The 453,090-nt window shown below is 56.0% G+C and carries 430 protein-coding genes, 3 tRNA genes and 1 pseudogene (1 of these 434 only partly in view); 222 read left to right on the forward strand and 212 right to left on the reverse strand.

Features of this window, described 5'->3' with window-relative positions; genetic code table 11:
• Positions 1-158: 158 nt before the first annotated feature.
• A complete protein-coding gene (locus ACP3PW_RS06645) occupies positions 159-1,745 on the forward strand; it encodes a cation:proton antiporter (RefSeq protein WP_426415908.1) in 1,587 nt (528 codons plus the stop codon).
• Between the two features lie 35 nt (positions 1,746-1,780).
• Here ACP3PW_RS06645 and ppa read toward each other — a convergent pair whose 3' ends face one another.
• Entirely contained in the window at positions 1,781-2,311 is a 531-nt protein-coding gene (gene ppa / locus ACP3PW_RS06650) for an inorganic diphosphatase (protein WP_426415909.1), read from the reverse strand.
• A 259-nt stretch (positions 2,312-2,570) separates the two neighbouring features.
• Here ppa and ACP3PW_RS06655 point away from each other — a divergent pair, with 259 nt between their 5' ends.
• Positions 2,571-2,906, forward strand: coding sequence for a rhodanese-like domain-containing protein (locus ACP3PW_RS06655; protein WP_426415910.1), 336 nt, complete (start codon positions 2,571-2,573; stop codon positions 2,904-2,906).
• A gap of 24 nt (positions 2,907-2,930) precedes the next feature.
• Here the strand turns inward: ACP3PW_RS06655 and ACP3PW_RS06660 are convergent, their stop codons facing one another.
• On the reverse strand, positions 2,931-4,949 hold the full coding sequence (locus ACP3PW_RS06660; protein ID WP_426415911.1) for a type IV pilus assembly protein FimV: 2,019 nt from the start codon (positions 4,947-4,949) through the stop codon (positions 2,931-2,933).
• Positions 4,950-5,268: 319 nt separating this feature from the next.
• On the opposite strand from ACP3PW_RS06660, the gene ACP3PW_RS06665 reads away from it, so the two are divergent.
• The 5 genes from ACP3PW_RS06665 to ACP3PW_RS06685 all read left to right on the forward strand — a co-directional run bounded on the left by ACP3PW_RS06665 (position 5,269) and on the right by ACP3PW_RS06685 (position 14,168).
• Complete coding sequence (locus tag ACP3PW_RS06665) at positions 5,269-9,186, forward strand: DUF1631 family protein (protein ID WP_426415912.1); 3,918 nt, start codon at positions 5,269-5,271, stop codon at positions 9,184-9,186.
• Between the two features lie 83 nt (positions 9,187-9,269).
• Positions 9,270-10,145, forward strand: coding sequence for an NAD(P)-dependent oxidoreductase (locus ACP3PW_RS06670; RefSeq protein WP_426415913.1), 876 nt, complete (start codon positions 9,270-9,272; stop codon positions 10,143-10,145).
• A 4-nt stretch (positions 10,146-10,149) separates the two neighbouring features.
• Entirely contained in the window at positions 10,150-10,920 is a 771-nt protein-coding gene (locus ACP3PW_RS06675; protein WP_426415914.1) for a hydroxypyruvate isomerase family protein, read from the forward strand.
• Between the two features lie 74 nt (positions 10,921-10,994).
• On the forward strand, positions 10,995-11,219 hold the full coding sequence (locus ACP3PW_RS06680) for a hypothetical protein (RefSeq protein ID WP_426415915.1): 225 nt from the start codon (positions 10,995-10,997) through the stop codon (positions 11,217-11,219).
• A 3-nt stretch (positions 11,220-11,222) separates the two neighbouring features.
• A complete protein-coding gene (locus tag ACP3PW_RS06685; protein ID WP_426415916.1) occupies positions 11,223-14,168 on the forward strand; it encodes an ATP-binding protein in 2,946 nt (981 codons plus the stop codon).
• Here the strand turns inward: ACP3PW_RS06685 and ACP3PW_RS06690 are convergent.
• Together ACP3PW_RS06690 and ACP3PW_RS06695 are read right to left on the reverse strand one after the other, a co-directional pair.
• Positions 14,146-15,750, reverse strand: a complete 1,605-nt coding sequence (locus ACP3PW_RS06690; RefSeq protein WP_426415917.1) for a DUF3369 domain-containing protein — start codon at positions 15,748-15,750, stop codon at positions 14,146-14,148. The genes ACP3PW_RS06685 and ACP3PW_RS06690 overlap by 23 nt on opposite strands.
• A 144-nt stretch (positions 15,751-15,894) precedes the next feature.
• Positions 15,895-16,782 (reverse strand): TIGR01212 family radical SAM protein, encoded by an 888-nt coding sequence (locus tag ACP3PW_RS06695; protein ID WP_426415918.1) that lies wholly within the window; start codon positions 16,780-16,782, stop codon positions 15,895-15,897.
• Between the two features lie 139 nt (positions 16,783-16,921).
• On the opposite strand from ACP3PW_RS06695, the gene ACP3PW_RS06700 reads away from it, so the two are divergent.
• From ACP3PW_RS06700 to ACP3PW_RS06715, 4 genes are all read left to right on the forward strand, one after another.
• Positions 16,922-17,422, forward strand: a complete 501-nt coding sequence (locus ACP3PW_RS06700; protein ID WP_426415919.1) for a DUF523 domain-containing protein — start codon at positions 16,922-16,924, stop codon at positions 17,420-17,422.
• 191 nt (positions 17,423-17,613) lie between these two features.
• Positions 17,614-18,240, forward strand: coding sequence for a c-type cytochrome (locus ACP3PW_RS06705; protein ID WP_426415920.1), 627 nt, complete (start codon positions 17,614-17,616; stop codon positions 18,238-18,240).
• A 55-nt stretch (positions 18,241-18,295) separates the two neighbouring features.
• Positions 18,296-18,853: a hypothetical protein gene (locus tag ACP3PW_RS06710; protein ID WP_426415921.1), complete on the forward strand. Its 558-nt coding sequence runs from the start codon at positions 18,296-18,298 to the stop codon at positions 18,851-18,853.
• A 43-nt stretch (positions 18,854-18,896) separates the two neighbouring features.
• Complete coding sequence (locus tag ACP3PW_RS06715) at positions 18,897-19,652, forward strand: amidohydrolase family protein (RefSeq protein WP_426415922.1); 756 nt, start codon at positions 18,897-18,899, stop codon at positions 19,650-19,652.
• 56 nt (positions 19,653-19,708) lie between these two features.
• Here ACP3PW_RS06715 and ACP3PW_RS06720 read toward each other — a convergent pair whose 3' ends face one another.
• Complete coding sequence (locus ACP3PW_RS06720) at positions 19,709-20,974, reverse strand: 6-phosphofructokinase (RefSeq protein WP_426415923.1); 1,266 nt, start codon at positions 20,972-20,974, stop codon at positions 19,709-19,711.
• Between the two features lie 211 nt (positions 20,975-21,185).
• On the opposite strand from ACP3PW_RS06720, the gene mpl reads away from it, so the two are divergent.
• Together mpl and ACP3PW_RS06730 are read left to right on the forward strand one after the other, a co-directional pair.
• Complete coding sequence (mpl, locus tag ACP3PW_RS06725; protein ID WP_426415924.1) at positions 21,186-22,571, forward strand: UDP-N-acetylmuramate:L-alanyl-gamma-D-glutamyl-meso-diaminopimelate ligase; 1,386 nt, start codon at positions 21,186-21,188, stop codon at positions 22,569-22,571.
• Positions 22,561-23,175, forward strand: coding sequence for a flavin prenyltransferase UbiX (locus ACP3PW_RS06730; protein ID WP_426415925.1), 615 nt, complete (start codon positions 22,561-22,563; stop codon positions 23,173-23,175). The genes mpl and ACP3PW_RS06730 overlap by 11 nt, the downstream gene beginning before the upstream one ends.
• A 13-nt stretch (positions 23,176-23,188) precedes the next feature.
• Here the strand turns inward: ACP3PW_RS06730 and ACP3PW_RS06735 are convergent, their stop codons facing one another.
• Positions 23,189-23,749 (reverse strand): DedA family protein, encoded by a 561-nt coding sequence (locus ACP3PW_RS06735; protein WP_426415926.1) that lies wholly within the window; start codon positions 23,747-23,749, stop codon positions 23,189-23,191.
• A 78-nt stretch (positions 23,750-23,827) separates the two neighbouring features.
• On the opposite strand from ACP3PW_RS06735, the gene ACP3PW_RS06740 reads away from it, so the two are divergent.
• The 11 genes from ACP3PW_RS06740 to lipA all read left to right on the forward strand — a co-directional run bounded on the left by ACP3PW_RS06740 (position 23,828) and on the right by lipA (position 34,390).
• Complete coding sequence (locus ACP3PW_RS06740) at positions 23,828-25,084, forward strand: glutamate-5-semialdehyde dehydrogenase (RefSeq protein ID WP_426415927.1); 1,257 nt, start codon at positions 23,828-23,830, stop codon at positions 25,082-25,084.
• 44 nt (positions 25,085-25,128) lie between these two features.
• The gene (rsfS, locus tag ACP3PW_RS06745) at positions 25,129-25,521 is read left to right on the forward strand and encodes a ribosome silencing factor (protein ID WP_426415928.1); all 393 of its coding nucleotides are present in this window, start codon (positions 25,129-25,131) and stop codon (positions 25,519-25,521) included.
• 10 nt (positions 25,522-25,531) lie between these two features.
• On the forward strand, positions 25,532-25,999 hold the full coding sequence (gene rlmH, locus ACP3PW_RS06750; protein WP_426415929.1) for a 23S rRNA (pseudouridine(1915)-N(3))-methyltransferase RlmH: 468 nt from the start codon (positions 25,532-25,534) through the stop codon (positions 25,997-25,999).
• Between the two features lie 11 nt (positions 26,000-26,010).
• Positions 26,011-27,882, forward strand: coding sequence for a penicillin-binding protein 2 (mrdA, locus tag ACP3PW_RS06755; protein WP_426415930.1), 1,872 nt, complete (start codon positions 26,011-26,013; stop codon positions 27,880-27,882).
• On the forward strand, positions 27,879-29,021 hold the full coding sequence (gene rodA / locus ACP3PW_RS06760; RefSeq protein WP_426415931.1) for a rod shape-determining protein RodA: 1,143 nt from the start codon (positions 27,879-27,881) through the stop codon (positions 29,019-29,021). Before mrdA ends, rodA begins: the two co-directional genes overlap by 4 nt.
• A gap of 82 nt (positions 29,022-29,103) precedes the next feature.
• Positions 29,104-30,090 carry a lytic murein transglycosylase B gene (gene mltB, locus ACP3PW_RS06765; RefSeq protein WP_426415932.1) on the forward strand — a complete coding sequence of 329 codons (987 nt, stop codon included), beginning with the start codon at positions 29,104-29,106 and terminating at the stop codon, positions 30,088-30,090.
• Entirely contained in the window at positions 30,068-30,952 is an 885-nt protein-coding gene (locus ACP3PW_RS06770) for a septal ring lytic transglycosylase RlpA family protein (RefSeq protein ID WP_426415933.1), read from the forward strand. The genes mltB and ACP3PW_RS06770 overlap by 23 nt, the downstream gene beginning before the upstream one ends.
• 141 nt (positions 30,953-31,093) lie before the next feature.
• Complete coding sequence (locus ACP3PW_RS06775; protein WP_426415934.1) at positions 31,094-32,290, forward strand: D-alanyl-D-alanine carboxypeptidase family protein; 1,197 nt, start codon at positions 31,094-31,096, stop codon at positions 32,288-32,290.
• 106 nt (positions 32,291-32,396) lie between these two features.
• Positions 32,397-32,693: an HP0495 family protein gene (locus ACP3PW_RS06780; RefSeq protein ID WP_426415935.1), complete on the forward strand. Its 297-nt coding sequence runs from the start codon at positions 32,397-32,399 to the stop codon at positions 32,691-32,693.
• Between the two features lie 36 nt (positions 32,694-32,729).
• Complete coding sequence (lipB, locus tag ACP3PW_RS06785) at positions 32,730-33,410, forward strand: lipoyl(octanoyl) transferase LipB (protein ID WP_426415936.1); 681 nt, start codon at positions 32,730-32,732, stop codon at positions 33,408-33,410.
• A complete protein-coding gene (gene lipA, locus ACP3PW_RS06790; protein WP_426415937.1) occupies positions 33,407-34,390 on the forward strand; it encodes a lipoyl synthase in 984 nt (327 codons plus the stop codon). Before lipB ends, lipA begins: the two co-directional genes overlap by 4 nt.
• Positions 34,391-34,470: 80 nt before the next feature.
• Here the strand turns inward: lipA and holA are convergent, their stop codons facing one another.
• The 3 genes from holA to leuS are packed head-to-tail and all read right to left on the reverse strand — an operon-like array spanning position 34,471 to position 38,531.
• The gene (gene holA / locus ACP3PW_RS06795; RefSeq protein ID WP_426415938.1) at positions 34,471-35,496 is read right to left on the reverse strand and encodes a DNA polymerase III subunit delta; all 1,026 of its coding nucleotides are present in this window, start codon (positions 35,494-35,496) and stop codon (positions 34,471-34,473) included.
• A complete protein-coding gene (gene lptE, locus ACP3PW_RS06800; protein WP_426415939.1) occupies positions 35,493-36,065 on the reverse strand; it encodes an LPS assembly lipoprotein LptE in 573 nt (190 codons plus the stop codon). The genes holA and lptE overlap by 4 nt, the downstream gene beginning before the upstream one ends.
• A gap of 3 nt (positions 36,066-36,068) precedes the next feature.
• Complete coding sequence (leuS, locus tag ACP3PW_RS06805) at positions 36,069-38,531, reverse strand: leucine--tRNA ligase (protein WP_426415940.1); 2,463 nt, start codon at positions 38,529-38,531, stop codon at positions 36,069-36,071.
• Between the two features lie 250 nt (positions 38,532-38,781).
• Here leuS and ACP3PW_RS06810 point away from each other — a divergent pair, with 250 nt between their 5' ends.
• Together ACP3PW_RS06810 and ACP3PW_RS06815 are read left to right on the forward strand one after the other, a co-directional pair.
• Positions 38,782-39,267, forward strand: coding sequence for a hypothetical protein (locus tag ACP3PW_RS06810; protein ID WP_426415941.1), 486 nt, complete (start codon positions 38,782-38,784; stop codon positions 39,265-39,267).
• Positions 39,268-39,336: 69 nt separating this feature from the next.
• Positions 39,337-40,116, forward strand: a complete 780-nt coding sequence (locus ACP3PW_RS06815) for a YdcF family protein (protein ID WP_426415942.1) — start codon at positions 39,337-39,339, stop codon at positions 40,114-40,116.
• Here the strand turns inward: ACP3PW_RS06815 and lnt are convergent.
• The 5 genes from lnt to miaB form a co-directional block, all read right to left on the reverse strand.
• On the reverse strand, positions 40,034-41,611 hold the full coding sequence (lnt, locus tag ACP3PW_RS06820) for an apolipoprotein N-acyltransferase (RefSeq protein WP_426415943.1): 1,578 nt from the start codon (positions 41,609-41,611) through the stop codon (positions 40,034-40,036). The two genes, ACP3PW_RS06815 and lnt, sit on opposite strands and share 83 nt — an antisense overlap.
• Positions 41,611-42,453: an HlyC/CorC family transporter gene (locus ACP3PW_RS06825; RefSeq protein WP_426415944.1), complete on the reverse strand. Its 843-nt coding sequence runs from the start codon at positions 42,451-42,453 to the stop codon at positions 41,611-41,613. The genes lnt and ACP3PW_RS06825 overlap by 1 nt, the downstream gene beginning before the upstream one ends.
• Before the next feature lie 36 nt (positions 42,454-42,489).
• The gene (gene ybeY, locus ACP3PW_RS06830; RefSeq protein ID WP_426415945.1) at positions 42,490-42,978 is read right to left on the reverse strand and encodes an rRNA maturation RNase YbeY; all 489 of its coding nucleotides are present in this window, start codon (positions 42,976-42,978) and stop codon (positions 42,490-42,492) included.
• Positions 42,975-43,988: a PhoH family protein gene (locus ACP3PW_RS06835; protein WP_426415946.1), complete on the reverse strand. Its 1,014-nt coding sequence runs from the start codon at positions 43,986-43,988 to the stop codon at positions 42,975-42,977. The genes ybeY and ACP3PW_RS06835 overlap by 4 nt, the downstream gene beginning before the upstream one ends.
• Before the next feature lie 101 nt (positions 43,989-44,089).
• Positions 44,090-45,433: a tRNA (N6-isopentenyl adenosine(37)-C2)-methylthiotransferase MiaB gene (gene miaB, locus ACP3PW_RS06840; protein ID WP_426415947.1), complete on the reverse strand. Its 1,344-nt coding sequence runs from the start codon at positions 45,431-45,433 to the stop codon at positions 44,090-44,092.
• 143 nt (positions 45,434-45,576) lie between these two features.
• Here miaB and ACP3PW_RS06845 point away from each other — a divergent pair, with 143 nt between their 5' ends.
• Both ACP3PW_RS06845 and ACP3PW_RS06850 read left to right on the forward strand, forming a co-directional pair.
• Positions 45,577-45,903, forward strand: a complete 327-nt coding sequence (locus ACP3PW_RS06845) for a DUF1820 family protein (RefSeq protein ID WP_426415948.1) — start codon at positions 45,577-45,579, stop codon at positions 45,901-45,903.
• 456 nt (positions 45,904-46,359) lie between these two features.
• Positions 46,360-46,755, forward strand: coding sequence for an ACT domain-containing protein (locus ACP3PW_RS06850; RefSeq protein WP_426415949.1), 396 nt, complete (start codon positions 46,360-46,362; stop codon positions 46,753-46,755).
• Positions 46,756-46,833: 78 nt separating this feature from the next.
• Here the strand turns inward: ACP3PW_RS06850 and ACP3PW_RS06855 are convergent, their stop codons facing one another.
• The 8 genes from ACP3PW_RS06855 to ettA form a co-directional block, all read right to left on the reverse strand.
• Complete coding sequence (locus ACP3PW_RS06855) at positions 46,834-47,424, reverse strand: tetratricopeptide repeat protein (RefSeq protein ID WP_426417016.1); 591 nt, start codon at positions 47,422-47,424, stop codon at positions 46,834-46,836.
• Between the two features lie 88 nt (positions 47,425-47,512).
• The gene (locus tag ACP3PW_RS06860; protein WP_426415950.1) at positions 47,513-48,166 is read right to left on the reverse strand and encodes a DUF6962 family protein; all 654 of its coding nucleotides are present in this window, start codon (positions 48,164-48,166) and stop codon (positions 47,513-47,515) included.
• A gap of 12 nt (positions 48,167-48,178) precedes the next feature.
• Positions 48,179-49,459, reverse strand: coding sequence for a glutamate-1-semialdehyde 2,1-aminomutase (gene hemL, locus ACP3PW_RS06865; RefSeq protein ID WP_426415951.1), 1,281 nt, complete (start codon positions 49,457-49,459; stop codon positions 48,179-48,181).
• Between the two features lie 12 nt (positions 49,460-49,471).
• Positions 49,472-50,110, reverse strand: a complete 639-nt coding sequence (gene thiE / locus ACP3PW_RS06870) for a thiamine phosphate synthase (RefSeq protein WP_426415952.1) — start codon at positions 50,108-50,110, stop codon at positions 49,472-49,474.
• The gene (gene thiD, locus ACP3PW_RS06875) at positions 50,107-50,898 is read right to left on the reverse strand and encodes a bifunctional hydroxymethylpyrimidine kinase/phosphomethylpyrimidine kinase (protein WP_426415953.1); all 792 of its coding nucleotides are present in this window, start codon (positions 50,896-50,898) and stop codon (positions 50,107-50,109) included. The genes thiE and thiD overlap by 4 nt, the downstream gene beginning before the upstream one ends.
• Complete coding sequence (gene radA, locus ACP3PW_RS06880) at positions 50,898-52,283, reverse strand: DNA repair protein RadA (RefSeq protein ID WP_426415954.1); 1,386 nt, start codon at positions 52,281-52,283, stop codon at positions 50,898-50,900. Before radA ends, thiD begins: the two co-directional genes overlap by 1 nt.
• Before the next feature lie 73 nt (positions 52,284-52,356).
• Positions 52,357-52,728 carry a PilZ domain-containing protein gene (locus ACP3PW_RS06885; protein WP_426415955.1) on the reverse strand — a complete coding sequence of 124 codons (372 nt, stop codon included), beginning with the start codon at positions 52,726-52,728 and terminating at the stop codon, positions 52,357-52,359.
• 118 nt (positions 52,729-52,846) lie between these two features.
• The gene (gene ettA, locus ACP3PW_RS06890; RefSeq protein ID WP_426415956.1) at positions 52,847-54,508 is read right to left on the reverse strand and encodes an energy-dependent translational throttle protein EttA; all 1,662 of its coding nucleotides are present in this window, start codon (positions 54,506-54,508) and stop codon (positions 52,847-52,849) included.
• 228 nt (positions 54,509-54,736) lie between these two features.
• Here ettA and glyA point away from each other — a divergent pair, with 228 nt between their 5' ends.
• The 11 genes from glyA (at position 54,737) to ribA (ending at position 63,441) form a co-directional block, all read left to right on the forward strand.
• A complete protein-coding gene (glyA, locus tag ACP3PW_RS06895) occupies positions 54,737-55,993 on the forward strand; it encodes a serine hydroxymethyltransferase (RefSeq protein ID WP_426415957.1) in 1,257 nt (418 codons plus the stop codon).
• A 178-nt stretch (positions 55,994-56,171) separates the two neighbouring features.
• The gene (gene nrdR / locus ACP3PW_RS06900) at positions 56,172-56,639 is read left to right on the forward strand and encodes a transcriptional regulator NrdR (RefSeq protein WP_426415958.1); all 468 of its coding nucleotides are present in this window, start codon (positions 56,172-56,174) and stop codon (positions 56,637-56,639) included.
• A 30-nt stretch (positions 56,640-56,669) separates the two neighbouring features.
• On the forward strand, positions 56,670-57,803 hold the full coding sequence (ribD, locus tag ACP3PW_RS06905; RefSeq protein ID WP_426417017.1) for a bifunctional diaminohydroxyphosphoribosylaminopyrimidine deaminase/5-amino-6-(5-phosphoribosylamino)uracil reductase RibD: 1,134 nt from the start codon (positions 56,670-56,672) through the stop codon (positions 57,801-57,803).
• A 7-nt stretch (positions 57,804-57,810) separates the two neighbouring features.
• A complete protein-coding gene (locus ACP3PW_RS06910; protein ID WP_426415959.1) occupies positions 57,811-58,479 on the forward strand; it encodes a riboflavin synthase in 669 nt (222 codons plus the stop codon).
• A 24-nt stretch (positions 58,480-58,503) separates the two neighbouring features.
• Positions 58,504-59,622: a bifunctional 3,4-dihydroxy-2-butanone-4-phosphate synthase/GTP cyclohydrolase II gene (gene ribBA, locus ACP3PW_RS06915; RefSeq protein ID WP_426415960.1), complete on the forward strand. Its 1,119-nt coding sequence runs from the start codon at positions 58,504-58,506 to the stop codon at positions 59,620-59,622.
• A 30-nt stretch (positions 59,623-59,652) separates the two neighbouring features.
• The gene (gene ribH, locus ACP3PW_RS06920) at positions 59,653-60,129 is read left to right on the forward strand and encodes a 6,7-dimethyl-8-ribityllumazine synthase (RefSeq protein ID WP_426415961.1); all 477 of its coding nucleotides are present in this window, start codon (positions 59,653-59,655) and stop codon (positions 60,127-60,129) included.
• Positions 60,113-60,592 carry a transcription antitermination factor NusB gene (gene nusB, locus ACP3PW_RS06925; protein ID WP_426415962.1) on the forward strand — a complete coding sequence of 160 codons (480 nt, stop codon included), beginning with the start codon at positions 60,113-60,115 and terminating at the stop codon, positions 60,590-60,592. Before ribH ends, nusB begins: the two co-directional genes overlap by 17 nt.
• Entirely contained in the window at positions 60,592-61,545 is a 954-nt protein-coding gene (thiL, locus tag ACP3PW_RS06930; protein ID WP_426415963.1) for a thiamine-phosphate kinase, read from the forward strand. Before nusB ends, thiL begins: the two co-directional genes overlap by 1 nt.
• Positions 61,546-61,555: 10 nt before the next feature.
• Positions 61,556-62,032 carry a phosphatidylglycerophosphatase A family protein gene (locus ACP3PW_RS06935; protein ID WP_426415964.1) on the forward strand — a complete coding sequence of 159 codons (477 nt, stop codon included), beginning with the start codon at positions 61,556-61,558 and terminating at the stop codon, positions 62,030-62,032.
• Between the two features lie 47 nt (positions 62,033-62,079).
• Complete coding sequence (locus ACP3PW_RS06940; RefSeq protein ID WP_426415965.1) at positions 62,080-62,715, forward strand: retropepsin-like aspartic protease family protein; 636 nt, start codon at positions 62,080-62,082, stop codon at positions 62,713-62,715.
• 126 nt (positions 62,716-62,841) lie between these two features.
• Entirely contained in the window at positions 62,842-63,441 is a 600-nt protein-coding gene (gene ribA / locus ACP3PW_RS06945; protein ID WP_426415966.1) for a GTP cyclohydrolase II, read from the forward strand.
• A 33-nt stretch (positions 63,442-63,474) separates the two neighbouring features.
• Here the strand turns inward: ribA and dxs are convergent, their stop codons facing one another.
• From dxs to ACP3PW_RS06960, 3 genes are all read right to left on the reverse strand, one after another.
• Complete coding sequence (dxs, locus tag ACP3PW_RS06950; protein WP_426415967.1) at positions 63,475-65,385, reverse strand: 1-deoxy-D-xylulose-5-phosphate synthase; 1,911 nt, start codon at positions 65,383-65,385, stop codon at positions 63,475-63,477.
• 75 nt (positions 65,386-65,460) lie between these two features.
• A complete protein-coding gene (gene ispA, locus ACP3PW_RS06955; RefSeq protein WP_426415968.1) occupies positions 65,461-66,345 on the reverse strand; it encodes a (2E,6E)-farnesyl diphosphate synthase in 885 nt (294 codons plus the stop codon).
• Positions 66,342-66,584, reverse strand: a complete 243-nt coding sequence (locus ACP3PW_RS06960) for an exodeoxyribonuclease VII small subunit (RefSeq protein ID WP_426415969.1) — start codon at positions 66,582-66,584, stop codon at positions 66,342-66,344. The genes ispA and ACP3PW_RS06960 overlap by 4 nt, the downstream gene beginning before the upstream one ends.
• Before the next feature lie 300 nt (positions 66,585-66,884).
• Between ACP3PW_RS06960 and pomA the strand changes: the two genes are divergently transcribed.
• A complete protein-coding gene (gene pomA, locus ACP3PW_RS06965; protein WP_426415970.1) occupies positions 66,885-67,646 on the forward strand; it encodes a flagellar motor protein PomA in 762 nt (253 codons plus the stop codon).
• 39 nt (positions 67,647-67,685) lie between these two features.
• Positions 67,686-68,681 carry a flagellar motor protein MotB gene (locus tag ACP3PW_RS06970; protein ID WP_426415971.1) on the forward strand — a complete coding sequence of 332 codons (996 nt, stop codon included), beginning with the start codon at positions 67,686-67,688 and terminating at the stop codon, positions 68,679-68,681.
• A gap of 136 nt (positions 68,682-68,817) precedes the next feature.
• On the opposite strand, the gene ACP3PW_RS06975 is transcribed toward ACP3PW_RS06970, so the two are convergent.
• Both ACP3PW_RS06975 and ACP3PW_RS06980 read right to left on the reverse strand, forming a co-directional pair.
• Positions 68,818-69,165, reverse strand: a complete 348-nt coding sequence (locus ACP3PW_RS06975; protein WP_426415972.1) for a hypothetical protein — start codon at positions 69,163-69,165, stop codon at positions 68,818-68,820.
• Positions 69,152-69,808: a hypothetical protein gene (locus ACP3PW_RS06980; RefSeq protein ID WP_426415973.1), complete on the reverse strand. Its 657-nt coding sequence runs from the start codon at positions 69,806-69,808 to the stop codon at positions 69,152-69,154. The genes ACP3PW_RS06975 and ACP3PW_RS06980 overlap by 14 nt, the downstream gene beginning before the upstream one ends.
• A 119-nt stretch (positions 69,809-69,927) precedes the next feature.
• Between ACP3PW_RS06980 and ACP3PW_RS06985 the strand changes: the two genes are divergently transcribed.
• The 3 genes from ACP3PW_RS06985 to ACP3PW_RS06995 are packed head-to-tail and all read left to right on the forward strand — an operon-like array spanning position 69,928 to position 72,738.
• Positions 69,928-71,607: a sensor histidine kinase gene (locus tag ACP3PW_RS06985; protein WP_426415974.1), complete on the forward strand. Its 1,680-nt coding sequence runs from the start codon at positions 69,928-69,930 to the stop codon at positions 71,605-71,607.
• 1 nt (position 71,608) lies between these two features.
• The gene (locus tag ACP3PW_RS06990) at positions 71,609-72,022 is read left to right on the forward strand and encodes a hypothetical protein (RefSeq protein ID WP_426415975.1); all 414 of its coding nucleotides are present in this window, start codon (positions 71,609-71,611) and stop codon (positions 72,020-72,022) included.
• Between the two features lie 53 nt (positions 72,023-72,075).
• The gene (locus tag ACP3PW_RS06995; RefSeq protein WP_426415976.1) at positions 72,076-72,738 is read left to right on the forward strand and encodes a glutathione S-transferase family protein; all 663 of its coding nucleotides are present in this window, start codon (positions 72,076-72,078) and stop codon (positions 72,736-72,738) included.
• Here ACP3PW_RS06995 and ACP3PW_RS07000 read toward each other — a convergent pair.
• From ACP3PW_RS07000 to ACP3PW_RS07015, 4 genes are read right to left on the reverse strand one after another with little or no spacing between them, the layout of a single operon-like run.
• The gene (locus ACP3PW_RS07000; RefSeq protein WP_426415977.1) at positions 72,735-73,913 is read right to left on the reverse strand and encodes an MFS transporter; all 1,179 of its coding nucleotides are present in this window, start codon (positions 73,911-73,913) and stop codon (positions 72,735-72,737) included. The two genes, ACP3PW_RS06995 and ACP3PW_RS07000, sit on opposite strands and share 4 nt — an antisense overlap.
• Positions 73,906-74,784, reverse strand: a complete 879-nt coding sequence (locus ACP3PW_RS07005) for a DMT family transporter (protein ID WP_426415978.1) — start codon at positions 74,782-74,784, stop codon at positions 73,906-73,908. Before ACP3PW_RS07005 ends, ACP3PW_RS07000 begins: the two co-directional genes overlap by 8 nt.
• Positions 74,781-75,455 carry a class I SAM-dependent methyltransferase gene (locus ACP3PW_RS07010; protein ID WP_426415979.1) on the reverse strand — a complete coding sequence of 225 codons (675 nt, stop codon included), beginning with the start codon at positions 75,453-75,455 and terminating at the stop codon, positions 74,781-74,783. Before ACP3PW_RS07010 ends, ACP3PW_RS07005 begins: the two co-directional genes overlap by 4 nt.
• On the reverse strand, positions 75,456-77,651 hold the full coding sequence (locus ACP3PW_RS07015; protein ID WP_426415980.1) for a prolyl oligopeptidase family serine peptidase: 2,196 nt from the start codon (positions 77,649-77,651) through the stop codon (positions 75,456-75,458). It abuts the gene before it with no gap.
• A gap of 154 nt (positions 77,652-77,805) precedes the next feature.
• Here ACP3PW_RS07015 and ACP3PW_RS07020 point away from each other — a divergent pair, with 154 nt between their 5' ends.
• Together ACP3PW_RS07020 and ACP3PW_RS07025 are read left to right on the forward strand one after the other, a co-directional pair.
• Complete coding sequence (locus tag ACP3PW_RS07020) at positions 77,806-78,714, forward strand: histone deacetylase family protein (RefSeq protein ID WP_426415981.1); 909 nt, start codon at positions 77,806-77,808, stop codon at positions 78,712-78,714.
• Between the two features lie 86 nt (positions 78,715-78,800).
• On the forward strand, positions 78,801-79,637 hold the full coding sequence (locus tag ACP3PW_RS07025) for a mechanosensitive ion channel family protein (protein WP_426415982.1): 837 nt from the start codon (positions 78,801-78,803) through the stop codon (positions 79,635-79,637).
• 70 nt (positions 79,638-79,707) lie between these two features.
• On the opposite strand, the gene ACP3PW_RS07030 is transcribed toward ACP3PW_RS07025, so the two are convergent.
• The 4 genes from ACP3PW_RS07030 to hutI all read right to left on the reverse strand — a co-directional run bounded on the left by ACP3PW_RS07030 (position 79,708) and on the right by hutI (position 84,182).
• Positions 79,708-81,006 (reverse strand): NAD(P)-dependent malic enzyme, encoded by a 1,299-nt coding sequence (locus tag ACP3PW_RS07030; protein ID WP_426415983.1) that lies wholly within the window; start codon positions 81,004-81,006, stop codon positions 79,708-79,710.
• A gap of 216 nt (positions 81,007-81,222) precedes the next feature.
• Positions 81,223-81,978, reverse strand: coding sequence for a spermidine synthase (locus ACP3PW_RS07035; protein ID WP_426415984.1), 756 nt, complete (start codon positions 81,976-81,978; stop codon positions 81,223-81,225).
• Between the two features lie 4 nt (positions 81,979-81,982).
• Positions 81,983-82,969, reverse strand: a complete 987-nt coding sequence (gene hutG, locus ACP3PW_RS07040; protein WP_426415985.1) for a formimidoylglutamase — start codon at positions 82,967-82,969, stop codon at positions 81,983-81,985.
• Entirely contained in the window at positions 82,953-84,182 is a 1,230-nt protein-coding gene (gene hutI / locus ACP3PW_RS07045) for an imidazolonepropionase (RefSeq protein WP_426415986.1), read from the reverse strand. The genes hutG and hutI overlap by 17 nt, the downstream gene beginning before the upstream one ends.
• A 152-nt stretch (positions 84,183-84,334) precedes the next feature.
• Between hutI and hutC the strand changes: the two genes are divergently transcribed.
• From hutC to hutH, 3 genes are read left to right on the forward strand one after another with little or no spacing between them, the layout of a single operon-like run.
• On the forward strand, positions 84,335-85,063 hold the full coding sequence (gene hutC, locus ACP3PW_RS07050) for a histidine utilization repressor (RefSeq protein ID WP_426415987.1): 729 nt from the start codon (positions 84,335-84,337) through the stop codon (positions 85,061-85,063).
• Between the two features lie 9 nt (positions 85,064-85,072).
• Positions 85,073-86,749 carry a urocanate hydratase gene (hutU, locus tag ACP3PW_RS07055; protein WP_426415988.1) on the forward strand — a complete coding sequence of 559 codons (1,677 nt, stop codon included), beginning with the start codon at positions 85,073-85,075 and terminating at the stop codon, positions 86,747-86,749.
• Positions 86,749-88,287 (forward strand): histidine ammonia-lyase, encoded by a 1,539-nt coding sequence (gene hutH, locus ACP3PW_RS07060; protein ID WP_426415989.1) that lies wholly within the window; start codon positions 86,749-86,751, stop codon positions 88,285-88,287. Before hutU ends, hutH begins: the two co-directional genes overlap by 1 nt.
• A gap of 70 nt (positions 88,288-88,357) precedes the next feature.
• Here hutH and ACP3PW_RS07065 read toward each other — a convergent pair whose 3' ends face one another.
• Together ACP3PW_RS07065 and ACP3PW_RS07070 are read right to left on the reverse strand one after the other, a co-directional pair.
• The gene (locus tag ACP3PW_RS07065) at positions 88,358-89,920 is read right to left on the reverse strand and encodes an ATP-binding response regulator (RefSeq protein ID WP_426415990.1); all 1,563 of its coding nucleotides are present in this window, start codon (positions 89,918-89,920) and stop codon (positions 88,358-88,360) included.
• A gap of 72 nt (positions 89,921-89,992) precedes the next feature.
• Complete coding sequence (locus ACP3PW_RS07070) at positions 89,993-92,944, reverse strand: ATP-binding protein (protein WP_426415991.1); 2,952 nt, start codon at positions 92,942-92,944, stop codon at positions 89,993-89,995.
• Between the two features lie 250 nt (positions 92,945-93,194).
• On the opposite strand from ACP3PW_RS07070, the gene ACP3PW_RS07075 reads away from it, so the two are divergent.
• The 3 genes from ACP3PW_RS07075 (at position 93,195) to ACP3PW_RS07085 (ending at position 99,790) form a co-directional block, all read left to right on the forward strand.
• A complete protein-coding gene (locus ACP3PW_RS07075; protein WP_426415992.1) occupies positions 93,195-94,070 on the forward strand; it encodes an SDR family oxidoreductase in 876 nt (291 codons plus the stop codon).
• Positions 94,071-94,341: 271 nt separating this feature from the next.
• Positions 94,342-95,970 (forward strand): methyl-accepting chemotaxis protein, encoded by a 1,629-nt coding sequence (locus tag ACP3PW_RS07080; RefSeq protein ID WP_426415993.1) that lies wholly within the window; start codon positions 94,342-94,344, stop codon positions 95,968-95,970.
• A gap of 55 nt (positions 95,971-96,025) precedes the next feature.
• Positions 96,026-99,790, forward strand: a complete 3,765-nt coding sequence (locus ACP3PW_RS07085; RefSeq protein ID WP_426415994.1) for an EAL domain-containing protein — start codon at positions 96,026-96,028, stop codon at positions 99,788-99,790.
• A gap of 115 nt (positions 99,791-99,905) precedes the next feature.
• On the opposite strand, the gene accC is transcribed toward ACP3PW_RS07085, so the two are convergent.
• From accC to dsbD, 4 genes are all read right to left on the reverse strand, one after another.
• On the reverse strand, positions 99,906-101,246 hold the full coding sequence (gene accC / locus ACP3PW_RS07090) for an acetyl-CoA carboxylase biotin carboxylase subunit (RefSeq protein ID WP_426415995.1): 1,341 nt from the start codon (positions 101,244-101,246) through the stop codon (positions 99,906-99,908).
• A 30-nt stretch (positions 101,247-101,276) separates the two neighbouring features.
• Positions 101,277-101,735, reverse strand: a complete 459-nt coding sequence (accB, locus tag ACP3PW_RS07095; protein WP_426415996.1) for an acetyl-CoA carboxylase biotin carboxyl carrier protein — start codon at positions 101,733-101,735, stop codon at positions 101,277-101,279.
• 51 nt (positions 101,736-101,786) lie between these two features.
• The gene (aroQ, locus tag ACP3PW_RS07100; protein ID WP_426415997.1) at positions 101,787-102,233 is read right to left on the reverse strand and encodes a type II 3-dehydroquinate dehydratase; all 447 of its coding nucleotides are present in this window, start codon (positions 102,231-102,233) and stop codon (positions 101,787-101,789) included.
• A 189-nt stretch (positions 102,234-102,422) separates the two neighbouring features.
• On the reverse strand, positions 102,423-104,252 hold the full coding sequence (dsbD, locus tag ACP3PW_RS07105) for a protein-disulfide reductase DsbD (protein ID WP_426415998.1): 1,830 nt from the start codon (positions 104,250-104,252) through the stop codon (positions 102,423-102,425).
• Positions 104,253-104,541: 289 nt separating this feature from the next.
• Between dsbD and ACP3PW_RS07110 the strand changes: the two genes are divergently transcribed.
• From ACP3PW_RS07110 to ACP3PW_RS07125, 4 genes are all read left to right on the forward strand, one after another.
• Positions 104,542-105,228, forward strand: coding sequence for a hypothetical protein (locus ACP3PW_RS07110; protein ID WP_426415999.1), 687 nt, complete (start codon positions 104,542-104,544; stop codon positions 105,226-105,228).
• Positions 105,229-105,331: 103 nt separating this feature from the next.
• The gene (locus ACP3PW_RS07115; protein WP_426416000.1) at positions 105,332-106,384 is read left to right on the forward strand and encodes a DUF2333 family protein; all 1,053 of its coding nucleotides are present in this window, start codon (positions 105,332-105,334) and stop codon (positions 106,382-106,384) included.
• 3 nt (positions 106,385-106,387) lie between these two features.
• Positions 106,388-106,717 carry a stress response translation initiation inhibitor YciH gene (gene yciH / locus ACP3PW_RS07120; RefSeq protein WP_426416001.1) on the forward strand — a complete coding sequence of 110 codons (330 nt, stop codon included), beginning with the start codon at positions 106,388-106,390 and terminating at the stop codon, positions 106,715-106,717.
• A 92-nt stretch (positions 106,718-106,809) separates the two neighbouring features.
• Positions 106,810-107,088 (forward strand): hypothetical protein, encoded by a 279-nt coding sequence (locus tag ACP3PW_RS07125; protein WP_426416002.1) that lies wholly within the window; start codon positions 106,810-106,812, stop codon positions 107,086-107,088.
• Here the strand turns inward: ACP3PW_RS07125 and ACP3PW_RS07130 are convergent.
• Complete coding sequence (locus ACP3PW_RS07130) at positions 107,085-107,666, reverse strand: Crp/Fnr family transcriptional regulator (RefSeq protein ID WP_426416003.1); 582 nt, start codon at positions 107,664-107,666, stop codon at positions 107,085-107,087. The two genes, ACP3PW_RS07125 and ACP3PW_RS07130, sit on opposite strands and share 4 nt — an antisense overlap.
• A 116-nt stretch (positions 107,667-107,782) precedes the next feature.
• Here ACP3PW_RS07130 and ACP3PW_RS07135 point away from each other — a divergent pair, with 116 nt between their 5' ends.
• The 3 genes from ACP3PW_RS07135 (at position 107,783) to ACP3PW_RS07145 (ending at position 111,307) form a co-directional block, all read left to right on the forward strand.
• Positions 107,783-108,589: an SDR family oxidoreductase gene (locus ACP3PW_RS07135; RefSeq protein ID WP_426416004.1), complete on the forward strand. Its 807-nt coding sequence runs from the start codon at positions 107,783-107,785 to the stop codon at positions 108,587-108,589.
• A gap of 2 nt (positions 108,590-108,591) precedes the next feature.
• On the forward strand, positions 108,592-109,479 hold the full coding sequence (locus tag ACP3PW_RS07140; protein WP_426416005.1) for a bile acid:sodium symporter family protein: 888 nt from the start codon (positions 108,592-108,594) through the stop codon (positions 109,477-109,479).
• A 142-nt stretch (positions 109,480-109,621) separates the two neighbouring features.
• Positions 109,622-111,307, forward strand: a complete 1,686-nt coding sequence (locus ACP3PW_RS07145) for a phytoene desaturase family protein (RefSeq protein ID WP_426416006.1) — start codon at positions 109,622-109,624, stop codon at positions 111,305-111,307.
• Between the two features lie 48 nt (positions 111,308-111,355).
• Here ACP3PW_RS07145 and ACP3PW_RS07150 read toward each other — a convergent pair whose 3' ends face one another.
• Together ACP3PW_RS07150 and ACP3PW_RS07155 are read right to left on the reverse strand one after the other, a co-directional pair.
• Positions 111,356-112,165 carry an acyl-CoA thioesterase gene (locus ACP3PW_RS07150; RefSeq protein ID WP_426416007.1) on the reverse strand — a complete coding sequence of 270 codons (810 nt, stop codon included), beginning with the start codon at positions 112,163-112,165 and terminating at the stop codon, positions 111,356-111,358.
• 76 nt (positions 112,166-112,241) lie between these two features.
• The gene (locus ACP3PW_RS07155; protein ID WP_426416008.1) at positions 112,242-112,904 is read right to left on the reverse strand and encodes a flagellar brake protein; all 663 of its coding nucleotides are present in this window, start codon (positions 112,902-112,904) and stop codon (positions 112,242-112,244) included.
• Positions 112,905-113,047: 143 nt separating this feature from the next.
• Here ACP3PW_RS07155 and ACP3PW_RS07160 point away from each other — a divergent pair, with 143 nt between their 5' ends.
• Genes ACP3PW_RS07160 through ACP3PW_RS07170 form a run of 3 tightly spaced genes read left to right on the forward strand, consistent with a single transcriptional unit; the run spans position 113,048 to position 114,812 of the window.
• Positions 113,048-113,395, forward strand: coding sequence for a DUF2956 domain-containing protein (locus ACP3PW_RS07160; RefSeq protein WP_426416009.1), 348 nt, complete (start codon positions 113,048-113,050; stop codon positions 113,393-113,395).
• 22 nt (positions 113,396-113,417) lie between these two features.
• Positions 113,418-114,164 carry an SDR family oxidoreductase gene (locus tag ACP3PW_RS07165; RefSeq protein WP_426416010.1) on the forward strand — a complete coding sequence of 249 codons (747 nt, stop codon included), beginning with the start codon at positions 113,418-113,420 and terminating at the stop codon, positions 114,162-114,164.
• Positions 114,165-114,185: 21 nt separating this feature from the next.
• Positions 114,186-114,812 (forward strand): class I SAM-dependent methyltransferase, encoded by a 627-nt coding sequence (locus ACP3PW_RS07170; RefSeq protein WP_426416011.1) that lies wholly within the window; start codon positions 114,186-114,188, stop codon positions 114,810-114,812.
• Here the strand turns inward: ACP3PW_RS07170 and ACP3PW_RS07175 are convergent.
• On the reverse strand, positions 114,809-115,981 hold the full coding sequence (locus ACP3PW_RS07175) for an alkane 1-monooxygenase (protein WP_426416012.1): 1,173 nt from the start codon (positions 115,979-115,981) through the stop codon (positions 114,809-114,811). The genes ACP3PW_RS07170 and ACP3PW_RS07175 overlap by 4 nt on opposite strands.
• Positions 115,982-116,280: 299 nt before the next feature.
• On the opposite strand from ACP3PW_RS07175, the gene ACP3PW_RS07180 reads away from it, so the two are divergent.
• Positions 116,281-117,015 carry a substrate-binding periplasmic protein gene (locus ACP3PW_RS07180; protein ID WP_426416013.1) on the forward strand — a complete coding sequence of 245 codons (735 nt, stop codon included), beginning with the start codon at positions 116,281-116,283 and terminating at the stop codon, positions 117,013-117,015.
• 25 nt (positions 117,016-117,040) lie between these two features.
• On the opposite strand, the gene ACP3PW_RS07185 is transcribed toward ACP3PW_RS07180, so the two are convergent.
• Genes ACP3PW_RS07185 through ACP3PW_RS07195 form a run of 3 tightly spaced genes read right to left on the reverse strand, consistent with a single transcriptional unit; the run spans position 117,041 to position 121,600 of the window.
• The gene (locus ACP3PW_RS07185) at positions 117,041-118,090 is read right to left on the reverse strand and encodes a TAXI family TRAP transporter solute-binding subunit (protein ID WP_426416014.1); all 1,050 of its coding nucleotides are present in this window, start codon (positions 118,088-118,090) and stop codon (positions 117,041-117,043) included.
• Positions 118,087-119,466, reverse strand: a complete 1,380-nt coding sequence (locus ACP3PW_RS07190; protein WP_426416015.1) for a sigma-54-dependent transcriptional regulator — start codon at positions 119,464-119,466, stop codon at positions 118,087-118,089. Before ACP3PW_RS07190 ends, ACP3PW_RS07185 begins: the two co-directional genes overlap by 4 nt.
• Positions 119,435-121,600 (reverse strand): sensor histidine kinase, encoded by a 2,166-nt coding sequence (locus tag ACP3PW_RS07195; RefSeq protein WP_426416016.1) that lies wholly within the window; start codon positions 121,598-121,600, stop codon positions 119,435-119,437. Before ACP3PW_RS07195 ends, ACP3PW_RS07190 begins: the two co-directional genes overlap by 32 nt.
• A 205-nt stretch (positions 121,601-121,805) precedes the next feature.
• On the opposite strand from ACP3PW_RS07195, the gene ACP3PW_RS07200 reads away from it, so the two are divergent.
• On the forward strand, positions 121,806-123,005 hold the full coding sequence (locus ACP3PW_RS07200) for a cytochrome-c peroxidase (RefSeq protein WP_426416017.1): 1,200 nt from the start codon (positions 121,806-121,808) through the stop codon (positions 123,003-123,005).
• The gene (locus tag ACP3PW_RS07205; RefSeq protein WP_426416018.1) at positions 123,005-124,555 is read left to right on the forward strand and encodes a parallel beta-helix domain-containing protein; all 1,551 of its coding nucleotides are present in this window, start codon (positions 123,005-123,007) and stop codon (positions 124,553-124,555) included. Before ACP3PW_RS07200 ends, ACP3PW_RS07205 begins: the two co-directional genes overlap by 1 nt.
• Positions 124,556-124,613: 58 nt before the next feature.
• Here the strand turns inward: ACP3PW_RS07205 and ACP3PW_RS07210 are convergent, their stop codons facing one another.
• Entirely contained in the window at positions 124,614-124,784 is a 171-nt protein-coding gene (locus ACP3PW_RS07210) for a DUF3012 domain-containing protein (RefSeq protein ID WP_426416019.1), read from the reverse strand.
• 132 nt (positions 124,785-124,916) lie between these two features.
• On the opposite strand from ACP3PW_RS07210, the gene ACP3PW_RS07215 reads away from it, so the two are divergent.
• The 19 genes from ACP3PW_RS07215 (at position 124,917) to ACP3PW_RS07305 (ending at position 146,095) form a co-directional block, all read left to right on the forward strand.
• Positions 124,917-126,302, forward strand: coding sequence for a sensor histidine kinase (locus tag ACP3PW_RS07215; RefSeq protein WP_426416020.1), 1,386 nt, complete (start codon positions 124,917-124,919; stop codon positions 126,300-126,302).
• The gene (locus ACP3PW_RS07220; protein WP_426416021.1) at positions 126,299-127,303 is read left to right on the forward strand and encodes a HupU protein; all 1,005 of its coding nucleotides are present in this window, start codon (positions 126,299-126,301) and stop codon (positions 127,301-127,303) included. Before ACP3PW_RS07215 ends, ACP3PW_RS07220 begins: the two co-directional genes overlap by 4 nt.
• A gap of 5 nt (positions 127,304-127,308) precedes the next feature.
• Positions 127,309-128,760, forward strand: coding sequence for a nickel-dependent hydrogenase large subunit (locus ACP3PW_RS07225; RefSeq protein WP_426416022.1), 1,452 nt, complete (start codon positions 127,309-127,311; stop codon positions 128,758-128,760).
• Positions 128,761-129,348: 588 nt separating this feature from the next.
• Positions 129,349-130,482, forward strand: coding sequence for a hydrogenase small subunit (locus tag ACP3PW_RS07230; RefSeq protein WP_426416023.1), 1,134 nt, complete (start codon positions 129,349-129,351; stop codon positions 130,480-130,482).
• Positions 130,483-130,496: 14 nt separating this feature from the next.
• The gene (gene hybA / locus ACP3PW_RS07235) at positions 130,497-131,468 is read left to right on the forward strand and encodes a hydrogenase 2 operon protein HybA (RefSeq protein ID WP_426416024.1); all 972 of its coding nucleotides are present in this window, start codon (positions 130,497-130,499) and stop codon (positions 131,466-131,468) included.
• Positions 131,461-132,609 (forward strand): Ni/Fe-hydrogenase cytochrome b subunit, encoded by a 1,149-nt coding sequence (hybB, locus tag ACP3PW_RS07240; protein WP_426416025.1) that lies wholly within the window; start codon positions 131,461-131,463, stop codon positions 132,607-132,609. Before hybA ends, hybB begins: the two co-directional genes overlap by 8 nt.
• 83 nt (positions 132,610-132,692) lie before the next feature.
• Positions 132,693-134,393 carry a nickel-dependent hydrogenase large subunit gene (locus tag ACP3PW_RS07245; protein ID WP_426416026.1) on the forward strand — a complete coding sequence of 567 codons (1,701 nt, stop codon included), beginning with the start codon at positions 132,693-132,695 and terminating at the stop codon, positions 134,391-134,393.
• A gap of 17 nt (positions 134,394-134,410) precedes the next feature.
• Positions 134,411-134,905, forward strand: a complete 495-nt coding sequence (locus ACP3PW_RS07250) for a HyaD/HybD family hydrogenase maturation endopeptidase (RefSeq protein ID WP_426416027.1) — start codon at positions 134,411-134,413, stop codon at positions 134,903-134,905.
• A gap of 4 nt (positions 134,906-134,909) precedes the next feature.
• Complete coding sequence (locus tag ACP3PW_RS07255; RefSeq protein WP_426416028.1) at positions 134,910-135,200, forward strand: HypC/HybG/HupF family hydrogenase formation chaperone; 291 nt, start codon at positions 134,910-134,912, stop codon at positions 135,198-135,200.
• The gene (hybE, locus tag ACP3PW_RS07260; RefSeq protein WP_426416029.1) at positions 135,197-135,670 is read left to right on the forward strand and encodes a [NiFe]-hydrogenase assembly chaperone HybE; all 474 of its coding nucleotides are present in this window, start codon (positions 135,197-135,199) and stop codon (positions 135,668-135,670) included. Before ACP3PW_RS07255 ends, hybE begins: the two co-directional genes overlap by 4 nt.
• A 15-nt stretch (positions 135,671-135,685) precedes the next feature.
• On the forward strand, positions 135,686-136,792 hold the full coding sequence (locus ACP3PW_RS07265; protein WP_426416030.1) for a nickel-dependent hydrogenase large subunit: 1,107 nt from the start codon (positions 135,686-135,688) through the stop codon (positions 136,790-136,792).
• On the forward strand, positions 136,785-137,126 hold the full coding sequence (hypA, locus tag ACP3PW_RS07270) for a hydrogenase maturation nickel metallochaperone HypA (RefSeq protein WP_426416031.1): 342 nt from the start codon (positions 136,785-136,787) through the stop codon (positions 137,124-137,126). Before ACP3PW_RS07265 ends, hypA begins: the two co-directional genes overlap by 8 nt.
• A 5-nt stretch (positions 137,127-137,131) precedes the next feature.
• A complete protein-coding gene (hypB, locus tag ACP3PW_RS07275; RefSeq protein WP_426416032.1) occupies positions 137,132-138,109 on the forward strand; it encodes a hydrogenase nickel incorporation protein HypB in 978 nt (325 codons plus the stop codon).
• A gap of 2 nt (positions 138,110-138,111) precedes the next feature.
• A complete protein-coding gene (locus ACP3PW_RS07280; protein ID WP_426416033.1) occupies positions 138,112-139,563 on the forward strand; it encodes a sigma-54-dependent transcriptional regulator in 1,452 nt (483 codons plus the stop codon).
• Positions 139,564-139,566: 3 nt separating this feature from the next.
• Positions 139,567-141,879, forward strand: coding sequence for a carbamoyltransferase HypF (gene hypF, locus ACP3PW_RS07285; RefSeq protein ID WP_426416034.1), 2,313 nt, complete (start codon positions 139,567-139,569; stop codon positions 141,877-141,879).
• 23 nt (positions 141,880-141,902) lie between these two features.
• Positions 141,903-142,154: a HypC/HybG/HupF family hydrogenase formation chaperone gene (locus ACP3PW_RS07290; RefSeq protein WP_426416035.1), complete on the forward strand. Its 252-nt coding sequence runs from the start codon at positions 141,903-141,905 to the stop codon at positions 142,152-142,154.
• Positions 142,151-143,314 carry a hydrogenase formation protein HypD gene (hypD, locus tag ACP3PW_RS07295; protein ID WP_426416036.1) on the forward strand — a complete coding sequence of 388 codons (1,164 nt, stop codon included), beginning with the start codon at positions 142,151-142,153 and terminating at the stop codon, positions 143,312-143,314. The genes ACP3PW_RS07290 and hypD overlap by 4 nt, the downstream gene beginning before the upstream one ends.
• A gap of 2 nt (positions 143,315-143,316) precedes the next feature.
• Positions 143,317-144,363 carry a hydrogenase expression/formation protein HypE gene (gene hypE, locus ACP3PW_RS07300; protein WP_426416037.1) on the forward strand — a complete coding sequence of 349 codons (1,047 nt, stop codon included), beginning with the start codon at positions 143,317-143,319 and terminating at the stop codon, positions 144,361-144,363.
• Positions 144,364-144,373: 10 nt separating this feature from the next.
• Positions 144,374-146,095, forward strand: coding sequence for a hydrogenase maturation protein (locus tag ACP3PW_RS07305; RefSeq protein WP_426416038.1), 1,722 nt, complete (start codon positions 144,374-144,376; stop codon positions 146,093-146,095).
• A 53-nt stretch (positions 146,096-146,148) separates the two neighbouring features.
• Here the strand turns inward: ACP3PW_RS07305 and ACP3PW_RS07310 are convergent, their stop codons facing one another.
• Positions 146,149-147,639 carry an alanine/glycine:cation symporter family protein gene (locus ACP3PW_RS07310; RefSeq protein WP_426416039.1) on the reverse strand — a complete coding sequence of 497 codons (1,491 nt, stop codon included), beginning with the start codon at positions 147,637-147,639 and terminating at the stop codon, positions 146,149-146,151.
• A gap of 246 nt (positions 147,640-147,885) precedes the next feature.
• Here ACP3PW_RS07310 and ACP3PW_RS07315 point away from each other — a divergent pair, with 246 nt between their 5' ends.
• The 6 genes from ACP3PW_RS07315 to ACP3PW_RS07340 all read left to right on the forward strand — a co-directional run bounded on the left by ACP3PW_RS07315 (position 147,886) and on the right by ACP3PW_RS07340 (position 154,481).
• Positions 147,886-148,896, forward strand: a complete 1,011-nt coding sequence (locus ACP3PW_RS07315) for a DUF4062 domain-containing protein (RefSeq protein ID WP_426416040.1) — start codon at positions 147,886-147,888, stop codon at positions 148,894-148,896.
• Positions 148,897-148,967: 71 nt separating this feature from the next.
• On the forward strand, positions 148,968-149,846 hold the full coding sequence (locus ACP3PW_RS07320; protein WP_426416041.1) for a methyltransferase domain-containing protein: 879 nt from the start codon (positions 148,968-148,970) through the stop codon (positions 149,844-149,846).
• A gap of 158 nt (positions 149,847-150,004) precedes the next feature.
• Positions 150,005-151,942, forward strand: a complete 1,938-nt coding sequence (locus tag ACP3PW_RS07325; RefSeq protein ID WP_426416042.1) for a methyl-accepting chemotaxis protein — start codon at positions 150,005-150,007, stop codon at positions 151,940-151,942.
• A 42-nt stretch (positions 151,943-151,984) separates the two neighbouring features.
• Complete coding sequence (ltaE, locus tag ACP3PW_RS07330) at positions 151,985-153,004, forward strand: low-specificity L-threonine aldolase (protein ID WP_426417018.1); 1,020 nt, start codon at positions 151,985-151,987, stop codon at positions 153,002-153,004.
• A gap of 339 nt (positions 153,005-153,343) precedes the next feature.
• Entirely contained in the window at positions 153,344-154,159 is an 816-nt protein-coding gene (locus ACP3PW_RS07335; protein WP_426416043.1) for a DUF6279 family lipoprotein, read from the forward strand.
• Between the two features lie 70 nt (positions 154,160-154,229).
• Positions 154,230-154,481, forward strand: a complete 252-nt coding sequence (locus ACP3PW_RS07340; protein WP_426416044.1) for a zinc ribbon domain-containing protein — start codon at positions 154,230-154,232, stop codon at positions 154,479-154,481.
• A 40-nt stretch (positions 154,482-154,521) separates the two neighbouring features.
• On the opposite strand, the gene ACP3PW_RS07345 is transcribed toward ACP3PW_RS07340, so the two are convergent.
• From ACP3PW_RS07345 to ACP3PW_RS07355, 3 genes are read right to left on the reverse strand one after another with little or no spacing between them, the layout of a single operon-like run.
• The gene (locus ACP3PW_RS07345; RefSeq protein ID WP_426416045.1) at positions 154,522-154,986 is read right to left on the reverse strand and encodes a copper chaperone PCu(A)C; all 465 of its coding nucleotides are present in this window, start codon (positions 154,984-154,986) and stop codon (positions 154,522-154,524) included.
• A gap of 25 nt (positions 154,987-155,011) precedes the next feature.
• Positions 155,012-155,602: an SCO family protein gene (locus ACP3PW_RS07350; protein ID WP_426416046.1), complete on the reverse strand. Its 591-nt coding sequence runs from the start codon at positions 155,600-155,602 to the stop codon at positions 155,012-155,014.
• Positions 155,599-156,054 carry a hypothetical protein gene (locus ACP3PW_RS07355; RefSeq protein WP_426416047.1) on the reverse strand — a complete coding sequence of 152 codons (456 nt, stop codon included), beginning with the start codon at positions 156,052-156,054 and terminating at the stop codon, positions 155,599-155,601. The genes ACP3PW_RS07350 and ACP3PW_RS07355 overlap by 4 nt, the downstream gene beginning before the upstream one ends.
• 82 nt (positions 156,055-156,136) lie before the next feature.
• Between ACP3PW_RS07355 and ACP3PW_RS07360 the strand changes: the two genes are divergently transcribed.
• On the forward strand, positions 156,137-156,937 hold the full coding sequence (locus tag ACP3PW_RS07360) for a TatD family hydrolase (protein WP_426416048.1): 801 nt from the start codon (positions 156,137-156,139) through the stop codon (positions 156,935-156,937).
• A 240-nt stretch (positions 156,938-157,177) separates the two neighbouring features.
• Positions 157,178-157,798 carry a TetR/AcrR family transcriptional regulator gene (locus tag ACP3PW_RS07365; protein WP_426416049.1) on the forward strand — a complete coding sequence of 207 codons (621 nt, stop codon included), beginning with the start codon at positions 157,178-157,180 and terminating at the stop codon, positions 157,796-157,798.
• A gap of 72 nt (positions 157,799-157,870) precedes the next feature.
• Here ACP3PW_RS07365 and ACP3PW_RS07370 read toward each other — a convergent pair.
• From ACP3PW_RS07370 to ACP3PW_RS07415, 10 genes are all read right to left on the reverse strand, one after another.
• Positions 157,871-157,945 (reverse strand) — tRNA-Gln (locus tag ACP3PW_RS07370).
• Between the two features lie 43 nt (positions 157,946-157,988).
• A tRNA-Met gene (locus tag ACP3PW_RS07375) sits at positions 157,989-158,065 on the reverse strand.
• Between the two features lie 148 nt (positions 158,066-158,213).
• The gene (gene ychF / locus ACP3PW_RS07380; protein ID WP_426416050.1) at positions 158,214-159,305 is read right to left on the reverse strand and encodes a redox-regulated ATPase YchF; all 1,092 of its coding nucleotides are present in this window, start codon (positions 159,303-159,305) and stop codon (positions 158,214-158,216) included.
• 19 nt (positions 159,306-159,324) lie between these two features.
• Complete coding sequence (gene pth, locus ACP3PW_RS07385; RefSeq protein WP_426416051.1) at positions 159,325-159,921, reverse strand: aminoacyl-tRNA hydrolase; 597 nt, start codon at positions 159,919-159,921, stop codon at positions 159,325-159,327.
• Between the two features lie 24 nt (positions 159,922-159,945).
• Positions 159,946-160,587 (reverse strand): 50S ribosomal protein L25/general stress protein Ctc, encoded by a 642-nt coding sequence (locus ACP3PW_RS07390; protein WP_426416052.1) that lies wholly within the window; start codon positions 160,585-160,587, stop codon positions 159,946-159,948.
• Between the two features lie 201 nt (positions 160,588-160,788).
• A complete protein-coding gene (locus tag ACP3PW_RS07395; RefSeq protein WP_426416053.1) occupies positions 160,789-161,730 on the reverse strand; it encodes a ribose-phosphate pyrophosphokinase in 942 nt (313 codons plus the stop codon).
• Positions 161,731-161,834: 104 nt separating this feature from the next.
• Positions 161,835-161,909, reverse strand: a tRNA-Gln gene (locus ACP3PW_RS07400).
• Positions 161,910-161,938: 29 nt separating this feature from the next.
• On the reverse strand, positions 161,939-162,802 hold the full coding sequence (gene ispE, locus ACP3PW_RS07405; protein WP_426416054.1) for a 4-(cytidine 5'-diphospho)-2-C-methyl-D-erythritol kinase: 864 nt from the start codon (positions 162,800-162,802) through the stop codon (positions 161,939-161,941).
• Positions 162,803-162,805: 3 nt separating this feature from the next.
• A complete protein-coding gene (lolB, locus tag ACP3PW_RS07410; RefSeq protein WP_426416055.1) occupies positions 162,806-163,405 on the reverse strand; it encodes a lipoprotein insertase outer membrane protein LolB in 600 nt (199 codons plus the stop codon).
• Between the two features lie 4 nt (positions 163,406-163,409).
• On the reverse strand, positions 163,410-165,146 hold the full coding sequence (locus ACP3PW_RS07415) for a tetratricopeptide repeat protein (RefSeq protein ID WP_426416056.1): 1,737 nt from the start codon (positions 165,144-165,146) through the stop codon (positions 163,410-163,412).
• A gap of 225 nt (positions 165,147-165,371) precedes the next feature.
• Here ACP3PW_RS07415 and hemA point away from each other — a divergent pair, with 225 nt between their 5' ends.
• From hemA to ACP3PW_RS07445, 6 genes are all read left to right on the forward strand, one after another.
• Positions 165,372-166,631, forward strand: coding sequence for a glutamyl-tRNA reductase (hemA, locus tag ACP3PW_RS07420; RefSeq protein ID WP_426417019.1), 1,260 nt, complete (start codon positions 165,372-165,374; stop codon positions 166,629-166,631).
• 6 nt (positions 166,632-166,637) lie between these two features.
• Complete coding sequence (prfA, locus tag ACP3PW_RS07425) at positions 166,638-167,720, forward strand: peptide chain release factor 1 (RefSeq protein ID WP_426416057.1); 1,083 nt, start codon at positions 166,638-166,640, stop codon at positions 167,718-167,720.
• A 4-nt stretch (positions 167,721-167,724) separates the two neighbouring features.
• Positions 167,725-168,591: a peptide chain release factor N(5)-glutamine methyltransferase gene (gene prmC / locus ACP3PW_RS07430; RefSeq protein WP_426416058.1), complete on the forward strand. Its 867-nt coding sequence runs from the start codon at positions 167,725-167,727 to the stop codon at positions 168,589-168,591.
• Complete coding sequence (locus tag ACP3PW_RS07435; RefSeq protein ID WP_426416059.1) at positions 168,588-169,337, forward strand: HesA/MoeB/ThiF family protein; 750 nt, start codon at positions 168,588-168,590, stop codon at positions 169,335-169,337. The genes prmC and ACP3PW_RS07435 overlap by 4 nt, the downstream gene beginning before the upstream one ends.
• Positions 169,338-169,460: 123 nt before the next feature.
• Positions 169,461-170,540, forward strand: a complete 1,080-nt coding sequence (locus ACP3PW_RS07440) for an ABC transporter substrate-binding protein (RefSeq protein ID WP_426417020.1) — start codon at positions 169,461-169,463, stop codon at positions 170,538-170,540.
• Positions 170,537-172,663, forward strand: a complete 2,127-nt coding sequence (locus tag ACP3PW_RS07445; RefSeq protein WP_426416060.1) for a bifunctional diguanylate cyclase/phosphodiesterase — start codon at positions 170,537-170,539, stop codon at positions 172,661-172,663. Before ACP3PW_RS07440 ends, ACP3PW_RS07445 begins: the two co-directional genes overlap by 4 nt.
• Here ACP3PW_RS07445 and ACP3PW_RS07450 read toward each other — a convergent pair.
• From ACP3PW_RS07450 to ACP3PW_RS07470, 5 genes are all read right to left on the reverse strand, one after another.
• On the reverse strand, positions 172,634-173,200 hold the full coding sequence (locus tag ACP3PW_RS07450) for a YajG family lipoprotein (RefSeq protein ID WP_426416061.1): 567 nt from the start codon (positions 173,198-173,200) through the stop codon (positions 172,634-172,636). The genes ACP3PW_RS07445 and ACP3PW_RS07450 overlap by 30 nt on opposite strands.
• 19 nt (positions 173,201-173,219) lie before the next feature.
• Positions 173,220-174,275, reverse strand: a complete 1,056-nt coding sequence (locus tag ACP3PW_RS07455) for a hypothetical protein (protein WP_426416062.1) — start codon at positions 174,273-174,275, stop codon at positions 173,220-173,222.
• Entirely contained in the window at positions 174,265-175,737 is a 1,473-nt protein-coding gene (locus tag ACP3PW_RS07460; protein ID WP_426416063.1) for an adenylate/guanylate cyclase domain-containing protein, read from the reverse strand. Before ACP3PW_RS07460 ends, ACP3PW_RS07455 begins: the two co-directional genes overlap by 11 nt.
• 155 nt (positions 175,738-175,892) lie before the next feature.
• The gene (locus ACP3PW_RS07465; protein ID WP_426416064.1) at positions 175,893-176,189 is read right to left on the reverse strand and encodes a PA4642 family protein; all 297 of its coding nucleotides are present in this window, start codon (positions 176,187-176,189) and stop codon (positions 175,893-175,895) included.
• Positions 176,190-176,242: 53 nt separating this feature from the next.
• On the reverse strand, positions 176,243-176,800 hold the full coding sequence (locus tag ACP3PW_RS07470) for a hypoxanthine-guanine phosphoribosyltransferase (protein ID WP_426416065.1): 558 nt from the start codon (positions 176,798-176,800) through the stop codon (positions 176,243-176,245).
• Positions 176,801-177,083: 283 nt separating this feature from the next.
• On the opposite strand from ACP3PW_RS07470, the gene upp reads away from it, so the two are divergent.
• Both upp and ACP3PW_RS07480 read left to right on the forward strand, forming a co-directional pair.
• Positions 177,084-177,710, forward strand: a complete 627-nt coding sequence (upp, locus tag ACP3PW_RS07475) for a uracil phosphoribosyltransferase (RefSeq protein ID WP_426416066.1) — start codon at positions 177,084-177,086, stop codon at positions 177,708-177,710.
• Positions 177,711-177,792: 82 nt separating this feature from the next.
• Positions 177,793-179,073 (forward strand): uracil-xanthine permease family protein, encoded by a 1,281-nt coding sequence (locus ACP3PW_RS07480; protein WP_426416067.1) that lies wholly within the window; start codon positions 177,793-177,795, stop codon positions 179,071-179,073.
• A gap of 65 nt (positions 179,074-179,138) precedes the next feature.
• Here the strand turns inward: ACP3PW_RS07480 and gatB are convergent, their stop codons facing one another.
• From gatB to gatC, 3 genes are read right to left on the reverse strand one after another with little or no spacing between them, the layout of a single operon-like run.
• Positions 179,139-180,584: an Asp-tRNA(Asn)/Glu-tRNA(Gln) amidotransferase subunit GatB gene (gene gatB, locus ACP3PW_RS07485; protein ID WP_426416068.1), complete on the reverse strand. Its 1,446-nt coding sequence runs from the start codon at positions 180,582-180,584 to the stop codon at positions 179,139-179,141.
• Between the two features lie 48 nt (positions 180,585-180,632).
• A complete protein-coding gene (gene gatA / locus ACP3PW_RS07490; protein WP_426416069.1) occupies positions 180,633-182,090 on the reverse strand; it encodes an Asp-tRNA(Asn)/Glu-tRNA(Gln) amidotransferase subunit GatA in 1,458 nt (485 codons plus the stop codon).
• Between the two features lie 46 nt (positions 182,091-182,136).
• Positions 182,137-182,424: an Asp-tRNA(Asn)/Glu-tRNA(Gln) amidotransferase subunit GatC gene (gatC, locus tag ACP3PW_RS07495; RefSeq protein ID WP_426416070.1), complete on the reverse strand. Its 288-nt coding sequence runs from the start codon at positions 182,422-182,424 to the stop codon at positions 182,137-182,139.
• Positions 182,425-182,688: 264 nt separating this feature from the next.
• Here gatC and ACP3PW_RS07500 point away from each other — a divergent pair, with 264 nt between their 5' ends.
• The 8 genes from ACP3PW_RS07500 to tldD all read left to right on the forward strand — a co-directional run bounded on the left by ACP3PW_RS07500 (position 182,689) and on the right by tldD (position 193,616).
• Positions 182,689-183,726 (forward strand): rod shape-determining protein, encoded by a 1,038-nt coding sequence (locus tag ACP3PW_RS07500; RefSeq protein ID WP_426416071.1) that lies wholly within the window; start codon positions 182,689-182,691, stop codon positions 183,724-183,726.
• Between the two features lie 103 nt (positions 183,727-183,829).
• Positions 183,830-184,690: a rod shape-determining protein MreC gene (gene mreC / locus ACP3PW_RS07505; protein WP_426417021.1), complete on the forward strand. Its 861-nt coding sequence runs from the start codon at positions 183,830-183,832 to the stop codon at positions 184,688-184,690.
• Entirely contained in the window at positions 184,683-185,171 is a 489-nt protein-coding gene (mreD, locus tag ACP3PW_RS07510) for a rod shape-determining protein MreD (protein WP_426416072.1), read from the forward strand. Before mreC ends, mreD begins: the two co-directional genes overlap by 8 nt.
• A gap of 25 nt (positions 185,172-185,196) precedes the next feature.
• Positions 185,197-185,787, forward strand: coding sequence for a Maf family protein (locus ACP3PW_RS07515; protein ID WP_426416073.1), 591 nt, complete (start codon positions 185,197-185,199; stop codon positions 185,785-185,787).
• A 28-nt stretch (positions 185,788-185,815) separates the two neighbouring features.
• On the forward strand, positions 185,816-187,285 hold the full coding sequence (gene rng / locus ACP3PW_RS07520) for a ribonuclease G (RefSeq protein WP_426416074.1): 1,470 nt from the start codon (positions 185,816-185,818) through the stop codon (positions 187,283-187,285).
• A gap of 39 nt (positions 187,286-187,324) precedes the next feature.
• Positions 187,325-191,257, forward strand: coding sequence for a YhdP family protein (locus ACP3PW_RS07525; protein ID WP_426416075.1), 3,933 nt, complete (start codon positions 187,325-187,327; stop codon positions 191,255-191,257).
• A gap of 37 nt (positions 191,258-191,294) precedes the next feature.
• Entirely contained in the window at positions 191,295-192,167 is an 873-nt protein-coding gene (locus ACP3PW_RS07530; RefSeq protein WP_426416076.1) for a carbon-nitrogen hydrolase family protein, read from the forward strand.
• A gap of 9 nt (positions 192,168-192,176) precedes the next feature.
• A complete protein-coding gene (tldD, locus tag ACP3PW_RS07535) occupies positions 192,177-193,616 on the forward strand; it encodes a metalloprotease TldD (RefSeq protein ID WP_426416077.1) in 1,440 nt (479 codons plus the stop codon).
• A 6-nt stretch (positions 193,617-193,622) separates the two neighbouring features.
• Here tldD and ACP3PW_RS07540 read toward each other — a convergent pair whose 3' ends face one another.
• Together ACP3PW_RS07540 and yjgA are read right to left on the reverse strand one after the other, a co-directional pair.
• Entirely contained in the window at positions 193,623-193,997 is a 375-nt protein-coding gene (locus ACP3PW_RS07540) for an EthD domain-containing protein (RefSeq protein ID WP_426416078.1), read from the reverse strand.
• A 24-nt stretch (positions 193,998-194,021) separates the two neighbouring features.
• Complete coding sequence (gene yjgA, locus ACP3PW_RS07545; RefSeq protein ID WP_426416079.1) at positions 194,022-194,549, reverse strand: ribosome biogenesis factor YjgA; 528 nt, start codon at positions 194,547-194,549, stop codon at positions 194,022-194,024.
• Between the two features lie 144 nt (positions 194,550-194,693).
• Here yjgA and pmbA point away from each other — a divergent pair, with 144 nt between their 5' ends.
• On the forward strand, positions 194,694-196,052 hold the full coding sequence (gene pmbA, locus ACP3PW_RS07550; RefSeq protein ID WP_426416080.1) for a metalloprotease PmbA: 1,359 nt from the start codon (positions 194,694-194,696) through the stop codon (positions 196,050-196,052).
• Between the two features lie 17 nt (positions 196,053-196,069).
• Here the strand turns inward: pmbA and ACP3PW_RS07555 are convergent, their stop codons facing one another.
• The 11 genes from ACP3PW_RS07555 to ACP3PW_RS07605 all read right to left on the reverse strand — a co-directional run bounded on the left by ACP3PW_RS07555 (position 196,070) and on the right by ACP3PW_RS07605 (position 204,152).
• On the reverse strand, positions 196,070-196,339 hold the full coding sequence (locus tag ACP3PW_RS07555) for an HPr family phosphocarrier protein (protein WP_426416081.1): 270 nt from the start codon (positions 196,337-196,339) through the stop codon (positions 196,070-196,072).
• 21 nt (positions 196,340-196,360) lie between these two features.
• On the reverse strand, positions 196,361-197,227 hold the full coding sequence (rapZ, locus tag ACP3PW_RS07560; protein ID WP_426416082.1) for an RNase adapter RapZ: 867 nt from the start codon (positions 197,225-197,227) through the stop codon (positions 196,361-196,363).
• 126 nt (positions 197,228-197,353) lie between these two features.
• Entirely contained in the window at positions 197,354-197,809 is a 456-nt protein-coding gene (ptsN, locus tag ACP3PW_RS07565; RefSeq protein ID WP_426416083.1) for a PTS IIA-like nitrogen regulatory protein PtsN, read from the reverse strand.
• A 12-nt stretch (positions 197,810-197,821) separates the two neighbouring features.
• Positions 197,822-198,109, reverse strand: a complete 288-nt coding sequence (hpf, locus tag ACP3PW_RS07570; protein WP_426416084.1) for a ribosome hibernation-promoting factor, HPF/YfiA family — start codon at positions 198,107-198,109, stop codon at positions 197,822-197,824.
• A 124-nt stretch (positions 198,110-198,233) separates the two neighbouring features.
• Entirely contained in the window at positions 198,234-199,766 is a 1,533-nt protein-coding gene (locus ACP3PW_RS07575) for an RNA polymerase factor sigma-54 (protein WP_426416085.1), read from the reverse strand.
• A gap of 117 nt (positions 199,767-199,883) precedes the next feature.
• Positions 199,884-200,609 (reverse strand): LPS export ABC transporter ATP-binding protein, encoded by a 726-nt coding sequence (gene lptB / locus ACP3PW_RS07580; RefSeq protein ID WP_426416086.1) that lies wholly within the window; start codon positions 200,607-200,609, stop codon positions 199,884-199,886.
• Between the two features lie 8 nt (positions 200,610-200,617).
• Positions 200,618-201,130 carry a lipopolysaccharide transport periplasmic protein LptA gene (gene lptA / locus ACP3PW_RS07585; RefSeq protein WP_426416087.1) on the reverse strand — a complete coding sequence of 171 codons (513 nt, stop codon included), beginning with the start codon at positions 201,128-201,130 and terminating at the stop codon, positions 200,618-200,620.
• Complete coding sequence (gene lptC / locus ACP3PW_RS07590; protein WP_426416088.1) at positions 201,117-201,686, reverse strand: LPS export ABC transporter periplasmic protein LptC; 570 nt, start codon at positions 201,684-201,686, stop codon at positions 201,117-201,119. The genes lptA and lptC overlap by 14 nt, the downstream gene beginning before the upstream one ends.
• Entirely contained in the window at positions 201,683-202,207 is a 525-nt protein-coding gene (gene kdsC, locus ACP3PW_RS07595) for a 3-deoxy-manno-octulosonate-8-phosphatase KdsC (protein ID WP_426416089.1), read from the reverse strand. The genes lptC and kdsC overlap by 4 nt, the downstream gene beginning before the upstream one ends.
• Complete coding sequence (locus tag ACP3PW_RS07600; protein ID WP_426416090.1) at positions 202,207-203,181, reverse strand: KpsF/GutQ family sugar-phosphate isomerase; 975 nt, start codon at positions 203,179-203,181, stop codon at positions 202,207-202,209. Before ACP3PW_RS07600 ends, kdsC begins: the two co-directional genes overlap by 1 nt.
• Positions 203,182-203,198: 17 nt before the next feature.
• Positions 203,199-204,152 (reverse strand): calcium/sodium antiporter, encoded by a 954-nt coding sequence (locus ACP3PW_RS07605; RefSeq protein ID WP_426416091.1) that lies wholly within the window; start codon positions 204,150-204,152, stop codon positions 203,199-203,201.
• Between the two features lie 225 nt (positions 204,153-204,377).
• Between ACP3PW_RS07605 and ACP3PW_RS07610 the strand changes: the two genes are divergently transcribed.
• The 9 genes from ACP3PW_RS07610 to hisD all read left to right on the forward strand — a co-directional run bounded on the left by ACP3PW_RS07610 (position 204,378) and on the right by hisD (position 211,127).
• Entirely contained in the window at positions 204,378-205,193 is an 816-nt protein-coding gene (locus ACP3PW_RS07610; RefSeq protein ID WP_426416092.1) for an ATP-binding cassette domain-containing protein, read from the forward strand.
• Position 205,194: 1 nt separating this feature from the next.
• Positions 205,195-205,974 (forward strand): lipid asymmetry maintenance ABC transporter permease subunit MlaE, encoded by a 780-nt coding sequence (gene mlaE, locus ACP3PW_RS07615; RefSeq protein WP_426417022.1) that lies wholly within the window; start codon positions 205,195-205,197, stop codon positions 205,972-205,974.
• A 5-nt stretch (positions 205,975-205,979) separates the two neighbouring features.
• The gene (gene mlaD, locus ACP3PW_RS07620) at positions 205,980-206,441 is read left to right on the forward strand and encodes an outer membrane lipid asymmetry maintenance protein MlaD (RefSeq protein WP_426416093.1); all 462 of its coding nucleotides are present in this window, start codon (positions 205,980-205,982) and stop codon (positions 206,439-206,441) included.
• Positions 206,442-206,490: 49 nt separating this feature from the next.
• Positions 206,491-207,135, forward strand: coding sequence for an MlaC/ttg2D family ABC transporter substrate-binding protein (locus ACP3PW_RS07625; RefSeq protein ID WP_426416094.1), 645 nt, complete (start codon positions 206,491-206,493; stop codon positions 207,133-207,135).
• A complete protein-coding gene (locus ACP3PW_RS07630; RefSeq protein WP_426416095.1) occupies positions 207,135-207,437 on the forward strand; it encodes an STAS domain-containing protein in 303 nt (100 codons plus the stop codon). Before ACP3PW_RS07625 ends, ACP3PW_RS07630 begins: the two co-directional genes overlap by 1 nt.
• Before the next feature lie 87 nt (positions 207,438-207,524).
• Positions 207,525-207,767 carry a BolA family protein gene (locus ACP3PW_RS07635; protein ID WP_426416096.1) on the forward strand — a complete coding sequence of 81 codons (243 nt, stop codon included), beginning with the start codon at positions 207,525-207,527 and terminating at the stop codon, positions 207,765-207,767.
• 48 nt (positions 207,768-207,815) lie between these two features.
• Complete coding sequence (gene murA, locus ACP3PW_RS07640; protein WP_426416097.1) at positions 207,816-209,078, forward strand: UDP-N-acetylglucosamine 1-carboxyvinyltransferase; 1,263 nt, start codon at positions 207,816-207,818, stop codon at positions 209,076-209,078.
• 14 nt (positions 209,079-209,092) lie between these two features.
• On the forward strand, positions 209,093-209,746 hold the full coding sequence (gene hisG / locus ACP3PW_RS07645; RefSeq protein ID WP_426416098.1) for an ATP phosphoribosyltransferase: 654 nt from the start codon (positions 209,093-209,095) through the stop codon (positions 209,744-209,746).
• A gap of 67 nt (positions 209,747-209,813) precedes the next feature.
• A complete protein-coding gene (hisD, locus tag ACP3PW_RS07650) occupies positions 209,814-211,127 on the forward strand; it encodes a histidinol dehydrogenase (RefSeq protein WP_426416099.1) in 1,314 nt (437 codons plus the stop codon).
• 51 nt (positions 211,128-211,178) lie between these two features.
• On the opposite strand, the gene ACP3PW_RS07655 is transcribed toward hisD, so the two are convergent.
• The gene (locus tag ACP3PW_RS07655) at positions 211,179-212,330 is read right to left on the reverse strand and encodes a S1C family serine protease (RefSeq protein ID WP_426416100.1); all 1,152 of its coding nucleotides are present in this window, start codon (positions 212,328-212,330) and stop codon (positions 211,179-211,181) included.
• Positions 212,331-212,461: 131 nt separating this feature from the next.
• On the opposite strand from ACP3PW_RS07655, the gene ACP3PW_RS07660 reads away from it, so the two are divergent.
• From ACP3PW_RS07660 to cysN, 3 genes are all read left to right on the forward strand, one after another.
• A complete protein-coding gene (locus ACP3PW_RS07660; protein WP_426416101.1) occupies positions 212,462-213,223 on the forward strand; it encodes a Nif3-like dinuclear metal center hexameric protein in 762 nt (253 codons plus the stop codon).
• A gap of 213 nt (positions 213,224-213,436) precedes the next feature.
• Entirely contained in the window at positions 213,437-214,345 is a 909-nt protein-coding gene (gene cysD / locus ACP3PW_RS07665) for a sulfate adenylyltransferase subunit CysD (RefSeq protein WP_426416102.1), read from the forward strand.
• Between the two features lie 69 nt (positions 214,346-214,414).
• Positions 214,415-216,052 carry a sulfate adenylyltransferase subunit CysN gene (gene cysN / locus ACP3PW_RS07670; protein ID WP_426416103.1) on the forward strand — a complete coding sequence of 546 codons (1,638 nt, stop codon included), beginning with the start codon at positions 214,415-214,417 and terminating at the stop codon, positions 216,050-216,052.
• Positions 216,053-216,124: 72 nt separating this feature from the next.
• Here the strand turns inward: cysN and ACP3PW_RS07675 are convergent, their stop codons facing one another.
• Complete coding sequence (locus ACP3PW_RS07675) at positions 216,125-216,328, reverse strand: hypothetical protein (RefSeq protein WP_426416104.1); 204 nt, start codon at positions 216,326-216,328, stop codon at positions 216,125-216,127.
• Positions 216,329-216,513: 185 nt separating this feature from the next.
• Here ACP3PW_RS07675 and ACP3PW_RS07680 point away from each other — a divergent pair, with 185 nt between their 5' ends.
• The 4 genes from ACP3PW_RS07680 to ACP3PW_RS07695 all read left to right on the forward strand — a co-directional run bounded on the left by ACP3PW_RS07680 (position 216,514) and on the right by ACP3PW_RS07695 (position 220,726).
• The gene (locus ACP3PW_RS07680) at positions 216,514-217,536 is read left to right on the forward strand and encodes an amino acid ABC transporter substrate-binding protein (RefSeq protein ID WP_426416105.1); all 1,023 of its coding nucleotides are present in this window, start codon (positions 216,514-216,516) and stop codon (positions 217,534-217,536) included.
• Between the two features lie 77 nt (positions 217,537-217,613).
• The gene (locus ACP3PW_RS07685) at positions 217,614-218,804 is read left to right on the forward strand and encodes an amino acid ABC transporter permease (RefSeq protein ID WP_426417023.1); all 1,191 of its coding nucleotides are present in this window, start codon (positions 217,614-217,616) and stop codon (positions 218,802-218,804) included.
• Between the two features lie 3 nt (positions 218,805-218,807).
• On the forward strand, positions 218,808-219,905 hold the full coding sequence (locus ACP3PW_RS07690; RefSeq protein WP_426416106.1) for an amino acid ABC transporter permease: 1,098 nt from the start codon (positions 218,808-218,810) through the stop codon (positions 219,903-219,905).
• Positions 219,906-219,940: 35 nt separating this feature from the next.
• Positions 219,941-220,726 carry an amino acid ABC transporter ATP-binding protein gene (locus ACP3PW_RS07695; protein WP_426416107.1) on the forward strand — a complete coding sequence of 262 codons (786 nt, stop codon included), beginning with the start codon at positions 219,941-219,943 and terminating at the stop codon, positions 220,724-220,726.
• Between the two features lie 85 nt (positions 220,727-220,811).
• Here ACP3PW_RS07695 and ACP3PW_RS07700 read toward each other — a convergent pair whose 3' ends face one another.
• Positions 220,812-221,471, reverse strand: coding sequence for a cupin domain-containing protein (locus tag ACP3PW_RS07700; protein WP_426416108.1), 660 nt, complete (start codon positions 221,469-221,471; stop codon positions 220,812-220,814).
• A 154-nt stretch (positions 221,472-221,625) separates the two neighbouring features.
• On the opposite strand from ACP3PW_RS07700, the gene ACP3PW_RS07705 reads away from it, so the two are divergent.
• The 7 genes from ACP3PW_RS07705 to ACP3PW_RS07735 all read left to right on the forward strand — a co-directional run bounded on the left by ACP3PW_RS07705 (position 221,626) and on the right by ACP3PW_RS07735 (position 228,859).
• Complete coding sequence (locus tag ACP3PW_RS07705; protein ID WP_426416109.1) at positions 221,626-222,180, forward strand: hypothetical protein; 555 nt, start codon at positions 221,626-221,628, stop codon at positions 222,178-222,180.
• Positions 222,181-222,255: 75 nt separating this feature from the next.
• A complete protein-coding gene (locus tag ACP3PW_RS07710; protein WP_426416110.1) occupies positions 222,256-223,902 on the forward strand; it encodes a methyl-accepting chemotaxis protein in 1,647 nt (548 codons plus the stop codon).
• 78 nt (positions 223,903-223,980) lie between these two features.
• Positions 223,981-225,480, forward strand: a complete 1,500-nt coding sequence (locus tag ACP3PW_RS07715) for a DUF2867 domain-containing protein (protein WP_426416111.1) — start codon at positions 223,981-223,983, stop codon at positions 225,478-225,480.
• A gap of 149 nt (positions 225,481-225,629) precedes the next feature.
• Positions 225,630-227,177 (forward strand): winged helix-turn-helix domain-containing protein, encoded by a 1,548-nt coding sequence (locus tag ACP3PW_RS07720; protein ID WP_426416112.1) that lies wholly within the window; start codon positions 225,630-225,632, stop codon positions 227,175-227,177.
• A gap of 267 nt (positions 227,178-227,444) precedes the next feature.
• Positions 227,445-227,822, forward strand: a complete 378-nt coding sequence (locus ACP3PW_RS07725) for a hypothetical protein (protein ID WP_426416113.1) — start codon at positions 227,445-227,447, stop codon at positions 227,820-227,822.
• Positions 227,823-227,867: 45 nt separating this feature from the next.
• A complete protein-coding gene (locus ACP3PW_RS07730) occupies positions 227,868-228,242 on the forward strand; it encodes an ArsR/SmtB family transcription factor (protein WP_426416114.1) in 375 nt (124 codons plus the stop codon).
• 275 nt (positions 228,243-228,517) lie between these two features.
• Positions 228,518-228,859: a hypothetical protein gene (locus ACP3PW_RS07735; RefSeq protein ID WP_426416115.1), complete on the forward strand. Its 342-nt coding sequence runs from the start codon at positions 228,518-228,520 to the stop codon at positions 228,857-228,859.
• A gap of 87 nt (positions 228,860-228,946) precedes the next feature.
• On the opposite strand, the gene yaaA is transcribed toward ACP3PW_RS07735, so the two are convergent.
• The 6 genes from yaaA to ACP3PW_RS07765 all read right to left on the reverse strand — a co-directional run bounded on the left by yaaA (position 228,947) and on the right by ACP3PW_RS07765 (position 236,481).
• Positions 228,947-229,723 (reverse strand): peroxide stress protein YaaA, encoded by a 777-nt coding sequence (gene yaaA / locus ACP3PW_RS07740; protein ID WP_426416116.1) that lies wholly within the window; start codon positions 229,721-229,723, stop codon positions 228,947-228,949.
• A gap of 243 nt (positions 229,724-229,966) precedes the next feature.
• The gene (locus ACP3PW_RS07745) at positions 229,967-231,367 is read right to left on the reverse strand and encodes a PhoH family protein (RefSeq protein ID WP_426416117.1); all 1,401 of its coding nucleotides are present in this window, start codon (positions 231,365-231,367) and stop codon (positions 229,967-229,969) included.
• A 458-nt stretch (positions 231,368-231,825) separates the two neighbouring features.
• Positions 231,826-233,151, reverse strand: a complete 1,326-nt coding sequence (gene rhlB, locus ACP3PW_RS07750) for an ATP-dependent RNA helicase RhlB (protein ID WP_426416118.1) — start codon at positions 233,149-233,151, stop codon at positions 231,826-231,828.
• Between the two features lie 80 nt (positions 233,152-233,231).
• Positions 233,232-233,696: a hypothetical protein gene (locus ACP3PW_RS07755; protein ID WP_426416119.1), complete on the reverse strand. Its 465-nt coding sequence runs from the start codon at positions 233,694-233,696 to the stop codon at positions 233,232-233,234.
• Between the two features lie 32 nt (positions 233,697-233,728).
• On the reverse strand, positions 233,729-234,337 hold the full coding sequence (locus tag ACP3PW_RS07760; protein WP_426416120.1) for a class GN sortase: 609 nt from the start codon (positions 234,335-234,337) through the stop codon (positions 233,729-233,731).
• Positions 234,328-236,481, reverse strand: a complete 2,154-nt coding sequence (locus ACP3PW_RS07765) for a marine proteobacterial sortase target protein (RefSeq protein ID WP_426416121.1) — start codon at positions 236,479-236,481, stop codon at positions 234,328-234,330. The genes ACP3PW_RS07760 and ACP3PW_RS07765 overlap by 10 nt, the downstream gene beginning before the upstream one ends.
• A gap of 208 nt (positions 236,482-236,689) precedes the next feature.
• Between ACP3PW_RS07765 and pdsR the strand changes: the two genes are divergently transcribed.
• From pdsR to ACP3PW_RS07785, 4 genes are read left to right on the forward strand one after another with little or no spacing between them, the layout of a single operon-like run.
• Positions 236,690-237,385 (forward strand): proteobacterial dedicated sortase system response regulator, encoded by a 696-nt coding sequence (gene pdsR / locus ACP3PW_RS07770; protein WP_426416122.1) that lies wholly within the window; start codon positions 236,690-236,692, stop codon positions 237,383-237,385.
• A 33-nt stretch (positions 237,386-237,418) separates the two neighbouring features.
• On the forward strand, positions 237,419-239,572 hold the full coding sequence (locus ACP3PW_RS07775) for an ATP-binding protein (protein WP_426416123.1): 2,154 nt from the start codon (positions 237,419-237,421) through the stop codon (positions 239,570-239,572).
• Between the two features lie 29 nt (positions 239,573-239,601).
• The gene (locus tag ACP3PW_RS07780; RefSeq protein WP_426416124.1) at positions 239,602-239,961 is read left to right on the forward strand and encodes a rhodanese-like domain-containing protein; all 360 of its coding nucleotides are present in this window, start codon (positions 239,602-239,604) and stop codon (positions 239,959-239,961) included.
• Positions 239,962-239,964: 3 nt separating this feature from the next.
• Positions 239,965-240,666 carry a DsbA family oxidoreductase gene (locus ACP3PW_RS07785; protein WP_426416125.1) on the forward strand — a complete coding sequence of 234 codons (702 nt, stop codon included), beginning with the start codon at positions 239,965-239,967 and terminating at the stop codon, positions 240,664-240,666.
• Between the two features lie 16 nt (positions 240,667-240,682).
• Here ACP3PW_RS07785 and ACP3PW_RS07790 read toward each other — a convergent pair whose 3' ends face one another.
• From ACP3PW_RS07790 to ACP3PW_RS07815, 6 genes are all read right to left on the reverse strand, one after another.
• Positions 240,683-241,597 (reverse strand): hydroxymethylglutaryl-CoA lyase, encoded by a 915-nt coding sequence (locus tag ACP3PW_RS07790; RefSeq protein WP_426416126.1) that lies wholly within the window; start codon positions 241,595-241,597, stop codon positions 240,683-240,685.
• Positions 241,598-241,613: 16 nt separating this feature from the next.
• Positions 241,614-243,635 (reverse strand): acetyl/propionyl/methylcrotonyl-CoA carboxylase subunit alpha, encoded by a 2,022-nt coding sequence (locus ACP3PW_RS07795; protein WP_426416127.1) that lies wholly within the window; start codon positions 243,633-243,635, stop codon positions 241,614-241,616.
• Between the two features lie 6 nt (positions 243,636-243,641).
• A complete protein-coding gene (locus tag ACP3PW_RS07800; protein WP_426416128.1) occupies positions 243,642-244,433 on the reverse strand; it encodes an enoyl-CoA hydratase/isomerase family protein in 792 nt (263 codons plus the stop codon).
• A gap of 53 nt (positions 244,434-244,486) precedes the next feature.
• Positions 244,487-246,094 carry a carboxyl transferase domain-containing protein gene (locus ACP3PW_RS07805; protein ID WP_426416129.1) on the reverse strand — a complete coding sequence of 536 codons (1,608 nt, stop codon included), beginning with the start codon at positions 246,092-246,094 and terminating at the stop codon, positions 244,487-244,489.
• 26 nt (positions 246,095-246,120) lie between these two features.
• The gene (locus ACP3PW_RS07810) at positions 246,121-247,290 is read right to left on the reverse strand and encodes an isovaleryl-CoA dehydrogenase (protein WP_426416130.1); all 1,170 of its coding nucleotides are present in this window, start codon (positions 247,288-247,290) and stop codon (positions 246,121-246,123) included.
• A gap of 153 nt (positions 247,291-247,443) precedes the next feature.
• A complete protein-coding gene (locus tag ACP3PW_RS07815; RefSeq protein ID WP_426416131.1) occupies positions 247,444-247,848 on the reverse strand; it encodes a MerR family transcriptional regulator in 405 nt (134 codons plus the stop codon).
• A gap of 212 nt (positions 247,849-248,060) precedes the next feature.
• Here ACP3PW_RS07815 and ACP3PW_RS07820 point away from each other — a divergent pair, with 212 nt between their 5' ends.
• Positions 248,061-249,161, forward strand: coding sequence for a GGDEF domain-containing protein (locus tag ACP3PW_RS07820; protein ID WP_426416132.1), 1,101 nt, complete (start codon positions 248,061-248,063; stop codon positions 249,159-249,161).
• Here ACP3PW_RS07820 and ACP3PW_RS07825 read toward each other — a convergent pair.
• A complete protein-coding gene (locus ACP3PW_RS07825) occupies positions 249,155-250,144 on the reverse strand; it encodes a nucleoside recognition domain-containing protein (protein ID WP_426416133.1) in 990 nt (329 codons plus the stop codon). The two genes, ACP3PW_RS07820 and ACP3PW_RS07825, sit on opposite strands and share 7 nt — an antisense overlap.
• 117 nt (positions 250,145-250,261) lie before the next feature.
• Here ACP3PW_RS07825 and ACP3PW_RS07830 point away from each other — a divergent pair, with 117 nt between their 5' ends.
• Positions 250,262-250,747, forward strand: a complete 486-nt coding sequence (locus ACP3PW_RS07830; protein WP_426416134.1) for an Lrp/AsnC family transcriptional regulator — start codon at positions 250,262-250,264, stop codon at positions 250,745-250,747.
• Here ACP3PW_RS07830 and ACP3PW_RS07835 read toward each other — a convergent pair.
• Positions 250,737-251,054, reverse strand: a complete 318-nt coding sequence (locus ACP3PW_RS07835; RefSeq protein ID WP_426416135.1) for a hypothetical protein — start codon at positions 251,052-251,054, stop codon at positions 250,737-250,739. The two genes, ACP3PW_RS07830 and ACP3PW_RS07835, sit on opposite strands and share 11 nt — an antisense overlap.
• A gap of 119 nt (positions 251,055-251,173) precedes the next feature.
• On the reverse strand, positions 251,174-251,632 hold the full coding sequence (locus tag ACP3PW_RS07840; RefSeq protein ID WP_426416136.1) for a hypothetical protein: 459 nt from the start codon (positions 251,630-251,632) through the stop codon (positions 251,174-251,176).
• Between the two features lie 271 nt (positions 251,633-251,903).
• Between ACP3PW_RS07840 and ACP3PW_RS07845 the strand changes: the two genes are divergently transcribed.
• The 4 genes from ACP3PW_RS07845 (at position 251,904) to ACP3PW_RS07860 (ending at position 257,653) form a co-directional block, all read left to right on the forward strand.
• The gene (locus ACP3PW_RS07845; protein WP_426416137.1) at positions 251,904-253,022 is read left to right on the forward strand and encodes a PQQ-dependent sugar dehydrogenase; all 1,119 of its coding nucleotides are present in this window, start codon (positions 251,904-251,906) and stop codon (positions 253,020-253,022) included.
• Positions 253,023-253,043: 21 nt separating this feature from the next.
• Complete coding sequence (rlmF, locus tag ACP3PW_RS07850) at positions 253,044-254,057, forward strand: 23S rRNA (adenine(1618)-N(6))-methyltransferase RlmF (protein ID WP_426416138.1); 1,014 nt, start codon at positions 253,044-253,046, stop codon at positions 254,055-254,057.
• Positions 254,058-254,203: 146 nt separating this feature from the next.
• On the forward strand, positions 254,204-255,394 hold the full coding sequence (locus ACP3PW_RS07855; RefSeq protein WP_426416139.1) for a PLP-dependent aminotransferase family protein: 1,191 nt from the start codon (positions 254,204-254,206) through the stop codon (positions 255,392-255,394).
• A gap of 333 nt (positions 255,395-255,727) precedes the next feature.
• The gene (locus ACP3PW_RS07860; RefSeq protein ID WP_426416140.1) at positions 255,728-257,653 is read left to right on the forward strand and encodes a Cache 3/Cache 2 fusion domain-containing protein; all 1,926 of its coding nucleotides are present in this window, start codon (positions 255,728-255,730) and stop codon (positions 257,651-257,653) included.
• Positions 257,654-257,713: 60 nt separating this feature from the next.
• Here the strand turns inward: ACP3PW_RS07860 and ACP3PW_RS07865 are convergent, their stop codons facing one another.
• From ACP3PW_RS07865 to ACP3PW_RS07875, 3 genes are all read right to left on the reverse strand, one after another.
• Positions 257,714-258,397 (reverse strand): NAD-dependent epimerase/dehydratase family protein, encoded by a 684-nt coding sequence (locus ACP3PW_RS07865; RefSeq protein WP_426416141.1) that lies wholly within the window; start codon positions 258,395-258,397, stop codon positions 257,714-257,716.
• A 25-nt stretch (positions 258,398-258,422) separates the two neighbouring features.
• On the reverse strand, positions 258,423-258,896 hold the full coding sequence (locus ACP3PW_RS07870) for an Lrp/AsnC family transcriptional regulator (protein WP_426416142.1): 474 nt from the start codon (positions 258,894-258,896) through the stop codon (positions 258,423-258,425).
• A 1,109-nt stretch (positions 258,897-260,005) separates the two neighbouring features.
• A complete protein-coding gene (locus ACP3PW_RS07875) occupies positions 260,006-260,758 on the reverse strand; it encodes a substrate-binding periplasmic protein (RefSeq protein ID WP_426416143.1) in 753 nt (250 codons plus the stop codon).
• A gap of 276 nt (positions 260,759-261,034) precedes the next feature.
• Between ACP3PW_RS07875 and ACP3PW_RS07880 the strand changes: the two genes are divergently transcribed.
• The 9 genes and pseudogenes from ACP3PW_RS07880 (at position 261,035) to ACP3PW_RS07920 (ending at position 268,655) form a co-directional block, all read left to right on the forward strand.
• A complete protein-coding gene (locus ACP3PW_RS07880) occupies positions 261,035-261,682 on the forward strand; it encodes a hypothetical protein (RefSeq protein ID WP_426416144.1) in 648 nt (215 codons plus the stop codon).
• 394 nt (positions 261,683-262,076) lie between these two features.
• Positions 262,077-262,490: a hypothetical protein gene (locus ACP3PW_RS07885; RefSeq protein WP_426416145.1), complete on the forward strand. Its 414-nt coding sequence runs from the start codon at positions 262,077-262,079 to the stop codon at positions 262,488-262,490.
• Between the two features lie 282 nt (positions 262,491-262,772).
• The gene (locus ACP3PW_RS07890; protein ID WP_125014056.1) at positions 262,773-262,979 is read left to right on the forward strand and encodes a cold-shock protein; all 207 of its coding nucleotides are present in this window, start codon (positions 262,773-262,775) and stop codon (positions 262,977-262,979) included.
• A gap of 816 nt (positions 262,980-263,795) precedes the next feature.
• Positions 263,796-264,887 carry a hypothetical protein gene (locus tag ACP3PW_RS07895; RefSeq protein ID WP_426416146.1) on the forward strand — a complete coding sequence of 364 codons (1,092 nt, stop codon included), beginning with the start codon at positions 263,796-263,798 and terminating at the stop codon, positions 264,885-264,887.
• A gap of 99 nt (positions 264,888-264,986) precedes the next feature.
• The gene (locus ACP3PW_RS07900; protein ID WP_426416147.1) at positions 264,987-266,489 is read left to right on the forward strand and encodes a TIR domain-containing protein; all 1,503 of its coding nucleotides are present in this window, start codon (positions 264,987-264,989) and stop codon (positions 266,487-266,489) included.
• Positions 266,490-266,575: 86 nt separating this feature from the next.
• Positions 266,576-267,343 (forward strand): hypothetical protein, encoded by a 768-nt coding sequence (locus ACP3PW_RS07905; RefSeq protein WP_426416148.1) that lies wholly within the window; start codon positions 266,576-266,578, stop codon positions 267,341-267,343.
• A 98-nt stretch (positions 267,344-267,441) separates the two neighbouring features.
• Positions 267,442-268,032, forward strand: a complete 591-nt coding sequence (locus tag ACP3PW_RS07910) for a hypothetical protein (RefSeq protein ID WP_426416149.1) — start codon at positions 267,442-267,444, stop codon at positions 268,030-268,032.
• A 123-nt stretch (positions 268,033-268,155) separates the two neighbouring features.
• A pseudogene (locus ACP3PW_RS07915) lies at positions 268,156-268,434 on the forward strand (BrnT family toxin).
• 2 nt (positions 268,435-268,436) lie between these two features.
• Positions 268,437-268,655 carry a BrnA antitoxin family protein gene (locus ACP3PW_RS07920; RefSeq protein ID WP_426416150.1) on the forward strand — a complete coding sequence of 73 codons (219 nt, stop codon included), beginning with the start codon at positions 268,437-268,439 and terminating at the stop codon, positions 268,653-268,655.
• A gap of 135 nt (positions 268,656-268,790) precedes the next feature.
• On the opposite strand, the gene ACP3PW_RS07925 is transcribed toward ACP3PW_RS07920, so the two are convergent.
• Genes ACP3PW_RS07925 through ACP3PW_RS07940 form a run of 4 tightly spaced genes read right to left on the reverse strand, consistent with a single transcriptional unit; the run spans position 268,791 to position 272,060 of the window.
• Positions 268,791-269,456 (reverse strand): DUF1294 domain-containing protein, encoded by a 666-nt coding sequence (locus tag ACP3PW_RS07925; RefSeq protein ID WP_426416151.1) that lies wholly within the window; start codon positions 269,454-269,456, stop codon positions 268,791-268,793.
• Positions 269,457-269,502: 46 nt separating this feature from the next.
• On the reverse strand, positions 269,503-269,850 hold the full coding sequence (locus ACP3PW_RS07930) for a hypothetical protein (protein WP_426416152.1): 348 nt from the start codon (positions 269,848-269,850) through the stop codon (positions 269,503-269,505).
• Position 269,851: 1 nt separating this feature from the next.
• Positions 269,852-270,247 carry a P-II family nitrogen regulator gene (locus ACP3PW_RS07935; RefSeq protein ID WP_426416153.1) on the reverse strand — a complete coding sequence of 132 codons (396 nt, stop codon included), beginning with the start codon at positions 270,245-270,247 and terminating at the stop codon, positions 269,852-269,854.
• A gap of 16 nt (positions 270,248-270,263) precedes the next feature.
• Positions 270,264-272,060, reverse strand: coding sequence for a DUF1538 domain-containing protein (locus tag ACP3PW_RS07940; protein WP_426416154.1), 1,797 nt, complete (start codon positions 272,058-272,060; stop codon positions 270,264-270,266).
• Between the two features lie 347 nt (positions 272,061-272,407).
• On the opposite strand from ACP3PW_RS07940, the gene ACP3PW_RS07945 reads away from it, so the two are divergent.
• The 4 genes from ACP3PW_RS07945 to ACP3PW_RS07960 all read left to right on the forward strand — a co-directional run bounded on the left by ACP3PW_RS07945 (position 272,408) and on the right by ACP3PW_RS07960 (position 276,744).
• Entirely contained in the window at positions 272,408-274,366 is a 1,959-nt protein-coding gene (locus tag ACP3PW_RS07945) for a vWA domain-containing protein (protein ID WP_426416155.1), read from the forward strand.
• A gap of 61 nt (positions 274,367-274,427) precedes the next feature.
• Positions 274,428-275,003: a sigma-70 family RNA polymerase sigma factor gene (locus tag ACP3PW_RS07950; RefSeq protein ID WP_426416156.1), complete on the forward strand. Its 576-nt coding sequence runs from the start codon at positions 274,428-274,430 to the stop codon at positions 275,001-275,003.
• On the forward strand, positions 274,990-275,787 hold the full coding sequence (locus ACP3PW_RS07955) for a hypothetical protein (RefSeq protein WP_426416157.1): 798 nt from the start codon (positions 274,990-274,992) through the stop codon (positions 275,785-275,787). The genes ACP3PW_RS07950 and ACP3PW_RS07955 overlap by 14 nt, the downstream gene beginning before the upstream one ends.
• A 147-nt stretch (positions 275,788-275,934) precedes the next feature.
• Positions 275,935-276,744, forward strand: coding sequence for a hypothetical protein (locus ACP3PW_RS07960; RefSeq protein WP_426416158.1), 810 nt, complete (start codon positions 275,935-275,937; stop codon positions 276,742-276,744).
• On the opposite strand, the gene ACP3PW_RS07965 is transcribed toward ACP3PW_RS07960, so the two are convergent.
• Positions 276,680-277,126, reverse strand: coding sequence for a YaiI/YqxD family protein (locus tag ACP3PW_RS07965; protein WP_426416159.1), 447 nt, complete (start codon positions 277,124-277,126; stop codon positions 276,680-276,682). The two genes, ACP3PW_RS07960 and ACP3PW_RS07965, sit on opposite strands and share 65 nt — an antisense overlap.
• A 184-nt stretch (positions 277,127-277,310) precedes the next feature.
• Here ACP3PW_RS07965 and ACP3PW_RS07970 point away from each other — a divergent pair, with 184 nt between their 5' ends.
• Positions 277,311-278,276, forward strand: a complete 966-nt coding sequence (locus tag ACP3PW_RS07970; protein WP_426416160.1) for an ABC transporter substrate-binding protein — start codon at positions 277,311-277,313, stop codon at positions 278,274-278,276.
• Positions 278,277-278,434: 158 nt separating this feature from the next.
• Here ACP3PW_RS07970 and ACP3PW_RS07975 read toward each other — a convergent pair whose 3' ends face one another.
• A complete protein-coding gene (locus ACP3PW_RS07975; RefSeq protein ID WP_426416161.1) occupies positions 278,435-279,040 on the reverse strand; it encodes a TetR/AcrR family transcriptional regulator in 606 nt (201 codons plus the stop codon).
• A 204-nt stretch (positions 279,041-279,244) separates the two neighbouring features.
• Between ACP3PW_RS07975 and ACP3PW_RS07980 the strand changes: the two genes are divergently transcribed.
• From ACP3PW_RS07980 to ACP3PW_RS08010, 7 genes are all read left to right on the forward strand, one after another.
• Complete coding sequence (locus ACP3PW_RS07980) at positions 279,245-280,372, forward strand: efflux RND transporter periplasmic adaptor subunit (RefSeq protein WP_426416162.1); 1,128 nt, start codon at positions 279,245-279,247, stop codon at positions 280,370-280,372.
• A gap of 1 nt (position 280,373) precedes the next feature.
• On the forward strand, positions 280,374-283,475 hold the full coding sequence (locus ACP3PW_RS07985; protein ID WP_426416163.1) for an efflux RND transporter permease subunit: 3,102 nt from the start codon (positions 280,374-280,376) through the stop codon (positions 283,473-283,475).
• 118 nt (positions 283,476-283,593) lie between these two features.
• Positions 283,594-284,037 (forward strand): hypothetical protein, encoded by a 444-nt coding sequence (locus ACP3PW_RS07990; protein ID WP_426416164.1) that lies wholly within the window; start codon positions 283,594-283,596, stop codon positions 284,035-284,037.
• A gap of 257 nt (positions 284,038-284,294) precedes the next feature.
• Positions 284,295-284,741: a CBS domain-containing protein gene (locus ACP3PW_RS07995; RefSeq protein WP_426416165.1), complete on the forward strand. Its 447-nt coding sequence runs from the start codon at positions 284,295-284,297 to the stop codon at positions 284,739-284,741.
• A gap of 72 nt (positions 284,742-284,813) precedes the next feature.
• On the forward strand, positions 284,814-286,127 hold the full coding sequence (locus ACP3PW_RS08000) for an SLC13 family permease (RefSeq protein ID WP_426416166.1): 1,314 nt from the start codon (positions 284,814-284,816) through the stop codon (positions 286,125-286,127).
• A 63-nt stretch (positions 286,128-286,190) separates the two neighbouring features.
• Positions 286,191-286,367, forward strand: a complete 177-nt coding sequence (locus ACP3PW_RS08005; protein ID WP_426416167.1) for a rubredoxin — start codon at positions 286,191-286,193, stop codon at positions 286,365-286,367.
• An 11-nt stretch (positions 286,368-286,378) separates the two neighbouring features.
• Complete coding sequence (locus ACP3PW_RS08010) at positions 286,379-287,410, forward strand: HD-GYP domain-containing protein (protein WP_426416168.1); 1,032 nt, start codon at positions 286,379-286,381, stop codon at positions 287,408-287,410.
• Positions 287,411-287,448: 38 nt separating this feature from the next.
• Here the strand turns inward: ACP3PW_RS08010 and ACP3PW_RS08015 are convergent, their stop codons facing one another.
• From ACP3PW_RS08015 to ACP3PW_RS08035, 5 genes are read right to left on the reverse strand one after another with little or no spacing between them, the layout of a single operon-like run.
• Positions 287,449-288,213 carry an SDR family oxidoreductase gene (locus tag ACP3PW_RS08015; RefSeq protein ID WP_426416169.1) on the reverse strand — a complete coding sequence of 255 codons (765 nt, stop codon included), beginning with the start codon at positions 288,211-288,213 and terminating at the stop codon, positions 287,449-287,451.
• Between the two features lie 48 nt (positions 288,214-288,261).
• Positions 288,262-289,236 (reverse strand): NADPH:quinone oxidoreductase family protein, encoded by a 975-nt coding sequence (locus ACP3PW_RS08020; protein ID WP_426416170.1) that lies wholly within the window; start codon positions 289,234-289,236, stop codon positions 288,262-288,264.
• Between the two features lie 50 nt (positions 289,237-289,286).
• On the reverse strand, positions 289,287-290,330 hold the full coding sequence (locus ACP3PW_RS08025) for a phosphotransferase (RefSeq protein WP_426416171.1): 1,044 nt from the start codon (positions 290,328-290,330) through the stop codon (positions 289,287-289,289).
• Between the two features lie 24 nt (positions 290,331-290,354).
• Complete coding sequence (locus ACP3PW_RS08030; RefSeq protein WP_426416172.1) at positions 290,355-291,572, reverse strand: acyl-CoA dehydrogenase family protein; 1,218 nt, start codon at positions 291,570-291,572, stop codon at positions 290,355-290,357.
• Positions 291,573-291,618: 46 nt separating this feature from the next.
• Positions 291,619-292,296, reverse strand: coding sequence for a histidine phosphatase family protein (locus ACP3PW_RS08035; protein ID WP_426416173.1), 678 nt, complete (start codon positions 292,294-292,296; stop codon positions 291,619-291,621).
• A gap of 176 nt (positions 292,297-292,472) precedes the next feature.
• Here ACP3PW_RS08035 and ACP3PW_RS08040 point away from each other — a divergent pair, with 176 nt between their 5' ends.
• On the forward strand, positions 292,473-292,982 hold the full coding sequence (locus ACP3PW_RS08040; protein WP_426416174.1) for a shikimate kinase: 510 nt from the start codon (positions 292,473-292,475) through the stop codon (positions 292,980-292,982).
• 70 nt (positions 292,983-293,052) lie between these two features.
• Here the strand turns inward: ACP3PW_RS08040 and ACP3PW_RS08045 are convergent, their stop codons facing one another.
• Positions 293,053-294,018, reverse strand: coding sequence for an integron integrase (locus tag ACP3PW_RS08045; protein ID WP_426416175.1), 966 nt, complete (start codon positions 294,016-294,018; stop codon positions 293,053-293,055).
• Between the two features lie 731 nt (positions 294,019-294,749).
• Here ACP3PW_RS08045 and ACP3PW_RS08050 point away from each other — a divergent pair.
• A complete protein-coding gene (locus tag ACP3PW_RS08050) occupies positions 294,750-295,682 on the forward strand; it encodes an HNH endonuclease signature motif containing protein (protein WP_426416176.1) in 933 nt (310 codons plus the stop codon).
• 84 nt (positions 295,683-295,766) lie between these two features.
• Entirely contained in the window at positions 295,767-296,597 is an 831-nt protein-coding gene (locus tag ACP3PW_RS08055; protein WP_426416177.1) for a hypothetical protein, read from the forward strand.
• 66 nt (positions 296,598-296,663) lie between these two features.
• Here the strand turns inward: ACP3PW_RS08055 and ACP3PW_RS08060 are convergent, their stop codons facing one another.
• The gene (locus ACP3PW_RS08060; RefSeq protein ID WP_426416178.1) at positions 296,664-296,966 is read right to left on the reverse strand and encodes a type II toxin-antitoxin system RelE/ParE family toxin; all 303 of its coding nucleotides are present in this window, start codon (positions 296,964-296,966) and stop codon (positions 296,664-296,666) included.
• Positions 296,966-297,205 (reverse strand): type II toxin-antitoxin system ParD family antitoxin, encoded by a 240-nt coding sequence (locus ACP3PW_RS08065; protein WP_426416179.1) that lies wholly within the window; start codon positions 297,203-297,205, stop codon positions 296,966-296,968. The genes ACP3PW_RS08060 and ACP3PW_RS08065 overlap by 1 nt, the downstream gene beginning before the upstream one ends.
• A gap of 118 nt (positions 297,206-297,323) precedes the next feature.
• Between ACP3PW_RS08065 and ACP3PW_RS08070 the strand changes: the two genes are divergently transcribed.
• Positions 297,324-297,920 carry an exopolysaccharide biosynthesis protein gene (locus ACP3PW_RS08070; RefSeq protein WP_426416180.1) on the forward strand — a complete coding sequence of 199 codons (597 nt, stop codon included), beginning with the start codon at positions 297,324-297,326 and terminating at the stop codon, positions 297,918-297,920.
• 121 nt (positions 297,921-298,041) lie between these two features.
• Positions 298,042-298,464, forward strand: a complete 423-nt coding sequence (locus ACP3PW_RS08075) for a putative iron-sulfur cluster-binding metallochaperone (protein WP_426416181.1) — start codon at positions 298,042-298,044, stop codon at positions 298,462-298,464.
• A gap of 277 nt (positions 298,465-298,741) precedes the next feature.
• Here the strand turns inward: ACP3PW_RS08075 and ACP3PW_RS08080 are convergent, their stop codons facing one another.
• Together ACP3PW_RS08080 and ACP3PW_RS08085 are read right to left on the reverse strand one after the other, a co-directional pair.
• Positions 298,742-299,062, reverse strand: coding sequence for a 2Fe-2S iron-sulfur cluster-binding protein (locus tag ACP3PW_RS08080; RefSeq protein ID WP_426416182.1), 321 nt, complete (start codon positions 299,060-299,062; stop codon positions 298,742-298,744).
• Positions 299,063-299,092: 30 nt separating this feature from the next.
• Positions 299,093-300,316, reverse strand: coding sequence for an NAD(P)/FAD-dependent oxidoreductase (locus tag ACP3PW_RS08085; protein WP_426416183.1), 1,224 nt, complete (start codon positions 300,314-300,316; stop codon positions 299,093-299,095).
• 470 nt (positions 300,317-300,786) lie between these two features.
• On the opposite strand from ACP3PW_RS08085, the gene ACP3PW_RS08090 reads away from it, so the two are divergent.
• Positions 300,787-301,761 (forward strand): hypothetical protein, encoded by a 975-nt coding sequence (locus tag ACP3PW_RS08090; protein WP_426416184.1) that lies wholly within the window; start codon positions 300,787-300,789, stop codon positions 301,759-301,761.
• 336 nt (positions 301,762-302,097) lie between these two features.
• Here ACP3PW_RS08090 and ACP3PW_RS08095 read toward each other — a convergent pair whose 3' ends face one another.
• A complete protein-coding gene (locus tag ACP3PW_RS08095; protein WP_426416185.1) occupies positions 302,098-303,903 on the reverse strand; it encodes an acyl-CoA dehydrogenase in 1,806 nt (601 codons plus the stop codon).
• A gap of 329 nt (positions 303,904-304,232) precedes the next feature.
• Between ACP3PW_RS08095 and ACP3PW_RS08100 the strand changes: the two genes are divergently transcribed.
• Positions 304,233-304,811 (forward strand): lysophospholipid acyltransferase family protein, encoded by a 579-nt coding sequence (locus tag ACP3PW_RS08100; protein WP_426416186.1) that lies wholly within the window; start codon positions 304,233-304,235, stop codon positions 304,809-304,811.
• Between the two features lie 11 nt (positions 304,812-304,822).
• Here the strand turns inward: ACP3PW_RS08100 and ACP3PW_RS08105 are convergent, their stop codons facing one another.
• The 4 genes from ACP3PW_RS08105 to ACP3PW_RS08120 all read right to left on the reverse strand — a co-directional run bounded on the left by ACP3PW_RS08105 (position 304,823) and on the right by ACP3PW_RS08120 (position 308,782).
• Positions 304,823-305,896 carry a patatin-like phospholipase family protein gene (locus ACP3PW_RS08105; protein WP_426416187.1) on the reverse strand — a complete coding sequence of 358 codons (1,074 nt, stop codon included), beginning with the start codon at positions 305,894-305,896 and terminating at the stop codon, positions 304,823-304,825.
• A 183-nt stretch (positions 305,897-306,079) separates the two neighbouring features.
• Positions 306,080-306,874: an ABC transporter ATP-binding protein gene (locus tag ACP3PW_RS08110; RefSeq protein WP_426416188.1), complete on the reverse strand. Its 795-nt coding sequence runs from the start codon at positions 306,872-306,874 to the stop codon at positions 306,080-306,082.
• A complete protein-coding gene (locus tag ACP3PW_RS08115) occupies positions 306,871-307,770 on the reverse strand; it encodes an ABC transporter permease (protein ID WP_426416189.1) in 900 nt (299 codons plus the stop codon). The genes ACP3PW_RS08110 and ACP3PW_RS08115 overlap by 4 nt, the downstream gene beginning before the upstream one ends.
• 40 nt (positions 307,771-307,810) lie before the next feature.
• The gene (locus tag ACP3PW_RS08120; RefSeq protein WP_426416190.1) at positions 307,811-308,782 is read right to left on the reverse strand and encodes an ABC transporter substrate-binding protein; all 972 of its coding nucleotides are present in this window, start codon (positions 308,780-308,782) and stop codon (positions 307,811-307,813) included.
• A gap of 426 nt (positions 308,783-309,208) precedes the next feature.
• Between ACP3PW_RS08120 and leuA the strand changes: the two genes are divergently transcribed.
• The 4 genes from leuA to ACP3PW_RS08140 all read left to right on the forward strand — a co-directional run bounded on the left by leuA (position 309,209) and on the right by ACP3PW_RS08140 (position 313,555).
• On the forward strand, positions 309,209-310,882 hold the full coding sequence (gene leuA, locus ACP3PW_RS08125; RefSeq protein WP_426416191.1) for a 2-isopropylmalate synthase: 1,674 nt from the start codon (positions 309,209-309,211) through the stop codon (positions 310,880-310,882).
• A 227-nt stretch (positions 310,883-311,109) separates the two neighbouring features.
• Positions 311,110-312,015 carry a 30S ribosomal protein S6--L-glutamate ligase gene (rimK, locus tag ACP3PW_RS08130; RefSeq protein ID WP_426416192.1) on the forward strand — a complete coding sequence of 302 codons (906 nt, stop codon included), beginning with the start codon at positions 311,110-311,112 and terminating at the stop codon, positions 312,013-312,015.
• A gap of 5 nt (positions 312,016-312,020) precedes the next feature.
• The gene (locus ACP3PW_RS08135) at positions 312,021-313,061 is read left to right on the forward strand and encodes a succinylglutamate desuccinylase/aspartoacylase family protein (protein WP_426416193.1); all 1,041 of its coding nucleotides are present in this window, start codon (positions 312,021-312,023) and stop codon (positions 313,059-313,061) included.
• Positions 313,062-313,105: 44 nt separating this feature from the next.
• The gene (locus ACP3PW_RS08140; protein ID WP_426416194.1) at positions 313,106-313,555 is read left to right on the forward strand and encodes an ATP-dependent zinc protease; all 450 of its coding nucleotides are present in this window, start codon (positions 313,106-313,108) and stop codon (positions 313,553-313,555) included.
• 17 nt (positions 313,556-313,572) lie between these two features.
• On the opposite strand, the gene ACP3PW_RS08145 is transcribed toward ACP3PW_RS08140, so the two are convergent.
• Both ACP3PW_RS08145 and ACP3PW_RS08150 read right to left on the reverse strand, forming a co-directional pair.
• The gene (locus ACP3PW_RS08145) at positions 313,573-314,547 is read right to left on the reverse strand and encodes a zinc transporter ZntB (protein ID WP_426416195.1); all 975 of its coding nucleotides are present in this window, start codon (positions 314,545-314,547) and stop codon (positions 313,573-313,575) included.
• On the reverse strand, positions 314,540-316,642 hold the full coding sequence (locus ACP3PW_RS08150; RefSeq protein WP_426416196.1) for a mechanosensitive ion channel family protein: 2,103 nt from the start codon (positions 316,640-316,642) through the stop codon (positions 314,540-314,542). Before ACP3PW_RS08150 ends, ACP3PW_RS08145 begins: the two co-directional genes overlap by 8 nt.
• A 205-nt stretch (positions 316,643-316,847) precedes the next feature.
• Between ACP3PW_RS08150 and ptsP the strand changes: the two genes are divergently transcribed.
• Entirely contained in the window at positions 316,848-319,100 is a 2,253-nt protein-coding gene (ptsP, locus tag ACP3PW_RS08155; protein ID WP_426416197.1) for a phosphoenolpyruvate--protein phosphotransferase, read from the forward strand.
• A 55-nt stretch (positions 319,101-319,155) separates the two neighbouring features.
• On the opposite strand, the gene ACP3PW_RS08160 is transcribed toward ptsP, so the two are convergent.
• From ACP3PW_RS08160 to ACP3PW_RS08190, 7 genes are all read right to left on the reverse strand, one after another.
• On the reverse strand, positions 319,156-319,536 hold the full coding sequence (locus ACP3PW_RS08160; RefSeq protein ID WP_426416198.1) for a Na+/H+ antiporter subunit G: 381 nt from the start codon (positions 319,534-319,536) through the stop codon (positions 319,156-319,158).
• Between the two features lie 9 nt (positions 319,537-319,545).
• Positions 319,546-319,815, reverse strand: coding sequence for a K+/H+ antiporter subunit F (locus tag ACP3PW_RS08165; RefSeq protein ID WP_426416199.1), 270 nt, complete (start codon positions 319,813-319,815; stop codon positions 319,546-319,548).
• Positions 319,809-320,312 carry a Na+/H+ antiporter subunit E gene (locus ACP3PW_RS08170; RefSeq protein ID WP_426416200.1) on the reverse strand — a complete coding sequence of 168 codons (504 nt, stop codon included), beginning with the start codon at positions 320,310-320,312 and terminating at the stop codon, positions 319,809-319,811. Before ACP3PW_RS08170 ends, ACP3PW_RS08165 begins: the two co-directional genes overlap by 7 nt.
• A complete protein-coding gene (locus ACP3PW_RS08175; protein WP_426417024.1) occupies positions 320,309-321,817 on the reverse strand; it encodes a monovalent cation/H+ antiporter subunit D in 1,509 nt (502 codons plus the stop codon). Before ACP3PW_RS08175 ends, ACP3PW_RS08170 begins: the two co-directional genes overlap by 4 nt.
• Positions 321,817-322,179, reverse strand: a complete 363-nt coding sequence (locus tag ACP3PW_RS08180; RefSeq protein ID WP_426416201.1) for a Na+/H+ antiporter subunit C — start codon at positions 322,177-322,179, stop codon at positions 321,817-321,819. The genes ACP3PW_RS08175 and ACP3PW_RS08180 overlap by 1 nt, the downstream gene beginning before the upstream one ends.
• Positions 322,180-324,975, reverse strand: a complete 2,796-nt coding sequence (locus ACP3PW_RS08185) for a monovalent cation/H+ antiporter subunit A (protein ID WP_426416202.1) — start codon at positions 324,973-324,975, stop codon at positions 322,180-322,182.
• Between the two features lie 353 nt (positions 324,976-325,328).
• A complete protein-coding gene (locus ACP3PW_RS08190; protein ID WP_426416203.1) occupies positions 325,329-326,561 on the reverse strand; it encodes an NADH:flavin oxidoreductase/NADH oxidase family protein in 1,233 nt (410 codons plus the stop codon).
• A gap of 74 nt (positions 326,562-326,635) precedes the next feature.
• Here ACP3PW_RS08190 and ACP3PW_RS08195 point away from each other — a divergent pair, with 74 nt between their 5' ends.
• The gene (locus tag ACP3PW_RS08195; RefSeq protein WP_426416204.1) at positions 326,636-327,097 is read left to right on the forward strand and encodes a MerR family transcriptional regulator; all 462 of its coding nucleotides are present in this window, start codon (positions 326,636-326,638) and stop codon (positions 327,095-327,097) included.
• Positions 327,098-327,151: 54 nt separating this feature from the next.
• Here the strand turns inward: ACP3PW_RS08195 and ACP3PW_RS08200 are convergent, their stop codons facing one another.
• The 10 genes from ACP3PW_RS08200 to ACP3PW_RS08245 form a co-directional block, all read right to left on the reverse strand.
• Positions 327,152-327,721 (reverse strand): NapC/NirT family cytochrome c, encoded by a 570-nt coding sequence (locus ACP3PW_RS08200; protein ID WP_426416205.1) that lies wholly within the window; start codon positions 327,719-327,721, stop codon positions 327,152-327,154.
• Between the two features lie 54 nt (positions 327,722-327,775).
• Complete coding sequence (locus ACP3PW_RS08205; RefSeq protein WP_426416206.1) at positions 327,776-329,236, reverse strand: multiheme c-type cytochrome; 1,461 nt, start codon at positions 329,234-329,236, stop codon at positions 327,776-327,778.
• A gap of 150 nt (positions 329,237-329,386) precedes the next feature.
• A complete protein-coding gene (locus tag ACP3PW_RS08210) occupies positions 329,387-330,331 on the reverse strand; it encodes an AEC family transporter (RefSeq protein WP_426416207.1) in 945 nt (314 codons plus the stop codon).
• Positions 330,332-330,505: 174 nt separating this feature from the next.
• Complete coding sequence (locus ACP3PW_RS08215) at positions 330,506-331,651, reverse strand: iron-containing alcohol dehydrogenase (protein WP_426416208.1); 1,146 nt, start codon at positions 331,649-331,651, stop codon at positions 330,506-330,508.
• Entirely contained in the window at positions 331,651-333,042 is a 1,392-nt protein-coding gene (locus tag ACP3PW_RS08220; protein WP_426416209.1) for an aldehyde dehydrogenase family protein, read from the reverse strand. Before ACP3PW_RS08220 ends, ACP3PW_RS08215 begins: the two co-directional genes overlap by 1 nt.
• 79 nt (positions 333,043-333,121) lie before the next feature.
• The gene (locus ACP3PW_RS08225) at positions 333,122-334,492 is read right to left on the reverse strand and encodes a glutamine synthetase family protein (protein WP_426416210.1); all 1,371 of its coding nucleotides are present in this window, start codon (positions 334,490-334,492) and stop codon (positions 333,122-333,124) included.
• Positions 334,493-334,611: 119 nt separating this feature from the next.
• Positions 334,612-335,703, reverse strand: coding sequence for a TRAP transporter substrate-binding protein (locus ACP3PW_RS08230; protein ID WP_426416211.1), 1,092 nt, complete (start codon positions 335,701-335,703; stop codon positions 334,612-334,614).
• Positions 335,704-335,807: 104 nt separating this feature from the next.
• Complete coding sequence (locus tag ACP3PW_RS08235; RefSeq protein WP_426416212.1) at positions 335,808-337,130, reverse strand: TRAP transporter large permease; 1,323 nt, start codon at positions 337,128-337,130, stop codon at positions 335,808-335,810.
• Positions 337,127-337,636, reverse strand: a complete 510-nt coding sequence (locus ACP3PW_RS08240) for a TRAP transporter small permease subunit (protein WP_426416213.1) — start codon at positions 337,634-337,636, stop codon at positions 337,127-337,129. Before ACP3PW_RS08240 ends, ACP3PW_RS08235 begins: the two co-directional genes overlap by 4 nt.
• Before the next feature lie 8 nt (positions 337,637-337,644).
• Positions 337,645-338,469 carry an N-formylglutamate amidohydrolase gene (locus ACP3PW_RS08245; RefSeq protein WP_426416214.1) on the reverse strand — a complete coding sequence of 275 codons (825 nt, stop codon included), beginning with the start codon at positions 338,467-338,469 and terminating at the stop codon, positions 337,645-337,647.
• Between the two features lie 154 nt (positions 338,470-338,623).
• Here ACP3PW_RS08245 and ACP3PW_RS08250 point away from each other — a divergent pair, with 154 nt between their 5' ends.
• A complete protein-coding gene (locus ACP3PW_RS08250; RefSeq protein WP_426416215.1) occupies positions 338,624-339,496 on the forward strand; it encodes a MurR/RpiR family transcriptional regulator in 873 nt (290 codons plus the stop codon).
• Positions 339,497-339,580: 84 nt separating this feature from the next.
• On the opposite strand, the gene ACP3PW_RS08255 is transcribed toward ACP3PW_RS08250, so the two are convergent.
• Positions 339,581-340,921, reverse strand: a complete 1,341-nt coding sequence (locus ACP3PW_RS08255; RefSeq protein WP_426416216.1) for a DsbA family protein — start codon at positions 340,919-340,921, stop codon at positions 339,581-339,583.
• Positions 340,922-341,178: 257 nt separating this feature from the next.
• On the reverse strand, positions 341,179-342,402 hold the full coding sequence (locus ACP3PW_RS08260; protein WP_426416217.1) for a patatin-like phospholipase family protein: 1,224 nt from the start codon (positions 342,400-342,402) through the stop codon (positions 341,179-341,181).
• A gap of 272 nt (positions 342,403-342,674) precedes the next feature.
• Here ACP3PW_RS08260 and ACP3PW_RS08265 point away from each other — a divergent pair, with 272 nt between their 5' ends.
• The 4 genes from ACP3PW_RS08265 (at position 342,675) to ACP3PW_RS08280 (ending at position 347,626) form a co-directional block, all read left to right on the forward strand.
• Complete coding sequence (locus ACP3PW_RS08265) at positions 342,675-345,152, forward strand: acyl-CoA dehydrogenase (protein ID WP_426416218.1); 2,478 nt, start codon at positions 342,675-342,677, stop codon at positions 345,150-345,152.
• A 169-nt stretch (positions 345,153-345,321) separates the two neighbouring features.
• Positions 345,322-346,071 (forward strand): TIGR04219 family outer membrane beta-barrel protein, encoded by a 750-nt coding sequence (locus tag ACP3PW_RS08270; protein ID WP_426416219.1) that lies wholly within the window; start codon positions 345,322-345,324, stop codon positions 346,069-346,071.
• A 252-nt stretch (positions 346,072-346,323) separates the two neighbouring features.
• Complete coding sequence (locus tag ACP3PW_RS08275) at positions 346,324-346,893, forward strand: hypothetical protein (protein ID WP_426416220.1); 570 nt, start codon at positions 346,324-346,326, stop codon at positions 346,891-346,893.
• Between the two features lie 4 nt (positions 346,894-346,897).
• Positions 346,898-347,626 (forward strand): transporter substrate-binding domain-containing protein, encoded by a 729-nt coding sequence (locus tag ACP3PW_RS08280; protein ID WP_426416221.1) that lies wholly within the window; start codon positions 346,898-346,900, stop codon positions 347,624-347,626.
• Here ACP3PW_RS08280 and ACP3PW_RS08285 read toward each other — a convergent pair.
• The 9 genes from ACP3PW_RS08285 to ACP3PW_RS08325 all read right to left on the reverse strand — a co-directional run bounded on the left by ACP3PW_RS08285 (position 347,623) and on the right by ACP3PW_RS08325 (position 355,558).
• A complete protein-coding gene (locus tag ACP3PW_RS08285) occupies positions 347,623-348,225 on the reverse strand; it encodes an arginase family protein (RefSeq protein WP_426416222.1) in 603 nt (200 codons plus the stop codon). The genes ACP3PW_RS08280 and ACP3PW_RS08285 overlap by 4 nt on opposite strands.
• Before the next feature lie 310 nt (positions 348,226-348,535).
• Positions 348,536-349,519, reverse strand: a complete 984-nt coding sequence (locus ACP3PW_RS08290) for a rhodanese-related sulfurtransferase (protein WP_426416223.1) — start codon at positions 349,517-349,519, stop codon at positions 348,536-348,538.
• A gap of 137 nt (positions 349,520-349,656) precedes the next feature.
• A complete protein-coding gene (locus tag ACP3PW_RS08295; RefSeq protein WP_426416224.1) occupies positions 349,657-350,415 on the reverse strand; it encodes a hypothetical protein in 759 nt (252 codons plus the stop codon).
• On the reverse strand, positions 350,412-350,933 hold the full coding sequence (locus ACP3PW_RS08300; RefSeq protein ID WP_426416225.1) for a DUF2878 domain-containing protein: 522 nt from the start codon (positions 350,931-350,933) through the stop codon (positions 350,412-350,414). The genes ACP3PW_RS08295 and ACP3PW_RS08300 overlap by 4 nt, the downstream gene beginning before the upstream one ends.
• Positions 350,934-350,957: 24 nt before the next feature.
• Positions 350,958-352,235, reverse strand: coding sequence for a class I SAM-dependent methyltransferase (locus ACP3PW_RS08305; RefSeq protein WP_426416226.1), 1,278 nt, complete (start codon positions 352,233-352,235; stop codon positions 350,958-350,960).
• A gap of 68 nt (positions 352,236-352,303) precedes the next feature.
• Positions 352,304-353,095, reverse strand: a complete 792-nt coding sequence (locus tag ACP3PW_RS08310) for a DUF1365 domain-containing protein (RefSeq protein ID WP_426416227.1) — start codon at positions 353,093-353,095, stop codon at positions 352,304-352,306.
• On the reverse strand, positions 353,092-354,345 hold the full coding sequence (locus ACP3PW_RS08315) for an NAD(P)/FAD-dependent oxidoreductase (RefSeq protein ID WP_426416228.1): 1,254 nt from the start codon (positions 354,343-354,345) through the stop codon (positions 353,092-353,094). The genes ACP3PW_RS08310 and ACP3PW_RS08315 overlap by 4 nt, the downstream gene beginning before the upstream one ends.
• The gene (locus tag ACP3PW_RS08320; RefSeq protein ID WP_426416229.1) at positions 354,345-355,118 is read right to left on the reverse strand and encodes an SDR family NAD(P)-dependent oxidoreductase; all 774 of its coding nucleotides are present in this window, start codon (positions 355,116-355,118) and stop codon (positions 354,345-354,347) included. The genes ACP3PW_RS08315 and ACP3PW_RS08320 overlap by 1 nt, the downstream gene beginning before the upstream one ends.
• On the reverse strand, positions 355,115-355,558 hold the full coding sequence (locus ACP3PW_RS08325) for a nuclear transport factor 2 family protein (protein ID WP_426416230.1): 444 nt from the start codon (positions 355,556-355,558) through the stop codon (positions 355,115-355,117). The genes ACP3PW_RS08320 and ACP3PW_RS08325 overlap by 4 nt, the downstream gene beginning before the upstream one ends.
• Positions 355,559-355,833: 275 nt before the next feature.
• On the opposite strand from ACP3PW_RS08325, the gene ACP3PW_RS08330 reads away from it, so the two are divergent.
• Together ACP3PW_RS08330 and ACP3PW_RS08335 are read left to right on the forward strand one after the other, a co-directional pair.
• The gene (locus ACP3PW_RS08330; protein ID WP_426416231.1) at positions 355,834-356,421 is read left to right on the forward strand and encodes a sigma-70 family RNA polymerase sigma factor; all 588 of its coding nucleotides are present in this window, start codon (positions 355,834-355,836) and stop codon (positions 356,419-356,421) included.
• Complete coding sequence (locus tag ACP3PW_RS08335) at positions 356,418-357,080, forward strand: ChrR family anti-sigma-E factor (protein WP_426416232.1); 663 nt, start codon at positions 356,418-356,420, stop codon at positions 357,078-357,080. The genes ACP3PW_RS08330 and ACP3PW_RS08335 overlap by 4 nt, the downstream gene beginning before the upstream one ends.
• Before the next feature lie 4 nt (positions 357,081-357,084).
• Here ACP3PW_RS08335 and ACP3PW_RS08340 read toward each other — a convergent pair whose 3' ends face one another.
• The 9 genes from ACP3PW_RS08340 to ACP3PW_RS08380 form a co-directional block, all read right to left on the reverse strand.
• Positions 357,085-357,912 (reverse strand): SDR family NAD(P)-dependent oxidoreductase, encoded by an 828-nt coding sequence (locus ACP3PW_RS08340; RefSeq protein WP_426416233.1) that lies wholly within the window; start codon positions 357,910-357,912, stop codon positions 357,085-357,087.
• A 426-nt stretch (positions 357,913-358,338) separates the two neighbouring features.
• Positions 358,339-358,752, reverse strand: a complete 414-nt coding sequence (locus ACP3PW_RS08345; protein WP_426416234.1) for a DUF4345 family protein — start codon at positions 358,750-358,752, stop codon at positions 358,339-358,341.
• Positions 358,749-359,462, reverse strand: a complete 714-nt coding sequence (folM, locus tag ACP3PW_RS08350; protein WP_426416235.1) for a dihydromonapterin reductase — start codon at positions 359,460-359,462, stop codon at positions 358,749-358,751. The genes ACP3PW_RS08345 and folM overlap by 4 nt, the downstream gene beginning before the upstream one ends.
• 12 nt (positions 359,463-359,474) lie before the next feature.
• Entirely contained in the window at positions 359,475-360,113 is a 639-nt protein-coding gene (gene folE, locus ACP3PW_RS08355) for a GTP cyclohydrolase I FolE (RefSeq protein ID WP_426416236.1), read from the reverse strand.
• 537 nt (positions 360,114-360,650) lie between these two features.
• On the reverse strand, positions 360,651-362,120 hold the full coding sequence (locus ACP3PW_RS08360; RefSeq protein ID WP_426416237.1) for an efflux transporter outer membrane subunit: 1,470 nt from the start codon (positions 362,118-362,120) through the stop codon (positions 360,651-360,653).
• Position 362,121: 1 nt separating this feature from the next.
• On the reverse strand, positions 362,122-365,304 hold the full coding sequence (locus ACP3PW_RS08365) for an efflux RND transporter permease subunit (protein ID WP_426416238.1): 3,183 nt from the start codon (positions 365,302-365,304) through the stop codon (positions 362,122-362,124).
• 9 nt (positions 365,305-365,313) lie between these two features.
• A complete protein-coding gene (locus tag ACP3PW_RS08370; protein WP_426416239.1) occupies positions 365,314-366,636 on the reverse strand; it encodes an efflux RND transporter periplasmic adaptor subunit in 1,323 nt (440 codons plus the stop codon).
• 338 nt (positions 366,637-366,974) lie between these two features.
• Positions 366,975-368,600, reverse strand: a complete 1,626-nt coding sequence (locus ACP3PW_RS08375; protein ID WP_426416240.1) for a methyl-accepting chemotaxis protein — start codon at positions 368,598-368,600, stop codon at positions 366,975-366,977.
• A 159-nt stretch (positions 368,601-368,759) separates the two neighbouring features.
• Positions 368,760-370,796 (reverse strand): putative bifunctional diguanylate cyclase/phosphodiesterase, encoded by a 2,037-nt coding sequence (locus ACP3PW_RS08380; protein ID WP_426416241.1) that lies wholly within the window; start codon positions 370,794-370,796, stop codon positions 368,760-368,762.
• A 182-nt stretch (positions 370,797-370,978) separates the two neighbouring features.
• Between ACP3PW_RS08380 and bioA the strand changes: the two genes are divergently transcribed.
• From bioA to glp, 5 genes are all read left to right on the forward strand, one after another.
• A complete protein-coding gene (gene bioA / locus ACP3PW_RS08385; protein ID WP_426416242.1) occupies positions 370,979-372,262 on the forward strand; it encodes an adenosylmethionine--8-amino-7-oxononanoate transaminase in 1,284 nt (427 codons plus the stop codon).
• Between the two features lie 57 nt (positions 372,263-372,319).
• Positions 372,320-373,639 carry a Xaa-Pro dipeptidase gene (gene pepQ / locus ACP3PW_RS08390; protein WP_426416243.1) on the forward strand — a complete coding sequence of 440 codons (1,320 nt, stop codon included), beginning with the start codon at positions 372,320-372,322 and terminating at the stop codon, positions 373,637-373,639.
• A 196-nt stretch (positions 373,640-373,835) separates the two neighbouring features.
• Positions 373,836-374,084, forward strand: coding sequence for a MoaD/ThiS family protein (locus ACP3PW_RS08395; protein ID WP_426416244.1), 249 nt, complete (start codon positions 373,836-373,838; stop codon positions 374,082-374,084).
• A 109-nt stretch (positions 374,085-374,193) separates the two neighbouring features.
• Complete coding sequence (gene moaB / locus ACP3PW_RS08400; protein WP_426416245.1) at positions 374,194-374,751, forward strand: molybdenum cofactor biosynthesis protein B; 558 nt, start codon at positions 374,194-374,196, stop codon at positions 374,749-374,751.
• Positions 374,748-375,980, forward strand: coding sequence for a gephyrin-like molybdotransferase Glp (glp, locus tag ACP3PW_RS08405; RefSeq protein ID WP_426416246.1), 1,233 nt, complete (start codon positions 374,748-374,750; stop codon positions 375,978-375,980). Before moaB ends, glp begins: the two co-directional genes overlap by 4 nt.
• Before the next feature lie 67 nt (positions 375,981-376,047).
• Here glp and crp read toward each other — a convergent pair whose 3' ends face one another.
• Positions 376,048-376,686 (reverse strand): cAMP-activated global transcriptional regulator CRP, encoded by a 639-nt coding sequence (gene crp, locus ACP3PW_RS08410; protein WP_426417025.1) that lies wholly within the window; start codon positions 376,684-376,686, stop codon positions 376,048-376,050.
• A 222-nt stretch (positions 376,687-376,908) separates the two neighbouring features.
• Between crp and ACP3PW_RS08415 the strand changes: the two genes are divergently transcribed.
• The gene (locus tag ACP3PW_RS08415) at positions 376,909-377,319 is read left to right on the forward strand and encodes an OsmC family protein (protein ID WP_426416247.1); all 411 of its coding nucleotides are present in this window, start codon (positions 376,909-376,911) and stop codon (positions 377,317-377,319) included.
• A gap of 36 nt (positions 377,320-377,355) precedes the next feature.
• Here the strand turns inward: ACP3PW_RS08415 and coq7 are convergent, their stop codons facing one another.
• Positions 377,356-378,003, reverse strand: coding sequence for a 2-polyprenyl-3-methyl-6-methoxy-1,4-benzoquinone monooxygenase (gene coq7 / locus ACP3PW_RS08420; RefSeq protein WP_426416248.1), 648 nt, complete (start codon positions 378,001-378,003; stop codon positions 377,356-377,358).
• Between the two features lie 85 nt (positions 378,004-378,088).
• On the opposite strand from coq7, the gene ACP3PW_RS08425 reads away from it, so the two are divergent.
• Complete coding sequence (locus ACP3PW_RS08425; RefSeq protein WP_426416249.1) at positions 378,089-379,570, forward strand: AAA family ATPase; 1,482 nt, start codon at positions 378,089-378,091, stop codon at positions 379,568-379,570.
• Positions 379,571-379,578: 8 nt separating this feature from the next.
• On the opposite strand, the gene ACP3PW_RS08430 is transcribed toward ACP3PW_RS08425, so the two are convergent.
• Both ACP3PW_RS08430 and ACP3PW_RS08435 read right to left on the reverse strand, forming a co-directional pair.
• Positions 379,579-379,770, reverse strand: coding sequence for a hypothetical protein (locus ACP3PW_RS08430; RefSeq protein WP_426416250.1), 192 nt, complete (start codon positions 379,768-379,770; stop codon positions 379,579-379,581).
• Between the two features lie 99 nt (positions 379,771-379,869).
• Positions 379,870-380,268 (reverse strand): DUF3301 domain-containing protein, encoded by a 399-nt coding sequence (locus ACP3PW_RS08435; protein WP_426416251.1) that lies wholly within the window; start codon positions 380,266-380,268, stop codon positions 379,870-379,872.
• A gap of 89 nt (positions 380,269-380,357) precedes the next feature.
• Between ACP3PW_RS08435 and ACP3PW_RS08440 the strand changes: the two genes are divergently transcribed.
• From ACP3PW_RS08440 to ACP3PW_RS08450, 3 genes are all read left to right on the forward strand, one after another.
• The gene (locus ACP3PW_RS08440; RefSeq protein WP_426416252.1) at positions 380,358-381,098 is read left to right on the forward strand and encodes a glutathione S-transferase family protein; all 741 of its coding nucleotides are present in this window, start codon (positions 380,358-380,360) and stop codon (positions 381,096-381,098) included.
• Entirely contained in the window at positions 381,076-381,375 is a 300-nt protein-coding gene (locus tag ACP3PW_RS08445) for a GIY-YIG nuclease family protein (protein ID WP_426416253.1), read from the forward strand. The genes ACP3PW_RS08440 and ACP3PW_RS08445 overlap by 23 nt, the downstream gene beginning before the upstream one ends.
• Positions 381,376-381,650: 275 nt before the next feature.
• Positions 381,651-382,631, forward strand: coding sequence for a M15 family metallopeptidase (locus ACP3PW_RS08450; protein WP_426416254.1), 981 nt, complete (start codon positions 381,651-381,653; stop codon positions 382,629-382,631).
• A gap of 109 nt (positions 382,632-382,740) precedes the next feature.
• Here the strand turns inward: ACP3PW_RS08450 and ACP3PW_RS08455 are convergent, their stop codons facing one another.
• From ACP3PW_RS08455 to napF, 11 genes are all read right to left on the reverse strand, one after another.
• Positions 382,741-383,589 (reverse strand): hypothetical protein, encoded by an 849-nt coding sequence (locus tag ACP3PW_RS08455; RefSeq protein WP_426416255.1) that lies wholly within the window; start codon positions 383,587-383,589, stop codon positions 382,741-382,743.
• 16 nt (positions 383,590-383,605) lie between these two features.
• Positions 383,606-384,604 (reverse strand): nucleoid-associated protein YejK, encoded by a 999-nt coding sequence (gene yejK / locus ACP3PW_RS08460; protein WP_426416256.1) that lies wholly within the window; start codon positions 384,602-384,604, stop codon positions 383,606-383,608.
• A 118-nt stretch (positions 384,605-384,722) separates the two neighbouring features.
• Positions 384,723-385,511, reverse strand: a complete 789-nt coding sequence (locus ACP3PW_RS08465) for a substrate-binding periplasmic protein (RefSeq protein ID WP_426416257.1) — start codon at positions 385,509-385,511, stop codon at positions 384,723-384,725.
• A 112-nt stretch (positions 385,512-385,623) separates the two neighbouring features.
• Positions 385,624-385,758: a TIGR02808 family protein gene (locus ACP3PW_RS08470; protein WP_426416258.1), complete on the reverse strand. Its 135-nt coding sequence runs from the start codon at positions 385,756-385,758 to the stop codon at positions 385,624-385,626.
• Positions 385,759-385,767: 9 nt separating this feature from the next.
• Positions 385,768-386,361 (reverse strand): cytochrome c3 family protein, encoded by a 594-nt coding sequence (locus tag ACP3PW_RS08475; RefSeq protein ID WP_426416259.1) that lies wholly within the window; start codon positions 386,359-386,361, stop codon positions 385,768-385,770.
• A 37-nt stretch (positions 386,362-386,398) separates the two neighbouring features.
• Positions 386,399-386,860: a nitrate reductase cytochrome c-type subunit gene (locus tag ACP3PW_RS08480; RefSeq protein ID WP_426416260.1), complete on the reverse strand. Its 462-nt coding sequence runs from the start codon at positions 386,858-386,860 to the stop codon at positions 386,399-386,401.
• Positions 386,857-387,723: a quinol dehydrogenase ferredoxin subunit NapH gene (gene napH / locus ACP3PW_RS08485; RefSeq protein ID WP_426416261.1), complete on the reverse strand. Its 867-nt coding sequence runs from the start codon at positions 387,721-387,723 to the stop codon at positions 386,857-386,859. Before napH ends, ACP3PW_RS08480 begins: the two co-directional genes overlap by 4 nt.
• Positions 387,720-388,484, reverse strand: coding sequence for a ferredoxin-type protein NapG (gene napG / locus ACP3PW_RS08490; RefSeq protein WP_426416262.1), 765 nt, complete (start codon positions 388,482-388,484; stop codon positions 387,720-387,722). Before napG ends, napH begins: the two co-directional genes overlap by 4 nt.
• 13 nt (positions 388,485-388,497) lie before the next feature.
• Complete coding sequence (napA, locus tag ACP3PW_RS08495; protein ID WP_426416263.1) at positions 388,498-391,023, reverse strand: nitrate reductase catalytic subunit NapA; 2,526 nt, start codon at positions 391,021-391,023, stop codon at positions 388,498-388,500.
• The gene (locus ACP3PW_RS08500) at positions 391,020-391,361 is read right to left on the reverse strand and encodes a chaperone NapD (RefSeq protein ID WP_426416264.1); all 342 of its coding nucleotides are present in this window, start codon (positions 391,359-391,361) and stop codon (positions 391,020-391,022) included. Before ACP3PW_RS08500 ends, napA begins: the two co-directional genes overlap by 4 nt.
• 12 nt (positions 391,362-391,373) lie before the next feature.
• Entirely contained in the window at positions 391,374-391,886 is a 513-nt protein-coding gene (gene napF, locus ACP3PW_RS08505) for a ferredoxin-type protein NapF (RefSeq protein ID WP_426416265.1), read from the reverse strand.
• A 249-nt stretch (positions 391,887-392,135) separates the two neighbouring features.
• Between napF and ACP3PW_RS08510 the strand changes: the two genes are divergently transcribed.
• Positions 392,136-392,621, forward strand: a complete 486-nt coding sequence (locus ACP3PW_RS08510) for a hypothetical protein (RefSeq protein ID WP_426416266.1) — start codon at positions 392,136-392,138, stop codon at positions 392,619-392,621.
• 22 nt (positions 392,622-392,643) lie between these two features.
• On the opposite strand, the gene ACP3PW_RS08515 is transcribed toward ACP3PW_RS08510, so the two are convergent.
• Positions 392,644-392,970 carry a hypothetical protein gene (locus ACP3PW_RS08515; protein WP_426416267.1) on the reverse strand — a complete coding sequence of 109 codons (327 nt, stop codon included), beginning with the start codon at positions 392,968-392,970 and terminating at the stop codon, positions 392,644-392,646.
• A 164-nt stretch (positions 392,971-393,134) separates the two neighbouring features.
• Here ACP3PW_RS08515 and ACP3PW_RS08520 point away from each other — a divergent pair, with 164 nt between their 5' ends.
• From ACP3PW_RS08520 to ACP3PW_RS08530, 3 genes are read left to right on the forward strand one after another with little or no spacing between them, the layout of a single operon-like run.
• The gene (locus ACP3PW_RS08520; protein WP_426416268.1) at positions 393,135-393,590 is read left to right on the forward strand and encodes a hypothetical protein; all 456 of its coding nucleotides are present in this window, start codon (positions 393,135-393,137) and stop codon (positions 393,588-393,590) included.
• A gap of 59 nt (positions 393,591-393,649) precedes the next feature.
• A complete protein-coding gene (locus tag ACP3PW_RS08525; protein ID WP_426416269.1) occupies positions 393,650-394,789 on the forward strand; it encodes a serine hydrolase domain-containing protein in 1,140 nt (379 codons plus the stop codon).
• On the forward strand, positions 394,786-395,106 hold the full coding sequence (locus ACP3PW_RS08530) for a hypothetical protein (RefSeq protein WP_426416270.1): 321 nt from the start codon (positions 394,786-394,788) through the stop codon (positions 395,104-395,106). Before ACP3PW_RS08525 ends, ACP3PW_RS08530 begins: the two co-directional genes overlap by 4 nt.
• 55 nt (positions 395,107-395,161) lie before the next feature.
• Here ACP3PW_RS08530 and ACP3PW_RS08535 read toward each other — a convergent pair whose 3' ends face one another.
• Complete coding sequence (locus ACP3PW_RS08535) at positions 395,162-395,932, reverse strand: enoyl-CoA hydratase (protein ID WP_426416271.1); 771 nt, start codon at positions 395,930-395,932, stop codon at positions 395,162-395,164.
• A 74-nt stretch (positions 395,933-396,006) separates the two neighbouring features.
• Positions 396,007-396,951, reverse strand: coding sequence for a 2Fe-2S iron-sulfur cluster-binding protein (locus tag ACP3PW_RS08540; protein WP_426416272.1), 945 nt, complete (start codon positions 396,949-396,951; stop codon positions 396,007-396,009).
• A 286-nt stretch (positions 396,952-397,237) separates the two neighbouring features.
• On the opposite strand from ACP3PW_RS08540, the gene ACP3PW_RS08545 reads away from it, so the two are divergent.
• Positions 397,238-398,767, forward strand: a complete 1,530-nt coding sequence (locus ACP3PW_RS08545; protein WP_426416273.1) for a fumarate hydratase — start codon at positions 397,238-397,240, stop codon at positions 398,765-398,767.
• A gap of 106 nt (positions 398,768-398,873) precedes the next feature.
• On the opposite strand, the gene ACP3PW_RS08550 is transcribed toward ACP3PW_RS08545, so the two are convergent.
• Entirely contained in the window at positions 398,874-399,143 is a 270-nt protein-coding gene (locus tag ACP3PW_RS08550; RefSeq protein WP_426416274.1) for a late competence development ComFB family protein, read from the reverse strand.
• A gap of 377 nt (positions 399,144-399,520) precedes the next feature.
• On the opposite strand from ACP3PW_RS08550, the gene ACP3PW_RS08555 reads away from it, so the two are divergent.
• Positions 399,521-399,820: a hypothetical protein gene (locus tag ACP3PW_RS08555; RefSeq protein ID WP_426416275.1), complete on the forward strand. Its 300-nt coding sequence runs from the start codon at positions 399,521-399,523 to the stop codon at positions 399,818-399,820.
• A gap of 142 nt (positions 399,821-399,962) precedes the next feature.
• On the opposite strand, the gene yacG is transcribed toward ACP3PW_RS08555, so the two are convergent.
• The 5 genes from yacG to pilB all read right to left on the reverse strand — a co-directional run bounded on the left by yacG (position 399,963) and on the right by pilB (position 404,892).
• Positions 399,963-400,169 carry a DNA gyrase inhibitor YacG gene (gene yacG, locus ACP3PW_RS08560; RefSeq protein WP_426416276.1) on the reverse strand — a complete coding sequence of 69 codons (207 nt, stop codon included), beginning with the start codon at positions 400,167-400,169 and terminating at the stop codon, positions 399,963-399,965.
• The gene (gene coaE, locus ACP3PW_RS08565) at positions 400,159-400,782 is read right to left on the reverse strand and encodes a dephospho-CoA kinase (RefSeq protein ID WP_426416277.1); all 624 of its coding nucleotides are present in this window, start codon (positions 400,780-400,782) and stop codon (positions 400,159-400,161) included. The genes yacG and coaE overlap by 11 nt, the downstream gene beginning before the upstream one ends.
• 42 nt (positions 400,783-400,824) lie before the next feature.
• Entirely contained in the window at positions 400,825-401,700 is an 876-nt protein-coding gene (locus tag ACP3PW_RS08570) for a prepilin peptidase (RefSeq protein WP_426416278.1), read from the reverse strand.
• 72 nt (positions 401,701-401,772) lie between these two features.
• Positions 401,773-402,990: a type II secretion system F family protein gene (locus ACP3PW_RS08575; protein ID WP_426416279.1), complete on the reverse strand. Its 1,218-nt coding sequence runs from the start codon at positions 402,988-402,990 to the stop codon at positions 401,773-401,775.
• Between the two features lie 195 nt (positions 402,991-403,185).
• Positions 403,186-404,892: a type IV-A pilus assembly ATPase PilB gene (pilB, locus tag ACP3PW_RS08580; protein WP_426416280.1), complete on the reverse strand. Its 1,707-nt coding sequence runs from the start codon at positions 404,890-404,892 to the stop codon at positions 403,186-403,188.
• 437 nt (positions 404,893-405,329) lie between these two features.
• Here pilB and ACP3PW_RS08585 point away from each other — a divergent pair, with 437 nt between their 5' ends.
• From ACP3PW_RS08585 to ACP3PW_RS08610, 6 genes are all read left to right on the forward strand, one after another.
• The gene (locus ACP3PW_RS08585) at positions 405,330-405,803 is read left to right on the forward strand and encodes a pilin (RefSeq protein ID WP_426416281.1); all 474 of its coding nucleotides are present in this window, start codon (positions 405,330-405,332) and stop codon (positions 405,801-405,803) included.
• Positions 405,804-405,874: 71 nt separating this feature from the next.
• Positions 405,875-406,324: a pilin gene (locus tag ACP3PW_RS08590; protein WP_426416282.1), complete on the forward strand. Its 450-nt coding sequence runs from the start codon at positions 405,875-405,877 to the stop codon at positions 406,322-406,324.
• A gap of 9 nt (positions 406,325-406,333) precedes the next feature.
• Positions 406,334-408,226 carry a tetratricopeptide repeat protein gene (locus ACP3PW_RS08595; protein WP_426416283.1) on the forward strand — a complete coding sequence of 631 codons (1,893 nt, stop codon included), beginning with the start codon at positions 406,334-406,336 and terminating at the stop codon, positions 408,224-408,226.
• Between the two features lies 1 nt (position 408,227).
• Positions 408,228-409,103, forward strand: coding sequence for a glycosyltransferase family 2 protein (locus tag ACP3PW_RS08600; RefSeq protein ID WP_426416284.1), 876 nt, complete (start codon positions 408,228-408,230; stop codon positions 409,101-409,103).
• A complete protein-coding gene (locus ACP3PW_RS08605; RefSeq protein ID WP_426416285.1) occupies positions 409,100-410,287 on the forward strand; it encodes a glycosyltransferase in 1,188 nt (395 codons plus the stop codon). The genes ACP3PW_RS08600 and ACP3PW_RS08605 overlap by 4 nt, the downstream gene beginning before the upstream one ends.
• Before the next feature lie 43 nt (positions 410,288-410,330).
• Positions 410,331-411,095: a class I SAM-dependent methyltransferase gene (locus ACP3PW_RS08610; protein ID WP_426416286.1), complete on the forward strand. Its 765-nt coding sequence runs from the start codon at positions 410,331-410,333 to the stop codon at positions 411,093-411,095.
• A 47-nt stretch (positions 411,096-411,142) separates the two neighbouring features.
• On the opposite strand, the gene ACP3PW_RS08615 is transcribed toward ACP3PW_RS08610, so the two are convergent.
• The 12 genes from ACP3PW_RS08615 to ACP3PW_RS08670 form a co-directional block, all read right to left on the reverse strand.
• Positions 411,143-412,060: a glycosyltransferase family 2 protein gene (locus ACP3PW_RS08615; RefSeq protein WP_426416287.1), complete on the reverse strand. Its 918-nt coding sequence runs from the start codon at positions 412,058-412,060 to the stop codon at positions 411,143-411,145.
• 4 nt (positions 412,061-412,064) lie between these two features.
• On the reverse strand, positions 412,065-412,958 hold the full coding sequence (locus ACP3PW_RS08620) for a glycosyltransferase (RefSeq protein ID WP_426416288.1): 894 nt from the start codon (positions 412,956-412,958) through the stop codon (positions 412,065-412,067).
• On the reverse strand, positions 412,955-414,316 hold the full coding sequence (locus ACP3PW_RS08625) for a hypothetical protein (protein ID WP_426416289.1): 1,362 nt from the start codon (positions 414,314-414,316) through the stop codon (positions 412,955-412,957). Before ACP3PW_RS08625 ends, ACP3PW_RS08620 begins: the two co-directional genes overlap by 4 nt.
• Positions 414,317-414,525: 209 nt before the next feature.
• Positions 414,526-415,056 (reverse strand): acyltransferase, encoded by a 531-nt coding sequence (locus ACP3PW_RS08630; RefSeq protein WP_426416290.1) that lies wholly within the window; start codon positions 415,054-415,056, stop codon positions 414,526-414,528.
• The gene (locus ACP3PW_RS08635; RefSeq protein ID WP_426416291.1) at positions 415,053-416,303 is read right to left on the reverse strand and encodes an oligosaccharide flippase family protein; all 1,251 of its coding nucleotides are present in this window, start codon (positions 416,301-416,303) and stop codon (positions 415,053-415,055) included. Before ACP3PW_RS08635 ends, ACP3PW_RS08630 begins: the two co-directional genes overlap by 4 nt.
• Positions 416,300-417,436 (reverse strand): polysaccharide pyruvyl transferase family protein, encoded by a 1,137-nt coding sequence (locus tag ACP3PW_RS08640; RefSeq protein WP_426416292.1) that lies wholly within the window; start codon positions 417,434-417,436, stop codon positions 416,300-416,302. The genes ACP3PW_RS08635 and ACP3PW_RS08640 overlap by 4 nt, the downstream gene beginning before the upstream one ends.
• A 34-nt stretch (positions 417,437-417,470) precedes the next feature.
• Positions 417,471-418,457 carry an N-acetylneuraminate synthase family protein gene (locus tag ACP3PW_RS08645; RefSeq protein ID WP_426416293.1) on the reverse strand — a complete coding sequence of 329 codons (987 nt, stop codon included), beginning with the start codon at positions 418,455-418,457 and terminating at the stop codon, positions 417,471-417,473.
• Positions 418,458-418,558: 101 nt separating this feature from the next.
• Positions 418,559-420,199 carry a cytidylyltransferase domain-containing protein gene (locus ACP3PW_RS08650; protein WP_426416294.1) on the reverse strand — a complete coding sequence of 547 codons (1,641 nt, stop codon included), beginning with the start codon at positions 420,197-420,199 and terminating at the stop codon, positions 418,559-418,561.
• Between the two features lie 206 nt (positions 420,200-420,405).
• Positions 420,406-421,419: a UDP-glucose 4-epimerase GalE gene (galE, locus tag ACP3PW_RS08655; RefSeq protein WP_426416295.1), complete on the reverse strand. Its 1,014-nt coding sequence runs from the start codon at positions 421,417-421,419 to the stop codon at positions 420,406-420,408.
• A gap of 111 nt (positions 421,420-421,530) precedes the next feature.
• Positions 421,531-423,489, reverse strand: coding sequence for an acyltransferase family protein (locus tag ACP3PW_RS08660; RefSeq protein WP_426416296.1), 1,959 nt, complete (start codon positions 423,487-423,489; stop codon positions 421,531-421,533).
• 460 nt (positions 423,490-423,949) lie between these two features.
• The gene (locus tag ACP3PW_RS08665) at positions 423,950-424,528 is read right to left on the reverse strand and encodes a superoxide dismutase (RefSeq protein WP_426416297.1); all 579 of its coding nucleotides are present in this window, start codon (positions 424,526-424,528) and stop codon (positions 423,950-423,952) included.
• Between the two features lie 200 nt (positions 424,529-424,728).
• Positions 424,729-425,823, reverse strand: coding sequence for a saccharopine dehydrogenase family protein (locus ACP3PW_RS08670; protein ID WP_426416298.1), 1,095 nt, complete (start codon positions 425,821-425,823; stop codon positions 424,729-424,731).
• Between the two features lie 327 nt (positions 425,824-426,150).
• Here ACP3PW_RS08670 and ACP3PW_RS08675 point away from each other — a divergent pair, with 327 nt between their 5' ends.
• Positions 426,151-426,972, forward strand: coding sequence for a hypothetical protein (locus ACP3PW_RS08675; RefSeq protein ID WP_426416299.1), 822 nt, complete (start codon positions 426,151-426,153; stop codon positions 426,970-426,972).
• Positions 426,973-426,975: 3 nt separating this feature from the next.
• Here the strand turns inward: ACP3PW_RS08675 and ACP3PW_RS08680 are convergent, their stop codons facing one another.
• The 4 genes from ACP3PW_RS08680 to ACP3PW_RS08695 form a co-directional block, all read right to left on the reverse strand.
• Positions 426,976-427,206: a Lar family restriction alleviation protein gene (locus ACP3PW_RS08680; protein WP_426416300.1), complete on the reverse strand. Its 231-nt coding sequence runs from the start codon at positions 427,204-427,206 to the stop codon at positions 426,976-426,978.
• Between the two features lie 480 nt (positions 427,207-427,686).
• Entirely contained in the window at positions 427,687-427,914 is a 228-nt protein-coding gene (locus ACP3PW_RS08685) for a hypothetical protein (protein WP_426416301.1), read from the reverse strand.
• Positions 427,915-427,976: 62 nt separating this feature from the next.
• Positions 427,977-430,382: an SUMF1/EgtB/PvdO family nonheme iron enzyme gene (locus ACP3PW_RS08690; protein WP_426416302.1), complete on the reverse strand. Its 2,406-nt coding sequence runs from the start codon at positions 430,380-430,382 to the stop codon at positions 427,977-427,979.
• Positions 430,383-430,384: 2 nt separating this feature from the next.
• Positions 430,385-431,215: a Stp1/IreP family PP2C-type Ser/Thr phosphatase gene (locus ACP3PW_RS08695; protein ID WP_426416303.1), complete on the reverse strand. Its 831-nt coding sequence runs from the start codon at positions 431,213-431,215 to the stop codon at positions 430,385-430,387.
• Positions 431,216-431,517: 302 nt separating this feature from the next.
• On the opposite strand from ACP3PW_RS08695, the gene ACP3PW_RS08700 reads away from it, so the two are divergent.
• On the forward strand, positions 431,518-432,381 hold the full coding sequence (locus ACP3PW_RS08700) for an FHA domain-containing protein (protein ID WP_426416304.1): 864 nt from the start codon (positions 431,518-431,520) through the stop codon (positions 432,379-432,381).
• A 20-nt stretch (positions 432,382-432,401) separates the two neighbouring features.
• Here the strand turns inward: ACP3PW_RS08700 and ACP3PW_RS08705 are convergent, their stop codons facing one another.
• Complete coding sequence (locus ACP3PW_RS08705) at positions 432,402-433,331, reverse strand: universal stress protein (protein ID WP_426416305.1); 930 nt, start codon at positions 433,329-433,331, stop codon at positions 432,402-432,404.
• A gap of 98 nt (positions 433,332-433,429) precedes the next feature.
• On the opposite strand from ACP3PW_RS08705, the gene ACP3PW_RS08710 reads away from it, so the two are divergent.
• The 7 genes from ACP3PW_RS08710 (at position 433,430) to ACP3PW_RS08740 (ending at position 438,710) form a co-directional block, all read left to right on the forward strand.
• The gene (locus tag ACP3PW_RS08710) at positions 433,430-433,819 is read left to right on the forward strand and encodes a tetratricopeptide repeat protein (protein WP_426416306.1); all 390 of its coding nucleotides are present in this window, start codon (positions 433,430-433,432) and stop codon (positions 433,817-433,819) included.
• Positions 433,820-433,923: 104 nt separating this feature from the next.
• The gene (locus ACP3PW_RS08715) at positions 433,924-434,295 is read left to right on the forward strand and encodes a hypothetical protein (protein WP_426416307.1); all 372 of its coding nucleotides are present in this window, start codon (positions 433,924-433,926) and stop codon (positions 434,293-434,295) included.
• A 7-nt stretch (positions 434,296-434,302) separates the two neighbouring features.
• Positions 434,303-434,911, forward strand: a complete 609-nt coding sequence (locus ACP3PW_RS08720; RefSeq protein WP_426416308.1) for a YigZ family protein — start codon at positions 434,303-434,305, stop codon at positions 434,909-434,911.
• A gap of 12 nt (positions 434,912-434,923) precedes the next feature.
• Positions 434,924-436,372, forward strand: a complete 1,449-nt coding sequence (sbcB, locus tag ACP3PW_RS08725; protein ID WP_426416309.1) for an exodeoxyribonuclease I — start codon at positions 434,924-434,926, stop codon at positions 436,370-436,372.
• 49 nt (positions 436,373-436,421) lie between these two features.
• Entirely contained in the window at positions 436,422-437,276 is an 855-nt protein-coding gene (purU, locus tag ACP3PW_RS08730; RefSeq protein ID WP_426416310.1) for a formyltetrahydrofolate deformylase, read from the forward strand.
• A gap of 186 nt (positions 437,277-437,462) precedes the next feature.
• Positions 437,463-438,380, forward strand: a complete 918-nt coding sequence (locus tag ACP3PW_RS08735; RefSeq protein ID WP_426416311.1) for a hypothetical protein — start codon at positions 437,463-437,465, stop codon at positions 438,378-438,380.
• A gap of 177 nt (positions 438,381-438,557) precedes the next feature.
• Complete coding sequence (locus ACP3PW_RS08740) at positions 438,558-438,710, forward strand: hypothetical protein (protein ID WP_426416312.1); 153 nt, start codon at positions 438,558-438,560, stop codon at positions 438,708-438,710.
• Here ACP3PW_RS08740 and ACP3PW_RS08745 read toward each other — a convergent pair.
• From ACP3PW_RS08745 to ACP3PW_RS08755, 3 genes are all read right to left on the reverse strand, one after another.
• Positions 438,707-439,519, reverse strand: a complete 813-nt coding sequence (locus ACP3PW_RS08745) for an ion transporter (RefSeq protein WP_426416313.1) — start codon at positions 439,517-439,519, stop codon at positions 438,707-438,709. The two genes, ACP3PW_RS08740 and ACP3PW_RS08745, sit on opposite strands and share 4 nt — an antisense overlap.
• 495 nt (positions 439,520-440,014) lie before the next feature.
• Positions 440,015-440,629, reverse strand: coding sequence for a response regulator transcription factor (locus tag ACP3PW_RS08750; protein ID WP_426416314.1), 615 nt, complete (start codon positions 440,627-440,629; stop codon positions 440,015-440,017).
• An 88-nt stretch (positions 440,630-440,717) separates the two neighbouring features.
• Entirely contained in the window at positions 440,718-441,581 is an 864-nt protein-coding gene (locus ACP3PW_RS08755) for a DMT family transporter (RefSeq protein ID WP_426416315.1), read from the reverse strand.
• A gap of 215 nt (positions 441,582-441,796) precedes the next feature.
• Here ACP3PW_RS08755 and ACP3PW_RS08760 point away from each other — a divergent pair, with 215 nt between their 5' ends.
• The 6 genes from ACP3PW_RS08760 to ACP3PW_RS08785 all read left to right on the forward strand — a co-directional run bounded on the left by ACP3PW_RS08760 (position 441,797) and on the right by ACP3PW_RS08785 (position 446,787).
• Positions 441,797-442,588 (forward strand): hypothetical protein, encoded by a 792-nt coding sequence (locus tag ACP3PW_RS08760; protein ID WP_426416316.1) that lies wholly within the window; start codon positions 441,797-441,799, stop codon positions 442,586-442,588.
• A 260-nt stretch (positions 442,589-442,848) separates the two neighbouring features.
• Positions 442,849-443,619, forward strand: a complete 771-nt coding sequence (locus ACP3PW_RS08765) for an ABC transporter ATP-binding protein (RefSeq protein WP_426416317.1) — start codon at positions 442,849-442,851, stop codon at positions 443,617-443,619.
• Between the two features lie 43 nt (positions 443,620-443,662).
• Complete coding sequence (locus tag ACP3PW_RS08770) at positions 443,663-444,427, forward strand: ABC transporter substrate-binding protein (protein ID WP_426416318.1); 765 nt, start codon at positions 443,663-443,665, stop codon at positions 444,425-444,427.
• A 73-nt stretch (positions 444,428-444,500) separates the two neighbouring features.
• The gene (locus tag ACP3PW_RS08775; protein WP_426416319.1) at positions 444,501-445,193 is read left to right on the forward strand and encodes an ABC transporter permease; all 693 of its coding nucleotides are present in this window, start codon (positions 444,501-444,503) and stop codon (positions 445,191-445,193) included.
• A gap of 2 nt (positions 445,194-445,195) precedes the next feature.
• Positions 445,196-445,885, forward strand: coding sequence for an ABC transporter permease (locus ACP3PW_RS08780; protein ID WP_426416320.1), 690 nt, complete (start codon positions 445,196-445,198; stop codon positions 445,883-445,885).
• A 206-nt stretch (positions 445,886-446,091) separates the two neighbouring features.
• Positions 446,092-446,787 (forward strand): SDR family oxidoreductase, encoded by a 696-nt coding sequence (locus ACP3PW_RS08785; protein ID WP_426416321.1) that lies wholly within the window; start codon positions 446,092-446,094, stop codon positions 446,785-446,787.
• A 123-nt stretch (positions 446,788-446,910) separates the two neighbouring features.
• On the opposite strand, the gene ACP3PW_RS08790 is transcribed toward ACP3PW_RS08785, so the two are convergent.
• The 3 genes from ACP3PW_RS08790 to ACP3PW_RS08800 all read right to left on the reverse strand — a co-directional run bounded on the left by ACP3PW_RS08790 (position 446,911) and on the right by ACP3PW_RS08800 (position 450,768).
• Complete coding sequence (locus ACP3PW_RS08790; RefSeq protein WP_426416322.1) at positions 446,911-449,034, reverse strand: putative bifunctional diguanylate cyclase/phosphodiesterase; 2,124 nt, start codon at positions 449,032-449,034, stop codon at positions 446,911-446,913.
• 136 nt (positions 449,035-449,170) lie between these two features.
• The gene (locus tag ACP3PW_RS08795; RefSeq protein ID WP_426416323.1) at positions 449,171-449,761 is read right to left on the reverse strand and encodes a hypothetical protein; all 591 of its coding nucleotides are present in this window, start codon (positions 449,759-449,761) and stop codon (positions 449,171-449,173) included.
• 155 nt (positions 449,762-449,916) lie between these two features.
• A complete protein-coding gene (locus ACP3PW_RS08800; protein WP_426416324.1) occupies positions 449,917-450,768 on the reverse strand; it encodes a LysR family transcriptional regulator in 852 nt (283 codons plus the stop codon).
• Between the two features lie 216 nt (positions 450,769-450,984).
• Between ACP3PW_RS08800 and ACP3PW_RS08805 the strand changes: the two genes are divergently transcribed.
• The gene (locus tag ACP3PW_RS08805) at positions 450,985-452,163 is read left to right on the forward strand and encodes an acyl-CoA dehydrogenase (RefSeq protein ID WP_426416325.1); all 1,179 of its coding nucleotides are present in this window, start codon (positions 450,985-450,987) and stop codon (positions 452,161-452,163) included.
• A gap of 20 nt (positions 452,164-452,183) precedes the next feature.
• Positions 452,184-453,090, forward strand: the 5' portion of a protein-coding gene (locus tag ACP3PW_RS08810) for a thiamine pyrophosphate-dependent enzyme (RefSeq protein WP_426416326.1). The gene runs 1,334 nt beyond the window's last position; the window shows 907 of its 2,241 coding nt (coding positions 1-907); it begins with the start codon at positions 452,184-452,186; its stop codon lies off the right edge, out of view.

Here is a 453,090-nt window from a genome sequence, read left to right on the forward strand (position 1 = left end):
ACCTCTTAGCGCCGATGGTAGTGTGGAGTTTCTCCATGTGAGAGTAGGTCATCGTCAGGCTTTTATTCGAAACCCCGCAGGTATTCCTGCGGGGTTTTTTTATGGGCGCTAAGGCGGAGGGGGTTATACTCTATGGATCCAATAGAGGAGTGGCGGTTGTGGATCCCCTGATTTTGATTTTTGCATTTGGGTTTGGCTTGCTGGCGAAGCAGGTCGGATTACCGCCTTTGGTCGGTTTTTTGGTGGCGGGGTTTGGCCTTCATTTTGTAGGAGTGCAGCCGAGTGCGCAGCTTGAACTTTTCGCCGACCTGGGTGTAACCCTGCTTCTATTTTCAATCGGCCTTAAACTGGATGTTCGCCAGCTGCTTAAAGCCGAAATTTGGGGCACCGCAACGCTGCATATGGGACTAACCACCCTGCTTCTTTTTCTCGTTCTCAAGTCGTTGGCTTACAGTGGGTTGACGCTGTTTGAGGGGGTGGGGGGAGAGGCTCTATTACTTATCGGCTTTGCCTTTAGTTTTTCCAGCACGGTATTTGCGGTGAAGGTGCTTGAGGATAAAGGCGATATGAGCAGTCTATACGGCCAGATCGCGATCGGCATCCTGATCATGCAGGATCTGTTTGCCGTTATTTTCCTTACTATATCGAAAGAGGGTTGGCCCTCCTTGTGGGCATTTGGTTTGTTAGCGTTACCTCTGCTTCGTCCGTTGCTGTTTAGGGTTCTTGATCGTGTGGGCCACGGAGAAGTGTTGGTGTTGTGCGGGATGTTTTTTGCGTTGATTGTAGGCGCTGAGCTTTTTTATCTGGTTGGGCTCAAGCCTGATCTTGGGGCGTTGATTGTGGGAATGTTGGTCGCTTCTCATCCCAAATCCTCGGAGATGGCAAAGGCGCTTTTCAACCTGAAAGAGCTGTTTCTCGTCGCCTTCTTTTTGAGCGTTGGCCTCATTGGATTACCCACCTGGGAGATGATGGCGGTTGCTCTGGTGCTTGTGATGGTGCTGCCGGTGAAGGTGGCGCTCTATTTTACGCTAACCAATCTTTTTGGCTTCCGCGCGCGAACCAGTATGTTGAGCTCTCTAGCACTCGCCAATTACAGCGAGTTCGGTTTGATCGTAGCTGCTATTGGGTGGAAGGCGGGGGTGATCAGCGGCGACTGGTTGGTGGTTATGGCGTTGGCCCTCGCGATAAGTTTTTTGGTCTCTTCACCGCTTAATATTCATGCGGCCGCGCTCTATAAACGGCTAGGTGCTCGGCTTAAACAGTTTCAGAGCGCTCGGCGCCACCCTGGCGATCGTCCCCTCGAACTGGGTAACCCCGAAATTCTGGTGTTCGGTATGGGGCGGATTGGTGCGGGTTGTTATGATGAATTACGTACTCGCTTTGGCGATGTAGTCGTCGGTATCGAGCATGATGCGGTTAAAATTGCTGCGCACAAAACAGAAGGGAGACGGGTTGCGCTGGGCGATGCCAGCGATAGCGATTTTTGGGATAAGCTCGTAGCGGGTGATCACTTGCGACTTGTGATGTTGGCGATGCCCCATCACAGAAGCAATCTTTATACGGCGCAACAGCTTCGAGCCATCGACTTCAAGGGGCATGTTGCAGCCGTGATTCGATTTAACGATGAGCGTGATGAGCTGCTGGCGGAGGGGGTTAGCTCAGTCTTCAATATGTACGATGAGGCGGGCGCAGGATTCGCCGAGCGCGTATGTTCTGGAGATATCGAAGCCGAGGCGCGTAGCTGACGAACTGTGGGGATCGTTCGTCAGCTACAGCAAGATCAGGGCTTGTAGGCGGCAATGGAGTCCATAATCGCTTTTTTGGCTGCTGCTGCGTCATCCCAGCCATCAACCTTGACCCATTTTCCCTCTTCGAGATCTTTGTAGTTCTCGAAGAAGTGCTCAATTTGCTTGATCAGTAGCTCTGGGAGGTCGGTGTATTCCTGCACGCCCTTGTAGAGCGTCGTGAGCTTGTCGTGAGGAACGGCGATCAGTTTGGCATCTTCGCCGCTTTCATCGCTCATGTTCAGGACACCTACCGGACGGCAGCGAATAACGGAGCCCACTACGACGGGATAGGGTGTAACGACGAGAACGTCGAGGGCGTCACCATCGTCGGCGAGAGTGTTGGGAATGTAACCGTAGTTGGCCGGGTAAAACATAGGTGTGGCCATAAAGCGATCGACAAAAATCTCATCGCTGTCTTTGTCGATCTCATACTTGATAGGGGTGCTGCTATTTGCAGGGATTTCGATCACTACGTTGATGTCGTGGGGTGCGTCTTTTCCGCAAGGGACCTTACTGAAACTCATGATGCCGCCTTTTTTCTGGTGCGTTGTAGAGAGTGTTGGGCGCAAAGTATAAATCTTGAACAGCAGCGATGCCAGCTAGTGCGACCCGTATGTGGGCGTTTTTCGATGCACGGTAGGATCTCCTATGGTGGGAAGACGGTTATCCGTCATGGCGTGTAAAATAGCTCGTCTGTTGGTGTGTTAGGTCACAGATCTGGTGGTTGCTAGTCTCCAGAGTAGGCGCCCATTCGGCTAATGAATTGAACTTAAGGAGATGGAAATGATTAAAGTGCTTCGTGCAGGGTTTTGGGTAGCGATGCTGGCGCTGTTGGGTATGAGTGCCGCCAGTCGGGCGGCAGGGCCGGCTCCAGGGGAGCTGGTGATCGATGTCAGAACTCAGGGTGAATATTCAGGAGGGCACTACCCCGGGGCAAAGAACATCCCGTTTGATGTGATTGGTGCGCGAATCGAGGAATTAACCGAAGATCGTAGCCAGCCCATCGCGCTGTATTGCCGAAGTGGGCGACGCGCCAGTGTAGCGCTACAAACCCTAAACGCGATGGGGTATACGAATGTTACCAACTATGGCGGCCTGTCGGACATCTCCACGCCTTGACCTTGTTGCGCAGGAGCGGATAGCTCAGGGCTTTTCCTTGGCGCCATCGGAAGAAGCATCTGATGTCTCTCCTGCGGTATCCTTAATTTGGTGCCACTCATCTTCCGATGCGCTGTCCAGGTCCAGCTCAGAAAGCACCTCCTGATCCGGGAAATAGTCCAGCTCCTCGCTGCTAAGGCCCAGCTCCTCATCGGTCAGCAGGGCCTCTTCCAGTGACTCGGTGGAGGCAGTGCCGACGGGTGCCTCGATCGGTTCCTTGCTCTCCATGGGGCGATTCATGAGTAGCCGCAACTCCTTCAGTTGCTGTTGCACCGTATCGCTCAGGCTTTTATCCAGCTCGCTGGCGATCAGGTCGAACGCTTCGATATCCTCCTCCTTACAGTGCAGCTCGAGTAGTGTTAGTTTCAGGTCCTCGCGGTTTGGGTCCTGGGTTAACGCGTCACGAATTAATGATTTAGCCTCTCGCAGTCGTCCGTACGCAAGATAAATGTTAGCGGCGCGGATAGTCTCGTCGAGCTCATCCTCCTCTTCAATAAACTGATCATCGTCGATTCTGAGTGGATCCGGCTCCGGGAGGTCGATCCTTCGTATATCGGCGGCCGGCACGGCGGGTGCAGGTTTGTCCTCCTCCGTGATGTCTTCATCGGGGCTATTGGTTTCTAGCTCGTGGGAAATAATTTTGTCAGCCGTTAAGCGTTCGCTGGCAGGCTGGCCAGTACGTTTTAACAATAACCATACCAGTGCAAGAAATAGCAGCAATGATGTAGTCAGGGACGCGACAAACGCAGGGTGCCTCATCACGTCGCTGGATGTGATGCCCGGTATCGGCTGGGTGACGGCGATGCTGGAAAGACCGCTCTCCTTTTGCGCAACCGGGTCAATGATGGCCGTGGTTTGCTCGGACGTTGCCGTCCGCTCATCGGTGTTCGCGCTCCCATCCTGGTTAGCCGCTATAGCGGATGCGGGTAAAGTACGCTGTTGGGACAGGGACTGGTTCAAGGCTTGCTGCTTATCTTTAAGGGTTTCGAGCTCCTCATACTGCTGCAAAATCGTACGCAGTAGAATGGCCTTCTCTTCCATTAGCTCGCTATAGGTGGACTGCAGTTGGGCGATATCCTGAGTAGCAAGGGAGTGCTCTTCGCTCGCATTTAGCAGTCGCAGTTGATCACGGCTAGATGACGGTTCTATTTGTGTTGACGGGATATCTGCCCTCGCTATCTCCTCTAATGGCTCGGATTCAATTTCCGAAATAGAGGGTAGGGAAGGGGGTTGGGTTGGTTGAAGGGCGGAGTCTCGTGCTGCAATCGCCTGTTTGCCTTTGTTAATTTGGGTGCCGACGTACTGGCGGGCTTCGTCCTCACTTACCCCTATGACATCTTCGATCGAAGGTATTCGTAGTTGCTGGCGGGCTTTCAGGAGGTTGATATTGCCGTTAATAAAGGCGCTGCGGTTCATCTGATGCAGAGTTTGCATGGTTTGCTGCACACTGACCTCTGCGGACGGGCGCAGCCTGTTAGCGATGATCCAGAGGGAGTCTCCCGGGCGTGTGGTATAGAGCCCGCTAGGTACGGCGTTTTCCCTTATGGAAGGTTGCGCTAACTGGGTTTCGGGAGGCGGACCCTGTGGTGCGTTAACGGCATTGGAGGCGATCGTGGGTGGGTCCAGTAATACGGCGTATTCGCGTAGGAGCTGACCTTTTGCCCATTGCAGGTCAAGCACGAAGTTAAGGAAAGGCTCTTTGACGGCATCTTTGCTGGTGACGAGCAAAAATTGTTTACCGTCGTCGTTGGTGCGCAGCTCAAACTTTAGCTGGCTGAGAAATACGTCGCGGGAGACACCAAGGCGCTGAAACTGGTCGCGGCTCGCGAGCTTGGCGATGAGCTCCTGAGGGCTTATCGGGTCTGACCCCGTTAATTCGATCTCAGCCCATAGCGCTGCGCCAATCGTCGATTTCACGGTGATTTCGCCGGCACCCAGTGCGAGGGCGGTGCCGGGCAAAAGCAACGCGCTGTACAGGACAGCTATCGAACACGGGCGCAACATATCCTTAGAATTCCTTGATTTCCGTGGAAATTGGCGCGTAAATCCCATTTGATCAAAGGCCGGCACGAGGAAACCGGCTAAGTCTTCGGTAAGATGACACGCTATGCTTTATTTTTAGCACAATTCATTTTACATAACAGAATAGTTTATAGCGGTTAGTTAACAAGCACCCTTTGGTTCGGGGTTCTAATTAGCTTATTGAATATCGGAGTATGCTGTATGGCGTGCTTTCGTATAAAAGGGCTATGATTAACCTTGGCGCAGGGGGTGAGGCCAAACGACGCTGTTTTAGCACTCCAACACAATAAGATAGGCCAGGATGAGGGACGAACGCAGAACATCGGTACGGGTATCCTTCAGCTGCCGTGCGCAGCTGATGCTAATGGGGCACGCGATGCTCGGTTGCCGCGTGTCGGATCTGTGCTCTGGGGGGTTTTACCTAACCCAAATTATGGGGCTGACGCGGATGATCGAAGATCCGGTCAACCCAGTCGTTGAAGGTGCATTGGCCGAAGTGTTGGTGTTTCTTACCGGTAGAGAGGGCGAGGCCCCGTTGCGTTTCAGTACCTGTGTGCGGCGTATTGAACAGGATTCGCTCGGTGTGGAGTTGACCGCAGCCGGCTCTGTACATATCACCAGCCTATTAGAGATGGCCAAGGGCCAGCAACAGCAGGCTAGTCGCGATTTACCGCAGCGGCCACCGCAGCCGTCGTTGGCAGTTCGTAGTGAGCTGGTAGCTCGCCTTCGCTCTCCCCTGGACCATGCCCTGTCAGCAGTGCTCGATGACTTTTTTGAAGCTGCAGCGACTCGACTGCTCGCCTCCGCAAGTCAGGCCGCTAATAACACCGAGCAGACCCAGTATTTTGACCTGATGGGCGAACTCAAAAAACGCCGTCAGATCTTTTCCAAGCAGTATCGGCGCCAACTGCTGGATGCCTGGGATGCGTTTTCCCGGCCCGAGGTCGTGATCAAGGAGATAGCCCAGCAGCAGCCTGAAAACGACCTCTCGGTGGTGGATAAAGAGGAGTTTGAAGACTGGCTGACGATCAATGTGATGGTCGGCAATGCCGAAGCAAAATATCGACAGCAGATGGACTGGCTGCAAGCCCGACTCAGTGTGCTCGCAGGGCGTGACCTCGACGCAACCAATACGCCACTTGGCCCCGACTATATTTATGGCTGTATGCAAAATACGACGGAGATGATCAACACCACTGCCCGATTGCAAAAAGAGCTCTACAAGATTTTTGAATCAGCGATGCTGCCACGCCTTGGGGAGCTGTATGGCCTCTTTAATGAGCAGCTTAAGGCCGCGGGAGTACTACCCGATGTAGAGAAACGGCGCAAAGCCCGTCGTAATGCGAATACGGCCCAGGTTTCTGATCCTGCGCGTGTCTCGGCTGGAGATGTCCGCGACACTGGCGAGCAGTCTTTGTCGCAGCAAGAGTCGTCAGATGGCGGCCCGGCGTCGCAGCCTATTGAGCCGCCACGCAGCGAACCCCCTGTGGGCTCGACGGCCTCTCTGGAGGCTATTCATAACCTGTTGTCCTGGCGGAGATCCAGCGTTAACCCGCCAACGCAAGACGCTACTACTGCAGCAAATAACGACGAGTTTGTGGCGCCCGGGGCCAAGTCCGGGAAAGCAGGGCAATGGTCTCAGCTGGAGTTGATGGCTGCATTGACCGTGCTGCAAGGGCAGCTTCAGGACACTTCGGCTCGGGCATCGGACAAAGACCTGCGGGAGCAGCTCGCATCAACCCTGCAGTCATCAGATCCACAGCAGAGGCAGTTTAGTGGCATCCAGCAGGATTGCCTCGACATCGTAGATTCGCTGTTTGAGGTGCTGATGGACCACCACGATATACCTGAAAAGGTGCAGCCCTGGCTGAAAGCGCAGCAGGTACCCCTGCTAAAGGTGCTGGTGCAGGATCAGACCTTCTTTACCAATGCTCGACACCCGGCGCGGCAGGTCCTCAATAAGATGGCTCGGCTGGCGGCTGCTCCCAGCGGCGCGGTGGAAAGTATGCAAAAAACCCTCAAGGGGTATTGCGACAGGATTCTCACCGAATTTGATCGAGATCCCGCGGTATACGAAAGCGTGCACCAGGAACTTGAGAAGCTTGAAAATCGCCAGCTGCAGGCGATTGATCGAAATACCCAGCGACTGGTGCGCAGTTGCGATGGCCAACAAAAGCTGAAACAGGCCAAACAGGTGGTCGGCTGTGAGATAGATCTGCGTATTGGCGGGCGCAAGGTGCCTCCTGTGGTGCCTTTGTTGCTGGATACCGGGCTGCGGGATGCCATGGTGTTGACCTATGTTCGAGAAAGCGTCAATAGCGACAACTGGCGAGAGCTTTGGCAGCTGTTTGACCAGCTTCTGGAGTGGTTGGGGGTGCGCAAGCGCAGGGAGGTTGGAGCTGAACTTGAACGAACCCTGGAAACCGAAGCGTTACTCGATATGGTCGAGGGTTATCTGGATATTCCTGCGGTGGATCCGTATCAGAGAGATCAAGTGATCGAGCAGTTGCGCCAGACTTTACTGCGAGGGTTAGAATCCAGTGACCGCCATGATTGGGTCGCAGTGCCGGTTATTAGTGCGGTGGATAGCGCTGATCGTGAATCGATTGATGAAGAGGAGAATACAGAGAATGAGCGTTGGAGGCAGAGGGCCAAGCGCCTCAACGTGGGGGATTGGCTTGGGCAAATAGAGGGAGAGGATCGAGAAAGCGATATCAAATTGGCCTGGGTAGGTGATGGCTTTTCTTCGTTTGTTTTTGTCAATCGACAGGGCTTAAAGGCCATAGATTACGATCTCGACGAGCTGGCGCAGGCGATGAGCGAGGGGCTGCTGCCCATCGACCATAAGGGAGAGGACTCGCTACTTGATCGAGGTATGTTCAATATCGTGCAAAACGTCTATAGGGATATGGCGTACCAAACCAGCCATGATCAATTGACGGGGTTGCTCAGTCGCAAGTCATTTGAGAAACAGCTGTATAACCTGATTAATAGCGGTAGCGAAGATATCCGAACCCATACACTCTGTTTTATTGATGTTGACTTTTTTAAAGCGGTGAACAGTAACTGCGGCACCGAAGCGGGGGATCAGCTGCTACAGGAGATCGCGTTAACGCTGGGTGAGAGCGAGTACCCGATACTGATGAGTGGACGGGTCGGAGGCAATGAGTTTGCCCTGGTGTTGGAAAATATGGAGCTTGAGGATGCTATGGTGGCGGCTGAATCGCTGCGCCATGGGGTGGAGGCGATGGATTTCTCATGGGGTGGGCAAAATTTGCCGCAAACGGTGAGCGTGGGTGTAGCTGAGATAAATAGCTCCGTCAACTCTGCTTCTGCGCTGCTGCACAATGCCAGCACTGCCTGTGTGCAAGCGAAGGAGGGGGGGCGCAACCAGACGGTTGCCTACCACTCCCAGGCCGAGTTTTCCCAGCAAAGCGACGAGATGAGCATGCTGGCCCTGGTTCAGAAAGTGCTGGAAGAAGACTTACTCGAGCTGCGCTGCCAGCGTATACAAAATTTGTCCAGCCCAACCGCGCCCGGCCATTATGAGGTACTACTCAGTGTCCGCGATGGAGAGGGGCTGGATATACCATTGGAAGCTTTTATTCAGGCGGCGGAAAAGCACAATCGGATGGCGGCAGTGGATCGCTGGGTGATTAGCTCTATGTTTGAGTGGATTGTTAATAACCCGTTGCAGGCGAATTTGATGGGGAGCTACTCCATCAACCTCTCCGGTAATTCGCTGAACGATAATCGTCTGATGGACTTTATCCTTGAGCAGTTTTCCACTACTGGAGTGTCCCCCGAGCGTATCTGTTTCGAAGTGACAGAAACTGCCACCATCACCCATATCGCCAAAACGGCTGACTTGATTCGAGAGCTAAAGCGGTTTGGTTGCCGTTTCTCTTTGGACGACTTCGGTACCGGCCTCTCCTCCTTTGCTTACCTCAAGCAACTGCCGGTGGATTACCTGAAAATTGATGGTGTCTTTATCAAAGAGATCGCGGAAAGCTCGGTCGATTACGCCATGGTGAAATCGATCAAAGAGGTTGGGCACTTTATGGGGATGGAGGTTATTGCCGAGTACGCAGAAAGCGAGAGTATCTTACATTGCTTGCGCGAGATCGGTATTGATTATGCCCAGGGGTATGCGGTTGAACACCCCCAACCCTTGAGCTACTACAAGGAGTATTACTCCGACCCTGTGTCCGTGCCCTAGGCGCTTTTGCCTTTTAACCAAGAATCGGTATTTCGAGTATAGGGCAGTGCTCTTGCAGTGTTGTTTTGCGTGTTGGTGACGATATGAAAAGATTGGGTTTTTTGGGTATTGGCTTAATGGGCTCCGAAATGGTGCCCCATTTGCTTAAGGCGGGCCACGAGGTATCGGTTTGGAATCGAACTCCAGCAAAGGCTACAGCGCTCGTGGAGCAGGGGGCCCGTTACTGTGCCACCATCGCCGAAGTGGTGGCGGGTGCCGATGTTCTCCTGTTGTGCCTTGGGGATACCGCAGCGGTCGAAAGTGTGGTGTTTGGCCCTCAGGGTATCTCGGCCCATGGTCATGCAGGACAACTGCTCTTGGACCTCTCCAGCATAGATCCCGAAAAAACTCGCCAGTTTTCTCGCCGCTTGCGTTCCGAATGCGGCATGGGGTGGGTGGACTGTCCCGTTTCTGGTGGTGTCGCGGGTGCTCGGGATGCATCATTGGTCATTATGGCGGGTGGCACCGACGAAGAGATCTGCAAGGCGGAGCCTGTACTAAAATGTATCGGGCAGCGACTGACCCATATGGGACCGGTGGGAAGTGGCCAACTGACCAAAGTCTGCAATCAGATGATCGTTGGCTGCAACGCCATGGTTATTGCTGAAATGATCGCTCTCGCTCAGAGCGGGGGCGTTGACGCTAAGAAGATACCCCAGGCGTTAGCGGGGGGCTTTGCGGATTCGCGGCCTTTGCAGATATTGAGCCCGCAGATGGCCAGCCGCACTTTTGAACCGATCGCATGGCGTGTAAAAACCCTGGTGAAGGATCTGGAAACCGCTGTTAAGGTCTCGCGTGATGTTGGCAACTCGGCACCGATGAGTGAGACCGCAGCTCGGCTGATGGGAGCCCATGGCGCCGGGGGCTATGAGGATAAGGACCTATCAACCCTGATCTGTATGCATCAGGAGAATAAATAGAGCGATGCCAACGTTTTGTGCCAATATCAGCCTGTTGTACACCGAGGTGCCTCTTGAGGCTCGCTTGAAGTTAGCGCGGGCAGATGGTTTTGATGGCTTCGAGGTTCAGTTCCCCTACGCTATCGACGCGCTCGCATGGCGGCAGCAGATGGATGAACTTGGCATGACCTGTGTGCTGTTTAATGTCGATGCCGGAGATCTATTGCAAGGTGGGGAGGGGGTTGCCTCTGTTCCGGGGCGTAGAGAGCAGTTTCGTTTTGCGGTTGAACAGGCTCTGGGCTACGCGCACCTGCTAGCCCCGTCGGTCATTAATGTATTGCCAGGACGGTGCGTTAAGCCTGAAGATCGCGATATTTATATCCAGACTCTGGTGGACAACCTGGCCTATGCCGCTGCGCAGTTTTACCCGTTGGGTATTACCACCTGTGTGGAGGCGATCAATACGACAGACATGCCCGATTTTCTGATTCACACTACCGAGCAGATGGTTGAGGTACTAACAAGGTTGGACCACCCTGGCGTCAAAATGCAGTACGACCTATACCACATGGCAACCATGAACCAGTCGATTCGGGAGGACCTGAGGCATTATGCAGGCCAGATCGGGCATATTCAGTTTGCCGACCTGCCTGGGCGGGGGGAGCCCGGAAGTGGAACCTTGGACCTGTGCGCCTATTTTTCGCAGATCGATCGGTGTGGTTATGAGGGGTGGGTAGGCGCTGAATATCGACCTACCCGGGAGACTTCCAAGACTTTGGAGTGGATGCAACCCTAGCGCCTTCCCTTGTTTATGCCGGCTGACTAAGGGGCTGCTAAACTCAATGGATACTTCCGCCTGGAGGTGAACCAATGGGTACCCTCAAACGCCTGCTTCAATACGCAGAGATACAGACCCTCTGCGCGGCGGTCTTTTTCCTGGCCACCAGCTGGATCTTCTTTACCGATGCTGTGACGCCCAGTGGTTTTCGGGGTGGTGTGCTGTTAGCGCTCTGGGCTGCGGCTCTGGTAGTGCTATCGTGTCTCGGCTGGGCGTCAGCAGGGGGCTCGGGTGGCAATGAGCCTCCGAGGCCATAGGGTATGTTTCACATCGGCACCGTTGTGTTGGTTATGCTGGCCTATGTCGCCCTGCTTTTTTGGGTCGCTCGCTGGGCCGAAGGCGAGAGTGCCCTGGCGGTCAGGGTGCGCACATCTTCCTGGGTATACAGCCTGTCGCTGGCGGTATTTTGTACTTCCTGGACTTTTTACGGAAGTGTAGGGCTGGCGGCGAATCAGGGCGTGCTGTTCCTTTCCCTCTATCTGGGGGCGACCATGGCGATGTTCTTTGCCTGGGGCGTGCTGCGGAAGTTGGTGCGGACGAAAGACATTTACCGTGTCACCAGCATCGCAGATTTTATCTCTATCCGTTACAACAAATCCCCAGTGCTGGCCGCGTTGGTCACTTTGATGTGCCTGTTCGGTATTACCCCTTATATCTCCTTGCAGCTCAAAGCCGTCATAGGGAGCATGCAGATGCTGCTGGTTGCCGATGGGTCCGGCACCTTGAGTCAGTGGGTTGCCAGTCAGGTTGATCTTTTACTAGTGGCGTTGATGGTTGTGTTTACAATTTTATTTGGGGTGCGTCATCTTGACCCGACTGAGCGCCATCCCGGTATGATGGTGGCCCTGGCGCTGGAAAGCGTGATCAAGCTGGTTGCATTTCTGGTGGCGGGCATTTTCATCTGTTACGTCTTGTTTGACGGAGTAGGGGATCTTTTTTTACAGGTAGACCAGCAAAAACTAATGCAGCCTCACTTGCAAGTTTTTTCGGAGGCGCCCTCCTACGCACGCTGGTGCTCGATTATGTTGCTGGGATTTTTTGGGGTTTTGTTACTGCCGCGCCAGTTTCATGTGGCGGTCGTGGAAAACTCTAACGAGAGCCATATCGCCAAAGCCCAATGGTTGTTTCCACTGTATTTGTTGTTGATTAATATTTTTGTAATACCCATAGCAATGGCCGGTTTGCTGTCGGGCTATCTGCCGTTGCAGGCCGATGGCTTTGTCTTGCAGTTACCGCTGGATGCCGGAGCTGGGTTTGTTTCTATGCTGGTTTTTGTGGGAGGTTTTTCTGCGGCAACGGGCATGATTATGATCAGCGCCATGACACTGTCTACAATGAGTACGAATCATCTTTTATTGCCGATTATCGAGCAGTTTTCAGTGTTGCAGCCATTGCGGCGCTATCTGCTTCAGTTTCGTTGGTTGGTGGTCTTGCTGTTGATGCTGGCAGCCTATAATTACTATCTTGATATTGGCGAATCTTACCTGTTGGTGAATATTGGCCTGATCTCCTTTGTCGCGGTGTTGCAATTTGCCCCGGCCGTTTTTCTAGGGCTGTTTTGGCACAGGGGGAATTCGTCGGGGGCGGCGGCAGGTTTGATGGCGGGCTTTCTCGTCTGGGCTTACACCCTGATGCTGCCAGCATTTGCACGTAGTGGTTGGGTCGCTGATAGTATTTTGAATGAGGGGCTGTTTGGTTTTTTTTGGCTACGCCCGGAGAACCTGTTCGGCGTCACGCTCGGAGACAATCTTACCCATGCGATACTGTTCAGTCTGGCTGCAAATCTAACCAGCTATATTTTGGTGTCCCTGTCGTGCGAGACCGATCCCGAAGAGCAGTTTGTTGGTGATGAAATTATATCTATACTGAATGATGCATCGTTGGATGAGTCTATGATCGATGTGTCTGCGGAGGTGGATCTCGCAGAAAAGCAGCAGGTACTGATGAGCGTATTTCTTCGTTACTTGCAACCTGGGCAGGCGGATATGATGCTACGCCGCTGTCTACAGGAGAGCGAACTATCCCACAAGCCGAACATTACAATCGTTGAATTAGCACGACTTGAGCGCGTGGCGACCAATACCCTTTCCGGATCAATTGGTGCAGCTGCAGCTCATCAGGCGGTTCGCCACAGCGGGCTATTTACCCCCCGGCAAACCGATGAGTTATCCGGCCTCTACTCCCATATGTTGGCACAGTTACACCTTTCCCCAGCGGAGCTGCGCGCGAAAATAGACCACTATCGAATACAGGAGCAACTATTAGCCGACCATGCCCAGCAACAAAAATTTTCTATTGAGCGCCTACAGCAAGAGGTTGGGCAACGTGAACATGCCGAACAGCAATTGACCCAGTTAAACGAGGAGTTGGAAGAGCGGGTATCCTTGCGCACCCGTGATCTGGAAACGGCGAACAGCAACCTGAAACAAACCCTTGAGCAATTGCAGGAGACACAGTTTCAGCTCGTTGAGCGCGATAAAATGGCGGCCTTGGGTGGCTTGGTCGCCGGTGTGGCCCATGAGGTAAATACGCCCATCGGCATCAGTATCACGGCCATTACTCATCTGCTCGATGTGGGGGACAAGTTTTATGACCTGTACCAAAAGGGAGAGCTTAAAAAGAGTGATTTTGACAAATTCTTTTTGGTGTTTTCAGAAAGCTCTCACATTATCAATAACAACGTGCAGCGCGCTGCGGATCTTGTAAAAAGTTTCAAGCAGGTGGCTGTGGACCAGATTAGTGAGCAGAAACGCCGCTTCAACTGTCGCCAGTATATCGAGGAGGTGTTGTTATCACTGCGACCTCAGATAAAGAAAACTTCACACAGGGTCGACCTTCTGTGTGACGATAAATTGGAGATCAACAGCTATCCAGGGGTGATCTCCCAAATACTCACAAACCTGGTGATGAACTCGCTGCTGCATGCTTTCGAACCCGACGAAAGCGGCTCGCTGGTGATTACCGTGACGCATTTTGAGGGTGAGGTCCAGCTCACCTATTCTGATGACGGCCGAGGCATGAGCGAGCAGGATCGCCAGCATATATTTGACCCCTTTTTCACCTCTAAACGATCACAGGGGGGCAGTGGCCTCGGTGCTCATATTGTGTATAACCTGGTGACCCAGCAACTGAACGGCACCATCCACTGTTACAGTGATCCAGGGGAGGGGGTGAGCTACCACATTATTTTCCCGGAGATGCCGTAGGGACGGGTGTCGGGGATGCGCGATCCTGATAGCGATCGCGAATATAGAGGATCTGGTCCAGGTTCTCAAACAGGAGGTCCACCAGTGTCGGGTCGAACTGTTTTCCGCGCTCCCGTTTGAACAGGTCCAGTACGTCCTCCAATTTCCAGGCAGGTTTGTAGCACCGGGTGCTGGCAAGGGCGTCAAACACATCGGCTACTGCGGTGATTCGGCCCGCGATATGGATCTCCTCCTGCTTGAGGGCGTTCGGATAGCCATTGCCATTCCAGTGTTCATGGTGCTGCTGGGCGATGATAGACGCCATCTGAAGAATCGGTCGGTGTGACGTCCGTAGCATTTCGTAACCGATTCCGACATGGCGCTGCATCACTTCCCACTCATCGGCCGAGTGGCGCGCCGGCTTGTTGAGAACTGCATCGGGGATACCGATTTTACCGAGGTCATGGAGTGGGGATGCAGATTTGATGATATCGGCCTCGGCGTCACTCAGGCCTGCTTTAAGCGCCAGCAGGTGGGAAATCTCCGCCACACGCTTGACATGGTTGCCGGTTTCCTTGGAACGGGATTCCACCGCTTCGCCAAGCATGTAAACGGTCTCTTGTTGAGTCTGTTCGAGTTCATCCTTGAGGTGGGTGTTTTCAAACGCGATCGAGACATTGGCGCAAAATATCTCTATGAGTTGGCGATCGAGACCATTCAGTTTGCCGAAATTCGAGATGAACAGCAGGTGTTCCTGACCGCTTCGAGTTTCAAAGTAGGCCACCATGTGGTCATCGAAGTACTGGTTGCAGCGCTCCTGTGTAGCGGTCTCCAGTGTTTGGTAGACCTGTTCGGGGAGTTCGTCATGACAGTTATGCTGGCCAATGAGGGGCTCGTAACTGCCGGTTCCGGCTAACACGTGGTAGCCATTGCCTTCGCGGGTGGCGGCAAATCCGCTCGATACCTTGAAGTACGCGGCATGTTCACTGAGATCCAGTAGAGAGGTAAGCTGCAGCAGGACGGCCGAGGTAAAGCGCTGTAGCGAGGTGATTTCGAATATGTGCGCAGAGGCGTGAATGACCTGTTCGAGCCCCTTGCGGCTGGCTTCCAGGGCGATGATGTCGCGGTAAGAGCGCAAGGTCGAGTACATCAGGGTTCTTAATTTGGTCGCGGTCAGCTCCGTCTTGTCCTTGTAGTCATTGATGTCATAGTCAGAGATGACGGTCTCTTCAGGCGCCTGCCCAGGTTGCCCTGTGCGCAGCACCAGACGGATACTGGAGTTGGCCATTTCGCTGCGAATGATTTTTATCAGGTCCAGGCCGGCATGGTCTGTCTCCATCACGACATCCACCAGGGCTACGGCGGTATCGGGGTGCAGCTCCAGTTTTTCGCGGGCTTCCTGCGCCGAATAGGCGCTAATAATCTCCAGCTTGCGGCCACCGAACAGGTAATCCGATAGTACCAGCCGGGTGACGCTATGAATCTCCTCCTCGTCGTCGACCACCAAAATCTTCCAGCTTGGCAGCTCAGCAAGGGGCGAGGCGACGCCCTGCTCGTTGTCGGGAAGCTCGTCAGCGAATAGAAAGTTGGAGGTATCGTTCATTATCAGGATCGCCCTCACCAGAGGATACAACGGAAGCATCTTTCGTTAGTTTAGACGAGAATGTTGGGCGGTGGCCCACAGTGAGCTCCTGTATCGACCTGGCCGAAAGGCTTTTTGGAACGATAGGTGATTATGGAGTGGCGATCAGCCCTCCAGGCGTTTCTGGATCTCACCCAGTACGCCCCATTTACTGCGGCACCATTGGGGCGCTAGAAGATAGTCGGGCGTGCCGGACCCGTGTAGTCGATGGAAAATGAGTTCGGGAGGGGCGCGACGAACAATTTCGGCAACCGTGTCACAATACTCCTCCATCGAGAGTTCGGTGATCTCGCCCTGTTTCCATTGACGTGCTATCTGGGTGCCTTTGACGATATGCAGCGGGTGCACCTTGATCGAGTCGACCCCCAGTTCCAATACCCGCGCGAAGCTATCCAGCGCATCGTCCCCACGCTCTCCGGGCAAGCCAATAATCAAGTGGGTACACAGCTGCAGGTTGCGGGCCTGGGCGCGGCTCACGGCGTCTCGGTAAGCATTAAAGTCGTGACCACGGTTGATGGTGGCAAGCGTGGTGTCGTTAGCCGATTGCAGGCCGAGCTCAAGCCACACCTCCTTGCCCTGCTGCTGGTAATCGGCCAATAGGTCAAGCACAGGGTCGGGCACACAGTCGGGTCGGGTACCCACCGCCAGGCCGATCACCTGATCGCATGCCAAGGCTTCATCATAAAGGGATTTTAGGCGGTCCAGCTCGCCGTAGGTGTTGCTGTAGGCCTGGAAGTAGGCCAGAAATTTACGCGCTCCGGTCAGCTGTCCGACGCGCTCACGCCCGTGCTCGATCTGTTCGCGCACCGTGCCATGGCGTGTGGTTGCTGGGCTAAATGAGCTGACGTTGCAAAAGGTACAGCCGCCAATGCCACGGCTACCGTCGCGATTAGGACAGCTGAACTCGGCGTTCACCGATAGCTTGTACACTTTCTCGCCGTGCTTGCGCTGCATGGCTTGGCCGAAGGTGGTAACGTAGCGTGTGAGATCCATGGTGTGGGGCAGTGTCTGAAATGGGGCGGCTATAGTAATGCGAAGGCCCGTGTCGGACTAGCAGTGGGCTCCATCCCCGGGGATGAGTTGACTAACCCTTGATCTGGATCATCCGATTTGCGACCACTTCGAGTCTGCCATGGAAAAAATATTGGTGAGCGCCTGCCTGCTTGGCCAGCGAGTGCGATATAGGGGCGATGGTTTTGCTCCTGCAGAACGACTTTCCCGTTGGCATAGCGAGGGCCGGCTCATGCTGCTGTGCCCTGAGGTTGTGGCTGGCCTTGGTGTGCCACGCCCTGCGGCAGAGATTGTTGGGGGGCAGGGTCGAGCGGTACTGGAGCGGGAGGCTCGGGTCGTGACGCAGGCTGGTGCTGATCTCACCGATGTGTTTATTCGAGGAGCCGACGCCGCCCTGGCTTTGTGCCGGCGCGAAGGGATTCGAATGGCGGTGATGAAGGCCCGCAGCCCATCCTGTGGCAATCGACAAAGCTACGATGGCTCGTTTCGAGGCGTAAGGGTGTCTGGGGAGGGGGTTGCGGCAGCGTTGTTACAGCGTGAGGGTATTCGCGTATTCAATGAACTCGAACTGGAGTTAGCCGCAGAATATCTGGCTCAGATAACTTCGGACTGCCGGCGTTAGGAGCCCGTTTACGGGTGTCTTGTTTTTCGAATTGAGACCATCTCCTCAATCTGGTGTCAAGCCTTGTGCAGCGGATCTTCAAATGTGCTAAGCGCGTCAGTGACCCGCGCACGTGGCTGGTATATGATAGCGCCGATTTAGCATAGGGTATGGCTGAAGGCCAGTGCCGCTAGTAACGTGAGGATATCCGGATGAAGTACATTGTTTTGCTGCTGTTGTTGACGGCGCCGTTGGCCCAGGCCGAAACCGTCGTGCAGTTGATGAACAAGCTCAATGCGATTCAAAATGACCCCAAGCAATATGAAGAGGCCCTGTACCGAGCAGAGCAGCGTTCGGTGCTGTGCGGCCATTGTCACGGTGCCGATGGAAACAGCAAGCGAGATCACATTCCGAATCTGGCTTCCCAGCGTGCGGAGTACCTGCTGACGCAATTTGAACTGTTCGGAAACGGTAAGCGCCACGACTATGTAATGAGCAAACTGGCAGAAACCCTCAGTGAGCAGGAGCGGGTTGACGTAGCGATCTTCTTCTCCCACCAGCCGGTGAAACAGCGTCCCACCAACGCCTCTGCTCCCCTGCTGAGCAAGGGGAAAAATATCTTCGGCAATACCTGTGTGATTTGCCACGGAGTCGACGCTTACGGCAAGGATCTGCAGCCTCGTTTAGCGGGTCAGCCTGTGCAGTATCTCGTGAGTACCTTACAGACCTTCCGCGACGACCCCAGTGTGCGTCCCCCGTCGGCGATGCACGGTGTTGCTGCCAAACTCAGCGATGGTGATATCTCTGCCTTGGCCGCGTATCTCTCCAGCCTGCCCTAGGGTTATGTCCTGGCCAATACTCCCAGGTTGTGCCCAATGGGCGCGGGTGGTGTGTGTGCTGGTGGGGCTGCTGACGTCGCAGGCCTATGGCGCTAGCGAGCAGGCGAGCCCACTATGCGGGCTTTATAGCCAGCGGGTCGCCGAAACCTTTTACTCTCCAACGGCGCTATGGCAGCGTGCCAGGCAGCCACTTCAGGCGGTTCGTTTTGTTGAGGATCTGGAGGCCCGTGGCCACCAGTGTGGCCTGTCTGAAGTTCAGCGGCCATTGCTGTGTGCAGAGCTGGAGCGACTGCTTGGGCGTCACGCCCGCTTCCTTGAGAGCCAGTGGGCGTTGAGTGACATCGATGGTCAACAGATAACCCTGCGTCAGCTGATTGCGCACAAGCGCCTCTATTACTGCCCGGGACGTTTTGCTGGCGGTGATTTAGCGGTGGTGACTCGCCTTGCGCCGGCTGATTTGGAAGCCATCGCTCCGATGTCCCTGTCGTTTCCCCTGCAATCGGTAGTTTCGGATTCGTTGGCGCACGCGGTGCTCCCGGTCAGTGAACGGCTTAATCCTCGTTGGCGCTACCTTGGTGGGGTTGGCGGGTTACACCCGGTCTATTATCAGTAGCAGGTGGCCAAAAAACGACCGCCTCGATCGCCAAGGAGGTGTCATGCCACACTCGCTGTTCGATGCCCATCTGCACATTATCGACTCGGCGTACCCTTTGATGCCAAACCGGGGGTATCTGCCTGAGCCTTATCCTGTTGCCGAGTACCTCGAGGAGCTGAGTCCTTTCAATGTGGAGGGTGGCGCGGTCGTATCCGGCTCTTTTCAGGGGTTTGATCAAACTTACCTGCTGGCCGCCCTGCAGCAGCTTGGGCCGCAATTTGTGGGGGTTACCCAGCTCCCTCATAGCGTGAGCGACGAAGAGCTTGTCAGGTTGAATCGGCAGGGTGTGCGGGCGCTTCGTTTCAATGTGCACCGGGGTGGCTCCGAGTCTTTGCATGCACTTGCCGCAATGGCGCTGCGCGTGAATGAACTCTGTGGGTGGCATGTCGAGCTCTATATCGATTCCACTCAGCTGGGGGCGGTGCTCTCCCTGTTGCAGGATATTCCGAGCTTCTCCATTGACCACCTGGGTTTGAGTCAGCAAGGATTGCCCTGGTTATTGCGTGCGGTTGAGTTGGGGGGGAGGGTAAAAGCCAGCGGATTTGGGCGCGTTAGCCTGGATGTGGCGGGCACGCTACAGCAGATTTATCAGCTGGATCCGGGTGCACTTATGTTTGGTAGTGATCTTCCGGGTACTCGCGCCCCGCGCCGCTTCTGCGCAGCCGACATTGAGTTGCTGGTGGATGCCCTGGGGGTCGATGGGGCAGACCGGGTGCTGCGGCGCAATGGGAGGGTGTTTTACCGCTGCGGAGGCTGAAGTGATCCGCAGCCTGGGAGACCGAAGCCGCAGCAGTGCGCGGCTTCGGGTAAGCGCTAGTCGAACTGAAACTCGGTCTTTAGTTTTTTCTTAACCAGCTCATTCTTCAGGGTTACGTAGTGGGGCAGGCCGTTCACGTAAGGTGGGTAGTCCTCACCCTGAATCAGGGGGGATAGATATTCTCGGCAGGAGTCGGTGATGGCGTAGCCATTATCCTTGATGAAGTGAATCGGCATCTTCTTTTCCTGGTTGGCCACCTGACTCAGGGGAGCCTCGCCTACCCGCCAACGATAGGGTTGGTCAGATTCGCGGACAACAATGGGCATTACTGCGTTGCGCCCGGCGATGGCGAACTCCACTGCTGCCTGGCCCATCGCGTAGGCTTGCTCGACGTCGGTAGCGGAGGCAACATGGCGCGCTGCACGTTGCAGGTAATCGGCAACCGCCCAGTGGTATTTGTAACCTAGCGAGTGTTTGATCATAGTGGCCAGCGTGGGGGCGACGCCGCCGAGCTGGGTGTGACCGAAAGCATCTTTGTTGCCGGAGTCCGCAAGGAAGCGCCCATCCTCGTACTGCGCGCCCTCGGAAGCGACGACCACGCAATAGCCGTAGTCGTTGACGCATTGCTCGACTCGGGCGAGAAACTTCTCTCGGTCGAAGGCGATTTCGGGGAACAGGATAATGTGGGGGGCATCGCCCTCTTGCTCGGCAGCAAGACCGCCTGCGGCTGCGATCCAGCCCGCATGACGCCCCATCACCTCCATAATGAAGACCTTGGTGGAGGAGTTGCACATCGATGCGATATCCAGCGCCGCCTCCTTGATCGAAACCGCTACGTATTTGGCAACGGAACCAAAGCCGGGGCAGTTGTCGGTGAAGGGTAGGTCGTTGTCGACGGTCTTGGGGATGCCGATACAGCTGATCGGGTAACCCATTTTTTCACCCATTTGGGAAACCTTGTAGGCGGTATCCTGTGAGTCACCCCCTCCGTTGTAGAAGAAGTAACCGATATCGTGGGCCTTGAAGACTTCGATCAGACGCTCGTATTCAGCTTTGTTTTCTTCCAGGTTATGCAGCTTGTAGCGGCACGAGCCAAAGGCACCGGCAGGAGTGTGTTTGAGCGCGGCGATATCGGTATCGCTTTCGAGGCTGGTATCGATCAACTCTTCGCTTAGCGCACCAATGATGCCGTTGTGGCCAGCGTAGACTTTACCGATTTTGTCGGGGTTCGCGCGTGCAGTTTCGATCAGGCCGCATGCGGACGCATTAATGACAGCCGTTACGCCGCCGGACTGGGCGTAGAAAGCATTTTTGGGGGACATCAGGAGGCTCCTGCAGGGTTTGGCTTTGGTGGGGGCGAATCATACTCGAAACTGATCCGGTTTGCATAAGGAGATATACCCATTCACCTGGCCGGAAGCCCTTGTGGCCTGTGAACTGCGGTTAATTTGACGATAAGGCTGCGGGCGTTGGATGTGACTTGTTGGGCTGCCGTGATAGGCTTCCACCTTTTCAGTCTTTATCGGGACAACTATGCACATACATATTCTCGGGATTTGCGGCACCTTTATGGGGTCGTTGGCGGTTCTGGCCAAGTCCCTGGGTCATCGTGTTACCGGCTCCGACCAGAACGTCTATCCCCCGATGAGCACGCAGTTGCAGGCGCAGGGGATCGAACTGGTCGAGGGCTACGATCCCGCTCAGCTTGATCCCGCTCCCGACCTGGTGGTGGTTGGTAATGCCATGTCGCGGGGCAACCCGGCGGTAGAGTACATGCTCGATAAGGGGCTACCTTATCGGTCCGGCCCCCAGTGGCTGGCAGAGCATGTGTTGCAGGGGCGCTGGGTGCTGGCGGTGGCGGGTACCCATGGCAAGACCTCGACCAGCTCGATGCTGGCATGGATTCTGGAGTACGCAGGCATGTCCCCCGGTTTTCTGATCGGCGGTGTTCCCGGTAACTTCGGCGTGTCCGCGCGTCTGGGGCAGACCCCTTTTTTTGTGATCGAGGCAGATGAGTACGACAGCGCCTTCTTTGATAAGCGGTCAAAATTTGTTCACTACCAGCCGCGCACGGCGGTGCTGAATAATCTGGAGTTTGATCACGCCGATATATTCCCCGATCTTGAGGCGATCCAACGGCAGTTCCACCATCTGGTGCGAACGATCCCTGCGACGGGGCTGGTGCTATCCCCCGGTGAGGACGTTGCGCTGCAGGCGGTGTTGGCCCAGGGATGCTGGAGTGAACAGCAATCCCTGTCGCTAACCCGGCCCGAGGCGACATGGTATGCCAGGGCGCTATGCGCGGATGGCAGCGAGTTTGAGGTTTTTCATCAGGGAAAGGCGCAGGCCACCGTTAGTTGGTCGCTGCTGGGCGACCATAATCGGGCCAACGCCCTGGCGGCGATCGCCGCCGCACGCCATGTCGGTGTCACGCCCGCGATCGCGGCCCAAGCGCTGGGTGCGTTCACGGGTATCAAGCGGCGCCTGGAGTTACTCGCCGATCGCGGCGGGATTCGCCTGTACGACGACTTTGCCCATCATCCGACCGCAATCGAGACCACGCTTAAAGGGTTGCGGTCGCGGGTTGGGCAGCAGGGGCGAATCCTGGCTGTTATCGAGCCACGTTCCAATACCATGCGTCTGGGTATACACCGCCCCAAGCTGGCTCCCTCAACCGCCAGTGCTGACCGGGTATATTGGTTTCAGCCCGAAGGGGTGGATTGGGCGCTGGATGAGGTGGTGACCCAGAGTGCGGTGGAGGCCAGTGTGGAGTCGTCGGTGGATCGGCTGGTGGAACGCCTGTTGCTGGATAGTCGGCGCGGAGATCATATACTGGTGATGAGCAATGGCGGTTTTGGCGGTCTTCATGACAAGCTCAGATTGGCCCTCGAGGAGCACTATCCCCATCATGACGAGTAAACGTATTACCCTGGCTTTAACGGGGGCTTCCGGTGCCCAATATGGGCTCTGTTTATTGGAGCAGTTGTTGGCGCAAGGCTGTGAGGTGAGTTTTCTTATCTCCCGCGCGGCGCAGGTCGTGGTTGCAACAGAGACCGACCTCAGGCTCCCAGGTGCACCCGGCGAGCTGGAAAAATGGTTTGCTGAGCGCTACGCCGATCTCGCTGGAAGGGTCAAGGTCTATGGGCGCGAGCAGTGGATGGCGCCAGTCGCGTCGGGGTCCGGGGCGCCGGCCTCGATGGTGATCTGCCCTTGCAGTACCGGCACCTTGTCGGCGATCGCTTGTGGCGCCAGCAATAACCTGATCGAACGGGCGGCGGACGTCGCCTTAAAGGAGCGACGTCAGTTGATTCTGGTGCCCCGGGAGGCGCCCTACTCGGAGTTGCACCTGGAGAATATGCTGCGTCTGACCCGCATGGGGGCAATGATTCTTCCGGCCAGTCCGGGCTTCTACCACCGTCCCGTCAGCGTTGAGGAGATGGTGCAGTTTGTGGTTGCGCGTATTCTCGATCAGTTGGGGCTGGAACAGACCTTTGTGCCGCGCTGGGGCGAGTCCTCCGATTAGGAGGGTGCCCATTTTACTCGAACCAGCGGTATAGCCATTGCAGTGAAGCAAGGGTTTCCGGGTTGGCGGCGGCGCCAGCCAGGTAGCCGGGTAATAGATAGAATGGCGCCCAGGCCACGGCCGACAGCAGGCTGACCACTACAAAGCGCAGTGCCGGCATCTCCATCATCCCCGCAATCATCGGGATGATCGGCCGCAGTGGACCGATAAAGCGACCCAACACGACACTGAGCATGCCATGGCGCTCAAAAAAACGTTCCCCTTTGTCGATCCATTGCGGGTTGTCGCGAAACAGGCGGGTGCGGCTGATCGGCCCGTGGCAATAGCGTCCCAGCAGGTAGCTGAGGTTATCCCCCAGAACCGCACCGACGAACCCCCACCAAAGCACGGTTTCCAACGCGATGCCGCTACTGGCGGCCAGCAGGGCGATGCCAAACAGCATCACCACACCCGGCAGGATGAGGCCGATTAGCGCCAGTGACTCGGCGAAGGCGGTCACGCAGAGGACGAATTCCAGCCATTGGCTGTGGGCAGCTAACCACTCGAGCAAGGGGTCAATCAGTGTGAGGTCCATGAATAGGGGCGACTCCCGTCAGCGGGCAAGTTATAATCGTGCGAATTTTCGCTGGTATTACCCAAATCTGGAACCCCTATGGATGTAAAAGAGTATATGGCGCAGGTAGGGCGTCGTGCCCGGGCCGCATCCCGTGAGATCGTGAAGGCGACGACGGCACAAAAAAACGCCGCGCTACTGGCTACCGCCGATGCCCTTGATGGCGCTCGTGCCGAGTTGTCCCTGGCCAATCAGCAGGATCTCGATGCTGGCCGCAATAAAGGTCTGGACGCGGCGATGCTCGATCGGCTGGAGCTTACACCAGCGCGTATCGACTCCATGATTGAGGGGCTGCGCCAGGTGGCCAGCCTGCCCGATCCGGTGGGTACCATCAGCGATATGCGCTACGTACCCAGCGGTATTCAGCTCGGCAAGATGAGAGTGCCCCTGGGTGTGGTGGGCATTATCTACGAATCACGTCCTAATGTAACCGTGGATGCTGCTAGCCTGTGCCTGAAGTCGGCTAATGCCACTATTTTGCGGGGAGGTTCCGAAGCGATCCACTCCAATCAGGCGATCGCTGCCTGTATTCGCCAGGGTCTGGCGGCGGCCGGTTTGCCGCAGGATGTGGTGCAGGTCATTGAGACTACCGACCGCGAGGCCGTCGGCGAGCTCATTACTATGTCCGAATACGTTGATGTCATCGTACCTCGAGGTGGAAAAAGCCTGATCGAACGGGTCAGTCGCGATGCCCGGGTGGCGGTGATCAAGCACCTCGACGGCATCTGCCATGTTTATATCGATGACCACGCCGACAGTGCTAAAGCGCTTAAGATCGCATTGAATGCTAAAACCCACCGCTATGGTACCTGCAACACCATGGAAACCCTGCTGGTGGCAGAGTCGGTCGCAGAGCGGCTGCTGCCCGAGCTGGCGGCGCTCTATGCTCCCTATGGCGTCGAACTGAGGGGGTGCCCCCGAACCTGCGCGCTGCTGGATAATGCGGTGCCCGCCAGCGAAGAGGATTGGGCCACCGAGTATCTGGCGCCGGTGTTGGCGGTACGCGTGGTGAGCGGTATGGAGCAGGCGATCGAACATATCAATCACTACGGCTCGCATCACACCGATGCTATTGTGAGCGAAGATTTCAGCAAGGCACGCCGGTTTTTAACCGAGGTTGATTCCGCGTCGGTGATGATCAATGCTTCGACCCGATTCGCCGACGGCTTTGAGTACGGACTGGGTGCTGAAATCGGTATCTCGACCGACAAGATCCATGCCCGCGGACCGGTTGGCCTTGAAGGGCTGACCTCTGAAAAATATGTAGTTTTCGGTGATGGCCATATTCGCCAGTAACCTTAACTTGACACCAAACCCTAACGGAGAGAATTTTCCCCTACATGCAATCTGAACAATTGAAAAATCTGGTCCTCGAATCCCTGGAGAACATTAAAGGCAAGGATATCACCTGCCTGGATGTGCGGGAGCTTACCGATATTACCGACTATATGATCATCGTCAGCGGTACTTCGAACCGCCATGTTAAATCGATTGCCGACTCGGTCGTCGATGATGTGAAAAAACAGGGTATTCGTCCTCTGGGAAGCGAAGGCGAGTCGGGTAGCGAGTGGGTGCTGGTGGATCTGGATGTCGTGGTGGTGCATGTAATGCTACCGGCAACCCGGCAGTTCTACGATCTGGAGCGGCTGTGGGAGGGTTCCACGCGCTTGGCAGACCAGGTCAGTCAGTCTGCGTCAGGCGAACAGGCGGACCAGAACGACACCACAGACTGATTATTGGCCGATGCGCATCCGTCTTATAGCCGTTGGTACCCGCATGCCCGCCTGGGTCCAGCAGGGGTATCAGGAGTACGCCAAACGCCTGCCCGCCGATTGTGGCTTGGAGTGTGTTGAAATCCCTTTGGGTAAGCGCACGAAAGGGGCGGACATCAAGCGCGCTCAACGAAAAGAGGGTGAGGCCATGTTAGCGGCTATTGGTGGCGGTGATCGGGTCATCGCGCTGGAGGTCGGCGGGCGTCCCTGGAGTACCGAGCAACTTGCCGAGCAGATGCAGCAGTGGCGTTTTGATGGCCGCAATATCAGTTTGCTGGTAGGAGGGCCTGAAGGATTAGCGCCCGAGTGTGTGGCTCGGGCAGATCAGAAATGGTCGCTATCCCCGCTGACGCTGCCTCACCCGCTGGTGAGGGTGTTGTTGTCGGAGCAGCTCTACCGCGCCTGGAGCATCCTTAATAATCACCCCTATCACCGCTGAGCAGGAAGCTGATGGCTGGTTCCACCGCGATCAAGGATACTCGGAGCGAGGCGAGGATATTTACCTCCCGCCTGCTGCTGTGCCTGTTCGTGGTGCTGGTGATGGTGGGGGTGCTGGTAGCGCGCATGATCAATCTGCAGGTAATTCAGCACGCAGACCTCAGTACCAAGTCTGATGATAACCGTATCCACCTGCAGTCGTTGCCTCCCACTCGAGGCCTTATCTACGATACCCGAGGCAACCTGCTTGCCGAAAACAAGCCCAGTTACACCCTGATGCTGGTCAAGGAGCGGGTAGGGAATCTGGAGCAAACCCTCGCCAACCTACGGGAGATTCTCCCTATCAGCGATGAGCAGGTGGAGGCCTATCGCAAGTCGGCGCGCCAGAGTCGTCCCTTTGAATCGGTGCCTCTCAAATATCGTTTGCAGGAGGATGAGATCGCCCGTATTGCGGTCAACGAACACCGTTTGCCTGGTGTCGAGGTGGAGGCCCAGTTGGTGCGCTTTTACCCCAACGGTGACCATTTTGCCCATTCGGTCGGTTACGTCGGCAGTATTAACGAGCGAGAGTTAGCCGGGCTCGACCCGGATGCCTACAGCGGCACCCGCTCCATCGGCAAGATTGGCGTTGAAAAGTTTTATGAGATCCAGCTACTGGGCAAGGCGGGTTTTCAAGAGGTGGAAACCGATGCCCGGGGGCGTGTGCAGCGGGTCATCAGCCGTCGCGACCCGGAGCCAGGCAGTGATATCACGCTCTACCTCGATGCCGAGCTGCAGAAAGTGGCCATAGAAGCCCTGAAGGGCCGCCGGGGAGCTGTGGTGGCGCTGGATACCCGCACCGGGGGCGTATTGGTTATGGCCAGCGCGCCCGCTTATGACCCCAACCTGTTCGTCACCGGTATCGCTAGCCGGGATTACAGCCTGCTGCGCGATAATGAGGATCGCCCGCTCTATAACCGCGCCTCGTTAGGGGAGTATCCCCCCGCATCGACCATCAAGCCGATGGTTGCGTTGGCAGGTCTCGATACGGGGATCACCAATCCGAGCTACACCATTTTCGATCCGGGCTGGTATCAGCTGCCCGGCGAGGAGCGCCTCTACCGAAACTGGAAGCGAGAGGGGCACGGTGTCGTTGATCTGGAACGTGCTGTTATGTACTCCAACGATACCTACTTCTATGAACTGGCTCTTAAGTTGGGGATCGATAACATGCACCAGTACCTGTCGGGCTTTGGCCTTGGGCGGCGGATTGGCCGTGATATTTCCGAGGAGCGGCCGGGGTTGATGCCCTCGAGGGACTGGAAACGAGGAGCCCGGGGGCGCCCCTGGTATCCAGGTGAAACATTAATTACCGGTATTGGGCAGGGGTATATGCTGGCAACGCCCCTGCAGTTGGCGGCGTCGACGGCGGTGATCGCCAATCGCGGTAAGTGGATCCGCCCGCAGTTGTTAAAAATGGCTTCCCCCATGTTCGAACTGCCGGCCAAGCCCGAGCTGGTGGACGTTGAACTGAAGAAGCCGGAGTACTGGGATTTTGCTATCGAAGCGATGCGAAAAGTGGTGCACCACCCGCGCGGTACGGCCCACTATCGGATCGGGCGCAATATCGATTACCAGATGGCGGGTAAGACCGGAACTGCGCAAATCGTGGGCATCAAACAGGACGAAAAATACGATGCCGAAAAGCTGGCAGAACGTAATCGCGATCATGCTCTTTTTGTGGGGTTTGCCCCGCTGGACGATCCTCAAATAGCTATCGCGGTGGTGATTGAGAACGGCGGTAGTGGCAGTGGCACAGCGGCACCCATCGCCCGTAAGGTGCTAGACGCTTACCTGTTACCGCGAATTCAGGCCGGCCTTGCCGGCGCTGGAGCAGCCCAATGAGTCGTCAGGATTTCGAGCGTCAACTGGCGATCAGCGAAGATAGTATGCAGAGTCGGGCGGTATTCTGGTTGCGGCTCGATCCCGTATTGCTAGGCCTGTTGTTGTTACTGATGGGGGGCGGGCTGCTGGTGCTCTACAGCGCCAGTGGGCAGAATTTGGCGATGGTGAGTCGCCAGGCGGTATACCTTGCGGTCGGTTTGGTTGGCATGGTAGTGATCGCTAACATACCTCCGCGTATCTTTGAACGTTGGTCTCCCTGGGTCTACCTGTTGGGGTTAGGGTTGTTGGTAGCCGTGTTGATCAGCGGCACGGGAGCCAAGGGGGCACAGCGCTGGTTGGCGTTACCGGGCTTTCGGTTCCAACCCTCGGAGATCATGAAGCTGGTGATGCCGATGGTGGTTGCCTGGTATCTCGCCAAGCGCGTGATGCCCCCCAGCTTCCGCCATTTGTTGATGGCGATGATACTGATTTTATTGCCGGTGCTGCTGATCGCCAAGCAGCCCGATCTGGGCACTTCGCTGCTGATTGCGGCCTCGGGAATGTTTGTGTTGTTTCTGGCAGGTCTGAGGTGGCGCATTATCCTGGGTGCGGTGCTGGCGGCATTGCCCCTCGTCTGGGGGATGTGGCACTACCTGATGCGTGACTATCAGAAGCAGCGAGTCCTTACTTTTCTCAATCCTGAAAGCGACCCCTGGGGGTCGGGCTGGAATATCATCCAGTCCAAAGTAGCAATCGGGTCAGGGGGGATTTACGGCAAGGGATGGTTTGGCGGCACTCAGTCCCAACTCGATTTTCTTCCCGAAAGCCATACCGATTTTATCATCGCCGTACTGGCCGAAGAGTTTGGTTTGGTGGGGGTGTTATTGCTGCTGGCGGTCTATGTCGCGATCATTGCGCGAGGAATCGTTATTGCCCTCAACGCGCAAACCTTATTTGGAAAGTTATTAGCGGGGAGTATTACGCTCACTTTCTTTGTCTATGTCTTTGTCAACATCGGTATGGTGAGCGGTTTGTTGCCGGTGGTGGGAGTTCCCCTGCCGCTGGTCAGTCGTGGTGGTACCTCGGTGGTGACGCTGTTGGCGGGGTTCGGCGTGTTGATGTCGGTACATTCGCACCGCAGCTGGTTGGGGCGGGGTTGAATCGCGGTTGCCCTGCTTTGAATTATCTGACAACGTGTAGCGACCTGATACGCGTTACCGTTTAATTGAGGAAGATCCAAGAATGAGACTGTTATCTGCACTGGGGGTATCACTCTGCCTGTCGGCGAGTAGCGTATTTGGAGCTGACTACAGCGACTCCAAGGAGGCGCAGAAACTGATCGATGAGATGGTGCAGGAGCACCAGTACGATCGGGAAACGCTGGAGCGTGTATTTGACTCAGCGACGCGCAAGCAGTCCATTCTCGACGCGATCGCACGTCCTGCCGAACGCACCAAGACCTGGCACGAATACCGCCAGATCTTTATCACCCCGAGCCGCACCAAAGCGGGTATAGCGTTCTGGCAGCAGCACGCCGAGGCGTTGGCGCGGGCTGAAAAGGAGTTTGGTGTACCCCCGGAAATGATCGTGGCGATTATTGGCGTGGAAACTTTTTACGGCAAACATCGCGGTAAGTTTCGGGTTGTGGACGCGCTCTCCACGCTGGGTTTTGATTACCCCCCTCGCCAGACCTTCTTTCGTAAACAGCTCAAGGAGTTTTTGTTACTCAGCCGCGAGCAGGGTTTTGATCCCCTGGATCTAACCGGCTCCTACGCCGGTGCGATGGGCTTTCCCCAGTTTATCCCGAGCAGTTTTCGCGCCTACGCGGTGGACTTTGACGGCGACGGCCAGATCGATATCTGGAACAACCCGGTTGATGCCATCGGTAGCGTCGCCAACTACTTTCGACGTCACGGCTGGCAGCAGGGGGCCCCGGTGGTTACCCGGGCTCACGTCAAGGGTGACCAGTATGGCGAGGGCGTGAGCGATAGCCTGAAACCTGGGCAAACCCTGGATGAACTGCAGGCGCTGGGGTGGGAGCCGCTTCAGGTGCCAGCGGCAGATGCCAGTGTGCGGGGCATTAAGTTGCAGGGCGAACACGGCAGTGAGTTTTGGGTCGGGATGCATAACCTCTACGTGATCACCCGCTACAACCACAGCACCCTCTACGCGATGGCCGCGTTCCAGCTCAGCGAGGAGTTGCTCGATGGCATGCCCAAGGCGCTATAGCGGGATGCTCTGGAGTCGTCTCGGGGCCCTGTTGTTGACTTGCCTGTTGCTGGTGGCCTGTAGTTCCAGCACTACGCGTCCCGGCACCGATGGGGCACCCAGCGGGCACTTTGACGTAGCCTCGATTCCCGACGCCGTCCCTAAAGCGCACAACGGTCCCGTCAAATCGACTCCCTATACACTCTTCGGGATCAAGTATTACCCCCTGAGCAGCGCGATAGGGTATCGCAAGGAGGGCACGGCCTCCTGGTATGGCACTAAATTTCACGGTCATAAAACCGCCAATGGCGAAACCTATAACATGTACGGTATGAGTGCGGCCCACAAAACCCTGCCGCTGCCCTCTTATGCTCGCGTCACCAACCTGGCTAACGGCAAAACTGTGGTCGTACGGGTCAACGACCGGGGGCCTTTTCACGGTGATCGCCTGATCGATATGTCCTATGCGGCGGCCCGCAAACTGGGTTTTTTTGGGCAGGGCACGGCTCGGGTACGGGTTGAGGGCATCGACCCCGACAACTACCAGTCCGGTGGAGAGGCAAGCGGCGGCCCGGTAGCGGTTCCCCGTGCCGAGTTGGCTCCCGTAACGCTGAAATCAACAACCCGCACTAGCACAGAGCCCAAGCACCCGCGTATGTTTTTGCAAGTGGCAGCTTTGCAAAATTCCCAGTCGGCCCATAGCTTGCAGCGGCGGTTGAGCGAGGTAACGCGCTTCCCGGTTGCCGTAGTGGCGGGTATTGAGCAACCGCAACCCTTACATCGGGTAAGGATTGGCCCCTTCACGACCTTGCAAGAGGTTGAAGAAGCGAAGCAACAAGTCGATAATGCCGCGTTGGGCGCCCCTCATCTGGTTTACGAATAGGTTTGGCGGGCCCCAAGGGTCACCTTTGATTCCCGACCTGTGACCCCGCTCCCGGATTGGCCTGGGAACAGGGGAATTTTCAGCTCGGTGCAGGGTCTCAGTAGAGACTCTCCAACTCCCTTAATTTCTATACAGGATTTTTTGTCTCTGCTTATGCGATCTTTTTGCACTCTGCTCTCCCGTTTTATCTCCCCTCTGCTGTTGGTTGCTAGCGCGCCCCTGTTGGCGGCCTCGCCGATCCCGTCGGCGCCGACTCTTGCTGCCAGTAGTTACATCCTGATGGATGCTAACAGTGGTCGCATTCTGGTGGAGTCCAACGCCCATCAGCCGCTGCCACCGGCCAGCTTGACCAAATTGATGACCGCTTTTGTCGCTGAAAACGAGCTGGCTGCTGGCAACATCAGCGCCACCGAAGAGGTGTTGGTTAGCGAAAAAGCCTGGAAAATGGGCGGTTCCACCATGTTTATCGAGGTGGGTGAGCGGGTAGCGGTGGAGGAGTTGCTCAAGGGCATTATCATCGTCAGCGGGAACGATGCCAGTGTAGCCATTGCCGAGCACATAGCCGGTAGCGAAGGGGCCTTTGCGGAGCTGATGAACAGTACTGCCAATGAACTGGGTATGACCAATACCCGTTTTGTGAACGCCAGCGGCTGGCCCGCCGAAGGTCACTACACCACCGCGGCGGATCTTGCGGTGCTGGCGCGTGCCACTATCTACCAGCATCCTGACCGTTATGGAATTTATGCCGAGAAGTACTACCAGTATGGTGTGGATAAAAAAACAGGCAAGCCCCTGCGTAAGCAACCCAACCGTAACCGCTTGCTGTGGAGCAACAGTGCAGTGGATGGACTAAAAACTGGCCACACCGAGGAAGCGGGTTACTGCCTAGTGACTTCGGCCTCACAGGATGGCCGCCGCCTGATCTCGGTGGTGATGGGCGCCAAGAGTGAAAAATCCCGTGCCAGTGAAACCCAAAAATTACTCACCTACGGTTTCCGTTTTTTCGAAAATGCGCTGGTCAAACGCGGTGGCGAAGCCCTGCAAACTCCCCGGGTGTGGAAGGGAGTTACGGATAAGGTAGCGGTGGGGGTGAGCGAGGATATCATGGTGACTATCCCGCGTGGCCAAAGCAAAAACTTGAGCGCCGTTATGGAGCTTAACCCGACACTTGAGGCGCCGCTGAAGCAGGGGCAGGTGCTGGGTGAGGTGAAGGTGTTGTTGGGAGAAGAGTTGATCGAAACGGTGCCGGTGGTGGCACTGCAAGCGGTTGAATCCGGTGGTTTCTTCAGGCGTCTGTGGGATTCCATACTCCTTTTCGTATTTGGACTCTTTGCCTGACCGATTCCCGGCACGGGGCTGCGATCGCGCCTCGCTTTGTATTATAATTGTACAGCTGCAGGCTTAGCCTGCAGCTTTTCTGTTTCTATCCCAGGCGGTATCTGTGGTGAGCGATATTCTTTTCAACCAACAGCAGAGTGGGCAGCCCGATGCCCCCAAAATCGAATTTCCCTGTGATTACCCGGTGAAGATCCTGGGTGACGCCGATGCCGATTTTGTCGAATTCGTACTCAAGGTCGTACAGCGCCATGACGGTGACTTTAACGGCACGCACGATGTTAAGGCCAGCCGTAATGGGCGCTTTCAGTCGGTTACGGTGGTGATTACTGCTACCGGGGAAGCCCAGTTAAGCGCGCTGCATAAGGAATTTATGGACAGTGGCCGCGTTAAAATGGTGATCTAGCTCGCGAATCAAGAGCTCCCGAATCAAGGCGATCTGATGAATTCCAATGATAATAGCCAGACCCTGCTGGTACGCGAGCTGGGGATGGTGGAGTACGAATCCAGCTGGCAATTGATGAAGCAATATACCGACCGTCGTGATGGATCCTGCCGCGACGAGCTGTGGTTGTTGCAGCATCCGCCGGTATTTACCCAGGGTCAGGCCGGTAAGGCAGAGCACTTGCTGATGCCCGGCGATATCCCCGTGGTCAAGGTCGATCGTGGTGGCCAGGTAACCTATCACGGCCCGGGCCAGCTGGTTGCCTACCTGCTGGTGGATATCAAACGCCGTGGCAAAGGGGTTCGTGATCTGGTGACGGCGATTGAGCAATCCATTATCGACACCCTCGCCGAGTGGTCGGTGGAGTCCCGGGCCAAGCCCGATGCACCGGGAGTGTATGTCGGCGATGCCAAGATCGCCTCGCTGGGGCTGAGGGTGCGCCGCGGTTGCTCCTACCACGGCCTGGCCCTTAACGTTGATATGGCGCTGGAACCCTTTTTGCGGATTAACCCTTGCGGTTACGCAGGGCTGGCGATGACCCAGCTCAGCGAGTTGGTCACCGATATACAAATAGACGTGGTTAGCGACAGATTGAAACAGAACTTGACTCGATTGCTCGGGTATAATCACTACGACACCACCACCGACTCCCTGCAACTGGATGATTTACCTCTATGAGCACCAACAACGATACCCCCGCTAAACCCGCCCGCGCCGTGCAGGGCGTTAAACTTCGTGGGGCCGACAAAGTTGACCGCATCCCGGTCAAGGTGATTCCCACTGAACCTGGCGCGATGCCTCGCAAACCCGACTGGTTGCGGGTGAAGATGCCGGCTTCGCCGGAGATTACCCGCATCAAAGGCCTGCTGCGCCAGCACAAGCTGCATACCGTGTGCGAAGAAGCGGCTTGCCCCAATCTTGGGGAGTGCTTCAGCGGCGGTACCGCCACCTTTATGATCATGGGGGATATCTGTACCCGTCGTTGCCCCTTCTGTGATGTGGCCCATGGCCGCCCCAACGCGCTCGATACTAATGAACCCAAACAGTTGGCTGCGGCGATCGCCGATATGAAGCTGCGCTACGTGGTGGTGACTTCGGTCGATCGCGATGACCTGCGCGATGGTGGCGCTGGCCATTTTGCCGATTGCATCCGTGAAGTACGTGCCCTCAGCCCCGATATCCAGATCGAGACCCTGGTCCCCGATTTTCGCGGTCGTATGGAAGTGGCGCTGGACATTCTCAGCGAAACACCCCCTGATATTTTCAACCATAACCTCGAATCGGTGCCCTCACTGTATAAAAAGATTCGGCCCGGCTCCGATTACCAGTGGTCGCTTACCCTGCTCAAGGAGTACAAGCGGCGTAACCCCGCGGTAACCACCAAGTCCGGGCTGATGCTCGGGCTCGGAGAGACCATCGACGAGGTGATTGAGGAGATGAAGGATATGCGCGAGCATGATATCGAGATGATCACCCTCGGTCAGTATCTTCAACCCAGCCGCAACCATCTGCCGGTGGATCGTTTCGTGCACCCCGACGAGTTTGCCGAACTGGCTGATATTGCCCACGAGCTGGGCTTTTCCAAGGTCGCCAGCGGCGCCCTGGTGCGCTCCTCCTATCACGCTGATCAGCAAGCCAAGGGCGATCTGCTCTGCTAGGCTGCCATCGCCATCTTCGCCCAGCTCCAGAGACTGGAGTATTGGGCCGAGTGGATCAATAGCTGGCGACGGGGCCGCTTTCAGTAGGCAGCGGCGGGGGTTTGCAGCCCCGCCATGCGCAGGCTGAGTGCGCTGAGCTCATCCCATACATTACCGGCTTCCAGTCCTTTGATGGTGCGGTCGATGCGCGCAGCGTGGCGCAGCAGGTTGCGCCAGTCCCGTTCAGACAGGCGTATCAGGGCCTTGCGTACCGGCTGTTTACGCTTTTCCCATACCCGTTGACTCTTGAGAATCTGTTCGATTCCCTGCCCCTGCTGTTGCAGGCGAGCCATGGTGGCCATGCTACGCAGCTCGCGGGTTAGCGCCCAGAGAATGACGGTGGGCTCGCTGCCTTCGGCGCGCAAACCGTTTAGCATACGGGCGCTGTGGGTGGCATCGCCGGCCAGCGAGCTGTCGACGAGGGAAAAAATGTCGTAGCGGGCACTGTCGGAGACGGCGCTGTTAACGGTCTCGGCGTCCACATGCTGGCCGTTGGCGAGCAGCTTTAGCTTCTCGATCTCCTGCTGGGCTGCCAACAGGTTACCCTCGACACGGTCCGCCAGTATCTGCACTGCATCAGCGGTACTGGTGAGGCCAGCGGCGGCCAGGCGTTGCTGGATCCAGCCCGGTAGCGCAGTGGCATCGATGGGCCACAGTTGAATCGAAATTCCCACCTTGTCCACCGATTTGAACCATTTGCTGCGCTGGGCCGAGACATCGAGCTTGGGCAAAACCAGTAGCAGGGTATTGTCGGGGGAGGCGTTTTCCGCATAGGCGACCAGCGCTTTGCTGCCTTTGTCGCCGGGTTTGCCGTTGGGTACCCGCAGCTCGATCAATTTGCGATCAGCGAAGAGGGAGAGGCTGTTAGCGCTTTCGAGCAGATCGCTCCAGTCAAAGTTGCCTTCGGCGTGCATCATTTCGCGCTCGCTGATGCCCTGGTCGCGGGCGGCTCGGCGGATACTATCGCAGCACTCCTGTTGCTGCAGGGGATCGTCGCCGCTGACAATGTAGAGCGGCGCAATGCCCTTTTTCAAGTGGTTAGCGAGCTGTTCTGCACGCAGTTTCATTGCGTTGCCGAAGTGGCCTGTTCTTGCTGTAGCTCGCGCTCGGTCGCGGCTTCGTGGGCTTCGGCCAGCTGGGTAGAGCTGATCGCTTGCAGGCGCAGCATCACTTTCCGTACCAGATCCCACTCAAGTTCGCGGTCGAGCAGTTGGCGCTCGGAGATCGAGGCGGTGGTATTGTTCTGGTCTGCCTGATAGGTGCTTTGTGCGCTCTGCTGGTCGGGGCCCAGCAGGGTGGTGCCGTTGCGATTTTGCAGGCTAAAGCGGATCTGGCTGGTGACCTCGTACTGGGCACTTTCACCCGTGCCGGTAAAGGTAACGGCGCGCTGGCTGCTGCTGTGGTCCAGAATCGCCAGCGTGTTTACTGCATTGGCGCTGATCTCTACGCCATTATTGGCCAGGCTCTGGCGCAGGGTGCGTGACAGGTTACTGCCGCTTTGGACGCCGGTTACATTGAGGGTTCTAAGCTCGCTGGCAAGGTCTACCTCTCCCCGTAATTGAAAGCCGCAGCCGGCGATCAACAGTAAACCGAGAGCCATCAATGGCAGCCGTGATCCGTGACGAGATAAAACCATGAGTTAACCTACAACGATATTGATCAGTTTGTTGGGGACCACAATGACTTTACGCACCGTTTTGTCGGCGGTAAAGCGCTGCACGTTTTCGTCGGCCAAAGCCTGCGCTTCTATGCTCGCCTTGTCGAGACCGGCATCGACCTCAAGGCGTGCTCGTAGCTTGCCATTCACCTGAACCACGTATTCCAGCCGGGTGCGGGTCAGGGCGGAGGCATCGGCCTTCGGCCAGGGGGCCTGAATGACCGCCAGTTCGTGACCGAGAAGCTGCCATAGTTTGTGGCTGATGTGGGGAACAATGGGCGCCAGTAGCAGCGTGCTTGCTTCCAGGGCTTCGCGCACCACGGCACGGGCTTGTGGGTTGTCAGCGGGCAGACGTGCCACTTCGTTGCTCAGTTCCATGACCGCGGCGATGGCAGTGTTGAACGTCTGGCGACGGGCGTAGTCGTCGGTAACCTTGCTGATGGTTTCGTGTGTTTTGCGGCGCAAATCACGCTGGGCTTCGTTGAGGAGGTCTGGGTTGAGCTCGCCAACTTCGCCACTGTGCAGGTGCTCCTGAGTCAGTTTCCACAAGCGCTTGAGAAATTTGAAACCGCCTTCAACACCGCTGTCGGACCACTCCAGTGACTGGGTAGGTGGCGCGGCGAACATGGTAAACAGGCGCACGGTGTCGGCACCGTAACGGCTGATCAGCTGCTGGGGGTCGACGGTGTTGCCCTTGGATTTGGACATCTTGCTGCCATCTTTAAGCACCATGCCCTGGCATAATAAGCGCTTGAACGGCTCGTTGCTGTCCACCAAGCCGGTGTCACGCAGCAGCTTGTGGAAAAAACGTGCGTACAGCAGGTGCAAGATTGCGTGTTCGATACCGCCGATATACTGGTCCACAGGCAGCCAGTAGTTGGCGGCCTGGGGAGAGAGCATCTGCTGGTCGCTGTGGGGGCTGGTAAAGCGGGCAAAATACCAGGAGGACTCCATAAAAGTGTCGAAGGTGTCGGTTTCGCGGCTCGCCGGCTGACCGTTGTGCTCACACTTCGCCCACTCCGGATCGCTCTTGATGGGGGACTGTACGCCATCCATCTCCACATCTTCGGGCAGGACGACCGGGAGCTCCTCGAGGGGCACCGGGATCTCTTCACCATTCTGGTACTTCATCGGGATCGGCGATCCCCAATAACGCTGGCGGGAGACACCCCAATCGCGCAGGCGGTAGTTGACGGTTACTTTGCCCCTACCCAGACTTTTTAGCTTATTGGCGATGGCGCTGAAGGCTTCGGCGAAGCCCAGGCCGTCGAACTCGCCGGAGTTGACCAGCACCCCCTTGTCAACGAAGGCGGCCAGGCTGATGTCGCAGTCGATGTTGTCACTGGCGGGAGTGATGACCTGCTCGATAGGCAGTTGGTATTTGGTGGCAAACTCCCAGTCCCGTTGGTCGTGGCCCGGCACTGCCATAACGGCGCCGCTGCCGTAATCCATCAGGACGAAGTTGGCGACCCAGATCGGAATTTCGCGTCCGCTCAATGGGTGAACCGCTTTGAGGCCGGTATCTACGCCACGTTTTTCCATGGTGGCCATATCGGCTTCGGCGACCGAGCTGTTTTTGCATTCTTTGATAAACTCCGCCAGCTGCGGATTGTTCGCGGCAGCGGCGTGGGCAATGGGGTGTTCAGCAGCCAGAGCGACATAGGTCACGCCCATCAGAGTGTCGGGGCGAGTCGTATAGATGGTGAAGTCGCTGACCGCGCCGGTGACCGGTTGCGCGATGTCGAAGTTCATCTCGACCCCTTCGGAGCGCCCGATCCAGTTACGCTGCATCGCCTTGACCTGGTCGGGCCAGTCTTCCAGCTCATCGAGATCTTTCAGGAGCTCTTCGGCATAGGCGGTAATGCGCACGAACCACTGGGGGATCTCCTTGCGCTCGACCGGGGTGTCGCAGCGCCAGCAGCAGCCCTCGATAACCTGCTCGTTGGCCAGCACGGTGGCGTCGTTGGGACACCAGTTGACCGCAGAGGTTTTTTTATAAACCAGCCCCTTTTCATACAGCTGGGTGAAGAACCACTGTTCCCACTTATAGTATTCGGGGCGGCAGGTCGCGATCTCGCGGCTCCAGTCGTAACCGAACCCGAGCAGTTTGAGCTGGCCCTTCATGTAATCGATGTTTTCATAGGTCCAGGGCGCCGGTGCGGTGTTGTTTTTGATCGCCGCGTTTTCTGCCGGCAGACCAAAGGCGTCCCACCCCATGGGCTGTAGAACATTTTTTCCCTGCATCCGATGGAAGCGGGAGATTACGTCGCCAATGGTGTAGTTGCGCACATGCCCCATGTGCAAGCGACCACTCGGATAGGGGAACATGGAGAGGCAGTAATACTTCTCCTTGTTGCTGTCCTCGGTAACTTCGAAGGCCTTGGTCGACTCCCAATACTGTTGGGCTTCGGCTTCAATTTCATGGGGCTGATACTGTTGTTCCATCGTTCTCGCGCTTGGAAGTGATAAAAAGGGATGCTGGGAATAATGATAAAATCTAAACAGCGAAGGATACAGCAGCGTGGTTTTGACGGGTAGTGTTTATCCATGGTCTACCCTTAATTTAAAGCCTGATCTCAGTAGGTGTCCGCTGTTTCTAGCCGGTATTACCTCCCCGCCCCAATATCTCCCGGTAAACGGCGCCAAAGTTGTGACTACTGTGTATCGACCGGCTCCTGACGCTGAGGTTTGTCATATGCGGAAAACTCCGGATAACAGCATTGCCCCTCCCGAGGCCGATAGTTGTGCACGCTTGTTGGAACGGTTACAAAAGGCCATTGCTGATTTTGAGGCCGGTGGGGTCCGCTCGCTGCCGGTGGTGGGCGGGCATGGAAAGGCCATCGAGGTTGAATTGCGTGATATCAGTGGTGAGGAGTGGTGCCTGTTAGCGGCCTGCATGAACCGCGATGCCGACTGGTTGCACCAGTGCCTCAGAGGGAGTGACCTGTCGCTGGTGGAGCTGACTAACGCTATGGGGCAGCAAGTGGCAGCCGAGCCCAGGGCTTCGGTTTCGCGTTTGCGTCACTATCGCGCCGACAGTTATGCCGAGGCTGGAGACTACCACTGCGTTCGGTGCCACCAGCCCCAGGTGTTGGTGCAGGCAGGAGATCTATCGACATGCTGCGGTTGTGGTGATAGCGTTTTCTACTGCGTCAGCCTCCTGCCTCAGTCGACTACCTGAGCTGGAGTGGCGCGCCATACTTAGCCGCAGCGGTCCCCGTGGTGGCGACGACAGGGATGATATCGCCTCTTGATTGGTTGGATACTGCTTAAAAGTATATTGCTGCCCCCTGGAAACCAGCTCGTTACCGCCTGCGCTGGACTGTTGTTGCAGCGTCGTTGGCCCTGGCTGGGAGGTGGACTGTTGGCATTCTCCCTGCTCAGCCTTTATCTGCTCAGCACCTCTTTTGTCGCGACCGAATTGGCGCTTGGTCTGGAGGGGCGGTCGACGCCGGTTTCGATGGCGGCGCTGAAACACGCCCAGCTTCTGGTGGTGCCGGGAGCCGGGCGCCGACCGCCTGCGGTTGAGTACGATAATCGCGAGCGACCCTCCGCGTTGGCCACCGAGCGTTTGCTCTATGCCGCATATCTATCCCGCCGCAGCGGTCTCGAACTGGCGCTCAGCGGAGGCCGGGTGGTGGTGGGGGAGCGCGAGAGTGAGGCGGCGCTGATGGCGCGGCAGCTGCAGCAGGAGTTGGCGTTGCCGGTTCGCTGGCAAGAGGGGGCTAGCCGTACCACCCGGGAAAATGCCCACAATACGCGCGCCCTGCTTCCGCAGTCGATCCAGCGCATCGCGCTGGTGACCCACGCGATGCATATGCCGCGGGCGCGTTATGCGTTTGAGCAGGCCGGGTTCGAGGTGATTGCGGCGCCGTTAGGATACCATCCGCGCAATCAAGCGCTGTCCCCGGTTTTACAGTGGTTGCCCACGGCCCGGGGGCTGTTGCTTAGTCGCGACGTCCTGCACGAATGGCTGGGGGAGATATGGTATCGCTTGCAGGACCGCCTGTTCGGTGACTACCCAGCATAGCCGCCAATAGCGCGAAGCCGAGAAAAACGATAAGCGGCCAGGAGCCATTTGAGCCGAAAGGGGTAATACCCCTCATGGGCGTGACGTTGCCTCGGAGCACGCCCGCTTCAAACTGGGGGAGTTGCGCGATCAGCTGGCCCTTGGGGTCAATGATTGCGGTGATGCCGTCGTTGGTCGCGCGGATCAGGTAGCGGCCGTTTTCCAGGGCTCGCATACGTGCCATCTGCAGGTGCTGGTGGGGGCCGATGGAGGCACCAAACCAGGTATCGTTGCTGATGGTCAGTAGCAGGTCTGCCTCCCTCCCCATGCGTGCAACCAGATCCGGGTAGACGATTTCGTAGCAGATCAGCGGTGCCAGTTGGTGGGGGCCTGCGCGCAGCAGCGGCTGGTCCCCAGGGCCGCGGGCGAAATCGGACATAGGCAGGTCGAAAAATGCGATGAGCCCCCGCAGCAATGACTGCAGTGGCACGTACTCACCAAAGGGGACCAGTTGCTGCTTGCGGTAGTTGCCGCTGCCCTGTCCGATACTGGTGATGCCATTATAGAAAACTCGCTGGCCAGAAACGTCGGGTTGGTAAATGGGGATGCCGCTCACCAGGCTGGTCTGGGTATCCCGGGCGCGCTGTCCCAGCTGTTCCAGGTACGGGAGCATGCGGTGCTGGAGGGCCGCGATCGCATTTTCGGGCCAAACGATGATATCTGCATCCCAGTGAGGCCCAGTCAGGCGTTCCAGGTGCTGCAGGGACTGTTGTAAAAAACCCTCCTCCCATTTCATCTTCTGTGGGATCGCCGGTTGTACCAGCGCCACGTTCAGGGATTGGGAGGCACGTTGGGTCCAGGCCTGATTGGCCAAAGGGTAACTGGCCAGCAGGACGCACAGCCAGACGCCGGTACCCAGCAGCAGAGAGTTCCGTGGGCGCCTGCTTCGCACCCATTCACCTAGCAAGGCTCCGCTCCCGGCCACAAACAGGCTGAGGCCGAAGACGCCGGTGACCGGGGCCCAACTGCTGAGCGGGGTGTCGATCAGGCTGTAGCCCCAGATCAGCCAGGGGAAGCCGGTAAAGAGCCAGCTACGACTCCATTCGAACAGTACCCACAGCACAGCAAAGCTGACCAGTGCCAGGGGGGTGCTGCCCGAACAGCGCTGTCGCAGCTGGGCGTAGCACCAGGCGAACGGGGCCACAAACAGCAGCGCCATGCCGATGCAGAACAGCAGCGTCAGCAGACCGGCCAGAGGCACCGAGGCGGCGCCAAACTGGTGTATGCTGACGTAGATCCAGGAGGTGCCGGCGCCGAACAGGCCGAGGCCATAGGCCGCTCCTCGCCAGAGAGCCTGGCGCGGGGACAGGGGGTGGAGCAACAGGTAAAGCAGGGCACTGGACAGCAGTGGCAGGGGCCACCAGTCGAAGGGACTGAAGCCTCCGACGCCCAGTGCGCCCGCCATTATGGCGAGCAGCTGGGCGGACCAGCCTTTTTGCCATGAAGGCTGCGGCATTAGTCAGCGCTTACTTTTAGCAGGCGGATGCGGCGGTTGTCGGCGTTCAGGATGCGAAAGCTAAAGCCCTGCAGGGAGAGTTGCTCGTTGCGCTTGGGAAGGTGGCCGAAGCCCTGCATCACGATACCGCCAATGGTATCGAACTCGCGCTCGCTAAAATCGCTGCCGAAGTGCTCGTTAAAATCCTCGATGGGGGTGAGGGCTTTGACGATAAATTCGTTTTCTCCGACCTGCTTGATAAAGCTATCATCGTCAACGTCGTGTTCATCCTCGATGTCGCCGACAATCTGCTCGAGTACATCCTCAATCGTGACCAGACCGGCAACGCCGCCGTACTCATCGATCACCACCGCCATATGATTACGGGTCGCCCGGAACTCCTTGAGCAGAACATTCAAGCGCTTGCTCTCGGGGACGAAGGTGGCCGGGCGCAGGATATCCTTGATATCAAATTTGCCAGGATTATCGTTCAGAATCAGGGTGAGAAGGTCCTTGGCGAGCAGAATTCCGCGCACGTCATCCATGGAGTCGCCGACAACGGGGAAGCGGGAGTGAGCTGACTCGATGATGCTGGGCAGGAACTCTTTGGGTTGCTGGGCGGCCTTGATGCAGACCATTTGTGAGCGCGGGATCATGATCTCGCGCACCTGCATATCTGCAACAGAGAGGGCGCCTTCGATGATGCTGAGCACTTCGGCATCTACAATTTCGTTGGTTTCCGCTTCGCGTAGCTGTTCCAGCAGCTCGCCGCGGTTTCTGGGGTCGCCGGAGAAAGCCATTGCTAGCCGCTCCAGCCAGCTTCGGTGGCCAGGACTATTGTTGCTGGATCTATCTTCGTTCATCGGGGTCTCGTTGTTCTGGTTTGCTGTGCTAAGGGGTTATTGCGCCGGAGGCGTTTCCGCCGAGGATCCAGTGCCGCTTGACTGGTAGGGGTTGTTGTACCCCAGCCCCACAAGTATCTCGGTCTCCAGCGTTTCCATCTCCAGGGCATCATCGTCATCGATATGGTCGAAGCCCAGCAGGTGCAGTGTGCCATGGATGATCATATGTGCCCAGTGAGCCTCCAGTGCTTTGTGTTGTTCGGCGGCCTCGCGCTCTACCACCGGTGCGCAGATCACCAGGTCCCCCAACAGGGGGAGTTGAAGCTCTTGCGGAAGCTCGGCCGGGAAAGAGAGCACGTTGGTGGGGCCCTGCTTACCGCGGTATTGCAGATTGAGTGCTGCGCTTTCCGCTTGGTCGACAATACGAACGCTGAGCTCGCTCTGGGTTCGACGTCCCGCCAGTGCCGCTGCGGCCCAGCACTCCAGGGATTGCTGGTTCGGGGTGGCGGTTTCGCAGGCTACCTGAAGGTCGAGTTCGAGGCTCATGAATGTGAACGTCCCCCATCTGAGGGCTGCTTGGTATCGTAGACGTCATAGGCTTCGACGATGCGCTGTACCAAGGGGTGGCGTACCACATCCCGTGAACTGAAGTGGGTAAAACCGATGCCGGGAACCTCTTTTAATACCTGGGTCGCTTGTACCAGCCCCGAGCGGGTACCTCGGGGCAGATCAACCTGGGTTATATCGCCGGTGATGACCGCCGAGGAACCAAAACCGATGCGGGTGAGGAACATCTTCATCTGCTCGGCCGTGGTGTTTTGGCTTTCGTCGAGGATGATAAAGGCGTTGTTGAGGGTGCGCCCACGCATATAGGCCAGAGGGGCCAGTTCGATGATATTTTTCTCGATCAGTTTTTCAACCCGCTCGAAGCCGAGCATCTCATAGAGTGCGTCGTAAAGGGGGCGCAGGTATGGGTCGATCTTCTGGCTCAGGTCGCCGGGCAGGAAACCGAGTTTTTCACCCGCTTCAACTGCCGGGCGCACCAGCAGGATGCGTCGTACCTCCTCCCGTTCCAGAGCTTGCACTGCACAGGCTACGGCTAGGTAGGTCTTGCCGGTACCCGCCGGGCCGATGCCGAAGTTAATATCGTGTTGCGCGATGCTGCGCACATAGCCCTGCTGGTTGGCTCCGCGGGGCTTGATCAGGCCGCGTTTGGTCTGGATGCTGGTCGGCGTCAGGCCTGGGTCACCGTTGCCGCCGAGTTCGCTGCTGACCAGGTCGAGACCGGACTCTTGCAAAAACAGGTGTACCAGATCGGGGGTGAGATCGGTACCGTTGCCCGTTTCCCGGTAAAGCTGCTTGATGACCTGCTCGGCGGCCTGGCTGTTATCGTTCTCACCGACCAGCTCAAACAGATTACCGCGGCTGCGAATGCGTACGTTCATGCGCTGTTCGATCTGCTTCAGATGCTCGTTAAACTGCCCGCAAAGGTTGGCAAAACGCTGCGTGTCGTGGGGGGCAAGGCTGAATTGATGGTGATTTTGGTGTGCGTTCAAAGTGTTTTTAAGCCGTAATTGGCGGCGTTCCCGACTGCCTCCAAGGATATACCCGTGGAGGCAGAAAGCAAGATGGCCGGGGCAGAGTGCCCGTGAGTGAGTTAGTGCGGAGCCACACTCTCGTCGAGTGTCGCGCGCAGGCAGTTGGGCAGTGCCTCTTCGATACGCACCTGAACGAACTTGCCGATCAGGCGTGGGTCACTGGAGCTAAAAATGACCACCCGATTGTTCTCGGTGCGCGCCTGCAGCTGGCCCGGGTCACGCTTGGAGTAGCCGGTCACCAGCACCTCCTCGGTATTGCCCACCATGCGCCGGCTGATCTCCATCGCTTGCTGGATGATGCGGGTTTGCAGTATCTCCAGACGCTGTTTTTTCACCGTTTCCGGGGTGTCGTCGGCCAGGTCCGCCGCTGGTGTGCCGGGGCGGGCGCTGTAGACGAAACTAAAGGAGTGGTCGAAGCCGATGTCGGTGATCAGCTTCATGGTTTGCTCAAAATCCTTCTCGGTTTCACCGGGGAAGCCGATAATAAAGTCCGATGATATGCTCATTCCGGGGCGCAGCTTGCGCAGGGCGCGAATACGGGATTTGTACTCCAACGCAGTGTGTCCACGCTTCATGGCCGCGAGGATGCGGTCGGAGCCACTTTGCACCGGCAGGTGCAGGTGGGTGACCAGTTCCGGTACCTCGGCGTAGACCTGAACCAACGCATCGGAAAACTCGATCGGGTGGGAGGTGGTAAAGCGAATGCGGCCGATGCCGTCGATCGCCGCCACCAGGGTGATTAACTCGGCCAGGTCAGCGATCGAGCCATCGTCCCGTTCGCCCCGGTAGGCGTTTACGTTCTGCCCCAGCAGGTTGATCTCGCGTACGCCCTGGGCGGCGAGGTGGGCGCACTCGGCGATCACGTCGTCAAAGGGACGGCTGACCTCTTCGCCGCGGGTATAGGGCACGACGCAAAAGGTGCAGTATTTGCTGCACCCCTCCATTACCGACACAAAAGCGCTGGGGCCATCGACGCTGGGTTCGGGCAGACGGTCAAATTTTTCGATCTCGGGGAAGGAAACATCCACCACCGCCTTGCCGCTGTCGCGCATGGCATCGATCATCTCGGGCACGCGATGCAGGGTCTGGGGGCCAAACACCAGGTCGACGTGAGGTGCGCGCTTGCGGATAGCGTCACCCTCCTGGGATGCAACACAGCCGCCGACCCCGATCATCAGCTCGGGGTTCTTGTCCTTGAACTTTTTCCAACGCCCCAGCTGGTGGAATACTTTTTCCTGAGCTTTTTCGCGGATTGAACAGGTGTTGAGTAGCAGGACATCCGCCTCGTTGGCGTTGTCGGTCAGCTCCAGCTCGTGACTTTCTCCGAGCAGGTCGGCCATACGCGCCGAATCATACTCGTTCATCTGGCAGCCATGGGTCTTGATAAACAGCTTCTTGGCCATAGGGGTTATTTCGGAATTCCGCAGTAAAAAATAAGGGGGCGTTGAGGATCGCGCATTATATAGGCAGACATGGATAAATCCTAGCCGTATGGTATTCTTACGCCCCCCTCAAAATAGCCCCTATTTTTACTGGGTAAACGGCCATGTCGAAGCAGATTTTCAAGGTTATATTTCTTAATGATGGGCAGGTGTTCGAGCTCTATGCCAAACAGGTCTATCAGAGCGATCTGTATGGGTTTATCGAGGTCGAGGAGTTTCTATTTGGGGAGCGCTCCCAGCTGCTGGTGGACCCTGCTGAAGAGAAGTTGAAGAGCGAGTTTTCCGGCGTTCGCCGCAGCTATATCCCGATGACCGCGATCGTTCGTATCGATGAGGTGGAAAAAGAGGGTGCCGTCAAAATCCATGCGAGCCAGGGCAATAAGGTGACCCAGTTACCACTGCCCCCTTTTAAACCCGATAGCGGCAATTGATGGCGAATATCCTACAGCGCTCAATCACTATCTCTACTGTGTTGGGCTCTCTACCCCGGGCATACTGAATCTGCCTAGGATAGCATTCACACAAGGACGTGTATCAGGCAATCACTTGCAGGAGCATTACCCGGAAGGATCCGGAGTTGCCTGAACCCGAAACAACCCGCGCGCAAGCCGGGTTGTTTTTTTATGTACAGGATGTACGGTATGCCGCGGGGTCATGGATGGCCAGGAGCGGCGGGAACAGGATGTACGGTATGCCGCGGGGTCATGGATGGCCAGGAGCGGCGGGAACAGGATGTACGGGCCGATAGCTGCGCTCCTGCGCAATCGGCACTTCTGACATCCCTGTCAGTCGTATGCCGCGGGGCCATGGAGGGCGACAGCGATCCAGAGGGATGGGCCAACCGATAGCTTGTGGTACATATAAACGGCACCACCCAGGAGAACCCCATGGTTGGAGAGACAAACTTAGGTAAATTGCTGGCATCCATGTCGCCCGAGCTATTGCCGGATGAATACGTTTTTTGCACGGTACCGGGGGAGTATGGTGATTATTTGCAACTGTCGCCCTTGGCCTGTTTTCGTGAAACCGAAGGGTTGACGCTTGTGGTTACGAAGAGTGCGGCTATCGCCGGTCAGATGCCCTTTGAGTCGGTATTCAAGGCCATCACCCTAACGATTCACTCCAGCCTTGACGCGGTTGGTTTAACGGCGGCAGTTTCAACCAAGCTGGCTGAAAATGGGATCAGTGCCAATGTAATCGCCGCCTATTATCACGATCACATTTTTGTTCAGGCCCAGAAGGCCGAATTAGCGCTCAACGCATTAAGTGAGTTTGGTCGTTAGCGTTCAGGAGATGGTTGAGGGGCGAGCGCCCGTTTCGGTCTGTGGAGTTCCAGTATCAAGCTGGAGTATTACCAACCCTCAGTATTCCGGCAGCCCCAGCGGGATCGTTGTGGTCGGCACGGGCGTGCTGACCAGACTGGCGCGGTAGTTTTTGAAGATGCGGCTGAGGGTGTAGAACGCCTGAAGTTTTTGCTCCTCGCTAAGCGCTTCGGAGAACAGGTCGATGGCGTTCATCGCCTCATCGAAGCCGTTGACGGCGGACATCTTCATCATGATGTAGGCTTCGGTTCGATTCTGTGCGGTACCCTCTCCACGATAGAGCATAAAGGCGATCTGGTATTGCGCTTGGGCGTGGCCCTGCAAAGAGGCACGCTGAAACCAGGTCATCGCTTGCTGGGGCTCGCGTGGTATCACAATGCCTTCGTAGTAGAGGTTTCCAAGCAGGAACTGCGCCTGTGGATCGCCCCCGGATGCGGCTTGCTCGCAGGCGGCCAGGGCGTAGGGAACGTCGGTTTCCTGCGAGCTGATGCGGCAGCGCTCGGCGGCGGGTACCAGCAACGAGTTAACGTTGAACTTGAGGTAGTCAACCGGTGGTGAGGGTTGTGCGCTGAGAGAGGGACTACTTGCCAGCAGTAGGGTGCTGACAATCAGGGCAGCCAGGTATCTCATTTTAGGCACAGCGGTTTCCGGGGCGGTTGGTTAAAAACAGATCAGTTAATTTATACACCCGCCAGCGGGCTTTGTAAATGAGTCCATACTAACCTGCTAACGTCCTTTCCTGCTGGTTCTTTTCGCGCATTCTATGACGCAGCAGGAAAAACAGTGCGCTGGCAAGGAAGAGATTGGACAGCGCTAGCAGGTAATGAAACAGATCGACCCGTAACCAGCCGCTGAGACTCCCCTGGGTACCGATGACCAGTCCGGCTATGGCGCTTGCCGATGCACCGGCCACGCCAAACAGGGCAATGGAGCGATGACGGCGGGCCTGGTAGATGGAGCAACCGGCGATTAGCAACAGCGCAGTAGCGCCGAGTATTATGCGGTATTGCGGAATCCACTCGAGGCGCCGAGCGAACTCGAACGCGACCATAAGCGCCAGTAGCAAGCGTCCCCAGCCGGGCCGGCTCAGGGGGCGCGGTAGGCTCAGGCACAGAAACGCGGTGCCGATCAGGGGCAGTGCCATAAAGGTTGCGACCTGACTGAACAGGTTATGTACCTCGCGCCACTGCTCGCCGAGGCCGAAGCGGAGGGTGCCAAACAGCGCCGCGAGAGTGAACGCAAGAAAGCCGACCATGGCACCGAGAGCGGCGGCACGGTCGGTTTCGCTGGAGTTGCTGCGCTGCACCACCATCACCAGGGCAAAGCCGCTGCTTAGGCACAGAACAGCGTCGGAGATAGCGGTACTCAGCATGGAACGAATCGCCTAGAGTTGGGCAAAGGCATTCTCGGCGGCATCGAGGGTGAGCTGGATCTCCTTGTCGCCGTGAGCTTTGGAGACAAATCCTGCCTCAAAGGCCGACGGAGCCAGGTACACGCCCTGATCGAGCATGAGATGGAAAAAGCGCTTGAAGCGCTCGGCGTCGCAGCTCATTACCTGCTCGAAGCTGGTGACCTGTGGCAGGTCGGTGAAGAAGAGGCCGAACATGGCCCCCACCTGCACGGTAGTAAAGGGGATGCCGGCTTGGTCGGCGCGCTGCTTCAAGCCGCTGAGCAGTTGTGCGGTGGTGGCGCTGAGTTCATCGTAAAAACCCTCGCCAGAGATCGCTTCCAGCATAGCCAGACCTGCGGCCATAGCGACCGGGTTACCGGACAGGGTGCCTGCCTGGTACACAGGTCCGGCGGGAGCCAGTTGCTGCATGATGTCGCGACGGCCGCCGAAGGCCCCTACCGGCATGCCGCCACCGATGATCTTGCCGAGGGTAGTCAGGTCCGGTGTCACCTGATAGATAGACTGGGCTCCGGCCAGGGCAACGCGGAAGCCGGTCATCACCTCGTCGAAGATCAGTACGCTCTGGTGTTGGTCGCACAGGTCGCGCAGCGTCTCCAGAAAGCCGGGCAGTGGAGGAATGCAGTTCATGTTGCCGGCAACCGGTTCGACGATGATGCAGGCGATCTGGTCGCCGATGGCGTTGAATAGCTCGCGCACCGCCTCTGCATCGTTGTACGGCAGGGTCAGGGTGTGCTCGGCTACCGATGCGGGCACGCCCGGTGAGTTGGGGACGCCGAGGGTAAGCGCGCCGGAGCCAGCCTTGACCAGCAGCGAGTCGGCGTGGCCGTGGTAGCAGCCCTCAAACTTGAGAATCTTGTCGCGTCCGGTGAAGCCGCGGGCTAGTCGAATGGCGCTCATGGTAGCCTCGGTACCGGAGTTGACCATGCGCACCTGATCGATAGACGGGATCAGCTCGCACACCTTCTCCGCCATGCGGATTTCGATTTCAGTGGGAGCACCAAAGCTGAGCCCCAACTCGATCTGTTGCAGCACTGCATCGATTACCGAGGGGTGGTTATGGCCCAGGATCATGGGTCCCCAGGAGCCGATGTAATCGACGTAGGCCTTGTTGTCCTCGTCGAAGATATAGGCACCCTTGGCGCGTTGAAAGAAGACGGGGGTACCGCCGACGCCGTTGAAGGCTCGTACGGGAGAGTTTACGCCGCCGGGGATGCTGATCTTGGCCTGGTCAAAAAGCTGTTCGGATCGGGACATGGGGGTTCCTGTTCAAAAACTGTCAAAAGTGCTATTGAGGTCACGGGCTCGCTGTTCGATATCGCTACTCGAGAAGAGATGGTGGACCACAGCGATGGCATCCGCACCACGGGAAATTACCTGGCCGGCATTATCCACGGTAATGCCTCCGATGGCTACCAGCGGCAGCTGCAACTGTGAGCGTGCCCGCACCAGCAAGTCCAGCGGCGCGCTAGGGGCGTCGGGCTTGGTGAGGGAGGGAAAGAAACGGCCGAAAGCAACGTAGCTAGCCCCCGCTTGCTGAGCCTCCAGTGCGAGGCTCAGGGAGTCGTGACAGGTGATGCCGATGATGGCCTCGGGGCCCAATTCGGCGCGGGCCTGTCGCAGTTTGCTGTCGCCCTGGCCCAGATGCACCCCGGCGGCGTCGCAGGCCCTGGCCAATGCGAGGTCATCGTTGATCAGCAGGGGCACCGAGTAGCGGTCGCACAGTTGCTTGAGTTGGGACGCCTGCTTGAGGCGGCGCTCGGTGTGCGGGCTCTTGTCGCGGTACTGCACCAGGGCAGCCCCTCCCCTTAGGGCTTGCTCGACCGCGCGCAGGAGTTGTGCGGGCGGCAGCAGGGAGGCGTCGGTGATGGCGTAGAGGCCCTGGATCATAGCGCGAGTAGCGGTCATGTGGCGGGCGTCGAACCTGTTCGCGGCAAACGTCCCGGGAAATTCTGGCCCTCACCAAGTGAGTAAGCGTTCACAAGGCTGTGATGGCAGTATTTTAAGGAGGCATTGCAGGCCTCCAGGGTGGTGTCGCCCTGGGCCAGGCGCGCCGCCAGGGCCGCGGCCAGAGTGCAGCCGCTGCCGTGGAACTCGCCATCGAGGCGCTCGCAATGGAAGGGGTGGTGCTGGCGCGAGGACGTATAGAGGTGGTGGCATATCTGGGTCGTGGGAGCATGGGTGCCCGTCAGCAGGATCTGCCGAGCCCCGAGCCGGAACAGTTGTTCAGCGGCGAGTGCCTTGTCGGGTTCGTTCGCCAGGGCGGTTAGCTCAAGGGTGTTGGGGGTGCATAGGTGAGTCCGGGGTAGAAGGTCGCGGAGCGCGTCGGCCAACCCCTGGCGGGCGAGGGAGCCGCCACCACCGCCGGCGAGTACCGGATCCATCACCACGGGCACATTGGGAAAGGGGGTCAAGATCTGCTGCACCGCCTCGACAATCTCCTTCGATGCCAATGCTCCCAGTTTGAAGGCCGCTGGGCGCAGGTCGGCGAGCAACACCCGCGCCTGCTCGATTAATAGCGCCGGGTCGCCGGGTACCACCCGTTGTACGCCATGGCTGTCCTGTACCGTCTGGCAACTGATCAGGGGGCAGCAATGGGCGCCCATGGCAGCAATCGCTTCGATATCCGCGCCGATGCCTGCACCCCCCGTAGGGTCCAATCCAGAGATAGCGATAACCACGGCCGGAGCGGACATCAGTCGCACTCCTGAATCCGTTCCAGCGCCTCGCTGAGGCTGGTCACAGCAAACAGCTGAATACCGGCGACCGGATCACGGGGCAGGTTAGCCTTGGGTACAATTGCCTGTTTGAAGCCGTGCTTGGCCGCCTCCTGAATCCGCTCCTGGCCGTTGGCAACCGGGCGGATTTCGCCGGACAGGCCGACCTCGCCGAAGGCGAACAGCTGCTGGTTAATAGGGCGATCCCGAAGGCTGGAAAGTATCGCCAGTATCACCGCAAGGTCGGCACTGGTTTCGGTGATACGGACGCCGCCAACGACGTTAACAAACACATCCTGGTCGCTGGTAAAAATACCGCCGTGGCGGTTCAGTACCGCCAGCAGCATCGCCAGACGGTTCTGGTCAAGGCCCACCGTCACCCGTCTGGGGTTGCCCAGTTGGGAGTCCACCACCAACGCCTGCAGTTCCACCAGTAGCGGGCGAGAGCCCTCCCACAGAACGTTAATAATGCTGCCGGGGGTGCTCTTCTCGTTGCGGTTGAGGAAGATGGCCGAGGGGTTGCGCACCTCTTTCAAGCCGCGTTCGGTCATGGCGAAGATGCCGACCTCGTTGACCTGGCCAAAGCGGTTCTTGGTGGCGCGCATGATGCGGTAGCGGGAGTCGTCGCTGTTGCCCAGCATCAGCTGGGTATCGATGATGTGGGAGAGGGTCATGGGACCCGCCAGGGAGTTGTCCTTGGTGACGTGGCCTACGATCAACAATACGGTGTTGGTTTGTTTGGCGAAGCGGGTGAGAAATGCGGCACTTTCCCGCACCTGGGAGACTCCGCCGGGTGCGGAGTCGATGCCCGTCATATACATCACCTGGATCGAGTCGATGACGATGATGCCGGGTTTTTCCCGTTCGGCGATGGCGACCACGTTCTCGGCGCTGGTTTCGGCCAACATTTTTAGTTGGTGGGTCGGCAGCCCCAGGCGTTGGGCGCGGCTGGCGATCTGTTGCAGGGACTCCTCGCCAGAGACATAGAGTGCAGGCATCGATTGCGCGATATGGCACAGCACCTGCAACAGTACGGTGCTTTTTCCGGCGCCGGGGTTGCCTCCCAGCAGCACCGCGCTGCCGGGCACAAAACCTCCCCCAAGGACACGATCAAACTCCTCGATACCGCTGGAAAAACGAGGGGTCTGGCTGGTGTCGACATCCGCCAGTAGTTGCACCTCACTGAGTGCGCCGGCAAAACCACTGCGTGGGGCGCTGGCGGACAGGTGGGGAGCGCTGCTGCCCAGGTTGATCTCGGAGAGGGTGTTCCAGGCTTTGCAGTCGGGGCACTGCCCCTGCCATTTGGTGGATTCGCTGCCGCAGTCGTTGCACACGAATGCCTTGCGGGATTTTGCTTTTGCCATGAGTTGGGCTCGAAGGTCGGTACAGCGAGGCTCGCACGAGGGCGCCAGGGAGGTCGTGGACGGGCGTTGCTAGCTAATGGGTGAGTGCGCTGAGCTCGCGCTCGAGCAACTGGTGGTCGCCAAGGTTAAGTTCCGCCAATCGCTTGAGCAGGGTGATGCTGTCAATATCGATTTGCTGGCAAGAGAAACCGGTATGGCCGTCGCGCTCGTGGGCAAACTCGAGCTGCATTTCGATATGGTGGTCGTTATCGAGGGTGATGTTGATCGTCGTGGGAGTATCGAGTACGAGGTCGCAATCGTCTCCGAGTTGTACCAACACTCCCTTGAGTGATACGTCGATCAGGGTTACCGGCCAGCGCTTGCCGCCCTGGCTGATCACGCTATCCGCGTCGAAGGCGAAGCGGGTAAAGTGGCGGCGGTCGGTGGGATTATCCCCTGAAGACATAATGATCGTTCCTGCGGTCGGTGAGCGGTTTTTATGCCGATTACTTAGAACTATAGTGATTTTTGCTCCGGGAGCAAGCACCGGTACTGCCGCACTGGTGCTTGCCGGGAGAGGTGGATTAGATGAGACGTTTGTACTTGACCCGCTTGGGCTGGGCGTCTTCGCCGAGGCGCTGCTTGCGGTCAGCCTCGTATTCGCTGTAGTTGCCTTCAAAGAAGCTGACCTGGGAGTCTCCTTCATAAGCGAGGATATGGGTCGCGATGCGGTCAAGGAACCAGCGGTCGTGGGAGATCACCACGGCGCAGCCGGGAAACTCCAGCAGGGCTTCTTCCAGCGCACGCAGGGTTTCCACATCGAGATCGTTACTCGGCTCATCGAGCAGCAGCATATTGGCCCCTTGCTTGAGGGTTGTGGCTAGATGCAGACGCCCGCGCTCCCCCCCAGACAGGTCCTTGACGAACTTTTGCTGATCGGATCCCTTGAAGTTGAAGCGACCCACGTAGGTGCGTGAGGGTACCTCGTAGCCATTGATGCGCAGCATATCCTGGCCCTCGGAGATCTCCTGCCAGACGGTGTTGTCACCGCCCAGGGCGTCGCGGCTTTGGTCAACAAAAGCCAGCTTCACGGTATCGCCTATCTTAATGGTGCCGCTGTCGGGCTGTTCGGCGCCGCTGATCATCTTGAACAGGGTTGATTTACCGGCGCCGTTACCGCCAATGACGCCAACAATGGCTCCCTTGGGGATGGTAAAGCTGAGGTTGTCGAGCAACAGCTTGTCGCCAAAGGCCTTGCTAACCCCGTCAAATTCGACCACGCTGTCTCCCAGGCGAGGCCCGGGTGGGATATAGATCTCATTGGTTTCGTTGCGGCGCTGGTACTCCTGCGAGCTCATCTCCTCGAAGCGAGCAAGGCGCGCCTTACTCTTGGATTGGCGTCCCTTGGCATTGGAGCGAACCCATTCCAGCTCGTGGCGAATCGATTTCTCGCGGGCCTGGTGCTGTTTCTCTTCCTGCAGTAGACGCTCCTCCTTGGCACCCAGCCAAGCGGAGTAGTTGCCCTCGAAAGGGATACCGTAACCACGGTCCAGCTCCAGAATCCAGCTGGCGGCGTTGTCGAGGAAGTAACGGTCGTGGGTGATCGCGACCACGGTGCCGGGGTATTCGTGCAGGAAGCGCTCCAGCCAGCCAACGCTTTCTGCGTCAAGGTGGTTGGTGGGCTCGTCGAGCAGCAGCATATCAGGGCTGGACAGCAGCAGGCGGCACAGCGCAACCCGGCGTTTCTCGCCCCCGGAAAGGTTTTTTACCGAGGCGTCCCAGTCGGGTAGGCGCAGAGCGTCGGCGGCGACCTCCAGTTTGCGCTCCATATTATGGGCGTCAGCGGCCTGGATGATGTTCTCCAGTCGCGCCTGCTCGGACGCGAGCGCGTCGAAATCGGCATCCGGCTCGGCATAGGCGGCGTAGACTTCATCCAACCGGGTCTGGGCGTCGGCCACTTCCGATAGCGCCTCTTCCACCACCTGGCGTACGTTCTTGTCTGGGTCCAGCTGCGGTTCCTGGGGCAGGTAGCCCACCTTGATGCCCGGTTGAGGCCGTGCCTCTCCTTCAATTTCGGTATCTATCCCGGCCATGATGCGCAGCAGGGTAGATTTGCCCGATCCGTTTAACCCCAGCACGCCTATTTTGGCGCCAGGGAAAAAGGAGAGAGAGATGTTTTTGAGTATTTCACGCTTAGGGGGGACGATCTTGCCCACCCGGTTCATGGTGTAGACGTATTGAGCCATCGGTTTTGGGTTCCGCAATGCTGGTTGGTGCGAGTCAACGGAATATACCGAACTGGCCACCTATTGGCTATGGCAGCGGGTTGTTGGTGGTGCCGGAAGAGTAAGGCTCGATGGAGTGGCAGATGAATAGTACGCGACTGACTTGAGTGAAATTGAGATGCCTTCGATCCGTGCATGCTGTACAATCTGCGCCCACTTTTCGATGATGATCTTGCCAAGAGGGTTGCCATGTTTACACAAGATATGACCATTGCCGGTTACGATGATGAGCTCTGGAATGCAATGCAGGGCGAAGCCGTGCGCCAGGAAGAGCATATCGAACTGATCGCCTCCGAAAACTACACCAGCCCGCGGGTGATGGAGGCGCAGGGCAGCAAGCTCACCAACAAGTACGCCGAAGGTTACCCCGGCAAGCGGTACTACGGTGGTTGCGAACACGTCGATGTGGTTGAACAGTTGGCGATCGATCGTGCCAAGGCGCTGTTTGGCGCCGCTTACGCCAATGTCCAGCCTCACTCGGGCTCCCAGGCAAATGCCGCCGTTTACATGGCGCTGTGCAAGCCGGGCGATACCGTGCTCGGTATGAGCCTGGCCCACGGTGGTCACCTGACCCATGGTGCTTCCGTCAGCTTTTCCGGTCGTATCTACAGTGCGGTTCAGTATGGCCTTAACGCCGAAACCGGCGAGATCGATTACGACGAAGTTGAGCGCCTGGCGCTGGAGCACAAACCGCGCATGATCGTGGCGGGTTTCTCCGCCTACTCCCGGGTCGTGGATTGGCAGCGTTTCCGCACCATCGCCGATCAGATAGACGCCTACCTGATGGTCGATATGGCGCACGTAGCGGGCTTGATCGCAGCGGGTGTCTATCCGAGCCCTGTCGGGATCGCCGATGTGGTTACCTCGACGACCCACAAGACCCTTGGTGGTCCCCGTGGTGGTGTCATCCTGGCCAACGCTGACGAAGAGATTCAGAAGAAACTGAATTTCGCCGTTTTTCCCGAAAGCCAGGGCGGTCCCCTATGCCACGTAGTTGCCGCCAAGGCGGTGTGTTTCAAAGAGGCGATGGAACCCGACTACAAGGCGTACCAGACCCAGGTTGTCGAGAATGCTCAGGCCATGGCCACGGTATTGATGGAGCGCGGTATTAAAGTGGTCTCCGGTGGCACCGACGACCACCTGTTCCTGGTCGACCTGATCGGCAAGGAGTTCACCGGTAAGGATGCAGAAGCGGTATTGGGCAGGGCTAATATCACGGTCAACAAGAACGCGGTGCCCAACGACCCTCGTTCACCGTTCGTGACCAGTGGTCTGCGCATCGGTACCCCGGCGATTACCCGTCGCGGTTTCAATGCCCAGGACTCAGCCGACCTGGCGGGCTGGATCTGCGATCTGCTGGATGATATCGAAAATGAAGCGGTGGTGGCCGAGGTGAAGGCGAAGGTGCTCGATATCTGTGGACGGCTGCCGGTTTACACCGCGTAGGAGTCGCCGTCGGTTAGCGCGACGCCCCAGTGACCGTGGTTACCGGGGCGTTGTCATTTGCAGCTCCAACAGTTCAGGCTTTTCACCGGCACGCACTTGTTTTTGGGGGGCAAGCCAGTAGACTTCAAAGCCAGACCCCGATTTTAGACCCCCATATCCCACTTTCAGGCGTTTTTGCATGCATTGTCCCTTCTGTAATGCCCACGATACCAAGGTGATCGATTCCCGGCTGGTGGCCGAGGGGGTTCAGGTGCGGCGCAGGCGTGAATGTCTCTCCTGCTCTGAGCGCTTCACCACCTACGAGGGCGCCGAGTTGCTGATGCCTCGGTTGATCAAACAAGATGGCAGTCGCGTACCCTTTGATGACCAGAAACTGCGCGCCGGTATGCTGCGGGCGCTGGAAAAAAGGCCGGTGAGTGTTGAGCGTATCGAGGAGTCGATCAGTCGCATCAAACACAAGTTGCAGGCCACCGGCGAGCGGGAGATCAAATCTCTCGATGTTGGCGAGCTGGTGATGGGAGAGTTACAGCGCCTTGACGAGGTAGCCTATATCCGCTTTGCCTCCGTTTATCGACGCTTCCAGGATCTAAACGAGTTCCGCGAAGAGATCGAACGGCTCGAAAAGGAACCCCGTCCGCAGCCCTGAGGGGGCGGCGGGTTAACTGCAATGGCCGATATGCATCCCTCTGTGTTTGATACTGAGTGCATGTCGCGCGCCCTGCAGTTGGCCAGGCGAGGCCTCTATACCACGGAGCCCAACCCCCGTGTGGGCTGCGTGCTTGCCCAGGGACAACAGCTGCTGGGCGAGGGGTGGCACCAGCGTGCTGGTGAGGGACATGCGGAGGTCAATGCACTGGCAGCCGCTGGTGGGTCGGCTCAGGGGGCAACGGCCTACGTAACGCTCGAACCCTGTAGCCATTTTGGGCGCACGGCACCCTGTTGTGATGCCTTGATCCGTGCCGGGGTGTCCCGGGTGTGGGTGGCGATGCTTGACCCCAATCCGCTGGTGGCCGGTAAGGGTCTTGAGCGGTTGCGTGAGGCCGGCATCGAGGTGCACTGTGGCCTGATGGAGGCCCAGGCGCGCAGCTTAAACCCGGGGTTTATTAAGCGTATGGAACAGTCTCGCCCCTTCGTGCGTTGCAAGCTGGCGATGAGCCTCGATGGACGCACCGCCATGGCATCAGGAGAGAGTCAGTGGATTACCGGGCCCGATGCCCGCTCTGATGTACAGCGCCTGCGCGCCCGGAGTTCGGCGATCGTTACCGGGGTTGAATCCATTTTACGGGATGACTCGGCGCTGACGTTACGCCCGGAACAGCTGGATATGGCTGATGCCGATGAGGTATGCCGCCGGCAACCGCTGCGCGTGGTGCTCGACAGCGAGCTGCGCACGCCGGTCTCGGCGAAAGTTTTACAGGGTAAGGGGCGTGCCTTGCTGGTGTGTGCAGCCGCTGCCGACCCGGCGCGCAAGGCGATGCTGGAGGCGGCTGGAGCGGAGATTATTTCGCTGAATCGAGTCGCTGGTGGACTGGACCTGGATGAGCTGATGGCAGAGCTCGCCCGCCGAGAGTGCAACGAAGTATTGCTCGAAACTGGCGCCACCCTCGCGGGGGCGGCCGTTACAGCAGGTATAGTCGATGAGCTGGTGGTGTATATGGCGCCATTGTTGATGGGCAGTGATGCGCGTCCGCTGTTGTCGCTGCCGATCGCCAGCATGTCGCAGAGCCGGCCGCTGCAGATCACTGATCTGCGTGCGATTGGGCGAGATTGGCGTATTACGGCAGCCCCTGTAGTTGCCGGGAGCGAGTGAAGCGAAGATGTTTACCGGAATTATCGAAACCGTTGGCCATATAGCACGTACTGAACCCCGGGGCGGGGATCTACGCTTGTGCGTCGATAGCGGAGCCCTCGACCTCGGAGATGTTAAACTGGGGGACTCGATCGCCACCAATGGTGTGTGCCTGACCGTAACCGGATTGACGGGCAGCGGTTATTGGGCCGATGTCTCACAGGAAACTCTTGCTTGCTCTACCCTGGGGGAGCTGGTGCCGGGGGCTGTGGTCAACCTGGAAAAAGCGATGCAGCCCAGCGGACGTTTCGGTGGTCATATGGTCAGTGGCCATGTCGATGGTATCGGCCGGATTGTCGGTATTCGCGATGAGGGGCGCAGTGTGCGCTATCGTATTGAACCGCCGCCGGGATTAGGGCGTTATATCGCCAATAAGGGTTCGATTACAGTGGATGGAGTCAGCTTGACGGTGAATGGGTTGGAGGGCGATAGCTTCGAACTCAATATTGTTCCTCATACCGCCGAGCAAACTATTATTAGCCGATATCGTGAAGGTCATCGGGTAAATCTTGAAGTGGATCTGGTTGCCCGTTATCTGGAGCGGCTACTGCAAGGGGACGACACCCAAAGCGGCAGTGCGGGTATGACACAGGAATTTCTGGCGCAGCACGGCTTTGGCGGCCGTGGACGCCGTTAATACAGACAGAGCAGTGAATTAACGATGAAACTCAACAGTATTGAAGAGATTATTGAAGATATCCGTCAGGGCAAGATGGTAATCCTGATGGATGACGAAGATCGCGAGAACGAGGGTGACCTGATTGTGGCGGCGGAGAAGATCACCACCGAACAGGTAAATTTTATGGCGGCCAAAGCGCGGGGACTTATCTGCCTGACCCTGACCGGTGATCGTTGCGATTTTCTGGGCTTGCCGTCGATGGTGCAGAGCGAGAACGGCAGCCAGTACGGCACGCCCTTTACGGTCTCCATTGAGGCGGCAGAGGGTGTAACCACGGGTATTTCGGCTGCGGATCGAGCGCTGACGATTCAGCGCGCAGTTGACCCGCGCTCCACTCCGCAGGATATTGTGCAGCCGGGGCATATTTTCCCCCTGCGCGCACGCCCTGGTGGTGTGTTGAGCCGTGCTGGTCACACCGAAGCAGGTTGTGATCTCGCTCGTATCGCTGGCTTGATTCCGGCGGCCGCGATTGTTGAGGTGATGAACGAAGATGGCACTATGGCACGCCGCCCTGATCTGGAAAAGTTCGCGGAGTTGCATGACCTTAAAATCGGCACTATTGCAGACCTGATACATTATCGTATTCTCCACGACAAGACGGTCGACCGTATCGATGATAAGACACTTACTACCGAGTTTGGTGAGTTCACCCTGACCCTGTTCAAGGATACCATTCACGGCCAGTCACATATTGCGTTGAGTATGGGGCAGTGGAGTGCCGAGCAGCCGACGTTGGTGCGAGTGCATGTCGCCGACACCCTGCGCGACCTGTTGGGAGCACATCAGGAGGGAAGTGGCACCTGGTCCTTGCGCAATGCGATGCGACGCATTGCGGAGGAGGGCAATGGAGTGGCGGTGCTGCTTAACAGCGATGACAGCCTATCCATGGGGCCCTGTCTGGAGACCTACTTCAACCCGCAGCAACAACGCACACCGGGGCGCGATGGGGTCGGGGCGTACCATACGATAGGTACGGGCTCACAAATTCTGCGCGAGATGGGTATCGGCAAAATGCGCCTGCTCAGTTCACCGATTCGATTCAGCGCGATCTCCGGTTTCGATCTGGAGATCACCGAATACATTCCCTACGAAGAGCAGTAGAGACTGCCTTTAACACGACGAGGATTTTTTATGTCTAGCATCAAGACAATCGAAGGAAAACTAACCGCCAACGAAGGCAAGTACGCCATTGTAGTAGGGCGCTGGAATGCGTTTGTAGTAGAGAGCCTGCTGGAAGGGGCGGTTGATTCACTGTCCCGTCACGGTGTCAGTGATGAGGATATCACCATCATTCGTTGCCCCGGCGCGTTCGAGATTCCGCTGGTTGTTAAAAAAGCCGCCAGCTCGGGCCATTACGATGCCGTTATTGCACTGGGTGCGGTGATTCGAGGCGGTACGCCGCACTTTGAATATGTTGCCGGCGAATGTGTTAAAGGGTTGGGCGTGGTCGCGCTGGAAGCGGAAATACCGGTATCCTTTGGCGTGTTGACGGTTGATTCGATCGAACAGGCCGTTGAGCGTTCGGGCACCAAGGCGGGTAACAAGGGTGAAGAGGCGGCGATGTCAGCCTTTGAGATGGTTAACCTGCTCAATGAAATGGGAGGCTGAGTTGAAACAACAAGGCAATAGTCGAATGAATCCCGCTGCTCGGCGCAAGGCTCGCCAGTTGGCACTGCAGGCTTTGTATCAGTGGTATATGGCGCAAGCCAACGTCGCCGATATCGAAGCACAGTTTCGTGCCGACAATGACTTTGAAAAAATTGACGGGGAATACTTCAGTGAACTGTTGCTGCAGATTCCAAAGCAACTCGATGAGCTCGATGGCTGTGTAGAACCCTTGCTGGATCGTGATTTGGAAGAGCTGGATCCAATTGAACGGGCGATTTTGCGTATTGGTGCATACGAATTGCTGCATCGTCATGATGTGCCTTATCGGGTTGTTATCAATGAAGGGATTGAACTCGCCAAACGCTTCGGTGCCTCTGAAAGTCACCGTTACGTAAACGGTATCCTCGACAAGATCGCGGCCAAGGTGCGTTCCCCGGAAGTGAAAAATCATCGTAAATCCTGATGCCGGGAGAGTTTGAACTTATCCGGCGCTACTTCGACCGCGCCGGACTCAACGACCCACACCCGGCTGTTGTATTGGGTATCGGTGATGACTGCGCGATCATCGATCCCCCCGGACAACATCAGCTCTGCTTTTCGGTTGACACCCTGGTGGCGGATGTTCATTTTCCCGCAGCCGCCGACCCGGGGCTGATTGCCCGCCGAGCCTTGGCGGTTAATCTCAGTGATTTAGCGGCGATGGGGGCCGTACCGCTCTGCTTCACCCTGGCGCTGACCCTGCCCGATTCCAACCCGCTATGGCTTGAGCAGTTTTCCTCGGGCTTGGCGAGCGAGGCCTGTGCCCATGGGGTGTGCCTCGCGGGAGGGGATACTACCCGGGGTCCGTTGAGTATCACGGTGCAGGTTCAGGGTACCCTGCCCATGGGGCGCGCGTTGCGCCGCAACGGGGCCTGCGTTGGTGACCGGGTGCTGGTGAGTGGCTCCCTGGGAGACGGCGCGGGTGCTTTGGCTTATCTGGATCAGCCCGCACAAACGCTCAGCAGTACCCAGCAACAGTTGCTTGATCGCTTCTACCGGCCCCAGCCCCGGCTCGCATTGGGTCAGCAACTCTTACAAATCGGTGGCCGTTGTGCGATCGATATCTCCGATGGCTTGCTGGCTGATCTGGGGCACATTTTGCAACGTAGTGGCGTTGGTGCGCGGCTAGAGCTCGATGATATCCCGCTATCGGATGCCTTGCGTCGCGAGGGTGGCGATACCGCACAGCGGCTGGCGCTGAACGGTGGGGACGACTATGAGCTCTGCTTTACCCTTCCGGAGCCGCTGTGGCTAGCGCATAAAGAGACGCTGTGCGCGCTGGTGCCCTGCACGGCTATCGGGCATATTGAAGCGGGAAGTGGCCTGCTGAATACTTCCGGAGAGCCACTAACCGTCACCGGTTACCAACATTTCTAACGGAGTTTTTATGGCAGATACACCCGCAAGCGTATGGCGCAATCCGGTTCATTTTGTCGCCTTCGGATTTGGTAGTGGTGCCGCCCCTGTTGCTCCCGGCACCTTCGGTACCCTGGCTGCGGTCCCCCTTTACTTGCTGCTGCAGTATCTGCCATTGACTCAATACCTGCTGGTGGTGGTGGTCGCTTTTGTTGTGGGCTGCTGGCTGTGTGACATCACCTCGCGGGACATTGGTGTACACGATCATGGTGGCATCGTATGGGATGAGTTTGTAGGTCTGTGGGTGACGATGATCGCGGCTCCCCCGGGCTGGATCTGGATTGTGGTGGGTTTCGCTTTATTCAGGCTGTTCGATATCCTCAAGCCTTGGCCGATCCGCTGGCTGGACCGCCGCGTTGGTGGAGGCTTTGGAATAATGGTCGATGATCTGCTGGCGGGCGTGTTTGCGTGGGTTGTGATGCAACTGCTGCACCTGTGGGTGGTCTAACCCCCTGGGTTGATGCTGGTATAACCAGGAGAGCCAGGGTGAGGCTTATGAATCGGATGCTAGTGATGGGGGTGGTGTTGATATCGCTATCGGCGGTAGCGGCCCCCGACGTGCGCGTGCAGGGGCTTTTTCCGGGTGCAGCGGTGTTGATTATTGATGGTGAACGCCACCTGCTCAAGGTAGGGCGTAAGCCGGTCAAGGGTGTGAGTGTATTGGAGGCCGATGCCCACAGTGCACTGTTATCCATTGACGGAAAGCAACAGCGCTTGACGCTATCACGAGAAGTCAACAGCAGCTTTACCCAGGCCGAACGCAAACAGGTGCGGGTGAGTCTTGATCATGAGTCGGGCAGCTACCCGGTTTACGGCGCCATCAACGGTCGTTCGATACAGATGGTGGTAGATACCGGGGCCACCATGGTTGCGATGAGTTCGCAGCAGGCGCAGGCCATTGGGCTCGACTATAGCAAGGGTACCTTACGGCCAATAACCACCGCCAGCGATCAGGTGATGGCCTTCGAGCTGCGCCTTGATCGCGTCAGTATCGGGGGCATTGAGCGCAGAAATATTCGCGCGGTGGTGGTGGAGGGGAGCTACCCGACGGTGGTGCTGCTGGGTATGAGTTTTTTACAGCACCTGCGAATGCAGGAGCAAGAGGGCGTGTTGCTTTTGGAAGAGAAGTAACCCGGCTTGCCGAGCCGGCCTATACCTGAGGGGCATGCTGCGGTAATGGTGTGCACGATGGGGTTGGCCTGTTAGAATGCCGTCCCTTGACCGAGCCGCTGCGGCAGATATTTTTAGGAGTTATCAGTGTCAATACGTTACGTCGCCACCTCGAAGTTGCCCACTCCCTATGGGGTGTTTAGCATGCATGGGTTTGAGGATCCCGACACTGGCAAGGAGCACGTCGCTCTCAGTATGGGTGTTGTGGATGATGGCGAGCCGGTGCTGGCCCGGGTGCATTCCGAGTGTCTGACGGGCGATGCGTTGTTTAGCATGCGCTGCGATTGTGGTGCCCAGCTACAGGCGGCGCTGGAAGCCATTGCGGCGGAGGGTCGGGGTGTGCTGCTTTACCTGCGCCAGGAAGGTCGGGGAATCGGTTTGATGAATAAAATTCGCGCCTATAAGTTGCAAGACGGTGGCGCTGATACCGTGGAGGCTAACGAGCAGTTGGGCTTTGGCGCGGATATGCGTGAATACGGTATGTGCGAAGCGATGCTCGAGCAGTTGGGGGTCACCTCCCTGCGCCTGATGACCAATAACCCTCGCAAGGTGAAGGCGATGGAGGCGGCGGGGATTACCGTTGCCGAACGCCGTCCGCTGGAAACGGGGCGTAATCCCCACAACGACCGCTACCTGAACACCAAGGCGGGTAAATTGGGGCATTGGATTACCCCACCGGAAACCTAGGCGACAGAGCTTACGGCAGCCCGCTTGCGAGAATTAGAGCTTGGCGCTCTTGTGTGGTTGGCTGCTCTTGATGCGTGCCTGAATGGTCGCAACAATACCTTCGGCGTCGAGGCCGCATTCTGTCAGCAGCTCTGCCGGCTTACCGTGTTCGATAAAACGGTCGGGAATACCGAGGTTGAGCGTTGCCACCTGCAGCCCTTCGGCTTGCAGGAACTCGTTGACCGCGGAGCCTGCACCGCCCATGATCGCACCCTCTTCCAGAGTTACCAGTAGCTGGTTTTTCAGCGCCAGCGAGCGTATCAGGGGTTCGTCCAAAGGTTTTACGAAGCGCATATTGGCAACGCTGGCATCGAGTGTGTCAGCGGCACCCAGGGCGCTGTGCAGCAGGGTGCCAAACGCTAAAATAGCGATAGGACTATTGCCTTCGCGGCGCATCTCCCCCTCACCGATGGCCAGGGAATCGAGCGACTCGGTGATCTCAACGCCAATGCCGCTGCCGCGAGGGTAGCGCACCGCCGCTGGCCCCTGATGATGGTAACCGGTACTGAGCATCTGCCGGGTTTCGTTCTCATCGGCGGGTGTCATGATCACCATATTGGGGACGCAGCGCATATAGGGTATGTCGTAACATCCGGCGTGGGTTGGACCATCTTCACCCACCAGTCCGGCACGATCGATCGCGAACAAGACATCAAGGTTTTGGACTGCGACGTCATGAATCAACTGATCGTAGGCCCGTTGCAGGAAGGTTGAGTAGATGGCGACTACGGGCTTACCCCCATCGCAGGCGACCCCGGCCGCCAGCGTGACAGCGTGCTGTTCTGCGATTGCAACGTCGAAGTAGCGGTCGGGAAAACGATCGGCAAATTCGATCAGGTCGGAGCCATCTTTCATCGCCGGCGTAATGCCCACCAGCATGGATTCCTGCTCGGCCATGTCCACCAACCAGCGACCAAATACGTTGGAATATTTGGGTGGAGCGGGCTTCGGGTTGGCCGGTTTTACCGCGGCTTCCGGTTCGAGCTTGGTGATGGCGTGATAGCCGATCGGATCTTGCTCTGCGGGAGCAAAACCATGGCCTTTTTGGGTTACCACATGGAGGAACTGTGGCCCCTTGAGGTTGCGCATGTTGTGCAGGGTACTGACAAGTGCGTCCAGGTTATGACCGTCGATGGGGCCGATATAGTTAAACCCCAACTCCTCAAACAGGGTGCTGGGGGCCATCATACCCTTGACATGCTCTTCGGTGCGTCGAGCCAGCTCCCAGGCCCTGGGTATGCCACTGAGAACTTTGCGGCTACCTTCGCGCATCGTATGGTACGCACGGCTCGACAGCAAGCGGGCAAAATAGTTGGAGAGTCCGCCCACATTGGCTGAGATCGACATATCGTTATCGTTCAGCACGACCAGCAGGTTGGCATTAACCTCCGAGGCGTGATTCAGGGCTTCGAAGGCCATGCCGGCCGTCATTGCGCCGTCGCCGATCACCGCGATAGCGCGCCGATCCCGACCCTGCATGCGAGACGCGATTGCCATGCCCAGCGCTGCGCTGATAGAGGTGCTGGAATGTCCTACACCAAAGGTGTCGTAGGGGCTTTCACTGCGTCGGGGAAAGGCCGCCAGGCCGTCGCGCTGGCGCAGACTCAGCATCGCCTCGCGACGGCCGGTGAGAATTTTGTGGGGGTAGGCTTGATGACCCACATCCCATACCAGGCGGTCTTCCGGGGTATTAAAAATATAGTGCAGGGCGATCGTCAGCTCGACGACACCGAGGCCCGCTCCAAAATGGCCACCCGTTTGACCGACACAATAGAGCAGGTATTCACGAAGCTGTTCCGCCAATTGCGGCAGCTGGCAGGCATCGAGCTCACGCAACTGTGCAGGGAGATCAACCCGGTCCAGTAACGGCGTATCGGGTCGGTGTCGGGGAATTTCGTGGAGCATAGAGCGGAAGGCTGTCTATATCAGTGTCAGGTGGCAAGCGTGGCACAGGGCCCGTGAGCCGGCCATTCTACTCTGCTAATGGCTACGATGCACTATGTATCGCGCGAGCTCCCGCAGGGGGGTGGCGCGCTCATCGAAAGAATCGAGCGCCTGTATCGCCTCATCCAGTAGTTCATTTGCTTTGCATCTGGCACCTTCCAATCCCAGCAGTGCTGGATAGGTGGGCTTGTTGAGGGCAATATCGGCACCCTGGGTCTTGCCCAGGGTTTGGGTATCGGCTTCAACATCGAGAATATCATCCTGCACCTGAAAGGCGAGGCCGATGCTGCGAGCGTAGCGATGCAGCTGTTGCAGCTGCAGGGTGTCGGCCCCGGCGATACGAGCTCCCATTTCGACACTGGCGCATATCAGGGCACCGGTCTTGTGGCTATGCATCTGTTCCAGTTGCTCCAGGCTGAGGGCTTTTCCAACCGCGTTCAGGTCGATCGCCTGGCCGGCCACCATGCCGTTGATCCCGGCTCCGGCCGCGAGGGCCTGAACCAGCTGTAGTTGAATGCGAGCATCCCGCCCCTCGGTTGGCCGGCAAAGCAGTTCAAAGGCCAGCGTTTGCATGGCGTCACCGGCGAGAATGGCGGTCGCTTCGTCGAAGGCTATGTGGCAGGTGGGTTTACCGCGGCGCAGGTCGTCGTCATCCATCGCCGGCAGGTCATCATGGATAAGAGAGTAGGCGTGGATTAGCTCGACGGCGGCAGCGGCCTCGGTCGCATCGGCAGGATCGCCCCCCACGGCTTCGCAGCTGGCGTAGGTCAGCATCGGGCGCACGCGCTTACCGCCATTAAAGAGGCTGTACCCTATCGCCTCGCGCAGGCGCTCAGCTCCGACCGGAGCCTGGGCGATCACCTGTTGCAGGTGGCGATCCACCCGCTGTTGGCACTGTTCGAGGTAGGCGGTGATGCTCATTCGGCAGCGTTGGTATCAAAGGGTTCGCGGATCAGTTGCTCTTCCCGTTCTACCAGCAGTTCCACTTTTTGCTGGGCGCTGGTTAGTGCCTGCTGGCATTCGCGGGTCAGGCTGACGCCCTGTTCAAACGCTTGCAGCGATTGCTCCAGCGACAACTCACCGGATTCCATCTTTTCTACCAGCGCCTCAAGCTCGGCGAGGGACTGTTCAAACGCAAACCCCTGCTTCTTTTTGGCCATGATCGATCACCCATCGCAATAAAGGCGCAACAGTACCGAACTGCCCAGCAAGGGTCAAACCATCCCTACCCTGAACCGGTAATAGCGCCCACCGGGAGCAAAAATCTCATACTTTGGTCGCTAAAGATGCTGCCTGATTGGCATTCGGGCTTTAATTGACGGGCGTTCGCTGGTGCGTGAGCGCAATATGAGATAAATTTCCTAGCTCAGTACATACTTAGCACTGCTCCTTGGGGGACCGCATTTGCGCGCGGGCGACATAAAGCGGGGGGCTGGCTCTTAAAAGCAAAGGAGTGAAGCGTGGATTTAGCGACCCTGTTGGGCCTGGTGGGCGCCTTTGGTATCGTCATCTCGGCCATGATACTCGGTGGGTCGGGGGGGATGTTCTTCAACGTACCCTCACTATTGATCGTGCTGGTGGGCACCACCTTTGCGGTGTTGATGAAGTTTACCGTAAAGCAGTTCTTTGGAGCCTTTAAGGTCGCCGGCAAGAGCTTCAAGTTTCAATCTACCGATCTCAACGGGTTGATTGAGGAGATTGTTGAACTGGCTGACACGGCCCGTAAAGGGGGGCTGCTGGCGCTGGAGGAGAAGGAGCCGAGTCATCCGTTCCTGAAGCAGGGTATTCAGCTGTTGGTGGACGGGCATGACCCTGCCGTGGTCAAGGCGATGCTGACCAAGGATATGCGTCTGGCGGTAACCCGTCATGAGCTGGGCGCCAAGATATTCAGCGCTATCGGGGATGTAGCGCCGGCGATGGGGATGATCGGGACACTGGTGGGACTGGTGCAGATGCTCGCCAATATGAGTGATCCCAAGTCGATCGGCCCCGCGATGGCGGTGGCGCTGTTGACGACTCTCTATGGTGCGATGATCGCAACTATGCTGGCGTTACCCATGGCCGACAAGCTGTCGTTGCGGCGTGATGAAGAAGCATTGGTCCAGGCGTTAATCATCGATGCACTACTGGCAATTCAGGAAGGTCAGAACCCGCGGGTGATCGGCTCCATGCTGCGCAACTACCTGCCGACCTCTGCCCGAGAGGTCGAGGAGGCCGGGTGATGCCTGCTCGGATGATGGGCCACAACGGTCGGAGCCGCTATGTCTGATTCTGATATGGAAGAGTGCGACTGCCCCGAATGTCCAGCCGGGCTTCCAGGCTGGTTGGCAACCTTTGCCGACCTGATGTCGCTGTTGATGTGCTTTTTCGTGTTGCTGCTCTCCTTCTCCGAAATTAATGCGCTTAAGTTCAAGCAGATAGCGGGGTCGATGCGCGATGCTTTTGGTGTGCAGTCAGAACTTAAATTAAAGGAGATTCCCAAGGGCACCAGCATCATTATGCAGGAGTTCAGCCCGGGTAAACCCGAACCGACGCCGATTAACGAAATTCGCCAGTTCACCACCACCGTTACCAAACCGGACCTTGACCTGATATGCACCCCCGGGCAGGAGAGCAAAACCGGTCAAAGCTCTGCCGTGGATGGTGAAAAGAACGAGCAAACTGCGCAGAAAGTCCAGCAGATGATCGAACAAACCGAAGCTCGAGCCCAGCAGCTTGCTACCGTGCTCCATGAGCAGATTGAAAAAGGCAGCGTAGAGGTCGAAACCAAGGCGCGTAAGATCATTATTCGGGTGCAGGAAAATGGGTCTTTCTCATCCGGCTCCGCCGAGCTGGAGGCGCAGTTCTATCCGGTGATGGAAAATATTCAGCGCGTCTTGCACTCGGTAGAGGGTTCGATCGCTATCGAAGGCCATACCGATAGCATTCCGATTGATACGGCTCGCTTTGAATCCAACTGGGCGCTCTCCTCGGCGCGCTCGGTGTCGGTGGCCCACGCATTGATCATCGGCCGTAACGGAATCGATCCAATGCGGTTGCAGGTGAGAGGGTACGCCGAAACCCGTCCCCTTGAATCAAACGCGACAGCGGAGGGGCGCTCTAAAAATCGCCGCGTAGAGATCGTGATTACCGAGGATCTGGCGCCTGAACTCAAAGAGGATCTGAAGCAGTTACGGGAAACGGACACCCAGCTCTACGATAGCCTCGATCTACAGGACAGCGAGGTCTTTAACTTGCGCCCGGATGAGGTCTTTTAACGGTCTCGGTATGGGGCGGGTGGTGTTTTATTGATCGCTCCGCTGCAGGCAACGGCTTGCAGGGCCTGTATCGGCTTATCCACATCCCATGCACAGCGGGCTCCCGGGTTTCTGTGGACAGGGTGCCTGCCACCGTTTATTGACCGCAGCGCGCTGTTAGCTGCTGCGTTAGCTGTTGGTATTCAAGCAAGCGCTGGCGCGTCGAGACCTCGACACGTCGGCCGCTATTGAGGCAGCCGAACAACTGCTTTTGAACCTCCCTGTTACGCTGTTGGACCTGCTGGACCCTAGTCTGTTCGCAATAACCGGGGGCTCGATCGACCGCGCTCTGCAGGTGCCGCACTTCGGTGTCGGTTGGCGCGCTCAGCAAACAGCTGGCGGGGGCGGCGAGAGCGCTGCGGGTTACGAGGGCTAACAGGAGGCTAGCTAGCCACAACCCCCTGACCGCCTCTTTGGTTGGTGTCGCGTCATCAGGGCGTGCCACTGAGAAAACTCCCTAATAGGCGGTCGCCCGCCGTTGTGATTTTTTGCCAAAAGCTTTGTTGTTGCGTGCAGGAGTTATTGATACGAATGGTCAGGGTGCCATCCTGGTAGCGGGGTAATTCACGGGGTTCGCTGCGGGTGATGAGCCCGGATTGGGTTCGGTAAACCCGGTAGGTGCGTAATGGGTCTATTTGCTGGTAGGTGGAGCTGCCGTATTGGGCGTCGAGCAGCCAGTTGTACGCTCCCAGAAACTCGCTGATGCGAACCAGGTCGATCGCCGTGGGCTGGCTAATATCGTGCACCTGGCGGGTTTTGCTGTTCTCTTCGTCAATGGATTGATAGCGCCCGCTGAGTCGCTCGAGTCGGTAGCGGGGGTCCATTCCCAATAGGGTGGCAAAGGTTTTCCATTTAATAAATTGTGCGTCGATGCGCCACTGGTCACCCAATAGTTCGTAGTGGCTACGTTGGCAGCGGTCGTGACCGGTCAGGGTAGCCCGGTAGCGCTGGGGCGCGAGCTGGCGAAACTGGATCTCCACCAAAGGTTCCTCATCGCTGAGGCGTTGTACGCTGTAGAGCCAGCCTGCTGTGGGAAGGATCAGGAGTGCGACCGCCAGCAGCACGGCTAATAGCAGCCAGCGTTTCATTGGCAGGAAGGGGGGTAAGCCCGGTTGATGGAGTGACCGGCAGCCGTGGTAGTCATGGTAAATGGCTCTGCTTTTTCCTATGCTGAAGCTAGTTTCTTGCGAGAGTTCCCTGTCGCTATATGACCAGTCTATCAAGAACCCTGTTGAAAAGGGTGTTGTCGATCTACTTTGTGTTGACCTTCCTGGTCACGGTTATCCAGGTTGTCGCTGAGTTTTACAGCGCCCGTTCGGTGATTGAAACGGATATGCGGCACACTCTGGAAAGCTTGCAGCAGGGGCTGGCGCAGTCGATCTGGGAGATTAATCCGGAACAGGAGGCTGCGCTGGTGGAGGGCCTGATTCAGCTGCCCACGGTAGTGGGGGTGGAGGTCGTGCATGCGGACGATGGGTCTCTTCTGCGACGCGGTGTCACCCCGGAACAGCAGCTGGCCGATGTGAATACGCTCGACGATAGCCGCAGTGTGAGGGCCCCTGGCCGACTTTTCGGTGTGGTTTCACCGCTGGTATATGGCCGTGACGATAGCGCCCGCCAGGTTGGAATGGTAACGCTTTACTCCAGTGATGAGGTCACCTTCGACCGCATTCAGGTAAGCCTTGTGTTTCTAATTCTCAACGCGATGCTCAAGACCGCGCTGCTGATTTTTATGTTTTTGTGGGTCTTCCGCAAATACCTGTCCAGACCTTTAACCTCGTTTACACAACAGATCGCTAGCATGGACCTGCACAATCTGGGGAAGAGTCACCTGCACCTTCAGCAGCACAATGAGAATGAGCTGACGTTGTTGAGCAAGGGGTTTAATCGATTGGTGGACAAGCTCATAGAAAATCGCAGCGAGCTCGATCGGCACAATACGACTCTGGCGCAAGAGGTGGAGAAGAAAACCCGGTCATTGCAGGAAACCCTCAATGTGGTCGAGGCGCGTGAGCAGTCGTTGGAGAGCGAAGTCGCGCTTCGACTTCAGGCGGAGCAGGAGCTAAAGGCGAGTTATCAGGCGCTAAAGCAATCCCAGGGCGAGCTCTACAAGGCCCAGGACCAGCTGGTGGCCTCAGAAAAACTGAATACCCTCGGCCAGATGGTGGCGGAGGTCACACACGAGTTAAATACCCCGATTGGGGTGGCCATCACCACCAGCTCCTATCTCGAAGGCAAGATGCAGGAGCTGGAAAAGGGGTTCAAGGAGCGCACTATCACCACAGGGCAGATGGAACAGTTTCTAGCCGGGGGGCGGGAGAGCGCTGAACTTATTCGGGTCAATATGCAGCACGCCGCAGAGTTGGTGTCCGATTTCAAATTGATAGCGGTCGATGAAGCCAGCAACCGCCTGCGCACGATTAACCTGAAAGACTATCTGCAGGGGATCGTGCACTCGGTACATCACAAATTCAAGCGCACCCCGCACCAGATAGTTGTCGACTGTGATCCCTCTATCGAGCTCTATTGCAGGCCTGGAGCGATCGCCCAGGTTGTCATTAACCTGATGATGAACAGTCTTGTGCACGGCTTCGAGTCCCACGACTCGGGCAATATTCGTATCGAAGCTCGCAAAGAGGATGCGCGCTGGATTGCAATCACCTACAGGGATGACGGCAAGGGGATGGCGGCTGAGCAGTTGCAGCGAGTGTTTGAACCTTTTTACACCACCCGGCAGGAGGAGGGTGGCAGCGGCCTTGGAGGACATATTGTTCACAAACTGGTGACGGGTGATCTGGGTGGCGAGATCCGCGTCGAGAGCGAGCTCGGTAGTGGGGTTGTCTACAGGCTCCGAATTCCACTGCGTATGGCCCCGGGAGCGAGCTGAGATGAAAGAGCATGGCAGCTATCGTATGGAAGCCCTGGGGCGTGTAATTGAGTGCGATTGCAGCGGCTCCTGGAATGTGGAGACGGCACAACGCTACTGTCGGCAGCAGCGTGCATTGGTGAGACAGATGGGAGAGGGCTCCTGGGTTAAGATTCTGGATCTGTGCGGGTGGGAGCTGGGGACGCCCGAGGTGTTGATTCCTCTTCGTGAACTGTACGTTTGGAGTGCGCAACACGGTCAGGTCCGGCAGTTAAATATTCGGCACCAGAGCCTATTTAAAACAATGCACCTGGAGAGCGTGATACCGGCAGATTCCCCTATTGAGTTTATTGAAGTGGATAGCTGGGCGCAGGCAAGGGAGTTGCTGGCGCGGGATTATCTGGCGCCAGAGCAGGTTTCGTCTTCCCTTGAATAGGGTTGGAAATCCCACTAGTCTGTCCTTCTAAACCCCGCCTGAGGAATAATGCTGTGCTCAAACTTTATGGTTTTACTGTCAGCAACTACTACAACATGGTCAAGCTTGCGTTACTGGAAAAGGGTGTCGCCTTTGAAGAGGTGAAGGTCTATCCCAATCAGGAGGAGCAGTACCTTGAACTCAGTCCGATGGGAAAGGTTCCCTGCCTCTTAACGGAGCAGGGGCCGCTGACGGAAACGAGTGTGATTCTCGATTATATCGAGGAGAGCCAGCCCGGTGAGCCGCTCTACCCCCAGCAAGCGTTTACACGCGCCAGGGTGCGAGAACTGATTCACGAGTTGGAGCTATATATCGAACTACCCGCCCGGCGTTGTTATGGTGAAGTGTTTTTTGGTGGCACCACGAGTGACGAGGTGCGTACTGAAGTCGCCGCTTCCTTGTCAAAAGGGGTTGCTGCGTTGCGCCGGCGTTGTACCTTCAGTCCCTACCTGGTGGGAGATAAACTCACCTACGGGGACATCTTTTTCCTCTACAGTTTTGACTTGGCCCAGCAGGTGGCAAGCCGCCTGTTTCAGCGGGACCTATTCAGCGAGCTGCCCGGCGCGGCGGAATTGATGGCGCAACTGGCTGAGCGCCCTGAGGTCAAACGGGTGGCGGCAGACCTGCATGCCGGCATGGAGGAGTTTGCCAAACTGCGTTCAGCCAAAGCCCCTTAAACGTCTGATATGTCCTTGCCCGCCTGTATTCGCATGAGGGCGAAACTGGCGATAGCGGCGGTCAGTATAAAGGGGATGGCAAGCTGGTTCATGGCTGTCCAGCCGAGGCTCGATTCGAGAGGGCCGGAGCTGAGCGACGACAGCGTCACTCCGCTGAAAATAATAAACTCATTGGCCGCCTGGGATTTCCCCTTCTCCCTCTCCTTATAGGTCGTGGTGACCAGCTGCGTTGCCCCGATGAACATAAAGTTCCAGCCGATGCCCAGCAACGTCAGTGCGCACCAAAATTGCCATTCCTGTTGCCCCGTCAGGTTGATGGCGCAGCAGCAGAGCATCAGTACCGCTCCGGCCAAAATGACTCGCAGCGTGCCGATGCGCTGGATCAGGTGGCCGGTAAAAAAGGAGGGTAGGAACATACCCAGTACGTGCCACTGAATTACCCGTGCGGCCTGATCGAAGCCAAAACCGCAGCGCGCCATCGCCAGTGGTGTTGCGGACATCAACAGATTCATCACCGCGTAGGCGAGAGTAGCCGCTACCACCGCAACCAAAAATGTGGGTTGACGGATGATCTCTGTAATGGGACGGCCGCTATCTTGCTGCTCGGCACGGTCCAGTTTGGGGATGGATACGCGACTGAGTATGATCAGGGTAAGGCTATAGAGCGCCGCCAATGCGTAGAAGCTACCGACGAAAGGGACTGCGGTGAACCATTGGTTGCTGGCGACCGCAAGATTGGGGCCAAGCACAGCAGCGATTACCCCTCCGGCCATCACCAGGGATATGGCACGCCCCTGTTGCCCGGGGCTGCTGGCATCGACCGCTGCGAAGCGGTAGAGGGTGCCAAATCCGATACCGATTCCCAGTAGCAGGGTGCCGATGCAGAACAGCACAAACTCATGCTCAAGCAGCGCTGTCGCGCTACAGAGTGCACCGGCAATACCGATGCAGTTGCCCAGTACGAAGCCCTGCTGCCTCCCGATTCTGCGCATGATCAGGGATGCGGGGATGGTGCTCATCATCAAACCGATAAACTGCAGCGCCAGCGGCAGGGTGATTAACTCGGTGGAGGGCGCGAGCTGTTGACCGATTAATGCGCTGACGGCGATTAGCAGCACGTTGCCGGTGGTGAGCAATGCCTGGCACAGGGATAACAGAAGGACATTTTTATTCACGAGATGCGTCGCTTGTTTGATTTTTTGCAGTAGAGATTAATGTGACCGCCAGTAAGGTAATGACGCCCCCTATCAGTACCTGTGGAGCCAGTGACTCGTTAAACCACAGATAGCCCTGCAAGGCGGTTGCGGGGGGGACAAGAAAAAACAGGCTGGTGACGCGATTGATCTCACCCTGCCGGATCAATAGCAGCAGAAGCAGAATCGTAATGACCGACAGTACCAGCACCGACCAGGCAAGGGCGAGGGAAAAGGTGAGCGACCATTCGATGGCGCGCTCATCCCACCACAGGGCCGCAGGGGTGAACAGCATCGCCGCGCCCAGGTATTGCCAGAAGGTACTTTGCAGCAGGTGCTGTTGCTGGCAGAAGCGCTTTTGGTAGAGCGTACCCAGGGTGATCCCCAGTAGTGCCGCCAGTGCGCAGAGAACCCCTGCAACCGGCAGCTGCAGGGTACCCTCTTGCGGCCAGAGCACCAGCACGATGCCTGTCACGCCGAGCAGCAAACCGGCTATCTGGCGCGGCGGTGGCCTAAACCCTGAAAGGCTTACTGCAATAAGGGTCGTCAGTAGGGGTTGCAGTCCAACCAGCAGTGCCGTTACTCCCGTGGGGGTGCCAAAGTCGATGGCGATGAACACGCCGCCCAGATAGATTCCATGCAGCAGTAAACCCACCACCAGCATATGGCCTATATCACGGCGCTTGGGCCAGGGGGCGCGCCACAAAAAGAGTAGCAGGGCCAGGCAGGCCAGATTGAGAATCATACGCAGGGCGAGAAAACTCATCGGTTCTGCGTAGGGCAAACCGAAACGCGCACCGATAAACCCTGTGCTCCACAGAAAGACGAAAAGAGTAGGGATGAGCACCTTCACAGGGAGGCTCTTGAGGAGGGTTTGTGCAGCAGGATAACGTCGTTGCCGATAAACTCGATGGCCGCCTGTTGTTGCCTGCCCCAAAACATGAAGGTCGCTCTGCTAAAAAATACGATGTGGGTCGGGTCTCGAATATAGTGCCACTGGCCGAAAGCCGATTGATGGGTGACCAGTTTGGTCATGATTCCGAGCCATCCACCCGGGCGCAGGCATTGCCATAGGGTTTCCAGAACCTGACCGGGTTGTGACAGATGTTCCATTACCTCGGTGGCGGTGATGAAATCGTAGTGCGCACTTAGGCGGGAGGGATCGTTGGCGAAGAAGGGGTCGAACAGCTCCATATGAAACCCCTGTTCGTCCATCATTTGAGCCAGCGCCGGGCCGGGCCCGCAGCCGAAATCGAGCCCGCTGGACCGAGGGGCCAGGCGTTCAGTCAGGGGGATCGACAGGCGTGATAAAAACCGGCGGTACCCCGGGTCGAGAGGGTCGTTGTTGTGCAGTTCGTATTCGGCCCGCTCCTGCTCGGCATTAAGGTGGAAGCGCGCAGGGACCTGAACCAGTTGGCACTGCGGACATCGCAAGTATTCGCGCCGGGCGTCCTGATGAAAAGGGGTGCAGGGTGCTGCGGCGCAGAGCACGCATCTCAACGGGGGGGTAGCGATTGATTTCATTCAGTTGTCGAGGCAGCTCGCGAGGAAACGCTCCAGCTGCTGGTAGTAGGCCAGACGGTTATCGAACTTGCGAAAGGGACCGTATTCATCGCCTTTTATTAAGGTGTCAACCACGACACCGCGGGTGCGTAGGTTGGTGGTGATCATATCGAGGTCCTCCATCCGCGCGCGTTGATCCTCGCGCCCCTGGGCCAGAAACAACGGGATTCGAATCTGTTCGATGGCGCTCAGCGGAGAGTCAGCCTGCAGCTGGGCGAGGGCTTGGCGAGGGTCGCCAATCTGCTGTTGAATAACAATACGGTTCACCTCCTCCTCCACGGGCAGGGTATCGAGCCAGTGCAGTGGGTTGAGTGGCGCAGCCATGGCGGCGGCGCAGCGATAATCGGCGGGATAGAATGCTGCACCCGCAACTGCGGCGTAGCCTGCGTAGCGTTCACCTACGATCGCGACCCTCTCCTTGTCGGCGACACCTTGCCTGCGCAGGTAGGTAACCGCATCGATCAGGTCCTGCTGCATGATGCCGTTTCCCCAGCGTCCGGCTAGCGCATACTGCTTGCCGTAGCCAGTCGAACCGCGGTAGTTGACCTGCATAACGCCATACCCGCGGCTGGCCAGAAACTGCACCATGGGATTAAAGCCCCAGTGATGCCGGCCACGGTAGGGTTTGGCGTGGGGCAGAATAACAAAGGGCAGGCTGCCCCGTTGGTAGCCTTGGGGCAGGGTGACATAGCCGTGCAACATGGAGCCATCACGGGTGCGAAAGTCCACCGGTCGCATCGGTGCCATCTGCGCCCTGAGTGGGTGGGGTGGGGTATCGAAGATCTCTCGGTAGTTGTTGTCCGAGCGCTGGTAGAGGAAAAAACGGGCGGGCTCCATATCGCTCAGCACACGAAACAGCATCCGGTTGCTATCCATGCTGCTACTGACTTTTTGCAGGGTGCGCTGGCCGGAACGCTGAAACAGATCGGCAAACAGCTCACCGTCCTTTTCATCGAAAAAATAGTAGTGGGGTTTGTCTGTTTCGTAGGCAGCCGCGACCACTCGCTGCTCTATCCCTGTGACTTCGAGCTGTTGCAGGTCCGCATCGGGGTTTTCGTACAGGAGCTCCTGCAGTTCGTTAATCTCTGGGTCGTAGAGCTGAATGGCCAGGGTGTCGCGGTCAATGTTGCTGCTGACGTAGAGGCGCTTGTTGTCCTCGGTGAAACGCAGGGGGTCAACCCGGTCAGGCCAGGGACTGGTGTGCGATACGCGGAATGCGACCTCCTCGTTTTCGCGGTAGAGCAGCTCGCGCCGTAATCCGTTTTGGCTTATGGCGGCACGAATCTTACCCTCGTTATCTGTCAGCCATTGCACGATAGTGCCCGAGTTTGTAGCGACCCGCTGTTGCTCTCCGGTTTCCAGGTCGAGTCGGTAGACATCGTCCACCCGGCGATCCCTGCGGTTGCTGGTGATCAGCACGTGGTCAGGGTCTGCCGTCAAGGGGTCAAGTAAGCGATGGCGTACGCGGCTATCTTCGGTTAACGGGCGCCGTCCGCGCCGCTCTGGTGTGACCAAAAAAAGCTGACTGCTCTGCTGGCGCTCATCGGGGACCTCATAGATCAACTGGGAGTTGGAGATCCAGTCGTATGTGCGAATGCCGTTGCTACGCTGGTTACTTACCCGCACGGGGGAAACATAGAGGGCGTTGCGCTCTTTCTCGCTTAACTCGAACAGCGACAGGGAGGTGGTGTGGTCAGGAAATAGATTGCTTTGCAATGATCCCGAGCTGGCGTACCCCTGGGGGTTACCGGTCGTTGTGGGCCGGGGTGGATTAGCAGCAACAATCGGTGCCGCGTCGGCTGCGGTGGGGGGCTCTTGGGGTTCGTCGTTGTTGGCGGAGGCTTCCTCGCTCGCCTGGGGAGCTGGCTCCTCGCCCTCTTGGGGGGCTGGCTGCAGGGGTTCGTCAGGGACTATCGGGGGCTTGGGTAGTGGCTTGTCCAGCAAGCGAACATAAAGATTGAGCTGTTGTTGCCAGGGGCCCAGGTACGAGATCATGCGGCCATCGGGGGAGAGCTTGGGCATCTGCTGGGGAGGGGGTGCGAAAAGCTGCGCGGCGGGAAGTGGCAGCGCTGCCTGCGCCGACGGGATCGCAAGGCTGAGGGGTAATCCCAGTATCGGAAGTAGTACCCGCAAAGGGTGGAGTAGAGTTGATCTCATCTTTGGGTCCGCAACGTTATGCAGGAACGGAGTCAAGGTTCCGGTCTGTTCAGATTATAGTATCAGCAATGCAGGCGCTGCGCCCGGTACACTTTTCTCTTGGGGGTAGGGCGGGTTATGCTCGACGTTAACGGGAATAGCAGGTGACCGGAACATGCAGCTACCGCTGGTATATCATCCCAGCTACAGTTATGAATTTCCCCAGCAACACCGCTTTGCTATGGTGAAATTTCGTTATCTGTACGAACTCCTGCGCCAGCGAGGTATTGCCACCGCGGCCAACACCTATCGTTCGGGTCCCTGTTTGCGCAAGTGGCTATTGCAAGCGCACTGCCCGCAATACCTGCAACGTATAGAGGAGGGTGGCCTCAGTTCAAAAGAGGTACGTGAGCTGGGGTTGCCCTGGTCGCCAGGGCTTGCTCGCCGCAGCTTTGTATCTCCCGGTGGTACGGTGTTGAGTGCGCTACTGGCTGTGCAGCATGGAATGGCTTGCCATCTTGCCGGTGGAACCCATCACGCCCATTACGATAAAGCCTCGGGTTTTTGCTGCATTAACGATCTTGCGGTAGCGGCACTGGCAATGCTGCAACAGCCTGGTATTAACCGTGTGCTGATCTTTGATTGTGATGTTCATCAAGGGGATGGCACGGCGGCAATACTGTCCGGGCGTGATGATGCATTTACCTGCTCGATACATTGCGAGAAGAATTTTCCCGTGCGTAAGCAGTGCAGCGACCTGGACGTCGGGCTGGCCGACGGCATAGAGGATGATGCCTACCTGGAAATTGTTGCCACGACTCTGCATCGGTGCCTTGACCACGTGCAACCCGATCTGGTGCTGTACGATGCGGGCGTTGATGTGTACGCGGGAGATCCGCTCGGTAGAGCCAATATCAGTTGGCAGGGTATTGAGCAGCGCGAACGCCTGGTGCTCAACGCCATACGGGCCCGGGGTATCCCCCTGACGACGGTCATCGGTGGCGGCTACGATGACGACCGCCGCCAGCTCGCAGCTCGCCATGCCATTGTTGTAGAGCAGGCTCTGGCGCTACTCGGTGGCTAGGGAAATCCCTGTGCTACTATCGAGTGAGTATTGATTTTTTTACTGCAACGCGGCTGAACGTTATAACTGCAAAGAGGAATGGAACGATGGATCAGGACGTATTGGAGCAGGAGCTCAAGCAACTGCAGGGCGTATACAATATGGTGGCCGAATTTCTGGTGCAGTACAGCTTCCAGATACTCGGTGCGCTGATTGTTTTCATGCTCGGGTTATGGCTCGCCGGGCGAGCACATCGACTGGTGGCGGCGCAGCTGGCACGACACAACGTCGATGTCACCCTGGCTGGCTTTATCTCCAACCTGGTGCGGATACTGGTCATCCTGATGATGGCAATCATCGCCCTCGGTAAGTTGGGGGTCAGTGTAGCGCCCTTTATCGCCGCGGTGGGTGCCATGGCGTTAGGGGCTGGCCTGGCTCTGCAGGGGATGCTGTCGAACTATGCGGCAGGCGTGACCATTATCCTGACGCGACCCTTCGTGGTGGGCAATACGGTCAAGGTGCAAGGGGTGAGCGGCGTGATCAAGGAGATCAACCTGTCGATGACCATTCTGACCAATGAGGAGGGGGAGGAGATCAGCATCCCCAACAAGCACATCGTTGGAGAGGTGCTGCACAACAGCTTCGAGTATATGCTGGCGGAGACCTGCATCGGTATCAGTTATGGCGATGATCCGGAGAAGGCGATTGGGTGTTTGCGCCGAGTGCTGGAAAACCGCGCCGAGGTAGCAAATGAGCCTGCCCCGCAGGTGGGTATCGATAATTTTGGCGATAGCGCCGTCGAGATCGGAATCCGTTTTTGGGTGCCGACTCGTAACTACTATGAGGTGAAGTTCGCGACCAACCTCGAACTGTTCAGCGCCCTCAAGCAGGAGGGTATCAGCATCCCCTTCCCACAACGGGAAGTGCGTATGCTGGCTGATTAAACGGCAACCCACAACCCAAAAAGAGAGCAGGCAAGGCGGAGGAGTATCGGCCTTGCCTGCGTTTGGTTTTTTAGCGACCCTTCTCAGCAGCGGTGCGCACTGCCTCGGCAACGGCATCATGGACGCTACGATCGAGTGGGTCCGGGGTCAGGGCTCCGGCAGGGGACAGGTTCGCCAGGCACTCCGAGGCGGCGATCAGCATCGCATCGGTGAAGTGAACGACGCCCGCATCGATAGCGCCACGGAACAGGCCCGGGAACCCCAATACGTTGTTGACACTCTTGCCGTCTGCGGCAAAGGCGGCGCCCGCTTTGAGGGCCACTTCCGGCTCGATCTCGGGGTCCGGGTTGGTCAGGGCCAGGATCACCTGACCCTCGCGCACCATCTCGGGCTTGATGAGTCCTTTTACACCGGTGGTAGAGATAACGATGTCGGCCTGCTCCATGAGCTCGCCGAGGGTGGCACGCTCACCACCAATGGATTCCAGCTGTTGCAGGGCGTTTTCGTTGAGGTCGGTACCGAGAACCCCTTTTACACCATAGTTCAGCAACAGGCGTGAGATACCAATGCCGGCTGCGCCGAGGCCAATTTGACCGATTCGGCTCTGCTTGAGGTCTTTGCCAACCAGGCGGGTCGAGGTGATCAGCGCCGCCAGGGCGACCACCGCGGTTCCGTGCTGGTCGTCGTGGAGTACGGGGATATCGAGCTTTTCGATCAGGGCTTTTTCGATATCAAAGCAGGTGGGAGCGGAGATATCCTCCAGCTGGATTGCGCCGAATGAGGGAGCGATCGCGGCCACGGTGTCGATGATGACCTGGGGATCTTTGCTCTCGATCAGGATCGGTACGCCGGAGATGTCCGCGTAGGCGTCGAACAGGGCCGCCTTGCCCTCCATGACCGGCATGCCGGAGACGGCACCGATATCACCGAGTCCGAGGATTGCGGTGCCGTTAGTGACCACCGCCACCGTATTGGGGATGTTGGTGTACTCCTTGGCTTTGCTGGGGTCCTGCTGGATCGCGAGGCAAACCCGGGCCACGCCCGGGGTGTAGATATCACGTAATACCTGCTGTGAGGTCAGTTGTACATTGGATACCGTACGAATCTTGCCGCCGCGATGACGGTCGAATACGCGATCGGAGCGACCCACCATGCGGGCATTCGCAAGACCATCAATGCGATCGCACAGGTCATGCTCGGCAGACTCATCAATATCTATGGTCAGCTCCCACTGGGTGTGAGTGGACGTGCGCTTTACCGCTTCAAGGTTCTCTACGGTTAATCCTGCATCTCCCACCAGACCCAATACCTGGGCCAGGTTGCCTGGAGCGTGCTCCACTTCAAACAGCAGTATCTCTGGTATCTTCATGCGCCCGCTTGCCCCTCTTACTAAAGCGTTGGTGAATGCCCCAAACGGATAGAGCCGGGGCTGAAAGTGCGTTGGTAAGTTGCACCTGTTCGGTTTTACCCGCCTCGGTTTGGCGGGCTATTCAGGGCGAACATTATACGCAAATAGCCTCACATTTCTCGCCGACCTTAGTGGAATAGAGGGCAGGGTCGATGCTGGGGGTAGCGTTATCGAGGGTTAGTCGAGGCGGGTTATAGCGGCGGCCACTCGTTGCAAGGGGGCCTCAATGAGTTTGCCCAGGGCGCGCGCCTCCCGTTGCAGCATGCGATGACTGATATCGGGGGCTGTACCGTTAAACAGGTAGAGCACCAGATTGCCTTCGGGCACTTCGGCGGCCAATAGTTGGCCATCAAATTGGCGACGGAGAAGGTCGATAGCATCAGGGTAAAAATGCTTCTCCTCTAACCACAGGTTGAGTACCAGCACGCCGTGCCGGCTGAGCGCGCGCCGACAGCGCTCGGTATAGTCGAGGGTGAGCTGGGCAGGGTTCATCTGGTTATCCAGAAACAGATCGCTAAAAATAAGCTCGTACCCCCCGGGGTGCCCCTGAAACTCGGTGGCATCACCGGCGTGAATTCGGTGTGGCGGCGCTTGCTGCAACAGGAAGTACTCCCGGGCGACCGCGATCACTTCGGGCCGAAACTCAACCGCCTCCACCGTCATTGTTGGCTTGATCCGCAGCAGACTGTGCACCAGGGTGCCTCCGCCCAAGCCGGCAACCAGCGCCCGGCGTGGCGCGGGAGAGATAAACGCGTACGCCATCAGCATCGCCTGGCAGTACTGGTAAACAGGGCTCCAGGGCCGATCGAGTAAGATGCAGCTCTGCTCGGCGTCGCCGTCAAAGGTCAGGAAACGGCGGTTATTGTCTTCGAACACCTGAATAGCGCCAAACTCATCGTAGCGGCGGTGAATTTCGCGGCCTGTAATTGCCATAGGCCTATTCGGCCAGCAAGCGGTAAGCGAGTCGTGCCGCAGTGCGGGAGCCGACGCCGGTGGGGTCGAGCTGCGGGTTGTACTCGGCGAGTTCGGCCAGCTTCATTTTGGGTTGGCCGCTGGCATGCTGGGCTTCGGTAATCAGGGGCAGCAGCGCCTCGATAAGCTCCAGTGTGATGCCCGGGCAAGCCGGTGCGCTGACACCGGGCATAACGGCGGCTGGCAAAACATCCAGGTCGATGCTGAGGTGGATCCAGTCGACCTGACTGATGAAACGCTGCAGTTGTTTACGACAGTCGTCGAGGTGCAGCAGCGTCATTTCGCGATCGAGTCGCCACTCAACGTCAAATTGCTCGGCATAGTCAAACAGGACCTGGGTGTTGGAGGTCTCGCTGACCCCCAGGCAGAGGTAGCGAAAGGGTTGCTGCTGGGCCTGGCAGTGCAACGCGATCTGGTGAAAAGGGGTGCCGGAACTGGGGCCGGTAGCGGGATTGCGCAGGTCGAAGTGGGCGTCAAAGTTGATAATACCGATGCGTGCTTCCCGGCCGATCGCCTTTTGCTGTTGCAGCAGGTGGTTTTGCAGCCCGCGGAAACTGGCCCAGGCGATTTCGTGCCCCCCACCCAGCAGCAACATGCGATGGCCCCCGTTGAATACCTGGGTGCAATGATCGCTTAAGCCAATTTGGGCCTGCTCAAGGTGACCTCCCTCGCAGAGCAGGTTGCCGCCATCGTAGAGGGGGGTGTTGAGGTTGGCGGGTAGATTTGCCAGCGCCCGACGCAGGGCGTTGGGCCCGTTGGCGGCGCCGACCCGCCCCTGATTGCGGCGTACCCCCTCGTCGCAGCAGAATCCGCTGATCACTACGCCGCTATCGACCAGCGGTTCACCCTCGATAGGGAAGGGGCGAACTCGCTGGTGCCAGCGCTCGCCGCGGCGGCCGTCGAGGGGGTCGCAGCGGCCATGCCAAAGACTCATATCAGCGGGTTGATACATCCTGTCCCTCCTGAAGAATAGTGCGGGGGCGGTTGCTTCCATAGTGCCATACCAACTCGGCAGGATCATTGATCTCCCACAGCAGCAGGTCTGCTCGCAGACCTTGCCGGAGCTGACCCCGTTGCTTCTCCATTCCCAGCGCTCGCGCCGCATTGCGGGTAACCCCTGCAAGCACCTCTTCGGCGCTCAAACCAAAGAGGGTGGCGGCCATCTGCATCGACAGCCTCAGCGAGGCCTGCGGGCTACTGCCGGGGTTGAAATCACTGGCGACCGCCATAGGAACCCCATGGCGCCGTAACAGCTCAATCGGTGGCAGGCGGGTCTCGCGCAAAAAGTAAAAGGCCCCCGGTAACAGGGTCGCTACGGTGCCGGCGCGGGCCAGCGCCATGACACCAGGCTCGTCCAGGTGCTCGAGATGATCGACGGAGAGTGCCTGGTGACTGGCGGCCAGGTGCGACGCGCGCAGGTTACTAAGCTGCTCGGCGTGGACGCGTACGGGCAATCCATGACGGCTCGCGCTCTGGATTACGCGCTCGCACTGGGCGAGGGAGAAACCGATCTGTTCGCAGAACATATCCACCGAATCCGCCAGCGCCTCGGCACACACCGCATCCATCATCTCGGAGCATACCCGGTCGATGTAGCCGTCGGGGCGTCCACTGTACTCCTCGGGCAGTGCGTGGGCCCCAAGAAAGCTGCTGTGCACGGTGACGGGAAACTCGCGGCCGAGTCGTCGAGCGGTGCGCAGCATACGCAGTTCGGCGTCGGTTTCCAGCCCGTAGCCCGATTTGATTTCGATACTGGTAACGCCCTCATCGAGGTAGGCACGCAAGCGCGGGACCGCCTGTTGGAAGAGTTGCTCCTCACTGCTGGTACGGGTAGCGCTCACGGTGGCGCGAATGCCACCACCCTGTTCGGCAATCTGCTGGTAGCTGGCTCCCTGCTGGCGTTGCTCGAACTCGTGACAACGGTTACCGGCAAAGACGAGGTGGGTGTGGCAATCGATCAACCCCGGAGTCATCCAGCCCCCGCCTCCGTCACGAGTTTCCCGGCAGGGAGTGTCGGGTCTGTCGTCGGCGTTGCCTAACCAGGCGATACGACCGTCCCGCACCGCCAGTGCCCCCTTCTCGATGGCACCGTAAGGGCGTTTGATGTCCGGGTTCAGGGTGGCCAGACGAACGTTGGTCCAGAGGATATCCCAGTGTGACGTCATGCAGTGCTCCGCGTTGAGCTGGTGTGGGTTATTTAACAGAGGTTATAGCAGGTAAATTTTGTATCCGGAGAAGTTTGCGCAGTCTACTTGTATATCGTTGTATATACAAGTAGACTGCGGCACATTCCACACCAACCGGACGTTATCTTTTTATGGCCAACTCAAGCAGTGAACCCCGTTACCTGACGATCAAGCGCCATATTTGTGCGCAGATCGAACAGGGTGTGTGGTCCGAGCACAGTCAGGTGCCATCGGAGAATAGCCTCTGTGAGCAGTTTTCGGTCAGTCGCATGACGGCGCGTCGGGCTCTGCAGGAGTTGACCGCGGAGGGTGTGTTGTTGCGCCATCAGGGGCTGGGTACCTTTGTAGCCGAGCGCAAACCGGTGGGCTCGTTGCTGGAGGTGCGTAATATTGCCGATGATATCAGCCAGCGTGGACACCGATACAGTAACCGCATTCTAACGATGCAGACCCGGCCGGCCAGTGATGAGGTGGCCCTGGCCCTGGACCTGCTGCCGGGAAGCGATCTTTACCACTCTATTATCGTGCATCTCGACAACGAGGTACCGGTGCAGTGGGAGGAGCGCTATACCAACCCGGCGCTGGCTCCCGACTACCTGCAGCAGGACTTTTCCCGCACGACGCCCAATCGTTACCTCAGCCGGGTGGCTCCGCTAACCGGAGGCGAGCACACCGTTGAAGCGGTGTTGGCGTCGGAGGAGCAAGCGCGGGAGCTTGAGATATCACAACCCGAGGCCTGCCTGTTAATTAAACGCCGCACCTGGTCCAGCCAGGGGGTGGTGAGCTATGCCCGACTGCTGCATCCCGGTAGTCGCTATCAACTCGGCGCCCGGCTTAATCCGGGTGCCAACCTGTCGTAGGAGTAAAATATGAGCACTAGTCGTAAAGATGACTCGCGGGTGATCAAGGCCCATACCGGAACCGAGCTTCAGGCTCGCAGCTGGTTGACGGAAGCGCCCCTGCGAATGCTGATGAACAATCTGCACCCGGATGTAGCAGAGCGCCCCGAGGAGTTGGTGGTATACGGTGGCATTGGCCGCGCCGCGCGGGATTGGGAAAGCTATGACAAGATTGTCGAGGTTCTTAAGCGCCTTGGGGACGACGAAACCCTGCTGGTGCAGTCGGGCAAGCCGGTGGGGGTTTTTCCTACCCATGCCGATGCACCGCGAGTGCTGATCGCCAACTCCAACCTGGTTCCCCATTGGGCGACCTGGGAGCACTTTAATGAACTCGATCGTCAGGGGCTGATGATGTACGGTCAGATGACGGCCGGTTCCTGGGTTTACATTGGCTCGCAGGGCATTGTGCAGGGAACCTACGAAACCTTCGTGGCCATCGCTCGCCAGCATTTTGATGGCCACGCCAAAGGGCGTTGGGTGTTGACCGGTGGTTTGGGCGGTATGGGGGGTGCCCAGCCGCTGGCGGCGACCATGGCCGGCTTTAGCATGATTGCGGTGGAAGTGGATGAGACGCGCATCGATTTTCGCTTGCGCACCGGCTACGTCGATCGCAAGGCGACCAGCCTCGACGAGGCATTGGAGATGGTCGAGCAGGCCCGTGCCGAGGGCCGAGCAGTATCCGTCGGCTTGCTGGCGAACGCCGCTGACGTCTTCGGCGAACTGGTAGCGCGGGGGATTACTCCTGACGTGTGCACTGACCAGACCAGCGCCCACGATCCATTGAACGGCTACCTACCCCAGGGCTGGACCCTGGAGCAAGCGATCACCCGTCGCGAGCACGAGCCCGAGAAAGTGGTGGAAGCGGCTAAACAGTCGATGGCGGTTCAGGTACGTGCCATGCTGGCGATGCAGGCCAGCGGCGCGGCCACCCTCGATTACGGTAATAATATTCGCCAGATGGCGATGGAAAAAGGGGTGGAGAACGCCTTTGATTTTCCCGGGTTCGTGCCGGCCTATATTCGCCCGCTGTTCTGTGAAGGCATTGGGCCTTTCCGTTGGGTTGCCCTGTCGGGTGATCCGGAAGATATCTACAAGACCGACGCCAAGGTGAAGGAGTTGATCCCCGATAACCCTCACCTGCATAACTGGCTCGATATGGCGCGCGAGCGTATCCAGTTTCAGGGACTACCGGCGCGAATTTGCTGGGTGGGGCTTAAGGATCGGGCACGGCTGGCGCTGGCTTTCAATGAGATGGTCGCCAGCGGTGAACTCAAGGCTCCCATCGTGATCGGCCGCGATCACCTGGATTCCGGCTCGGTTGCGAGTCCCAATCGGGAAACAGAATCGATGCTCGATGGCAGTGATGCGGTTTCCGACTGGCCGCTGCTTAATGCCCTGCTCAATACTGCCGGTGGCGCAACCTGGGTCAGCCTGCACCATGGAGGCGGTGTGGGGATGGGCTTTAGCCAGCACGCTGGAGTCGTAATCGTGGCCGATGGTACCGAGGCTGCGAAACGACGCCTGGGTCGGGTGCTGTGGAATGATCCCGCCACCGGGGTGATGCGCCACGCCGATGCCGGATACGAAATTGCGCAAAACTGCGCGCGAGAGCAGGGACTCGACCTGCCAATGCTGGAGAAAAACTAATGAGCAATAGCATACTACTGAATCCCGGGACCATGACCCTGGCCCAGTTGCGCCGAATCTATCATGAGGGTGTGACCGTCGCGCTGGACCCCGCCTGCGAGGCGGAGATTAATCGCTCCCAGGCCGTCATTCAGCAAGTGCTGGATCGTAATGAGGTGGTCTACGGAATCAATACCGGATTCGGCTTGCTCGCCAATACCCGTATCGAAACGGACCAGCTGGAAACCTTGCAGCGCAGCATCGTACTCTCCCACTCGGCGGGTGTCGGTACCCCCATGAGTGAGGCGGTGGTGCGTTTGATGATGATCCTCAAGATCAATTCGTTGGCGCGGGGTTTCTCCGGTATTCGCTTGTCGGTTATCGAAGCGCTGTTGGCACTCTATAACAGCGGCGTTTACCCGGTAGTTCCCAGCAAGGGCTCGGTGGGGGCCAGTGGTGACCTGGCGCCATTGGCGCATATGAGTGCAATCTTGCTGGGTGAGGGCGAGGTGTTCTGCCAGGGTAAGCGCATGCCCTCCAAAGAGGGGTTGGCGATCGCGGGGCTGGAACCCCTGACCCTGGCACCCAAGGAGGGGCTAGCGCTCCTCAATGGAACCCAGGCGTCGACGGCGTTCGCATTGCGGGGACTGTTTTCTGCCGAGAACCTGTTTGCCGCCGGTATCGTCACCGGCGCGCTGTCCGTCGAGGCCGCGCTGGGAAGCCGCAAACCGTTCGACGACCGCATTCACGCCGTGCGCGGACATAAGGCGCAGCGGGATGTGGCCGCCTGTTATCGACAGTTGCTGAGCCACAGCGAAATCGAAGCGTCTCACGCCTGTTGTGACCGGGTGCAAGATCCCTATTCCCTGCGCTGCCAGCCTCAGGTAATGGGTGCCTGTTTACAGCAGATCGAGAACGCGGCGTCGGTGCTTGAGGTGGAAGCAAATGGCGTTTCCGATAACCCCCTGATTTTCGCCGACGAGGGTGAAATACTCTCAGGTGGCAACTTCCACGCGGAACCGGTGGCGATGGCCGCCGATAACCTGGCGCTGGCGATTGCCGAAATCGGCTCGTTGTCGGAGCGTAGAATGGCGCTGTTGATCGACAGCAACCTGAGCCAGTTACCCCCGTTTCTGGTGGACAATGGCGGCGTAAATTCCGGTTTTATGATCGCCCAGGTAACCGCCGCCGCGCTGGCCAGCGAAAACAAGAGCCTGGCGCATCCGGCGTCGGTAGACAGTCTGCCGACCTCGGCCAATCAGGAGGACCATGTGTCCATGGCGACATTTGCAGCACGTCGCCTGGCCGACATGGCGGAAAACACCGAAGGTGTACTGGCGGTGGAGTTGTTGGCAGCCTGTCAGGGGCTGGACTTCCGCAAGCCCCTGAAAAGTTCCGACACCCTTGAGCTGGCCCGTAGCCGGGTGCGGGCGAACGTGCCTTTCTACGACAAGGACCGCTACTTTGCCGACGATATTGCGGCCGTGGCCCCTTTGATTCAGGACGGTGTTTTCAACACCATGATGGACCCAGGCCTGTTGCCCTCACTGGGTGGTTAATCCTCGAGCGTGGACAAAAACCGCCATTGGAGACTGTTTTTACACAGCCTCTATTGGCGGTTTTTTTAGACTATACCGTCGGCAGGGTAAAGCGAAAAATCGCGCCGCCGTCGGGATGGCGCTCGAAGAAGAGTCGTCCGCCGTGAGAGTTGATAATGCTCTCGCAGATAGAGAGGCCGATCCCCATCCCGCTCGACTTGGTGGTATAGAAGGGGGTGAACAACTTTTCCTCTGCATCCTCCGGCAAACCGGTTCCGCGATCAATTATCGATACCTGCACACTGTGGGTGTCGCTCAGGAACTGGGTTTCAACAACAATTCCGGTGTCCCGGCGTTCGCTCTCGCGCATCGCCTCCATTCCGTTTCGAATCAGATTCAGGGCAACCTGTTGAATCTGCACCGGGTCGACTCTTAGCAGAGGAAGCCCATCGGCTAGCCGGGTGTGAATTTCCATGCAATTGTTGCGTGCGTCTACCTCTGCCAGGCGCACCACATCGTGGATCAATTTGTTGCAATCCACCTCCTCCAGTACGTGATCCGGTTTTTTAACAAAGCTGCGAATCCTGGCGATGATCTCGCCGGCGCGTCGTGCCTGGGTACCGATCTTTTCAAGCGCCTCGCTGAGGCTGTCCCTGTCCAGTGGGTCGCGCTGGAGGAAGCGGCTGCATACCTGCGAGTAGTTGGAGATAGCGGTCAGGGGCTGGTTGACCTCATGGGCGAACCCCGCCGCCATCTCGCCCATGGTGCTAAGCCTGGAAACATGAGTCAGTTTTTCTTTCTGCAGCTGGATCTCATCCAGAGCCTGTTGCAGCGCACGCTGTTGTTGTTGCTGGACGGAGGTGTCGCGAAACAAGACCACCGCGCCGCGGCAATGCTGCTCCTCCATAATCGGGTTGCAGGAAACATTAGCAGGAAAGGAGCTGCCGTCGCTGCGCAGTAACCTGACATCCTCCCGCCGTTGACTACTACCGTCTTCGAGGGTGATCTGCACAGGGGAGGGTTCGGAAAGCTCCCGGGCCGCACATCCCAGCAGGCGCTGGTGGAATTCGGTGCCGATCAGCTGAGGTTCTTGCCACCCGCTAATTTCACAGGCCGCGCGGTTGGCAAAGGTGATGGTGCCGGTCGGGTCGGTGCCTAGAATACCCTCGCTCATCGATGCCAGAATGCGCTCATTTTCTGCTTCCAGTTGTCGGTTACGGGCGGAGAGGGCCGCTTCGAGCTGGTGGATCTTGAGTTGGGTTTCGACTCGCGCAATCACCTCATCGGACTGGAAGGGCTTGGTGATAAAATCCACCGCCCCCAGCTCCAGCCCCTTCACCTTGTCTTTGGTGTCGTCCAGGGCAGAGAGAAAAATGATAGTGATTTTCTGCGTGAGCGGATCGGCTTTTAGTTGCCGGCAGACTTCGTAACCATCGATGCCGGGCATCATGATATCCAGCAGGATCACCGCAGGCATCGCCTTTTGGGCTATGCGCAGGGCGCTCTCACCTGTCTTGGCAACCAGTAGCCGGTAGCCGCGGCCATTGAGGGTTTGCAGCAGCACCTGCAGGTTGGTTGGGTTATCGTCGACCAGCAGAATGCAGGCATCGGCGGTCTCGGTGGCGACAGTGCTGGCGGGGGTATCCGAATCCATACGGGGGCACCTACGGGGGCTAAAGAGTCACTACCTATTGTGGGATCTGTCTGCGGGTGTAGCAACAACAAATCAATGGGTGTTGTTGCGCAACCTGACGCAGAGCTGCTCGAGATGCTCAAAGTCAAAGTTACGGGCAAGCTGGTCGATCTGCAGGGCCAGCTCTGCGGCGCTTGGGTGTTCTGTTCGCAGGCGGGCAGCCAGCTGCTGTACCGCCTCGATATCCCCCAGCTCAAGTGCTACCTGAAGCTGCTGGGCAATCGGGCTGCAAAGTTCAGGGTCCAGGGGGCAGGAGCTTCCGTGCAACGCGGGCGACTGGTCGGAGGGCTGTTCCTGCTCATAGGTGATGCCCAAGCGGTGGGCGATTTTGTGAAACAGCTCCGCACTGTTGAAGGGTTTGCTAATAAACTCATCGCACTCGTATGCTCGCATCTGCTGGGCAGGGTCCGGGTAAACGCTGGCGGTGACCGCAATAATGGGCAGTCCGGCGAGGGTGCTGTCCTGCCGAATGGCCTGTATCGCCTCGAGGCCGCTCATGACCGGCATTCGCAGGTCCATCAGTACCAGGTCGAGGCTGTGTTCGCGAATGATCTCCAGCGCTTGCTGACCATTTTTGGCTTGCAGGGTATGGAAACCGGCACCTTCAAGGAGCCGCACCAGAACTTCACGGTTGATACGCTGGTCATCGGCAACCAGTACCCGGAACTGCTTGCCGGCGGGCAGGCGCGAATCGGCCCGGTCTTGCCAGTAGGCGTCCTGTTCCTCAACCGTATCCTCCTCCCGGGCTTCGATCATCGGTACGCTGAAATAGAATTCACTACCTACACCGGGCTGACTGGTCACTTCGAGCTCACCCCCAAGGGCTTTGACCAGCCGCCGACTAATGGTTAATCCCAGTCCGGTGCCGCCGATCTCCAAACCTTCGGCAGTCTGGCCGAAGGGAGAGAACACCATCTGTTGCTGCTGCGGATCAATGCCGATCCCGCTGTCGCGTACGCAAAATCGGATACGTTGGCCGCCGTAGGGTTTAACCTCTACTGAAATGCCTCCCTGACGGGTGAATTTGACCGCATTGGCCAGCAAGTTAAGTAGAATTTGCTTCAGCTTAACGCCGTCCGTATGGATTGCGGCCGGTACTCTGGGGTCGATCTTTAGCTCCAGACGCAGGCCCTTGGAATCGGCGCGCTGACTGACCATTTGGTAGACGCTATCGAGAACCCGGCGCAGATGGATCGCTTCATCGCTGACCTCCAGATTTCCGCTTTCGATCTTGGAAAGGTCGAGAATGTCATTGATTAGCGACAGCAGGTGCTGGCCGCACTCCTCAATGGCGCGCAGGCTGTCCCCCTGTTCGGGGCTGAAACCGCGTTCACGTTGCAGTATCTGCGCGTAGCCCAGTACACCGTTAAGCGGCGTGCGGAGCTCGTGACTCATATTGGCGAGAAACTGACTCTTGGCGTGGTTGGCCGCTTCCGCTTCGTCCCGTGCGCGAACCACTGCTTGCTCGGTCTGTTTGGCGCGGGTGATATCCCGGGCAATCGCCTCCAGACCGCTGACCTCTCCTCCTGAGTCGGCTACCGCAACGGCATAGACCTCGATAAAGCGCGGCTGCCCGTCGGGGTGCTGGACCCGTAGCTCGACCGGATCAAGATGTTCCCCGGCCAGCACCTGACGCGCATAGCTGGTGGCTTGAGGGTTATGCAGGGGGTCGTTGAACAGCTGTTGGTGGGTATCGATAAACCGCTCTATGGAGATTCCCAGGGTATCGGTAACGGATGGGGACACATAGGTCACTTCTACCTGCCTGTTCATCACAAAATAGAAGTAGTTGCCCTGCATGCCTTCGACCAGGCGGCCGAGGTTGTTTTCTCGCGCCTGGCGCAACGCCTCTTCGCGCGCGACCAGCTGCCGTGACATACGGGTGAAACTGTGGGCCAGAACGCCAATCTCATCGTGGCCATCGATCGAGAGTTCGGTCTCAAGCTTGCCCTGGGCGATTTTATGCACCGCCCGCTGCAGCTGGATAATCGGTTGCGAAATCAGCCCCGACACAACCCATACCGAGGCGATGATCAATAGCAGGGAAAGCACTAGCAGTGCAGCTTCTATCAGGGCCTCCCGGCGCACGTCGGCCAGCGCCGCCGATTCAGGTAAAAAGGCCGCCAGCGCCCAGTCAGAAGATTGGATAGGGGCGTAACTGACCCACAACTGTTCGTTGGAAAGGCTGATGCGCCGGGTCTGGGTCGTACCTGTCTCTCCGGACAGAATATTCCCGGCCAGTTTCAGTAGTTCGTTGTTCTTACCCTCGGCCGCGATGCGGATCAGGTTGTCCCCAACGCCGGTTGCCAACGGGCTGTAAACCAGGTCCCCCGAGCGATTGAGAATGACAAACTGCAGTCCCGGTTCGGTGTTTTCGGGTAGCAGGGAGACTATGGTGTCCAGTTTCAGGTCGATGGTTGTGACGCCCCGAAAGCGGCCGTTACGGTAAAAGGGGGTGGCGTAGGTGGTGACCTCGGGTTCCGCCGGGGTGGCATCCCGGTAGGGTGCGGTCCAGGTGCCTTGCCAGCTGCGCTGAGGGATCTCCCACCATTCCCAGTCGCCCTGGGTGTAGTCGTAGCCGATCGTGGCCAGGTCCATGGTTTCGACCCGGTTGTCATCACGGTAGGCGTAGGGCGCAAACAGGGGCTTGTCGTCGTAGCCTTCGGGCACAAACGCGATTGCAGCTCCGTAGACGGTTGAGCTTTGGCGAACGTTGGTGCGCAGCAGTTCATACAGCTGCTGGGAGGATTGTTCCGGGTTGCTTTCCAGGAATATGGCCGTGCTGCGTGCGATCTGGGCCAGTTCGCGCATATGGCCATCGACTTTGCTCGCGTAGTGCCACGCCATTTGGGTCAGGCGTTTCTCGGTATCCGCCGTGGCTCTTTGCTGGCTTTGATAGAGGCCAAAGCCAAAGATCACCACGTAGATCAGGGTGATCGGGACCACGGTAAAGAGAATGATCTTTTGGCGAATGGATGCGTGCAAACTGAGCGAGTCCCTGGTGCGGCCTGAGATATTGTTGTCGATCGGTGGTCAGGCGGGTCATTTATTATCCGTCTGCCCACTGTCGGAACCTATAGGTAATTGTGCTTAATGTCCTTTTTCAGGGGTGGCGGCGACGATAGGAGGTTCAGTGCTGTCTCGCACTGGGGTAGTATGATGATCAGCACTGGATACTCAAGCTCTGGTGCAGGGCAGTGACAATCAACCCGGATGGACAGGCAGCAACAAGCAGATGAAGATTCTGATCATTGGTGGTAGCGGACAGACCGGTAGCCGGTTACAACAGCATCTCGATGGGACCTCGTTTGACTATTATGCTCCCTCCCGGGAGGTGCTCGACATAACAGACAGCAGGCAGATGCTTGAGGTTTTTGACGGCTATGCTCCGAATATTGTCATTAACTGTGCGGGTTACCGTGACGCAGAACTGGCTGAAACCGAGCCTTCACGCTGTTTTGCTCTGAACCGTGATGCAGTGGCTGAGTTGGCGAGCCTGTGCAACGGTCGTGGCGCGACCCTGCTCCAGATCTCGTCTTACATGGTGTTCGATGGTCACAAAAGCGACGCCTATACGGAGAAAGACACGGTCAATCCCCTGGGCGTGCTGGGCGGCAGCTACTGGCAGGGTGAGCAACAGATTCGGGAGCGTTGCCCTCAGCATATTATTTTACGAGTGGGCTGGATGATCAGTGAGCGTAAATTTGAGCTGTTGCGCAACATTATTGCTGAGCTAAAGAATCCCGCTCCTTTCGATGTGATTGGCAATCGTTATGGTAACCCAACCCTGGCCGATGACGGGGCGCGAGTGATCGTTGCCATTATTCGACAGATCGATTGCGGGGCAACGGTGTGGGGTACCTATCACTATGGGGGAGTAAAGCCCGTCAGCGAAAGTGAGCTGGCCGAAACCATACTGCATGAGGTGGCTGAGTACGACGAGGTCGCCACCGAGCAACTTAATGTGTTGGCCGCCGACGCCGATGATGAGTCGCGAAAATTTCCTCTTAACTGCAAGCTCGATAGCACACGTTTGCTGCATACCTTCGGCATTCATGCCAACGACTGGACCGTGGGCCTGGCCCGCCTGATTAAAGGCTTTTACGTTTAATCGAGGAGCTATACTTAATCAACACTCGGGGAGTTGTTCGCCGGATCCATGGTGTCTACACCACCTAAGTCGTAATGATATAGGTCAGTGAGCGGGTACTTCTTCATCGCCAGTTACCGGATGCTGTCTTAGTATGAAGTCAATGTACTCACATGGAGTAGGGGAGACCCTTATGTGAGGCTATTGGCGATGGCCGGTGGCACCGTCAGGACGCATCTCGATTCTGGGCATCTGCACCAGAGTCTGAAATTGAATAATAAGAGGTGTTCAGATGTTATCCATGTTCACAATTGCCCAACGAATCTGGTTTATTGCGCTCTTCTCCGTGGCCGTATTCGCGACCACCTTTTTACTCGAAACCCGGCAGAAACACAGTGAGCTGCTCAGCGCCAAACAGGACAAACTGACCGCGGTGGTGGAGACCGCTTTTGGGTTTATCGCGGCTGCGCACCAGCGCCAGCTGAGTGGTGAGCTGAGCGAAATAGACGCCCAGACGCAAGCCATGGAGGCGCTAAAAGGCTTGCGCTACCAGGGTGAAGAGTACTTCTGGATTAACGATATGCAGCCGACGATGGTGATGCATCCCATTAAACCCCAGCTCGATGGCAAGCCCTTGGGTGGGGTCAAGGATCCTAATGGCAAGGCCTTGTTCAATGCGTTTGTGGCGGAGGTACGTGCCAATGGGGAGGGTTTTGTGGATTACTTCTGGCCGAAACCCGACCATGAGCAACCGGTTCCCAAACTGTCCTTTGTCAAAGGTTTCGCTCCCTGGGGGTGGATTATCGGTAGTGGCGTCTACATCGACGATGTTGACGCAGAGTACGCAGCCGAGCTGACCGCTAATATTACCCTGTTGTTGATGGTGCTGGCGGTGATGGCGCTGCTTTATTGGTGGGTCATTCGGTCGGTGACCGAACCTCTGTTAAGAACCAGTGAAGCGATGAGCGATATTGCCCAGGGCGAAGGTGACCTGACGGTGCGTATGCCGGTTCGGGGCCGTGACGAACTGGCGCAGCTCGCCACCGGTTTTAACTGTTTTGTAGAGAAGGTTCAGGGTGTTGTAAACAATGCACGCCAATATGGCGACCGAGTGGTGGTCTCGGCCGAAGAGATGGCCGTCGTGACCGAGCAATCCAGCCGCATTCTACGCACCCACGAGAGTGAGGCGCAGCAAGTAGCAACGGCAATCTCCCAACTCAGTGTCACGATTCAGGAGGTCGCGGGTAACGCTGTCGAGGCGGCCGATGCGGTACAGCAGGTTCGTAATCGGGCGGTGGGTGGCCGCGAGGTGGTCGCGGGAAACCGGGACGCAATCGGCCGCCTGGCCCAGTCGGTAGAGAGCGCAGCCGGCTCTATCCGTACCCTGGAAACCGAGGTCAGCAATATTGGGGGCATTCTTGATGTGATTCGCGGTGTTGCCGAACAAACCAACCTGTTGGCACTCAATGCGGCCATCGAGGCCGCTCGGGCCGGGGAGCAGGGGAGGGGGTTTGCTGTGGTTGCCGACGAGGTGCGTAATCTTGCCCAGCGCACCCAGGAGTCCACCCAGGAGATCCAGAACATGATCGAACAGCTGGAGGGCGAGGCCCAAAAGGCCGTTGAGGTGATTGTTTCCGGTCATAGTCAGGCCGAAGCCTGTGTTGGGCGTTCCAACGAGGCGGGGGATATGTTGGAGCAGATCACCGAAGAGATTCTGCGGATCGCCGATATGAATGCGCTGGTGGCAACCGCCACCGGGGAGCAGAGCCTGGCGGTAGACACTATCAGTAGCAATGTTGGCCATATCAATACTGCCTTTTCCGAAACTGCCGAAGGCACAAGGCGTTTGCAGCAGGCAGGGGAGCAGCTGCGAGTTGTCGCCGACGACCTGCACCAGGAGCTTTCCCACTTCAAATCATAGTGAGGGTAAAAATAGGGTACACTTCGTATGATTGCACTAAATGTAACCTGACATTATGACCGACACCGATAATACCAACGCCCATGACCTGGCGGTGGGTCAGCAGACCCAAAACCTGCTTAGCCACCTGCCGGTACTGGTGTGGGTGGTCAATCGTGCAGGAAAGGTTGTGCACGTGGAGGGGAAGGCACTGACCGTTTTTGGCGGCAGTGAGCAGAGCTGGATCGGGCAGACGGCAGCGAGCCTGTTTGACGATAGCAAAGCCAAGTTGCGGGGCATCTCCCAGGCGTTAAAAGGGATCCACAGCAGTGATACCAGCCAGGTTCACGGCCGCTGGTTTGAAACCCACTACAGCCCATGGTTTGATGCCAACGGCGTGATCGAAGGGGTTAGTGGGCTGTCCATTGACGTCAGTGAACGTCAGGAGCTATCCCAGCAGCTAGGGAATATCGCCAAGGGGGTTTCGGCCGAAACCGGTGAACCCTTTTTTAAAGCCCTGACCTTTCATCTGGCACAGGTGCTGGATGTCGACATGGTTTTTGTTGGTCGCTTGTCGGATGAGGGCGATGCCATTATTACCTGCGCAGTCTACGCGGACGGCCAGGAGTCGGAAAATTTCACCTACCTGCTGGCCGATACCCCCTGCGAAAATGTACTCGATACCGGCATGTGCACTTATCCGGATAACGTTCACCGTACCTTTGCCAGGGACAGGGATCTGACGGAAAAGAACATTCGTGGGTACGTGGGCGCTCCCCTGTGTGATTCGTCGGGCGCTGTGTTGGGCATAATGGTGGTGCTGTCGCGTAGGCCGCTGGAGGATGTATCGCGAGTGGAGAACCTGCTCACGATCTTCTCCTCTCGCGCCGCCGCCGAATTGCAGCGCGAGCGTGATGACCGCCAGCTCATGATGATCTCCCAGGTGGTTGAACAGGGGCCGGCGGCGGTGGTAATCACCGACGCCGAGGGGGTGATTGAATACGTTAACCCAAGCTTTACCGAACGCATGGGGTATCGCCTGGGGGACCTTCGGGGGCAAACGCCACGGGCGATTAAAAGCGGGCAGACCCCGGCCGATGTCTATCGTGATATGTGGGCCACCATAAAATCGGGTGAGGTGTGGAAGGGGGTGCTGGTCAATCGGGCCCGTGATGGTCGCGAGGTGGTGGAAAACCAAACCATTGCGCCGATCAAGGATGAAACCGGGTGCGTGACCCATTATGTTGCGATGAAGGAGGATCTCTCCCAGCTTCATCACTCCGAAGCCAGCCTGCGCCGTATCAACAATATGCTGACCATGTTGTCTGAGTGCAATCAGGCGTTGGTGCGCTCGGTCTCCGAGAAACAGCTACTCGAAAGTGTGATTCAGATGATCGCCCGTCTGGGAGAGTATGAGTTGGTGTGGTTTGGTGTGCGCGAAGCCGATGCGATGAAGCCTTTGATGGTGGCGGGCAGTCGCGCCGAAGCCATGGCCACAATCCATTGTGACCCGGAGATGATTCGGTGTTCGAACCGGGCCCGCGAAACCCGCAACTGCAACTCATTGGTATTACCCGATGATGAAGGGGCGGCAATGCCTGCGAGCCTGCAGGCCGAGCAGATACGCAGTGCCATCGTACTACCGGTTGTTCATGTTGAGCAGGATATCGAGGGTAGTTTGTGGATACTGAGCGGCCTGGAGCAGGCATTTGACCCTCAACTGCGCAAGCTGCTGGAGGAGTTGGCCGAGGACCTGGCATTTGGATTGTCAATGCTGCGCACTCGTCAGGCACTAAAGGAGAGTGAAGCTCAGTTTCGATCTCTGGCCGATGATTCGATGGTTGGTGTTTACATGATCCAGAACGGTCGTTTTGTCTATGCAAACCCCGAGATGCACCGGGTATTTGGTTATGACTGTGGAGAGATTGTTGGCGAAAAAACGGTTCGTGAGCTGGTAGCGCCAGAGGATCGTCAGCGGGTCGAGCAGAACCTGTCCCGGCGAATGCAGGGAGAGGTGAACAGCATACACTATGACTTTGTGGGACTGCGCAAGGATGGAGCCCGGGTGATGGTAGATGTCTACGGCGCTCGCACCAAATACCAGGGAGAAGCATCGGTAGTCGGTACGCTACTCGATATCACCGAGCGCAGTGAAACCCAAACCCAATTGGAGCTAATGCAGCGGGCGATCTCTGCTGCGGGTGAAGGGATTGCTATCGCCGATATGACCCAGCCGGATCTGCCGGTGGTGTACGTTAACCCGGCGTTTGAGATGATTACCGGCTACACCCTTGACGAGATGAAAGGCAAAGATGCACGCCACTTGCTCGGAGACGACGTCGATGTTTCCGCGCTGGAGAAAGTACGTCAGGCTCTGAAAAAGGGTAAGAGTGCTACGGTGGAGATGCGTGGCTACCATCGCAATGGCAGCCTGTTTTGGTGTGAACTATCGGTTGCGCCGGTGCGCAACAGCGACCGTCGGGTGACCCATTATATCGCCGTCATCGGCGATATCTCCGAGCGTAAAAATCATGAGCACCAGCTGGAAAAACTGAGCAATTACGACCTCCTCACCGGCCTGGCCAACAAGGCGTTGATGCGCGACCGCCTGGCCCAGTCATTGATTCAGGCCAAGCGCCGTGGACAGGTGGTATCCTTGCTGATGATCGACCTGGATCGCTTTCGTATGCTGACCCAGAGTGTCGGGGTGGCGGTAACCGATCAGGTACTGAAACGCGTCGGGCAGCGACTGGAGGCGGTCACTCGCCAGGGGGACACGGTGGCGCGGCTGGAATCCGACAACTACGCCATCGTATTGAGTGACCTTGCCAGCATTGACGATGTGGCACCCAAGGCCCGTGAAGTAATGGAAGCGGTGTCGCGCGCGATGGATTTAGGAACCCTGAGCGTAAACCTGACCTGCAGTATTGGCGTCGCGGTTTCACCCCAGGATGGAGATGATGTACAGGCGTTGATTCGTAACGCCGAGGCGGCACTGTTTAAAGCGATGGAGGAGAAGAACACCTTTAGTTTTTACACCAGTGCGCTCAACTCAACGGCACATCAGCGGCTATCGTTGGAAGGGGAGTTGCGTCAGGCTTGCGCTCGTAATGAGTTTGAACTGTTTTATCAACCCAAGGTTGCACTGAAAAACTCTCGCGTGATCGGGGTGGAGGCGTTAATTCGCTGGAACCACCCAACCCGAGGGCTGGTATCACCGGTTGAGTTTATTCCGATTGCCGAAGACAGCGGAATGATTACGGAGATTGGAGCCTGGGCGCTGGAGGAAGCCTGCAACGCTATGGTGCGCATCAACAGCGGTAATAGCATGAATCTGTCGGTGGCGGTCAACCTGTCGGCTCGTCAGTTTAATGATACCCATTTGTGCCAGCGTATCGAGACGGTGTTGCAGCAATCCGGGCTTGATCCGCGATTGCTGGAGCTGGAGCTCACCGAAAGCATGTTAATGCACGAGCCGGAGCAGGCGCTCTCAATCCTCGACAAAATAAAGGAGCTGGGTCCTACGGTTGCGCTGGATGATTTTGGAACCGGTTACTCGTCGTTGGCGTATCTCAAACGATTCCCCATCGACACCCTTAAAATAGACCGCTCTTTTATTCTCGATATAGCCGAAGATAGTCAGGATCGGGCGATCACCCGCGCGGTTATTGTGCTGGCCGAAACATTGGGGTTGACGGTTGTTGCCGAGGGAATCGAGTCTGAATACCAGCGAGAGTTCCTTGTGAACGAAGGCTGTTATTCCATGCAGGGGTTTCTTTTCAGTCGTCCTATTCCGGAAGCCGAGCTGATGGTATTGCTGGAAGCACACCGCAAGCATTGATCTGTAATTTGTGATGAATGGTCATAAATTTACGGGATGGCAAAATCCCAATAAAAAGTCCAAAAAAAAGCCCGACAGAATATCGGGCTTTTTTTTGGCGATCACTGCTCGATGATTAGTCGGACAGCTTCTTCTCAAGGTAATGGATGTTAACGCAGCCGGTGATGAACGCAGCGTCACGAACCAGATCCTGCTGCAACGGGATGTTGGTGCGAATACCTTCGATTACGATCTCCTCCAGCGCCTGGCGCATACGGCGCAGCGCCACATCGCGGGTGTCACCATGGGTGATGACCTTGGCGATCAGGGAGTCGTAGTAGGGAGGTACCGTATAGTCACTGTACAGGTGTGAGTCGGTACGAACGCCGAATCCACCTGGTGAGTGGTAACGGGTTACCGTACCGGGGCAGGGCATAAACGTCTTGGGATCTTCGGCATTGATGCGGCACTCGAACGCATGGCCATTGATCTTGATATCCTCCTGCTTCAGCGACAACGGTTCGCCGCTGGCAATCAGCAGTTGCTCTTTCACAATATCAACGCCGGTGATCATCTCGGTGACCGGGTGCTCCACCTGAACACGGGTGTTCATCTCGATGAAATAGAAACCGCCATCCTCATACAGGAATTCGAAGGTGCCGGCACCACTGTATCCGATATCGATGCAGGCCTTCACGCAGCTGTCGGCCACCTTCAAGCGTATGTCGTCGGGGATTCCCGGCGCAGGAGCCTCTTCCAGAACCTTCTGGTGACGACGCTGCAAAGAGCAGTCACGGTCAAACAGGTGTACCGCATGGCCCTGACCATCGGCCAGTACCTGAATCTCGACATGACGAGGATTTTGCAGGAACTTCTCCATGTACACGGTGCCGTCACCAAAGGCTGCCTGGGCTTCACTCTGGGTGATGGTGATGGAGCTGAGCAGGGCCGCTTCACCATGGACAACGCGCATACCCCGACCACCGCCACCAGCAGCCGCCTTGATAATAACCGGGTAGCCGATTTCGCGGGCAAGTTTGATGGTTCGCTCGGGGTTATCGTTAAGGGCGCCATTGGAGCCGGGTACCGTCGGTACTCCCGCCTTGCGCATTGCCTCAATGGCAGACACTTTGTCCCCCATTAGACGGATAACTTTTGCACTGGGCCCAATAAATTTGAAACCGCTGCGCTCGACCTGCTCGGCGAAATCGGCATTCTCTGCAAGAAAACCGTAGCCGGGGTGGATGGCGGTGGAGTCGGTTACCTCGGCCGCGGCAATGATCGCCGGTATATTGAGGTAGCTATTCAATGGACTGTTGGGGCCGATGCAGACAGCCTCGTCGGCAAGTCGCACGTGTTTCAAATTGCGGTCAGCTTCGGAGTAAACGGCAACGGTTTTGATGCCCAGCACCTTGCAGGCTCGCAAGATGCGTAGGGCAATTTCGCCTCGGTTGGCGATAAGCACTTTTTCCAGCATGGTAGGATCCTGTCCTGGTCGGTGGACGAATTACACGATGGTGAACAGAGATTGGCCGAATTCAACCGGCTGGCCCGTTTCTACCAACACCGCCTCGATGACGCCGGATTTATCGGCCTCGATCTGGTTCATCATCTTCATCGCCTCGACGATGCAGAGAGTGTCACCAACTTTGACGTGTTGGCCAACTTCAACAAAATTCGCTGAACCGGGAGATGGTGCGCTGTAGAAGGTTCCTACCATCGGGCTGGTCACCTGGTGGCCGGACGTGGCGGGAGCTGCCTCTTTTTCAACCGGAGCGGCTGGCGCTGGAGCCGCTGCAACCGGCGCGGGGGCTGCTGGAGCCATTGCCACCGGTGCTGCCGCTACCATACCGCGACCGGAGTTACGGCTGATGCGAACGGATTCCTCACCCTCTTTGATCTCCAGTTCGTCGATACCGGATTCTTCGAGTAGTTCAATCAGTTTTTTTACTTTTCTGATGTCCATGGTCAGTCTCTTTGTTAAGTAGTGGGGGCAGGTGACGCCTGCGGGTAATCGCTATTCGCCCTGATTGATCTGTTTCAGGGCGGCCTGAAGTGCGAGTTCATATCCCTGGGGTCCAAGACCACAGATCACCCCTATGGCCAGATCGGAAAAGTAGGAGTGGTGACGAAATGGCTCGCGTTGATGCACATTTGACAGGTGCACCTCGATAAAGGGGATCTCCACCGCTGCCAGCGCATCGCGCAGGGCGACACTGGTATGGGTAAAGGCCGCCGGATTGATAATGATGAACTGAATGCCTTCGCGGCGAGCGTCGTGGATACGTTCGATCAGTTCGTATTCCGCATTGCTTTGCAGGCACTGTAGGTGGTGTCCCGCCTCCTGGGCCTGACGAACCAGTACGCTGTTAATCTCTTCCAGGGTGTCGGCACCGTAAATTGCAGGCTCTCGGGTGCCCAGCAGGTTCAGATTGGGACCATTGAGTACGAGGATGCTTGCCATGGACAGGGGTCTCTAGCGGGACGGGTTAAAACACTGTGGTGAATAGCGATGATTTTGACCGATCTTGCAGCCAAATGTCCATAACTGGCGTGTAACAGGAGGTTACCGGGCAGTTACATAGAGGGTAAATGTGATCTGGTTTTGGTTTATAGGGATAAAGCGTGACCCAGGAGTCAGATTTTGTGTGGGTCAGCTCTCACTCAGGGCCCGGCGCAGCGTATCCCTGAGTGAGGATACGGAGGGCTCACCCTGCACGCGCAGGTTGGTTATCTCGTTGCCCTGGCGGTCATAAAACAGGAAGGCGGGGGGGCCAAACAGGTTAAACGCCTTGAGTAGCGCTTGCTGTTCGGCCTGATTATCGGTGACATCTGCCCGGATCAGTGTGAAACGCTGCAGCTGGCTATGAATTTCGGGGAGCGGAAAAATCTCTCTTTCAGTCACTTTGCAGGATATACACCAGTCGGCATAAAAATCGACGAACACCGGCTGGCCCTGGTCGCCAGCGGTTGCGACAGCCTGTTGCAGGCCCGCCAGACTGGTGATGGTAGAAAACTTGAGTTCGGACGCCGGCTGGGAGGGTAATCCGCTGCTCGCCGCTGCAAATTTAAACTGCAGAGGACGCAGGGGGTCGACATTGCCCTGAGCAGCCCCAATGACCAGGCAGCCCCCGTAGATCAACATGATCAGCCCTAGCCCCTGCCACAGAGCCTGCCACCCTTTCTGGCCGTGGAATGTGAGGGCACCCATGTAGATGGCCGATACTACCAGCAAGGCAGCCCACAGCATGAGTGTGACAGGGCCGGGCAGCAACCGCTCCAGCATCCAGATAGCGACGCCCAGCAGCATAACGCCAAACACGGCTTTAACGCTCTCCATCCAGGCGCCGGCCTTAGGCAATAAACTACCCCCGCCCACGGCTAGCAGAAGCAGCGGGATGCCCATGCCGAGACCCAGCGCGAACAGTGCAAACCCGCCCAGTAGAGCGTCTCCGGTGGCACTAATATACACCAGGGCACCGGCAAGTGGGGCAGTGACGCAGGGGGATACGACCAGTGAAGAGATCACGCCCATCAGCAGTGCGCCCCCCAGGCTGCCCCCTCGCGAGCGATCACTGAGACTCTGTACCCGGTTTCGCAGGGAACTGGGCAGTTGCAGCTCGTAAAAGCCAAACATGGATAGGGAGAGCAAAACAAAGAGCCCGGCAAAGGGGATTAACACCCAGGGTGACTGCAGTTTTGCCTGCAGGTTCAGTCCGGCGCCGAAATACCCCATCAGGGTTCCTGCGATGGCAAAGGTAAGGGCCATACCCAACACGTAGGCGCTGCTGTAGGCGATAGTGTGTCCTCGGCTGGGCGGATGCTGGCCATTGCCGACAATCAGGCTGGAAAGAATGGGCACCATAGGCAGTACGCAGGGGGTGAAGGTTAGCCCCAGGCCGGCCAGCAGGAATAGGCCGATCACCACCATCCAGCTGCTGTCGCTGAGCAGGCGGGTGAACTGTTGATCTTCGCTACCGGGTGTGTCCGTGGCGACGCTGGCTAGGGAGGGTTGAGTTATTCCGGGTTGATCCAGCAGCGCAATGCGCACGGTATGGGGGGGATAGCACAGTCCGGCGTCTGCGCAGCCCTGAAAGGTGACATCCAGTTCAAGGAAATCACCTGCCTGGGGGATGATCAGGGGGATGGTAACGTCGCTGGTGTAGACCTCCAGTTCCTGCTGCTGGAACTGATCGTATTTGGGTTTGCCGGGGGGTAACTGGGCGGGATGCAACGGGGTGCCGCCATCGACGGTAACAAACTTGAAGCGGTTGTTGTAAAGGTAGTGGGCCTTGGTAACCGTAAAGTGAATATTGGCGAGATCGCCGTCCAGGGTGCCATTTACCTGAAACGCCTCATCCACAGGCAGAAACTCTCCCGCACCGGACTGGGGATCGCCGAACAGACCTCCAAATGCCGCGCCGTGGGCGGAATGACCAAACAGGACAACAAATAATATAAGTAGGTGACGTGTGATTCTCATTACGGCTCGTACAGGGTGGTTAGGGCGCTATCAGCTGGGATTCAGTGGTGTCTCAGCGGTGACCGTTAATAGGACACCGAAACCCGTGACAAGTTTTCAATGCTACCACAGCCGGTGTCAGGAGCGGATGATCCGAGTCTACATTTCGATGGCGATCGCTACCCTCGAGTCGACATTTTTACCGGGCCCCTGCCCGAAGTCGAGCCCCAAGCGCCACTCTATGTTGACGGCATCCCGTGGGCGATGAGTTAATGAGGGTTGAATTATCGAAGATGGGGAGTTTGCAGGGGTGATTGCTGTTCGAGTGTTAATGTTGCTGGGAGTGCTGGCCGTTTCCGGTTGCGCCATGGATTTTTCGCGAAGCGGGCAGGCCTCTGCGGTTGATCCGCTGTCGGAGCAGCAGCGTCTGCAATCACGCATCGCCTGGTTGTTGCTCGAAGCCGATGAGGCCTACGCACGTCAGCAGCTAACCACCCCCGAGGGGGATAACGCTCTCGCCCGCTACAAGGATGTGCTGCGGCTGCAGCCGGGAAACCTGGAGGCGCAGCAGGGCCTGGAGCGGATCGTTGCCAGGTATCTGGGCTGGGCCAAGTCCGCAGTTGAACGGGGCGATCGCTCCAAAGCCCAAACCTATCTCGACCGTGCGCGCATGGTGTTGCCTAACTCAAAAAAAGTTATTGATGCACAGGCAGGACTCGCCAGTGCCGGTGCGGTGCAGTCCTCGGCCGATGAATTTCCCCTTGAGCGAGGAGAGTTAAAACAGCGCAGCTCGAAATTGTCGGCGCTTTTGGCTGAGATCGGGCGCAAGGTGGAACAGAGGCAGGCATTCTTCCTTATTGTTGCGCCGAATGACGCTGATGGGCGATGGATCTTCCAGCAGATGCAAAAAGGCGCATCGGCACGACTTCGTGGAAATATTGAAATTGGATCTCGGCCCCGGGTGCGTATTCAACAGAAACCGGGTACCCGCGGCTAGCTCCCGGTGGATGGTGTGATACCATCCGCTGCCAAGGACTACACTTAGCCTTGTTGCGCTAACGGCCGGTTAGCGGCACTGACCCATAGAGGATAAAACGACGATGGCATTGACAGATCTCAAGGATCGATGGACAGATTTTTCTGTAGATGCGCGCGCCTACCTGGGCGGCAGCTTTGTTAGCAAGGTGATCTTTGCTTTGGTGCTGCTTTATCTGCTACTGGTGATTGTGCTGGGGTTCTATTGGAGCATCGAGCCCGGGCCCTTCTCTGTGCGGGAAAACGCCACCCGGATGGCCGCTGAGCAGCAACGCCAGGTTGTGTCCGGTTACACGACTACGGCGACCCTGGTGAGGGTGGCCGAGACGCTGTTGGATAAGCCCGGTGGCTACCTCTACAACGACCTGTTTCCCCCAGGGTTGATGATCGACAATATGCCGAGCTGGGAGTACGGCGTATTGATTCAGATGCGTGACCTGTCCCGGGGTATGCGCAAGGACCTGAGTCGCTCCCAAAGCCAGTCCAAGGAGGATCCGGATCTGGCCATCGCCGAGCCCCAGTTTAACTTTGATGCCAACAGCTGGATGCTGCCCTCTTCAGAAAAAGAGTACCGGCGTGGCATTCGCATGTTGAAACGGTATCTGGATCGGCTCTCCGATCCCCAGCAACCCAACGCCCAGTTTTACTCTCGGGCGGACAACTTGAACAACTGGTTGGCGGATGTCAGCGCTCGCCTCGGTAGCCTGTCCCAGCGCCTCAGTGCCAGTGTAGGCAAGGTGCGTATCAACACCGATCTGGCAGGGGATCGCAGCGCTACCCAGTCGACCCAGACCAGTGATGAGATCGTCGTCAAAACGCCCTGGTTGCAGATCGATGATGTGTTTTATGAAAGCCGGGGCAGTGCCTGGGCCTTGATCCACATTTTGCAGGCGATCGAAGTAGATTTTGCCGATGTCCTTAAGGATAAAAATGCACTGGTGTCGGTGCGCCAGATAATTCGTGAGCTCGAAGCCACTCAGGAAACCATGTGGAGTCCGATGGTTCTCAATGGCAGCGGCTTCGGCGTACTGGCCAACCACTCTCTGGTGATGGCGTCCTATATCTCCAGGGCTAATGCCGCCATTTTGGACCTGCGGGCGTTATTAACACAGGGGTAAGGGATGAAAGAACGTAATAGTCGGCTGGTGTACTCGACCGATAGTGGGCGTGTTAAGCAAGACCCCTCGGCAGGCAGCGAATCTCTGCCGGGTGACGGTAAGGTGAGAGTTAGTCGTGAAACCAAAGGGCGTGGCGGAAAAACTGTAACCATTATCAGTGGTCTTCCGCTTGCCGGGAAAGAGCTAAAAGAGCTGGGCAAAAAACTCAAACAGCGATGCGGGACGGGCGGTGCAGTCAAGGATGGTGTGGTAGAAATTCAGGGTGATCACTGCGCGTCGTTGGTGGAAGAGCTGAAAAAACAGGGCTTTGACGCCAAGCGCAGCGGTGGCTGATAGCAAAAGGTCTAATTAGCACGGGTGTTGGCCACTGATAGCATCGGCAGGCGTTGGCCATTCACCGCAACAATAACAACAATTGGCGAATTATGAATTATCACAACCAGTTAACCTACGTTTTACTGACCTCTCCCAGTTACCTGTTTATGAGCTTCCTGCTCTACCCTTACGGCTATATCCTCTGGGGGATTGGTGGCTTGATACTCTATTTTTCAAGCACCATTTTTTATCGTGTGACCGTCACCCGTGCGGCCAACAATAACAAGTCTCCGGGGCTCTGGGCACTGATCTATATGGGCGCCCAGATATCGATGATAGCGATGTTGGTCATTGGCATCTACCTGAGTGCGATCCCTAAACAGGTTTAGCCTCGCTTTCGGCGCGAAAGCAGGCGGCTGAGGGCGACCGGAGTGATGCCCAGATAAGAGGCGATCATGTATTGCGGTGGTTTTTCGGCCAGCACGGCGAAGCGGTCGAGGTAGCGGTCGTAGCGCTGGTCAGCACTGAGTTGCAGTAGCTCAAACTCCCGCGCCTCTTTTTGTAAGAAGATATACTCGGCAAGCCGTCGCCCCAACTCCAGCCAGCAACGATCCTCTTGATAGCGTCGGGTCAGGCTATGGTAGGGCAGGGTGAGTACCCGCGCCGGGGTTACCGCGTGGATAAAGCCTCGTGATAGCTCGCCTTGCAGCAGCTCCGCAAGCGGGGCCAGCAAGTCGCCCGGGCCGTGAAAGTGCTTGGTGAACTCCTTCCCCTCGTGAGACAGGTAGTAGGTACGGCAAAGACCCTCGCAGACCAGATACGCCATCAACGGCTGCTCCCCGGGTTGCAGTAGCAGATCCCCTTTGTGCAGCGGTAGTTCGCCGATTTCGGCCTCAAGATCGACCCACAGGTGCGTCGGTATGGGCGCGAAGTTGCTGAGGATACGATAGGCATCGGGGTAAAGCATGGGGTTAACCTGAGTTAATGACAGGGAGGGAGGGGAACTCCTACACTGCAAAAAAGAATAACAGGCCGATGATACGCACTCCAGTGTGGATCACCGGCAGTGCGGAGAACTAACAGATGTATCAGCTTGCGGATCGAGTAGTTCTGGTTACCGGTGCCAGTGGCGGACTGGGCAAGGCTCTTTGTGGGCAACTGCTTGGTAGAGGTGCTCGGGTTGCTGCGGTCGATGTTGATACCAGGGCCCTGGAGTTGCTCGCGGGAGAGTTGGGCCAGGATCGCCTCAAGACCTATCCGCTGGATATCACCCGTCGCTCAGCCTGTGTGGAGGTTGTCGAGCAGGTAGTGGCCGAATGGGACGCTATCGATATTGTGATAAATAATGCCGGGGTGACCCATTTCAGTCGGTTCGACGACAGCGATCTTGAGGTGCTGAAGCGGGTCATCGATATTAACCTGATGGGAACGCTGAACATTACACAGGCTGCGCTGCCCTCGATCATCGCTCGTCAGGGAATGGTGGTGGGGCTCTCCAGTGTGGCCGGTTTTTCCCCCCTCTATGGGCGCAGTGCCTACAGTGCGAGCAAGCACGGTCTTGAGGGCTTTCTCTCTACGCTGCGGGCGGAGTTGCTGGAGCGAGGTGTGCGGGTATTGATGGTCTGCCCGGCGTTTATCCAGACCCAGCCTGCACAGCGGAGCGGGGCTGTTGCCCAGGGCGTCGCCCGCCCTGGCCTGGCGGCGGCGACCAGCGGGCGAGTGATGGGTCCTGAAGAGGCCGCATCGGCTATCGTCAAGGCGATGGAGCGCGAACGGCGTCGGTTACTGTTGGGCAAGGTTGCCCTGTTTGCCTGGATTGCGGGACGTTTCTTTCCCCGTTTATATGAGCAGATCATGATCAGGCAGACTCGCAGCGAAGTGGAGTCCTGACGATGGAACCGATAATCGGGTACGACCAGAGCCAGCAGTGGGTGCTCAACGCTATTCTTGCACTGATAACGCTCGGTATCGCGCTGGAACTTCGTGTGGCTGACTTTATTGCGGTGCTGCGCCAGCCGCGAGCCATTGTGGCGGGCGCGCTGGCGCAGCTGTTGTTTTTGCCGGCAGCGACCTGGGTGCTGATTTCGTTGATACCCATGCATCCGGGCATCGCCCTTGGGTTGCTGATGGCAGCGTGCTGTCCCGGGGGAGGCATGTCCAACTTCTTTACCAGTTTGGCCAAGGGTAATGTGGCGTTATCGGTATCGATGACCGCTATATCCTCGTCCATAGCGATGTTGATGCTACCGCTCAATTTTCTCTTCTGGGCGGGTATTAACAGCGACACCAGTGAGCTGCTTCGCGCCTTCGATATCGATCGCGGGGAGTTTATCCTCAATCTGCTGTTGATTCTGTTGATTCCGCTATTGGTGGGTCTTCTGATCCGTCATTTTTGGGCAGGCTTTGCGCAGGGGTTGATGAAACCGTTGCGCATTTTTTCACTGCTGGCGCTGGTGACCTTTGTGTTGGCGGGAGTCGGCGGCAACTTGCAGCTGTTTAACGCCGTTATGGCGCCGGTTTTACTGCTGGTGACTTTCCATAACGCGATGGCGCTTGCTATTGGCTACCTGATGTCGACCCTGGCCCGGCTCAGGGCCTATGATCGGCGGGCGATCACCCTTGAGGTAGGAATTCAGAATAACGGCCTGGGCCTGGCGATTATTTTTGCTTTCTTTGATGGTAATGGGCACATGGCGCTCGTCGCCGCCTGGTGGGGTATCTGGCATTTGGTGTCGGGCTCTGTTGTTGTCTGGCGTTTCTCCCGCACCCCTTTGGCATAGGGGTGTTTCTCCAAAGCGTGTGGGATGTCTCAATCTGGTTGGAGGGTCGCCTCGCTGTAGGCGCGCGACTGGTTTAGACTCGGATTTTTGTGCTCGGGTAGTGGCTGAGCATACCACCGACTAATCAGGCGCAGGACGCGAAATGACACAGCAAGGGGAGCGGGGTAATCCGTTACGGATTGGTAGGCGTTACCGGAGTCAGCGCATTGAGGGCTGCTTTGATGCCGTTATTATTGGTTCCGGACCTGCCGGACTCGCTGCGGGCGTTTGCCTCTCAAAAAGCGGTAAGCGGGTATTGGTGCTGGAGCAGCACTATACGGCGGGCGGCTTTAGCCATAGCTATAGCCGTCATGGGTATGAGTGGGATGTTGGCGTCCATTACATTGGCGACGTGGGCCACCGGGGAACGGTATCCAGCCGCCTCTGCGATTACCTTACCGACCGTCGACTGCGTTGGGCCTACATGGGCGACAACTACGATCGCTTCTATATTGGCGGCGAGCAGTTTGACCTGGTAGCGGGAGAAAAGGCACTTCGCGATGAGCTGGCGAGTCGCTTTCCCGATGATACTGAAGCGATTGATCGCTACCTGGATATGATTCGACAGGTGTCCAAAGCGATGCCCGGTGTGTCCGTTGATAAACTCTTGCCGCGCTGGATGGGGGCGCTGCGCCGCTTTATATGGCCGGCGCCCGAATACCTCAACCGTACCACCTACCAGGTGCTGCGCGACCTGACACCCAATGAAAAACTGATCGCCGTGCTCTGCGGTCAGTACGGTGACAATGGCCTACCACCACGACGTTCCAGTTTTCTGATTCACGCGCTTATTGCGCGTCACTACCTCAACGGGGGGTACTACCCCATCGGTGGAGCATCCAAAATAGCGGACGGTCTGTTGGCACCGATTAAGCAGGCTGGCGGTGAAGTGTTCACCTACGCCCGTGTCGAGCAGATTCTGGTGGAATCGGGACGCGCCGTTGGAGTGCGTATGGCAGATGGGTTTGAGATTCGAAGCCCGGTGGTGATCAGCGCTTGCGGGGTTTTCAATACCTTCAAACGGTTGCTGCCTGATGCTGCCGCCCGGGCTGGCAGTTACCGGGAAAAGCTGCACGCAGTGCGTCCGGCGATGGCCCATGTCGGGGTGTATATTGGCATTCGCGAGAGCGCGGAGTCTTTGGGGTTGGGGAAGACCAACCTATGGATCTACCCGGACGAATTTCATGATGCCAACCTGGAGAGCTTTTCCCAGGATATGCGCCGCCCCTTTCCTGCGGTTTATATCTCATTTCCTTCCGCTAAAGACCCCAGCTGGGATGAGCGTTATCCCGGGCGCGCCACCATTGAGATCGTGGCCCCCACTCCCTGGAAATGGTTTGCTCGCTGGCAGGACACTCCCTGGGGGAAACGCGGGGAGGAGTATGAGGCGCTAAAGGTGCAGCTGGGTCGTCGTTTGCTAGAGGTGTTGTACGAAAAGCACCCGCAGTTGCGCGGTAAGATCGATTATTATGAAGTGTCGACGCCGCTCTCCACCCGCCATTTTGGCAACTATGGTCATGGTGAGATCTACGGAATTGATCATGATCCCCGCCGCTTTGAGCAGCACTGGCTGCGGCCGAAAACCTCAATTAAGGGCCTCTACCTAAGCGGGCAAGACACCTTGACCTGCGGCATCATGGGGGCGATGTGCAGCGGTGCGATAACCGCTGTATCGGTACTGGGGTGGCGCTCTATCGGAATGTTGCGAGCGCTCGCACGCCGTCAGCCCCGCAGGAGGGACAACGCATCGGTGCCGATGCCAGCACCGGTGGCGCGTGAACCCGGCTAAGTTGCGGCTGGGATCTGCCGCGCAGGTCGCAGGGGACGGTTGGTAAAGCTACCGGCGTGCTTTATCGTAAACGGCGATGAGTTGTCGGCTCAGCGCCAGCAGGTGTCCGTCGGGGTGATACACCCGAGCCTCGGTGTGAGCATAACCATGGTGCGCCATCTTGATCTGTGCCTCATAGAACAACCACTCGCTGCCATTCATAGGCTGTTCCAGCAAAGCGATCGGGTATGCCAACTCGAGGCTCCAGGTCACCGTTGCACAGGGACAGGGGCGTTTGAGTTTCTGGATAACGGTAGGTGGCCAGGCGTCGATTAACGCCACCAGGTGCGCGTTAGTGAAGGTCTCCGGTTGACGGGCAAAACGCATCCAGCCGCTCATGTGGTCGTGGGGGCTGTTGGAGAAGGGCAAGCCGCCGCTGCTGTACACGAAGTCGATGTGCTGGACGAACTCCGGGGTGATTCCCGCAAGGTATCCGAATCGCCTGCCCTGCTCGACACCGGGTAGGGCCGGGTGAGCAGGGCGAAGTTCCAGCTCGGAGTCGCGCTCGATGCCATAGCAGGCGCTGAGTTGGCAGGCCACGCGCTCATGTTGCAGCGCGCGTCCGCTGTATTGGGAGATAGAGCCACCGGAGGAGAGTTCGTCGGTACTAATGCTGCAATCATGATCCGTTATCAGGGCGCCGCTGAAGTTCACCTGCACCGAGCGCAGGATTCGTTGCTCGGGAACCCGTGCATCAATCGCACTCAATACCAGCGCAGCGCTCAAACCGCCAAACGTCGTGTTTCCCTGGCCCCAGCTAGGGTTAATCGTGAGCGATTCGCCGTTGGCGGCACGTTTAAGGTATGGGTCAATTTCCACGGCTTGGTCCCCCGATTTCAAGAGTCCATAGCATAGGTGAGCCGAGGCTCAGTGCAAGGATGATTCGGGAGTGATTTTAACGCAGGTTGGAGTAGACGTAAGCGTGCAGTAACAGCTTGTCCTGCTCCTCCAGGTCTCCAAACAGGATCCCGTAGGCGACATTGCAATCGGCCAGGCGACAGCTGTCCAGCTCCGCGCGAACCTCGCCTTTGAGTGCCAGTACCCGGCTAATACCCGCCACCTCCAGCTTCGCGGTAACGGTGAGATTATCGCCGGTTTTTGCGAACAGCTGTCGGCTTTCTATGCGGCAGCCCCCCGTACTGAGGTCAACGATGGTGGCGGGTACTTTTTCGTCATTGATCAGCACCGAGGCGATCTGCTTGACCTCAATGCGCACGGCCCTGCGTACTTCATCGGTGGCAATATGTTCCGGGTAGCTCAGGTGCAAGCTGGGAAAGGGCACCATGGATACGTGGATGACCTGGGTGCTGAATGCGACTGCCGAGTTGGTTTCGTTGGAGAAAAAACGAACGTTTACCTTGTCGTGGGGGCGTGCGGAGCGTGGACCACCGTTAACCACGGGGGTGGTGACGATAAGGCTGGCTCCGGCAAGGTAGCCCACCAGGCGTGAACGTTCGCGAACGTCCTCGGAGTGGTGAAACTGCAACTGCAGTTGCAGTCCGGGCATTAGTTTTAGGTCGTCCAGTGTCATCGCGGTCTTTATTATTGATTGTTGCATGCACCCTATCAGTGACAGGAGAAGCTGACAAGCAGTGGCGCTCGGGGTTGGTCGGCTACGATCTGCCTGTGGTATGTTGGTGGTCGTGGATGTGGCCACAGTTCGTGGCTCTTTGGTGTTAGTACGGGAGTGTTATTCGCACTATGGCGAAGCAGAGTCGGGGAGAAAAACAGCGCGCTGAGCGCAGTGCAGAAGAGGCGCAGGCGATGGCCCGTGCGACCCAAAAGCCGGGGCAGAGCAAGGAGCAAACTCGTCTTATCGCCCAGGGCATACAAAAAGGAATCGAGCAGTACAAGGTGCAGCAGAAGGCGAAGGCAAGGGAGCTGGACAAGCGCCTTAAACAGGCCCGGCGGCCACAACAGCCTGCCGCCCAGGACAACGCCCAAGCTCCGGCTGCAGAGATTGTTTATCGCCAGCATTGGCTTCCCTGGGTGTTACTGGCGTTAAGCTGGGGGGGCTTTGGACTGGTTTGGTGGTCGAGTGCTGCCTAGGCCCATTACAGGGGGAGGGGTTATGAGCAAACGGTTACTGATAACCGGTGCCGGGCGCGGCATCGGTGCCGCGACAGCGCAAATCGCGGCCGAAAAGGGCTATCGGGTGATGGTTAATTACCGCGCTGATCGAATAGCGGCGGAATCCCTGGTGGCGCGCATTGTTGACCAAGGTGGCGAGGCGCTTTGCTGGCAAGCAGATATCGCCGACGAACAGGCGGTGTGCGAGATGTTTGCCGAGCTCGATCGTTGCTGGGGCGGGGTGGATGCTCTGGTGAATAACGCCGGCATACTGGAGACGCAATGCCGTCTCGAACAGATCGATGGTGGTCGTTTGCAGCGGGTGTTCGCCACTAATGTGTTCGGTAGTTTTTATTGTGCCCGAGAGGCGGTCAAGCGTATGTCGACTCGAAATGGAGGCGGTGGCGGCGCGATCGTCAATCTCTCCTCCATCGCGGCGAGCCTGGGCGCTCCCAATGAGTACCTGGACTACGCTGCGGCTAAAGGCGCCATCGACAGTTTTACCCGTGGCCTGGCCAAGGAGGTGGCCGAAGAGGGTATTCGTGTCAATGCAGTGCGCCCAGGAGTCATTGATACTCAAATTCACACCGCAGGGGGGGAGCCGGATAGGGTCACCCGTGTAGCGCAGTCGGTTCCGTTAAAGCGTGGGGGGACGGCGCAAGAGGTCGCGCAAGCTATTTTGTGGTTACTGTCCGATAAAGCATCCTACTGCACAGGAACCTTACTGGATGTGGCGGGTGGCCGCTAGTATGTATTGCGAGGGTTTGTCATGTCCAGGTTGATCGCCATGCTGTATGACCGCATGATGCAAGGCACCGAGCTTGCGTGTTTACAGCAGTGGCGAGGCGCACTGCTGGCAAACTGCTATGGTCGCGTGCTTGAGATCGGCGCGGGCACCGGTGCCAGTTTGCCGCTCTACCCGCCGGGTATTGACGAACTGCTGGTCAGCGAGCCCGATCCTGCAATGCGGCGCCAGTTGCAGCGCCGCATTGACAGCACCCGGGTAGCGTTCGCCACCGCGCTGGCAGATTACCAGGGTGAGCGGCTACTGGTCGACGATGAGTCGGTCGATTGTGTGGTGTCGAGTCTGGTGTTGTGTTCGGTGCACAATCAGGCGGGCACCCTGACGGAGATTTTTCGTGTCCTTAAGCCCGGCGGCCAGCTACTGTTTCTGGAGCATGTGGCCGCGCAAGAGGGAACGGGCAGGCATCGGTGGCAGCGCCTGGTCGAACCCCTGTGGAAACGCGTGGCGGGCAACTGCCATCTTACCCGTTGTACCGAGCAGGCCATTATAGAGGCCGGGTTTGAGCTTGCTCAGGTACAGCGCGAAAGCCTGCGCAAGGTGCCTCCCTTTGTGCGTCCGTCGATAAGGGGACTGGCTCGAAAACCGGGTTAGGGTTCCAGTTCGTAGCGAGCGATCAGCGCTTCCCGCCTGGAGGGATCGAAGTTGATATTCTGCGCTCGACCTTCGGCCCAACGGATCAGTCGTGGATTCATTACTCGATACCAGAGCGGGGGAAAATAGGCGATCAGGAACATCCCGAAATAGCCGTTGGGTAGCTCCGGCAAGTTGTCGAAGTGCCTTAACGACTGGAAGCGGCGGGTCGGGTAGGCGTGATGATCGGAGTGACGTTGCAGGTGAAACAGCGCCCAGTTTGAAAACAGGTGATTGCTATTCCACGAGTGGCGGGGCTGGCAGCGCTCGTAGCGGCCGTTCTCCTGTTTGTGTCGCAGTAGCCCGTAGTGTTCGACGTAGTTGGCGGAGGTGAGCTGGAACGCTCCCCATAAAGCGGTGATGGTTAGAAAGGGGATCATCACCCAGCCAAAGAGCGCAAGCAGCGTCGAATAGAGTACCAGGGTGATCGCCAGCGGCTGCAATATCTCATTGTGGTGGGACCAACGCGGCAGTTTGCGTTTGGCCAGGCGGGCAGATTCGAGGGACCAGGCGCGAAACCAGCCACCGGGTAGTTCGCGCAGGGCAAAGCGCCAGATGCTTTCCCCCATACGGGATGATGCGGAATCTTCAGGCGTGGCAACATCGCGGTGATGGCCCAGATTATGCTCCAGAGTGAAGTGACCATAGCCCCCCAGGGCGAGCACCATTTTTGCCAGATTTTTTTCCAGTCGACTGGGCTTATGGCCGATTTCGTGGCCGAGGTTCAGGCCATAGCCGCAGACACCCCCTGCGGTCAACGCCACCGCAACCAAGCCGTGCAGGGGCAGTTCATGGGTGCCCACAAACCAGGCGCAGGCAACGAAAAAGATCCATAGCAGGGGGACCAGTGCGTAGGTGATGTAACGGTAGTAACGATCCTGCTCCAGTAGCGGTACTACCTGTTCGGGTGGGTTACTGGTGTCTTCGCCGAGTAGTTGGTCGAGCAGGGGTACACCCAAGTAGTTGAATGCGACGGGCAACCATAGGACCCAAGCGTCGCCGGTTGCCAGATACAGGGCGGGTCCGAGCAGGGTGAGGGCTGGCACCAGTAGTGACACAAACCAGCTGTAACGCTTGTGGTCACGGTAGAGCGTGCCATCGGGGGTGGTGAAGGTCGCGGTCGCAGGCATATCAGGTTACCTCGGAGTCTGGTAACTAGTGTAGCCAACATAATGCGCCTCCGTTACCGGTAATCCCAGTGTTGAAAGCAGCAAGAGACCGTCATAATCTGACGGTCAGGTTTTGTCCAACCATTATAAAAGGGCTTAATCGAGGGGTATCATGATAGCAGCAGGAGGCGGTGCCGGGTGACAGCGGGTGCTCTTTGGTATGGGGCTGGCGGACGTCTCAGGGCTGGCGCTGGCTGGGTTTAATCGGAATTAGGGGCGCGCTAACTCTTGCTACACTGTGGTAGGAGGCGTCGGAAATTATGGGGAAATGGTGGCTAGCATTATTGTTATGGGGGCTATGGCTGGCTCCTGCAAGTGCCGATGAATACCGTTTTGCAGGTGACCAGTTTCCTTTTTTGCTGGAGCAGAATGGGGCGGACATTAGTGGTCTGGGCGCAGATGTCAGTCGTCGCATCATGGAGCGTCTTGGGCTGCCGGTGAAGATTGATGTGCTGCCCTGGAAGCGGGTAATGCTGATGGCGGAGAAAGGGAACGTTGACGCTGTAATCGGTCCCTATCGCACGGCGCTGCGTGAAACCTTCATGGAGTATACCGTCACCCCCTTTTATCTGGATCGAGTCATGTTGTTCGCCCCTGCGGGCACAGGGCTATCCTGGGATGGCGACCTCTCGGCGCTAAAGGGAAAAAAAATAGCCGTGGTGCGCGGATGGAGTAATGGCGATCGCTTTGACAGTCGGCGTGCAGATCTGGATGTCACCGAGCTGGAATCGTTGGAAGCGGGGTTACGCGCAGTAGCGCTGGGCCACTACGACCTGGTGGTGGGTAACCTTCGTCATGCCCGTGTGGTCATAGATGGGCGGGATCTGCAGTGGAAGGTTGAAGCGTTAGAGCCCGCGCTGGTGGAAACCGGGGGCTATATCACGCTCACTAGAAAAGGTCGCTTGTGGGCGTTACGTGACAAGGTAAATCAGCAGCTAATCCAGATGCGTGACAGTGGTGAATTGGCTCGCCTTCAACGAGCCTATGGCTTCTAACCTGTTTTTACCGGGTCCTTTTTCGTTATGTTCCTGGAAGTAAATGGGGGGGGATCAGAATGCCTTGCTCACGATAGAAACGCGCTGCACCGGGGTGTAATGGCATCGGTAGCCCTTCAACCGCTTTATCCAGCGCCATATCTTTGGTTGCAGGATGAATTCCATGAAGAAAGCTCATGTTTTCGTATAGGGTGCGAGTGATCTCGTAGACCGCCTGTTCATCCACGTCGTCGCGCACGGCCAGGAAGTTAGGTTGGGAGATCGTTTGTACGGGCCGGGTTTGTCCGGGGTAGGTGTTGATAGGAATAACGTAACGCTGCCAAAGCTGATATGGCTGGTTGACTCGCGCCAGCTGTTCATCGGTAAAGTCGAGCAATCGAACGCTATTGCCGAGGCTTGAGAATACCTCGCTTACCGCTGCGACCGGAACACCCGCGGGAACATTAATGCCGTCGATCTCCCCGGAAATTAGTGAGCTGGCGCTGGTCCCATATCCCATGGAGACCAAACGCAACTGCTTGCTATCGATGCCGTTGCTGAGCAAAATATGGTGGCCGGAGCCTTCGGTTCCCGACTGCTGCTTGCCCAGCGAGAAGGCCCGATGATAAAGGTTATGTATGTCTTCGATGTTGCCCGTTTGCGCCGACTCGGTGCGAATAATAAAGTGTTCGACGTTTTGCCATAACATGCTGACCGAGCGTAAATGGGTTTGGCGTTGGCCGATGTTGCCTGCGCCGTTCCATGCCCAGGCACCGTAAAGTCCCTGGAGGATCGCAAACTGGACCTGATTGGTAGCCAGTTGGTCAATGTTTTCGGCGGAGCCTGCGCTACTGACCGCCGACAAACTAATCCCCTTTTGTGGTTGTAGGCGAATTTTGGTCAGCGTTGCAATGGCAACGCCCACCGGGTAATAGGTACCGCCTGTGGATGCGGTCGCCAGGGAATAGCTGCGCTCCGGCTCGACGGCCCGGGTAGTGGGTGACTGTCCGATAGCGGTGAGAATACAAACCATGGAGATCCACGACAGGACCGAGCGCCACCGACCGGACTCCACCACCGACCCCAGGGTTGTCACGGGGACTCCTCATTAGTGGGCAGAAAGTCTATACGGTTGATTTCGTATTTTTGCATCTTCTGATTGAGTGTGCGGCGAGGTAGATCAAGCTCCTGCATCACCAGTGCGATATTTCCGAGATGTTTGGTTAAGGATTGCTGGATCAGGTTGGATTCGTATTGGTTGACCTTTTGGGCTAATGACCGCGGTGAATGCTGATCCCGGGGGTGCTCAAAAGTCGAGGTTTTTTGCTCCAGTAGTTCATGTAGCGTGCGTTTTCCCAACGCGAATCGGGTTGCTATATTACGGAGTTCTCTCACATTTCCGGGCCAGTTGTGATCCATTAGTATCTGATTGTCCTGTTCCTCTAACAGGCGTGCGGGCAGGCTGTTGTCGTTGGCAGCCTGTTCTGAAAAATGATTAAACAGCAATGGAATATCATCACCCCGTTCGCGCAAGGGGGGGATGTGAATTTCGGAGATGTTAAGTCGGTAGTAGAGATCCTGACGGAAATCCTTATGCTCTTGCAGGTTGACCTTGCTTGCAGAAAGAATGCGGTTGTTCAGCTCGATAGTCTGGTTTGAACCCAGACGCTCGATACGCTGCTCCTGGATGGCACGCAACACCTTGGCTTGCAGGTTTATGGGCATACTCTCTATCTCGTCGAAAAAGAGAGTTCCTCCATTCGCGTATTCGAACTTTCCGATGCGGCGTTTTGCTGCGCCGCTGAACGATCCCGCTTCGTGGCCAAATAGTTCGGATTCGAATAGCGCTTCCGGAATCGCGGCGCAATTAAGCGCAACGAAAGCCGCGTTGGGACGCTGGCCATATTCATGAATGCATTGGGCCACAATCTCTTTTCCGCTGCCGGTTTCGCCGTAGATCATGACGTGTGTATTGAGTGCTGCGACCTCAAGAATCTCCTCGTGCAGTTGTTGCATTGAGGGGCTGATGCCTAGCAGCTTGGCACCGATGCCGCTCTGTTCGCGCAAGCGTTGCCGTAGCTGCCGATTTTGGTGGGTGAGTTGTAACTGGTCCAGGGCGCGCTCGAGGGTTTTTACCAACCGCTGGGGGTCGAAGGGCTTCTCGATAAAGTCATAGGCGCCGGCATGGACCGAGCGTACCGCCATATCAACATCGCCGTGTGCAGTGATCAGCACGACCGGAAGCTCGGGGTGACGCGCAAGCGCGTGATCCATTAATTCAAGACCGTCAATGTGCGGCATTTTGATATCGCTGACCAACACCCCATCGAACGGCTGTTGCAGGCGTTGCAGCGCCTGCCGTGGATCGCTAAAACACTCGGTTTCAAAGCCCGCCAGTTGCAGCCACTGCTCGTTGGCCCTTAGCACTAACTCTTCGTCATCAACCAGTATGATGGGTTTTGATGGTTGCATTTTGATTCCTGGGTTCATAAAGGGGCAGCTGGATACTAAAGGTGGCGCCGCCGTTTTCGTTGTTAATAGCGTCGATAGAACCATCGAGATCGCGGATAAACCCCGCCACAATCGAAAGCCCAAGGCCGAGTCCTTCGCCGACCCCTTTGGTAGTAAAGAAGGGGTCGAAAAGACGGTTGATGTGGCGGACTTCGATGCCTCCGCCGTTGTCATGGATGCGGATGGTTGCCTGCTGCTGGTGACACAAAAACTCGCATACTAACTCGGGGCTATCGCAACCCTGCAGGGATTCGAGGGCGTTCTTGATCAGGTTGGTGAGTACCAACTGAATGCGGCCGGAATCTGCGGCGACCTGCAACGTTTCTTTGGGCTGGCGAACGATCAGGTTGACGCCCTGCTGGTCGATCGTTTGGCGAAACATCGGCAGCACCTGTTGCAGTGCGTTCACGAGGTTGACCGGATTGCGTTCGGCAGGGCGGTTGTAAGCGTAGGTTTTGAGCTGGGAGGCGATAGTGCTGGTGCGTTCGGTCAGTTCTCGCAGCAGACGCAGGTTGTCCTGCAGGCGCTTGTTGTCACCCTGCTGGAGCAGTAGTTCGCTGGACGCCAGGTAGGTGCGCATCGCCGTCAGCGGCTGGTTAAACTCGTGGGCGATGGAGGTCGACATCTCTCCGAGGGCAGCGAGCTTGCTGGCCTGGATAAGCTCCTGCTGGGCTTCCTCCAGTTCCCGGGTGCGCTCTTCGACCCGTTGCTCCAACAACTCTTTGGCACTTTGCAGCTGTTTTTCGGCGGCTTTACGGCGGCTGATATCGACCAGAGTGACCAGATAGCTGGCGTCCGGTTGCAGGTCGATGGCGCGGATCGATATCGCCAGGGGGACGCGGCTGTTATCGCTGCGTGTTACCCAGACCTCGGTAGAGAGTAACGGCTGCTCGGTACCGGCCGGTGGCAAGGACTCTGCCGCCTGCCAGCGGGGCTCGGGGATCAATTGGTTAAAGTGCAGACTGGTATGGGGTTGGTCCCCCAGTCCGAGGATGCGGTGGGCTTGCTGATTAAGGAATCGCACCTCGCCGCCGGTGCTTAGTAGCATCAGCCCAACGTTGGTGTTGTTGATAATCGCCTGTTGCCGTTTGCCGCTCTGCTCCAGCAGGTTACGTGTCTGGGCCCGCGAGGCCCGCTTCAAGCCTCGCTCACGCATCAGTGCTGCGATGAGGGCGAGCAGCAATATAGCGATCAATGCGCTGAGCGCGACCCTGTTGGCAAAGCCGTAGACCGGGGCAAGACTGGCCAGGTAGTGGATCGTCCAGTTGAGCTGGGGCAGGTGAAAGCTCTGGCGCAGAAAGTGGGCGGAGCTGTCTCTTCTGTCCAGTTGGAATAGATCGCTGCCTTCATCCACCTTGCTCACCTGGGCATGAAAGGGGCGCAGCCGACGCTCGCCGTAGATACGTTGCTCGCGCAGCAGCTGCAGTGTTGAGTCAAATAGCGGGAACAGATACCGGTAGCGCCATTGCGGGCGAGACGCCAGCACTACAACGCCATAACCGTCGCTGATTATCAGTTCGCTGTCATTTCCTCCCCACTGCGCTTGCAAGGGTTGCAGGTCGACACGCACGACGGCTGCGCCGACGAGCTGCTGGTCCTTACGGATAGGGTAGGCAAAATAGTAATCCGCTTGTTCCGTTTGGGAGGAGGCCGCATAGAAGCTGCTGGCCTGCCCCTCCAGAGCCTGTTGAAAGTAGGGTCTATCGCTATAACTGTGTCCGACCAGGCTATCACTACTACTCCAGTTGGAGCTGGCAACAACGGAACCCTCGGCATCGAGAACGAAAACGGTATTGGAGCCCCCGCGGCGGCTGTACAGCTCCAGCGACCGGTTGCTGCGATTGGTTCGGGTTTGAGTCGGCTCGTGCAGTAGCTGTTGAACCTGTTCATTGTTGGCCGCCTCCAGTGCGATGTAGCGAAATTGGCCGAGCGCGTTGTCGATACTTTGAGCGTGCAGGGACAACTGTTTTGCCGTGCGCACTACCTCGCCCTGCAGAGCCCAGCGCCAGCTTAATTGCCAGGCGCTGACAATGACTGCGATGGCGATTCCCAGCAAGAGTGTGAAGAGGGCAAAGCGTGAACGGGGCAGGGGCAATCGGGGCTCCGGAGGACGGGTAGAGTTTTCTGGTTCCACTATAGAGGAGCTGGCGAGCGGGTAAAACCCGTAGCCTAAAGTGATTGTGGTTTGAGGCTCGCAGATTCTGCCGATAGGGTGCACTATGGTACTAAAAAAGTGGTAATATTCTCTGTGAAAAGTCCTGCATCGCACCAACAATAACGATAACTGGTTAATAGATAATATGCGTTTTACTCGTTTGCCTGCCGCGTTTGCGCTGCTGCTGGGGGGGGCTCTGCTCTCGATATCAGAGGTTTCCATTGCGCAAGCGTCGATCACCCTTAACCCCCACTGTCCTCCGGGCTTTGAGCGTGACGGGGGTAATCGCTGTTTGCTGCGGTCGCTCTACCAGCAGTACGATTCGCCCCATAATGTTGGCGTGGGCGGGCTCAAAACCGCCCTGCCGGCGGTGCGCGACGGCTTCTCACCCCAGCAGATCGATCTCGGGCGTTACCTGTTCTTCGATCCCCTGCTCTCCGCCGATGGGTCGCTCTCTTGCGCCAGTTGTCATCATCCCGACAAGGGCTTCGCCGACGGTCGGGCCCGTCCTATCGGTATTGGTGGTCAGGAGATAGGGCGCTCCGCGCCGGGGCTGTGGAATGTCGGCTTTATGAAGCGCCTGTTCTGGGATGCCCGCGCCCAAAGCCTCGAGGAGCAAGCCCAAGGCCCCCTCTACAGCCCGCAGGAGATGGGCAGCACGCCTGAAGGTGTATTGCAGCGTTTGCAGTCCAGTGCAGAGTACCAACGGCTATTTGGAGAGGCTTTCGGCGTTGAAGGTGGGCTCTCCCTGGGGAACCTGTATCGAGCGCTGGCCGCATTTCAGTCCTCGCTCATCTCTCTCAATAGTCGCTACGACCGCTATGCTCATGGCTATAGGGATGCACTTAACGAGCGTGAGATAGAGGGGTTGAATGTATTTCGCTCCTTTGTGGCGCGTTGCGCGGAGTGCCACACGCCACCGCTGTTTAGCAATCAGGAGATCGCGGTGATCGGCACCCCGGAACCCGACGGGCTACCCTTCGACGAGGGGGCCGCGGTGCCTTTTAAGGATGCGACGCTGGCCGGGGGCTTTAAGGTGCCAAGTTTGCGAAATATCGAGCTGACCGCACCCTATATGCATTCGGGGCGGTTCGAAACCCTGTTTGATGCTTCGGAGTTTTATACTAAGGGACGAGGGCACGCAGTGCCCGAAGGACGCGAGCTGTATCTGCACTGGCATATATGGGAGCCAGAGTTGAACGACGACGAGCTGGAGCGGCTGGTCGACTTTATGAAAGCGTTGACCGATGAGCGCTTTAAACCTGACACACCGCAACGGCTGCCCTCAGGGCTGGCCCCGGTGCACAATAATAATGAACTTGCTTTGCAAGCAGGAGAAAATTGATGAAGCGATCGACGCAGTGGGTAGTTGCCGGCATAGCGCTGGCTATTTTTGCGGCCGGTAATATGGCGGGCAGGATGGTACCGAAATCCCAGCCAACAATAGTGCAGGCAGAGCGTTCTGTGGCGGCCACCACTGAGCTGAAAACGGTCGCCCAGCAGGTGGAAAAGTTACTGTCCGCACGGCCCAGCGGGAAGATGATCGAGGTGCACGAGGGGGGCTCTATTCAGGACGCGATCAATAACGCCTCCCCCGGAGATACGGTGCGCCTGTTTCCGGGCACCTATAACGAAACCGTCTACATCGATAAGGACAATATTACCCTCAGCGGTGTTATAGAGTCTGGCGAGTGGCCCACACTGGATGGAGAAGGCGAGCGTAATGATGCCATTCTTTATTCGGGTAATGGTATCGTGATCGAAAACATGAAAATTACTCGTTACAAGGGTAACGGTATCATGGGGCAGGCGGGGAACAATTTCGTTATTCGTAATAACTGGGTCGTCGATACCGGCGTGTACGGAATTTTCCCCCAGTACGGGCGCAACGGATTTATAGACCAGAATATTTTATCGGGTATCAAGGATGCGGCTATCTATGTCGGTATGTGCGACAACATTCATGTGTCGAGTAATGAGGTATATGGAAATGTCGCGGGAATCGAAATAGAAAATAGCCGCCATGCCGTGGTGGAGGGTAACTACGCCCACGATAACACCGGGGGTATTTTGGCGTTTATTACACCGGGCCTACCAATCAAGACAACCAATGATGTCATTATTCGCGATAATTTTATCGTCAATAACAATACTGAAAATTTCGGAGAGCCCGGCTCTATCGTTGCCAATGTGCCGGCAGGAACCGGTATCATTATTATGGCTGCCGACGACGTTATGATCGAAGGCAATGTGATTACCGGTAATAAAAACGCAGGAATCATCATCAGCGATATGACCTTTGCTGAGAACCTGCCTAGCGATCCGGAATCGGACCCCAATCCTGAACGCATTCGTATCTACGATAACTTTATGGCTGACAACGGTGCGGAGCCGATCGCTGAAGTGCTTGCCTTTGCCGCGACTCAGCTGGTTTTCGATAGCCGGGGGGCCGATATTATCGACACTAAGGCCGACCCAAACAGTTGCATTCACGACCTTGCGCGTTACCGTACTGCCGGCCTTTCGGACTATGGTGTTTGTGCGCCAGGAGGCACCGCGGAAGTGGTTTCCTACCTGCTCGATACGCCGGTAGAACCGAGAGAGATCACCATGAGTGACAAGGGTAAGTTAGCCTATTACGCGATCTGTGCCGGTTGCCACGCCTATGATATTCGCCTGATTGGGCCCAAGGTGACGGAGATACAGTTATCCTATAAGGATAATCCTCAGGGCATCGTTGACTATATTACCCAACCCGTTAAACGCCGTCCGGATTACGCTGAGATGCCGCCACAGGACTACCTTGACGAGGAGGTGCGCCAGGCGGTTGCCCGTTTTATGTTAGAGGTTAACAGGCACTCCTCGGTTGCCGGGGCCCCGGTGTCCCCAGAGTAGGGGCAGCTCCACTTGGCCCTTCAGGTGGGTGGCTTGGTTCCTCCTGAGGGGCGTGACCTCAAAACAGGCAGTGTTTGGTGTAATCGGCGGCTTCATTGCTGCTCCAGTCCCCCTTGGGCTTCTCTTTCAGCGCTTTGCACCAGGCCTCGGACCCGATATCGGGAGAGCAAGCGGTGGTTAGCAGTGCGCTGGACAGGGCTAGCAGCAATATTTTCAGGATGCGATTCATGGGGCGTCCTTGTTTTGTTGGTTGTGGCAGACAGGGCGTGATCCAGGATTGTTTTCCGTCAAGCCTCTTTCTTGCGTCAGTGATATCATAGTCGACTACGATTCGATTATGGTATAGCAGCAGGAACCTGTCATGACCAGTGGCAAATCCCAGGGTATCTCCTCTCAGGAGCCGGCAACCTCAGCGGTTGGCGACGGGATGCTGTGCCCGGTTTTGGGGGGCGTGGCAGCGGGGCCAGCCTCTGAAGACGCCTGGCTCGAAGTGATCGAAAAAATGGAGCAGGTCTACTCGCAGCTCATCAGCCATCAGGTCGAGCTGGAACAAAAGAACGCGGAGCTCGAGAGCGCGTACCAGTTTATCAGTAGCGTCCAGACCGCTATGACCGATGTTCTTATTGTTTGCGATGAGGAGCTGCGTATCCGTCAGGTCAATCCGGCACTACTCAAGATGACGGGGTTGGCGGAAGCGTCGCTGCTGGGGTTTCGGGTCGGGGAGCTGTTTTGTGATGAATCCCAGTCTGCGTTGCATGACCTCCTGCAGCGGGCACCGGCCGCACCCGTGTACGACTGTGAACTCAATGTGAGGGGGCGATACGGACGAATTCCGCTGGCGATCAACTGCGCATGTCGCTCCGATAGTCGCGATCGACTCGATGGAGTAGTGATGATTGGTCGTCACGTGGGGGAGTTACGTCATGCCTACGATGAACTCAACCAGAGTCACGCCGAGCTCAAGGTCGCCCAGCAGCAACTGGTCCGTTCCGAGAAGATGGCGTCCCTGGGGCGACTGGTCGCAGGGGTTGCCCATGAGCTGAATAATCCGATCAGTTTTGTGTATGGCAACACCCACGCCCTGGCGGGTTATGGTAAGCGTTTACAGCAGTTTTTCGATGCGCTCAAAGAGGGGCGAGAGCCAGCCAGGGTCGAGCAGCTGTGCGAGGAGTTGCGCATCGATCGCCTGATATCGGATCTTCCCAGCTTGTTGGAAGGGTCCCTGGAGGGGGTCGAGCGGGTGCGGGATATTGTCTCCGATCTGCGCCAATTCTCCGCCGGTCAGGGGCAGGAATCGGTGCCTTTTGACCTGGTTCATGTAATCGGTACCGCCGTGCGCTGGGTTACCAAGGATGTGGGGGATATCGTCAGCCTGAATGGGCCATCTTCTCTTGTACTGGAGGGGCACGCGGGGCATATCCAGCAGTTGCTGATGAATCTATTACAAAATGCATTGGACGCGGTGGAGGCCGCCGAAAAGCCGGCGGTGGAGGTTGGCCTGAGTGTCGATGGTGATCTGGCGGTGTGCACCGTCAGGGATAACGGCCCGGGAATTACGGAAGAGGATCTTCCGCATCTGTTTGAGCCCTTTTTTACAACCAAAGAGATCGGTAAAGGTACTGGTCTGGGGTTGGCCCTAAGCTATAGCTTTGCCCTTGAGAGTGGCGGTGATCTGCAGGCGGCCAATCACCCAGAAGGGGGCGCCCTGTTTAAACTGACGCTGCCATTGAAGGAGGCGGGCCGATGAAGCGCTTTACCATGTTGTGGTTGCAGGCGTGCGGCTGCGGCGGTTGCTCAATGTCACTGTTATGCGCCGAGTCGCCGCCCCTGTTCGAGCAGCTGCGTTGGCAGGGTATAGAGCTATTGTGGCACCCGGCGTTGAGTGAGGCGAGCGGTGAATCGGTGCGTGAGTTGTTGCAACGGCTCGAAGAGGGGGAGCAGTCGTTGGATCTGCTCTGCATTGAGGGGGCTATCGCGCGCGGTCCGGGTGGTACGGGCAACTACAGCCGTATAGCCGGTACCGGGCGCTCCATGCTGAGCTGGGTACGCTCACTCTCGGCCCAGGCCCGCTACACCCTTGCCGTTGGGAGTTGTGCGGCCTACGGTGGCGTCAGTGCCAGTGGCGGCAACCCCTCTGATGTGAGCGGTTTGCAGTTCGAAGGGGAGCGTCGCGGCGGCGTATTGGGGCATGAGTACGTTTCCCAGGGCGGGTTGCCGGTCATTAATATCTCAGGTTGTCCGATACATCCCCAGTGGGTGTTGGAAACGTTGATGAGCCTGGTGCGCGATGAGATGTCGGTGGAGGATCTCGATGGCTTGGGGCGCCCGCGCCTATACAGCGACCATCTGGTGCATCACGGGTGCCCGCGCAACGAGTATTACGAGTACAAGGCCAGTGCACAGCAACATTCCCAGCAGGGGTGCTTGATGGAGCATCTTGGTTGTATGGCGACCCAGGCCCATGGCGATTGTAATATTCGCCTCTGGAATGGCGAGGGCTCCTGCACTCGCGGCGGTTACGCCTGTATCAACTGTACGGCACCGGAGTTCGAGGAGCCGGGATACAGTTTTCTTAGTACCCCTAAAATAGCCGGTATTCCCGTAGGGTTGCCAACCGATATGCCCAAGGCCTGGTTTGTGGCGCTGTCGTCGCTGTCGAAGGCGGCGACGCCGACGCGACTAAGGGAAAATGCGGTCGCTGACCATAAGTTGGTGGCCCCCAAAATCTACACCAAGAAGAAACGGTAGCAGCAGTGAGTCAACGAATCATCGGGCCCTTTAGTCGGGTAGAAGGAAATCTGGAACTGCAGTTGCAGATTGATGCGGGTCGTGTGGCCGAGGCGCGGGTGTCGTCACAGATGTATCGCGGTTTCGAGCAGATGCTGGTGGGTAAAAAACCCCAGGATGCGCTGGTGATTACCCCGCGGATTTGCGGCATCTGTTCGGTGTCGCAGTCGGTGGCAGCCGCTACTGCGCTGGCGAACCTCAGTGGTGCCGCGCCGCCCCCCAACGGTGAGCTGGCTGCGAACCTGATTCACGCCTGTGAAAACCTGGCGGATCTCTTTACCCATTTTTATCTGTTCTTTATGCCCGATTTTGCCAACAGCGCGTATCGCAACGAGCCCTGGTATGAGGCGGTGAGCGGGCGGTTTCGCGCATCGGAGGGGGAGGCCGCAGGTGAAGCGCTGAGTGCGCGGGCCGAGTTGCTGCACCTGATCGGGCTGCTGGCGGGTAAGTGGCCCCATACTCTGGCGATTCAACCGGGTGGATCGACTCGATCCCTCGATGCCAGCGAGCGCTTGCGTCTTTTGGCTATATTGCGACGGTTTCGCAGCTTTCTGGAGAAAACCACCTTTGGTGCGCCGTTGGAGTCGGTGGCGGAGTTGGACAGTCAGGCGCAGTTGCAGCGCTGGTGGCAATTATCCCAAGCCCGGTCCAGTGATGTCGGGCGTTTTCTGGAGCTGTCGGAATGTCTCGGCTTATCCAGCCTGGGTCGGGGGTCGGGGCGCTTTATGAGTTTTGGTGCCTACCACTATGGTGGTCAGGCACTGTTTTCCCGTGGTCTTTATGCTGGCACTTTGCAAACGCTTGATACCCGCGGTATTGCTGAGGATGTCAGCCACAGTTGGATGCGCCCCTCACCACCTTTGCATCCCCGCGATGGTGAGACGGTGCCGATGGCCGATCGGGTGTCGGGTTACAGTTGGTGCAAAGCGCCCCGGTTGGGTGGCCAGGTGGTGGAGGTTGGATCGCTGGCGCGCCAGCTGGTCAATTCCAACCCCCTGGCGCTGGACCTGTTTGCAGGCGAAGGCGCCAATGTCCACAGTCGGGTCGTGATGCGGTTGTGGGAGATGGTGCGGCTGTTGCTGGAGATGGAGCGTTGGGCTGATGGGATCGTACCTGCAGAGCCCTTCTATCAGGCGGGACTGTCGGTTCCCCAGGATGGCGAGGGGGTGGGCTTGGTAGAGGCGGCCAGAGGCAGTCTCGGGCACTGGATGCGGGTCCGCAATGGGTTGATCGACCGCTACCAGATCATTGCGCCAACCTCCTGGAACTTCTCCCCGCGGGATGCCGATGATCAGCCCGGTGCCCTGGAGCGAGCGCTCCGTCACGCGCCGGTGCGGCCGGAAGATGGAGAAAATCCGGTGGCCGTACAGCACATCGTTCGCTCCTTCGACCCCTGCATGGCCTGCACCGTCCACTGACGCGAAATCGCTTGTGCGGGCAGTGCGGGTCGCTTCTTGCCTGAGGGCGCGCCTCCTTCAGTGGTAGCAACACGTTCATCTCGAACCGGCTGAGTTAGACCAGCTATAAGGCTCTTGGCAGGAGGAGCTCACCTGTTGCTGGGGTGAGGGTTTGAGGGGTACCGCTTGTGAGGTTGCTGGCGTCTGAACCCGGGTATGAAGGGCGGGTGGCATGAGGTCTCTCTGTGCTACCGAGCCCATTGTTGTTGGTGGCGTTCTATTCCCAGGGTGATTCCCGAAACTGACAATAAGTATCCATACTTTAGTCTAAAATTGGAAACTTTATTACGTCTCAATATTTTCCGACTCATTTCGTGTGTTTTTTTAACCTGTTGTTAAATATGAAATAATTTACTTTCTCTGCTTCCGGTTTGTGTTGGCTTAATTCCTGCATCAGTGTTTCTTCTGAACGAGAGGTGAAAACAAAGTTATCACTTTCTCCTATGGGGATCATAACAATGAACGTGGAGTGCACCCTTGGCAGGGTAGCTGAATTCGCAGCGCGGCGGATCGGTGCACTGGAGCACGATGGGCTAGAGGAAGAATAAGATGATGCACGAGCATGAAATCGATGATTTGGCGAGCCGTCTGGGGGTAACTCGCCGAACTTTCATGAAGTTTTGTACGGGAATGGCGGCGACACTGGGACTCTCGGGGGGCGCGGCGATGCAGTTGGCACACGCGGTTGCCCAGCAGCGTCGGCCATCGGTGATCTGGCTGTCCGGCCAGGAGTGTACCGGTTGTACGGAATCACTGCTACGCAGCACCCACCCAACACTGGAAACACTGATTCTTGACCAGATCTCCCTCGATTACAGCGAGGCGTTGAGCGCTGCGGCTGGCCATCAGGCCGAAGAAGCCAAGCACACCGCGATGAAAGAGAATTGGGGCAAGTACCTGTTGGTGGTCGAGGGTTCCATTCCCACAAAGGATGGGGGCATCTACTGCAAAATCGCAGGCAAGACCATGCTGGAGCACGTGAAGGAGGCAGCCGAGGGGGCGGCCGCAATCGTGGCGATTGGATCCTGTGCATCCTGGGGGGGCGTGCCCTCTGCCGGGCCTAACCCGACCGGCGCGACTCCGGTACACGAGATTCTGCCTGAAAAGACCATTATCAATATCCCTGGCTGTCCGCCGAATCCGTATAACTTCCTCTCGACGGTAATGCAGTTCCTCACTTACGGCACGCTACCCGAGCTGGATCAGCTGAATCGTCCCAAGTTTGCCTATGGACGCCTGATTCACGAGAACTGTGAGCGTCGTGCACATTTTGACGCGGGCCGCTTCGCCACCGAGTTTGGCGATGATGGGCACCGTGCGGGCTGGTGTCTCTACAAACTTGGCTGTAAAGGGCCAGAAACCTATGCCAACTGTCCCTCCATCGAGTTTGGTGATGTCGGTGGCGGCGCATGGCCGGTCGGTGTCGGTGCACCCTGTTTTGGCTGTACCGAAAAGGGAGTTGGTTTCGAAAAGGCGTTGTACGACAGAGCGACCGTGAGTACCCACACCCCGCCGGATATGCTGCCGCCGGTAGCGCCCACTGTAGGTGAAGGGGCCAGCGCGGGCGCGGCGGCATTGCTCGGTGCCGTAGCCGGTGCCGTAATTGGTGCCACTGCAATGACCGTGCGCCAGTTAGGCCGGAACGAACAGGCTGAAGCATCCTCTCATACTGACGAAAGCTAAGGGCGGGAGGACTTATGAAACGACGTGACTTTCTTAAGGCGGCGGGTACCGGAGCGATTATCGCCACCAGTGCCGGCACCGCCTCGGCACGGGAAAACCTGCCGGTCCCGGAAGATGCTGTGGGCATGCTGTATGACGCGACACTGTGCATCGGTTGTCGTGCCTGCGTGGTCAAGTGTAAAGAGATCAATGAGATGCCCCCGGAGACCGTCGAGGGCGAAGAGCAGTGGGATATGGCGCAGGAGCTGTCGGCCGACACCCTGACCATTATCCAGGCATACAATGGTGCCACCGGTGGCAATGTTGCCAATCTGGAGGAGGGCACCTTCTCTTTCAGCAAGCGCCAGTGTATGCACTGCGTCGACGCTGGCTGCGTGACCGTATGCCCGGTGTCGGCGATGCTTAAGGATCCCAAGACCGGTATCGTCAGCCACGATCCGGACGTTTGCATCGGTTGCCGTTACTGCGTGATGGCCTGCCCGTACAACGTTCCCAAGTACGAATACGACGAGACCTTTGGTCAGATCCAGAAGTGTCAGCTGTGTAACCAGAAAGGGGTTGAGCGTATCGACAACGGCCAGATCACCGGCTGTACCGAGGTGTGTCCGACCGGAGCCAACATTTTTGGTACCCGTAAAGAGCTGCTGGCCGAGGCCAAGCGCCGCGTGCAGCTGAAGAAAGGGGATACCTATACCTATCAGCTCAACAGCATCGATTCACCTTACGTCTACGAGACCCAGGTGAAAGCTGATTATGAGCAGCACATCTTTGGTGAAAAGGAGGGGGGAGGTACCCAGGTACTGGTTCTGGCGGGTACGCCGATCAAGAACCTTGGGTTGCCCATGCTGCCTGAACGCTCCTATGCGGCTAATTCAGAAACCGTGCAGCACACCATCTATGGCGGCATGCTAGCGCCGGCAGGATTGCTGGCCGGTTTGCTTTATTTGGCGCGCCGTAACACCAAGGGAGGGGATAACGATGAGTAATCATCATGAATACCAAGCGCTGGATCGCAAGATTTTTACCTTGCCATTCCTCTTTCTGAGCGTGCTGATCGCCATTACGCTCTACATTCTGGTTGAGCGTTTTATCTTCGGCCTGGGTGCCGTCACCAACCTCAATGACGGTTACCCCTGGGGGATCTGGATCGTCTATGACGTGGTGATCGGTACCGGTTTCGCAACGGGTGGCTGGGCGCTGGCTATGGTGGTTTATATCGCCAACAAAGGTAAGTACCACCCCTTGATTCGCCCGGCGTTGCTGGCAAGTCTGTTCGGTTATAGCCTGGGTGCTTTCTCCGCTTTTGTGGATATGGGGCGTTACTGGAACGTCTACAACATGGTGCTGCCGGGTCAGATCAACATCAACTCGGTGATGCTCGAGGTCGGTCTGTGTGTGACCGCCTACACCATGATCCTGGTGATCGAGTTTGCGCCAGCGGTACTGGAGCGCTTTAAGGTACCGCGTTTGAGCCAGCTACTCGACAAGTGGTTGTTCGTGGTACTTGGTGTTGGCGTGTTGTTGCCCACCATGCACCAGTCGTCACTGGGCTCCATGTTGATTGCGGCCGGTCATAAGGTAGATCCATTGTGGCAGTCGGTTGCCTTGCAGCCCTACTTTGCACTGGTGACGGCTATTGCCATGGGTTTCTCCATCGTGATCTTTGAGGCGTCGATGGTAACCATCGGCTTCAAGCGTCCTTCAGAGACCCATCTTTTGAAGGGGTTGGGCAAGCTCGTCGTTTATCTTCTGGGAGCTTACCTGATTGTACGTTTTGGTGACCTGGTGTTGCGCGGTGAGTTGGGCCGAGCGTTCGCAGGGGATCTGCGGGGCAATATGTTCCTCATTGAAACCCTGTTGTTTATTACACCGTTGGTGATTCTGTTGTCACCCAAGCGTCGCGCTAGTGGTGGCCAACTGATGATTGCGGCGGTCAGCCTGTTGCTGGCCGGTGCACTGTACCGTGCTAACGCCTTTATGATCGGCTGGCATCCGGGAGGAGGCTATATCTATTTCCCCTCTGTGAAAGAGATACTGTTGAGCATCGGTTTTGTTGCCATCGAAATTGCCGGTTATCTGGCGATCGTGAAGCTGCTACCGGTGTTGCCCAAGGTAGATCACGCCTGAGCCCGGGGGCTGGGCAAACCGAATAACTGAATTGATCGCGGCGCCTGCGGGCGTCGCAATAAAAGAAAAACAGGAGAGTAACCGTGGCTAAACGAGTAGTAGTGGATCCGGTAACACGAATTGAAGGTCACCTGCGTATCGACGTTGAGGTGGAAGAGGGGAAAGTTAGCAAGGCGTGGTCATCCGGTCAGATGTGGCGTGGAATTGAGACCATCCTCAAGGGGCGTGACCCTCGTGATGCCTGGGCCTATACCCAGCGTATTTGCGGGGTATGCACCACGGTGCACGCGTTGACGTCGGTACGTGCGGTAGAAAACGCGTTGGGCCTGGAAGTGCCCAAGAACGCCCAGTTTATCCGTAACATCCTTCTGGCGGCCCACGCTATCCATGATCATATTGTGCACTTTTATCACCTTTCTGCGCTGGACTGGGTGGATATCGTTTCTGCGCTCAAGGCCGACCCTGCCGAGGCAGCCAAGCTGGCTGAGGGCCTCTCCTCCTGGAAGGGCAATAGCGTGCATGAGCTGCGTGCGGTGCAGGATAAGTTGAAGAGCTTTGTCGCCAGCGGCCAGTTGGGTATCTTCGCCAACGGCTACTGGGGTCACCCCTCCATGACGCTGCCGCCAGAGGTCAACCTGATCGCGGCTGCGCACTACCTGCAGGCGCTGGAGATTCAGCGTGAGGCCAACCGTATTGTGACCATCGTGGGAAGTAAGACCCCCCACGTGCAGAACCTGTGCGTAGGTGGTGTCACCAACTCGATCAACCTCGACAGCCAGGGCGTATTCAACATGGAGCGCCTGATGTATATCCGTGCGCTGATCGACAAGATGGATGATTTTGTACAAAACGCCTATCTGGTGGATGTCTCCATCGTGGGGGGCTTCTACGCGGACTGGACCGGCTACGGCGCGGGTATCACCGATTATCTCTGTGTGCCGGAGATGGCGATGGATGCCAAGGGGACCGAGTTCTCCCTGCCCGGTGGTTACATCACCGGCGGTGACCTGAGTACCTTCAAGCCGATCACCTCGTTCCAGGACGAGTTCTTCATCAAGGGTGTTAAGGAGAGCTCCAAGCACTCCTGGTATCATGGTGATGAAGCGCTGCACCCCTGGGAGGGTGAGACCGAACCCAACTACACCGATTTCGACGACGATGGCCAGTACTCCTGGATCAAGTCGCCGACATTCTACGACAAGCCTGCACAGGTGGGTCCGTTGGCCAACGTCCTTTGCCTGGCAGCGTCCGGGCACGAATCCACTATGAAGCATCTCAACTTCGTTCTCGATACCGCCAGCAGTGTGGCCGGTGCCAAGGTGGGCGTGGGCGCGCTGCATTCAACCATCGGTCGTCACGCGGCGCGCGCGGTGCGTTGTGCGGTGCTGCAGGATGAGATCAAGGTGCAGTGGCAGAACCTGGTCGACAACATCGGTAGCGGTGATACCGATACCTTTAACCAGCCGGTCTTCCCCAAGGGCGAGATCCGCGGTGTGGGCTTCCATGAAGCGCCTCGTGGCGTACTGTCTCACTGGGTGGTGATCAAAGACGGTAAGATCGATAACTATCAGGCGGTAGTGCCGAGCACCTGGAACGCCGGACCGCGTAATCAGGATGATGTACCTGGCCCCTACGAGGCATCGTTGCTGGATAACCCAATCGCCGATCCGGAAAAACCGCTGGAAGTGCTGCGAACCGTCCACAGTTTCGACCCCTGCATCGCCTGCGCGATCCATCTGGTCGATACCGAAAACGATAGCACTGTAACGGTTAAAGCGCTGTAAGCGAGGAAGGTAACAAGATGACTGTTTTGGTACTTGGGGTAGGCAACATCCTGCTCACCGATGAGGGTATAGGCGTTCGTGTCGTCGAGGCGCTGGAGAAGCGATATCAATTCTCGCCGGATGTCGACCTGGTCGATGGTGGCACCGCTGGCATGGAGCTATTGGACACCATTGCCAACCGTGATCACGTGATACTGATCGATGCGGTGCATACCGGCGATGCCCCCGGTACTCTTGTCACTTTGCGCGATGAACAGGTGCCGGCGATGTTTCGACAGAAGATCTCGCCGCACCAGTTGGGCATCTCCGACCTGTTGGCGATTATGTCGTTAACCGGTGAGATGCCCAATCACTTCACCCTGTTCGGAGTGGTGCCGATTTCGATGGATACCGGCGTTGCGCTGACCCCCGAAATCGATGCCAAGCTGGAACAGATGGTTCAGTTCTGCGTTGAGGAGCTTGAGCGTCTGGGGGTTACCGTGACGGCCATGCCCCAGCGCGCAGCGAGTTAAATCTATGTGTCTGGGTGTACCCTCAAAAGTTGTGGTTCTCAACGATCTGATGGCAACCGTAGAAGCCTATGGTCAGCAGCGTGATGTTAGCTTGATTTTGATGAATGAGCCGGTCGCCCTGGGCGACTATGTGCTGGTTCAGGTTGGCAACTTTGCGGTTGAAAAAATTGAACCCGAGCGTGCTAAAGAGGCGCTTGAATTTATGGCCGGTATTAATCTGGATCCAGAGCCAGGCTCTGGGACGGACTCATCCGCTGAGTCCCCACTCGATTCGAAGCAGGTAGGTTTATCATGAGTGAACAACACCCGGGCTTTGCCCTTAACCCCTCGCCCATTCTGGAACAGGTTTTTAGCAACGTGCTGGAAAACCGGATGCAGGATATGCCGCTGATCAACCGCCGGGTTGAGGTTGAGGCGGTGGGTTTCGAGGAGTGGGAGGGCCAGTGGCTGGGTGTGTTGATCACTCCCTGGTTTATCAACCTCATATTGATTCGTAAAGAGGGTTCACCCTGGCCGCAGTTGGAGCTGGCCAAAGGCAATGAAATCAACATCGCCTTTCCCCAGGGGACGTACCGTTTTTGCCCGCGGGAGGAGGAGGGGATTGGCCATTACCTTTGCTGCTCACTTATGTCCCCCCTGCAGGAGATCAATAGTCACGATGAAGCGCGTCGCCTGGCATTGGATGTGATGCGCCTGATTCGCCAGTTGCCACTGGTACAGCTGGACAACGTTGAGGCGGCACAGGCCTCTGCCTGCTCCGCCTGATTCGGAGCGTTTGCCGTGCTCGAGGGCAAGTTACGCATCTTGTTGCACTGCAATGCGGCGCAGGTTAATTCGGTAGAGATCCGCTCTTCGCGGCCGCAAATTTCCGGCCGTCTGCTGGAGGGAAATGGTGTCGCTCAGGCACTGTCGAAAGTGCCTGTCATCTATAGCATCTGCCGACAGGCGCAGTCCCTAGCGGCGACTCTGGCCGCGGAGGCGGCAGGATCCGACACGACTCTAGCTGGCCTGCCTTTGGGTGCTCGGCTGGAAGCGTTGCAGGAGCACCTGTGGCGGTTTTTTATTGACCTGCCTGGCCAGTTGGGCGAGAAGCCCCTGTTAAAGGAGTTTGCGCCGATTCGCCAGCAGATTGTGCAGCAGGTCAAGCTGCTCGACTCCGGTGCCCCATACGATGATGAGGACGATCTTCTTGGGCGACTGAGTCCCGAAATTGAGTCTATGGTGTGGGGGGGCAGCTCCGTCGAATGGTCAGGGCAAGGCGAGGCGGATCTACAGGCCTGGCTGGAAAGTGGGGCCTCCTCCGTTGGAAAGCTGTTGTGGCGCGCCAGCCAATTGCTGGAGCGCTCCTATACGGGTTACCGGGTGACTTGTGATCAGGGGCTTCTGGGTACCGATAGCCTGGTCGACGTGGTGCAGGCCCTTGGCCGTGATGACCAGTTCAGTGCCCAGCCCTGGTTGCAGCAAGGGCACCCGGAAGCGGGTGCGATGGCACGCCATCAAGAGCATCCGCTGGTAACTGCGCTGGTGGCAAGGGAGCAGCGTGCCATGGCGCGCTTCGTTGCGCGCCTGCTGGAGATAGATCGCTTGCTAAACCCTGCTCAGGCGATCGGGATGGGACGGATCTCTTTGGGTGATGGCTCCGGCGCCGGGTGGGTGGAAACGGCGCGGGGTATTCTGGTGCATCGGCTTGATATTCATCACGGACGAGTGCAACGTTATCAGGTAGTGGCACCCACCGAATGGAATTTTCACCCTGAGGGGCCGCTGGTGCGTGAAGTATTGGCTCTGGCGGGGGATAATGTCGATCTGTTGCGCCAGCGTGTGCAGCTGATCTGCTTGTCGCTCGATCCCTGCGTGAGTTTTGAAATAGAGGTTTATAATGCATGAGATGTCACTGGCTGAGGGCGTTGTCCAGATCCTCGAGGAATACGCCAGTAACGAGGGCTTCGTCCGCGTCAAAACGGTATGGTTGGAGATTGGCGCACTCTCCAATGTAGAAGTGGATTCTATGCGCTTCTGTTTTGAGGCTGTTTGCCGGGGTACCATTGCCGACGGCGCTGCGCTGGAGGTGATTCAAACCCCAGGCCGGGGATACTGTCTGGATTGTTTCCAGAGTGTTGAACATAATGCTCGTTACGAGCCCTGCCCGCTATGCAGCGGGTATAAGGTGCAGGCCACCGAGGGCACGGAGATGCGGGTTAAAGAGTTGGAAGTGGAGTAGAGATTATGTGTACTAGCTGTGGCTGCGCAAGCGGTGAAACCCGGGTTGAAGGTGCGGACCTGCACCACTCTCACGATCACCATTCTCAGGCTCTCCATGGCCATCGCCACCAGGGTGATGGCGAACACTCCCATTCCCATGGGCCCACCAGCGTGCAGCCCCCCAAGGTGGGAGAATCCTTTGCACCCACCGACGATGGCAAGGACCTTCACTACGGTCACGGAGCGGCACATTCACACGCTCCCGGTATGAGCCAGTCGCGGATGGTGCAGATAGAGCAGGATATTCTCGGTAAAAATGACCGCTATGCAGCGATAAACAGAGCCCGCTTACAGGGCCACAGCCTGTTGTCGGTGAATTTGGTCTCGAGCCCCGGGTCGGGCAAGACCACCCTGTTAACGCGTACTATCGAGGATATGCGCTCGCGCTGTGAGATCGCGGTTATTGAAGGTGACCAGCAGACGGCCAACGACGCGGAACGCATCCGTAATACCGGTGCCAGCGCGGTTCAGATCAATACCGGCAAAGGCTGTCATCTGGACGCTCACATGGTGGGTCACGCCCTCGATAAACTGTCACTGCAAACCCTCGACCTGCTCATAATCGAGAACGTGGGTAATCTGGTGTGCCCGGCGGCATTCGACCTGGGGGAAGCGCATCGGGTGGCGATCCTGTCGGTTACCGAGGGAGAAGATAAACCGGTAAAGTATCCCGATATGTTCAGTGGTGCAGAGTTGATGCTATTAAACAAGGTCGATCTGTTGCCCTATCTGGATTTTGATGTAGAGGCCTGTATCGCCAGCGCCCGCCAGGTGAACCCGGACATTAAGGTGATCCAGTGTTCCGCCACCACAGGTGAGGGCATGGAGGCTTGGTATCAGTGGCTGGGTGAGCGTCAGCAGGCCATGATTCAGCGTGAGATGGATGCGCTGCAGGCGCGGCTCAGTGGGTTACAGCAGAAGCACCAGAAGCTGTCGGTCTGACCATGGCGGATCTTGATCGGCCCAGGGTGTTGGTGGTCGATGATGAGCAGCGCTCCATCGAAACCATCGCTCGTATTCTGGATGAAGAGTTCGATGTTGTTACCGCCACGAGCGCCGCCGACGGTTCCCTCTTGCTGGAGCAGGCGCCTTGTCAGGTGATTCTTTGCGACCAGCGTATGCCGGGGCAGAGCGGTGTCGATTTTCTTGCTCAGGTACGCCAGCAGTACCCGGAAACCCTGCGTATTATTATCTCAGGGTACACCGACGCCGATAAAATTATCCAGGCGGTCAATGAGAGTGGAATCTATCAGTACATCACCAAGCCCTGGCACCCTGACGCCCTGATCCTGACCGTGCGCAATGCCGCACGCCTTTATCGTCTGCAACGGGAAAACCATCTGTTAGCCCAGGAGATGAAATTCTCTTCGGGACAGTTTGACGAGTTTCTGCGCCGCCAGCGTGAAGACCTCAAACAGCAGTTTCATTTTGAGCGTATCCTGCGCGGGGAAAACAGCAGCATGAACCGCCTGTGCGACCAGGTAGCACAGCTGGCTCCCTTTGATATCTCCATCCTTGTGCAGGGGGAGTCCGGTACCGGCAAGGAACTTCTGGCACGGGCTATTCACTACAACAGCGGGCGTGCAGAGCAACCCTTCGTGGTAGAAAATTGCGGGGCGATGCACGATGAATTGCTTTCCAGTGAGTTATTTGGGCATCGCAAAGGTTCCTTTACTGGCGCCGTTAATGACCACGTAGGGCTGTTTGAACAGGCCAGCGGCGGCACCATATTTCTTGATGAGATTGGTGATATATCCCCTGCCTTTCAGGTCAAACTGCTGCGCGTATTGCAGGAACAGGAAATTCGCCCACTGGGTTCGACCCAAAGCCGCAAAGTGGACGTGCGAGTGGTGGCTGCAACCAACCTGGACCTGAAAGAAGAGGTGCGAGTGGGTCGATTCCGGGCAGACCTCTATTATCGCCTGGCGTCCGTTTCGCTGCAGGTTCCTCCGTTGCGTGACCGCGAAGGAGATATTGAACTGATCGCCACCAGTCTATTGCAGCAGGCTTCCCAACAGTTTGGAAAACCGGTGCGCGGGTTTAGTGCCGAGGTGCTGGAGTGTTTCGAAAAATATCACTGGCCCGGGAACGTGCGGGAACTGCAAAATGAGATTCAGCGCATGCTGGTACTGTCACCGCAGGAGGTGGTCGGAGTCGAGTTGCTCGCGCCGCATATTGTGCGCGAGAGTACACAGGACTCCGCAGTATTTGAAGATGCAGAGCTTGAGCTGGGAAAACATGGCTTGCGGGGTCAGGTTGAGGCTTTGGAGACGAAAATTATTCGCCAGGCGCTAGGGCGTCATCAGGGCAACAAGAGTCAGGTCGCTGATGAACTGGGCCTCTCCCGTGTTGGCCTGCGCAACAAAATGGACCGTTACGGTCTGGGCGAGGCTTAGCCAGTGTCCGCCACGAAGCCCCTTTCCCAGCGTTTGCATCTGTCGGTGTTTGGATTGGTGCAGGGCGTGGGTTTTCGACCCTTTGTCTATGGGCTCGCACAACGTCTCAACCTTAGCGGATGGGTAGCGAATGACGGTGACGGGGTGCAGGTTGAAGTGGAGGGCAGCAACGAAAATCTGCAAACGTTCCAGCGTTTACTGTACACAGAGCTTCCTCCGCTTGCGATCATTGATCGCTGCGATGCAACGCCGAGACCCCTATGCCCTGAGGTAGGGTTCCGCATCGTTCACAGTATCTCTGGCGCGGCGAATACCTCTGTGGCCGCCGACGCTGCTGTTTGTGCAGACTGTCTCAACGAGCTGTTCGATAATTCCAATCGCCGCTATCGGTATCCGTTTATAAACTGCACAAACTGCGGTCCGCGTTATACCATTACCCGGCGGCTACCCTATGATCGACCCTACACGTCGATGGTAGATTTCACGCTTTGTGAGCGCTGCTTAAATGAGTATGAAGAGCCGGGCGATCGTCGCTTTCATGCCCAGCCTAATGCCTGTGAGGCCTGTGGTCCGACACTGGATTTCGTGGGTGTCGATGGCACCCCCATCGCGGGTGATCCCATTGCGCAAACCCTGGATGCGATCCGGCAGGGCTTGATTGTAGCGATCAAGGGTATTGGTGGATTTCACCTGGTGTGCGATGCGGATAACGCCGAGGCGGTAAGGCAACTGCGCAGCCGAAAACAGCGCGATGATGGCAAACCTTTTGCGGTCATGGCGGCTAACATTTCATCGCTGGAGCAGCTGGTTGAAATCGATAGCGATAGCCTTCAGCGGCTCTCGTCCAGCGCTGCACCGATTGTACTCCTGCCCAAATGTGAGCAGGGAAAGGGGCGACCTGTCGCCCATGAGGTAGCGCCAGATCTGGGAGCGCTCGGGGTGATGTTACCCTACGCACCACTGCATCATCTGCTGTTTTTTGAAGCCGCAGGGCGCCCCCATGACCCCACATGGCGCGGTGTTGCGCATCCCTTGCGGTTAGTTATGACCAGCGCTAATCCTGCCGGCGAACCGTTGGTGATTGGCAACGCTGAGGCACTCTCCCTGCTGGACGATCTGGTGGACCGGGTGTTGCTCCATAACCGGGATATTGACTGTCGCTGTGATGATTCGGTGGTGCAAGCGGGGAGTCCTCCCATGGTCGTGAGGCGTGGCCGTGGTATGGCCCCCCAAACTATAGCTCTTGCTACCGATGGCCCGCAAATTCTGGCTCTTGGAGGGTGGTTCAAAAATAATATCTGCTTGACCAAGCAGCAGCGCGCTTATGTATCGCCCTACGTTGGAGATCTGGCTAACGCGAATACCTGTCGCTTTCTGGAACAGACGGTAGAGCATATGTGTCGACTGTTTGCGGTAGAGCCCCAAGCGGTTGCCTGCGATCGACATCCCGATTTCTACAGTACTCGTTTGGCTCATCAGCTTGCCGACCAGTGGCAGGTGCCGCTGGTCGCTGTGCAGCACCACCACGCACATATCGCTTCCGTTATGGCCGAGCACGGTTTGCAGGGAGCGGTTATCGGTCTTGCTCTCGACGGCGTCGGACTGGGTGATGATGACATGGCCTGGGGGGGTGAGTTGCTGCGTGTAGAGGGGGCCGAATATGCACGAATAGGCCACTTGCGCCCGTTACCGCTGGCCGGAGGAGATCGCGCCGCACGGGAACCCTGGCGCGTGGCGGCGGCGATGCTGCACCAGCTTGGTCTCAATGCGGAGATACCAGAGCGCTTTCCCGTAGCCGGCAGTGAAGTGGTAGCACAGATGTTACGCCAGAATCTTAATTGTCCCCCGACCAGTAGCGCAGGGCGCTGGTTCGATGGGGTGGCAGCATTGTTGGGAGCGTGCCCCTATAACCGTTTCGAGGCGCAGGCCGCCATGACTCTGGAAACCCTTGCGCAAGGGCACCTTGGCGCCGAAAAAGCAGGGGCAGGATGCATCAATGAGGACCAGCAGCTGGATCTGTTGCCGTTGGTCGCGCAGCTGCTTGGTGAGACCAACCCGGTACGCGGTGCGCAGTGCTTTCATGCAGGACTGGTGGCTGCGCTGGAGTGCTGGGTTTTGAATGCCTGTGCGCAAACAGGTATTCAGGATCTGGTGTTAGGCGGAGGTTGTTTTCTTAACCGACTTTTGCGGGAATCGCTGTGCGCACGCTTGCGTACACGAGGAATCTCAGTGTGGTTGGGAGAGCAGTTGCCCTGTAATGATGGGGGCCTTAGTCTTGGCCAGGCGTGGGTGGCACGGCAAGCGATAGCGAATTAACTGGTAGTAGAGAGGGCGATTAGATGTGTCTGGCGATCCCGGTAAAGGTAGAAACAGTACAAGCAGATGATATGGCGCTGGTGGATATCGGCGGTATTAAGAAGTCGATCTCTATTGCGTTGGTCGATGACGTTGCCGTGGGTGATTATGTGATCCTGCACGTAGGTTATGCATTGAACAAAATCGACCCCGAAGAAGCGGAGCGTACGTTGGCGATGTTTGCCGAGATGGGTGAACTCGAACAAATTGCCAGTGATGCGGCGGCGCAATTATGAAATATGTCGACGAATTTCGTGATGGCCAATTAGCGCAGGAGCTGGCAGAAAGAATTCGCCAGGAGGTCGAGCCGGATCGCAAATACCATCTGATGGAGTTTTGTGGGGGACATACCCACGCGATCTTCCGTTACGGAATACCCGATCTGCTACCGGCCCAGATCAAAATGATCCACGGTCCCGGCTGTCCGGTTTGTGTGTTGCCGATAGTGCGAATCGATTCTGCTATAGAGCTGGCGATGGATCACGGTGTAATCCTCTGTACTTATGGCGATATGATGCGGGTGCCGGGTTCACGCAAGATGAGTCTTTTGAAAGCCAAGGCCGAAGGCGCCGATGTGCGTATGGTTTACTCCACCATGGATGCGTTGGCGTTAGCGCGCCAAAACCCCGACCGGGAGGTGGTGTTTTTTGCCATCGGATTTGAGACCACCACACCACCGACGGCGATGGCGATTCGCCAGGCCGAAAAGCTTGGACTGGAAAACTTCAGTGTATTTTGCAATCACGTCCTTACGCCCTCGGCGATTAGCACCATCCTGGAATCGCCGGAAGTGCGTGAGCTGGGAACATTACCGCTGGATGGGTTTGTGGGCCCGGCCCATGTTAGTACGGTTATCGGTAGCCAACCCTACGAGTATTTTGCCGAGGAGTACCAGAGTCCCGTAGTTATAGCGGGTTTTGAACCGCTGGATGTTTTGCAAGCGATCCTGATGCTGGTGCGCCAGATCAATGAGGGTCGCGCTGAGGTAGAGAACGAATTTACTCGCGCCGTTACCCGTGATGGTAATCTCAAGGCTAAGACCCTGGTGGCGGAGACCTTTGAAATGCGTCGTGAGTTTGAGTGGCGCGGACTGGGTATGGTGCCCTACAGTGGACTGAAAATTAAATCCCGGTTCAAAAAATATGACGCGGAGCAGCGCTTCACCCTGAAAAGGCGCAGCGCCAAAGAGAACAAGGCCTGCGAATGTCCGGCGATCTTGCGGGGTGTAAAAACACCTCGTGACTGCAAGCTGTTTGGAACGGTGTGCACGCCGGAAAACCCGATCGGTAGTTGTATGGTTTCCTCCGAGGGTGCCTGTGCAGCCCACTACAGCTATGGACGCTACCGGGATCACCTGGTCAGCGAACATGCACCAAACATGATTCATAAGAGTTAGCGATGACAGTAAATCTACGAGGCAATAGCCAGCTTAATTTTGACAAGGGTTGCGTGGAGATGATCCACGGCAGTGGCGGCAAGGCGATGGCGCAATTGATCGATGGGCTGTTTTTAAAGGCTTTCGATAACCCCTACCTGAGGCAACTCAACGATCAGGCCAGTTTTGCCCTGCCGCCAGGTAAAGTCGTCATGGCGACCGATTCCCATGTGATATCACCGCTGTTTTTCCCGGGTGGAAATATTGGTTCGTTGTCGGTCCATGGTACGGTTAATGATGTGGCCATGGCCGGCGCGACTCCCTGCTTCCTGTCGGCAGGTTTTATTCTTGAAGAGGGGTTCCCCCTGCGAGACCTCAAGCGCATTGTTGAATCGATGGCCGCTGCGGCGCTGGACGCGGGTGTTCCCATTGTGACAGGCGACACCAAGGTTGTGGAGCGTGGTAAGGGGGATGGGGTCTTTATAAACACCACCGGCGTTGGTGTAATTCCGGAAGCTATTGATATGGGTGGTGACAGGGTGCAGGTGGGAGATCGCATCATTGTCAGTGGCCCGATAGGAGATCACGGTGTGGCAATTATGTCATTGCGTGAAAATCTCACCTTTGAAACCGCCATAGAATCAGACAGCCAGTCCCTGCACGACCTCGTTGCGGTGATGGTTGCCATGGTTCCGCAGATACACTGTCTGCGCGATCCTACCCGCGGTGGCCTGGCAACAACCCTGAACGAGATTGCCCAGCAGGCCGGGGTTGGTATGCAGATCCATGAGGCGGATGTTCCAGTACGACCCCAGGTGGCGGCAGCTTGTGAGTTTTTGGGGCTTGATCCCTTGTACGTAGCAAATGAAGGTAAGCTGGTGGCCTTTTGTCCGCCTGACCGCAGTGATGAATTGTTGGCGGCGATGCGTGCTCATCCCAAGGGTGCCGAAGCCTGCATCATTGGTGAGGTAACCGAGGATAGCCACCACTTTGTGCAGATGCAGACCAGCTTCGGCGGCAATCGTATCGTCGATTGGCTGAACGGTGAGCAACTGCCCCGTATCTGCTAAGGAAGACACCATGCGCATATTGATGTTAACCCATGCCTTCAACAGCCTTAGCCAGCGCCTGTTCGTGATGCTGGAAGAGGCCGGCCATGAGCTATCGGTCGAGTTTGATATCAACGACGACGTCACCATAGAGGCCGTTGAGCGGTTTAGCCCCGACCTGATCCTGGCGCCTTTTCTGAAGCGAGCGATCCCCGAGTCTATCTGGCGGCAGAATTTGTGCCTGATTATCCATCCGGGTATTCGTGGTGATCGCGGTGCCACCTCCCTCGATTGGGCTATCACCAATAATGAGACGCGCTGGGGCGTGACCTGTCTGCAAGCGGCGGCCGAGATGGACGCCGGCGACATCTGGTCCTGGGTCGAGTTTCTTATGCGTGATGGGCGCAAAAGTAGTCTCTACCGCAACGAAGTAACCGATGCCGCCGTGACTGCGGTATCGATGGCGCTGGCGAAGATCGAGGCGGGTGAAACGCCGCAGCCGCTGGATTATGCCGATGAAAATGTCCGCGGCCAATGGCGCGACCCGATGCGCCAGGCCCATCGGTGTATTGACTGGCTGCAGGACAGCACCCAAACCGTATTGCGTAAAATTCGCGCGGCTGATAGTCAGCCAGGTGTGCGCGATACGATCGGTGAGCGGGAGTTTTTTCTTTACAATGCCTGGCCTGAATTACGGCTCAGCGGTGACCCGGGAGCGTTGATTGCGCAGCGTGATGGGGCCGTTTGCCGGGCCACCACTGATGGTGCCGTATGGATCACCCATTTGGCACTTGCAGATCCCGCACCAGAGGAGGTCTCATTTAAACTTCCGGCTACACAGTTGCTTGGTGCGATGGGCGATAAGCTTCCCGCAGCCCCGCTTGCGATTGAGGATGTCCCTGCTGAGGTGACATGGCAGGAGATTCAGTATCGCGAACAGAACGGAGTGGGTTACCTCCACTTTAATTTTTATAACGGAGCCGCCTCAACCGAGCAATGTCAACGTTTGCTGGCGGCCTGGCGGTTCGCTGAGCAGCGCCCCGTAAAAGTGCTCGTTCTTATGGGTGGAGAAGATTTCTGGTGTAACGGTATTCACCTTAATGCTATCGAGGCGGCCGCAAGCCCTGCCGATGAGTCCTGGAATAATATTAATGCGATGGATGACCTTTGTGAGGCGATTATTCGTTGCGATCACAAACTGAGCCTGGCGGCGATGCGCGGTAACGCAGGAGCGGGGGGCGTGTTTATGGCGCTGGCTGCGGATCAGATCTATGCCCGTAACTCTGTCGTGATGAACCCTCACTATAAGTCCATGGGGAATCTTTTTGGGTCCGAATACTGGACCTATTTATTGCCTGCTCGCGTCGGCTCGAACATGGCCCGGCAGATAACAGCTAACAGGTTGCCCATAGGTGCGGCGAAGGCGAAGAATCTGGGGTTGATTGATGATGCCTTCGGTGACTCTATGCAAGGGTTTGAGCAGGAGGTCAGGGTGCGAGCGGAACGCTTGGCTGCATCGGCTGAGTACGAGCCGCTGCTGCAAGAAAAACAGCAGCGGCGGGCTGAGGACGAGGCGCTAAAACCGTTGGCGGACTATCGAGCCCAGGAGCTGGATCAGATGCAGCTTAACTTCTACGGATTCGATCCCAGCTACCATGTGGCGCGTTACCATTTCGTCGAAAAACTGGCAAAGTCGCGCACCCCCCCCTTTCTGGCGCGTCATCGTCGCAAAGGAGCGGTCGCGGTGGATTAAGAGGGGCGCTAGAGTGGGGCGGCGACTCGTCTACGCTTTTCTCTCCACGACCGTTAAGCGGGTTCCCGGCTGGCCCTGGTATCATCACGCTCTGTCAGGGTTGCGAGTTCGGAGCGCGCCTCTTCTGGCGTTTGGGTCCAAACGTCCCTATCCAGAGTGCGGTCGAGAAACTCGAATTTGCGACGATCGAAACAGGGGGTCTCGCCGCGATCCAGCTGCTGTTCAAAGTCCCGAACAACCCTGAACACAATGCCGGACAGCAGCAGTAGTGCAATAACGTTGATGATCGCCATCATGCCCATGCTCAGGTCTGCGAGGCTCCATACCACCGGAAGGCTGGCGATGGCACCGTACACGACCATGCCCAGGACAATGAGACGATAGAGTAATAGTGTCCAGCCACGATCAATAATAAAGCGCAGGTTGCTCTCGCCGTAGTAGTAGTTGGCGATGATAGAGGTGAAGGCAAATAGCAAAATCGCGATAGCGATAAAGTCGCCTCCCCAACTACCAACAAGACTATTGAGGGCGTTTTGGGTCAGGGCGATACCTTGCAGGTCTGCGCTGCTATCGAGCTGTCCGGATACCAGAATCACGGCCGCAGTGGCGCTGCATATCACGATGGTGTCGATAAACACCCCGGCCATGCCGATGATGCCCTGGGTTACCGGGTGTGGAGGGTTAGGGGTTGCGGTAGCGGCCGCATTCGGTGCACTCCCCATGCCCGCTTCGTTGGAGAACAGTCCACGTTTAACCCCTTGCATAATTGCCTGGGAGACCAGATACCCTGTTCCCCCGGCGGCGGCACTGCCGATCCCAAACGCACTGTCAAAGATAAGTTTGAACACAGCCGGCATCTGCTCGATATGGGTCACAACGATAAAGAGTGCTACCGCCAGGTAGGCCAGCGCCATAAAGGGAACAACAACTTCGGCAAAGCGTGCGATGGTACGAATACCACCGAAGATGACCAGGGCGGTAACGGCCGATAGCAGTACGCCACTGGTCCAGGGGTCAACGCCAAAAGCGTTGTCCATAGCCGAGGCGATGGAGTTGGACTGCACGGAGTTGAAAGCCAGGCCGAAGGCCACAATCAGGCAGATAGAGAAGCTGATGCCCAGCCAGCGCTGGCCCAGCGCCTTTTCGATGTAATAGGAGGGGCCTCCACGGAAGGTGCCGTCACCGTTATTGGTTTTGTAGAGCTGGGCGAGGGTGTTTTCCATCAAACTGGAGGACATGCCCAGCAGGGCGATTACCCACATCCAGAAAATGGCTCCGGGCCCCCCCAGATAGAGCGCCATCGCGACCCCGGCCAGGTTTCCGGTACCGACCCGTGCCGCCAGACTGGTACAAAATGCCTGGAACGAGGAGATGCCTCCGCCAGCGGTATGACGGCCTCGCAGCAGCGCTTTGAAGGCGTATCCAAGGCGGCGAAACTGTATTGCGCCGGTGCGCAGAGTGAAATAGATCCCGGCTCCCAGCAGCAGGTAAACAAGGATCGAACCCCATATCAGGTCATTTGCTGAGGCAATTACAGGGTTCATTTTAGCTCCGGGGGGTCAATCATGCGGGTAGAGTCGTATGCTAGCGCTCGGGGGCGAGGGATAAAATGGGTAAAATTACCTAAATTCTGGTGGTTCGCCCGCACTGCCCTCGGAATCGACGCTACCCGCGCTGCGGCTACCTGTCGGGGGGGGCTATATTCACTTTATGCTTTCCCGCTATAATGCGTTTAACTGTGTCAAAGCAGGGAATAGCATCGTTATCCACATATCGAGAGTACGGCACGCGTGACCACGAAGCGTTATCAGGTCTTTATCAGCGGCTCCCACAGTGACCTGCAGGAGGAGCGAAAGGCATTGCTCTATACCCTGCTGAGTATGGGCTGTATTCCTGTGGGTCCTGAGTACCTGCCGGGGTTTGGTGACGACTCTCAGGATATTTGGCCCCTGGTGCGGCAGCAGATCGATGATAGCGATTATGTGGTGATTCTAAATGCCGGGCGTTACGGACCCCTAACCCGCAGCGGCGTTAGTTATATGCACCGCGAATACACCTACGCAAAGACCCTGCGCAAACCGATCCTCTGTCTGTTGCACGATGACAAGTACGTGCTACCCCAGGAGCGAACCGAAACCACCGCAGAGGGCCAGGCGCGCTTGCGCGTCTTTCGCGAAGAGCTTAAGGCGCACCCGGAAATCAAATGGGGGACAGCAGAGGGTATGCAGCAGGCGGTATGCCGACACCTACCGGTGTTTATTGAAGATCACCCGTCGCCGGGCTGGGTACGGCCCGAAAATGCCAGTTTCTCCCTGCGCCAGGAAAACCTGCAACTTCGTCAGCAGGTTGCGGAGTTGAATGACCTGCGTGACACCCTGGCCCCTACCACCGGTACCAACCTGGATCAATCTCTGGCCGAGCGAGCCGAATTCTCCTTCGTGTGTAACCTGTATGTTGAAGGCAACTGCAAGCTCTCTACCATGAAGGCGATGATGAACTGGAAGGATGTCTTCACCGCCTTCACTAATCAGCTTAGGCCCAGCGGGAGTGAGGACAAGATCAAACAGGATCTTAGCGCCTTCCTTTCCAATACCTACCGCGATCTCGTAGCCAAGCGGCATCCGGAGTCCCATGCGGTCAACGATTTTCAGTTCACTGAACACTCCATGCGGATGATCAGGTTGCAGCTGCGGCGTTTGGGTCTGATCAAGAAAGATACCCACCAATCTGACAAGAACCGTGTGATCTGGGAGCTTACCGCTGCCGGAGAGCGCGCCCGTGGCCGCTTTGTTGCGGCTTGAAGCCTAGGCTTCACATAGTCTAAGGACCGGTTAATTACGCGATGTTTTGGCTCGGACTCATAATCGGAATTGTGCTTACCTGGCTGTATATGTCCGGTGTGGTTAAACACGTCGTGAGTGCCTTCAGTGGCCGTCTGTGGCGGCCCAATCTCGATGCGAAATCGATGAGCCAGGAGCAGTGGCTGCTTAATATTTCTGAACATCCCCCGAGCAGTTGGAACCATCTGGGTTACTGGAAGGAGGCTGCCAGCTACGAACGTGCGTGCGTTGAGTTGGCGGGGCTGCTGGCTGATCGGGCGTGCCTGAGGGCGACCGACCGGGTAGTGGATGTGGGCTTTGGGTGTTCGGATCAACTGTTGATCTGGGTGGACTACTACCAGGTACAGTCGTTACAAGCCTTCAGTAAAGTGTACTGGCAGCAGCAGCAGGCGCGCCGTCGCTGTGAGCCTTTTAGTCAGGTGAAAATTCATAAAGGCGACCATATGGCCCTGGCGCAGCTACCTGAATCTTCCGTCGATAAGGTACTGGCACTCGATAACGCCTACTACTTTTCCGACAAAGGTGGTTTTTTTCGCGAGTGCCGTCGCGTATTAACCGACGAGGGTTCATTGGCGCTAACCGATATGGTGCTGGTGAGACCCCCCGGTGGTCGCTGGGAGCAGTTTGTGTGGGAAACACTGGCCAGAATGGCGGGAGTGCCCTTGGCTAATTTGATCACCCGCGAGCAGTACCAAAGGCTACTGGAGGCGCAGGGCTTCGAGCAGGTAACGGTAAGTGATATTACCGATGATGTCTTCAGTGGCTTCCTCTACTGGCAGCAACAACACTATATGAGCCTGCGCACCTTCACCGGGCGTCAACGCTGGTTCAAGGTTCGTCTGACCGCAACCTTTATTCGCTGGTTCCTGGTGCGGGACCTGGTGCGGTACCTGTTGGTGACAGCACGCTAGTCGCTAACTATCCTTGATAGGAACGTAAATATTCCAACTCGCTTCGTGTGTTTGGCTCAAGCATTGTGCTGCGCGGCAGATACAGTTAGGGAGCCCTTTCCCTGCAGGTCGGCCAGTCGGGGTGGGGATAATGAACCGCTACGGAGATAACGGCCCCAATGATATCCAATCTGTTGAAAAGCCTGCGCAGCCGCCTGCTGCTGCCGCTGATAATCGCGGTGATCGCCGTGATCACCCTGCAAACCCTTGTTACCTTGACCCTCACCTCGGGCAGTGTTGACGAGCTGGTCGATGGGGTTTCCGGGCAAATGGCGGCTGAAAACAGCAGTATTGCGACCGAGCTGGACGAGAGTGGTCGGCAAGTGGAGCAGTCCATCGCAGCGCTGTCCCAAAGTTCACGGGATGCTCTGGCGACGACACTCGAGCAACAATTGGGGGAGGAGAAGATTAAGGTCGCCAACCAGTTGAGCTCCAGTCTGGTTGCAGCCACCGACTCCATGGCGCAACTGTTAGCATCCGTGGCTCCCGCTGCTATTTGGGATCAAGATACGCCGTTATTAACCGAATATGTCCGCGTTGCCCACCGTAACCCCAATGTGATCTTTGCGTTTTATTTCGACGCAGAGGGCAAGCCGCTGACTCGCCACCTTGAGCGCAGCGACCCAAGGGTCAAGGCGTTGCTTAAACGCGGAAAGGGGGCGCGTTCTCGGGATAAAATACTCGATGCGGCCCGCAGCGATAACGCGATCTATATCAGCGAAGCCGAGGTCAATCCTAGAGGGGCGGTGATTGGCCGCTTTATCATTGGTGTTTCCCGAGACGCGGAGCAGCAAGCGGTCGCCGCACTGGAAAGTAGCTTTGCCGAGGTGATTACCGAAAGCCAGCAGCAGGTCGACAGCACCATCCAGCAGCAATCGCGCACCACACTCGATTCCCTGCAAGGCTCCCTGGGCAGCGTAAAACAGCGAAACCAAGAGGCGTTGCTGGTTGTGCAGCGCTCTATCGATGCCTCGTCCTCTTCGTTGATGGCAAGCCTGACCCTGACCATGGTGGTGATGGGGGTGGTTATGGTGTTGGTGATGGTAGTGGCGTTGGCTATTCGGGTGCTCAGTAAGATCCGCGTGCTTACCCGTGAGATCCATGAGTTGGCTACGGGTGAAGGTGACCTGACCCGGCGTATTGCGATTCGCAGTAACGATGAGATCGGCGATATGGCAGGGGAGATCAATCGCTTTATAGAAAAAACCCAGGGCATCGTGCAGGAGGTCAACGCCGCCTCAGACCAGACGGCAACACGGATCGACGATCTCTATCAACAGAGCAGCCACATGCAGGGCGCCATGGATCGCCAGAAACAGGCGATCGACCAGGTGAGCCATGCCCTCGATGAGATCGTGACCAGCATTCAATACGAAACCGAAAGCGTACAGAACTCCCTCCACAGTGTTGATCAGGTGCGGGAAAACACCACTCATACGGTGGAAATTTCCAGCAAGGTGCGTGATCTATTTACCCAGCTGGTGGAGAAGGTGCGCGAGGCCTCAGAGGTCGTGAATACATTGGAGGGACGTTCCAACCAGATCGGGGCTGTACTGGGGGTCATTAGGGGGATCGCCGAACAGACCAACCTGCTGGCGCTGAACGCCGCGATAGAGGCGGCGCGGGCGGGAGAAAGTGGTCGCGGTTTTGCCGTTGTGGCCGATGAGGTCCGCTCGCTAGCCAGTAAAACCCAGCAGTCAACAGCGGACATCCAGAGCAATATTGAATCCCTGCAAAGTGGTGCCAAAGGTGCGGTGAGCGTCATTGATGCGGCGTGCAGTCATGCTGAGGAGGGGATAGGGGCGATGACCGAAGCCGACCACTTGCAGCAGAGTGTGCAGGAGTCGGTCCAAGTGCTCTACGATATGATCAACAATATTGCTTCTATGGCTGAAGAGCAGTCCCACGTGTCGATGGACTTGAAGGGCAGCGTGGAAACCATCAATGGTGAGTCGGACCGCTCATTGCTATCGGCCAATGAAGTGGCTGATACCGGGCGGGAGCTGGCGCAACTGTCGGCGACGCTCAAGCGAGCGGTTTCACAGTTTCGTGTATAGTTAGCCGGTCTTGTTTGTAAGGATTGGCTGGCCATGAATGCGATGATCGACCTACGTAGTGACACCGTTACCCAACCTGGCGCCGCAATGCGAACGCTGATTGCCAGCGCCGCTGTCGGCGACGATGTGTTTGCCGAAGACCCCACGGTCAATCAGCTGCAAGAACTGGCTGCGGAGCTCAGTGGGCAGCCTGAAGCCCTGTTTTTACCAACCGGCACCCAGAGCAACCTCGTCGGGCTGCTGGCGCATTGTGAGCGTGGCGACGAGTATATTTGTGGCCAACAAGCGCATACCTATAAATATGAGGGGGGTGGTGCCGCTGTCCTCGGTAGCATTCAGCCCCAGCCCATTGAGTTCGAAGCCGACGGTAGCCTTGATCTCAATCGCGTCGCGGCTGCGATCAAGGCGGATGATTTCCATTTTGCTCGCACCCGTCTGCTGGCGCTGGAAAATACTCATGCCGGTAAAGTCGTGCCGTTGGAGTACGTAGCGCGAGCACGAGCCTTTTGCGACGAAAAGGGACTGGGTTTTCATCTCGATGGTGCACGGGCGTGTAACGCCGCCGTCAAGTTAGGCGTGCCTCTAAAGCAAGTAACGGCGCCCTTTGATACCGTGTCTATCTGCCTTTCCAAGGGGCTGGGAGCGCCGGTGGGTTCGGTGTTGTGCGGTAAGGCCGAGCTGATTGCCAAGGCCCGGCGCTGGCGCAAGGTGGTGGGTGGCGGTATGCGCCAGGCTGGCGTATTAGCGGCAGCCGGTATCTACGCTCTGGAGCACAATATCGAACGTCTGGCAGAGGATCACGATAACGCCCTACGGCTCGCCAAGGGGTTGGCGAGCATCGATGGCTTACGGGTAGATGTGGACGCGGTGCAGACCAATATGCTCTATGTCGATATGGATTCCGGGTGCCTGCAGCCATTGCGCAATTCGATGTTGGAGCAGGGCATTCGACTCGACTCGCGCCTGCCGATGCGCATGGTGACCCATCTGGATATTTCCCGCGACGGGATAGACCGGGTGGTCGGTGCTTTTAAACAGTTTTTCTCCAGCGCTGGTCGCTGAGTTAATTTTGAGCAGTAGATACTGACGCCCCGTTTGGCTGGGGGGTAGCGAGTTATCCACAGCTGTTGCACTGGCGGGTGCAGCGTTTCTGTGGGTGATCCTCTGCTTGCGGTCAGGAGTGAAGTGGCCTTCACTGGTTATCGGCAATGGTGTTTTAGAACGGGGATGCTTCATAGTTGTTGATGGCATGTGCGAACGATCCGGGCGTTCCCCGGTGGGCGTCGAACCGGCTCTGCGCAGCGCACAGTAGAGGTTCTTTCTCATTGCCTCTATGCCAGTGAGAATGCTTTTTGCTACGATCAATTCGTGAGTCAAACCCAGAGGGGCTGGAGCGTGGGTGTGAAAGGCAGCTATATCGGGGCAGGGGTGTTGATGGTGGTGGTTCTGGCCGGCTGCACCCTGAAGCCTATCTATAACAATCTCTATTGGTTAGTGCCCTGGTATATCGAAGACTATGTGAGCCTTCGAGAGGGGCAGGACGATCATCTGCGCGAAGATTTGAAATCCTTTGTGAAGGCCCATCGTGAGCAGCAGGTGCCGCGCTATATAGATTTCCTTACCTCGCTTGATCCCTACGTCGACGGCATTGATGAAGCACAGGTTTGGCAGCTGTACGGGCAGGTGGAGAGTTTCTGGGAGCAGCTCAAGCAGATGCTCGCGCCCGACATTGAAAATTTTTTACTCTCCCTCGATGCCCAACAGCAACAGCAGTTATTCGAGAATTTGGCGCAGGCGAATAGCGAGCGACGCGAGCAGTTGCGTGACACCGAGGGAGGGGCTGCACAGCGCTATCGGGATCGTGCCGAATCATTGGTCGATGCCTGGATCGGATCGCTGAGCCCGCCGCAAGAGGCGTTGCTGGAGGAGTATCTGCGCGAGCTGGGGGAGGGTGACGATGGCTGGCTCGATAACCGCGAGAGGTGGCAGCGAGCGCTGTATGAAGCCCTGCAGTCCCCCCAGCCCTCAGCTCGCATTCGTGAACTTCTTCTCAATAACAGAGCGCTATGGAGCGAGGACTACCAGCGTGAAGTTGATCGCCGGCGCGCACTGACAGCGGAGCTCATCAGCGACCTGAGCTATACCCTGACACCCTCGCAAAAGAGTTATTTAAGAGAGCGTCTAGAGGAGTTGGTCGGCAATTTTGCAGCCTTGTAATGGCTTACCGGTGCTGGCATCGGTCTTTCGCTTGGGGTACTCTGCGGCCACAAAATAGTGGAGGTATTCTATGCCAACTTACGATTATCAGTGTGAGGACAATCAACGCACCGTTGAGGTTCGCCATGGCATCGAAGAACAGCTGTCTACCTGGCAGGAACTTTGTGAACGAGCGGGAATCGACCTCGGGGAGACCCGCGCCGATGCACCGGTGCAGCGGCTTGCCAATGGCGGTCAGGTTGTGAATAGCGCCAGCCTGGGTAGCGGCGCCGCCTGCGGAGCCAGTGACAATCGCTGTGGCGGCTGCCCCATGAGCCAGTAAATAATTCAGGCGTCTATGCAGTAAGCCCTGAAAGGGTAGCTTACTGTGTTGGTATCACCGGACGTATCTCTCCAGGAGCACCGGTTGCCACGGGTAGCAGCAGCTCTCGAAGCTCGCCATTGCCAAACTCCAGTATCAGCATTACCTGCTCACCTTGCTTCAGGGGTTCCTTAATCCCCATTAACATGACGTGGTAGCCGCCGGGTTTAAGCTCAAGGGTGCTTTTGGGAGCAATCGCAAGCCCCTGATCCTGATGCTCCATCTTCATCATCCCCATCTCCATTTTACTCTGGTGTAGCTCCACTCTGTTCGCGATCAGCGTGCGGGCGGCAACCAGTACCATGGGGGTGCTCGACAGGTTGGATATTTTCATATAGGCGGCACTGTTGGGGGCTCCCGGGGGGGTTGCGCGCACCCAGCCTTCACTGACCACCAGGTCACTGGCCGCAGATACCTGAAAGCTCAGACTGCTAAGAAGTAGAAAAAAGGTGGAGAGTAATCGCATGGTGCATCCTCTTATTTTTGTGGGGTTAATGAATGAGTGAGCGCAGATGTTCGCTGAGTTCGGCGGGTGTGGTTTCCCTCGGTAGTACCCTTGCCAGCTGCCCCTGGGGATTAATCAGGAAGAAGTTAGCGCTGTGGGATATCCAGTAGAGGGATTTGTCATTGCTGTAGTAGCTTTTTTCATAGATGACGCCGTAGCTTTTGGCGACCGCAGCAATCTGCTCTACGCTGCCATGCAGGGTGTCGAGGGAGGGGTGGAAGAAAGCGGCATACTCGCCGAGGCGTTCGAGGTCATCGCGCTCCGGGTCGAGGGTGATAAAGAGCGCTTGTACCTGCGGGAGTTCTGCGGGCGAGAGCTGCTTTAGTGCCGCACCCACCACGGCCAGGTCCACTGGGCACACGTCAGGGCAGGAGGCGTAACCAAAGTAGAGCATGACCGCCTTCCCCTTGAGCTGTTGCAGGCTAACAGGCCCTTGTGTGCTGTTGAGAGTAAAGGGTGGCGCTGCGGGACGCTCGTTGTTGGCTACCCGCTGCTGGTAGAGGTTGTATTGAATGCCGGCTGCGAGGGCGACCAGCGCAATCATCAGGGGGATTAGAATCTGGTAAAAACGGCTCACGTAGTGGGTTCCAGTGAAAAGGTGATTTGATAGACACCGGCGTTGGTGTGGAGGCGAACTTCTGCCTGCCAGCGCATTGCACTATCAACGGTGCAGTAGCTAATTCGTGTGCTGGTACGGTAGTGATTGGTGTCGTCGGGTATCAGGGGTACGGGTTGCAGTCCCATGTACATCTCTTTGCCGATGAACTGCACGCTGGCCTCCCGCACCGCCGCAGGCGCCTGCACGCTGACCTCCAGTGGTTGATCGTGAGGCAGGGTTGGGGGCTGGATGCTCAACTGTACCGCGCCGAGCCCGGGCAGCTCTGTGTGGCAGGGGGCGCCGAGGGCGCAGTCGCTGGTGGCAGATCCCAGTAACTCCGCAGGGGGTTGGCGTTGCAGCCAGGTGGGGAGCACGACAATGCCCAGCATTAGCAGGCCGAGGCAAATTACCTGAATACCGGGGTGGCGCACGGCAACGAGATTCCTTGTCAAATGATCATGGTGAATTATAAAGTGGAGATCGTCTACAGGATAGGAGAAGGGGTGTGTCAGATTGTCACATCCCGATACCATGTTTTTTGATACCCATTGCCATCTGGATTTTGCACGGTTTGACGAGGACCGTGAGGCATTGTTGCAGCGCTGTGTGGCGGCTGGAGTAGAGCGAATTTTGCTGCCGGGGGTAACGGCCGCCGGTTGGGATGGACTCGTGCGGCTCTGCCGACGGTCGCGAGATGGGGTTCAGCTATTGGCTGCACTAGGGCTCCATCCTGTGTTTATGGATCAGCACGCTGGCAGGGATCTGGAGCGTTTGGACTCCTGGTTTAAGGATCGGCCCGGGGAGTTGGTTGCAGTGGGTGAAATCGGCCTCGATTACCTGCTGCCCAAAGCAAGCTGGCCAGCCCAGCAAATGCTGTTTCGCCAGCAGCTACAGATAGCGCGGAAGGCACAGGTGCCTGTGTTACTGCATGTGCGCAAAGCTCATGATCAGGTGCTAAAAATTCTGCGTGAGCAGCAGTTTACCGGTGGTGGGGTAGTGCATGCATTTTCTGGTAGCGAGCAGCAAGCCATGCGCTACATTGAGCGAGGTTTCCTGTTCGGTGTTGGTGGGGCCATCACCTGGCCCCGTGCTACACGTTTACGCGCCCTGATGGAAAGTTTGCCGCTGGAAAGTTTGGTGTTGGAGACCGATGCGCCGGACATGAAGCCCTCTTTTTGCGACGATGAATGGAACTCTCCCTTGAGTCTCCCAGGCATTGCCCAGCACCTTGCCCGGGTGAAAAGAGTGAGTGTTGAGCAAATAGCCGAGCAAACCCTACGCAATATGCTCAGGCTGCTCTATGCTGATGGATAAGAGGGTGTCTGCCTGCTCCAAAGTTGATTGCAATCAGCTTTCAATCGCGGTCCAGTGGCGCACAAAGAACCCTGTGTTAGTATTTAAATGTGAGGCATGCAGATGTTCTTAGGCGTTGTCAGTTCGCGTCAAATGCGATAAAGCCTCGAAAAATCAGGTGTCCGGCCGTGGGATTTCGACTCTTGAGTTGGTGAAAGGGCGGGGCGCTATATCATATAGGCATAAACGAGGGTCAATATCATGTCACTAGAGGCGATCACCAGAAAGATCCCGCAGCAACAGCGAGGCTTTGAAAAGCAGCGCCTTATTCTCGATGTCTGTGAAGAGATCATCCTTGAGGAGGATGTAAACTCTTTAAAAATGAATAATGTCGCCCAGCGCGCAGGAATTTCAATCGGTTCGCTGTACCAGTACTTCCCAACCAAAAGCGCCATCGTTGCCGCCTTGGCTGAAGAGGTATTGGGTGCCTATCGTGATGTGGTGCAAAAGTTGCTGGATGCCGTGACGACGAAAAAAGAGCTTGCTCTGGCGATTCAGGCTGTGATTTCAAAGACAGTCACCTACCGTAAAAAGAACCCTTTGTTGGGCGAGGTGGCATTGGGGGCGGCGGCTGATCGCCTGACCCGTCACCTGGTCCTGGCGGACAGCAAGCAGGGCGCAGCTGCGTTGGCGGCGGTGGCCAAGCGGGTGAATATAAAAGGTGATGATAAAACCCTGCTGCGGCAGAGTCGGCTGTTTGAAGCCCTGATCGCTGATGCGGTGCAGATCTCGCTGACCGAGAAGGGTAAAGCCGCCAAGGATCTCCTCGACGATTGCTGTACCCTGGTGTTGAAAGAGTGGGGCTTAACTCGCTACGTTTGAGTTAGAGCGCGATCGCTGTCACCCTGAGTGGTGGCAGCGAAGCCTGAAATGGCAGAGATTTGTGCTAGAAAATGGCTGGGGTGGCAGGATTCGAACCTACGCATGCTGAGATCAAAACCCAGTGCCTTACCGCTTGGCGACACCCCAGTAAACAGGCGTTCAGAAAGACAGCGTCTCTCTTCACTTTGTATGGTAGCTACGACTAGATTCGAACTAGTGACCCCAACATTATGAGTGTTGTGCTCTAACCAACTGAGCTACGTAGCCGTCGAAGTGGCGCGTATTTTGTTGATTTAGGCCCTCTTTGTCAACCCTGATACGTGCTTATTTGTCGCTCTTTTTTATATTGGGTCCAACGGGCCCGAGGTCGGGGTTGGATCCCATATAGATCGGTGAGTCGTTGCCTGTTATAAGCTTAAACGTTGAAGCGGAAGTGGACAACATCGCCGTCAGCTACGATGTAGTCTTTGCCTTCAAGGCGCCATTTTCCGGCCTCCTTGGCTCCCTGCTCACCATTGCATGCGACAAAATCGTCGTAGGCGACGACCTCTGCGCGAATAAACCCTTTCTCGAAATCAGTATGGATGACAGCGGCTGCCTGAGGGGCGGTGGCGCCGATTTTAACGGTCCAGGCGCGAACCTCTTTAACGCCGGCCGTGAAGTAGGTTTGCAGTCCGAGCAGCGAATATCCGGCGCGGATAACGCGATCCAGGCCGGGCTCGCCCATGCCCATCTCCTGTAGAAACTCTGTTTTTTCTTCATCTTCCAGCTCGGAGATCTCCGCCTCCAGCTTGTTGCAGATGGGCACAACCACGGCGCCCTCCTGCTCGGCAATCTTGCAGACAGCGTCGAGATGGGGGTTGTTTTCGAATCCCTCTTCGTCGACGTTGGCGATGTACATGGTGGGCTTGGTGGTCAGCAGGTGAAATCCTTTGATCTCCTTGCGCTCGTCGTCCGTTAATGTCATCGCACGCACGGGCAACCCCTGATCGAGCTGGGGAAGGAGTTTTTCCAGTAGCGCTTTTTGGCGGACTGCATCCTTATCTCCGCCCTTTGCGGTACGAATAACTCGCTGCAGTTGCTTCTCTACCGACTCCAGGTCCGCCAGCGCCAGTTCGGTGTTGATCACCTCGATGTCGGAAACCGGATTAATAAGGTTGGCCACATGGATTACGTTGTCATCCTCAAAGCAGCGCACAACGTGGGCGATAGCATCGGTTTCGCGGATGTTGGCCAGAAACTGGTTGCCCAGGCCTTCTCCTTTTGAGGCGCCTGCGACCAAACCCGCTATATCGACAAATTCCATGGTGGTGGGGACGGTTCGCTGAGGGTTGACGATCTCGGCCAGCCTGTCCTGGCGGGGGTCGGGCATCGCTACCACGCCTGCGTTGGGTTCGATGGTGCAGAATGGGAAGTTTTCGGCACCGATGCCCGCTTTGGTGAGCGCATTGAAGAGGGTGGACTTGCCAACGTTAGGCAGGCCGACGATACCGCATTTAAAACCCATAATTTTGATCCTGTACTGACTAGCCTTGGTAGCTATGCAATGTTTGGACGCCCTTGTTCCAGGCGCCATCGAGTAAGTCTGGCAACGCTCGAATCGCTTCATTGATGACGTTATCGAGTTTGCTTTGGTCTGCGTGGGGGGCTTTGCTGAGGACGTGGCCGGTTACCTGGCTACTGTGTCCGGGGTGACCAATGCCCAAGCGCAGGCGTATAAACTGGTTGCCGCCCATGCGGCTTATGATATCGCGCAGGCCGTTGTGGCCTCCGTGCCCTCCACCGATTTTAAGGCGTGCCAGTCCGGCGTCGATATCGAGCTCGTCGTGGGCCACCAGTATGGCTTCAAGGGGTATTTTGTAGAAGTTGGCAATCGATACCACCGCTTGACCGCTACGGTTCATAAACGTGGTGGGATTGATCAGGCGAAGATCGTGGCCTTGCAAGGATATGCGGGCGCAATCGCCAAAAAACTTACGCTCGCTTTGCAAGCTAGCACCGCAGGAGCGGGCCAGCTGCTCAACAAACATTGCCCCGGCGTTATGACGCGTTTGCTCATACTCGGGGCCTGGATTACCCAGGCCCACAATAAGCTGAATGCTGTCAGGAGCGTTAGCTGCCACGCCGGTGCATAGGGCTCCGGGGAATTACTCCTCGGAAGCGCCTTCCTCTGCGTCTGTTTCCTCTTCGCTGGCGTCGTCTTCTTTGGCGCCACGAGTAGCTTGAACCGATGCAACCGCGAGGTCGTGGTCAAGGCTGAGCTGCACCAGGCTAACGCCTTTAGGCAGTTTGAGGTCGCTAAGGTGAACGATGTCGCCCAGATCCAGTTCGAGGGTATCGATCTCGATGTACTCAGGCAGGTCAGCAGGCAAGCAGCGAATCTCAACCTCGATCAGGTTGTGAGTGATGGAGCCGCCACCTTGCTTAACGCCCTTGCAGTTTTCCTCGTTGAGGAAGTGCAGTGGTACGTGAGTGGTCAGTGCCTGGTTGGCAGAAACGCGCAGGAAGTCGGCGTGCATGACCATCGGCTTGGCGGGGTGGCGTTGCAAGTCCTTAAGGATTACCTGCTCTTTAGCACCATCAACGTTGAGGGTCAGGATGTGGGAGTAGAACGCTTCGTTCTCCAAAGCCTTCAGCATGTCCTTTTGCGGGATACTGATTTGGCTAGGGGTTTTGCCAGCACCGTAAATAATGGCGGGCATCAAGTTGGCAAGACGACGCAGGCGGCGGCTCGCACCTTTCCCCAGATCGGCACGCGCTTGGGCGTTCAATTCAAATTCGTTAGACATAAGATGTCTCCTAAGTTAATGACGCCGGAGCTTTGCGACCAAGTTCCGGCGTGAGGCTTCTCGATTGCAGAGTGCAATTTCGAGGGCGCGCATCATAGCGTATTTTTCGACCATTAGCTCGAAAAAAATGCAATGAGCACAAAACAAAACCGGCCTGTCGCTAAGGCAACAGGCCGGTGGGTATGTATGTCAGGTCGTCCCCTAGCGGAAGATAGCGCTGAGAGACTCCTCGTTGCTGATGCGGCGCACCGACTCACCAATCAGGGGTGACATATCGAGTTGGCGAATGCGTTCGCAGGACTCGCCGGCGGCGGTCAGGGGGATCGTGTTGGTAACCACCAATTTATCGAGTAACGAGTTGTTCAGGTTGTCGATGGCTCGGCCGGAAAGTACCGGGTGGGTACAGTAGGCATAGACTGCCGAGGCGCCTCGCTCCTTTAGCGCGGCTGCGGCCTGGCACAGGGTGCCGGCGGTATCGACCATATCGTCGACCAGTACGCAGGTGCGGTCAGCCACGTCACCGATCAGGTGCATGACTTCCGCTTTATTGGCTTCGGGACGACGCTTGTCGATGATCGCCAGGTCAGTATCGAGTTTCTTGGCCAGTGCACGAGCACGAACCACACCACCGATATCCGGGGACACGATGATCATGTTGTCGTAATTCTGGCGCGCGATATCGTCGAGAAGAATGGGTGAGCCGTAGATGTTGTCCACCGGGATGTTAAAGAATCCCTGAATCTGGTCGGCGTGGAGATCGACGGTGAGCACGCGATCAATGCCGACGCTCTTGACCATGTCGGCGACCACTTTGGCGCTGATGGCAACACGGGATGAGCGGGGGCGACGATCCTGACGTGCGTAGCCGAAGTAGGGGATCACTGCGGTCACCCGCTGGGCTGAAGAGCGACGCAGGGCATCAGCCATCACGATCAGCTCCATCAGGTTGTCGTTGGTCGGGGCACAGGTGGATTGAACGATAAACACATCCTTGCCGCGGACGTTGTCGTTGATCTCTACCGCGACTTCACCATCGCTGAAGCGGCCAACCTTCGCGTCTCCCAGTGGGATGTGCAGATGCTCAGTGATGCGTTTAACCAGCTCCGGGTTGGAATTTCCGGCGAAGACCATCATTTTGGACACGGTGATTACCTTTGGGGTGCGGTGGGAGATAACGGTGGCTCTACCTTGCGATGTCGCTAGTGAATGTTTCTAACATAGAGTAGCAGCTCGGTAGAGATCTGAAATGGCTGGGGTGGCAGGATTCGAACCTACGCATGCTGGGATCAAAACCCAGTGCCTTACCGCTTGGCGACACCCCAGTAGTCTTTAAAACGCGACGGCGCGAATTTTAAAGGGTTTCGGTTTCTATTTGCAAGTATTGGTGCAAAGGTGATCGATTGTGGCCCCGGGTGACAAACCCTGTCATTGGTGCAGGTAGTGCTTTTAGGGCGTTTTTGGCATCGGTTTCCCGTTTGAACGGGCAAAACAGGCTGGCGCCGGTGCCCGACATGGCTCCGCCTCCGTATCGCTGGAGCCAGGCAAGCCCCCGATCGACCTCGGGGTGGGTGGCACGCACCAAGGTTTCACAATCGTTATGGCCGCGGCCGTCAACGTAATCCTGCAGGCTTATCGGGGGGGTGGCTCGGGGGAGATCAGGGTGGCCGAATACCGACGCAGTTGACACTTCACAGCCGGGTAATACCACCAGATACCAAGGTGTTGGGGGTTGTACAGGGGTAAGCTGTTCTCCTACCCCCTCCGCCCAGGCCGCAAACCCGCGAACGAAGACCGGCACGTCGGCACCCAGTTCGAGCCCCAAAGTCGCGAGCTCGGACAGGGGGAGGTTGGTCTGCCACAGACGGTTCAGTGCGATCAGGGTGGTCGCTGCATCGGAGCTGCCGCCGCCGAGACCTCCCCCCATCGGCAGTCGCTTTGTAAGCTGAATGCGTGCGCCTTGCCGGATTCCGAGCCTGTGCTGCAAACACTGAGCGGCGCGCAGGATCAGGTTGTTCTCGGGGGCTACGCCCGCTAGCCCAGGGGTCACCTCTATACTCGGATCGTGGGGCGTCATCTCTACGCTGAGGCTGTCTCCTATATCAAGAAACTGAAACAGTGTCTGCAGTTCATGGTAGCCATCGCTACGGAGGCCGGTAATGTGCAGGAAGAGATTGATCTTGGCGGGTGCGGGTAGGTTGAGCAGGGTGCGGGACATGGGCTAGTTGAGCGGTTTCCAGTCGTTAATGATAAAGGTGAGACGTGCCTCGGGGCCTTCTGCTATCAAGCGACCGGGCAGCTGCCAGCGCCCAACCTGCTGGTAGCGGTTAAAGCGCAGCGACCAGCGTCCCTGTTGAAGGCTTTCGAGCAGCCCCTGGTTGTTGAGGCGCGGGGTACTGCTGCCGGGCGCTGGAATGCCGCGAATCCAGTAGTGCAGGTCAGAGACCGGGAGTTCCCACCCCAGCTCTTCGCGTAGCAGCTGTTCGGCAGAGATGGAGTAAAGAGTACTGTCGTCCGCAGTGCTGAGGGCAACCCCCCCGGGGGAGCCTTGCAGTAGGGCCAGGGTTTGCCCAATAGCGGAGGCGATGCGAATTCGGTAGTGATCGCTGCCTTGGTCCCAGTTCAAGTGAACCGACGCGCTGCTGGATTCGGTGCGAATACCCAGCTTTCCCGCGAGTTGCCATTGTTGTAGGGACTCCATCTGCAGCTGTTGCTGTTGCCAGTGCAGCTCCCGCTCCGACGCGGGGAGCGTTTTCGGTGCCGGTGCAAGCGAGCTGCAGCCTGCGAGCATGAGTAGCAGGAGGAGGGATATGGGTCGCATGGCGTTAGCTCGGGTTGAGGCGTTCCATGACGGCTTTTAATAGTTCGCTGTCGGGGTTTTTCTGCAGCGCCTCCTGCCACACCTGACGTGCTTGCTGGCGCTGATCCATTACCCATAGAACCTCAACCAGGTGCGCGGCAATTTCGTGGTCAGGCATCATGCCGTATGCCTGTTGCAGGTATTGAAGCGACTGCTGGAGGTTGCCCAGGCGAAACTCCACCCACCCCATGCTGTCGATGACGGCAGGGTCATTGGGGTTGAGTGCCATTGCCCTTCGGATCAGCTCAGCGGCTTCCTGATAGCGGTCGGTTCGATCCGCCAGTGTGTAGCCCAGGGCATTAAGCGCGATGGCATTATCTGCATCGATGCTGATGATGGTGCGAAGATCCTGTTCCAGCTTTTCCAGGTCGTCATTTTTTTCCGCCAGCATAGCGCGGGCATAGAGCAGGCTTGTGTTTCGAGGGTAAAGTTCCAGCGCTTTGTCAAGGGCGGTGTCCGCTTGATCGTATTGCCGTTGTTCGATCAGGACTTCCGATTCCAGCATAAACAGTTGAATGCGAAGTTCCGGGCGCTGGTCGCGGGCTTGGCGTAAGTACTGTTGCGCCTCGGGCCACCGCTCTCGATCCGCCAGCAGCTTGCTGAGTTGCGTATACGCTGGCAGAAACTCATCACCGGCGGTTACTTGTAAGTAGTGGTCCCTGGCTTGCTGCCATTCGTCGCGGTTTTCCGCAAGGCGGCCCAGGTAGTAATGTGCGCTGGCCTCTTTCTCTCCCTGCAATAGCAGCAGGTTGAGATATACCTCAGCTTCATTGAGTTGATTGCCCTCGAGCGCTGTCAGGGCGATCGAAAGGGTCAGGTCGCTATCGTTCGGGGAGCGTTCATGGAGTATCTTGAACTCCTTCAGTGCGCGTTCCGGCTGTTCAAGCTCCAGCAGTACGCGGCCATAGAGCAGGCGCAGGCGCTGATCCTTGGGGTGCTGTTCGAGAGCTATTTCCAGATTGTCGGCAGCTTCCTGATTGCGCCCGATGCGGTGTAGCAAACGGTTTAGGTGCAATAGACCCTTGCGGTTTTCGGGCTCTTTTCTCAGTAGCTGCTGCAACTGTTCCAGCGCGGAGTCAAACTTCTGCTCGTGTTCCAGCAGGAGTGCCCGGGCTAGCATCAGCTGTGTGTTGTCCGGGAATGATTTGGTTGTCTCCTCGATCAGTGCCAGCATAGAGTGTTGCTGAGTCGCCGGCAGATCTTCGGCGCGTGCGGCAAGGAGGTCAAAATGGGTGTCACCGCCCTGTTCCAGAATTCGTTGCATCAGTCTGGCGGCTTCGTTCAGTTCTCCGGCATTGGCTAGCTCCAGCGCATAAGTTTGCAATGCCTGCAGGTCGTCAGGTGAGGTTTCGGCCCATAATCGGGCGGCTTCCAGTGCCGCCTGACGTGCGCCTATGTAGTGGGCAATCCGAAGGGCTCTTTCCGCAACACCCGGGTCCCGTGTATTGTTTGCTTGTTCGAGATAGTTGCCCAGGCTGAGATCCAGTCGATCACGATGGCCGGCGAACTCCGCGACCAGTAGCGCGTAAAGCGTGTCTTTAGGGAAGGGCGTCTCCGGTGCCCGCTCATAGGCGATCGGATGGCTATCGTGATAGAGGCCGGGAGGTGAGTCTTGCTGGGACGTCGGCGCCGTAGAGGCGCATCCGGCCAGTAGCAGCCCTGTCATTATTGCTGGAATCGCCTGGAATGGGCCTGGGGTCATGTCGAAGTGATCTGCCTGCGTGGATAAGCAACATTATGCTCATATCATGACACATGCGATAGGCTAAACCCATAGTTGGCAAGGCGCAGGCTGTGACGTGGCTATTGAATTGTCGGGTGGTTGTTGAAGTTGGAGGCTATCCGTAGGAAAATTCACCCCTTTTCTCCCATGGCCTTTAGTATTGAAGCGGCGCTTCAGCCGGGGCAGGTAAGTAAGCGGGAAGGTATGGGTTTTTTAGCGATAGGTATAAATCACAAGACGGCATCTATAGAAGTGCGGGAGAAAGTCTCCTTTGCGCCGGAACAGATGGTCGAAGCGCTGGGTCAGGCGAAGCAGTTGGGGCCGGTTTCGGAAGTGGCGATCCTCTCCACCTGTAACCGCACCGAGCTCTACTGCAGTACCAGCGATAATGACCACCAGGCCGTTATTCAGTGGCTCGCCAGCTATCACAGCCTCAGCGCAGAAGATTTGGAGCGCTGCAGCTATATTCATCGGGACTCGGATGCGGTGCGCCATATCATGCGAGTCGCCAGTGGTCTTGACTCTATGGTGCTGGGTGAACCCCAGATCCTGGGGCAGCTAAAGTCCAGCTTTGCCGTGGCCAAGGAAGCTAGCAGTGTTGGGGCAGAGCTGGGGCGGTTGTTTCAGACGACCTTCTCGATGGCCAAGCGGGTGCGTACTCACACCACGATTGGTGAGAACCCGGTATCGGTCGCCTACGCGGCGGTCAGTCTCGGCAAGCAGATCTTTTCCGATATGTCCCAGAGCAACGCCTTGCTGGTGGGGGCCGGAGAGACCATCGAACTGGTCGCACGGCATCTGCGAGAGGCGGGCGTTAAACGTATTACTGTGGCTAATCGTACCCTGGAGCGCGCCAAACGCCTTGCACAGGAGTTTGATGCCCACGCGATTTTGCTATCCGATATCCCCGATCACCTGGTGGATGCAGATATTGTCATTGCTTCCACTGCCAGTCAGCTGCCTATTCTGGGTAAAGGTGCGGTAGAGCGTGCGCTGAAAAAACGCAAGCACCGTCCCATGTTTATGGTCGATATCGCGGTGCCCAGGGATATTGAACCCGAGGTCGGTGAGCTTGCAGATGTCTACCTGTATACCGTCGATGACCTGCGCGAGGTGGTCGAGGAGAATCAGAAAAGCCGGCAAAAAGCGGCCGAATCTGCCGAATCTATGGTCGTGGTGGGAGTGCAGGAGTTTGAGGTTCGTCAGCGTGAGCTTGATAGTGTCGGAATTCTCAAGGCCTATCGTAAGCAAGCCGAACAGATCAAGCAGGCTGAGCTCGATAAGGCGTTAAAGCAGCTGGAGAAAGGCGACGATGCTGAAGTGGTTTTGACTCAGTTGGCACGCTCATTAACCAATAAAATGGTGCACGCACCCAGTATCCAGATCAAGAAAGCGAGCGCCGAAGGGCGTAAGGAGCTGGTGGAATGGTCCCAACAGCTATTCCAGTTAGACCTCCAGGATTAACCCCCAATGAAAGCATCAATTGTTAGTAAGCTCGAGGGCTTGCGCGACCGTTACGAGGAGTTGGCAGCGTTACTGTCCGACCCCGAGGTGATAACCAATCAGGAAAAGTTTCGCAATTTCTCTAAGGAGTATTCCGAACTTGAACCCGTAGTCGAATGTTTTGGCCGCTTTATCCAGACCGCTGAAGATATCGAGGAGGCGCAGTCATTGCTCGATGAGGGCGACGACGAGATGCGCGATATGGCGCAAGAGGAGATAGACCAGGGTAAAGCGCGGCGCGCTGAATTGGAGGTTGAGTTGCAGAAGCTGCTGCTGCCTCGGGATCCTAACGATACGCACAACACTTTTCTGGAGATCCGTGCTGGAACCGGCGGAGATGAAGCCGCGATATTTGCCGGCGATCTGTTTCGCATGTATTCCCGCTATGCCGAGCGGCGCCGCTGGAAGGTTGAGGTGATCAGCGCCAACGAAGGAGAGCATGGAGGGTACCGTGAGATTATCAGTCGTATCGTGGGTGGCGACGTCTACGGGCATCTCAAGTTTGAGTCCGGGGCCCATCGAGTGCAGCGCGTTCCCGAGACCGAATCCCAGGGCCGTATCCATACATCCGCCTGCACTGTGGCGGTGATGCCGGAGCCTGAAGAGACCGACGATATCGAGATCAATAAGGGTGATCTGCGGGTCGATACCTTTCGCGCCTCGGGAGCTGGCGGTCAGCACGTCAACAAAACCGACTCTGCGATTCGCCTGACCCACCTGCCTACTGGTATCGTGGTGGAGTGTCAGGATGAGCGTTCGCAACACAAAAACCGCGCCAAGGCGATGGCCTTGCTGGCCGCACGAATCAACAACGCCGCTGATGAAGTGGCTCGCAAAGAGGTAGCGGATCAGCGCCGTACCCTGGTCGGCAGTGGTGACCGGTCGGAGCGAATTCGTACGTATAATTATCCCCAGGGGCGGGTTACCGACCACCGCATAAACCTGACGCTTTATAAACTGCCAGAGATTATGGAGGGCGATGTGGACCCCGTGATCGAGGCATTGCTGCAAGAGCATCAGATGGATCTGCTGGCGACGTTGTCCGAGTGATCCTGTGATCGGCACCATTGCCCAGCTGCTCGAGTCCGATCACGGGCTTGCGGCTATCAGTGATACAGCGCGCCTGGATCTGGAACTGCTGTTGTGCTCCGTGCTCCGGTGTGAGCGCAGCTATCTCTTCACCTGGCCAGAAACCCGGCTCAATGAATCCCAGTGCGCCGCGTTTCAAACGTTGCTTGAGCGGCGCCTTAACGGCGAGCCTGTCGCCTATATAATTGGTCAACAAGGGTTCTGGTCGCTGGAGCTGGAGGTGGACGCGAGCACCCTGATACCTCGACCCGAAACCGAGTTGTTGGTGGAGCAAGCGCTGTTGCTGCTGCAGGATCGCGCCGCCTTGCCGAGTCGTGTGGCTGATCTCGGTTCGGGAAGTGGCGCCATTGCCCTGGCGCTGGCCAATGAGCGCCCTGCGTGGCAATTGCTGGGGGTGGATCGTGTCGCACCGGCGGTGGCTCTGGCTAATCGCAATGCTCACAGATTACAGTTGACGAATGCGCGCTTCGTAGAGGGTAGCTGGTGCGGAGGACTTGAGGGGGGCCCGTACGACCTGATCGTCAGTAATCCCCCCTATATAGATGCTGAAGACCCTCATCTGGCGCAGGGTGATGTGCGCTTTGAACCCCGCTCTGCCCTGGTGGCGGGGCAACAGGGGCTGGCGGATATTCGCGCTATCGGCGAGCAGGCGCGTCACTGGTTGCGAACGGGTGGCTGGTTGCTGTTTGAGCACGGTTTTGCGCAGGGAGGGGCCGTTCGTGACCTGCTGTCGTCGCTGGGCTATGGTGAGGTAGGGACACAGCGAGACTTGGCTGGATTAGAGCGCGTAACCCGTGCGCGCTGGGTTGGTGATGAGGAAAGCACCCAATGATGAATGATGAGCAGTTACTGCGCTACAGTCGCCAGATCATGATGCCTGAGGTGGAGATTGCGGGGCAGGAGCGCTTGCTGGGAAGTCGGGTTTTGGTGGTCGGTATGGGAGGGCTGGGTTGCCCGGTGGCCATCTACCTTGCCGCAGCGGGTGTGGGGGAGCTGGTGCTGGTGGACGACGATGTGGTTGAGGTGACTAACCTGCAGCGCCAGATCGCTCATTTTGAAGCGGATGTCGGGCGTCCCAAGGTGGAGTCTGCGGCGCAAACCCTGGGGCAGATAAATTCAACGATACGAATCACTACCCGCCATGAGCGGCTTGACGAAGCCGGGTTGGCGGAGGCCGTCGCCCATGCCGACCTGGTCGTGGATGCTACCGATAACTTTGCCTCCCGCTTTGCCATCAATCGTGCCTGCGTAGCCCAACGCACTCCGCTGGTATCGGGGGCGGCTATCGGCTTGTCTGGCCAGATATCGGTATTTGACCCGCGCAATGAAGATTCACCCTGCTATCGCTGCCTATATCGCGAGGAGGGGGTCGAAGACCAAAGCTGCGCGCGCACAGGGGTGCTGGCCCCTGTCGTTGGGATGATCGGGACCATGCAGGCGCTGGAGGCGGTCAAGTTATTGGCCGGCTTTGGTGAGTCGTTGTGCGGACGCTTGTTGATACTCGATGCTGGAAGTGGGAGTTGGCGAGAGTTAACGCTGCGCCGAGACCCCGCGTGCCCCTGCTGTGGAAAACGCTGACCACTTATCCCATCGAGGGGGGCGGTTATCTATAAAATTTGACAGGTATCACATTTTGACGCGATTATGTGTTGATACTGTCAGATTAATAACGGTCGGCTGGAGCGCTGACATTTGTTGAGCATGAGCGACTGGAACGTGATCGATACTCGACACTCAATAACCTGGGGTTTGATTATCAGCGGATTTTTGCTGATGACCGGGTGTGCCCAGCTGCCAGGGCTAGGCCCTACGGATCACACTCCTCCCGAGGTGATCGATCGCAGCAGGTCCACGACCGCTTCTGTTAGCAAACCTGCAGCCAAGAAAGTTGCCCCCAAGCCCAAAGCCGCTAAGCCGACCGCCAAGGCAGCACCCTTGAAGGCAGCAGGGCCGCCCCAGATAGCGATACTGGTCAGTGCGGATATCCCCGCAATGAATGAGGTGGCGCGGGTACTCAAAAAACGGCTGGGGTCTCGGGCCACTACCTACCCCTTGAAAGGTAATGCACTGCTTGCCGCCGAAATAGCCGATCAGGTCAGGGCTAAAAAAAACATGCAGGTGGTAGCAATAGGTTTGCTGGCGGCCCAAGCGAGCAAGTCGATACCCCATACCCAGGTCTTTGGGCAGGTGTTTAATTTTTCTGAGTATGGGTTGTTGCGAGATGGCCGCCGTGGGGTGAGCATACTGCCCCCCGCCGACAAGGTGTTCTCCTTTTGGCAGCAGCTCAGCCCGGGACTTAACTCGGTGGCAGTGGCTACCGGTCCCAACCAGCAGCAGCTGGTTAGGCGCCTGCAGCAGGGAGCAAAGGCGTCTGGCGTCAACCTGCAGCATATCGAAGTGAATTCGGACAAAGAGTTGATCTATGGTTTAAAGCAGGCAGATCAGGTGCAGGGCATCTGGTTGCTGCCCGATAATCGCGTGCTCAGCCGCCGCGTGATTCGTGAGCTGACCGTGTTTTCGATAAAAAATGGAAAGCAGCTCGCCGTCTTCTCTGAACAGTTGCTTGCCGCCGGGGCGTTGTTGAGTTTTTCAACCGAGCCCGGGGATGTAGCGACTCAAATTCTTGAGCAGTTGGCGTTGCAGCGCAGAGAACCGAACCTGCCCAGTGAGTTGGTGCCGCTAAAACAGCTGCAAGCGGTTATTAATCCGGTGGTGGCCTCTCGCCTCGGCATCAGGATTCCCGCAAGTCTCAAACCCCATTCCATGACAACGCCCCCATGAGCCGCCAGCGGGGGAAAAAGAGCCCAGCAGCGTGGCAGCGCGCCCTGTTACGACCCAGCCTGGTGGGGCGAATTCTAACGGTGCTGTTGGTTTGGGGGGGGCTTTTTTTCTTGTTGTCGGTAGGCGTCGGCTGGTATACCGCCCAGGAAGCGTTACAGCACAATGCTCGCCAACAAGCCCTGGACGCAATCCCCAAGCTTGATGAGCTGGGCACTCCGATTTATGCGAGCGCCGGTGTTGGGGAGATACTTTCCAGCGAGTTCAGTGCCATCCCTGATCTTGTATATGCCCGCTACTACAGTGCGTCGGGAAAGGAGTTGATGGCGCAGTACCTGCGTGACGGAGTGCAAGAGGTCGCGCTGCCGCCGCTCACCTATAAGCAGTTATTGTCACTGGGTGACACCAGTGGTGAGAAACCTTACCTGTTCGCGCCCTATGCGCAATCGGATTCGGTGGTGCGGATGGTCGTTCCCATCTGGATTCGTTCCCTCAGCGGTGATGGTTTGCTGGCTTTTGATATGGATGCCGCCAAAGAGACGGTTCAGCTCATCGGTTATATGGATTATGCATTGGATTTTTCCCTATACCAGCAGCAGCTATGGGAGAAAATTGGCAAGGGAGGGGTGTTGCTGGCCTTGGGTTTTCTGCTCTCGGTGCTGGCCGGGCGCTGGGTTATCCAGTATACCTTGCGCCCCCTGGCCCGCCTGAAGGAGCCCTTGCAACGACTGGCCGAGGGTGAAATTAACCAGCCCTTGCGTAGCGAGGAGTTGCAGGAGCTGCAACCCATTACCCGGGCGATGAATCATGCTATCGAGAGCCTGCAAGAGCGGGATATGGAGTTGCAACGTATCGCTTCCATCGACCCGCTAACGGGGTTATTGAGCCGAGGTACCTTTTCCAAAGAGATGGCCTCTGTTGTCGAACGGGTTGGCGACTGCGTGTTGCTGTTTGTCGACCTCGATCAGTTCAAGACCGTTAATGATCGCCTGGGGCACGCCGCCGGAGATCGGTTGCTGGTTGAAGTTGCTGCGCTGTTGACCCGGTGTGTACCCTTGGAAGCGTTGGTTGGGCGTTATGGGGGTGATGAATTTTGCGTGTTGCTGCCCAACACCGACCAGTCGGAAGGGGTCGATGTCGCGGAAGCGATTATCCGTGGGTTTCGTGATTACGAGTTTTATCAGGGAGCCCAGAGCTTCAGTATCTATTGCAGTTTAGGGGTGGCTGCCTGTCGGGATGGGGGAGCTGAACAGCTATGGAGCCTGGCCGACAAAGCCTGTTTTAAAGCCAAGTCTCTGGGAAGAAACCGGTATCATGTGAGCGATAGCATGGATGCCACTTCCCAGGAGCAGGTGCGCTGGGCCGATATGCTACGAGATGCCCTCGCCAATGACCGCTTTGAAGTGCTGTTTCAGCCCGTTGTTGATACGCAGACGGAGCAGCTGGTCCAGTATGAGTTGCTGTTGCGGTTGCGCCATGGGGAGCAACTATACCCTCCCAGCTTGTTTTTCCCGGTTGCCGAACGCCTGGGTATGATGCTGGATATCGATCACTGGGTGATTGAGCGGGGGTTGCCCACTGCAGCTAATATGGCCCGGGAGAATCCGGGGGTTCGTTTGCGGGTGAATCTGTCGGCGCACATTATTGAGGATGCCCTGCTGGTGCCCAGACTGAGGCAGACATTGGAAGACGCCGGGCTGGCTCCCGAGCAGCTGATATTCGAAGTTGCAGAGAGCGTGCTGATGCATAATTTGAGTGCTGTGGTTCCTGTGCTGGAACAGCTACGGGCACTGGGTTGTCAGCTATCCGTGGATAACTTTGCGATGGGCTTGCGCTCCTTCCAGGCGTTGAAGCAGTTACCCATTAGTTACCTGAAGCTGGCAGGGGACTTTGTTGACGGTTGGTCCCGGCTCGATGAAGTCGGCCGCACCATGGTGGGCGCTATTCGTGATCTGGCCAGTGCCAGCGGTCAGCAGCTCATTGCCGATAATTTAAGTAGCGAGCGCGACCTGGAGCTATTGCAAGAGCTGGGCGTACCCTTCGCCCAAGGGCGCTATATTGGTGCCCCCATCGGACTGTCGGCGGCCCAGATTGAGTTAGGGACTAGCCAGGAAGTCGAGCAGTGAGCGATCACTAAACATTCGATTTAGGGCGCTATTAACCACGTCGTTGATCAGCTCCTGATTCTTCTCGTCGTCCGGAGCCTTAACCACACGATGCTGGCTTTGGGCCTGGTAGCGTCCGCTGAACTGCTGGTTGCCCCGTTGCAACTCGGTCCGCAATGAGGCACTCAGGTCGACCTGGGTCACGTAGTTACCGTCAGGAACCCTGTAGCTGAGGCCATCAAGGTAGATGTTAACGATAAGGAGCGGGTTCTGGTGGTCAATCTCCAGCCCCATCCCCTGCAGGGCACGTTCGGCTTCACGGGCAACGGAAGTTGAAAAATCATCCGCTAGGGTCAAATTGCTTGAGTTGGCGTAGACCCCCCCTCGTGAGCCGATCACCTTGTTGGTGCGCTCGTCAAATACCGTCACCGAGGCGGAGCCGCGTACGTAGGGCGCTTCACCGGCCAGGGTGATTTTCGGGTCGAGCTCAACCGTCTGGGGGCTCAGGGCACAGCCGCCCGTAAGAAGGGCAACAATCAGCAGTAGAGGGATTCGCATCGCAGGTCTCCGGTGGAGGTTATTGATTCTGCTGCAGGGATTTCAACTTGCGAGTAAAGCGCTCGGCGCGTTGAATATCACTCTGCAGCCTCAGGTTGTCGGGGTCTAGCGGCAACAGCGGTTGCCAAATTTTCAGGGATCGCTCAATTTGACCGGCGCTGTAGGCATCGGCCCCGAGTTGCATCTGTTGGCGCACGTATTGGTCAATCTCGGCATCGAGCTCAAGCCGAATGGTGATCAAGTGGCTGCTGTTGGGGTTAAGCTGTTCCTGCTGCTCGAGCAGGTCCCGGGCTTTGAGGTAGTCTCGTTGGGCCAAGGCAGCTTTGAACCCCTGCTCGAGCACGGAGAGTTGTTGTTGGCTGCGGCGCTCACGGACACTTTGGGAGCGCTTGTCGATCTGCTGGTAGCGGGAACTGAGCTGGGATAAAAGCTCCTGTCCGGCCTCTGCCGGTCGAATGCCCTTGGCCATTTTAAGACACTGCTGCCCATGGGTGAAGTTGGTGAACTCCAACCCGTCCTCTGCACAGCGCACCAGGAAGTCGTAGAGTTCCTGTTGTTGTAGCCGCAACGCTTCCAACTCCTTTTTGTAGTCCAGGCGCTCCGGGTTACTGCGCTGTAACTCCGCGAACAGCTGCAGGCGTCGGCGCAGGGTGGTGGCTTCGACCAGATTGAGCTGGTGTTGCAGCTTGGTGTTGTAGATCTGGCGCTGTAGCCTGAGATTGTCGAACCCCTGCTGCAGGTGGGGTTGGTCGGGGTTGCCTACAAGAGCGTCCTGATAGCGGTCGAGGGCCTCGTGCCATTGACGCTTGCGGGCGAGGCTGTTGGCCTGATCAATGGTAGCTTGAATATAATTTTGCTGTTGGCTCAGCAGTGCTTTGCTGCGTGCTTCGTAGGCGAGGTGGTTGGGGTGGTCTGCCGGAAGCTGGGCGATGGCATCCAGCGCCTTCTGGTAATGGTGTGTCTGCTCCCAGCTGTCGAGTTGAGCGTCCAGTTGACCGGTCTGGATATAGTATTGGGCGCAGCCCGACAGTACGCCGAAGATGCATCCTGCGAGCAAGCAGCGGCTAATCATCACTGCGTGCTCCGGTGAGCAGGTCATCGATCAGTGCGTTGATGGCCTGGCGCTGTGAACCGGTAATGCCGGTAACCAGATAGGTGTCGACCGGATCCGTTTTACCGCGAATGCGGATCGATTTGTGAATTTTAGCCTGTACTCGCTGCGCGGTGTTCTCATGGCGATAGATATCCGCAGGAACCACGATCTGGTCGGCCCCTGCCTCACCGCACAGACGGGAAGCGAGGTTGACCGAATCACCAACAACGGTGTACTCCATGCGCTCGCGGGTGCCGAGCAGGCCAGCCTGCATGGTGCCGCAGTTGATGCCGATGCGGATATGGATGGTGGGTCTATTCTGGGATTTTCGCTCAATGTTGAGCTCATCGATCAGCCGTTGCAGCCCCACGGCGTAAGCTACCGCATGAAAGCGGTGGTCAGGGTCTTCATCGGGAACGCCGAAAATTACCATGGCGGCGTCGCCGATAAACTTGTCGACGGTGCCGTAGTAGTACTTGCCCAACTTGTAGAAGTAGCCGTAGTACTCGTTCAAAAGCTCGGCCACCTGGTCAGGCTCCATCTGTTCGGACATGCGGGTAAAGCCCACAATGTCGGCGAACAGTACCGTTGCTTCGACGCGTTTGTTGGTAAGCGCTACGGCGTCAAGGCTTTCGATCATTTGGGCGGCGATAGTCGGGGATACGAAACGGGAAAAGATCTGCTCGATTTGAGACTTTTCCACCATCGCCTGTCCCATCTCGCTAACACCCTCCATGAGGTAGGCAATTTCGTCCCCTTGGCGCCGCTCCTCTGAATGCCGCTCCCTGCCCAGTGCCTGTGCGGTCGCATCCATCAGCGTATTGATGGGGTTGGTCAGGCGCTTGCCCATCACGACGGCGAGGAGCGTGGAGAGGGCGGAAAGGATCAGCGCAACTACCAATGTGCTGGTGAGGGAGCTGCGGATAATTCCGAATAGCTCTATCCTGCTGAACGCCACCTCTACGTATCCTCCGGTAACGTCTTTGAAGCGAATCGGAGCGATAAACGCGGACAGCTCATTTTGCTGATCGTCCATCCAGCGGAAGCGGTACACCTGCTCCTGGTCGTCGGTTTGCGATAGTTTTTGGCGTAGTTGATCGGTCAGGCGTCCGCCACTGGTGTGCCCCTCCTGCATCAGCAGGGCGCCTTTCTCGTCGTATAGGGCGACCCCCTCAATATCTGACTGATCGCCGAGGTTGGACACGATTCGGCGCAGGCTAAGATGGTCTTCGGTGAACAGGGGTTCCTGGGCTGCAGCGGCTAACTGGCGCACGATGGTGTTGGCAAAACCGGCGACCTGGTTGTTAAGGAGTTGGTACTGCTGATTGGCATTGATCGATACCAGCAGCATGATGGATCCGAACGTGCACAGGGTGATGGCGACCGCCATGCGATAGGCAATCGGCAGTCTGATGCTGGAGGAGGCTGTGTGCGGCGTATCCAAAGGGGCGATTCCGTCCCGCAGGTTAAAAGGAGAGTCCTAGAGTAACGCTGACGAGCCCATCAATAAAGGGCTCATGACCGTGGTCCAGCGCTTATGTGAATAAATGAGCGGTGATCAGCATTGTCGGCTGAAAGTTGATCGCCCCCAAGGCGTAGTTAACCTTCTGCACCCGCTTTACGCATGATGTCGCAGTAGTGAACCGCGTGATCGTGGCGGCTGATGACGCTGATGAACCCTGTGCCTTCGTGGTCTGCAGCGTTGATATCGTGCCCGGCTTCGCAGTAAAAATGGATAAAACGTGCAAAATCATCGGCGCGCAGGGCGCGGTAGGCTCGAGTCAGCAGGTGGAAGTCGTCGACGGAGCCCTGCTCGTTGCGTAGTTCAAGAAGGGCTTTGATGCGTGCGTCGTCCAGCTCCTCGCCAATAACCTTCTGTTTGTCTTTTTGCAGCATAGGGGCTCCTTGGGTGAAGGGGGCAGTGGCCCCGCTATTGTCTTTGATGGTCTTTAATGACCTTTAAGGGCGAATATACCGGGGGCGTTGCGCCAATACCCCTTGTAATCGAGGCCATAGCCGAAAATATAGCGGTCCTCTATCTCCAGTGCAGCAAAGTCGGGCTTCATGCCCGGGATCGCCTTGCGCTCGTGCAGCTTGTCGATGAGCACCGCAGTCAGCACCTCGCTGGCACCCAGGCTGCGACAGTGCTCTACCACCTCAACCAGAGTATGGCCTTCATCAAGGATGTCATCAACGACCAAAATGGTCCGACCTTCCATCGAGTGGGTAGGGCGTACCAGCCAATCCAGCTTTCCGCCGGAGATCTCGTCGCGATAGCGGGTGGCGTGCATGTAGCCAGCTTGCAGTGGGAATTCAAGGTGTGTGAGTAGCTTGCCGCCGGTGACCAGGCCACCGTTCATGATGGTATAGATCTGGGGGTTGGCGTCTTTCAGGCGTGCGCTGATCTCGCCAGCCATGCGTTCCAGAGCGGTTTCAACCTGCTCATTGGTATAGATGCAGTCCGCTTCTGCGTAAACCTGCTTGATTTCATTCAGATCGATAGACATAAACACACCGGCTGCTAGGCATAAAGTAGTAGGGGGAAATAAACGCGCAACATTACCCCGCTTGTTAAAGAAGGGCAAGCTTGGCGGGATTTTTGATTGCTCCGGGGATAGCTGCCCCGATAGAATAGATTCCCGGGACGCCCCCCCTGGATAGCCTCCACCCGGTACCCCTTCCCATCTAGCGTTACCTGATTTTGCGGCCACTGGGCTGTTAGCGTGTTGCGAGCGGAAGTCGCATTCGGGGGCGTTTCGTGACCATAGCCACAGGAGTTAAAGGATTCAGATGAGCGTTCATGAGATCAAGCATCCATTGGTAAAACACAAGCTGGGGATAATGCGTCGGGAGGGGATCAGCACCAAGGCGTTTCGTAGCCTGGCTGGCGAGGTCGGCGCGCTGCTGACCTACGAGGCGACCAAGGATCTGCCGCTGGAAGATGTGGAGATCGACGGTTGGTGTGGCCGTATTAGGGTGCAGCAGGTAAAAGGTAAGAAAATCACCATCGTGCCGATACTCCGAGCCGGGCTCGGGATGCTCGATGGCGTGTTTGAGCTGGTTCCCAGTGCAAAAGTCAGTGTGGTGGGACTGTATCGCGACGAGAAGACCCTGGAGCCGGTGGCCTACTTTGAAAAGCTGGTGGGCAAGATTGAGCAGCGCATCGCGTTGGTGGTCGATCCGATGCTGGCGACCGGCGGCTCCATGATCGCAGCGATCGATATGCTGAAAAAAGCGGGATCGCGAGATATTCGAGCGCTGGTGCTGGTGGCTGCACCCGAAGGGATTGCCAAACTGCAAGCCGCGCACCCGGATGTTGAGCTCTTTACCGCATCGATCGACGATGGCCTTAACGAGCATGGTTATATCATGCCGGGGCTTGGGGATGCCGGGGACAAGATTTTCGGCACCAAGTAGATCAGGTACCTCAAGGGTTCTCGAATCAGGACCGAATAAATAAAGTGGCAGAGCCATAATTAAATCAACAGGAGAGATACGTATGACAACCTCTGTAGGGGGAGAACAGGGCGGGGCACAGTTGGTGCTGTCCGGTGCGCAGATGCTGTTTGTGGCCTTCGGGGCGCTGGTGCTGATGCCGCTGCTGACCGGTATGGATCCCAACGTGGCGCTATTTACGGCTGGTGTGGGTACGCTGATCTTTCAATTGATTACCGGGCGCCAGGTGCCCGTTTTCCTGGCTTCGTCATTTGCTTTTATTGCGCCGATTATCGTTTCAACCCAAAACTGGGGTCTGCCGGCAACGCTGGGGGGGCTGGCGGCGGCGGGTTTGCTGTACGTGGCCCTTAGCGGGATGGTTAAGCTGCGCGGTACCGGTTTTCTGCACCGGATATTACCGCCGGTTGTGGTTGGGCCGGTTATCATGGTGATTGGTCTTGGTCTGGCTCCCGTTGCCGTCAATATGGCGCTGGGCAAGACCGGCGATGGGGCGATTCAACTGGTGCCCCAGGATGTTGCGTTGACCATCTCCCTGGCGTCATTGCTGGTGACCCTGCTGTTCGCGACATTGGGGCGCGGAATCTTCAAATTGATTCCTATTATGGTGGGGGTGGTGTCCGGCTACCTGCTGGCAATGGCGTTTGGGATTGTGGATTTTACCAAGGTAGGCGCCGCAGCCTGGTTCGCGCTGCCCAATTTTGTGGCCCCGGAATGGAACTGGAGCGCCATCCTGTTCATGATTCCTGTGGCTATTGCGCCGGCGATCGAGCACGTGGGTGATGTGCTGGCGATCGGTAACGTGACCGGGAAGGATTACATCAAAAAGCCGGGCTTGCATCGTACCCTGCTGGGGGACGGTGTAGCGACCACAGCGGCCGCCATGGTGGGTGGGCCACCCAACACAACCTATTCGGAAGTGACGGGTGCGGTGATGCTGACCAAGGCATTTGACCCTCGTATAATGACCTGGGCGGCGGTGTTTGCGGTTGGCTTGGCGTTTGTCGGCAAAGTGGGCGTGTTGTTGCAAACCATTCCTGTACCGGTCATGGGGGGGATTCTGATGCTGTTGTTCGGTTCTATCGCCGTGGTGGGTCTGAATACACTGATCAAGGCGCAGGTCGATCTGGCCAAAGCGCGTAACCTTGCGATCGTTTCACTGGTGCTGGTGACCGGTATTGGTGGCATGAGCCTGGGAACCGAGTCGTTCAGTATGCAGGGGGTGGGGTTGTCGGCATTGGTCGCTATCGTGCTGAACCTGGTTCTGCCCCACGAAAAGGGTGAGGACCGTTACGAAGGTGTTGAGGTGAAGGTGCGCGAAGACTAGGCGGAAGTTTTAAGCCATAAAAAAACCCGCGCTCGCGGGTTTTTTTATGGCTGGGTTCGGGCGCTCTATCCGTTAAGTTTTCTCAACAGGATCTTGTTTACCTGGCCCGGGTTGGCGCTACCGCGCGAGGCTTTCATGATCTGACCGACAAAGAAACCGATCATCTTGCCGCGCTTGGCGTCATCGCTGGCTCGGTATTGCTCTACCTGTGCAGGGTTCGCGGCCATTACTTCGTCGATCATCGACTCCAGCGCGCCGCTATCGGAGACCTGTTTGAGGCCTTTGCTCTCGATGATTGCATCGGCATGGCCTTCGCCGTTCCACATCGCTTCGAATACCGTTTTTGCACCCTTGCCGGAGATGGTGTCATCCTTGATGCGCAGCAACATCTCGCCAAGGTGCTGAGCGTCTACCGGACTGTCGCTGATCTCCAGATTCTCTTTGTTGAGGCGGCTGGCCAGCTCGCCCATGATCCAGTTGGCCGCCAGTTTGGCGTCGCCGCAGGTGTTGGCGGCAAGCTCAAAGTAATCGGCGGTTGTTCGTTCGGGGGCAAGCACCGATGCATCATACTCGGACAGCTGGTAGGTCTCGATAAAACGGGCGCTGCGGGTGTCTGGAAGCTCGGGCAGTGCGGCACGCGCAGACTCGATAAAGCCGTCGTCGATCTCTATCGGCAGCAGGTCCGGACAGGGGAAGTAACGGTAGTCGTTGGCCTCCTCCTTGGAGCGCATCGAACGTGCGGTACGGGTGTCGCCGTTGTACAGGCGGGTCTCCTGCTTTACCGTGCCACCGTCCTCAATCAGGTCGATCTGGCGCTCGACCTCGAGCTTGATGGCATCTTCCATAAAACGGAAGGAGTTAAGGTTTTTGGTTTCGGTGCGGGTGCCCAGTTGCTCGGTTCCCCTGGGACGCACGGAGACGTTAACGTCAAAGCGCATCGACCCCTGTGACATTTCGCCATCGCAGATCTCCAGTGAGGTGACGATGGAGTGCATTTTTTTGGCGAACGCAACCGCTTCGGCGGCCGAGCGCATATCGGGCTCGGAGACTACCTCGATCAAGGGGGTGCCCGCGCGATTGAGGTCAATGCCGCTCATGCCATGGAAATCTTCATGGAGAGATTTCCCCGCGTCCTCTTCCAGGTGTGCGTGGTGGATACGTATGCGTTTGTGACTGCCGTCGTCGAGCAGGATGTCGACGTGTCCCGGCCCCACGATGGGTTGCTCCAGTTGAGTCGTCTGGTAGCCCTTGGGGAGGTCGGGGTAGAAGTAGTTTTTGCGCTCAAAATAGGAGCGTTTGCCGATTTCGGCATCGATAGCGAGGCCGAACATAACGGCGTAGCGATATGCCTGTTCGTTCACCACGGGCAGTATGCCCGGCATTCCAAGATCAACCAGGCAAGCCTGAGTGTTGGGCTCAGCGCCATAGGCGGTGCTGGCGCCGGAGAAAATTTTGCTTTGCGTCGCTAGCTGAACGTGAATCTCCAGCCCGATCACAACTTCCCAATCCATCGTCTAAACCTCTCGTCGAGTCCGCGTGGTATGCGGAGCGTCTCTGTTTTATGCGTCAGTAGTGACCGGAGCCTGCTGGTGCCAGTCGGTTGCCTGCTGGAAACGGTGGGCGATATTGAGCAGGCGCGCTTCGCTGAAGTAGTTACCGATCATTTGCAGCCCTACGGGGCGCCCTGCCGACTGTCCTGCGGGGATGCTAATGCCCGGCAGTCCGGCCAGGTTGGTAGACAGGGTGTAGATGTCGGATAGATACATAGCGACCGGGTCGTTGGATTTTTCCCCCAGGTTAAAGGCCGGCGTGGGTGCGGTTGGGCCCACGATAATATCAATCTGCTCGAACGCTGAGACAAAATCATTTTTGATCAGGCGGCGGATTTTCTGCGCCTGAATGTAGTAGGCATCGTAATAGCCGGCTGAAAGTGCATAGCTTCCCACCAGGATGCGGCGCTTCACTTCGGCGCCAAAGCCCTCTGCACGGGAACGGGTGTAGAGGTCTTCCAGATCGGTAGGGGCTTCGCAACGATAGCCGTACCGAACTCCGTCGAAGCGGGATAGGTTGGAGGAGGCCTCTGCCGGCGCGATGACGTAATAGGCAGGCACCGAAAGCTGGGAGTTGGGCAAGCTGACCTCGGTCACGGTGGCGCCAAGCTTTTCCAGCTCCTTAACGGCCTCGCGAACACAGTGTTCGACGCCGCTATCGAGCCCTTCGGCAAAAAACTCTTGCGGGATGCCGATACGCAACCCTTCGAGGGAGTCGTTGAGGGTGGCGCTGTAGTCCTCGACCGGCTGGTCGACGCTGGTGGAATCCTTGGGGTCCAGGCCTGCCATGACTTGCAGTAGCAGGGCGGCATCTTCGGCGGTGCGGGCCATGGGGCCGGCTTGGTCGAGGCTGGAGGCATAGGCGATCATGCCCCAGCGGGATACGCGGCCATAGGTGGGTTTGATACCGGTAATGCCGCAGTGTGACGCTGGCTGGCGAATCGAGCCACCGGTATCGGTACCGGTGGCGGCGGGTGTCAGGCGAGCGGCAACGGCAGCGGCAGAGCCACCGGATGAGCCGCCTGCGATGGCCGCGGTATCCCAGGGGTTTTTGACCGCACCGTAGAAACTGTTTTCGTTGGAGGAGCCCATGGCGAACTCGTCCATGTTTGTTTTACCCAGCAAAACAGTTCCTGCGGCGGCTAGATTCCCGCTCACGGTCGATTCGTAGGGGGCGATAAAGTTATCCAGCATCCGCGAACCGGCGCTGGTGCGAATGCCCTGCGTGCAGAAGATATCCTTGTGCGCGAGGGGGATGCCGGTGAGGGGTGTGGCGGTGCCCGCCTGAATGCGTTGGTCGGCAGCGACGGCGTCGGCCAGTGCGCGCTCCTCGGTTACGCTGATGAAGCAGTTGTACTTGCTGTCCAGAGCCTGGATACGGTCCAGGTAGTGGCGGGTCAGCTCCTGGCTGCTGAATTCCCCGGCGGCCAGTGCGCGGGAAAGTTCGGCGATGGTTTTGTTATGCATTGCGTTAACTGTCCTGAAATCGGAGGGGCGTTTTAAGAGCGAGTACTTAGTCGATCACCTTGGGAACCAGGTAGAGGCCTGCCTCGGTTGCCGGGGCAATTTGTTGGTAGGCTTCACGCTGGTTGGTTTCGGTGACTGCATCGGGGCGCAATCGCTGCACAGCATCCAGCGGATGGGCCAAAGGGGTTACGTTGGCGGTATCTACCGCCTGCATCTGATCAACCAACTGCAAAATATCGCTCAGTGTGGCAGAGGTACCTTCGATATCGCTCTCGTCGATTGAGAGTCTGGCGAGGTGCGCGATGCGCTTTACATCTTCACGGTCGAGGGCCATGGTGATTCTCCAACGTCGTCACCGGTATTGACGATCTTTTGAGGGGGGAACAAAGCGCGACATTGTACATCGAACCTGTTGTTGTTGTCCTCTGCGACCGGCTTTGCCGCTCAAAACTCGGGGTACATCCTCGGTATTACCGAAAAGCCGCACAGAATAAGCGCTAATCCTCAAGAATAGCGCGCAATTGTTGCTCTATTCAGCGGGCGTTGATAGAGTTTGCTCCACTCCGGAAATCTTTGTTCTTATTAGGATTATTAGCTGATGTTTAAAAAATTGCGGGGCATGTTCTCCAGCGATCTCTCCATTGATCTGGGAACCGCCAATACCCTGATCTACGTTCGTGACAAGGGAATCGTGTTGAATGAGCCCTCGGTAGTGGCGATCCGTCACCACGGGAACCAGAAAAGTGTTGCCGCGGTCGGAACCGACGCCAAGCGAATGCTAGGGCGCACCCCCGGTAATATCTCCGCCATTCGCCCAATGAAGGATGGCGTAATTGCCGACTTTAACGTTACGGAAAAAATGCTCCAGCACTTTATCAACCGAGTGCACGAAGGCAGCTTTATGCAACCCAGCCCTCGTGTGCTGGAGTGTGTGCCCTGTAAGTCCACCCAGGTGGAGCGCCGGGCGATTCGTGAATCCGCCCTCGGTGCGGGCGCGCGGGAGGTCTACCTGATTGAAGAGCCTATGGCGGCTGCTATCGGCGCTGGCTTGCCAGTTGAGGAGGCTCAGGGGTCCATGGTGGTGGATATCGGCGGTGGTACCACCGAAATTGCCATTATCTCCCTCAATGGCGTTGTCTATTCCGAGTCGGTGCGGGTGGGTGGAGACCGTTTCGACGAAGCGATAGTGACCTACGTTCGACGCAACTACGGCAGCCTGATCGGTGACTCGACGGCCGAGCGTATCAAGCAGGAGGTTGGGTGCGCCTACCCAGGCCAGGATGTTCGCGAGATCGATGTCCGGGGCCGTAACTTGGCCGAGGGTGTACCGCGCAGCTTTACCCTCAACAGCCACGAAATTCTCGATGCGCTGCAAGAGTCGCTGGCGGCGATCGTGCAGGCGGTCAAGAGTGCGCTTGAGCAGTCCCCCCCCGAACTCGCGTCTGACATTGCGACCCGCGGGCTGGTATTGACCGGCGGCGGTGCGCTGTTGCGTGATCTGGACCGTTTGCTTAGCGAAGAGACCGGGCTCCCGGTTATCGTAGCGGAAGACCCGTTGACCTGTGTTGCCCGTGGCGGTGGCAGGGCGCTGGAACTCATGGATCAGCACGCCGCTGACCTGCTCTCTACGGAGTGATTGGGTTTGCGTTGTGTTCGGCGTCCAGCCCCAGGTTGGGCGCCGTTTCTGTTTATTGAGGTAATCTCATCGCGTAATTTGTCGGGAGCTGGACATTAAACCCATTTTTACCAAAGGCCCTTCGGTCGCGACGCGAGTTGTGCTTCTGGCGATCTTATCGCTAGGGCTGATGGTAGTGGATCACCGTTTTGATTATCTGCAAACAACCCGGGCCTGGCTCAGCCTGGTGGTAACGCCGGTGCAGTGGATGGCGAATATCCCCGCGAGCCTGTGGGGTTCGGTTGCCGATACGGTAAAATCTCGTGATACGTTGCGTGACGAGAATACCAGCCTGCGCGCCCAAAACCTGGTGTTGGAGCGGCGCTTGCAGAAACTCGCATCGTTGACGGCGGAAAATGTGCGTTTAAGGGAGCTGCTGAACTCTTCTGCCTTGTTGGATGATCGGGTATTGGTTGCCGAGCTGGTGGGTATTGATCCGGATCCGTTTCGCCATCAGGTGGTCGTTAACAAGGGGTCGACTTCGGGCGTCTTTGTCGGGCAGCCCGTATTGGACGCTGAAGGACTGTTTGGGCAGGTTATCGAAGTGAGCCCTTTGACCAGCCGGGTGTTGCTTATATCGGATACGAGTCACAGCTTGCCGGTGAAGGTCAATCGGAACGGTGTGCGGGCTATTGCCAGTGGTACCGGCCAGCTGGATGAGTTGATACTGCGTCATGTTCCTAATACCGCAGAAATTGTTGAGGGCGATCTTCTGATTAGTTCGGGGCTCGGGCAGCGTTTTCCGAGCGGCTATCCTGTGGGTACGGTGGTTTCGGTGGTGCATGATCCAGGGCACCCTTTTGCCTTTGTGAAGGTGCGCCCCAGCGCTCGCCTCAACCGCAGCAGTCACCTGTTACTGGTGTTTACCGAGCGCCCGCAGTCCAGATCAGCGAATGAACCCACAGAGGGAGGTGCCAATGATTGAGCAAAGACCTCGAGGGGGCATTGTGATCCTGTTGAGCTTTGCTGCGGCTCTGCTGTTGGCGGTACTGCCTCTGCCCGATTGGGGGCAGTATGTGCGCCCCGAATGGGTGGCGCTGGTTACCATCTACTGGATACTGGCGCTACCCGAACGCATCAGTGTGGGGTGGGCCTGGTGTGCAGGGCTGATGCTTGATGTAATACAGGGAACGCTGTTGGGGCAGAATGCCCTCGGTATGGTCATCGCGGCGTTTATCATGACCCGGTTGCACCGGCGTATGCGAATGTTTCCAGTGGCGCAACAAGCGTTTATCGTGTTTGTTGTCATTGGGCTCTACCAGATGGTTGCGCTGTGGGTTAGAAGTGTCACCGGGGGCGCGGCCCCTGACCTGAGCTTCCTGCTGTCAGTCATCGCCAGCGCCATCGTCTGGCCACTGGTATTTCTTATTTTGCGCGACCTGCGCAGGCGCTACCGCATTAACTAAGTGGCCCTGCCGCATGGAGGGACTCATGGCTACCCCGTCAATTTACCTGGCCTCTAACTCCCCGAGGCGTCGGGAGCTGCTTACCCAAATAGGGGTCTGTTTTGAGCAGCATGGCGTCGATATCGATGAAACGCCCCGCCAGCATGAGCCACCTGAACGCTACGTGTTGCGGATGGCTCAAGAGAAGGCGCTGGCGGCTCAATCGCAGCTGCAACAGCAGGCCACCTTGCCGGTATTATGCGCCGATACGACGGTCGTGGCGGCGGGTGCGATTCTGGGTAAACCGAGCAGTCGTGACGAGGCGGTTGCTATGTTGCGGCGGCTTTCCGCCAGCGACCATCAGGTACTGACGGCCGTCGCGGTGGCCGATGGCGAGCGAGTAGCGACGCGCTTGAGTCGCACACGGGTTTGGTTTTCACCGATCAGTGAGGAGCAGGCTTTGCGCTATTGGGCCAGCGGTGAGGCCGCCGATAAGGCAGGTGGCTATGGTATTCAGGGGCGAGGCGCAGCATTCGTGGAGCGAATAGAGGGCAGCTACAGCGGTGTGGTTGGGTTGCCTCTTGCCGAAACAGTGGAACTATTGACGCAGTTCGAAGTGCCCTATTGGGTATACTAAAGGGATTGAACAGTTACCAGGTGCTTGCATGAGCGAAGAGATACTGATGAACATCACGCCGATGGAATCGCGCGTGGCGGTGGTAGAAAACGGTGTGCTGCAGGAGGTCTATATAGAGCGCCCCCAGAAGCGTGGCATCGTAGGCAATATCTACAAGGGGAAGGTGGTCAGGGTACTACCCGGCATGCAGGCCGCCTTTGTTGATATTGGCCTCGAGCGTGCGGCTTTTATACACGCCAGTGAACTATGCCGTAAGGGAGAGCGTGATTCCTCCGCAGAGGAGCAGCCGATCAACCAGCTGGTCCACGATGGCCAATCGCTGGTGGTTCAGGTGACCAAGGACCCCCTCGGAACCAAAGGGGCGCGGTTGACCACCCATATCTCAATTCCGGCACGCTATCTGGTACTTATGCCGGACTCCACCCACGTTGGTATCTCCTTGCGTATTGAACAGCCGGAGGAGCGTGATCGACTCAAAGCGTTGGTCGAGGCGGCGCTTGAGGGGGTGGAGGCGAGTACTCCCGCAGGGTTTATTTTGCGTACGGCTGCAGAGGGTGTCGGTGAGCACGAGGTGGTGGCCGATATTCGCTATCTACAAAGGCTATGGGAAACCATATCCGAAACGATTAAATCCAGCAAAGCCCCCGCCAATGTATACGAGGATCTACCGCTACCCCTGCGTACCCTTCGGGATCTGGCGGAGCCGGATATAGAAAAAATACGTATCGACTCCCGGGAAACCTTCCAGAAGGTGGAGAAGTTTGTCGATAAGCTATTGCCTGAGGTTAAGGGGAGGGTGGAGTACTATCCGGGTGAACGGCCTATTTTTGATCTGTATAGCGTGGAAGATGAGATTCAAAAAGCCCTGGGACGGAAGGTGCAATTGAAATCAGGTGGTTACCTGATACTTGACCAAACCGAAGCGATGACCACCATCGATGTGAATACCGGTGGCTTTGTCGGCCACCGCAACCTGGAAGATACCATCTTCAAAACTAACCTTGAGGCTGCCACGGCGATCGCCCGCCAGCTACGGTTGAGGAATCTGGGGGGGATTATCATTCTCGATTTTATCGATATGGACGATAGCGATCACCAGCGTCAGGTTCTGCGTGCGCTGGAAAAGGGGATGGAGCGGGATCACGCCAAGACCAACGTTACGGGCGTGTCTGAACTGGGGCTGGTACAGATGACCCGTAAGCGGACACGGGAGAGCCTGGAGCACACTCTTTGCGAAAGTTGCCCGACGTGCGAGGGGCGGGGGACCTTGAAAACGGCCGATACCGTTTGCTATGAGGTATTCAGGGAGATACTGCGCGAAGCCCGAGCCTACGACAGCGAATCCTACCTGGTGCGGGCATCGCAGTCGGTGATCGACCGCCTGTTGGATGAAGAGTCGGGAAATGTAGCTGATCTTGAAGAGTTTATTGACCGTTCGATCCGTTTTCAGGTCGAACCCATATACACCCAGGAGCAATTTGATGTGGTGTTGTTGTAATTCACACCAGCGCTTGGAACCCCTGACAGGCCCCCGCCGATGAAGCGAGTGGTTCTACACCTGTCCCGGGGGGCCTGGCTGGCAACTCTGTTTCTGGTCTTGCTGCTGGGTGGTTACCTGGTGGCGGGACGTGTGTTGCTGCCCTTTGTGCAGGATTATCGGTTGGAAGCCGAGGCGCAGCTATCGGACCTGTTGGGGGCGCAGGTCACCATCGAGTCGATGGTGGGGGAGTTTCGCGGGTTTAATCCTGCGCTGGTTGCCAAACATGTGACGATCGCCCCGGGAGCCGAATCCGAAGGCTTTAGCTCCAATCTCCATGTTGAGTCGATCTCGGTGGAGGTTGATTTTTTTGGCACCCTTAAAGCCCGGCAGTTTGCATCGAGGGAGATGCTCGTGTCGGGCCTCGAAATCTATCTGCAGGAAAATGCTGACGGCCGCTGGCACCTTTCCGGGTGGGATGTCGCTCCCGGCGATGAGCCGATTGAGGAGGTCGACATTACCGAGCGGCTGGCTGCGTTGGTGGGGCTGGTGGACCGTAACGATCATGTGCAGCTGGTTAATAGCGAGGTGCATGTGCAGCCTTGGCAGCAGCCGGCACGAACCCTCGACCAGTTACAGCTGGATCTGGTAGATCTTGACGCCGACAGGGTTCAGCTGGAACTGCGTGGTCGGGTTGGGTTCCAGCAATCATTGCACCTGATGGCGGTTCTGGGGGGGGATTTTACCGACCTTTCGCGCCTGCGTTTTGATGCCTATCTACAGGGAGGGATGCTGCAGGTGGGTCCCTGGCTGAGGCACCTGGTCGATGAGCGTGTCGTAGAGCTGAATGTCAAACCCGAGCTTTGGTTAAGTTGGGATGGCGCTCGCTGGCAGGCTCAGGGGAACCTGGATATTGGCCGTTTGCAGTGGGTTCACGAGCAAGAAAGCCGCGCACTGGAAGATCTGAACATAGACCTGTCTGCCGGCTATGAGGCGGCGTCGCAGTGGCAACTGTGGTTGCAAAATATCGCCTTCACGATGGGCGGGCACCCGTGGCCGCAAATGGACCTCTACCTGCAGGGAGACGATAGCGGCGAGATAACGCTGGCAACGCCACAATTGGACCTGGATGCGATCAAGGCGTTGGTGCTGGGTAATTCGCTGTTGAGCGGCTTGGCCCAGGAGCTGGTTTCCACCCTCAACCCTTCTGGTCGTGTGGAGCAGATTCAGTTCCGCTACCAACCCCAAAAAGAAGATTTTGATATCAGTGCCCGCCTGGTGGACGTTGCCGTTGACGCCTGGAACAGCGCCCCTTCCGGCAAGGGTGTAAATGGGTTTGTACATGCTTCGAAAAAGCGAGGTTATATTGACCTCGACTCCGACCAGTTTACCCTTGGCTTGCTCAAACTGTTCCGGGAACCCTGGCACTACCGCAAAGCGGAAGGATTTCTCTATTGGGAAATAGCGGATAACCAGTACTCCTTGATGACCGAAAATCTTCATCTGGAAGGTGATGAAGGTGAGGTTCATGGTCAGTTCCGCCTGGATATTCCATTTGACGAGCGTCCCGTTGCAATGGGATTGCACGTCGGTATTCAAAATGGTGATGTTCGCGCCGCGGGCAAGTATATTCCCGTCGGGGAAAGCGGGCTCAGTGATGATTTGGTCTCCTGGCTCGACTCGGCGCTGGTCGCGGGGGATATCCGCGAAGGCGCCTTTATGATGAATGGTGCGCTGGAAGACGTCGGTATCGACAACGATTTCAGTGTCGGCCTGTTTTTCGATGTGGGCCAGGCCACCATCGCCTACGCACCAGAATGGCCTGCGGTAGAACAGACCGATGCCCTGGTGATCATTAACGACAGTGCCGTGCGAGTGGATAGTTCCCAAGCCCAGGTCTGGGGGGCGTCTATAGAGTCGCTCCAGGTTCGAGTGCCGGCAACAGTCAATGATGAGGTCCCCTTACTGAGTGTGGTGGGGCGCGCGGTCAGTAACAGCAGCGGAGCGTTACGGCTGCTGAGAGAGTCACCCATCGCGGAAATTCTGGGTGGGGCCGCTAATGACTGGTTACTGGAAGGGGATATAGGTGTGGAGTTGGACCTTGCCATCCCGCTGGGGGTTGGAGAGGACCATTATCAGGTTGATGTTGATTTTTCCAATAACCGTTTTGAGATCGCGCCCCTGCAGTTGGCCTTGAATGACCTGAGTGGGCGCTTGCAATACGATTCGGCGCGAGGTCTCACCAGTGACCCGCTTAAGCTATCCCTGCTCGGGAGTCCCGCAACGTTGCAGGCATTGCCGCCGCAAAATGAAAACCAGCTGGCCCGCTTTCGTTTTAATGGGGAGGTGCAGCTCGATAGTCTTTACGACTGGCTACAACTGCTGCAAGACGATGGCTCGACGATCCCGCTGGCGCGCAAGTTGATCCGTGGCCAGACCGCTTACAAGGGAGGTCTGCTGATCGAGAACCAGGGTGGCGCGGTGGTCACGCGAACCGATATCCATACCCGCCTGCAAGGGGTGCGGATCGATGCCCCGAACCCATTTGGAAAACAGGCGGATCAGCAGCGTTCGCTGCAGCTGAGTGTGATGGACGAGGTGGATGAGGTTCCTGCGCTGGATGTTCGGTGGCGCTATGGCGCCCTGCTTGCGGGGGTGGTGCAAAGCCGTGATGGCGGTTTGAGTCGAGGTACCCTGGCGTTTGGCGGTGCCCCGGCAAAGCTGGATGCGGACGCGTCGGCTATCTTGCTGGTTGGGACGATCGACCAGTTGTCCCTGGAGCCCTGGCTGGATTGGGCGCAGGCACTGCCGGCGGGTGAAAAGGGCGGCGAGAGTGGAGTGCCGCTGCGAATCAAACAGTTGCGTATCGGCCATGTGGAGGGGTACGGGCAGGCGTTTGACGAGCTCAGAGTAGACGGCGAGCTGTCGGCGACCAGACAATGGCTCAAGGTTGATTCCGAGCACCTGAGTGGAGAGCTATCTGCGGCAGGAGAGACACCCATCGACCTTAAGCTAAATCGCCTGCAGCTAGCCTCCCTGTCCCCTCCCCCCGAGGCCGACATCCTTTCCGAGGACCCCCTCATCGTTTCCTCTGAGCCGGCACTGGTGTCTTTGGCAAAAGAGCAGCAGGCTGAGGGTGAAACGGACCCGTGGGAGGCGATTGATCCTCGGGAGTTCCCGGCATTAAATGTGAATATCGAGGACCTACGTTTCGGAGAGGCCCCCTGGGGCAATATTGCGGTTAATGTGCGTCCGTATGACGAGGGTGTGCATCTGTTTAATATTCGAGGAACGGTTCGGGAGGCCGATGTGTCGGGTGACCTGAGCTGGGCATTTGCGGCCGGTAGTCACCATACCTACACCAAGGGTGGGTTGGTGATCAGGGATATGGGCGATGTGCTGGAGCGCTGGGGCATCTCCCGTTACGTGGAAAGCGAGTCAGCGGATTACAGTTTTAATCTTAACTGGCCCGGCTCCCCCGCCGCATTCTCGATTCTGCAGCTTAACGGCAGCATCCGTGGGGGAATGCAAGAGGGTCGGTTTTTGGACGCGGGGCAGGCCGGGGCCTTGCGTGTTTTTGGTATTCTCAACATCAATACCATCACGCGGCGGTTGAAACTCGATTTTTCGGACCTGTTCTCCTCGGGAGTTTCGTTTGATGAGACATCCTCGCACTTATCTTTTAAGGAGGGGGTGATTACCACGGCGGAACCCTCCACCGTGAATGGTCCCAGTTCGGATTTCAAATTCAGTGGCACGATTGACCTGAACGCGAACCATATCGACTCTGAGCTAGTGGTCACGCTACCCCTAACCGCGAGCCTGCCCCTTTTGGGGCTAGTACTGGCGAACCCGGTTATTGGTGGAGGGTTATTGGTGTTTGACAAGTTGCTGGGCGATCAGGTGCAGCAGTTTGCCAGCGTGCGCTATAGCATCGAAGGAGATGCGGATAGTCCCGAAGTGCAGGTTGAGCAGTTGTTTGGTCGCCAGTAATGATGTTTGGCAGGGACCCACGTAGGAGTGTTAATAAATGAAAGCTTGCCGTATTGCCCTCGTACAGATGAACTCCGGTGTTGATATAACGGAGAATGTGTGCCGGGCTGAGACCGCCATCGCGGAGGCGTCTGCTCGCGGGGCGCAGCTGGTTGTGCTGCCAGAGTGCTTCGCCAGTTTCGGTGGTGGCGAGCTGGACGATGTAGTGCAATCGCTTTATGACGCCGATGTCGTCGGTCATCTGTCCAGGCTCTGCGCTACCTATTGCGTGTGGCTGGTGGCAGGAACCCTGCCGGTGACTCTTGCCGAGGAAGACGACCGGCGCGCCCACTCCCGTTGTTTCGTATTTGACAGCCGGGGGCAGGAGGTGAGTTACTATGACAAGATTCACCTGTTCGATGTGGATGTGGCCGATACAACCGGCTGCTATAGAGAGTCTGTAGATTATCAGCCTGGGGGTCACCTAACCCTCATTGAGACCCCCTGGGGGAAGCTGGCGCCGTTAATCTGCTACGACCTTCGTTTCCCTGAACTGTTTAAAGCGTTGGCTCTGCAGGGTGCAGAGATCTTCTGCCTGCCATCGGCGTTTACTGCCGTGACCGGGCAGGCGCATTGGGAGCCACTCCTTCGCGCCAGGGCAATTGAGAGTGGAGCCTACGTGTTGGCCGCCAATCAGTGTGGTCAACAGGGTTCCCGTACGACCTGGGGTCACTCGATGGTAGTGGATCCCTGGGGTAAGGTTTGTGAAAGCGCTGGCGCTGACCCTCAACTGGTCATTGCCGATCTGGAGCCCAATACGCAGCTCCAGGCGCGACAATCGATTCCCAGCCTGCAACACCATAAGCTGGAGAAGGGCTGGTACCCGTTACCGACCCGTCATGACGCCCCTAGCGGCGCGAACAACGAGTAGATACTACCTATGACCGATATTCTGGAGATTGCGAAGGAGCGTTTGCTGCTGCCGACAGGGCTTTCGGAGCAAAACGTGCAACAAGTGCTCGACAGCATGCTGGGGCGCAACCTGGATGCGGCCGACCTCTATTTCCAGAATTCACGACACGAATCCTGGGTGCTCGACGATGGCATCGTGCGTGAAGGCAGCTTTAACGTCGATGGGGGCGTAGGGGTGCGCGCCATCAGCGGTGAAAAAACCGGCTTTGCCTACTCTAATGAGATTGTGCTGCCGGCGCTGCAGCAAGCGGCGGGGGCGGCTCGCAGTATTGCCGCCCAGGGTCAGCAGCGGCAGGTATCGATCCGGCAGCGCAGTTCGATACGTGAACTCTACCAGCCTACCAACCCCCTCGATTCCCTCCCCCAGCAGGATAAAGTAGACCTGCTGAAGCGGCTTGATGCCGAGGCGAGGGCGCTGGACCCGAGAGTGAAACAGGTGACCGTCGGCTTATCCGGATTGTTTGAAACCGTCATGGTTATGGCCAGTGACGGCACCCTGGCAGCCGATGTACGCCCTCTGGTGCGGCTTAATGTGAGTGTAATTGCCGAGTTGGATGGACGCCGGGAACGGGGCTCCAGCGGTGGCGGTGGACGATGTAATTACGATTATTTTATGCAGGGTGACCGTGCGTTGACCTATGCGCGCGAAGCGGTCAGGCAGGCCTTGGTCAATCTGGAGGCAATTCCTGCCCCTGCGGGTGCTATGCCGGTTGTACTGGGGCCGGGCTGGTCCGGAGTGCTGCTGCATGAGGCGGTAGGTCATGGGCTGGAAGGCGATTTTAACCGCAAGGGCAGCTCTGCCTACGCCGGGCGTATTGGTGAGCGGGTCGCTTCACCGCTTTGCACCATTGTTGATGACGGTACCCTGGCCGGACGCCGGGGTTCGCTCAATATGGATGATGAAGGTACGTCTACCGAGTGCACCATGCTGATAGAGAAGGGGGTTCTCAAAGGCTATATGCAGGACAAGCTGAATGCACGCCTGTCCGGCGGCACGTCGACGGGTAACGGTCGACGTGAATCCTATTCGCATTTGCCGATGCCGCGGATGACCAACACCTATATGTTGGCCGGGGAGAGCGATCCCCAAGAGATTGTTGCGTCGGTTGAACGGGGTATCTATACCGCTCATCTCGGCGGAGGTCAGGTGGATATCACATCGGGCAAGTTCGTTTTTTCAACCAGCGAAGCCTATCTGATCGAAAAAGGGAAAATCACGACACCGATCAAAGGCGCGACCCTGATCGGCAACGGCCCCGATGCAATGCGGCTGGTGAGTATGGTGGGTAGCGACCTGGAGCTAGACACCGGTATCGGCGTGTGCGGGAAGGAGGGGCAATCGGTGCCGGTAGGGGTTGGTCAGCCCACGCTGAAAATCGATGAGCTCACCGTGGGCGGGACAGGCTGAGTAGGCTCAGGCCTTGTCGATGATGATCGTCTCGTCGGCATAAAACGAGGTGGAGCGCTTCAGGTCGAGAGCAAAGTGCTTACCCTCGGTCAGGGTTTTAACCATCTGCTGCCACTCTTCGCTGGCGGTGGCTTCAAAGCTTGCCTTGGGTTGGTCGAACCACATTTCCACAACACCATCGAAGGGGGCTTCAAACTGTTGGCGCTGCTGCAACAGTTGGTTTTCTTCGACTTGCAGGGTGAGGCTTTTGGTCAAGCGGCGGCAGCCCAGTTTGACCGCAACGGAGCGAATAAACTGCTCAAACTCCGTGTTCCAATAGTCTCGAAATTGAAGGGCACTGACGTCGGCTTTGCGCCGAAAGCAGAGTATCTGTTTTATCACGCTAGTCTCTCCCTGAAAAAATCCTTACTCGGCAAGTTCCGACTGCTCACGCAGGTAGCGAAACAATTTGCGGCTGCTCGCTAGGGGTTTCTGTAATTCCAGTTCTTTGCGGCTATTGCGTATCAGCTGCCGCAGGTGCTGGATATCGGCCGCTGGATAGGTATCCAGATACTCCTGAAGCGTCTCGTTACCTTCGCTGATCAGTCGTTCACGCCAGCGCTCGAGCTGATGGAAAATTCGGTTGTACTCTGCGCTGCTGGTATCGAGACGATCCACCGCTTGTTGCAATGGCTCCAGATCCTCATCGCGCATCAGTTTTCCGATGTACTGGCGGTGGCGTTTAAGCGCGTTGTTGCTTTTTATTCGACGTGTTTCTTCCAGTGCCCTGCGGAGTCGTTCAGTGATCGGCAGTGAGGTCATGACGTCGGGTTTAAGGTCGAGCAGGCGCATACCCAGTGCTTGCAGCTCGTGCATTTCGTTTTTGACCTGGGTCTTGCTCTTATAATCTTCGTCGTCGAAATCGACCGATTCGTTGTCTTGTTCTGGGCGCATGGGGGAGACGATCTGTGGCTTCGAAATGGGTAGGTGACTATTGTAAACCGATCCTGCTGGAATGTCTGTTTTGAGCGAAAGGCTTGTTCGCTAGCCCCCTGCAGGTAGAATGGATCGTTACCCCCTAGCCTGGTGATACAAACCATGACCTCAGTCCCAAATATAACACCGCTGGATCTTCGTCAGGAGCAGTCCCGCTTGCAACAGTTGGTGCAGGATATTCTGCTGGAGGCTCGCAAGCAGGGAGCCAGCGGGGCAGAGGTGGGTGTCAGCCTGGATAACGGGCTGACCGCCAGTGTGCGCATGGGGGAGGTGGACACGGTCGAGTTTAATCATGACCAGGGTTTTGGCATCACCCTCTACTACGGCCAACGCAAAGGTTCCGCCAGTACCTCTGACAGCAGTCTGCAAGCGATCATTGATACCGTGGAAGCGGCCAGTAATATCGCGCGCTACACATCGGAGGACCCTTATGCGGGCCTGGCCGATGCCTCCATGATGGCGACCGACCTGCCGGAGCTTGACCTGTACCACCCCTGGGATGTGGAGGTGGACCATGGGCTGGAGATCGCCACTCGTTGCGAGCAGGCGGGGCTCGATGTCTCGGAGCAGATAACCAATTCCGAGGGAGCAAGCCTCTCAACGCATCAAAGCTGCCGGGTGTACGGCAACAGTCATGGTTTTATGGGCAGCTACCTGGCCTCAAGGCAGAGCTTGAGTTGTGTGCTGATTGCGGGCGAACAGGAGCGGATGCAGCGGGATTATTGGTATGCCGTGTCCCGTAAGCGAGAGGATCTGGAAAGTCCTGAATCGATCGGTACCCAGGCAGCCAATAGAACCTTGCAGCGCCTCGATCCCCGAAAGATACCAACCTGTCAGGTCCCGGTGCTGTTCGCTGCAGAGGTTGCCAGTGGGCTACTGTCCCATCTGCTGGGGGCGATCAGTGGGTCAAGCCTGTATCGTGAAGCGAGTTTCTTATTGAATCAGCTGGATAAGCCGCTGTTTCCTGAGTTTGTCAGCATCTATGAGCGGCCCCGCTTGCGAGGTGGCCTCGCCAGTGCGTCGTTTGATAATGACGGTCTGGCGACTTACGACAAATCCTTTGTGCAAGATGGAGTGCTCTGCAGTTATCTGTTGGGCGCCTACTCGGCGCGTAAATTGGGTATGACCAGCACCGCCAATGCCGGGGGGGCGCACAACCTGCGAATCAGTGATAGCGGTTTGGATGCCCCGGCGTTACTGCGGCAGATGGGTAGCGGTTTATTGATTACCGAGCTGCTGGGGCAGGGGGTTAATCTGGTAACCGGGGACTACTCGCGGGGAGCCAGTGGGTTTTGGGTCGAAAATGGGGTGATTCAGTATCCGGTATCGGAGATAACGGTCGCGGGTAACCTGCGGGATATGTTTGCGAATGTCGTCGCGGTGGGGAATGATGTGGATCACCGTGGCAATGTGCAGGCAGGTTCCATCCTGATTGATGGTATGACCGTAGGGGGCGACTAGGTTTTTCGGTCGAGAGCTTACTCTCCCTCGCCAAAGAAATCGTTGACCAGCTCGCTGATCGCTTGCAGTGCCCGATCCTCGTCGTCGCCGTCGATGCGCAAATCAAGCTCGGTGCCTTGGCTGGCTGCCAGCAGCATCACCGACATGATGCTTTTGCCATCGACCATGGTGGTGCCGCGCCCCACTTCGATACTACTGCCGAAAGCGGCCGCCGTGGTCACAAATTTTGACGCTGCTCGGGCGTGGAGTCCGAGTTTGTTGATGATATGAATCTTGGTTTCTATCATTGTCGCTACTGTTATTATATTTTATTGTTTTTGCGCGGTGTGCAGTTCGCGGTGACGAACCTGAACGTTTTGAATCTGACTACTAAAGCGTCGGGTCAGCTCTTCGCTGATGTATACCGAGCGGTGATGGCCGCCGGTGCAGCCGATGGCGATGGTCATGTAACTTCGGTTTCCCGCCTCGAATGCTGGAAGCCAGCGCTCCACAAAGTCACCGATATCAGCCAGCATCTGCTGTACCTCAGGTTGTTCTCCCAAAAAATCCCGCACGGGTTTCTCGAGCCCACTGAAGCCCCTCAGGTGCGCTACCCAATAAGGGTTAGGTAAACAGCGTACATCAAACACGTAATCGGCATCAATTGGTATGCCTCGCTTGAAACCAAAGGACTGGAATAGCAGTGCGAGACTGTCGTCCGTGCGCATCGCAACACGGGTACGAATCAGGTCGCGTAATTCGTGCAGTGATAGTGCGCTGGTATCCAGAGTCAGTTTTGCTCGATTCTTGAGGGGGGCCAGGAGCTCACTTTCGGCGAAAATGGCCTCTTCCAGCGAGCATTTGTCATTGGACAAGGGGTGGCGTCGCCGTGTTTCACTGAAACGCTTTAGCAGGGTAGCTGGGTCTGCATCGAGGTAGATCACCTCGCACTGCACGCCATTATTGGTTAGTTGGGCCAGTATCTCGGGGAAGCGTTTAAGGTCCGCGTGCATGTTGCGTGCGTCGATGCTGACAGCGGCATTTCTAAGTGACTGCTCGCTTGAGATCTCTGCGGCTAGAGACCCCAGTAAGCCTGCTGGCATGTTGTCCACACAGTAGTAGCCCTGATCCTCGAGCACGTGCAGCGCGCTACTTTTGCCGGATCCCGATCTTCCACTGATGATTACTAATCGCATTTTGCTGGTTCCACTTGCCGACTGGTGCGTGCCGCGCCCTGTTTCTGGTGTGGTGGGTGTTGACCGCGTAAGTCACTGAGCTGGCAGTATACCAGTTGCATTGTGGCAGGTCTGCGATTTGGGAGATCAGTCGAGGGGGGCGATCGCCATTTGATAGAGTTCGGTACTGCTCTGCGCGGCGCGCAGGCGGTTACGGTAGCTGGCATTGTCCAGCCGGCCGGCCAGAGCCTGCAAAATCGCCAGATGCTCGTTAGTCGCTTCGTTGGGGACAACGAGGGCAAAGATGATATCTACCGGGAGCTCGTCCATGGCGTCGAAATTGACACCCTCAGACAGTTTGAGCAGTGCCGCCACAGGTTCTGTACAGGAGGTGAGTCGGCAATGGGGAATCGCAATACCTTTGCCAAAGCCTGTGCTGCCGAGGCGTTCACGCTCAAACAGGCCGTTAAACAGCTCGTCGGCTGTTATCTCCTGCCCTGCCTGGGCGAGAGTTTCGGCAAGTGTTTCGAGTACGCGTTTTTTACTGCCGCCTTCCGCAGCGCAGAGGCTGCGGTCGGGGCTTAGGAGGGATATAAAATTCATAGCCAGATCTAATTAACGGGCGAGATTCTTTTCCTTGTGTTTCATGAGCTGGCGATCCAGTTTGTCCGACAGCATATCAATGGCCGCGTACATGTCTTCATGGACGGCAGTTGCGTGGATGTCCGCACCGCGGACGTGCAGATTGGCCTCCGCTTTTTGTCCCTCTTTTTCGATACTGAGGGTTACGTTGACGCTGGTGATGCTGTCAAAGTGTCGCTCAAGACGATCGACTTTAGTTGCTACGTATTCACGCAATGCTTCCGTTACATCAACATGATGACCACTGATATTGATTTGCATGCGTTTTCTCCTGAATGTTTGTTACATGATGTTGAGTCGACGTCGTGTCAGGCTCAAGTGTATGCCTCTGTTACCGATCATATCCGAGGCTCGATATCTCAATGTTGTCGCCAATCAATATAACCTATACCAGACGTTTCCTTTCGTTAGAAGGAGCAATTGATAATGACTCCCGGTATTTGGCAATAGTGCGGCGAGCAACCTGAATTCCCTGCTCAGCAAGCAAACCCGCTATCTTGCTGTCACTCAATGGCTTTTTTGGGTTCTCTGCGGCCACAAGCTTCTTGATAATAGCCCTGATTGCCGTAGAGGAGCACTCTCCTCCACTGGCGGTACTGACATGGCTTGAGAAGAAATACTTGAGCTCAAATATGCCGCGGGGGGTGTGCATGTATTTTTGCGTCGTTACCCGGGATATGGTGGATTCGTGCATGCTGACCGCTTCGGCGATATCGTGCAGTACCAGCGGTTTCATCGCCTCTTCACCATACTCCAGAAACCCGCGCTGATGCTCAACGATCTGGGTGGCCACCTTCATCAGTGTTTCGTTTCGGCTCTGCAGACTCTTGAGAAACCAGCGGGCTTCCTGCAAGTGGTTTTTCAGGTAGGTGTTGTCTGAACTGTTATCAGCACGTTTGACCAGCGAAGCGTAACCCGAGTTGATGCGGACTCGGGGCACAGAGTCCGGGTTCAGCTCGACGGTCCAGCGGCCGTTCACCTTTTTTACGGTGACGTCGGGTATGACATATTCAGGCTCGCTGCTTTGAATGCTTGCCCCGGGTTTTGGGTTGAGGGTCTGGATCAGTTCAATCGCAGCTTTGAGATCGGCCTCTTTGAGACGGGTTTTGCGCATTAATTGAGCGTAATCATGGGAGCCCAACAAGTTGATGTGTTTCTCAACCACCAGGGCCGCTGAACCCAGGTGAGGGGTGGTGGTGGGCAATTGGGCAAGCTGGATTAACAGGCACTCGCTGAGGGATCGAGCCGCCACACCGACTGGATCGAACTGCTGAAGACGGTGTAACACCGCTTCAAACTCATCCAGTTCAATGTCCAGATCCTCTTCGATGCCTTCCATCAGCTCTTCGCAGCTACAGCTGAGATAGCCATCGTCCTTGAGTGCGTCAATGATGGTAATGGCTATCGCCCGGTCGGTGTCGGACATAGGTGTCAGGTTAAGCTGCCACTCCAGATGGGACTGAAGGGTTTCTGAGGTGCTGGCTCGCGTGGCCGGATTGTACTCATCGTTGTCGGACGAGCCCGACCCCGAGGAGGGCGGCAGACTGGATTGATAAACATCATCCCAGGCGGTGTCAACGGGCAGATCTTCCGGGATATTGTCCTGCCAGTCGTCGGACATCACCTCATTTTCGTTGTTGGCACTGTCGGCGCTTTGCTGATCCTGCTGCTCAGCCTCTTTTAGGCCGTTGTTTTCAGCCTTGTTGTCGAACTCGCTACCATCTTTTGCGCTTTCTTGCTCGGTCGCCGCCTCATTATCGGAACCCTCTTCGGGCTCGAGCATGGGGTTGGATTCGAGGGCTTGTTGAATCTCCTGCTGCAGATCCAGGGTAGAGAGCTGAAGTAGTTTGATGGCTTGTTGCAGCTGAGGCGTCATCGTCAGCTGCTGGCCCATTTTCAGGACTAGGGATGGTTTCATAAATAATACAATGTCCGGTCCATAATCTGCGCATCACTCCCGTTGGGTTTTCCGGTCGCATCCTGCTCCGGCAAAAATCTTGCATGGTTCTATTATAGGGTTGAACGGGATGAATGCCTATATGCGAAATTCGTGTCCCAGATAAACGTCTTTCACTTTCTGGTTATTCATCACGGCCTCGGCATTACCCTCGGCGATGATCTTGCCTTCACTAACGATATAGGCAAGCTCACAGATATCCAGTGTTTCGCGAACATTATGGTCTGTGATCAGCACTCCGATGCCCTTGTCGCGCAGGTGGCGGATCACATCCTTGATGTCATTGACCGAAATGGGGTCGACCCCGGCGAAGGGCTCATCGAGCAGGATAAAGGCGGGTTCCGTGGCTAGCGCCCGCGCGATCTCTACTCGTCTGCGCTCTCCACCCGACAAGCTGATACCCTTGCTGTTGCGAATATGGGTGATGTGGAACTCCCGCAGCAGGGCTTCAAGTTTTTCCAGTCGCTGCTTGCGATTGAGATCCTTGCGGGTTTCCAGTATGGAGAGGATATTCTCGGTAACGGTTAGTTTTCGGAAAATGGAGGCTTCCTGGGTCAAATAGCCTATGCCCTGGCGTGCGCGGCCATGCATTGGCAGGCGGGTAATATCCACACCATCGATTAAAATCTGGCCTCCATCGGACTGCACGAGCCCGACAATCATATAAAAACTGGTGGTTTTTCCTGCCCCGTTCGGCCCTAGTAAGCCGACAATCTGGCTACTGGAGATGCTGATCGAAATATCTTCGACCACCTTTCTTCCGCGGTAACTCTTTGCCAAGTGAAGTGCTTTAAGGGTTGCCATGGGGATATCTACTGCTTGACTTTGGGTTGGATAATCATTTCGACACGGTTGCCGGCCTTGCTGCTGGAGCTTCCGCTCTGGGCATTAACCGCCTGGGTTGTCATGTTGTAGTGGATCGTTTCGCCGGTAAAGGAGTTGCCCTCCTGCAGCAGGCGGGCGTTCTTAAGTAATTTCACCTGATCGCTGGCAACGGAGTAGTCGATGGTATTGCCATAGGCTTTGATGATCTCCTTGTCGGCGGCAGGCTTCTCCCGGTAGTGGGCAGGATTGCCTTCCGCCACCATACGGGTGACATTTCCCTCCTTGGTGTAGAGCGTGATTTTGTCGCCGCTAATATGGATAGTGCCTTGGTTCATCGTCACATTGCCGGTGTAGATGGCTCGCCCAGCGCCTTCATCAATATCGGCAGTGTCCGCCTTGATTCGAATAGGTTGGGACTGGTCTTCCGGCAGGGCGTGGGCGACAGCGCTAAAGAGCGCGCTGGCTAACAGGCCGATAATCAAGGAGCTATTGGGCTTCATAGGTGCCTCTGACGTTGGACAGCAGTTGAACTTGGTCCTGGTTAAGGTTGGCTTTCATCCCCACCGCACGAGTCACGCCACTGGGTGTAGTAATGGTGACAGGTCGGTTGGTGGACGCCAGCTCCTGCCCAGAGTATAGGGTGATGAAATCGGTATCAAGGCGTCCCCGTTCACTACCATCTTGCGCCAGCACTCGCATCACCACATCATCCCATAGCTCCAGATCTTCGCTGCCTGGCAGCAGTTTTCCAGAACGTGCGCTGATGTGGCGCTCGCCGTCCGCCTTTAACAGTGTCATTCGTGGCTCACTGATCATCGTGGTGTCGTTGTGGGGGTAGTGGTTGACCTCCACGGCATTGAGTCGGTGGTCAAGGGCGCCATGTTCGTTGTATCGGGTTAGCTGGGCGTTTTGCATATAGAAGTCGACCTCCTGCCGCTCGCGAGGGTCAGTGTCTGGCGGAGTCAGGGCTTGCCGCAGGGGGGTGTTCTGGTAGAGGTAAAATCCCCCATAGGCGAGCAGTATGCCCCCTAGCAGTGCAATGAACAGCGCTCTCACAGATAACGGTCCAGTGCGTCCTGCAGTTTCCCTTGTGCGGCTAACAAGGCATCGCAGAACTCGCGCGCCGCGCCGTTACCGCCGTTGGTCTCGGTGACGGCGCAGGCGTGCTGTTTGACGAAAAAATGGGCGTTGGCAACAGCTGCCCCCAGTCCAACCTGCCGAATAACGGCCAGATCCGGCAGGTCGTCACCGAGGTAGGCAACCTCATCCAGCGTCAATCCCAGTGTGGGTAGCAACTCTTGCAGGGCAACCAGCTTGTCCTCACGGCCCTGGTAAACGTGGGTGATGCCCAGATTGGTGGCGCGACGTGCCACCAGTTGCGAGCGGCGCCCGGTGATAATGGCAGTCTCGATACCGGCCTGTTGCAACATCTTGATGCCTTGCCCATCAAGGGTAGAGAAGGCTTTCAGCTCTTCGCCGTTTTCACTAAACAGTAACTGGCCGTTGGTGAGCACGCCATCGACGTCAAACACCGCCAGGCGAATACGTTGTGCGCGGGCAGTTAGGTGGCTGAACATCAGACGACTCCCGCACGCAGCAAGTCATGCATATTGAGGGCACCTACGGGTTTGTGCGCAGTATCGACCACAATAAGGCCGTTAATTTTGCTCTCGTCCATGATATGGACCGCTTCGGCGGCGAGCACTCCCTGGGTGACGGTTTTGCAGTTGCGGGTCATGACGTCATCGATTGAGGTGGTTGCCATGTTGAGCTCGCGGTCCAGTGAGCGGCGCAGGTCGCCATCGGTAAAGACCCCGCTAAGGGCGCCATCTGTAGTGGTGATGGCGGTCATGCCGAGTCCCTTGCGGGTCATCTCCATGAGTGCATCACGCAGGGGGGTGCCCTCCACAACGATGGGCAGGCGCTCACCGCTGTGCATGACGTCGTCAACCTTGAGCAGCAAGCGGCGACCGAGGGTGCCACCGGGGTGGGAGAAGGCAAAGTCCTCGGCGCTAAAGCCGCGGCGTTCAAGCAGTGCAATGGCCAGCGCATCTCCCATGACCAGCGACACCGTGGTGCTGGAGGTGGGGGCAAGATTGAGGGGGCAGGCTTCCTGTGTTACGCCGGTGTTCAGGTTAACATTTGCCGCCTGTGCGAGGGCAGAGTCGGGGTTGCCGGTCATGCTGATCATGGGCACACCAAGCCGTTTGAGTAGCGGGATCAGGGTCACCATCTCGCCGGTATTGCCCGAGTTGGACAGGGTGATGACGACGTCATCGACGGTGATCATGCCAAGGTCGCCGTGACAGGCTTCGCCCGGGTGCACAAAAAATGCGGGGCTGCCGGTGCTGGCCAGGGTCGCAGCCATTTTGGTACCGATGTGACCCGATTTGCCCATGCCGACCACTACGATGCGTCCGCGGCAGTTCATCAGCAGTTCGCAGGCCGCCTCGAAGTCGCCGTCGATGCGTTGCAGCAGTTCGCCGATCGCTTCCTGCTCCATGCGCACCGTGCGCAGGCCTGACTCCTTGAAACTGGTTGGGTGGCTCATATTGCTATTACCATGGGCTAGAGAGTGAAGTACAAGGCGACATAATACGCACTATAACAGGCAAAGAGAATGCCGCCGCTGTAGCGTCCAATCCCCCCGCGGCGCAGTGCTAGCCACGCCATGGCCGCCAGTAACAGGGTCAGTGCGAGCATGCTGGCATAGTCGCGCAGCAGGATCTCGGTCTCGAAATGGGTCGGGGCGATCAGGCCCGGCATTGCCAGTACGGCTAACAGATTGAAAATGTTGGACCCTACGATGTTACCCAGGGCGATATCGTGGTGCCCCTTTAGAGCGCTGGCAACAGATGCTGCCAGCTCGGGCAGACTGGTGCCGATCGCGACGACGGTGAGGCCTATCACAAGGTCGCTGACGCCGAAAAGTAGTGCGATCTCCGTTGCTCCCCAAACCAGTGCTCGAGCACTGACCAATAACACGGTGAGGCCGACCAAAAGAATCGCCAGCGCTCGTGCCAGGGGAATATCGGGAATCTCATCGGCTTCATTGTCGGCGAGCTGCTGGTTCTCGGCAGCCAGTGGTGGTTTTTGCCAACGAAACAGCAGGTACAGGGTGATCGCCAGGCCCGACAGTAACAGGATACCGTCGACCAGGCCCAGGTGCAGGTCAAGCAAGCACCACCCTGCAAGCAGGGTAATGGCCACCAGAAGCGGAATCTCCCGTAATATGAGGGAATTTTTAACGGGCAGTGGTGCGATCAGTGCGGTGATCGCCAAAACGAGGCCGATATTGGCGATATTGGAGCCGATCGCGTTACCGGCCGCGAGTCCGGCATGGCCATCCATAGCCGCCATGATCGATACCAGTATCTCGGGTGCCGATGTGCCCAGCGCTACGACCGTGAGACCGATCAGTAACGGAGACATCCCCAGCTGTCTGGCCGTGGCTGCAGCGCCCTCGACAAATTTGTCGGCACTCCAGATCAAGGCGGCGAACCCGGCTATTATTGAAAGCATTGCCAACAACATAAAAATGACCGTTTAAAAAGGGGGCTAATTAAAGAGATTATCATCTGCGAATGCAAGCATGCCTGCACTTGGTCGCTAGAGGGTAGCAGGGCGCACTGGTAGCGGCACCCATAAGTGATTAGAATGCGCGGAAGTAACCCGTTAGGGAATTATGTGCATTTAGCCCGGCTTATCATTTAGGTTGGGGTTGATGCCAAGGAGTTGGCGAGCGGAATGAGTGCTTTTGATGATCCTTATGTAGAGATGTGCGGGCTGAGTTTTCGGCGCGGGAGTCGCATCATCTTTGATAAGGTCGACATTAAGATTCCTCGCGGCAAAATTACCGGCATCATGGGTCCGAGTGGTACCGGTAAGACGACTCTGCTCAAGTTGATCGGGGCCCAGTTGAAGCCGGATCAGGGGTGTGTCCGGGTCGATGGCCAGGATGTCACTACCATGAGGCGCGGTGAACTATTTTCTATCCGCAAGAAAATGGGCATGTTGTTCCAAAGTGGTGCGCTGTTCACGGATCTTAGCGTATTTGAAAATGTGGCCTTCCCGTTGCGGGTGCATACCCGGCTTGGCGAAGCGCTGATTCGCGACCTGGTGTTGATGAAACTGCAGGCGGTGGGACTGCGGGGTGCAAGAGACCTGATGCCCAGCGAGCTGTCAGGAGGGATGGCGCGGCGAGTGGCGCTGGCCAGAGCCATTGCCCTGGATCCGCAGATGATGATGTACGACGAGCCCTTTGTCGGACAGGATCCGATGGCGATGGGGGTGCTGGTGCAGTTGATACGCATGCTGAATGATGCCCTGCAGTTGACCAGCGTGATCGTCTCCCACGATGTCCATGAAACCGCGAGTATCGCCGACTATATCTACGTCGTGGGGGATACCCATGTGCTCGGATTTGGTACGCCGAAAGCGATGCTTAACTCTCCCGACCCGAGGATTCGCCAGTTTATGCAAGGCCTGCCGGATGGCCCTGTTCCATTCCATTACCCTGCCCAGGAGTATCGGCGGGATCTGATAGGGGAGCAGGATGCATAGTATTCTTGTCAGGCTACGCCTTATAGGTCGCTCGGGGTTGGAGCGCCTGGAAGCGCTGGGGCGGGCATTTATTATTTTGCTGGGTGCTATTTTTGGGCGCTCACTGTTCGGCTCCCGTTATCAGCTGTTGGTGGCGCAGCTCTACTCGGTTGGGGTGCTATCACTGATTATTATCACCGTCTCCGGACTCTTTATCGGTATGGTGCTGGGGTTGCAGGGCTACAATATACTGGTCAAATACGGTTCCGAAGAGGCCGTGGGGCAGATGGTGGCCCTGACGTTGGTGCGTGAGTTAGGGCCGGTGGTGACGGCGCTGCTGTTCGCCGGGCGCGCGGGATCGGCCTTGACCGCGGAGATCGGCCTGATGAAAGCGACCGAGCAGCTTTCCAGCATGGAGATGATCGGTATCGACCCCCTTAAACGCATCGTTGCGCCACGTTTTTGGGCAGGGTTTATCTCCATGCCTTTGCTGGCGCTGATCTTCAGCTGCGTAGGTGTGATCGGCGGTGCGATGGTTGGAGTGAATTGGTTGGGTATCTATGAAGGGTCCTTTTGGGGAGTGATGCAGAACTCCGTAACCTTCGAGGGCGATGTGCTCAACGGAATTATCAAGAGTGTAGTGTTTGGTTTTGTGGTGACCTGGATTGCGGTTTTCCAGGGGTATGACTGTGTGCCTACGTCAGAGGGGATTAGTCGGGCGACCACTCGTACCGTCGTGCATTCATCCCTGGCGGTGCTTGGGCTGGACTTTATTTTGACCGCAGTGATGTTTGGAGGGTAGTGAACATGCGCATGAGAACGGTGGAGATCAGTGTGGGGGCTTTTATTGTGGCCGGGATGCTAGCGCTGGTTATGGTGGCTCTGCGGGTCAGTGGTCTTTCGATATCTGCGGCCGATAACGATTATCGACTGGTAGGGTATTTTAGTAATGTGGGTGGGCTGAGCTTGCGTGCCAAGGTATCGATGAGTGGCGTCGCTATCGGCAGGGTGGTGGGGATTGAGTTTGATCGTGACTCTTACGAAGCCAAGGTAACGATTGCGATCAATGGAACTTACGACAATATCCCCCTGGATAGTACGGCCTCCATTTTGACCTCAGGCCTGCTCGGCGAGCAGTACGTTGGTATCAGTGTGGGTGGAGATATGGAGTACCTGGTCGACGGCGACCAGTTTGAGGATACCCAGTCGGCCCTGGTACTGGAGGAGCTGATCGGCAAGTTCCTGTTAAATACGGTTGAGAAGAATTAGGGTGTTGCGGGATAATGGTGTTCCGGTCAGGAGTTCTGAGGAGCGGATTATGAAGTGGTTTCGTTCGACCAGCATTGCGCTGTTGCTGTTGTTTCCCATTTTGGTTCATGCACAGGTGGGTCCCGAGGCGGTGGTGCGTGACACCACCGATCGCATGCTGGTGTTGTTGAAAGAGCAGCGACAGCTTTATAGCGCCGATCCAGAAGCGCTATATCAGGCGCTGGACGAGTTGTTGTCCCCCGTCGTGGCGTTCGATGCGATTGCCAGTAGCGTAGTGAGTGCCAAATACAACCGTGCAGCCACCCCTGAGCAGATGCTGCGTTTCGAAGGGGTCTTCAAACGTAGTTTGGTGGAGTTTTACGGCAAGGCGATCGGACAGTTCGATGATCGACAGTTCAATATTGACATTGTGGTTAAGCCCGTAGACCCCCAAAAACTGGGTAAGCGCAGGGTTCCGGTTGAGATGGACGTCACCACGGCTAATGGCACCCTGATCCCCCTGACCTACACCATGTTTAAAGACGCGGATGGCCACTGGAAAATGCGTAATGTGATCGTTAACGGCATCAATATTGGCAAATTGTTTCGCACCCAATTTGATCAGGCGATGCAGGATAATGACAAGGACCTGCAGTACGTGATCGACAACTGGGGGCAGATTCTGGCCCAAAGCAACGAATCGCAACCCAGCTGATGCGTGCCCAGGCCTGGCTATCGAAGCGACAGGAGATCTCTCTGGCAGGGGAGATCGACTTCGATAGTGCCCCGGCGCTCGATCAACTGGTTCAATCCTTGATGCGGGAGGCTCCGGGGATTCACTGGAAACTCAACATGGATGGGGTGTTGAAGGTGAATAGCGTGGGTCTTGCCCTGTTGTTGGAGTGGATGCATTTTCTTGAGCAGCACCAAGGGTCTCTTGAGGTGCTGGATATCCCCTGTGAATTGATCGATCTCGCCCGGGTATGCGGTGTCGATGAGATACTGAGCGTCCTTTAGTCATTGGCGTTGCCCGCCCTTTCACCCTCCTGTGTATTCTTATATCATGAGCGCCCTTTTTTATTGCCGAACAGGATGAGGTGACCCATGGCGCCCGATGAGATCAAGCAGTTGCTGGAATCCCGACTCGATGGAGTGGAGGTATTGGTCGAGGGAGAGGGTTGTGATTTCAGGCTCAACCTGATCGGTGACGAGCTCGCCAGCCTGAGCCCTGTGAAGCGCCAGCAGTTGGTGTATCAGCACCTTAACGAGGCGATTGCCAGTGGTGCCATTCATGCCGTTAATATGAAATTTTATAAACGCGAGCAATGGCTCAACCGCAACCAATAGCCCCTGTAGTGTTGGGTTTATGATCGCGATCGAGCTTCAGGAGTAACAATGGACAAATTGATTATAAGTGGCGGAGTGCGCCTCGATGGCGAGATTCGCATCTCCGGTGCCAAGAACGCCGCGCTGCCGATTCTCGCCGCAACCCTGCTGGCCGATGAACCGGTTACCGTGTGCAATTTGCCTCACTTGCATGATATCACCACCATGATCGAGCTGTTCGGTCGCATGGGGGTGGAGCTGGTGATCGATGAGCGCCTCAACGTTGAGGTTCATGCAAGCACCATCAAGAGTCTCAGCGCACCCTATGAGCTGGTGAAAACCATGCGTGCGTCTATCCTGGTGCTCGGCCCCATGCTGGCCCATTTTGGCGAAGCGGAAGTGGCTCTTCCCGGCGGTTGTGCCATCGGTAGTCGTCCAGTAGACCTTCACATTCGCGGGCTGCAGCAGATGGGTGCCGAAATTACGGTGGAAGACGGCTATATCCGCGCCAAGGTTAAAGATCGACTCAAAGGCGCCCGTATTTTCTTTGATACCGTGACCGTGACCGGCACCGAGAATTTGCTGATGGCCGCGTGTCTCGCCGACGGCGTTTCTGTACTGGAAAATGCCGCGCGCGAGCCCGAAGTCGTTGATTTGGCGCTCTGCCTGATTGCGATGGGGGCGAAGATCGAGGGTCACGGCACCGATACGATCAAGGTGACCGGCGTTGAGCGGTTGCATGGCTGCACCTACCCGGTGCTGCCCGATCGAATTGAGACCGGTACCTACCTGGTGGCGGCCGCCGCTACCGGTGGCCGCGTTAAGCTTAAGGATACCCGCGCCGATATTCTTGATGCGGTGTTGGTCAAGCTTGAAGAAGCCGGCGCCAAGTTGACCGTCGGCGAGGACTGGATTGAGCTGGATATGGAAGGCAAGCGCCCCAAGGCGATTAACCTGAAAACAGCCCCCTACCCCGCGTTTCCCACGGATATGCAGGCACAGTTCGCGGCGATGAACGCCATTGCAGAGGGTACTGGCCAGATCATCGAAACCGTCTTTGAAAACCGTTTCATGCACGTCAATGAGATGATGCGCATGGGCGCGGATATCACGGTAGAGGGCAATACTTCGATCGTCAGGGGGGTAGACAAGCTGAAGTCAGCCCCGGTGATGGCAACCGATCTGCGCGCTTCGGCGAGCCTGGTTATTGCGGGCCTTGTGGCCGAGGGCGATACCATCGTCGATCGAATCTATCATATTGACCGTGGCTACGAATGTATCGAAGAGAAGCTGCAGTTGTTGGGCGCCAAAATTCGCCGCATACCCGGCTAGGAGACCTTCACCGGATGAGCAATTCGCAACAATTGACTATTGCGCTCTCTAAAGGGCGAATCCTCGATGATACGCTGCCGTTACTGAAAGCAGCCGGTATAGAGCCGCTGGAAGACCTCAATAAAAGCCGTAAACTAATATTTGATACCACTCGCGATGACGTCAAGCTGGTGATTATCCGTGCGACGGATGTGCCTACCTACGTGGAGCATGGCGCCGCCGATTTGGGAGTGGCGGGTAAGGATGTGCTCATGGAGCATGGTGGCAAAGGCTTATATGAGCCGCTGGACCTGGATATAGCTCGGTGTAAATTGATGACCGCGGGTCCTGTTAACGCTCCCGCTGTCACTGGGCGCCTGCGAATAGCGACCAAGTTTGTCAATGTCGCCCGTCGCTACTATGCCGCTCAGGGGCAGCAGGTAGATATCATCAAGCTCTATGGTTCGATGGAGTTGGCACCGCTGGTTGGGTTGGCCGACCGTATTATCGATGTGGTAGATACCGGCAACACCCTCAGGGCTAATGGGCTCGAGCCCCAGGAGTTGATCGCCATGATCAGCTCTCGCCTGGTGGTCAACAAAGCGTCAATGAAGCTTAAGCATGCCAAGGTTCAGGGGTTGATCGAACATCTTGGCGGTGCGGTGAACGAGGCTCGCAAAGCGGGTTGATCACAGCACCGGCCCTCACACCCGAACTGCAAGGTAGCGTAGTAAACAGCCCAAAAGGAGAATCTACATGACGAACTCCACTGTAGCCATCGCCCGACTCGATGCCAGCGCGGAAGGTTTTCGCGAGCGCCTCGATAAGATGTTGGCGTGGGAGGGCGTGTCCGACGACGCCGTAGTGAGCACCGTGACGGATGTGGTCAAGAATGTACGCCGACGTGGTGATGAAGCACTGGTCGAGTACAGCAATCGATTTGACCGCCTCAATGTGTCGGAAATGAGCCAGCTTTGTATTGGCGCAGAGCGGTTGCAGCAGGCTTACGATGGATTACCCGAGGCGCAGCGCGAGGCATTGCGCGTCGCGGTCGAGCGTATCCGTGATTATCATCAGCGCCAGTTGCAGGAATCCTGGCAGTACCATGACAGCGATGGGACTTTGCTGGGCCAGCAGGTGACCGCGCTGGATCGGGTTGGCATCTATGTGCCGGGAGGGAAGGCGGCTTACCCCTCCTCTGTATTGATGAACGCACTACCGGCGAAGGTCGCAGGGGTTGGCGAAATCATCATGGTCGTGCCTACCCCCGATGGTGAACTCAATGAGCTGGTGCTAGCCGCAGCCCACCAGTCCGGAGTCGATAAGGTGTTTACCATTGGCGGTGCCCAGGCGGTGGCTGCACTGGCCTACGGTACCCAAAGTGTGCCGGGTGTCGATAAGATCGTTGGACCTGGCAATATCTATGTGGCCACGGCTAAGCGAATGGTGTTTGGTCAGGTGGGAATCGACATGATTGCGGGGCCGTCGGAGATTCTGGTGGTGTGCGATGGGCAGACCAATCCGGACTGGATCGCGATGGACCTCTTCTCCCAGGCCGAGCACGATGAAGACGCCCAATCCATTCTTGTCTCCACCGATGAGGCCTTCCTCGACAGGGTGCAGGAGAGTATTGAAAAACTGTTGCCGACGATGGAGCGCGCCGACATTATTCGCGCCTCCCTGGAGTCGAGGGGGATGTTGATCAAGGTGTGTGATCGCCAGCAGGCGCTGGCGGTAACGAACCGTATCGCCCCTGAACACCTTGAGTTATCGGTGGAGAATCCGGAGTCCTGGGCTAAAGAGGTACGCCATGCGGGTGCCATCTTTATGGGACGTTACACGGCAGAAGCGCTGGGCGACTATTGCGCAGGACCCAACCATGTACTGCCAACCTCGTCCACTGCACGATTCTCATCGCCGCTGGGGGTTTACGATTTCCAGAAGCGCTCGTCGCTCATCCAGTTTTCCGCCCAAGGCGCGTCCGAAATGGGTAAGGTTGCATCGGTGCTGGCTCGCGGCGAGGGACTGACCGCCCATGCCCGGTCTGCCGAGTACCGTATTCGCAAGTAGTCGCGTCGAATGTCTGGCTCCCAACACGTCAGTGACGGGAGGCGGGCATCGTCACTGGGAGACAATACGCGGTCGCTCGCCCACAACCGTATCAAAGGTGCGCTCGATCCCCTGGCGCAACACCGTTATCGCGACGCGCTCTCCGGGGCGCTGGCGGGCCACCTGATCCATGACCGTACGACCATCGCCGGCATAGACGCCGTTGATCTGGGTAATGACATCTCCTCGTAGCAGGCCAGCGCTGGAAGCCGGACTGTTTTTATAAACCCCGGAAACCAGAATCCCGTCGCGCAGGGCGATGCCAAAGGATTCTGCCAGATCCGGTGTGAGGGGTTGCGCCTCAATACCCAGCCAGCCACGAATTACCCGCCCCTGCTTGATGATCGACAGCATCACGCTGCGGGCAAGATCGGAGGGGATTGCAAACCCGATACCCTGGGAGCCTCCGCTGCGGGAAAATATGGCGGCGTTGATCCCCAGCAGGTTGCCATCGGCGCTGATCAGCGCGCCGCCCGAATTACCCGGATTAATAGCCGCGTCGGTCTGGATAAAATCTTCGTAGGTGTTGATGTTGAGCTCGTTGCGACCGGTAGCGCTGATAATTCCCATGGTAACCGTTTGGCCAACGCCGAAAGGGTTGCCGATAGCCAGCACGACGTCTCCGGTGCGAGCGGTATTCGAGTCGGCCAGTGTAATCGTGGGCAGCTCCTCGAGCTCAATCTTGAGGACCGCCAGATCGGTTTCGGGGTCGTCTCCAATGATTCTGGCCTGGGTGTCGCGTCCGTCGCGTAACGCTACGATAATCTCATCGGCCTCTTTTATAACGTGGCTGTTGGTGAGGATGTAGCCCTCCGGGCTCATGATGACGCCAGAGCCCAGGCTCGATTGCATGCGCTGATTGCGGGGAACGCTGTCGTAACCGCGATACCGGTCCAGCTCCGGGGTCGGCAGTAACGGGTTGTTTTCGTCTGCGATTTTTGTGGTGTAAATGTTCACTACGGCTGGAGCCGCTGCTGCCACTGCGTCACTGTAGGAGGAGCGAATCGTGTTTGTAACCACTTGTGGATCAACGGATTGCAGGGTTATGGCGGGCTTGGGAACGATATGCCCACCGACCAGGCTGGGGAATTGCTGCACCAACAGTAAAGCCAGCAGAATACCGCAGACAACGGGCCAGCTAATGTAGGAGAACAGTCGATTCAAGTGCAGATCCCTATGCAAATGTGACGGGTGTTAAACTAAGGGCGAATTATCAACGAATTATACGCAGCCTTTGAGGGGCATTCCACGCTTTGCTATGCTGCGACCACTCTTTGGTTCTTCGCAGGTGCCCTATGTCAGTCTCTCTTGCCCATCTGATCGGTCTTTTGGATCGCGAATTGAGGGTCACCTCCTTTGCTGACTACTGCCCCAATGGCTTGCAGGTAGAGGGGCGCGCCTCGGTATCAACGGTGGTCAGTGGGGTCACCGCCAGTCAGGCGTTGATCGATACCGCGGTAGAGAGAAGCGCCGATCTGTTATTGGTGCATCATGGTTTTTTCTGGAAGGGGGAACCCGCACCGGTCACCGGCATCAAGCGCAAGCGCATTAAAGCTTTGCTGGAGAACGACATCAGCCTCGCCGCGTATCACCTGCCGTTGGATGCCCATCCTCAACTGGGTAACAACGCCCAACTGGGACGCTTGCTGGGCGTTGTTAATGCGGCCCCCATTAACCCTGACGATCCCGCTTGCCTGGTTTGGCAGGGCGAACTCTCCCAACCCTGTAGTGCCCCTGAATTGAACCGGCTGCTTGAAGCCAGACTGGGTCGCGCACCGCAGATGATTGCAGGCGGGGCGCAGCAGATTGAGCGCCTTGCGTGGTGCACCGGCGCCGCTCAGGGCTATATTGATCAGGCCGCTGCGGCGGGTGCGGATGCGTTTATCAGTGGGGAGATCTCCGAGCCTACGGTTCACAATGCCCGTGAGCTGGGTATCCATTACTTTGGTGCGGGCCACCATGCCACCGAGCGTTATGGGGTAAAAGCCCTGGGCGAGTGGCTGGCGCAACGGGAAGGCTTGACCCACTATTTTGTGGATATCGATAATCCCGTGTGAGGCGGCTCCCAAAGGAGAGGGATAAACCCCTGTAAAATTGTGGATATATCCCACTTCGTCATATAAATAGTCGTTTTTATTCTTAATTATTGTCTACTTATAATCAGTTCTGATTTGCTATAGTAGCCTCCCATTTTGAGTATCAGCGTCGGGGTGGCAGGCAACCTGTTTTTTGAGTGCCCCCTGATACTAGCGGACAGTACGGAACACTCCATGTCGGACAGAAAACTTACCCATCTCAAGCAGCTCGAAGCTGAAAGTATCCACATCATTCGTGAGGTGGCCGCTGAATTCGATAATCCGGTGATGCTCTACTCCGTCGGCAAGGACTCGGCGGTCATGCTGCACCTTACGATGAAGGCATTTTATCCCGGCAAGCCCCCGTTCCCCCTGATGCACGTGGATACCACCTGGAAATTCCACGAGATGATCAGTTTTCGCGACCAGCATGTAAAAAATCTGGGCCTGGAGCTGATCGTGCATACCAATGAAGAGGGCATTAAGCAGGGTATCGGCCCCTTTACCCACGGTAGTGCCAAGCATACCGATGTGATGAAAACAGAAGCCCTCAAGCAGGCCCTCGACAAATATGGTTTCGATGCCGCCTTCGGTGGTGCTCGCCGTGACGAGGAAAAGTCTCGCGCCAAGGAGCGGGTCTACTCTTTCCGTGACCAGAACCATCGTTGGGACCCCAAGAATCAGCGCCCCGAGCTGTGGAATATTTATAACGGCAAGGTCAACAAAGGGGAGAGTATCCGGGTGTTTCCCCTCTCCAATTGGACCGAACTGGATATCTGGCAGTATATCCACCTAGAGGAGATCCCCATCGTACCGCTCTATTTTGCCAAGCCGCGTCCAGTGGTTGAGCGCGATGGCGTAAAAATCATGGTGGATGACGACCGCATGCCGCTGGAGCCGGGCGAAGAGCCGGCCATGGAGATGGTTCGCTTTCGAACGTTAGGCTGTTATCCATTGACGGGCGCGGTCGAGTCCAGCGCCACGACCCTGCCGGAAATCATTCAGGAGATGCTGTTGACCACCAGCTCCGAGCGTCAGGGGCGGGTAATCGACCATGACAGCGCCGGCTCCATGGAGAAGAAAAAGCAGGAAGGCTACTTCTAGCCCTTCTTACCTTAATTGTTTCGTGGGTCACTTAGGTGGCCCGAACGCAACCGACTATCAGAAACCGCCATGTCTCACCAATCAGATCTGATCGCGACCGATATCAATGAATACCTGGCCCAGCACGAGCGCAAGGAGCTGTTGCACTTGCTTACTTGCGGTAGTGTCGATGATGGCAAAAGCACCCTGATCGGGCGCCTGCTGCACGACTCCAAGATGATCTATGAAGATCAGCTCGAAGCGGTTCGTGCCGATACCGTCAAGCACGGCACAACGGGAGGCAAGCTGGACCTGGCGCTGCTGGTCGATGGCTTGCAAGCCGAGCGTGAGCAGGGAATCACTATCGATGTGGCCTACCGTTACTTTTCCACCGCGCGGCGGAAATTTATCATCGCCGATACTCCGGGGCACGAGCAGTACACGCGCAATATGGCTACCGGCGCCTCCACCTGCGAGCTGGCAATTATCCTGATTGACGCTCGCCACGGGGTTATGACCCAGACTCGCCGGCATAGTTTTATCGCCTCGCTGCTGGGTATACGCCATGTAGTGGTCGCTATTAACAAGATGGACCTGATGGGCTTTAGCGAAGAGGTGTACCACCGTATTCGCGAGCAATACCTGAGTTTTGCAGATCAATTGAACATTGAGGACCTGCGTTTTATCCCCCTGTCGGCGCTTGAGGGTGACAATGTCGTCAATCGCAGCGAGAAGAGTCCCTGGTATACCGGCCCATCGTTGATGGAAATTCTCGAAACCGTAGAGCTCGCCGGCGATCGTAATATGGAGAACTTCCGCTTCCCGGTTCAATACGTCAACCGACCGAATCTTAACTACCGAGGCTTCTGTGGAACCGTTGCCTCGGGGGTTATCGCGCCGGGTGACGAGATTGTTGCGTTGCCATCGGGTAAGCGCAGTCGCGTGAAAAGCATCGATACTTACGATGGACAGCTGGCGGAGGCCTTTGCATCGCAAGCGGTGACGCTGACGATGGAAGATGAGATCGATATCAGCCGCGGTGACACCATCGTCAAGAGCGACGATCTGCCCCTGTCGGCCAACCATTTCGAAGCGACTCTGGTGTGGATGAGTGAGGGCGCGCTGAAGTGCGGTCGCCAATACGATTTCAAATTCTCCTCCAACCTGACCACGGGGGTGGTGACCGATATTCTGTTTAATATCGACGTCAACACCCTCGAGCACAAGAGTGCCGGGCAGTTGCAGTTGAATGAGATTGCCCGCTGTCGGGTGAGCGTGAATAAACGTGTCGCGTTTGATTCCTACGCTAAGAATCGGTCAACGGGCGCGTTTATTATTATTGATCGCCTTACCAACGTCACGGTCGGGGCCGGGATGGTGAGCGGGATAGGAAGCGAAGAGCGCAATCATCAGCCGGTGACCGCGGGTGAACGAGGCCAGCGGCTCGACCAGCAGCCTGCCCTGATTGAGTTGGTCGGCGAGCAGATGGATGAGTTACTGGTTACCCTTGAGCGTGGCCTCTTTGAGCGGGGTAAAACGGTGTTGTTGTTGCCGCGGGATGCAGAGCTAACGGCGGCAATGGTGAGTGCGCTAAGCAGTGCTGCTCTCGTGGTGCTGGCGCCGGTCAGCTCGGCCCGGGTGCAAGGTGCCCAGCTTAGCAAAACGCTTGATAGCAGTGACGCGGTAGAGGAAACCCTCGAAGAGATCCTGGCCATTACCGGGCGTTAGGGGTCTTTGGGTAGCCAGCAACAAAAACGGCAGCCAGTGGCTGCCGTTTTTGTTGCTGGCGTTGGCGCGTTATTAAAAAAGGGGGCGATTGGTGCAAAAGCTATAGCGGGTTGCACCAAATTCAAACCATTGACCGAGATCAAAATAGGCTATTGTTGGTGCAGCTGGTTTTTTTTGGCGCACTTTTTTCCCATTGCAGAAGAAACGGGCGTTAAAAGGCTCTAGCACGCCCTTTTCGATTGCATTGGTTTGGAAAACTTGATTTAGTTGAGCCATAAGCGCACGGAGAAATGCCTTAGTGCGCTGAATCTAGCGAGTAGCAAAGTCATTATCGGTCCCTGCGAGGTGTTGGTGGTTGTCGTTACTCGGGATATCTCGAAATGCTGAAGGTGCCACCCGCTTGGGGGTAGGTGTTTCGTTTCACATACTAAAAACTATTAGTAACCAATTAAGGATAGGATATGAAAAAGCTCGGAATTTTTGCAGCTGCCGCTGCCGTGGGCCTCTCATTCGCTCAGAGTGCTTCTGCTGAAGATGTAACCCTTAAAGCCGTTCAGGAACGTGGCTACTTGCAGTGTGGTGTGAGTACCGGACTGCCAGGCTTTTCCAACCCTGATGAGAAGGGTAACTGGATGGGTATGGACGTTGACGTATGCCGCGCTGTTGCAGCAGCGACCCTGGGTGACGCCACCAAGGTTAAGTACACTCCGCTGACGGCTAAAGAGCGCTTTACCGCTCTACAGTCTGGTGAGATCGACGTGCTGTCTCGCAACACTACCTGGACTCAAACTCGTGATACTTCCCTGGGCCTTAACTTCGCCGGTGTGAACTACTACGATGGCCAGGGTTTCATGGTCACCAAGTCCCTTGGCGTAAAGAGCGCGTTGGAGCTTGATGGTGCGGCAGTATGTATTCAGGCCGGTACGACTACCGAGCTGAACCTTGCCGATTACTTCCGTGAAAACAACATGAAGTACCAGCCAGTGGTATTTGATACCTCTGACCAGACGGTTAAGGGTTTTGAAGCAGGACGTTGCGACATCCTGACCTCAGACGCTTCCCAGCTCTACGCCCTGCGCATCAAGCTGGCTAATCCAGACAGCGCTATCGTACTGCCTGAAATTATCTCCAAGGAGCCTCTGGGTCCTGTGGTTCGCCAGGGTGATGACCAGTGGTTCAACATCGTTAAGTGGAGCATGAATGCCCTGATTAACGCTGAAGAGATGGGCCTGACCTCAGCTAACATCGACGAAATGAAGGCGGGTGATAACCCAGGCATTCTGCGCTTTGTCGGTATCGATGGACCCAAGGGTAAGGGACTTGACCTGGCCGATGACTGGGCTTACCAGATCGTTAAGCAAGTGGGTAACTACGGTGAGGTATTTGACCGCAACGTAGGTGCTGGATCAGCGCTTAACATTGACCGTGGTGTTAACGCACTGTGGAGCAAAGGCGGGTTCATGTACGCGCCGCCAATGCGCTAAGCGAGTCGTCTGGAGCGGTTGCAGCCACAAGCTGTAGCCGCTTCTTGTTTTCACTCCTGACTATCCAGTGGAGTAGTTTGATGCCGGAAGATAACAATTATTCGGCGAATTCCAAGCCAAAGTTCTGGAACAACCCCGAAAAACGGGCGCTTCTGTTTCAGGTGCTAATGGTTGGAACCGTTATCCTGTTCGCTCTATTTATCATCAATAACACCATGGTCAACCTCGAGAAGCGGGGTATATCGACCGGTTTTGACTTCCTGAGCCAAAACGCGGGCTTCGATATCCTTCTCACGTTGATCCCGTTCGACGCGACCTACAGCTTTGGCCGTACGTTTGTTGTCGGACTGCTTAACACCATGCTGGTGTCGTTTCTAGGTGTGATCCTGGCGACCCTGTTAGGTTTTATTATCGGCGTTGCCAGATTGTCTCATAACTGGTTGATCGCCAAGATCGCGGCAGTTTATGTCGAGATATTTCGAAATATTCCCCTGCTATTGCAGATTTTCTTCTGGTACTTCGCGGTGTTGCAGTTGCTGCCGTCACCCAAACAAAGTATCGAGCTATTCAATGGAGTTCAGCTTAATGTCCGAGGCTTGTATCTCCCCGAGCCGGTCGCCGGTAGCGGATTCGGTTGGGTAGTTATAGCGTTTTTTGCGGCGCTGATTATGTCTGTGTTTCTGGTTCGCTGGGCGCGTCGGCGCCAGGATGAAACCGGCCAGTTTTTCCCCGCCTACTTGGCCTCACTGGGTTTGATTATTGGTCTTTGCGGCCTTACTTTCCTGCTTGTGGGTTCTCCCCTGACCTGGGTTAATCCAGAGCTGGTGGGCTTTAACTTCAAAGGTGGTATTACTGTTATTCCCGAACTCAGTGCGTTGCTATTGGCGTTGAGTATCTATACTGCTGCCTTTATCGCCGAAATAGTGCGTTCTGGTATTGAGGCGGTTGACCATGGGCAGACCGAAGCCGCTTCGGCGCTGGGTTTGCCACGATCCCGCACGCTGCGGCTGGTGGTTATACCCCAGGCGATGCGCGTGGTGATTCCACCTCTCACCAGCCAGTACCTCAATTTGATCAAAAACTCATCGTTGGCTACCGCCATCGGTTATCCCGATCTTGTTAGTGTATTTGCCGGTACCACACTCAACCAGACGGGTCAGGCGATCGAAGTTATTGCGATGACCATGGCCGTTTACCTCACGTTGAGTCTGTTGGTGTCGCTGTTTATGAACTGGTACAACAAGCGCATGGCGCTGGTGGAGCGATAATCGATGTTGCATAACGATCAAAAACTCCCCGACCTGCCGGCACCTGTCAGTACTTCTGGTCCCATTGGCTGGTTGCGGGAAAACCTGTTTGATAGCTGGATAAACTCTATCCTTACGGTGATTGCAGCCTACTTTGTTGTCACCACTATTGGGCCGTTGCTGGATTGGGCGTTTTTTAGTGCTGATTTTTTCGGGACTGACAAGGACGCTTGCAGCAGTGATGGTGCCTGTTGGGTATTTGTCACGGTACGGATCAAGCAGTTTATCTATGGTTTTTACCCCGAAGCGGAGCTTTGGCGTATCAACCTCCTGTTCGCCATGTTTGCCGGGCTTATTGCGGCTTTGGTTATCGAGCGCACACCGCACCGTGGCTGGATCGCACTGTTCACGCTGACGATTTTCCCCGTCATTGCATTTTTCCTGCTTTACGGTGATGCGTTCGGTCTCGAAAAGGTAGAGACCCATAAGTGGGGCGGTTTGATGCTGACTCTGGTACTGGCGGTAGTCGGTATTGTGGCGGCGTTGCCCTTTGGCATTTTTCTGGCTCTGGGGCGCCGTTCCCATATGCCGGTGGCACGCAGTTTCTGCACCATCTTTATCGAGGTGTGGCGCGGAGTGCCACTGATCTCGGTTCTGTTTATGGCGTCAGTGATGTTTCCGCTGTTTGTTCCTGAGGAGATATCGTTCGACAAGCTGTTGCGCGCCCTGATCGGTATCGTGATGTTCCAGTCGGCCTATATGGCGGAAGTCATTCGAGGTGGCTTACAAGCGATCCCTAAGGGGCAGTACGAAGCCGGTGAGGCGATGGGCCTGAGCTATTGGAAGCTGATGGGCCTGATTATTCTTCCCCAGGCGTTAAAGATAGTTATCCCCGGTATCGTGAATACCTTTATCGCGCTGTTTAAGGATACCTCGCTGGTGCTGATTATTGGACTGTTCGATGTGCTTGCGACAGTGCAGGCCGCGATTACCGATCCGGCCTGGCCGCGCGTCTCGACAGAAGGCTATGTATTTGTTGCCTTTGTGTTCTGGATTTTCTGTTTCAGTATGTCCCGTTACAGCCAGTCCCTTGAACGCAAGCTCAACACTGGCCATCGCTAAGCGTGGCCTGCAAAAAGAATTGAGAGGAAAAACCGATGTCTGAACAAAATAACGGGACTGCCCGAAACGACTCAGAAGCCTCCAGTGAGGTAGTGATTGAGCTTAAAGGCGTCAACAAGTGGTATGGCGATTTTCATGTCCTCAAAGACATTAACCTGCAAGTGACCAAGGGCGAGCGTATCGTCGTTTGTGGTCCTTCCGGTTCGGGGAAATCAACCATGATTCGCTGTATTAACCATCTGGAGGAGCATCAGAAAGGAGATATCATTGTCTCCGGCACCCCTCTGACCAACGACTTGAAAAACATCGAGGCGATTCGGAAGGAGGTGGGTATGTGCTTCCAGCACTTTAACCTGTTCCCTCACCTGACCGTCCTGGAGAACTGCTGTTTGGCACCGATCTGGGTACGCAAAATGTCGCGACCTGAGGCGGAGGCGGTGGGGATGAAATATCTGGAGCGGGTGCAGATCGCCGAGCAGGCGTTGAAGTATCCTGGACAGTTGTCTGGTGGTCAGCAACAACGTGTCGCCATTGCCCGCAGCCTATGCATGAGCCCGCAAATTATGCTGTTTGATGAGCCCACCTCGGCGCTTGATCCGGAGATGGTAAAGGAGGTTCTCGATACCATGGTGGAGCTGGCAGAGGATGGCATGACCATGATCTGCGTAACCCACGAGATGGGCTTCGCCAAGACCGTAGCAGACCGGGTGATCTTTATGGATGCCGGGCAGGTGATCGAAGAAAACGAACCCAACGAGTTCTTCAATAATCCGCAGTCAGAGCGTACCCAGCTGTTCCTGAGCCAGATTCTGCAACACTAGGGCTTCTTTTCAGGTAACAATTCGCAGTCATAAAAAAACGCCTCACCGAGGCGTTTTTTTATGACTGCGAATAAGAGGAACATGACTAATTAACAGCTAATGGCAGGTGCCCGGTCTTTACCCAGATTACCGTTTCCTCCTCCACAAAAGGATGGTGTTGGCTCTGGTGTGGGCTGCGCATCCAGCTACCGGCGCGGTAGCGACCATGTTCATCACAAAACTCTCCGCTGATGACGAAAATCTCCTCACCACCAAAATGGCGGTGGGGCAGAAAACGCTCGCCGGCGGGCCACTTGACCAGCGCCACCTGTTCCGCCTCGTGACTGTGAAGCGGCATCACTTGCAGTCCCCCCTGGCCAGGAAGCCAGGGGGTGTTGAGAGTATCAATGCGTACGCTGGTGAGGTCGTCGGGCTGAAACTGATGGAGTTTGACGAATAAAATGCAGCCCTCCGGACTGTAGGGGGTGTGTGAAGACCCGGGAGGGTTACGGAAGTAATGGCCTGGGCCGTATTCGCCGTGCTCGTCACAAAACGTACCTTCGAGAACGAGGATCTCTTCACCCAGGGGATGAGCATGGGCAGAAAAACGCGCGCCCGCATCATACCGCACCAGACTGGTAGCATGACCCTGCTCTGCCTCCTCTCGAGCCAGCGGGATTCTACAGACGCCGGGCATGGGGCTGGGCTGCCATGGTTGGCCTTGGGTGTCGATAACGACCCGTTGGCCAAACTGCATATTGAGCATATTGCGAACCCCGCGTGGTAAATAGTGATAAAACCATAGCAAAGCAGTCAAGATAAGGCGATAACCAATCTCTGTAACGCTAAAGAATTACTCATTAGTGCCGTTAACTTTCCTATACTGATGTAACTGAAACTGTATCAATGAGGATGATTCGATGAGAAATCTATTAGCGATGGTGGTCGGGGTGGCATTGGTAGCTGTTAGCGGTTTGAGTTTGGCTGAAGAGGTACCGCCCGAGGTGAAGAAAATTGCACCGCAACTGCAGAGTATTGGCATGGATCCCACGCTGGTGGCGGCGGTCAAAGAGCAAAATGCGAAGGGCATGAGTCTGGATTCCATCAAGCAGGCGGACACCAAGTGGCGGGGAACCGAAGGTATCGATAGCTTTATGCAATCGCTTATGGATAGCGATGCCGCCAAAACTCTTTCGAAAATAGAAAGCTCACAAAAGTATTACCTGGAGCTTTTTCTGATGGACAATCAGGGTGCCAACGTTGCCATGACCGGCAAAACATCCGATTACTGGCAGGGCGATGAAGCCAAATGGACCGAGTCATTTAAGGGCGGCACCGGTGCGCTTCATGTGGGTGAGGTTGAGTTTGATGAAAGTGCCCAAGCCTATTTGGTGCAGGTGTCGGTTCCGGTGATGGATGGCGGCAAGGCGATCGGTGCTGTCACCATCGGTATCAATCTTGATGAGTTTGAATGATTTAATTTCAATGGATCGAAGCAGTGCTAACAGTGAGGCTGCTTCCTGAACGGTAGAATTTCGCGGGGACTCGCTATGAATTGGATGAATAACTTATCGTTTCGCATGAAACTGGCGATCCCGGTTGCCCTGCTAGCGATACTTCTGGCCGTGATTGCGCTGATGGGAATAAGGAATATCGGTAAGGTGGATGAAGCGTCGGATAATTTGGCCGAGCGTCTGCTGCCCAAGATAAACCTGTTGCTGCAAGCGGACCGTGACCTTTATCAGGCGCAGGTTGCCGAACGCAGTGTTATTTTTGTGGATGTGAAGTCCCCCGAATATAAGGTGCTGCAGACGCAGCATAGTGAAAATTTGCAGCAGGTCGCCGAGCGCATGGCGAAGTTTGAAGCGCTGGAAACTCACCCCGATGATAAAGCAACGGTACAGGGGTTTAATGAACGCTTTACGGCTTGGCGGGCCACCACTGACAACATCCTTAAACAACGCACCGAGGGTGAACGAAAAGGGCGTAAAATAGCTATCGAACTCAGCTTTGGGCGGGGTGCGACGGAGTTTGATGCGGCTCGGGATATCATTGATCAGTTAACGGAGTCGGTAGAGGCCGAGATCGAAGAGGAGGTCGCGGCGAGTGATGCATTGACCGCCGCCAGCCAACAGGCGCAGATGGTGTCAATGCTGATTGGCTTGGCTATTTGTGCCGCCGTTGGTTTGCTGTTTCCTCGTCTTGTTACCGGCCCTCTCCATCAGATGCTGTCCAGGGTAGAGGATATTTCCCATGGTGATGGTGATTTAACCCAGCGTGTCCCGGTTGCGGGACGCGACGAACTCGGGCGTTTGGCGGGGGCTTTCAATACGTTTTTGGAGAAACTCCACGCGATTATTGGCCAGGTTTCGGGCTCAACAACCCAGTCAGCCACAGCGGCCGAGGAACTCTCAAGTATTACTGCCGATGCGCGCACCAATGTCGATCAGCAGCATCGAGTGATTCAGGAGGTGGCTGCTGCCGTGAGCGAGATGGCAGCAACGGTGCAGGAAGTGGCGCGCAATGCGGCGGATGCCGCGGGTGGTGCACGAGATGCCGATGACAACGCCCGCCAGGGGCAGCAGGTCGTACAGCAGGCGATCTCATCGATCCAGCAGCTAGCGGAAGATGTAGACAGCGCCGCCCAGGTGATCCGCACCGTGGAGCAGGATAGCAATACGATCGGCGGCGTACTCGATGTGATCCGGGGAATCGCCGAGCAAACCAACCTGTTGGCACTCAATGCGGCGATCGAAGCGGCCCGCGCGGGTGAACAGGGCAGGGGGTTTGCGGTGGTCGCCGATGAGGTACGTACCCTTGCCAGCCGAACCCAGCAGTCCACAGAAGAGATTCAGCAGATGATCGAAAAGTTGCAGCAGGGAGCTGGGGAAGCGGTTCGGGTTATGGAGGTGGGGCAGACTCGTGCTAACGAGAGTGTAGAGCGGGCGACCGCGGCGGGGTCAGCCCTCGGCGCAATTACTGAAGCCGTGGCTGCTATCAGCGATATGAACACCCAGATCGCCAGCGCCGCTGAACAGCAGACCGCGGTAACCGAGGAGATCAACCGTAATATTACCAATTTGAGCGACTATTCCGACCGCTCCAGTGAGGGCGCGAGCCATGTTAGCGATGCCAGCGCGGAGTTAGCGCGCCTGGCTTCCGAGCTGCAGGTTGAGGTGAATAAGTTCAAGTTGTAATAGGATCTCTCTCCTGTTCGCTCTGTTTGCGGTGCGGTGCGGAGCGGTGGAAGTTATAGCGGGTGGTAGTGATTTATTATGAGTAATGCTCGCTTTGTGGAGGGCGACAAAGACCGCTCGGTGAAGCCTTCTATCTTGGTGCTTGGGGCTACCGGTTATGTTGGCTCTCATCTCGTTCCCAAGTTGCTGGAGAGCGGTTATAACGTTCGTGCAGGGGGGCGCGATGGCGTGCAACTTTCCGCCCGGTTTAGGGACTCGGTGGAATGCTGTACGCTGGATCTTCTGCAGCCTGACACCCTGAATAGTCCTCTGCAGGGAATCGATACCGTCTACTATCTGGTTCACTCCATGCTCAGCGGCGATGACTTCGCTGCCAGGGATCTTCGAGCGGCTCGTATTCTCGCCGCCGCCGCAGCGCAGGCCGGTGTCAGCCGTATCGTCTATCTGGGGGCTGCATACCCTGATAACACGACCTCGGAGCATTTAATCTCTCGTCGCGATACCGGAGCTGCGTTGGCGAGTGGGTCTGTTCCGGTCGTAGAGTTGCGTGCGCCCGTGGTAGTGGGCGCGGGTTCGGTGCCCTTCGAAGCGATACGGGATATGGTCAATCATTTACCCGCTATGGTATTGCCCATGGCCGCTCGTCACACCAGTGCCCCCCTGGCGTTAACCAATCTGCTCCACTATTTGACCGCGCTTGCGACACCGGACTCGGCGCCCGCCGGGATTTACCTGTTGGCGGGGCCGCAAACGATCAGTTATCAGGAACAGATTCGCCGTTACGCCAAGGTGGTCGGCAAAGGGTTTGTGACGCTGCGGGTCCCCGGGCTTGGGCTGGGATTGGTTCGCTTGGCCATGCCACTATTCAGTTCGGCACCGTCGCCGGTCATTCGAGCATTACTGGGAGGACTACGGGACAATATGCCGAACGACGCCCGGGCCATACAGCGGCTTATCCCCCAGCCGCTGTTAAATTATGAGGCTGCGGTGGAGGAGGCTCTTGCCCAGGAGCGCCAGCAGGCGGGGTCGCTTGAATGGTACCAGGGTAATCCCCGCTTCCGCGATGGTTGGCCTAATTCGGCCTATTATGGGGACTGTCTGGTACTGTCTCGGGAGTGTGCATTGTCCCCCGCTGAACTGTGGCCGATACTCAGTCGCATTGGTGGTTCCCAACGTTTTTTCAGCATGAACTGGGTGTGGGCGGTGCGTGAATGGATGGACTTTATCGTAGGCGGTCCCGGGCGAGACCTGGGCCGGGATACTCCCGACCGGCTGGTTGTGGGAGAGCGGGTCGATTCCTGGCGCATTCTGGATGTGATCGACAAGCGGCGGGTGTTGTTGGGCTTCCGTATGAAGGGGCCCGGCTCGGGCACCCTGGAGTTTAGACTGCGCCCATTGGCCGGGGGTGGCTCAAAGATAACCATGCTGGCTTACTGGCATCCTGCCGGGGTCTGGGGGCAACTTTACTGGTACACCATGATGCGCCCCCACAGTTTCCTTTTTCGGCATATGTTGCGCGCGATCGAGCGCTTGGCAACAGCGCGTATGGCATCGCCTGCGGACGAACGAACGCAGTAATTATTGAGTATTAAAGTTCTCTACCCTTAGCCGTTGCCTTTGAAAGCGAGGGCGCAGGGCCGCACCCTTGGCTATATTTAGGCTTCTGCTCGGTTTTTGCCCACCAGGGCAGGCTGCTCTCTTCCCCGCATTTATCGGGATAGCAAAAAATGATTTACCAGTTTAAGGATATGCTGATCGACACACAGCGCTATGAGGTGCGCCGTGGTGGTGAGCCGGTGCCGGTTGAGCCGCTCCTATTTGACCTGTTGGTTTATTTCGTCAGTCATCCCGGGCAGCTGTTCAGCCATGATGAGTTGGTGCAGGCAGTATGGCGTGGCCGTTGTGTTTCGGATTCGACGATTAATAGCGCGATCAAAAACGCAAGAAAGGCACTGGGTGATAATGGAGCGACGCAAACCTACATTAAAACAGTTCATGGGCGAGGATTTCGTTTCAACGGCACGCCCCAGTGTATCCCTGAAGAGGGAGACAGGGTGCCGAGAGGTGAGCGTGCTGAGCCAACGGCTCTTATCTCCAGCCCTCTTGCGTTGCTAATTGTTCCGTTTCGAGAAATTGCAGGTTACAGGCGGCTCGATGATTATGTGGCGGGAATGGTGGCCGATCTGGAGACCATCCTTACCCGGGTGCCTTTGCTCAATATTCAACCCTATGGCAGTCAGCCCGTTAAAGAGGAGCGCGCGATATCTGCACAGCAGCTCGGTGATAGCTATGGTGTGCGCTACCTATTGCAAGGTACGGGTCAGGTAGCCCACAACCGCCTACGCATCAATATCCGGCTGATGGATACGCTAACCGGCTATAGTTTGTGGGGCGAGTTGTTTGAGGAACCCCTGGACGAGACGGGGTTACCCGTTACCCAGATGACGAATGCGGTTATAGCAAAGCTGGAGCCCCAGTTGGTTAAGGCGATGCTGCTTTCAACGCGGTCGGAACAGGGTAAGCCCAGTGCCCGCTCACTGTATATCGAAGCGAGCGGCATACTGGCGCTTAAAGGCTGGCACCAGGACACCTTTGCCGAAGCGATTAGCCTGCTGCATCAAACTATCTCCCTTGATCCTAACTTTCCTTTGGCCAGGGCCTATCTATCGCTTGTGTTGGCGTTGGGGTTTCGTTTTGGGCTATTGGGTGACTACCCCAAGGCGAAAGAGGAGGCGACCATAGCCGCAGAGAGTGCGTTACGGCAGGACAGTACGGATTCGACGGTACTTGGCTTCGCCGGCTGCGCCCTGGCGGACCTGGGGTGTATAGAGCGCGCTAAGCCCATCTTACAAAACGCTATCGAGTTGTCGCCTGCCAACGCTCAGGCCTTGGCAGCACTGGGGGCGGTTTGTTTGATGGAAGGTGATGCAAGTGGGGCGGTTAAACGGCTGGGTAGGAGTCTGGAAATTAGTCCACTGGATAGCCGCCTTTCGGTCTGGGGTGCAATCCTTGCACTTGCTTTGTTGCGCAGCGGCGATCTGGACGCCGCCGTTGAACAGGCAAATCTGGCGTGCCAACGGGATGATATGAACTACCTCCCTCGGGTTGCACTGGCGACGGTTTTACTTGCCCTGGGACGTCAGGTTGAGGCCCGCTCTGCAATGAAAGAAGCCTACCGAATCAAACCCGGCCTGGGGCCACCCCAGCTTGAGTCGTTGGTGGGTCGTAAGGCCAGCTACTCGCTGATTCAGCTCGTAGCCATCGATACGGACTAATTCCGCCCCCTCCCTTGAATCCACACAGTATCCCCATGGTTCTACCATGTATTCACTTCCCTTCGGATTTACTCTGTGGGTCGTCGGTGGGTGTTTCTGAGTGGTGCTGAATCAAGTTGTTAGTACCCGAGAGGCGGCTGACGTTGTTGCCTTATAACGAACAGGCATTACTTTGATAGATTTATAATTTGACATCTATCGAACTAATATATAGTTTTATGGTTGTCGAAGTGTGAAATGATAAAGAGTAATCCAAGGAGGATTCAGATGAGCCGTAACTATCTTATTCATACGCTATTTTTCATGATCTACGCGGGGCTTAATGTCGGGGTATATCAGCTATCGAGTCAGTTTGGTTTTAGCCCCGTTGGACAGTTTGTATTGGCCCCCTTGATCATAATTGCCGGTGGCTCGTTGTTGTATGTTATGGACGAACGCCTGGTAGCAGCACTGTGCTCTGTGGGAAACCGTGAAGCCGTGGCGGATTCCGCGGCCCGGGTTGCTGTCGGTGAGACCCTCGTGGAAGCCGTTGCTGTGCAATCGCCAGCTATGGTAGAGCGTCGTGTGAATCCTCGGCGGGTTCTACCCGGGCGCAGTGAGCGTCGGCGAGCGCTCTTTCCGGGGCAGATGGCTGTAACGTCCTGATGGGATGGCGCACCAAGGCTGACAGCAGCAGTGGAGGAGTTTATTATGCAAGCTGATGTACGTGAGGAGATTGTTTTGAATACCCATCGGCTTGCCAAGGCGTTTAAGGCGCTTTCCAACGAAAATCGACTGGCTATCTATTTGGAGATTATGCGCCATGGGGAGGGCGTGCTGAAACCCGATGCGGCCCTGTGCGGTGGGGGTTGCATGCTAGCCGATATCATCAGTTCACTGAATATCGGGGCGCCGACGGTCTCCCATCACATGAAAGAGCTGATTAATGCTGATCTGATCGAGGTCGAAAAGCAGGGCAAGTTTCTTCATTGTCGTATCAATACAGACACCCAGCTGGAGCTGGAGCATTTTTTCTCCCTCTCGGGACAGTTTCAGCCCGGGGCCGCTTTGGCGCCTACCCGGTAACAGCCATCCCCTGACCCGTCCGGGCCTGTTGCGGGGCGGTGGTTTGTAGAGCGTTGGGCGTTTAGGCGATGAGCCCGGGTAATACAGATTCACACTAATGAATCGTGGCCTCACTACAAATGCGCCTCAAAACCCCGTAAAGCCGCGTTAATAGTCGAACGATGTATAACGGATGGTGAGCCTAATCCCTAAACGGTATTGCTCTAAAATTGATATATGTCAACACTGATAGTAGCCTCCTTGCCTCTAGCATAATAGGGTCACAGGGAGTTGACATGAAAATAGAGCTGTTGATCGATACGCTTTTTCTGAGTCTCTTTTCGGGCTTCGGTGGTGTGATGTGGCTGCTGTATCAGCAGGTTCCGATGAGTGTTCCTCATCAATTCTTGACCGTGCCACTGGTCATTATTTTTGGGGCCGGACTGCTTTATGTAGCCAGCGAGCATCTGGCGCATTTGCTGGTATCAATGTTGCGGGGAGTTCTCCAGATAGGCGATCATCTCCAGCGGGCAGGCACTGGAGAGAGATTTCAGGAGCGCCGGCGTTCAAACAGGGGGCTTCCCAGAACGGCATCCGGGGTACGGATTCAGGAGCGGCGTCATGCCATGATGCGGTAGCTAACTCGCAGGGCCGGGGTACCGCTAGCGTTGGTGCGAGCACCGCTGGGGGACATGGTGATGCGCGTTCTACTCTTTATATTGCGACTACTGTGCATTGTCGCGGGTAAAGACCCAGTCGTCTCCCCGGCTCATCTCCGGGTTGTACTCATATCCATCGTAGTCAAAGCTCTTGAGCGCGTTAGCGTTGTCGATATGCTCGTCGATGATAAAGCGGGTCATTAGGCCGCGGGCTTTCTTGGCGTAGAAACTGATGATCTTGTATTGACCGTTTTTCAGGTCTTTGAAGATCGGCGTGACGATGCGGGCGTTGAGCTGCTTTGGCTTGACGGCTTTGTAGTACTCGTTGGATGCGAGGTTGATCACCTCGTGCATCTCCTGCTTCTCCAACTCTCCATTCAAATGCTGGGTGATTCGTTCGCCCCAGAACCCATACAGGTCTTTACCGCGGCTGTTGGGAAATCGAGTGCCCATTTCGAGGCGGTAAGGTTGCATAAGATCCAGGGGCTTGAGCACACCGTAAAGCCCGGAAAGAATCCGCAAATGCTTCTGCGCAAAGGCGAGCCCCTCTTCCGGTAGTGTTTCCGCATCGAGGCCGCTGTACACATCACCCTTGAACGCAAGTACTGACTGTTTGGCGTTATCGGGCGTAAAGGGGAGGCGCCAGCTGGCATAGCGAGCGACATTTAGTGCCGCCAGTTTATCGCTAATTTTCATCAGCTGGGCGACCGCATCCGGGGTGAGCTTGCGCAGCGCACTAATGAGGTGTGCTGCATCATCCGAAAATGCCGGCTGGGTGTGCTGCTCTGTAGTGGGAGCCGTGTCGAAGTCGAGGGTTTTTGCAGGGGATATCAATATCAGCACGATGGAAAGCCTGGTCAGGAAACAGTCCCTTAATGGTAATACAGTTTTGTGCCCAGTGGATAACCGGCTGGAAAATAGTGGCTTGCAGCAAGATCAACAGAGCGTTGTTATCAAACAGGGCTCACTGCGGGTAGCAGCGGACCTGTAGACCGGTCATAGGTGGGGAGGGGTGACCGGCTTGCTGGTGGTTATAGGGTGTTGGGAAAACCGGGCATCGTGGTTGAGGCGATGCCCGGTATCGGGTTACAGGTGGGATTCGGCGAACTCGGCCAGCAATGAGCGTGGAACGCCTTGGAGCTTGACGTTGCCGCCGTGACTGAAGTCTTTGAATCGCTCGGTCATATAGGTGAGACCTGAGCTGGTTGCCCCCAGATAAGGCGTGTCAATCTGGGCAAGATTGCCCAGACAGATTACCTTGCTACCTTTACCGGCGCGGGTAATGATTGTTTTGATCTGGTGCGGTGTCAGGTTTTGCGACTCATCGATGATGATCAGGCTGTGCTGGAAGCTGCGCCCCCGAATATAGTTCAGTGATTTGAAATGCAGCGGGACCTTGTCGAGGATGTAGTCAACACTGCCGTGGGTACTCTCATCGTCGCTGTGTAGCGCCTCCAGATTGTCGGTTATGGCACCGAGCCAGGGTTCCATTTTTTCCGCCTCGGTACCGGGCAGGAAACCGATATCTTCATCCAGTCCCTGGGTGCTTCGGGTAGCGATGATGCGGCGATAGAGTTTGTTGGCTACGGTCATCTCAATCGCGGCGGCCAGCGCCAGGATGGTTTTACCGGATCCGGCAGAGCCTGTCAGGTTTACCAGATGAACATCCGGATCGAGCAGCAAATGCATCGCGATCGCCTGGTAGATATCCTGCGGGTGCAACCCCCAGGCCTCCTGATGCATGAGCCTGTCATGGTTCAGGTGAAGTAGCGTAACATGAGTATCCGTTACCTCTATAGCTCTGCCGACAAAGCCCTGGTCGTCTATGACGAAGGTGTTGGGGTATACGTCAGTGAGTACTCCGGTGCGTTCCAGTAGGTGATGGGTTTCACCGTCTAGCTGGGAGGTGTCTACGTTTTCTATCAGGTCCCAGAAGCTCCCCTCTACTTCGATATAGCCTTTGTTGAGCAACTCAACATCGGTCACCAGCTTGTCGTTTTCGTAGTCCTCGGCTTGCAGTCCGCAGCCCCGGGCCTTGAGGCGCATATTGATATCTTTGGTTACCAGTACGGCCTTTTCGTTGGGGTGAAGCGCCTGCCATTGACAGATATCATTGATGATCTTGTTGTCGTTGATGTTGCTGGGCAAGTAGCTGAGATTACTGGCGGGGGACGAGGTCAGGATCGACATACAACCCATGTGGGAGTCGTTGTCTCCCCGTGGAATAGGGACGCCCTGATCAATCTCTTCAGGAGTCGAGTTGCCGACAATGTTGTCGATCTGTCGAATGGCCTGGCGACAGTCGGCGGCGATAGTGAGCTTTCCCGTTTTAAGTTTGTCCAGCTCCTCGAGCACGGTCATGGGTACCATGACGCGGTGCTCTTCAAAGTTAAATATAGCGTTGGGGTCGTGGATAAGAACGTTGGTATCGAGGATATAGCTGATGTTTTCAGAGGGAAGCAGGTCAATCTTGATAGCGTCGTCCATAGCAAAGAGAACCTCTTGTGAGTCCGGGCGGAGGGGCCGCAGAGAGGTTGGCGAGAGACGAATCAATCGGTCAACAATCGCGGCCTTATCTTCGATAGTAGCCCTGGCCCGGCTTCAAACAAGTAAAAAATAAGCTGTGATAGGCTTTTTTATAGAATGGGCGCTCGGGCCTGTTATCGAGGGAAAAACTGTCATATAGTGGAGGGCCACCCCGGTTGCTTTGGCGCGTTTTTATCATCTTTTGGCGCGTTCTAGCCCTCTCTTTACTTCCTTGCCGTCCATTCATTCTGGTGTCGCTAGCACTACCTTTTGGCGCAATATTCAATACGGTGGCGTTATTTTCTCGAAACACAGTGGCATTTCGATCATTTCGACGGTGTGGATAACGGGAAATCGGCAGGAAGGGAGGAGAAGTGCGACACCCGGTGGATGCCGCAGGACTCTTTAAAGAGAGCTCGTTAGTGGGACGTCAGCTCTGCGGGGGGGGGAGTGCAGTTGAGTTTTTTACCCAACATGGTTTCCAGCTCGGGTAGCAGGAAAGAATCTTCTTCACCGGCCAGAGTGATGGCAATACCGCTGGCTCCCGCGCGCCCGGTACGGCCGATCCGGTGCACGTAGTCGTCGCTCTCTTCGGGCAGGGTGTAGTTCACCACGTGGGATACTGCATCGATATGGATTCCTCGACCGGCGACATCGGTGGCGACCAATACCTTAATCTTTCCCGAACGAAACGCTTCCAGTGTACTGACGCGTTTTTTCTGGGGCACTTCGCCGGAGAGCATATCTACGCTGACACGATCTTTTTGCAGACGTTCTGTCAACCGTCGCACCTGGTCCCGGCGATTGGTAAAGACCATCACCCGCTCCATCTTTTCGTCGCGCAGCATATTACGTAGAACCCGGTATTTGTCACGGTCTGACACCAGGTACACCCGTTGCTCGACGGTGTCGGTAGCGACGTTTTCGGGTTCAATCTCTACGGTGATGCAGTTATAGGTCCACTGTCGGGTCAGGTCGATCACCTCGGGGGTGAACGTGGCGCTGAACAACAGGGTCTGGCGGTCACCGCGGCGGGGAGTGGAGCGGATGATGCGTCGCACCTGGGGGATGAAGCCCATATCCAGCATGCGATCGGCTTCGTCGATCACCATCACCTCAACCAGGTCGAGGAACAGGTCGCGCTTTTCGTAAAAGTCGATCAGTCGACCGGGTGTAGCCACCAGAATATCGACATAGTCGTGGTGCAGGTGCTGCTGCTGTTTGGTGTAATCCATACCACCCACCACTTCGGTCACATTAATGTTGCAGTATTTGGTGAGGGCGCGGGCATCCTTGGCAATCTGAATCGCCAGCTCGCGGGTCGGGGCGATAATCAGTGAGCGGGGCTCGCCGACATAGCGCTCATCGGGCGCCGGGGTTGTCATCAGCTGCTTGATAATTGATATCAGGAACGCGGCGGTTTTTCCGGTTCCGGTTTGGGCCCGCCCGAGTGCGTCGCGGCCATTAAGCGTGGCGCCAAGCACCTCGGCTTGAATGGGGGTGCAGTATTCGAAGCCCTGTTCGTGGATGCCGCGCATCAGACCTTCGGGCAGGTCGAAATCGTGGAAGCGTGACTTTCCAGGTTGTACGGGAATACTGAACTGGCTGATATCCCATGCTGGTGTCGGCGGCTTACGGCGCTTCTGGCCTTTTTGCTGGTGATTACGCGGCGTGGTGCTTTTGCTGTGTGGGGGCAGTTCCGGCTTGGAGGCTTCCTGTTTTTTCTTAAAGAATTTGCCTAGCAACTTATACCTTCTTGGTTACGGGTTGTTCAATCAGCGCTAATAGTAATCGCTTTACAGTCTGAGTGAAATGATTTACGGCACTAGCGCGCAAGGGTTGGCAGGAATGGCAGGGGTTTTTCACCCGACAGGGCGTGCAACTGGTGATCGGTGACCAGGGAATGATGGCGCACCCAGCGCCGCATCAGTCGCCTATTGGCATCGCTCAGGGTGAGGTGATCACTGACATCGGGAGGGTATGCCAAGTGTTGAACCAGGCTTCCCAGTGCGCTCGTGGGGATTCGATATTCAACCCGCCCACTGTTGCTCCAGTCCTGGCAGGGAAATCCGTTGAGCCACAGGGCGTCAACGGACAGGCAGCAAACCCAGGCACAGCCGTGGTGAGGCAGCGTCCAGCGTCTGGCAATCTCAACAGCCTGTTGCTGGTCACTCAGGGGAAAAAGGCAGCGGCTGTGACCCGCCATGGCGCGTATGCCCGCGAGGTGATCCCGTTGCAGTAACCGATAGCAGCGGGGGCCGATAGGGTGATAGATCCGGGAACAGGTCATGGTGCCTCCTATGGGATAAGTCAATGGGGGGGCTAGAAGAGCCACTGCTTGGGAGAGGGGTTCCCGGCGGTAGCGAGTTGCGGCAGAGGACTAGCGCTTACGACATAGCGCAGTGGCCCGCCGGCTCGTAGCGCCTTAAACGGATAGCAGGTCACCAGCAGTAAACGATCACCGGCGTCGAGGGAGAGTTGCTGGGTGCGGGAGTCAGCGATATGGGTAGAGTCGACGCGGTAACGGCGGCTGGCACCGGTGCTCTGGAGAATCAGGGTGTCTCCGGGAATCAGCTCCTGTAGCCTCGAGAAATGGGTGTCGCGGTGGGCGCTGAGTATGGTGGTACCGCCGCTATTGGGAGCGGAGGAGGCGATCAGGTGGGATGGCGCAAAGGCGAGGTTCCTGCCGCTGGCACCATCGAGCACCAGCTGGTCGAGTTCGATGCGAGGGATCTGCAAGCGCGCGATGGGATGCCCATCGGCCCAGGGCCAGGGTTTCACCGGTAGCCCTTGGTGCAGACTGCGCTGCCACGCGGACTGCAACAAGTACTGGGCGACCAGTGCCTTGACCTGAATGTAGCTCCCCTGTGCGAGCATCAGTAACCCTGCCAGCAGCAGCAGCAGGGCTGCGATTTTGTGAGTCAGGCGCACGTCGCGGTCCTCCTTGCGCGAGGCGCCAGTCCCAGTAGTAGAGCCAACAGCACCAAAGCAGTGCCAGAAAGCAGTAGCAGGGGGGAGTCGGTCGCGGTTTGAGGGAAACCGGACAGGGCGCTGCCGGCCGGCGTCAGGTTGGCGAGGCGATGCCGTTTCAGGGTTTCGGCGTCGGGGCGTATCGGTGTGCGCTCAACGGCGACCAGACTGGTGTATTGGCTGACCAGCTGGTAATCGAGGGCGAGCTTAAGTATCCGTTGGCGCAGAAGAGGGGTGTCGTGTTGGCCAAGTTGTTGGTCTTCCAGCTGCTGGATCTGTTCTGCGGCCCAGAGCTTGGCAATGCCGGGTTGCTGTCTCTGCAGAGGCTGCAAGGGCACCCGCTGTAACCAGTGACGATCCCCTACACGCCCCTTGATTTCGACATCCCCCTCAATGCCGGTGAGCTGGCACAACAGAACAAGGGGTTCACTGGCAAACAGATCCGGGGCGCGGGTTGCGCAGTTGCGGTTGCCTGGTGGCCAGCGTATTTCGATATTGCTCAAACGCGGTGTATCGAGTTTATAGAGGAGCTCCTGCATACGGCTGGAGACTTCGCTGACATCTCCTATGCGGGTATAGCTGCCCTGGCCTATACGCGCGGCCTGGCGCATAAAATAGTGGTTGGGTGCGCTGCCGATGGCGATGGTGAAGAGCCGTCTCTTTTTGCGTTGACGGTCGATCTGCGTCAAGAGTGTGGTTTCGTTGCCCACACTGCCGTCGGTAATAAAGATAACCTGGCTGGTATCGGCTTCGCTGGGCGGTTGTGTGAAGGCGGTCGCCAGGGCGGGGGCGATCTCTGTGCCTCCGTTGGCGGTGAGCTGGTCGACAAAATGCAGCGCTTCGCTCACATTGAATGCCGAGGCGCGCATGGGCTGGCTGTAGAGCGCCCTTGCGTGGGAGTTGAACTCGATAATGTTAAAATAATCATCGCCGCCGAGCTGATGTAACGCCTGCGTGAGTGCGGAGCGCGCTTGCTCCATCGAGGTTCCGCTCATGGAGCCGGAGGTATCGATGATAAAGATCTGTTCCCGGCTCAGTTTTTTTACGTTTTGCGAAGGTGCCGGGGGCAGCAGTTGCAACAGAGCGTAGTGGAGGCCGGCGGGGTTGGCCGCGGGCTGATCATCTACTGCATTATTATGACCCGGTTGCGTAGGACCCGGTTGCGTAGCACTATGGTGCGGCTCTACCAGAACGCTGGCGTTGGGCTGGTGTCCGGCAGCAGGAGTCCAGCGCACCACGAAGTCCCGATCCATCGCAACCGGACCCGCGGCGGGGGTGATGCGGTAGCGATGCTGGGTTCGTTGTACTTGTAGCGGATGGCTTGGACTGGTTAGTTCGGCCAGAGGTATTCCCGGGTTAAGGGATAGGGTGATGTTGATGCGGTGAGTCGTGCCATCACCAGCAATCTGGGGGGGCGTGATGCTGGAAGCGTCGGGCACCTGATCAGTTGCAGGTGCCCACCCCGTCAGGGTGTCGGCGGCGGGTTGTCGGGGTAGCGCCCTACCCGGGATATAGCGAGGCGTGAGCGTCATCGGCATCAGTAGCTCGTAATGACCGCTGTTATAGGTCACCGGTTGCAGATAGCTGATCTCGATACGGATGCTCGCGCCGGGAGGGATGTTCGCGACCTTGCTGGAGAACAGATTGTGGCGCTGTTGCTCTACCAGACCCGCAGCTTTGCCTTCAGCGCGGGCTTTGGCGTAGGTGGCCCGAGCCTTAGCTTTCTCCTGAATCACCCCTTCGATAATGCGTTCATCGATCTGGATGCGCAGGCGGTCAACCGAGGCTTGGTCGGGAAGGGGAAACTGGTAAAGGGCTTCGGCCCAATGAGTCCCCGGGTTTACAAATTGCTGCGACAACGTCACCCGGGCCAGGTTGGCGTTAACCTGCAGGTCAGCGTGGCTATTAAGTTGGGGTGCGGGCTCGGCGCCAGTGTTGCTCCGCGTTAGCAGAAGCACTCCGGCCTGTGGTGGCGCAGTATCATTCAGTCTTGGTTGCGGATGCCGGGCGGCCTGGGCTTGGTGTAGCAATCCCAATTGCAGGGGCAATATCAGCAGTAGTAAAAGCAGGTAGGGCACAGTGGCGCGTGGTCGGTAGGTGGTCACAGGAGTCTCCGCTGGGAAGGTGATAGTGGCACCTATTTAAGGCAACGTAGCGGGCACCACGAGGGCGATTTGGAGGCAATCTGCTGCGCAATTGTGATCAATTGTGGCGCCGACTTGTGCGATGCATGGCCGACCTCGATAATGGGTGTCACACATCCACGCGGTGGCGCAGGAACGGCACCATCGCACTTCGAAGAGGAGAGACCCCGTGGGACGTACAGTGGCGCTGGTAGAGGACGATGTTGCAATACGGGAAAACTACCGTGCCGTATTAAGTCGTCATGGGTATGCGGTTGATGTTTATGCCTCGCGTAATGAAGCGATGGAGGTCTTTCGCCAGCGCCTGCCCGAGCTGGCGCTGATCGATGTTGGCCTCGGGGATGAAGTGGAGGGTGGCTTCGATCTTTGTCGAGAGTTACGAGCGATTGCGCCTCGTTTGCCCATCATATTTTTGACCGCGCGTGATGATGAGATCGACGCCATCACCGGCCTGCGCCTTGGCGCCGATGATTACCTGACCAAGGATATTAGTAGCGCTCATATTGTAGCGCGTATCGTCGCCCTGTTTCGCCGTGTTGATGCATTGCGTGAAGCCCCTGAGCAGCAAAGCCGAATCGAGTGCGGAGAATTACTATTGGATGGTGATTGTATGGAGGCTCGCTGGAAGGGTGAGGCGGTGAAGTTAACCCTAACCGAATTCTGGTTGGTCGATTGCCTTGCGCGCCACCCTGGTCATGTCAAAAATCGACAACAGCTGATGGATGCGGCCAATGTGGTGTTGGATGACAACACCATTACCTCCAATATCAAGCGGGTGCGCCGCAAGTTTCAGCACGTAGATGCGGAGTTCAACGCAATCGAAACGGTTTATGGGTTTGGTTATCGTTGGAATCGTAGCGTCTGACGTCTGCCAGTGTGAAATAGGGAAGTATTGGGTATGAGATTACGCTCACAGCTGGCGGTATTGGCACTGGTGACCCTGACCTTGCCCTGGGCGGGCTGCCAGTATGTACAACAGATGGAGCAGGTATTGCGTAAGGGGCAGGAAGCGACGGTGCTGGCCAGCGCACAAATTCTGGGAGAGAGCCTTACCGAGACGGGAGAGTTTTATCCGGATGAGGCCTATCTTAATCGGGATAGCCGGGCAGACAGTTATGCGTCTCCACTGAACACACCTATATCGATAGACGGCTATAAAGATGATTGGAGTCGTGAGGTCGCGACTCGATCTTTTTCTGTAAAAGGTGATGAAAAATCTGTTTTTTCTGCGCAAGTAAAAACGGGTATAAAGCGCCAGGCGACATTACGCACCAATGGTCTCTATCTCTACCTGTCCGTCAAAGCCGATACCGTTCACTATGCCGTGCCCAAGGTCAACTACTCAGACCCATCCGCCGGCTTTAATAATGCAAAGCGGGCGGAGCTGTTTGAAGCCGACTCACTCTGGCTGCAACTAGAGCAGGCCGATGGCTCACCCCTGCACCTTGTTGTGCAAACCGCAGCGCCTGGCGAAGTGGTAGCGAAGCAGCTGAATTTTGGCAGGGGACGTAAGCCGGTAACCCTTTTTACCGCGCTCAAGGGGACGTGGCAGGATACCCCGCAAGGGTACAACCTGGAGCTGTTTATTCCCCTTGCCGGGCTGGGAAAGCGCTTCGCATTTAGCCTGTTGCACCCCACACCCGCCGGTGTACAAGCGATTGGAACCGCTTTGGAGGGCGCGCGATCACCCCGCCAGTTGGTGTCGGATATCGCACGCCTGAAGCAGCCTGCGGGATACCTGATCGAACCCTCTGCGCCCTTACAACAGAAGTTATCAACTCTGGTAATGGCCGATAGCCGCCTGCTGCTGACCGATCGATATCGCTGGGTGCTGGCGCGTCAGGGGCAGTTATCGGATCTGGTGTTGCCCGCCTATGACAGCGCCGAAGGCTTAATGGCGATTATCTATCGCTGGATACTCGATGATACGGCGCGATTGCAGCTGATCGAACAGGGGCCGGGGCGTATTGAAGTATCCGAGGTGCGCAGCGCCCTCGACGATGGTAGGGCGGCCGTTGGCTGGTATCGTTTTGCCGACAATCGAGCGGTGGTCATGGCGGCGTACCCCGTCCGTGAGCAGGGTCAGATAGTCGGTGCGGTGGTAGTACAAAAAGGAACGGGTGATATCCTGCTGTTGGCGAATGAGGCCTGGGGGGGGCTGGTGCGTATCAGCCTGCTGGTGGCTGGTGTGGTGTTGCTGGTGCTGGTGGGCTTCGCCGCGTTGCTGGGTTGGCGTATTCGCAGCCTTAGCCGCCAGGCGGAGCGGGTGATCAGTGATGATGGCCGCCTGGCCGACAGCTTCACCGCTTCCACTGCCGGTGACGAGATAGGAGAGCTCTCCCGTAGCTTTGCCCGTCTGCACCTGCGGGCATCCCAGTACACCCAGTACTTGCAAGGGTTGTCGAGTAAGCTGGCCCATGAACTACGCACCCCGCTAGCGGTTATCCGTACCTCCGTGGAAAACTTGCCCGCCGATGACGCAGGTTCAGAAAGCGCTGCGTACCGGGATCGGGCCCTGGCGGGAGCCGACCGCTTACGTTCGATCATCGATGCCATGAGTGAAGCGCGCCGGGTTGAGCAGAGTATCGCCAGTGCCGAGGATGAGCCCTTCGCGTTGGAACAGGTGGTGGCGGGTATGGTGTCCGCCTACGCCGATGTGTACCCCCATCATCGTTTTCATTACGACGCCCCCAATGAATCCTTGCCGTTGCTGGGGGACCCCGATCTGGTGGTACAGCTGCTCGATAAGCTGGTGGACAATGCGACCGGATTTGCATCCGACGGCTCCACGATCGAGATCGGGTTACAAGCAAGCGGGCGTGAATATCTACTCTCGGTGAGCAATCAGGGCCCGTTGCTGCCCGAGACGATGCAGCTGCAACTGTTTGACTCTATGGTATCGATGCGCCCGGGCAATGCCGGGCGCCACCACCTGGGCTTTGGGCTCTACATCGTGCGCTTAATCGCGGAGTATTACCGGGGCAGGGTTGAGGCCGCCAATTTGGCCAGTGGTAACGGGGTGGTTTTCCGTGTATTTTTTGCAGCACCCTGATCCATCCTATCGTACTTCTGGAGCGACCCATGCTTAAACCCCTTAGTGAATTGATCGCAGAGGCTCGCCAGCACTGCCACAGCATTGATGCCAGCGAAGCGCTGCAGCAACTGGCCAGCACACCGACCCCGCTGTTGATCGACGTGCGCGAACCTGGCGAGGTTGAAAAACACCGGGTCAAAGGTGCGATTAATATCCCTCGCGGCGTATTGGAGATGAAAATGATTGCGATGTGCCATGATCCATCGCAGCCGATTTTAATCTACTGCGCCACAGGTGGTCGGGCGACGCTTTCTGCGGTTGCGTTGCAGGGTATGGGTTACCGCAATGTGATGGTGATTCAAGGCGATTGCGAATCGATTTCCTGTGCACTTAACGAAGGGTTGTAACCTATGAGTAACCCGCTTCCGGTCTCCTATTTCTCCGATACCTTGTGCGTGTGGGCCTATGTGTCCCAGGTGCGACTCGATGAACTTAAAACGAAACTCGGCGGCCAGCTCGATTTGAGTTACCACTTTATCTCCCTGTTTGGCTCGACGCCCAAACGCATCGCCGAAGGCTGGAAAGAGCGCGGAGGCTATGGAGGGTTTAATGAGCACGTGTTGGGTGTGGGGGCGCAGTTTGACCACATCAATATCCATCCCCAGGTATGGAAGGAGTGCAAACCGTACAGCTCGGCCATGAGCCACCTCTTTCTAAAATCGGTACAGTTGCTAGAGCAAGACGGGGTGATAGCGGATACTCCGCAGTCAGATCTCAACCAGCGAACCTTGTTTGAAGAAACCGCATGGCAGGTGCGAGTGGCTTTTTTCGAGCAGGCGCGGGACATCGGCAAGCGAGAGGTGCTGATGGAGGTCGCCGAGCAGGTGAAACTACCCCGAAGCGCTATCGAACGCTCGCTCAATAGTGGTGAAGCCATGTCCGAACTGTTTCGTGACCAGGAGATGAAAGATAGCTATCACCTCGAGGGCAGCCCGACCTACTTGCTCGATAATGGGCGCCAGAAGCTCTATGGCAATGTGGGCTACCGGATTATCGAAGCCAATGTGCAGGAGCTGTTAAAGAAACCCCAGGGGCAGGCCAGCTGGTGTTGACACTATCAATAAGCGATTAAGTATCGCTTATTGATAGTAGGGCGCGTCCAGCGCGGGAGCCATTCTCCCGGCCCAGGGCGGCGGTAATAAACTGTCCTGCCTGCGCCACAGCCAGCAGGTCAATTCCGTGCTCAATGCCCAGTCCATCCAGCAGATAGAGGAGGTCTTCGGTGGCGACGTTGCCCGAGGCTCCGCGGGCGTAGGGGCAGCCACCGAGACCGGCCACTGCACTGTCGACGACACCGACACCGCGTTGCAGCGAAGCGTAGATATTGGCGATCGCTTGCCCATAGGTATCGTGCAGGTGAACGGCTAACTGGTCGATGGCCACTTCGCTAGCGACCGCATCGAGCATACGGGTTACCGATGTCGGAGTCCCTACGCCGGTGGTGTCGCCAAGGGAGACCTCATAGCAGCCGAGATCGATTAGCTGGCGAGAGACCCGAGCCACAACAGCGGGATCCACCGCCCCCTCATAAGGGCATCCCACCACGCAGGAAACGTAGCCGCGAACCGCCACCCCGGCAGTTTTTGCGGCGGCCATGACCGGCTCGAAACGCTGTAAACTCTGTTCGATAGAGCAGTTGATATTTTTCTGGCTGAAGGCTTCGGAAGCTGCGGCAAAGATCGACAGCTCTGTTGCACCCACCTCCAGTGCGCGCTGCGCTCCTTGCAAATTCGGGGTAAGCGCAGCATAGCGAACCCCCGGCTTACGTTGCATCTGGCGGAATACCTCATCACTGCCGGCCATCTGTGGCACCCACTTGGGGTTGACGAAGCTGCCGGCCTCGATGGTATTGATCCCCGCATTAGCCAGGCGTTCGACCAGCTCCACCTTGAGCTCGGTGCTGATCGGTTGCTTCTCGTTTTGCAGCCCGTCACGAGGGCCTACCTCGACGATGCGAACCTTGCCTGGAATTCGGCTACTCATACGCTGTTTCCCCTGTTCAGGACTCATTATCGTTTGCGAATGCTAACAGTTCGCTGCCGCCATCTACCAGGTCACCGTTTTGATAGTAGAAGGAGGTGACCTTGCCATCGGCAGGCGCACGGATGCTGTGCTCCATCTTCATCGCCTCCATCACCAACAGGGCGTCGCCTTTGGCTACCTGGCTGCCGGGTTCCACCAGCAGCGCCACAATGGTGCCATTCATCGGCGCGTTAAGGGCGCCGGCATTGTTGCCGCTCTGTTCATCGCCCAGGTCGGGGGTTTGCACTCGAAAACTGAGGGCGTTGTTGGCGGTATAAAGGCTGATAATATCGTCATGCTCACTGACCGTCGCATTGAACTGGTAACCATCGAGGTCGGCACGTAGCTGATTGCCATCGAGTACTCCCCGTGCATCGCTGCAGTAGCGAGTTCCGGGGCCCTCTATGCGGTACCCGCAGGCCGCTCCGCTACGGCGCTGCTCTACCGTTAGCGGATACTCCTGTTCGTGTAGCAGGAGCGTGAAGTGCTGCCGGCTGGGGGCGTTGAGCCGCCAGCCCTGGGTCTGGTGCCAGGGCGAGGAGGGGTCGTGGGAGTGAGTCGCTGCTTGCTGGGCGCGCTGTTGCTGACGCAATACCAGGTAGAGTGCTGCCAGGGGCAGGTCTTGCCCCACGCGCTCGTCGCTATCGAGGAAAATCGCTGCGTGGTGCTTGTCGATAAATCCCGTATCGAGGTCAGCATCGCGGAAGGGTTGGCTGTTGGCCAGGTTATAGAGGAACTCCAGGTTGGTGGTCATGCCGCTGATTCTATATTCACCCAGAGCCCGGGTGAGACGCGCCAGGGCTCGGTCACGATCCTCGTCCCATACCACCAGCTTGGCAATCATGGGGTCGTAAAAAACGCTGACCTCATCGCCCTGGCGTACCCCCGAGTCGACTCGCACGTGGTCGCTGCTGGCGGGCGGCTGCAGGAAGCTCAGGGTGCCGGTCACGGGCAAAAAGTCATTATCCGGATCCTCGGCGTAGACCCGTGCCTCGAAGGCATGACCCTGTATTTGAAGCTCATGCTGCTGCAGGGGCAGGGGCTCTCCACTGGCCACCCGTAGTTGCCACTCCACCAGATCCTGTGCGGTGATCATTTCAGTAACGGGATGCTCCACCTGCAGGCGGGTGTTCATCTCCATAAAGTAGAAGGAGCCATCGCTATCGAGCAGGAACTCGACCGTGCCTGCGCCTTCGTAGGCGATCGCCTGAGCCGCGAGAATAGCCGCCTCTCCCATCTGTTGGCGCAGCGCTTGGTCGAGTCCGGGCGCGGGTGCCTCCTCGATCACTTTTTGGTGCCGGCGTTGCACGGAACAGTCGCGCTCGAACAGGTAGACAGCGTTACCCTGCTGATCGCAGAACACCTGAATTTCGACATGGCGGGGCTGGGTCAGGTATTTTTCCACCAGCATGCGGTCGTCGCCGAAGGCGTTGATGGCCTCGCGTCTGGCCGCCGCCAGGGCGTCATCAAACTCCTCAGCGCTCCACACCTGGCGCATGCCTTTACCACCACCACCGGCGGTGGCTTTGAGCAGTACGGGATAGCCCATAGCATCGCTGGCCTGCTTGAGTATGGCGAGACTCTGATCGTCTCCGTGGTATCCGGGTACCAGTGGAACGCCGGCGTTTTCCATAATCTGCTTGGCGGCAGATTTTGAGCCCATCGCTTCAATGGCGCTGACCGGCGGGCCAATAAACACCAGGTCGTTTCGTTTGCAGGCGTTACAGAACTCCGCATTTTCTGACAGAAACCCGTAGCCGGGATGGATCGCCTGGGCGCCGGTGCGCAAGGCGGCCTCGATCACCCGCTCACCCAGAAGGTAGGATTCCCGCGAGGGCGCGGCTCCGATATGCACCGCTTCATCGGCCATGGTGACATGAAGGGCGTTGCGGTCGGCGTCGCTGTAGACGGCCACGGTCGCTATCCCCAGTCGTTGCGCTGTGCGGATCACACGGCAGGCGATTTCGCCCCGGTTCGCAATCAGTATCTTGTTAAACATATCGGCTTACTCCTTGATCCAGGGGGGCGATTGCTTGTCGAGAAAAGCGCCCAAACCGGCCTGGCCTTCCGGGGACACCCGGATGCTGGCAATGCGTTCGCAGGTGCTGCCGATCAGCTCATCATCAATGGGGCGACCTGCCACCTCAAACAGCAGCTGCTTGGCCGCCGCCACTGCGTGAGGCCCGTTCGCCAGTATCTGGCTTAGCAGGTGTTCGAGCTGTGAATCCAGCTCCTCTTCGTCGACCACCTCACTGACCAGCCCCAGTATTTGTGCGCGCTGGGCACTGAAGCGCTCGGCGGTGGTGAAGTAACGGCGCGCGGCGCGTTGGCCGATGGCGTCGATGACGTAGGGTGATATGGTTGCCGGCACCAGGCCGATGCGGACTTCACTGAGGCAAAAGCTGGCACGACTGGAGGCGATCGCCATATCGCAACAGCTGACCAGACCAACGGCACCACCAAAGGCGGCACCCTGAACCCGGGCGATGGTGGGTTTGGGCATGGTGTTGAGCTGTTGCAGCATATTAGCCAGCGCGTTGGCGTCGCGCAGATTCTCCTCGAAGGAGTAGTCGGCCATGCGCTTCATCCAGTTGAGATCAGCACCGGCAGAGAAACTGCGCCCGCTGGACGCCAGCACCAGCGCGCGCACCTCATCATTGGTGGCCAGTGTGGTGAAGTGTTCGCTCAGTGCGGCGATCATTCCATCGTCAAAGGCGTTGTGCTTGTCGGGGTTATTGAGCGTAACCGTGGCAATTCCCCGGCTATCGATGGTGCAGGTTACTGTTGTGCTAGACATAATAGTTGCTCATGTTAATTATTGGCAGTCCGTGGCGTTAGGTGACAGCCGCTTCACATCCGGAACACCCCGAAACGGGTCTCCTCAATCTCCCGGTTCATGGCCGCAGAGATCGATAGCCCCAGTACCATACGCGTATCTGCCGGATCGATGACGCCGTCGTCCCACAGACGTGCGGAGGCAAAGTAGGGGTGTCCCTGCTGCTCGTAGGTATCAATAATGGGTTGCTTGAATTGCTCTTCGGCTTCCTTGCTCCACGGCTCGCCCGCCTTATCTTTTTGATCGCGTTTAACCTGAGCCAGTACGCCCGCCGCCTGTTCACCGCCCATCACCGAGATGCGTGCATTGGGCCACATAAAGAGGAAGCGTGGATCGTAAGCGCGACCACACATACCGTAATTGCCGGCGCCAAAGGAGCCTCCAATCAAAACGGTGAATTTGGGAACCTGGGCGCTGGCGACGGCGGTAACCATCTTGGCACCGTGCTTGGCGATGCCTCCCTGCTCGTACTGGGATCCCACCATAAAACCAGTAATATTTTGCAGGAATACCAGTGGAATTTTGCGTTGCGCGCAGAGTTCAATAAAGTGGGCGCCTTTTTGTGCAGACTCACTAAACAGGATGCCGTTGTTGGCGACGATACCCACCGGGTAACCGAAAATACGCGCGAATCCACATACCAGAGTGGTGCCGTAGAGGGCCTTGAACTCGTCGAAATCGGAACCATCCACCAGTCGTGCGATCACCTCACGGACATCGTAAGGCTGGCGCGAATCCTTGGGGATGATGCCGTACAGTTCCGTGGCGTCGTACAGCGGGTCAACAGTGGGAGCGGTATCGGCTTGCACGGGTTTGACGCGGTTCAGGCGCGATATCGCCTGCCGCGCCAGCTGCAGGGCGTGGTGATCGTTTTGCGCGTAGTGGTCGGCTACCCCCGAGGTGCGGCAATGAACATCGGCCCCGCCCAACTCCTCGGCGCTGACCACTTCACCGGTCGCCGCCTTAACCAGAGGCGGGCCGCCGAGGAAAATAGTGCCCTGTTCGCGCACGATAATCGATTCGTCGGCCATCGCGGGCACATAGGCTCCACCGGCGGTGCAGGACCCCATTACCACGGCAATCTGCGGGATCGCCTGGGCTGACATATTGGCCTGGTTAAAGAAGATGCGACCGAAGTGCTCGCGGTCGGGAAACACCTCGTCCTGTTGCGGTAAGTTGGCACCGCCAGAATCAACCAGATAGATGCAAGGTAGATTGTTTTCGCGAGCGATGGTTTGCGCGCGCAGATGCTTCTTTACGGTCAGGGGGAAGTAGGTTCCACCCTTTACGGTGGCGTCGTTGGCAACGATAATGCACTCCTGACCGCTTACCCGGCCAATTCCGGTGATGATGCCGGCACCGGGAACATGGTCGTCGTACACCTCGAAGGCGGCCAGCTGGGAAAACTCCAACAACGGTGCACCTGGGTCGAGGAGTGCGTTAACGCGCTCTCGAGGCAGTAGTTTACCTCGTGAAAGATGACGTTCCCTTGCTTTTTCTCCGCCACCCAGAGAGATCGTTGCGAGTTTATCGTGCAGGTCGTCGACCTGTGACTGCATATGCTCACGATTGGCCGCAAACTCCTGGCTGCGGGTATTGATGCCTGATTTAAGTGTCGCCATGGTAGCTGGTCCCCGACCCGGGTGGATTACTTGGTTTCGTTAAACAGTTCGCGCCCGATCAGCATGCGGCGGATCTCACTGGTGCCGGCGCCGATCTCATAAAGCTTGGCGTCCCGTAGCAGGCGCCCGGTGGGGAACTCGTTGATGTAACCGTTGCCGCCGAGGGTCTGGATCGCTTGCAGGGCCATCTGGGTCGCGCGCTCGGCGGTATAGAGAATAACGGCAGCGGCGTCCTTGCGTGACTCCTTACCCCGGTCGCAGGCTTTGGCGACTGCGTAGAGGTAGGCGCGAGAGGCGCTGAGTTCGGTGTACATATCGGCCACCTTGCCCTGCATCAACTGAAACTCGCCGATCGACTGGCCAAACTGCTTACGGTCATGAATATAGGGCACCACAATATCGAGGCACGCCTGCATGATGCCGACGGGGCCACCCGAGAGAACGGTACGTTCGTAGTCGAGGCCACTCATCAGTACCTTAACCCCCTCTCCCTCCTGACCGAGGATATTCTCAGCCGGAACCTTGCAATCCTGGAACACCAGCTCGCAGGTGTTGGACCCGCGCATGCCGAGTTTGTCGAGCTTTTGGTGACGACTGAAACCGGGGTAGTCGCGCTCGACAATAAAAGCGGTCATGCCCCAGGCGCCCTTGTTGGTATCGGTTTTGGCGTAGATCACGTAGGTGTTGGCGTCAGGGCCGTTGGTAATCCACATCTTGTTGCCGTTGAGCACGTAATGGTCACTCTGGCGGTCGGCGCGCAACTTCATGCTCACCACATCGCTGCCGGCGTTGGGCTCAGACATCGCCAGTGCCCCGATGTGCTCGCCGGAGCAGAGTTTGGGCAGGTATTTGCGTTTCTGCTCCTGGTTACCGTTCTTGAAGATCTGATTGACGCAGAGGTTGGAGTGGGCGCCGTAGGAGAGGCCGACGGAGGCCGAGGCGCGGGATATCTCCTCCATGGCGATGGTGTGCGCCAGATAGCCCATGTTGCTGCCACCGTACTCCTCAGACACCGTCACCCCCAGCAAGCCCATATCACCGAACTTGCGCCACATATCCATGGGGAACTCGTTGCTGCGGTCGATCGCTTCGGCGCGGGGGGCCAGTTCCGCCTGGCAAAACTGGTACACCGCATCGCGCAGCATGTCGATATCTTCGCCCAGGTCGAAATTGAGAGTGGGGTAGCTGACGTTCATGATCTCTCCTCGTTGGACACCGGTTTTACCGGTCTCCTTCGTTGTAATGGTTGATTGTTATCGTTGTTTGTTACGGTTGATGGTTGGGGCTATCTGCAATGGATCTGGTTGGCTCGATGGCTAAATCGCCGATGTCGTTGCAAGCGTCCCGGCTTAGTCGCCACTAACCCCCAGCTCCCTGAGAGCGTCGTTGCAGCGCTGTTCGGATTCCTGCAGGTCGAGCATCATCACCTCGATATCATGAAGTTGCTGCTGCAGGGTCTCCTTGCGGCCACGGATGCGGTCAATGAGGGTTTTTAGTTGCTCTTCATTGCTTTGCCCCGGGCTGTACATACCAATAATGTCGCGACTCTCCTCCAGGCTCAGCCCCAGGCGCTTGCCCCGCAGGATCAGCTTGAGTGTGGTTCTATCTGCGGGCGTGTAGATTCGAGTCTGCCCTCGTCGCTCCGGGGCCAACAGGCCCTTGTCTTCGTAGAAGCGAATAGTGCGGGTGGTGATATCGAACTCCTTTGCGAGATCGGAGATGCTGTAGGTCTTGGGCTGTTCGGAACTGGGCATAGCGCGCTCTATTCTAGTGATCGACTTATTGTAGATTTGCTTTACGTTAACGTAAAGGTAAAAGATGTTATGAGCAAGTCGGGTTTACAAACAAAATGCGATGAGCGAGCTGTTTTGTGGCGGCCCGCCGTTAATGGGAGTGCCCTCCCGGCCCGGTTTGGGGTATAACTTGGGGTCGACAGGAACTCTTGAGCGTATTAATGGAACAGGGAATGGTTCACAGATTGTGGCAGCGAGGCAGCCTGATTGGGGTCCGCGATTTGAGGTCACCGGCGCGCGAACGGGTGGTGGTGATTAACCAGTTTGTGGTGTTGGCGTTGCTGATTACCCTCGCCTACCAGCTATTCTACCTATTGACCGACCTACAACGCATGCTGCCCGTGGTACTGGTGCACGGCCTCAGTATGCTGATCTATCTCCTTGCGCTCGGCGCTAACCATCACCGCTTTTACCTGTCGGGAGCGCTGCTGGCGCTGGCTGGACCCGCGCTGGTTCAGGTGCCCGGTGTCACCTATTTAATCAGCGCGGACTCGGGGATGCATATCTTTTTGCTCAGCGGAGGTGTGCTGACGTTTCTGGTATTTTCTGACCGGCAGTACTGGTTACGCTACCTGTTTTTGCTGGTCTCCACGCTGCTGTTTTTTATCCTCGACCAATATTGCCGGCCTGAAATCGCCTCGGTGCAACTGCCTGCCGAGCAGTTGCGTCTGATGTATATGCTCAATATTGCCGGTTTTGTTGCGCTGCTTTATGTGCTTTCCAAGCTTTTCCATGGTCAACTGATCTTGCAGGGGGGGCGTATTGAACGCCAGGCACACGACCTTGCCCGTCTGGCCAATACCGATGTGCTGACCCAGTTGCCCAACCGCCGCCGAATCATCTCCGAGGCGCAGCCCGGCGGATTGTTTGAAGGGGTGGTGGCGATTGCCGATATTGATCATTTTAAGGAGGTCAATGACCTGCACGGCCATGCCTGCGGCGACGCCATCCTTAAAGGGGTGGCCGACATCATGCAAGCTTCCATCCGCGATATCGACCGTGTGGGACGCTGGGGAGGAGAGGAGTTTATCTTTCTGCTCACCCAAAACTCGCTGGAGGACGCCCGCCTCGTACTGGAGCGGGTGCGCAAGCAGATAGAATCCACCGCGATCGGTTACGAGTCCCGGGAGTTTCGCGTCACCATCTCCATAGGTATGGCGGTAATGGGACCCGCGCGCAGCTTCGACGAGGCGTTACGGGAGGCGGACAACGCGCTTTACCGGGGCAAGCGCCAGGGACGCAACTGTGTCGTGGCCGAGGCGTACGCTCACTGAAGCCCCGGCTTCTCGGTTTCGGCGTTGGCGGAGAGCGTCGGAGCGCTAGCGGTCCGTCGCCAGGCTCGCGCGATGATCGCCATGACCACAATGGCAAAGGCCAGTCGACCCCAGAGGATGGCGTAGGGATCGGCACCCAGCAGCATGATCAGCAGGGTATCCTCGATCAGGCTGTGGGCCAGGCCAAGAAAGCAGGTGGTCAATACCATATCCCGTTTGCTGATCTGACCGGTACGAGCCTCGGCAACCAATAAGCCGGCACCAAAGCTGAGTCCCAGGGTGATGCCGATAATGGTAACGTTGGTCGCTTCGCGCCCTACCTGCAGGACCCGCAGCAGGGGAGAGAGCAGCCAGTGCATAAGGCGTTCGATACCGAGCCAGCGCAGCACGCGCAACAGGCTCATCAGTGCACTGATAATGACGAATATGGTCGCGAACAGCCTCAACTGGTCCAGCCCCCAGGCCATCAGCCCCTGCTCGCTCAGTGTCGGGCTCCACAGCATCTGCGCCTCTTGCTGTTGCCATTGACCCCAGGCGTATACTCGATGCACCACTGCGGCGAGCAGGAGCGCCCCGCCGATTCTTAGTACCAGAGTGATGCGCCAGCGTACTCCCACCATTTTCGCCACCGCGCCTTCGGTCGGAAGCGAGTGGGCGACCAGCACCAGAATGCCCAGCACACTGACCTGCGCCACGCTCAGATGCTCGCTGCCTGCCAGCTCATAAAACACCACCATTGCGGTATACAGGTTGGTAAGAATGGCCGCAGCCCACACCAGTCCCATATTGGCAGGCAGGCCAACCCACTCCATCACGGGGGCCAGCAACCAGCCAAGCCACTCGGTAGCGCCAAAACTGTCGAGCAACTTGACCAGCAAGATGGCGGGTAGCATCACCTTGACCAGTACCCAGTAGACGCGGGCAATGTCGCGGCAGTGTTCCCACAGTTGGGGGGGCAGGGTGTCGAAGTCGATCGGTTTCATGGGGCGTCCTGGCGTATTGGGTGGCCAGTATAGCGATAGATAACAAAATAGTTAGTTGAATGCGGGTGTAAACAGGCTGATAATTTCTTTTGGCTACCTCTATAGGAAATATTATAAATGTCGGTGGTTTTGGATCGTCTCGATATCGCGATTTTGCAGCAGTTGCAGCACGACTGCTCCCTCACCAACCAGCGTCTGGCCGAGCAGGTCGGGCTATCGCCGCCGGCCTGCCTTAAGCGGGTGCGCCGTTTAAAGGGGAGGGGTGTCATCCAGCGGCAGGTGGCGCTGGTCGATCGGGCGCAGCTGGGCCCGTGCTTGCATATGGTAGTAGAGGTGGAGATGGAGCGTGATCGTTACGATCTCTACCAGCAGTTTTGCAAACGGGTCAACGCCGCGCCGGAGGTGAAGCAGTGTTATCAGGTAACCGGGGAGGTCGATTATGTGCTGATTGTCGAGGTCCCCGACATGGCGGCCTATGAACAGTTTTGCCACCGGGTGCTCTACGAGGAATCGAATATGAAAAACTTCAGGACCCTGATCTCGATGCGGCGGGAGAAATTTGAAACCAGTGTGGCTCTACCTGCGGTGGGGACTAGCGCTTAAGTCCCCGTGAGTGGGCCTTTTCAATCAGTTGGCGGGTGGATCCACCGCAGCGCTGCAGGTGGTGGTGAGTAACCTCTTTGACCCGCGCTCGGGTTTTGGGGTCGAAATGGCTTTTCTTGAGGGTTTGGTGCGCCATCTGGTTTGCGAACTCGACCCTGGGCCGGCTTTCGGCTTCGGCGATGTAGTGCTTTGCTTTGCTGTGGTAGCGTAGAAACAGCGCCGCCCGTGAGACGGAAGCCTTGCTGCTGGCGACATACCAGTAGAGGAGGAAAAGAGTGGCAATAGCGCCTGCCAGAGTGAGAAGCATGATGGGTCTCCGTGATACAGAGGCCTCAGGCTAGAGCAAAAAATGAGGGGCGGGTATCGGGTTTAATACCTAATTGTATAGGGATGCTGCGCAGTGGCGCCCCTTAAGCCCGCGCAAGATTACGGCTTCCTGGTCGTGCCGGGGTTTAGATCATTGAGTGCGGCAAATACCCATCCCGCGATCGCCCCTGCCAGGCATTGGCTAGTAAAACCGAACCACCCCCTGGCTCCTGCGATCAGGGTGATATCGAGAATGGGCTGCATCAACACCAACAGGGTGGCGAAGGCGGTTAGCCCGGCCAGCGGGTAAAGTGTTTTTGCGGGCAGTTGCGTGTGGCGTCGAAGCCAGGCCGTAAAAGAGAAGGCGAGGCCCAGACCGAGGGTAATAATGACACCGTAGCTGGGCAGCAGCCCGAGTAGATCGTCCACCGTGGAGAGCGCTCGTACATCCGCCGGAATGACGATGCCAAGGGAGGTCAGTTCATTTAACACAAACTGACTATGGCTTACGCTCGCCAGCACAAAGGCGCACAGGGAGGCGGCCATAAAAGCGATCAGGGTACGGGTACGGGACGACACGTGGCGGCTCCATAAAGGCGATGCCCCATTCAGCCACAGACGCCAGGGGATGCCAACCCCCGGCTCAAGCGCTTAATCCATGGAACCTACCAACAAGTTCCTGGCGCCCCTGAATACCGCGAAGGGCGGACTCTGGCGCGGCCATCTGCTTAGCCAGGCAGCTTGCAAAGGTCTGGATATTCGCAGGCTCCCCAAGTAAAACGGTAGTCGAGCCTGCTGCTCTCTGGCATTATGCCTTTCTCGCGTAAGCTCATACCCTCAGGAGATTTCGATGTCTATCACGGCGGCATTTTTGCGATACCTGGCTCTGGTCACGGCGCTGTGTAGCAGTCTGCTGTGGGCTGCGGAGGGCGAGACCTATGAGTTGCAAGTCGTGGCTGACGGCCTCAACCACCCCTGGTCGCTATCCTTCTTGCCCGATGGGCGCATGCTGGTCACCGAGCGTGCCGGACAGTTGCGGATTATCGATGCTCAGGGCGTTATCCAGCCGGCCCCTGTGTCAGGTGTGCCGCCGGTATTTGGGCGCAGTCAGGGTGGCTTGTTTGAGGCGATTCCCCACCCCGACTTTTCCGAGAATCAACTGCTTTACCTCAGTTATGCATGGGGTGATGGCGCAGCCAACGGCACTCGCCTGGCCCGTGCCCGCCTTGACGGCAACCGTTTGCGAGACCTCGAGGTGCTCTTTACGGTGGCACCGTTGAAGGATACCCCGGTTCACTATGGGGGGCGCATCGCATTTCTACCCGACGGCACCCTGCTATTAACTACCGGTGATGGTTTCGACTATCGTGAAGCGTCGCAGAAACTTGACAGTCTGTTGGGCAAGGTGGTGCGCCTCAATGACGATGGCTCGATCCCCGCAGACAACCCTTTTGTCGGGCAGGAGGGGGCCCGCGACGAGATCTATAGCTACGGTCATCGTAACCCCCAGGGGTTGTTGTACGATGAGGCGTCGGGCACGGTCTATTTGCATGAGCACGGTCCCAAGGGTGGAGATGAGATCAATATTCTTGAGCCGGGTAAAAATTATGGTTGGCCGGTGATCACCTATGGGCGCGACTACTCTGGAGCCTCTATTACGCCTTACACCGAGTACGACGGCATGGAGCAACCCCTGTTGCACTGGACGCCGTCTATCGCCCCCTCCGGGATGACGCTCTACCAGGGGCAGGAGTTTCCGCAGTGGCAGGGCGACCTGATGGCGGGTGCGTTGGCCGGGCGTCACGTGCGCCTGGTTGAACTCGAGCAGGGGCGAGTGGTCGGCCAGCAGGAGTTGTTTGCCGAGCTGGGAGAGCGTATTCGCGATGTACGTACCGCGCCCGATGGCACGCTGTATCTGTTGAGCGATAGCAGCAACGGTACCCTCTACCGCGTCAAACCGAAGCCGTAACGGGGCGGTTGGTCGATCTCGATGCCAACATCTCGCCGCCCTCCGCGCTCGCCTCGCGCTTCTGCCGCGGACAAAGGCACTAAACCCAGCGCCCTGCACCCCCGTAATCCTCATACCGGTCGTTACGATTTGGTGGTACTGGCGGACAGGTGCCCCGAGCTGTCGACCCATATCATCGCTAATCCTCGTGGGGAGGCGACGATCGACTTCGCTAACGCCGAAGCGGTGCGTTGTCTCAATCAGGCGATATTGGCCCACCACTACGGCATCACCCACTGGCAGTTGCCGGCCGGCTATCTGTGCCCTCCCATTCCCGGTCGAGCGGACCTGATTCACTACGTGGCAGACCTGCTGGCCCGTTGCCATGGTGGGCAACCCCCCAAGGGCAAACGGGTGCGAGTGCTGGATATCGGCACCGGCGCCAACTGTATCTACCCTATTTTGGGGGTTCGAAGTTACGGTTGGAGTTTTCTGGCTACTGATATCGACCCGGTTTCCATTGCCGCTGCGCGGGCGATCGTGGATGCTAATCCATCGCTGAGGGGCAAGGTAACAATAGTTCAGCAGCAGCCGGGCGCTATTTTGCAGGGCTTGCTGAACCCGCAGCAACGGATCGAGGTGAGTTTGTGCAACCCCCCTTTTTTCGCCTCCGCGGCCGAAGCCCGGGCGGCCAATCAGCGCAAACGCGACAATCTCTCTCACCACCGGGGTGATGCTGGGGTTAAGGGGAACCCGCCCGTACGCAATTTTGGTGGCCAGCAGGCGGAGCTTTGGTGTCCGGGCGGCGAGCGTCGTTTTTTGCAGCAAATGATTGCCGAAAGCCGGCCCTTGGCCGCACAGGTGTGCTGGTTTACCAGTCTTGTCTCCAATGGCGACAACCTTGCGCCCCTCAAGAAGCAACTAAGGGCAGAAGGCGTCGCCCAGCTGGAGGTAATCCCCATGCGGCAGGGACAGAAGCAGAGCCGCATGTTGGCCTGGAGTTTCTTGTCGCCCGCGCAGCAGATCGAGTGGGTTCGGGGCGAAACCACCTCATAGCAAAATCCGCCTTTGGTCGGGCGGGACGAAGTTTGCTAAACCTGATACATTTTGCAACCGCCCGCTGGCGGGGCACCGTCAATGTCTCCGCTCACTGCCATCCACCGGTGGCGGGTCAATTTCATCCGACAGGACACCAATCCGTTATGGACAGCTTGTTTGCCGATCGCATCAATGATGTGCCGCGCTCTTTTATTCGCGAGATTCTCAAGGTAGCCCTTGACCCTTCCATTATATCCTTCGCCGGAGGGCTCCCTAACAGAGATTTTTTCCCTGCGGATGAGCTGCAACAAGCGACTCAAAAGGCGTTCGCGCACTCTGGTAAGGATCTGCTCCAGTACAGCAGTTCCGAAGGATTTTTGCCCCTGCGTCAATGGATCGCGGATCGCTATCGGCAGACCCAGGGCCTGGAGGTCTCCCCCGACTCAATCCTGATTACCAGCGGCTCCCAGCAAGGGCTTGACCTGCTGGGCAAGGTGCTACTCAACGAGGGGGATGGTTTGCTAATGGAGGCGCCGGGATACCTGGGGGCGATTCAGGCCTTCTCCATCTACCGGCCCGAGTTTATCAATGTGGCGGTGGATGGGCTGGGCATGGTGATAGAGGAACTTGACCGGCGCTTGGCCAACCACTCGCCCAAGCTCGCCTATACGGTGCCCAATTTCCAGAACCCGTCGGGCATCAGTTACAGTGACGCTAACCGGGAGGCGGTGGCCGACCGCTTGCGGGGCAAACCCTGTGTGTTAATCGAGGATAATCCCTACGGTGACCTGCGTTTTTCAGGGTCACCGACACGCTCATTCTATGACCTGTTACCCGACCAAACGGTCTTGCTTGGGTCATTTTCCAAGTGCGTTATTCCCGGTTTCCGCCTGGGTTGGCTGGTGGCTCCCGATGCGTTGATGCAGAAGCTGCTGGTGGCCAAGCAGGCGACCGACCTGCATACCAGTCATTTTACCCAGTGCATCGTGCACCAGTACCTGCAAGATAACGATATCGATGCCCACATTCGCACCATCGTCGATGCCTACGGAGGCCAGTGCCGCGCAATGATCGCCGCGATGGAGCGTCATTTTCCGGCGTCTGTGCATTACACCCGACCCGATGGAGGGATGTTCCTGTGGGCGACTCTGCCCGACGGCCTGTCGGCGATGGCGCTGTTCGAGGAGGCGGTCAAACAGCAGGTGGTTTTTGTTCCCGGTGACCCCTTCTACAGTGACCGCGAGAATAGTTCGACGCTGCGCTTGAGCTTCTCCTGTGTCGATGATGATACGATCGAGGTGGGTATCGAGCGTCTGGGGCTGGCGATCAAAAAAATGATGGAAGCCCAAAGCTAGCTTATTGGTCGCTGGTTTGTAAGCTGAGTGAGAAAAACGCGACAAATAGCGCGCTTCCCGAGGGGGTAGGCCCGGGATTCAAGGGGTGATCTATACTAAGGGTCGTTACCCGTTGTATGAGACATAGTGCAGCTAATCGCTTTAGTTTTTTCACCTGCGGCCGATACTCAAGAAGTTAAGCAACGGGTGACGGATTACCTGACGATAATAACCACCGTTGTGAGTGAGCCTTATGGGGTTGGCGTACTGTTCGCGAAACCAGGGGCTGCCTCGAGGCGAATAGGGTCGATGCCCGCCTCAACGGTTATACAACCTGATTGTGGAGTGAGTGGTATGTCCCTACAAAAAAAATTCCTGCTGGCGGTTGCGTCGTTGATCTTGGTGATCGCCGTTATTGGTATCGTTACCAGTGCGGTTACCAAGGTAAATAGCATTCATCAGCAATTGGAAAGCTCCACGCAACAGCTCAGCAACGAGGCGATTCGCTTGCTGACGGTCACCCACAGCATTATGAGTGAGCGAGTTCAGGGCAGTATGAAGCTGCTCAAGCAGCGGGGTATCGCCATGGGGGAGCCAACCCTTGGGGGGCGGGTCAAGGTGGGCGGTCGCGACTCGGTGAATCTACTGCTCGGAGGTGCTCCCCAGGCTAATAATTTCGATCTGGTGGATGGGCTCACTAGCGTGATGGGCGGCACCGCGACGCTTTTTGCGCGCGATGGTGATCAGTACGTGCGGGTCTCTACCAATGTCATTAAAAATGGCAACCGTGCTATAGGGACTATCCTCGCCCCCGGCGGCAAGGCGATCAAACAGATTCAGCAGAAAAAAGCCTACTATGGCGAAGTCGATATTTTGGGTAAGCCCTATCTCACGGGTTACGAGCCGATTTTGTCCGCCAGCGGTGATGTGGTGGGTATCTGGTACGTTGGTTATTCCGCAGACCTGAAGGAGTTGGGTCAGGCGATCGCCGACTCCGGCATTCTTGAGCAGGGTTTTATTGCCTTGCGCGATGGCAAGGGCAGCATCCGCTTGCACTCCAGCCACGCGACGACCGAACAGATTGAGAGCATTCTGGAGTCTGAGGACGAGGCCTGGACCGTGCAGATCGTACCCTTCGAGCTGTGGGGCTATGACATCGTGATCGGCTACTCCAACGACGAAGTTGATGCCCTGATAGCCGGTGATATTACCCGTGTGTTGGTACAGGTGCTGGTGATCGCGGCGCTGATGCTGGGCATGGTCTACCTGATGGTGAAGAATATGGTGGGTGCGCCACTGGCCGCGCACCACAAAGCGATCGAGGATATCGCCGATGGGGAGGGGGATCTTACGGTTCGCTTCAACTCCACCGCCAGTGGGGAGTTTGGTGCGATGGCTCGGGACTTCGATCGCCTGCTCGATCGGATACAGGATTCGATTCGTGACGCGAGTTACTCCTCCCGCGAGCTGCAAGGCGCAGCCGACGAGTTGTCCCAGGTGGCCGCACGTTCCAGCGAATCGGTTGCCGCACAAAACAGTGAAACCGAACAGGTTGCCACCGCGATCCATGAGATGAGCCTGACGGCGCAAAACGTGGCAGAGCGCGCCCATAGCGCAGAAGGCGTTGCCGGTGAAGCCAAATCGGAAGCCGAGGAGGGCAGCAGTAAACTGGAGCAGGCGATCGCCAGCATCGGTCGCCAGTCCGAGGATATCGGGCGTTCGGTGAAGGTGGTTGAAGAGCTGGCCCAGGCCAGTGAGGAGATCAGCGGGGTACTGGAGGTGATTCGCTCTATCGCCGAACAGACCAACTTGCTGGCCCTTAACGCGGCGATCGAAGCGGCCCGTGCGGGTGAGCAGGGTCGAGGCTTTGCGGTGGTCGCCGACGAGGTGCGCTCACTGGCCAGTCGTACCCAGGCCTCTACCGAGGAGATTCGTGGCATGATCGACCGCTTGCAAAAAGGCGGGCGTGAGGCCTCGGTGCTGATGGAGAGCAATCAGCAGTTGGCGCTGGAAAACGTTGATGTAGCGCGTCAGGCGGGTGAGGCGATTGAGCGTGTGTTGCAGGCGGTGGAGTCTATCACGGGGATTAATAGCGAAATTGCCGGCGGCGCCGAGGAGCAGAAGCAGGTATCCCACGACATCAACAGCAACATAGAGCGTATTCGTGCCAGCAGTGACGACAATGCCGAGTACGCCAACGTAACTTCCGAGTCCAGTCATCAGTTGAAGGACCTGGCCGAGAAGATGAACAGTAAGCTGTCCTACTACAAGGTCGATTAGTACCGGGGTTTTACCCTGAAGGTGAACAGGGCGCGGCAGCGTCCTGTTTTTTTGTCTCGACTACGGGGAGAAAGGCTTTGAGGCCGCGCCCTGCATTGTCGCTGAACGAACTTCAACAACGCCATGGAGGTCGACCAATGAGTGGTGGTGCATCACCGCCGCCAGGTCGGCAACGTTGAGCGGACGAAAGCGGCGCAACCCCGGCAAGGTACACAGCGCTTTAACCAGCGGATAACTGAGGGTTTCGTTGCGTCGGGGTGGATTGCGCAGGGCATGAAGCATCGATGGCCGGTAGATCACGAGCGCAGGCAGCTCAAGCTCCCCCAAGCCCTGTTCCATCTGCCCCTTGGTGCGACTGTAGTAATTGGGCGAGCGAGCGCTCACCCCCAGCGAGCTGACCACATGCAACTGGGCCACCGTCTGCTTTTTTGCCCAGCGTCCCAGTGCCACCACGTAGTCGCGATCGACCCGGGCGAAGGCCTCCACCGAGCCCGCCTGCTTGAGGGTGGTGCCCAGGCAGCAGAAAACTCGGCCGATGGACTCGTCGATCACCAGCTGTTCGAGATCATCCAGCCCCAGCAGGTGCTCGGTGGCCTTGGGGTGCTCGGCGAAACCCGTAGGCCGATAATGGACGATATGCACCCGGCCATAGCGGGGATCGTCCAGCAGGCGCTGGGTGAGCAAACGGCCGCTGGCACCGGTTGCTCCGGCGATGAGGGCATTGAGAAGCGCAGGTTCGTTCATGGATGAGATTCCGGTAGCCTGGGGTCTAGCTGATATGGTCCAGCGGTAGTTCGGTGTTGTCGATTACCCTGCGCATCACGAAGCTGGAGTGCACACCGCTGACGCCCTTGATGCGGGTCAGGGTGTTGAGCAGAAACTCCTGGTATTGGTCCATATCGGTGACAATCACCTTTACCAGATAGTCGGCGGATTGCCCGGTGATCAGGCAGCATTCGAGTACCTCGGGGCATCTGCTCAGGGTGCCTTCGAACAGTTCGAAACGGTCCGGGGTATGGCGGTCCATGCTCACCTGAATATAGGCGGTGAGTTTGAGGCCCAACGCCGAGCGGTCGAGAATGGTCACGTGCTTGTCGATGATGCCCGACTCCTCCAGCTGTTTGACCCGGCGCGAGCAGGGGGAGGGGGATAGGCCGATCTTTTCCGCCAGTTCGAGGTTACTGATACGTCCGTTGCGCTGCATCTCTTGCAGGATGCGCCGGTCCATTCTATCGAGCTTCATCGCGGTCTCCTGATGTTTAGGACGGTAGCGTAGCACGGTGTCAAAGTTATTGGGTGATTTATTGTTCATTTTGTGCGTTATCGCAACATGTCTTGCGCACGCAGGCGTTAATTGGGGTTAATAAGCAATCTATTTCTGTGCTTTACGCCGTATACTAACCTCGTGGTAACGCACAGGGCCTGTGACACCGAAAGGCATAGCCTCTTCATAAGAGAGGGGAGAGCCAGAAGGGAGGTGTTCCTATCCGAACAGTCACAGGGAGCCCGTATCAGGGGTGGACCGGCAGGCCTATTTTTCACACACTTCTTTCTCGAACTGAGCGTCCCGACGGGGCGTTTTTTTTTGCCTGGTGGCAGGTTTGTTGGCGGGGGGCATCACTACCCTCTCGCGTCATGCCAGCTTCTTATCTCACGTTATGCCCGCGTAGGCGGGTATTCGTGTAGACAATCTGCTGGGGATCCCCGCCTACGCGAGGGGGAAGGGGGCTGACCGACCAGCATAGGTGTTACCTATGTGGCCGGTTTTAAGTGTCACCCATGAGGCCGGTTCTACATGTGGCGTATCAACAAACCCGTAGGTCGGGCTTTAGCCCGACAAGGCGGTTGTTGATCTGGAGGGGGCGGCTGCGCTGCAAAGGGATGGGCGGATCCTGCTTCGGGTTAATTCAGCGTTAAGTGACCCGGGAGTGATTGCTATGAGAGTAGTTGAAGCTATAGATTATAAAAGAGGTCGGCCTGGTCTGTATGATCATGCCAATGCTCTACTAAAAACTGGATATAGTCGTCGCGAGAAAATGAAATTCAGGGAAGAAGCAGTTTCGAAAAATGTGCAAGTGGTAGTGCCTTCTTTAGCAGGGAGAAGGTTTTGCGTTGGAGTCTCACACACTTTCCAGGCTACGACGCCATTGTGGCTTATCCCTTGCTGGATCATGACCCAGGTTTCTCGCTCAAGCTGGTTCGAAAGTAGCAGGGGTAGCAGGCAGTTGTTCAGTCTGCGCTCTTCCCTGCGGTCCTGGATTTCGGTGTTCTGAAAACTCCCGGAGGGTCAAACCATTCGTAACAGGGCTTATCAATAGTGTCTGATCTGTAGCGATTCGACACCAAAGTGGCCTAGTGGGGCAGGACGATTTTGAGGTCGTCGCCTTCGGTCGCGAAGGCCGCGACCACCTCATGAATCTTTTGGCGAATAGTAGGGGCGACGGACTTCGCGGCCCCCAGGTAGTAGCCCCCACCCGTTTCCACCAGTTTGACCTCACGGAAGCTGTCTGCTGGCAGATTCAGCTGGCGCAAGCGCAGCGGCACGAACACCGGGTTGGCGATAAAGTAGTCGGCGCGACCGAGCGCGACCAGACGTATTTCCGACGCCGGGTCGCTTACAACCTGCAGTCGGTCTTCGGTGAATCCGAGTCGGGCGAGGGATTCGCAGGCCGCATCATCACGTACGCAGGTGGCCTTGCTGTCTCCGTTGCGAAGCTGATCATCGGTCAGATCGGGGTGGTCGCTGCGTGTTGCCAGGTATAGGTCGCTGGAGCTGAGCTTGACTAGCCAGTCGAATATCGCCTCGCGCGCCTCGGTGCGCCGCAGGGTGAAGATCAGTACGTTACGGTTATCCCCACGGGTCGCCATGGCGTAAGCCCGCGTCCAGGGGTAAAGTTCGATGCTGTAGTTTAGGCCGCTGCGATCCATCACTTTGCGGACGATCTCGGTGGAGAGCCCCACGACCTGATCATTATCAAGATAGTTATAGGGAGGGTAGCTTTCGGTGACTACTCGCACCTCCAGTGGGTCATTGGCGGACCCAAAACCAGAGTAGGAGCTCAGCAGGCAGACTCCAATAGCAGCAATGTATTGTCGAGCAGTCATGCAAAACTCCAGGGACCTGTCGGGGCAGGTCACGTTCCTTGTCTATCGCCACAAACAGAGTCCCGACCGTTCTCACATAGTTGAGTATAGGAACAGGTGTGGCGTTTTCATCACACGCTTGCTTGGGCCGGGGTCAGTGGGCCTGCTCGTATGTTTGCACCGCTGCCCAATACGCCGAGTTGGTACTGAATTTTTACAGCATATATGGCCTAATAGGACTCGGCGACATTTATATCAGATATACATGCCCCCCTGGAATCAAACAAGGATAGTCAGATGAATTTTCTAAGAGTGTTAGGCGGTGTTTCATTGGTCGGTGCGTTGGCGTTGGCCGCAGGATGTAATAAGGGAGAGATGGCAACGACGGAGGAGAGCAAGCCCGCACCGGTTGCTGGTCAATCCGCTTCTGCTGGCGATATGGCGCAGGATAAGCCTTTTGCAGCCTATACCCAAGAGCTGACGCTAACCGCCAAGGTTGCCGGCATTAATCACGAAACAAGAGAGCTTGTTTTGGTGGATGAGGGTGGTTTCGAACAGACCTTTGTTGTCGGTGAAGAGGCCAGGAATCTTGATCAGGTGTCGGTCGGGGATATGCTCACCATTAACTATCTGGAGAATATCACCATCAAGGTTGTTGACGGTACCAATATGGAAGCCGGTGCGGCGGTCGTCGCCGAAGCCGTGCGCTCCAAAGAGGGTGAGATGCCCGCCGGTGCGATGGGACAAACCCAGGTAGAGGTTTATATGGTCGAGGCGATCAACCTTGAGAGCAATACCTTCGTGCTAAAAGATGCCGCGGGCAACGTAAAAGAGTTTACAGCGCGTAACCCGGAAAACTTGAAGCGTTCATCGGTCGGTGATGCCGTTGTTATGAGTGTCACCAAGGTAATTGCGGTTGATGTCGCAAAGGCAGAAACACCCTAACGCTCTATTTCCTGCCAATCTGCTGCGCAGCAGTTGGCAGGAACCTTAGCCTGGTCGACGGTGGCGCTATGTTGAGTGATCAGCACCAGTTGAAAACGACACACTCAAAACATAGCCGCTACCCTTTTTTTCCTCTTCTTTATCCTCTGTTTCAGGAAAATGATGACCCCCACCGACACGGGTATCGAGTCGGGGCGTTCCGCGCTGCGTTTTTGGCGGGGGAAGCGCAGGGCTCCGGTGGGGCTCAAGCCTCCCCAACGGAGACGCTAAAGTGCTGCGGTATGGTAGTGGGCCAGGGCGACTGGACGTGAAAAAATTTAAACGCTATTTTGATATCAAAATCGTCGGTTGAACATCCCAAGCCTTACAGATAACCCAATCAACAGGAGTCACTATGAGAGTGCTTTTTGGTGCGGCCCTATACTTGTTGGCCAGTCTTAGCTACGCCGTGGATGCGGGGAAACCACTCGAACGCGCCTCCGGCGCGTACCTTGAAAATGGTGCTGATGCCTTTATTCCTGCCCTGCTAAAGGGGTCGCCGATGGAGGGGGAGCAGAGCGTTCTTGCCCAGTCCGAATCTATACGGCAAGTCGAAGCCTATTACGGCGCTTATCAAGGGTTTGATGTCATCTATGAAAAGTCGCTTACCAATAAAGTGCGCCTGGTTTACTACATCATGAACTACGAAAACTCTCCCCTGTTCGCGGTGGCGACCTATTACAAGCGCAATGGCGAAGAGATCGTGACCCACTTTAACTTCAACACAAAGATGTGGGATGTATTGCCCAGTGATGTTGTTTTTAACTAGCCCGGATTGTGCATCGAGGATGGGCTTGCGCGCCCGGGTGGCCTACTGATGGATACCCCTCCGTTGCTCCGGGTCGTTGGAGGGCCACAGTAGGTACGATAAATAGTTTGACATGGTTGCCCGCAAGTTGTATTGTCCCGCCCAGCTCGAAAGAAAGACTAATTTTTATCTACTCCCGTTCGTGATTCTTCCCGTCCTGTAGTTTCTAAGTTTCAGCCTATTTTTTCCGCTACACCCGCCTCTTGCAGGCACACATTTATTGATAAATTACAGGATATTACTATGTCTACTACTACCGGCACTGTTAAATGGTTTAACGAATCCAAAGGCTTCGGCTTCATCGAGCAAGAGTCTGGTCCTGACGTGTTCGCTCACTTCAGCGCTATCTCCGGTTCTGGCTTCAAGACCCTGGTCGAAGGCCAGCGCGTTGAGTTCACAGTAACTCAGGGCCAGAAAGGTCCTCAGGCTGAGAACATCGTAGCTCTGTAAGCCCCTGCCATGCTGTAGCAATACAGCAGCAAGCGCTTTAAAGCTATAAAAAGGGCGATCCCTAACGGGACCGCCCTTTTTTTATGTACAGGGATAATGGAATGGACCCACTCCATTATCCCTGGCCTTCGCGGCAGTCGAACATTCTGTTTATCATCGCCCCTTCGGGCCACGATCGAATCATTGCCCCGGTGCTTGTCGGCTAAGAGGGGGGGGGAGAGGTGTGGCCTGTCCCCTCTGTGCAGCCGCAACCTGTAGGTCGGGCTTTAGCTCGACAGCTGTTGGCAGTAGCGAATATTTGCGCTACCGCCCCATAAGTCGTCATGCTCGCGTAGGCGGGCATCCAGCCGTTGCTCTAAAATCCGTGGGCCCGGCTTTAGCCCGCACTCGTTTTGATTGCCCCGCATCTAACGGCAGGCACAAACATGGCAGATCGACACAGTCTATCTGCCGCTGGTGAGAAAGCAGCGCGCTCTTGCCCATGATCTGCACCTTATCCTAATCAATGGCCTGTATGCATATACAGTTTATTGAGGGGTTTGCCAGTTTAATGGTGTAAAGTGGCCTGGTGCTGGGCGCGATCAGGACTGGTAAACTCAGAAAATATCAAGCAATATCAACAGATTGCGGGAGGTGACGGTTTGGATACTGTGCCACTCGTTTTGTATATATGACCCGGCACGTTTTCACCGGAGGGAAATGGCAAGTGCGGCCATTAATTCTAAATATTTCAATGCCTTTCACCTGTGATAGGTATCTCGCTGCGCGGCCAAAACAAGCCAGCTCAGTATTAAGCTGTTATGTTTAAGGAAGAATATGAGTATCTCCGTACACACAATTGATGCCCGAGGGCACATCTTACTTGAAACAATGCGTGACTATTTCGGAGCAACACCGGAAGTAATGTTTCGAGAAATACAGGGTATGGTGAATACAACTGTCGACGTTCTTAAAGATAAAGGTATAAATTATCAAGATCTCAGGACGGCGCTGGTTCCGAGAACTGACAGGTTTGAAGCAGGGTTTATTTTTGACACGCAGGATATCGAGTCAGGTTGGTATGGGCTTGATGTAATGAAACAGCTGTTGCCACTTCTAGATATCAAATCAAACTATAGCGTGCAATGCGGCGATCTTATTGGAGACAATCAAGAGTTCATATTCTCTATTCTCCAAGAGTCACTGGTACTTTCGAGGAATTTAGATTTTGTTCACGGCAGTGCCTTGTACTGTGTCTATATTAATAATTTAACCGAGTCTGGTTTAGAGCGTATAAATAAGGCACTTTCCAATTTTAAGCCATATGTTGGCTATATTCCGTGTACATTTGCCTCAAGGGCGAGGGTTTACCTATCTACAATACTCGCTAACAGCTTCCTAAAGCATGGCAGCAAGGTGATCATGGGGCATGAGGATGATAGGCCAAATGACGAAAATATTAATATGCTAGGTTACCCGTTCGAAGAATATAGAATGAAGGTATATAGCCTTCAATCAATGTATTTTGGTGTTCTCCTAAGCTACAAGATTGAAAGGCCTGTATTTAAAGGTTTTGAGTCAGATACCGAGCTGTCTTTGAATGCAATATCTTCTCAAATACTACCAATTGAAGGGTTTAATGTTGAGATTGAGGAGGCAAAGCATGAGTATTTGAAGTCCGACAAATGTGGCAAGCTTGAAAAGGCTGGAATTGAAGCTTTAAGTAAAAATGAACTTGCCGACCTTATTCGATCAAAGGTATCTGAAAGTTATATCTATAATTTGTCTTATCTGCCCGAGCATGACGTGTCAAAGTTTAACGTAATGCTTGAAATTCCAAGAGTAGACGGTGGATATCCAACAAGAGTGGTAGCAGCTCTTGAATATAAACCAAAAGAAAAACTGTTGCGTGTAATTACCATGCACTAAAACATAACAAGCGCATGTTGTCGGACTGGTTTTCCGCTGCGCTCCAAACCAGCCGCAAATGCGGGCGTTAGCCTATAAAAATTACCAAAGGGAAGTTCTGTGCCTAGACTAGATGAAGTATTTAAAAAATCTGGTGTTCCAACACACACGTTTGTGCCACCAGCCGAATACGACCGCGTAGCAGTGGCGTTGAGAACCCCTGGCCGTGGAATAATTGTAGAAGGCCCATCTGGAATCGGAAAAACATCTTGCGTCAAACGAGCGCTTGACGATGCCGAACTCTCGGAATCGTGCTTGTTTTTGTCTGCTCGCAAGCGAGCAGACACAGAGTTAATCGCAGAACTCCCTTCTATGCGAAGCATAGGTGTCGTGGTCGTCGATGACTTTCATCGACTTCCAGATGCTGAGAAGGCCTCGTTGACCGATTTCGTAAAAGTACTGGCTGACGAAGAGGATCAAGAGAGCAAGGTTATCTTGGTTGGGATCAATCGAGCTGGGCAAACATTGGTGGAATACGCCCCCGATCTTTTACATCGCATTGAAACGATCCGTTTTGGTCGTACAAACATTGAACGAATCCAGAACATGGTTGAGCTCGGCGAAAGGGCACTGAATTGTCGTATTGCCATTGCTGACGAAATTTCTACTGAAGCAGAAGGTAGTTTCGCAATGGCTCAAGTGCTTTGCCATGAGGCGTGTCTTCAAGGGCATCTTCTCGAGACTTCAAGAGAAGCCATAGTCAAAGACATAAGTGTGAGCTTGCCTTGCATTCGGGAATCTGTGATCGCAGATTTGCACCCTAGATTTTTTCCAATATCACGAGATTTTGCTACCGGTAACAAGCTCCGAAAAGAAGGCCGAGCACCTTACTTGAATTTGTTACGGTGGCTATCACAAACTCCGGAGGGCGCCCTAGATACAAAAGAGGCTCTGGCCGCAAACCCCGTATTAAAAGGAAGCGTCTCTCAAGTGATTGAGAAAGGACACTTGCAAACGCTTATCACAACCAGCGATCAGCTTTCTTCACTCTTTCATTTTGAACCAGATACACAACTACTTACTATTGAAGACCCTAAGCTTCTCTATTTTATAAGACATTTAATCTGGTCAAAATTTGCGTCGCAAGTGGGGTACTTTAGTATCGATTTTCAAAGTCGTTACGATTTCGCGCTTTCGTTTGCAGGTGAAAATCGCGATTTGGCGGAAAACCTCACTAATGCACTAGCGGAACGGGAGATCAGCGTATTTTATGACAAACACGAACAACACAGAATTCTTGCCAATGACGTTGAGGAATACTTGGCACCAATTTACCGCAGTGAATCTCGGTTTGTCGTAGCACTGCTTAGTAAAGACTATCCAAGAAAGATTTGGACGAAATTCGAGTCGGATAACTTCAAGCACCGTTTTGGGGAAAACTCGGTTATTCCCATTTGGTATCAAGACAATCCTCCCGGCATGTTCGATGAAAGTCGCAAGTATGGTGGTTTGTCGTTTGATCCAGCAGGTGATCTAAGTGATGAAACGGAGGCCATTGCTTCCGCTTTGGCTCAAATGATGGAAGAAGTACGCGCCGAGGATAAAGGGATGAATGATGGCTAACAATGCCGTAAACCCGGACGCATTTTTCGTTCGCTGCGCTCACTTCAAATGCGCCGGTTACGGCTGGCGTTAGGTGCAAGGAAGTTATGAAGCTACGAATCAACTGCATGCAATGCTTTCAAGAGCAAGGGCACCCATCTTTAGAATTCCAACCAGTTGAAATTCGAGATGACGGCTTATATTCGTCAACATGCAATAACGGACATACAACTCTTACTGTTATCCAAGAACAAAAATTTGAGGTACTTTTCGACTTTGGTGCTATGGCATTAATCGATGGCTACCCAAGGGAAGCCGTCACAAGTATTGCTGCTGCACTCGAACGATTCTATGAATTTTATGTGACCACTACTTGCCTGAAGCATGATATGGAAATAACCGATTTTCAAAAAGCATGGAAGCACGTTACAAATCAGTCTGAACGACAGTTTGGTGCTTACCTTTTCGCATATCTGATAGATCATAATGGCTGTGAACCACCTGTTATTGACAACGAAAAACCAAATCTCCATGGTGTTTCAAAGGGCAAGACTAAAACATGGAAAGAATTTCGTAACGCGGTGGTTCACAAAGGCTATATCCCGTCTGTTTCAGAAACTCTTGCTTATGGGAACATAGCTTACCTCCATTTGAATGAGCTAATCGCAGATCTAAAAGAGAGAAGCGGCGAGGCTATTCAGAAAGTTACGTTTCATCATATCGCCAGAGCAAATCAAGCCGCTAATGGGGGTGTAGTTTCAACAATGAGCATACCTACACTTGTAAGCCTAGTGCGTGGTGAAAGTCCGCCAGAATCATTCGAAAAGGCTCTGGAAAGTGTGGAAGAGTATAGAAAATGGCTGCATCACGTTTAGCACCTAACAAATTACTCATGCATCGTTCCGGCCAAAAAGCGGCCTCCACTGGACGCGCTAACGCGCGCCGCTTAGCAAGGCGTTAGGCGAATAAAATCATGGGAACCATGCCATACAAAGAAATCTTGAGCGCCTTTGCTATTGCTCTCACATTTGCGGCATTCGTTCCCTATATCCGTACAATCATTAGCGGCACAACCATGCCCCACGTTTTTTCCTGGTTCATTTGGGGCACAACAACCTTCGTGGTTTTTCTTGCACAGCTTGAAGGTAAAGGTGGGGTGGGTGCTTGGCCCATCGGGGTTTCGGGTGTCATCACGATATTTATTGCATTCTTGGCTTACGTGAAGCGTGCAGATATTACAATTACAAAAGCTGACTGGCTATTTTTTATCTCGGCCTTGTCTTCTTTGCCTCTCTGGTACCTTACGTCTGACCCATTGTGGGCTGTTGTCATTCTTACAACCGTCGATGTTCTTGGGTTCGGGCCAACGGTCAGGAAGGTCTATATTTACCCGCATTCTGAGTCTTTGCTGTTCTTCGCTCTGTTCGCCGCCCGCAATCTCATCGTCATTGCGGCGCTTGAGACTCACTCGGTAACAACAGTTTTGTTTCCTGCGGTTATTGCGGCGGCTTGTATGTTGCTAATGGCAATGGCAACGTATCGAAGACGAGTGGTAGCAATATGAGACCACAAAGCAGAAAATCGCCTAACATGGCGTTTGAGAGGGACGCCCCAAAAGCGGCGCGCCCCTCAACTCTACGTTAAGCTCATTTGACAAATCCTTTCATGTACATACACTGTACATATTATTGCTTTCGAATGGGATGCTACTAAGGCAACCAGGAACCTAAAGAAACATGGAGTATCGTTCGAAGAGGCGAAATCGGTCTTTTTTGATGAGTTTGCCGTGCAATTCTTTGATGAGGACCACTCTTAGCTAGAAGAAGATCGCTTTCTGATGCTCGGTCACAGTAATGAGTCGAACGTACTTATGGTTTGTCATTGTGAACGTCAAGAAGAAAGTGTTATTCGAATAATTTCGGCGAGAAAGGCAACAAAAACTGAAATCAAATACTATGGTGGCTGATCATGAAAGCAGAATATGATCTCTCTAAAATGAAATCCCGAAAAAACCCGTACGCCTCAAAACTTAAGAAGCCTGTAACTATGCGGTTGAGCGAAGATGTCATTGATTACTTCAAGCAAATGGCAGAAGAAAGTGGTGTTCCTTACCAAAGTCTAATTAATTTATACTTACGTGACTGTGTGACTCAGCATAGAAAAATCGACATTTCCTGGCACGCTTAGCCTTAACAAACCGTTGCTACGGACTCGTAAAAGCCTCTCACCGTTGGGTAGGGGCGTTAAGCCCCCGTGTTACCCACAACCACTACACACCCTCTATAGTTAAATTTCTCTATAGGGAGGTGCCTGGACACCGGCTTACAGCAGCACCAAAAGCCGACTCCCCAGACGGTCTATAACTGCCACCACTTGTTGCAGTTTCGCGGCGCCCTCCGCAGTGAACACCCAGCCGAGGGCGCCCATATTGATCACCACGGTGATCCAGAAGATAGTCTGGAACGAGGCCTTGGAAGATTTGTGGCGCAGCACGCGCTGGGCGATCAGCGCACCGGGCCAGCCACCGATCAGACCGGCGAACCACAACGTCGTTTCCGATGTACGCCAGACGCCGTTTCGGGCGGCGCTTTTGTCCTTCCAGTAGAGTGCAAAGGCGCCCAGACTGGTGCCGAGGTATAGCATGAGCAGGTGGGGCGGGATCATGCCGCGCAGGGTCAGGGTCACCAGAATGCCGAGGAACAGGGTGGCGATCGAGGTGTCCATCAAGGCGCCGGGCCTTCGCGTTGGTTGTGATCGTTTGGGGCGGGCTTTCTCCCCCTGGAACAGCACCTCAACGGCGCGCTGTTTGCCATCGGGGGTGAGTTCGGCACGAAATTGCAGTCGGTCACCCACCTCGGGGCGGCGACGGCTGCCGATAAAGGATTTGATGTGAACAAAGATTTCGCCGTTGTGCGCATCCTGCGCCGGGGAGATAAAGCCGAAGCCGCGATCGTCGTTCCAGCGCGAAAGGGTGCCGTTTTTCTTCATTGTCGGTGCTCGTGTGCGGGGAGGGGCGGGAAATAGAGGCCAGCGGCTACTCCTCCTCCGGTTCCTCGGGCATATTAAACAGGGTCGCGGCGGTGAGGGGTTGCTGGTACATCAGGCCGCCGTGGGGGCGGTTGATCTCGGCGGCGAAGAAGATAAATTCGAACAGTTCGTCGGCTTCATCGACCGTGGCGATCACGGTGACGATCTCCTTCTCGGTGGATTCACCGACGCCGCGATGACGCAGTGGAGTGAGGCGCCCCACGCCGCGAGCATGGTTGACGTTGATACGGTTGATACCGCGCTCGTGCACCAGGGTCTTGATCAGTGGCGCAGCACGCCCCTTGGGCAAAATTGCGGTAATCAGCTTATGGGATTGAAATTCGGCGCGGCGCATTCTATTTGCCCCGGCGCTTGTTGGGGTTGCGGCGGTCTTTCTTGGCGAATTTTTCCAGGATATCCGGTGGTACGAAGCTGGCGGCCTTCTCTACCGGCGTGACCCACATAAAGCCCATGCCGGGGGTATCGAAGTCGCCGGTCAGGTAGATCTTCTCGAAGATGCGGTCGGTCTGGTCGCTGGAGACGATGATGTTGATCACCTCCTTTTCGGCTTCCACTGCCAGCCCCAGAATGCCCAGACGCTCACGCACACCGCGGCCGTGGGAGTAGTGGATGCTGGCACCCTGGGCGCCTGCTTCCTGGGCGGCCTGTACAATGGCGTCGGCCTTGCCACGCTGCACGATAGCGGTGATCAGGGCGACGTCGGTTAGTACTACGATCTCTTGTTTAGCCATGGGCTGTGCTCCGGTGTCAGGCAGTCTTGCTGTTCAGGGTGGCCTTGCCGGCCAGAGGTTGCTTGTTCAGGGACTGGTCATAGCGTTGATGCTTGCGCGCCACCTTCCAGTTGATCCAAAGGCCTACGGTCATCACCGAGATGATGGGGCCTATGGAGGCCATGGAGAGAATGCCGAAGCCTTCGATCGCCTCCACGGCGTTGCCAAAGCCCAGCCCCATGGCCAGTACCAGCGGGACCGTGACCGGGCCTGTGGTGACGCCCGCGCTGTCCCAAGCCACGTTGACGAACTCCTCGCTGGAGAACCAGGTAAGCACCAGCGCCAGCAGGTAGCCGGGCAGCAACAGGTAGACGATGGGGATGGCGAACACGATCTTCAGCACCCCCAGTGCGATACCGCAGCCGACACCGATGGAGACCGCGTACATCAGCAGCGATTTTCGGAAAGCGCCGTTGGTGAGGCTCTCTACCGTTAGTCCCAGGGCGTTGAGCGCCGGTTCGGCCAGGGTGGCGCCGAAGCCCAGAATCCAGGCAAAGGTGAGGGCGATAATGATGCCGACATGGTATTGGTAGAGCGGTGACGTCTCGACGTGCTCGAGGGTGGTAAAGGCCGCGGGCACCAGGCTGCCCGACTGGTTGCCCAGCTTGGAGAGACCGTAACTGAGGCCGAGGTTGAAGATGATCATACCGACTACACAGAGCACGATGCCGTAAGCGATGTTGCGCGGTTGGGGCAGCTTCTCGCGCAGTATGAAGTGCATCACCAGCATTAAAAACAGCACCAGCGGGACGATGGCCCGCATGCCGCCGATGATCTCTACCCAGGGAGTGGTCTCGTACCAGGCGATGGTAGTCGCGGTGTTTGCGAGTCCGTTGGCTGCGGCGATGATCTCGACCGGTGTGGTCACCTGCTCGACGTAGACCGCCAGCCCCATCACCCCGAGAATCGGGAACAGGGAGGCGAGGGTGACGATGCCGAAACCGGACATGCTGTCGCCCCCCTTACCGGCGGAGGCGGCGATGCCGATGCCCAGGCTCAATACCAGTGGGACCGTAACGGGTCCGGTAGTGACAGCGCCGCAGTCCCACGCCAGCCCCAGCATCTTGCTTAGCTCAGGGTGCTGGGCGATATAGAAGGTCAAGCCGAGGGTAGGGATCACCGTCAGGTAGATAAGCGGCTTCAGGCTCCATGAATAGAGAAAGCGCAGGGTGCCCAGTACTGCGGCGGCACCCACCCCGATACCGACGATCAGTACCAGGATCTCGGCCCAGTCGTTGAGCAGGGTGTAGAGGTAGGGCGCGTTCTCCACTTGCACGATCTGTCCGGCGGCCTTGAGTGCACCGATAGCGGGTTCGGCGAAGGTGACACCGATGCCCAGGATAAAGGCGATGCAGAGCACCACCGGCAACTTTGCTTTGGTGGGCAGCGAGGTACCCAGGGCCTCGCCGAAGGGCATCAGCCCGACCCGTAACCCCTCCATAAAGAGCATCAAACCGAGAATCACTGCGATCAGGCCGGCGGTGATGATGTCGGCATCCACCACCTCGGCACGGAGCACGATGATCTCGAATAGCATCAGGTAGAGGGCCAGTGGCACCACCGCGCGCAGTTGATCCTGCAGGCGAGTGCTGATGTAGGGTTTGATCAGGCGGAAGGCGTCGATGAAGCGTAACTGAATCGGCGGCGCCTTGAAGGGGATATCCCTGCCGTCGGCATCGACCTGTTGATCCGGGGTGACATCGTTGTAGCTCAGGTGTTCATGCTGGGTGGTGATCTCGCGAACGAAATCTCCGAAGCGAATATCCTGCGGCATTCCTTCTCCTAAATACAGTGTGGGGGATCGCGTGTCGGGAATGGAATCCCGAACCCAGCCACACCCCGTGATTCGATCATTGGATATTACAGCAAAGTCGGGGCCGATTGTCTGTTGGTGTGCATCAACTTTATTGGCGAAAAGCCCTCGTTCTGGGGGCTGGCGGGTGTTTTCTGCCCCCAATTCGTAAATAACGTTGTTTTTTTAACCCTTTCTCCAAACGGCTGCGTTTATAGGATTAACGATCTTGAGGATAAGTCCTTTGTGTTCCTGGCCGATTTGGGAGCGGTCTCAGGCGCAAACACCCGTCCCCCGGATTCCATCACACCCAACCCAAGGAATGCCCTATGAAAAGCCCCATGTTTGTACCCACCCTAACCCTGAGCGCTGTTGGAGCCCTGCTTGTGCTGCAAGGCTGTGGTAGTAGCCAGCCCCCCTCTCGCATCACATCGACAGAAACCGCGCCCCCCGCCCAGGTGCGTATAGTGCCGAAGGGAGGCGATGATTACAGCGAGCATGATCGTCTCGCAGCCCGGCAGCCGGCTCCCACTCCGGTCACGCCTAACCCGCAGGTACCCTCCGGGGGCGCTGCCGTCGTGTCGGGTGATGCTGTCATGGGTTTTCCTGCTGAACAGGAGCTGCGGCAAAAATCCCCACCGGCGGTGTTGGCCGATGCCCAGCGGGCAGTGACTGCGGGAAAACGCCTTGAGGTGGCACCAGCCGGGGTCGCCAGCTCCATGGTCGAACGCAAAATGATGCCAGGGCTCGGTATCGCCCCCCCGGCCTATGGGCCGGGGGTTGATCGCGAGCAGTACGCGCAGGTTGAGGTTAACGGCATCAAGCGGGTGCTCGACGAGCCGGTCTCCACCTTTAGCATCGATGTCGATAGCGGCAGTTACAGTAATGTACGGCGGATGCTGAAAGCGGGCCAGCTGCCTCCCGTCAATGCGGTGCGCATCGAGGAGATGCTCAACTATTTCGACTACGCCTACCCGCGCCCTGAATCCACCGCGCTTCCATTTGCGATCAATACCGAGATGGCTCCGGCCCCCTGGGATAGCCGCCGCACTCTGCTGCGGGTCGGCTTGCAGGGCTATGAGGTGGACGCGTCCGCGCGGCCGGCGAGTAACCTTGTGTTTCTGGTGGATGTGTCGGGTTCCATGCGCAGCGCCGATAAGCTGCCACTGTTAAAACGCTCGCTGCAGATGCTGACCCGGCAGATGCGCGCCGAAGATCGAATTTCGCTGGTAGTCTACGCCGGGGCCTCGGGGGTAGTGTTGGCACCAACGGCGGGCAACCGCCAGGCCGAGATCGCCCAGGCGCTGCAGCAGTTGGAGGCGGGAGGCTCCACCAACGGCGCGGCGGGAATCGAGTTGGCTTACCAGATGGCGCAGCAGGGGTTTATTGAGGGAGGCATCAACCGGGTGGTGCTGGCCACCGATGGGGATTTCAACGTCGGTACGGTGAACCTGGATACCCTAAAAAACCTCATCGAGCGCCGTCGGGAATCGGGTATTAGTCTCACCACGCTGGGGTTTGGGCAGGGTAATTACAACGATGCCCTGATGGAGCAGCTCGCGGATGTGGGTAACGGCAACCATGCCTATATCGATACGCTGAATGAGGCGCGTAAGGTTTTGGTGGATGAGCTGGGTTCCACCCTGCAGACCATCGCCAGCGATGTAAAGATCCAGATCGAATTCAACCCAGCCAAGGTGTCCGAGTACCGTTTGGTCGGGTATGAGAACCGGGTGCTGGCGCGGGAAGATTTTTCCAACGACCGGGTCGATGCCGGAGAGATCGGTGCCGGACATAACGTGACCGCGCTCTATGAACTCACCCTGGCGGGCAGTGGCGCCGAGCGCATCGAACCCTTGCGTTATGCTGTTTCAGGCGCTGCAGCGACGGCACCAACCCAGGAGCTGGCCTTCTTACGCCTGCGTTATAAGCTTCCCGGGCAGTCCCGTAGTCGTCTGTTGGAGCAGCCGCTTTACCCGTCGCAGCGGGATGCTCGCCTGGCGCACAGTAGCAGTGATATGCGTTTTGCTGCAGCGGTAGCCGGCTTTGGTCAACTGCTCCGGGGCGGTCAGTATACGGGCGGTTTCGATTACGATGCCGTGGCGCAGCTGGCAGCGGGTGCCCGGGGGCAAGACCCTTATGGCTATCGCGGAGAGTTCTTGCAGCTGGTGCACACGGCGAGGGCATTGGCGGCCCCTATTGCCCTGTCCCGTCCCACCCCCGACGGTGAGTCCCTGCCCGATATCCAGCCATTTGCCCGCTTGCAAGAGCAGAGGGCGCACCCGTAGTGTAAATGGGAGGTGGGTAACACTCACCTCCCTGTGAGCGGATGGCTGCGGCTGCTAAGCTATGGTGATGCGAACCCTCGACCAACTCGATGACCACGACCTTATGCTTCGTTACGGCGAGGGTGAGGTCGCGGCGTTTGAGGTGCTTTACCAGCGTCACCGGCAGGGACTCTATCGCTATTTTCTGCGTCAATGCGACCACCGCTCGCTGGCAGAGGATCTTTATCAGGATGTATGGGGGCGGGTTATCGCTGCCGCTAGCCGCTATCGCCCGGATGCACGATTCGATACCTGGCTCTATCGCATCGCCCACAACCGCCTGGTGGACCATTATCGGCGACCGGTCATGGTTGCCAGCGCAGACGTTGAAGCGGTGTCTACGCTTGAGCCCGGCCCCCATGATGCGACGGAGCAGCAACAACAGGCGCAGCAGTTACGCCACTGCCTGGGGCAGCTGCCCTCGCCGCAGCTGGAGGCCTTTATGTTGAAAGAGGAGGTAGGTTTCAGCGCACCGATGGTGGCCGAAGTGGTCGGTGCATCACTGGAGGCTACCAAGAGCCGGTTGCGCTACGCCTATCAGAAGCTGCGGGAGTGTGTCACCAATAAGTGGCAGGAGGTGAGTCATGAGCGAGCATAAGCCTTCTGCGGATGAGGTGTTCGTGAGCAATCTGTACCAGCAGATGCCCGCAGAGGAGCCCGGCGCGGAACTGGATGGACGCATAATGAGTGCCGCACGGGAGCGGGCAGCGGGCGTTAAGCTCGACTCTCCGTTGGCACGTTGGCGGCGTTGGCAGTGGCCTGCGTCGGCGGCGGCAACGGTGGCCTTAGGCAGTTTGATCTATCTCTACCAGATGCCTTCGATCGGTCCCGAGTTTCAGCTCGACGACGCGCCTTTACCCAGTAGGAGCCAGAGTGTATCCCCGGCGGCCGAATCCGAGCTCGGGGGTGAGACGATGGCTGTGCAGGAGGAGGGGCAGCGGGTGCTCGAGAATATGCCGCCTGCGGCGGCGATGAAGCGCAAGGCTGCAGCGGCTCCCGACTCGATCCCATTACCCGCCCCATCGGTGGCAGATTCCCCAGCGGCAGGTTCTGCTCGGGAGCCGTCACTCATGGCGCCGAAAGCGGTTCAGGGGGCTGGGGCAGGTGCCGTCATGACCTCGCCCGCCGACAGCGCCCGCCGACAACGGTTGCCAACTGCCGCCATAGGTATCGATGCCGCAGCGGGTATTGAGGAGAAAGCGGAGTTCGATAGTCGCGCTGAGCAGCTGGTGCCGGAGGAGTCGCCGCAGGTTTGGTTGGCGCGCATCCAACGGTTGCTGGATGCCGGCGACAAGGCCGCCGCGGGCCAGGCATTTGCCGAATTTCGGTTCCGGTATCCCGATTATCCGGTGGAGGATGAGTTGCTGCGTGCGCTGCCCTAAATAGCTACGGGAGGGGGTTCGTTTACAGGGTCCGGTAGTGAGGCCCACTTGCAGGCGCCTTAACCTGTGTTAATGCATCAAGGGCGTATTTTGGGCACTCTTTCAGCACTCTGCGATACGGGGGTTCGCAGTTATCTGGAGGTTTCGATGAAGTCTGTCCTGCGCGTATTGGGTGTCGGTGTTATTACATTCGTGCTGTTGTTGGTTTTAGTCGTCGCCCTGCTTTTCAGCTGGCCACGACCCAGCTTCGAGATGGCCCCGGCGCGAAACTTCGGCTGGACCCTGCCAACACTGGATCAGGCGAACTACCATTTTCAAGTGCGCGCAGACGGACAGTTGGAGATCGAGCTGAGTCATCCGCTGCTAGAGGGGGTATCCCCGCAGATGCTGCATTGGTGGTACCAGCAACTCCCCGTTGGCTGGGCGCAGTGGCAGCAACGGCGCTACAGCTACTATCATCTGTTTCACCCCAGCGAGCACGGTGTTATCCATGTACTTGAACCCGCCCTCGATGGTGCGGCTGGCATGGGAGAGGGCGCACTGGTCTACCGGCAGGAGCGTTTTGGGCCCTATTACAGCAAAGGGCGGGGCCGCATTCTACGTTTTGATCAACGGGGTATGCTGGTGGCACCCGAGATGGGGTCGTTGCAATTTGGCCGAATTGAACACCATTTCGAGGCGGTAGAGGGGGGAACCCGTTACCGGGTGCGCTCCCTGCTGGGCTCACAGCTACCGCTTGTGGGGCCACTTATTAACGCCTACATAGTCCACAAACGCTTTCCCCCCGAGGTGCTGGAGCAATGGCTTCGCCATCAGGTAGAGGAGGTAGGGACCCTGCCTCACTTTTTGCCGGACCTCTATCGAACAGCTCAACAGTTGGAGGCGGGTGTTGCTACTTCGCCTGGGCCAGCAAACGATCCAGGGTATTGGCAAATCGTTGACGGTCCTGCTGGTTGAATTGTGATGGCCCCCCCAGTTGCTCTCCACTGCTGCGCAGCTCCTCCATCAGGTTTCGCATCGCCAGTCGTTGGCGGATAGTCTCGGCGTTGTAGAGCTCTCCTCGAGGGTTAAGTGCTAGTGCCCCTTTCTCTACCACTTCGGCGGCCAGCGGGATATCGGCGGTGATCACCAGGTCACCCGCGACAAGTTGCTGCACAATGTGATTGTCGGCGACATCGAATCCGGCGGGTACCTGTACCGAACGGATCAACGGCCCCGGCGGTGTCGCAAGGGGCTGGTTGGCGACCAGGGTGAGAGTGGTGTTGGTGCGCTGTGCGGCGCGAAACAAGATGTCCTTGATCACCTTGGGGCAGGCGTCGGCGTCGACCCAGATCTGCATGCTTTGTCCTCGTATGGAGGGTAGATTTTCACACAAAGTTCGCCACGGCCGAAAGTCTCACGCTATAGTGGTATAGGTTTTTTAAAGGCTGGATATATACAGCCCTGGGGTGCAACTTCACTTGCTGGGTGTTTTTTGAGCAAAATAGTGCTCAAGCCGATGTCATGGGTGGGAGAGTATGGGTATGATGCGCGGGATCCTGTTTTGGGTTGCACTGTGCTGCATAACGATGCAGTCGCAAGCCGATGCCGTGCAACCCGAGAAACGGTGTCTGTTAGTCAACTCCTACAGTCCTGATTATGCCTGGCAGCGAGCGGTGACCAAGTCGATCTGGTTACAACTGGTAGGGCGCTGCGATATTCGTGAATTTAACCTGGATGCCAAGCGTTACCCCTTCCCCAGCCAGCTTGCGTATCAGGCCGAGCAAGCCTGGTCGGTGATTGAGCAGTGGCAGCCCGATGTGGTGATCGCGTGCGATGACGCGGCCTCTAAATACCTGGTCCAGCCCTACCTCAAAGGAACCGATATTCCGGTGGTGTTCTGCGGCGTCAACAATAGTGGTGATGCTTACGGTTATCCCTACCCCAACGCAACCGGGATGATCGAAGCTTCTCCTACCGATCGTTTGTTTGATGTGGTCAAGCAGGTCAATCCCGATGCGAAGCGCGGCCTGGCCGTGGTCGTCGACAGGCTGACCGACTCGATTATGGCCAAGGTTTATCGGCGTTTGGCTGAGCAGCGGGGGTTGACTGTCGAGGTCAGCGTCGTGCAGACCATGGATGAGTTGGAAGCAACTTACCAGCAAGCAGCAGAGTACGATTTTCTCTATTTTTCCAATAACGCCGGTATCGCCGACTGGGATGATCAAACAGCCCTGAATATTACGCGCCAGTATTCCTCCGTGCTTACCTTTTCTGCGTATCGGTGGATGTCGCCGTTTGTCATGCTGACGATCGCCCATGTGCCCGAGGAGATGGGCCGCTATACGGGTCGCACCGCACTTCGCATACTGGAGGGGGAGAGTCCCCGTGCGATACCGGTCACCACCAATAAAGCGATCGATATCATCATCAACCGGCCTCTGCTCGATCTTATTGGATTAGAACTGCCCCCGGCATTGAAGGAGCAGGCCATGGTGATCGAGTACTAGGGGGTATTCAAACTCAATGGCTGTGCAGTATGGTCCGCCGCGCTCCTGCCGTGCGGGTTTTGCGCGGGGTGTTCTGGAGCTTGTGCTATGCCTAGGGCGCACGTGCAGGGAGCGACCCCGATACAGTCCAGGCGGCGTGGGCTAAAAACGCAGCGGTCTCAGCCGCTGTATGCACGCATGAAAGTCTCGACGCAACTCTCAACGTAGCGTTGGTTTTCTTCGTCAGCAAGCGGCTCGACGTTGAGCTCGAGTCGCAGGCGTGATTCGCCGTGGACCATCATCAGGAACTGCACTGCGGCGAAGCGCGGCTCTTCAACCTGCAGGAGCCCGCGTTGGGAAAAGACCTGCAGCAGCCGGGCAACCTGTTCGAACATATTGTTGGGCCCCTCTTTAAAGAAGAGTCTGGAAAGTTGTGGGTGGGTTTCCGATTGCGCCACGCAGGTGCGAAATACGTGTACCGCTTCCTGGCTCTGAATCAACTCGCAAAAGCGCAGGGCGATCGTGGAGAGCGCGCTGCGGGGGTCATCGAACTCGCGAAAATCCTCCTCCGCCAGTTGGTGGCTTATGCATTTGCAGCGAATGGAGGCGCTAAAGAGCTCCTCCTTACTGCCGTAGTGGCTGTAAACCGTTTGTTTGGAAACCCCGGCACGCTGGGCAATCTGGTCCATGCTGGTGCTTTCAAAGCCCTGCTCGGTAAATAGGGTGACCGCGGCATCTAGGATGCTGTCACGCTTCTCTTCGCTTTTGTTTCTGATTCTGACCATGGATGCCGATGAACGCTGTAGTGAGTAGGTGCGAGGTGATGATAACCATATTACCAATCGATTTAAATCGAACTGGACAGTCTAGTTTAGTCTAATTAAACTAGACGGCGCAGTCCAGTATAAAACTGCCCAGTATAAATTTTGCCATCAGCTACCCTGGCCGGGCATAAACATCGCGGTCATAAACATCGAAAGGATCGATCTATGTTTCCCTCTATCCCTCCCTCTCTACCGGCGTTGGCCGCCGTGACGCTGTCTGCTCTGTTGGTGGCTGGCTGTGCTGATGAGGGTGCCGGCGCAGCGCAAAAGAATCAACCCAACGCCTACGCCCATCTGGCTAATGGCGAGCTATTGACCGAGCAGACAGGATACGACGCTGAGCGGCGCTTTATCGGTAGTGTGCAGGTGAAAGAGCAAGCTCAGTTGGGGTTTGAATTGGCGGGCAAGGTGGCGGAACTTTTTGTCGACGAAGGGGACTCGGTAACGGCCGGGGACCCGCTGGTACAGCTGGATATTCGCCTGTTGCAAACCGAACAGCAGCAGCTTCGTGCCCAGCAAGAGGAGATTGCCGCCGAGCTACAACTGGTGGAATCCAACCTCACCCGAATCCGTTCGCTCAGCAGCAGTGGTTATGCGTCCCAGCAGAGCCTTGATGAGTTGGAGAGTCGACGCCATGCATTGCTCGCCCGGCAATCCCGTACACGAGCAGGGTTGGACGCCAATGGTCTACGGTTGGAAAAATCACTGCTGCGCGCCCCTTTCGATGGGGTAGTTGACCAGCGCCTGATCTCTCCGGGAGGGGTGGTTGCGGCAGGCACGCCGGTGCTGTCGCTGTTGTTGCGTGGTAGTGCTGAGGTCAAGGTGGGGGTGCCGGTTCGCCTGCTCAATCAGCTACGCCCCAACATGCCGATTGTTATCGCAGGCCAGCGCTTCGAAGCCCGCCTGATTGCCCGCGGTTTTAATGTCGATCAGGTGACCCGTACCGTGCAGTTGCGTTTGCAGCTTCCTCCCGGGGCGGGGGTGGTCAATGGCGAGATGGCGCAGCTGCTGGTTAACGAGCACATCGAGCACGCAGGTTTCTGGGTGCCATTGACGGCGCTGACCGACGGGGTTCGCGGATTGTGGAATGTATATATATTGCAGCCCGAGGCCGATGGTGAGTATTTTCGCCTGATCGCACGTGATGTCCGCATTCTCTACGCCAATCAGGAACGTGCTTTTATCAGCGGTAGTTTGGCCGATGGCGAGCGCCTGCTAAGTGCCGGCTTGCACCGATTGGTGCCGGGCCAACAGGTGCGGCTGGCAGCCGCCCGTGTTGCCCAGGAGCCCTGACATGATTCGTAGTTTTGTTGCCAATGGCCGCCTCGTTTCTCTGGTCATCGCGATCCTGGTGGTGGCGGGACTGGGTTCGCTTAATACCTTGCCTCGGGCAGAAGACCCTCATATCACCAGCCGTTATGCGACAGTGATCACTCACTTACCCGGAGCGAGTGCCGAGCGGGTCGAGGCGTTGATTACCGAGCCTGTGGAAAACCGACTGCGAAAGCTGTCAGAGATCAAGTTGATCACATCTACCAGTCGACCCGGTATTTCGTTGGTAAAAATTGAGCTTAAGGACGAGATCGTCGCCCCTGACCCGATCTGGTCCAAGGCGCGGGACCTGGTGGGCGAGGTGGAGCTTACTTTACCCCCGGGAGCGGGCAGACCATCCCTTGATGACGACAAGGGGTATGCATTTACTCGTATTATCGCGCTCAACTGGGCCGGCCCGGGAGAGCTGGATTTGGCGACGCTGGGACGCTATGGCAAGGAGTTGCAGAGCCGCATGCGCGCGCTTGCCGGCACCGATTACGTCGAGATTTATGGTGCACCCGAAGAGGAGGTGTTGGTGGAGGTCGATCAGCACCTGGCCAGTGCCATGCAGTTATCTCCCCAGGTGATCTCCAACCGCATTGCCGGTGCTGACGCCAAGGTAACGGCAGGACGCCTGGTCAACGACAATAACCAGCTTCAAGTCGAGTTGGTGGGCGCGCTGGATTCGTTGGAACGTATTCGAAACATTCCCCTGCGGGCCGATGAGCAGGGCTTCGTTTACCGGGTGGGTGACCTTGCTCGGGTGGAGCGGTCCGTGCAGTGGCCTCTGGAGGAGCTGGCTCTGGTGGACGGAAAAAGCTCGGTCGTGGTTGCTGTGCGCATGGGAGCAGGCCAACGCATCGACCTCTGGGGGGCGCGGGTTGACCGTGAGCAGGGGCGCTTCGAAAGCCAGCTGCCGGGCAACATAGAGCTGGAGGTTTTGTTCGACCAGACGGGATACACCAACCATCGCCTCGGCACGTTGGTAGATAACGTGCTCATTGGTTTCGCTATTATCTCCGTGGTACTGCTGATTACCCTCGGCTGGCGCTCGGCGATTATTGTTGCCAGTTCATTGCCGCTGACGGTGCTCTTTACCCTGACCTGCATGAATTACTATGGCTTGCCGATTCACCAGATGTCGGTTACCGGCTTGGTGGTGGCCCTGGGAATAATGGTGGACAACGCCATCGTCATGGTCGATAGCATCCAGTTCCTGCGCCAGAAAGGACGTTCGGCGATAGAGGCGGTTATGGAGTCGGTGCACCACCTGTGGCTGCCCTTGCTGGGCTCAACCCTGACCACCATTCTCGCTTTTATGCCGATCGTGTTGATGCCCGGCGGGGCGGGAGAGTTTGTGGGGGGGATTGCCCTCAGTGTGATTTTCTCCCTGATTGGCTCCTACCTGATCTCCCATACCCTGGTGGCCGGTTTGGCGGGGCGCTTCCTGCCTGCGGGCAAGCCCGAGGGTGAGCACTGGTATCACAGCGGATTAACCCTGCCGTGGCTCTCCACTGCCTTTACACGAACATTGCAGTTAGCGCTTAAACGTCCGTTGATCACCTTGCTGTTGGTAATGCTGGTGCCTGTGGCGGGGTTTCGAGCTGCCGGAGAGTTGACCGAGCAGTTTTTCCCGGCCTCCGACCGGGATATGTTCCAGATCGAACTCTTTATGCCCGCTCAAACCAGCCTCAGCGCGACCCGCCGCATGACCGATGCCATTAGTGACGAACTGAAGCGGCAGGAGGGGATCGAAAGCGTGCAGTGGTTTGTTGGCAACAACGCCCCCAGTTTCTACTACAACCTGATTCCCGCCCAGCAGGGTGCGCAAAACTATGCCCAGGCGATGGTCAAAGCGGAGGACTTTAAAGCCGCCAATCGCCTGATACCTGCTTTGCAGCAGCTGCTCGATGATCGGCTGCCGTCGGCGCAGATACTGGTTCGCAAGCTGGAGCAGGGCCCTCCCTTCGACGCCCCGGTAGAGATGCGGATCTTTGGCCCTAACCTCGATACCCTCAAGGAGTTGGGTGACCAGGCGCGGGCAATACTGGCGCAAACCGATTCGGTGGTGCATACCCGGGCCAGCCTGCAGCCGGGAACCCCCAAGGTGTGGCTCAAGGTTAATGAAGAGGCGAGTTTGCAGGGAGGTATGACTCTCACCGCGATCGCTGGCCAGCTGCGCAACTCACTCGAGGGCAGCGTGCAGGGCTCGGTACTGGAATCAACCGAGTCGATTCCGGTGCGGGTAAGGGTGGCCAGCGAACTGCGCCTGCAACCCGGTCAATTGGGGGATATCAGTATCACCTCCAATGCGAACTCCAGTGTCCCCCTGTCCGCACTGACCGAGGTGCAGATACGGCCCAGCCGAGGGGCGATACCCCGTCGTGATGGCGAGCGGGTGAACACTATTGCCGGCTATATTCGTGCCGGTGTATTGCCTGCGACCGCGCTCGAGGCCTTTTTGCAAAACCTTGAAGCGGCCGAGTTTGAACTGCCTACGGGTTATCGCCTGGAGGTGGGGGGAGAGTCTGCAAAACGTAATGAAGCGGTCGGCAACCTGCTGGTCGATATCGGGGTGATCATCACCTTGTTGATTACCGTGCTGGTGCTCTCCTTCAACAGTTTTCGGCTTAGCGCCCTGATTCTGGTTACCGCAGTACAGGCGGCGGGACTGGGGTTGCTCAGTCTCTACCTGTTTGATTTCGCGTTTGGTTTTAACGTCATTATCGGACTGCTGGGGTTGATGGGGCTGGCGATCAACGCCTCCATCGTGATTCTGGCCGAACTGCGTGCCGATAGTGCTGCGGTGCGCGGGGATATGCAGGCCATTATTGCGGCTGTGAGTGTTTGTACCCGGCACATCACCTCCACTACCATCACCACCCTTGGGGGATTTATGCCGTTGATATTGGAAGGCGGCGGTTTCTGGCCTCCTTTTGCCACCGCGATCGCCGGTGGCACCTTGCTGACGACGCTGCTCTCCTTTTTCTTTGTGCCGGCAGCATTTTTGCTAATGAGCCGCTTTCGCGCGTTCGAACCCAGCGAGCAGCCCGAGCAGGAGGAGGCTGTTCTGGCGCGCTGAGGGTGCAAACAGCGAGATACTCAAATGCACACCGGGGCGGCGCCCCGCCTCGCTGACGTGCTAATCTCTATGAATAATCAGTAGGATCCCAGGTGTCTCTCTATGCTGTTGTCTCCTCATGTCTCGTAACAAAATACACGGTGAGTTCGCGATGCGGGTGGTGGGCCGCGTATTGGCGATTAGTTACGTTGGCGCCTTCAATGAGGAGGGCTATATGGCGTTCGTGAAAAACGCACGCGAGCATGCTGCCGGGCTGCAGGCACAGCCGTGGGGAACTATCGACAATATCAGCAACTGGGAGTTATCGGTTCATGCCACGGCAGGACTGATCCGCCAGGCCGTGCAGGCATCGGTAAAACTTAACCGTCGTTTTATCGCCATAGTCGATAGCAAGCAGGGGTTTGCCCAGAGCGTTTTCCTGAATTATGTGCGGGATATAGAGGGACTGGAGTGCCGACTGTTCTCTAGCGAAGACGCTGCCTGGCAGTGGTATCGTGAACTGGGGCTGTTGAATGAACTCTCCTATGGGGAAGGCATCGCCGCTAGGGGCGGCGACGCATAGGCCTGTCCCCCTGGATCGAATACGCTCGCCGTCGCAGGCGGGTTTCGTTGCTGCAAAAATAGCCAGTGGGTGAAATGATAACGCCCCAAGGGGGCTTGGGAAGTTATCCACAGCCTGACCACAATGCTTTCCAGCGAATCTGTTGAAAACCCGGACAAAGAGTTCATTGGGCCTGCCCGTTAATCTGCGGTGGCATTCCGGTGAGCGGCTATCCATAATGAAAGGATATTCCGTTCATTGAATTGAGGAGTGTAACGATGAACCTGGGTGACTCAGCACAGATGACCAGTACCCTGCAACGGGGGGATACGCTGGAAAAATTGTTAAGAGATTGCTCTGATTACCGGGTATCGACCTTACCGGTGATGGATGAGGAGGGCGTGATTTGCGGGGCGGTCAGTTTGTATGACCTGCTGGCTAAAATGATGCTGCCCGACTATCTGGTAAAGGCCGCCCATGTGCTGGGTGATGCTGCGGTCGCGTTGCACGATATAGAGCCCGACATGAAAGAGTGGTGTGACAAACCGGTTGATGACTACATCACCGACAAGTTTTGCGTCGTAACACCGGACTCCTCCCTCACCAAAGGGCTGGCGTTGATGGCGGATCATGACAGTACCTGTTTGTTTGTGGAGGACAAGGGGGACTACCGGGGCATCGTGACCCGCATCACGATCGCCCAGCGCCTGCTGGACAAGCTATAGCGCACCCTAATCAATGATGGCCAGGGGCGGCCTGTCTTTTTAATCTAAAAACAGGAAGGGGAGCAGGGGGATATGGAGAGCGAAGCCGGTTTCACCACCGCGATGGGAGCCGCACTGGTTACCATGGTGCTGGCCTATATCGTTATCTTTACCGAGATGATTCATCGCTCCAGTGCGGCGTTGGCCGGCGCGGTAGTGATGATCGGGGTGGGGACCTGGATGGGGTTCTACTCCCAGGCAGCCGCTGTGATGGCGATCGACGCCAACACGATGTTTCTGTTGATCAGCATGATGATGATCGTCGTAATGCTGCGTCCCACGGGGGGCTTTGAGTATCTCGCGATAAGAATCGCGAAGGCCTCAGGTCGCGATCCAAAGCGTCTGCTGGTATTTCTTTGTATCGCGGTCAGCGTAATCAGTATGTTCCTCGACAACGTTACCACGGTGCTGATCTTCGCCCCGTTGACGGTACTGATTACCCGCATGCTCAATATCAACCCGTTGCCCTATTTGATGGCCGAGGCGATGCTGTCCAACATTGGTGGCGCCTCGACCCTGGTGGGTGATCCGCCCAATATCATGATCGGTAGCGCCGCCGGCATCGACTTCCTCAGTTTTATGGTCCATATGGCGCCGGTTATTGCCGTGGTCTGGGTCTGTACCGTCGTGCTGGTGCTGTATATGTTCCGCGAGTACCTGAGTGTACCGATCGATGTGGACCTCGATCTGGACGAGAGCAAGGCGATCAAGGATCCCAAGGGACTAAAAAAGACCCTGTTTGCCTTGTCAGTAACCATCGTGCTGTTTTTTGTACACCATCATTTCCATCTGTTTCCCGCCTACGTAGCGTTTATCGGTGCGGCTATCGCCCTGGTGCTGGTGCAGCCCGACCCGGAGCCCCTCTACGGGGAGATGGAGTGGTCGGTGCTGGCGTTCTTTGCTGGACTCTTTGTTATTGTGGGGGGGGTGGAGTCGTCTGGGTTGCTGGATCTGGTCGGTGCCCAGTTAGCCGATTTCGCCAAACAGGAGGGGCAGCTGTTGCTGGCCTGTATTCTGCTCATGTGGGTGGCGGCGATCCTCAGCGCCATTGTTGATAACATCCCCTTTACCGTTACCATGATACCCATCGTGCAGGGTTTGGAAGCTCAGGGCGTGCCGGTATTAGCGCTCTGGTGGGCGTTGGCAATCGGGGTGGGGGTGGGCGGTAACGGTTCCCATATTGGTGCGACCGCTAACGTTATCTGTGTCAGTGAATCGGAGCGCTGTGGTATTCCCGGGGCGAGAATTACGCCGATGCTGTGGTTGCGTAAGGGCTTCCCGATCATGATATTCAGTTTGGTAATGGCGACGATTGCCTTTAGCGTCGGCTTCGATTATCTGCGCTAGCCCCCGTTTCTGAACAGGGGGCTGGCGCTGTTCAGTGAAAGACTTGCAGTGAGAGATCTTGATGTGAATAAACGACAATACCATTGTGATATTTGTGACTATATTTATGATCCGGCGCAGGGCTGTCCCGAGGAGGGGATAGCGCCCGGTACTCCCTGGGAGGAGATCTCCGATGACTGGGTGTGCCCGGAATGCGGTGCCTCCAAAGAGCTATTTAGTGAAGTCATCGACAGTGAGTAATATTCGATCCTATGAGTGAGCAGAAAAAAACGGTGTCCCAATCTCCGGATGAACTTTGCCTGGGGATGTACGTTAAGTTGCCCAATAGCTGGCTGGACCACCCCTTTTTGCGCAATGAGTTTTTGATTAAAACCGAGGCGCAGCTGGAGAAACTGCGCAATTGCAAGATCAATCGGTTTGATATTGATCTCGGAAAAAGTGAGCTGCCGGCGAACTGGCACGCGGACAGTGGCAACGCCACCGACGTTGCCCATCCGGAGCCAGCGGTTGACGTGACGGCGCCTGCTCCCGAAAAATGGAACGCGGATAATCTGGTGCCCGAAGCCTTGCAGGAAGCGCTGCACGACAAAAAACTCAACCCGGAAAAGCGTTCAGAGGCGGTCTATCATCACTCCCGGGAGTTAATGGATCGGCTGCTGGAAACGCCGACGGCAGAGAATCTTAAAGCATCCAAAAAGGCGATTTTCCAGGTCACGGATATGATCCTGCACGACCCGGAAACTGCCTCCAATATGCTGCGCATCACCAGCCACGATTTTTACACCTACACCCATTCGGTCAACGTAGGGGTGACCAGTATTATGTTGGCCAAGGCCCTGTTCGGCCAATCGGACCAGCACGATATGCAGGAGCTGGGCGCCGGCTTTTTTCTGCACGATCTGGGTAAGGTCAATGTGCGCCCGGAGGTGATCAACAAGCCCGGCAAGCTGACCGACGACGAGATGCGCCATATGCGCACGCACCCTTTCAAGGGTTTTAAACTGATGGAGCAAAGTGGCGAGCTTACCGAGGAGAGCCGCATCATCGTATTGCAGCATCACGAGCGTGCCGACGGCACCGGGTACCCCAAGCAGCTACACAATGAAGAGATCCATATCTACGGCAAGATCTGCTGTATCGCCGACGTGTTCGACGCCTTGACCGCCGAGCGCTCCTACAAAAAAGCGATGACCCCTTTCCAGGCCCTGGTACTGATGCGCGACCAGATGTCCGATCACTTTGATAAAAAACTGTTCACCGAATTCGTTAACCTGATGCGTTAAGCTAGGGGCGCCCACCGAACTGGCAGGCGCCCACCGATCTAGGCGGTCATGCCACCATCGACAACGATGCATTGCCCGGTGGTGTAGCTGGACGCATCGGACACCAGGTAGAGCACGGCGCCGGCCATCTCCTGAGGCTCGGCGTGGCGTTGCATGGGGATGTTACGAATGGCCTCCTTATGGATCGCTTCATTGCTAAACAGTGCCCCGGCGAACTTGGTTTTGGTCAAACCGGGCAGTAGCGCGTTGACGCGAATATTCAGTGGCGCGCACTCCTTGGCGAAGGCCTGGGTCATGTTGACCACCGCCGCCTTGGTGATGGAGTAGATCGCCTGCATGGGGCCCGGGTGCAGTGCGTTGATGGAGGCGGTGTTGACGATGGCGCCACCGCCGTTTTCACGCATCAACTTGCCGCCCTCGACCGACATAAAGAAGTAACCGCGAATATTGACGTCCACGGTCTTCTGGTACGCTCCGAGGTCCGTGTCGAGAACGTGGCCGAAATAGGGGTTAGCGGCCGCATTGTTCACCAGAATGTCGAGCCGACCATGTTCGCTACGGATATAGTCGAACGCGGCGCTGATCTCCTCCATGCTGCCGACGTGGCAGGCGAGGGCTTCGGCGCTGTGGCCGCTGGCCTTAATGCCGTCCACCACCTTTTGGCAATCATCTACCTTGCGGCTCGATACAATGACATGGGCACCCTGTTCGGCGAGTAGCTTGGCGATCTCTTCGCCAATACCCCGGCTAGCCCCGGTGACGAGGGCGATCTTTCCGGTTAAATCAAATAGTTGTGTTGCCACGATGTTCTCCTCTGCTCTTTTTAAACGGTGGGTAAGCGGTGAGCTCCTTTACGGAGTCAGAATCACCTTCCCCTTTACCTGACGATTCATCACTTTGTTAATGGCGTCGACGGCGTTTGCTAGCGGATAGGTTTGATCGACTACCACCTTAACCTTGCCTTCAAGATACCATTGCATCAGTTCCATCATATTGGCCATAAACTCTTTGGGTTGGCGCATGGTGAAGGTACCCCAGAAAACCCCCAGCACCGCGTAACCCTTTACCAGCGTCAGGTTGACCGGTAGTTCGGGAATGCGCCCCGAGGCAAACCCGATCACCAGCAGGCGCCCGTTCCAGCCGATACAGCGGCTGAGGGTATCGAAGGTGTCGCCACCGACCACATCGTAGGCGACATCAACCCCCTGGCCACCGGTAATTTTTTTGACCTCGGCCCTAAGATCCTGTTCGCTGGCGTTAATCAGGATATCGGCCCCGTTGGCCTCGGCCACCGCCAGCTTCTCGGCGGTGGAGCACACGGCTATCACCTTGGCACCCATCGCCTTGCCAATCTGCACCGCAGCGAGTCCGGTTCCTCCGGCGGCACCGGTTACCAGCAGGGTCTCGCCCGCTTGCAGGTTGGCGCGTTGCTTAAGAGCGTGGTGGGCGGTGGCATGGGCGGTAATGAGTCCGGCGGCTTCCTCGAAGGGAATCGCATCCGCTAACGGCATCACGGTATTGGCTTGCAGCGCCGCTTTCTCGGCGTAGCCACCGAGCATGGTGACGCCAACCACTCGATCACCGACCTTGAGGTGCGCGACGCCCTCTCCGACTTCACTGACGACACCGGCAATTTCGGTACCCGGTACGAAGGGGCAGGGTGGTTTCATCTGGTAGAGCCCCTGCACCAGCAAACCATCGGGAAAGTTAACCCCGGCGGCGGCAACATCGATTACTACCTGGCCTTTGCGGGCGACGGGGTCGGGCAGGTCGTTATACTTGAGTTCCTGCAGGGGGGCAAAGGCCTCGCATACGATCGCTTTCATTCTGGCTCCTGTTGCTATTCATTATTGTTGTAGGGGGTCCGCGTCGCGAGCTAGGGCTGGCGACCCTGTTGCTTGATTACACCGAGCGCCAGCTCCGCCATCGGCCCGACAAAGGCGCCGACCTTGGCCGCGTTGCGATTGGAGGCGTTGCCATCGGCGGCGCGTTTGGCAACACCCTGCACAATGGCTGCGAGACGGAAGAAACTGAACGCCAGGTAGAAGGCCCAGTTATCGATGCCCTCCAGCCCCATACGCTCGCAGTAACGGGCGATGTACTGCTGTTCGGTGGGGATTCCCAGCGCGCCGAGATCGACCCCCATCAGCCCCGACATGCTGCCCACCTTGCCGGGCATTCGCAGCTGCATGCATTGGTAGGCGAGGTCGGCAAAGGGGTGCCCGAGGGTGGAGAGTTCCCAGTCGAGTACCGCGATCACGCGCGGTTCGGTGGGATGAAACATCATGTTGTCGAGGCGGAAGTCACCATGGCTCAGCGCTATGCGGCCATCATCGGCGGGCATGTTCTGCTGCAGCCAGCTCATCAGCTGCTCCATCGCTTCGATGGGCTGTAGCTCAGAGGCGCGATACTGGGAGGACCAGCGCCCCAGCTGGCGTTCGAAGTAGTTGCCGGGTTTGCCGTAGTCGCTCAGGCCCACGGCGTCGATATTGACGCTGTGCAGCGCCGCCAATACCCGGTTCATTTCGTCGTACATGGCACTGCGTTGGCTGTTATCGACTTCGGGGATCGCGGCATCCCAGAAGATACGACCATCGCAATACTCCATCAGATAGAACATCGACCCAATAACCGAGGGGTCTTCACAAAGATGGTACACCCCGGCGACCGGCACCTCGCTGTTGGCAAGTGCTTTGATCACCCGGTACTCCCGATCCACCGCGTGGGCCGATTTGAGCAACTTGCCGGGCGGCTGGCGACGCAGCACATAGGTACCCGAAGCGGCCTCGATTTTAAACGTCGGATTGGATTGGCCGCCGGCAAATTTTGTCGCGGTAAGGGGGCCTTCGAAACCGGAGACCTGTTGGCTCAGGTAGCTCGCTAGCAGCGCCTCATCAAGGCTATCTATCTGTTCACTCATGAATGCTGTATTCCCTGTTGTGTTCTATTGGTCGGCCCAGCGGCGTGCCAGATCACGCCCCAATTGCATCATGTGTACCTGGTCGGGACCGTCGGCGAGGCGCACAGTACGGGCATACATATAGAGTTCGGCGAGGCGAAAATCCTGGCTCAGTCCCGCCGCTCCATGCAGCTGCATCGAACGGTCGATCACCTGGCAGGCCATGCGCGGGGCGATCACCTTGATCATCGCGATCAGCTCCTTGGCACCCTTGTTGCCGTAGCGGTCCATGGTGTCGGCCGCTTTCAGTGTCATCAGTCGTGCCTGCTCTACTTCGCAGGCGGATATGGCGATATCTTCGCGCACAGACCCCTGCTTGCTTAGCGGGCGCCCAAAGGCGATGCGTTGCTCGGCGCGTGCACACATCATCTCCAGTGCCCGTTGGGCCGCGCCAATCAGGCGCATGCAGTGGTGAATGCGGCCGGGGCCGAGGCGACCCTGGGCAATCTCGAAGCCTCGCCCCTCTCCCAGCACAATATTGCTGACCGGCACGCGCACGTTTTCAAACACAATCTCGGCGTGACCCTCGGGGGCGTCATCGTTGCCGAACACACGCATTGGGCGCACCAGGGTGACTCCGGTGGTATCCATTGGCACCAGTACCTGGGATTGCTGGATATGGCGGTTGGCGTTGGTTGGGTCGGTCTTACCCATCACGATGAGTATTTTGCAGCGCGGGTCGCAGGCGCCGGAGATAAACCATTTGCGACCATTGATCACATACTCATCACCGTCGCGCTCTATCAAGGTCTCGATATTGGTGGCATCGCAGGAGGCTACGGCGGGTTCGGTCATGGCAAATGCCGAACGAATCTCGCCGGCCAGCAGCGGCTTCAACCATCGCTCTTTCTGCTCCTCGCTGCCGTAGCGCGCCAACACCTCCATGTTGCCGGTATCCGGTGCGCTGCAGTTGAATATTTCGCTACCAAAACGGGTGCGACCCATCACCTCGGCCAGCGGGGCGTATTCGAGGTTGCTGAGGCCGTAACCGTAATCTTCAAACTCGGGCAGGAACAGGTTCCACAGCCCCTCAGCCTTGGCCTTGGCTTTGAGTGCTTCGATCTCGGCAGGGATCGTCCAGCGATTGGGTTGGGTTTCGATGGTTTCCAGCAGCTGTGCCTCGATAGGGTAGAGATGCTGGTCGAGGAAGCCGGTAACCCGCCCTAGCAGGTCTTTTACCTTATCACTGTATTCAAATTCCATGGAATGCTCCCTGTGTCTGGGGTCGATGTTAGGTTTGAGAGTCGGGTTAGCTGTAGGTGATGGCGTGGCGTCGGTCATCGGGGTCGAGATGGTACAGCTCGTTAAAACTAAACAGGTGTGCTCGGCTACCGGAGTTGCGCAAGCGGGTCACCCCGGTATTACGTAACTGTAGGTTGAGGCTGATCATAGTGCTTGGCGGCGCTTCCAGCACCAGACTGGCCGCCAGGGTGATGGCGCCGCCGCTGCTGACCACCAATACCTTATCTCCGCGAGGAGTGTCCCGCACCGCATCGAGGCTGTGGCGCACGCGCTGTTCAAATTGTTGCCAGCTTTCCGGCAGGTCACCCCGCAGCCGGTTCTCAGCCCAGGCGTGGAGGGCTTTGATCAGCAAGCGGTAAAACACGGAGCGATCGGTTTCACCAGCTCCAGGGCGTTGTTCGGGGTTCTGTTCAAGGTAGAGGCGAAAGATGGTTTCGAAATCGTATTCGCTGAACCCATCGAGGCACTCGAAGGGAACCGGATTGGAAAGCTCGCCGCAGATCGACTCGGCGGTTTGGCGGTGACGGGCCTGACCACCGATGACGATGCGGTCGAAGTGCAATCCCTGCTGCTCGAAATAGTGCCCCAGCCAGCGCGATTGCTGGTGGCCCAGCTCGGAGAGCTGGTCGTAGTTGGCTGCACCAAAGGAGGCCTGGCCGTGTCGTACCAAAAAGATGTCGCTCATGCTCACTCGCAGATATCGAGGGGATGATGAAGTCAGGTATTCAGCATAGTGAGAATACCCGAGGATGAGAAGGCAGGGACAATGATGGTGGGGTATCAGTGGCGCGAATGGTAAGAGTTTGCCGAGGCGCTCAGCTTGGGTACACTAGCGCTATTTGCTTGAGGCGAACTCGTAATATGAACCCACAACGCAGCGTGATCCTGGTTGGAATGCCCGGCGCGGGCAAGAGTACCATCGGTGTGCAACTGGCCAAGGAGTTGGCGCTGGATTTTGTCGATACCGATTTGCTGATCCAGCTGCGCGAGGGCAAACCGCTGCAGGATATTATGGATGAGAGCGGCTATCTTCATCTGCGCTTTATCGAGGAGCAGACGCTGCTGGAGTCCTTCCTGCCGCGCCACGTGATCGCCACCGGCGGCAGTGCCGTCTATGGTCAGGATGGCATGCGCCACCTGCGTGGGTTTGGCCCGGTGGTGTTTCTCGATACCTCCTTGCCCGAGCTTCGTCGCCGTATTCGAAATTACGAAACCCGTGGCATCGCGCGGCGGCCCGAGCAGAGTTTCGAGGAGCTGTTTGAGGAGCGTAGGGCGCTTTACCAGCAAGCTGCGGATATCACCATCGCCTGTGACGGTAAAGACCAGCAGCAGATTCTGGACGAACTCTGCGTGGCCCTGGCGGCGGTATAGAGCTGCCCGTATAAAGAGCGACGGGCAGGGTTCAGTCCAGCGGTCGATAGTCAGCGACCGCTATAAGTCATCAGTATTGAAGGCTATCCAGCGGGCTCTCGGTACCTGCAAAGTGTTGGCCCAGCACATGGGTATAGAGCTGGGTGGTAGCCAGATCGCTATGGCCCAGTAGCTCCTGAACGGTCCGAATGTCACGACCACTTTGCAGCAGGTGAGTTGCAAACGAGTGCCGGAACGTATGGCAACTAACCCGCTTGTTTAAAATTCCTGCCTGTTTAACTGCCCGCTTTAGTGCCTTTCTCGGGGCTGAGTCATGCAAGTGATGGCGGCAGAGTTCACCGGTTAATGGGTGAGCGCACAGCCCTGAAGAGGGAAACAGAAAAATCCAGCCAGGTTGACGAAAAGCATTGGGATACTTGCGACCCAGCGCATGGGGCAGGGAGGGGCCCACGCCTTTGCGATTATCCGCGGCTTGAATGTCGAGAACCCTATCGATATGAGGCCGCAATGGCTGATGCAGGTTTTGACTGAGAATGGTTTTCCGGTCTTTACCGCCCTTGCCGTCACGCACGGTTAATGAGCCGTCGTCGAAACCTACATCCTGCACCCGCAATCGCAGGCACTCGGTAATACGCAAACCGCTTCCGTACAGGATTGAAAATATCAGCCGGTAGGGTCCATGAACCCGCTCAAGGATCTGGCCCACTTCCGAACGGCTGAGTACTTCCGGCAGGCGTCGATGCTGCTTTGCGTACTTAAAGCCCAGATCGCCCAACTGAATCGAGAGTACCTGATGGTACAGAAACACGAGTGCATTAAGGGCAGTTTTTTGGGTGTTGATAGCGACGTTTTGTTCGTACGCGAGCCATGTAAGATAATCCCTGACCTCAACGGCGCCCATGCTTGCGGGGTGGGTAATGCCGTGAAAACGGATATAGCGCTTGATCCAGGTGAGGTAGGTTTTCTCGGTTCTTAGGCTGTATCCTCTTAATCGGATCTCTCGACGTACCTGCTCAATCAGCGCGCTCTTGCCCATGATCTGCACCTCATAATCAATAATGAATATACTGTATATATATACAGTATATTGGAAGGTTGCCAGTTTAATGGTGTAAAGTGGCCTGGTGCTGGGCGCGATCAGGGGTGGTAAATTCAGAAAATATCAAGCAATATCAACAGATTGCGGGAGGTAACGGTTTGGATACTGTGCCACTCGTTTTGTATATATGACCCGGCACGTTTTCACCGGAGGGAAATGGCAGATGCGACCACTAATTCCAAATATTTCAATACCTTTCGCTTGTGATAGATATCTCGCTGCGCGGCCAAAACAAGCCAGCTCAGTATTAAGCTGTTATAGGTCGTAAGTATGGAGCAAAGGAAGGCGACACTTGAAGAAATTGAAGCGAGAGAATGTATCGCTAGATTTCATAAGTGCTCAGGTATACGTATGTCCGGTTTATTTGGTTACGTATGTGAGGGTTGCTTGTCTTTTTCTGCTCAGCAAATAAATGAAGGTAAGTATCTAACCTCAAAAAACTGTAGTTATTGCGGTGCTAAAAGTCCTGTTTTCGGCAATGATGCTGCAGGCTACACTTGCTTAAGTTGCTGTGAAAAAGCAATTAGTAAAGCTAAAGAAACAAGGGCTAGTTTCGAGTGAAAATGCCCTATAACAAGTTTAGCCTGCCTCGCCCCGGAAAAAGCCCCGGGGCTGGACTCGCTATCGCTCGCCGCAGCTAAAGGCGTTAAGCCTACATAAGGATAGTTATGGCTGTATCACCAAAAACAAGAATTCAGGTATGGGGTGAATCTGCCGCAAGGTGCGCGCATTGTAAGGAGCAGCTTATTTATTCTGAAGATTCGGGGCTCCATGAATCTCTCATTGGCGAAGTTTGTCACATATTCGCTCAAGGAAAAAATGGCCCTAGAGCGAATCCGCATATATCACCAGAAGAGCTAGATTCAGCAAACAATCTTTTGCTTCTATGTAGAAAACATCACAAATACGTTGATGATCACCCCGAATTATTTCCTGTAGAAAGGCTTGCAGAAATAAAAATAAAGCATATTGAGTGGATTGTTCGGCAATTATCTATTGCTAAATCGTGGGATTGTAATCTAGCGACTTTGCATTACTTAAATATACCAAGGCTAACCATCCTCTCTGCAATGTCAGGCGAAATGGTAACTTATGATATTGACACAAGCAGAGGGCTGTATTGCCTAGGAGAGAAACTTTTAGGTGTAATGGTTGCATATCAAGGCCTGCTTGAAAAAATGCACCCCAAAGTTATCGATATGCCTGATTTTGCTGAGCCATATGATGATCAAATAGGTATGATTTTTAAGTTTAGTGATCGTTTTCGTACAAAGAATGCACCTTGGCCAGATAGAGAGGCCAATTATTCTAATTATTTGAAAGGGGATATCGCAAAAGATCCTCAGGTATATAAAAAGTTTGGTGATTGGAAACTTGTAATGATTATTGATCCTATGTGGATTACAACGTCAACTGCATTTTGTGATTTTGCCCCATCAGGCGGCCACAATATATTCTCTGGTTTAGCTATGGTGAAAACGATAAATCATGATGACAAAATTATTACAGCAACGCCTTTAGTTATGGGTATACCAAAATCACCATTGCATGACATTTTCAATATGGATATTAATGAAATGCCAAGAACTATTGATGTGTAGAAGGCTTAACAAGTCAATCAACTTCGCGCCTTCGGCGCCGGACGCAGCAAAGCTGCGCCGGTTATTGAGGCGTTAGGCATTAATATGGATCTAGCCGATTTTCTCATAACACTTCTTAGCTCAGCCGGAGCAAGTGCTGCTCTTGCCGGAGTACTTGTATTTTTGAGTCGCAATTGGCTTTCTGAGAGGTTGCGACACAGCATAAAACATGAATATGACCTTAAGCTCACTCATTTAAATAATGAGCTGAAGGCAGAGTCAGAAAAGAATGTAATCTTGTTAAAGACTTCAATTGAAAGAGAGGCTGAAAAAGTTCGTTTTGCCAACGCATCAATTAGTCAAACACAAAAACTGTCAATTGAACGAAAGCTATCAGCTATAGAAACTCTTTGGGAAGGCGTGTTGGCTGCCAGAAAAAATATTCCAGTGGTAATGGGATTTATCGATATTCTCACAGAAGATGAATATTCTTCCATGAAAAATCATCGAGACTTCCAAGCGATGGTTGGAGAGCTGTCCACCGAAAAAATAACTCAAATGTATGAAGATAATGTTGGTTCTCGGGAGAGAGTGCGGCCTTATGTTGGTGAATACACTTGGGCCCTTGTAAGCACATACCAATCAATCATTTTACGCACAGCTCTTTTAATCCAAATGGGTCAAAAAGACAGCGAAAAGCTCAACTGGCATTTAGATTCAGGTATACAGCAATTATTAAATTCGGCTCTATCTGAGACTGAGGTAGCCGAATTTGATGAAACAAAAATCGGTAAAGTAAACTGGATTCAAAGGAAGTTTGAATTCAAGATTCTCGCTGCCATGCAAGTCGTTATTAGTGGCGAGCAGTTCGGGGATGAAGCTTTAAGACAAGCTATGAAAATGGAAGAGAAAGTGCAGCAACTATCAAATGCCTAACAATCACATCAAATTCGCTCTCTTCGGTCGCCGGACGCTCGTACCTCGCGCCGTTTATGTGGGGCGTTATGGGGTTCTAAGGTTTAGCGTTACATCCATACTTTTGTGAAGGATTCGGATAATTTCAATCTTGGAGTTATGTCCGAGTTTATAGAAAATAACGTGACTACCCTGAGGAAATTTAAGATAACCATCTTTAATAAAATCACATGACTTGCCAATTTCTGGAGAATCAGCAAGCATATGAAACGAGTCGTCGAATTGCTTTACGTAGATATTACGCTGATCATGCCCCCATTTTTCTTGGGTGAATTTAGCAATATTTTTTAAATCACTTTTGGCTTTTGCTGAAAGTTTGAAAGGAATCATTAATGGTCTTCATTATCCAATTCAGCAATAAGGCTTTCATAGCTATAATCTGTAAATCCGCTTTTTTCTCCCTCATCCAGCAAATTGCGCAGTCGCTCAAGTTTGGTTTCACTACCTTCAAGCATTCTCAAACCTGCCCTTACAACTTCACTAGCCGAGCCATAGCGGCCACTTTCAAGCTGCTTAGCTATAAAGCCATCAAAATGTTCACCAAGGGTCATGCTCGTATTTTTGGCCATACCACACCTCTAAAGTACCAATATATACCCAATTCTGGTATAAACCCCATAACAAGTCAATTAACTACGCGCCTTCGGCGCTGGACGCAGCAAAGCTGCGCCAGTTATTGAGGCTCCTATGAAACCGATATTCATTGCTCCTGAGGAGCGTCGCAGGCGCACCTCTGATGTGTTGGTAGATTTGGCGAATAGATGTTCTGGAAAGACGATAACCCTGCGAGAATTAATGAATGGCTTGGGGGATCGAACATATGGAGTAGCACTTATCATTCTGGCTGCATTCAATATTATCCCGTTTGTTTCCACATTCTCGGGACTTATAGTGGCTTTAATAGGTACTCAGCTACTATTCGGATTTTCACGCCTCTACCTACCCGATAGGATGCTCGATCATCAATTACCGGCAGAACGGGTTCGATCATCACTCACTGTGTTTTCGCGCAAAGTGATCACGTTAGAAAAATTTATTCGGCCCCGGTGGCATTTTACTGAAGCGCCAATCGTAGATCGATTCAATGGGATGATGATCATGATGCTCGGGGTCGTAATCGCGCTACCTATTCCATTCGCGAATTTTGGGCCTGCATTCGTACTTATTATTATGGCGCTTGGGCTTCTTGAAAGAGACGGCGTTGTTCAGGTTCTTGCAGCTGCATTTGGGTTTTTTATTATGGGCGTAATATATACTCTACTTTCAAATAGTTTGGGAGGCTGAGTAGTAATGAAATCTAACAAATGTGTCATGTCGCCAGCAAAAAGCGCTGGCTCGGACTCGCGTTGCGCTCCGCTACACGCGAGCCGCATACACAAGCGTTAACGCCCTAACGGTTCATTCAATGTCAGATTGTTGCTCAACATCATGCAGTACTACCGCTTTTCCTAAGAGGCATGTCTGCCCATCGAATGGAAAAGAGTATGGCTTTGTATCACCTGAAACTATAAAGCATCACATCAAAGCCCCCTGGGCATGGGTAGCAAAAGATCAGGGATACTACTTCTGCTCCGATCCAGATTGCAGCGTTGTGTACTTTGGCCAGGATAACTCAGTCATCGAAAAGGCTTCTGTTCGTACCGAGGTGGGGGTTAAAGAAAACTCAGACGGCTCTCTTGTGTGTTATTGCTACGGTGTTACCAGAGCAGAGGCTAAGAGCAACTCAAGCATTCGTCAATTTGTAATCGAGGAAACCAGGCAGAATCACTGCGCATGTGAATCCAGAAACCCATCTGGAAGGTGCTGTCTGGGGGAGTTTCCCAAATAACGACAAGCGCTGACACGGCGCTTAACGTTCAGCCCCGCTGCGCGGGTCCTGGACTGTCGCTGCTGCGTGGATCCCTCCCGTTATTGCGGGCGTTATGGGCCAATAGATTCAGTGTGGATTTGCGTTCGAATTATTACCGCTTCGAGGGTCTGTGCGCCGCGCACTTTACCGGCAGATCGTCGATAACACCATCGAGTGCGGCACCAAGGATCAGCAGTAGATAGTGGACGGGCTGTGTGTGGCGCTGGCAGCGTTGCAGCGGCCAGCGCTATCCAGTCTAGAACTGGGCTGCGGGCAGGTGGACGACGACGCCGTCAAGCTCTGCGGTGATCTCGATCTGGCAGCTGAGGCGGCTGCGCTCGTCGGCACCGGGGATCGCTTCCAGCATCTCTTGCTCGCTATCGCCGGCGCCACCGGTCTTGTCGTTCCAATCGGCATCGACAAAGCAGTGGCAGGTGGCGCAGGCTCCGGCGCCACCACATTCACCGAGGATGCCGTCGATCATATTATCGACTGCGCCCTGCATAATTGTGTTTCCCACCGGTACTTCGGCTTCATATTCGTTGCCATCTGCGGTGATGTATCGTACTAAAGGCATTGCTGTCCCCCGTCAGGTATAGGTTAGTGCTCAGGTGAGCAGGGATTTGGGTTCGATCTGCTCATCAGCCAACTGCGCCGCGTCTATGGTTGTCCCCCGGGTAAGCAGTTGCTTGGCTACCATAAACTCTTTGGGGCGGTTGATACAATCGGCCGCCAGCAGTTTACCCTGTTTCAGGTACCAGGCAACAAAGCTGGAGCTGTTGTCGGGATCGCCTCGCAGCACGACCTGGTCATACCCCTGGTTGAGGCCGGCGATCTGTAGCTTGAGGTCGTACTGATCGGACCAAAACCAGGGCAGGCTGTGATTCGGGGCGGGCTTGTCGCACAGGGTGAGGGCTGCGCACTTGGCCTGTTCCATCGCGCTGGGCACCGACTCCAGCCGAATCGCCTGTTCTGCGAAGGCGTTGGGGTGTTGGGTGCAGTCGCCGGCTGCAACGATAGCCGGGTCACTGGTCTGGCAGAACTGATCCACGATGATGCCATTGGCCACCTCCAGTCCCGACTCGGCGGCCAGCTCCTGGTTGGGAACGACACCGATACCCACGATCACCAGATCGGCTTCAAACACGCGCCCATCCTGGCAGCGGACCCGCTCCACCCGACCACTGCCCTCGAAGGCCTTGACCTGGCAGTTAAGTTCGATGGTGACTCCCTGCTCGCGATGAATGCGGGTATAGAAATCGGATACCGGCGCGGCGGTGACCCGCTGCAGAACGCGCTCCATCATCTCCAGTACCCTGACCTCCACCCCCAGCTTGCGTAAGGAGGCAGCGGTTTCCAGGCCGATATAGCCACCGCCGACGATAAGCGCACGCATTCCGGCTTGCACGCCTTGCTGAATCGCTTGCACATCTGCCAGTGTGCGCAGGTAGTGGACCCCTTTCAGCTCCGCTCCCGGTATCGGGATCTGCCGTACACGCGCACCGGTACAGAGCGCCAGCTTGCTGTAGGGCAGGGACTCGCCATCATTGAAGATCACGCGCTTGGCGTTGCGGTCGATCTTGTCTATCCGGCGGCCGGTGAGCAGGGTTATATCGTGGCGCCCATAGAGCTCTGCCGGGCGAATCAGCAGCTGCTCGGCGCTGCGGGTACCCGCCAGATACTCCTTGGAGAGCGGCGGGCGTTGGTAGGGGGCGCAGTCCTCCTCACCGATGAGGGTGATCGCCCCGCTCCAACCCTGCTGGCGCAGATTGACCGCGAGTTGCGCACCAGCGTGGCTGGCGCCGATGATAATGGCATGGTCTGTTGGCATTGGCCTTAGGCTCCGGATTCGGGGGTGTTTTTCTGCTTTCGGTTGATGGCTTTACTGTATCGGGAAATTTTGAGGGATGCACGCTGGAGGAGGCCTTAGTGCCGTCATAGCCGCGACCCTGGCGTTCAATTTATCCGTCGTGCCCACGTAAACCTTTCGTCATAGCTGCACAACCCTTCCGTCGTACCCGCGAAGGCGGGTACCCATGAAAACCGTGGATCTCCGCCTGCGCGGAGATGACGGTTATGAGGAGATGACAGTTATGAGGAGGTAACGATTATGATTGGATTTCAGCTATGACAGGATGTACGGCGGCTGAGATGTTGTCAGGGTGAACCCCGACGGGTGCCTCAAGGGGCGGCGGGTCATTGTCCCCTTAAGAGTCCCCATCCATTTCGGCCTTCGCATCAGCCGCCCTAAACGATAGAATCCCCCAGACGTCACCACCTTTTAATAGGGAAATATGTTCAATGGCCATTTTTAGATGCAGTAAGTGTGCTCACCTTCGGGAAGTGGGTAGCGACTATATTGGGAAAGCGGTGAAATGCCCCAAGTGTGAACAGGTTAACCGAGTTCACGATACATTGATCTTTATTAAGTCGCTGATCCACAAGCACATCGAACTGAGTCGGGAGCTAAAGGGCATACGTGAGGTCGCAAGCGATGAGACGTATGAGAACAAGCTGTTCAGCGATATCGATATACATAACACTAATGCCCTCTCTGAGGCGCGCAACCTTGAACCAATTCTACAGTGGTTTGAGGGGCGCAATATACAGGCCCATATCAATCCTGGTGCGGCTGACACTACAGGGTTCTTTGATGAGATCTCCCTGCTTATGGGTAACCAGTTTAGTGTTCTTAACGTAGTCAGCAATCAGATTAAATACGTGCAGAATAAAGGCTATGATAACGTCAAAATCGATCTATCTAAGAAAACACGCCAGGAGATTCAGCAGATCACCAGTTTTTGTAAAGCGCTTTACGACTATTCATTTGTCGCGAAATATTTCTATGACAAGAAAGGGGGACTGGTTCGCCTGACGCTACAAAAAGCCGCTAAAGTGAGGGACTTCTTTAATGGTATCTGGATGGAGTGGTTCGCTCTTATTAAGTTGCTGGAGCTTTTTAGTGAGCATAAAATTGCTCCCTGCTGCACTCGATCTTTGAACATATCTTTTAGCGATGGTCGCAGCAATGAGCTGGACCTGTTCGTCCTCACGGAAAAGAACATTCCCATTTGTATCGAATGCAAAACCGGAGAGTTTCGTCAGGATATCGACAAATACCTATCGCTACGCAAGCAACTAAAACTCGACAAAAGCCAGTTTGTGCTGTGCGTTTTTGGTCTCAGTGACGAGCAAGCGCTGGGCATGACCAGCATGTATGATCTGACTTTTGTAAGCGAAACCTCGCTCGCATCCCATATCCAGACACTCTTATAACATTCAGTCTCACCCTTTTAAACGCCCGTGTAATGGAGCCGCCGTACCTGCACAAATCTTTCCTTCGTACCCGCACACAACCCTTCCGACGTACTCGCACGCAACCCTTCCGTCATGCTCGCGAAGGCGGGTACCCATGAAAACCGTGGATCTCCGCCTGCGCGGAGATGACGACTGTGAGGAGATGAGGGTTATGAGGAGATGACGATTTTGAGGATATGTCCCGGAGGTAGGCATTTTGTGGGGGCGCATCCCGGCGAAATACTTTCCGTCTGGCAAAAATTCAGCTGGCCGTCAGGGCAAAACCCATACAAAGAGGCGCGCTGAAAGCACCCCCTAAAACCATTCGTCGCGCATCTCATAGGCCTCGGGGGCAAAGCTTTGCAAACGATCCGCCAGCGGTTTTATCTCTGGTAGCTCCCAGCGCACGTAGTAGCGGGCGGCTTGCAGTTTGCCTTGGTAGAAATGGGCGTCAGTGCTGCCCTCGGTACAGGTATCGAGTCCGCGTGCGGCCGCCAGTGCCTGCTTCACCCAGATCCAGGCCACCACCACGCGGCCGAACATATCCAGGTAGAGGGTGGCATTGGCCAGGGTCAGGTCGGTGTCGCTGGCGAGGCGGCTGAGCAGGGTGGTGGTGGTTTTGCTGAGGAGGGTCAGGGCTTCGGCCACCGCCGTCGCCAGTGAGGTGATCTGGGCGTGGTGGGCGGCCTCTTCGAGATCCCGGGTGACGGTTTCGATAAACAGTTGGTAGGCCGCCATATTGCCCATGGGAACTTTGCGCCCCAGCAGGTCGAGACCGTGGATCGCCTCGGTGCCTTCGTGGATCGGGTTGAGGCGGTTGTCGCGGTAATACTGCTCCAGTGGATACTCGCGCATATAGCCCGAACCTCCGAGCACCTGAATCGCCAGTTCATTGGCCTTTAGGCCGTAGCGTGAGGGGAAGGATTTCACCATCGGTGTGAGCAGGTCCAGCAGGGTGAATGCCCGCTGGCGCGCTTCTGCTGTGGCGGCGGTGTGGCTGTCTTCGTAGAGGGCGCTGGCGTAGAAACAGAGCGCCATTGATCCTTCGCAGTAGGCTTTTTGGGCTAGAAGCATACGTTTTACATCGGCGTGCTCGACGATGGCGACCTGCTTCGAGGCGGGGTCACGGTTGGAGGGCAAGCGCCCCTGAGGACGATTGCGGGCGTAGTCGAGGGAGTGGTTGTAGCCCTGGTAGCCGAGAATGGCGGCTCCCATGCCGACCCCGATACGGGCTTCGTTCATCATCTGGAACATATAGCCCAACCCCTTATGGGGTTCGCCAACGAGCCAGGCTTTTGCGCCGCCTTTTTCGCCGAAACTAAGGGCGGTGGAGGTGGTGTTGCGGTAACCCATTTTATGCAACAGCCCGGCCAGGGCGACGTCGTTGCGCTCTCCCAGTGAGCCGTCGGCATTAACCAGTACCTTGGGGCAGATAAACAGCGAAATGCCCTTGGCCCCGGCGGGTGCGCCTTCGATTTTGGCCAGTACCATGTGCACGATGTTGTCGGTCAGGGATTGGTCGCCACCGGAGATGAACATCTTTTGCCCGAACAGCCGGTAGCTGCCATCGTCCTGTAGCCGCGCGCTGGTGGTGATATCGGCCAATGCCGAGCCCTGTCCCGGTTCTGTCAGGGCCATGGTGCCGGCGAAGCGACCGTCCTGCATGGGTGGCAGGTAGAGTGCCTTCTGCTCGGCGCTGCCGAAGGTGCGGATCAGGTTGGCGGCACCGATAGTGAGGAAAGGGTAGCCCGCGCTGGCGACGTTGGCGGCGGTGATGTAGGCCATGGCGCTGCGCAGGATGATCTCCGGCATCTGCAGGCCACCCTCATCGAAATCGTAGTGGGCGGCGAGAAAGCCCGCTTCGGCGAAGGCATCCCAGGCGGCTTGAGTCTCCTCGATCATGTGCACGCGCTCGCCGTCGAAGCTGGGTTCGTTGGCATCACCCTTGGCATTGTGATTGGCGAAGTATTTGGTGGCGATGGCGCGGGCAGTGTCGAGAGTGGCGTTAAATACCTCCCGTGAGTGCTCCTGGTAGCGATCGCGCTCCAGGAGTTGCTCGGTATCGAGCAGTTCGTAGAGCAAAAAATCGAGGTCACGGTCGTTGAGTAACTGGTCGGTCATGGCGGTCTCCGGGGTGGCCGTCGTTGTGCATCGGGTCTCGACGATTTGGTTGCGCGATGACTATAGCATGGGGGGCAGGGGGCGCATCGGCAGCGACATTTATAGTGATTGATCAGCTTGGTGAATGGGCGCGGGCAGAGGAATGCGTCCTTCGAGCAGCGATGTCCTATGCTTAGGGCTAAGCGCGGCGGGCAGCCGGATTAACCCAGGTTATGGGGCGATGTGGGAACATCGTGCTATTATGCGCGCCTTTTGCGCGGATGGGGTCTTCAGTTGCGGCCAATCCCCCCGTGAATCATCTGCCGCGATGGCTATGCCGAGGGCTGACAATGAGATACACCGTATACGACACGCCAGTGGTCAAACAGCTGTTTATCGGGCTCTCCTGGTGTGTGTTCAAGCTCCTTGGATGGAAGCTTAAGGGTGAGATACCCAAAGAGCGAAAGTTTGTGCTGATCGCGGTGCCTCACACCAGTAACTGGGACTTTCCCCTGACCATCGGCCTGGCGTTCCTGTTCGGATTCAAGCTCTACTGGATGGGCAAGGATTCGTTGTTTTGGGGGCCGGCGGGGCCGATCATGAAATGGTTTGGCGGTATACCGATTGATCGTTCGCGCGCTAATAATATGGTTGAGCAGGTCGTTGAGGCGTTCCGTGTTAGCGATGAGTTGGTGGTGACCATTCCACCGGAGGGAACCCGCTCAAGAGTCGACCGCTGGAAGACCGGTTTTTATTATATCGCCAGTGGTGCCGAGGTGCCGATAGGGTTAGGGTTCCTCGACTATGCCACCAAGACGGGAGGCTTCGGCCCCACTTTCTACCCAACCGGTGATATCGACCAGGATATTATCGATATCCGCCGGTTCTACGCCGATATGCGGGGCAAAAACAGCGATCAATGCGTCTAAGCCAAGACCCTCTATCGAGCACCGAACGGTAGCGGCTGCAGGCGCCTGCTAAGCTGATCTCCCTGCAGTGCCTCGTGCAGCTCATCGCTCAGGCAGCGTGTCATCTCCACTACCTGGTTCCAGCGAGTGATACGTTCGTCATTACCCAGCTCCACGAAATCGTTACGGTCGGGAATCTTGCCGCCGGGCAGGCTGGCGATAAAGGCCGGACTGGGGGTTACCAGTAGCACGTTGCGGTAGTTATCCATACTCGGCTGGCGCCACTTCAGGGCCTTGTCGAACCATCCCGGGGCCACTCGGGGTGAAAAGTGAGGGTATAACACGATACCCGGCTCCTGCCCGAAGGGGATATCGAAGTGATAGTCGGTAACGCCGCCATCGCGGTAGGTTCCCGCTGGCGCCTGCTCGATATCCCTGACCCCGGACATCACCAGTGGAATGGACGCCGAAGCCATTAGCACCCTGTTGAGGTTGCCGGTTGTCAGGGGGTGGATGCCGTGGGGCAGTTCCTGCAGTTGGTGGAAGGGCGTGGTGTCGGGATTGACGCTGAACAGGGCGCGTTCGAAGCTGAGCCCCAGGCTGCGGCGGCTGGCGAGATTTCCCAGCGCCGCCATAATGACGCCGCAGGCCAAGACGGCTTTACGCTCCGATGCGCAGAGCCCACGAGAACGCACGGCCATAATATTGAGGCGAAAGCGGGCGTGGTTAATGGCATGATCGGCGCCGGCCTCGCCCAAAATCTGGTGCAGCAAATCTGCGCTGACCTTGCTCACATTCTCAGGGGTGGGTTTACGGTCGTAGCGCTGGTTGATGTAGGCCTGCTCGAAACGCTCGAAGGCCTGCAGTGGATCACGACTGGCGTAGCATGCGAAGCGCCAGCTGCCGATGGAGGAGCCCAGCAGTTGCACTGGCTGGTCGCTGGATGGGAAAAACTGGCTCAGCAGATAGCGGTCGATCTCCCGTAGCACCAGCCACTTGGGGCCGCCGGAGGCACCGACCATGGCGGTGATGTGGGCGGACTTCAAACCATTGTCACGGATCCAGTTACGGGCGCCGTCACCGGCGTAGAAGTGAAGGGAGGGCATCTTGGGGTCTCACATTCGTATCGGGTGCAGGGTGTTGGAAGGGGTACTCTATCAGCTGGACGTCGTCAGGGCGCGCTGGACGATGGCCAATAGTAGCGCTGGATAGGCAACCATTAACGGTCGTTATGTCGTTGCAGGTTGCCTGCCCCCTGGTCATCTTGCCGATTATGGCAGTCTATGCAGCTAGCCCAGTAGCAGGCTGTCGTCCGCCAGCTCTTCGCCCTTATTACGGGCAAACAGCTCCAGCAGGTCGGCGACCTCTAACCCTTCCCGTTCGGCGCCTGCAATATCAAACGCGATCTGGCCCTCATGCAGCATCACCGTGCGCTGCCCTACATCCAGCGCCTGGCGCATACTGTGGGTTACCATCATGGCGGTGAGCTGCTGCTCCTCGATGATGTTGCGGGTCAGCCGGAGTACGAAGTCGGCGGTTTTGGGGTCAAGGGCGGCGGTGTGTTCGTCCAGCAGCAGGATTTTCATCGGTTGCAGGGTGGCCATCAGCAGGCTCACCGCCTGCCGCTGTCCGCCGGAGAGGAGGCCCATACGATCGTCGAGCCGGTTTTCCAGACCCAGTCCGAGGGTGGCGAGGCGGTCGCGAAACTGTTCGCGGTGTTCCTTGCGGTTGGCCAGCAGCAGCCCTCGGCGGTGGCCGCGGCGCATGGCCAGAGAAAGGTTCTCCTCGATCGACAGGTTCTCGCAGGTACCCGCCATGGGGTCCTGAAACACCCGCGCCACATCACCGGCACGGCGGTGGGTCGGCAGGCGCGTTACATCCCGGTCATCGATCTTGACCTGGCCGCTGTCGATCATGGTCTCGCCGGACAGTGCGTTGAGCAGGGTCGATTTGCCGGCGCCGTTGCTGCCGATGACGGTCACAAACTGGCCTTCGGGAATGGTCAGGCTGAGGCCTCTAAGGGCCGGGTTTTGGAGGGGCGTACCGGGGTTGAAGGTGACGCAAATCTGGTCGGCGTGGATCATAAGGCGTTCCCCCGACGTTTTCTTGACCAGCTCTGTTTGAGGCCGGGAAGCACAATGGCGATGGTCACCAATACCGCGGTGATCAGGTTCAGGTCCTGGGCTTTGAGGCCGATAAAATCAGCGTTCAGCGCGAATGCAATGGCCAGCCGGTAGAGAATCGCTCCGAGCACGCAGGCGATGACCGCCAGTACCACCGTGCGGGTCGACATGATCGCTTCGCCGCCGATGACGGCAGCCAGCCCGATAACGATGACTCCGACTCCCATGGTGACATCGGCGCTGCCCTGACTCTGGGCAAATAGCGATCCTGCCAGCGCCACCAAGGCGTTAGCCAGCGCCATGCCCAGCACCGTAACCCAGCCGGTAGCGACTCCGTGGGCTCGCGCCATACGCCCGTTGGCGCCGGTGGCTCGCATCGACAGGCCGATCTCCGATTTTAGAAACAGGGTGAGCAGCATCATGACGACGGCGAGGACACCGGCAAACGCCAGGGGGATGCTGAAGTAATAGGGCATGGCCCAGTTTTCGACGGGAGTCAGTAGGGTGGTCTCCCCCAGCAGCGCAACGTTGGGTTTGCCCATGATGCGCAGGTTGACCGAATAGAGGGCGATCATCACCAGAATAGAGGCGAGCAGATGCAAAATTTTGAGGCGTACATTGAGCCAGGCGGTTAGGGCACCGGCCATCGCGCCGCCACCGAACGCCATGGCGGTGGCGAGCCAGGGGTTGACCCCGGACACGATCGCGGTAGCACTGATTGCGGCTCCGAGAGGGAAACTGCCATCGACAGTGAGATCAGGAAAGTCGAGGATTCGAAAGGAGATGTAGACGCCCAAAGCAACGAGACCGAACAGTAGTCCGGTCTCGATGGCGCCCATAAAGGCAATTAAACTCACAACAGCACCTTTAGCGGCTAAGTATTACGGATCAATGTGATCACTTGATAACGGTTTTTGCGCTCTGGATCAGGGAGTCGTTGAGCATGATGCCCATACGCTTGGCGGCACCCGGGTTAACAAAAAGCTCCAGTCGCTGAACACCTTCAACGGGCATATTGGCGGGGCTTTCTCCGTCCAGGATGCGCGCGACCATAATACCGGTTTGACGACCCACTTCGTAGTAGTTAAAGCCTTGGGCCGCAACTGCGCCACGGGCAACGGAGTCGGTGTCGCCGGTGACCACGGGAATGAGGTTCTGCTCGGCTACCTTGACGATCACCTCCAGCGCGGAGATAACGGTGTTATCGGTAGGCAGGTAGATAACGTCTACTTTACCAACCAGTGAGCGGGCGGCGGTTTGGACATCGGAGGATTTGGTAGCGGCGGCTTCTACTACAGTCATGCCGTGCTGGGGGGCGAACTCCTTAACCAGTGCGACCAAGGTGACCGAGTTGGCCTCGCCCGGGTTGTAGATCACGCCCACGCGTTTGGCTGTCGGTGCGACCGTCTTGACCAACTCCATGTGCTTGTTGATCGGGGACATATCGCTCATGCCGGTAATAAATTTACCGGGCTGGTCCAGCGCCTTAACCAGCTTGGCACCTACTGGGTCGGTCACTGCGGTGAACACCAGCGGAATGTTGCGTGCAGAGGCCGCTGCAGCTTGCGCCGAAGGAGTGGCGATGGCGACGATCACATCGGGGGATTCACCGGCGAATTTTTTGGCGATCTGGGCAGCGGTTGCCGGGCTGCCCTGGGCGCTTTCGTAGCTCCATTTAAGGTTTTCGCCCACGTTATGGCCGCGCTCGGCGAGCTCATCCTGGACGCCCTGGCGGACGGAATCGAGTGCAGGGTGTTCAACAATCTGAGTGATGGCAACGTGCTTGTCGGCGGCCTGCAAGCCGGTGGCTCCCAGCGCCAACAGTGCTGCGGAGGCGAGCGTAATAAGAGGTTTCTTCATAATGGTCATAATGGGTACATTCCATGGAGGAGTTATTTTCATTGTGAGGCTACCCTAGCACAGTTTTTCCGGGCGGAAAAAGTGGTCGCTGAGCAAGCGATCGAGTGGCGTTGAAGGTTATTTGTGCTGGGTGCTTGCGGCTTATGGGGTGAGTTGTTGCTGGTCAATCCAAAATAAAGGGTTTTAAATTCTAAAAAGTTGGGTTTGTTGGGTTATAACGCAATTTAAATCCACGGCTGGCCCGGTATAATCACCCCCAACGTCAGTTTTGTTCGATCGCTTGCCAGTGTCTTATCCGGTGCCAGGCGGCGGTGGAACAGCAGGATCTACCCGGTCCCGGTACCGCGCCTATCTAGCGAACGTGCCACAGGCTGACGCACAATTAACCCTATCTCACCGATAGATCAGCAGACGCAGACAGCGAGCCAAAATTCCATGACGGCCTTCGATCACCGCAAATACAAACCCTTTCCTCCCATCAAACTGAGCGATCGCCAATGGCCCGATCGGGTTATCGATGCCGCTCCTTACTGGTGTAGCGTTGACCTGCGCGACGGTAATCAGGCTTTGATGGAACCGATGAGCGTCGAGCAGAAGAAGCGACTGTTTCTGCTGCTGGTGGATATCGGCTTTAAGGAGATTGAAGTTGGCTTTCCGGCCGCCTCCCAACCCGATTTTGATTTCCTGCGCCTGCTGGTGGACGAGAAGTTGATACCCGATGATGTCACCGTGCAGGTGCTGACCCAGGCCCGTGAGCCGTTGATTGCCCGTACCTACGAGGCCCTGATCGGGGTTAAGAGCGCTATTGTGCATATGTACAACTCCACCTCCACGGTTCAGCGCGAGCAGGTGTTTCGGCTCGACACCGACGGTATCAAGCAGATCGCCGTCGACGGGGCGCGGTTGTTGGTCGAGTATGCCGCTCGTTATCCGCAAACGCGCTGGACCTTTCAATACTCACCCGAAAGTTTCACCGGCACTGAGTTGGAGTACGCGGTGGAGGTGGTCGATGCGGTCACCGATATATGGCAGCCCAGTGTCGATCGCCCCGCGATTATTAATCTGCCGGCCACGGTAGAGATGTCAACGCCAAACGTTTATGCCGACCAGATCGAATGGTTCTGTCGTCGGGTCGCGCGCCGTGAGGCATTGCAGATCAGTATTCATACCCATAACGATCGTGGCTGCGGCGTAGCCGCGGCAGAGCTGGCGGTAATGGCTGGAGCCGATCGTATCGAGGGAACGCTGTTCGGAAATGGCGAGCGTACCGGTAATATGGATATCATCACCATGGCGATGAACCTTTACAGTCAGGGGGTCGATCCCAAACTGCAACTCGGCGCCATGGACCGTATTTCCCGTACCTATAAAGAGTGCACCCAGTTGCCGATTCATCCGCGCCACCCCTATGTCGGTGAGCTGGTGTTTACCGCATTCTCCGGCAGCCATCAGGATGCCATTAACAAGTGTCTTGCGGGGTACCAGCCGGGAGACTACTGGCAGGTGGCCTACCTTCCGATCGATCCGGCGGACCTCGGGCGCTCGTACCAGGAGGTGATCCGTATCAATAGTCAGTCCGGTAAAGGGGGCGTGGCCTATGTGTTGGATCGGGAGTTCGGCTTGCAGTTACCTCGCTGGATGCAGATCGATTTCAGTCAGCGGGTCCAGCAACGGGCCGAGCAGGAAGCGACGGAGCTGTCACCGGAGTCGATCTGGCAACTCTTTAAAGAGAGCTACGTAGCGCGAAAATTGCCCTACCATCTCGAAGGCTATCAGGTGACCCGTCGTGACAAGCAAGATAGCCTGGTGGCAGAGGTCAGTGTCGGGGGTAAGCCGGTGAGCATGGCCGCGGCTGGCGGTGGCGTGGTCGATGCATTCGTACAAGCGTTACAGGGCCATAGCGAGCATCGCATCGGTGTGGTGGAGTATTCCGAACACGCGATCGGGCAGGGTGAGGATGCCAGGGCAATCGCCTACGTACTGCTGACTGTTAATGGTGAACGCGTCTGTGGTGTGGGTATCAGTGAGGATATTGTGAACGCCTCGTTGAGCGCGATCCTGAGTGCGTTAAATCGGTCTGCGGCGGCGGCGCAAACCCGGGCGGCGTAGAGCGGGTGGTAACCTATAGCGCATTGGCTTGGCTCATTATGCCGGAATAAGGCGCCTGTTCAGGCGCCTTTTTTAAAGGGGGAAACCTCGATCTTAAAAAGGTAAAAAAAGGTCGCAAGATAACCGGAGGGCGCTGGCAGTAAAAGCTAACGGGTGGAGAGAACTTGGCATATACTTTCACTGCTGCCCCCCCCCCCTCTGAGAGGGCTTATTCTGAGGTCTCTATTATGAAAGTTGCCATCCTTTCTCGTAATCCCAATCTTTACTCTACTCGTCGTTTGAAAGAGGCAGGTGAAGCACAGGGCCACGAAGTCGATATCATCGATACCATGCACTGTTATATGGATATCACCAGTAGTAAGCCTTCGGTACGCTACTATGGCAAGGCGTTGCCGGCTTATGATGCGGTTATACCCAGAATCGGGGCATCGGTTACCTTTTACGGTACATCGGTGGTGCGTCAGTTTGAAATGATGGGCACCTTCTGCATTAACGAATCGGTTGCGATCAGTCGTTCGCGAGACAAGCTGCGCTCCCTACAGCTGCTGTCGCGCAAGGGGATCGGCTTGCCGCGTACCGGTTTTGCTCATCACCCTGACAAAATAGACGATTTGTTGAAGAACGTGGGTGGAGCTCCGGTGGTTATCAAATTGCTTGAGGGGACTCAGGGAATTGGTGTGGTTTTGGCGGAAACAAAGAAGGCCGCAGAAAGTATTATCGAAGCCTTTATGGGTCTAAAAGCCAATATTTTGGTGCAAGAGTATATTAAAGAGGCGGGCGGCGCGGATATTCGTTGCCTGGTGATTGGTGGAAAAGTGGTCGCAGCGATGAAACGCCAGGCAGGGGAGGGCGAGTTTCGTTCCAACTTGCACCGCGGAGGTACGGCAGAGCTCGTTCGCTTAACACCAGCCGAGCGCAAGACAGCGGTGGATGCGGCGCGCACCATGGGGCTGAATATGTGCGGGGTGGATATATTGCGTTCCAATAATGGGCCGGTAGTGATGGAGGTGAACTCCTCTCCGGGTCTTGAAGGGATTGAAGAGGCAACCGGGAAAAATATAGCGGGAATGATATTTGATTTCATCGCCAGTAACGCCCAGCCAAATCGAACCCGTACGCGGGGTAAGGGGTAATCGGGGTGGCAGATAAGTTCCAGATCGGTGGCGTAGAGGTCAAGCCCGGAGAGACTAAGCGCATAGAGCTCCCTACTGTGCGGCTTTACACCGATACGAGCATGGGAATTCCTGTGTATGTACAGCGGGGGAAACGCGCGGGTCCCACGTTCTTTGTAAGTGCCGCGATTCATGGTGATGAGCTTAACGGGGTGGAGGTTATCGGCCGCCTGTTGAAGAGCAAGTCGTTGAAGAGTTTGAGTGGGACGTTGATCGCGGTGCCGATCGTGAATGTTTACGGGGTGTTGAGTCAAAGCCGTTATTTTCCTGACCGGCGCGACCTTAACCGATCGTTTCCAGGCTCAACACGGGGTTCCTTCGCGGGCAGGGTTGCCAACCTTTTTCTTAAGGAAATTGTTTCTAAATGCGACTATGGAATAGATCTTCATACGGGGGCCATTCACCGCAGTAATTTGCCCCAGATACGGGCTAATCTCGATGACAAAGAAACTCGGGATATGGCGCGTGCATTCGGTGTATCGGTCATGGTCAATTCAAATCTGCGTGATGGTTCTTTGCGTGAGAGTGCATCAGGTTTGGGGGTGAAGGTTCTTTTGTATGAGGCAGGTGAAGCCTTACGTTTTGATGAGCTTTCCATTCGCGCCGGCTATAGGGGAGTGATTAATGTTATGCGGCACCTGGGTATGTTGCCAAAGAGGCGTACTCGCTCTCCGGTCGAGCCTTTCGAGGCTCGCGAGAGTGCCTGGGTACGTGCATCTGAAAGTGGCTTTATTACCCATCTTAAGGAGTTGGGAGACTACGTCAAAAAAGGCGACGAACTGGCAGTGATTAAGGACCCCTATGGCGAGGTTTTGAATACGGTTGAGACCAAGTATGAGGGTATTATTATCGGTAAGCAAAATATACCTTTGGTTCAGGAAGGTGAGGCGATGTATCACATCGCGTACTTTCATAAACCCGACGAGGTTCTCGAAAGCCTTGGATTGATGCAGGATCACCTTATTCCGGAGCCGGAAACAGAGCCATCGGGCGAAGTGACGGGGTAATTGGGGCAACTTTTTGGGGAAGTTTGCATAAAGAGGCTGACGCGTTGGAAACATTGAATGGAAAAATGCTGGTAGGGGGGATTGAACAGTGTGACCTGCCGGAGTTCGATATTTATGGACTTCATGTGCGTATCGACACCGGCGCGCAAACGTCATCGCTTCATGTAGATAATATTGAAGAGCTATCACGTGATGGAGAGGTCTGGGTTCGATTTGATATTCATCCAGATATCCATCAGGTAGAGTCGATTGTGCGCAGGGAAGCCCCTGTTGTCAGTCTGCGCAAGGTCAAGAGCTCCAATGGAACTTTTCAAAAGCGTTACCTGATTGATACTCGTATCTGCATGGGTAACGACGATTGGACCATACAGCTTACCCTCACTGACCGCTCAGAAATGTCGTATCTTATGCTATTGGGGCGTCAAGCGATGGGTGATCATATGATCGTCGATCCGGCACTGGAGTATGTGCTAAACAATGGCCTGTGTAAGTGAGTTTTGTGTTTGTGATCTTAGAACCAACCTTTCTTTTTGAACAGCCAAGCCTGAATTCCAACGATAGTTGTCAGGAAAACGCAAAATACCATGAACGCATAGGGGTTTTCTGAGCCGGGAATACCTCCCACATTAATGCCCAGTAAACCGGTAAAAAATCCTAGTGGTAAGAAGATGGCGGCAACGATGGAAAGCACGTACATGCGGTTGTTCATACGCTCCGCAAGCCGGTTGTTGATCTCTTCGTGGATGACCGCCGCCCGGTCTCGAATGGAGTCAAGGTCTTCGATATAACGGGTTAGTACGTCGGTCGTCTCCCTCAGGCGCAAACGATTGTTGTTATCGATCCAGAGAATCTTTTCTGATTGCAGTTGCAACATGGCCTCGCGCTGTGGCGACAAGTAGCGTCTAATGGAGATCACCTGTTGCCGTATGCCGGCTACTTCACCCCGTTGAAGTCCTGCGATTGACAGAAGAAGCCGTTCTTCCAAACCGTCAACTGTCTCATCGATGTTGCCGAGAGTCTGTTGCATGCGTGAAATCAGGTTAGCAGTAAGCTCGCAAATCAGGGCACCGGCACTATCGGGACCGGTTCCTGCCGCAATACTGAAAGCCAGATCCTGGGCAGACAACAGGCGTCGCCTGCGGGTGCTGATAACATGTTTCCCATCGCTCCAGATGCGTATTGAGACCATATCGTCAGGGTCCTGGCCCGGACTCAGGTTAACCCCGCGCAGGGCGACGAGTAACTCGCCATTAATCAGGCTAGTCCGTGGGCGAGTCTCTTCGCTGAGCAGCGCGTCGGCTACTAGCGGTTCTATTTCTGACCGCTGTTGCAGCCAATGTTGGGCCTGTTTATCGGTATAGTCAAAATGCAGCCAAACGGGCGTCGACGGTAACCCTGATTCTATATCCTCCCATCGACAGGGAGATCCCTTGTTATCTCCGTTAAGATAAAAGCCATAGATCAGGCCCGTTGTGCTGTTAGTCATGGTGGTCTCCGGTACGGGAAACTGTCAGCTGAGTGCTGACAGAGCCATCGATGGATCGCAGGTGCAGGTCCCTTTGAGGGAAAGGTATTTCGATGTTTGCGTCGGTCAGTGCGGATTCAATCTCCCAAAGATAGATCGAAACGGGATTAGCGTGGCGAGGTAATTGGTTTCCGCGGACCCAGACTACCAGTTCGAAATCCAGGCTATTGTCGCCAAAGTTGACCAGCCATACATCGGGAGCGCGATCCTTGGTATTGATCGTTAGTTTTACCGCCAGAGCTGCACTGAGGGTGACTTTTTTAACCTCCTCTTTGTCGCTGCCATAGGCAACACCAAAGGGTATGTGTAAACGGCGAAAGTCATCGTTGTACGTGTAGTTTGTGACGCGCCCACTAATAAACTCGGAATTCGGTACCAGAATGTCGATATTGTCCCAGGTGCTAATTTGGGTGCTGCGTACGTTGATCGACTTGATTCGTCCGCGTACGCCGGACTCCAGCTCGACCAGGTCGCCGACCTTCAACGGGCGTTCAAACAGTAGAATCAGGCCAGAGATAAAGTTGTTAAAGATCGACTGCAGGCCAAAGCCGATACCGACGCCGAGGGCGCCAAAGATGATCGCCAGGTTGGAGAAGTCGAGCCCCAGGGCGGAAAAGGCGATCAGTAATCCTGCCGTGATAATTACGTAATGGAAGATGCGCCCGATTGTGAACAGCGCGGACTCAGACACGTTTTTGCGGGACTCTCCGAAGCGCATAATCCCCCTTCGAATTAGCGAGGAGAGCGTAATCGCCAACAAAAGAATGACCACAAATCCGGTCAGGCTGGCGAAGGTAACCGGCGCTTCGTTGACGGAGAACAGCGGGTAATCCCAGAGGAGTTCGACCTCACCGAGGGTGGCTTTTGCCATGCGGCCGATAGAGAAATTTTCCAGCGACCACCAACTACGCTGGCCGAGTGCAATGGCCTCATAGCCGATAAACAGATAATGGGTTTGACGGATGCGGTAGGAGACTCCTTGCATCATCTGCCGCGCTCCACTGAGGGCTCCCCACGCGTTTTTTACTTTAGCTGAACTCAAAAACTCGCTGGATATTTCGAGAGACGTTAGCAGATCGGTAAAGTCACTATTGGATTTTTTCAGAAGTGTCTCCAGTTCGTCCCAGGTCTGCTGCTGGGGGGGAGGCAACGGCAGGTGGGTTCCTGAAATACCTCTTTCTATCATTAGTTCAAGCTCAAGGCTGGCCTGCTGAGCCCTTAGGTTTAGCCATTGCGCGTTGGACTGAAAACTCTTCAGGCGCCTGTCAATGTTCTGTACTGACTCCGTTGAGGAGGAGAGTGAGGCGGTTACCAGTAATTGAGATGTATTGTCAGTGAGGCTGCTGTCAGAAATTCGCGTCTTCAGGTCAAGCAAGCGTTGCTCGAGTTTTTTTTGGTTATCCGGGTCAGGTGTGAGGCGTTGCACAGCCAACTCTTGCAGGGTAGATAGCTCGTTTTTTCGCTGTTTTAGCAGGGCGATCGCTTGCTTTAGGCGCTTATCTTGATGGTCGGCCATGGCCAGTTCAAGTTGGTGGCGTATTAATACAGCAGCCACCCGAAGTCGTTCAGTGGAGGTTTCAGGTGCGTCCCGGTAGCGCACCAATTCGTTGGAAACACTAGTACGTAGCTCATCGATAAGGTCGGTCGTGGTGCTTGCCTCATGGCTATAAGCAAGTAGTTGGTTGTCATATTTTACCTGGTGCTGAAACAGGTCGAGCCATTGGGAGACGTTGTAGGTGTCGAGGGCGCCGGGTAGATCGGCCACAAGCAACAGCTTATTGGAAGTAGAGCTGATCGCCTTGATAACTGAATAGATGGTTGCAAGCGTTTGTTGGGTAGACGCCTCGTTGGTAGAGCCCAGTCCCGATCGCAATTGGGATTCCACCTCCTTCAGGTAATCACGACGCTCCTCAACGCTCATGCCTTCGAGTAGCGTCCACCAATTGGGAGTGAGTTTTTCTATATTCACGGCAGGAGTCGCCGGTTTGGAGGTTTCGGCGCTAACAACAAGGGCCGGTGTGAATAGAAGTAGCAGGCTGAGCAGAAGCGATCGCATTATTGTCATCCGTGGGTTTTAAAGTACAGGTAGCGTGACCCTGAGTATAGTAGGGTGTAACTGCGCCTAGTAGTCCGTTTTTCTATCGGGCGTTTAATGCACTCAGGCTTGCACTGGCAGGGGTATCTGAGTTAATTAGAATAGTATCGGGAAGAACTCCCGGTCGGGTTCAGTAGCCTAATGACTCCATTTTGATGGGTATACTATGAAAAACGTAATACTCGAGCTGGCCCGAATCGCGCAAGCGGTCTCGGGAAGCGAAGATCCTTGGCAGCAGGCGAAAATGATCGTCGAGCTGATTAGCGAGTCGATGGCGGTCGATGTCTGTAGCCTCTATATGTCCGCTGACAGTGGCGACATGCTACTGCTGGCCTCCCATGGACTGGACGCATCGGCGGTGGGTCGCGCGCGCTTGCCCAAGGGTAAGGGCTTGGTGGGGTTGGTGGCAGACAGTCGCCACTCGATCAATACCGATAACGCCCAGCAACACCCTGCCTATCTCTACCTTGCAGAAACCCATGAGGAGCTTTTCGAGAGCTTCTGCGGTGTCCCCCTGATACGCCGAGGTGAAGTGATCGGTGTGCTGGTGGTACAGGGGCGCCAGTCGCGCAAGATCTCCCAGGAGGAAGATGCCTTCCTGGTGACGCTGGCGTCCCAGCTTAGCCTGCTCCTCGATGGCGTTTCCCTGGTACAGCAAGCGAAGGATGCTGGCGCGCCCGCTATTAATATTCGCCAGTCCGGGGTAAAGGGCGCCAGTGGGGTGGGTATCGGTAGTGTCTGGCTCTGTGGCGGTGCCGAGCTTTATGGCGTCGCCGACTGTGAGTGTGCAGATATAGAGGAAGCGGTGCAACAATGGCACCAGCTATTACAGCGGGTTCGGGTAGATATCAGTGAGCAGCAGCGCGACCTGACGCCTCAGTTATCGAGCGCCATATCCGCGATATTCGATGCGTATCAATTGTTGTTGGCTGACAAGGCTCTCATCGACAGTGTGGAGCAAAGCATTCGTCAGGGCCACGACCTGCCCAGTGCCTTGAAACGTAGTATTCAGCAGCTATCCGAGCTGTTTTTGTCTATGGATGATCCATATTTGCGAGCACGCCATGAGGATATCCATCATTTAGGCAACAAGCTTTACGGTGCCTGGCTAGGCGAGAGCCTGCAGCGTGCGCCGATCGAGGGCCCCGTGGTGCTGGTGGGGGCCCAGGTAGGTATTGCAGAAATGGCCCAGGTTCCTCCGCACCAATTAATGGGTGTGGTCTGTTACGAGGGCTCGTCACTTTCGCATACGGCTGTTGTGGCCAAGGCGATGGGGGTTCCTGCGGTTCTTGGTGTAGGTTCTTTACGGGGGATCGTGGGCGGCGAAACCATTATCGTTGATGGTAACCAGGGTGAGGTGATCCTGCATCCAGGTCCATCCCTTGTAGCCGAGTTTCGGAAACTGGTAGAGGAGGATAAGGAGCTGCTGACCCAGCTGGAAGGTTTGAGAGACCTTCCGGCGCGTACCCTTGACGGGGTGAATGTACGTTTGTTCACTAATACCGGGTTGCTGACGGATATTGAACCCGGCCTGCGCAATGGGGCGGAGGGTGTTGGCCTCTATCGAACTGAAATTCCGTTTATGGTGCACAACAGTTTTCCCTCCGAAGAGGAGCAGGTCTCGATCTACAGGACGGTTATGGAGGCTTACGCAGGGAAGCCGGTAACCATGCGAACGCTGGACATTGGTGGAGACAAGCAACTGCCCTATTTTCCCATTGCCAATGAGGAGAACCCTGCCCTGGGCTGGCGTGGTATACGTTTTTGCCTCGACAACGTGCAGCTTTTGATGACGCAGGTTAGAGCGATGCTGCGGGCAGCCGGGGGCAGTGACAAGTTGCATATTCTGTTGCCTATGATCAGCTCCAGCGAAGAGCTCGATAGCTTTATCGTGTTGCTGAATGATGCGTGCCAGCAACTCGAGACTGAGGGGTACAGAGTGTTGCGGCCTGCGCTGGGGGTGATGGTGGAGGTGCCTGCCACTATCTCCCTGCTTGAGCGCTGGTCTGGACGTATCGATTTTGTCTCTATTGGTTCCAATGACCTCAGCCAGTATCTGTTGGCGCTGGATCGAAACAACGCTCGGGTGGCTCAGCGCTACGACCCGGTACACCCATCGGTGTTGACAGAGATTGAGCGGGTGATTGATATAGCAAAGCGCTGCAAGCTGTCGCTCAGTGTGTGTGGGGAGATGGCCTCTGACCCGGTTGCGGTTGTGTTATTGCTGGGGATGGGGGTCGAGACTTTGAGTCTGAGCGCGCCGCGTTTACCCCGCATGAAAGCGTTGTTGAGATCGCTCCGAGCGGAGGATGCTCGCGAACTCTGGGCGCTGGTGTCGCAACTCGATAGCGCGACCCGGGTTCGGGCGCGTGTAGAGCAGTTTCTGCGGGACAAGAAGTTACAGCTACCTCATCCTTAACAGCCCATTGCCTCCGCGAGTTAGTGGGAGTGACCTGTTTGCTGTGAAAAAAATGTTAACCCAGGGGCTTGTTGCGTTCCGGCGGAGGGCGTCGATCACGAATGTTATCGATCAGGGACTGGTTTTGGGTGCGTCGTACAGGGCGTAGTCCGTGATGCAGTGCCGATTTGCTGAGCATATAAGCGGTGACCGGGGCGGTGATCAACAGAAACAGTGTAATAACAGGTTCTTTAAAGGTGAGGGTGTCATGGTAGACGGCGAAGTCGATCATCGAGGCCAATACTAAACAGCCAATCCCCATCGTAGTGGCCTTGGTGGGCGCATGCAGTCGGGTATAGAAGTCGGGTAGGCGCGCCAGTCCGATCGACCCGACCAGCAGCATGGTTCCGCCGAGCAGCAGTATCGCGGTGAGCAGTATCTCTATTGCAAAGTCCATACGGGTTCCCTATTCGATGATGTCGCCGCGCAGCAGGTATTTAGCCACCGCTACGGTGCTAATGAATCCCAGTAACGCGATCAACAGAGCGCCCTCGTAATAGAGGGGTGAGCCCATGTGCATGCCGAGCAGCAGGATCAGTGCGATAGCGTTGATATACATGGTATCCAGCGCCAGGATGCGATCTTGCAGCGAAGGGCCCTTTAACAGGCGCCACAGGTTGAGGAGCAGGGCCAGCCCGATGACGGAGCCACAGAGTAATATGGCACTCTCTAGCATGGGAAGATCTCCTTCAGAGGAGCTTCGTAACGCTGCTTGATCGTGCGAATCAGTTGATCCTCATCGTGCAGGTTTAAAACGTGCACGTAGAGCCAGCGATGATCCTCGGACAGGTCGGCGCTGACGGTACCGGGGGTGAGGGATATGGTGTTGGCCAGAATGGCGATGGCCACCTCGGCCTCCAGTTCCAGCGGGACGGCGATAAACGCGGGGCGGAGCCGGTCGATGGGGCCCAGTACCTGACGTGCGACCTGAAAGTTGGAGAGGATAATATCCCACACCAATTGCAGTACATAATAGATGGCGAGTCCGGGTTTACGCATTGGTGGCTGGGGGTATTGCAGTGGTGCGGTAAGAAGCGGAATTACGATGCCCAGTAACGAGCCCAGTACGATATGGCCAGGATCGATGCTGTTATTCAGTAATAACCACACGATGAGCAGCAGTATGCTGGTCCCGGGGTGGGGGAACAAACGGAAAGAGTCGTTGTTGCTCATGGCTGATTCACCCTGTTCATCATCTCTTTTACCGAGGGGTAGGATTGCTGCAACTGGTCAGCGGCTGAGTTGGTAAATTCGGTAACGGGGCCGCCAAATACCACCAATAGTAATGCTGCGACGAGTAACCAGACCACCGCAACCAGCTGCGTGAGGGGGGCTGGTTGGGCGTCGGTATGGGCTCCGGATACTTTCCAAAACAGGGTGGTACCGCCACGGGAGATAGCCACCAGAGCCCCCAGGCCGCTGATCAGCAGGAGGGACCACACCCACAACATACCGCTACTGCCATTAGACGCCTGCAGAATCAATACCTTGCCGACAAAGCCAGAAGTGGGAGGCAGGCCCGCCACCGACATGGCGGCGATAAAAAACAGGGCGCCGAGAATCCCCGCTTGAAAAATGGGGCGAGAGGGGACGAAGCGATCCTCCGCTTTGCCGCGCTGTTTGCTGATCAGGTCGGCAACCAAAAACAGAGCCCCGGTTACCAGTGTGGTATGCAGCATGTAATACAGGCCCGCGCCGAGGCCGGCTCCGCCACCGATCACCAGGGTCAGCAGCAGGGTGCCTACCGAAACCAGTACCAGGTTGGCGGTCATCGTGCGCAGAGTCGGGCTGGCCAAGACGCCGATGGTGCCGATGATCAGTGTGAGAATAGCCAGTGGCCAGATCCAGGGGTTGGCAACGTTGGCAAGGAGGCCCGCGCCGTCGCCAAATATGACGCCGTGCACACGATAAATACTGTAGATACCTACCTTGGTCATAATTGCGAAAAGGGCCGCAACCGGCGCGCTGGCGCTGGCGTAGGTGCGGGGCAGCCAGAAGTGGAGTGGCAGCATCGCGGACTTGAGCCCAAACACCAGCAGCAGTAGCAGTGCGCCGGCTTGCGCCAGCACCGCCTCCTGGGCGTTGAGCTTGAAGACCGCGCTGGCCATGTCCGCCATATTGAGGGTTCCAAGGGTGCCATACAGGATGCCGAGCGCGAACAGGAAGAACGCTGACCCCACCAGATTCAGGGTTACGTAGTGCACACTGGAGAGTGTTTTCTGTTTGCCGCCGCCGTGAATAAGCAGCGCATAGGAGGCGATCAGCAAAACTTCAAAGAACACAAACAGGTTGAAGATATCGCCGGTAAGAAAGGCACCGTTGATACCGGTGAGCTGGAACAGGAACAGGGGGTGGAAGTACATCCCTGTATTGTCCTCACCGGAGCTGGCGTAAAGCAGGGCCCCGAACGCTAAAACGCCGGTAAGCATCACCATCATCGCCGCCAACCGGTCGGCCACCAGTACGATACCAAAGGGGGGGCTCCAGCCGCCGAGGGCATAAATTTGGGTCTGGTCGCTACTGGTTACGAGCAGCAGAGCGCTGATCGCCAGCAGGATGAGCAGTGCCAGCAGTGAGCTGACGCGCTGGCGATGAATGTTGTTCTGCAGCGGTGGCAGCAGTTGCAAGATAGCCACCAGCAGTGGGATCAGTATCGGCAGAATCGCCAGGTGCTGCATCATGGGCGATCCTTCCGGTGTTCGTTGCGGCCGCTGTCTATGGGGGGGCGCCCGTCAACGTGGTCATTGCCCAGGTCAGCCCGGGCACGCATGGCGAGGATGACGACAAACGCGGTCATGGCAAAGCCGATAACGATAGCGGTTAACACCAGTGCCTGTGGCAGGGGGTCGGCGTAGTGGTTGGATACCCCCAAAATGGCGGCGCCGTTTAGTACCAAACGGCCGCTGGAAAAAAGGAACAGGTTGACCGCATAGGAGAGCAGGGTGATGCCCATAACAACCGGAAATGTTCTCCCGCGCAGGGTCAGGAATATACCGCAGGTGGTGAGGACACCAACGCAGAGGGCGTAGAGCGCTTCCATCTATTCGTGCTCCGTTTGGGTCGGGCGCTCACCGGTGGTGAGCTTGCCCAGGTTGGCAAGTATCAGCAGCACCGCACCGATAACAGTGAGATAAACGCCCAGGTCAAACAACATGGCGCTGGCGAGTTCGAATTTGCCGACGATCGGCAGGGTGACGTAATCAAACCAGCTGGACAGGAAGGGGCGTCCGAACAGCCAGCTGCCCCCACCGGTGGTAAATGAGATCAGTAGTCCACTACCGATGAGCCACTGGTAATCGAGTTTCAGACGCAGTTTCATCCAGTCGACACCATGGGCAACGTACTGCTGGATCAGGGCGATCGCGGTAATCAGTCCCGCGATAAAACCGCCGCCGGGAAGGTTGTGCCCGCGCAGGAAGATAAAGACCGACACTAACAGCGCCAGGGGTAATAAGCCCTGGGAGATGACACCCAGAATCATCGGGTGCTTATCGGTTGCCCAGGCGCGTCCGTCCATATCGCCGGAGGGCATGAAGATGCGCATCTGGGCGATCAGCTTGTAGATGCCGAGGGCGGCGATGCCGAGTACGGTGATCTCGCCAAAGGTATCAAAGCCCCGGAAGTCCACCAGAATCACGTTGACGACGTTGGTACCACCGCCGCCGGTTTTACTGTTGGCAATAAAAAAGTCGGAGATACTGTCCAGTGGGCGCGTCATGATCGCGTAATTGATGGTACCGATTACGCCGCCAATCATCGCCGAAATACCAAGGTCGCGCACGATTCGAGAGGGGCTGGACTCCTTGGGAGTGCGCTGGGGCAGAAAGAACAGCGCAAGTAATAGCAGGATGATGGTGGCAACCTCGACCAGCAGCTGGGTGAGTGCCAGGTCGGGCGCAGAAAATACCGCGAAGCTGATGGAAACGATCAGGCCGACGACGGAGAGCATCAGCAGGGCGATCAGGCGCTTGCGGTGCCAGATTACGGTCGCCAGTGCACACAGGCACAGCAGTATCGCGGCGGCGTTCATGACGTTGTTCAGGGGGATTTGAGGGCGCAAACCAGCGGTGGCGTTCAGCTCCATCATCGGTGCCCCGATCAGGGCCAGCGCCAATAGCATCAGGCAGAGCATGTAGCGTTGCAGGGATCCATTCTCCAGCCATTCCATAAAGATCGCACAGCGAGAAAATACCCACTGTACGGCGTCGTCAAACACCACCTTGGCATCGGTTTCGGGAAACTGTGCCTGGAAGCGGAATAGATTGCGGCGGTTATGGTAGATCAGCATGCCGCCGCCCATCGCTACAAGGCTCATCATCAGGGGCAGGTTAAAACCATGCCAGATCGAGAGGCTGTAGATCGGCAGCGCTCCCCCCAGTACCGCGTTGGATGCGGAAGCCAGGAGGTCGCCGACGATAAATTCGGGGAACATGCCTACCAGCAGGCAGAGCCCCACCAGAATCTCTACCGGTACTTTCATGTAGCGGGGCGGCTCGTGGGGGGTGCGGGGCAGATCGATCGGCTCGCCGTTAAAGAAGACGTCGTGGATAAAGCGAATTGAGTAAGCAACCGAGAAGGTGGCGCCCACGGTGGCGAGGACCGGGATCATCCACGAGAGTGAACCTAACGCCCCCTGATCGAGGGTTTCACCAAAGAACATCTCCTTGGAGAGGAAACCGTTAAAGAGAGGGACGCCTGCCATGGAGGCGGCTGCAACCATCGCCAGAGTGGCGGTGTAGGGCATATATTTCCACAGCCCGTTGAGTTTGCGCATGTCCCGGGAGCCGGACTCGTGGTCGATGATACCGGCAGCCATAAACAGCGACGCCTTGAAGATTGCGTGGTTGATGATGTGGAACACCGCCGCCACGGCGCCGAGCCGACTATCGAGTCCGAGTAGCAGGGTGATGAGACCCAGGTGGCTGATCGTCGAGTAGGCCAGCAACCCCTTGAGGTCATGTTTGAACAGGGCGATGTAGGCACCGAGTAGCAGTGTTGCCAACCCGGTCAGGCTCACGATCAGGAACCACTGTTCGGTACCCGCCAAGACCGGGAAAAAACGCGCTAGCAGGAACAGACCGGCTTTGACCATGGTCGCCGAGTGCAGGTAGGCGCTGACCGGGGTGGGGGCCGCCATGGCGTGGGGTAGCCAGAAGTGAAACGGAAACTGGGCCGATTTGGTAAAGGCACCGAGTAGCACCAGAATCAGAACTGTCGAGTAATGGCTGCTATTGCGAATCAGGTCGCCACTGGCGAGTACGGTTTGCAGGTCGTAACTGCCTACGATGCCGCCCATCATCAGCAAGCCGGCGAGCAGTGCCAGGCCACCGGCGCCGGTAACGCTGAGGGCCATTCGTGCGCCCTTGCGGGCATCGCTATTGTGAGACCAGAAACTGATGAGCAAAAAGGAGCTGATACTGGTTAGTTCCCAGTAGATCCATAGCTGGATCAGGTTGTTGGATAGCACGATGCCCAGCATCGCGGTCATAAACAGGATCAAGTAGGAGTAAAAACGCCCCATGGAATCTTTATCGGACAGGTAGTAGCGAGCGTATAAAATGATCAGCAGGCCGATACCCAGAATGAGTAAGGCAAAAAGCAGAGCCAGGCCGTCCAGGTGGAAAGAGATCTCCAGCCCAATGGCTGGAATCCAGCTAATGGTTTTCTGTATCGAGTTGCCGGCGAACACCTGTGGCAAGTAGCTGAGCACAATCGCCAACGCCAGGGCCGGTGCCAGTGAGGTAAAGAGTGCGCAGACACTTCGACCCCAGCGAGCGCTGAGCAGGGGCATCAGGGTACCGAACATCGGCAGTAACGGTATCCAGATAAGGCTCATAGCGTGGAGGTGTTCCATTGTTCAAAAGGTTAAGCTGCACCGAGGTTGGTTGATTCATGATCAAAGCGCCAGTGCGGCCCGAATAGGATGTTAAGAATATCCAGATTGAAAAGAGTAGTCCATAAGGCGTCGGCTGGTTCTGGGGTCAATAGCCTTTGGCGTACGGGCTAAAGGCTCAGTCGGCCGGTGGAAATGCGAGCAAGCGTCGCCCTGCGCCCAGCATGGATCGTCAAGCAGCAGGATACAGCAGGGGGCACAGGGAGCAGTAGAGATAGTTGTCTCTCTGGGCATCGACACAGCTATCTCTATGACATCGACACAGCATCCGGCACAAAAGTGAAGAGCGATCTCCCTTAGGTTTGCTGGCGCCACCTCTTGTAACGACGGGTAAGGCGTGAGCTGCGCCACTGGTCCATCATCAGGGTATAAACAGGAGAAAGTCTCGCCTGTACGGGCTTTCCTGCACCGAGACGATGAATCTGCCTGCGCACAAGCGCCATCACGGCCAAGGCGCTGAGAGTTTTGTCTTTCCAGTTTACTTGCGGGCGCGAGGCGGCGTATTCGCCCTGTTGCCAGCGTAGGGGAAGGTCAGGTGTCATCGCCAGTGCGGTGCCCAGTCCAACCAGATCGACGCCCTCGGTGAGCACCTGTTCGGCGGTTTGGCGATGGAGGATGCCACCGGTCGTCATCACTGGCATTTGGGCGGCCGTGGCGATCCCGCGGGCAAACTCCAGAAAATAGGCCTCCCGTGCCAGAGTGCGCTGGTCAGCCGTGCGGCCCTGCATAGCGGGACTTTCGTAGCTGCCCCCGGAGAGTTCGACTACATCCACCGCCTCCCTGTTCAGTAACTCGACGACGGCCCGTGCATCGGCTTCATCGAAGCCGCCGCGCTGAAAATCAGCCGAATTGATCTTTACGGCAACTGCAAACCCCGGAGCGACCCGCTGACGGATACCCCGCACGACCTCAAGTAGCAGGCGGGCGCGGTTTTCGAGTGAGCCTCCCCAGCGGTCATTGCGGTGGTTGGTGAGGGGGGAGAGAAACTGTGAGATCAGATAGCCATGGGCCGCGTGGACCTGAACACCATCAAAGCCTGCAGCTTCTGCCTGGCACGCGGTGTCGGCAAACCGCTGGATGGTTTCCTCTATCTGGGCTTCGCTCATCGGGACCGGTTGGCCGAAAAGAGTGGAGTGTTTGCCCAGATCAAGGGGGATATCGGAAGGTGACCATACGTTGCCCTCCATTGCCGCGTAAACCTGCCTGCCGGGATGGTTGATCTGCATCCACAGCTGTCCACCGCCGGATTTGCCGGCTGTAGCCCAGGTCTGAAAGGGTTTCAGGTCGGTGTCCCGCTCCAGCACGATACCGCCGGGGCCCGTCATGGCGCGATGATCGACCATGACGTTACCCGTAATCATCAATCCGATCTTGCCTTCGGCCCAGCGACGATAAAGCCCGAAGATCGCTTTACCCGGTCGCTGGCCCAGTTCGCCTAACCCCTCCTCCATGGCCGCCTTGGTCAGGCGCGAGGGCAAGGTGGCGCCGCAGGGAAGTGGTAGCGGAGTAAAGAGTGGGGACGATTGCATAACGGGAGCCTTCATATATAGAGATGGTCAGGCTACTATAAGGTTAAAGCAGGGTTTAAGGTCAAGAGGCTGTTGTGCAGATAGGGGAGTTGGCTAAACGCACCGGGGTGCGAGCTTCGGCTATTCGGTTCTACGAGCGGCGGGGGCTGCTGCCGGCGGCTGATCGCAGTGGGAATGGCTATCGTCACTATCCGCCCAGTGCAGTGATGCGCTTGCAGATGATTCAGTATGCACAAAATCTTGGGCTGCCGCTGGATCAGATCGCTACGATGGTGGGGCAGGATACCAAACCGCAGGAACAGAAAGCTGCCCTCAGGGCGCGGCTGCAGCAGCGGGAGGAGGAGATCACGGCGATGCAACAACTGCTCGCCAACCAGCAGCACCATGTGCAACTGCTGCTCGGCACGTTGGATCGATACTGGTCAAAAGGGAGCTGTGTACCCTTGGCTGAATTGGAACGTTTGGCCAGCGCTACGGCGGATAGGTCTCCCCCTGTCGCCCCGCCGTCTAGCGAGTGCTCAAAGGAGGAGAGGTAGCGCGAGCCGGGTAAGGAGTAAGAGGGCCGCTAGTGCGGCCCTTCAGTTGCGGTATTATTTTTCAACAATACGGTTGTGGGTTAGTCCTTGGTGGCAATCGATGCAGGTTTCGCCGCGACTGGCCATCTGCTGATGATTCAGTCGAGCGCGTTGCGGCTGTTGCTCCAGGACAAAGTTGTCACCCTGATGGCAATTCCGACAGGTACTGGAATCGTTTGCTTTCATTACCTCCCAGACGCCCTCGGCCATTGCGGGTCGCAGTGACTCGAAGTTCTCCTTGGTCACAGTGCCGGCCATCATGTGGTAAATATCAGCGATAGCGACGATTTTTACCTTCATCTTTTCCAGGAAGGGATGGGGAACATGACAGTCCGCGCAGGTGGCCGGAATATCGATGCCGTCTCCATAATGGCTCGATGCCTGGTACTCCTGAACAATGGTATCCATCGTCAGGTGACAGCTGAAACAGAAGGCGTTCTGGTTCGAGAGCACCATAACTCCCTGGAACGAACCGGCCCCCAGAAACAACAGCACTACACCGATGGGGATTCCGAGCAGTAGTGGCTTTTTGAGCCATTGCCACAAACGTTGCCACCGGGTTTTATTATTCTCAACATGGTTCACAATAACCTCCTCTGTTGAGGGAAGTGGAGGGAGCGTGCTCCCTCCTCCCGGTTGCTACTTACTTTCATTCAAGTAACGGGCCTTGAATGCAGCCTGTGCTTCCTTACGAGCTTTCTTTACATTTTCCGGTTCTTTGCCGGTGAACCATGCGTGCTCAGGTCGCGCCAGGATTTCGTCAAGAACCTTGCGGGCTCTTTCTGCTCCAGCTGTGTTGCCAGCATGTTCAGCCTTTTCGACGACCTCCAGATACTGTGGAACCATCTCCACGTAGAAGCGCTCGGCGACTTCAAACATGCCGTGCCACTGCACATAGTCGGGAGCCTGCATGGCCGCGCCATGACGAGCCCTGCGACCCTCGTGGTGCCAGAGGTAGAACCAGGTCCACTCGATCTCTTCGTCGAACCCGACATCGGTGAGCATCTTCTCCTTCTTCAGGGTTCCCATCAGGGTTTTACCGGGGCTGGCAAACTTGTCGTTGTAGAGATTGACCAGTGAATCGAACTGCTGGTAGAAGCTATCGATCATGGATTTGGTGTGACAGGACTGGCAGACATCGGTCATATCCCTACGGCGGTCCTCCCAGGATTTCACCTCTTTACCCTGGGCCTTGGCCTTGGCGTCGATCTTCTCGGAAACCGCGGGGCGTAGTGTCCAGCTGATACGATCACCCACATCGTGGGTGATGGGCTGTTCACGGGTCGCTGACATGTGGCAGGTGGCACAGGTAGGTGCAGCGTCATAGTCTTCGCCCACTATCCACTTGGCAGAATCGAGGTTCATGCGGTCGACGTTAGCGTAAAAATTGATGCCGTGCTTGGACTCTTCATAGATCTCTTTCTGGGGGTGGTCAGGGCCCAGGTGGCACTTGCCGCAGGCTTCAGGCCGGCGCGCTTGCACCATGGAAAACTCGTGGCGCTGGTGACAGGCAGTACAGGCGCCCACGGAACCATCGGGATTAAGGCGGCCGATGCCGGTGTTGGGCCAGGTGGTCGGGTCGAGATCGCCGTTTTCCATCACCTTCACTTCCGAGCCATGGCACTGCCAGCAACCATTCACCGCTGCCGGGGATTGGCCGTTAAAGGTCAGTGCGCCTTCGACGACCTCTGCGAGAAAGTTATCCAGTGAGCCGATGATCTGGCCTGCCTTGGCGTGATGGCTCTTGGCAAACTCGTCAACTTCGGCGCTATGGCAGGAAGCGCAGTCCTTGGGGGAGACGATGATGGCGATGGTCTCGCCTTCGTGTTGAATGGCGTCCTTATCGCCGGGCTCCGCCTGGTGACATTCATAGCAGCCAACATTGGCACCGTAGTGTTTGGAGCGACCCCATTGGGCGTAGACAGAGGGGTTTTTCTCCTTGTGGCAGGCAGCACACTCGGCGCTTTCCTGACTGAGTTGTTTAAAGGGTTTCAAAACCAGCGATTTGGCGGCAGCCATGCTGGGAGATGAGACAAGAAAGAGAAGAGTTGCCAGCGCTGTACAGAGCGCAACGGCAAGCGAATGACGTCGGGTATCCATGGTAAAATCCTCGCGAGCTTCCTGCTGGGGTTATTATTACCACACGGTACTACCATCTCCGGGCAGATACTGTTGATAGTAGATCGGATGGTCAAAACCACCTTGATTGAGATCAAGAATCGGGTGCATGGGATAGCGATGGAAGGGGCACTAAGGTTGGATAAGATCAAGCAGCAGCGGTACCAGAGGGAGCCAGGCCAGGAAGGCCAGGTTACTCACCAGCCAGCAGGCATTAGCCAGCCCCTGGTTTAAACCGAACAGTGCCGCCGGTACGATGGTAAGGACTGCGGCGGGCATACTGGCCAGAATCAATACGGTCGCGGCAATCAGGCCTCCATTGACCTGTTGCAGTCCCAGCAGCCAAACCATCCCCAGCCCCAGCGCGGGTAAGAGTACAACCCGCAGCAGCGATATGGGAAGCGCTCGGCCCAGCTCCGGCAATAGCGCCCGGAAACGAAACACCAGCCCCACCGAGATCATGAGCAAAAAGGAGCTGGCAGGCACTAATATTGAGGTAACCGATCCCATCCACAGGGGACGCGAGATACCCGCCAGATTCAGCACCATGCCACAGAGCCAGCACCCAACCACCGAAAGCAGGACCGGGTCTTTCCATACGGCGGCGGGGGTGTCGGCCTGGCCGATGCCATGCCGGCGGGCGTAGGGGAACAGAAGTCCAAAATAGATCAGCTCTTCGAACAGTTTGTACAGTGGCAAAAGTGCCAGGCCGGGCTCACCCAGATAGACAAACAGGGTTAGTGAACCCAGGGCACCCAGATTAACGAAACCGCCGCTGGGCCCATAAACCGCCCGATCTGCAGGGCTCATACCCAGCGGGCGACTGAGTCCCAGCCCGAGGAAAAATCCGGCCAGCATGATGGCAGCACCGATCAGGGGGAGCCACGCCAGCGCCCAGTGCAACTGCTGCAGGTTCCACATGGCCAGCAAAATGGAGATCGGTACGGTGATGCGCAGCGCCAGTGCAACGGCCAGTGACCGCCAGTGGGCGCTGGACTCGGGGCGCCAGCCGAAAAGCAGTTGTCCCAGTGAAAAGCCAGCAATCATCACCACGAAGATAAGAGTAAAGTCGCTCATAAAAAATAGCAGGCTAAGATCCGGGTTGGTTGACGGCAGGGGTATTTAGGACGGTGCTGATCTTCGACAGTGACCGCACCCCTATTCTGAGGCCTGGAGGGGGGCATTGCCATTAGGCGGTGGTAGCAAGATGAAAGTCTGCTACACCCGCAGGGGCGGGTGTAGCAAGGGTTGCTAGATCAGCTCTTGGTAGAGCGTCCGTGTTGCATCAACGGTAAGGGGGATCGGATTGCCTCCTGCACTGGGATCATCGACCGCCATCTGTGCCAGCAGCTCGATCTGCTTGCGGTCGACCCCAAGTGCGCTGAGGGATTTGGGGACATCCATCGCCTCGGAAAATTCGATTACCCACTCCAGGAAGCCGTCAAAGCCCCCCGCTATCCCCAGATAAGCCGCCAGCGGCTCAACGCGCTCCTCAATGGCGCGACGATTAAAGCGGATTACGGCAGGAAGGGCGATGGCGTTGGTCATGCCATGGGGAGTGTTATAGACCGCGCCGACCGGGTGGGAGAGTGCGTGTACCGCCCCCAACCCTTTCTGGAAGGCCGTCGCACCCATGGCTGCGGCACTCATCATATGCCCACGGGCTTCGATGTCGCTACCGTCGGCGAAGGCGCGGGGCAGGTACTCCTTCACCAGTCGCATACCCTCAAGGGCGATGCCCTGGGACATGGGGTGATAAAAGGGCGAACAGTAAGCCTCGAAGCTGTGAATAAACGCATCCAGCCCGGTGCCGGCAGTGATCACCGAGGGCATTCCCACCGTCAGTTCCGGGTCGCAGATAACGATCGAAGGCAGCATCTTCGGGTGAAAGATAATCTTCTTAACGTGGGTGGCGGAGTTGGTGAGAATCGATGCGCGTCCTACTTCCGATCCGGTACCCGCGGTGGTGGGTACGGCGATAATCGGTGCGATCGCATCGGCGTCGGCCCGTGTCCACCAGTCGTCGATATCTTCAAAGTCCCATACCGAACGGGTCTGCCCCGCCATAAAGGCCAGCAACTTAGCCAGGTCGAGGCCCGAGCCACCACCGAAAGCGATAACGCCGTCGTGGTTGCCGCTGCGGTAAACCTCAAGTCCGGCATCCAGAGCGTGGTCATCGGGGTTGGGGTGAACCTCGCAAAAGAGCGCACGCCCCAGACCCTCTCGTTGCATCAGGTCGAGGGTGGAGGTCGTAATCGGAAGCGATGCCAGCCCCTTATCGGTGACCAGTAACGGGCGTTTGATGCCCAGTTGTTGGCAGGCGTCGGCCAGTTCGGTAATGCGTCCGGCGCCAAAGCGGATTGCGGTGGGATAGCTCCAGTTGGCGGTCAGTGACATCAGGTGATCCTCTTGAAATGGTAGGACTTGGGTCGGGTCAGGTTGTGGAACCCGATTGTTGAAAGGGCGCCGCCGCGACCGGTATTTTTGCAGCCGGTCCAGCACAGGGCCGGGTCCAGGTAGTCGGCGCGATTCATAAAGACCGTGCCGGTTTGCAGCTGATCGCCGATGACGGCGGCCCGTGAGGCGTCGGTGGTCCATAACGAGGCGGTTAAACCGAACTCGCAATCGTTCATCAATGAGATCGCCTCGGCATCGCTCTCGACCTTCATGATTCCCACTACCGGGCCGAAACTTTCGTCGCGCATCACCCGCATATCGTGGGTGACGTGGGTTAATATTTGCGGTGCCAGGTAGGCACCACCATCGTCTGCGGGAAACAGTGCCGGGTCGATCATGGCGCGGGCGCCGTCATCAATGGCTTCGCTGATCTGGGCACGTACCTCCAGGGCGAAGCGCTTGTTGGCCATGGGACCCAGGGTGGTGGAATCATCGAGCGGGTTACCCAGCGTGTAGGCCGAGACGATATTGACCGCCTTTTCGACAAAGGCCTCGTAGAGGCTGGCGTGTACATAGATGCGTTCGATGCCACAGCAACATTGGCCGGAGTTAAACATGGCGCCATCAATCAATGTGTCGACCGCAGCATCGAGATCGGCATCTTCCATCACGTAACCGGGGTCTTTGCCTCCGAGTTCGAGCCCCAGTCCGGTGAAGGTGCCAGCGGCCGCGCGTTCGATCGCCTGGCCGCCACCGACCGATCCGGTGAAATTGATAAAGTCGAACTGGCGCTGGGCGATAAGCTGCTCCATGGTGCCGTGGTCGGAGAAGATATTGATAAAGAGGTTCGCGGGCAGACCGGCCTCAGAAAAGGCTTCAACCATACGCTCACCTACGACCAGAGTTTGGGTGGAATGCTTCAGCACTACGGCGTTGCCGGCGATCAGGGCCGGAGCCACGGTGTTGATCGCCGTCATGTAGGGGTAGTTCCAGGGCGCGATTACCAGCACAACGCCGTGGGGTTCGCGCTGAATTCGGCGCTCGAAGGTATCCGATGCTTCAACAATAATCGGCGCTAGAGCGTCAGTGGCGATATCGGCCATATAGCTGGCGCGTTCGTGAACGCCTCCGAATTCCCCTCCGTAGCGAATGGGCCTGCCCATCATGCGTGCCAACTCAGGGACGATCTCATCGTTCATCTGCCCCAGACGTTCGACGCCGGCACGCACCAGGGCTACACGCTCGCTCAAGGGACGTGATGACCACTCAGATTGTGCGGCGCGTGCCGCGTCTATCCTGTGTTGTGCATCGACAGCCGATAGCACTTCCCGCTCGGCATAAACCGAGCCATCAATAGGGCTAATGCACTTAAGCGTTTTAATGTTACTCATGGACATACTCTCAAAGGTGGACGCCAGGGCAGTTGGGTCGCCCTGTAGCGCGCGAAAGATTGGGTAAAAATAGACTTATTCAGGCTCGCTCGAAACCGCGCTGCACTTCCCAGTCGGTGACCCTGCGGTCGTACTCAAACTGCTCCCAGCGTGCGGCATGGACATAGTGATCGATTACGTCATCTCCAAACGCAGCGCGTAGCATGGCAGAGTCATTGAGCGCCGTTGCCGCATCGCGCAAGGTAGTGGGAATTTGACGTACGTCGTCACCGCCCTTGTAGGCATCGCCCTTAAACTCAGGCTCCAGTTGGCGCTGGTTTTCGATGCCATCGATGCCCGCGGCAATTAATGCTGCCATCGCGAGATAGGGGTTGAGGTCGGCGCCGCCGACCCGGCACTCGACGCGTACCGCTTTGCTGTTTTCTCCGCACACGCGATAGCCTGCGGTACGGTTATCCATGCTCCAGATCGCTTTTGTGGGGGCGAAGGTGCCCTCGACAAAGCGCTTGTAGGAGTTGATGTAAGGTGCCAGGAAGTAGGTGATCTCACCGGCGTTGTGGAGCAGTCCTGCCATGTATTGAAGCATTAGGGTAGACATTCCGTGCTCGGCTTTTGGGTCGTAAAACAGAGGGGTGCCTTCCAGTGACCACAACGACTGGTGCACGTGGGAGGAGTTGCCGGCGGAGTCATAATTCCACTTGGCCATAAAACTGACCGACTGCCCCTGTTGCCAGGCGATCTCCTTGCAGGCGTTTTTGATGATGGAGTGATTGTCTGCCATCGTCAGCGCCTCGGCGTAGCGCACGTTGATCTCCTCCTGTCCGGCTGCGGCCTCGCCCTTGGAGTTTTCCACGGGGATGTTGGCGCCCTGCAAACCGTTGCGGATCGCCCGCATCACGTTTTCCTCCTTGGTGGTTTGGAAGATGTGATAGTCCTCGTTGTAGGTGCTGACCAGATCCAGGCTGCGGTAGCCCTTCGCGTGGGCTTGCTCGTAGCTGTCCTTGAACAGGAAGAACTCCAGTTCGGTGGCCATAAAGGGCTTCATTCCCATGGCCTTAAGCCGTGCAACCTGTTTTTTCAAAATGGCACGCGGAGAGTGTGCCACCTCTTCGTGGGTGTGGTGATCGAGCATGTCGCACAGAACCAGTGCGGTGCCCTCTAGCCAGGGGATTCGGCGCAGGGTGGCGAGATCGGGTTTCATGACATAGTCGCCATAGCCCGCTTCCCAGCCGGTCGACTTGTAGCCGGAGACGGTTTCCATCTCCATATCGGTGGCTTGCAGATAGTTACAGCAGTGGGTCTCTTGCCAGGCTCCGTCGATAAAAAACTCGGCCTGGAATCGCTTGCCCATCAGGCGCCCTTGCATATCAACCTGACACGCCAGCACGGTATCGATATCCCCGCTGTGGACCGCGGCCTTGAGTTCTTCGAGAGTCATTTTTCCTGCCATTTTCTTACCCTTTTCTGCGTAACAATTGAAAAGATATTGGAGCTGTTTTCCAATAATTAGCGGATTGGAATACCCGCAGATTTGCCTCCGGGTATTCCAGTGCCACTGACCGGGTGGCCCTAACTGTAGCGGTAGGGTTTTCCAGCTTTTGCCATCACCTCGGAGTATTCCTTGAGGATCTTAACCACCCGTGCGTTGCGGTCGCTCTTGGCCGCGATCTCATCCCAGAACTTGTGCGCTTCCGCTTCCACGGTTGCCCACTCAGCGTCAGGAATAGTCGTCAGCTTCATCTTGCTGCCGCCGGTACGCAGTTGGGCTTCGCCACCCCAGTACCAGTGTTGGCGATAGTAGTGTGAGCTATCCATCGTCAGTTTGAACAGGGTCTGCAGGTGCTCTGGCAATGCATCCCAACGCTCGGAGTTGGCGAAGTAGGAGCCGACCCAGGCACCGGAGATGTTGTTGGTGAGGAAGTAATTGGTGACGTCGGCCCAACCGACGGTGTAATCCTCGGTAATACCGGACCAGGCGATACCATCCAACTCACCGGTTTGTACCGCCACCTCGATATCCTCCCAGGGCAGGGTGACCGGCACTACGCCAAAGCGGGAGAGGAACTTACCCGCGGTAGGGAAGGTGAATATCCGCTTGCCCTTGAGGTCTGCGAGACTGTTGATCGGTTCTACCGTTGCAAAGTGGCAGGGGTCCCAGGCGCCGGCGCCGAGCCAGGTAACGCCTTCAACCTCGTCGTACGCCTCTTTCCAGATCTCGTTAAGGCCGTACTGGTTAAAGAGAACGGGGACATCGAGGCTGTAACGGGTGCCGAAGGGGAAGTAACCGCCAAAGACTGAGATGTCGACAGGCGCTGCGATGGAGTCATCGTCACTCTGTACGGCGTCGATGGTACCGCGCTGCATGGCGCGAAATAGCTCACCGGTCGGTACCAGCTGGTCTGCATAGTAGAGCTCGATCTCCATCTCTCCGTTGGCAACCTGATTAAAGGCGTCGATGGAGGGCTTGATGACGTGCTCTCCCAGAGCGGGGCCGGCGTAGGTTTGTAGTCGCCATTTAATTTTTTTGTTGCTGGCCGCGTGAACTGCGGGTGCGCCTAGCACTGATGTTCCTACTACGGCGGCGGATGCCGCTCCGGCTTTCTTCAGAAAATCGCGGCGAGTATTTGTCTCGCTTATATCCTTATCTTTCTTGTCAGTCATGCTTTTCTCCTACTTATTGATCATTGGTACGTGGATCATCAGGTTCAAATGGCTACTTTTGGTTACAGCTTATTCCTCCGCTATTGGGTTAATGTATGAAACTATCATTTTCCAAAATAGGTCTGGGGCAGCCACAGTGCGATTTGGGGGAACACCATGATCATGATCAGGGCGGCGGCCATAATGATGACAAAGGGAATTACCGAGCGATAAATGTCTCCCAGGGATATTTCCGGTGGTGCCATTGCTCGCATCAGGAATAGATTGTAGCCAAAGGGCGGTGTCATATAGGCGATCTGGCAGGTAATTGTGTAAAGGATGCCGTACCACACCAGATCAAAGCCGAGGGCGCCGACCAGGGGAATAAACAGCGGCGCGACAATCACCAGCATTGCCGTATCGTCCAGAAACATCCCCATGATGATGTAGGAGAGCTGCATCATTATCAGAATTTGCCAGGGGCTGAGCCCTAACTGGTCAACGAATAAACCCTCGATCGCCCGTACCGCACCAAGCCCATCAAAAACCGCACCGAAGCAGAGTGCGGCGAGGATAATCCACATAAACATGCAGCTAATGACCAGAGTCTTTTTCAGCGTTTCGTCCATCACCTTGCGCGTCAGGCGCTTCTTGAACAGTGCGGCCAGGGTAGCGGCGGCGGCGCCATAGGCAGCGCTTTCGACCAGACTCGCGTACCCCAGCAGAAAGGCTCCGGTCATGGAGAAAAATATCAGTAGCGGCAGGATACCCGCGCTCAGTAACGCCACTTTCTCGGACCAGGGGACCTTGCGCTCCTCTGCGGGCAGGGCCGGGCCCATCTCCGGCTGCAGGCGGCATCGCACTACGATGTAGATCACGAACAGGGTGGCCATCATGAGCCCGGGCATTACCCCGGCCATCCACAATTTACTCACCGGCTGGCGAGCGATCATGCTGTAGAGCACCATGACGACACTGGGGGGAACCAGAATGCCGAGGGAGCTACCGGCCTGAATGACACCGGTCACCATGATCTTGTCGTACCCTCTGCGCAGCAGCTCGGGCATGGCGATACTGGCACCAATGGCCATCCCCGCGACGCTGAGGCCGTTCATGGCTGAAACCACCACCATCAAGCCAATGGTGCCGATGGCTAGCCCGCCATTGAGCGGCCCCATCCATACATGGAACATCTTGTAGAGGTCTTCGGCAATGCCGGATTCCGACAGCATATACCCCATATAAATAAACAGCGGCAGTGTCAGCAGTGGGTACCACTTCATCAACTTCATCGCGGCGCTGAACGCCATATCCGAACCGCCGTCACCCCACATCAGCAGTGCGGAGATAACGGCAACGAAACCGATCGCAGCAAACACCCGTTGGCCGGTCATCAGCATGACCATCATCGAGGCGAACATCAGCAGCGCTATCATCTCGTAACTCATGCGAGAGACTCTCCTTTGAGTTTGGCAATATCTTTAAACAGGCAGGAGATCGCTTGCAGTAGCATCAGGAAGATACCGGTCACCATAATCACTTTTATCGGTACCATCGACGGCGCCCAGGCCGAATAGCTCTCCTCGCCATACTTGAGTGCATACTCGGTGCTATAGATGCCACCGTAGAGGAGAAAACCGAGGTAGGTAATAAGGAACAAAATGGTGACGCAATCAACGATGGTTTTGGTCTTGTCGGTCCATTGGCTGTAGAACAGGTCCATGCGCACGTGGCCATCTTCCTGCATCGAATAGGAGCCGCCGATCAGGTAGTAGGTGACCATCACAAACTGGGCCATCTCAAGAGACCAGAGCACAGGCGAGGCAAAGGTTTTCATAAAAGAGGAGTAGAGTAATATTCCCATCATGGCAAATACTAGGTACATCGCGCAGCGCCCGATGAAACGGTTCACTTTATCAACATAATGGACGTAGAGCCGGATCACTTTGGGCATACTGGACTTCACTCTGGGTGGGGTTCGGTGGTAACAGCGGCAGAAGTATCGGCTTCGTTCACTAGAGAATTTTGCGCCTGTTGCAGTAGCGCGTGCAGGATATCGGCGATACGTTGTCGCCCTTCGCTGCTTTGCAATAGATCGTTGCGGATTTCGATCATGACGTTGGGCAGTCCGTTGGGGATGGCGTGTTCGAGCAGGGTGTGGGTAACCCCGTCCACCGGACCGTAGGGCTCATTGCGGCTAACGCACAATCCTTGAGTTGCGATCTGCTGGTCGAGCATCAGGTCCGCTAGGCGATGGTCGCTGTCGTGGAGGATGCCAATCTCTACCTCTCGTTGAACACCCTTATAGACCGGGACGAAAGAGTGAATAGTGACCATCAGGGTAGGGAGCTTGCGGGCAATACGGGCCTGAACCAGGTTGGCGAGGGTGTGGCGGAAAGGTTCGTAGACCTGGTCGATGCGCTGCTGGCGTTGGGCTGCATTGAGGTTGGTATTGCCGGGAATGTGATCAAGCTCGCTGACAGAGCAGATCGCGTCCGTCGATTCGGGCGGCCGATTGCAGTCATATACCAGGCGGGATACGGCGGAGTGCACCAAGGGAGAATTAAGGCTATGGGATAGCTTACGTGCTATCTCCAGGGCACCGGGGTCCCAGGCGATATGGCTTTCGAGCTGCTCAGGGCTGAGACCGAGGTTGCTGAGCGAGGGCGGGATATGGTTGCTCGCGTGCTCGCATACCAGCAAAAAGTGGCCACTGGCCTGTTCGTTGATGGTTTCAACTGCCTTATGAACCAACAGCGGCATATCCGTTTGCGCGTTGCGTTTCACTTTAATATCTCAATATGTAAAGGTCGGTCGAGTATTTCAGAAATAAAAACCACAGGCAAATTTATTTCTGAAACAAATGCTACAATAGGGTGCGTGCACAATGGTAGGATGTGCCACAGCCTGGTGCAGGCCGTTTAAAAAAGAGGAGACCGCAGTGAGCAAAGCGCCTTTTACTGTTGCAGAGCGCATTAGAGATCAGTTCGAGACATTGACCCGAACCGAGCGCCAGCTGGGGAATTCGATGCTGGAAAACTACCCGGTTTCGAGTTTGGGGAGTATCACCGCCGTGGCTGCTACAGCGGGTGTGTCCACTCCCACGGTGGTGAGAATGGTTAAAAAATTGGGCTTTTCCGGCTTTCCCGATTTTCAGGCGTCGTTGCATGCGGAGCTGGAAGAGACCATCAGTAGCCCGATTACCAAATTCAATCGTTGGAGTGACAGTGCGCCGGACGAGCATATTCTCAACCGATTTGCCGATGCCGCCATGAATAACCTGCACCAGTCTCTAAAGCATGTGGATCCTGTGACCTTTGATACGGTGGCCGAGCTGCTGTCAGAGACCGAGCGCGCCATGCACGTCGTTGGGGGGCGGATTACCCACTCGATGGCGGATTACTTTTTTACTCATATGCAGGTGATGCGCAAACGGGTCACCCGCGTGGCGTCTAATTCAAATACCTGGCCCCATTACCTGCTCAATATGGAGGAGGGGGATGTACTGGTCGCGTTTGATATTCGTCGTTACGAGCACAATATTCTGCACTTTGCGAAAATGGCCAGGGAGCGCGGGGTGAAGCTGGTGCTGTTTACCGACCAGTGGGGCTCTCCGGCAGGACAGTATGCCGAGCATGTATTTAATTTGCGTATCGAAGCGCCTTCGGCCTGGGACTCCTCTGTGGTCATTCTGTTTGTGATGGAAGCACTTATTGCCGGGGTGCAGAGCCGGATTTGGGATGAGAGCAAGGAGCGCATGGGAGAGCTGGAAACGCTATTTGATGAGACGCGGCTGTTCAAAAAATTCTTTTAGGGAGCGTTTGTTGCGTTCGATCCTGTTCGAGTGGAGCTGCCGTCGCCGCCGGCTTGTTGGCTCCTGAATAGTACCGAGGGTGCATTAGGTCCCGTGGCGCTCGCGAATAATTGCGTTCTCCAGGCAGCCCAGACGATCCTGCCCGAATAGCTTCAGCTCTCCGTAGGTAAAGCTGGGCACGCCCCACAGGTCATTGCCGTAGATCTCTATGAGGTTGTTTTGCGCCCAGGTGCGCCAGCTATCGTTGTGAAGAAACTCTTTTGCTTGTAGCCAGTCGAGACCGGCGCGTTCGACCAGTTTTTGCAGCCCGGCATCGGTCTCGGAACGAATGCCTTCGGCCCATACGCCGCGGGCATAGCTTTCGAGAAAGTCCAGCCCCCTGTTTTCTGCCTGGGCAAACTCATAGAGGGCGTAGCAACGTTCAACGCCAGGGCCCAGTGGATCGGCGACGCGGCCGAATGGGATGCCGTATTTATCGGCTTCGCGTTTGGCATCCTGGAGGATATAAAATCCTTTGGCTTTCGGAACCTGCATGCGGCGCATCACCATCGGTAATACCGGTTTGACCACCAGCGGAAGCTGATAGTGGGTAGCCAGTTGGCGGGCCCTCACCAGCCCAATGTAGGAGTAGGGGCTGCGGACCGACCAGAACATCTCGATGGCTTTCTGATTCGCGCTGGCAGGGGCCTTGGCTGTCGGGGCCAGTGCGGGTTGGCGGCAGAAATCACGATGGGCGCGATCAAAATGGACCATCTCTCGCGGCTCACTGAGGGTATTGGCGCGGTGCAAGTTTAGTGAATTAAGGCGCCGTTCAAGGTGTTCCAATCGGTCGATCCCCCAGTACCACTCGCCGCCGTAGTGCAGCATCGCGCTCAGGTAGTGCCCTTGATTTTTGAGCAAATTCTCGTTGGCCTGCAGGTGGTGCTGATAGCAGTCCACATGGTTGCTGATACGGGGATCGACCGGCGTATCAGCGGTGTTAGCTGTCCAGTAAGCCTCAAACAGGGGGAGGGCGTTAGCCAGGTAATCCGGTTGCAGTTCCCAATGCAACAGTTGGGCGGTGAACTGGGCATCGCGCTGTGGCGTGCTATCGGGGGGAAGATGGGGAAACTTCAGGTCGTAGAGCTTGGCCAGGTAGGCCCCGTCCCTGAGGGCGTTTTTATCCCAGAGTGTAGGCGCGGGGAACATCTCCGATTGCAGGTTGAGGACGGTGCGAAAGTCATACGTCAGGGGGTAGCGCTGTGCCAGTGGTGCGAGAACCTGCAGTAGCAGGTAGCTGTAAGGATCGTTGATACGAAGATAAACCCTAACCCGATGAGGTCGTCTTTTGAGGACCCTGTACCGCTCTATCAGCGGCCGTTTCAGGTTTTTTAAGAGCGGGCTCGTGACCAGTTGAGCCAATAGAGAAGGAATAGGAGCGGGCATAATTAGCGCCTTATCTGCATTCGGATGGGTGGCCGGCTTGGCGAGTCAGGTGATAGATCGTCATTTTTATTGGGATTGATTGTTGATCCACCCTCGAGGTGTTCGGTGACATCCAGCGTTGTAGACGTGATGCTCTCGCCTACAGATATCGGCCGCCTCGCGAGACGCTAGCCTACTTATCATGACAACTGCGACTGTTGGCCGAACACCGTTTTTAGCACTCCGTTGAGAAAAAGGGCGGGTCCGCTGAACGAGGTTTAGGTTTGCAATGATGTTTTTTTAACCTCTTCAGGCTGGGAGGATTGGGGGTCAAAAAAAGCTTCGATGGACTCGCGCTCCCACATGGCATCCTTATAGCCCATATCAATCAATGCACCACAAAAATCCGGCGTAAATAGCAGGTAGCTGGCGGCGGTGGCACCGCCCCCACTTTTGGTTGCGCCAACGGTTTTGAGGGCGAAGCGCAAGCTGGGTGATAGTGAACGAATTTTACGACCAGCGATAATATCAATCTCTTCGGAAGGCGAAATAATCAGGCTGTCGACCTCTCGCAGGGGAAGGCCTTCGGCCCGGCGAACCTCGTCGGGAATCAATGCCAGCAAGCGATTAACCCGTTCGAGGTGCTCGATATCGCTCTCCATAGCATCGATAAAGGCACTGTTGAACATCTGCCCCATAATCTGCGCCATGGAGGGTGTGTGCCGTACCGACCGGCGTCGGCCCCAGTGCACAGGATTGCGGTTGCCGCTGACGCCGATAACCAATATGTGGTTGGCGCCAAGGTGCAGTGCGGGGCTGATCGGGGCCATCTGGCGCAGGGCGCCGTCACCAAAGTACTCACGCTGAATTTTCACCGCAGGGAAAATAGTGGGGATGGCAGAGGACGCTAGCAAGTGCTCATGGGTAAGCTCGCAGGGAGAGCCGACCCGCTGGTACCGGCGCCAGGGTTTCAGTTGCGGGTGCCCCTGGAAAAAACTGACCGACTCACCGCTGCTGTATCCCATTGCGGTCACGCACAGCGCCTCCAGTTCGCCGCTGCCAATGGCATCGTCCAGGCGGTCAAAGTTAACCTCCTCCCGCAGTAATGTATGCAGGGGGGTGTTGTCGAGTAATGACAGGGGGTTGCTCTCAGTCGCTCCCTGATGAAACAGGGACAGCCCGATTCGCAACAGGCTACGCACGAGGGAGGCGGTATTGGTGCGGTAGATACGCTCAGGCGTGAGGTTGCGCCACATCGTTTCCAGATTGGCCACGGAGTCACGCAATGAGCCGGGATGGCTCGCCAGGGAAGCGGCGTTGATGGCGCCCGCCGAGGTGCCACAGATGATGGCAAAGGGGTTATGAGCTTTGCTGGGAAGAATTTCGGTGATCGCTTTAAGGACGCCGACCTGATAGGCGGCGCGAGCCCCGCCCCCGGATAAAATCAGGGCGCGTTTGTCTGCGACCGGAGGGGGTGGGCTTTGCTTTTTCTTGAGCATCATTGCCTGAGCTTGCGTCCATTACCGTTCAATAGCCAAATTCTACCTGCTTTTCATAGCGAATGGGCAGGGCACTGCGCGATGGCGACCCAAAAAGGGTGAGGCCCTGCCGGGTCGAGGCCGAAGCGGAAAAAAAGAGGGCGCGGGTTCACACTACAGAAAGAGGCCGCAGCTTTGATGGATAGGGGTAGTGCAAGCTCCTATACTGGGTCTATTCGATGGCGCATCGGGTGCGCATGCGCTGTTTTTATTCAGGACAAGGGGCAGGGAAGACTATGAACCATTTACTGTTGATTATCCTCGTCGTAGCGGTGCTGATGCAGCTGCTGAAACGGGAGTCCGGGGCGCTGGTAATGACGGCGGCGCTGATCTTGTTGGCGTTTGTTGGGCGCCTTATGGGGTCCCCCTTGTTATCGCTTTTACTGCTGTTGTCGGCTGTTGCTGTAGTCCTCTGTGGCTTGCCGGCTATACGCCAGCAGTGGCTTAGCCCGAAGTTGATGGCAACCTTTAAAGCGGTCGCCCCCAGGGTGTCTGAAACAGAGCGGGTTGCTCTGGAAGCCGGCACGGTAGGCTGGGACGGGGAGCTGTTTTCGGGTAACCCGGATTGGAACCGGTTGCTTTCCAACACTGACCAAGGGCTCAGTGCTGAAGAGCGGGCTTTTCTCAAGAAACAGTGCAGCGTGGCGGCGGGGATGTGCGATGGTTGGGATATCGCGGTCGAACGCGCTGACCTCCCGGGCGATCTGTGGAAGTATCTCAAGAAAGAGAAATTCTTTGGCATGATCATCCCCAAGGAGTATGGCGGCTTGGGTTTTTCTGCCAAGGCGCAGTCGGCGGTGCTGCAGAAGCTGGCCTTTAACGAGTCCCTGATGGTGGTGGTTGGCGTTCCCAACTCACTGGGCCCGGGAGAGCTGTTGCTCAAGTACGGTACCCAGCAGCAGAAAGATCATTATCTCCCCAGGTTGGCAGATGGACGGGATATCCCCTGTTTTGGCTTGACCGCTCCCCGCGCAGGGTCCGATGCCACCTCGATCCCCGATGTGGGCATCGTCTGCACCCAGGAGATTGATGGTAAGGAGGTATTGGGGGTTAGCCTGACGTTTGAGAAGCGCTGGATTACCCTCTCCCCTATTGCCACCGTGGTAGGGTTGGCGTTCCGTATGTTTGACCCCCATGGACTGCTAGGCGATACCGACGACATCGGTATTACCTGTGCGCTGATACCTCGTGACACCAAGGGGCTGGAGATAGGGCGGCGTCACTTCCCCATCGGTAGCCCCTTTATGAACGGTCCCTTGCGTGCGAAGGATATGTTTATTCCCCTGGAATGGATTATCGGCGGACCGGAGATGGCGGGGCAGGGGTGGCGTATGCTGGTAGAGTGTTTGTCGGTGGGGCGTTGCATCACTTTGCCCTCCGGTGCCAGTGGCAGCGGGCGCTATGTAACGGGGTATACCGGTGGCTTCGCCCGTATTCGGCGTCAATTCAATATGCCGATCGCCGACATGGAGGGGGTGCAGGAGCCTCTGGCTCGCATCGCCTCGATGGCGTATATCGCCCGCGCTACGGTGCGACATACCGCCAATATGATTGATGCTGGTGAAAAGCCAGCGGTGCCTTCGGCTATTCTCAAGAGTCAGTTAACCGAGTTCCAGCGCCAGATGCTCATCGATGCGATGGATGTGCATGGCGGCAAAACCGTAACTTTGGGTCCGCGTAATTACCTGGGTTTGGGGTATGCCGCCACGGCGGTATCGATCACGGTGGAGGGAGCCAACATCATGACGCGCAGCCTGATGATCTTTGGGCAGGGCGCCATACGCTGTCATCCCTGGGTGTTGCCGGAGTTGGAGGCCATGGAGGCGAACGACCTGCAGGCTTTTGATAAGGCGATCTTTTCTCATGTGGCTATGGTGGCGGGAAATGCCGCTCGGGCGTTCAGCGCGGGCCTAAAATTGCCGATGGATGAGACACCGCTTCCCGGCGAGGCGCAAGTCTACGGCTGGGCGGTGAATCGTTACAGTGCGGCATTCTCCCTGTTGGCCGACGGGGCAATGGCGAGTCTGGGAGCGTCGTTGAAGCAACGCGAACTGCTGTCGGCGCGGCTCGGGGATATTCTCTCCAACCTCTATATGGTTACCATGGTGCTGAAACACTGGCACGAAACCCGTGGGGTGAAGGATGAGGAGGCGCTGTTCCGTTACAGTTGCGAATGGTTGCTCTACCGGGCCGAACAGGCGATGGTCGAGCTGCTCGAAAACCTTCCCAACCGGGCCGTTGCCCGTACCCTGCGGGTGCTGGTGATGCCGTTTGGGCGCAGTCGAAAGATGCCCGCTGATGTCTTGACCTCGACCATTGCGCAGGCGGTTTCCAGCGATTCTCCGCTGCGCAGGTTTATGCTGGAAGGCACCTGGCAGGAGCAGGCCAGGGGCCAGAAAAATAATCCGCTGGCGAAATACAACGACCTGCTGGAGGAGCATGCACGGGCGGCGGATATCTACCGCATTGTGGATAAGGCGTACGCCAAGGGCGAGATACCCAATCGGGCATTGCATCCTGAAGAGCGTTTTGTCGCTGCCGCAGAGCAGGGGTTGATCAGCGCAGAGGACCTCAGCTTTATGCAGGACTATGAAGCCCTGGTGCTGGAGATGCTGACGGTGGATGATTTTGCATTCAACGAGCTCGCGCGCAATAAGAGCAAGGTCATCTGGCATAACGGTAAGCCCCGAACCCAGCCCAAGCCGATTCACTAATGTCGCTGGCCGCAAGGCGGCCAGCATCGCTCACTCCCCAAGGTCGTTCAGGGATCGCAAAATGTGATCCCCGGCCGATCGCTGCGGCGAATTTGCCGTAGAATGCGATGCTTTACGGCGTTCACCGAGGTGAGCGGCGTTTGATAATAATCGCAGGAGAGAACACGCAATGCAGCAGATCAGCAAAGTGCTGGCAGTATCAACGCTGGCTTTGGCCGCTAATGTATCAGCCGATACAGTACTCGGTGTCTACGCGGGTGCCGGTTACTGGGATGTCGATTACAGTGGGGACATCGGCAAGAGTCGTGCAAAACTGAGCACGCTGGGTATCAAGGATGATGACCACAATTTTTACTATATCGCCCTCGAACATCCGCTTCCGTTGTTGCCGAACGTAAGGCTGCAGTACAACGATATCTCCACCCGTTCCAGCGCGTCTTTGGCGAGCAATAGTGTTGTGCTGGGTAATGCTTATGGCGCAGGTAGTACCCTGCGCACCGAGCTGGACCTGACCCATACCGATGCGGTGTTTTATTACGAGGTACTGGATAACTGGCTCAATCTGGATGTGGGGGCCAGCGTACGCAAGTTTGATGGCTTCGCGAAAACCACCGATGGCACCACCAGTAGTCGCAAAGATCTCGACGGTTACCGGCCGATGGGGTATCTGAAAGCCCAGGGTGATCTGCCCCTGAGCGGTTTTTCAGTCGCCGCGGAGGCCAATGTTTTGCGGGGGCTGGATGACGAAATTACCGACTATAGCGTCAAGCTGGCCTATACCACTGATATCGTGCCGCTGTTTGATATCGGAGCCGAGCTGGGGTATCGCTCCATGGAATTGAAGCTGGAAGATCTGGATCAGTTGGAGACTAACCTGAAAGTCGACGGCCCTTACGCTGGTATTAGTTTTCACTTTTAAATAGCGTCCTGTCCGCGAGGGCGACCCTGCCCTCGCGCCCCCCCCATCGAAAGTATTTTTGAGCAAGGGTTTGAATCACCTGCCTGGCAGTCTTATTGCCTTGCTACCGGCAAACTTTTTATAGCAATCTATACTTGCTGGCAGAATCGCTTCTCGGCGGTCAGGGCTTGCTGTTGTAAGGTTGTGAGCTTTGGCGCTAGATGGTTGCCTATTTCATCCAATGAGGAATATAAAATGCGGACGCTAGCAAGAATGACTGCTCTTTTGCTTGGTTGTATTGTGTTGACTTCGGCGCATGCCGAGGGAAAAGTTGAGGATTACTCGGAAACCATAAAAAACTTCAGGCAGATCACCGAAGTCAAACCCTTCTTTTCCAACGCATACGGCTACGCTGTATTCCCGACCATTGGCAAGGGCGGGGTGTTTATCGGGGGAGCCTATGGTGAAGGGCAAGTGTATCGTGGGGGAAAGGTTACCGGTTTTACCTCCATGACCGACCTGTCGATTGGTTTTCAGCTGGGTGGGCAGGCCTATAGCCAGATTATCTTCTTTCAGGATAAACGAGCCTTCACCGATTATATTAAGGGCAACTTCGAATTCAGTGCCCAGGCGGGCGCCATCGCCGTTACCAGTAGCGCAAATGCCCGGTCGGGCACCGCAGGGGGAGCATCTGCAGGAGCAGCTACCTCCGCTGGAGCGGGCGGAAATCAGGCCAAAGTGGATTACTCAAAAGGGATGCTGGTATTTGTGCTGGGTAAAGGCGGCTTGATGTACGAGGCCACTATTGCCGGGCAAAAATACAGTTATGAACCCTTGAAGTAAACGGGTGAAATCCCTACTGGCAACCACCTTTCTGCTTCTTTTGCTGTGCCCTTCGGCGCCGGCGGCAGAGGTTGTGCGTTGCGGCATCGCTACCGGGTTTCCTCCCTACCAGTACGAGGCCAGGGGGCGACCCGCCGGACTGGATCTGAAGGTGATCGAGGCCGTAGGACGCAAGATGGGGCGCACCATAGAGATCGTGCAGCATCCCTGGGATCAGCTATTAAGGCTATTGGAAACCGGTGAGATAGAGTGCGTTGCTGGAATGGAGGTCTCTACGGAGCGAGCACGGTACGCACTTTTTAGTACACCCTATTACGCTCGCCAGGCCGTTATCTTTGTTCGAGCCGACAATACAACGGTTGTCGATGAGCAGTCGCTGGAGTGGTCGATGGTCACCGGAGACCGGGACTCCACCATCGAGCGTCGAATAGCCCATAACCGTATTCCGGGCAGTTACCGCTTTTACCCTGCCGCCAGCAAACTCGAAGCGATGGAGCTTCTCAGGGAGCGGGAAGTTATCGCTAGTATCATGCCAAGAGAGGTAGGGTTTTATCTGGCCAAAAGGCTGGGGTTCGAGGTCCGGGTAGTGGGCAGGCCCGGCAAGCGAGCGCCGGTGGTCATCGCCGTTGCTCGGGCCTACCCGCAGCTGCACCAGCAGGTGCAGCGTGCGTTAGCCAACCTGATTGAAACGGGGGCGATAGGCCCGCTGTTGCAAATGGATGATTCCCACTAACCTGTCGAGCCTGTTCGCTTGCTCGCTATTAAGTAGAGCATCTCAAGGCCGATGGTGGCGCCAGCGAGGGAGGTCACTTCGGCGTGGTCATAACAGGGAGCGACCTCGACCACGTCCATGCCGACAATATCAACAGATTGCAGCCCTCGCACAATAGCCAGTGCACGATCGCTACTCAGGCCGCCAATGACAGGTGTTCCGGTGCCCGGAGCAAAGGCCGGGTCGAGGCAGTCGATATCGAACGTGAGGTAAGCCGGACCTTCCCCCACGACCTCCTTGATACGGGCAATCACCTGGTCGACCGGCTGTTCGTTGACCCAGCGCGCATCCAGCACACTGAAGTCATGATTGTCGTAGTTGTACTCCGTGCGAATACCGACCTGTACCGACCGCTTCGGGTCGATCAATCCTTCGTGGGGGGCATGGTAGAACATGGAACCGTGGTAGTAGCGGCTAGGGGTGTCTTGTTCGGTGTTGGTGTGGGCATCGAAATGGATCAGCGCCATTGTTCCGTGATGTCGGGCGTGGGTTGCTCGCTCAGAGCGGTCCGTAAAGTGCTCCGACTGACACCTGGTTCGGGGCGTGATGTTTGCGGCCACATTATGCTAGGGAGAGCGAGCATGATATTCAATAGATAGTTGCTGGTGGATACGGCAAGCGCCTGCGCTTTTCGGTGGCGAGGGGAAAAGGCAAGGTTCATCTGTTATATCGGCCGACCACATACAGGGGCTCCTGGTAGAGCCTCCGGCGGCAGATCAATCTGGGGTTGGAGGGACCTTGTGCTACTGAATACCGATCATAATCGAATCCTGAAGAGGGGCTGCCGTCGTAGCCTGGCTACCCAGGGATTGGGAGGTTCGCTATTACCGCCCGCATCTACGCTCGATGCGGCGCTTTAGTCTGGGGCCACTATTTATTGCGGGTACGTTGTGATTCCTTGAATCGGTGTTTCTTCTGTTTGTTTCTTTTTATTACCCCAGTAGCCTCTAACCCCAGGTGCACATCACCCCGTTTTAGGGCCAGGTCCATCTGTTTTTGCCGTTCGGAGAAGCGAGTTTTCTGCTCCGCCGATTTCTGGTCGTGGCATTGGTGGCAACTGATCCCCTTGATGTATTTGTCGCTTAGTTTATCCTCTTCGGTGATCGGCCTGCGACAAGCGTGGCATTGATCGTAGTGACCCTTTTTCAGCTGGTGGTTGACCGATACACGATCATCAAAAACAAAACAGTCGCCTTGCCATAACGAGTCCTCCTCGGGCGTTTCTTCCAGGTATTTTAAAATGCCTCCTTGCAGATGGAATACCTCGTCAAATCCCTGCTCCTTGAGGTAGGCGGTGGATTTCTCGCAACGAATGCCGCCGGTGCAAAACATTGCGATCTTCTTATGGTCATTTTTATCCAGATGCTGGGCTGCGTAGAGGGGGAACTCCCTGAACGTCTCGGTCTTGGGGTTGATCGCGTTGGCGAAGGTGCCGATCTGAACCTCGTAGTCGTTGCGTGTATCAATCACCAGCACATCAGGGTCGCTGATCAGTGCGTTCCAGTCGGCCGCCTTGACGTAGGTTCCAACCACCTGCTTGGGGTCGATCCCTTCGATGCCCATGGTGACGATCTCATTTTTAAGCTTGACCTTACAGCGCTTGAAGGGAAGTTGGGCCGAGAAAGACTCCTTGTGATCCAGCGAGCTGAGGCGGGGGTCGCGTTTCAACCAGCTGAGCAGGGCGTCCATCCCCTCGCGAGTGCCGGCGACTGTGCCATTGATACCCTCTCGTGCCAGCAGCAGGGTACCGCGAATATTGTGGGCCTCCATTTCGGCCAGCAGTGGTTTTTGCAGTTGTTCGAAGTCGTCGAGGGTGACGAACTTATAGAGTGCGGTGACAACGAAGTTTGACATCATATTTCCTTAAAGCTCGCTGGAGCGTAAATCCAGTGCTGTGGTGGGGCGCGCATGATACCAAAGCCCAGCGTGGGGCGCTGCCAATTTAGATGGGGCTGTCTACCAACATGGATCGCGGTTTTAAAGTAGGGGTTTCAGCCGGGCCCACAGGGGCAGTAACGATAGTCGAGATTGACCGTCATCGGCTCCCCTTGGGCATCCACCAGATTGACTACGCCGCGGTAACGCACCAGCCGCTGTTGCACATCGTACTGCAGTTGCAGGGGTTGCAGTAACCAGCGCAGCCACAGGCTATCGGCCTCGACCCATAGACAGTAAGCCGCCTTGGGATGGAGTGGTGCGCCGCATTCATTTAGGGGGTGCGTGCGGACCCGTAAAGAGAGGGGTTGCAGGTGCAAGGGTGAAGCGAAGCGAGAGGATACCGTTTCGCCCATCAATAGCACATTCCAGTGGCGGCGGATAAAATGATCAAAACCAGCATCTACAATATCTACCTGTTGCGCAGGTAACGATTTTTGCTCAAAAGGCCTCTGTTCAAGCGGGCGATAGCTTAGCAACAGCTGATTATTGAGCCACTCCACTTGACGCACTTCACCCTGTCGCAAGTCGATCTGGTAGAGCCAGGGTTTGGCGTGGTTCTCGCCCTGGTAGTTAAGGAGTTTAACGGCCATCAGCTTTTCATCGGCAGAGCGGTATTCTACTCGCACCTCCTCTGCAGGCAGCGAATAAGGGGGGGGAGGCTGCTTTGTTGATTCTGCCACGATTTTATAGTGATGCTCGCAATACTGCAGGACACCGGTGTTCGGGTCGGTTGCGAGTCCAATAACGGCAGCGTCGGTCGCCTGATCGCAAGGGAAAGCCAGCGCCGTGGCCAGTAATAGCCCCCAGCTCATGGTCTGCTCTGCTCAGGCGTCGGCCACAGGTGACACTCAATGCGCATCATAAAGCGGAGCCATAGCGCCCATATCATCCCAAGTAGCAGTAAGCTTTGCCATACAGGTTCTGCAAACACTATTTGCTGGCTTAGTTGCGCCCCACCGTAATAACTTAAGGGAACTGCGATGGCGCCACACAACAGGGTGACCCCCCTCCGTTCCCGCAGCCAGCCCAAACAGTGGTGCACGGTGGTCGGAAAGATTCCCCAGAGCGCCATAAGCCAAAGCGGGATGGCGGTGCTATTATCACTGCGCAATAAAGTGCCTGCATGAAATAGCAGACTGTCGATGCTTATACCGGCGGCGGCAAACGCGAAGATCATGCACCATTCCCGCGGTTCCCGGCTGACGAAAAGGTAATGCAATAGCCACACCGCTGCCAAGGCTGCGAGTGCCCAGAGATCTCCACCCAGTACGCAGGCAAACCATCCGGCCTGAAACAGAGCTGCGTTTAATATTATTTTGTAGTTGGCCATAATGGTTGATTAACCTGTGTCCTGTTAGCGAACCTGAGGCAGGGATCTGCAGCCCGGTTTGGCCACCAGAAGTTGCGCCGTGGAGATAGCCCGCTCGCGAAAGCCTCCTTCGCAATAGCAAAGATAGAAATCCCACATGCGCACAAAGCGCTCGTCGAAGCCCGCAGAGCGAACTTCGTTAATCCGGGAGAAGAAACGTTCCCGCCAGCAGCGCAGGGTTTCGGCATAATCGAGGGTGATATCCTCGAGCCCGATCAACTGCATATCCGTATGACGGCACAGCTGGTCGGCAATAACGCTGACAGAGGGCAGCGAGCCGCCGGGGAAAATGTATTTCTGGATAAAATCAACAGAACGTATCGCCTGATCATAGCGTTGATCCGCGATAGTGATCGCTTGAATTAATAGTGAGCCCTCGGGCTTAAGTAGTTGGCTGCAGCGGCTGAAGAAATCCTCATAATAGTCATGACCTACGGCTTCAATCATCTCAACCGATACTAACTTGTCGTATTGACCCTCCAGCTCGCGATAGTCTTTTAACAGCAGGGTAATACGATCCTGTAGTTGCTCCCGCTCGACCCAATCGAACGCGTATTGGTACTGCTCTTCGGATATGGTCGTGGTGGTGACCTGGCAGCCAAAGTGCTTGGCTGCATAGATTGCCAGCCCACCCCAACCGGTACCGATCTCTAGGAGATGATCTTTTTCGGAGAGATTAAGCCGTTGGCAAATATGTCGGAGTTTGTACTCGGCAGCGCTCTCTAGGTCCATGTCTGGAGCGGCAAAAATAGCGGAAGAGTAGATCATATTGCGATCAAGAAAAAGAGAGAAAAGCTCATTGCTAAGGTCGTAATGGGCCGATATGTTCTCTTTTGAGCCTCTTAATGAGTTGGCTGTGGCCCGATGGTATAGCGCCGACAACAACCGCTTTAAGGGGCTCTTCTGGCGATCCATTGATTGCAGAAGTTCCATGTTTGCAACCATGACCCGAATGACTCTCACCAGGTCAGGGCTACTCCAGCCCCCCTCCATATAGGATTCACCGGAACCAACACTACCGTTAAGCAGCACCCTGCGGTAAACGCTTTGGTGGTGCACATGAATTACTGCATGCAGCTCTGTGGTAGCGAGCGGATCACCATAGTCATAGGAGTGGTCCCCGTCGTGGAGGCTTATACGGCCAACGCTGATGCGTGACAACAGCTTATGCAGGGTCGCCTCAGCAAAGCGGTCGATCCAGTGCCTGGCTGTCGGTGCCTTATATGGGATGTTCTCAATGGTACAAGTCTTGGCAGATTCCATGGATAGTAACCTTTGTCGTTTTTTATCGGTGGTGTCGTTAAAGCCGGTGTAGTTAAAGCGGGTTACGTTCAGCAGTTAGGGGGAGGGTCTGCCGTGGGGCTGCCTTTGCCGGGGTGCCCTATAAAGGGAACGCCCTTGAGCCACAGTTTTAAGGCTTGCCAATAGATTCCCCACGCCACCTGCAGTGTCATTAGCGGGTAGCTTTTCACCACCTGCCCCATCGTCGTTGAGGTAAGAGGGAGGCGCAGCAGGCGCATGCCTGCACTGAATTGATGTTGCTGCCCCTGCCAGTTCTGAATGCCCAGATAGAGCGAGTTAGAGGGAATACCGCTGCGCAACAGATAACTCATCTGCATCGGCATAAAGGGTGAGACATGCATTTTTTTTTCGAAGCGAGCCTCTACCCTATCTGAGCCATTGCAAGCCAGGCAGTAATGGATGCGCTCACCCCAGGGGGTGTTGGTTACTTCCGCCACGATCGCTTTAAGTGTTCCCTCAGCGTTAAAGCAGTAATAGCAACTGATCGGGTTGATCAGGTAGCCAAAATAGCGCAGGTTGGTTAGCAGGCACACCGCTCCATCGGGTCGTTCGCCGGTATTGGTCTCGACATAATGGCGCACCAGATCTGCCAGCGGTTGATCGCTACCGTCCCAGTAATCCTTGCGTCTAAACTGAGCCGGGGCCCAGTGAGTGGATGACCACCAGCGATTGCGGGAAAAAACCTCGTCGATCTGATCGAGATTAAGATACGCCATAAAAACCCGATACTGGAAGCTATGGCTTTTGGGTGCCATGCGACGGTGAAACACCCGCCCCTCGAAGAGGGCGCTCTCCGTTGATACATCCAGGTGGCAAATCATAGCGAAACTCCTAATGCTTCAGCTACCCTGAGACCACTATTGACACCATCTTCGTGGAAGCCATTGCCCCAGTACGCCCCGCAAAACCAGGTGCTCTTAACCCCGTTGATGGCGCGCCACTGCTGCGCGGCGGTGCCTTCAATCGAAAACTGGGGATGAGCATAGGTATAGCGCCCGAGGACTTTGGTGGGGTCGATGGAGCTGGAATCGTTGAGGGTCACGCAAAAAACTGTTTCGGAGTCGATCCCCTGCAGGATGTTCATGTTGTAGGTCAGCACGGGCAGTGAGCTGGTGCGGTTAGTTCCTTTTTTTAGTCGGTAATTCCAGCTACTCCAGGTTTTTTGGTGCCGAGGCAGCAGAGATTCGTCGGTGTGCAGGATCACCTCGTTGTCCTGGTAGGGGATTGCACCCAGTATCTGTTTTTCCAGCGCGGAGGGGTCTGCCAACATCGATAATGCCTGATCACTATGGCTTGCGATAACAACCTGATCGAAGGTTTGCTTTCCTTCGCTATGCTGTAGCACAACACCATCTTGGGTGCGTTGGATCGATTGTACGGGGCAGCTCAGGTGAATACGGTCGCGAAACCCGGCAATCAGAGGAGTCAGGTAAGATCGAGAGCCGCCCTCGATTACTCGCCATTGAGGACGCTCATTGATATTGAGTAGACCGTGGTTGTTAAAGAAACGAAGGAAAAACTGCGCCGGAAAGTCGAGCATTGCCTGTCGCCCGGATGACCAGATCGCAGCCCCCATCGGAATCAGGTAAAAGTCTCGAAAGGCGTGCGAGTAGCCATGACTTTGCAGGTAGTCGCCGAGGCTTAGCTGGGGGGGTATTTTTCCCCCTTGCAGATCAACCTTGGCTTCCCGATTGAAACGCATAATGTCCCGTAGCATGCGCCAGTGATCGAGCTTCAGGAGGTTGCGTCGTTGGGCGAATAAACTGTCCAAACTATTTCCGCTGTATTCCAGGCCGGTATCTTCACAGCTGACGCTAAAGCCCATCTCGGTCGCCTTTGAGCTGACTCCCAGTTGCTCCAGCAAGCGAATAAAGTTGGGATAGGTCCAGTCATTAAAAACAATAAACCCGGTATCGATGGCGTATTGCTGCTCATTCAGGGGCACGTTAACGGTCGCGGTGTGGCCACCGATGCGGTCAGATGACTCATACAGGGTGATATCGTGTCGCTGATTTAGCAGGTAGGCAGCGGTGAGCCCGGAGATGCCGGTACCTATAATTGCAATACGCATTATATTGAGTCCACTCTTGTTAATTTGGGTCCGATCCAGCGGTACCATAGCATCGGGAGTTTGGCGGCCAGCCAAAGAGGAAACCAAAGTCGTCGCGGGAAAAAAATCTGTCGCTTACGCTGGCTGACACCTCTGATGATCCGCTGTGCAGCATCTTGGGCGTTCATTATGAAGGGCATGGGGAAATCGTTTTGAGCCGTCAGGGGCGTGTCGATAAACCCTGGTCTGACCACGGTCACGTCAATGTCCTGATGGTGACTATCAATACGCAACGAATCCAGCAGATACTGCAGTGCTGCCTTGGATGCACCATAGGCCTCTGCGCGGGGTAAACCGACTGACGTCGAGAGGCTGGCGAGCCCTACAATCTGGGGGCGGCCGGGAGCTTGCAGAAGCAGTGGGAAGCAGGCACTCAGGGCGTTAACAGCGGTGAAAAAGTTGCCTCTCATGACACGCCGGTACAGTTCGGGCTCGCCGCTAAGGCTATCCACGTATTCACAACAGCCTGCGCTGAGAATAAGCAGGTCGAGATGGTCGGTGATCCCCTTTAGAGAGGTTTGTAGCTGATCCGGAGCCTCGTCCTGGCCAAGATCGATGGCCAATGTGTGAATTCTCGCAGGGTCTGCCTGTTGCAGGTTTCCCAGACGGGTAGCGTCGCGCCCTACAGCGATGACAAAATTACCCTCACGAGCCAGCTGGATTGCCAGTTCGCGGCCAATCCCCGAGCTGGCGCCGGTGATCAGAATGGTTTTTCCGTTTATAGGCCCTTTCATTGTTCAACAGCCTCGTGCATCAGGCGCTGATTGATCGATCTCACCGCCCAGCCGATGACAGGCAGATGCTGGTACAGCATCGCACCCATGTCGTAGAAATCTTCGTGGTAGAGCACCTGGTCGGTAAAGCGTATCTGGGTGGCACCATCCAATTTCAGTGCTTTTCCTCCCTTGATCCGAGGGTGAGCATAGTGCATTACCCAGCTAAAGAACGCGTTGCTTTCATTCACTATTTGGTGTCGAAATTCGAAGCGGCAATGGTCTAGGCCTTGGCTGGTAGAGGCAAAGTAACGCTTTAACTCTTCACGCCCGCTGAGCTGGTGAATAGGATCCCGGAAACCTGTTTGCGGTGAGTAGATCTGATCCAGTTGTGTCAGCGGCTGGGCGCTGAAATCTCGGTAATAGGCTTTAAAGCATTCTATAAGAGCTGATGACTGCACCGGTGGTTCCTCGGGATTGTGGCCGCAATGTGCGACATCTTGTCGTCGTTAACGGTGTATACGGCCACTGTGCTTTAGCGGATCAATGAGGCGGCCGTTTTTTATATTTCTTTTTTTCCGGTGATCCGTTATCCCCCCAAGGGCGTATATCCCACAGCAACATCTTTTGTTGTTGAGCGGCCGCAATATCAGCGTCACTCAATATCCATTATGTAAACCCACCAGCGCGGGCTATGATGAACGTTGTTTCCATACGCAGGGAATCCCCCCGGATCATGAATACCAATGAGAGCCTTGATGATAAGGGTAGTTGGAATCATCTGCTTTTTCAGGTTGGTAAAGCGCAAGATCGTGACGCCTTTGTGTTGCTCTTTAATCACTTTGCCCCACAGATAAAGGGATACTTTCTCTCCTTGGGCAAGGGGGCGTCTGCTGAGCTGGTTGACGATATGGTTCAGGAAACAATGATCAAAATATGGAACAAGGCCCAGCAGTTTGACCCTCAGCGAGCTTCGGCCACCACCTGGATCTATACCATTGCCCGAAACACTCGTGTTGATCTGTTAAGGCGCAAGGGTAAGCATGGCGCTGAAGAACCCTTAACGGCCGATGATGTATGGCCTGACACCGAGCAAAAGGAGCCGTTGGCGCAGTTGCACCAGGAACGCTACACGCGGCAGATTAACGAGGGCTTGCGATCACTGCCGAGGGAGCAGGCGAATATTTTGGCGATGGTGTATCGCGAGGGAAAGTGCCACAGTGAAATCGCCGCGGAGCTGGAGCTGCCCCTGGGAACCGTGAAGTCACGGATCCGGCTGGCTCTGGTTAAGTTAAACACTTTTTTCAGTCGGTCACCCTTATGATCAAGCAGCACCCTACCAGCGATCTGTTAGCTGAATACGCAGCGGGCTCCCTGCCCTGGGCACAGGCGGTCTGCGTAACCACTCACCTGCACTATTGCAGTACGTGCACCATGGAGGTCGACACGCTGAACCAGTTGGGCGCCCAGCTGATGGCAGGTGATTCCGAGGCAGCGGCTGATACTGCACTACTCGACCGTGTACTTAAGGAGATTGACCAGCCTCGGGAGCAGGCTCCGGCTCAGGTTGCGACAGTGCCTCTGTCAGCGGGCGCCCGGGCTGATCTCCCTCCTATTGTTAACCATCTAATCGGCACCACAGAAGTGCAGTGGAAGCGGGTTTCCAGTGGTTTGAGGGCCGCGCACCTCAATGTGGGAGATACGGAGCACGAAGTTGCACTGCATAAGATCTGTGCCGGAGCCAAGGTCGCTCACCATGACCATCGGGCCACGGAAGTCACCGTGGTGCTCAGGGGCAGTTTCTCGGATGAGGATGGCGTCTACGGCGAAGGTGATTTCCTGTTACGCGAGCCAGGAGAAACCCATCGTCCTATGGCGGCTCAAAATCAGGACTGTCTGTGCCTGTCAGCTCAGCAAGCACCGATTCGTTTGACCGGAGCATGGTGCTGGCTTAACCCTTTTTTACGTATCCAGCCGGGATAAATCGTTAGCTCTTTCCCTGTTTGCGGTTGGCAATGCGCACTAACAGTAGCAAGAAGGCGTTAAAGAGGCCTGGGAACCAACGTGATTGCCAGTAGCTAAGGCGCGCCATGGTACCGGGAATGACGATAAACTGTCGTCGTTCGATGCCCTTGAGGGTTGCCTTCGTAACGGTTGCCACATCAAGGGTTCCCCCCACATCCTTGATAAAGCGGGTTTGGGGCAAAATATGCTCTGACTCCTTGGCAACCATCGGCGTATCCACCTCCGGCGGACACAGGAGGGTGACGCTAACACCGCTCCCATCCAGCTCCTGGCGTAACGCGCTGGCCATCCCCACCACCGCAAACTTTGACGCGCTATAGGCGCTGTACCCATAGGTCGCAATCAACCCGCCGAGGGAGCTAACGAAACAGAGTTGTCCATGTCCTTGGGCGATCATCGCCGGCAGGAAGGCCCGCGCGACCGCACGTGCCCCCATCACATTGATCTGCATGATTGAGTCAAAAGAGTCATCGCTTTGTTCAGTGAAGCGCTCGCTGGCAACAACACCCGCGCTGAGTATCACGATGTCGGGCGCAGGCAGCTGATCTCCCAGTTCCGCCACGCACTCCTGTAGTCGGGTGCGGTCGGCGACATCTACCGACCGGGCCAGAAATTGCTGTTCGGTAGATTGGCGCAATACCTCACAGGCGTCGAGCGCCTGTTGCAGGCGGTTGGCATTGCGCGCCAGCAGAATAATATTGGCGCCGAGTGCGGCATAAGCTTTGGCCAGATCAAGCCCTATGCCGCTGGAGCCGCCGCTGATTACTATGGTTTGTCGTAGAGTCGTCATCGCTATGCCGCGCCTTAAAATAGCCAGCGTACACCAGAGCCGAACGCAGTTCACCCAGCACAGAGAGCAGGCGCGCGAACTTATAAAGACTGACAGTTAGCGGGTATGGCATCTCGCCGCGTAAAAAATGCCGGGGTTGGATTGGCCTGGCCCAGGCCATGGAATAGCGCATAGCGACCGGGTGGCTGTTTGCTGAGATCAATGTAGAGGGGGCTTGGCTGTTGGGGATAAAGTTGACCGGTTTGATCGCCATCACGGCTTCGTATCCGTGCTCTCGGGCATAGCAGGTGGCTTGAATCCGAAGGGTATAAGAAGGAGTGTTCTGCTCACCCCGTATTCAATTAGCGTTCGGCGTGCAATCGAGTACAGGTGCTTGCCAAGCCCCATAAAAACAGAGCTGAACGGTTTCTGATTATATTGTTTTTTCTATTGCTTAGCCGCTCGCCCACTAACTCCTGATTTACTGTAAAAAGAGAGGTCAGGGTCGCGGTAGCAGGAATAGATAAGGGCCGCAGCGATGGACAGCTCCAGTGCCAGCAGTAGTGTGTGTTCGTTTGGGGTGTTCGCGTTGAGTATGCTGATGAGCCTGCTTAGCGCTAGTATCGCAGAAAAAAGTGTAGCAAACAGTAGAGCTCCTGCACGGGCGGGCTGGATCAGGCTACACCACAGCATGGCAACCCCTAACCCGGTTTGCAGCCCACCGTAAACTGTAAAGAATTCTGCCTGTGCCGCGGGAGAAAGAGCTCCGTAGCCGAGGTAGCCCGATGCCAGTTTTGGGGCCAGTAGACACCAGACGCCTGATAGTAGATAGAGGGCGCCGATCAGCCTTAGTATGGTCATTTCAGGTGGCGTCCCCCGTCGAGGTGCAGGGTTCGCCCCGTAACGTAGGCACTTTCCATAAGGTAATTGACGGCATGCAGCACCTCGGCTCCACCCGGCTCTCTGGGGAGTAGGGCTTTGCCCAGAGTGTGCTCACGATAACCGTCATTATCATGGGCATTAAAAAGAATCAGGGAGGGGGCGATGCTATTAACCTTTACGTCAGGAGCGAGCAGGCGGGAGAAAGATAGGCTGAGATTCTCCGAAGCAGCCTTACTGGCAGCGTAGGCGATGTGGTGCTTGCTGCCTTTGTCGACGGAGAAATCGGTGATATGGATGATGTTCGCCAGGCCTTCGGGGCAGTTACGCAGTGAATCGGCTAGTGCCAGATTCAACTGGTAGGGGGCATAGGCATGCACGCGCATCATGCGCTCCATGATCTGCTCCGGCACGAGGTCTGATTGCTCCTCCCCGAGCCAGTCGGAGGCGTTATGAATGATGCCGCGAAGGGCAGGATGGTTGCGCTGCAGGGCGTCGATCAGACCTGTGAGTTGTTCCGAAACGTAGAAGTCACAGTGGTATAACTGTACCCCCAACGTTTCTAGCTCGGCGAGTGACCTGGAATGACTACGGTAGGTGCCTATGACCTCTAACCCCTGCTCACGCAGTGACTTGGCTAGAAAGAAACCGATACGCTTGGCGACACCGGTGATCAGTACGGGAGCGCTCATTATTATCTCGTATTAGCGTAAAAACTCGGCCCGGGTTTGCGGACAACTCTTGAACGCACCCCCCAGGGCGGTGGTTTCGGTGAAGGAATTGGTATCCATAATGCCACGGGCTTTGACGCAATAATGGGTCGCGCAAATGGAGACAGCAACGTTGTCGGTCTCAAGCAGGGTTTGCAGAGCCACTAGAATTTGCTGCGTAAGGCGCTCCTGTACCTGAGGGCGTTGGGAAAAAAAACGAACTATGCGGTTAATTTTTGATAAGCCTATTATTTTGCTCGCAGGTAGGTAGGCAACACTGGCTGATCCATCGATGGTAATAAAATGGTGCTCACAGGTGCTAACCATACGGATATTGTTCACCTTGACCATCTCGTCTACTGCCATTTTGTTGTCGATCGTGGCAATGGAGGGGAAACTGCTGTAATCGAGCCCGGAGAAGATCTCATCAACATACATACGGGCTATGCGGTGGGGCGTTTCTTGCAGGCTGTCATCGTTGAGGTCAAGCCCAAGGGTGGAAATTACCTCGGTCATCAGCCCCTTGATACGATCATATTTCTGTTCACGGTTGAAGCCTGTGGGAGTTAATGGGGTTTCGAGCCCTTTTTCAACGAGCATATCGCGCACCAGGGATGCTTCTGCAGAGATCATCGGTGTCTCCTGAACGGGTTGGGGAGCTGGTCATAAAATTGTTTCTCTTTAGATACGCAGTTCCGTCGCAGCTGGATCTTTTTATCGCCCATTTTTTGTTTGCAGATAGAGATCTGGGCGTGGACCGGGGTTGTTCAGGGGCGTGTGCCGTTTAATTCGCCTGGTCTCCAGCCCCTGTAGCGGTGGATTAATAGCGGTAACTGTTGAAATAACGCCCAGATGCTGCCATCTGGTTTTGCGGTAGGTGTAAACGCCGAAGATATTCGGAACTGAGCCCGATATTGAAATGTATTCGCACAACGACGCGCTGACTGTGAATCGTTACATAGGCCGACGGTCGGGCAAGTACCCGGGAAGGGACCGGGTTTACAGGTGGCTGCGACAGGAGATCCGGTTAGGGCCCGTTGGTGAGGTGTTGTTCCCAATCGAAATGACTATAAGGTTGCCAGCCGCGTCATGACCATGGGGTTGCAGTGCTTATCGTCAGCCTGATTGAATAACACTATGGAAAAGAGGTCATTGCATCGGTGAACCCTGTTAACGCAGCTGCGGCATAACCGTAATCGCCTTCGCAGAGGTATCTGCAATGGGTTCGGCCATACCGGCGGCCTGGTCGACCCAGCCGCCCCCCATCGATTTGTACACATTAATTAACGAGCTATAGTGTTCAATCTGCGAACTCACTGTATCCAGCTCTGCCTGGAATAACTCATTGTTGGCGTACAGCACCTCAAGGTAACTGGCCGCTCCATTTTCAAAGCGCATATCGGCAAGTTTGGCATAGCTGCGCAGTGCACTTACTCGTTTGGTTAACGCTTGAAAATTTTGAGATGTCTTTGCGGTAGACACCAACGAATCGTTCACCTCTTTGAGCGCACTCAGTATGGTGAAACGGTAACGGTCTTCTGCCTGTTGGCGCACAGCTTCTGCCGATTGTATCTGGCCTTCAATGCGCCCGAAGGTAAAGATCGGTGCGGTAATGGAGGCACCAAGATCCCATATTCTGGCAGAAGAATCGAGCAGGTCTCCCAGATCCGCACTGGCTTGGCCGAAGGTGCCGGTAATGGAGATGTCCGGGTAATACAGTGACTCAGCCACCCCAATGTTGGCGTTCGCCGATATCAGGTTTTGCTCTGCCTGCTGAATATCCGGGCGGCGAGTCAAAAGCGACGCTGGTAGCGACTCGGGAATACCCACCAGGGTCATCTCATCCAGGGTCTTACCACGAATAAGTTCTCCGGGATGCCGGCCGAGTAAAATGGAGATCAGGTTTTCCTGCGCGGCGATTTGAGCTTCCAGCAAGGGTACCGCCGCCGCAGCCAATTGATATTGTGACTCGACCTGGTCAACCTCCAATTGTGAAACAGTGCCATAGCTGTGTCTTAGCTTGAATATATCCACGGACCTTTTGTAGTTACGCTCGGTTTCGCGGGCTATCTCCCGTTGGCGATCAAGACCGCGCAATGCCACATAGCTGGAGGTCACTCCGGTCACAACCGATAGGATGACACCCCGGCGTCCCTGTTCCGACGCGTAGACCTGAGCCTGCACCGATTCTGTCTGGCGCTGTACGCGGCCAAATAGATCGAGTTGCCAACTGGCACCCAATGCGGCTTCATACTGGGTATAGTAGGGATCATTGCCTGGGGCTGAACCAAATGCCTCCTCGGAGATTCGGTTGCGGCTGACACCGCCACCTCCGCCGAGCTCGGGGAAGAATTCGGCCCGAGTCGTATTGAGTTGACCGAGGAATTGATCGATTCGGCTGGCGGCAATACGAATGTCGAGATTTTCTTTTAGTGCTGTTTCAACTAAACGATCCAGTACCGGATCGTTAAACTGTTGCCACCACTTTGCATTAGTGAGATCGGATGCCGCGCTGTAGTCAATGCGCCACTCTTTGGGCACCTCTACATCGGGGCGCTGGTAATCGGGGCCTACTACGCAACCGGTTATCAGGGTTCCACAACACAGGGCCACAATGGCCATAACATTAGGGTTCTTCATCTCAGCTCTCTCCTTTGGTATCTGGTGAGGCTGGAAGCTCAGGGGGCGGAGCGCCCGTATTGGTAGCTGCATGTTTCTTGCCAAAGAAACCGCTGGCCGATTCCACGATCACAAAGAACATGGGTACAAAGAAAGAGGAGATCAGGGTAGAAGCCAACATCCCGCCGATCACTCCGGTACCGATGGCATGCAAGCTATTGGCACCCGGGCCGACGGCGATAGCCATAGGAACACAGCCAAGAATAAACGCCAGTGAGGTCATTACGATAGGGCGCAAACGCTGGCGTGCAGCCTCGGCGGCTGCATCGGCCAATGACATACCGTTGCGGTGGTTTTCTACCGCAAACTCGGTGATTAAAATAGCATTTTTAGCCGACAGCCCCACCAGGGTTACCAGCCCAACCTGGAAGTAAACATCATTTTCAAGGCCCCGGAACCAGGTCATAAGCAACGCACCCAAAATCGCAAAGGGCACCGCCATCATTACCCCGATAGGTAGTGACCACATCTCATATTGGGCAGCAAGAATCAGGAACACCATAATCAGGCCGAACGCGAAAGCAACGGTTGCTGTACCACCTGCCTGTTTTTCCTGAAAGGCCTGGCCAGACCAGGCAAAGCCATAGCCGGGAGGCAAAGCATCTGCAGCCACCGACTCCATCGCCGCTATAGCTTCACCGCTACTGTAACCGGCCGCCGCGGCTCCAGTAATCTGTGCAGCGGGAAAACCGTTGAAGCGTGGCATCATATTGATGCCAGAGTCATAACTAGCCGTTGCTACCGCAGAAAGCGGAATACGTTCGCCGGTTGTGGAGGTCAAATAAATTTTGCTGAAATCGGCTGGATCATCCCGAAAATCATCCTCGGCTTGAATGATGACTTGCCAGATCCTGCCGAAATCGGCGAATTGAGACACATACAGCGAGCCAAAATAGGCCTGCAATGTCTGATAAATATCCTGTATAGGGAGCTGCAGCAGTTCGGCCCTATTACGATCTACGTCGAGATAGAGCTGGCGCTCCGTGGCTGAAAAGGAGCTGTTGATAGCCGTAAGCTCCGGCCGTTTACGCGCCTCAGCCATATATTTTTGCACAACGCCCTGCAGCTCCAGCGGCGTTTTACCCAGCGTATCCTGAATGTAAAACTGGAAGCCACCTGTGGATCCAACCCCCGGAATAGAGGGGGGGCTCACGAGTAATGAAATTCCCTGGTCGAGGGCACCCAGACTCTTGCGCGAATTTTGAATGACATCGAACGAGCTCATACCCGGTTCTGCGCGTTCACTAAAAGGCTTGAGTGGTACAAACATCAACCCGCTATTGGTTCGATACTGTTGGTCGATAATGCTGTAACCATCTATCTGGGTCGCGGCTAATACGGCCGGATCTTCGCGTAGTATTTTAACGGCCTGATCTCCGAACTCCCCCGTCCGTTGCAGGCTGGCTGCATCGGGTTGCATATTAATGCCGAACACATACCCCTGATCCTCTTCCGGTACGAAGCTCGAGGGGATAATACGGAACATCATTACCAAGCCAACCACGACAGCGAGAAATAAACCCATGCCGATGATCTTATGGTTTATCAGGAAACGCACGCCAACTACATAACCGTTGGTAATCGCCTCAAAGCTCTTGTCAAACCACAGGAAAAAGCCTTTTTTCTCAGTGGTTTTGGGCTTTAGCACAATTGCGGACAACGCCGGTGACAGGGTGAGCGCCACAATGCCGGAGATCACCATCGCAATCGCTATGGTGACCGCAAACTGTTTGTACAGCGTACCGGTCATGCCACCCAAAAACGCGATGGGTAAAAACACCGATGACAACACCAATACAATGGACACCAGGGCACCGGTGAGCTCAGACATCGCCTCTTTGGCCGCGGCCTTGGCTTCCATGCCTTTGGTTTCCATCTTGTGTTCGACCGCCTCGACGACAATGATCGCATCGTCGACCACCAATCCAATGGCCAGGATCATGCCAAACAGCGTCAACATATTTGTGGAGAACCCTAACGCGTAGATCCCGATGTAAGCCCCCACAATAGCAACCGGCACAGCGATAACAGGTACCAGTGTGGCGCGCAGGCTTTGCAGGAACAGGAACACCACCAGTACCACCAGCACGACAGCCTCAAAAAAAGTGTGCACCACTTTCTCGATGGACTCCTCGGTAAACTGACTGGTGTCGAGGATAATCTGATACTCCAAACCACTGGGGAAATTCGGCTTTAGCTCTTCGAGCAACGCCCTGACACGTTCAGAGGTTTGAATCGCGTTGGCTCCAGCCTGTTGATAAACCACTAACGCCGAAGAGGTGTAGCCGTTTGTCTTGGTGTTAACCGAATAGCTCTTGCTTCCCAGCTCGCTGCGACCAATGTCAGATACCCGCACAATGGCGGCATCATCGTCGGTGCTGGCGCGTAGTATTATCTGATCAAACTCCTCCGGCTTAACCAGCATTCCCTGGCTGGTAATCGGGAAGTTTTGCAAGGTTCCTTCCGGCGCCGGCGACTGTCCAATCTGCCCGATACCGAACGCCTGGTTTTGGCCCGCTATGGCATCGCTCACCTGCGGGATAGTAATACCCAGCTGCGCCAGGAGGTCTGGTCGTAACCAGATACGCATCGCTACGTCAGGACTCGGGAACACCGTTGACAGGTTGGCGCCTTCTACCCGTTTTACAGCGTCCCAGATGTGCAGGTTAACAAAATTATTGAGCTCGACCGTCGACATTTCGCCGCCGGGTGTGCTGAATCCAACCACCATCATAAAAGACTGGGAGACCTTCTGGGTGGTCACCCCTTGTGCACTCACCGTGCTGGGCAGCTGCGCCAGCGCCTGGCTCACCCGGTTCTGGGTGTTCACCTGGGCAATGTCCGGGTCGGTGCCCGGGGCAAAGGTAACCGTCAGGGTCATATTTCCCGAGGAGGAACTGGTTGATGACATATAGATCATGTCATCAACACCATTGACCTGCTGCTCGATCGGCGCGGCAACCGTATTGGCCACAACTTCAGCCGTGGCTCCTGGGTAGGTAGCACTGACCGTCACGGTTGGCGGCGCGATTTCTGGAAACTGAGAGATTGGAGTCACGGTTATCGCCGTAGCACCGGCGAGAACGATGATAATAGAGATCACAGCCGCAAAAATTGGACGATCGATAAAGAAACTGGGTCCCATGATAATTCCTCAGTTCGCAGCCAGGCTAGCAGCCATGGCGTTATCGATATAGTTGCGGGTGTTGGTGCTCTCTTTCTTTATGGAAGTGTCATTTTTTGTTTTGTCGGTTTCCGACATGTTGGTTGATCTATTCTTACTTCCGCCTCTTGCATTGCCCTGAGCTTTAGGGGCTTTGGGGATGTAATGCAGTGCTTTCACCGTCATGCCCGGGCGCACCTTCATAAACCCTTCGACAATCACCATCTCACCGCCCTTGAGGCCGCTGGTGACGATCCATTGATCGTTCTCCCATTCACCCACGGTGACCGGTTGTAACACCACCTTATTCTGGTCATCTACCAGCATTAACATCTGATTATTACCCTGCTGTTGTACCGCTTGCTGCGGAACCACGATGGCGTTAGGCCGCTTGCCACCTAAAATATTGGTGCTAACAAACATGCCCGGACGCAACAAAAAATCGGGGTTTGGCACTACGGCCCGAACTGAAAATGTTCCTGTTCGGGTATCAAAAGAGGGGGATGTGAAATCAAGAGTACCTTTTAGTGGGTAAATTGAACCATCCGTAAGGACGATTTCGAATTGATACTTACTCTCTTTCGGTGCGATAAAACTGCCCGCACTTTTCTCCTGGCGCAAGCTTTCAAGTTCGTTTTGAGAAACTGCGAAATTCACCCAAATCGGGTCGATTTGCGCGACATAGGAGAGATAAGCAGATTGGCTAACGGAGTTGAGGTAGGCCCCTTCACGCTGTTGGGCCGCTCCGGATAATCCGGTGACCGGAGCCCGCAGGGTCGTATAACTAAGATCGAGCTCCGCATTGGACAGCTTTGCTTTCGCCGAAAAAACCGCCGCCTCGGCACTGCGTTTTGCGCCGATGGCCTCATCGAGATCACTCTGACTCATGGCGTCTGCTTCGGTCAGTGGTTTTATCCGCTTCAGGTTGGCATTGGCAGTCCACAGCCTCGCCTTGTTCGCTTCCAGCTCTCCCTTGGCGGCATCGACCTGTGCCTGGAATGGGCGTTTGTCCATTTCGAACATAACATCGCCCTCTTTTAGCAAGGCACCCTCTTTATAGATCATCTTTTCCAGAAAGCCTGACACGCGAGCCACGACGTCCACTTCGCGAGAACTCTGCAGCTGGGCCAGGCGGGGAATAACGACATCAATCGTTTTGGGATCTACCTTCAACACTTTCACTTCAGGCGTGGGCGGTTTGGCTGTGGGAGCGGGTTTATCACAGCCTGCCAGTATGGCCAGGAGTATCAGCGTGGTTGGCAAGCGAAGGCTCGCCGGACGCGATACCGAAACGCTGGGGTAAAACTGCCTCATAACTCAAACTCCATTTGATGATTTCCAGCCTTCCAGCCTTCCAGCCTTCCAGCCTGTAGTATAGCCATCTCTTGCCAGTAGTACGACCTAGACTGGGGGAGTTTGCTACCAGCTCGGAGAGGGCATGAAGTAACAACCACGGTTGATTCTCGCCGCTAGTGACTTACCACCCATCGGGTCAGGAGAACCTGTGAGGTGCGTCCCGTGAGGGTCTATCAAAAGGTTGATCGGGTAAGTGGCGGGCGCTGCGGGCGATGGAGTTTTCAGGTGGTAAGTAAACCCCTGATGTCGGGCGGTGCCGGCATCAGGGGGTATCACCCAGTAGGGTGCCAGCCGTTTTAATGGCTAAGGCGCTGGGCGACGTCTGCGAGGTCATCGGACAGGCGTACCAGGCGCAAGCTGGTCTCGGCTGTATGCTCGGCGTTTTCGCTGTTTTCAGAGGCGATGGAGGTGATCTCGGTGATGTTACGGGTGATATCTTCGGACACCGAGCTTTGCTCCTCGGCTGCGGTGGCGATCTGGGTGTTCATATCCCGAATCGCCTCCACGGCGGCGGTGATGGTGCGCAGCTGATTGGCGGCCTCACCTACGATCTCCTCGCACTCGGTCATCTTTGTGGTGCCCTGGTGGATCGCGCTGACGGCGTTACCCGCCCCCAACTGTACCTTCTCGATGATTCCCTGGATCTCGGTGGTCGATTGCTGGGTGCGTTGGGCGAGGGTGCGCACTTCGTCGGCAACCACCGCAAAGCCTCGACCCTGTTCGCCGGCGCGGGCAGCCTCTATAGCGGCATTAAGCGCGAGCAGGTTGGTTTGCTCGGCAATGCTGCGAATCACATCGAGCACGGTGCCGATCTGGATGCTATTGCTCTCGAGTTCGCCGATCACCGTTGCGGTGGTGTTGATCTCTTTGGCCATGGCCGCGATGGTTTGCAGCGCGTTTTCCATTACGGTCATGCCGTGACGAGCCGACTCATCGGCGTCGTTGGCACCGCTGGAGGCCACTGCTGCATGGCTGGCTACCTCGTTGGCGGTGGCGGCCATTTCATTCATCGCCGTTGCTACCTGATCGGTGCGTTGGTGTTGGTCGCTGGTGCTGCGATTGATGTCGTCGGAGTAGCCTTTGAGTTGCCCCGAGGCTTCTTGTAGCCCCAGCAGGGTCTGGTTGAGCTGGTCGACGGATGCCATTAATGACTGCTGCAGGTGTCGGGAAGCGTTGGCCAGCACGCCGAGTTCATCATCACGTTCAATGGTGTTTGTATGATTCAGGTCACCCTGGCTGATCTGGTCGAGATGCTGGCTGATACTCAGTGTGGGGGCGACGATGCTTCTATTGATAAACCAGATGAGGCCCGCGGTAATAATGCCGCTGAAGACCAGCATCAGTATGCTGGCAGTTATCTCTAACTGAAGACTGCTTTCCTTCAGCTGGATACCTTGCTGCTGGGCCGATTCGTTGAGAGCATCACTGGCCTCATCAAGCAGCTTTGAGGGTGTGCGATCAATACCGGATACCGCCTTGTCGCCGACCTTCGAATCGAAGCCAGCTTCGACAAAGGCGTTGTATCCCTTGGTGTAGGCGACTCCCATTTTCTGGTGTTCGGCGACAAACTGATCGACCAGGGTTTTGGCTTCAGGGATATCCACCTTGACGGAGAGGGTTTTTCCGATCTCCTGAATTTTGGCTTGCTGCTTGTTGAAACGCCCCCAGTATTTTTCGCGCTGTTTGTCATCGGCGCCACGCAGCAGCACGTTTTTCCACTCCTGGACCTGGCGCTTGAACTCGATGTTCATGGTGGCGACAAGTAGTGAGTTTTGCAGGTCGTGGTTGAGTAGTTCATCATACTCAACAATGGCGCTGTCTAATCTGGAACCGGCCCAGAATGCGGTGATTACTATCAATAGCACGCCCGTAACAATGCCGGCGCAGACCTTTGCCAACAGGGATCGTTTAAACCAGTCCATAAACATATGCTCCGTTCCAATATTTAGCTGTGCACTATCCAGTGTAGTCTGATATAGCCTAACGGCATGGGAAACCATAACTTTAGTGCTTGACGGTGACAGCGGATAGGACGGTACCTTGACCGAGCGGCCCGCCGCTTAGCGTTTTTTACGGAGTTTTCAGGCCGCTCGATGGGACTTGCGCAGGTACTCGGCAAAGTTGTCGGGAGGAACGGGTTTGCAGTAGTAGTAACCTTGACCCTCCTGGCAGCCATGCTGGATCAGGTAGGCTTCGTGGGCCTGGGTTTCAACTCCCTCGGCGATAACAGGCAAGCCGAGGCTTTCCCCCAGTTGGATGATGGCGCGCACGATGGTGGAGTCGTCCTGGTTGTCGACGATCTCCTGCACAAAGCTCTTGTCGATTTTGATCTTGTCGAACGGTAGTAGTTTGAGATAGCTGAGGGAGGAGTACCCGGTGCCGAAGTCATCCATCGCCAGTTGTACGCCTGATTTTTTGATCGCGCGCAGTGCGGTGGCCGCCGCTTGCAGATCTTCCATGATGCCGGTTTCGGTCATCTCCAGCTCCAGCGTGTGTGGCGGGATCTGGTGCTTTTGTAACATTCTCACCACGAGTTCGGTGAGATCGGCCTGCCTCAGCTGCACCGCCGACAGGTTGACCGCCATACGCAGTTCGGGAAAGCCCATGGTATGCCAGATTTTGAGCTGGGCGCAGGCGCGGTCAAGAACCCATTCCCCGATACCAATAATCAGGTCGCTTTTCTCTGCCAGGGGGATGAAGATTTCGGGAGAGATCCAGCCCTGTTCCGGGTGCTCCCAGCGCAACAGGGCCTCGGCACCGGCGACCCGGCCGTTATCGAGGTCGATCTGGGGCTGGTAAACCAGTTGTAGCTGATCCAGTGCCAGTGCTTCCCCGAGTTCACGCTCGAGTCGCTTGCGCTCGCGGATCTCACTGTCAACGCTGGCGACGTAGAACTGGTAGCGGTTGCCACGGGCCTTGGCCAGGGTCATGGTTTGTTCCGCTTTTTGCAGCAGTTTTTCCGGGTGTTTGGCGTCGGCTGGAAAGAGTGCGATACCGAGGGTTGCATCCAGTGTTATGGGCTGCTCATCGACTATAAAAGGTTCTTGAAGCTCTGCCAGAATACTTTGCGCCAGTTCGGCGGCTTCGTACGGTTGTTGCAGTTTGTCCTGGATAATGGCGAACTGGTCGCCGCCGAGGCGTCCCACTGCACGTACCGGAATCTGCTGGTTACGCAGGCGATCGGCAAGACTCATTAAGAGGACGTCACCGGTCTTGTAGGTGTGCTGTTCATTGATGCTTTTAAAGTCGTTAATGCCGCAGCAGAGTACTGCGGCCAGCTGTCCGCGCTGCTCTGCTTCCGGCAGGATGCGCTGCAGCTGCTTTTGCAGCATGATGCGGTTGGGCAGTCCGGTGAGAAAATCGTATTGTGCCAGGCGCTGTACATGAGCTTCGGCGCGTTGGCGCTTGGAGTTGTTGCGCTCGATCGATTCCAGTAACTGATTGATTGTGCGGACCCATAACCCTAGCTCATTGCGCTCATTGCCCGCGATCATGGGGACTTTGATATCGCCCGGTTGGTCGGGGTTAATGTGGGCCAGGCTCTGTGCAATTCGTGTTAAGGGGCGGGTCACTAGCCAAGTAAAAATCAGGTAGAGCACGAACGCCATCGCCATGGCGCGCAGGATTCCGGAGGTGAAAATAATCACGGCGCGGTCGACAAATGCAGTGCCGTAGGAGGCGGTATCGAGGGTGATCTGCAGATCGCCGTAGTATTCGTTGTAGGGGAGTTTGCCGTAGAGGCTGACGCGGTAATCTCGTTCAGGCTCAAATACCTTGTCGGTCAGCCAGCGGTAGGGCTCCTCTTGCAGTGGGCGTCGTTTGGATGCCAGTGTCTCCTCCTCGGGATGGCCGATAGAGGCAAAGCGAACCGAGTGATCCTCGAACAGTCCTTCGACAACCTGTTCGGCCATCTCCCGGTCCAGGCTATAGACCGCCTGAATGGCAGGATCGCGTACCATCGCCAGAACACTCTGGGCACGATCATCGATCTCGTGGCGCGAATTTATAGCGTCCATCGCAATTTGCGCGGCGCTGAGAACGGTGCCCACAAGGCACGCCGATGCCAGTACAACGCGCAATAATTTGAGGGATAGTCGATCCCGCTTTTCGATAATCAAAGTGGCTCCTTCTTGGTGGCGTCTGTAAGCGCCATATTTCCTTCTGCGCTAGCCGCTAATGAGTATCGGAAAAATGACGCTGGGGGTCAAAGTTAATTTCTCCCGAGGGTGACCTCGGACGTGGTAACCCGGGTAGGGTCAGGCTATGATGAGCGCCGCATTTATACTCTGGGCTGGCCATTATGAATCCTGTGATTACCGCCGATGATCTGCGTTTTGATGCCGAGCATATTTGGCATCCCTACACCTCTATGCACAATCGTTATCCTCAAACGCCGGTCATCGCGGCCGAAGGGGTGATGCTGACCCTGGCCGACGGCCGCCAGTTGATCGATGGTATGTCGTCGTGGTGGTCGACCATTCATGGCTATAACCACCCGCACCTTAATGCAGCGATCAAGCAGCAGGCGGACTCTATGTCCCATGTGATGTTTGGAGGGCTGACACACAAGCCCGCCATCGAGCTGGCGAGACGCCTGTTAAGCATGGTGCCAGACACTCTGCAGCAGGTGTTTTTTGCGGATTCGGGGTCGGTGTCGGTCGAGGTCGCCATCAAAATGGCAATCCAGTATTGGCACGCGGCGGGGAAGCCCGAAAAACAACGCCTGCTGACCATTCGCAACGGGTATCACGGCGATACCTTCGGCGCCATGGCAACCTGCGATCCGGTCAATGGTATGCACGAGTTGTTTACCGGGGTGTTGCCCCAGCACCTGTTTGCACCTGCCCCTCAGTGCGGCTACGACCAGGAGTGGGACGAAAACGATATCAGCGAGCTCAAGCAGATGCTGGAACAGCATCACCACGAGATTGCGGCGCTGATTATGGAGCCGGTGGTGCAGGGGGCGGGGGGGATGCGTTTCTACTCCCCCCACTATGTGCGCCGTGCGCGGGAACTGTGTGACCAGTTCGGGGTGTTATTGATTCTCGATGAGATCGCCACCGGTTTTGGCCGCACCGGCAGCCTGTTTGCCTGCCAGCAAGCGGGTATTGCGCCCGATATCCTTTGCCTGGGTAAGGCACTAACCGGCGGTTATATGACGTTGGCGGCGACCCTGTGTACCCAGCAGGTAAGCGATACCATCTCTGCCGCAGGGGTCTTTATGCACGGCCCTACCTTTATGGCTAATCCGCTGGCCTGTGCGGTGGCCAATGCCAGCCTGGAGATCCTTGAAGCGGGCACCTGGCGCAATCAGGTGGCGGGGATCGAAGAGGGGTTGCGACGAGGACTGGCCCAGTGCCAACAGCTATCGACGGTTGCTGAGGTGCGGGTGATGGGGGCGATCGGCGTGGTAGAGCTTAAGCAACCCGTTGATATGGCCGATATCCAGCCGCGCTTCGTCGAGCAGGGGGTGTGGGTGCGCCCGTTTGGCAAGCTGGTGTATGTGATGCCGCCCTATGTTATGGGTGCAGAGCAGCTAGAGCGCCTGACCACAGGTATCTACCGCGTGCTCTCGTCTTGTTAAAATTCCCAGCCAGCTGCCGCTGGTGTTTGCTTTAACCTTTTATGCAGGTGTTAACCAATGCAAGAGATTCAGGCCCTTTATCAATCACACCTTAACGTCTTGTTGGAGGATAGTTATCGCTTGTTAGAAGCTCAGGGGTTCGACGGCCTGCTCGTGGCCTCGGGAGACCCCAAGCCCTGTTTTCTTGATGATCACGATTACCCCTTCGTGGTGAACCCGCATTTCAAACGGTGGTTGCCGCTAACCGATAACCCCTACTGCTACTTGTTGCTGCGCATCGGGCAACGCCCCCGTTTGCTATACCACAAACCTGCGGATTACTGGCACGCGGCCGCCGGAGAGCCCAGCGGGTATTGGGTTGATAGTTTTGACATCGAGTTGGTGGCTGATGAAACGGCTGCGTTAAAGGCGCTGGGGCAGTGGGATTTGCGCAGGGTCGCCTGCATTGCCGAGGAGGTGCAACTCGCTGAGCACCTGCCTGATATTGAACTTAACCCACCCGGGCTGCTGGCGGCGATGCACTACGGGCGTGCCTGCAAAAGCGATTATGAGCTGCACTGCTTGCGCGAGGCCAATCGCATCGCCGTGGGCGGGCATCTGGCGGCACGGGAAGCTTTTTTTGGCGGGCGCACCGAGCTTGAGGTGCACCTTGCCTATCTCGCCGCCTGCGGCTGCACGGAAGCCCAAAGCCCCTACGGGAATATTGTCGCCTTCAATGAGAACGCGGCCATTTTGCACAACGATCGCTATGGCACTGTCGCTCCTCCACAGCGTCACTCCTTCCTGATTGATGCCGGCGCTACCTTTGAGGGATACATCGCCGATATCACCCGTACCTACGCCGCTAATAAGGGAACCTTCGCCGAGCTGGTCGCGCGAATGGATCTGGAACAGCAGGGGATTTGCGGGGAGGTGCAGGCGGAAGTCGATTTTGTGGCGTTGCATGAGCGTATGCATCACCGCCTGGCCTCGGTGCTGAGCGATAGTGGTATCGTTACCTGCGATGCCGACACGGCTTTTGCGCAGGGGCTTACGCGGCTCTTCTTTCCCCATGGCCTGGGTCACCTGATTGGACTGCAAACCCACGATGTTGGTGGATGGCAGATGAATGCGGCGGGTGACCAGTATCCGGTCCATGCTGATTATCCTGCGTTGCGGTTGCAGCGCACCTTGCAGCCGGGGATGGCGGTGACCATCGAGCCGGGACTCTACTTTATCGACCAGCTGTTGGAGCCCGAGCGAAGCAGTTCGCTGCTTAACTGGCCCTTGATTGATGAGCTGCGTCCCTGCGGTGGTATTCGCATTGAGGACACTCTGGTAGCGACAGCGACGGGTGCCGAAAATCTTACTCGTCCGGCATTTGTCGAGTTGGGGTGAGCGCCTCGCTAGATTCGGTCAGGGGGTTGCGTGGGCGCAGTAATGCGCAACTCCGACCGGTGCCCCGAGGTCAACCTAAGGCAGGCTGCGAACTCATTCACGAAGGTGGTAGACTGGATGTCAGTGCTCCGGTGTCGCCTTACCCGGCAGCGGAATCGATAGGGGTTTATAACCCTTTGCCAAAGGAGTCTGAGCGGTGATCAAAGTGTTGTTTTTCGCCCGTTATGCTGAAGAGCTGGGGCAGCGTGAGCTGGAATGGCCGGCCCAGGGCGAGTTGCGGGTGGCTGAGTTGTTGGGTGCCCTGAAACAGAAGGGGGAACGCTGGCAGAGCGTGCTGGAAAATCCAAATCTTATCGTATCGGTTAATCAGGAGGTGGTGTCTGGCGATGTGCTCCTGACCAGCGGCGATGAAGTGGCGTTGTTTCCACCGGTTACCGGTGGCTGACTAGACAACTCCCCGAACTTGTTTACGATCAATACCATCCCCCCTGCAGTTGCGGCATACTGCGGTTTGCGTGATTTACGGTACCCCAGAATTTAAGGAACGATCCAGCATGAAGCAGCATGGCAATGTAGTAGATTTTATCCCCCTTAGCGTCGCAGTGTTGACGGTTAGTGATACCCGTAATGAGGAGACCGATACCAGCGGTCGATTTTTAGCCGATGCTGCCCAGGAAGCGGGGCATAAGTTGGCAGACAAGCAGATCGTAAAAGACGACGTATACCAGATTAGGGCGGTGCTCTCCCGCTGGATTGCCGATGGGGGCATTCAGGCGGTGGTTGTTACCGGAGGCACCGGGTTTACTGCCCGCGATAGCACCCCGGAAGCGGTCAAAGTGCTGTTTGACAAAGAGGTGGAGGGATACGGTGAGCTGTTTCGCCATATCTCCTACCAGGAGATCGGTACCTCAACAGTACAGTCGAGGGCGTTTGCCGGCATGGCCAATGGCACTGTGATCTTCTGTATGCCGGGTTCGTCTGGCGCCTGTCGCACGGCCTGGAATGGCATTATCAAGGAGCAGCTTGATTCCCGTCATCGCCCTTGCAACTTCGTCGCTGAGCTTTCTGTGCCCCAGGAGGTGATCGAAACGGCCTGTGGTAGTCGTTCATGAGTTGTTGCAGTGCCTCTGGCTTGATGCCCGTGAGCGAAGCGCTGGAGCGGATGCTTGCCCAGGCTAATACGATCGCCGATACCGAATGGGTAGCGACGGAAAAGGCTTTGGGAAGGGTGCTGTCCGAAGCGCAGTTTTCGCCCGTGGATGTTCCGCCGCTGGATAACAGCGCGATGGACGGTTATGCGTTACGCTGGGAGGATCTGGATGCAGAACAGTCGGTGCATCTGCCTGTATCCCTGCGTGTTCCCGCGGGGGCTGCGCCTTCCGAACTCGAGGAGGGGACGGCTGCGCGTATTTTTACCGGCGCCCCCATCCCCACCAACGCCAATCTGGTGGTGATGCAGGAGGATACCCAGGCTGACCAGGCTGGGGTGAGTTTACCGCCTCGTGCGGAACTCAAGGCGGGGCAGCACATACGCCCGGCCGGGCAGGATATCACCCAGGGGCAGCAAGTACTGGAGGCGAATACCCGCCTACGGGCCCAGGAGCTGGGGGTTTTGGCATCCATTGGGGTTGCCAGGGTTCCGGTGGTCCGCCGTTTGCGGGTTGCCGTGTTGTCGACCGGTGATGAGCTGGTTGAGCCGGGCACCGAAGCAAAGCCCGGGCAGATATTTAACTCAAACCGATACACCCTGGCGGGGCTGGTGGCACAGCTGGGTATGGAGTTTGTCGACCTCGGGATCGTGGAGGATACCGCTGAGGCCACCGAACGAGCGTTGCTTGACGCGGCAACCCAGGCCGATGTGGTGATCAGCAGTGGCGGCGTATCCGTTGGCGAAGAGGACCACGTAAAGGCCACTGTCGAGAAACTGGGTGAGCTGAAATTGTGGAAGCTGGCGATAAAGCCGGGCAAGCCTTTGGCGTTTGGTGAGGTAGCGGGTACTCCGTTTATAGGTCTCCCGGGAAATCCGACGTCGGTTTTTGTAACCTTCCATATTGCAGCGCGTGCTTTTTTGCTGAAGATGCAGGGGGTCCGTGACATCTCCTACCCTAAGTATCGTTTACCGGTGAGCTTTTCGCGTTCGCGCGCGGCTCCCCGGGAGGAGTACCTGCGGGTTCGAACCCGGGTTGATGCGGGTGGGGTGATGCGCCTGGAAAGCTATGATAACCAGAGCTCGGGTGTACTTTTTTCTGCCACCTGGGGCACCGGCTTTGCCGTCCTTGCGCGCGACACCGTGGTGGAGGAGGGAGATCTGGTTGACTACATACCCTTTGCCGAGCTTTAGCGCCTGGCAGTAATAAAAAAGCAGCCATCGGGCTGCTTTTTTATTACTTTGGTGTGGGCGGCGCAGTTTAGCGGGTGCCAAAAACCACCATGGTTTTTCCTTTGACGGAGACCAGCCCCTGCTCTTCCAGGGTTTTGAGGACTCGTCCGACCATCTCTCGTGAACAGCCTACAATGCGACCGATCTCCTGACGGGTGATTTTGATCTGCATGCCGTCGGGGTGGGTCATCGCATCGGGTTGTTTGCACAGGTCAAGCAGGGTGCGGGCCACGCGGCCGGTTACGTCGAGGAACGCCAGATCACCCACCTTGCGCGTGGTGTTGCGCAGGCGGTTTGCCATCTGGGCGCCAATCTCATAGAGCATGTCCGGGAACTGAGGCGAGCATTCACGGAACTTGGTATAGCTGATTTCAGCTACTTCGCACTCTGTTTTGGCGCGTACCCAGGCGCTGCGTGATCCCTCCTCCTCGAGGAAGAGCCCCATTTCGCCAAAAAAGTCGCCGGCGTTGAGGTAGGCGATAATGATCTCGCGACCATCGTCGTCCTCGATCAGAATCGTTACCGACCCCTTGATGATGTAGTAAAGGGAGTCGCTGTTGTCGCCGGCGTAGATTAGCGTGCTCTTGGCGCTGTAGCGTCTGCGGTGGCAAAGCGAGATAAAGGAGTCGAGCCCCTTGATCTGCTGCGGAGGCGTAATCGTAACCATTACTGTACCCACACTGGTTTTATTGGTATTTCGGTTGCCGCCATTATGGCGGGAATAGGGGGGGAGTACCAGTGTTCCCACAATTGTGAGGTTATCTTTTGACGAGCATCCACTTTTAAACGATCTCCGGCAGCAAAATCGAGCGTGATGCGGGTGGGCAGCCTATGGGGTTGGTGATACTCTGCCAGCTTCCAGATATTGACAGAGTGTGGGAGCTACAGCATGCAAGTAGAAGTTAAGTGGTTGAAGGATCGTCAGTTCGAAGGCGTCGCTGGCAGTGGCGTGCGTGTAGTGATGGATGGCGCCAGGGAGAATAATCAGGGCGTACGTCCGCTGGAGATGCTGTTGTTGGGGGTGGGCGGCTGCTCCTCCTACGATGTGATCGGTATGCTCGAGAAGGCGCGCCAGCAGGTGAGCGATTGTCGAGTGGAAATAACGGCCGAGCGGGCCGATGCGGTCCCCTCCGTGTTCACCAAAATTCACCTGCACTTTGTTGTGAGCGGCAACGAGCTTAAGGATAGTCAGGTCAAACGAGCGGTAGCACTATCCGCCGAAAAGTACTGCTCTGCGTCGATTATGCTGGGGGCGGGCGGTGTGGAAATCACCCACGACTATCAGCTGGTTGAGCTGTAACCCGGTCCCTAATCGGGGGGCGGGTTGTCAGCGGGTTTAAACCCGGTAAGAGCTCGCTGTCATCGCTTTTGATACCAGCGTCATCAGGTGGCGCACGGGGGCCGGAAAACGGATGCCCCCGGCTTCCGTTGCCAACTGCTCGTGGCGCGCCTCATCCTCTTTCATCTGCTGCAACACAGCGCGGCTTTTTTGGTCTTGCGCTGGCAGTTGTTGGAGGTGGGATTCCAGGTGTGTGCAGACCTGATTCTCCGTAGCAGCAACGAACCCAAGGCTCCATCTGTCGCCCAGTGCACCCGCCATCGCGCCGATGGAAAAGGAGGCCGCATACCAGATGGGGTTCAGGATGCTGGTATGACTGCCCAGCTGCACGAGGCGCTGCTCACACCAGACCAGGTGGTCGATCTCCTCGCGGGCGGCCCGATTCATCGATTCGCGCACATCTTCAAGCTGCGCCGTGAGCGCCTGCCCCTGGTAGAGCGCCTGGGCACAAACCTCGCCCGCATGATTGACACGCATCAATCCTGCTACGTGGCGCTTTTCATCCGCATTGAGCGTGGCCTCGCTCAGTTCGTCAGCGGGAGAGGGTCGCTCCGGGCTGTTGGCTGATGCACTGAGGGTGCGAAGCACCTGATCGGCGCCCATTAGAAACTGATCAAGGGCACTGTAATGTCGTTTGCTGCTCATACTCTTCCACCGGGTTATTCTGTTGCTATGGTACCCTTATTTAGGGTTGGGAAACATCCGCAGGCAGCGGATTACAGGAGGTCGTGTGCAGGCTGAAGTTCGTGATCTTGAGGTGATACTTGAGACCGGTGTGTCTTTGCTGGTGGTTGAGAGCCCCGATGAGCCCAGGGTGCTGCAGCTAATGACTCGGCTGGCGCTGGCGCGCTCCACGCCGTTGTATTGCTGGTCGGTGGCCGATGGCTTGCGCAGCCTGGGGTTTGGTGAGCGCGTTGATAATCGGGAGCACACCGACCCCGAACCCTTGCTGCGCCATATTCGTGCTTTTCAGGGAGGGGGCCTGTTTGTTCTCTGTGACTTTCACCCCTATATCAAGGATGAGCCCCTCAATATTCGCCTGCTCAAGGAGATCGCCATGAATGAGCTGGCTCAGCGCAGCACGGTGGTGTTATTGAGTCATGCCGTGAATCTTCCCGATGAGTTGAATCATTACGCCGCTCGATTTGAACTGGCGATGCCATCCCAGGCCCAGTTGATGGGCATTATTCGAGAGGAGGCGCAGCAATGGTCCAGCCGTAATCGTGATCAACGGGTGCGGACCGATAACCGGAGTTTGAATCAGCTGGTGGACCACCTTCGGGGTCTTAGCTGGAGTGAGGCTCGAAAGTTAGCTCGCAACGCCATTGTTGACGATGGCGCCATTGATGGTGGCGACGTCGAAGAGGTGAAACGCAGCAAATTCGCCCTGATGAACCGCGACGATGTACTGAGTTACGAGTTCGATACGGCGCGCTTTGCGGATGTGGGGGGGCTTGAGGCGTTCAAGGACTGGTTGTCGCGACGACGCAAGTCGTTTCTTGAGCCTCAGGCCGATACCGATATACCTAAAGGTGTGATGCTGTTGGGCGTGCAGGGTAGCGGCAAGAGCCTGGCGGCCAAAGCCGTGGCAGGCGTATGGAACCTGCCACTGTTGCGTCTGGATTTTGGCGTGCTCTACAACAAGTATTTTGGCGAAACCGAGCGCAATTTGCGCCGAGCCCTGCAGTTGGCCGAAGCCATGGCCCCGGCGGTTTTGTGGGTGGATGAGATCGAGAAGAGCATCGCCTCTGGCGACAATGACCAGGGCACCTCAAAGCGAATCCTCGGTACGCTCCTGACCTGGATGTCAGAGCGCAAGAGCCGAGTATTTTTGGTGGCGACCTCTAACGATATTTCGCGGTTGCCGCCTGAGCTGATTCGAAAGGGGCGTCTGGACGAGATCTTTTTTGTCGATCTGCCGGATGCGGCGGTGCGGGAAACCATTTTGTCGATTCACTTGCGTAAACGAGATCAGGAGATCTCTCGTTTCGATCTTGGCAGGTTGGCGCAGTTGAGTGAAGGGTTCTCGGGAGCCGAGCTGGAACAGCTGGTGGTATCGGCGCTGTATCGGGCGCAAAGCAGCGGCGAAAACCTCAAGCAAGAGCAGTTGGAACAGGCTACAGGCAGCACTCAGCCGCTTGCGGTGGTGATGGAGGAGGAGATCGCTGCGCTGCGCCATTGGGCCATGGCACGAACGGTTCCAGCGCACTAGTCCCGTTGTCAGCTCGAGCTAGTGGGCATGAGCAGCTCATGGCCGACTACCTGATCCATTAGCGCGTAGGGGATGCGGTAGCGCTCTCCCTTATATTTTACGACGGCGTAATCGAAGCACATTTTGATGACGGTGCAGTTGTGTACCCGCTGGCCATCGGTGACGCGGACGATATTGTAGTTGTGCAGGGAGAGGGCCACTATCAGGCCCCGCCCATGAGTTTGTTCTGGTGTTCGGTGGCCGCCAGCGGGCCATTCATAGGCTGGCTCTGCTTGAGGCGATAGGCTTTGGGCATGATGTCAGGAATCCTGGCCGCGTGGTTTTAAGGGGATAATCTGCGCGCTGGATGGGGTGGTTTCGTTACCAGTGGCGGGACCTGACTGTAAACCTGTATCAGGGTCACAGTTCTGTAGCCACACGGCTCCCGATCGGTTGGCGATGATCTCGACACTTCCCTGATAGCGGCTATCGCCATCGGTACAGTACTCAAAGCCGTATCGGCGGGCGATCGCGAGCTGGCCCGAGGGAGATCGAGCGAAGCGCTGGCGGGTGACTTGTACGGTTTGATCCAGTAGTTGTACCTTGGCACGAGTGCAGCAATGGCGGGCGGCGTTCATGGCGCACTCCCGCGCCTTGAGGCCGCTATACCAATAAAATACGACGGCGCTGACAGCGATGAGCATAATCAGCTCGTTCATGGCGACTCCTGTGCTTGTCAATTGACAGTCAGAGCACTATAGAAGATGGTAATAGGTAAGAATGATAACAAATTGGCAGGGGGATCGTTATGATCAAGTTTTTTAGTTTTGGCTCCGCTTTTGGGTTGCCCAGTCCAAGTCCTTTCTGCATGAAGCTGGAAATCTGGATGAAAATGGCGGGTATCGAATACCGTGTGAAGGAGAGAAAAGATCCTACCAAGGGGCCCAAAGGTAAGTTGCCCTTTATCAAGCATGGCGGTGTGGTTTTGGCCGACTCCGATATCATTATGGATTACCTTTGCCAGTGTTTCGAGGTTGAGATGGATCGTAACCTCGACTCGCACCAGAGGGCGATGGGGTATGCCATTAGCAAGATGCTTGAGGATCACCTCTACTGGGCTATGTTGTACAGCCGCTGGGTCGACCGTCAGAACTGGAAGGCGATGCGGACCCACTTTATGGGGCACATGCCTTTGCCTGTGCGGCGGATTATGGCCGAACTGGTGAGGTTGAAGGTGAAGAAGGATCTCTATTCACAGGGGATGGGGAGGCACAGTGCGCAGGATGTGTACTGGGCGGCTAAGCGTGATCTCCGCTCTGTTTCTACTTTATTGGGGGATAGTCCCTATCTGTTTGGTACGGAACCCTGTAGTTACGACGCCGTGGTTTATGCCTTTATTACCAATATTATCGACTGTGAGCTGGAGTCACCGTTGAAGGAGTTTGGGCGCTCCCACGATAATCTGGTTGATTACTGCCAGCGTATGCACGCCCGATACTACGGCGGTGCTGAAGTGGTGGCCGTCGATGACGCATCCCAGGCTGCCTGAGCTTCCACCACCGGGTTGCTGGTTTCTTTATATCATCCTCTGCTCGGATAAGGCGCTTTACACCGGTATCACGACCGACGTAGAGCGCCGTTTTTCCGAGCATGCCAGTGGCAGGGGGGCGCGCTTTTTTCGTGGCCGTCAACCTCTGCGGGTAGTGTATCGGGAAACGCATCTAGATCGTGCCGCTGCCAGTCGTCGGGAGTACCAGATCAAGCAATTGACGCGGCAGCAAAAACTGGCGCTGTTAGAGGAAAGCGCTAGCGCCCTGCCGGTATAGGCGTCTGGCCGACCCGTTGCGCGAACCTGTTCATGGCCGGGTTCGGGCGATGGATATTTGTCACTATCGAGTGGCGGCTGGTTTCAAACCGTTTCAATGACAATAGATTGACTTTTTTTTGGCGGTTTAGGGGGATTTGCCATGCATCTGTCGGACTTTGGTTGTCAGTCGCAGGAATTAGATCGTATAGTAAGGAGTATTGGGATAGTCCCAATTGGGTTTTAGGGTGATGGTCAAAAAGAGAGGCGTTTTTGCAGGCTTCTCGAGGTTTGCTGGTGAAACGACGTGAATTTTTGGAAGGGGTGTTTGCAGGGACGGCGGTCACCGCGTCCAGCGCATTTCTTTGGGGAAAGCTGAATCTGAGACCTGCCCTGCCGGTCGCAGAGGTGTTACCAGTGCCACCAGTGTCGACGCCTCCAGTGTCGCCAGGATCTGTTGTCGTCGAGCCTGTTGTCGTAGAACCCGCTCCGACCTCTGTTATTGCTCCTGAGCCGATTCGGCCGGTAGTGGTGCACAAAGAGCCGCAAGAGATCGCCGAAGATCGGGCGTACCTTTCCAAAATCCAGAACTTTGACGATGAACATTTGGGCGATATACACCTTAGCCCCGAGCGCCTGGAACTATTGAAGGCAACCATTGGCAGCCTTGATGAGGCGCAGCGCCTGATCGGTCATGGCCACTTCAATGTGATTGGGTTTGATCGGATGATCTTGGTGGTCAACCGCTACTCCCGCACGGGGCCTTTCCCCAAGGCTCATCTTGACCTGATTGAGGAGCTGTTCGAGTTTAATGCCAAGGGTTACGGTTTCTATGGGGAAAAGATTGTTACCCGTTTAACCTCAACGATACCCGAGGGCGATATCGAAAAGGTGCCGTATACGGGGCATTACCTCTACAAAGGGGATTCAAAGCGCCTCTACAAGACTCTACGCCGCGATGTGGGGGAGACTATCGTGCTGACCTCGGGTATCCGGGGGATGGTCAAACAAACCCATCTGTTTATGGCCAAGGCCCTGCAAGCGAAAGGGAATTTATCCCGCGCTTCCCGCTCGTTGGCTCCTCCCGGTCACTCCTACCATGCGATTGGTGATTTTGATGTGGGCAAAGTGGGGTACGGGAAAAGGAACTTTACCCGGGATTTCGCCGAAACCGACGAGTACAAGCGTTTGCAAGATCTCGGATACGTCGATATCCGCTATACATCGAATAATCGCTTCGGGGTACGATACGAGCCCTGGCACGTAAAAGTCGTGTGAGTAGCGCAGCTCCGGCCAGTGATGGGGCGGAATCGATCAGTTGTTAAAAGATACAGGCTTCATACGCTCGTGTGAGGCCATTTTTTTGGTTTCGGTTTTTCTCTGTTCGCTAGCGTGCAGCGGTGTTCTGATTCTCTAATGCTTGAGAAAGCGCATCGAGGTCCTCCAGGGTATAGGGAGGGGTGACTCGGGGGCGGCGGGGCTGCATCTGCTGTAAGGTTTTGCAAATGATATGACCGATCAACCAGTCCCTGAACCACCGTTTGTTGGAGGGGATGATATACCAGGGGCTTTTTGAGGTATGGGTTAAGCTGATTACTTTTTGGTAGGCGGCGATTGTGGTATGCCAGTTCTCATGGGTAGCCAGATCCGATTCATGGAGCTTCCAGTGATCCTGGGGGGTGTTCAGACGCTTCGCAAGCCTTCGGCGGTATTCCGTTCGGCTGATATGTAGGTAGAATTTCAGCACGCGGATGTTGCTGTACTGTAGTAACGATTCGAAGTTGTTGATGTGTTGCGCGCTGTTTTTTAAAGATAAAACTTCGTCATGCCCACTAGCGTAGCTGTTGATCAGAGGCTCATAATAACTGCGGTTGAATACACCGATCATGCCTTTGGCGGGCACCGCCGCGTGGTAGCGGTGAAGGACGTCGAACTGACGCTCTTTTTTGCCGGCAGTATTGAAATTATGGATCTCCAGGCCTTGGGGGTTTACGCCGGCGAACAGGGTGCGGATATTGCTGTCCTTGCCGGCGGTATCCATCGCCTGATAGATCAGTAACAAGCCCTGCCGGCCCTCGGCGTGGAGGTTTTCCTGCCAGTGGATCAGTTCCTGATTGTAAACCGCCGTCTCTCCGATCGCGATGGTGCGGTCTGCGTTGAAGGTGTAACCCGGATCGAATGCCTTGAGACCCAGTTCTCCCTGGGTTGGGGGGGTGAAGTAGGCAAGATCGATCATTATTATGGTTCTCTGTTTAGCTGGATCGCTTCTGAAGCTGTTTCTTGAGATTATCAGGGATATTGGTGATTGTCAGGGTTTGGCTTGCCGCATCGTAATGAACGGTATCTCCGAGGTGATGAGCGTTGAATGAGAGGTTCAATCCCTTGGCGCGACCCGAGTATCGGATCAGCTGTTGCAATTGGCTTTTCTCCGGCTGTACCTCTTCGACCACATCGTAGTCACGGGTATTCACAAAACGTGCGAAATGATCAGGTTCATCCTGGTCGAGATACCCCGAAAGTTCCTTAATGAATACTGACTCCCCGCTTTTCGCTTGATCGTTACAGTATTCGTAGGCTTTACGTTTAAGCTCATCGCTCTTCACCGCTTCGAACGCTTCTTCGTTGCAGTATTCATCGAAGGTCGAGAGAAGCTGTTCGGTCTCTTTCTTGCTGTCGCCAGTCTCGCTGCAGCCAATAAATTCCCTAAAATAGTCGGAAACCTTCCTGTTATTTCGAGGTTTAAGGAATGAGATGTAGCGAGTGGCGTTAGCGTTGGTCTGCCACTCACCGATATTGATGCGAGCTGCCATGTGCAGACGAGACAGATCCAGGTATTGACTGCTATTGATCTCCAGTTGCTCATCCACGGTGACGGCATCGGTGTTACTCAACATCAATACCATCAGGTAATCTGTCAGGGCCTGCTTGTACTGGATAAACAGCAGAAAACCTCCTGTGGCGAAATTCGACTGATCTATCTGAGTCTTAAGCAACTGCATCGCATCGCGGGAGAAACCGACGAAATCGGCTTCGCCATCCAGGGTGCTCTTGAGCAGACTGGCGAACGAGCTTCCCGTAGCAAAACAGCCATAGGCCTTACCGCTTTTGCTGTTGTAACTCTGGGTGAGGTCAGCCAGCAAACCTTCCAGCTCGTTGGTGATCGGCAGACAGCTGGTACGGGGGATTAGCACCGATTCGTCACCATCGGCCCGCTTTTCAAGACGGTGTACGATGCAGTTTTCAATAGCCATGGAGAACTCTCTTAACGATGGTTAGATGCTCAAGCACGGTTGTTGTGCGAGCGGAGGGATATTGTAATCGAGAGCTGCTGCGAGGGGGAAGGAGGCGTTCTACAATTGGACCGCCGCCCTATAGATGGAGATCCATCCACTGGTATAACGCATCGTTGGCCAGTTGATCAATATTGGCGCTATCGTGCATCTTTTGTAGCTCGTTTGTGATCGCTTTCAGGGGCAGTTGGCAGTTGATATTTTTGGACACCCCAATGAAAAAGTCGTTGCTGGCGATCTCTACCGGTGCTTTACGCAGGGTGCCTTCGTAGCTATAGAGAGAGACCAGTAGGTCAGCCTGGGTCAGGGGGTAAATGGCGTAATCAACGCGTTTGGCTTCCAGCATCAACAAGCCTTGCTGGGCGCGCTGAACACGGCTCAGGGGGAGGTAGCGTGTGGCATAGTGCTCGAAATCACTGCCCAGCTCCAGATCGCGCGAGACCACCCCCCGCAGGTTTTTCAGGTCCCCCCAGTTTTGGGGCATCAACCCGGAATCTTTGCGAACCAGCACCAGATAGTGGGTGCTATAAAGAATGGGCTCGACCAGATTGACGGCGCTGAGCGCGCTCGGTTCCCGGGTCGCGGTAACCGTGATATCGACCTTGTTCTCTTTTAGCGCCTTAAGCAGTCGTTGGGGACTACCGGGTTCGACCGTGATGACGCGAATGTTTTCTTTGGCGAGAATTCGGCGCAACGCGACGATGCCGGCTCCGTGCATCTGCTCATCAGCAAACCAGGAGAGCGGAGGCATGTTGGCATGACCCGAAACCCTGACCTCGCGACAGAGTTCTGTTGCGGCGTAGCCTCTGCCTGCGATCAGTACAAACAGGGCAGCGACCACAATCCGTAGGTATGAAAATAGCTGCAAAGAGGAGGGCTCCAAATCCGTTTACCCTTCGAGTCTAGGCTATTCAGCCTGTCAAATACAGGGCGAACCTCCTGTGGGTGGAGGAGTTCGCTCTGCTCGGCAGTGTGCCAGGCTAGTCGTTGCTGTTTCCTGTCAGCTCCAGTAGAAAACAGGTGAATACGGCCGTTATCAGGAAGCCGGTGATAAATATGGTCGGCATCGCGGCATAGCCGAGAATGTTCCAGATCATTGATTCCATTGCGCTCATAAGGGTCTCCTAGTTCCAGCCTTCTACGCCGCTCATGTCGGGTAGCTCGTGGGCGATGCCTTTGTGGCAATCGATACAGGTTTTGTCGCCAGACGCGAGGGCTGTATCGTGCTGTTTGACGGCACGTCGGCCTTGTTCGCTGAAGTCCATATACTCGAAGTTGTGGCAGTTTCGGCACTCCAGGGAGTCGTTATCCTTTAACCGCTTCCACTCACGCATGGCGAGGGTCTTTCTCTCGGCGAGAAATTTTTCCCGGGTATCGATGTAACCGGTCAGCTTGCCCCATACCTCCTTGCTGGCAGCGATCTTGCGGATAATCTTATCGGTCCACTTTTTGGGTACGTGGCAGTCCGGGCAAGTAGCTCGAACCCCCGACCGATTGCTGTAATGGATCGTCTCTTTGTACTCCTGGTAGACGTTGTCCGACATTTCATGGCAGCCGATGCAAAACTGCTCGGTGTTGGTTATTTCGAGGCCGGTGTTAAACCCGCCCCAGAAGATGATTCCGGCGGCGAATCCGATCGTCAATATGAGTCCCATTGCCACCCTGGCCGGGGTGGTCAGTATTCGCCAGTAGCGTTTTATGATGTTCTCGTTAGCCATTGTCTGCTCCTTAAAGCCAGTGAGTCCGTTTACGCGACTAGTTTGTTAATGCGTCTACTGACTTGAACTCGTTATCAATCAGTGGCTTGGCGTCCGCTTGCGGGACATGGCACTGGGAGCAGAAGTAACGGCGTGGCGAAACATCCGATAGCTGCTGCCCGTCTCGGGTTTCGAAGTGGGTCAGGCTGATTTTTGTCGCACCCGCTTTTTTGTAGTTAGCCCAACTATGGCACGAGAGGCATTTGTTGCTATTGAGGTCGACATGGTAGCCCCTGATCTGATGGGGAATCAGGGGCGGTTGGTGTAGGTAGTCTCGCTCATAGGTATCGCGGTCTTTGGGGATACGCTTGAGATCGTCTGCCTGGTCCTCTTTATCAAGCATTGCGCTGCGAAGGGAGTTTAGTCCCCCGGTATCTCCCAGCTCATCAGCCTGTAGCGGTTGCAATAGGATGAGTGGAGTCAGGATAACAGTGAGGATCACGGGTAGTATTTTTTTCATGATTGTCTCTCCGCCTTGTTGGCAAATCGGGTAGAAAATTCAAAAACAGATTCGCCGCATACATCGATGCAGCGACCACAGTTAGTACATTCAGGAGCTAGAATAATGGAGCCATTGCCCAGTTTTTCGCCTTTGAGTGCAGGTTTAATCACCTGCGGCTCTGGGCACACTGCATAACAGTCCATGCAGTCATTGCAACACTCGCGCTGGCTGGCGTTGATGCGCAGCGGACTAAACTTGCCCAGCAGAGCGTAAAATGCCCCGAGCGGACACAGGTGGCCACACCAGCCACGGCGCACCATCAGCAGGTCAAACGCAAAAACCGCCGTGATCAACAGCCATCCGGCACCCATACCGTAGAGCGCACCTCGCATGGCCAGTGAAACGGGGTTAACCAGCTCCCACGCCAGAGTGCCGGTCAGCATGGGCACTACCAACACGATCCCCAGCATCCAGTAGCGCAGTGCACGCGACAGGGTGCCAGAACGGTTGAGCGATAGTTTGCGTCGTAGCCAGCTGGCGCTGTCGGTAATGGGGTTAATGGGGCACACCCAGGAGCAGAACACGCGACCACCGACCAGCCAATAAAAGCCGGCAACCAACAGAGCCCCAAGTCCCAGGGTGAGCTCGAAAGCCTTTCCCGCAAGCAGGGTTTGCAGCCACACCAGAGGGTCAGTCAAAGGGATCGTGTCGAGTAGCATGCTGGCGCTGAGATTACCCTTTAACACCCAGATACCCGTCAATGGTCCCAGCAGGAATAGCCCGACCACCGCCAGTTGACTGCACCGACGCAGCAGTATGAATCGGTAGCTGGGCCACCATCCTTTCTGCTCGATTGCGGCTTGGCCAATAGGCAGGCTCATGGCTTGGCTCCTGTTGAGGGCATTCGGTCGGGCAGATCCAGTGCTTCAGGAATCAATGATCCCCCTGCGCGCTCCTTCTCTTTCCACCCCCAACGGTAGTGACTTCCCAGTTCTCCCTTGGCAAGAGTGTGGGGCACCACTTTGATGGCGGCTTCCTCCAACACACAGGCATGCTCACACTTGCCACAGCCGGTGCAAAGCTCGGAATGTACCGTCGGTACGAAAAGGGCGTGAACGCCAGTGCGGGTATTGCGCTGCATCTCGAGGGTGATAGCCTCGTTGATGAGTGGGCATACCCGGTAACAGACGTCGCAGCGCAGGCCCTGCATATTGAGACAGGTTTCCTTGTCGATCAGGACTGCCAGCCCCATGCGGGACTTGTCGATATCCTCCAGCGCAGGATCAAGCGCACCACTGGGACACACCTTAACGCAGGGAATGTCTTCGCACATCTCGCAAGGCACGTCACGCGCATCGAAATAGGGCGTTCCGGTTGCAACCGGGTCCAGCATTCGACCGAGCTTGAGCGTGTCCCATGGGCAATCGCGCACACAAAGGCCGCAGCGTACGCAGGCACCGAGAAAGTCCTGTTCCGGCAGTGCCCCGGGGGGGCGCAAGGCCTGGGTGGCGTGCACCCGGGCGGACTCACCGTACAGGGCCAGACCCAGGCCTGCGAGCGTGACGCCACAGGCAGCCCGCGCCGAATCCACCATAAACTGGCGACGGCTAGGGCTCCTTGTGGTGTCGGTTCTTCGGCTCATGCTCGATCCTGGCTCAGACCTTGACCACTTTCACGGCGCATTTTTTATAATCCGTCTCTTTGGAGAGGGGATCGGTAGCGTCGAGCGTGATTTTGTTGGTCAGCTGTTTGGCGTCGAAAAATGGCATGAACACCAGCCCTTTTGGTGGGCGGTTGCGGCCCCGGGTTTCGACCCGGCTGCGCACCTCACCACGACGGGAGATCATCTTCACCTCTTGGCCTCGGCGTACGCCGCGCTCTTTGGCATCGTCCGGATGCATAAAAATCACGGCATCAGGGAAGGAGCGATAGAGTTCGGGCACACGCCTGGTCATGGTGCCGGAGTGCCAGTGCTCGAGAACCCGGCCGGTCGACAACCAGAGGTCGTATTCTTCGTCGGGAGATTCTGCCGGTGGCTCGTAGGGCAGGGCAAATAGCCATGCCTTGCCATCGGGCTTGCCATAGAAGTTGAAGTCCTCACCCGCTTTGACGTAGGGATCGTAACCCTCACGGAAGCGCCACAGGGTCTCTTTGCCATCCACGACTGGCCAGCGCAGGCCACGGGCTTTGTGATACGCATCGAAGGGGGCCAGGTCATGGGCGTGACCGCGGCCAAATTCGGCATACTCTTCGAACAGGCCTTTTTGCACGTAAAAGCCAAAGTGCTGGGCCTCGTGGTTACCCTTGTCTGGGTTGGTTTCGCTTTGAGGGAACCGGTCAACCTGTCCGTTTCGATAGAGCACCTCGTAGAGGGTCTTGCCTCGGTATTCCGGGTTTTTCGCCAGCAGCTCCTCACCCCAGGCCTCTTCGGTAGTAAAGCGCTTGGAAAACTCCATCAGCTGCCACAGGTCGGATTTTGCCTCCCCTGGTGCTTTCACCTGCTCGTACCAGAACTGGGTGCGGCGTTCGGCGTTACCGTAAGCCCCCTCTTTTTCGACCCACATTGCGGTAGGCAAAACAAGGTCTGCGGCCTGCGCGGTGACCGTCGGGTAGGGGTCGGAAACGACAATGAAGTTGTCAGGGTTGCGGTAGCCAGGCAAACCCTCCTCGTTCATGTTCGGAGCGGTCTGCATATTGTTGTTACACATCACCCAATAGGCGTTGAGCTTACCGTCCTTTAGCATCCGGTTTTGCAGTACGGCGTGATAGCCCGGCTTGCCCGGAATGGTGCCTTCGGGCAATTTCCAGATTTTTTCGGCGCTATCACGGTGGGACTTCTTGGCAACCACCATGTCAGCGGGCAGTCGGTGGGAGAAGGTCCCTACTTCACGGGCGGTACCGCAAGCCGATGGCTGGCCAGTGAGGGAGAAGGGACCACTACCAGGAGTGGAGATCTTGCCCGTCAACAGGTGGATGTTATAGACCATATTGTTGGCCCAAACACCACGAGTGTGTTGGTTGAAGCCCATGGTCCAGAGCGACATCACTTTGACTTCCGGATCGGCGTAAAGCTTGGCCAGCTGCTCCAGATTTTTCTTCGGGACGCCGCTCATTTCGTGAGCTTTGTCGAGGGTATACTCGGATACAAAATCGGCAAACTCTTCGAAACTGATCTCGGAGGAGGCGCCCTTGTTGGGGTTGGCCGCCGCTTTTTGCAGGGGGTGTTCGGGGCGCAAGCCGTAACCAATATCGGTTACACCCTTGCGGAAGTGAGTGTGCTTCTTAACGAACTCCTGATTTACATTGCCCGACTCAATAATATAGTTGGCGATATAGTTGAGGATGACCAGATCGGTCTGGGGCGTGAAGACCATCGGGTTGTCCGCGAGTTCGAAGCTGCGGTGTTCGAAGGTGGAGAGTACCGCAACACGGACGTGGTCGGCGCTGAGGCGTCGATCGGTGATGCGGGACCAGAGAATGGGGTGCATCTCTGACATATTGGAACCCCACAGTACGAAGGCGTCGGCTTTCTCCATGTCGTCGTAGCAGCCCATGGGCTCGTCGATACCGAAGGTGCGCATAAAACCGCCGACCGCCGATGCCATACAGTGGCGAGCGTTGGGGTCGATGTGATTAGAGCGGAAGCCGGCTTTCATCAGTTTCGATGCGGCGTAGCCCTCCCACACGGTCCACTGTCCGGAGCCAAACATGCCCACGGTTGACGTCATCTTTTCGACAGCAACGCCTTTGTTGGCTTCCTTATCCTTGGCGAGTGCGGCTTTCCACTTCTCGGCCATGATGTCGAAGGCCTGGTCCCAGCTGATGGGAGTGAACTGCCCCTCTTTATCGAATTTGCCATTGCTCATGCGAAGCAAGGGTTGGGTCAGGCGATCCTCGCCGTACATGATCTTGGACAGAAAATACCCCTTGATGCAGTTAAGACCCTTGTTGACGGGAGCATCAGGATCGCCCTGTGTCGCAACCACGCGCCCTCCCTGGGTCCCGACCAGTACACTGCAGCCTGTACCGCAAAAGCGGCAGGGGGCTTTGTCCCACTGGATGTCGGTATCCTTGGAGCTGGTAATCAGATTGGTGGCCGAGGCCGGAAGAGTGACCCCGGCAGCGGCGGCCGTGGCGACGATCGCCTGGCTTTTTATAAAGTCTCTGCGCGTTTGCTTCATGGTGTTATCTCCACGTTATTGTCTGAATGCTCGTGGGCATCGATCTGGTTGTAGACCAGTGAGGAGCTGATCACTCCGGGTTGGTCCTGAATCTGGTTGATACGCTCGATCATGGTGTGTTCGCCGGCTTGCTCTTCTACTGTTACGACTAACTTTCCTCGCTCATTGTTGGCGTGCACTTCGACACCTGCCAGAGCGCTAAGAGCGTCTGCAACCGAATCGATACGGTGGGGCTGGCATGTGACCACCAAACCACTAATGTTGTAGCTTTCCCGCGGGTACTCCTGGGGGACCGGATTGGCAGGGATGACGCCCAGTCGGCTATCAGGTTTGGACATGGGGTGCGGCTCCTATAGGTTGGTCGACGGTTGAGGGGCCGCAGACAGTTTGATGGCGTGGCTGGGGCAGACGTTGAAGCAGGCGCCGCAGCCGGTGCAAAGACCCGTATCAATTTGAGGGGTAGCAACACCACCCTTGATCGGGGTGAACTGAATTGCTCGGGTCTCGCAAGGGTCTGCGCAGCTGCGACAGACAACTTGCTGGTGGGTTAAGCACTGGGGCAGGATGCTGGCTTTGAGTGACCAGGGAGGGCTGATACCGGCGTCCAGTGCGCCAGTTTCGCACTGGCTGAGGCAGCCTTGGCAAAAAGTACATTCACCGCGAGAGAAGTCGAGGCTGGGGTAACCCCCGTCGCCTTTGACCAAAATACCGGTTTCGCATTCAGCGACACAATCACCGCACCTTGTACAGAGTTCGGTAAAGAGCGCTTCCGGCCTGCTCCATGGCGGACGCAAGGGTGCAACCACCGTGGCCCGGCTACCGCGTAATAGCGCTCGTTTTCCCTGGTCTACTGCTGCGGACATTGCTACTCGCTTGGTTGGTCGGCTCGTCATCCTGATGAACCCCTATAGTGTTATAGCAGACATTAGGCAAAGGTCTAATGTAAAAAAATGATAATTATCAAGTTTTTAATCAGCTGTTGTTTCTTGGTGAATTCTTTGATTTGAGTCACACAGGGGTGGTTGAATGGTGATCACCCCCTGCTGTTTTTTTTATTTCAATCTAGGTGATTCAGCTTCGCTGGCAGGTTTAGAGAGGGTTTGGTATCGGTCATGGATATGCCGTTGTTTATTGACTATGAAGCGTCGAGTCTGCACGAAGGTAGTTATCCGATTGAGGTCGGTGTCGCCCTCGCGGATGGCACCACCCGTTGTTGGCTGATTCGCCCTCAAATTCAGTGGACCGACTGGGACCCGGTCTCCGCCGGGGTTCACAATATTCCAAGAGACCAGCTCTATGCCGAGGGTATGTCCGCCTGTGCAGTGGCCGCTGAGCTGAACCAGCAGTTTGCGCGCAAGACGCTCTACTGTGATGGTTATCCCTACGATAACTACTGGCAACAACGACTGTTCGATGCCGCAGGTTTTTGTGCGGCGTTTGAGTTGCGTTCGGTGTTAACGCTGCTCGATGAGGGGCAGCGGCACCGGTGGAAAACCGTGCGTAATCATATTGCCGCCAGTGAAGGCGTGAAGCTGCATCGGGCGGACAATGACGCACGTTTGTTGCAGCAGACCTGGTCTCGTCTCCAGGTCGGCTAAGGGGAGGGCTTGATGCGGGGGCTCAGGGAGTTTGTCGCTGGGGCTGGCATTGGCCGCTGAGCAGGGTAGCGGGATAGGGGCTATCGGTCAGGTTAAGGCTGGTGAGACGGTTGAAACGCAGGGACCTTTTATCGACTACTGCGATCACTAAGCCTTTGAGCTGTTGAAAGATAAGGTACTTCTCAGTTTCAGCCGTTTGCATATCCGGGTAAAAGAGGAAAATATCATCACTGCCGTCTATCTGGCAGCGAAGGGTTGGCGCCTCCCTTGGCGGTATCATGGTGCAGCCGCCAAGGAGCAGGCTTGCGCAGCAAAGCGAGAGCAGTCTGTTGTGCAGGAGATTGAACATAAAGGTATGAGACTCACCATAGGCAGTGAACTAACGTGGGTACGGTTCCACCAACGCATACAGTATAGTAGGTGTTGCTGTTCCGTCTTGTGATGGGGATGTAATGGGGCCTCATTCGGGGAGTGGGCAGCGCTATCTTATTTGCCGTCGTGGAGATCCTTGGCATGGGCTTGGGAATAAAGTGGTTACGCCGTGAGTTTCACCAGCTAAGTGCCGATGAGCTCTACCAGTTGATGGTTTTTCGACAAAAACAGTTACTGCGGATTGAGTCTTTTCGGCAAGTTGACGCCGACGGCCTGGATCCGTTGGCTTGGCATCTGATGGCCTTTGACCCCGAGCAGGGGATGGTGGCATACGCTCGAATCTGCTTGCCGTTCGGTACCGACCCCGAACTGCGAGTCGATCGTTTGCTCTGCGAGCCAATGCCAGGGCTTGAGGCGGCGCTGGTCGCACAGGTACTGGATACCATTGATCACTGTTTCAAAATGACGGTTGAGTGTGAGGTTACCGATGCTCAACTGGAGGTGCTGAAAGCTCGGGGGTTTGAGATGGTAGTGGATCGACCTGCGAGCCGTTCGGGGATGGTCAGCATGCGGCGGGAGTATGCCCTCGAGCGTTAATCATCAGCCCAAACTTTAGTAACTAACAACCTAATATTTTATTGCCAAGTGGGGTGATTATGACCAGGGGCGGGATTCGCTATCTGTGTGGTGCGTTTATGGGCGTTGTTTTTTCTCTGCCAGTGCAGGGAGAGGCGATCTATCCGGATCCGCAATGGGAGCTTGCGCCGGTTGCCGCGAGCCCTGAGGTTTCAGCGCTGCTCGGTTACAGTTTTCCGCAGCCGCGGGGTGTGGAGCGTGAAGGGATAAGAACCGATGGTTTGGTGGTGATCCAGCGCGGCAAACTGGTTTTGGAGCGCTACGAGGCCCCGTACGATGCCAGTAAACCCCATCTGACCTGGTCGGTATCGAAGAGTTTTATCAATGCTCTTTACGGAGTGGCGGAGGAGAGGGGGCTGGTGGATCGCAGTGACCCCCTTGCCCGCTATTATCGGCCCCTACAGCAGGAGGGGTATGCGCGTATTCGGGTGGAGGACGCCTTGCATTGGGCATCGGGGCTCGACTGGGCGGAAACCTACGAAGCATCGCCGCTAACCTCTTCGGTGGTGGCCATGCTGTATACCCTTGGGCGTGACGACATGGCGGCCTGGGCGGCGAGTCACCCGGTGCGGACGGGTCCGGGCAAGCGCCACAACTATTCGAGCGGCGACACCAATCTGTTGTCGGCAGCGCTACGGGGTATTGTGGGTGAACAGGCCTATCGAGAGTTTCCCTGGCAGGCGTTGTTCGAGCCGCTGGGGATGAAGAGCGTAAGCTGGGAGCAGGATGCCAGTGGTACCTACGTAGGCTCCTCCTATCTATACGCGACACCGCGGGATATGGCCCGCCTGGGTTATCTATTTCTACGCAAGGGACGCTGGCAAGGAGTGCAGTTGCTGAGTGAGGGCTGGGTTACGTTTTCGACCACGCTTGCCCCCGCCTATGGCAATGAACCCGTTGCGGTCGACGATGATAGTCATCCTGGTGCTCATTGGTGGGTTAACGCCGGGGTGGAGTCACAACAGCAACCACTGGCCTGGCCCGGGGCGCCTGCCGATACCTATGCCGCCTGGGGACATTGGGGACAGTACATTTTTGTGATCCCGTCCCTCGATCTGGTGGTGGTGCGCACTGGCGATGATCGGGACCGAAGTTTTGATCGTAACCGCTTTCTGTCATTGGTGGTTGCGGCTTTTGGTGGTCAGGAGGAAGTGCAATGAAATACCGTATTGTTCTATTGCTGCTGTCGTCGGCCATCCTCATCACCGGGCTTTGGCTCAAACCACGCTGGAACTTTGTGCAAGCGTTTCCCGACCTGATCTCGGCTTACTATGCCAAGGAGTATTGCTCCTGTTACTTCGTGGTGGGCAACGATGAGGCGTACTGTCATGCCTATGTCGAGCAGTGGATGCCGATCTCGGACTTCCAGCTAAACCGGGAGCAAGGCTGGGTGCAGGTGAGTGGTTTGGGGCGTACTAATCGCGCCAGCTATTTCGGTTTGCGCCAGGGCTGTGGGCTCGAACCCTACGGGCGGTAGTGGCGGCACCCCGGTTGTGTGCTTACCGCCCGGTTGAGCGGTAAGCACAAGTTGTTTACTCGAAACGGCTAAAGTCGGCAGGGCGCTTTTGCAGAAATGCGGTAAAGGCTTCCTTCGCCTCAGCAGAGGCTAGCCGCTCACCAAAGGCGGCGCCCTCACGTTGGATGACTTGCTGCACCTGGTCTGCCTGGGTTTCTTTCATCAACTGTTTGGTGAGACGAATCGCAGAGGGGGCCATCGCGGCCAGCTTTTGCGCGCTTTTCATCGCCAGTTGAAAGCTTTGGTCCGGGGTGGTCACTCGATTGACAAAGCCCAGCTCCAGGGCTTTGCTGGCATTCATCGCCTCGCCCAGTAACAACAGCTCTGCGGCTTTGCGGTGTCCTAGCATCTGCGGCACCAGAAGGCTGGAAGCCGCTTCCGGACAAAGCGCGAGGTTAGCAAAAGGCATCTGTAGGCGCGCGTTGTCACCGGCATAGACCAGATCGCAATGCAGTAGCATGGTCGTTCCAATACCGATCGCCGGGCCATTAACCGCAGCGATTAATGGTTTGCGTGCGCTGGATATGATGCGCAAGAAGCGGAACACCGGTGCATCATCACCCTGGGGAGGGTTTTGCATGAAATCCATGATGTCATTGCCGGCGCAGAAGCAGCTCTCGCTACCATGGATCAGGGTGGCTCGAATCGACGAGGTTGTTTCGGCTTCGGTAATCGCCTCGTTAATGCGGCTGTACATGGCGTGGGTGAGGGCGTTTTTGTTCTGTTCGCGGTTGATGCGGATCAGCATGATCCCGGCTTCAACCGAGCATTGAATCGTTTCGCTCATGGTCGGGCTCCTTTTTTGAGCAGGTTAGAGGGATATAGTTGACCTGTCAACTATATCCCGAAGCACTCTCCCCGTTAGTAGGCATCAAAGCTGTCGGTATGAATTTGATGGTCAGGGACCCCCGCTGCACGCAGTTGAGAGAAAGCCTCTTTGACCAGTTCGCCGGAGCCGCATACAAAGGCGTTAACGCGTCTGCTATCCCAGTGGGTAAGCACGGATTGCAGAGGCACCGCCAGATCGTCGGAGGTACCCACGAGGGGGTGGTGGCTCAGATTCGGGTGCTGATCGCATAATGACCGAATCTCCTCTTGCAGGTAGAGATGGAGGGGGCTTTTACCGAGGTGCAGGAGCGATATCTGGCCTCGGTGGTGTTGGTTCAGGGCGTCGCGCAACAGGCCATGTAGAGGACCCAGCCCGGAACCTGATCCGATCAGCAGCAACGGGCGGGTAGATTGCTCGGGCGAGTAGCAACATGCCCCCTGGGCAGTCCCCAGCTGTATCAGGCTGCCTTCGCAGGCCTGAGTGTGAATCCAGTCGCTAAACTGGCCCCCGCGAACCCGCTGGATATGAAAAACAAGGTCACCATCGAGACCGGGTACGCTGGCCAGCGAGTAACGACGGCTTAGGTAGGGGCCAAGCCAGAGGTCGATATGCTGGCCGGCGTGATAGGGGAGGGGCGCTCGCGTGGCTAGCCGTAGCTCGGTGATCTCGGTGCTGAGTTGTTGCAGCCCGCAAATCACTGCGTCCGTGCGCTTCAGGGTTTTGGGGCGTTGTAGCTGGAGCGGTTCAACAGGGCGGCACTGGCAGGCGAGTAGCAGCTGCTGTTCGCATTGCTCCGGGCTGAGACCCGACTGGGCAGCAGGGGGGATCTCCCCCGCCTGGGCCTGCAGCAAACAGCTGTGGCAAAGCCCGGCCAGGCACGAGTAGGAGGGCTCTGTGCGGGCGCGGATTAGGGCTTGCAGCAGTGTCTCCCCTGGCGCCACATCGATGGGGTGACCTTCAAACGTGATCTGGACCATAGGCAGGTATCGGGGCAGTAGTCGTGCTGTGGTGGGTGAAGGTGTTGATCTCGTAGTCTACGACAGGCGAAACCTGAGTACGAGGCGAGTTCGTGCATCCGCCGTGCAGTCGCCCGCTTGTTAGCGGGCTTTCCTTGCACCAATGTCGAGGCTGCTGAGGCTCATAGGCTGGCATTAAAGTGATATAATGCGCCCCCGAATAAACGCCGTTGACTCGACGCAAAACGGAGCAGCATCCGGCAAGCAAGAGCGCGAGCATAAGAATTGTACTTAGGAGCCCCGTGATATGACCCTGATTCGCCAAGACGATTTCATCGACAGTGTGGCCGATGCACTGCAGTTTATCTCCTACTATCACCCGCTCGATTTTATCCAGGCGGTGCACGAAGCGTATCAGCGGGAAGAATCACAGGCGGCCAAGGACTCTATGGCTCAGATCCTGATTAACTCGCGGATGTGCGCCGAGGGACACCGCCCTATCTGTCAGGATACCGGCATCGTCACTGTTTTCCTTAAGATTGGTATGGATGTGCAGTGGGACGCCACCATGACCGTTAATGAGATGGTGAATGAAGGGGTGCGTCGCGCCTATACCCATCCGGACAATGTGCTACGCGCCTCTATTTTGGCCGATCCGGCCGGTGCTCGTCGCAATACCAAGGACAACACTCCCGCGGTCATTCACACTGAGATCGTGGCCGGCAATACCGTTGACGTGCAGATCGCCGCCAAGGGTGGTGGTTCAGAGAACAAGTCGAAGATGGCGATGCTCAACCCAAGCGACAGCATTGTCGACTGGATTGTAAAAACGGTTCCCACCATGGGGGCAGGCTGGTGCCCTCCGGGAATGCTGGGGATCGGTATTGGCGGTACGGCTGAAAAGTCAGCAGTGCTCGCTAAAGAATCGTTGATGGATCCTATCGATATTCACGAACTGCGCGCCCGCGGCCCGCAGAACCGGATTGAGGAGCTGCGCCTGGAGATCATGGACAAGGTGAACGCCCTCGGCATCGGTTCGCAGGGGCTGGGTGGCCTTACCACGGTGCTGGATGTAAAGATCAAGGACTACCCAACTCACGCAGCATCATTGCCTGTGTGCATGATTCCCAACTGTGCGGCGACCCGACATACCCATTTTGAATTGGATGGCAGCGGTCCTTCGCTACAGAAGGCTCCTAATCTGGACCAGTGGCCAAAAGTTGTTTGGGATGCCGGCCCCACCGCGCGTAAGGTCAATCTAGATACGGTTACCCGCGAGGAGATGGCCCAATGGCAGCCCGGGGATACCCTGCTGTTGTGCGGAAAGATGCTGACCGGGCGTGATGCTGCCCATAAGCGCATGATCGACATGATGGCCAAGGGCGAGGAGCTGCCAGTGAGTCTGCGTGATCGCTTTATCTATTACGTTGGGCCGGTCGACCCGGTGCGTGACGAGGTCGTTGGTCCTGCGGGCCCGACTACTTCGACACGAATGGACAAGTTTACCCACGCCATGCTCGAGAAAACGGGCTTGATGGGAATGATCGGCAAGGCTGAGCGTGGGCCGGTTGCTATCGAGGCGATCAAGGAGTTCAAGGCCAGCTACCTGATGGCCGTGGGTGGCGCAGCGTACCTGGTTGCCAAAGCGATCAAGCATGCCGATGTTGTCGCGTTTCCTGAGCTGGGTATGGAGGCGATCTATGAGTTTGATGTTGAGGATATGCCGGTGACCGTAGCGGTTGATGTGAACGGTACGTCGGTGCATCAAACCGGCCCTGCGCTATGGCAAAAAAGGATTGCGGACGCGGCCAAAACGGAAGCGGTAAACGTTAAGTAACATCCTACCCGGGCAACGAAAAGGGAGGGCACCTGCCCTCCCTTTTTTTATCCTTCGCGTCGCTTATGGAGCGGAACGCCCAGGGGTTATCTTTAATGCCAGGCTGTTAGTCTTCCCGGTTTTTGGTGGCGACAAAATCCACGGCCAGGTTGACCGCGTGCTGAACTTTGTCGTCCATCTCCTTCTTCTCTTCGGGGGATAGGTAGTACGCCATATCGATGTCGTAATGAATGTACCTCGGTGGCAGGTGGTTGAGTGCTACACAGGCAATGTCGGCAAACAGGGGGTGGAGTTCCGCCTGGTCCGAAAAACGGTGTTGCAGATCGGCCACTACCAGCTTCTCGTAGTAGTTATGAAACTCTTCCTGCAGTGCCATAGACGCCTCCTTAGTGTTCGTTGTCTTCAGTGTAGTCGAACCTGATTCTCTCTTACCGTTCGCAGTGCACGAAAAAAATGCGTTGTTTTCAGATTTTTATCGTATAAGACTAAAGTCTAATATCTCTGGATATTGTTGACCACACTATGAATGTTGCGCCACTTGAGAACCGCTTGTGGTGGTAGTCCTCTCGATATGTTGATGATTATCAATAGGTTGAGTCGATCAAAGAGGTTGTTTTGTGACTGCCCCCAAGGGGGTAGATTGCGGTTTGTTGGTTGAATGGTGACCATTTTTGGAGGAGGGCAGCCTATTGGCGTGTTTGCAGTGCCTGATCTAGGTTCCAAGAGAGCGCCACAGAACCTGAGGATGCAAACATGAGTAAGCTAATGCTAAGCAAGCTAATGCTCCGTTACTTTTCTTACCTGAGCCTTTATACCTTTATCGCAGTCATTAGCTGGCAACTTGGGACGCTCATTGGTAATCATGCGATCAGCTTTATTCTAAGTGCCTGGTTCGGGATTGGGTTATGTTATCTGGAACAGCACTGCAACCTGAGCCCGAGACCCTTTCGTTCCTCTGATTGGGGCAAACTGCTGTGGGTAGGTATGTTTTGGCCGCTGGTGATTGAGCCCGATGTTGTGATGGAGGAGCGAGGCCCTAGCATGGATGCATGATCCTGGAGCGTATTGAAAGTATCAGTAAAGACGGCGGGTGGTGCTGGAGGGCATCACCCGCTTTTGTAGGCTGTGTGCAGTTCGTTTGCCTCAACGTTGTTCGTAGCATGTCCCGGGTAGGGTTAGCTGGCTTCAGATGCTGTTATTGGCCGGGAAAGGGGTGGACGTTATCGCCGTTAAGTTCGCCGGACAGCAGGTCATCGAACTCGGGGTCACCGGCAATGCGGTTCTCCTCATTGGCCCAGGCGCCCAGATCGATTAGCTTGCAACGCTCGCTACAGAAGGGGCGGTAAGGGTTTTGCGGGTTCCACTCGCTAGGCTTCTGGCAATGAGGGCATTTAACGGTCATTAGCTTCTCCCGATGGGGTGTGGGTAGCGAGTTGCAGGTAGCGTTCGTGTAACTGGTCGAGCTGGTGGTAAAGGTGGGGGAGGTCGGCGCTGTTGTCGACGCGGTCATCGGCGTTTTGCAAACGAAACTCGCGGTTGGACTGCACCTCCATGATGGCGCGCACCTGATCGCGGTTGTTATTATCTCGCGCCATTGTGCGGGAGATCTGTAGTGTTTCCGGGACGTCTACCACCAAGACTCGATCCACCCAGTGGTGCTGGTTGGTTTCGAGTAATAGAGGCGATGAGAGCAGGGTGTAGGGGGAGCGCGCGAGGGCGATCTGCGAATGGATCTCCTGTTCGATCAGGGGATGAAGCAGGGATTCCAGCCACCGCCGCTCGTTAGCGTCGTCGAAGATGCGCTGGCGCAGGGCTGCACGGTCGAGATCACCGTTGGACAAAAGGACCCCTGTACCAAAATGAGCGGCTATTTTTTGCAATGCGGGTTGCCCGGGCTCTACGACGATACGGGCGGCGAGATCCGCATCCACTACGGTAACGCCTTTGCCCGCCAGATACTCTGTCACAGCACTTTTTCCGCTACCGATGCCACCGGTGACGCCTACGATATACATGGGTCGACCATTTAAAATTGGATAGCGGGCAGGGTAGCAGAATCAGCGCAGTATTTGCAGATAACTGTTGGTGATAGCGTCGCCGTAGAGGAGCGCGATAAAACCTGCGATGGCCAGGTAGGGGCCGAATGGGATCGGGGTTGCGCGGTCGCGCCCCTGGGCGACGATCATCGAAATGCCGAGGATGGCACCTACTACAGAGGAGAGTAGAATAATCAGCGGTAGCGCTTGCCACCCCATCCAGGCACCGAGTGCGGCGAGCAGTTTGAAATCGCCGTAGCCCATGCCCTCCTTGCCAGTCACCAGCTTGAAGACCCAGAAAACGGACCACAGGCTCAGGTAGCCCGCTATGGCACCGATCACCGCGTCGTTAAGTGAAACGAACAACTCAAAGCAGTTTGTGAGCAGCCCTAACCACAGCAGCGGCAGGGTAATGTTGTCGGGAAGCAGTTGGTGGTCGATATCAATCATCGTCAGGCAGACCAGCGCCCACAGCAGCAGGCAAGCGAGGGTAAATGGCCAGCCGGCGCCCAGCTCCCAGGCCAAAAGCAGGGTGAGCAATCCGGTTGCCAGTTCTACCAGGGGGTAGCGGGGAGAGATAGGGTTTTTGCAGCGTGAGCACTTGCCGCCCAACGCCAGGTAGCTCGCCACAGGGATGTTCTCCCAGGGTTTGATCTCCTTGTCGCACTGGGGGCAGTGGGAGTTGGGGCTGATCAGGTTAAAGCGGGCAGGGTATCCGTCGTCGGCGGGGCCGGACTCTTGATCCAGCAGTTCTGCGCACTGCTGGTGCCATTCCCGGTGTAGCATGATCGGTACGCGGTAGATCACCACATTAAGAAAGCTGCCCACGATCAAGCCCAACAACAGCGCACAGGGAAGAAAAACAGCGGGGGTGGCAAACAGCTCTAGATCCAGCATGGTGTCGGTGGCATCGGTCGGAAAACAAAGAGAAAGGGCCAGCGTAACTGGCCCTCGGAAATAGAGCGGAGATTAAACAGCCGCACCCAACTGGAAGATCGGCAGGTACATCGCAACGACCAGGCCGCCAACGAGTACACCCAATACGGACATGATCAGCGGCTCCATCAGGCTGGTGAGTCCGTCGACGGCGTTATCGACCTCCTCCTCAAAGTAGCCCGCGACCTTCTCCAGCATCTCGTCCAGCGCACCCGACTCCTCACCGATGGAGACCATGGAGGTAGCCAGCGGCGGAAAGAGGCCGGAGGATTTCATCGCAAACTGCAGCTGTTGTCCGGTGGATACATCCTCTTTTATACGGTTGGTGGCATCAAAAAATACGACGTTACCGGCCGCGCCGGCTACCGAGTCCAGGGCATCCACCAGCGGAACACCGGCGGCGAAGGTGGTGGCCAGGGTGCGGGAGAAGCGGGCAACCGCCGCCTTGTAGAGGATGTCACCGACAATCGGGAGCTTCAATATTGCGCGGTCCCGGCTATCGCGTAGCGCTTTCGAGCGTTTCAGCGCGGCACCTATGGCCCAAAAAATGGCCGCGCCACCAGCCAGTCCAATGAGCCACCACTCCTGCACCCATTCTGACAAGCCCACAACCATCTGGGTGAAGGCTGGGAGTTCTGCTCCAAAGCTCTTGAAGACATCCTCGAACTGGGGCACGACCTTGATCAGCAGAATCGCGGTTACGACAAGGGCTACGCAGATGACGGCGATGGGATATTTCATCGCTTTCTTGATTTTGGCTTTGAGCTGTTCGGTTTTCTCTTTGTAGGTGGCGATACGGTCGAGCAGGGTTTCAAGGGCACCAGATTGCTCGCCGGAATCGACCAGGTTGCAGTAGAGGTCGTCAAAAAATTCGGGGCGTTTACGCAGCGAATCGGCAAAACTGGAGCCTCCCGCTACCCCGTTTTTAATATCATTGATCAGGTTCTTCATGTTGGGGTTGTCAGACCCGTCGGCGTTGATCTCGAATGCCTGAATCAGGGGGACGCCGGCTTTCATCATGGTGGCCATTTGGCGGGAGAAGATAGCGATATCCATCGGGGTGATTTTTTTACCCCCACTGCCGAAACTTACGCCTTTTTTACGTACTTTGGTGGGGTTGATGCCCTGCTTGCGCAGTTCGGCTTTCACCAGTGCCGGGGTGGTGCCGGTGGTTTCACCTTTGGTGCGACGGCCCTGCTTGTCCTTGCCTTCCCATAAAAAGGTGCTGCTTTTTGCTGCTTGTTCTGCCATGGTGCTTTCCCGATGTTGGGTGCCTGTATGTTCGCGTTGCCGAAAGTAATCTCCAGCGGGTGGCGCAGGCGTATCCACGAATTTCCTGAGTGTAACCTAAAATTTCGCTCCGGTTGTACTGCCTGACCCCTGCTTTATGCTGGTTCTGCCAACTCGGTCAATGATCGCCTGCACTGCGGAACGGCCCAACGCTACTTACTCCTTGGTGACCCGGTTGACCTCTTCGAGACTGGTAACGCCCTGCAGTACCTTTAACAGGCCTGAGGCGCGCAGGTCGTTAAAGCCCTCTTCTCGTGCCTGGTCTGCGATCTCGATGGCGTTGCCCTCCTCCATAATGATGCGGGCCAGGCCAGAGGTGATCTTAACGACTTCGTAGATACCTACGCGTCCCTTATAGCCCTTGTTGCAGGAGTCGCAGCCGTGTTGGCTGGGGCCGTAAATCTCGGCCGTCTTGGCTTGCTCTTCGCTGAAGCCCTCCTCCAGTAAGGTGTGTTCGGGAATGTCCATCTTGACTTTGCATTTGCTGCATAGCCTGCGCCCCAGTCGCTGGGCGATGATCAGGTTGACCGAGGTGGCAATGTTGAATGCGGGAACCCCCATGTTGATCAATCGGGTCAGGGTTTCCGGTGCGCTGTTGGTGTGCAGGGTCGACATGACCATGTGTCCGGTTTGCGCGGCTTTGATCGCTATGTTGGCGGTCTCCAGGTCCCGGATCTCTCCCACCATAATGATGTCAGGATCCTGACGCAGGAACGCCCGCAGGGCGCTGCTGAAATCCATGCCTCGTTTGGTTGATACGTTGACCTGGTTGATTCCCTCGAGGTTGATCTCTACCGGATCCTCGGCGGTGGAGATGTTTACCTCGGCGGTATTAAGAATGTTGAGGCCGGTATAGAGGGATACGGTCTTGCCGCTACCGGTAGGTCCGGTCACCAATATCATGCCCTGGGGTTGGGACAGACAGTCCATATAAAGTTTCTTCTGGTCCTCTTCGTACCCCAGCGCATCGATACCCATCTGGGCGCTGGTGGGGTCGAGGATTCGCAGTACAACCTTTTCTCCCCAGAGGGTCGGCAGGGTGTTTACCCGGAAGTCGATCGCCTTGGTCTTGGAGATCTTCATCTTGATACGGCCATCCTGGGGTACGCGCTTTTCCGCGATATCCATACCGGACATGATCTTGAGACGCGAAGCGAGGCGAGGTGCCAGCTGAATCGGCGGACGAGCGACCTCGTGGAGCATTCCGTCGGTACGAAAACGCACGCGATAGGAGCGCTCGTAGGGCTCGAAATGGAGGTCTGAGGAGCCCCCTTTAATGGCGCTGAGGAGCATTTTGTTAACAAATTTAACGACGGGAGCGTCGTCGGCCTCGGATGAGGTGTCTTCCTGGTCCTGGTCTTCGTCGACCGAGGAGATATCCAGCCCTTCCAGCTCTTCGTCGTCGAGATCCCCCAGGGCGGTGTCGCTGGCGTCGAGGAATTTTTCGATGGAGCGGGCGAGCTTGTCCTCCTCCACCAGGATCGCGTCGACGGTGAGGCCGGTATTAAAGCGGATCTCATCCAGGGCCACCAGGTTGGTGGGGTCGGCAACGGCCACAAACAGGCGCGTGCCGCGCTTGAACAGTGGCAGCGCATGGTGCTTGCGAATCAGCTTTTCGTCGACCATGCCTTTGGGCAGCATATCCGGGGCGAAGGCAGTTACGTCAAACAGGGGAGAGCCGAATTCGTCGGCGGCCACCCGTGCTATATCCGCGGCCGGTACCATGTTGGACTGCACCAGATGGGTGACGAAGGGGATCTTCTGTTTTGATGCCTGCTGGTACGCTGTGGTAGCCAGCGCCTCTTCCAGCAGATTGTCATCGACCAGCCGCTTGGCCAGTCCTGTGAGAATTATATTTGCCATAAGTGAGAAACTACGTCGATGCTTTCCGTTGTAGATCAATAATATAGTCTAGGTGTGTTCAAGTATAGCTTGAAATATATCCATGACTTATTGGGCCGCTGCCCAGAGGGTACGCTGCCGGAGTCAAGCCGCAGGCAGTTAGCAGGAGGCAAGCCCGCTACCCTATTGGCCTGGCACTATATAGGTGCCTGACAGGGTAGGGGTGACAATAATTGTCATGCCCTGCCGTCAGGGGGCAGTAGAAAGCGTTGCCGGTGCGCTCACATTCAGGGATATAGCACCTCCCGGTCGGGAAGAGTGTGAGCTAGTGCCGCACTACAGGTTGTTTGTAGGGCTTTTTCGTAGACTGGCACAGCGCTTGCTGTTAAGTTCCTCGAGAGTAACAAGTAGTTGCTAATCACACAGAATCAATTTTAAACACACGTGGAGTATTCACCATGAAATCAGTACAAAAAGGTTTTACCCTGATTGAATTGATGATCGTAGTAGCGATCATCGGTATATTGGCTGCCGTAGCCATCCCCGCTTACCAGGACTACATCGCCCGCTCCCAGGTGACTGAGGCGGTTAACCTCACAGCAGGCCTCAAAGCCCCCGCTGCCGAGTTTTTCCAGAACACTAATACTGTTCCTACCGCGACTGATCTGGGCGCTACCAGATCAGGAAAGTATGTCGCCAACCTGACTATTCAAGATTTGAGTGGAGGTGCAACCACGGGCTCTTTCGCTATTGAAGCGATTATGAGAGCTACAGGAGTTAACGGAAATATTATCGACAAGATTTTTATTATCGAAACGAACGATAGCGGATCAACCTGGACCTGCGTTGCTGCTAGCTTGACCGCTAGTCCGACGTTGGCGGGAAATGCAGGGCTGATTGACTCTTCTTACTTGCCAAGCGCCTGTAAGTAATAGTGTTGGGTCTGTGTATGTAGATTAAAAGAGGGGCGTTTACGCCCCTCTTTCTGTGGAGGCGATGGATCATGAGTACTCAAAATCAGTATGGTTTTACCTTGATTGAACTCATGATAGTGGTCGCTATTATTGGGATTTTGGCCGCGGTTTCGATTCCGGCTTACCAGAGCTACGTCGCTCGCGCGCAGGTTAGTGAAGCTATTCTTTTGGCTGGTGGTATTCGGGTTCAGGTTGCTGAAATCGTTCAGTCTCAAGGGGTAACTCCATCAATGGGAGAGTTGAACGTAACCTCCGCTGGAAAGTATGTACAGAACATAACGATCTTTTCTTTGAGTACAAACCAAATCATTATCCAGGCAACATTTCGTGCTGTCGGCGTTAACGGAGATGTCGCCAGTCAAACCCTCTCTTTCGCTACACCCGATAGGGGGGAACTCTGGGAGTGCGGTAACAATGGATCGTTATCAGACCCTTACACTTCATTAGACGATACCTATCTGCCTGTATCCTGTAAGTAAGTCACTGATATGCCATCGTGGATTCCTCAGGATCGTCGCCTGGGTTCTATTTTTTATATCACCCTGATCTGGGGGGGCATTATACTGCTCTATTGGGGGGGGCTTACGGGCACCGTAATCCTGGATGATCGTCATATCGTCGAAGGATTGCGAGCGTTAAGTTCTAACTCTTCGTTATCGGACTATCTGCTGAAAGGGGTTGGTGAACTTAATCGACCTGTTGCCTACCTCACTTACTATTGGCAGCGTGATCAGGTTGAACCCACCCTCTCTTCATTTAAAGAGTTCAATCTGATTTTACATCTATTGAATTCACTTCTGGTTTTTTTGCTTTTTGATCGCTTATTGAAGCTAACACGTTACGAGCGGTATCGCCTCTTGTTAGCTTTCGCGGCAACCTCAATTTGGGCTCTTTCACCTCTGCAAGTATCTACCGTGCTCTATATGGTTCAGAGGATGACAGAGCTGTCTGCGATGTTCGTGTTGCTGGCGCTATTGTGCTGGATTTGTGGGCGCTCACCGAACACATCAAAAATCTCTCGGTATGTATGGCTATATGCAGGCTTCGGACTGTTTATGCTGCTCGGTTTGTTCAGCAAGGAGAGTGCGATCACCGGTTGCGTTATGGTGCTGGTTATTGACGCTACGTTTTTTGCTAAAACACCTAAAGATCGTATGTACACTATCTGGCGCTGGCTGGCAATAATATTGCCCCTGCTAATTCTTACAATCTATTTTGTGGTACGCTGGAATAGCATCGTTGTCTATGGTGGAAGGGAGTTTACTCTAGACGAACGATTATTGACCCAACCGCGTGTACTATTTGATTATGTTTCCAAGTTTATCGCGCCCCGCTGGGGGGGGTATGGACTTTTCTATAATGATTATCCTTACTCCAAGAGTCTTTTTGATCCGCTAACAACTTTCTTCTCAATAGCGGGTTTGCTGGCAGCTACCGGGTTTGCGATTTGGAAAAGAAACTCATGGGCTGTTGTCAGCTTTGCTGTGCTGTTTTTTTTAGCGGGTCACCTCATTGAATCTACATTTATACCTTTGGAACTCTATTTTGAGCATCGGAACTACCTGCCTACAGTTAGCCTTGCATTGTTACTACCTATTGGCGTTTATGAAATACTCAAGCGAGTTTCAGGAAAATTTAAAATTATAGTGTTGTTTGCTTGTGGACTTTGGTTTATAGGGATGTTGGCCGTGAGTCGTAACGAAGTAAGGTTGTGGGGGGCGCCTTTGGAGCAAGCTATCCACTGGTACCAGCAACACCCTGATTCGCACCGTGCTCACAGCCATATCGGTGAATTAATGTTTAACATAGGGCTCTATAACGAGTCGGCGAACTTCTATCAGGAAACAATAGGTCGCTTCCCTAATGATCCATCAAAAATCCTATTGTGGTGGGAGTTGGGCTGCTCCGCAAACGTGAACATCAGGCCGACAATGGGTCAAGTTCAAAACGTCTTAAGAAACGGCGACCATTACCGTGAAACAATATCAGTGTTTAAGGCAATGCTCACCTTGTTCGAGAGCGGAAAGTGTCAGGCTATTTCTCTTGATGATTTTCTGTCTGCGGCACAGGCATTGATTGAAAATCCCTTGTATAAAAAGCATGAGCGGTCTCTGTTAGTGTTATCTTCTCGTATTTATGAGTTGAAAGGTGATGAAAGGAGAGCGCTTGAATATCTAAAGAGGGCGGCAGAGAAGTACGGCACCTTAGATACCTTGATGGCGGTTTCTCAGCGCTACTATTATCTTGGCCTAAACGAAAAAGCGGATCTGTACCTGCTTCAAGTCGAAGCTATTTGCCGTGACTCACCAAGTAAATGTTGGGCTTATCAGAAATCAATTCAATTATTAAGAAAGCAGCGTGATACCGCTAAAAGAGAATGAAATGTTGAAAGTTAGTGTTGTTTTACCCGCAAAAAATGAAGCGGGTGGCCTCGAGCGAGTTATTCCTGCCCTAGTGGGTATGGGAATTTTCGATGAAATTATCGTGGTTGACGATGGGTCGGTCGATCAGACTTCGACTGTCGCGAGCGGTTTCGGCGCCAAGGTCATACATCACCCGTATTCAAAGGGGAATGGGGCTGCTATTAAGTCCGGGGTTCGTGCAGCCACGGGAGACATTATTGTCTTTATGGATGCTGATGGTCAGCATCAGCCTGAGGATATTCCCGATCTCCTGGAGAAATTGGATGAAGGATATGACATGGTGGTGGGCTCTCGTTCAGGCTCTTCACAGGCCAGTGTAGGGCGCTGGGCTGCCAACTCATTTTACAATCGACTAGCGACGTTTATGGTAGGGCATAAAGTGGAAGATCTAACGTCTGGGCTGCGTGTTGTCCGGGCTAAAAAGTTTCGTGAGTTTCTCTATCTGTTGCCCAATGGATTTAGTTACCCAACAACCAGTACGATGGCGTTTTTTAGAGCTGGCTACTCTGTAGGTTATTGTCGGATTACTACTCTGAAAAGGGAGGGTAAAAGCCACATTAATCCCATTCGAGATGGCCTGCGCTTCCTTTTGATTATTTTTAAAATCGGCACGCTTTACTCGCCCCTCAAACTTTTTGTTCCGTTCAGTTTTTGTTTTTTCTCTTTGGGTATGGGCTACTATCTATTTAGTTTTCTGGCATCAGGACGATTCACCAACATGTCAGCCTTGTTGTTGAGTACGGCCGTGATTGTTTTTCTGATTGGACTGGTTTCTGAACAGATTACAAATTTAATGTATCAAGGGACGGTGTCCGATAAGGACAGGAACCAGTGATTCCTTTGTTGGTACTAACTACAACCTACCCTCGATGGAAGAGCGATGTAGAACCAGCCTTTGTTCACCAGTTGAGTAAAAGGCTGACCGATGCCTTCACTGTTCATGTTATTGCACCTTGGGCTCCAGGCAGTGCTTTGGTAGAGCGGATGGATGGTGTTCAGATTCACCGTTTTCGTTATTTTCCCGCTCGCTGGGGGCTACTGGCTTATGATGGAGGGATAGTACCGTCGATTCGCAGGCATCCCTGGATGATCATCCAGCTGCCTTTTTTTGCGGTCGCAATGTTGCTAGCCTCACTGAGGGTGAGCCGAAAGTATCGAGTGACGTTGGTTCATGCTCACTGGATTGTGCCCGGGGGCATTATTGCTCTTTTACTTAAGCTATTGCGCGGTGGGCGAACTCGAATTCTGCTTACCAGTCATGGTGCAGACCTTTACGCGCTAACTTCGAAGTTTTGGAAGAAACTCCAGCGAGAGGTTATTAATCGAGTTGACCAATTTACTGTAGTTAGCAGATCTATGGCCGATCATGTGGCAAGCGCTTTGAATACCAATAAGCTTGCTCGTATTGAGCCCATGGGAATAGATGCGCAGCAGCAGTTTACCTCAAAGCGCTCGTGGGGTGATCGCGAAGGAATTGTTTTTGTTGGTCGGCTCGTGGAAAAAAAGGGGGTGAATGATCTGCTGGATGCCTATGCTCGCATCGCGGCCGATTACGACATCAAGCTGACGTTGGTTGGCGATGGTCCAGAGCGTGGTGCGTTGGCAATGCAGGCAATTCAATTAGGGGTGAAGGGGAGAGTTACTTTTTTGGGGGCGGTGCCATCGGATAACGTTGGAGACTACTTTAATCACGCGAAAATTGCAGTAATGCCATCTATCGTCGCTTCAGATGGTGATCAGGAAGGTTTGGGGTTGGTGGCTGGTGAGGCGATCTGTAGTGGGTGTATTGGTGTGGTGTCTAATCTTTCTGCGATTAATGATGTCCATGATGAATCGTTATTACAGTTCCAGGCATCTAACGTTGACTCATTGGAGATGCGCCTTCGTTGGGTGTTGGAGAATGAGGCTGAAGCTCGTTCGCTGACTATTGAATTGCGCAAGCGGATTGTAAAGAGGTTTGATTGGGCCGAAGTGGCTAATCGGTATGAAGCGATACTAGATGATTTAGTCGAGACATAGAAATTTTTCAATGAGGCTAACTAAAATTTATCGGGTGGAACGAGTGGATAGAGATTATCAATACGGGTTTTCAGATAAAAGCGATGCGATGTTTGATATCGCCGCAAGACAACGAAAGGCCGTAACGATGATAAGTGTATTGTCGGACTTTTATGATAATGCAATCGGTACAAAAAATGCTCTCAATGTAGGGGCCTCTGCGGGAATTATCGATGAATACCTCTCTAGATATTTTGAAACGGTCACCTGTATAGATATTGATGAGAAAGCGATATCTTTTGCAGGCAATAACTTTAGTAAGAAAGGGCTTCTTTTTGAGGTTGGTGATGGAATGAATATGCGTTACGCAGACGAATCATTTGATGTAATCGTGTGCGCGCAGGTGTATGAGCATGTTCCCGATGCTCAGCAATTAATGGCCGAGATATGGAGAGTATTAAAACCTGGGGGAGTAGTGTATTTTGCGGCCGGCAACAGGGTTATGATCAACGAGCCACATTATAATCTGCCGCTGTTGTCAGTAATCCCCAGGTCTCTTGCGCATATTTATATCCGTTTAGCCGGAAAAGCGGACCGCTACTATGAAAAACACCTGACATATTGGGGGTTGAAGTCTCTAGTCAAAGATTTCATATTGCATGATTACACCAGACAAATGTTGTCGGATCCTGAAAAGTACCATGTGCACTATATGGTCCCACCCGGGTCGTTAAAACAGAAGGCGGCGGTATTTGTAGCAAAGTTTTTGATTTTCCTCGTACCTGGGTATATATGGCTTTTGGAGAAACCTGTAGATAAGGCCGGATGATAGTTGCCGCTTATTACTTGAATCCATGATGTGCTAAAGGTTGCTACCTATCGATCAGCGCAGCCGGAAGCGTAAGCCAGGGCCATCAATAGTCGTACTACAAGTTTTTTGGCTCCAAAGGGAATCCATTGCTGTTCCAGTAGAGGAGCCACAAGCCTGCAGCCCATAGAATGAATTGGGCTTAGACGGAAAGCAATATTTGAAAGTAGGGAGGGCGAGCAGCGCAAGTCTAGTTTCCCGTATGGGGTGGCCTCGTAAAAATCAGGGTGTCGCCGGTGAAATAGAGGCGCTGAGTATTGGGCAGCGATTATCAGTTTGCCGCATAACCCGGACAGGGAGAGATCGTCACGGTGCTCTACAGAATTGGTTAGGAACTGCACCTTGTCGGAGCTGATTATGTTGGAAATTTGGCAGAGGAAATCCTTATCCTCGAATCCATAACTGCTATAGCATGTTGGGAATCCCCCCATGCTAAAAAACAGTTCCCGGTGAATAGAAAAATGAGCTGTAGTCTGAGCAGTGATATTTTTTATGCGCAGGCGCGAAGCAGCCACCTCGTTTTGGTAACGCGCCCAAAACCCAGCTCCTGAGTTGAATATTTGGCCGAATACGACGCTAGCGCCTTGGCTTAATGCCTTCAGATGTTTTGATATAAGGTAAGGGTTTGTCATATAGCAGTCGCTATCGATAATCATGATGGCATCAGATGTTACTAATTTGGCCCCTCGGTTGATTGCGCTGCTTCGACCTTGATTCTTCTTAAGGGTCAGTACTCGAGTATATGGGTCCGATAGCTTTTTTAGAATCTGTGGTGTGGTATCGCTGGATCCATCATCTACGAGAATAATCTCCAGAGGCGGGTGCGTTTCCAGGATTTGTGATCGTATAAATTGTACCGTTGAATTGATTGTATCCCGACAGTTGTAGCACGGGATAACGATCGACAGTTGTATATTAGTGGGCATGGGGTCAGGGGGTTCGTTTGCTGGTCGAATGCAAGTAAATAGCTGTTTTGGATATCAACATATAGGCTCGAGGCCAGCGCGTAGCCAAATATAACGCTCCCAGTCGGCGCAAGTCATAAATTGACCGAGCTATTCGCAGGCTCTCTATAAAGCCAAGTTTTACCCTGCGATGGTAGAGGTCGTTGATACGGTGTATGTGCTGCTCATCATCCGATAGTAGTTCGCTGTGTTTGGCGATGAAGGCCTGGTAGCCTCGATACGCGTTGGAAGAAGTTGAAATTCTAATTTTGGCACTCTGCTGATCGATGATGTAGGAGTGGTTATCCAGGCGTAGAGCTGGACCGTATTGTGTGATTAAACGGAACCATAGGTCGTAATCCTGCCAGGCAGGTAACGATTCGTCGTAAAGAGTTTCTGGGTAAACGCGCTTGCGCTCGATAAAAGAATGGGCTCCTACATGGTTTTTACGCCTGATATCCTCGAACTGGATGATACTGGGTTTGCCGAACGTGTGGATCTTGCCGTATGGGGAGTCGATTATGTTACTGGTGCAGAGGAAGCCATATTTTGGGTCGTAGTTGGAAACGAAGTCGGCTATACGATGAGGAGTAAAGAGGTCATCATCATCGAGGCCGGTGATAAATTCACCCCGAGCTGCTGCAATGGCAAGATTACGAGCGTGGCATGCACCTTGAGGTTTATCGCTATGCAATACCGTTAAGTTACTGTGCTGTTTTTTTAGTTGATTCAGAAAGTCACGAGTACCATCATTGGATCCGTCATTACAGACAATGATTTCGATATTGGGATAGGATTGTTCCAAAACAGAGCTTATGGCTCGTTTCAGCAGCCGCTTGCGATTGTGGGTAGGGATGTAAACTGAAACCAATGGGTTCACGGTAAGGTGCTCTGAGAAGATCTCGAAGAGGGAAGGGAATTAATCCAATCGAAAAATGCCGTCGCATGGCCATCGCTAATCATCTCTTCCATATACTCATGGCCTGGGAGATCGGCAATGACGACTTTGGAGCCAAGCTCAAATGCCTCATAAAGAGCTGTTGAAAATACACCAATAGTTACTTGTGCTGAAGCGAGCAAAGCGTGGAGATTGCAATTTTCGATGATTTTTACCCTGTTTTGTTGGGCAAGTTTAACAAGGGAAGGGTATTGCCTCCACCGGCTATACTCACCCGGATGAAGTTTGTAGTTGATCTCTAAACCTGTGAGCTTATCTATATTTTCTAATATGAGGTTTGCGAGACGTTCGCCAACGACGCCTTGGGATATTACAACTAACTTGAAGGGTGAAGTAATAGTGCCCTTGTAAGCATTAATTTGTGCGGCAAGATACCCGAAACTATGAGCTTGTGCATTACAAAAAACATTTATGGATCTAAATCGGTTTTCCCATTGTGAAGACCAGCAAAGAAATATGTCAGGCAGGTATTTAGGTGCATGGCTTGTATCTGGAAAGCTGTATCCGAGATGAAAACGTGAAAACGTTCCATGTTGGACCTCAATTATTTTGCAGTTCTGTCGCCGCCCGGCACTTACAAGTGCCGCATTATCATAGGATGTTGTCAGATAGAGTGTCGTGATGTTTAGGCGTCGCATTAAGTTTAAGTACGAATTTTCTAAGGATTTAAACCTAAGTAGCTGGGTCTCAAGATAATTAGTGCTTATTATGTCGGTATTGAAATTCTTGTTGATTACAGCACTCAAGGTTTGTAGTTGTAGGCGTGTATTAGAAGGAAGGCGGAAATGCAGCTTTCCCAATAGGTCTGCTTTTGTTTGGATCCAATAGGGGGGCAATTTAATCTCATTGTTCTGGTATTCCGGGTGGTGTTCAAGTCCCGGATCAAGCGAAAACCAGGAGCATGGCAGATCACTTAACTGTTCACGAATCTCCAAGCTATATACATCCTGGAACCGACCATTCCAAAATACTTTTCTAGGGTGCTCAACGACGAGAGTTGATGGGGTGGCATTGGCAGGGAAGGATGGTCGGTGCTTGATTACTTTCACCAACGTTCGAAGAAGCTTTATTATTTTGGTGAGCGGAGGTGTCTTTAACGAAGCTTGGTGAGGTTGCTCTAAGACACCGCAGGATTGGGATAGTCTATAATAGATCGCCATTCTGCAGGCTTGCCATAGGTAAACCCCATCGGACTCGAATTGCATTAGATTATTATTTTGCTCGACATTAATAAAATGTTCGCAAAAATCTTTAAGTGATGGCTTTGTGGTTTGAGTCATTGTGAGGTCTTGAAAATACGTCTGTGTAAATACCCTGATAAGGTGTAGTGGCTTAGCTTTGATCTGACAGTTGCCCGCGTTTAATGGATTCCTGTCATGCTAATCTTGAGATAAATTTTTTCAGCCCCAATCGGTTTTCCAGAAAAAACTACCGTTGGCGTTTACCGTTGGCGTTTTGCCACAGCATGTGGTGCCTGACGCTATCATTATCAATGAAACTTCTTTTCTTGTTTGAGTCGCTCATAATGTTCAATATTACGCGCTGAAAACTGCTTGGCAGGATGCCCTCCTACGATCGCGTAACTATCGACGTCACCCACTACGACACTGCCCGCTTGAACAATTGCCCCTTCCCCGATAGTGACACCACCTAATATAATAACCCTATTACCCAGCCACACATTATCGCCTATAACAACATCCTTATAAACATAGGTACTGTCATAAGGTATTGCGGAACCTTCATCGTAATTATGATCCTGGGTGATCATCATGCACTCAACCCCCGAGTGAAAGTTATTCCCGATCGTGACATTTCCGCCGCCTACGATTTGCATTCCATTAAAATTAACATTGTCGGCTAAAACAGTTGTTTTGGTAACCGAACTCTTGCCATTCACCTTCAGGTTATTACCATAGGATTTGCATTGAACCGATATAAGCTTCGTATAAACTTTTGCCGTTAGTTTCTTTCTTAACATCAGAATCGAGCGAACAAAGAATTTAAAAATGCCTATCATCTTCTCCTCCCAAAAAATGCAATCCAGGGCATCGGGTAAAGATGCTGAGAGCGCCAGAAAACAAAAATGAACCATACAATATACGCAAGGAATGTTGCCTGAGCAGCCCCTATCGCACCATTCATGCTAATCAAAAAGTAATTCGCTACAACATTAAAAGACGCCGCTATCATTGTACTTAACGCTATAAACCTCGTCTGCCCAACATGAACCTGGTAGGGCAGGACAATCTTATAAAAACCATGAAAAAGGTAACCCGCAGCCACCCACACAACAAAATCTCGGGCGCCAATATAGTCTTCACCAACAATGAGCACCATGGAGTAATAAGACAGCAGGGATATGAGGATAGCCATTACACTTAGAGCTAACGCATACAGATAGGAAAACTTAACAATAGTTAACTTATCGGCATCTTTTGGATCTACAACTTTCTTGTAGAACCAAGGCGACCACGCCTTTATAAATGCATCCGAGAACACCATTACAATGGACCCAAACATATACCCAACCGAGTACAACCCCACCGCCGTTTTATCAACAAGTAAATCAAGGAAAAACCGGTCACTAATAGCAAGCAAAGCCCCGCCCAACATATGAGGTATCAGGGGGATTGATATCGACAGAATTTCACGAGTACTCGTAGCGGAAAAACCGATGCGAAGATAGCCGGTGTAGTACGTCACCCAAAACGCAATAGCTGATAAAACCCCAGAAGTGACAACTAGCGCCCACAACCGTCCTTCCCACCCCATATTGTAGCCAACGATCAGGAGAAGGGTTGCGGCAACGCTAATGACTGCACCAACAATTTCAAAACTTCCATAAGCTATAGGTTTCTCTCTGTTACGAAGAATTGTAAGGTTTATAACATTGATGGTATTCATGAGAGAGAGTATTGGGACAGAAAGGAGCCAATTATTTGGAACACCCAGTACTTGATCATACAATGAATAAGCAATGGCAAAAACGATTGAAACAATAGAAAAACTTAGGAAAAGAATCAGGTAGATATTATAAATATAAGCCGCTATATCATCCTGCGAAAGCTTATAAAACTTCCTTGTAATATTGGAGTTAAGCGACATCCCAATAAAGGGGGAGGTAAAGGTGACCAGCAACTGAAAAATTGCAATTAGGCCGTATTCCTCTGGGCTCAGGTAGCGCGTCAAAACCGGTAACATCAGAAAAGGTATAGCCTTACTGATGATGCTCGAAGAGAGGTAGATGGAAGCGGCTTTAATCACGGTAACTGTTTGATGAAACCGAGCATTAGCTGCTCATTTTGGTCAATAACCACCCGACTAGCTGCAGAACGCGGGTAGCCATGTGTCATTTCATACTCCAGATTTAGAACCGTATCCTTCACAACCGGTACAGGCACTATTCCCGATAGGTGCCGACGAAGCAGCCTTTTTAGCCTGCTACCTTCTCGATAATTACATCCATCCAGTATCAATCCACCTATTACTTCTTTTAGCGACTTACCGCGCCCATCTTCTGTTATCAGCACTGAGGGCCTGGAAATGCTGTTCATGAAGATATGGGCGTGTACTCTATAGCCAATATGCAGATCGGCTTCGGCATAGTGACTTATTAGATTCTCAGCGCTTCCGGAAATATCAACGTAGGAGATTTCGTTTGCATCCAGCCATTGAGCAAATTTGCGATTGGATTCTAAAAATGAGCTCTGGGCAGCATGAACACTGAGGAACTCATCACTCAACGAATGGTGAAAAACAACCGTCAGATTGGCATCACAAAAAAGATCCCTCAACGAAAATATGAGTTCCTTTGCCTGACGATCCATCGCCCTGTTCTTAAACATAGACACACCCAAAGAAAAACTAACCTGCTTTACTTGTTTGGGTGGAGCAAAGGGTCGATTAAGGTGCTCTATGCTGTACAGCGCGGGGCATCCCGTCATCATAAAATTCTTGTATCCCAAACTCATCAGGGAGTTGAGTGTCCTATAATCCCTCACACTTGAGCTGTGTCCGGAAGCCTCCACTCGGGAAAGCAGTTCAATTGTCTTATCACTCAGAGGATAACTGTGGGTATTCTGCCAAGAGCCATTATGGGACTTCCACCCGACACCCATGCAGATGATAGGCACCCTAATATCATCCAGGCTCTCCCGTAGGGGATAGATTCGAGGATACATATCAAACTGAAGCGCCGGCCCCCCCATAAGTACCAGGGCCTTTGAAGAGTTCACTACCTCAAGTTGTGCATCGGACAGAGGCTTCCAACCATCATAATCAATAACAGATCGATCTTTTCGATATTCACGCAGCAACGCCATCGCCCGATGCTTAATGAGGTAATCACCGGCGTTGTTCTTGCTTCCGGTTAAAAGCACATAACGTTCATCAGGCATTAACGAATTTCCCATTAAAGAGCCCATTCATGGCTCAGCTTCGGACAGTTGCTGATGTTGGGGATATCATATTCCACTGCAACAGATCATCTTCACCGATATCTACAGTGGCCTTCTGCCCAATTACATCATCCCAAAAAACCGGACTGATGCCATGGGCTGGGCGCTTGGCGATTAGCATATCCTCAGTGATCACCTCACCAGTCGTAATCTCTCTCGCCGCCACGATGCTACGACGCGCATGCAAGCGAGCAGCAGCTTCATAGGAAAGCGATTTACCCTCCTTAGAAACCATCTGTTTGTACAATGAAGCCTTGGCGTTAAAGTTGACCAAGTCCGTACGATCCATCGCATGATAATGGTCGTTACCCGGCAACGTTTTGTCATGTGTAAAATGCTTTTCCAGTATAGAGGCCCCAAGCAGTAACGCGGCCTCCAGGGAACTGATCGTTTTGTCGGGAACTACATGGTCGGAATACCCAATGGCACATTCTGGAAACACTCTTTTAAGAACCCGAATCATCCCTAGCTGGGAGTGTTCAACTGGTGTGGGGTAATTCAGTACACAGTGGAGAAGAGAGATCGACTCAGCACCGGCTTCTGTAGCCGTCTTAACCGCAAACTCAATTTCAGGCAACGTAGAAGCACCTGTCGACATAATCAAAGGTTTTCCGGTGCCTGCGCATTTACGTATCAGCGGCACATTGGTTATATCTGCGGATGCTATCTTGAATACCGGCATCAGCGGATCCAGAAAATCTACGGCATCAAGATCGAATGGTGTCGACAGAAAATCAACCCCCGCCGCATCGCAGTGCCTGGCTAGTTCCTTATACTCAGCCTCGCCAAAACCATCATATTTCTGAAATAGTTTGTACTGGCTTTCAGTAGGTTCTTTGCTTGTATCCCAATACGCCGGGCTATTTCTCGAGGCGATCTTCCCGGCTTTGTAGGATTGAAATTTTGCCGCGTGCGCCCCAGCTTGTGCTGCTTCATCAATGAGACGCTTAGCGAGATCCATGCTTCCCTCATGGTTAACCCCAATCTCAGCTATGATGTAGGGGCTCAAGCTTCTCCCAATCTCAAATTTGTCGATCATAAATGAAGATGACATACGGTACCCTAGCTTTTTAGGAGGTCGATAATTTTTGATATAATCCGCTTCTTTCCCAGAGTTAGATCTAGCTTCGAAGATTTCTCGATCATCTGGTTTCTAATTTCTGGGTCTGACAGCACTCTGAGGATAGCATCTTCGATTTTTTTATCACTAATGTCGCCGCGGTAGCCGAGATTGAGGACGCCATTATCACAGGACGCGAAGGTATGGGTTGTTTCCCTTCGATTCTGACAAATAACAATGGTAGGAACGTTCAAGGCGGCGAGTTCTAAAACAGTTCTACCTCCTGATGTCACAGCCATATCGGCAATGCACATATAATCAGATATGCGTGATGTGCCAGAGTGGACTTTAATGCGTGCGTAGCCAAGCCTAGTAACTAGGTTAGTAAGTTGATTGTAATGGTCGAACCCAGGCCCAACAACGACATCAATATCGAAATTCAGCTCTTCAGTGTATTTTGAGGCTATTAATAGCGTTCTGGCTGTCAAATTACCCTCATCGACTCCACCGAAAGTAAGTAGGATACGTCTAGCAGTCTGTTGCCTGTTGCGGGCAGGCAAATAAAGAAACTCATCTCGTAGGCCAAAATATTTTGGACCGGCTAACATGTTTTTTAAAGGTGGTTGGTGTGGGTATAAGGCATTAATCACCAAATTAGCTATGGATGCACCGCTTCCCATATCTTCAAAATTTATCGTTTTGATCCCGTTCTCGGAAAGGTTGCTCATGTAGGCGGTATCAGTATCCAGTATATCGTTAATCACCATTTCAGGGCTCAGGTTTGTAATGGTAGATACTAGTTGGCCTGCATCACACACATGAACTAAATAATTGTGCTTTCGAATCTCATTGATAGCAAGATCACTACGTTCCTCACATACAAAGTGGAGGTCATACTGTACTAATTCGTGCGCTAACATAAGCGCTCGGTACGCATGCCCTAAACCAACTTTGTCATATCCTATGACTGTAAAAACAATTCTCTTTCGGAGTAATAGGCTTTCACATATCGCTAAATCGGAGAAACTATCTATATCCACACTTCTGTCGTAGGGCATGTGCAGCAAAGAAACATTTGATCCTATGCGTGTCCCTTTTCGTAGCTGCTCAATGGTGCACCCGATGATCGCACCTGTTTCTTTGTAAACTTCCGGAAGCTGCTGACGGTTAACCCTTGTGTTATATAAAGGAAAAGCCTGATTGTCTCTTATTGTCCAGGTCAAGTGGCGGTCATCAACAACAGACAGCACCGTGTCGGTTACATCGTCCCGAAGTATCCTGATCGCTTCTTTAATCTCCTCAGCACAGATTAAGGGTGATGTCGGTTGGATGGTAATTATCGCATCGTACGTTTCGGACCAGCGCTTTTCGGCTTGCTTTGTCGCACATACGATGACCGGATCCAGGGTGACGGTATCTGCCCCCAACTCTTTGGGTCGGATTAAAACGTCGGCACCAAAGCGCTCTGCAAATAATGCAATTTCATTATCGTCTGTACTGACCACAACCCGACAGCTAGTCTGAACCGAGAGCGCCGTCCGAATGGAATAGTGTATTAAGGGCTTCCCAGCAAGAGGCCGTAAATTTTTACGTGGAATACCTTTTGATCCCCCTCGGGCAGGGATCACAATCAGTACGCGCATAATATTCCCCACATCTTGAATCTGATAGAAGGTAGACTGTTGGGCATCGTCAGAACGCTCAAAATTTGTTTCAGCGAAATTATTATCTAGTGATACTGAGGGGTTAGCTACTGATGTCTGCTGCTTTTCACCCGAATTTCATAGCACTTTGTCGTTTAATGGCAGCTTTACTAGATAGCATGCTCTCTATGGCTATAAGTTATTTTTTAGCCGAATCCATCCGGGTTTTTTTGCTGCCAGTTCCAGCCGTCGCGTACCATCTCATCCAGACCCAGCTCTGCACTCCATCCTAGTTCCTGCGCTGCGAGGCTGGCGTCGGCATAGCAGCTGGCGATGTCCCCAGGGCGTCGATCGACAATCTGGTAGGGAATCTTTTTGCCGGAGGCGTTGGCGTAGGCCTGCACCATTTGCAGTACGCTGTAACCGTTTCCAACGCCCAGGTTGTAGGCCTTGCAGCCGGGTTGCTGTTGCAGTTTTTGCAGTGCTTTAAGGTGGCCTTTGGCCAGATCCACCACATGGATGTAATCACGCACTCCGGTGCCGTCGAGGGTATCGTAGTCGCCACCAAACACCCGTAGCTGTTCGAGTTTACCGATCGCCACCTGGCTAATGTAGGGGAGCAAGTTGTTGGGAACTCCATTGGGGTCTTCGCCAATCAGTCCGCTGGGGTGCGCGCCGGCCGGGTTGAAGTAGCGCAGAAGTAGAATGTTCCAGGCGCTATCTGCCCGATGGAGGTCACCCAGCATCTCCTCGATGATCAGCTTGGAGCGCCCGTAGGGGTTGGTGGCCGATAGTGGAAAATTTTCGGCGATGGGGAGGGAGGCTGGGTCACCATAAACCGTCGCAGACGAGCTGAATACCAGGTTGCGACAGTTGTGGGCTTTCATGGTCAGGCAGAGGTTGAGAGTACCGCTGACATTGTTGTGATAGTACTCCAGTGGCAGTTCGCAGGATTCGCCCACCGCTTTGAGGCCGGCGAAATGAATTACCGCATCAAAAGTATGGCTATCAAAGAGTTGATTCAGTGCCCTGGCATCGCGAATGTCGATCTGCTCAAAGGTGACCGGTTTGCCGGTTATTTGCTCTACGCGGCTCAGGGACTCGATGCTGCTATTGCTCAGGTTGTCGATCACCAGCAGCTCGTGGCCGGCATCAATCAGTTCGACGCAGGTGTGACTGCCAATATAGCCGGCGCCGCCGGTAACCAGAATTTTGCTCATAGCCCTCTTTGCTATCCTTTTTAAACAACCGTTGGATACGCAAAGAATAATGCAGTTGAGGGGCAATAACCATGCGTTGTCGCACGCCTGCGCCTCTTAAGGGGTTAGGGGCTAAGGTGGCTCGATAGCAGGGAGGCGATCTATGCGGGACTTAATTGCATCCGCTTGCGACAGAACAAAGCTATTGGTCAAATGGTGGCTGTCCCGGTAGACAATGATGCCGTCGCTGGAGAGCGCAGAGCAGATACCCTTGGGGCATACCAGATCATTGAGATTCAGCACAAAGCTGTTAGCGAATGGGGTCGCGGCGGCGGTAAGGTAGCTTGAGACTTTGGTGGCCAGTGCATCCTTCCCGACAGGCTTTGAGCAAATAGATGCAGCAGTAAGCAGTTTTTCTGGATCCGATTGATACAGGCGCTCTATGCAGCCGGGGCCGTTGCGAGACAAACCCGGGGCGCCGGGGATTATCAGGACACGATCACCGACAGGGCTCAGTTGCTGCAGTATCCGAGCGCTGCCGTTAATCCACTGGCTCTCGGAAAAATCGTAGGTTTCAGAGCTGCCGATAATGATGGTGTCTATTTTTCTGGTGGATAATTTTTCCAGCAGACTGTTACGCCACTCTTCGCACACAGCGTAAACCGTCCCGATACGGGGGTAAAAGTAGTCTTCGTCCACCATGGGGCAGGCGGATTTTGTATAGACCTCGATGCGCCATTGGCCGCCTCCAAAAATGTTCGCAAAGGCGGAGTACCATTGGGCCCCAATACTGTCGCCAATAAAGACCATCGTTTTCTCTGCGTTGGGGTTGCCGCCAATGCAGGCACTGACTTCGGCGCTGTAGTACCAGGTATCACAGCCCGCAGAGTAAATTTCGGGAACGTCTGCGCGGGCCCTGGCAATAGCTTGTTGCACTTGGTCTGTGGCGGGAGCGGTGCGGGAGTTGATTTGCAATAAGCCCCCGCTGACAACAATCAGCATCGCGAGCAGTGATACCAGGATTGTACGCCTGGGCTGCCCATGGCTGAGGGCGCCGCGCCAGAAGGGGAGTTCCACCCAGCGGTAGGACAGTGCGCTGGTAGCCAGCGATAGGGCAACCAATAGCGTTGCCAGTAGTCCGTCGTTTCCAGCCCCAAACACAGTCAGACCGAGAATCAGGAACGGCCAATGCCACAGGTACCACGCGTAGGAGCGATCGCCTATCCATTGCATGACCGGGTGAGACAGTATCGGGCTGGAGTTTGCAGATTGCGCCGTTGCTAGCAGTAAGGCTGCGCCCGTGGAGGGGACTAGGGCCCAAAGGCCGGGGTATCCGAGTTCAGGGGTAAAAAAGATTGCGCTGGCAGCGATCAGTAGTAGCCCAGTCGCCCGAATCAGTGCGCAATGAGCGACGCTTTCTCTACTAGAAAAGAGCACATAAACAATAGCTCCCAGTGAAAACTGCCAGATGCGCATTGGCATCAGGTAGAACGCGTACTGGGTGTTTTGGATGGACCCATACCAGCAAGCGGCAAGGCTGACGGCAAACAGCAGCCCCAGAAACGCCAGTAGGGAATTTTTACGGGTGGTAATACCCCACAGGCCCATCAAGCTCAAAAGTAATGGCCAAACCAGGTAGAACTGCTCTTCGACCCCTAGTGACCAGGTATGCAAAAAAAGATCTTTGTTCGCCAGTTCGGCGAAATAGTCGGCATTGGAAAATGCGAAGAACAGGTTGCTGGTCCAGGTTGTGGCATAGATCAGCGAACCCATCTGTTGTCGTGCCTCGTAGCCGGACAACAGAAATGATGCGGCGGCGGTCGTTACGACGATCATGGCGATCAGGCTGGGGAGTAGTCGTTTCAGGCGCCTGCCGATAAAACGGCCGTAGGCAATGCGACCCTGGGTGGCCTGCTCTCGGAGCAACAGGCCCGTTATCAGGTACCCAGAAATGACGAAAAACAGGTCTACCCCGATGAACCCCCCCTCAACAAACGAAACCCCTGCGTGGCTCAGCACCACCAGCACGATCGAAATAGCGCGTAGGCCCTGGATATCGGCTTGAAAAGGCAGGTGGTCGTTTCGAATCATGGCGCTCGGAAGGTCTCAAAATGGAAGAAAACAATAGCATGAGAACCCGCAGGAGATCAGGGGGGTTATCTATCGCTGTGGGCAATATATCGTAATTGCCGGATAGGGGACGCAGAATGTGCACAATTAAGCGGGGCGAGTAAGCCTCCGCACTCGTCTTCCAAGCCTGCTGCCTATGATTTTTGATGGCTGCATCCCATCGGACGGATACGTTTATCCAGGAGTGACCGTTGTCAGAAATACTCTCTGGGCAGAACTTAAGTGGGGTTTGGTCGGCATATAAGGGCTGCTCTCTCCTTTAGAAAGGGCGCTAAGAGCTCCAATCGATGTAGCCCTGCGCTATACGGGCAGCCGGGGTGTGCGAAATGCCGGTCGTGCAGGAGCACAGCTATCGGCTCGGCTACAAATGTAAAAAAGGCCGATGAATGGCTTCATCGACCTTTTTTACAGCACTCAGGGGTTAGGCAAAGTTATTTTGCGCGAACTCCCAGTTAGCCAACTGCCAGAACGCTTTCAGGTAGTCCGGGCGTACGTTGCGGTAGTCGATGTAGTAGGCGTGCTCCCACAGATCGCAGGTCAGTAGGGGCTTCTGGTCACCTGTCAACGGGGTCGCTGCGTTGCTGGTGTTGACGATCGCGACGGTGCCGTCGGGGTTCTTTACCAGCCAGGTCCAGGAGGAACCAAAGTTGTTGACTGCAGACTCGGTAAATTTCTCCTGAAAGGCTTCGAAGGAACCGAAGGCAGCGTTAATAGCGTCGGCCAGTGCGCCAGTAGGTGCGCCTCCACCGTTGGGGCTGAGACCGTTCCAGTAAAACGTATGGTTCCAGATCTGGGCTGCGTTATTGAATACGCCACCTTCGGAACTCTTGACGATGGTTTCGAGGTCTTTGTTTGCGAAGTCAGTGCCTTCGATCAAACCGTTGAGTTTAACCACGTAAGTGTTGTGGTGCTTGCCGTAGTGAAACTCCAGGGTTTCCTGGGAAATATGGGGTTCCAGTGCATTTTTCTCGTAGGGTAGCGCGGGAAGTTCGATTGCCATGGTGAGGTATCCTCCAGATCAGGTTGGTTTCTCGGTAAACGCAGTATCGCCGGTAACGGAGACAGCTGCACTATAAAGCGTGACGACTCGACGGTCGTTTGGCGCGTAAATCAAGGTGTTATCGATTGTAGCACCTCGGTGCGTACTGCCCATAACAAAATAACGCAGTAATTAAGTCGGGTATTATCCATGGGGCCCGGTCAGCTGTCCAGTACTCCCTGTTGATAACTGATAACGGTTATTGCAGAGCACCCGGGAAGACTCTCGACGAAAGAGGCTCCCATGAGTCGGGAGGGGGTAAAATAGCCCCCACCACCTTCGTAATCGAGCAAGTAGCTGGTAATAGCCAGCGCACCGCTTACCGTGAGGTCATAGCCGTTCGGGGTGGAGAGGAACGCCTGTTTGCTGCTGCCTTTGTTGTTTTTTACTTCGCCCCACACATAGCTTGGGGATTGCTGTCGCTCCTCCAGGGTGGGGTTCTCCACGTTGTGCTCGATGCGGCCTATCAAAAAACGCTGTATCCATGGGGTGCGTAACAGGGGGCGTAGCCAATTGAGTCGCTTAAGCTCCCGCACCCGGCCAGGGGATGCCGCCATATAGACTTCAATATTGCCTATACCGGTGGAAAACCAGGCGGTAGCCAGGTCTCCCCAGGGAATAGCAACAGCATGTTTGATGCCGGTGCCAAAATCGATGTCTCGTTCGCGAGCCCCCAGAGGCTCGCTACAGAGTTTGCCCTCCACCCGTACCATGCCTCCCTGACTGGCACCTATAAGGCTGGTCTTGGTGGTGCCCACGCTGAGGCCACCTGTCGAATCAAAGCCAAGAGTGAGTCGCTGGGCTTCTGGAAGGGCGTTTTTCAGGGTGGCAGCGATGCAATCGGTAGGAATGACATCGAAGCCGGTACCAGGGCAGATCACCTTTCGGCACTGTCGGGCACGATCGTGGCGGGCATGAGCGTATTCGAAAATATCGATCTCCCCGGTAACGTCGAGATAGTGCAGGTCATTATCCATGCAACTATCGATCAATGCCGGAGCGGTTTCGATAAAGGGGCCGGCGCAATTGAGGAGTAGGTCGACGTCCGCCAGGTTTTCGGCGATACGCTTCTTGTCATCAAGGGAAAATATCCGGTAGGAAACACCTAGTTCGGTTGCCAGTGGCACGATCAGCTCTTCACGGCGTCCCGCCAGAATAGGGGTCATTCCCTGCATATGTGCTTTGCGCGCGATCATGCTGCCGGTAAACCCGTTGGCGCCGTAGATCATCCATTTGGTTTCGCGTTTAGCGTTCATGCAATATTCCTGAAGCCGAATAACAAGGGATGCCCGATCGTCGGGGTTGAGGTTGCACTAATAATAGAGTGAATCCTGCGCCGCACAAGCGGTAGAGTTTGAGTGCCTGTAGAAATGAGGCGCGGTAGAGAGTCGCCTCGGGTTGTAGCGGAGTCTGAGTTGTGAACAGGCGCAAGGAGGTGACAATCTTACCTCGGCGGTAGTGGCTGTATAAGGGACTTTTCCTCTACAATGGCGCGTTTAGGGCGTCGTAAGGGGCTTTTTAAGGTAGACCCCCTGAGTGTGCCCGTATCGCCATAATCGATAGCAAAGGGAAGATAACGTTCCATGAGAGCCGATAACACCGACGATCTGCAGGATATTCCAAGCCTGGCAGTTTCCCGTGACGATATTCGTGTGCAACAGCGCTCGTCAGTGCAGGGTGCCGCAAAGCCTGCGAAGGCGTCCCCGCTATTGATGGTCGTGGTGGTTTTGTTAGTCTTGGCGATCGGGGCCATCTCCTTTTTCGGGTACCAGCAAACCCAGGCCCTGCGGGCGGAGCTAGCCAGTAATCAGCAGGCATTTGAGCTGACCCTGCAGCGGCTGCAGGATGTAACCGGCAAAGTGACCGCTACCGGTGAGTCCATGGATCTGTCCGACACCAAGGTGCAGGCAGAGCTGAAAGTGCTGAACTCCGAGGTTAGAAAGTTGTGGGATGTTTCCAATAAGCGCAACAAACGCAATATTGAAAACAACGCCGCGCAGCTAGAGAATTTGTCGAAGAGTGTCGCCCGGGTTGGGAAAAGCGAACAGGCCCTGGAAAAGAGTCTGGCCGCACAGCGGGAGGCGATGGATGTTGAGCGCCAGCGGACCAATGAGTTGGCATCGCAAATACAGCTGTCCGCTACTGAGCAAGCCGCGCGGTTAGAGTCGCTACAGGAGCGTCTGGATACTGTGGGCACCCTTGAGGCTCGTATCGACCTGCTGCAAAAACAGTTAAGCGCCGATATTGACTCCGTCAATGCCCGCGCTAAGGGCAATGCGGATGCGGTGCGTTCCATTGACGCGTTTCGTCGCCAGGTTAATGGCCAGCTGCTGGAGTTGCGAGAAAGTATCAACCGGCTGCAGGGAGGAAACGCGTCACTGCCCTCCTCGCCAAGCGCCGGCTGAGGCTCAGTTTCTAAGTCCTCCTAGTTCGCGCACCATTTTTCGTGTTTCGATACGACGGGTCAGTTGCAGTTCGTGACTGATCCGGTTCCAGGCGTTAACCGCTTGCAATGCATCCCGTTGGCGGCTCCCCTGAGCGCTACAGATCGTGCAAACAACGCGTTGTGACAATAGCCCTTGCACGATTTGTAGTTGTTGGCTCGCGCAAAACGGGCAATCTTCCAGTAACTGTTTCATTCTATCCCCTCACTCTTAATGGTCTTGCTCTATGCCCGGCGTCACGCTCTGGGGCGTTTTGATGGCGGGCAATTATCATAGATTCTTGACCTCATCGGAGGCGGTGAGATCGGTGGAGGAGGGATAGGTTTGGTTCCGCAGAGTGAGTGAATCAACGCTCTGGAGATATCGGTGGGACTTTTTGGAAGGGGGTAGGGGGTGCGGTCTGTTTTCAGACTGGAGTAAGAGTTTGGGCTTACACGCACTCTACCGAGCTTCATGCCGGTAGGTACTCCTAGGTTTGGGTATCACAGGGTTTCCGCACGCTAACTATGATAGTCCCAGTGTAGGGGGACGGGGAGCGATAGCAAGGGCTTTATTATGGTATTTCTCTATAGGTGAACCGCTCTTATCCCGCTAACCGAGAATAAGGCCGGACGCTGCATTTAAAGATAACAACTCATCTTCTGCCGGTGGCCTTAATCAGAGCGGCATCGAGTGTTAGGGGGAAGCTGGGCTGGACGCAGGATCCAGCCCCCCAATGCGAGACTTACAGCTCAGCAACAGCAGTTTTTTAAATAACTGTTTGAGCGCCTTACTGGAGAGTTCCTGATCGGGTTGCTGCGGATTAAAGCTCCACTGGAGCTCGGTGTTGCCGGTGTCCAGATTGCTTATGTTCAAGCAGAGTTGCTGGTCTGCCTCCATCCAGGCGTTAATCGTTAAGCTCATGGTTATCTCATTCTCAAGTAGGTCTTTAATGAGAATGATTATCGTTTGTATTTGTTGTGTTGTCAATCCAGTTCCACGACTACGCGAAAACCGATCTCATTAGAGCGGTGTTCTGCTTTGAAAGCGTCTCGCGCAGAAACCGTGACCCGGCTGGCCTTGCTGTCAAAGCCGCCGCCTCTGGCAACGCGGCGGTTGCAGAAATTGAACTCCAGTGCACTGCCGTCGGTAGCCGCGCGGCTGTAGTCGTTGGCGTAGCAATCTTCTACCCATTCGGCGACATTGCCCTGGGTGTCATAGAGTCCGAATCCATTGGCTTTGTACTCGCCGGCCGGTTGGCTGCGCTTGCGGCTAAACAGGGAGTTGAGCAGGTTGTCGCAACCGTCGCCACAGTTGGCCTGTTTTTCGCCCATGGTGTCGCCCCACCAGTAGGCTTTGGTACTGCCGGCACGAGCGGAATACTCCCACTCGGCCTCTGTCGGTAGTCGGTATTGTTTCCCTGTCACCTTGCTGAGCCAGTTGATATAGGCCTTTGCGTCCTCCCAGCTAACATTAATGGCGGGCCGTGTGTCGCGCCCCCAACGATTGTCTGATGCAAGCTTGCGCCCCGTAGCCCGGGTGAACTTGTCGTATTGGGCGAATGTAATCTCATGCCGGCTAATGGCAAACGCCTTTGCAATGTTGACCCGGTGGCGGGGCTGCTCATCTTCGTTAGCGCCGCTACCCATGAGAAAACTGCCAGCAGGAATAATGACCATGGAGGGGCCGGAGCTGCCATCGCTGAGATGGTTGCTGAACACGTACCCCGCTTTGGGAACAGGACGTAACTTGATGTCGATCGCCCTGTCGCGGTTTTCCAGTACGACCCAGTCCTTGAAGGGTTGAAACCCCTCTTTGGATACCTCAACCAGGTAGCGGCCGGGTTCCAATGCCATATTTTCCCGGTAGCGGGGTTTAATGTTGAGTATACGAATGCGGCTGTCTGCCGGGGAGGGAGTAATGCTGAGGCGATAGGTGATCGCTTGCAGGCGAACGCTGAGTTCCTGGTTACGACTATCCACGTGCAGGGTGTCGAGGGCGGTAACGTACCCGGGACGGGCAACCTGTATCTGGTACTCGCCTTCCGGCAGAAGCATACCGGGCTGGTACGGATCGGGGTGGCCGAGCAGTACGACTAGCGCGTCCTCGGGCTCGGTGTGAACCTTGAGCGAATAGCGGGGCGGTGGAGGAGCGGCTTCGCTAATGGTAATCGGGGCTAATGTCGTGGGCTCTGCAGCGACTGGCGCCGGGGGTGGCTCAATAGCCACGGGTTCCGGTTCCGGGGTCGTGATGTTCATCGCGATCAGCGCTTGTTGATGCCAGCTTGCCCAGGGTAAAGCCCAGTAGAGCAGGGGGATCGCGAGTATCGCTATTAGCAGTAACCAGCGTCGCCGTCGCTGGGGCGCTGCGGCCCGAATCAGGGTATTGCTGCCAGGGCGAATATCGGTGGCGGTCTCCTCGGTCTCGTCCAGTTTGGGCATGCGGGTCGTAGTGCTGGTTTCTATTTCGTAGCCAAAGGATTCCTGATTGGCGACAACTTTTCGTTTGCCAGTCAGTTGATCAAAAAAACCACTGATGCGGCTGTTGCGATGTGGCAATTCGTAGGGTGGGGTGGAGCCTTCCAGCGCAGCGATGTCGTTGACGATTTCCGCTCCGCGCTGGTAACGTTCGCCGACATTTTTTGCCAGCATGCGACGCAAAATAGGTTGGAATTGTTGATATCGAGGAGCTAATACCGGTACCGGTTGGGATACGTGCTTGATACCGATGGCTACTGCGGAGTCGCCAGAGTACGGCACTTTTCCCATTAGCATTTCGTAGAACACAATACCCAGGCTGTAGATATCTGCTCGACCGTCGATGTTTTGGCCTTTGGCTTGCTCGGGGCTCATGTAATGGGGGGTTCCCACTATGGAGCCGGCCGAGGTGACGTCGACGGGGGCGTCAAGGGCTTTAGCGATACCGAAATCGGTAAGCACGGCAGAGCCATCCTGGCGAAAAAGAATGTTTTCAGATTTTACATCCCGGTGTACAAACCCCTTCTCCTGAGCGAAATCCAGCGCATGGGCGATCTGACGCAGAATCTCCAGCGCGCGCTCCTGGGTCAGACCCGTATGGATCAGCTGTTGCAGGCTTTGGCCCGGACAGTAGTCCATGGCGATGTAGTACAGCTGGTCATACACGCCGACATCATAGACAGCGATGATATGGGGATGGGAGAGGCGGCCGACGATGTTGGCTTCTCGTAGGAAGCGCTCGCCAAACGTAGGGTCGGTAGCGAGCGCAGGACTCATTATCTTGAGTGCCACCTCACGGCCGAAGCTTTCCTGAATCGCCAGGTACACCGTTGACATGCCGCCGCGATTGATCTCCCGCAGGATACGAAAACCGGGAATGCGCAGATCCTTTTCACCGCCGAAAATTGCGTCCATGGTTATTCGCCCCCCAAGCCTAGATAGAGCAGCGTGATCAATACCGCTAGCGTGGCAATAAGTTGCGGAGCGTGTCGTTTGTATTGGTTAAACAGGGGGCTGTTTGCTTTTTTCTTTTCGGCGTCGGCGCGAATGATGACCACAGTAATATTGTCTCGCCCGCCTCTTGCCAGCGCCGCTTCTACCAGATCGTCGGCGAGGCGTTGGGGAGGGATGGGTTGCTCCAGCAGGGATTGGATCTCTTCATCGCTGAGTTCGTCGTTAAGGCCGTCACTGCACAACAACAGGGTATCTCCCGCTAGCCATTCCAGGCTATCGGAGTCGACGCGCAGCACATCCAGCGGGCACCCCAAAGATTGGGTGATAATATTTCGCTGGGGGTGATTCTCCGCTTCCTGCTGGCTGATGGAGCCGTTTTCAAGCAGCTCCTGCACATAGGAGTGATCGCGGCTGAGTTGTTGCATCGAGGGCACCCGCACCGGGTTCCAACGATAAATGCGGCTGTCACCTACCCAGCCGATACTGTATTCCGATCCCTTGTCCTGTAACGCCACCAGCGTGGTGCCCATACCTTCCTGTTGGCTATTGAGCTGGCTTTGCTTGCGGATGGCCTCGTGGGCCTGGTGGATCGAATCGGCTAGCGGGGTGCTATCAGCGATCGCTTGGGCTATGGTGTCAACAGCGATGCGGCTGGCGACTTCGCCACAGTTATGCCCCCCCATACCGTCGGCGACCAGCCACAAACCAAGGTCGTCCTTGCAGAGGTAGCAGTCCTCGTTATTGCTGCGCTGTTTGCCGGGATCGGTCCTTGCCGCAAAACTGATAGTGGCCATAGTTATCCTGTGCATGATGCGGGGATCGGCGACTTTTTTCAGGCAAAATTTCGCGCCGATGATATGCATCGAGAATGGCGTAAAAAACTTTTTAAATCTGTGAACTGATCGCCGTATAACTTAGACTCACTCGATTATTTTTAGAAGACAACTGTCGGGCGTGCCTTTTTCGCTCGGCGCTCTCTGGTTTTAATCAGAATGAATAGGGCTGTGAGGTGTTTTTTTTCGGGCGATCATCTGTCCGTGAAAAGAAAGGCGCCGAATACCGACCGATGCCCTCGGTGTAGTCTCAGGAGTATGGCATGTTAAAACTGGTGCGGAAGAACAATCAGGGGATTGCCCGCTGGTTGGTGGACGAAAAGATGCGGATCGGTTCGGCGCAAGAAAATGATTTCGTGCTCGTCGATGAGTCCGTTGCCGATACTCACGCCGAGCTGCGGGTTAAAGGTGAAGAGGTTGCCTTGGTGCGGGTGACCCCGCAGGCGATACTGTCCGTTAACGGACGAGATGTTAAAAAAGCGGTATTGATCAAGGCGGGTGACCTGATCTGCATCGGTACCCTTGAACTCGAGCTGGTGGATCCTAAAGATGGGTTTGTTCCCAAGGTTAAACCCAAAGAGCCGGGTGCCCAGTGGTCAATCAAGGCGATGGATGCCTCATTGCCGGATAAAACCTTCGCTATCAGCAATGTTATGGTGATCGGCCGTTCAAGCGATTGCCAGATCAGTATCTCCTCTTCGCACCTGTCTCGCCGACACGCTGAGCTGTCGGAGGTGGATGGCCGCTTGCTGGTAAAGGATATGGGGTCCTCCAATGGCACCTATGTTAACGGCAGGCGAATAACAGAAACGTTCCTCAAGCGGGGTGACCTGCTTGGGTTTGATAAGCTGGTCTTTACTGTGCTGGGCCCTCCTGACGAACTCGACAAAACCATGGTAAGGACCCTGGCCGAGTCCGCGCCGGCTCAGGAGACGTCGTCTGCAGACAAGGGTTCCGGGGGAGCGCCTGCCGCACCCGCTAACGATACGCAGGAGAGAACCGAATCCGGTGAAACCGTAGCGGACTCTTCCCAGGCGGCCACCTCAAGCGGTGCTGGTATGGGTATGCTGATTGCGATCGGCCTGGTGTTGGCGTTGGCAGCTGTCGGCTTGTTTATGGTGCTCTGAAACCTTTCCGGGCCCGGGGGCTAGTGATCCTGTCGTAGCACCGTTGCGGCAGGGCAGATCAGCAGTTCGCAGTCTCCGTGTTGCAGTACCCGTTCGGCGGTGTTTCCAATTACCGCGCTATCGAGCGCTCCTCGTGCCGTAGCGCCTATGACCACAAGTGTTCCAGGCACCTCCATACTTTCTTTTTTTAGTACCTGTTCGGCTTGCCCTTCCACCATTATTAGCTGTTGCTCGCTTATTCCTGCGCTCTCCAACAGGGGGGGCAGGGCCGCCCGATGGCGTTGACGTAAGGCGTTGGTTTGTGTCGCTTCGGCGTTTACAAAATCGGCATCGAACAGCATTTGGTGAGAAAGTGGAGAGTAGCAGTGAAGCACTGCCATGGGTGTCTGGGTGAGTTGTGCGAGGCTTTGGGCTGTCTCGATGATCTTCAGGTCGCGAGCGTGAGAGGGATCGGCGCTATGGAGCGGGTCCACACACGCGATGACCCGCGTTAAGGGGATGCTCTGGCGTGGTAGCCAAAGTGGCAGAGGGCAGCGCCGAATCAGCTCCCAGTCTTTTTGGGGGAGTAGGAGGTCGCGTACGAGGTGGCGTTTGTCGGGGGATCTTATCAGCAGGGTCTCCCCATCGGGGGGCAGCTCCGCCAGTAATTCAGTCGTGGTGTCTGCGCCGTAGAGTAGCCGGGCATCGCTTTTCGGGTGCTGTTTGCGGAAGGTTTCCAGCTCCCTGTGTAGCCATTGCTCGTGTCCGTTGATCCATTGGGTACGGCCGTCGCGTCGTTGCGCCTCATTCAAAAGCAGGTTGTGTTCCAGAGCGCTGTTATAAACAGGGCACAGCAGGCTGACCCGCGTTTGCGGGAGGCTGGCGGCGAGTATGGCGCGTTCCAGCGCGGGTTGGTTGTTACCATCCGGGCGCAGCACGACATAGATGTGGCGAATATTGTCTATCTTCATAGGATCACCGCAGGACATCTGACCTTCACCATAGCATTTTGATTTAAAGATTCCATAAAGGGTGTCGATAACGCATTACAAAGAGAGGAAAGGATCCAATGAACCCCACCAGCGCCAATAGACAAGGTTTTCGTGCCCTTCATCGAGTGCTTTTGGGAGTAGGGGTAGTGGCAGTGCTGACCGGCTGTGGCAGTTACCGGGTTAGTAGCGGCGTCAGCGAAGGTCTGGACCTGGCCTATAAGCAGTATGCGGATGGTGATTGCGTTTCTACCATGCAAACACTGAGTAAAGTGGAGCGAATGTTGAGCTCTTACCGCTTTCTCCAGCCTGAAGTCTCACTGCTGCGCGGTCTCTGTTTGGAGCGTCAAGGGTATTTCATGGATGCCATGGAAACCTATAATTATATCCTCAACACCTTTCCCCAGTCCGAGTATGCTTATCGAGCCAAGGCGCGCCTGAAGGTCCTCTCGGTCAAGCCCACATCCTGATCGTTGGGGCGGATTATAAGGCGCTGTGCCGGCGTAGCTGCCAGACTCGGGTAAAGCGGTTATACTGAAGCCACACCTGACCCATTTTATTCGAGGCTCTGCCTGTGAAAAGCGAGCAGCCAATGCAGGAGCGGCGCGATTTGACGCGCCACCACCTGACCAACTACCTGACCGTCTACAACCGTAATACCGGACGCGAGATCGGGGCTATTGGTAATATTTCAGCACGAGGGTTGATGCTGATTACCCGCTTGCCCGTCATGGTGGGAGAGCTTTTCAATATGCGCATCAAGCTGCCGGTTGGTGATGAGGAGCATTTTGATCTCGATTTTGATGCCTGTAGCCAGTGGTGCCGGCAGGACGTAGATCCGGCCTACTTCGATAGCGGGTTTTGCATTGAATGGTCCCACGAGGGAATCCATGACCTGACGGCAACCCTCAAAGAGTATTTCACCTTCAGGTCGCCGGAGTCCTGATACGCTGGTGCCAAACCTCTACCTTGTTCCCGATGCCTCTGCCAGTAATGAACTCGAGATAAAGCGCAGCCGTTTTATCGGTTTCATCGAGCCTGTCTCCAGTCGCGAACAGGCGTTGGAGTTGTTAACCCGCCTGCGGCAGCAATACCCCGATGCGCGTCACCATTGCTGGGCCTATCGCGTTGGCTCCCCCCGATCCCCTTCCGCCGAAGCGTGCTCCGATGATGGGGAGCCCCAGGGCACTGCTGGCAGGCCTATGCTTAATGTATTACAGCACCAGTCCATCAGCGATGTTATGGTCGTGGTGGTGCGCTATTTCGGTGGCATCAAGTTGGGTGCTGGCGGGTTGATAAGGGCCTATACCGACGCCGTGCAGGCGACCGTCGCTAAAACGGTATTGCGGCCCCGGCAGGAGATGGTTTGCTGCCGCCTGCGTTGCGGCTATGAGTATGAGGCCGCGCTGCGCCATGCCATCGAGAAAGAGGATGGAGAGTGGCTCGATACAGTCTATAGTGCGGAGGTTGAACTACGGGTCTCAATACCCCAGAGTTCACTGGAACGATTCAAACGGGTATCGCAGGATATCTGTCGCGGCCAGGTAGAGTTTCAATTCTGAAGGAGCAGTGCATTGGCAGGGACAATCTATTGGCATGACTATGAAACCTTTGGCACTCGTCCCGCGACGGATTGGCCATCCCAGTTCGCAGGTCTGCGCACCGATCTGGAATTAAATGAGATCGACGAGGCTCCGTTGATGCATTACTGTGCGCCACCGGATGACCAGTTACCGGCGCCGGAGGCTTGTCTTGTGACGGGTATTACCCCGCAGTTGGCGCTTCAGGAGGGGTGTTGTGAGGCAGAGTTTATCGCAAGAATTCATCAAGCGTTCAGTGTACCTGGCACCTGTGTCGCCGGTTACAATAGCCTGCGTTTTGACGATGAGGTGACCCGCCACGGGCTCTATCGAAACTTTTTTGACCCCTATGGCAGGGAGTGGAAAAACGGGAACAGTCGCTGGGATATCATTGATCTCGTACGCTTGACCGAAGCCCTGCGCCCCGAGGGCATAGAGTGGCCGCTGCGGGAGGATGGGCTACCCAGTTTTCGCCTGGAGGAGTTGACCGCCGCCAATGGTATTGCCCATGAAGCGGCCCACGACGCCCTGAGTGATGTACGCGCAACGATCGCCCTGGCCAGGTTGATCCGACAGCACCAACCTCGCCTCTACGATTTTGCTTTCAATCATCGCCAGAAGCAGATGGTCTCCCGCTACCTTAATCCGCAGCAAAAGAGTCCGCTGGTGCATGTGTCGGGGCGTTACCCTGCGAGCCGCCACAGCCTGGCGCTGGTGCTTCCTGTTGCGGTGCACCCTGAAAACAGTAACGGCGTCATTGTGGTGGACCTGGCGAGTGACCCTGAGTTGCTGCTGAGTCTTAGCGTCGAAGAGTTGCAGCGACGACTCTACACGCGCTCCTCTGAACTGGAGGAGGGGGTCGAGCGACCGGGACTGAAAACGGTGCATATCAATCGTTGCCCCGTTATTGCACCCTTGAACGTGCTGCGCGAGGGTGACATTCAGCGTCTCCAGCTGGATATGGTGAGCATGAAACGGAACTACGAGCGTTTGCTCGCTGCACCTGAGCTGGTGGCCAAGTTACAACAGGTGATGACCAGCGGTGAGCGGGAGCCCCAGCGGGACCCGGACCATATGATCTACAGCGGCGGTTTCTTTGGTCCCGGGGATCGCGAGCGCATGGAGCAGATACGGCGTACGCCGGTCGAGGAGTTGGCACTGATCGAACCCGCCTTCGAGGATGCCCGCTTGGAAGAGATGTTGTTTCGCTATCGTGGAAGAAACTACCCCGACAGCTTGTCTCCCGAAGAGCGCCAGCGCTGGCAGCAGTTTCGCCATAAGCGGCTGCTGCAGGATGATGGTGGTGGGGGACGAACCCTTGCGGACTACTTTCGGCGTATTGATGAGTTGCGGGTAGAGCGCTCAGACCCCCAAAGCCTGCATATCCTGAATGAGTTACACAAGTGGGGCGAACAGCTGCAACAAGGACTACTGATGGATTGATCGTTTAAGCAGGCGGCCTATAATGTCACCTCGCTTAAAGGAGTAACCGATGTCCCGAACGTTTCGACTCACAGTCGCCTGCCCCGATCGCGTCGGCATAGTGGCTAAGGTGAGTAATTTTCTTGCCAATTACAACGCCTCTATCACCGAGGCCAATCACCACTCTGACCTAGCAACAGGGTGGTTTTTTATGCGCCATGAGATTTGGGCCGATTCGATGCCCCTCGAGCTGGAAACCCTGCGCGCGGCGTTCGCCCCGATCGCCAGTGAATATGAAATGCAGTGGCGCATCACGGATTCCAAAGAGCCAAAGCGGGTGCTTCTTATGGCGAGTAAGGAATCCCACTGTCTGGCTGATTTGTTGCACCGATGGCACAGCGGTGAGCTGGAGTGCGCTATTCCGGCGGTGATTTCCAACCATGATGAGCTCCGCTCCATGGTGGAGTGGCACGGTATTCCCTTTCACCATGTACCGGTCACAGCGGGAGATAAGTCCGAAGCCTTCGCCAGGGTCGCCGAGCTGGTGGCGCAGTATCAGGCAGACACCATCGTACTGGCTCGCTATATGCAAATCCTGCCCCCGGAACTGTGTGAACAGTATGAGAACCGAGTGATCAACATTCATCACAGCTTTTTACCCTCGTTCGCCGGAGCCAAACCCTACCACCAGGCGTACCAGCGGGGCGTCAAATTGATCGGGGCTACCTGCCACTATGTGACCTCGGAACTCGATGCCGGGCCCATTATAGAGCAGGATATCGAGCGTATCAGTCATCGCGATAGCATTGCGGACATGGTGCGTATGGGCAAGGATTGCGAGAAAACCGCGCTGGCCAAGGGGCTGCGATACCACCTTGAGGACCGGGTGCTGGTGCACGATAATAAAACGGTGGTCTTTAGCTGAGCTGCCCGGGTGCCGTTGCGCTGCGATGTTAAAGCCCCAAGGGTATTCGCTGCACGATGGGCCGCTCCAGAACTCGCCAGTAGCGCTATGGGCTGATTCGCAGCCCCCCCCCCGATTTTTATCGTTGGCAGGTTTTTTGCTCGCTATCCTCTCAGGTAAGGTTTTTTATCCCCTGAGAGAGAAATCATGGATCAAAAAGGTGCATTGCTGGAGGAGGTGGTAAAGGTCGGTGCGTTTGCACCCCTACCTGCCAACGATGCTGAGCCACCGCTTGACTACCGTGCGTTGCACGTTGGCAATCAGCGTCGTCTCGCCCGTATCGCCCTTGCGCTGCGGTGCTTGCCGCTCCTGAGTTACCTGCAACACCACCGTGGGGCGTCCCTGGCTGTGCTCAATGGTGATCTGTTTTTTGAGTCGCGTATTCTCGGCATTCAACAGAAAGTGGAATATCACCTGGGGCGGGTTCAGCAGCTCGGTGAGGCCAATTTGTTGAGCTCGCCGGGCTGGGAGAACGTTGAACGGGAGTGGTTGTTCGTTAAGGAGCAATGGCGCATGGATTCCCCCATCGCCAACTTTAATTTGCATTGTCATCTGGTCAATGAACTGCAAGTTTTTATCAAGTCCTTGTTGTTTCATGAAGACCTTGGAACCGATGGTGACTCATTGCTATTGCTGGGTTATATCGTCGAAACGCTACTTCCTATCGTGGAAGGAATAGCGCAAATTCGTGGCCTGTCCACCCATCGCGAACTCGATCATGAGAGTGAAGAGGTGGTATTTAAGCTGAATTACCTGACCACCGAATTTCGTCAGCGGCAGCGTGGGATCATGGAACGTTGCGACGCCTTTTCTGAACGAGATCGCAAGTTGATCGGGAAAACCTACGCTGACAGCAGTTGTGGTGACAAGTTGCGAGACTTCGCAGCAGAGATCGCGAGTGCACAGGGTAAGGGATGGCAGAGCGGCTATGGAAGCGGGACGCTGTTTTTGAGTGCCACCAAGTTGATCGATGGGATTTTGTTGGTTACCGAGTGCAGCATTAAGCGCCTGCGGGATCATATGAACAAAGATCTACAGCGCTGGATCTATCGCGAGCGCGACTAGTTTCTTTTGTCGTTGTGTTTTTTGCCTTTCTGGATTTTCGGGTTATCACCCCATCCCCTCCCCATCCTCTCCCGCTGGTCTGTTTGTCGATTGTTACTATGGTGGTCAGTGCACCTCGATGCACCCGATGATCTGACTCATTTACGCTTCAGGAGTCGCTAATGGAGCACCCTCGCATTGGCGGATAATAGCCAGTACAACCACTACCGCGCTGAAGTGCTGCGTTTTTTGCACGAGCGTCATAGCCGTACTGAGGAGCCCAGGGTTGTCATCGATAATCCGACTCCTGTGGAGATGGAGCTTCCCCCAAAAGGGAAAAGTGCTGCCTAGGGGTTTAGCTCGGCCCCGCAATATTTGCAATGCCCGGCGTCGGAGTCATGGCCGCTACGATTGCAGTTTGCACAGTATTTGTTGGAACGCTCCCGGCGCAACTCGTCCGCCAGCTCGGCGGTGATAATCCCGGTGGGAACCGCGATAATGGAGTAACCGGTGACCATTACCAGCGATGCCAGCATTTGGCCAACCACCGTGTGGGGGGTGATATCGCCATAACCGACGGTGGTGATGGTAACGATCGCCCAGTAGATACTCTGGGGGATGCTGGTAAACCCGCTTTCAACACCCTCGACCACATACATCAGCGAGCCGAAAATAGTAGCCAGGACCAGCACGGAGCAAAAAAATACGAAAATTTTGCGTCGTGAAGAGAGCATGGAGCGCCAGAGCACGTTGGCGTCGCGCAGGTAACGCATCAGTTTCAGAATTCGGAAGATCCGTAGTACTCGCAGCAGGCGGATGATAACCAGGAAGGAGGAGCCACTAAAGATCAGTGCGAGATAGCTGGGTAAGATGGCGAGCAGGTCAACAATCCCAAAGAAACTGCGGGCATAACTGCCCGGTTTGGGAGAGCAGTAGAGGCGGGCACCGTACTCGAGGGTGAAAAGCAGGGTAAAAAACCACTCCAGCATAAAGAACTGATAGTGGTAGGTGGATGATATCGCTTCGACTGAATCCAGCATGGCGATCAGTATGCTGAGTATGATGGCCACAATGAGGTAAAGATCGAAGCGACGCCCGGCGGGTGTCTCCGTTCCAAAAATTACTTCATAGAGTTGTTCTTTAACTGGTTTCGCCGCCATGCTTAATCCGCCGAGTGAGATCCATTCAAGCGACTATAGTAACGAATTTTCGGCAAGGAAGTGAGGCACAGGCAGTTTCGGCTTTCGTCTGGAGTGGCAGCCCAGGATCTCCAGATGCAGCGAAGCTACCAGCTCATGCGGTAGAGCGATGCCATGCTGAGCAGCAGCAGAGTGACGCAAGTGATAGAGATCATGATGTCGGGCAGGGGGGATCGCTTTTTGGGCATCTTGGGCTCGCTGGATTGTTTCAGGGTGAGCCTAGTGTAGGTCGGGCCAGTGGTCGCGACTATGGGTAGTGATACGAGAATCGATGCGACATCTACCTAAGCAGAGCGCACCATAGGTCGGTTCGCACGCGTCTCTACCCAATAGAGCGCGGTCCGATGCCGGGAAGCGCTCGTTTTGTTCGCCGGTGCTGGGGAGGGGGTGCGTTGGGGTAGCGGGGCCCTTGGGCCCCAACCGATGGCTTGAGCTCTGATTAGAGCTCAAGCGGAGTTACATCTGATCTTTCACCTGCAGTACCTGACGTACAAGGTGGGCGAGGGATTTGGTTGCCATTTTTTCCATGACCCGGGAGCGGTGAATCTCAACCGTACGCTGACTCAGGTTGATATCCAGCGCTATCACCTTGTTCGCTTTACCTTCGATGACGTGGTGCAACACCTCCCGTTCACGATCGGTGAGGGTGCTCAAGCGACGCAGGATCTCCTTGTGTTCCAGCAACTCCTTGCGTTGTTCTGTGTCCAGCTTAAGGGCGTCGTTAATCAGGTCCAGTAGCTCCTGATCGCGGAAAGGTTTCTGGATAAAATTCATGGCGCCGTCTTTGATCGCCTGCACCGCCATCTGCACATCACCGTGGCCGGTAATGAAGATGATGGGCAAAATGCAGTGCATATCATTCAGCTTGCCCTGTAGCTCCAGCCCGCTCATGCCGGGCATGCGGATATCGAGCACAATACAGCCTGGGCGGTTTTCATCGTAACTGTTGAGGAACTCTGCCGGGGAGGCGAAGGTTTCTACGGATTGACCGACTGATTTCATCAGTAATCGAAGTGAGTCCCTTACGGCCTCGTCATCGTCAATTATAAAAACGGTAGATTCCTGCTGCATGTTCGCTCCCTTTTGATATGGATCTAGATGTGTGGCACCGGCTTGTTATGGTAATCAGTTTGCCATTATGTCCAGCTTATATCGAGCATTATAGCGGCATCTGGCGCTTCAGTTGGTCGGCGATCGAGAGCACCCCTGCAATGATGACCAGAGCGATGCCCGCGAACGTGATCAGGCTGAGGGATTCTCCCCATAGCAACCAGCCGAAAAGGGTTGCGAACAGGATCGATGAGTAGGTGAAGGGGCCTAGACGCCCGGCCGGGGCCAGGGCATAGGCTTGGCTAAGGGAGAGCTGGGCACCTGTTGAAAGGGCCGCCATCAGCAGGATCAACAGCCAGCCCTCCAGCGAGGGGGTGACCCAGTTGAGCAGGCCGGGGGTTGCAGAAAGGAGGCTGGTAAACAGTGCAAAGTAGAACACGATGCGGGTACTGGGCTCGGTGTTGGCCATGCGGCGGATGGTGACCTTGGCCAGGGCGCTGAGCAAGGCGCCACACAGGGCGATCAATAGTACCGGATTCAGGCTATCCGACTGCGGGTTTAGAACCAGTGCAACGCCGGTGAACCCTAACAAAATAGCGAGTCTGACGATCCGGGGCACCTGTTCCCCCAGCCAAAGCGCCGCGATGATTGGAATGAAAAAGGGCGCAGTTTGCTTGAATAGCGCCGCCTCTGCCAAGGGCAGGTGCGCCCATGAATAGTACAGGCAGTACATAGCGCTCACCCCTACCAGCGCCCGCATCAGGTGAAAGCGCAATTGCCGGGTATGGATTGCGGGAACCCCAAAGCGCATCAGCCAGGGCAGGAGGAGTAGCAAGGCCAGCGCATTACGACAAAACACGATGACCTCATTGGGAAGCTCGCCGGAAAGCTGGCGGATGGTGACTCCGCTGAGTACCAATAGCAGCTCTGAGAGCAGGATAAAGAGGGCGCCACGGTAGAGGGGGTTGGTCATGGTAGCTTCGATGGCGGATTCGATGGCGGAGGGTGGCGCAGTATATCGCGTAACCGGACAAACGCTTGCATGAAAATCTCCAGAGTGCGAAGCTGGTAACCAAGGAACTCAGCTGAGGCTGTGCTCGGGGCCGCGATGGACGCGCACGCCGAGGACGTTGGACCGGTAGAACTACTCCCTGGGCCATAACAATAAGAATACAGCGAGCGACTTCGATGATGTTACGACTTATAACCTTTCTGTTGCTGTGCCTTGGGTTCCTGCCAGGCCTTGCCGCAGCCGATAAAAATCAGTTATTAGACCAGCTTTATAGGTTGGAAGTAGAAACCTATAAAGCCTCGACCCAGTTTCATATGTTTACTTTCCTGGAAGGGGATATGAGGGTCGGTACCAAGCTTGAACAGGCATTGGAGCGGATGCAGCCACTGCTGCTAACGGATGAGCAGGTGGGCGGTGAAACGGGGCTTATCACCCTGGCCGACACTATTCGGCGTGACTTTGAACAATACAAAAAAGCGGCCCATGCCAATGAGATTCGCACCCAGGGCTACACCTCTCTCTACGCCATAAGCGATCTTGATAATGCCGAAACCCAACTGCTGGTGAGTCTGTCGGCGGCCTACGATTACCTTAACGGGAATCAGCCCGGACTGCGCCAGCAGGTGATGTCCGCAGCGGCCCGGGTCCAGAAAATGGCATCGCGCTACGCGCGCCTGGCAGCCCATTGGAACGGGCGCACCGGTTTGATGGCTGACGCCGAAGGGGACACCATTGATGTCAACGCGGCGGCCTTTGAAAAGCAGCTGAGTGCACTAAGAGGCAAGCTTGACGATGAGCGGTTGCTTCAGGCTGAGATTAAGTGGGAGTATATCTCAGCGAAGTTGATCGACTACCAAAATGAAACGGTCCCCTATCTGGTGACTCGCTATAGCGACTCGATTGTCGCGCGCCTAATGTCCGTTGGGGCTGATATCGATGCCGATTCACCGGCCCTGGCAGTAAACTGATGGTGGAGTGCGATCATAGACCCTGCGCTTTGGGCAAATTAGGCTTATAATTTCCTGTTTACGGCGTTTAGTTTTAGTCTGGGGACCTGAAACCTGCATCGAGTCCAAAAACTCTTGCATGGTTCCGGTTCTGTTGCGTAGTTTATGAGGCTACCCGTCCGACTCTATAGAGGCGGGGTACGCTATTCGAGAAACCTATGTACTGGCTGTACAGCAGCCCGCTGCATACATTCGATAACGATCCATAAAAAGAGAGTTCTATGAGCAATACCCCCGCACTGGAAGTTGATGACCTGCACAAGCATTTTAATGAACTGGAAGTGCTCAAAGGGGTTTCACTGACGGCCCAAAAAGGCGACGTGATCTCGATGATCGGCTCTTCTGGCTCCGGCAAGAGTACCTTCCTGCGCTGTATTAACCTGCTTGAAATACCTACCGCGGGGGATATCTATCTCCACGGCGAAAAGATCGCCATGAAACCGGGTAAGCGCGGCGTTCAGATGCCCGCGGACCAGAAGCAGGTAGAGCGAATTCGTTCTCGACTGTCGATGGTGTTTCAGAGTTTTAACCTCTGGTCGCACATGACGATCGAGCAGAACATCATAGAAGCACCGATTCAGGTACTGGGACTCTCCAAGAAAGAAGCACTGGAAAGGGCTCGTCAGCTGATGGATAAAGTCGGCATATACGAGCGACGTGACTACTACCCTGGCCATATGTCCGGTGGTCAACAGCAGCGTGCGGCAATTGCGCGGGCGCTGGCAATGGATCCGGAGGTGATGCTGTTCGATGAGCCCACTTCGGCACTGGATCCGGAGTTGGTAAGTGAAGTACTCAAAGTGATGCAGGATCTCGCGGAAGAGGGACGGACCATGATCGTGGTAACCCACGAAATGGCCTTTGCCCGAGATGTGTCAAACAAGGTACTCTTTCTTCATCAGGGGCTCATTGAGGAGCAGGGGCATCCCGACAAAGTCTTCAATAATCCTGAATCAGATCGGCTGCAGCAATTCCTTGCGAGCAGTTATTAAACTGATCACAAAACAAACTACAAAAAAACCTAGGGAGTTACTTATGATAAAGCGCTTATTTGCTATTGGTGCCACCGTTGTTGCGCTGGCCGCTACCCCGGCAATGGCCAAAGAGTGGAACAAGGTTCGCATCGGTGTTGAGGGTGCGTACCCTCCGTTTAGCCAAACCAATCCTGACGGCTCGGTGACCGGCTTCGATATCGATGTTGCCAATGCCTTGTGTGCCGCTATGAATGCAGAGTGCACCATGGTCAAGCAAGACTGGGACGGTATTATTCCTGCGCTGCTGGCTCGCAAGTACGACGCCATTATCGCGTCCATGTCCATTACCGAAGAGCGTAAGCAGAAGGTTGACTTCACCAAGAAGTATTATACTTCACCGCTGGCCTATGCTGCCAAAAAAGGGGCTGGTATCGACACCAGCAACCTGGCAGGTAAAACCGTTGGTGTGCAGCGCTCCACCATCGCCGACACGTACATTTCCAATGCGGTTGAGGGTGTTAACGTCAAGCGTTACGGTACCCAGGATGAAGCCTACCTTGATATAAAGGCGGGTCGCCTGGATCTACTGGTGGCCGATGTATTCGTACTGACCGACGGCTTCCTTAGCAAAGAGGGCGGCGACGCCTACGAGCTAGTGGGCGATAGTATTACTGACGCCAAGTGGGTAGGCGAAGGTATTGGTATTGCCGTACGTAAGCGCGATAAGGACCTGACCTCACAGCTCAACGCTGCGATCGACAAGATCCGTGCAGATGGTACCTACGATAAGATTCGTAAGCAGTACTTTGAGTTCGAGATCTACTAAGTTCGAACGCCGGCGGAGCGCGACCAGCGCTCCGCCATATTCTCTTTTTTCCGTTTACCTGTGAGAGCGCAATATGCTGGATCTTCACGGCTATGGCCCAAGTATTCTCAGTGGCGCTGTGCTTACCATCGAAGTCGCCCTACTGTCGCTTCTACTGAGCATGATATTGGGCATCGGTACGGCGTTAGCCAAACTCTCAAAATCACGCGTTGCTCACGGCTTTGCGATGGTCTATACCACCGTGATCCGGGGTATCCCCGACCTTGTGTTGATGCTGCTGATCTTCTTCGGTGGGCAGATGCTGGTAAACGAACTCGCCTATAGGGTGGGTTACGAAGATTACATCGATATTAACCCCTTTGTTGCGGGCGTACTGACCATCGGTTTTATCTTCGGTGCCTACATGGCGGAAACGTTTCGCGGCGCGATCATCTCCGTTGATAGCGGGCAGCTGGAAGCTGCACGCGCATACGGAATGACCGGGTTGCAGGTGTTTCGCCGGATTCTATTTCCGCAAATGATGCGCCACGCATTGCCAGGTTTTGGCAATAACTGGCTAGTGTTACTCAAGACCACCGCGCTGGTATCCATCATCGGCCTAGACGATATGGTGCGCACAGCCTCCCTCGCGGCGGGCTCAACCCAAAAGCCTTTTACCTTCTACTTCACGGTATCGGTGATCTTCCTGGTGTTTACCTCAATCTCTGTAGGCTATCTGCAGTGGCTTGAGCGTCGTTACAGCGCCAGCTTGCGAAGGGAGGCTTGATCATGGATTTTTCGATAATTATCGACAACATCGATGTATACCTGAACGGCGCCTGGATCACTATTCAGCTGGTTTTCCTGGCCCTGTTGCTGGGCCTGATCGTGGCGATACCGCTGGCTATTTTGCGCAATAACCGCAACCCGTTAATCTGGGGTCCGATCTGGGTGTACACTTTTTTCTTTCGTGGTACGCCGATGCTGGTTCAGGTGTTTCTGGTGTATTACGGGATGGGTCAATTTGAGGCGATTAGAGAGAGTTTCGTATGGCCCTTTTTCAAAGAAGCGTACTGGTGTGCGCTATTCGCCTTCACGCTGAATACCGCAGCTTACACGACCGAAATTTTTCGCGGTGCGATTGCCAATACGCCTCTGGGGGAGATTGAAGCGGCCAGAGCCTACGGCATGAGTCGCTGGAAACAGATCCGGCGTATTATCTTACCCAGTGCCCTGCGTCGCGCGTTACCGGCGTATAGCAACGAGGTGGTGTTTATGCTGCACGGAAGCGCTATAGCGGGGATTATTACGATCGTTGACCTGACGGGTGCAGCACGAATTATCAACGCCAAATACTATAGCCCTTTTGAGGCCTTTATCGCCGCAGGTGCGTTTTATATGGCGATAACCTTTACCATCGTATTTATCTTTAGGCGGCTGGAAAACCGCTACCACGCCCATTTACGTCCACGTTCCTGAGAACCGGGTCGCAGAACGAAGCAGGGGGAGCCACGGCTCCCCTTGCTTCGTTCTGGTGCCCGTTATACTGCTTGAGTAGGGCAGGAGCCCGGCCGGCAGAAGGGTACGATTGAACGCCTTCCAGCCGCTTAGGCCAATGGTTATTTTGCGGGTAGTCTTTCCGCACCCTTGGTCGCTACAGGTGCCCCTGGGGCACAGGGAGAAGGATGATGGCAACGGTAATGATCACGGGCTGTAGCCGGGGGCTAGGGCTGGAAGCGGCCAAGCAGTATCTGGCCGATGATTGGAAAGTCTATGCGAGCTGCCGAGAGCCCGATAGCTGCCCCGAGCTGCAGGCGCTGGCCAGGGATTATCACCAGCTGCACCTGCTGGATCTTGATATCGCCAATAACGATTCTATTGACAGTGCCGTACGACAACTCCATGGGCAGCCGCTGGATCTTCTTATTCAGAATGCGGGAGTCTATGGTCCCGGAGCGTCGCGTCTGGAGACGGTAGAAGTTGAGCCTTGGATCGATACGTTACGGATCAACTCTATTGCACCGCTAATGGTGGTGCAAAGGGTGCTGGATAATCTGCGTATGGGCTACGATCCCACCGTTGTCTTGCTGACCAGCAAGATGGGGAGCATGACCGATAACCTCAGTGGGGGGAGTTATATCTACCGCAGCTCAAAGGCCGCGCTAAATTCGGTAGGCAAAAGCCTTGCCGAAGACCTTCGGGGTGAAGGGATCAAAGTGCTACTGATGCACCCGGGGTGGGTCAAGACCGATATGGGGGGGCCCAATGCCCTGATTGATGCGGCGACCTCCGTGCGCTCGATGCGTCAGGTGATCGCCGCTACCACGCTCACAGAAAGCGGTAGTTATCTTAACTACGACGGTGATCCGATCCCATGGTAGGTCGCCCGGGTGCTAAATTCTGAAGTCCAGCGTCTGGCCCTCCATGGGCTGGGTGGCCACTGGCTCATAAGCGTTGCGTATCCGTTCTTGAAGTGCCTCTGCGGGGCCGGGTTTCGGTTTATGCTATTGGTGGGAGGGCAAGGGGCTGGCCATACTCTCCGAGAGCCAGTCTTTAAACTCCTGCGCAGGCATGGGGCGAGCAAACAGGTAGCCCTGAAAGGCATCGCAGCCCATGCCGTGCAGATGGCTCCACTGAAATTCGGTTTCCACCCCCTCGGCTACGGTTTTGATGTCGATATGTCGGCCTATGGAGATGATGGCATCGACCAGGTGGCGGGGTGACTCACTATGCAACTCATTGATAAACGAACGGTCGATCTTAAGGATATCTATAGGCAGGTCCCTCAGGTAGGCAAGGGATGAGTACCCGGTACCAAAATCATCCAACGCAATCAGTAGGCCGAAGCGCCGCAACAAGTGCAGTTTTGCCACGGTCTCTTTAAGGTCCGTCAGCAATACCCCTTCGGTGACCTCCAGGCAGAGTCGAGAGGGGGGGATGGAGCTTGCCTTGATGGCATCACATAGGCCGCTGACAAAATCCGGGCGCGCGAACTGCCAGGGGGATACGTTAATGGTCAGATACCCGTTAAAAGCGGGTATAGAATCCTTCCACTGCGCCAGTTTTTGCAGGGCCTGGGCGGAGACCCAGTCGCCAATACTGTTGATGAGCCCAGTCTCTTCAGCCAGGGGAATGAAACGCTCAGGGGATACCATCCCCTTGTCGGGATGGTGCCAGCGAATGAGCGCCTCTGCGCCGATGCACTGGCGGGAGCCGTCAAGTAGGGGTTGAAAGTAGAGTTCGAACTGCTGCTCGCGCAGGGCCTGCCGAAGATCCTGCTCCAGCTGTTGCCGGTCGCGGTTTTCCTCGACAGAGGAGGGGTCATAGAGATGGAAGCGCCCGCGGCCACTTTTTTTGCCTCGACTTAAGGCCACGCTGGCACCGCTCATCACCTGATGGGCTGTTCTCCCATGCAATGGAACCATGAACAACGCCATGGTTGCCCCCACCTGCAGGCTGTGGTCATTGATCTGCAAGGGTTGCTGGATGATCGCTAGCACTTTGGCTGCTATTTGACGGCCATATTCCACGGACTGGCTCTTGATGTGTTCATCGATCAGCACAAACTCGTCACCGGCTATACGGGCAACCATCATCGATTGTCCCACGGTGTTGCGCAGTCGCCTCGACAGTAGCTTGAGTAGTTTGTCGCCCACATCCTGCCCCAGTTCGTCATTGATGCGCTTGAAATGATCGAGGTTGATTTGCAGGTACAGTAGTGGAGGGCACTCTCCTTCGTAACTCGACAGGCGCTGTTTTAGGTATTCCCGCAGCATGGCGCGGGTCGGTAGCTCCGTGAGGGGGTCTTCGAACGCCATTCTGTGAATGCGGTTTTCCGCTGCCTGGCGTTGTTCCATCTCCTCTTTCAGGGCGTTTTCCCTTTCCCGCGCCGCCGTTGCCTTGTTGACCGCTTCGTAGGCGAGGTTGATACAGATGAACAGCACCAACGCGGTGGTACCAAAGCCGAGCAGGTAGATGCCATTGAGGGTGCCCAGGTCGATCATGGAGCCGACTTGGCTGGAAGCGGCTTGTAGCAACAGATAGCACGCCCATAACGCGGACAGTAATGAGTGCTCCTGCCACCAGTGGCGCAAAAAACGCCACAGGCAGTAAGCGTAAATACCGTTGATTCCCAGGGACCATAATAGGTTCAGGTTGCCCGGGCTCCCCTTTAAGAGGGCGATCTTTTCGCCCCAGCCATAGTGAAAATGACGAATACCCTCGATGCGATCGAAGCGCAGAGTGTAGGGCGAAAAAAGGTTAACCAGTAACAGCGTACCGCAGATAGCGGTAACGAGGGTGAGCCAGGGACGAACCGATTGCTGGTGGGTGAAGATAGCGCAAAACGCGGCGTAGCCGATGGGCATAACGAGTGCGAAGCTGAGCTGCCAGCGTATCAGGCTGATACCCTGCTCCAGCGTACTGGCCTGATGGTAGAGCAGCGTGCTGATCTGGTAGCCCATTCCGCAGAAGCAGATGATGCTCAGCGACAGGTAGAGCTGACGCATCGATTTGAGGGCGCTGATCCGGGCCAGGGCCCCGGTGGTGATTGCGGCCGCCAGCATGATTCCGCCGGAGAGCCCGAAGAGCAGGGAGATCAACGGTAGGGAGGAGGTGAAATCGTGCATACTCGTCCGTCTTTATGAAATCATGACCAAACCGGTACTTAGCGTGTCACCCGGGATGGGTATTCGCTATTGCGCACGCCTGTTCGACCAATTATGCGCAGGAATATTAAGGGGTCAGTATAAGCGCTGGTTTCGGCTAGTAGGTAGGGGCCGTCAGTAGTTTATCGATCTGTTTGAAGCGGTGGTAGATCGACTCTTGAATGTCCTGGCGTTCAAATTGGGACAGATTTTCCAGTTCGCCTACTTCGATGCGGTGCAGGTGCAGGTAGGGGTGGGCGGCCTTGAACTCGCGCAGGTCACCATTGACCAGAACGGGGAGGAACACCTTGCTGCTGGCTTTTGCCTTGTAGGTGTTGTTGATCAGGTCGATGCCTTGCATGAACTCGAGCATCCTTGAGCGCTTTTTGCCGCGCATCGGCAAGGAGAGGTAGAGCCCTCCCTGATGACCGAAACTTTCCCCGGGGTGAAGCATAATGCCGGTTGGCTTTATCGATGCAGTGCCGATAAAGCTGAACATGTCGTGAAAGGCGTAGGGGTTGGGCAGTACGATCAGCCCGCTGTCACTATCCCGGGGCAGTATGACCTCGAAATTGGCGTAAATTTTCTCAACGGCAGGGCTATAGACACAGAAAGCACTCGCCACTTTTTTGAAAAAGTTCGAGGCCAACTGTTTGTTGGAGATTGCACTGAGGTCCCAGAATAGGTCCGGGTTCTCGTTATCACTCATAGCTACGTCCTTGCTAGTCTGTCGAGACAATAAGCCGATTTATATCCATTAGCAATAAGCAATTCCTCAAAGCGCCAAGCTAGTCACTCACCAGTGCGACCAAACCCTGTAGGACAATCTCCTCGTAGGTGATCACCCCGACAATCTGCCCGAAATCACGGCGACCTCTCGCGCCACTGCTGCTGGCAGATGTCGATGATTGCGCGGGTAGCATTGTTGGGATCTGCTTGCTTATCCCACGCGAGCCCGATGGTGCGAGCAAGGTCGATGTCGCTAATCTCTCGCAGTGTCAGGTCGTCCCGTTGCATCAGTTGGGGAATCTCCGGTACCAGTGCCGCCCCTACTCCGGCGCCTACCAAGCCTAGCGCGTATTCGACGGTCTGGATACGGGCGCGAATTTTTAGGCGGATGCCGAGGCGGGAGAGGCTGCTATCGAGCACGTTGACCGCTTCACAGGGGGAGCGGTAGATAAAGTCGATACCATCGAAGTCCGACAGATAGAGTTCGTTTTTCAGGCTCAGGGGATGGCCGCTGGGCAGTGCCAGCAGATAGCGGTCACGCCACAGGGGCTGGAACACCTCGCTGCTCTGCAGGTAGGCGCTGCTAATAATGCGCGCATCGCAGGGTTCTTCGGGCTGAACCAGGGTCAACTCCAGCCCCTCGGTACTGCTGCTCAGGTCCTTGAGCAGTCGGCTTACCCGTTCGGCACCCAGTGAACGGATCAAACCGAGGCGAAAGGGCAAACGTTCGCGCTGCTGGTTGAACAGGCTCACAATGGCCTGGGCGTCACCCAGCAGGCGGTTGGCGAGGGGGTAAAGCTGCTCCCCCGCCTCTGTGGCGTGCACCCCTTTGGCATGGCGGGAGAAGAGCGGGCTGTCGAGGGTCGTCTCGAGCTGGGCAATCGCCGCCGAGATAGAGGGTTGGGCAATAAAACAGCGTCGCGCTGCGGCACTGATGCTACCGCATTCATAGACGGCGACGAAGTAGCGAAGGGCTCGTAAATCCATAGTTATAAACTATATCAGATAGAGTTAAAGAATATTATCCCTTTGCTTTGGTGTGGCCTATCATCAAGCCCTGTAATGGGGGGCTGCCTGCTCGATGCATCGGTACCGAGCGACGATCCATCCGCGTTATCGATCGGGCTCCCAGCCCATCTTTTATCTGACGACCGCTGGCGTAAGCCATGCCGCCCCGAACCGAACCGCATCAGGAGAACCCCTATGAGTAGCCGCCCCACATTTAACTGGATCGACCCCCTGGAGATGGGCTCGCTACTCAGCGAAGAGGAGCGGATGGTGCGCGATAGCGCTCACGACTATGCCCAGGACAAGCTGATGTCCCGCGTAAAAATGGCCAATCGCGAAGAGCACTTCCACCGTGAAATCATGAATGAGCTGGGTGAGCTGGGTCTGCTTGGCGCCACCCTGCCGGAGGAGTACGGCTGCGCTGGGGTCAATTATGTCTGCTATGGGCTGGTGGCACGGGAAGTGGAGCGGGTTGACAGTGGGTACCGTTCGGCAATGAGTGTGCAGTCATCACTGGTGATGCACCCGATCCATGCCTACGGCAGCGAGGCGCAGCGTAAAAAATATCTGCCCAAGCTGGCAACGGGGGAGTGGGTTGGTTGTTTCGGCCTCACCGAGCCCGATGTCGGTAGTGATCCAGGGGGGATGAAGACCCGTGCCGAAAAAGTATCCGATGGCTACCTGCTAAAGGGCGCCAAAATGTGGATCACCAACTCCCCCATCGCCGATGTGATGGTGGTGTGGGCCAAACTCGACGGTGAGATTCGCGGCTTTATCCTCGAGCGGGGTATGGCAGGGCTTAGCACCCCCAAGATTGAGGGCAAGTTCTCCCTGCGCGCCTCCGTGACCGGTGAGATCGTGATGGAGGATGTTCTGGTGCCAGAGGAGAACCTGCTGCCCAACGTCAGTGGCCTGAAGGGCCCCTTTGGCTGCCTCAACAAGGCGCGCTATGGCATCGCCTGGGGCGCACTGGGCGCGGCGGAGTTCTGTTGGCACGCGGCGCGCCAGTACACTCTGGAGCGAGTTCAGTTTAACCGTCCGCTGGCGGCCAATCAGTTGATCCAGAAGAAGCTGGCCGATATGCAAACCGAGATCAGCCTCGGCTTGCTCGGTTGCCTGCAGGCGGGCCGCTTGATGGATGCCGCCCAGTTGGCGCCGGAGGCGATCTCCCTCATTAAACGCAACTCCTGCGGCAAGGCGCTGGATATTGCCCGTGTAGCCCGGGATATGCACGGCGGTAACGGGATCTCTGACGAGTACCATGTGATTCGCCACGTGATGAACCTCGAAGCGGTCAACACCTACGAGGGTACCCATGACATCCATGCCCTGATCCTGGGGCGTGCCCAAACCGGCATTCAGGCTTTCGGCTGATATCAGGCAAGGAGCGCAGCATGCAAAATCGTGCGGTGGTGGTTGAGGGCAATCTAAAACGGGCGTTGGCCAGCGGTGAACTGCCCATACCTTCTAACTCCCTGGCCCTGGCCGATGCCGGCCTTGATGGCAGCGAGCTGGTGGATCTGTTTGAGAGTCAGGTGATGAGCCGACTGCTCGATATTCACTCGCGGGTGCTGCAATCCCGGGGGCAGAGTTTCTATACCATCGGCAGCTCGGGTCATGAGGGCAACGCGGCGGTAGCCAAGGCGCTGCGCCATACCGATATGGCGTTCCTGCACTATCGCAGCGGGGCGTTCTTTGTGCATCGTAGCAAGCAGTTACCGGGGCAGACACCGCTCTACGACATGCTGCTCTCCTTTGCGGCGTCCAGTGAGGACCCGATCTCGGGTGGTCGCCACAAGGTGCTGGGTAGCAAGGCGTTGTTTGTACCGCCCCAGACCAGCACCATCGCCTCGCACCTGCCTAAGGCTGTGGGTGCCGCTTTCAGCATCCCTCTCGGCGCACGTCTGGGTGAGCGAGCCGGGATGCCCGCCGATAGCGTCGTGATCTGCAACTTTGGCGACGCCTCCTCTAACCACTCAACCGCACAGGGCGCGATCAACGCCGCAGCCTGGGCGGCGTATCAGGGCTCACCCCTGCCGTTGGTGTTCTTGTGCGAAGACAATGGCATCGGTATCTCTACCCCGACCCCGGGCGGCTGGATCCGAGCAGCCTTTAGTCAGCGTCCCGGTTTGCACTATCGCTACTGCGATGGGCTGGATCTGCTCGATACCTATCGTACTGCCCGCGAGGCGGTGCAGATTGCTCGCCAGCGGCGCGAGCCGGTGTTCCTGCATATGCGTACCGTACGCCTGATGGGGCACGCCGGCTCCGATGCCGAGATCGCCTACCGCAGCCGTGCGG

This window comes from Aestuariirhabdus sp. LZHN29, from assembly GCF_049985285.1.
In the GTDB taxonomy this organism is placed as follows: Bacteria; Pseudomonadota; Gammaproteobacteria; order Pseudomonadales; family Aestuariirhabdaceae; genus Aestuariirhabdus.

What these genes read in the sequence shown, in the direction of transcription:
- lptB (WP_426416086.1), bottom strand. Translation starts at nt 200,609, where the DNA reads ATGGCAACCCTTAAAGCACTTCACTTGGCAAAGAGTTACCGCGGAAGA.
- crp (WP_426417025.1), bottom strand. Translation starts at nt 376,686, where the DNA reads ATGGTTACGATTACGCCTCCGCAGCAGATCAAGGGGCTCGACTCCTTT.
- ACP3PW_RS07480 (WP_426416067.1), top strand. Translation starts at nt 177,793, where the DNA reads ATGACAACCTCTGTAGGGGGAGAACAGGGCGGGGCACAGTTGGTGCTG.
- ACP3PW_RS07695 (WP_426416107.1), top strand. Translation starts at nt 219,941, where the DNA reads ATGTCTGAACAAAATAACGGGACTGCCCGAAACGACTCAGAAGCCTCC.
- ACP3PW_RS07860 (WP_426416140.1), top strand. Translation starts at nt 255,728, where the DNA reads ATGTCCCTACAAAAAAAATTCCTGCTGGCGGTTGCGTCGTTGATCTTG.
- ACP3PW_RS07895 (WP_426416146.1), top strand. Translation starts at nt 263,796, where the DNA reads ATGAGTATCTCCGTACACACAATTGATGCCCGAGGGCACATCTTACTT.
- ACP3PW_RS08530 (WP_426416270.1), top strand. Translation starts at nt 394,786, where the DNA reads ATGAAATACCGTATTGTTCTATTGCTGCTGTCGTCGGCCATCCTCATC.
- ACP3PW_RS08805 (WP_426416325.1), top strand. Translation starts at nt 450,985, where the DNA reads ATGAGTAGCCGCCCCACATTTAACTGGATCGACCCCCTGGAGATGGGC.
- ACP3PW_RS08040 (WP_426416174.1), top strand. Translation starts at nt 292,473, where the DNA reads ATGAACCCACAACGCAGCGTGATCCTGGTTGGAATGCCCGGCGCGGGC.
- ACP3PW_RS08085 (WP_426416183.1), bottom strand. Translation starts at nt 300,316, where the DNA reads ATGCCAACAGACCATGCCATTATCATCGGCGCCAGCCACGCTGGTGCG.
- pmbA (WP_426416080.1), top strand. Translation starts at nt 194,694, where the DNA reads ATGACCTCAGTCCCAAATATAACACCGCTGGATCTTCGTCAGGAGCAG.
- yjgA (WP_426416079.1), bottom strand. Translation starts at nt 194,549, where the DNA reads ATGCGCCCAGAACAAGACAACGAATCGGTCGATTTCGACGACGAAGAT.
- miaB (WP_426415947.1), bottom strand. Translation starts at nt 45,433, where the DNA reads ATGGCCAAGAAGCTGTTTATCAAGACCCATGGCTGCCAGATGAACGAG.
- ACP3PW_RS08240 (WP_426416213.1), bottom strand. Translation starts at nt 337,636, where the DNA reads ATGCCCAAAGTGATCCGGCTCTACGTCCATTATGTTGATAAAGTGAAC.
- ACP3PW_RS08470 (WP_426416258.1), bottom strand. Translation starts at nt 385,758, where the DNA reads ATGAGCGCAATGGAATCAATGATCTGGAACATTCTCGGCTATGCCGCG.
- ACP3PW_RS07155 (WP_426416008.1), bottom strand. Translation starts at nt 112,904, where the DNA reads ATGCAACAATCAATAATAAAGACCGCGATGACACTGGACGACCTAAAA.
- ACP3PW_RS07990 (WP_426416164.1), top strand. Translation starts at nt 283,594, where the DNA reads ATGTCTCGTAACAAAATACACGGTGAGTTCGCGATGCGGGTGGTGGGC.
- ACP3PW_RS07220 (WP_426416021.1), top strand. Translation starts at nt 126,299, where the DNA reads ATGAAGCGCTTTACCATGTTGTGGTTGCAGGCGTGCGGCTGCGGCGGT.
- moaB (WP_426416245.1), top strand. Translation starts at nt 374,194, where the DNA reads ATGAAGCAGCATGGCAATGTAGTAGATTTTATCCCCCTTAGCGTCGCA.
- ACP3PW_RS08755 (WP_426416315.1), bottom strand. Translation starts at nt 441,581, where the DNA reads ATGACCAACCCCCTCTACCGTGGCGCCCTCTTTATCCTGCTCTCAGAG.
- ACP3PW_RS07015 (WP_426415980.1), bottom strand. Translation starts at nt 77,651, where the DNA reads ATGAGATCAACTCTACTCCACCCTTTGCGGGTACTACTTCCGATACTG.
- ACP3PW_RS08705 (WP_426416305.1), bottom strand. Translation starts at nt 433,331, where the DNA reads ATGAAGATAGACAATATTCGCCACATCTATGTCGTGCTGCGCCCGGAT.
- ACP3PW_RS07230 (WP_426416023.1), top strand. Translation starts at nt 129,349, where the DNA reads ATGATGCACGAGCATGAAATCGATGATTTGGCGAGCCGTCTGGGGGTA.
- ACP3PW_RS07365 (WP_426416049.1), top strand. Translation starts at nt 157,178, where the DNA reads ATGTCACTAGAGGCGATCACCAGAAAGATCCCGCAGCAACAGCGAGGC.
- ACP3PW_RS06810 (WP_426415941.1), top strand. Translation starts at nt 38,782, where the DNA reads ATGCGGAAAACTCCGGATAACAGCATTGCCCCTCCCGAGGCCGATAGT.
- lipB (WP_426415936.1), top strand. Translation starts at nt 32,730, where the DNA reads ATGAATTCCAATGATAATAGCCAGACCCTGCTGGTACGCGAGCTGGGG.
- ACP3PW_RS08625 (WP_426416289.1), bottom strand. Translation starts at nt 414,316, where the DNA reads ATGACTCAAACCACAAAGCCATCACTTAAAGATTTTTGCGAACATTTT.
- ACP3PW_RS07345 (WP_426416045.1), bottom strand. Translation starts at nt 154,986, where the DNA reads ATGCGATTACTCTCCACCTTTTTTCTACTTCTTAGCAGTCTGAGCTTT.
- ACP3PW_RS06845 (WP_426415948.1), top strand. Translation starts at nt 45,577, where the DNA reads ATGTCGAAGCAGATTTTCAAGGTTATATTTCTTAATGATGGGCAGGTG.
- ACP3PW_RS08070 (WP_426416180.1), top strand. Translation starts at nt 297,324, where the DNA reads ATGAAACCGATATTCATTGCTCCTGAGGAGCGTCGCAGGCGCACCTCT.
- napA (WP_426416263.1), bottom strand. Translation starts at nt 391,023, where the DNA reads ATGAAGCAAACGCGCAGAGACTTTATAAAAAGCCAGGCGATCGTCGCC.
- ACP3PW_RS08225 (WP_426416210.1), bottom strand. Translation starts at nt 334,492, where the DNA reads ATGGCAGGAAAAATGACTCTCGAAGAACTCAAGGCCGCGGTCCACAGC.
- ACP3PW_RS08585 (WP_426416281.1), top strand. Translation starts at nt 405,330, where the DNA reads ATGAAATCAGTACAAAAAGGTTTTACCCTGATTGAATTGATGATCGTA.
- ACP3PW_RS07795 (WP_426416127.1), bottom strand. Translation starts at nt 243,635, where the DNA reads ATGTTTAACAAGATACTGATTGCGAACCGGGGCGAAATCGCCTGCCGT.
- gatA (WP_426416069.1), bottom strand. Translation starts at nt 182,090, where the DNA reads ATGCATAACAAAACCATCGCCGAACTTTCCCGCGCACTGGCCGCCGGG.
- ACP3PW_RS07515 (WP_426416073.1), top strand. Translation starts at nt 185,197, where the DNA reads ATGGCTACCCCGTCAATTTACCTGGCCTCTAACTCCCCGAGGCGTCGG.
- ACP3PW_RS07305 (WP_426416038.1), top strand. Translation starts at nt 144,374, where the DNA reads ATGCGCATATTGATGTTAACCCATGCCTTCAACAGCCTTAGCCAGCGC.
- ACP3PW_RS07340 (WP_426416044.1), top strand. Translation starts at nt 154,230, where the DNA reads ATGCCAACTTACGATTATCAGTGTGAGGACAATCAACGCACCGTTGAG.
- hypD (WP_426416036.1), top strand. Translation starts at nt 142,151, where the DNA reads ATGAAATATGTCGACGAATTTCGTGATGGCCAATTAGCGCAGGAGCTG.
- coq7 (WP_426416248.1), bottom strand. Translation starts at nt 378,003, where the DNA reads ATGAGCAGCAAACGACATTACAGTGCCCTTGATCAGTTTCTAATGGGC.
- gatC (WP_426416070.1), bottom strand. Translation starts at nt 182,424, where the DNA reads ATGGCCCTCGACCGTGAAGATGTAAAGCGCATCGCGCACCTCGCCAGA.
- napH (WP_426416261.1), bottom strand. Translation starts at nt 387,723, where the DNA reads ATGAGCCTGCCTATTGGCCAAGCCGCAATCGAGCAGAAAGGATGGTGG.
- lolB (WP_426416055.1), bottom strand. Translation starts at nt 163,405, where the DNA reads ATGCGACCCATATCCCTCCTCCTGCTACTCATGCTCGCAGGCTGCAGC.
- ribBA (WP_426415960.1), top strand. Translation starts at nt 58,504, where the DNA reads ATGAAACTCAACAGTATTGAAGAGATTATTGAAGATATCCGTCAGGGC.
- ACP3PW_RS07720 (WP_426416112.1), top strand. Translation starts at nt 225,630, where the DNA reads ATGATTTACCAGTTTAAGGATATGCTGATCGACACACAGCGCTATGAG.
- ACP3PW_RS06910 (WP_426415959.1), top strand. Translation starts at nt 57,811, where the DNA reads ATGTTTACCGGAATTATCGAAACCGTTGGCCATATAGCACGTACTGAA.
- ACP3PW_RS08190 (WP_426416203.1), bottom strand. Translation starts at nt 326,561, where the DNA reads ATGCAATCGTCCCCACTCTTTACTCCGCTACCACTTCCCTGCGGCGCC.
- rimK (WP_426416192.1), top strand. Translation starts at nt 311,110, where the DNA reads ATGAAAGTTGCCATCCTTTCTCGTAATCCCAATCTTTACTCTACTCGT.
- ACP3PW_RS07605 (WP_426416091.1), bottom strand. Translation starts at nt 204,152, where the DNA reads ATGCTTTCAATAATAGCCGGGTTCGCCGCCTTGATCTGGAGTGCCGAC.
- ptsN (WP_426416083.1), bottom strand. Translation starts at nt 197,809, where the DNA reads ATGAATTTTATATCCCTCCTAAGCCCCGACCGCAGCCTCTGCGCTGCG.
- thiE (WP_426415952.1), bottom strand. Translation starts at nt 50,110, where the DNA reads ATGACCGCTACTCGCGCTATGATCCAGGGCCTCTACGCCATCACCGAC.
- ppa (WP_426415909.1), bottom strand. Translation starts at nt 2,311, where the DNA reads ATGAGTTTCAGTAAGGTCCCTTGCGGAAAAGACGCACCCCACGACATC.
- ACP3PW_RS07675 (WP_426416104.1), bottom strand. Translation starts at nt 216,328, where the DNA reads ATGGCTCAACTAAATCAAGTTTTCCAAACCAATGCAATCGAAAAGGGC.
- mlaD (WP_426416093.1), top strand. Translation starts at nt 205,980, where the DNA reads ATGCGCATGAGAACGGTGGAGATCAGTGTGGGGGCTTTTATTGTGGCC.
- ACP3PW_RS08270 (WP_426416219.1), top strand. Translation starts at nt 345,322, where the DNA reads ATGCAGCAGATCAGCAAAGTGCTGGCAGTATCAACGCTGGCTTTGGCC.
- ychF (WP_426416050.1), bottom strand. Translation starts at nt 159,305, where the DNA reads ATGGGTTTTAAATGCGGTATCGTCGGCCTGCCTAACGTTGGCAAGTCC.
- ACP3PW_RS07325 (WP_426416042.1), top strand. Translation starts at nt 150,005, where the DNA reads ATGATATCCAATCTGTTGAAAAGCCTGCGCAGCCGCCTGCTGCTGCCG.
- ACP3PW_RS07905 (WP_426416148.1), top strand. Translation starts at nt 266,576, where the DNA reads ATGAAGCTACGAATCAACTGCATGCAATGCTTTCAAGAGCAAGGGCAC.
- yacG (WP_426416276.1), bottom strand. Translation starts at nt 400,169, where the DNA reads ATGACCGTTAAATGCCCTCATTGCCAGAAGCCTAGCGAGTGGAACCCG.
- ACP3PW_RS07995 (WP_426416165.1), top strand. Translation starts at nt 284,295, where the DNA reads ATGAACCTGGGTGACTCAGCACAGATGACCAGTACCCTGCAACGGGGG.
- leuA (WP_426416191.1), top strand. Translation starts at nt 309,209, where the DNA reads ATGACGGCCTTCGATCACCGCAAATACAAACCCTTTCCTCCCATCAAA.
- thiL (WP_426415963.1), top strand. Translation starts at nt 60,592, where the DNA reads ATGCCGGGAGAGTTTGAACTTATCCGGCGCTACTTCGACCGCGCCGGA.
- ACP3PW_RS08510 (WP_426416266.1), top strand. Translation starts at nt 392,136, where the DNA reads ATGGATATGCCGTTGTTTATTGACTATGAAGCGTCGAGTCTGCACGAA.
- ACP3PW_RS07625 (WP_426416094.1), top strand. Translation starts at nt 206,491, where the DNA reads ATGAAGTGGTTTCGTTCGACCAGCATTGCGCTGTTGCTGTTGTTTCCC.
- ACP3PW_RS07975 (WP_426416161.1), bottom strand. Translation starts at nt 279,040, where the DNA reads ATGGTCAGAATCAGAAACAAAAGCGAAGAGAAGCGTGACAGCATCCTA.
- ACP3PW_RS08800 (WP_426416324.1), bottom strand. Translation starts at nt 450,768, where the DNA reads ATGGATTTACGAGCCCTTCGCTACTTCGTCGCCGTCTATGAATGCGGT.
- ACP3PW_RS08335 (WP_426416232.1), top strand. Translation starts at nt 356,418, where the DNA reads ATGATCAAGCAGCACCCTACCAGCGATCTGTTAGCTGAATACGCAGCG.
- ACP3PW_RS08100 (WP_426416186.1), top strand. Translation starts at nt 304,233, where the DNA reads ATGAGATACACCGTATACGACACGCCAGTGGTCAAACAGCTGTTTATC.
- hypE (WP_426416037.1), top strand. Translation starts at nt 143,317, where the DNA reads ATGACAGTAAATCTACGAGGCAATAGCCAGCTTAATTTTGACAAGGGT.
- ACP3PW_RS07925 (WP_426416151.1), bottom strand. Translation starts at nt 269,456, where the DNA reads ATGAAGAAAAACGGCACCCTTTCGCGCTGGAACGACGATCGCGGCTTC.
- ACP3PW_RS07785 (WP_426416125.1), top strand. Translation starts at nt 239,965, where the DNA reads ATGAGTAACCCGCTTCCGGTCTCCTATTTCTCCGATACCTTGTGCGTG.
- pilB (WP_426416280.1), bottom strand. Translation starts at nt 404,892, where the DNA reads ATGGCAAATATAATTCTCACAGGACTGGCCAAGCGGCTGGTCGATGAC.
- ACP3PW_RS07080 (WP_426415993.1), top strand. Translation starts at nt 94,342, where the DNA reads ATGTTATCCATGTTCACAATTGCCCAACGAATCTGGTTTATTGCGCTC.
- ACP3PW_RS08570 (WP_426416278.1), bottom strand. Translation starts at nt 401,700, where the DNA reads ATGCTGGATCTAGAGCTGTTTGCCACCCCCGCTGTTTTTCTTCCCTGT.
- ACP3PW_RS08330 (WP_426416231.1), top strand. Translation starts at nt 355,834, where the DNA reads ATGAATACCAATGAGAGCCTTGATGATAAGGGTAGTTGGAATCATCTG.
- hemL (WP_426415951.1), bottom strand. Translation starts at nt 49,459, where the DNA reads ATGTCCCGATCCGAACAGCTTTTTGACCAGGCCAAGATCAGCATCCCC.
- ACP3PW_RS08035 (WP_426416173.1), bottom strand. Translation starts at nt 292,296, where the DNA reads ATGAGCGACATCTTTTTGGTACGACACGGCCAGGCCTCCTTTGGTGCA.
- ACP3PW_RS07745 (WP_426416117.1), bottom strand. Translation starts at nt 231,367, where the DNA reads ATGGACGACGCTATCAAGATTGACCTGCTTCCCTCTGAAAACATCAGC.
- ACP3PW_RS08520 (WP_426416268.1), top strand. Translation starts at nt 393,135, where the DNA reads ATGGGCTTGGGAATAAAGTGGTTACGCCGTGAGTTTCACCAGCTAAGT.
- hutC (WP_426415987.1), top strand. Translation starts at nt 84,335, where the DNA reads ATGGCCAACTCAAGCAGTGAACCCCGTTACCTGACGATCAAGCGCCAT.
- ACP3PW_RS07660 (WP_426416101.1), top strand. Translation starts at nt 212,462, where the DNA reads ATGTCAGTCTCTCTTGCCCATCTGATCGGTCTTTTGGATCGCGAATTG.
- ACP3PW_RS08290 (WP_426416223.1), bottom strand. Translation starts at nt 349,519, where the DNA reads ATGTCAAACTTCGTTGTCACCGCACTCTATAAGTTCGTCACCCTCGAC.
- ACP3PW_RS08795 (WP_426416323.1), bottom strand. Translation starts at nt 449,761, where the DNA reads ATGAGTGATAACGAGAACCCGGACCTATTCTGGGACCTCAGTGCAATC.
- ACP3PW_RS08030 (WP_426416172.1), bottom strand. Translation starts at nt 291,572, where the DNA reads ATGGAATTTGAATACAGTGATAAGGTAAAAGACCTGCTAGGGCGGGTT.
- ACP3PW_RS08675 (WP_426416299.1), top strand. Translation starts at nt 426,151, where the DNA reads ATGAGAGCCGATAACACCGACGATCTGCAGGATATTCCAAGCCTGGCA.
- ACP3PW_RS07290 (WP_426416035.1), top strand. Translation starts at nt 141,903, where the DNA reads ATGTGTCTGGCGATCCCGGTAAAGGTAGAAACAGTACAAGCAGATGAT.
- ACP3PW_RS08120 (WP_426416190.1), bottom strand. Translation starts at nt 308,782, where the DNA reads ATGACCATTATGAAGAAACCTCTTATTACGCTCGCCTCCGCAGCACTG.
- ACP3PW_RS08160 (WP_426416198.1), bottom strand. Translation starts at nt 319,536, where the DNA reads ATGGACTTTGCAATAGAGATACTGCTCACCGCGATACTGCTGCTCGGC.
- ACP3PW_RS07175 (WP_426416012.1), bottom strand. Translation starts at nt 115,981, where the DNA reads ATGCCTGCGACCGCGACCTTCACCACCCCCGATGGCACGCTCTACCGT.
- yejK (WP_426416256.1), bottom strand. Translation starts at nt 384,604, where the DNA reads ATGGCTATTGAAAACTGCATCGTACACCGTCTTGAAAAGCGGGCCGAT.
- upp (WP_426416066.1), top strand. Translation starts at nt 177,084, where the DNA reads ATGAGCGTTCATGAGATCAAGCATCCATTGGTAAAACACAAGCTGGGG.
- bioA (WP_426416242.1), top strand. Translation starts at nt 370,979, where the DNA reads ATGAATCCTGTGATTACCGCCGATGATCTGCGTTTTGATGCCGAGCAT.
- ACP3PW_RS08050 (WP_426416176.1), top strand. Translation starts at nt 294,750, where the DNA reads ATGGCTGTATCACCAAAAACAAGAATTCAGGTATGGGGTGAATCTGCC.
- lipA (WP_426415937.1), top strand. Translation starts at nt 33,407, where the DNA reads ATGAGCACCAACAACGATACCCCCGCTAAACCCGCCCGCGCCGTGCAG.
- ACP3PW_RS07815 (WP_426416131.1), bottom strand. Translation starts at nt 247,848, where the DNA reads ATGCCCAGTTCCGAACAGCCCAAGACCTACAGCATCTCCGATCTCGCA.
- mltB (WP_426415932.1), top strand. Translation starts at nt 29,104, where the DNA reads ATGAGACTGTTATCTGCACTGGGGGTATCACTCTGCCTGTCGGCGAGT.
- ACP3PW_RS07530 (WP_426416076.1), top strand. Translation starts at nt 191,295, where the DNA reads ATGAAAGCTTGCCGTATTGCCCTCGTACAGATGAACTCCGGTGTTGAT.
- ACP3PW_RS08320 (WP_426416229.1), bottom strand. Translation starts at nt 355,118, where the DNA reads ATGAAAGGGCCTATAAACGGAAAAACCATTCTGATCACCGGCGCCAGC.
- ACP3PW_RS08170 (WP_426416200.1), bottom strand. Translation starts at nt 320,312, where the DNA reads ATGAGCAACAACGACTCTTTCCGTTTGTTCCCCCACCCCGGGACCAGC.
- ACP3PW_RS06990 (WP_426415975.1), top strand. Translation starts at nt 71,609, where the DNA reads ATGAAAGAGCATGGCAGCTATCGTATGGAAGCCCTGGGGCGTGTAATT.
- ACP3PW_RS08550 (WP_426416274.1), bottom strand. Translation starts at nt 399,143, where the DNA reads ATGGCACTGCAGGAAGAGTTTCATAACTACTACGAGAAGCTGGTAGTG.
- hutG (WP_426415985.1), bottom strand. Translation starts at nt 82,969, where the DNA reads ATGTATCAACCCGCTGATATGAGTCTTTGGCATGGCCGCTGCGACCCC.
- nusB (WP_426415962.1), top strand. Translation starts at nt 60,113, where the DNA reads ATGAAATGGGAGGCTGAGTTGAAACAACAAGGCAATAGTCGAATGAAT.
- ACP3PW_RS08545 (WP_426416273.1), top strand. Translation starts at nt 397,238, where the DNA reads ATGACCCTGATTCGCCAAGACGATTTCATCGACAGTGTGGCCGATGCA.
- glp (WP_426416246.1), top strand. Translation starts at nt 374,748, where the DNA reads ATGAGTTGTTGCAGTGCCTCTGGCTTGATGCCCGTGAGCGAAGCGCTG.
- napF (WP_426416265.1), bottom strand. Translation starts at nt 391,886, where the DNA reads ATGTCCGCAGCAGTAGACCAGGGAAAACGAGCGCTATTACGCGGTAGC.
- ACP3PW_RS08415 (WP_426416247.1), top strand. Translation starts at nt 376,909, where the DNA reads ATGCAAGTAGAAGTTAAGTGGTTGAAGGATCGTCAGTTCGAAGGCGTC.
- ACP3PW_RS07690 (WP_426416106.1), top strand. Translation starts at nt 218,808, where the DNA reads ATGTTGCATAACGATCAAAAACTCCCCGACCTGCCGGCACCTGTCAGT.
- ACP3PW_RS07450 (WP_426416061.1), bottom strand. Translation starts at nt 173,200, where the DNA reads ATGCGAATCCCTCTACTGCTGATTGTTGCCCTTCTTACGGGCGGCTGT.
- ACP3PW_RS08145 (WP_426416195.1), bottom strand. Translation starts at nt 314,547, where the DNA reads ATGACTAACAGCACAACGGGCCTGATCTATGGCTTTTATCTTAACGGA.
- ACP3PW_RS08515 (WP_426416267.1), bottom strand. Translation starts at nt 392,970, where the DNA reads ATGTTCAATCTCCTGCACAACAGACTGCTCTCGCTTTGCTGCGCAAGC.
- ACP3PW_RS07190 (WP_426416015.1), bottom strand. Translation starts at nt 119,466, where the DNA reads ATGCAACCATCAAAACCCATCATACTGGTTGATGACGAAGAGTTAGTG.
- aroQ (WP_426415997.1), bottom strand. Translation starts at nt 102,233, where the DNA reads ATGGCAAGCATCCTCGTACTCAATGGTCCCAATCTGAACCTGCTGGGC.
- ACP3PW_RS08315 (WP_426416228.1), bottom strand. Translation starts at nt 354,345, where the DNA reads ATGCGTATTGCAATTATAGGTACCGGCATCTCCGGGCTCACCGCTGCC.
- rsfS (WP_426415928.1), top strand. Translation starts at nt 25,129, where the DNA reads ATGCAATCTGAACAATTGAAAAATCTGGTCCTCGAATCCCTGGAGAAC.
- hybE (WP_426416029.1), top strand. Translation starts at nt 135,197, where the DNA reads ATGAGTGAACAACACCCGGGCTTTGCCCTTAACCCCTCGCCCATTCTG.
- ACP3PW_RS07465 (WP_426416064.1), bottom strand. Translation starts at nt 176,189, where the DNA reads ATGCTGCAAAAAGACAAACAGAAGGTTATTGGCGAGGAGCTGGACGAC.
- ACP3PW_RS07075 (WP_426415992.1), top strand. Translation starts at nt 93,195, where the DNA reads ATGAAGATTCTGATCATTGGTGGTAGCGGACAGACCGGTAGCCGGTTA.
- ACP3PW_RS08235 (WP_426416212.1), bottom strand. Translation starts at nt 337,130, where the DNA reads ATGAGTTACGAGATGATAGCGCTGCTGATGTTCGCCTCGATGATGGTC.
- ACP3PW_RS07700 (WP_426416108.1), bottom strand. Translation starts at nt 221,471, where the DNA reads ATGCTCAATATGCAGTTTGGCCAACGGGTCGTTATCGACACCCAAGGC.
- ACP3PW_RS08660 (WP_426416296.1), bottom strand. Translation starts at nt 423,489, where the DNA reads ATGATTCGAAACGACCACCTGCCTTTTCAAGCCGATATCCAGGGCCTA.
- ACP3PW_RS07980 (WP_426416162.1), top strand. Translation starts at nt 279,245, where the DNA reads ATGTTTCCCTCTATCCCTCCCTCTCTACCGGCGTTGGCCGCCGTGACG.
- ACP3PW_RS08630 (WP_426416290.1), bottom strand. Translation starts at nt 415,056, where the DNA reads ATGATAGGCATTTTTAAATTCTTTGTTCGCTCGATTCTGATGTTAAGA.
- ACP3PW_RS08780 (WP_426416320.1), top strand. Translation starts at nt 445,196, where the DNA reads ATGGATTTTTCGATAATTATCGACAACATCGATGTATACCTGAACGGC.
- ACP3PW_RS07610 (WP_426416092.1), top strand. Translation starts at nt 204,378, where the DNA reads ATGAGTGCTTTTGATGATCCTTATGTAGAGATGTGCGGGCTGAGTTTT.
- ACP3PW_RS06825 (WP_426415944.1), bottom strand. Translation starts at nt 42,453, where the DNA reads ATGAACGAAGATAGATCCAGCAACAATAGTCCTGGCCACCGAAGCTGG.
- yciH (WP_426416001.1), top strand. Translation starts at nt 106,388, where the DNA reads ATGAAAGAACGTAATAGTCGGCTGGTGTACTCGACCGATAGTGGGCGT.
- ACP3PW_RS07875 (WP_426416143.1), bottom strand. Translation starts at nt 260,758, where the DNA reads ATGACTGCTCGACAATACATTGCTGCTATTGGAGTCTGCCTGCTGAGC.
- ACP3PW_RS07855 (WP_426416139.1), top strand. Translation starts at nt 254,204, where the DNA reads ATGGACAGCTTGTTTGCCGATCGCATCAATGATGTGCCGCGCTCTTTT.
- ACP3PW_RS08365 (WP_426416238.1), bottom strand. Translation starts at nt 365,304, where the DNA reads ATGGGACCCAGTTTCTTTATCGATCGTCCAATTTTTGCGGCTGTGATC.
- ACP3PW_RS07885 (WP_426416145.1), top strand. Translation starts at nt 262,077, where the DNA reads ATGAGAGTGCTTTTTGGTGCGGCCCTATACTTGTTGGCCAGTCTTAGC.
- ACP3PW_RS08645 (WP_426416293.1), bottom strand. Translation starts at nt 418,457, where the DNA reads ATGGATCTCGCTAAGCGTCTCATTGATGAAGCAGCACAAGCTGGGGCG.
- ispE (WP_426416054.1), bottom strand. Translation starts at nt 162,802, where the DNA reads ATGTCCCGCACCCTGCTCAACCTACCCGCACCCGCCAAGATCAATCTC.
- ribD (WP_426417017.1), top strand. Translation starts at nt 56,670, where the DNA reads ATGCATCCCTCTGTGTTTGATACTGAGTGCATGTCGCGCGCCCTGCAG.
- ptsP (WP_426416197.1), top strand. Translation starts at nt 316,848, where the DNA reads ATGAAAAACGTAATACTCGAGCTGGCCCGAATCGCGCAAGCGGTCTCG.
- ACP3PW_RS08790 (WP_426416322.1), bottom strand. Translation starts at nt 449,034, where the DNA reads ATGCACGATTTCACCTCCTCCCTACCGTTGATCTCCCTGCTCTTCGGG.
- ACP3PW_RS07830 (WP_426416134.1), top strand. Translation starts at nt 250,262, where the DNA reads ATGTCGGTGGTTTTGGATCGTCTCGATATCGCGATTTTGCAGCAGTTG.
- ACP3PW_RS08025 (WP_426416171.1), bottom strand. Translation starts at nt 290,330, where the DNA reads ATGAGTGAACAGATAGATAGCCTTGATGAGGCGCTGCTAGCGAGCTAC.
- ACP3PW_RS07600 (WP_426416090.1), bottom strand. Translation starts at nt 203,181, where the DNA reads ATGAGCCACCCAACCAGTTTCAAGGAGTCAGGCCTGCGCACGGTGCGC.
- ACP3PW_RS08745 (WP_426416313.1), bottom strand. Translation starts at nt 439,519, where the DNA reads ATGGCGGCGAAACCAGTTAAAGAACAACTCTATGAAGTAATTTTTGGA.
- rlmF (WP_426416138.1), top strand. Translation starts at nt 253,044, where the DNA reads ATGCCAACATCTCGCCGCCCTCCGCGCTCGCCTCGCGCTTCTGCCGCG.
- ACP3PW_RS08735 (WP_426416311.1), top strand. Translation starts at nt 437,463, where the DNA reads ATGGATCAAAAAGGTGCATTGCTGGAGGAGGTGGTAAAGGTCGGTGCG.
- ACP3PW_RS06695 (WP_426415918.1), bottom strand. Translation starts at nt 16,782, where the DNA reads ATGGATCTCACACGCTACGTTACCACCTTCGGCCAAGCCATGCAGCGC.
- ACP3PW_RS06855 (WP_426417016.1), bottom strand. Translation starts at nt 47,424, where the DNA reads ATGAGATACCTGGCTGCCCTGATTGTCAGCACCCTACTGCTGGCAAGT.
- ACP3PW_RS08000 (WP_426416166.1), top strand. Translation starts at nt 284,814, where the DNA reads ATGGAGAGCGAAGCCGGTTTCACCACCGCGATGGGAGCCGCACTGGTT.
- dxs (WP_426415967.1), bottom strand. Translation starts at nt 65,385, where the DNA reads ATGCTCCACGAAATTCCCCGACACCGACCCGATACGCCGTTACTGGAC.
- ACP3PW_RS08575 (WP_426416279.1), bottom strand. Translation starts at nt 402,990, where the DNA reads ATGGCAGAACAAGCAGCAAAAAGCAGCACCTTTTTATGGGAAGGCAAG.
- hemA (WP_426417019.1), top strand. Translation starts at nt 165,372, where the DNA reads ATGGGTTTTTTAGCGATAGGTATAAATCACAAGACGGCATCTATAGAA.
- ACP3PW_RS07125 (WP_426416002.1), top strand. Translation starts at nt 106,810, where the DNA reads ATGAATTATCACAACCAGTTAACCTACGTTTTACTGACCTCTCCCAGT.
- hutI (WP_426415986.1), bottom strand. Translation starts at nt 84,182, where the DNA reads ATGACGTCACACTGGGATATCCTCTGGACCAACGTTCGTCTGGCCACC.
- ACP3PW_RS08255 (WP_426416216.1), bottom strand. Translation starts at nt 340,921, where the DNA reads ATGCCCGCTCCTATTCCTTCTCTATTGGCTCAACTGGTCACGAGCCCG.
- gatB (WP_426416068.1), bottom strand. Translation starts at nt 180,584, where the DNA reads ATGGATTGGGAAGTTGTGATCGGGCTGGAGATTCACGTTCAGCTAGCG.
- ACP3PW_RS08685 (WP_426416301.1), bottom strand. Translation starts at nt 427,914, where the DNA reads ATGAGCTTAACGATTAACGCCTGGATGGAGGCAGACCAGCAACTCTGC.
- ACP3PW_RS08295 (WP_426416224.1), bottom strand. Translation starts at nt 350,415, where the DNA reads ATGAGCTGGGGGCTATTACTGGCCACGGCGCTGGCTTTCCCTTGCGAT.
- ACP3PW_RS08445 (WP_426416253.1), top strand. Translation starts at nt 381,076, where the DNA reads ATGACGCATCCCAGGCTGCCTGAGCTTCCACCACCGGGTTGCTGGTTT.
- ACP3PW_RS06885 (WP_426415955.1), bottom strand. Translation starts at nt 52,728, where the DNA reads ATGTCTTCAGGGGATAATCCCACCGACCGCCGCCACTTTACCCGCTTC.
- ACP3PW_RS08770 (WP_426416318.1), top strand. Translation starts at nt 443,663, where the DNA reads ATGATAAAGCGCTTATTTGCTATTGGTGCCACCGTTGTTGCGCTGGCC.
- ACP3PW_RS07140 (WP_426416005.1), top strand. Translation starts at nt 108,592, where the DNA reads ATGGAACCGATAATCGGGTACGACCAGAGCCAGCAGTGGGTGCTCAAC.
- ACP3PW_RS08080 (WP_426416182.1), bottom strand. Translation starts at nt 299,062, where the DNA reads ATGCCTTTAGTACGATACATCACCGCAGATGGCAACGAATATGAAGCC.
- ACP3PW_RS07805 (WP_426416129.1), bottom strand. Translation starts at nt 246,094, where the DNA reads ATGGCGACACTTAAATCAGGCATCAATACCCGCAGCCAGGAGTTTGCG.
- ACP3PW_RS08220 (WP_426416209.1), bottom strand. Translation starts at nt 333,042, where the DNA reads ATGAGTAACATTAAAACGCTTAAGTGCATTAGCCCTATTGATGGCTCG.
- ACP3PW_RS07920 (WP_426416150.1), top strand. Translation starts at nt 268,437, where the DNA reads ATGAAAGCAGAATATGATCTCTCTAAAATGAAATCCCGAAAAAACCCG.
- ACP3PW_RS07210 (WP_426416019.1), bottom strand. Translation starts at nt 124,784, where the DNA reads ATGAATCGCATCCTGAAAATATTGCTGCTAGCCCTGTCCAGCGCACTG.
- ACP3PW_RS08535 (WP_426416271.1), bottom strand. Translation starts at nt 395,932, where the DNA reads ATGAGCGAAACGATTCAATGCTCGGTTGAAGCCGGGATCATGCTGATC.
- ACP3PW_RS08305 (WP_426416226.1), bottom strand. Translation starts at nt 352,235, where the DNA reads ATGGAATCTGCCAAGACTTGTACCATTGAGAACATCCCATATAAGGCA.
- hutH (WP_426415989.1), top strand. Translation starts at nt 86,749, where the DNA reads ATGAGCAATAGCATACTACTGAATCCCGGGACCATGACCCTGGCCCAG.
- ACP3PW_RS07955 (WP_426416157.1), top strand. Translation starts at nt 274,990, where the DNA reads ATGAGCGAGCATAAGCCTTCTGCGGATGAGGTGTTCGTGAGCAATCTG.
- ACP3PW_RS07950 (WP_426416156.1), top strand. Translation starts at nt 274,428, where the DNA reads ATGGTGATGCGAACCCTCGACCAACTCGATGACCACGACCTTATGCTT.
- prfA (WP_426416057.1), top strand. Translation starts at nt 166,638, where the DNA reads ATGAAAGCATCAATTGTTAGTAAGCTCGAGGGCTTGCGCGACCGTTAC.
- ACP3PW_RS08180 (WP_426416201.1), bottom strand. Translation starts at nt 322,179, where the DNA reads ATGGAAGCGCTCTACGCCCTCTGCGTTGGTGTCCTCACCACCTGCGGT.
- napG (WP_426416262.1), bottom strand. Translation starts at nt 388,484, where the DNA reads ATGAGCCGAAGAACCGACACCACAAGGAGCCCTAGCCGTCGCCAGTTT.
- ACP3PW_RS07415 (WP_426416056.1), bottom strand. Translation starts at nt 165,146, where the DNA reads ATGACCCCAGGCCCATTCCAGGCGATTCCAGCAATAATGACAGGGCTG.
- ACP3PW_RS06720 (WP_426415923.1), bottom strand. Translation starts at nt 20,974, where the DNA reads ATGTCCCCCAAAAATGCTTTCTACGCCCAGTCCGGCGGCGTAACGGCT.
- ACP3PW_RS08165 (WP_426416199.1), bottom strand. Translation starts at nt 319,815, where the DNA reads ATGCTAGAGAGTGCCATATTACTCTGTGGCTCCGTCATCGGGCTGGCC.
- ACP3PW_RS08455 (WP_426416255.1), bottom strand. Translation starts at nt 383,589, where the DNA reads ATGATCGATCTTGCCTACTTCACCCCCCCAACCCAGGGAGAACTGGGT.
- ACP3PW_RS08540 (WP_426416272.1), bottom strand. Translation starts at nt 396,951, where the DNA reads ATGGTCCAGATCACGTTTGAAGGTCACCCCATCGATGTGGCGCCAGGG.
- hpf (WP_426416084.1), bottom strand. Translation starts at nt 198,109, where the DNA reads ATGCAAATCAATATCAGTGGTCATCATGTTGATGTAACGGAAGCATTG.
- ACP3PW_RS06860 (WP_426415950.1), bottom strand. Translation starts at nt 48,166, where the DNA reads ATGCTGAGTACCGCTATCTCCGACGCTGTTCTGTGCCTAAGCAGCGGC.
- ACP3PW_RS08370 (WP_426416239.1), bottom strand. Translation starts at nt 366,636, where the DNA reads ATGAGGCAGTTTTACCCCAGCGTTTCGGTATCGCGTCCGGCGAGCCTT.
- ACP3PW_RS07170 (WP_426416011.1), top strand. Translation starts at nt 114,186, where the DNA reads ATGTCCAGGTTGATCGCCATGCTGTATGACCGCATGATGCAAGGCACC.
- ACP3PW_RS07985 (WP_426416163.1), top strand. Translation starts at nt 280,374, where the DNA reads ATGATTCGTAGTTTTGTTGCCAATGGCCGCCTCGTTTCTCTGGTCATC.
- ACP3PW_RS08185 (WP_426416202.1), bottom strand. Translation starts at nt 324,975, where the DNA reads ATGAGCCTTATCTGGATACCGTTACTGCCGATGTTCGGTACCCTGATG.
- ACP3PW_RS07965 (WP_426416159.1), bottom strand. Translation starts at nt 277,126, where the DNA reads ATGCAGATCTGGGTCGACGCCGACGCCTGCCCCAAGGTGATCAAGGAC.
- ACP3PW_RS07145 (WP_426416006.1), top strand. Translation starts at nt 109,622, where the DNA reads ATGACACAGCAAGGGGAGCGGGGTAATCCGTTACGGATTGGTAGGCGT.
- ACP3PW_RS08210 (WP_426416207.1), bottom strand. Translation starts at nt 330,331, where the DNA reads ATGAGCGACTTTACTCTTATCTTCGTGGTGATGATTGCTGGCTTTTCA.
- ACP3PW_RS07555 (WP_426416081.1), bottom strand. Translation starts at nt 196,339, where the DNA reads ATGATAGAAACCAAGATTCATATCATCAACAAACTCGGACTCCACGCC.
- ACP3PW_RS08060 (WP_426416178.1), bottom strand. Translation starts at nt 296,966, where the DNA reads ATGATTCCTTTCAAACTTTCAGCAAAAGCCAAAAGTGATTTAAAAAAT.
- ACP3PW_RS07870 (WP_426416142.1), bottom strand. Translation starts at nt 258,896, where the DNA reads ATGAAGCTCGATAGAATGGACCGGCGCATCCTGCAAGAGATGCAGCGC.
- ACP3PW_RS06980 (WP_426415973.1), bottom strand. Translation starts at nt 69,808, where the DNA reads ATGAAACGCTGGCTGCTATTAGCCGTGCTGCTGGCGGTCGCACTCCTG.
- ACP3PW_RS07730 (WP_426416114.1), top strand. Translation starts at nt 227,868, where the DNA reads ATGCAAGCTGATGTACGTGAGGAGATTGTTTTGAATACCCATCGGCTT.
- ACP3PW_RS06970 (WP_426415971.1), top strand. Translation starts at nt 67,686, where the DNA reads ATGTCTGATTCTGATATGGAAGAGTGCGACTGCCCCGAATGTCCAGCC.
- ACP3PW_RS08045 (WP_426416175.1), bottom strand. Translation starts at nt 294,018, where the DNA reads ATGGGCAAGAGCGCGCTGATTGAGCAGGTACGTCGAGAGATCCGATTA.
- ACP3PW_RS08475 (WP_426416259.1), bottom strand. Translation starts at nt 386,361, where the DNA reads ATGGCTAACGAGAACATCATAAAACGCTACTGGCGAATACTGACCACC.
- ACP3PW_RS07180 (WP_426416013.1), top strand. Translation starts at nt 116,281, where the DNA reads ATGGGGAAATGGTGGCTAGCATTATTGTTATGGGGGCTATGGCTGGCT.
- hypB (WP_426416032.1), top strand. Translation starts at nt 137,132, where the DNA reads ATGTGTACTAGCTGTGGCTGCGCAAGCGGTGAAACCCGGGTTGAAGGT.
- ribH (WP_426415961.1), top strand. Translation starts at nt 59,653, where the DNA reads ATGTCTAGCATCAAGACAATCGAAGGAAAACTAACCGCCAACGAAGGC.
- ACP3PW_RS07310 (WP_426416039.1), bottom strand. Translation starts at nt 147,639, where the DNA reads ATGAACCCTGTAATTGCCTCAGCAAATGACCTGATATGGGGTTCGATC.
- ACP3PW_RS08075 (WP_426416181.1), top strand. Translation starts at nt 298,042, where the DNA reads ATGTCAGATTGTTGCTCAACATCATGCAGTACTACCGCTTTTCCTAAG.
- ACP3PW_RS06660 (WP_426415911.1), bottom strand. Translation starts at nt 4,949, where the DNA reads ATGTTGCGCCCGTGTTCGATAGCTGTCCTGTACAGCGCGTTGCTTTTG.
- ACP3PW_RS06740 (WP_426415927.1), top strand. Translation starts at nt 23,828, where the DNA reads ATGGATGTAAAAGAGTATATGGCGCAGGTAGGGCGTCGTGCCCGGGCC.
- ACP3PW_RS07280 (WP_426416033.1), top strand. Translation starts at nt 138,112, where the DNA reads ATGGCGGATCTTGATCGGCCCAGGGTGTTGGTGGTCGATGATGAGCAG.
- ACP3PW_RS07445 (WP_426416060.1), top strand. Translation starts at nt 170,537, where the DNA reads ATGAGCCGCCAGCGGGGGAAAAAGAGCCCAGCAGCGTGGCAGCGCGCC.
- ACP3PW_RS08300 (WP_426416225.1), bottom strand. Translation starts at nt 350,933, where the DNA reads ATGGCCAACTACAAAATAATATTAAACGCAGCTCTGTTTCAGGCCGGA.
- ACP3PW_RS08670 (WP_426416298.1), bottom strand. Translation starts at nt 425,823, where the DNA reads ATGAACGCTAAACGCGAAACCAAATGGATGATCTACGGCGCCAACGGG.
- ACP3PW_RS06675 (WP_426415914.1), top strand. Translation starts at nt 10,150, where the DNA reads ATGCCAACGTTTTGTGCCAATATCAGCCTGTTGTACACCGAGGTGCCT.
- ACP3PW_RS08105 (WP_426416187.1), bottom strand. Translation starts at nt 305,896, where the DNA reads ATGCCCTCCCTTCACTTCTACGCCGGTGACGGCGCCCGTAACTGGATC.
- ACP3PW_RS08440 (WP_426416252.1), top strand. Translation starts at nt 380,358, where the DNA reads ATGATCAAGTTTTTTAGTTTTGGCTCCGCTTTTGGGTTGCCCAGTCCA.
- ACP3PW_RS07635 (WP_426416096.1), top strand. Translation starts at nt 207,525, where the DNA reads ATGGCGCCCGATGAGATCAAGCAGTTGCTGGAATCCCGACTCGATGGA.
- ACP3PW_RS08775 (WP_426416319.1), top strand. Translation starts at nt 444,501, where the DNA reads ATGCTGGATCTTCACGGCTATGGCCCAAGTATTCTCAGTGGCGCTGTG.
- ACP3PW_RS07710 (WP_426416110.1), top strand. Translation starts at nt 222,256, where the DNA reads ATGAATTGGATGAATAACTTATCGTTTCGCATGAAACTGGCGATCCCG.
- ACP3PW_RS08345 (WP_426416234.1), bottom strand. Translation starts at nt 358,752, where the DNA reads ATGACCATACTAAGGCTGATCGGCGCCCTCTATCTACTATCAGGCGTC.
- ACP3PW_RS07160 (WP_426416009.1), top strand. Translation starts at nt 113,048, where the DNA reads ATGGCGAAGCAGAGTCGGGGAGAAAAACAGCGCGCTGAGCGCAGTGCA.
- ACP3PW_RS08215 (WP_426416208.1), bottom strand. Translation starts at nt 331,651, where the DNA reads ATGTCACTGACCGCCAACTGGAGCTATCCCACCGCAATCCGCTTTGGC.
- ACP3PW_RS08525 (WP_426416269.1), top strand. Translation starts at nt 393,650, where the DNA reads ATGACCAGGGGCGGGATTCGCTATCTGTGTGGTGCGTTTATGGGCGTT.
- ACP3PW_RS08110 (WP_426416188.1), bottom strand. Translation starts at nt 306,874, where the DNA reads ATGATCCACGCCGACCAGATTTGCGTCACCTTCAACCCCGGTACGCCC.
- ACP3PW_RS07890 (WP_125014056.1), top strand. Translation starts at nt 262,773, where the DNA reads ATGTCTACTACTACCGGCACTGTTAAATGGTTTAACGAATCCAAAGGC.
- ACP3PW_RS07800 (WP_426416128.1), bottom strand. Translation starts at nt 244,433, where the DNA reads ATGTCTAGCACAACAGTAACCTGCACCATCGATAGCCGGGGAATTGCC.
- ACP3PW_RS07910 (WP_426416149.1), top strand. Translation starts at nt 267,442, where the DNA reads ATGGGAACCATGCCATACAAAGAAATCTTGAGCGCCTTTGCTATTGCT.
- ACP3PW_RS08090 (WP_426416184.1), top strand. Translation starts at nt 300,787, where the DNA reads ATGGCCATTTTTAGATGCAGTAAGTGTGCTCACCTTCGGGAAGTGGGT.
- ACP3PW_RS07705 (WP_426416109.1), top strand. Translation starts at nt 221,626, where the DNA reads ATGAGAAATCTATTAGCGATGGTGGTCGGGGTGGCATTGGTAGCTGTT.
- ACP3PW_RS07810 (WP_426416130.1), bottom strand. Translation starts at nt 247,290, where the DNA reads ATGAACGTCAGCTACCCCACTCTCAATTTCGACCTGGGCGAAGATATC.
- ACP3PW_RS07930 (WP_426416152.1), bottom strand. Translation starts at nt 269,850, where the DNA reads ATGCGCCGCGCCGAATTTCAATCCCATAAGCTGATTACCGCAATTTTG.
- ACP3PW_RS07735 (WP_426416115.1), top strand. Translation starts at nt 228,518, where the DNA reads ATGAAAATAGAGCTGTTGATCGATACGCTTTTTCTGAGTCTCTTTTCG.
- ACP3PW_RS08710 (WP_426416306.1), top strand. Translation starts at nt 433,430, where the DNA reads ATGAACCCCACCAGCGCCAATAGACAAGGTTTTCGTGCCCTTCATCGA.
- ACP3PW_RS08650 (WP_426416294.1), bottom strand. Translation starts at nt 420,199, where the DNA reads ATGCGCGTACTGATTGTGATCCCTGCCCGAGGGGGATCAAAAGGTATT.
- ACP3PW_RS07165 (WP_426416010.1), top strand. Translation starts at nt 113,418, where the DNA reads ATGAGCAAACGGTTACTGATAACCGGTGCCGGGCGCGGCATCGGTGCC.
- ACP3PW_RS08310 (WP_426416227.1), bottom strand. Translation starts at nt 353,095, where the DNA reads ATGATTTGCCACCTGGATGTATCAACGGAGAGCGCCCTCTTCGAGGGG.
- rodA (WP_426415931.1), top strand. Translation starts at nt 27,879, where the DNA reads ATGAGTCGTCAGGATTTCGAGCGTCAACTGGCGATCAGCGAAGATAGT.
- kdsC (WP_426416089.1), bottom strand. Translation starts at nt 202,207, where the DNA reads ATGTTCAGCCACCTAACTGCCCGCGCACAACGTATTCGCCTGGCGGTG.
- ACP3PW_RS08555 (WP_426416275.1), top strand. Translation starts at nt 399,521, where the DNA reads ATGAGTAAGCTAATGCTAAGCAAGCTAATGCTCCGTTACTTTTCTTAC.
- ACP3PW_RS06685 (WP_426415916.1), top strand. Translation starts at nt 11,223, where the DNA reads ATGTTTCACATCGGCACCGTTGTGTTGGTTATGCTGGCCTATGTCGCC.
- ACP3PW_RS07970 (WP_426416160.1), top strand. Translation starts at nt 277,311, where the DNA reads ATGATGCGCGGGATCCTGTTTTGGGTTGCACTGTGCTGCATAACGATG.
- ACP3PW_RS07470 (WP_426416065.1), bottom strand. Translation starts at nt 176,800, where the DNA reads ATGTCTATCGATCTGAATGAAATCAAGCAGGTTTACGCAGAAGCGGAC.
- purU (WP_426416310.1), top strand. Translation starts at nt 436,422, where the DNA reads ATGTCCCGAACGTTTCGACTCACAGTCGCCTGCCCCGATCGCGTCGGC.
- ACP3PW_RS08360 (WP_426416237.1), bottom strand. Translation starts at nt 362,120, where the DNA reads ATGAAGAACCCTAATGTTATGGCCATTGTGGCCCTGTGTTGTGGAACC.
- hisG (WP_426416098.1), top strand. Translation starts at nt 209,093, where the DNA reads ATGAGCAATTCGCAACAATTGACTATTGCGCTCTCTAAAGGGCGAATC.
- hybA (WP_426416024.1), top strand. Translation starts at nt 130,497, where the DNA reads ATGAAACGACGTGACTTTCTTAAGGCGGCGGGTACCGGAGCGATTATC.
- ACP3PW_RS08595 (WP_426416283.1), top strand. Translation starts at nt 406,334, where the DNA reads ATGCCATCGTGGATTCCTCAGGATCGTCGCCTGGGTTCTATTTTTTAT.
- ACP3PW_RS06690 (WP_426415917.1), bottom strand. Translation starts at nt 15,750, where the DNA reads ATGAACGATACCTCCAACTTTCTATTCGCTGACGAGCTTCCCGACAAC.
- ACP3PW_RS07200 (WP_426416017.1), top strand. Translation starts at nt 121,806, where the DNA reads ATGCGTTTTACTCGTTTGCCTGCCGCGTTTGCGCTGCTGCTGGGGGGG.
- ACP3PW_RS08750 (WP_426416314.1), bottom strand. Translation starts at nt 440,629, where the DNA reads ATGCAGCAGGAATCTACCGTTTTTATAATTGACGATGACGAGGCCGTA.
- ACP3PW_RS08340 (WP_426416233.1), bottom strand. Translation starts at nt 357,912, where the DNA reads ATGACGACTCTACGACAAACCATAGTAATCAGCGGCGGCTCCAGCGGC.
- ACP3PW_RS08760 (WP_426416316.1), top strand. Translation starts at nt 441,797, where the DNA reads ATGATGTTACGACTTATAACCTTTCTGTTGCTGTGCCTTGGGTTCCTG.
- ACP3PW_RS07135 (WP_426416004.1), top strand. Translation starts at nt 107,783, where the DNA reads ATGTATCAGCTTGCGGATCGAGTAGTTCTGGTTACCGGTGCCAGTGGC.
- ACP3PW_RS07790 (WP_426416126.1), bottom strand. Translation starts at nt 241,597, where the DNA reads ATGAGTAGCCGAATTCCAGGCAAGGTTCGCATCGTCGAGGTAGGCCCT.
- accC (WP_426415995.1), bottom strand. Translation starts at nt 101,246, where the DNA reads ATGCTGGAAAAAGTGCTTATCGCCAACCGAGGCGAAATTGCCCTACGC.
- ACP3PW_RS08640 (WP_426416292.1), bottom strand. Translation starts at nt 417,436, where the DNA reads ATGCCTGATGAACGTTATGTGCTTTTAACCGGAAGCAAGAACAACGCC.
- ACP3PW_RS06705 (WP_426415920.1), top strand. Translation starts at nt 17,614, where the DNA reads ATGAAGTACATTGTTTTGCTGCTGTTGTTGACGGCGCCGTTGGCCCAG.
- ACP3PW_RS07775 (WP_426416123.1), top strand. Translation starts at nt 237,419, where the DNA reads ATGAGATTACGCTCACAGCTGGCGGTATTGGCACTGGTGACCCTGACC.
- ACP3PW_RS06680 (WP_426415915.1), top strand. Translation starts at nt 10,995, where the DNA reads ATGGGTACCCTCAAACGCCTGCTTCAATACGCAGAGATACAGACCCTC.
- coaE (WP_426416277.1), bottom strand. Translation starts at nt 400,782, where the DNA reads ATGTATATCGTAGGCGTCACCGGTGGCATCGGTAGCGGAAAAAGTGCT.
- ACP3PW_RS06960 (WP_426415969.1), bottom strand. Translation starts at nt 66,584, where the DNA reads ATGGCCAAAAAGAAGCAGGGGTTTGCGTTTGAACAGTCCCTCGCCGAG.
- ACP3PW_RS06935 (WP_426415964.1), top strand. Translation starts at nt 61,556, where the DNA reads ATGGCAGATACACCCGCAAGCGTATGGCGCAATCCGGTTCATTTTGTC.
- folE (WP_426416236.1), bottom strand. Translation starts at nt 360,113, where the DNA reads ATGATCTCTGCAGAAGCATCCCTGGTGCGCGATATGCTCGTTGAAAAA.
- ACP3PW_RS06940 (WP_426415965.1), top strand. Translation starts at nt 62,080, where the DNA reads ATGAATCGGATGCTAGTGATGGGGGTGGTGTTGATATCGCTATCGGCG.
- mrdA (WP_426415930.1), top strand. Translation starts at nt 26,011, where the DNA reads ATGGCTGGTTCCACCGCGATCAAGGATACTCGGAGCGAGGCGAGGATA.
- ACP3PW_RS07525 (WP_426416075.1), top strand. Translation starts at nt 187,325, where the DNA reads ATGAAGCGAGTGGTTCTACACCTGTCCCGGGGGGCCTGGCTGGCAACT.
- ACP3PW_RS08695 (WP_426416303.1), bottom strand. Translation starts at nt 431,215, where the DNA reads ATGGCCACTATCAGTTTTGCGGCAAGGACCGATCCCGGCAAACAGCGC.
- ACP3PW_RS06665 (WP_426415912.1), top strand. Translation starts at nt 5,269, where the DNA reads ATGAGGGACGAACGCAGAACATCGGTACGGGTATCCTTCAGCTGCCGT.
- ACP3PW_RS08065 (WP_426416179.1), bottom strand. Translation starts at nt 297,205, where the DNA reads ATGGCCAAAAATACGAGCATGACCCTTGGTGAACATTTTGATGGCTTT.
- ACP3PW_RS07880 (WP_426416144.1), top strand. Translation starts at nt 261,035, where the DNA reads ATGAATTTTCTAAGAGTGTTAGGCGGTGTTTCATTGGTCGGTGCGTTG.
- ACP3PW_RS08480 (WP_426416260.1), bottom strand. Translation starts at nt 386,860, where the DNA reads ATGAAAAAAATACTACCCGTGATCCTCACTGTTATCCTGACTCCACTC.
- ACP3PW_RS08500 (WP_426416264.1), bottom strand. Translation starts at nt 391,361, where the DNA reads ATGTCCAAACCTGATAGCCGACTGGGCGTCATCCCTGCCAATCCGGTC.
- thiD (WP_426415953.1), bottom strand. Translation starts at nt 50,898, where the DNA reads ATGTCCGCTCCGGCCGTGGTTATCGCTATCTCTGGATTGGACCCTACG.
- ACP3PW_RS08055 (WP_426416177.1), top strand. Translation starts at nt 295,767, where the DNA reads ATGGATCTAGCCGATTTTCTCATAACACTTCTTAGCTCAGCCGGAGCA.
- ACP3PW_RS06735 (WP_426415926.1), bottom strand. Translation starts at nt 23,749, where the DNA reads ATGGACCTCACACTGATTGACCCCTTGCTCGAGTGGTTAGCTGCCCAC.
- mreD (WP_426416072.1), top strand. Translation starts at nt 184,683, where the DNA reads ATGATTGAGCAAAGACCTCGAGGGGGCATTGTGATCCTGTTGAGCTTT.
- murA (WP_426416097.1), top strand. Translation starts at nt 207,816, where the DNA reads ATGGACAAATTGATTATAAGTGGCGGAGTGCGCCTCGATGGCGAGATT.
- galE (WP_426416295.1), bottom strand. Translation starts at nt 421,419, where the DNA reads ATGAGCAAAATTCTGGTTACCGGCGGCGCCGGCTATATTGGCAGTCAC.
- ACP3PW_RS08205 (WP_426416206.1), bottom strand. Translation starts at nt 329,236, where the DNA reads ATGGATACCCGACGTCATTCGCTTGCCGTTGCGCTCTGTACAGCGCTG.
- dsbD (WP_426415998.1), bottom strand. Translation starts at nt 104,252, where the DNA reads ATGAGAATCACACGTCACCTACTTATATTATTTGTTGTCCTGTTTGGT.
- ACP3PW_RS07680 (WP_426416105.1), top strand. Translation starts at nt 216,514, where the DNA reads ATGAAAAAGCTCGGAATTTTTGCAGCTGCCGCTGCCGTGGGCCTCTCA.
- hybB (WP_426416025.1), top strand. Translation starts at nt 131,461, where the DNA reads ATGAGTAATCATCATGAATACCAAGCGCTGGATCGCAAGATTTTTACC.
- ACP3PW_RS07865 (WP_426416141.1), bottom strand. Translation starts at nt 258,397, where the DNA reads ATGAACGAACCTGCGCTTCTCAATGCCCTCATCGCCGGAGCAACCGGT.
- ACP3PW_RS06730 (WP_426415925.1), top strand. Translation starts at nt 22,561, where the DNA reads ATGACGAGTAAACGTATTACCCTGGCTTTAACGGGGGCTTCCGGTGCC.
- ACP3PW_RS08590 (WP_426416282.1), top strand. Translation starts at nt 405,875, where the DNA reads ATGAGTACTCAAAATCAGTATGGTTTTACCTTGATTGAACTCATGATA.
- ACP3PW_RS08020 (WP_426416170.1), bottom strand. Translation starts at nt 289,236, where the DNA reads ATGAAAGCGATCGTATGCGAGGCCTTTGCCCCCCTGCAGGAACTCAAG.
- ACP3PW_RS08690 (WP_426416302.1), bottom strand. Translation starts at nt 430,382, where the DNA reads ATGGACGCAATTTTCGGCGGTGAAAAGGATCTGCGCATTCCCGGTTTT.
- ACP3PW_RS08600 (WP_426416284.1), top strand. Translation starts at nt 408,228, where the DNA reads ATGTTGAAAGTTAGTGTTGTTTTACCCGCAAAAAATGAAGCGGGTGGC.
- ACP3PW_RS08010 (WP_426416168.1), top strand. Translation starts at nt 286,379, where the DNA reads ATGAGTGAGCAGAAAAAAACGGTGTCCCAATCTCCGGATGAACTTTGC.
- lptA (WP_426416087.1), bottom strand. Translation starts at nt 201,130, where the DNA reads ATGAAGCCCAATAGCTCCTTGATTATCGGCCTGTTAGCCAGCGCGCTC.
- ACP3PW_RS07025 (WP_426415982.1), top strand. Translation starts at nt 78,801, where the DNA reads ATGGATCAGGACGTATTGGAGCAGGAGCTCAAGCAACTGCAGGGCGTA.
- ACP3PW_RS08680 (WP_426416300.1), bottom strand. Translation starts at nt 427,206, where the DNA reads ATGAAACAGTTACTGGAAGATTGCCCGTTTTGCGCGAGCCAACAACTA.
- ACP3PW_RS07825 (WP_426416133.1), bottom strand. Translation starts at nt 250,144, where the DNA reads ATGAAACCGATCGACTTCGACACCCTGCCCCCCCAACTGTGGGAACAC.
- cysN (WP_426416103.1), top strand. Translation starts at nt 214,415, where the DNA reads ATGTCTCACCAATCAGATCTGATCGCGACCGATATCAATGAATACCTG.
- ACP3PW_RS08095 (WP_426416185.1), bottom strand. Translation starts at nt 303,903, where the DNA reads ATGACCGACCAGTTACTCAACGACCGTGACCTCGATTTTTTGCTCTAC.
- mpl (WP_426415924.1), top strand. Translation starts at nt 21,186, where the DNA reads ATGCACATACATATTCTCGGGATTTGCGGCACCTTTATGGGGTCGTTG.
- pepQ (WP_426416243.1), top strand. Translation starts at nt 372,320, where the DNA reads ATGCAAGAGATTCAGGCCCTTTATCAATCACACCTTAACGTCTTGTTG.
- lnt (WP_426415943.1), bottom strand. Translation starts at nt 41,611, where the DNA reads ATGCCGCAGCCTTCATGGCAAAAAGGCTGGTCCGCCCAGCTGCTCGCC.
- ACP3PW_RS07845 (WP_426416137.1), top strand. Translation starts at nt 251,904, where the DNA reads ATGTCTATCACGGCGGCATTTTTGCGATACCTGGCTCTGGTCACGGCG.
- ACP3PW_RS07250 (WP_426416027.1), top strand. Translation starts at nt 134,411, where the DNA reads ATGACTGTTTTGGTACTTGGGGTAGGCAACATCCTGCTCACCGATGAG.
- ACP3PW_RS06770 (WP_426415933.1), top strand. Translation starts at nt 30,068, where the DNA reads ATGGCATGCCCAAGGCGCTATAGCGGGATGCTCTGGAGTCGTCTCGGG.
- ACP3PW_RS08275 (WP_426416220.1), top strand. Translation starts at nt 346,324, where the DNA reads ATGACTGCTCTTTTGCTTGGTTGTATTGTGTTGACTTCGGCGCATGCC.
- ACP3PW_RS07440 (WP_426417020.1), top strand. Translation starts at nt 169,461, where the DNA reads ATGAGCGACTGGAACGTGATCGATACTCGACACTCAATAACCTGGGGT.
- ltaE (WP_426417018.1), top strand. Translation starts at nt 151,985, where the DNA reads ATGATCGACCTACGTAGTGACACCGTTACCCAACCTGGCGCCGCAATG.
- ACP3PW_RS07820 (WP_426416132.1), top strand. Translation starts at nt 248,061, where the DNA reads ATGGTTCACAGATTGTGGCAGCGAGGCAGCCTGATTGGGGTCCGCGAT.
- rng (WP_426416074.1), top strand. Translation starts at nt 185,816, where the DNA reads ATGAGCGAAGAGATACTGATGAACATCACGCCGATGGAATCGCGCGTG.
- tldD (WP_426416077.1), top strand. Translation starts at nt 192,177, where the DNA reads ATGACCGATATTCTGGAGATTGCGAAGGAGCGTTTGCTGCTGCCGACA.
- leuS (WP_426415940.1), bottom strand. Translation starts at nt 38,531, where the DNA reads ATGGAACAACAGTATCAGCCCCATGAAATTGAAGCCGAAGCCCAACAG.
- ACP3PW_RS08765 (WP_426416317.1), top strand. Translation starts at nt 442,849, where the DNA reads ATGAGCAATACCCCCGCACTGGAAGTTGATGACCTGCACAAGCATTTT.
- ACP3PW_RS08785 (WP_426416321.1), top strand. Translation starts at nt 446,092, where the DNA reads ATGATGGCAACGGTAATGATCACGGGCTGTAGCCGGGGGCTAGGGCTG.
- ybeY (WP_426415945.1), bottom strand. Translation starts at nt 42,978, where the DNA reads ATGAGCCTCGAACTCGACCTTCAGGTAGCCTGCGAAACCGCCACCCCG.
- ACP3PW_RS07010 (WP_426415979.1), bottom strand. Translation starts at nt 75,455, where the DNA reads ATGAAATCAATCGCTACCCCCCCGTTGAGATGCGTGCTCTGCGCCGCA.
- ACP3PW_RS06850 (WP_426415949.1), top strand. Translation starts at nt 46,360, where the DNA reads ATGGTTGGAGAGACAAACTTAGGTAAATTGCTGGCATCCATGTCGCCC.
- ACP3PW_RS08700 (WP_426416304.1), top strand. Translation starts at nt 431,518, where the DNA reads ATGTTAAAACTGGTGCGGAAGAACAATCAGGGGATTGCCCGCTGGTTG.
- ACP3PW_RS08260 (WP_426416217.1), bottom strand. Translation starts at nt 342,402, where the DNA reads ATGATGCTCAAGAAAAAGCAAAGCCCACCCCCTCCGGTCGCAGACAAA.
- ACP3PW_RS07030 (WP_426415983.1), bottom strand. Translation starts at nt 81,006, where the DNA reads ATGAAGATACCAGAGATACTGCTGTTTGAAGTGGAGCACGCTCCAGGC.
- ACP3PW_RS07085 (WP_426415994.1), top strand. Translation starts at nt 96,026, where the DNA reads ATGACCGACACCGATAATACCAACGCCCATGACCTGGCGGTGGGTCAG.
- ACP3PW_RS07035 (WP_426415984.1), bottom strand. Translation starts at nt 81,978, where the DNA reads ATGGCAATTACAGGCCGCGAAATTCACCGCCGCTACGATGAGTTTGGC.
- hisD (WP_426416099.1), top strand. Translation starts at nt 209,814, where the DNA reads ATGACGAACTCCACTGTAGCCATCGCCCGACTCGATGCCAGCGCGGAA.
- ACP3PW_RS07255 (WP_426416028.1), top strand. Translation starts at nt 134,910, where the DNA reads ATGTGTCTGGGTGTACCCTCAAAAGTTGTGGTTCTCAACGATCTGATG.
- ACP3PW_RS06670 (WP_426415913.1), top strand. Translation starts at nt 9,270, where the DNA reads ATGAAAAGATTGGGTTTTTTGGGTATTGGCTTAATGGGCTCCGAAATG.
- rlmH (WP_426415929.1), top strand. Translation starts at nt 25,532, where the DNA reads ATGCGCATCCGTCTTATAGCCGTTGGTACCCGCATGCCCGCCTGGGTC.
- ACP3PW_RS07835 (WP_426416135.1), bottom strand. Translation starts at nt 251,054, where the DNA reads ATGCTTCTCACTCTGGCAGGCGCTATTGCCACTCTTTTCCTCCTCTAC.
- ACP3PW_RS07630 (WP_426416095.1), top strand. Translation starts at nt 207,135, where the DNA reads ATGCGTGCCCAGGCCTGGCTATCGAAGCGACAGGAGATCTCTCTGGCA.
- holA (WP_426415938.1), bottom strand. Translation starts at nt 35,496, where the DNA reads ATGAAACTGCGTGCAGAACAGCTCGCTAACCACTTGAAAAAGGGCATT.
- ACP3PW_RS08150 (WP_426416196.1), bottom strand. Translation starts at nt 316,642, where the DNA reads ATGCGATCGCTTCTGCTCAGCCTGCTACTTCTATTCACACCGGCCCTT.
- nrdR (WP_426415958.1), top strand. Translation starts at nt 56,172, where the DNA reads ATGCATTGTCCCTTCTGTAATGCCCACGATACCAAGGTGATCGATTCC.
- ACP3PW_RS08230 (WP_426416211.1), bottom strand. Translation starts at nt 335,703, where the DNA reads ATGACTGACAAGAAAGATAAGGATATAAGCGAGACAAATACTCGCCGC.
- cysD (WP_426416102.1), top strand. Translation starts at nt 213,437, where the DNA reads ATGTCGGACAGAAAACTTACCCATCTCAAGCAGCTCGAAGCTGAAAGT.
- radA (WP_426415954.1), bottom strand. Translation starts at nt 52,283, where the DNA reads ATGGCAAAAGCAAAATCCCGCAAGGCATTCGTGTGCAACGACTGCGGC.
- ACP3PW_RS08665 (WP_426416297.1), bottom strand. Translation starts at nt 424,528, where the DNA reads ATGGCAATCGAACTTCCCGCGCTACCCTACGAGAAAAATGCACTGGAA.
- ettA (WP_426415956.1), bottom strand. Translation starts at nt 54,508, where the DNA reads ATGGCTCAATACGTCTACACCATGAACCGGGTGGGCAAGATCGTCCCC.
- ACP3PW_RS06985 (WP_426415974.1), top strand. Translation starts at nt 69,928, where the DNA reads ATGACCAGTCTATCAAGAACCCTGTTGAAAAGGGTGTTGTCGATCTAC.
- ACP3PW_RS07725 (WP_426416113.1), top strand. Translation starts at nt 227,445, where the DNA reads ATGAGCCGTAACTATCTTATTCATACGCTATTTTTCATGATCTACGCG.
- ACP3PW_RS07065 (WP_426415990.1), bottom strand. Translation starts at nt 89,920, where the DNA reads ATGGATTCGGATACCCCCGCCAGCACTGTCGCCACCGAGACCGCCGAT.
- ACP3PW_RS07945 (WP_426416155.1), top strand. Translation starts at nt 272,408, where the DNA reads ATGAAAAGCCCCATGTTTGTACCCACCCTAACCCTGAGCGCTGTTGGA.
- ACP3PW_RS07115 (WP_426416000.1), top strand. Translation starts at nt 105,332, where the DNA reads ATGGCATTGACAGATCTCAAGGATCGATGGACAGATTTTTCTGTAGAT.
- ACP3PW_RS07130 (WP_426416003.1), bottom strand. Translation starts at nt 107,666, where the DNA reads ATGCTTTACCCCGATGCCTATCGTATCCTCAGCAACTTCGCGCCCATA.
- rapZ (WP_426416082.1), bottom strand. Translation starts at nt 197,227, where the DNA reads ATGCGATTAGTAATCATCAGTGGAAGATCGGGATCCGGCAAAAGTAGC.
- hutU (WP_426415988.1), top strand. Translation starts at nt 85,073, where the DNA reads ATGAGCACTAGTCGTAAAGATGACTCGCGGGTGATCAAGGCCCATACC.
- ACP3PW_RS07780 (WP_426416124.1), top strand. Translation starts at nt 239,602, where the DNA reads ATGCTTAAACCCCTTAGTGAATTGATCGCAGAGGCTCGCCAGCACTGC.
- ACP3PW_RS07715 (WP_426416111.1), top strand. Translation starts at nt 223,981, where the DNA reads ATGAGTAATGCTCGCTTTGTGGAGGGCGACAAAGACCGCTCGGTGAAG.
- ACP3PW_RS07755 (WP_426416119.1), bottom strand. Translation starts at nt 233,696, where the DNA reads ATGACCTGTTCCCGGATCTATCACCCTATCGGCCCCCGCTGCTATCGG.
- hypA (WP_426416031.1), top strand. Translation starts at nt 136,785, where the DNA reads ATGCATGAGATGTCACTGGCTGAGGGCGTTGTCCAGATCCTCGAGGAA.
- ACP3PW_RS06700 (WP_426415919.1), top strand. Translation starts at nt 16,922, where the DNA reads ATGGAAAAAATATTGGTGAGCGCCTGCCTGCTTGGCCAGCGAGTGCGA.
- ispA (WP_426415968.1), bottom strand. Translation starts at nt 66,345, where the DNA reads ATGAGCATCACCGCCTACCTCGAACAGTGCCAACAGCGGGTGGATCGC.
- ACP3PW_RS07205 (WP_426416018.1), top strand. Translation starts at nt 123,005, where the DNA reads ATGAAGCGATCGACGCAGTGGGTAGTTGCCGGCATAGCGCTGGCTATT.
- folM (WP_426416235.1), bottom strand. Translation starts at nt 359,462, where the DNA reads ATGAGCGCTCCCGTACTGATCACCGGTGTCGCCAAGCGTATCGGTTTC.
- ACP3PW_RS06715 (WP_426415922.1), top strand. Translation starts at nt 18,897, where the DNA reads ATGCCACACTCGCTGTTCGATGCCCATCTGCACATTATCGACTCGGCG.
- ACP3PW_RS08375 (WP_426416240.1), bottom strand. Translation starts at nt 368,600, where the DNA reads ATGGACTGGTTTAAACGATCCCTGTTGGCAAAGGTCTGCGCCGGCATT.
- ACP3PW_RS08435 (WP_426416251.1), bottom strand. Translation starts at nt 380,268, where the DNA reads ATGAACGAGCTGATTATGCTCATCGCTGTCAGCGCCGTCGTATTTTAT.
- ACP3PW_RS07215 (WP_426416020.1), top strand. Translation starts at nt 124,917, where the DNA reads ATGACCAGTGGCAAATCCCAGGGTATCTCCTCTCAGGAGCCGGCAACC.
- ACP3PW_RS06655 (WP_426415910.1), top strand. Translation starts at nt 2,571, where the DNA reads ATGATTAAAGTGCTTCGTGCAGGGTTTTGGGTAGCGATGCTGGCGCTG.
- ACP3PW_RS07935 (WP_426416153.1), bottom strand. Translation starts at nt 270,247, where the DNA reads ATGGCTAAACAAGAGATCGTAGTACTAACCGACGTCGCCCTGATCACC.
- ACP3PW_RS07020 (WP_426415981.1), top strand. Translation starts at nt 77,806, where the DNA reads ATGCAGCTACCGCTGGTATATCATCCCAGCTACAGTTATGAATTTCCC.
- ACP3PW_RS07940 (WP_426416154.1), bottom strand. Translation starts at nt 272,060, where the DNA reads ATGCCGCAGGATATTCGCTTCGGAGATTTCGTTCGCGAGATCACCACC.
- ACP3PW_RS07390 (WP_426416052.1), bottom strand. Translation starts at nt 160,587, where the DNA reads ATGTCTAACGAATTTGAATTGAACGCCCAAGCGCGTGCCGATCTGGGG.
- ACP3PW_RS08175 (WP_426417024.1), bottom strand. Translation starts at nt 321,817, where the DNA reads ATGCAGCACCTGGCGATTCTGCCGATACTGATCCCACTGCTGGTGGCT.
- accB (WP_426415996.1), bottom strand. Translation starts at nt 101,735, where the DNA reads ATGGACATCAGAAAAGTAAAAAAACTGATTGAACTACTCGAAGAATCC.
- ACP3PW_RS07500 (WP_426416071.1), top strand. Translation starts at nt 182,689, where the DNA reads ATGTTTAAAAAATTGCGGGGCATGTTCTCCAGCGATCTCTCCATTGAT.
- ACP3PW_RS08615 (WP_426416287.1), bottom strand. Translation starts at nt 412,060, where the DNA reads ATGCCCACTAATATACAACTGTCGATCGTTATCCCGTGCTACAACTGT.
- ACP3PW_RS08265 (WP_426416218.1), top strand. Translation starts at nt 342,675, where the DNA reads ATGAACCATTTACTGTTGATTATCCTCGTCGTAGCGGTGCTGATGCAG.
- lptE (WP_426415939.1), bottom strand. Translation starts at nt 36,065, where the DNA reads ATGGTTTTATCTCGTCACGGATCACGGCTGCCATTGATGGCTCTCGGT.
- ACP3PW_RS07960 (WP_426416158.1), top strand. Translation starts at nt 275,935, where the DNA reads ATGAAGTCTGTCCTGCGCGTATTGGGTGTCGGTGTTATTACATTCGTG.
- glyA (WP_426415957.1), top strand. Translation starts at nt 54,737, where the DNA reads ATGTTTACACAAGATATGACCATTGCCGGTTACGATGATGAGCTCTGG.
- ACP3PW_RS07435 (WP_426416059.1), top strand. Translation starts at nt 168,588, where the DNA reads ATGATGAATGATGAGCAGTTACTGCGCTACAGTCGCCAGATCATGATG.
- ACP3PW_RS07575 (WP_426416085.1), bottom strand. Translation starts at nt 199,766, where the DNA reads ATGAAACCATCCCTAGTCCTGAAAATGGGCCAGCAGCTGACGATGACG.